Raw genomic sequence first — 445,805 nt, forward strand, 5'->3', positions numbered from 1 at the left:
GAAAGACAAAGCCCATGAACACGCTCGCCCACTACAAGAAGGCCCTCCTTGTCACTGCCGCCTCCCTGCCGCTTGGTGCGCTTGCTTCGACCGCACATGCTCAGGTGACTCCCGACACTCCCGATGTGCGAAGTGTAGTGGATGAATACGGTGTCGATTTATCCTCGGGGCAGCTGCGTGTTCAGGGTTCCACCGTATCAATCGGAGGCGCTGAAGGACTCACGTTCGATCCCGGAGATGTAAACGGCGGATCGTGGCGTCATAACTACACTATCAATATGGTCACCGGCACGGTGAACGGTGTAGCGGTCGTACGGGTGCAAATTGGCGAAAGCCGGCGCGACTTCAAGCTTGTCAGCGGTGTCTACCAACCGCTGGATGGCCTTCCCGGCACTTTGAACTCGACGGCCACCATCTATACCGACGCAAACGGCGTGCGCTTTGAATTCATTAGCGGCCAGTCGTATTGGCTGGGTGAATTTCTCCACCGACTTGGCACCAAGATCATCTTTCCGGACGGGCGCCAACACACGCTGCAATATGCCATCAAGCGCTACACATACAGCTCAAGTTATGGTGGCGCCTTTTATGATGTCCCGCAGCTTCGATCGGTAACATCGAATAATTCCTACCAGCTAAAGCTGGAGTACGATCAAGCGAACCCGGGTCTCGGGGCCTCGATGTTCCCATCGAAGGTGATCGCGCTGAACTCTGCAACCGAATACTGTGACCCGGTCGCTGAAGTTTGTTCGCTCAATGGCGACTGGCCAAAGCTTGCGTATGGTGTCGACAATCTCGGCCGCTCGACGAATGTCTCGCGCTCAGGCAACACGATTTCGGTCAAGCGTCCGGGCGACAGTCAGCCTAGCGTCGTCGCGCAGGTCGACAGCAACAGTCGCGTCACCAGCCTCACCCTCGAGAACAGCTATACCCGCAACTATTCCTGGTCGCAGATCGGATCCCTCTTGACGAGCGTGGCGAATGACGCGCTGGGTCGGCAAGCCACGACGGTTGTAGACACGAACCAGAATGTTATCACCTCGCACACCAATGCGGCCGGTAACGCGACGAACTACTCTTATGACGCCCAAGGGCGTGTCACACAAATCACCGCGCCCGAGGGCCAAAAAACCCAATTCGCTTATGATGCTCGCGGCAACGTCGTCACCAAGACGAAAGTGGCAGAGGCCGGGTCGGGGCAGGCGAACATCGTTACCTCGGCCGCATTTCCGGCTTCGTGCTCGAACGCGGTGACCTGCAACAAACCCACAAGCATCACCGACGCGCGTGGCAATACAACCAATTTCACCTACGATGCCACTCATGGAGGCGTTACCCGGGTCCAGCGTCCAGCCGACAGTAACGGGCTGAGGCCGACCTTGGATGTCAGCTACACCTCTGTGGTAGCGCGGACCCGCAATTCGTCAGGCGCGCTGCAGAACCAGTCAACCGGCATCATGCGGATCGATACCACCAGGCAATGTGCAACTGCGGTCACCTGCGCAGGCACGGCCAATGAGTTGATCGTCGACTACGATTACGACACTTCAATCGCCGAGAACGGTCTCGTCACGAGCGTTACATCGCGATCGGGTGACAATGCGGTTTCAAGCATAACCCGCTATACCCACACCGACCTGGGGTTGATCGAAACAATGGATGGCCCCCTCGCCGGGACCGGCGATACGAGCACTTTCCGCTATGACGTATTGGGCCGTCAGACCGGCGCCATTGGACCCGACCCGGACGCAGCCGGCAGCCTTCCTCGTGCGGCCGTGCGCCAAACCCGTGACGGCTTCGACAACATTATCGCCACCGAAATTGGCACTGTGACCGGTACGACCGAGGCGGCATGGAGCGCATTCTCGCCGAAGGAAAAGTATGTATCCAATTTCGACATCTACGGTCGCCTCAGGAGCGAAGCACAGGTCGCAACAAGCGGGACCACTCAATACTCGATCGCGCAATATGGATACGATGCCGCGCTGAGGCTCGAATGCGTTGCACAGCGCATGAATGCGCCGTTGACGACCACCGTACTGCCTTCGAGTGCGTGTGTTCCCATGGCGGAGGGTTCGTCAGGTCCGGACAGGATTATGCGACGTATCTTCGACAATGTCGACCGCGTCGTAAAAGAACAGTCCGGCGTGGGCACTTCGTTGGCGCAGGACACGGCGGAGATGGCTTATAACCCCAATGGCACCGTTGCCTGGGTCGAGGATGCGAGCAACAACCGGACATCCTATGGTTATGATGGCTTTGACCGGACTACGCAGGTCATTTTCCCATCGAAAACAACGCCCGGTACTTCGAACAGTGCTGACAACGAGGTGACGGGCTACGACGCGAACGGAAATATTACCTCCTTCAAGTCGCGTTCTGGTTCGACACTCGCTTATCAATACGACAATCTGAATCGACTGATCCAGAAAACTGTTCCCTCGCGAGCCGGCTTGTCGTCCACCCACACGCAGAACGTATTCTTCACATACGACCTTCTGGACCGCCGTCTCGGGGCGCGATACGGATCGAACAGCGGTGCCGGTCAGTCCATCGCCTACGATGCGTTGGGGCGCACCACCCAGGTTTCCGACAATTCGACCGGGGTTAACCGCATTGTCAGTTACGCCTACGATGCGGCGGGCAACGTTAACCGGCTGACCTTTCCCGACAATCAGTATATTTCGTACGATTACGACTCTCTGGGCCGCCTTTCGGGGGTTCGGCAACTCACCACCTTGCTCGGTAACCTCAATTACACCGAAGTCGGCCTGCCATCGCAGCTTGACTGGAGCTACCAGGCCGCTTCGAGCAACAAGCGGATCCTGGGTTACGATGCAGCAGGCCGCTTGGCGTCTCTCGCTCTCGACGGGCACGGTACCGCGTCCGATGTCACGTGGTCCTTCACCCGTAATCAGGCCTCACAGCTAACGAGCGAGGCACAGTCCAATGATGCCTACTCCTGGAACGGCTTCGTTGCGCTAGCCCGCGACTACACCGACAACGGACTCAACCAGTATACTACCGCCGGTGGCGCCAGCTTCTGCTATGACGTCAACGGAAACCTCACCGCCGACGGTTCGAGCGTCTACCTTTATGACATCGAGAACCGCCTGGTCGAAAAGCGCCTGCAAACCAACACAAATTGCAGTGCGCTGAGCTACACTGGCTCTCTGGTCGCGGCACTTAGGTATGACCCGCTTGGAAGGCTGATCGAAGTGTCGGGCGGCCCGCAAGGCGTCCAGCGCTTCGTCTACAGCGGCGACGATCTCATAGCCGAATATGATGCCTCGGGCGCGATGCTGCGCCGCTATGTGCACGGCGTCGACGGAGGCGACGATCCGTTGTTGATGTACGAAGGCGCGACCCAAGGGTCGGCGCAGCGCCGCTACTTGCATAGCGACGTTCGCGGATCGATCGTGCTGGTCTCGAACTATCAGGGCGTCCCGCTGTATACCAATACCTATGACGAGTTCGGCATCCCCGATACCGCGACAGGTAACGACATCAGCACCAAGGGGCGCTTCCGCTATACCGGACAGGTTTGGATCCCCGAACTCGGCGTGTATTATTACAAGGCTCGGATGTACTCGCCGACACTCGGCCGCTTCATGCAGGTCGATCCGATCGGGTACGGCGATGGGATGAACATGTATGCCTATGTTCAGAACGACCCCGTGAATTCAAGCGATCCTACGGGGCTTTGTACGGTATTTACGACCTATCGGACCTACAATGTCTCGGTAACCGTCGGTGGATACACCTCGACCGGAACTCGTACAATCGCGACCGGCTCCTCGACCCTTGGGTGCGACGGCGGAGGCGACGGATCGTATGGAGGCACTGCTTCTACCGCTGGAATCATCGATGCAGCGGCTGCCGCAAGGGCACGCGGAGACCGGAAACTTGCCCCGGCTGGCGCAAATCAGGAAGACGAATTCGATTATGAACAGCTCGGCCAATGCTTGTTGGATCTCGCTGCCGGAGGCGTTGGAGGTCTCTTGGGCATCTCGCTAGCCGAGATGACCAGTGCCGCAGCTGACGACGCATACGACTACCGCAACCGTCGCCTGCCGAGTGATACCGCGGGCAGAAACCTTGAGAGGAGAGCCGCGAGCGACACCGCCAGGCGATTTGGTCAAGCATTCGTCAGGCAGATCGGCAATATCGCTGGTGCCACGCCGTGGGGCAGGATAGCTAAGGCTGTGATCGGAGCCGGTGCGGCCGGATTTGCTTCCTCGGCTTGCCGCGGGGTTGCTTCGGATCTGGTATCCTAGGGATTGTTATTCAACGTGACAGATAAAGCCATGCCCAAATTCATGTCCGTCATACGAGCAGGCTTGGTGCTAATTGCAATCTTTGCCATGATCTCCGATTATTTTGATAACCAGTCAAAAATCATGATCATTGCTGGATCATTTATTGCTCAAGGGATCTTGGTTGTTATTGGCAGCCTCATGCAGAATAGAGTTGGGATAGGCTATTATTTAAATCTGTTGGCTCCTTTTGTCGTTTTGCTGATAATAACTACGGCCATAATTTTGCTGGATTTTACAGTGCAGCCAATAATATTTTTCTTTGCTTGCGTCATTTTCATGGTGGCGTGGATTTCATGGCAGGCCATGAGGCGTGACGAGGCCAGGTCGAATTAGGTTTCCTTCACATGGGCCAAATGCTTTCGGACTGACTGAAAAGCGTCGCCTCGTCCTTTTTTCAACCATCGGGGGCTGACGTGGCTCGCTCTCGGCATGGGGGGCGGCCGCAATTTGAGTGAGATGACGTAGGCGCAGTCTCGTCCATTGACTGTCGGAAGCTGCTGACGTGGCCCAACTTTCAGGACTGGCTGCATCATGCCGACGGCCATCAGGTCTGCGTCCCTTCCTCCGCGCCACCGGACCTGCCCGAATTGCCCGCTCGCGGAGTGCACGATGCGTTGACACGCATGGCAATTCGTCGGCAAGCACGGCCTCATGACGATCCCGGCAGCACGCAGCGACCATCCCGAAATCCGCGAAGCGGTCCGCGCATTGGTGCGCGAGTTTGGCGACGAGTATTTCCGGAAGGTCGACGAGGCGCGCGAGTATCCGGACGAATTCGTCACGGCACTTACTCGCGAAGGCTGGATGGCGGCGCTCATCCCCGAAGAGTTCGGCGGCTCGGGTCTCGGCCTGACCGAAGCCTCCATCATCATGGAGGAAATCAATCGCGCCGGTGGCAATTCGGGCGCCTGCCACGGGCAGATGTACAACATGAACACGCTGCTGCGCCACGGCTCGCAGGAGCAGAAGCAGCGCTATCTCCCGGCCATCGCCGAAGGGCGCATCCGGCTGCAGTCGATGGCTGTGACCGAACCGACCACCGGGACCAACACCACCGAACTAAAGACCCGCGCGGTGCGCAAGCGCGACCGCTATGTCGTGTCGGGCCAGAAGGTGTGGATCAGCCGCATCCAGCATTCGGACCTGATGATCCTGCTTGCGCGCACGACCCCGCGCGATGAGGTGGCGAAGAAGACCGAGGGTCTCTCCATCTTCCTCGTCGAGCTCGACAAGGCGATCGGCAACGGCATGGAAATCCGCCCGATCCGCAACATGGTCAATCACGAGACCAACGAAGTGTTCTTCGACGATCTCGAACTGCCGGCGGACTCGCTCATCGGCGAAGAGGGGAAGGGCTTCCGCTATATCCTCGACGGCCTGAACGCAGAACGCGCGCTGATCGCGGCCGAATGCATCGGCGATGGTTACTGGTTCGTCGAACGCGCAGCGGACTATTCGCGCGAACGGATCGTGTTCGACCGGCCCATCGGCAGCAATCAGGGCGTGCAATTCCCGATCGCCCAAGCCTACATGGAGGTGCGCGCCGCCGACCTCATGCGGTACGAGGCCTGCCGCCTGTTCGACGAAGGCCTGCCGTGCGGGGCGGAGGCCAACATGGCCAAGCATCTCGCCGCTGAAAGCTCGTGGAAGGCGGCCAACGCCTGCATGCAGACCTTCGGCGGCTTCGGCTTCGCCAGCGAGTACGACATCGAGCGCAAGTTCCGCGAAACGCGACTTTACCAGGTCGCCCCGATCAGCTCCAACCTCATCCTCAGCTTCGTCGGGGAGCATGTGCTCGGGATGCCGCGCTCGTTCTGACGCTTGCGCTAGCCAGCCGGCGATTGCCGCGCTAGCAATGGCTGGCAGCTGCGGCAGAGGGGCCCGGTGACGGTGATCGGCGAGACGGATGCTGAAGGGGGAACGCCGCGCAAGGTGTTCCTCAGCTATGCCCGCGCCGACGTCGAAGCGGCCCGCAAGGTCGTCGCCCTGCTCGAAGGTGGCGGGTTCGACGTCTGGTGGGACGGCCTGATCGAGGGCGGGGCGACCTACCAGCAGAAGATCGAGGAAGCTCTGGACAGCGCGGATTGCGTCGTCGTCCTGTGGTCGACCTCCTCGGTCGATTCCCATTGGGTGCGCGACGAAGCGGAAAGCGGGCGTGAACGGCACCGCCTTGTGCCACTCTCGCTCGACGGCACCATGCCGCCGCTCGGCTTCCGGCAGGTCCAGATGATCGACGTCAGTCGCTGGAACGGCCGCCCGAATGCGCCCGAAGCCGAGCGCATACTGCTCTCGGTGTCGGCGCAATGCAGCGGCAAGTTGGACGAGCCGCATCATCCGGTTGCAACTGCGCCATTGCGACACGGTGTCTCGCGGCGTGCGCTGATTGCCGGTGTGGTCGGGATGGCCGGCGTGGCGGCCCTCGGCGCCTGGCAAGCGGGACTGTTCCCGATCGGCGATAGCGATAGCTCGCGTATCTCGATGGCCGTGCTGCCCTTCGCCAATCTCTCGGGCGACGAGGACCAGGCCTGGTTCTCGAGCGGCCTGTCGAACGAATTGCGTGCGGTGCTCTCGCGCAATCCGCGCCTGCGCGTCTCGGCGCCGACGACCTCGAACGCGCTCGATGAAGAGGGCGCGGACGAATTCGCCGAGGCGAAGCGGCTGGGGGTCGACAATATCCTGCGCGGCAGCGTCCAGCTGGCGGGCGAGACCATGCGCATTTCGGCGGAGGTCGTGCAGATCTCCGACGGGCTCGTACGCTGGGCCGACACCTTCGACCGCGCGCTCACCGATATCTTCGAACTGCAAAGCGATATCGCGCGTACCGTCGCGCTCTCGCTGATCCAGCAGATCGCCAGCGAGGAAGAAGCGCGGGAAAGCCTTGCCGAACAGCAGCAGGTCGGCGGAACCGACGATGTTGCGGCCTACGAAGCCTATCTGCGCGGCCATGCCTTCTACGATCTTTCTGCCGGTGTCGAAAGCGACCGCGCGGCGCTGGCGCAGTTCGATGCGGCGATCGTGGCCGATCCCGCCTATGCGGCCGCCCATGCGATGCGCGCGACCATGCTGGCAGCGGTCGCCAATGCGACCACCGACGCGAGCGAGATCGCGCGGTTCTACGACCAGTCGATCGCGGCTGCCCAGCGCTCGATCGAACTCGAGCCGCGGCTCGCCATCGGCCATCTCGCGCTCGGCTTCGCGCTCAACAATGGACGGCTCGACCGCAAGCGCGCCCGGCCGCATTACGAGAAGGCGCGCGAACTGGCGCCGCAGGATGCGGACATCCTGCGCTCTGCGGCGATCTTCTTCGGCTTCGGGCCCGAAACAAAGCTGGCCCGGCAGATGATCGACGATGCGATCGCCCTCGATCCGCTCAATGCGCGGGCTTACCGGACGGCAGGCTACGTCGCCTACATGGCGCACGACTACCCGCTGGTGATTTCCCGGATGGAGGAGGCGCTCGCGCTCAATCCCAAACTGGCCAGCGCGTATAACGCGATCGGCGCGGCTCTTTACGCGCAAGGTCGTTACGACAAGGCGATCGCGGCGTTCGAGGCTGAGCCGGTGGCAATTTTCAAGCACACCGGGCTCGCGATCACGAAAGCCGCCATGGGCGACAAGGCCGGCGGTGAGACCGCATTGCAAGCGGTCGTGGACGAGTATGGCGATGCTGCAACCTACCAGCAGGCGCAGATCTTCGCGCAATGGGGCGATGGGGACACGGCCATGGAGAAGCTGGAGCAAGCTGTCGCCGGGCGCGATCCGGGCGTCTTGCTGGCGCTCAACGACCCGATGCTGGAGCCCTTGCGCGGGCGGCCCGATTTCGCACGATTGCTAAGGCGACTGACGTCATGATACCACGCGTTCGGTCGCTGTTCTGGAGAAGGGGGATTTTATGAAGTCACTTGCTTTGCGCCTTGTTGCAGGATCGGCCGCTTTCGCGCTCGCCGGTTGCCAGCCCGCCGCCGAAGAGGCTCCGGTAGATGAGACCGTGAGTGAGCCCATGGAAGCCGAACCGACCGACGAGGCCGTAGCGCCCGAAGCGACGGGCGAAGCCATGGAAGGCGAAGAGGCCAATCCGGAAGACGACGGCCTCGACGGCACGAGCAGCCCGATCAATCCCGACGCGGCGGAATAAGCGCCTGAACAAACACGGGCCGGCGTGCAGTGCGCGCCGGCCCTTTCGCTGTCGTGACGCCTAATCCGCGGCGTATCGCCGCATCTGCTCCGCGATCCAGGCGCGCACCTTGGCCACTCTCGTATAGCGGCTGACTTCGCCCAGGGTGCCGCATTTCTTGCCCGCGCTGATGACGCCGATGACCCGCGGCACCCGGTCCTCGTCACCATAGTAGATCAGCGGGCCGCCGCTATCGCCGAGGCAGGCCTGCGCGCCGTTCGCTCCGCCCGCACACAGGGACGAATTCAGGCGGTCGTTCTGGAAGTTCGTGATGCGGGTGCACTCGGCTTCAGACGTGAGCTGCATCTTGAAGCCGCGCAGATTGTCCGTGGTCGAGCTGTTGTTCGCTTCGGTCCAGCCCCAGCCGTATCCGTATACCGTCACGCTCGGATCGACCCTGCGTTCGCCGATCGGCAGCGGATCCAGCGCGATCGTCCGGATCGCGTTGACCGGCCCCTCCTGGCTGGGCTGGCGATGATCGTAGCGCACCAGCCCGATGTCGAAAGCGTAGTTGCGCGGATTGAAACCGGGATGCGAAATCGTCCGGATGATGGGGTAGCTGACGCCTTCGGATGCGCGCGGGTTATGAACGCCGAGCCGCACCTTGTAACCTGGCGTGATCCGGCTGCTACCGATTTCGGCGAGGCAGTGTGCGGCGGTCAGGATCCAGCCGCGCGCGATCACCGAACCACCGCAAAGCACGCGCCCGGCGAGGCTCGCGCGCTGGCCGCCGACGACGGGAGGCCGCCACAGCAGAGCCTGCCATGGCGCCTGGCCCGGCCTCAACTCGTAACTCATGAGGCCACGCGCCCGCGCGCCGCAACGCATGTCGACATAAATTGTCCCGCGAAACATCAACCTGCTCCGCTCGCAATCGAACAGGAGGGCCGATCGTGGCCCCTCGCTTCGCCTTAACGGCCTGCCGGTATCCTCGCCCGGTTCGAGCGGTGCGATGAAGGCATGGTCCGCATCGGCCAGCTCGACTTCGGGCTCGATGCCGGCGAAGGGCGAGGCGTCGTCACAGGACGGCAGGTCGCCTGCTGCGCAGGCCCCGGCGAATAGCGCCGCCGCGCGCATCGGGTCGGGCTCGATCAGGTCGCCATCGAGCAAGGCGCGGGCAAGGAAGCGGCAAGTCTCGGGCCGGGCCTCGTCGCAAGCGAGTTCGAAAACCCGGATGGCATCAAGGCCCGACTGCGTACCCGGTGCGGGTGCGGGATGGCGCAGGTGCAGCGCAGCTAGCGAACAGTGCTCCTGCACGCCAGCAAGGCAGGCTTGCCTGAGCAGCCCGGTCGCCTCGCCATAGTCTGCGAGCGCGGGGGCAAACGCTACGCTGCCATGGATCATGGCACCAACCCGGCCGCAGGCGACCATGTCCCCTCGCGAACACTCCGCGCGCAGGGCCGGTTCTTCCCGATAGAAATCGGCGGTTGCGCAATGGTTCGCCTCGAGCGCGCAGGCGCGTTCGAGGAGGGACAACACGCCAGCCCGATCTTCCGGGCGATTGCGATCGTCCACCAAGCGCTCGGCTTCGTCGAGGCATGCGCGCGCAAGGCCCGCGCGGCATGCCATGCGGTTGGCCGAGCTCACCTCCGCCTCGTCCACCGGTTCGCGGAAGGTCGCAATCGCGATCGCTTCGGAACAGGCGTCGATATAGTTTCGCGTGGCGCAGAGATCCACAATCCGGGCTGTGGACTCGGCCACTTCCCCGTCCCCAGCGCCTTCGGCAATCGTCCAGCGCGCATGGGCGAGGCACATGGCATCGCTGCCGCGCGCACACGTCTCGCGAGCGAGCGACAAGGCGGCGGCGCGGTCGTTCGCGTCATCGGAACCACCGTAGAGCGCATTCGCAAGGCCGGCGCATCCTGCAAGCGAGCCAGTGTCGCAAGCGCGCCGGAACAGTTGTTCCGGCGTTTCAGCTTCGCTCCATGGCTCCGGGCTGCCTTCGTCGGTTGCGGCAAGGCCAGCGCAGCCATCGGCGCTGCCGAGCGCGCAGGCTTCGCGCAACAGGATGCGGGCAACCAGGAGGTTGCGGAACACCTCCTCGCCTTCGAGATAGGTTTGGCCAAGCTCGAGGCAGGCATCGGCAGCGCCCGCCCGGCACCGCGCGTCCAGCTCCGTGTCGATGAAGGTCAGCGGTATCTCTGCGGCGCTGACAGGCGTGGTCGGCCCCCGGATCACCTTGCGCGCTACCGCGGGGTCCGCCTGCATGGCGAGGGCAAAAATTCCGATGAGCGCAATCGCCCGGATCTTCATCGCTTGCACTGTGCCACCTCCGTCAGAAACCCCAGTCCGGATAGCGGTCCATCTGCTGGCGGATCCAGCCCCGGACCTTGGCGACCCTCGTGTAGCGGCTGGGTTCGCCCAGCGTGCCGCACTTCTTCCCGGCGCTGACCACGCCGATGACCTTGGGGACCTTGTCGGCATCCTCGTAATAGATGAGCGGCCCGCCGCTGTCCCCGTCGCAGGCCTGCTCGCCCCTGGTGCCACCTGCACATAGGACGGCGTTCTCGCGCTCGCCGCGAAAGGCCGTGATCTGCGTGCATTGGGAAAGCGAGCGGAGTTGCATCTTCATGCTGAGCAGCTTGTCCGAGGTTTCGTACCCGTCGACCTTGGTCCAGCCCCAGCCGTAGGTGTAGACGTCCATCCCTGACTCGATCTTGCGCTGGGCGATGGACCGGTCATCGAGCGGGATGGTCCTGATCGAATTGGTTTCCCCGGGTTGCGATCCCTTGCGGTAGTCGTAGCGCACCAGCGCGATGTCGAAGGCGTAATTCCTGCTGTTGAAGGCGGGATGCGGGATCGTCTCGACGATGGGGTAGCTGATCCCCTCATCCTTGCGCGGATTGTAGACGCCGAGCCGCACGAGATAGCCGTCTTTGATCCTTCTGCCGCCCATCTCCTTGAGGCAGTGCGCGGCGGTCAGGATCCAGCCGCGGGCGATGAGCGTCCCGCCGCAGAACACCCGTTGCTGCGCGCTCAGCTTCTGGCCCAGGTAAGCGGGCCGCCACAGCAGCGCCTGCCATGGCGCCTGTCCGGGCCTGAGCGGGATCCCGTTGATCCCGCCCCCGGAAACGTGACACTCTTCGTGCGTGTAGAGCTCGCCGCGAAAGAACAGGGCGCTCGTCCGGCACCAGCGGTCCCGCGGGATCGTGTCCTCTTCGACCGAATTGGCGATTTCGGCGGGTTTCCTCTCTTCGCCCAAGTCATTGTCTTCCGGCGCAGCGAAGGAGCCGTCTACGGTCGCGATATCGACCGAGCCCGACACTCCGACGAAGTGGCGCAGCCGAACGCAGGCTATTTCGGAGCCCGCTTCGCAAGCCATGGCGAAAAGGTCGCCCGCGCGGCGGCGCTGTTCGGGGGTCGGCGGGGCGCGGCCGGGATCCTCGTCGGCAGCCACCAGCTCGGACGCCAGGTGGACACATCCGAACGCGCGTTCCGTGTCGCATGCAAGATCGAGGACGCGCCATTTATTCGCCTCACTCTCGGAGTCGTTGCCGGCTGCCCAATCGGTGACGTAATCGGCCGCGGGCTTGCAAAATTCGTCCAGACCGCCGAGGCAGGCTGCGACCAGCTGGCGTCCGCCGGTTTCTCCATAGTCCGGCTTTAGCGTCCGTCCCTCCTGCGCGCCGAGGCCCAGTTCGCCGCAGGCGCGCAGGTCGCCGCCATCGCACAGGGCCGTTCGGGCAGGTCGGAGCCGAAAGTCTTCGGCCTTGCCGCAATCCTCGAAGTCGAATGTGCAGGCGCGGTCGAGCAGGCTTTGCACTGCGTCGCGTTTGGCGTCGTCCGGATGGGCTTCAGCCAGGTCCTGGGCGAGAACAACGCAATCGCTCGCTTCTCCCGCATCACAGGCGAGCGTCCTGAACCGCTCGATGAGCCGGGCATTCTTCTGCGGTTGGAAGGTCAGCAGATTCGCCGCGCGCGTGCATATTGCGCGGTCACCCTTGGCGCACAGGGCCTCGAGCTCGGCAATTCCGGCAGCGAAATCGGATTTCGGACGATCGGGGCGCAGCTTGAGTTCGGCCAGTTGCGCACAGGCGGGAGCGAAGCCGCTCTTGCAGCTGTCTTTCATGAGTTCCTCGCCGCGCTGCGGATCCTTGCCGTTCGCTATGCGCGCTGTGCCAAGCGAACCGATGGCTTGGCCGACCCGGTACTCGCCGAAGTACAGATGACTGCCGAGCCTGGAGCACGCCTCGGGCGAGCCCAGGCCGCAGGCCTTCTCGACCAGGTCCATGGCCAGAGAGAGGCTGGTGAGGTCGTAGCCTTGCGCCATGTAACCATCGGCGAGGCGCAGGCAGCCTTCGGCGCTGTCGAAAGCGCAAGCGTTCTGCAGCAGGCGCATTGCCACCGGCTTGTTGATCAGCGCATTCTCCCCGTCGAAATAGAGCATGCCGAGCTCGAGACACGCCTGCGCATCGCCGTCGCGGCAGCGGGCGTCCTTGGCTTCGTCGACATGGGCCGGTTCGACGTGGGCGGGGGGAGAGGGCAGGCCGACGTGCTCCGGTGTCGGCACCTGGGCAAGCGAAGGGGTAGTGGCGAGCGCAAGCCACAAGCCGGCTGCCGCGAAGAAACTGCCGAAAGTGCCGCCCATGAGCCGCCCCCTTTTCCGCAAGGCTGATTGCACCATGCTTTGCGGGAAGCGTCAAGCGGTTGACCCAGCCCGCCGTATCGTCTCAATCGCCTTGTCGCTGCTTCATGGAAGATCCCGCTTGAAATCGCTCCAGACCCTTGCGCTCGTGAGTGCCGTCATCGCCGTGCCGGCCTCTGCCCAGTCCGATGGCGAAACGCCGCAGCCGGTTATCGTCGTGACCGGCGAAGGGCTGGCCGTCACACCGGCGACCCCCGCCTACGATACGCAGGTGATCGAGCGCGAGGAGCTTCTGTCCGTGCCCTCGGGCCGGATCGAGGACGCCCTGGCTTCGGTTGCGGGCTTCCAGCAATTCCGCCGCTCGGACAGCCGTTCGGCCAATCCCTCCGCGCAAGGGGCGACACTGCGCGCTCTGGGTGGCAATGCCACCAGCCGCGCGCTGGTGCTGCTCGACGGCGTGCCGATGTCCGATCCGTTCTTCGGCTACATCCCCTTCAGCGCGATCGCGCCCGAGCGCCTGGCACAGGTTCGGGTAACCCGCGGGGGCGGGTCCGGCCCGTTCGGCGCGGGTGCGCTGGCCGGGACGATCGAGATGACCAGCGCGGATGCGGGCACGCTGGGGGCGTTCGGCGGGCAGGTGCTCGTGAACGATCGCGGCGAGACCGAGGCAAGCGCCACTGCGACATCGCGGCTCGGCGCGGGCTTTGCGTCCATCTCGGGCCGCTGGGACCGGGGCAAGGGCTTCTGGACCACGCCCGAGGCCGAGCGGGTCCCACATAGTGCGCGCGCCGCCTTCGACGGGTATTCGGTGCAGGTTCGCGGCGTGACCCCGCTGACCGACGCGATCGAGCTACAGGCGCGCGGCCTTGTCTATCGCGACGAACGGACGCTGCGCTTCGAAGGCGCGGACAGCAGCATGGAGGGGCAGGATGCGAGCCTGCGGCTGGTCGGCCGGGGCGCGTGGGCATTCGATGTGCTGGGCTACGTCCAGGCGCGCAACTTCACCAATGTCGTGATTTCCTCGACCCGCTTCGTGCCCGTGCTGGACCAGCGCAACACGCCGGCGACCGGGCTCGGCGGCAAGATCGAGCTGCGCCCGCCGACGGGCGAGCGCAACGTGCTGCGGCTCGGGCTCGACTATCGCAAGTCCGACGGCGAGCTGTTCGAAACCGCGCTCAGCGCGTTCAGCGGCGCGGTTACCGCGCGGCGCAATGCGGGCGGCACCAACACCGATCTCGGCCTGTTCGTAGAGAACGACGTGACGCTCGGTGCGCTGACGCTGACCGGCGGCGCGCGGCTCGATCGCTACACCATCCGGGGCGGCTTCTACACCGAACGCGACGGCGCAGGCGCGCTGGTCGTCGACGACCGCTTTGCCGACCGCGCCGGCTGGGAAGCTTCTTTCCGCGGCGGTGCGCTCCTGCGCCTCGGCGAGACGGCCAGCCTGCGCGCTGCGGCCTATAGCGGGCTGCGCCTGCCGACGCTCAACGAACTTTACCGTCCGTTCGTGGTCTTCCCGGTGGTAACGCAGGCCAATGCCGAACTCGGGAACGAGCGGCTCGAGGGGTTCGAGGTCGGGCTCGACGTGACGCCGCGCGAGACGGTCCGCCTGTCGCTCACCGCGTTCGACAACCGCGTCAGGAACGCCATCGCGAATGTCACTATCGATACGAACCTGCGCCAGCGCCGCAATATCGACGCCATCCATGCGCGCGGGGTCGAGGCGAGTGCCGCGTTGACCTTCGGCACGTTCACCTTCGACGGAGCGATCGCCTATACCGATGCCGAGGCTCAAGGATCGGGCTTGGCCGCCGCGCTCGACGGCAATCGGCCGTCCCAAACGCCGAAATGGGTCGGCGGCGCGACGCTGGCCTATCGCCCTGCGGAAAACTGGCTGTTCTCGGCCACGCTGCGCCATACCGGCGCGCAGTTCGAGGACGACCTGGAAACCGACATCCTGCCAGCCGCGACCACTCTCGATGCCTTCGCGCAGCTGCCTCTTTCCAAGGGGGTCTCGCTGGTCCTGCGCGGCGAGAACCTGACCGACGAGGCCATCGTCACCCGCAACCAGGGCGGATCGATCGACCTCGGCACACCGCGCACGGTCTGGGCCGGGGTGCGCCTGGGCTTTTGACCCAGGCCTTGCGGTAATGCGGAATTAACCATGTTTACGAGCGGTTAGGCTTTCGCTGGCAAAACGCCCCCGGATCGCAAATCGGGGGTGAAGCGTGGGTCAATATGACGGTGCGGTCGGCGGCCATGTCGCGCCAGGCTTCGAGCCGGTGCGCGAAGCCTTTGCCCGCCACATCGCGGCAGGCATGCTGGGTGGGGCCTGCACGATCTACCATGGCGGCGAATGCGTGGTCGACCTCCACGGCGGCTGGAAGGACGCGGCGCGCACCCGCCCGTGGACCGACGACACCATCACGCTCGTTTTCTCGGTCAGCAAGGGGCTGAGCGGCGCGGCCTGCGCGCTCGCGGCTTCGCGCGGCTATTTCGACTACGACCAGCCCATCGGCGAGGTCTGGCCCGAATTCGCCTGCCACGGGAAAGAGGTGCTCAGCGTCGGGCAGGTCTTGTCGGAACAAGCGGGTGTCGCCGCGCTCGACCGCAAGCTCAGTTGCGAGACGATGGCCGACCATGCGTTGATGGCGCAGGCGGTGGCGGAGCAGAAGCCCAACTGGGCGCCCGGCGACTATAGCGGCAACCATCCCTATTCGCTCGGCTGGCTGGCCTGCGAACTGATCCATGGGCGCGATCCACAGGGCCGCCATCTCGACCGTTTCCTTGCCGAGGAGATCGCCGGACCGCTGGATGCCGACGTGTGGTTCGGCCTGCCGCGCGATTTCGACACGGATCGCATCGCGCGGATCAAGGGCTTCGGCCTGCCCGACATGGTGCTGCACCGGAAGAACATGAGCTGGCCGCTGATCGCCGGCATGTTTGCGCCTTGGACGCTCACCTTCCGCGCGCTCAACAACCCGCTGTTCCTGCAGGGTCCCGCGGCGCTCGACACGCCCGAATTCTGGCACATCGAGCAGGGCGCGGCAGGCGGCATGGCATCGGCCAGGGGGCTCGGCAAAGTATATAACGCCTTCGCCACGGGCGGCGCTGCCCTGGGCATTTCGCCAACAGTCTTGGCCGCGCTTGCCGAGGGTATCGCCCCGCCGCGCAAGGGCCTGCAGGACCAGGTGCTTCATTGCCCGGTGCGCTATTCGCACGGCTTCGAAAAGCCATTCGACGGGTGGGAATTCGCCCGCAACCGCGCCGCCTTCGGCACTTTCGCGGTCGGCGGCTCGCTCGCCTTCGCGGACCCAGAAGACCAAGTCGCTTATGCCTGGGTCACCAATGACATGGGCACCCACAAATGGGACGATCCGCGCGAGAAGGATTGTCGCGACGCCTTTTACCAATGCCTCGAGGAGACTGGCGCATGAGCCTGCGCACCATAGTCCTGTCCGACCTGCACCTGGGCGCGGACGACAGCCTGCTGACACACCGCGAAGGCGCGCACGTGGTCGACGAGCCCGGCGCCGTGCTGGCGCGCTTTGGCGAGGCCTTGCGGGCCACCGCGCGCGATCTTGCAGGCGGCGAAAAGGTCCAGCTGGTTTTGCTCGGCGATGCGCTCGACCTCGGCCTGTCCCCCTTCGGCGAGGTGAGCCGCAGCTTCGTGCAATTGCTGCACTGCTTCTTCCCTGCCGGTGTGGAGCAGGTGTTCGATCCAGAAATCGTCTACGTCCCCGGCAATCATGACCACCACATCTGGCGTATGGTTCAGGACCATGCCTTCATCAGCCAGGTCGAGAAGATCGAGACCCACCCCGGCGTGAAGGTGCCGGACGATCTCGAGCATATCTCGCTGATGACCGAGCGGCCCCAATACGAATGCCGGCTGCTCACCGCGCTGATGCAGCGGTACGGCCACCCGATCGCCGACGGCGTGGTCAGGGTCGCCTATCCGAACCTGGCGCTGGTATCCGACGATGGCGAGGCGGCGGTGGTGATGCACCACGGTCATTACCTCGACGCGTCCTATCGCCTGCTCTCGCGGATCAGCGGCTGGCTCGACGACAAGGATGGCCTGCCGGACACGACGCTCGACCTCGAGCGGCAGAACGGCAGCTGGGTCGATTTCCTGTGGTCCGATCTCGGCAGCTCGGGCGAAGTGGGCGAGGGCGCGAACACGCTTTATGCGACCATGCTCGATGCCGGTGCCTCGCACCAGCTCGGTGAGAAGATCGCCAGCCGCATCGCGGACGAGCTGCAGAAACGCATGGGCGTGAACACGGAAGCGCCGCTCAAATACGGCATCACGCCGGGCAACCTCATCCGCGCGGGCGTGGTGCTGGCGGCGGGCCGCGAGGCGGAGGTGCAGCGCGACGGCTTCCGGCAGGCGATGAGCCCGTCCGAGACCGGGGATCTCCTCTGGTATCTCTCCGGCCCGGTCCGCAACCAGTTCGAGAGCGAGCTTGGCAAGGTGCCGAAGGATGTGCGCTTCATCTTCGGCCATACGCACAAGCCGTTCCAGGACCAGCTTTCCGTGCCCGGCTATGCGCACCCCGTGGGCGTCTTCAACACCGGCGGCTGGGTGCTCGACGAGCCCAAGCTGATGCCGTGCCAGGGCGCCTCGGCGATCCTGATCGACGGCGATCTGGAGGCAGTCTCGTTGCGGCTCTTCAACGATCCGGCGGGCGTCGCCATGCCAGAAGTGCGCGTCTCCGGCGGCGGTGGCTACGGGCCGAAACAGGATGCGTTTCTCGCCGCCGCCCGCGAGGCGGTGGCAGAGCATTCGCGCAAGTGGTCGGCCTTCACGGCGGAGGTCGCGCACCGGATCGACGAACTCAGCGAAGCGCGCGTGGAGCGCTTCCTCGACCTGTCCGAAACCGCGCGGGAGGCAGCGGAATGACCGGCCAGACACGCATCGCCCACGCTCTCTCGCAGATCGGTTCGCATTACACGGTCGTGGTCGTCGGCTCGGGCTATGGCGCGGGCGTAGCCGCCTCGCGCCTGTCGCGTGCGGGCCAACAGGTCTGTGTGCTCGAACGCGGGCGCGAGATGCTGCCGGGCGAGTACCCGAACAAGCTCGCCGATGCGCAGGGGGCGATGCAGGCCAACACCTCGCGCGGGCGGCTGGGCGAGGCCGATGCGCTGTTCGAACTGCACGTCAACGAGGACATGTGGGCGCTGGTCGGATGCGGGCTGGGCGGCACCTCGCTGATCAACGCCAACGTCGCGCTGGAGGTGCATCCCGAGCTGGTGAAGGCGCAGGGATGGCCCAAGGTTTTCCGGGAGAATCCCGCTGTCCTCCAGCCTTATTACAACCATGCGCGGGCGATGCTGGCGGCGACGCCCTATCCCGATAGCTATCCCGAACTCGGCAAGCTGAAAGCGCTCGAGAAGGCGGCCGAGGCGCTCGGCCAGCCGTGCTATCGCCCGCCCATCGCGGTGAACTTCGAGGACCGGACCAATGCGTTCGGCGTCCCGCAACCGGCGTGCGTGGGCTGCGGCGATTGCTGCAGTGGCTGCAATTTCGGCGCGAAGAACACGACGCTGATGAACTACCTTCCCGATGCAGCGAACAACGGCGCGGAGATCTTCACGCAGGCGAAAGTCCTGTGGGTCGAACGCGACGGCGCGCGCTGGCGGGTGCATTTCGAGCCCAATGGCAAGGACGCACCGGGTGAGGCGGGCAGCGTGACGGCGGACCACGTGATCCTCGGCGCGGGCGCGATAGGCTCGACCGAAATCCTGCTGCGCAGCCGCGACAAGGGCCTCGCGCTGTCGGACCGGCTGGGCGAGAGCTTCTCGGGCAATGGCGACGCGCTCGGCTTCGCCTACGATTCCTACTGGAAGACCGAGGGCGAGGGCGACAATCTCGTCGCCGACCCCATCTATTCCATCGGCATCGGCGCGAACGACGTGCCGAAAGAGAAATACCCCGGCCCCTGCATCACCGGCGTGATCGACATGCGCGACATGGCCGATCCGACGCAAGGGCTGGTGATCGAGGACGGTGCGCCTCCGGGCATCGCCGCGCCGATGTTCGCGCCGGTGTTCTTCTTCGCCGAGGCAGCGGCGGGCAGCTTCACGCGCTTCGGCATGGACCAGGTCAAGCCGCGCATGATGGACGCCAAGGCTATGGGCGAGGCGTTCCAGGAACACCCTGCGAGCGTGGTCGACTGGGCCTACAAGGGGCCGGTCGCGCGCACCCAGTCCTATCTGGTGATGAGCGTCGACGATGCGGGCGGCAGGCTCGTGCTGACGGGCGACCGGGTAGCCATCGACTGGCCGGGCGCGGGTGCCGAGGAAACCATGCAGCGCGACAGCGACTGGATGGCGAAGGCGGCGCAGGCGATCTCGGGCCAGTATTTCCCCGATCCGCTCTGGACCGATCCGCTAGGCAAGAAGCTCATCACCGTCCACCCGCTGGGCGGCTGCGGCATGGGCGACGATGCGAGCGAAGGCGTGGTGGACGACGCCTGCCGGGTCTACGCGGGCACCTCGGGCAGCGCGGTCCACGAGGGCCTCTATGTCTGCGACGGGTCGGTGATGCCGGCCGCAGTCGGCGTCAACCCGCTGCTGACGATCAGCGCGGTGGCGGAGCGGGCGATGGACTTGCTCGCTTCGCGCGAGGGGTGGGCGTTCGACCGCGCCATCGGGCCGAGTACGCCGCTGCCCAAACCCAGGCCGGACCCGAAGAAAGTCATCGCCGCCGCGTTTTCGCCGGTCGAAAAGGTCACGAAGCTGGTGGAAGGCGGGCTGTTCGAGGAAGCCAAGAGACACGTCTTCGATTTCATCAAGGCGCATCCCGACGAGACCAGCCCGAGCTTCCGCTTCACCGAGCGCATGCGCGGCCATGTCAGCCACCAGCCCGACGATCGCGAGACGCCGGCGAGCCAGCGCATCGCCAATGGCTACACCATCGGCGCGGCCTGGGGCGAAAGCCTCGGCCAGCCCTGCGCCTTCGAACTGACCGTCAGTACCGACGACCTCAACCGGCTGAGCACCGATCCCTCGCACCCGGCGGAGATCACCGGGACCGTCGACTGTCCTCTCGTAAGCGCACAGCCGATGACTGTGCGCAAAGGCACCTTCCATCTGCTGGTGGTCGATCCTGACCGGCCCGAGAGCTGGACCATGACCTACGACCTGCAGCTCGACCGGGCGGACGGCGGACCGTGCCGGTTCCACGGCTTCAAGGTGTTAGAGAAGCGCCACGGATCGGACCCCTGGACCGATCTCACCAAGCTCTACGTCACGATCCGCGAGGGCGAGGGCGAGGACGCGGGCGGTGCTCTGCTCGCGCAGGGCATCCTGCGGCTGGGGCTGGAAGACCTCATGTGGCAGGCCTCGAGCATGAAGCTCGGCGTGCATCACGATACGCTGGGCAAGCTGATCGCTATCGACAGCCGCGTCGAGAATGCGGTGTCGGAATATTTCGTCGCCAAGTTCGCCGCGCTGTTCGGCATGTCTTCCTTCCAGGCCTATGGCGGGATGCTGGCTCTGCTCAACGACTTCGCGGGCAAGGAAGCGGCGACGCAGGTCCACCGCGCCTTGCGCGCGCCCGCGCCGGAGAAATTTGTCGTTCCGACCGGTGACGGGGTTACCATCGGCCTCACCCGCTATCGGGGCGGGCCCAAGGGGCCGGTGATGCTAGCCCCGGGATTTTCGGTGAAGGCGTCCTCCTTCGCCACGCCCACTGTCGAGGAGAACCTCGTCGAGACGCTGTGCGGCAAGGGCTATGACGTCTGGCTGTTCGACTACCGCGCCAGCGGCGATTCCGGCAATTCGACCGAGCGCCCGCCCGAATTAACCATAGACGACATCGCGCTCCTCGACTGGCCGGCGGCGACGCGATTCGTGCTCGACAGGACCGGCGCGAAGGATTTGCAGGGCATGGTCCATTGCGTCGGTTCGATGAGCCTGCTGATGGCGATCGCCGCGGGCAAGGTCGACTGCTTCCGCCAGCTGGTCAGCTCGCAGCTGACGCTCCATCCGGTGACCGACTGGATGAACTACCTCAAGGCCGATCTCGATACGGCAGGGGTGCTCGGACAGGTCGCGCAACTCGACGGGCATTTCGATTTCGTCCCGCAGGGCACCGAACTCGATTACGAGATCGACGCGATGGCCTGGAACCTGCCCGTGCCCGAGGGGCAGGAGTGCCACAACCCGACCTGCCGCCGCGTCTCCGCGGTCTACGGCCCGAGCTGGGATCACGCACAGCTGGGCCATGACACGCATGTCGCGCTCGGCAGCATGTTCAGCCGCGTGCCGGTGAAACCCTTCGACCAGATGCAGCGCATCACCGAGGCGGGCAAGGCGGTCGATAAGGATGGCCGGGACGTCTATGTCACGCCCGAGGGCGCGGCGCGGCTAGACCTGCCGATCACCTTCCTCGCCGGCGCGACCAACCAGATCTTCTATCCCGAAAGCGCCCAGCGCACGCTGCTGTGGCTGCAGAGCGAGGCGGCACGGCGCAACCGGCGCGAGGGGCGGGATGGCAAGGGCGACTACCGCCTGATCCTGATCCCCGAATACGGGCACATGGACCTCTTCATCGGCCGCAATGCCCATCGCGATGTCAGCCCCCGCATCGTCGAAGAGCTGGAGCGGTTCAACTAGCCTCCCAAGCCGCGCCAGGTGCGAGCAGCCCGCGCACGACGAGTTCGGCAGTGCTGGCGGCAAAGCGTTCGACCAGCGCCTCGTCGAGCTCGCCCGTGCCGAGCAGCGCGCGGCGCGAGGCGGCGGAGGTGAAGATATGCGCGCAGGCCCCCTCGATCGCGTAGCCGACGAGGTCGGTATCGACCGCGCGGAACAGGCCCTGCTCGACCCCCTGCGCGATGATCGTGCGCCGCGCTTCGGCCACGGGACGGGTGAAGAAGCCGGTCACCAGCGTCGCCGCCTCGCTCGACCCTTCGCGGATCAGCTTGTGCAGCAGGCGGTGGAGATAGGGCCGCCGGTAATAGGCGCGCACGATCCCGGCGACGTGGTGCGCAATCTTGTCCGGCGGCGACATGTCGGCGGCGAGCAGCCGGTCGAGCTGGCCCACGGCAAACTCCGCGTCATCACGGGCGATCGAGACCATCAGCCCCTCGCGCCCGCCGAAGTGGTAGCTGACCGCAGCGATGTTGCAGCCCGCGCGCTGGGTTATCTCCGAGATCGAGACCTCGAGCACGTCCTTCTCGCACATCAGCTCGCGCGCGGCGGCGATGATCTTCGCGCGCGTCGCATTGCCGGCGCGGCTGGGGGAGGGAGCCGGGCGGTTCACGATGTCTCGCCTGCGGCATTGTGCTCGCCGACATGTGGCGTCGGCGCGAGTTCGGGCGGGTCGTAATCGCCGAAGGTGAAGGGCGGGCGCATCTCGACATAGGTGCCCTCGGTCGGGTGCTCGCGGCGGCGGAAGAACCCGGTCGCGGCGAGATGCGGGTCTTCGAGGATATCGCCCATGTCGCGCACCGCCTGCGCCGGGATCTGCTCCGCATGGCACTTTGCGACCAGTTCGGCGGTGGTGAAGCCCTGCGTGAGCCGCGCCATCTCCCGGTAGAGCCCGGCGACATTGTGGAACCGTGAGACCGGATCGGCAAAGCGCTCGTCCTCCAGCACTTGCGGCGCGCCGAGCAGGCCGAAGACCTTGGCCCACGACCCGTCGGTATAGGGAACGATGCTGACGTATCCATCGGACGTCGGAAAGGGCTGGCGGTCGGGTTCGAGCTGGCGGTTGTAGCCAACCGGCGCGTTGGGCGGATCGAAGGTCAGCCCGCCCAGATGCTCGAGCATCATGAAACCGGTGAAGGCCTCGAGCATCGGCACTTCGACATGCTGGCCGCGCCCGGTGCGCAGGCGATGGACGATCGCGGCGAGGGTGGCGTGAGCGGCGTGAAGCCCTGCAACCTTGTCCGCAATCAGCGAGGGCAAGTAGCGGGCGCGCGGGTTCCCGTCGACGCGCGGCAGCATGGTGGCCGTCCCGCTCGCGGCCTGGATGACGTCGTCATAGGCCTGCAAATCGGCGTAGGGCCCGTCCTGCCCGAAGCCGACGCAATGGACGTAGATCACCTGAGGATTGATCGCGCGCAGGCTGTCGTAATCGAGCCCGAGCCGCTCCAGCGCCTTGCCGCGCACGTTGACGACGAACACGTCCGCCTCGCGCAACAGGTCGAGCATGCGCGCCTTGTCGTCCGCGTTCTTGAGGTCGAGCGCGAGCGATTGCTTGCCCCGGTTGATGGCGATGAAGCCGGGGCCCATGCCTCTTGTCTTCGCGGGTGTGCCGGCCCAGCGATAAGCGTCACCGATGCCGGGCGTCTCGATCTTCGTGACCTCGGCGCCGAGATCGGCCAGCATCTGCGTGCAATAGGGGCCGAAGACCACGGTGGTCAGGTCGACCACCCTGATGCCTTCGAGCATGGGCTCGCCGTCGCCCGCCTCCATCAGCCGAGCCCGGCGATGATGTTCGCCCCGTCGCGATGCGCGATGCGGGCGATCTTGCCGACGGGGTCCTCGGCCAGCAGCGCGGCGAGCGTCGCCGTATCGCCTTTCTCGATGCACGCCAGCATGCGCCCCTCCGGGCTGCTGCCGATAACGTATCCGCGCGTCGGTTCGCCCTTGCTGAACACTACCGTGTAGGTCTCGACCGTAATTTCGCCGTCGCTTTCGAGCAGCGCGGGTGCCGCTTGCGCGTCGATTGCCTGCTGGATGGCGGCACTGGATACCGGCTGCCAGTCCTGGGGTGCCTCGGTCGAATAGACCCCGACCGCTTCCTTGCTGAGGAAGCCGCCATTGGCGAGGACCAGTCCGAAATCGCCCGGCTGCGCCCGCAGGCGCTCTGTCATGGTGGCGATGGCGTGGAGCGAATAGTTGTTGCCCGGCCCGCCGAAGAAGGGGAGGCCGCCGGTCACCGTCACGGGCCGCGTCCGCCAGTCGATGCCGAGCGACTCGGTCGCGAGCAGCACCGCGCAGGGGAAGCAGCTGTAGATGTCGTAGATCGCGATATCCGCGGCGCTCTTACCGCTGCTCTCCAGCGCAAGGGCCAGCGCCTTCTCCATCGGCAGCGACCGCGAGATGTCCCCGCGTTCGGTCACGAAGGCGTCCTTCGCCTGCGCGTGGCCGTGGAGGAAGACCCACTTGGCGCGGTCGATGCCCAGGCGCTCGGCCTCGGCCACGGTGGTCATCACCACCGCGGCCGCCTGGTTCACCGCATCCTGCGCGACGTGCCATTTCAGGTAGGGATCGGCGACGGGATAGTTCTCGGCGCTCGGCGTCGAGAGGAATTCCGCGCTGCGGGCTCGCGGAAACTGAGAATGCGGGTTGGCGGCGGCGACCTGCGAGAAGCCCTCCCACAACTCCGCCATCAGCGCCATGTGCTCTCTGCGGCTGTTGCCGAGCCGCCTGCGCAGCGCATGTTCGAACGCTGGATAGGTCTGCGTCGGCGCGCCGAGCCCGTTGCGGATCTCGTAGGGCGAGAGCAGCGCACCGCCATAGCCGCGATCGGTCTGCGGCCCTTCGGCCGAGCGCGACCAGTCGAGCTGCAGGCCCTTGCGCACCGCGGCCTTGAGCGCGCGCGTCGCCTCCGCGCCGACCAGCAGCGCGGCCCTGGTTTCGCCCGCATGCAGCGCCGCGGCGAGTTCGTTGACCAGCTCCTGCGGCTGGTTGCCGCCGAGCTCGGAATAGATGTTTTCGGTGCCCTCGATGCCGAGGTCCGCGGCGACCGTGGCGGGCGGGTTCTCGCATCTGCCGAAGGGCTGGGGGGCTCCGGGGATCGAGTCCGGTGTGGTGCGCACGGCGACGATCCGGTCGATCGCGCCGCGCAGCGCGTCTGCCGCGTCGCTATCGTCGAGGGCCAGTTGCGCGGCGTCGCGGCGCAGGTCCTGCGGCGAGGGGGCGGTGGCCGCATCCTCGCCATACCAGTGGCTGGTCAGCTGGCCGACCCCCACGATCACGGGGGTGTTGCCGGTGACGGCCTGCGCAGTGCTCATCCGAAATCCTCTCTCGTTTCCAAGGACTATTTCAAAGAAGCATTTGAGTCGTCAAGCGTGCTTTGGGGGCCGCGTCGACGCAGGGCTTGCGGGGAGCCCGGATATTGCCGAGGGGGAAGGGCCCAACCCATCAAGGCCCACAGACCATGACCGAAGCCGCGTACCTGCCCCATCCGCCCTCCCGTCGCAGGCTCGGTCCCAACGGTCCCGCGATCGGGCCGGTCGCCTGGGGCATGTGGCGTTTTGCAGGCGCGACTCTCGACGAAGCGACGCGGCTTGTCGAAGCCGCGCTCGACGCCGGCGTGACGCTGTTCGACACGGCAGATATCTACGGCGTGGACGGCCCCGGCTGGGGGTCGGCTGAGGCCTTGCTGGGCGAAGTCTTCGCGGCCAGTCCCGGCCTACGCGACCGGCTGGTCCTCGCGACCAAGGGCGGCATCGTGATGGGCGTGCCTTACGACAGCTCGCCGGCCTATCTCGCCTCCGCCATCGACGCCTCGCTGCAACGGCTCGGGGTCGAGCGCGTGGACCTGTGGCAGGTCCACCGGCCCGATGTCCTCGCGCATCCGCAGGAACTGGCACGCACGCTCGGGAATGCGGTGCGCTCGGGCAAGGTCGGCGCGGTCGGCGTGTCGAATTTCACGCCTGGGCAGATCGAGGCGCTGGTCCATTTCCTCGACGTGCCGCTCGCGTCGAGCCAGCCCGAATTTTCGGCGCTGCATCTCGATCCGCTCGAGGACGGCCAGTTCGACCAGGCGATGCGGCACGGGCTGGCGGTGCTCGCCTGGTCGCCGCTGGGCGGCGGCCGGATTGCCCGGCCCGAAACGCAGCGCGAGATCGCCCTCGCGGCCGCGCTCGATACGGTGGCCGAGGCGCATGGCGTCAGCCGCGCGGTCGCCGCAATGAGCTGGATCGCCGCGCATCCTGCCCATCCGATCCCCATCGGCGGCAGCCAGAATCCGGCGCGCATTGCGGAGCTGGCAGACGTGGCGAAGGTTCGCTGGACACGGACGCAATGGTACGCCGTGCTGACCGCAGCGCGCGGGGCTCCGCTGCCCTAGGCGGGCGCGTAATCGGGAAAGTTCGACGCGCAGGCGGCCAGCATGGCGCGGGTCTGCTCGACGTCCGAGATATGCAGGCCGGGCGGCGGTGCCTGCATCTTCGCTTGCGGCGGGAAGGTGCCGTAGCCCGCGAACAGGCAGTGCCAGCTCATGTTGGCATAGTGCGGGTTGCCGCCGTGCTGCTCGGCATTGAGCCTGCCGATATCCTCATGCGTGAACCAGGCGGTCATCATCGCCTTGAGATCGTCCGACAGGGCATGGTTGGCGGCATTGTCCCGCCAATAGGCCGTGTCGCTGCGCTGGTTGAGGCGGTAATGCGCGACGATGTAGTCGCGGATGCCCTCGTATTTGGCGGCAATCCGCCAGTTGAATTCCTCGCGGTTCTGCGCGGTGAACCCGCCGCTTTCGTAGGCCCGGGCAAAGTCCAGCGCGGTGACGATCACGATATGGAGCGCAGTCGCTTCGAGCGGCTCGATAAACCCTTGCGAGAGGCCCGCGGCGAGGCAGTTCCCGGTCCAGCTATCCGCCACTCGCCCGACGCGCATCTGGAGGACACGCGCATCGCCCTGATCCTCCATGCCGATCGCCTTGCGCAGTTCGGCTTCGGCATCCTCGTCGGAAATGTATTTCGAGGAGTAGACATAGCCATTGCCGACCCGGCTGGTCAGCGGGATCGACCAGCGCCAGCCGCCCGACATGGCGATGCTGTCGGTCTGCGGCTTCACCGGCTCGCGATGCGCCGTCGGCATCACGACGGCCCGGTCGTTGAACAGGTTTTCGCCGAAGGGGATGAATGGCGCGCCGAGCCTCTGCTGCGCGATCAGCGAGCGGAAACCCGAGCAGTCGACGAAGATGTCGCCTTCGATGCGCTCGCCATCATCGCAGAGCAGCGCGGCGACATCGCCGTCCGGGGTCAGTTCAACCTCTTCTACCCGCGTTGCGCGGTGCGTTACGCCGCGCTTTGTCGCCCAATCGCGCAGGAAAGCGCCCAGCTTGTGCGCGTCGAAATGGTAGCCATAGCTCGGGCCGAAGGGAAAATTCTCCTCCGGAATCGGCGACTTGCGGCCCTCGGAAAGCGCCTCTGCCAAGAACCAGTCGTCGGGGTGTGCCGGCACGTCCACGCCCCTTCGACGCAGCGCACAATTGTGCAGGAAGCCCGGCTCGCTGTGCAGATCGACGGGGCCGGGGAAGGGATGGAAATAGCTTTCACAACCCGTACGCTCGCTCCAGCCGGTGAAGCGGATGCCGAGTTTGTAGGTCGCGTCGCAGGCTGGCATCCAATCGGCTTCGGCTATGCCGAGGTGCTCGAAGAAGGCCTTCAATTGCGGGGTCGAGCCTTCGCCGACGCCGATGATCCCGATCTCCGGGCTCTCGACTACCGTCACCGATCCGCCGCGTTCGCCCCACTGGTGATGGAGCAGGCAGGCGGTGATCCAACCGGCGCTGCCGCCGCCGAGAACGACGACGCGGGGAGGGGCAGGGGTGCTCACCCTTCGACGGGTATCAGCCGCACTGCAAATCCGCCACCCGGTGCCATGCGCAGGTCGAGTGTGTTGCCGGCTGCAACCTCGCGCTCCTCGATCACAATGTCGAACCGCGTTGGGCCTTGGAAATGCGCGGTCTCTGCATCGCGATAGATCTGCGCGCGATAGGTCTTGCCTGGATCGAGGAAATCGAGCGCGACCCGCGTGTCGCGACCCTTCTCGTCCGCCCCGCCACCAAGGAACCACTCCTCGCTGTTGCGGTCCTTGCGCGCGGTCACGACATATTCGCCGATCTCGGCATCGAGCACGCGGCTTTCCGACCAGTCCGCGGGCACGTCCTTGATGAACTGGAACGCGCCGGGATGCTCGGCATAGTGTTCGGGCAGGTCGGCGACCATCTGGATCGGCGAGTAGACCAGCACATATTCGGCCAGCGCGCGGGCCATCGTCATCTGCAGCGGCTGGCCGCGACCTTCGAGGCTGAGGATGCCGGGCGTGTAGTCCATCGGCCCGGAGAGCAGCCGCGTGAACACCATGGTCGGCACGTGGCTCGGCCCGTTGGGCGGCACGCCCCAGGCGCTGAACTCCATGCCGCGCGCGCCTTCTCGGGCGACCCAGTTGGGATAGGTGCGCCTGAGGCCCGTATCCTTCACCGGCTCGTGCGGATTGATCGCGATCCTTCGCTTCGCCGCCTCGGTCACGACCTTGAGGTGGTGGCGTTGCATCACCTGGCTTTCGGTGCATTCGCGCGTCTCGCTGCCGTCGGGATGGACGTAGCGCAAATTGCAGGCGTCGGTGACATAGCCGCTCTTGATCGTCTTCACGCCGCGCGCCGCCATCAGGTCGAGCCCAGCTGCGAGTTGGGCTTCGTAATTGCCGACATCGCCGCTGGTCTCGTGATGGCCGACGATCGGCACGCCCTTTTCGGCGGCATAGCGGGCCAGCTCCTCGAAGTCGTAGTCGGGATAGGCCTCGGTGAAGCTGAAATCCGATCCGTTGAAGAACCAGTTGCCGTCCCAGCCGATGTTCCAGCCTTCGACCAGCACCCCCTCGAAACCGTTCTCGGCCGCGAAGTCGATGTAGCGCTTCACGTTGGCGGTGTTCGCGCCATGCTTCGGGCCCGAACCCCAGGTCTCCTCATCGAGGTGGAGCGACCACCACACGCCGACATATTTGTGCGGTTTGAACCAGCTGACATCGCCGAGCTTGTTCGGCGCGTTGAGGTTCAGTTCGACCAGGCTTTCGGCGAGTCCCGCCGCATCGTCCGAAATCCGGATCGTGCGCCACGGCGTCGCGAAGGGCGTGTCGCGCACTGCGCGTGCCGCGCCCGAACCCGTCGGCGCGAGCGTGGCCCGGAAATTCGTGCCCGTGGTGCGCTTCATCCACATGCCAGCGAAATCGACCAACGCGGCTTCGTGCAAAGCGACATGCGTGCCGTTGTTCATACGGAAGGTCAGCGGCGTATGCGCGACCGACACGGCAGAGATCGGCGTCTTTTCGTAAAGATATTCGTAGCGGTTCCATTCGCCGCCGGGGATCCACCATGCGGTGCCGTCTTCGGCGAGGTTGAACTCGGTCAGTTCTTCGGCGATGCGCACGGTTTCGCCCATGCTCGCATCGTCGAAGACATAACTGAAAGCGACCGCATCGTCGAAAACGCGGAAGGCGACGCCGAACTTGCGCGCGGCTTCGCTGTCCTCCTCGAAACGGACGGTCAGCGCATTGTGGTGATCGCGCACGAAGCGCTGCTCGCCCCAAGGCTGTTCCCATGTCTCGTCGTGGCTGGCGCGGGCGGCGCCGACCACCTTGAGGCGGCGTTCCAGCTTGTCCTGGTCGGTCAGCAGGAAGCCGAGGCGGCTGTCGGTGAGGACCGGTGCGCCGTCCTTTTCGACGCGGTAGAACGGCCGTCCCTCGCCATTGACGTCGACCGTAACGGTGATTCTGCCGTCGGGCGAGGTGACGACCTCTTCGGCCAGCGCAGCGGGCGCTGCGAACAGCAGGATGAGGGCGGAGAGGATCCGGGGAAGGGTCATGCTTCGATCACCAGTGCGGCATAGGGGGGAAGGAGCGTCGGCGTGGCATCGTTCACCGAAGCGAGTTGGGTGCCTTTGCCAAGCTCTTCGGGCAGGGCCTGCGCGGTCGCGCCGAGATTGAACAGGCACCGGACGGTCTGGCCGGTCGCCTGGCGTTCGATGACGAACAGCCCGTCGATACTTTCGCAGCGCGTGACGCTGCCGTGATGCAGTGCCGGATTGGCATTGCGTAGCGCGATCATCGCACGCGTGTGGTTGAGCAGCGAGGCATCGTCCGCCTCCTGCACGTCCACGGCCTTTGCGGCATTCTCGGGACCGACCGGCAGCCACGGCTCGCCAGCGGTAAATCCGGCATGCGACGCATCTGCGGTCCACGGCATCGGGGTGCGCGCGCCGTCACGGCTGAGCGTGAGCGGCCAGTTGGCTATGGCCTCGGGATCGTGGAGTTGCTCGAACGGGATGTCGACCTGCGTCAGGCCCAGCTCCTCGCCGTAGTAGAGGATGATGTTGCCGCGCAGCGAAGCGAGCAGCAGCACCTTGAGCCGCGCCGCCGCATCGCGTTCCTGCGCGTTCCACCAGCGGCTCACCGCGCGGGGCGCATCGTGGTTCTCGAAGGCCCAGCTCGGCCAGCCCATGCCCTCGTGGTCGGGCCATTGGGCGAGCGCGGCGCAGATTGCCCCAGGCGTCAGCTTCTCGGCATAGAGGAAGTTGAACCCATAGGCCGAATTGAGATGCGTCTCGCCGGCGGTGAAGGCCTTCATCTCGACCTCGGCCTCGTCCCCGCCTACCTCGGCGACGGTGAACACGCCGTCGTATTCGTCGGTCAGGGCGCGGATGCGTTCGATGAAGGCCGGGATGTCGGCATGGCTCTGGTTGTATCGCTTGAGCTGGAAATCGAACGGGCGCGTGCGCGGCTTGTCGGTTGCGGGCGCAGGCGGATTGTCGCGCAACTGCGGGTCGTGCATCGCGAAATTGAGCGCATCGATGCGGAAGCCGTCGACCCCGCGCTCCAGCCAGAAGCGCATCACGTCCAGCACCGCGTCCTGCACATCGCGATTGTGCAGGTTCAGCTGCGGCTGCGAATTCAGGAAATTGTGCAGGTAATACTGGCCGCGCCGGGCGTCCCACGTCCACGCGGGACCCCCGAACACTGATTGCCAGTTCGACGGCGGCGACCCGTCGGGCTTGGCGTCCGCCCAGACATACCAGTCGGTCTTCGGATTGTTCCTGTCGGAGCGGCTCTGGGCGAACCACGGATGTTCGTCCGAAGTGTGCGAATAGACCTGATCGATCAGCACCTTGAGGCCGAGCTCGTGAGCGCGGGCGACCAGCGCGTCGAAATCGGCCAGCGTGCCGAAGATCGGATCGACATCGCAATAATCGGCCACGTCATAGCCGAAATCCTTCATCGGCGAGACGAAGAAGGGCGAAATCCAGATCGCATCGATGCCGAGCGAGGCGACATGCGGCAGGCGCTGCGTAATGCCGGGCAGGTCGCCGACCCCGTCGCCGTTCGAATCCTGGAAGCTGCGCGGATAGATCTGGTAGATCGACGCACCCTTCCACCACGGCAGGGCGGCGGTGTCGCGCGCGGCTTCGGTCATGGTGGTGTGGCGGTTCATTCTGCGGTCTCCGACACGCGGCACAGCGCCCAGCCGAAGGCGGGCAGGGTGAAGGCGGCGCTGCCCGGCGCAGTGACCGCTGCGGGGCAGGGACCGGCAAGCGTCGCGAACGCGCGCGCGTCATAGCCGAGCGCGATGTTGGCGCTGCGCGGCGCTCCGGTCGTGTTGAAGACGGCGACGTATTCGCCGCCCGTCTCGGGATCGAAGCGGCTGACGGCGAAGATGCCCGCCTGCTGCTCGTAATGGCGCACGATTTGCTTGCCGCGCGTCAGCGCCGGGTGCGCTTTGCGGATCGCCGAAAACTCCGCGATCAGGCGATAGAGCGGATGCGCTTCGTCGAAATTGCTCGTCGCGGTGGTCGCATCGGTGCCGATCAGGTCGTTGTCGTTGTAGACCGCCGTCTTCGAGGGGAACATGTCCTCGCGCGCCAGCTGGTCGTTGCCGTCGCCGACGAAGCCCTGCTCGTCCCCGTAATAGATCACCGGCGAACCGCGCAGGCTGAGCATCATCGCATGTCCGAGCATGACGCGCTGGAGCAGCTCTTCCTGCGAGATGTCCGGCCGGTCGGCTTTGATCAGGGTGGAGAAGCGGCCCATGTCGTGATTGCCCAGGAACGTCGGCAGCGTGCGCGCGGTATCCTCGCCGCCCTCGTACAGCACGTCGCCATCGAACATGTGCGCCAGCACGACCGTCCCGCGGTCGCGGCCCAGCAATTCGCGCATCGCCGCCTGGAAGGCGAAATCGAGCACCGCGGGCAGTTTGTCGCGGCGGGTATATTCGGCGATGTAGCCGCTATCCGGAACGTCCTTGTAGACCTCGCCGAACATGTGGAAGTTGGGAATGCCCTCTTCCTCGGCCACCTTTTCGATCGCGGGGACGAATTCCTGCCAGAAGCCGGGATCGACGTGGCGGGCGGTATCGATGCGGAAGCCGTCGATGCCGAAGTCGCGCACCCAGCCGGAAAAGATTGCGATCATCCCGGCGCGCACGCGCGGGTGCTCTGTGAACAGGTCGTCGAGGCCGACGAAATCGCCGAAGCGGCTGTCCTCGCCCGTGAAGCTGCTGTTGCCGCGATTGTGGTAATAGATCGGATCGTTGAGCCAGGCGGGGACCTTCACGTCCTTTTCGGCATCGGGGACGACCGGCGTATAGGCGTAATTCGGGTTCACGAGCTTCGCGAAATTCGCGGCACTGCTGTCCTCGTCGCCCATGAAGCCGGGGTTGATGGGGGCGCCGTCGGCCGTGCCGCGCGTCGAGTAAGGATAGTCGCCCTTGCTGCGGTATTCGAAGTTCGTCTCGGGCCCGTCGGCATAGGTGATGACGTCGGCGGTGTGATTCGTGATGATGTCCATATAGACCTTCATCCCGCGCGCATGGGCGGCTTCGACGAAGGTCTTGAACTCCTCCCGCGTGCCGAAATGGCCGTCGGGCCGGGTGAAATCGGTCACCCAGTAACCGTGATAGCCCGCGCTCTCGTCGCCGGGAGGACCCTGCACGGGCTTGTTCTGGAAGATCGGTGCGAACCAGATCGCGGTGATGCCCATGCGCTCGAGATAGTCGAGCCGTTCGGTCAGGCCCTTGAGGTCGCCGCCGTGGAAGAAGCCCTTGGCAGCCGGATCGAAGCCGGTGGCCAGCCGGTCGCCGGTGAAATCGCCGGTGTCGTTGGATGCGTCGCCGTTCTCGAACCGATCGGGCAGGACGAAATAGACGATCTCCTCCGACGGCTCGCGGTCGCGGAAGGTGGCGGCTGGCTCCGCCGTCTCGACGCGGTGTTCCGCCCGGACCTGCGCGCAGGAGGCCAGGAGCAGGGCGGCGAGAGGGAGGAGCTTGGCGGTCATTGTCGGGTCATTCCCATCGGTTGTGCGCTCATGGCCTGGCGCAGGAATTCGGCGTGCGAGCGCATCGGCCGCACCTCTTCGGTGATCTCGCCTTCGATCCGGCCGAGCATTGCCGCGAGCTGGTCTTGTGGCATGGCATCGGCCAGCGCGGTGTAGCTTTGCGGGATGACCCCCTGACCTACAAAGACCTGGAACCAGGCGACTTCGGTGAAGAGTTCTTCCTGCTCGCGATGGATGGTCGCGCTGCTGTTCCACACGGCGAACTTCTCCGCCAGGTTGGCGGGCTTCTCGATGTGGCGCATCATGTCCCAGAAGGGTTCGCCTTCGCGCGCATTGGCGGTGTAATGCAGGATCAGGAAATCGCGCGACCGCTCCCATTCGAAGGCGACCTTGCGATTGAACCATTCGATGACCGCGGGATCGGCCCGGCCACCTTTCGGCGCGACGGCCAGGAAGCGGGTTATCGAGCTTTGCGTCAGGTAGATGCTGGTCGATTCCATCGGTTCCAGGAAGCCCGAGGCGAGGCCCAGCGCGAGGCAGTTCTTCACCCAGTGTTCGCGCCGCATGCCCGTGGTGAAGGGGATCATGCGCGGCGATCCGTCCGGCTCGGAATCGAGGTTGCGCAGCAGGGTTTCTGTCGCCTCGTCCTCGGACATATGCGCGCTGCAGAAGACGTGTCCGTTGCCGATGCGATGCTGCAACGGGATGCGCCACTGCCACCCGGCCTTGCGCGCCGTCGCCTTGGTGTAGGGGGTGAGGTCGCCGCCGGTGGCGCAGGCGACCGCCACCGCGCGGTCGCACGGCAGGTACTTCGTCCATTCGACGAAGCCGGCCCCCAGCGCACCGCCCAAGAGAAGCGAGCGAAAGCCCGTGCAATCGATGAAGAAATCGCCTTCGACGCGCTCGCCGCGATCGAGCAGGAGCGCGGCGATGTTGCCGCTCTCGCCGTCGAGTTCGACGTCGGCAATCTTGCCCTCGACGCGCGTCACGCGGTGCTGTTCGGCGAAGTTGCGCAGCACCTGGGCATAGAGACCGGCGTCGAAATGATAGGCGTAGGGGATTTCGCCGTCCGGTGTGCCGGGGCGGCCGCGATCCATGCGCAGCGCGCGCGCCGCGCGCTCGTTGCGCGAATAGGCGGCGAGACCCTTGGCGAGACCGCCCTTGTGCGCGCGGACCCAGTAGGGATGGAACGGGACGACGCCGGCACCGCGCCCGACGCTGCCGAAGGCGTGGATGTAGTCCTCGCCCTCGCGCAGCCAGCCATCGAACTGGATGCCGAGCTTGTAGGTGCCCTTCACGGCCGCGAGGAAGGGGCCTTCGGGTATGCCGAGCGCGCTGTTGATCAGGCGGATCTGCGGAATGGTGGCCTCGCCCACGCCGACGATGCCGATTTCCTCGCTTTCGACCAGCGTGACGCTGTCTTCGGGCGGCAGGAAGCGCGCGAGCAGCGCGGCCGCCATCCAGCCGGCAGCGCCGCCGCCGGCGACGACGTAGCGCGTGCCCTGTGCTTGCGGTGCGGAGTGTGCGTCCATGGTATCTTGGTCCCCGAATGCTTGTGGTCCAAGCAGGCTCGGTAGCAGCTTGCGCGCCAAGGGCCAGAGAGGGGCGGGGCGGCCGGGAGGAGGTGGCCGCCCCGCTAGTCAGTCGACGATCAGAACTTGTAGGAAGCCCCGACAAGGTACGTACGACCGTACTCTTCGTAGTCGATGATGTGGGTACGATCGCCGTCGGTGTAGTTGATGAACGGCTCGTCCGTCAGGTTCAGCGCCTGCAGCGTGATCGACAGACCTTCGAGCGAGGTGCCATCTGCGAAGCGATAGCCGATCTGGGCGTCGAAGATCGATTCCGGATAGGCGAAGCGGAAGCCGCGGCTGGCCGAGATACCCGGGAATTCGGCAAGGAATTCCGAACGGTAGCGATGGCTCAAGCGCGCCTCGAAGCCGCTGTTCTCGTAGTAGACGGTCGAGTTGACCACCCACTTCGACAGGCCCGGGACGTCGGTTTCAAACGGGTCGGCTTCCTGCGGTGTGATCGTCAGCTTGCTGTCGGTATAGGACGCGCTGGTCTGGAAACCGAAGCCGCTGAGGAAGCCGCTGGTGAAGGTGCTGAAGGGCAGCGACAGGCTGGCCTCGATCCCGGCGATATGGCCTTCGGCACCGTTGTCCGGACCGCCCACGAGACCGAGATAGGTCGTCGCATCGGCGATCGCGCGCTGCTGCGGCGTCAGGCTGTCACGCAGGTAGCTGAAGTCGCGCACCACGGTTGCGTTCGAGTTCACGAAATCGCTGAGCCACTTGTAGTAGCCGGCAATCGCGATGTAGCCCGCACCGCCGAAGTACCATTCGTAGGACACGTCGACGCCTTCGGCGACATAGGGGCGCAGCTTCGGGTTGCCGCCGCCGCCGCTGAAGATCGAGCCCGTGACGACGTCGATCTGGTTCGACACGCCGGCGCTATAGGACGCGTTGAGCTGATCCATGCGCGGGCGGGCCAGCGTGCGGGCCGCGCCGAAACGCAGCTTCATGTCGGGTGCGACTTCGAAATTTAGCGTCATGCTGGGCAGGAAGTGCGAATAGGAATCGCCATCCGTGACCGGGATGAGGCGAGCGCCGATGCCGCCGTTGGACGAGAAGCCGTTCGAACTCTGGTCGGTGAAGACCGCCTGCACGCCGATGTTGCCGGTGACCGGGATCGAGCCGAGCATGGTGTCGAGGTCCATCCGAAGATAGCCGGTGTAGACATCCTCGGTCACGCTCCAGTCGCCGGGATAGGGCAGGCTCGAGCTCTGCACGTCGGTGAGGATGTACGTGCCGTTGCTGATCAGCGTGAACGGGTTGTATGCAACCTGCGGACCGAAGCCGAGGAAGCCCAGGCTTGCGATCGGATCGAGCAGCGCGTCGCCCGGGATCGGTGCGCGGGTTACCGCGCCCTGGTCCGCATAAGGCGTTCCGTTGCCGGCGAGGCTCAGGAAGTTCTGCGTGATGTCGCGCGATTTCGTGCGGTGATCGAAGGCGATACCGGCGACCAGGCTCTTGACCAGCGAATGGTCGACCTTGCCGACGACTTCGCCGCGCATGGTCCACAGTTCGTCCTCGGTCTCGGTATCGTTGATGAAGCCGGCCTGGACGATGCCGTCGGCACCCCAGCCGCGCGGGTCGGTCAGCTGGATCAGATCGGTGTCCGAATAGTCGATCTGGTTGGTGAACAGGAACGGGAAGCCGCCGGTGTTGCGGGTGTAGGTAACCACGTCGCCCACATTGAACCCCGGACCGGTCTGGGCGCGGAAGTTGAGGCCCGAGTAGCTTTCGATCTGCTGCAGGCGACGGTCGGCGCGCGAATAGGCGACGTCGGCCATGATCAGGACGTCGTCGGTTTCATATTGCGCGTTGTAGCCGATCGCGAAGGTTTCGACGTCCTTGCGGTCATAGTCGTTGCGGACCACCGGCTGGACGTTCGAGAAGGTAACCGTGTCGGGGAAGTCGCCGCCGCTGGTGGAATCGATATTCGCGCCCGAACCCCAGCCGGGGTTGAGCGGGAATTCGATGCCCCGCATCGGAATGCGCTCGCGATAGTCGGCGTAGAAGACGTCGAGCGTGCCGCTCCATTCGGGGGTCGGCTGCCATTCGATGGTGCCGAACACGCCGAGGCGGTCGAGGTCGACCGACTTGGCGAAGGGCTTCATGCCGCCGAGCACGGTCTGGCCCGAATCGTTCGGATAGCCCCAGGCGTTGAACTTCTCGACCTGGCTCGGGCTCGACTGGTAGGCGACGCCGAGCGCGACGCCGAGCGTGTCGTCGGCAAACTGGTCGACATAGGTGCCGGTGGCGCGATAGCCCCAGCCGTCGACATCGGGGTTGAGCGAACCGTCTTCGTTGAATTCGAGGCGACCGGAGAGCGAGACGATGCGCTCACCCTTCGCCAGCGGGCGGATAGTGCGCAGGTCGACGGTACCGGCGAGGCCCTGTCCGATGAGGCCGGCGTAAGGCACCTTGTAGATGACGCCCTGGTCGATCAGCTCGGCCGGGTACTGGTCGTATTCGACCGCGCGGTTGTCGCCCGACGAGACCAGCTGGCGGCCGTTGAGCAGCGAGTTCGAATAGTCCGGACCCAGGCCGCGAACCGAAAGGCTCTGGGCACGGCCATCGACACGCTGAACGGCGAGGCCGGGCAGGCGGCCGAGCGTTTCGGCGATCGAAACGTCGGGCAGCTTGCCGATGTCTTCCGAGCTGAACGCTTCGGCGATGACGGTGGTGTTGCGCTTCAGGCCGACTGCGGTTTCGAGCGACTGGCGATAGCCTTCGACGACGATGACATTTTCCGGCGCGGCCTCTTCGGCAGCCGAATCGTCCTGCCCGGGTTCGATGGTGGCGTCCTGCGCAAGCGCGGGACTGGCGAATGCGGCCAGCGCGATAGTGATGGCGCCGGTGCTGATGCCCCCGGCAAGAGACTTGCGAAATGCCATTCTGTGCTCTCCCCAATTGGCCCGTGCTTGTGGCAGTCCCGGGCCGGAAATAGATCCCTCCAGGCAGGTCTTGCGCCTACCTGTTCATGCTCTGGATAGGTGGGAATCGGGCGGCTCAGGAAGAGAGCATACGTATACGCACACCCTGCCGGGGCGGCAGGGGTCGCCGAAATGTCACATCGCCGGCGGCGATCAGCGCAGAAAGAGATTGAGTGTCAGGCGACCTGTTTCCGGTGCCGACTCTGGCACGAAATCCGGGCGGAGATCGGCGCAGTGAAGCGTGTTGCCGCGATAGACGATCATCGAATTGAAGGTCCCCGGCTGCGCATGGGTCTGCGCAAAAACCGCCGTGTCGCCTGAGATATACCCGGCTTCGGGCAAGCCGTGACGCTCGATTTCCGCCTCGAGCGACGAGCGGTAGCTTTCGAACCGTTCGGCATCGACGCTTTCGTAGCCGGTGGCGCGCTGGCGATAGAACGCGGTGCCGGCGCGTTCTTCCCGGTCAAGATAAAGCAGCACGGCCAGGCGTTCCGGCTCCACACCGTCAAAATGCGGGAGGCGCTGGATCGGGGCGAGCGCCGTGGCAGGATGCGTCACCACGCTGAGATAGCATTCGAAGAAGCGCGGGCGGGCGGCGAGGCAGAAGGTCTCGCGCATCCTGTCCAGCAGCGGTTCGACCAGCGGCATTGCGATGGCTTGCGAAACCGGTGCTCTGAGACCGGGATAGAATTCGCCGTGGCGTCCGAAACGGTGGCGTGCAGCGATCGCGACGACCAGTTGCGGGTCGGCAAGCGCGGACCCGATCGCCAGCATCGGTTGATGTTCCTCGCCGAAATGCCGGGTCGAAATGTCGGCAGCCTGATCGAGGGCGAGAGGGTTGGACATCGGCGACGCCCTTACAGCCAAAAAGCGGAGGATGGAAAGCCGGCGCGATTGCCTCTTGCAGGCCGCCTGCTAAGGTTGCTCGCGAAGGCCCGGTCAGATGGGCCGGGAGGAGAGAGATGGGTCGCAAGCCGACGGGTCGGCCGACCAGCTTCGATATCGCTTATGCGGCGGGTGTCTCGCAGCCCACCGTCAGCCGTGCGCTACGCGGGGACCGCTCGGTCAGCGCGCAAACGCGCGCCCGGATTGAACAGATCGCGCGCGACCTCAATTACACCGTCGACAAGAACGCCTCGTCCCTGCGCTCGCAAAGGTCGAACACGATCGCGTTGCTGTTTTTCGAGGACCCGACACCCGACGAAAGCATGATCAACCCGTTCTTCCTCGCGATGCTGGGCTCGATCACGCGCGCCTGTGCGGATCGCGGGCTCGATTTGCTGATATCGTTCCAGCGCATGGAGGACGACTGGCATGTCCAGTACCAGGACAGCCACCGTGCCGACGGGCTGATCCTGCTCGGCTATGGCGACTACACCGTCTATCGCAAGCGGCTGGACCAACTGGAAGCGCAGGGCACCCATTTCGCGCGCTGGGGCTCTGTCTCGTCCGACAGCAGCGGGGTGACGGTGGGGACGGACAATGTGGCGGCGGGTCGGCTGGCGGGGCGACACCTGGTCGAAAGCGGGCGCAAGGCGGTCGCCTTCCTCGGCCATGCGGACGAACATTATCCCGAATTCGCCGGGCGCTATGGCGGCCTGTGCGAAGCCCTGCGCGAAGCGGGGGTGGAACCCGATGCCGCGCTCCAGTTCGATGCGATCACCACCGAGGAAGCGGGCCATGCCGCCGCGAAGCAGCTGATCGCGGGCGGCCAGCCCTTCGATGCGATCTTCGCCGCGAGCGACCTCATTGCCATCGGCGCGATGCGTGCCCTGGCCGAGGCCGGGCGCAAGGTGCCCGGCGACGTCGCTGTGGTCGGCTTCGACGACATTCCCGCGGCCAGCCTCACGACCCCGCCGCTGACCACCGTCATGCAGGACATCCGCGGGGCGGGGGAGGCGTTGGTGGAAGCGCTGCTGGCACAGGTCGAGGATCGCGAACTGCCGCCGCGCAAGCTGCCCGGCAGGTTGATCGTGCGGGGATCGAGCGCCGCGCGCTGATCGCCCAACGTATTCGTATACATCCTTGTTGCGCGCAGCGCTTCGTGCGAGCCACGACCCACAAGACATTGGCAGGCAGCAGACCTGCGCGGGGACGAGGGACGATTATGGAACAGGTGCTTCGCGAGAAGCCGCGCCAGGGTTTTGCTGGGCTGTGGAACATCAGCTTCGGCTTTTTCGGCATCCAGATCGGCTTTGCGCTGCAGAATGCGAACATGAGCCGGGTTTTCCAGACGCTCGGATCCTCGATCGACGATCTGCCCGCGCTATGGGTCGCCGCCCCGCTGACGGGCCTGCTGGTCCAGCCGATCATCGGCCATCTGTCCGACCGCACGTGGAACCGACTGGGCCGCCGCCGCCCCTATTTCCTGACCGGCGCGATCCTGTCCGCGCTGGCGCTGTTCCTGATGCCGCTGAGCCCGGCGATGGGCGCACCGCTGCTGTTCGCGGCCGCAATGTTGTGGCTGCTCGACGCCAGCCTCAACATTTCGATGGAGCCTTTCCGCGCCTTCGTCGGCGACATGCTGCGCGCCGACCAGCACGCAGCGGGCTATGCCGTGCAGACCGCCTTCATCGGCGCTGGCGCGGTCGTCGGTTCGATCTTCCCGTGGTTCCTCGAGCGAATGGGCGTCAGCAATGTCACGGCTGGCGGCGGCTTGCCCGATACGGTCACGTGGAGCTTCTGGGCGGGCGCGATCGCGCTGTTCGTTGCCGTGATGTGGACTATCGTCACTACCCGCGAATATTCGCCCGAGGAACAGGCCGCCTTCGCGGGCCACGAGGAAGCGGCGGATGACACCATCACCCTGCGCGCTCTGGCAGCCAAAAGCTTCGGGTCCGCGGCGGGATGGATGACGGCTGGTGTTCTTGTTTGCCTGAGCGTGAGCTTGCTGGGGCTGGAGAAGGAAGTGCTGCTCCTCGGCGCCCTTCTCGCGCTTTACGGCATCCTCAGCGCGATCGCGATCTCCATGGCCAAGCAGGGCCGCGCGGCAAATATGCTATCCAGCATCGTCGGCGATTTCGCCGGCATGCCCGAGGTGATGAAGCGCCTCGCGCTGGTGCAGTTCTTCAGCTGGTCGGCGCTGTTCATCATGTGGATCAACACCACGCCCGTCGTGACCCAATACGTCTTCGGCAGCACCGACACAGCAAGCGCCGCCTACAACGAGGGCGCCAGCTGGGTGAACGTCCTTTTCACGGTGTATAACGGCGTCGCTGCCGTCGCGGCGCTCGCCCTGTTGCCCTGGCTCAGCCGCAAGGTCGGCCAGGTGATGACGCACAGCATCTGTCTGACACTCGGCGCGCTGGGCTTTCTGATGTTCGTTCTTGTCCGTGACGCGCAGCTCCTGCTGGTGGCCGAAATCGGCATCGGCATCGCCTGGGCGAGCATCCTCGCCATGCCCTACGCGATCCTCGCCAGCAATCTGCCGCAGGCCAAGCTCGGGATCTACATGGGGCTGTTCAATGTTTTCATCGTCGTTCCGCAACTGCTGGTGGCGACCGTAATGGGCAGCATCATGCAGGCGTTCTTTCCCGGAGAGCCGGTGTGGACGATGCTGTTCGCCGCAGCAAGCTGGCTGATCGCCGCAGTCGCGATGCAGCGGGTCAAGGCGGCCCTGCCGCAGGAGAAAGTTTATGCATAAATTTATCGCCATTTCGATCGCCCTTGCGCTCTCCTCGACCGCCCAGGCGGGAACGGCACAGGTGCAGCCCCCGGTCGCCGCCGACTGGACACCCCGCAGCGTCGTCACGATCCAGCATCCCGAATGGTCTCGAGATGCGGTGCTGTACCAGATCAACACCCGCCAGTTCACCGAGGAGGGCACGTTCCGCGCCGCGCAGGAACAGCTGCCCCGCCTTAAGGAGCTGGGCGTCGATATCCTCTGGCTCATGCCGATCCACCCGATCGGCGCGGAAAACCGCAAGGGCGGCCTCGGCAGTCCCTATTCCGTGAAGGACTATTACGAGGTGAACCCGGAATTCGGCACGAAGGAGGAGTTCAAGGCCTTCGTCGATGCGGCTCACCGCCAAGGCTTCAAGGTCATCCTTGACCTCGTCGCCAACCACACGGCGTGGGACAACGATCTCGCGAAGCAGCATCCCGACTGGTACGAAAAGGACTGGAAAGGCGACTTCCGTCCCACTCCCTGGTGGGACTGGTCGGACATCATCGATCTCGACTGGTCGAAACCGGGCGTGCGCGAGCATGTCGGCGGGGCGATGGAATACTGGGTCCGCGATTTCGGCGTCGATGGTTATCGCGCCGACGTGGCGGGCTATGTCCCGCTCGACTTCTGGGAAACCATGCGCGCGAGATTGGAAGCGATCAGACCGGTCTTCATGCTCGGCGAAGTCCAGCAGACGGCGTTTAACCACAAGGCCTTCGACGCGACTTATGCGTGGGACTGGCACAACACGTCCAAGAATGTCGCGCAGGGCAAAGGGAACGCGACCAGCTTCTACGGCTATTATGCGGAGAACGAGAGCCTCTGGCCGAGGGAGGCCATGCGCATGACCTATATCGAGAACCACGACAGCAATGCGTGGGAAGGCACGATGAAGGAGAACTACGGTCCGGCGCTCGACGCGATGACCGCGCTGTCCTTTACCGGCGAAGGCCTGCCGCTGGTCCACAACGGCATGGAGGCCTGCAACGCCAAGCGCCTCGAATTCTTCGAGAAGGATGCGATCGATTGGAGCCAGCGCGAGGGCTGCACCTACGGCGCGCTGATCAAGGACCTGATCGCTTTCCGCAAGGCGAATCCGGTGCTGGCCAACGGCCAGTGGGGCGCCGTGATGCAGAAGATCGAGACCGATAGGCCCGAACAGGTGTTGGCATGGGCGCGCCAGGACGACAGCAACAAGGTCGTGGGCCTGTTCAATTTTTCCGGGGAGCCGGTCACACTCACGCTTCAGAGCGGGCTGGCCAGTGGCACCTACGCGGAGTTTCGGGGAGATGCGGCCGTCGTCCTTGCGGAAGGCGACAGGCTCACCCTGCCTGCATGGGGATATCGCCTGTTTGCGCGCGCTGGCGAATAGCTATTCGCATCCTTTCACTCAAAGAAAGGCTGTGGCGCGAACGGACAAGTCTGGTACTAGGCCGCCCGTCGCACAACAGGGATAATCTTCGTACATGTTACTGTTCCGTGGCCGCGAGGCGCATTCCCGCTCCTTCGCCAAGGCCGTAAGCTGGCGCATCCTCGGCAGTATCGACACATTCCTGCTCAGCTGGTTCTTCACCGGCAGTCCGAAGGCCGCCGGGGCCATCGCCACCACCGAAGTGCTCACCAAGATGGTGCTGTATTACTTCCACGAACGCGCGTGGGGCGCGGTCAACTGGGGCGTCGCGGACGGAGAAGAATCCCAGCCCGCCGATCGCCCCGCCTGATCAGGCGACGAAATCCTCGACCCGCTCGATGATGACCGCGGGAGCCATGCCGCCGGCCGCACACATGGTGACAAGGCCGTAGCGCCCGCCCGAACGTTCGAGTTCGTCGAGCGCGGTACCGATCAGGATCGAGCCGGTCGCGCCGATCGGGTGCCCAAGTGCCATCGCGCCGCCGTTGATGTTGACCTTCTCGCGATCGAGATCGAGGTCGCGGATGAACTTCTCCGCCACGACCGAGAACGCCTCGTTGATCTCCCAGACGTCGATGTCGTCCTTGGTCAGGCCGGCTTTTTCCAGCACCTTCTTCGCCGCCGGGACAGGCGCGTTGAGCATCAGCGTGGGGCAATCGCCCTGGTTGGCATAGGCGACGATGCGCCCGCGAGGCTTGAGGCCGTGTTCCTTCGCATAACCCTCCGACGTCAGCAGCAGTGCCGCTGCGCCGTCGACGACGCCCGAGCTGTTGCCGGCGTGGTGGAAGTGCTCGATCTCAAGGTCGGGATACTTGCGGTTGATCTGCTTGCGGAAGGTCGTGCCGCCGATCTCGAAATCCGCCAGCTTGCCGAAGCTCGGCTGGAGCGCGGCGAGGCCTTCCGCTGTCGTTTCGGGTCGCGGGAATTCCTCGTGGTCGAGCGCGACGCTGCCGTCCTCGTTGTAGACAGGCACCACGGACTTGGCGAAACGGCCTTCGTCGATGGCGCGCTTGGCGCGTTGCTGGCTGACCAGCGCCAGCGCATCGAGATCCTCGCGGCTGATGCCTTCCATGCTGGCGATTGCGTCGCCGCACACACCCTGATGGCTCTGCGGGTGCAGCACGTCGAGCGCCTCGTTGCCGGCGCCCATCAGGCGCGGGGGCAGGCCGGCATTGGCCTGCTCCGCCGCGTAGGCGGTGGTGTAGCTCATCATCTCGGTCCCGCCGGCGATGACGCAATCTTCCATACCGCTCATGACGGTTGCCGCGGCGAGATTTACCGAAGTGATGCCGCCGCCGCAGAACCGGTCCAGCGTCGTCCCGCTGGCGCTGATGTCGTATCCGGCGGAGAGCGCCGCCATGCGCCCGAGGTCTCCACCTTGCTTGCCGTTCTGGCTGCTGGTCGACCAGATGACATCGTCGACCGTGCCCGTATCGAGATCGTTGCGCTCTTTAAGCGCGGAGAGGACCGTTGCGGCGAGATGCTGCGGGTGCAAATGGGAAAGCGCACCCTTGCCGGGTTTGCCGATCCCGCGGGGGGTGCGGACGGCATCGATGATATAGGCTTCGGCCATGGCGTGGACTCCTCTCGACTTGTCGAAATGTGCGGCTGTTGCCGGTTGACGTTTGCGTAAACGTCGCGCAGCAAGGGCGCAAGACAAGTTTCGAATTGCAATGGAGAGAGCTGCATGTCCGAGGAAGTCCTGACCAGCGTCGAGGACGGCATACTGGTCGTCACGATCAACCGCCCTGAAGCGAAGAACGCCATGACCAAGGCAGCGGCGGAGGGAATCGCCGCGGCGATGGACCGGCTCGATGCGGAAGACGACCTGCGCGTGGGTATCCTGACCGGCGCGGGCGGGACATTCTGCTCGGGGATGGATCTCAAGGGCTTCCTGCGTGGCGAAAGCCCGGTAGTCGAGGGACGTGGCTTTGGCGGCGTGGTGCAGGCGCCGCCGAAGAAGCCGCTGATCGCGGCGGTCGACGGCTATGCGCTCGCGGGCGGCCTTGAACTGATGATCGCCTGCGATCTCGTAGTGGCGAACAGCGGCGCGAAATTCGGCATTCCCGAAGTGAAGCGCGGCCTCGTCGCGGCGGCAGGCGGCGTGATGATGCTGCCCGACCAGATCCCCGAGCGGATCGCAATGGAACTCGCGTTGACCGGCGACTTCATCGATGCGGCACGCGCCTATGAGCTCGGCCTGATCAACCGCGTGACCGATGGTTCGGCGCTAGACGGAGCGAAAGAGCTTGCCGCCAGCATCGTCGCCAACGGCCCGCTTGCCGTCCGCGTGTCCAAGGCGATCGTCAAGGAATCGCGCGGCTGGCCGATGGACGAGCGCTACAAGCGCCAGAGCGAGCTGATCGGGCCGGTCTTCGTCAGCGAAGACGCCCGCGAAGGCGCCGCTGCCTTCGCCGAAAAGCGCAAGCCGAACTGGAAGGGCAAGTAAGCCCGGCACGATCAGCCAAAGAGTAATTCCCCGGAGAGGACCCCAGATATGCCCGTCATCGACGTAAAGCCGCCCGAGTTCATGGAAGACGAGGAGATCGCCATCTTCGCCGACGCCGTGGGCAAGTTCTACCAGCAGCATGCGCCCGAAAAGCGCGTGCTCAAATGGCGCGAGGACGGCCAGGTCGAGCGTGAATTCTGGCACGAAGCCGGCCAGGCGGGCCTGCTCGGCACCTCTGTACCGGAAGAATACGGCGGCCACGGCGGCGACTTCCGCCACGAGATGGTGGTGATCGACCAGCAGGCGAAGCATGGCGTCGAAGGCTTCGCCGCCAGCCTGCACAACACGGTGATCCTGCCCTATCTCGTGCGCCACGGGACCGAGGAGCAGAAGAAGAAATACCTGCCCAAACTCGTCACCGGCGAACTCGTCAGCGCGATCGCTATGACCGAACCGGGCGTCGGTTCCGACCTCCAGAGCATCACCACCACGGCGCTGAAGGACGGCAACGGGTACCGTATCAACGGCGCCAAGACCTACATTTCCAACGGGCAGACCGCCGACTTCATCATCGTCGTCGCCAAGACCGATCCAAACGAGCGCGCCAAGGGCATCTCCTTGATGCTGCTCGAGACCGAGGGCGCCGAAGGCTTCCAGCGCGGCAAGAAGCTCGACAAGATCGGCCTCGACGCGGCCGACACCTCTGAGTTGTTCTTCGACGACGTCTTCGTTCCGGCAGAGAACGTGCTCGGCGGGGTCGAGGGCAAGGGCTTCTACCAGCTGATGGGCGAGCTGCCGCAGGAACGCCTGATCATCGCCATGGGCGCGATGACCGGGATCGAGAAGGCGCTCGAGACGACGATGGAATTCGTCAAGAACCGCAAGGCCTTCGGGCAGACCATCTGGGACTTCCAGAACACCCAATTCGTGATGGCCGACCTCAAGGCGCGCGGCACCGCGGCGCGCGTGTTCGTGAACGACTGCATCGCCAAGCACCTCAAGGGCGAACTCGACGTGGCGACCGCCTGCATGGCCAAGTACTGGGTCACCGAACTGCAGGGCGAGGTGGTCGACAAGTGCCTCCAGTTCCACGGCGGCGCCGGTTTCATCAACGACTACCCGATCGCGCGCATGTATCGCGACAGCCGCATTACGCGCATCTTCGGCGGCTCGAACGAAGTCATGAAGATGGTCATCGCCCGCTCCATGTGACAATTGAACGGGGGATAGCGCCGCGGAGTGCTTTCCCCCGCTGACCTGCCACCCGTAGTCCTGTGCCCGGAGATTCGCCGGGGAGAGCCATGAGAAGCGTGCGACACCGCCTGCCCGAAACGCGCCGCGGCGTCGTGCTTGCGGCATTCCTCGTCACGGTAATGATCTTCGGTGGCGGCGGATATCCCAGTGCGGCGGCCGAGATCATCGTCCAGCTGGCTTTCGGCGTTGCCTTTATGGCCTGGATCTGGTGGGCGCGAGCCGAAGACGCCATGGCAGGCCCTTCGCGGCTCCTCGTGTGGCTCGGCCTCGCGATCCTGGCGCTTCCCATCATCCAGCTGGTGCCGCTGCCGCCGGCCATATGGCCTTCGCTCCCCGGGCGCGAACTGGTTGGCGCTTCGCTGGCGATCGTCGGCATGCAAGAGGCGTGGCACGCCCTGTCTGTCGCCCCGTGGAGGACATTGTCGGCCCTCCTGGCGATGATCCCGGCGGTCGGGGTCATGCTGGCCGCGTCGACGCTCGGCCGGAGGGACCGGCGATTTCTGGTCCTGTCGATCGCGCTCGTTGCCCTGCTCGGTGCGGCCTATGGGGTGGTCCAGATGGCCGGCGGGCCCGGTGCTTTTCGCATGTACGAGGTGAGCCACGACTACTGGCTCACCGCCTTCTATGCCAACCGCAACGCGGCGGTCGACTTCCTCCTCATCGGTTCGCTGGCCCTGACGGCATGGCTCGCGGGACTGAGCGGCAGGCGACCCCTGCTGCGCAGCGACTTGGCAATCGTCGTCATCCTGCAAGCTCTCCTCGCAATCGCGATCATCCTCACCGGTTCGCGCACCGGTATCGCCCTCCTGCCGCTGGCCCTGCTGATGCAGTTCGCCATGCTGCGCAGCGCTGGCGTCGCACGTGGCTTGTCGAACGGGATGGCATCGGCGGGTGGCATGCTGGTGCTAGTTGCCGGAGCGGCGATCCTCTTCGCCGGCAATGCGCGGATAGGCACCGCGCTCGCACGGTTCGATGCGAGCAGGGATGGCCGGATCGACCTGTGGCAGGACACGTGGACGGCAGTCGGCGCATTCTGGCCGTCCGGCAGCGGCCTCGGCACCTACACAAGGGCTTTCCTGCCGTTCGAACGCTTTTCCGTCCTCGACCAGCTTTTCCCCAACCGGGCACACAACGACTATCTCGAGTTCCTGCTCGAGGCCGGGGTGCTCGCACCAGTCCTGCTCGTCGCCGGATTTGTCATCCTGGGTATCCTGGCGTGGCGCGCCTGGCATGGCAGGCCTGACGAGCGGCCGACGACCCTTTTCGCGATGGGCAGTTTCATGGTGATAGGGCTCCACAGCTTCGTTGATTATCCGCTGAGAACCATGGCATTAGCGTGTCTTGCAGGGACGGCTGCGGGCTTGCTCGGTGCGATGGCGGGCAAGGATCAAGACGGTCGCGAAACGGGTGCAATGACATGATGCGAGCAAGGGCGAGCATATTCAGGTTCGGTGTCGCGCTGGGCGCACTGTCGGGCCTGTCCGCCTGCCAGGGCGGGGCGCAACCCGTCGTCCCCGAAGGCGACGCCGGCTATGCGGCCATCGCCGTTCCCGCAGAGAGCGCCACGCCGAAACGCTATACGCTCCTGCCGGGCGATATCCTGTCGGTCCGCGTCTATGACGAGCCCGATCTCAGCGTCGAGGAAATCGCCATCGACAACGCGGGCGTGCTCAGCCTGCCATTGATCGGCGACGTGCGCGTGACCGGCCTCACCGCGACGGAGCTCGCGCGGACGGTGGAGGCCGCCTATGCCGCCGATTACCTGCGCGATCCGCGCGTGACGGTGCTGGTGAAAAAGGCGCAGGTCCGCACGATCGCTGTCGAGGGCGAGGTCGAACTCCCGGGGGTCTATCCCTACGCCGAAGGCCAGACCCTGCTCACCGCTCTCGCACTCGGTCGCAGCCCGACCGAGAAGGCGAAGATGGATGAAGTGATGATCTTCCGCGTCGTGGACGGAGAGCGCCTCGCCGGCCGGTTCGATGCCAATGCGATCCGCGGCGGCCGCATGCCCGACGTCCCGCTGATGCCGGGCGACACGGTGGTGGTCGGCTTTTCGAACGCCCGCGGCATCTTCCTCGACGCGATCCGGGCGATCCCCGTCATCGGCATCTTCCGGCCCTATCCATGAGCGCGGACCCGATGTTGCCGCCGTTGCCGGCCGCCACGCCCGGCGGGAGATACCAGGCCGCATATCTGGCTGAGGGCGAGAATGCGATCAGCGCCAACCTGCGCCATGCCGTCGCGGCGGTCCGCCGCCATCTGTGGATGGCGCTGGCCATCGTCGGCGCCGTCGTGGTGCTGGCGCTGATCTCGACGCTGCTCGACACGCCGCGCTACACCGCGGAAACAAGCGTCCAGATCAACGACCAGAGCGACGAGGTGCTCGGCAAGGATTTCGAGAGCGCGAATGCGGCCGCGCCGTCGGATTGGGACATCGACCGTTTCCTCAATACCCAGCTCGACATCCTGAAGAGCCGCGGCCTCGCCGAACGCGTGGCCGACCGTCTCGAACTGGCCACCAGCGAGCGCTTCTTTACCGCGATGGAGGTGCCGACCTCGGCGCTGTCGGGCGATCAGGCGGAAGATCGCGCGCTCGCGGTGGAACTGCTGCGCGACAATCTCGATATCGACCTGCCGCGCGCCACCCGCGTCACCAGCATCGCCTTCACCTCGACCGACCCCGGATTGTCCGGGATGATCGCCAACGCTTTTGCGGAAGAATTCATCCAGGCGAACCTGCAGCGCCGTTTCGACAGCACGTCCTATGCGCGCGACTTCGTGGCGGAACAGCTTGAAGAGGCGAGAATCGATCTGGAGGACTCCGAACGCGAGCTCAACGATTACGCCAAGAGTGTCGGGCTGATCCGCACCTACGATGCGCTGTCGCCCGACGGTCGTGACCGTCTGGCGGGTACGGTAACCGCTTCGAGCCTGATCCAGCTGAACGATGCGGCCATCCAGGCGCGCGCCGATCGTATCGCCGCCCAGTCGCGCTGGGAGGCGATCCAAGGGACGCCGCTACTCGCCTCGCAGCCGGTATTGGGCAATCCGACGGTTCAGTCGCTGATGACGCGGCGCGCCGAACTGCAGAGCGAGTTGCAGGTGGCGCAGGAACGCTATCTGGGAAATCATCCGGCGATCAGCCGCCTCGAAGGCGACCTCGCGGCGATAAACCGCCAGCTCGAAGCGACCGCGCGGCAGGTCCGCGAGTCGATCAGGGCCGAATACAGCGCCGCCCAATCGGCGGAGAGCAAGCTCGATGGACAGGTCCAGCAGGCCCGCGGCAATTCGCTTGCCGAGCAGGACCAGTCGGTGCGCTACAATGTGCTTTCGCGGCAGGCGGACACCGCCCGCTCGATCTATGACGGGCTGCTCCAGCGCTATAGAGAGCTGAACGCCTCGGCCGGCATCTCGTCGAGCAACATCGCGATCATCGACCGGGCCGAGACTCCGACATCGCCGTCCTCGCCTAATGTGCCGCGCAACCTCGCCCTCGGCCTGCTGGTCGGGCTGGGCCTTGCCGCGATGGCGGTGTTCCTGCGCGACCAGCTCGACGACGTGATCCGCACGCCGGAAGATGTCGAGGACAAGCTCGACCTAGCCCTGCTGGGCGTCGTGCCACGGACCGAAAACGGTACCCCGCTCGAAGCTCTCGAAGAGCCCAAATCGCCGATCTCCGAAGCCTACAACTCGCTGCGCGGCGCGCTGCTCTATTCGACGCCGCAAGGCCTGCCGAAGATCATCGTCGTCACCAGCGCGCAGGCGCACGAAGGCAAGAGCACGACGAGCCTCGCCATCGCGACCGGCTTTGCCCGTATCGGCATGCGGCCGCTGCTGATCGACGCGGACTTGCGCCGTCCGGCGCTGGACAAGGTGCTCAACCTCAAGTCCGAGCGCGGGCTGACCGACCTTCTGGTGTCGCAGGACGATCCGAAGAGCGCGATCCTCAAGGTCAAGGGCCGCAAGATCGACCTGCTGCCCGCCGGACCGCTGCCGCCGAGCCCCTCGGAACTCCTGTCCTCGCCGCGCATGGCCCAGCTCCTCGAATATTTCGCGCAGACCCACGATGTCGTGATCGTCGACAGCCCGCCGGTGCTCGGGCTAGCCGATGCACCGATGCTGGCTGCGATCGCCGATGGCACCGTGTTCGTGGTCGAGGCCGAGCGCGGGCGCAGCGGTTCGCTCAAGGCGGCCCTCAGACGCTTGCGCTCGATGAAGCCGGTGCTGCTCGGCGCGGTCCTGGCAAAGTTCGACCCGACCAAGTCGGGCAACCGCTACTCGGCCTATTACGGCTACGACTATTATCAATACGCGACCGGCGACGGCCGTAACGAGGCATGATCGCCGCTCCCGGCAGGCTCGCCGTTACGCTGGGGGTAGTGGCCTTTGCCTTCCTTGCGCTGGTCAGCGGCTTCGACCGCATGAGCGAGACGCGCCAGTCCTTCGCCCGGTTCGTGCCCCAGTTCATGCAGGTAGGTGCGGCCAAGCGCCTGGCTGCGAAAGCGCTGGGGGAGGGTGATAATGCGACCGCGAGCACGCTCGCGACCCTCGCCATCGCGCATGATCCGCTCGATCCGCGGGGCATGGCGTATCTCGGAGCGGCGGCGTCCGGCACGGGTGCAGACCGGGATGCAGCTGAAGCCTTTGCGCAGGCCGAACGGATCAGCCGGCGCGAGCCGCTGGCGCAGGTCTGGCATTTCGGCGAGTCCCTGGCGCGCGGCGATTACGACGGGGCGGCAGAGCGGCTCGATGCGGTGCTGCGCGCGAACGACAACGGGGAGGTGTCGCAATTCCTGCTGTCCCAGCTTGAGCAATCCGCCGAGGGGCGCACGGCACTTGCTGCGCGGCTGGGTGCAAGTCCCCGCTGGGCGGATGCCTATCTGGGGGCAGTAAAGGCCGATGACGCGGTATTGCGGGCTCGCGCAGCGGTCCTGGCGCAGGAAAGCAGCGGTATCACGGAGCTTGGCTGCGACGCGACGCTGCCCATGATCCGCGAACTTGCACGCCGCAATTATCGCGCCGACGCCGAAGGAATCGCGCGGCGCCATTGCCCGGCCGCAGAGCCCGGTGGACTGCTGGCTGACGCCGATTTTGCGGCGTTCGGGTCAGAGGACGCATCGGGCGCGATCGGCTGGCAGCGGTACCGCACCGGGGAAGTCCGGGTGACAAAGCTCGCGGGCGAGGAAGCGCGGCTCGAGGTCGAAAGCCGGTCCAGCGTCACGCGACTGGTCGTTGCGCAGCCGGTCGCACTGGACGCGGGAACCTATGTGATCCGCGCCAAGGTCGATGGTCCGGGCGCACAGCGGCTCGCGGCCACGCTCAACTGCAAGGCGCCGGCGCGTCCGCGTGCCATCCGCGAGCGGATCGACCGCGAAGGGCAGCGGCTGGTTGCGACGGGTTGTCCCGATGCGGTCCTGAGCCTGTGGGTGCGTCCGGGTGCCGGGCGGGTGGTAATCGACCGGGTCGAACTTAAGCCGCTCAACCCTTAAGCAACTCGGCGTAGAGCGCTTCCCACTTGCCGCTGATACCTTCACTGCCGAAGGGCCCGGAGGCGAGATCTTGTGCGGCCCGCGCCATCGCCAGCCACTCGCTTTCGCTCCGACCGAAGCCCGCGACCAGAGCCTTGGCAATGCTTTCGGGACTGGTTTCGCAAGGAATGGCCGCGCCCGCTTCGTAGCCCTCGGGCAGGTGGCAGGCTTGCGACATGATCGTCGGCACGCCTGCCGCCCAAGCATCGAGCACCGCCATCGGCAACCCCTCGCTCAGCGAAGGCAGGATCACAAAGCGCGACACGTCGAGCAGCGCAGCCTTTTGCGATCCGAAGACGGCGCCGACGAACGCCACCGATGGATCGATGCCGACGAGCGCCCGTTCGAGAGCACGGATGCCGTCACTGTCTCCCCAGCCGGCAATCGTCAGCGTCACGCCGTCCGGCAGATCGGGCAGGGCGGAGAGCCAGCCTTCGATCAGCGCAAGGATGTTCTTCTTCGGATGGATGCGGCCCAGATAGAGCGCGCCGGGCGGGGGGATCGTCGTCGGGGCCGGACCGGCAGGCGGCGCCGGGTTCGGGATGATTTCGACCTTTTCGGAGCCGGTCTCGCGTTCGATGTCGCTCGCTTCGTCCGTGGTCAGTGCGTGAAAGGCAGCCGCTCGGGCCCACGCCGCACGTTCCCACGCGAAGCGCGCGATGCCCTTCTTCCAGGCGTTGCGTGCGGTGATCCATGGATCGAGCATGCCGTGGGGGCTGATGACGAGCGGTAGCCCGGTCGTTTGCGCCCATTCGTCCGCTGCCCGGCTCGGATATTGCCAGATGCCGTGAAGGTGCAGCAGGTCCAGCCTCGCTTCGACCATGCGCTGTGCAAGCTCGGGCGAATAGGCCAGCTGGTCGGGGCCGGACCCGGCGGCGAGCACGATTTCGGTATTTCCGAGCCGCCAGCTATCCTCGCCGTGGGCCGCATCCTGGACGGCTATGACGACCGGCACCGCGCCGAGGCGGTGAAGGAGCGCGACCTGCCCGACGATCGCCTCGAACACTCCGCCGTTCGCATGGCTGGCGCGGGCCGAGAGTAATCCTATGCGCTTGCCGACGAGGGGCCGCGTCGTGCTCAGGCCTCGACCACCTTCTGCTCGATGGCGCCGAAGATGGAGTGCCCTTCCGCGTCGCGCATTTCCACGCGCACCGTGTCGCCGGGCGACATGAAGGGCGTGCTCGCCTCGCCCTTGGCGATCGTCTCGATCATCCGGATTTCGGCGATGCAGCTGTAGCCGAGCCCGCCTTCGCTCACCGGCTTGCCTGGGTCGCCGTCCGGGCCCTGGTTGGAGACAGTGCCCGAACCGATAATCGTTCCGGCTCCGAGGTCACGGGTCTTGGCAGCATGCGCCACCAGTTCGGCGAGGCTGAAGGTGGCGTCCACGCCCGCGTTGGCGCGGCCGAAGGCTTGGCCGTTGTAATCGACCATCAGCGGCAGGTGGATGATGCTGCCCTGCCACGCATCGCCCAGCTCGTCGGGCGTGACCGCGACGGGGCTGAAGGCGCTGGCGGGCTTGGACTGGAAGAAGCCGAAGCCCTTGGCGAGTTCTCCGGGGATCAGGCCGCGCAGCGATACGTCGTTGACCAGCATGAGCAGCTTGATGTGATCGGCAGCGGCTTCCTTGGAGACGCCCATGGGCACGTCATCGGTGATGACCGCGACTTCGCCTTCCATGTCGCAGCCCCACTTGGTGTCCTTGAGCGGGATGTCGTCGCGCGGGGCGAGGAAGCTGTCGCTGCCGCCCTGGTACATCAGCGGATCGTGATAGAAGCTCTCGGGCACCTCGGCACCGCGCGCCTTGCGCACCAGTTCGACGTGGTTGATGTAGGCCGAGCCGTCGGCCCATTGGTAGGCCCGGGGAAGCGGCGAATGCGCCTCGCGCTCGTGGAAGCGCTCGCAGGGCACCGCTTGGTGTTCGACGTCGATGTAAAGCACCTCCAGCTTCGGCGCGATCTCGTCCCAATCGTCGAGCGCCGCCTGCAGCGTCGGGGCGATGTTATCGGCGGCGCAATAGCGGGTGAGGTCCTTGGAGACGACGACCAGCTTGCCGTCGCGGCTTCCGTCCTTGAGTGTGGCAAGCTTCATGCTGTCTCTCCTTGCGGCCCCTTGTAGTCGGGACTGTCGATCTGGTTGTTGGGATACGCGCGCGCAAAGGCCTCGTGGTCAAGGCAGGCACGTTCTATCCGGGTGATGTGCGGGTGATGCGTGAAGTCGAAGTCGAAGCGGCGCGCGTTATAGACCTGCGGCAGCAGCACGACCTCGAACAGGCCGGGCGCGTCGAACAGGAAATCGCCGGTGCCGAGCTGGGCGAGCCGCGCTTCGACCGGATCGAAGGTCCGCTTCAGCCAGTGCCGGTACCAGGTGGCGATCTCGTCCTGCGAATGGCCGAGCGGATCGGCGAGGTATTTGAGCACCGGTAGGTTGTTCACCGCATGCGTTTCGGTGGCGATTGCATAGGCGAGTTCGCGCGCCGTAAAGCGGTCCTCGATGTCGCGCGGCAGCAACGGCGGCTCGGGATAGGCCTCGTCGAGCCATTCGAGCTGCGCCATCGACTGCGCCCGGTCGCGCCCGTTGGCCTCGAGCAGCGGAACCGAACCGAAGGGGTTGCGGCTGGTATAGGCCTCCCCCTTCTGTTCGGAGGTCACGAGGTTGACCGGCACGTAGTCGTAATCGAGCCCTTTCAGGTTGAGCGCAATCCGCAGCCGATAGCTCGTCGAGGACCGGAAGTAGCCGAGCAGCCGCATCAGAACGCGGCGATCCCCGTCACGGCGCGGCCGAGGATCAACGCATGGACGTCATGCGTGCCCTCGTACGTGTTGACCGTTTCGAGGTTCACCATGTGGCGGATGACCTGATATTCTTCCGAGATGCCGTTTCCGCCGTGCATGTCGCGCGACTTGCGCGCGATATCGAGCGCCTTGCCGACATTGTTGCGCTTGACGATGCTGATCATCTCGGGCGCGAACTTGCCTTCGTCCATCAGCCGGCCGACGCGCAGGCTGGCCTGCAGGCCCATCGAAATCTCGGTCATCATGTCGGCGAGCTTGAGCTGGTAGAGCTGCTTCGAGGCCAGCGGCACGCCGAATTGGTGCCGGTCAAGGCCGTACTGGCGCGCGGCGTGCATGCAGAATTCGGCCGCACCCATCGCCCCCCAGCTGATGCCGTAACGCGCGCGGTTGAGGCAGCCGAACGGACCTTTCAGGCCCTGCACTTCGGGCAGCAGAGCGTCCTCGCCGACCTCGACCTCGTCCATCACGATCATGCCCGTGGTAGAAGCGCGCAAGGAGAGCTTGCCTTCGATCTTGGGTGCCGACAGCCCCTTCGTGCCCTTTTCGAGCACGAAGCCGCGGATGCCGCCGCCATGCGCTTCGCTCTTCGCCCAGACGACGAAGACGTCGGCGAAGGGCGCATTGGAAATCCAGGTCTTGGACCCGGAGATCACGTATCCGCCGTCGACCTTCTTCGCGACCGTCTTCATCCCGGCGGGATCGGATCCGGCATCGGGTTCGGTCAGGCCGAAGCAGCCGATCAGCTTGCCGCTGGCGAGGCCGGGCAGGTATTTCTTGCGCTGTTCCTCGCTGCCGTATTCGAAGATCGGGAACATCACGAGGCTGGACTGGACAGAGGCCATCGAGCGATAGCCCGAATCGACCCGCTCGATCTCGCGCGCGATCAGGCCGTAAGCGACATAGCTCGCGCCCGCGCCGCCATATTCTTCCGGCACGGTTGCGCCCAGCAGGCCGGCCTCGCCCATCATCGGGAAGAGTTCGGGATCGTCGACTTCCTTGCTGAAGTTCTCGATCACCCGCGGTTGCAGCTCGCCTTGCGCAAAGGCGTGGGCGGCATCGCGGATCATCCGCTCTTCCTCGGTCAGCTGCTCGTCGAGATTGAAGGGATCATCCCAGGCGAAAGGCACCATTCCGGCCATGTGGTCTCCTCTGTTACCGCATGTCCGATGGCAGGCTTGCACCCGCTCCGCAAGGGGGCGTCAGGCAACTCCTGCGTCGCCGGGCAGAAGCAGCGAATAGCGCGTCTCGTCACACAGGCCCGTAACCCACTCCGTACCCACCTTCAGCCAGGCATGGAAATGCGGTGCGCCGTCCGGTCCGCGCTGGAACCCGAGGTAGAGCGAGGATTCGATGCCGCGCCGCTCCAGCATGCGGCGACCCGCCAGCGCCTGCGGCAGGCAATTGGGATCGGTGGGCAGGTTGCGCGAGGCGCGGGCAATCGCCAGCCGGACCCGCCTTACCGGTTCAAGCTGGCGGTGCGAGATGGTGCCGCCAGTTTCGCCGCGCGCCACCGGGCCGAAACGGGACCTCCACCGGCGCGGCGGAACCGAACGCACCAGCGCTTGCGATAGCGCGAGGCTGTACAGGGCCTCTAGCGTGGCCCAGCGGTCTTCGCGGTCGAGCGCCAAGAAGGTGGCAAGCTTCCCCATCGGCGCAGGATACCACCTGTCCGGTGGAATCCAATCCGTACCGTGGTGGCGGCTCCTCAGTGCTGGCTGAGAGCCGCCTGAACGCTCGCAATCATTTCGGCCGGGGGAGCGGGCTTGGCGATGGCCCGCGCCTGCGGGAAGCGGTCCGCCACCTCGCTGGGCGACAAATGTCCCGAGTGGAAGATCACCGGGACATCTTCGGCCATCATCTGCTCGGCAAGCGGGTAGACGATCCCGTCGCCGAGCTGAACGTCGAGGATCGCGAGGTCGGGCTTATGCTTCTGGTAGGCGAGCATGGCGGACTGGATATCGTCATAGGGGCCTTCGACATCGTAGCCGGCTTCGGCAACCGTCGCACACAGATCATGACCGATAATGAATTCGTCTTCCGCGACGAGAACGCGCAAACGATGTCCCATTCCCACTCTCCACCTCTCTCTCGACCCGAAGAAATGAACAGGGGAAGCGGTATTTTGTTCCGCAGTCAGGACAGCTGGCCGTATTTCGCCGCGTAAGCCGCTTCGTCGCCACCTGCCAGCAGACTGGCCTGACCGACCCAGTCATCACGGCGGATGCGGCCCTCGAAGCGGCCCAGGCCTGCGTCGACTCGGTCGATGTCGGCATCGGTCCACCCCGCGATCTGGCTGAAGCTGGTGATGCCTTGTTTGTGCAGGAGGGCAGCCAGCTTGGGACCGACCCCCTTGATGCGCGTAAGGTCGTCGCCGCCGGCCGCTGTCGTGGTCTGTCTGGGTTCGACCGCCGCCGCCGGGGCACTGTCGATCAACGCCTTGTTGCGTGCGGCAGGCGATGCACCTTCGTCGAGCACATCGCGACTGGTCGTGGTGACGCGCGTGGTGCGCGAGGCGTGGAAGACGTACCACGCGATGGCCAGCCCGATGACGAGGGCGATGACGATGGCGGGCCAGTAGGCCTGGAGCAGTTCGGTCATTTGCTATCCTCTTGCGTGTCGCTGTCGCCGGACGCGGCGCGGCCCCACAGGCCCCAGCCGATCCCGAAGCCCGCGCCATAGGCAACCAGCATGATGGCGACCAGTTCGAACCAGACAGGCATGTCAGCGCGCTCCCGGCGTGTCGACGGGGGTCGGAGTGAGCGGTTCGGTCCGGATCACAGCGAATTCGATGCGGCGGTTGGCGGGGTCGCCGGGGGCGAGGCCTTCGACCGGCTCTGATGAGCCGACACCCTTGGCCCGCAGGCCGTCGCGCGGGATGCCGCGCCGCACCAGCGCTTCGCGCACCGCGCGGGCGCGTTCCATGCTGAGCGCGAGATTGCCGGGTTCCGGGCCTGATTCGTCGGTATGGCCGGTGATAGAGATGATTGCGCCGAGACAGGGGCGCAACGCCTCGGCCACCTCGTCGAGCAGCATGCGGCTGGCGGGCTGCATCGCGCTGGAGCCTTCCTCGAAGCGGACCGAGCGGCTGCGCAGGAGCCCGTCGACGTCTTCCTGGCAGTGCAGCGGCTCGTAGGTCGGCGCGGAGCTTTCGGCGCGCGCCGTTCCGTCGCTCCATGCGATGCCGCCGACGCCGGGAATGGCCGCTACGGCGCGTGCTACCCTGGCGCGCGTCGCTTCGGGAAGGCCTTCGCCGCCGGTGAGCAGCGGGTGCCTTGTGGGCGACCCTATCGGATTGGTGAAACGCGCGGTGACCTTGCCGCCACCTGCCTCGGCAATCGCAGTCCCCGCTTGCTCCTCTAGCGGTTCGACGAAACCCTCTGCCGATTGCTGCGCGACCGCATAGGCGCCGACCGAGACGAGCACGGCTCCGGCGAGGATCACTAGGGGGGGGCGGATCGACATGCCACGGCTCTTAGCCGGGTGCCGACCCGCCTGCCAAGCTCGCTATTCGAGGCCGTCGGCGGTCTTCACCAGCTGGAGGAATTCCTGCCGCCAGAAATCGCGCGGATTGCCGGCGAGCCCGGCGATCTGGCCGTAACCGAAGCTCGCCAGCATCGGGTCGCCGCGCAGCTTCTGGCCGAAGGCCGCGACCGCGCTGGCGAAGGCGAAATCGCCGCCGGGCAGCGCAGTGGTCCGCAGCGCGCTCGCGGGCAGCGTGTAGGTGATGAGGGCACTCTTCTCGCCATCGGGCCGCTTGTAGCGCAGCTTGATGAAGGCGGCCTCCGCGGCAAGATCGACCGCGCGACTGTCGGGCTTGTCTTCATAGCGGCGCTGGCTGATCCAGCCCTTGGCCCCGGCAGGGACGACTTCGTAGATCGCGGTCACCTGATGGCCTGCACCGATATCGCCCGCATCGACGGCGTCATTGTCGAAGTCTTCCTCGCGCAGCGCCCGGTTCTCGTAGCCGACGAGGCGGTACTGGCTGACGACGGCAGGGTTGAATTCGACCTGGATCTTCACGTCCTTGGCGATGGTGAAAAGCGTCGCGCCCATCTCGTCGCCGAGCACCTTGCGGGCTTCCAGCGCGCTGTCGATGTAGGAGTAGTTGCCATTGCCGTGGTTGGCGACCTGCTCCATCATCGCGTCGTTGAGATTGCCCCGCCCGAAGCCGAGCACCGACAGGGTGACGCCGGTCTCGCGCTTCCTTTCGATCAGCTCGACGAGCGATTCCCGATCCGATGTGCCGACATTGAAATCGCCGTCGGTGGCGAGGATCACGCGGTTTACGCCCCCCGGGATGCGGTTCGCCTCGGCTACGCGATAGGCGAGTTCGATGCCCGCCCCGCCTGCGGTGGACCCGCCCGCTTCGAGCAGGTCGAGCGCATCCTTGATCTTGCGTTCGTCATTCGTTGCATCGAGCACGAGGCCCGCCGCGCCGGCATAGACGACGATCGAGACGCGGTCCTTCCTGGTCAGCTGTCCCGCAAGCTGGCGCATGGCGGTCTTGACCAGCGGCAGCTTGTCGGGGCTCGACATCGAACCGGACACGTCGAGGAGGAAGACGACATTGGCCGCCGGGCGCTCCTGCTCGGGCATCTCGTATCCGGCAAGGCCGATGCGGACGAGCCGCGTCTCGGGGTTCCACGGCGAAACCGCGACATCGGTGTTGACCGTGAAGGGTTGGCTCACGCTGTCCGGGCGTTCGTAATCGTAGCGGAAGTAGTTGACGAACTCCTCGGTCCGCACCGCGTCCTTCGGCGGCATCTGGCCGTCGGTGATGAAGCGGCGGGCGTTGGTGTAGGCGCCCGTATCGACGTCGACCGAGAAGGTCGAAACCGGCTCGTTGGCGACGACCTTGACCGGCGAGACCTCTTCGCCGTCATACTGGTCGTGGCTCGGCACGGTCGGGACAAAAACCGAAGGGAAGTAGCGGTAGCTCGTTTCGGAGCTTTCGGTTGCGATAGGGGACGAGGCGTTCGCCATGTCGGCCACGTAACCGGCTGTGCTCCCGGTAACCGTGATCGCCGTCGGTGCAGACTGCAGCGACTCGTTAACAATCCGCGATCCCGTGACCACGACGGCCTGCGATCCCGCGACCGGCGGTGGCGGTGGCGGAGGCGGGGGCGGGGGCGGAGGAGGAGGCGGAGGTGGCGGAGCGGTCTCACTACCGGGCGTTGCCTTGGATCCGGTCAGGACGATTTCTTCGCCCCCTTGTTGCGAGGCGCAGCCGGCAATCAATGCAGCGGCGGCGCAGGCGGTGGCGAGCTTGGCGATACGCATATGCAGTCCTCCCCGATGTTTCGGTGTTACAGAGTTACATCGTTCTCGGGTGAATGCCGACTGAACGTGCCGGGCGTGCGATGAAACGCTCAGCCTTCGACCTCGGCTTCGGTCTCACGGTGACGCTTGAACAGCACCCGGTCTTCGGGCCCGAAGCCGCGGTGCCAGATGACGAGACCGTAAACCAGCAGGATTGCCGGAACCCCGAACGCAAGCTCCGCCCACTCCGGCAGGCGGGTCGCGAGCCAGCCCACGAGCACCGCCGGGGCTGCCGCATAGACCAGCGCCCAGCGGAAATTGTTGATCGTATGGCCGAGGATCTTCGAGAGCAGCACCGCCTTCACGAGGCTCGCCGTGCCCAGCGCCAGTGCGAGCGCGATGGCGGCGGCAGCGGCCTTGTACGGCTCGCCATAGCCGCCTGCGACCATCGCCTCGATCAGGACTACCGTCAGCACGCCCTGAAGGACGATGGTGCTGATGGATATCCACAGGTTCTTCACCCGCGCGACATAGATCAGCACGGCTTCGGACACGACTGCGGTGGCCGCGACGACCTCGGCCGCCAGCAGGAAGGCGAGGGCGCCGGTCCCGCCGACGAACTCCGGCCCGACCAGCCCCATCACCGCCTCGCCCGGCACGCCCAAGGCCAGCGCGATGCCTGCTTGCATCGCGATGATCCAGAAACCGACCTGGCAGACCTGCTTGGCGATCGCCTCGTAGTTTTTCGTCTTGAGGTTCTTGGTGATGACCGGACCGAGGATCGGTTCGAAACTGGTCTTGAGTTTCTGCGGCAGACTCGCGACCTGCTGGGCGATGTAATAGACGCCCACCGCGCTCGGCGCGGCGAACAGGCCGAGGATGAAGATGTCGAGCCGCCGCGTGCCCCATTCGATCGCATCGGCGGTTGCCAGCGGCAACGCGCGGGCCGTCATCCTTGCGATGTAGGCGGGCTCGATCCGCCAGCCGCGTGGCGGGCCGTAGCTGCGGAAGAAGGACCACAGGCCGGTGAACAGACCCGCGTAGATCGAGGCGAGATAAGCCAGCGCGAGGCCGGATTCCTGCGTCGCCGGAATGAACCAGAATACCCCGGCCATGATCGAAATGGTCCACGGCTCCACGACGGCGCGGGCGCGCACGGTCGTGGCGATGTCGTATCTGTAGGCTTGCGCGGCGAGCACGATCTCGGTCAGCGCGTAGCCTGGGATGGCGAGGACCACGAGGCGGTCCAGCTCGGTATATTGCCCGCTCGGGAAGAGCGGCGCCGGCACGAACCAGAAGAACACCGCCGCGAGACTGGCGAAGACCAGCGCCAGCAACATGCCGTCGTAGACAAGATTCGCAGGGTGTGCGTCCTCTCCGTCGGTCAGCCGCTGGGCAAGGCCGCGCTTCTCGCCCATCGCACAAACCAGTGCGACGAGCTCTACGACGACGAGGGCCGAGGCAAAGATGCCCAGCTCTTCCGGCCCGTAGAGGCGACCGGCGATGAACAGGAAGGGCAGGCGCGCGAGGAGCCGCAGCACGAAACCGAAGAAGTTCTGCCTGCCGCCCTTGGCGAGGGCGGTCATGTCGTCGTCGGATTGCTCGGCTGTCACCCGGCGCGTCCCTGTTCTGCGGTGAGCGGGCGGGCGAGGATGCCCGAGACGGTCAGGCGCGGATCGTCACCCCTGATGAGGCCGTATACGGCGGTGACGATCGGCATGGCGACACCATGGCGTGCGGCCAGTTCGACGAGCACAGGCGCAGTGTGCGCCCCTTCCGCGACAGTGCGGCGATCGGCCATGAGCGTTTCCGCGTCCTGACCTTCGCCCAGCGCCTTGCCGAGCGAGAAATTGCGGCTCGAGGTGGAGGAGCAGGTCAGCACAAGGTCGCCTAGGCCGCACAAGCCCGCCAGCGTCTCGGCACGCGCGCCCAGCGCCTCTCCGAAGCGCAGCATCTCCGCATAACCCCGCGCGATCAGCGCCGCGCGGGCGTTCTGGCCGAGGCCGAGCCCGTCGACGACGCCGCAGGCGATCGCGAGCACGTTCTTCACCGCTCCGCCGATTTCCGCGCCGGCGACATCGTCGGAGTAATAGGGCCGGAAGGCAGGGCGGGCGACGACCGGTGACAGGCGCACCCACTGCTCCTCGCCGCCGCCGCACGCGAGCGTCACGGCAGTGGGCAAGCCGGCGGCGACTTCATGCGCGAAGGTGGGGCCGGACAGCACGGCGATGGCGCTCTCAGGCGCGGCATCGCGGGCGACGTCGTTCATCAGCCTGCCGCTGCTCGCCTCGATCCCCTTGGAACACAACACGAGATCGCGCGGGTGCGACGGCATCGCTTCAAGGACACTGCCCATGTGCTGGGCGGGCGTGACCACGAGCAAGACGTCCAACTCCGCCATTTCGGCCAGATCGCCGGTTGCGCGGATCGTATCGGCCAGCCTGGCGGAAGGCAGGAAGGGCGTGTTGGTATGGTGGGCGTTGATTTCCTCGACCAGCTCGGTCTCGCGCGCCCAGATCAGCACCTCGCGGCCATCGCTGGCGAGCATCTGCGCGAGCGCCGTACCCCAGGCCCCTGCTCCCAGAACACCGACGCGGGTCATCCTTTCACCCCTGCACCGCGCACCGGTTCCGCCTCGGGATCGAGCGGCCAGCGCGGGCGGGCCGAGATATCGAGCGCGTCGCTCTGGCCGAGCCGTTCGACACCCGCCCAGGCGATCATGGCGGCGTTGTCGGTGCAGAGCTTGGATGGAGGCGCGGCGAAGCGCATGGCGTGATCGGCCGCAAGCTCTTCGAGTGCTGCGCGCACCGTGGCATTGGCGGCAACGCCGCCTGCGACGACCAGCGTCTGCACGTCGGGCATTTGCGCCAGCGCAATGTGCAATCGGTCGGTTACGCAATCGACGGCGGCCTGCTGGAAACTCGCGGCGATATCCGCGACCGCATATTCGCCGCTCTCGTGCGCACGCAGCACGGCGCTCTTGAGCCCGGCGAAGGAAAAATGCGGTTCGCCGCTGCCGACCATCGGGCGCGGGAGCGGCACGGCCTTCGGGTCGCCCTCCCGTGCCTTGCGCTCGACCGCAGGCCCGCCGGGGAAGCCCAGGCCGAGGATCTTGGCGGTCTTGTCGAAGGCCTCGCCCAGCGCATCGTCGATCGTGGTGGCGAGGCGCTTGTAGCGCCCGACGCCATCGACGCGCAGGATCTGGCAATGTCCGCCCGAGACCAGCAGCAGGGCATAGGGAAAGGTGATGCTTGCATCGGCAAGGCGCGGGCTCAGCGCATGCCCTTCGAGGTGGTTGATCGCGATCAGCGGCGTGTCGCTCGCCATCGCCAGCGCCTTGGCACTGACGAGCCCGACCATCACGCCGCCGATGAGGCCCGGACCCGCCGTCGCCGCGATGGCATCGCAATCGTCCAGCGTCACGCCTGCGTCCTCGAGTACGCCCGCGATCATCGGCGCGAGCCGTTCGGCGTGCGCGCGGGCCGCAATTTCCGGGACGACCCCGCCATAGGGCGCGTGCTCCGCATCCTGCGATGCGATCCGCTGCGCCACGATCCGCCGCTGGCCATCGACAAGCGCGGCCGCGGTTTCGTCGCAGGAACTTTCTATGCCGAGCACGAGTACCATCGCGCTTCCCCTTAGCGTGCCTGCCCGCTAGGGCAAGGAAACCTATGCCGGCTACGCCCAACATCCGCCTCGGAACGCGCCAGTCGCCGCTTGCTATGGCGCAGGCGCATGAAACCCGCGCCCGCCTTTGCGCGGCACATGGCTGGGACGAATCGGCGGTGGAGCTGGTCCCCGTCGTGGCGAGCGGCGACAAGGTGCTCGACCGCCCGCTGGCCGAGATCGGCGGCAAGGCCTTATGGACGCGCGAGCTGGATCACTGGCTGGTCGAAGGGCGGATCGACATCGCGGTGCATTCGATGAAGGATGTCGAAACGCTGCGGCCCGAACAGATCGCCATCTGCGCGATCCTGCCGCGCGCCGACAAGGCGGACCGGTTGCTGGGGGCCGCTTCAGTTGCCGCTATCCCTGAGGGGGCGAAGGTCGGCACCAGCGCCCCGCGCCGGGCGGCGCAATTGCTGCATCGCCGTCCGGACCTCGTTGTCGTCGGCATCCGCGGCAATGTCGCGACCCGCATGGCCAAGCTCGAGGCGGGCGAGGCCGATGCCACATTCCTCGCCTCGGCCGGCCTCGACCGGCTGGGCGAAGCCGGGGTAGGCGTACGGCTCGATCCGGAGGACTGGCTCCCTGCGCCCGCGCAGGCTGCGATCGGTATCGAATGCCGGAGCGACGATGAACGAACCCGCGCACTGCTTGCCGCTATCGACCACGCGCCGAGCAATGCCGAAGTGATGGCCGAACGCCGCCTGCTCGAAGGCCTGGGCGGCGGGTGCAGCAGCCCGATCGCCGCGCTCACGACCACCAGCGGTGACGCACTTCACTTGCAGGTGGCGATCTACAGCAGCGATGGCGCGACCCGTATCGCCGACGAGGCGCGCTTTGCGGCAGGCGACTGCGACGCGCCGCTCGCGCTTGCGCGGCGCCTGCTCGAAGCCGCTTCGCCCGAAGTGCGGGCTCTGTTCGAAGGCGAGGCGTGAAGCCGCTCTTCCTGCTGCGGCCCGAACCGGGCTGGTCGATTTCCGCCGAGACGGGCCGTGCGATGGGGCTGGATGTCTTCGGCGGCCCCTTGTTCGAGGTCGAGCCTGCGCAATGGGAAGCGCCGGACCCCGACGGCTTCGAAGGCCTGCTGGTCGGCAGTGCCAATGTCTTTCGTCATGGCGGGGACGGGCTCGAGGCCTTCTCCCGGCTTCCCGTCCATGTGGTCGGCCAGGCCACTGCCGATGCCGCGCGAAATGCAGGTTTCGTTGTCGGCCAGGTCGGGCGCGGCGGTCTCCAGTCGGTGCTCGATGCGCTCGACGGCCGTGAACTGCACCTCCTGCGTCTCGCCGGGGAAGACCACGTCATACTCGCGGCTCCGGAAGGGATCCGCATCGAGACGCGGGTCGTCTATCGCACGGTGCCCATCGAGCTCGCCGATGCAGAGCGCCTGCGCGCTGGAGGCGTCGTGGCGCTCCATTCGGGGGCGGCGGCCACCCGCTTCGCCGAGGAATGCGACCGGCTCGGACTCGAACGCGCGCTGATCGACCTTGCCGTCATCGGCCCCCGCGTCGCCGAGATGGCTGGGACCGGCTGGCGCTCCATCCACATTGCAGAGGCTGCGGAGGACACGCAGCTACTGGCCTTGGCCAAGGCTTTGTGCCAAGATTCGCCCCAGAGGGATGGGTAGCGCCACGTGCAAAGCGGGCGCTTGGGTCGCAGAACGGAAGTAGATGAACGAATTCACCAGCAGCAGGCGCAAGGGCCCGTCGGTCCGGCCGATGCTCGCAACAGTCCTCGCTTCGTTCGTGCTCGGCGGGGCGTTGGTCGGATATGGCGTCTACCGCATGACCGACCGGGGCGGAGAGGCAACAGATCAGGCCCAGCCGCAGACGGCGCTTGCTGCCGATCCCACGAATACGCCGACGCCGACGCCTTCCGCGACTGCCAGCCAGGCGGCGGAGCGCGCCGTCGCGCGGGTCGAGGAGCAGCAGGGCGGGATCGACCAGCGCCTTGCCGCAGCCGAACAGCGTATCGCCCGGCTCGATCTGCAATCGCAGGCGGCAGCGGGCAATGCCGCGCGCGCGGAAGGATTGCTGATCGCCTTTGCGACACGGCGGGCGCTGGAGAAGGGCGCCGAACTCGGATTCCTCGCCGACCAGCTTCGCCTGCGCTTCGGCGATGCCATGCCAAATGCCGTCGACACCCTGATCAGGGCGAGCCGCAATCCCGTGACGCTGGATGCCCTGATCGCACGCCTCGAGGGGCTTTCGCCGCGCCTCGCCGAGCCGGTGAGGGAAAGCGGCTTCGAGCGCTTCAAGAGCGAGCTTTCGCAGCTCTTCGTGGTGCGCAGCGAAAGTGCGCCGTCGCCGCAGCCCCAGCGTCGACTGGAGCGTGCGCGCCTGTTCCTCGAGAGCGGCCGCACCGAAGCCGCCATTGCCGAGGTCAAGAACCTGCCCGGCGCGCAGAACGCGCAAGGGTGGATTCGCGATGCGGAACGCTATGCGGCGATGCAGCAGGCTCTCGATCTGATCGAAACCGCCGCGGTGCTCGAACCGCGCCGCTTACGCGACGGGGCGGGCAACCGCATCGAACAGCCCAGCCTGGCCGAGGAGTAGGCTTCAGGCCCGGAGCATGTCGGGCAGCTTGCCCGATACCCCGCGTGCCTCGTCCATGAAGAACCGCTTGAGCCAGCCCGATCGCTGGACCCCCGCCATGCCGAGCCTCCGGGCCGCGCTGGCGGCCTTACCCGGCACGCCGAAGAGGCGGGTGAGGCTGTCGGTCGCGCCCATGACCATGAGCGCATCGAGTGCGCGCCATTCCTCATACTTCTTCAGCACCTGCGCATCGCCGAGATCGAGGCCGAGCCGCAGCGCCTCGTCGAGTACCTCCACCAGCGCGCCAACGTCTCGCAGGCCGAGGTTGAGGCCCTGTCCGGCAATCGGGTGCATGCCGTGCGCGCTGTCGCCGACGAGCGCGAGCCGGTTATCGACGATACGCGCCGTGTGCTGGAAGCTGAGCGGGTAGGACGAGCGTGCGCTGTTGAGCTTCAGCTCGCCCAGCAGGTCACCCATGCGCTTGTGGACCTCGGCGAGGAAGGCGCGGTCGGACAGCTTGAGAACGCCTGCGGCATCCTTCTCGTCCACCGTCCAGACCAGCGCGCTGCGGTGCTGGCCATCGGGGCCGTCGAGCATCGGCAGGAGAGCGAAGGGGCCATCGGGATAGAAGATTTCCCAGGCGATATTCTCGTGCGACTTCGAGTGGTCGAGTCCGGCGATCATGGCGCGGTGGCTGTAATCCCAGCTCGCCATCTTGAGGCCCGCTTCTTCGCGCGAGGGCGAGCCGCGGCCTTCCGCGCCCACCATCAGCGCGGCTTTGAGCAATGTTCCATCGCCGAGGGTTGCCGAAACGCCGAATTCGCCGCGCTGGCGATCGACGACCTCGACCGGTGCGTGCCAGGAAATCAGCGGTTCCTTCGCGGCCGCCTCGTGCAGCGCAAGGCGCAGCTGGCGGTTGGCGAACATGCGCCCCAGAGTGCCCTCGTGCGGTTCGGGACGGAAATCGAGTCGGCCCGGCTTCATCTGGTCGAGCACGGCGATGGCGGCTATGTCGCAGCCATGCGGCTCCAGCGCGCTCTCCAGGCCGATGTTGCGGAACAGCCGCCAGCTCGCGGTCGAAATGGCGGAGGCGCGCCCGTCGAAACCCTCGGCGGTGAGCGATGCAGGGTCGGCGCGATCGACGAGGTGGCTCGACAGACCCTTCTTCGCCGCAGCCAGCGCCAGCGTCATGCCCACCAGGCCGCCGCCCAGTATCAGCAGGTCCTTGGTGTCGTCAGCCTGGGTCATGGTCACGCGCCTCGTTGCGAATAGTCTCCGGTGGCACTAGAGGCGCGCAGGTGGACGAGGCAAGGACATTGAACGGTTTGCGGGCGGTTTGGGCGGCCATGCTGCTGCTCGCGAGCTTGCTCGGCACGGTGGCCCTAGCGCAGTCGCAGCCCGGCGGGCCGAACGATATTGCCGTCGAGATCTACGCCGACCGCGAGCGCGTGGCGGACGACGGTTCCGTCGAAATGACCGTTGCCCTGCGCTTCGTCCCGCGTGCGCCGGAATGGCATGGCTACTGGTCTAACCCCGGCGATGCCGGTCTGGGCATGGAAGTCGATTGGTCGTGGCCTGCCGAATGGTTCGGCGAGGCGGCCTATCCCTTGCCGAAGCGGCTCGTGATCGGCGACCTGATGAACCACATCTACGAGGGCGAATACGCGGTTCTCTACCCGGTGACGATCCCGGCAGGAACGAACATCGAAGATCTTGGGCCGCTCCGGGCGAGGGTACGGTATCTCGCCTGCACCGACACCATCTGCGTGCCGCAGACCGGCGAAGTGCGGCTCGATCCGTCGCGCGTCGACGCGCCGCTTGTGGACGTCTGGCGCGCCGATGCCGTGCCCCCGCTCGGGAGCGAGGCGGGCTTCGAATTCACGCGCGATCGATTGCGCATCGGCATCCCTTTGCCTGCGGCGAGCGATCTTGCGGGCGAGCCGCATGTGTTCGTCGCAACCAACGAAATCGGCGGGGGCCAGCAGCTGGTCTATACCGGTGTGCAGACCTTCATTCGCCAAGGGGACCTGCTGGTCGCAGAGATCCCTCTGCGCGACATAAACGTGCCGGCAGATGTGGAGCTCGCCGTAGAGCCGCGCCCCGAAGTTGTAGAGGGCATTCTGGACCTCGGGAACGGACGCGGGCTCAAGTTCATGGCGACGCCAGCCGATGTACCGCTCGAAGGCGTCAAGCCGATCCGCGGTTCGGTAACCCCGGCGGTGTGGCAATTGCTGCTGGCGGCGCTCGCGGGCGGCTTGCTGCTCAACATCATGCCCTGCGTCTTCCCGATCCTGAGCCTCAAGGCGCTGTCGCTGGCGAAGGCAGGCGGTGACGAGCGCACAGCGCGCAGCGATGCGCTGGCCTATACCGCGGGCGTGGTGCTGGCCTGCGCGGCGCTCGGTCTCGTCATCCTCGCCTTGCGCTCGGCGGGCGAGCAAGTGGGCTGGGCCTTCCAGCTGCAGCAACCGGTGGTCGTGGTCGCCCTGTTCCTTCTGGCACTCGCTATCACCGCCAATTTCCTCGGCTGGTTCGAAGTCCCCGGCATGGCGATTTCGGGCCAAGGGCGGTCGCGCGGCGGGTCCTTCGCGACAGGCCTGCTGGCGGCCTTTGTGGCTACGCCTTGCACCGGACCGTTCATGGCCCTCGCACTGGGAGCGGCGCTGGTGATCCCGCCGCTGCATGGTCTCGCGGTGTTCGTGGCGCTCGGCGTGGGATTGGCGCTGCCCTTCCTGCTGGTCGGTTTCGTCCCCGCCATCCGCGCGCGACTGCCGAAGCCCGGCCCCTGGATGGAGCGGTTCCGCCGGTGGATGGCACTGCCGATGGGGCTGACGGCGCTGGCGCTCGCCTGGCTGGTCTGGCGCATCGGTGGCGGCGCGTTCCTGCTGGTCGCCGGCGCAATAGGGGCGGCGCTGATCGCGGGCCTCTACCTCGCCGGTCGTTTCCAGCGACGCGGGAAGGGAGGACCGATCTTCGGCGCCTTGGCCGGTGCTATCGTTCTAGCATTCGTGTTCTTGCCGACGCCGCAATCCGAAGCGGCCGCCACCGAGAGCCTGCTCGACCCCGTGCCCTTCAGCGATACCGCGCTGGACGAGGCGCGGGCGACGGGCAGGCCCGTGTTCGTCTGGTTCACCGCCGACTGGTGCGTCACCTGCAAGATCAACGAGAGCGTGGCGATCGAGCGCGAGGCGACGAGAGCGGCCTTCGCGGATGCGGGCGTCATCGCCATGCGCGCCGACTGGACCCGGCCCGACGAAGAGATCTCGCGCATGCTGACGCAACAGGGGGCAGCGGGCATACCGCTTTACCTGTGGTATGCGCCCGGCAAGGACGCCGAGCAATTGCCACAGGTGCTTACGCCGGATCTTCTGGCCGAGAAGGCGCGGGCGTCTCGCTGACGTTTGGCTCGGGCTTCGGCTCTGGCGCCGCCATCGCGCGGCACCGTTCCACGAGTTCGCCGGGGCGCGCGCTGGGATTGAAGCGCAGCGTTCCCGCACCCGGAACCGTCGCTTCGACCTCGCGCTGGCCGGTGAGGACGTCGAGCTTCGGATCGAGCGCTTCGATCGTTCCCTCCCACCGCCATGCGCCGCCGTTTTCGGCAGCATCGATCTTCAGGCGCGAGACGTGGCCGTTGCCGATCAGCGCCAGCACCGCCTTCGCATGTGCGTCGGCCACGGCGAAACGGGTGTAGGTGACCAGCGGCAGGCCGCCCTGTTCGATGCATTCCAGCGCGAACAGCGGGCGCTCGCCGGGCTTGCCGTAGAGCAGGCGGTCGGCATTGTCGGTCGGTGCCCAGACCGCGCCTTCGACATCGGGGGAATCGATCGGGTCCGACGGAGCCTTCACCGCCGGAGCGAGCCGTGTGCGTTCGGCGTAGTCGTCCGATGCGGGGGGCTTGCACGCGGCGAGGGCAAGGGTCGAGACGAGGGCGAAGGTGCGAACCATGCCCGCGGCTATGGCACAGCGCCTCGTGCAATCAAGCGGGCGCGCGAAACTGTCCTCAACGCGCGCGGATGAAGGCGCGGATGTCCCGCGACAGCTTGGCCCGATCCTCGTCACGGACGTACATCATGTGGCCTGCGTCGTAATAATGGAACTCGACCCGGTCCTGCGGGATGCCGGTGCGATTGAGCGACAGTTCCGCCCCGAAGAAGGGCGTGGCGAAATCGTAATAGCCTTGGCCGACGAAGGTCCTGAGGCCCGAGTTCTCGCGCATCGCCTTGCCGATGAAGGGCGCGACGTTGAGATAGGCATTGCGGTTCCATCCGGTGCCGAGCGCCCAGTTCCAGTGCCGGCTCGGCTCGCTGCCGATGGACTGGTATTCGCGGGTGGTCTCGAAGCCGAGCGTTTCGCGAGCCCAGCTGTTGATGGCGGCCGTGTAGCCGGCATCGATGCCGTAGAAGCTGGGATCGTTGTCCGGCGCTTCCCCGGCATTGTCGAAATCGCGGCCGGTATAGCGGGAATCGAGCCGGCCGATGGTGAGGCCGCGGTCGCGTAAGAGTTCCTTGTAGAATCGCCGGTCGGTGACACGCAGGTCCGCCTGCTCGAGGTAGTCCTCGCCGAGGCCAGTCAGGCGCGAGAGCTCGGCGCGAACCGATGCGCGTTCGGCCTGTGGCAAATCCTGGCCCTTGAGCAGGGCGGTGGCAAAGGGGCCGATGGCGAAGCGCCGCGCCTCTTCGACGATCGCTTCGACCGACGGCGCCTCCACCTTGCCGTGATAATACGCAGCGGCAGCCATGTTGGGCAGCGTCACGACATAGGCCATTTCGTTGCCCGGCGTCGGCTCGCGCGCGGCGAAATCGAGAATGGTCGAGATCAGGATCAGCCCGTTGAGCCCGACATCGTTGAAGGTGCCGCCTTCAAGCTCGTCGACCACCATCGCGGTGCGCGTGGTGCCGTAGCTTTCCCCGCCGAGATACTTGGGACTGTTCCAGCGGCCATTGTCGTTGATCCAGCGGCGGATCACTTCCGCGACGGCGTGCGCATCTTCGCGCAGGCCGTAATACTTCTTCGGATCGGTGCCCTCGGTCAGATAGCTGAAGCCCGTGCCCGGAGGGTCGATGAAGACGAGGTCGGCCACGTCGAGCAGGCTGTCGGGATTGTCGAGCAACGGGTAGGGCGGGGCGCCGTCGTCGCGTGCATCGGACGGGATGGCGACGCGCTTGGGCCCGAAGGCGCCCATCTGCAGCCAGACCGAGCCCGAACCCGGCCCGCCGTTGTAGATGAAAAACACCGGGCGCGAAGGGTCGCGAGGGGTCTTCACATAGCTGGTGGTGACGATGACCGCCTCGGGCTTGCCGTCATCCGACGTCAGCACCGTCTCGCCGATGGTTGCGCGGTAGGCGATGCGCTGGCCGCCGAACGTACCCGTCAAATCGCGGGTGCGCACCTGCGGGTCGATGTCGGCCGGCTTTGCCGCAGTCTCGGCCTTGTCTGCCTGCGCCAGCAGCGGTGCGGTGCCCAACGGGCACGCCACCAGCGCCGCCGCAAATGCCAATCCAATCCGCATGGGTATCCTCTTCCCTTGTCCTACGGATGGGATCGCTATGCATTCGCGGCGACACGGTCAATCGTCTGCGGTCCTGCCGTGCAGGTCCGGATCGTCAGCCCGGGAGGCAGGTCTCCAGCACCGTCGCGAGCGGCTGGGCCTTGGGGACGGTCAGGCTTTTTTCGCCGAGCGACAGCGTGATCGGCTGCGCGGTGCCGGCAAGCAGTGCATACGCCTCGCTGCGCTGGGAGATCTCGCCTTCCCAGAAGGCGTCGGGCCCCAGCGCACTGGCGACGCCCTTCAGTTCGACCGAGGCGGTATTCCCGCCGCTGCTGATCGACAGGGCCCCCGTGGCGTCGACCGGAGCGGCCTCGATCCACTGGAAGACCAGCGTTTCCTCGCCGGTCATGCTGCCGTTGCACGACAGGCTAACGACGCCTTCGCTTTCCTCCGTGCCGAACAGCGCGGTGCGGGTGGAAGGCTTGTAAAACCACCGGCGGCCTTCTTCGTCATAGTCGACCGCTTCGCCCGAGCGGGTGCCGATGACCGGCCCGTTCTCGGCAATGGCGGCCGCTTCCTCGCTGACTTCGCCGTCATCCGGCGCAGCGCCATTGCAGGCGGCGAGGGCCAGCACCGCTGCGGAAACCAAAAGAGCACGCATGAAAACCTCCGAATAGCTTGTCGCCACAACAGGGCAAAAGCCATTCGGGTTCCAAAAACGTTGGTTAATCAGTTGTTTACCCTAAGGCTTGCCGCCCATTCGCTTGTAGCGGGTCTTGCCGTATCGCGTCTTGCGCGTGCCCGGCCTCCCTGCATCGCTGCGTCCGACGCGCGGAGCCTTCTTCTCCTCGTCGCCAAGGCCGAGTTCGTCGTTCTCGAGACGGCGGATCTCGTCGCGCAGGCGGCCCGCTTCCTCGAATTCGAGGTCGGCGGCGGCAGCGCGCATGCGCTTTTCGAGGTCTTCGATATAGGCGCGCAGGTTGTGCCCGACGAGGTTGTTGCGCTCGTCATCGCCCGTATCGACGGTGACGCCGTCCTGCGACGCGGTATGCGCAACGATATCGGCGATCTGCCGCTTGATCGTCTGCGGCGTGATGCCGTGCTCCTCGTTATAGGCGCGCTGCTTTTCGCGGCGGCGGTCGGTTTCCGCGATCGCGCGTTCCATGCTGCCGGTGATGCGGTCGGCATAAAGGATCACGCGGCCATCGACATTGCGCGCGGCGCGACCGATGGTCTGGATGAGCGAGGTTTCCGAACGCAGGAAGCCCTCCTTGTCAGCATCGAGGATGCAGACGAGCCCGCATTCGGGAATGTCGAGCCCTTCGCGCAGCAGGTTGATGCCGACCAGCACGTCGTAGACGCCGAGGCGCAGGTCACGGATCAGCTCGATACGCTCCAGCGTTTCCACGTCGGAGTGCATGTAGCGTACCTTGACGCCCGCCTCGTGCATGAATTCGGTGAGGTCTTCCGCCATGCGCTTCGTCAGCGTGGTGACGAGCGTGCGATAGCCCATCTTGGCGGTCTTCTTGCATTCCTCGATGCAGTCCTGGACCTGGTCCTCGACCGGCTTGATCTCGACCGGCGGGTCGATGAGGCCGGTTGGGCGGATGACCTGTTCGGCGAAGACGCCGCCGCTTTGTTCCATCTCCCACGGGCCGGGCGTCGCTGAAACGCAGAAGGTTTGCGGGCGCATCGCGTCCCATTCGTTGAAGCGCAAGGGACGGTTGTCGATGCAGCTGGGCAGGCGGAAGCCATATTCGGCCAGCGTGATCTTGCGTCGGTGGTCGCCCTTCGCCATCGCGCCGATCTGCGGCACGGTCTGGTGGCTTTCGTCGACGAAGAGCAGCGCGTTTTCGGGCAGGTATTCGAACAGCGTCGGCGGCGGTTCGCCCGGCAGGCGACCGGTGAGGAAGCGGCTGTAGTTCTCGATCCCGGCGCAGGAACCGGTGGCGGCGATCATCTCGAGGTCGAAATTGGTCCGCTGCTCCAGCCGCTGGGCTTCGAGCAGGCGGCCTTCCTCGTTCAGTTCCTTGAGCCGTTCGGCGAGCTCGAACTTGATCGCTTCGCTGGCCTGCTTCATCGTCGGGCCGGGCGTCACGTAGTGCGAATTCGCGTAGACGCGCACCTTTTCGAGGGTCGCCCCCTTCTTCCCCGTGAGCGGGTCGAATTCGCTGATTTCCTCGATATCGTCGCCGAAGAAGCTGATCCGCCAGGCCATGTCCTCGTAGTGCGAGGGAAAGATTTCCAGATTGTCGCCGCGCACGCGGAAATTGCCGCGCGCGAAACCGGCGTCGTTGCGCTTGTATTGCAAGGCGACGAGCTTGCGGATCAGCTCGCGTTGGTCGACCGTCTCCCCGGTCTTGATGTCGAAGATCATCGCCGAATAGGTTTCGACCGAGCCGATACCGTAGAGGCAGGATACCGAGGCGACGATGATCACGTCGTCCCGCTCCAGCAACGCGCGCGTGGCCGAGTGGCGCATCCGGTCGATCGCCTCGTTCACCGAGCTTTCCTTCTCGATGTAGGTGTCCGAGCGCGGCACGTAGGCTTCGGGCTGGTAATAGTCGTAATAGCTGACGAAATATTCGACCGCGTTCTCCGGGAAGAAGCTCTTGAATTCGCCATAGAGCTGGGCGGCGAGGATCTTGTTCGGCGCGAGGATCAGGGCAGGGCGCTGCAGTTCCTCGATCACCTTGGCCATGGTGAAGGTCTTGCCCGAACCGGTCACGCCGAGCAGCACCTGCGTCTGGTCGCCCTCCCTCGCCGCACTCGTCAGTTCGGCAATGGCCGTGGGCTGGTCGCCCGAGGGCGTGTAGTCGCTGACTAGCTTGAACTTGCGCCCGCCCATCGACTTTTCGGGACGCGCGGGTTTGTGGGGGACGAACTCGCCGGTGGTATCGGGTTCTTCGAGGCCGCGCCTGATAACGAGTTCTGCCATGCGCGCACATATGGGGAACAGGTGACGCGGGTGCAACGGTGCTTGCCCGCGCCGCTTTCGCTGCTAGCCTTGCCCGGTCAAGATTGGGAGACCACCAGATGCGCCGTATCGTGATTGCCGCTGCCGCCAGCTTCACCCTTGCCGCCTGCGGAGGCGGGACCAGCGCCGATACGGACGGGGATGGCGAGATCACGATGGAGGAAGCCGCCTCCAAGGCCGGTGACATGGTCAAGCCGCAGCCCGGCAAGTATCGCGCCACGGTCGAATTCGTCGATATCGACATGCCGGGCGCGCCGCAGCAGGTGCAGGACATGATGCGCGGCATGTTCGATCAGGGCCCGCAGACCCACGAATACTGCCTCACCAAGGAAGAAGCCGAAAAGGGCTTCGAGGAAATGGCGAAGCGCGCGCAGGAAGACAATGGCGAGTGCAGCTTCGAGAAATTCGATGTCGAGGGCGGCAGCATCGATGCGGTGATGAATTGCAAGGCTGGCAAGGAAGGCACCGCGCGCATGACCATGACCGGCACTGGCAGCGAGACCTCTTCGCAGATGACCATGGTGATGAATGCGGAGACGCCTGACGGCCAGTCCATGGCGATGACCATGAAGAGCTCGCAGGAGCGGATCGGCGATTGCGACGGCTGATTGCCTGACGCTCATGTGACCGGATGATATTCGGGACCCGTTCATCGGGCTGACGCATTATGACGCGGTGATGGCAACGTTACCGTTCAGAGACAGCGCGATTCAGGGCCGCGAGGAGCTGGCGCGGCGCTGGGCGCTTGCCAAGGAGCCTTGTCCCGACGATGCGCGGGGGCCCCGCTGGCAGTTGTTGCTGCGGGAATTCCTGTGGCCCTTCGAGCCGGTTCGCCGGCGGTTCGGGCCAGCACTGGCCATCGAAACGGCTGCGCATCCCAAGCGCGTGATGCTGTTGCCGGGCTTCGGCGCGCATCCCATACGCATGCGCTGGATGGCGCGGAAACTGGAAGAGGCCGGGCATACGGCGAAGCGCTGGGGCCTCGGCTACAATCTCGGCGCGACGGCCGACCGCTTCGAGCGGGTGGAAAGGCGCCTCGTCGCGCTGCACCGACGCCATGCGGAGCCGATCGTGCTGGTCGGCTGGAGCCTGGGTGGGGTCATGGCGCGCGAGCTGGCCAAGCGTCATCCGGACAAAGTGTCCAAGGTCGTCACCATGGGCTCTCCCTTCTCGGGCAGCCCGCGCGCGAACAATGGCTGGCGGGCTTACCAAGCCATTGCCGGCCACCGTGTCGACGAGCCGGAAATCGATACCGTGCTTTCGGAAAAGCCCCCGATGGAAACGGTCGCGATCTGGAGCGCGCGCGACGGCGTGGTCCATCCGCGTTCGGCCTGCGGCAAGCCCGGCGAGCGCGACCGTGCGATTGCCGTGCGCTGCTCACACATGGGCCTCGTCATGACGAATGAGGCGGTTTCCGCGGTTCTCGCGGAACTTGATCGCGGCTGAGGGCTTGTGTTCCTGTAGGATGACGGCATGTTCTGTGCCGCGATGATTCCCGGAGGACAATGACCGGCAGCGCCGAATTTTTCGACGAGATGCATGACGCCGACGGCGGCGTGCGCGATGCCTACTCCGACTACTGCACCTGGTTCGACGAGCAGAAGACCGGCCTGCTCAAGCGCAAGCACGCCGAAGCGGAAACGAATTTCCGCAAGACCGGCATCACCTTCAACGTCTATGGCGAGGACGAGGCTGAGGAGCGGCTGATCCCGTTCGACATGGTTCCGCGCGTCATCACCGCGGCGGAATGGCGCAAGCTGACGCGCGGCATCGAGCAGCGCGTCTCGGCACTCAACGCCTTCATGCACGACCTCTACCACCGCCAGGAGATCATCCGCGCGGGCCGCATTCCCGAACGCCTGTTCCGCGACAATGCCGCGTGGCTGCCGAACATGGTCGGGTTCACTCCGCCGGGCGGCGTCTACACGCATATCGTCGGGATCGACCTCGTGCGGACCGGGCCGGACGAATTCTACGTGCTCGAGGATAATGCCCGCACGCCCTCGGGCGTCAGCTACATGCTCGAGAACCGCGAAACCATGATGGCGATGTTCCCGGAGCTCTTCATGCGGGTGCCGGTGGAGCAGGTGTCGGACTATCCGCGCCGCCTCGCCAAGAGCCTCGCCGCCTGCGCGCCCGCCTGCACCAAGGGCAAGCCGACGGTCGCGGTGCTGACGCCGGGGATCTACAATTCCGCCTATTTCGAACACGCGTTCCTTGCCGACCAGATGGGCGCCGAATTGGTCGAGGGCAGCGACCTGCGGATTGTCGACGGTCGCGTGCAGATGCGTACCACCAGCGGCTTCCAGCCGGTCGACGTGATCTATCGCCGGGTGGACGACGATTTCCTCGATCCGCTGACCTTCAATGAAGACAGCGTGCTCGGCGTGCCGGGCATCATGGACGTCTACCGTTCGGGCGGGGTGACGATCGCCAATGCGCCGGGCACGGGCGTGGCCGACGACAAGGCGATCTATTCCTTCATGCCCGAGATCGTCGAGTTCTATACCGGCGAGAAGCCGCTGCTACCCAATGTCGAGACGCATCGCTGCGCCGAGGAAGAGACGCTGAAATACGTCCTCGACAATCTCGAGGATCTGGTGGTTAAGGAAGTCCACGGATCGGGCGGCTATGGCATGCTGATCGGCCCGGCGGCCTCCAAGAAGGAGCTCGAGGAGTTCCGCAAGAAGATCGTCGCGAAGCCCGAGAACTACATCGCGCAGCCGACGCTGTCGCTTTCGACCTGCCCGATCTTCACCAAGAAGGGCCTCGCTCCACGCCATGTCGACCTGCGCCCCTTCGTACTGGTTTCGCCCGACAAGATCGACATCACCCCCGGCGGACTGACGCGCGTAGCGCTCAAGGAAGGCTCCCTCGTCGTAAATTCCAGCCAGGGAGGCGGCACCAAGGATACCTGGGTGCTGAAGGACTGATGCCCGGAACTCCATCATGTTAGGCCGGACCGCCAACGGATTGTTCTGGATGTTCCGCTACCTCGAGCGGGCTGAGAACACCGCGCGCCTGCTCGACGCCGGCCTGCGCATGGCGCTGACCCGCGATCTGGTGACGGCTGAAGAAGAATGGCGCTCGGTCATTTCGACCGCCGGGCAACGCACGGGGTACGAGGCCAAGCACGGCACCTACACCGGCATGCAGGCGTGGAACTACATGCTGCGCGACAAGGACAATCCGGCCTCGATCCTCGCCATGTTCGGCCAGGTGCGGCAGAATGCGCGCCTGTGCCGGAACGCCATCAGCGGAGAGCTGTGGGAGGCGATCAACGAGAACTGGCTGGTCATCAAGGACCAGCTGGCAAAGCCGGTCGGCGAGAACCGCGTGCTGGCCACTGTCGCCTCGATCCGTCGGGCAGGCACGCTCGCACACGGGGCGATGGAGGGCTCGATGCTCCGCGACGAGGGCTATCACTTCGCGCAGGCCGGCACCTTCATCGAGCGCGGCGACAGCATCGCCCGCATTCTCGACATCAAATATTACCTGCTGCTGCCCTCGCTCTCCTATGTCGGATCGAGCCTCGATACCGGGCAGTGGGACCAGGTGCTCCGCTCGGTGTCGGGCGACCGGGCCTACCGCTGGCTCAACGCCGGCCAGATCGACGCGCGCGGCATCTGCGATTTCCTGATCCTCGACGATTGCTTCCCGCGCAGTCTCGCCTTCTGCCATTCGGAGCTGCGCGCCAATCTGGCCGCGCTCGCGCGACTCCACGGTAAGGAGGGCTTGAGCAACGAGCTGATGCGCGAAGCCGACACCCGCCTTTCCGACCTCACCATCGACCGCGTGTTCGACCAGGGCCTGCACGAATTCCTGCTCGAATTCATGTCCGGCAACGCCGCAATCGGCAATGCGATCGCCCAAGACTACCGGTTCCTCGCCTGATGCGCCTCTCGATTCGCCATACGACCCGTTATCGCTTCGACACCCCTGTGGTGCATGCGCTCCAGCGCCTGCGCCTCACGCCGAAGGAGACGCAGGGTCAGGAAATCCTGGAATGGGAGATGGAGTACGAGAACGCCCATCCCGAGCTGACCTACGAGGATCAGCACCACAACACGACCACGCTGGTGGCGGTGGAGAGCGGGGCGCAGGACGTGCGCGTCACCTGCCGCGGGACGGTGGACACGCACGATCATGCCGGCGTCATCGGTCGCCATGCCGGGCACCTGCCCTTGTGGAGTTTCCAGGGGCAGACCGCGCTGACCCGGCCGGGGCCGGGCATGCGCAAGATGCTGAAGGAGATCAGGCCCGAGGGCGACGAGATGCTCGAGATGCTCCATCGCCTTTCGGCCGCGATCCTTGAGCGCGTGGAGTACAAGACCGGCACGACGCATTCGCGCACCAGCGCGGAGGAGGCTTTCGCATCCGGTCATGGCGTGTGCCAGGACCATTCCCACATCTTCATTGGCAGCGCCCGCGCGCTGGGCATTCCGGCGCGTTACGTCAGCGGCTACCTGATGATGAACGACCGGATCGAGCAGGAGGCCGGGCACGCCTGGGCCGAAGCACATGTCGAGGGACTGGGCTGGGTCGGTTTCGACATTTCCAACGGGATCAGTCCCGACGAGCGCTATGTCCGCGTGGCCACGGGCCGCGACTATCGCGATGCGGCGCCCGTTACCGGGATCAGTTTTGGCACAACTTCGACCGTGCTCGAGGTGGACGTGGCGGTCGAACAGCAGCAGGTGCAGCAGCAGTAGCTGCCGGGGATTCGGATCAATGACCTATTGCGTGGGAATGGTGCTCGACAAGGGCCTCGTCCTGATGAGCGACACGCGCACGAACTCGGGCGTCGACAACATCTCGGTCTTCCGCAAGATGTTCACCTGGCAGGTGCCGGGCGAGCGGATCATAACGATCATGACGGCGGGCAACCTGGCCTCGACGCAAGCGGTGGTCAGCCAGCTGGAAGAACGCAGCAAGGAGCCGGGCGAGCGCTACAACGTGCTCCTGGAAGCGCCGACCATGTTCAACGTGGCGACCGAGATCGGCGCGCTGCTGCGGAACACTATCGGCGAGCGGCAGGCGGCCAACGGTGCGCGCGGGCAGGGCAAGTTCACCGCCTCGATCATCGTCGCGGGCCAGATCAGGGGCATGGAGCCGCGCCTGTTCATGGTCTACCCCGAAGGCAATTTCATCGAGGCGAGCCACGACACGCCCTTCTTCCAGATCGGCGAAACCAAGTACGGCCGACCGATCATCATTCGCGGCTACGATCGTGCCATGAGCCTCGAAGACGGGGTCAAGCTGCTGATGGTCAGTTTCGATTCGACGCTGAAGGCCAACCTTTCGGTGGGCCTGCCGCTCGACCTGCAAGTCATCGCCCGTGATGACTTCGAACCGCTACACCAGCACCGCGTCAACCATGACGATCCGTACTTCCAGGCAATCTCGTCGAGCTGGGGCAATGCATTGAAGAATGCGTTTCATTCCCTTCCTGACTACAGTTTCTATAGGCCGGACGACAATTAGGTCAGAAGTGGATGTATTCAGGCCCTCGGTTCTAACCTATCTGGCCAACTTGTCTTAGTGATTAGGGTCCGATTAGGTGGTAACCCGTATTACGAATTACCCCGAATTGCGCCATGTTTCTTCGCATGGAAACGCGCCACACCCTTCACATCGTCGGTGGTTCTAGCCGCTCCCGGGCCGAACAGGCCCATCTCGGCTTCGGTCTGGGCCATCATTGCGAAATCTACGGCTCGATCGCCGAATTGACCGAGCACCCGCCGGAACAGGGCATCGTCCTGGCGTTCGACGATCCGGCCGATGGCGGCGTGGCGCGGGTCTTGCGGGCGCTGGCGGTGATCGGACGCTGGCTGCCGGTCGTCGGCACGTCCTTCGATCCGCGTCCGACCTGCGTGGTCGAGGCGATCAAGGCGGGTGCGCTCGATTACATCCGCCTGCCGCTCGAGGAGGAACGGCTGGTGTCAGCCATCACGCGGATCGCGGGGGAAGCCGATGCCTATGCCGAGGCCCGGCGCAAGATGGTCGAGGCGCGCAATCGGATCGCCGCCCTTTCCCCGCGCGAGCGCGAGGTGCTCGACTGGCTGGCGGAAGGGTGCAGCAACAAGATGATCGCGCGCGAACTCGCCATCAGCCCGCGCACCGTCGAGATCCATCGCGCCAACATGATGTCGAAGCTCGGCGCCGAGCATCCCAGCCAGGCAGTAAGGCTGCGCCTCGAAGCGCACCTGGAAGGCGGCGCGCGGATCGTCGCAGGGTAACGAAGCGGGCCGGAAGAGCCCTTCGGATCGCTCAGCGGCAGTAGGAGCCGCCACCCTGTTCCAGATGCAAGTGATCGCGGTGCGCGGCGTTGTAGTCCGGTCCCAGCACCGTGCCGAAGCGCTTGCAGGCGCTGGCATGGACCGCCCGGAGGAACTCGCGCTCGTCCGGCGATGCGCTCCAGCCCTCCTTGACCGAAACGCGCCGGCCGTCCGCCAGCACGAAGGCCGACACGTCGATGGCTTCCGCGCGGGCATGGGCCGACAGGCGGCCGGTGCCAGCGACATTGCGGCAGGAATAGCTGCCGTAGGTCTCGATTCGGGCAAGCGGACTGCCGAGGATCTGACGGGCGGCCCGGTCGACGCCGTAACGCGCCCAGCCGGCCAGCGTATTCGCTGCAGGGCAGGCGAGCGGGCCCAGATTGGTGATGGTGAAGCTCTTCTCGTCCCCGCCGATGCCGTCGAGTTGTACGCTGTTGAGCGCCGAGCAGCCTGCTCCGAAGTAGCGATCGGGCAGCGGAGCGAAGCGCGAACCGGTCTTTCCGAGTTCCGCATGGCATTGCCGCGCCTCGGGCCGGGCTTGCGAAAGTCCGGGCGCTGCCGCCTCGCTGCGGACGCGTTTCGGAGCGCTGCTGTCGGGTACAGCGCCGCATCCTGCCACCAACAGGAGGATTGGAACAAGGATGGCAGGACGCGAACGCATGCCCTGACCGTCGCAGAATATGGTTAACAGCAGCCTAACCGGCGCGGCTGACGCTAATCGGGCGCGGCGAGTTGTTGCCAGAGTTCGATCTTCACCCCGTCGGGATCGAGCAGCCAGGCGAATTTCCCGTAGCCTTCGTCCACGCTGTCCAGCACCTCGACGCCCTTCGCCTGCAATTGCGCCACGAATTCGTCGAGGTCGTCGACCCGCAGGTTGATCATGAATCCGCCGGTCCCGGGCTTGATATAGGCGTCATCCTTGAAGTGGCTGATGAGCGAATAGGGCGCGTCCCCGTTTTCTTCGGACCACTTCAGCAGCGGGCCGTATTCGCCACCGATGCCGAGGACATCGCGATACCATGCGCGCGTCGCTTCGGGATCCCGCACGACATAGAATACGCCGCCCAATCCGGTGATCTTCGCCATTGCTCACTCCCGCTCGGCCTTGCACGATGCTAGGCCCGCCGGATGGTCGACGACAAGCCCCTAACGCCCGACGCGCGCGAAACCGGCGCCTGGAGGCTGGGTCGCAGGCTGGCCGGGGCGGTCGTGCCAGAACGCCTGCTCGAGCGCAGCCGCGCCGCGCGAAAAGCCGACCTCTTTCGAGAGGCGGGCGTCGCCTTCATCCATGTTCCGCGGGCGGGCGGCACCAGCATCGCGAATGCTCTCTATGGCGGCCATATCGGCCATTTTCCGCTGCGGGACCTGCTGGTGGCGGTGCCACAGGATGTCCTTGAGCTTCCCCGCTTCACCATCGTGCGCAATCCGTGGGAGCGGGCGGTCTCGGCCTGGCGCTTCGCCCGGGCCGGTAAGGGGAGCGGCGGACAGGAGGCATCGATCGCCAACCCCGCCCGCTATCGCGGCCCCGAACTCGCCGAATTCGACAGCTTCGTGCGGCGCTTCCTCATGCCTGCCGATGTCGACCGGCTCGACCCGGTCTTCCGCACGCAGGCGTGGTACGTGGAAGCAGGTGGTGCGCACGGTCTCGACCATGTCGGACGGCTCGACGACCTGCCTGCGACGGTCGATTGGCTAACCCGTACGCTCGGCCGTGACATCGCAATCGGCCACCACAACCGCAGCGAAGGTGACGACTGGCGCACGCAGTACACGCCGCGCCTCGTCGACCTCGTCGGGCGAATCTACGCCCGCGACGTGGAGCAGTTCGGCTACGCGTTCTGAGGGGTGGGGGCCTGCGCCGTCGCCTTGCTGACCAGCACGATGGCGAGCCATGCCGCGATGAAGCCCGGTACGATCTCGTAAAGGCCCGCATCCATTCCCGGCAGCGCCGCATTCCAGCCCAGCGCGATCCACGCCATCACTACGCCTGCACCCGTCACGAGACCCGCCACAGCACCCGCACCGGTCATGCGGTCCCAGGTCAGCGAGAGGATGATCAGCGGCCCGAACGCCGCGCCGAACCCGGCCCAGGCATTGGAGACGAGGCCGAGGACTTCGCTGTCGGGGTCGGAAGCGATCGCAATGGCCGCAAGGGCGACCAGCGCCACGCAGATGCGCCCGACGTTGACGCTCTCGCGCTCGCTGGCCTGCTTGCGGAAGAACAGCTTGTAGAAGTCCTCGGTCAGCGAGGAGGAGGCGACCAGCAGCTGCGAGCTGATTGTCGACATGATCGCCGCGAGCAGCGCGGCGAGCAGGAAGCCGGTGACGAGCGGATGGAACAGAAGGTTGGCGAGCACGATGAAGATCGTTTCCGGGTCTTCGATCGCGAGGCCGTTACGCTCCACATAGGCGCGACCCGCCAGCCCGATCCCGATCGAGCCGAGCAGCGCTACGCCCATCCAGGTCATGCCGATGTTCCGCGCCGTCTTTACCTCTTCGACACTGCGCACCGCCATGAAGCGCACGATGATGTGCGGCTGGCCGAAATAGCCGAGACCCCAGGTCACCGCGCTTATGAAACCGAGCAGGGTCAAGCCCTGAGTGAGGCTGAGGAAGCCCTCTACCGGCACGTCTTTCAGCGATCCGCCCGCTTCGCCGCCCGCGCCGAACATGACGACCAGCGGCATGACGACAAGTGCCGTTACCATGATGAGGCCCTGGACGAAGTCGGTCAGGCTCACTGCGAGGAAGCCGCCGACCATAGTGTAGGCCAGCACCACCAGAGCGGTGATCCAGATGCCGAGCATGTAGTCGCTCATACCGACATCGCCGAAGAGGGCGGCGAAGCTCGTCTCGAACAGCTTGCCGCCGCCGACGAGGCCCGCCGCGGTGTAGACCGAAAAGAAAACCACCACGATCAGCGCGCTCGTCACCCGCAGCGCCACGGCCTTGTCGGGGAAACGATTGGCGAGGAATTCGGGGATGGTCAGCGCATTGCCGTAGCTTTCGGTCTGCGAACGAAGGCGCGGGGCCACGACGATCCAATTGACCAGTGCGCCGACGAACAGGCCGATGCCGATCCAGGCCTCGACCAGCCCGCTCGCATAAAGCGCGCCGGGCAGGCCAAGCAGCAGCCAGCCGCTCATGTCCGATGCCCCGGCGGATAGCGCGGCGACAGCCGGATGCAAGTTACGCCCGGCGAGCAGGTAGCCCTCGCTCGTGTCGGTCGAACGCTTCCAGGCCCACAGGCCTATGGCGATCATCAGAACGAAGTAGAGGGCGAGTGAAATCATTGTTCCGGTTTGCATGTGGGCGCTGCTAACAAATGCAACCGGCCTTGGCCACCGGGCTCCCGATCCGGTCGTCATCCCGGACTTGGCGATCCGCGATTGTGCCCCTAGCACCGTCAGCACCAAAGTCAGAGGAGCCAAGCCCATGAGCCAGCCAGCACGTTTCACCGGCAAGACCGTCATCGTCACCGGATCGTCCATGGGCATAGGCGAAGCCATTGCGCGCCGCTTTCATGCGGAAGGCGCCAATGTCGTGCTCAATTCACGCAAGGCGGAGGATTGCGAGAAGGTCGCTGCGTCTTTGGGTGGGGAGCGCGTGCTTGTCGTTGCGGGCGACGTTTCGTCCTCGGCCTTTGCGAAGGAGATGGTCGAGAAAACGGTCGCGGCTTTCGGCGGCATCGACGTGCTCGTGAACAATGCCGGTGTCGGCCGCAGCGGCCGCCTGAGCGATGCCTCGGACGAGTTCATCGACACGATCATCGACATCAACTTGAAGGGCATCCTCTATCTGACGCGCGAGGCCTTCCCCCACCTGCTCGCGGCGAGGGGCAACATCATCAACATTTCCAGCGTGTCTGGCCTCGGCGGCGACTGGGGCCTTGGCGTCTACAATGCATCGAAGGGCGGGGTGTGCAACCTCACCCGTGCGATGGCGCTCGAATTCGGCAGCCAGGGCGTGCGCGCCAATGCCGTGTGCCCCTCGATGACCCGGTCGGACATGACAACCGGCGTCACCGAGAACGAGGGCGCGATGAAGATGTTGCGCAACCGCATGCCGCTCGGCCGCGCAGCCGAGCCCGACGAGATCGCCGGGCCCGTGCTGTTTCTCGCCAGCGAGGATGCCGTCTTCGTCAACGGTGTGAACCTGCCGGTCGACGGCGGGATCACGGCGTCGAACGGCCAGCCGAATTTCTTCGGCTGACCTGGTTCCGGCTTACGCCTGCGCGGCGCGCTTGGCGCGCTTGCGCTCGTGCGGGTCGAGGATCGCCTTGCGCAGGCGGATGCTCTCGGGCGTCACTTCGACCATCTCGTCGTCGTCGATATAGGCGATCGCCTGTTCGAGCGTCATGACGCGCGGCGGGGTGAGGCGGATGGCGTCGTCCTTGCCGGTCGAACGGAAGTTCGTCAGCTGCTTCGACTTCATCGGGTTCACTTCGAGATCGTCGGGCTTGGCGTTCTCGCCGATGATCATGCCTTCGTAGATCTTCGCGCCGCCGCGAATGAACAGCTCGCCGCGTTCCTCGAGCGCGTTGAGCGCATAGGGGACTGCTTCACCCGGGACCATCGAGATCAGCACGCCGTTCTGGCGGCCTTCGATCGGACCCTTGTAGGCGTCGTACTTCTCGAACAGCCGGTTCATGATGCCCGTGCCGCGCGTGTCGGACAGGAATTCGCCGTGGTAGCCGATGAGGCCGCGCGAGGGCGCCGAGAAGGTGATGCGGGTCTTGCCCGAGCCCGAGGGGCGCATCTCGGTGAGGTCGGCCTTGCGGCGCTGCATCTTCTCCACGACCGTACCCGAATGCTCGTCGTCGACGTCGATGACGACCGTCTCGAACGGCTCCATGCGCTGGCCGTTCTCTTCGCGGAACAGCACGCGCGGGCGGCTGATGCCGAGTTCGAAGCCCTCGCGGCGCATCGTTTCGATGAGCACGCCCAGCTGCAGTTCGCCGCGGCCGGCGACTTCGAAGCTGTCCTTGTCCTCGCTCTCGGTGATGCGGATCGCTACGTTGGTTTCCGCCTCGCGGTAGAGGCGGTCGCGGATCATGCGGCTCGTCACCTTGCTGCCTTCGCGGCCCGCGAGCGGGCTGTCGTTGACGGCGAAGCGCATGGCGAGGGTCGGCGGGTCGATCGGCTGCGCTTCGATCGGCGTCTTCACGCTGGGATCGGCGATGGTGTTGGCCACGGTCGCCTTTTCGAGACCGGCAAGCGCGATGATGTCGCCGGCCTGCGCGCTGTCGACGGGCACGCGCTCGAGCCCGTCGAAGCTCAGCAGCTTGGTCGCGCGGCCGACTTCGAGGACGTTACCTTCGGCGTCGAGCGCGTGGATCGGGTCGTTCAGCTTGATCGTGCCCGACTGCACGCGACCGGTGAGCACGCGGCCCATGAAATTGTCGCGGTCGAGCAGGGTGGCGAGGAAGCTGAACGGGGCTTCCGCGTCGAGGCCGGGGGCCGGGACGTGGTCGACGATCAGCTGGAACAGCGGCTCGAGATTGCCGTCACGCGCGGTCTCGTCGTCGCTCGCATAGCCGTCGCGGCCCGAGGCCCATAGGCTCGGGAAGTCGAGCTGCTCGTCATTGGCGTCGAGCGAGGCGAACAGGTCGAACACTTCGTCGAGCACTTCCTGCGGACGGGCGTCGCTGCGGTCGATCTTGTTGACGACCACGATCGGGCGCAGGCCGAGGCCCAGAGCCTTGCCGGTGACGAACTTGGTCTGCGGCATCGGGCCTTCGGCGCTGTCCACCAGCAGGATCACGCCATCGACCATGCTGAGAATTCGCTCCACCTCGGCGCCGAAGTCGGCGTGGCCCGGTGTGTCGACGATGTTGATGCGCGTGCCGTTCCATTCGACGCTGGTGCACTTGGCGAGGATCGTGATCCCGCGTTCCTTTTCCAGATCGTTCGAATCCATCGCGCGTTCCTCGACGCGCTGGTTCTCGCGGAAGGTGCCGGACTGGCGGAAGAGCTGGTCGACGAGGGTGGTCTTGCCGTGGTCGACGTGGGCGATGATCGCCACGTTGCGAAGGTCGCGGGACATTGTGTGTGCTTTCGTTCAGGATGCCGTAGCGGCAGGCGCAAGGCGCGCCTCGCATTTCGGGCGCGCCCCTAGCGCAGATGCTGCATTGCGGCAAGCGTCTGCGGTGTAACGCGAAAGGCACAGTGGGCGAATCCCCGCCCACCAACTCCCGGTAAGTGCTTGAGCTTGCAAGTTCATACGAATATTTGCCGCCCGGCTTGCGTGATTTTGGGGACTGCGCAGCAGACCAGAATACGTCTTGAGAGAAGAGGACTTTTCATGAAATTCAATACTTTCGGCCGCACCGCGACCGTTCGTACCGTTCTGCTTGCCGGCGCCGCCGCACTCGTCGTGCCGACCGCTGCCGCCGCACAGGATGCCGATGAGGATGCCGTCGAAGAAGCCGACGACGTTCCGACCGGCAATGTCATCGTCGTCACCGCCACCAAGCGCGAACAGACGCTGCAGGAAACCCCGGTCGCCGTCAGCGTGACCAGCGCCGAAACGATCGAGCGCGCGCAGATCCGCGACGTCGCCGACCTCGCTACCGTCGTCCCCTCGCTGCGCTTCAGCCAGCTGCAGAGCGCCTTCGCCACCAGCTACTCGATCCGCGGCTTCGGCACCGACGGCAACAACATCGGCCTCGAGCCGTCGGTCGCCATGTTCGTCGATGGCGTCTATCGCAGCCGCGCCATCGCGCAGATTTCCGACCTTCCCGACATCCAGCGCGTCGAAGTGCTGCGCGGCCCGCAGTCGACCCTGTTCGGCAAGAACGCCAGCGCCGGCGTGATCTCGATCGTCACCAAGGAACCGCAGTTCGACTTCGGCGGCATGGTCGAAGCGAGCTACGGCAATTTCAACGCCTTCGTCACCAAGGGCTACGTGACCGGTCCGGTGACCGACTCCGTCGCGTTCAGCATCGGCGGCGGCTACAACCGGCGTGACGGCTACATCACCAACGGCCTCACCGGCGACGAACTCAACAACCGCGACCGCTGGTTCACCCGCGGCCAGCTGCTGTTCGACAACGGTGGCCCGCTGCGCGCCCGCATCATCGCCGATTACGACAAGATCAACGAAAGCTGCTGCGGCGTCGTCAACGTCCTGCCCTCGGCTGCGACCGGCGCGGTCCTTGCCGTCGGCGGCCAGGTCAACGATTTCCGCAACAATCCCGATGGCGACGTGGTCTTCACCGACGTCGACCCGGTCAACCGCATCAAGAACTACGGCATTTCGGGTCAGCTCGACTACGAAATCGGTGCGCTGCAGTTGACCTCGATCACCGCCTATCGCCAGACGAAGCTTTCGGCCGACCAGGACGTCGACTTCACCAGCGCCGCGCTGGCGACGGGTGCGAACATCGGCCAGGCCGATATCGACACCTTCACGCAGGAACTGCGCATCGCATCGGACTTCGACGGCCCCGTCAACTTCCTGCTCGGCGGTTACTATTTCGACGAGCGCGTCGATACCTTCGACCAGATCGTCTATGGCGAAGACTTCCGCAACTATGCCAATATCCTGCTGCAGGCAGCGACCGGCGGCACGCAGAACGTCAACACGCTCGAAGCGACGCTGACCGCGCTCAACCCGGGCCAGAACTACATCGGCCGGTTCTGGCAGGCCGGGCAGGGCTTCTTCAACAACATCGTGCAGGACAACGAAGCCTACTCGTTCTTCGGCAACGTCGACTTCGAATTCGTCGACGGCCTCGTCCTGACGCTGGGTGCCAACTACACCAAGGACAAGAAGCAGATCGCCACCGATTCGTTCACCACGGACGTGTTCTCGACGGTCGATCTCGTGGCCTCGGGCAACACCGCGATCTTCGCGACTGCCTTCCCGGCGCAGGTCGGCAGCGCCTTCGGCCTCGGCCGTCCGGCGACCGCCGCTGAAATCGGCGCTTTCCTCGCCAACCCGGCGACTGCGCCGATCATCGGCCAGATCCAGCAGGGCGTGCAGGCTTTCGCCGATGCGAACGACACCAACCCGGCGGTCAACCCGCTGCTCGGCCTGCAGTCGCTGCAGTTCCTGCCGCCGTTCCAGAACTGCCCGAACGCGGTCGAAAGCTGCTCGACCAATGACGACGACTGGAGCTGGAACGTCCGGCTCGCCTACGAGGTCTCGCCGTCGGTCAACGTCTATGCGAGCTGGGCAACCGGCTACAAGGCGCCGAGCTTCAACCTGTCGCGCGACAGCCGCCCGGTTCCGGCCGACTTCGCCGCGCTGCAGGCGCAGGGCCTCGCCGTGACGAACCTTCGCCCCGGCACCCGCTTCGCCAATGCCGAGAATTCGGAAGTGTTCGAAGTCGGCATCAAGACCAACTGGGATCGCGCGTCGGCCAACCTCACGGTGTTCCGCCAGACGATCAAGGACTTCCAGGCGAACACGTTCACCGGTTCGGCCTTCATCCTCTCCAATGCGGGTGAGCAGGAAACCTTCGGCGTCGAATTCGACGGCCAGTTCCGCGCCAGCGAAGAGCTGACCCTGAACATGGCGATGACCTATCTTGATCCGAAGTATAACAGCTACGTCGCATCGCCGCTCGGCGATCTGTCGGGTACGGCTGTGGTCGGTATTCCGAAGCTGTCGGCCGTGTTCGGTGCGCAGTACGATCGCGAGATCAACTCGGCCGGCGACCGCATCATCCTGCGCAGCGACTTCTCCTACCAGTCGCCGGTGCAGATCTCGCGCGGCCTGCTGGGCTTCATCGACGTCGATCCGGCCACCGGGGAGCGGGATTACACCCGCGCTTTCGCCGCTGCCCGCCCGTATCGCCGCGAGGTGAACGAGCTCAGCGCGTCGCTGACCTACGCCTTCGACATGGGCCTTGAGCTCTCCGTCTGGGGCCGCAACCTGCTCGACGATCGCGACATCACGACGATCTTCGATTCGGTGGCGCAAGACGAATCCATTTCCGGCTATCCGAACCAGCCGCGGACCTATGGCGTGGGCGCACGCTTCCGCTTCTGATCGGTTCGCCGAACGGACACAGGGGGAGGGGGCTTTCGGGCCCCCTTTTCTTTGCCTGAAGATGGAATGGTGAGGCTAACTGTCCCATTGTGGGACAGTTAGGCGGAGGGCAGCGCGATCAAGTGTAATTGTGGTATCAAGATACTGCGACCCGAAGGAGACCTCCGAGTCTTCGACTTGAGACTGACAGGCCCCGCACCTTCCGGTGCGGGGTTCGTTTTGTCAGAGGGCGCGCAGGGCCTGTGCGGGTTTGGCGCGCAGCAGGGGCAGCGATGCGCCAAGCGCGAAGGCCAGGACTACGCCGAGGCCGAGCCCCAGCACCGCGAGGATCTCGCTCCAGTCGGGTAGCCAGTCGAATTCGAACAGCTGCGTGACGACCAGCCAGCCCGCAAAGCTGCCGACCGCGAGCGCCACCAGAGCCAGCGCGCCCGCCAGCACGACATATTCGATCAGCTGCATGACGAGGATCTGCCGCCGGTCAGCGCCGAGTACGCGCAGAACCACCGTGTCGTAGGTGCGGGCCGCGCGCGCGGCGGCGATCGCGCCGAGCAGCACCGCAAGGCCGGCCAGCACCGCCACGCTGGCCGCGGCAAGGGTCGCGAGGCCGACCTGTTCGAGGATGGTGCGCGCCTGCCCCAACACGCCGCCGACTTCGATCACCGAAGCCGAGGGGAAGGTCCGTACGAGCGATTGCAGCAGCGGGGCGGTCGGCATGCCGTCGGACAGCTCGATGGTGCCGGCCAGGTTGTGTGGCACGTCGGCCAGCGAATTGGGGCTGAGCACGAAGACGTAGTTGAAGCCCATGCTTTCCCAGTCGATCCGGCGGAAGCTGGCGATGCGCGCCTGCTTCTCCACGCCGAGCACGCCGAAGGTCAGCATGTCGCCGATTTCGAGGCCCGCAGCCTCGGCGAAGTCCTCGTCGATCGAAACCAGCGGTTCGCCGCTGTAGAACGGGCCCCACCATTCGCCCTTGGTCAGCGTGTTGCCGTCGGGAACGGTGTCGGCATAGGTGAGCCCGCGCTCGCCGCGCAGGGGCCAGGCGCCGTCGGGGATTTCCTCGAGTTCGGCGGTGCGGGTCATTGCGCCTTCGGGCCCGAATGCCAGCACCGAGCCGCGCAGGGCGGGGACAGTGCGCCAGTCGGCTGCCGGATCGGCCTCTTTAACCAGCTGCTCGAACTCGGTCACCCGGTCGCGCGGGATATCGAGCACGAAATAGTCGGGCGCCTGCGCGGGCACGCGGCTCTCGATATTACCGTCGATGGCCGACTGGACCGCGGCGAGTAGCACGAAGGCGGACAGGCCGAAGCCCAGCGCGGTCACCAGCGCGCCGGTCGAACTGCCCGGACGATGGAGATTGGCCAGCGCATTGCGCGCGATAGGGCTCTTGGGGCGGGGCAGGGCGGCTGCCGCCTTGCGAATTCCCCAGCCGAGCAGGGCCAGCAGGCCGAGCAGGACGGCGGCGCCGGCCAGGAACCCGCCCGAGAGCATCGGCTGTTCCGCGGTCAGCAGCGCCAGCGCGACAATCGCGGCCAGTCCCCCTCCGACGAGCAGCAGCGCCGCCCGGTCGCGGGCAAGGGGTGCCACGCGGGCGCGCATCAGCGCCATCGCGGGGAAGTTGCGCGCGCGCAGCAAGGGGGGCGCCGCGAAAACGAGTGCGACGAGCAGGCCGTAGGCGAGCGCAAGCAGCAGCGGCCCCGGTGCGATGACAAAGCCCGTCGAGACCGGCAGCAGCCCGTCGAGCGCCCGGGCCAGCAGCGGGACGATGGCGATGCCCACCGCGATCCCGGCGAGGCTTCCCACCAGCGCCGCCGCGGCGATCTGGAGCGCGTAGATGCGCGCAATGTCGCGGCTCGTCGCGCCGAGGATCTTGAGCGTCGCGATGCCCTGCCTGCGTGCGTCGAGATAGGAGGTGACGCCGCCGCCGATCCCGATCCCGGCGATGACCAGCGCGGCGAGGCCAACCAGCGTCAGGAACTCGCCCATCCGGTCGACGAAGCGGTCCGTGCCCGGCGCAGCACGATCGGCGGTGTCGATGTCGAAGCCGGATTCCGGAAAGCGCTCCTTGATCGCCTCGCGAACCTCTTCCGGGTCACGCTGGCTGTCGAAGCGGACGCGGGTCTTGGATTCGTACATCGATCCCGGCGCGATCAGACCCGCCCGCTGCGGCAGGTCCTCGGCCACGATGATCGTCGGGCCGAGCTGGAACCCTTCGCCCAGCCGGTCAGGCTCGTCGGCGATGATCCCGCCGACCCTGATGCTCAGCGTCCCGACCGTGATTGACTCATTTGTGGAGACCGCAAGCCGCTCTGCAGCGCCCGGAGAGAGCCATGCTTCATCCGGTCCCGGCTGTCCGACGCTGCGTCCATCTTCCAGCGTCAGCGTGCCGTAGAGCGGGTAGGCGCTGTCGATCGCCTTCAATTCGATCGGCGCGGCCTGCTCGCCATTGCGGGCCATCGCCTGCATGCGCGTGCCGGCCGAGACGGTGCCGTACTCGCCGATAGCAGCCAGCTCTACTTCGTTGAGGCCGCGTTGCCACAGCTCGATCTGCAGGTCCCCGCCGAGGAACTGCCTGCCGTTGGCCTCGAGCTCGCGCTCGATGGCAGCGGTCAGCGTGCCGATGGCGGCCAGCGCCCCGGTGCCGAGGAAAAGGCAGACCAGCAACAGCCGCAACCCGCGAAACCGCGCGTTGAGATCGCGCCGCGCGATGCGCCATGCGGTACCCCAGGTCATTGCCGGGGTGCTCATGCCGCGCTGTCGGTCGCGATGCGCCCGTCGCCCAATGTCAGGACGCGTTCGCAATGTTCGGCGAGCTCGGGGTCGTGGGTGATGACGAGCAAAGTCGCGCCAGTCTCCGCGCGGCGGGAGAAGAGCAGTTCGACGATCTCGTGCCCCGTGGCGGCGTCGAGATTGCCGGTCGGCTCGTCGGCGAAGATCAGCTCGGGACGCGGCGCGATGGCGCGCGCGATGGCGACGCGCTGTTGCTCGCCGCCCGAAAGTTGCTGCGGATAGTGGCCGAGCCGGTGCCCTAGACCGACCGCTTCGAGTTCGGCCTTCGCCCGCGCCTGGGCGTCGGCAGCACCGGCCAGTTCCATCGGGGTCGCGACATTTTCCAGCGCGGTCATGGTGGGGAGCAGGTGGAAGGCCTGCAGCACGATCCCGATGTGGCCGCGCCGCGCGTGGGCGAGCGCGTCCTCGTCCATCGCAGCGAAATCCTGCCCCGCCACGGTGAGAGTGCCCCCGCTGGCCCGCTCCAGCCCGGACAGCACGGCCATCAGCGAACTCTTGCCCGATCCCGACGGGCCGAGCAGGGCGACGGTCTCGCCCTTCGCGATGTCGAGATCGATCCCCTTGAGGATCTCGACCGGCGCAGCATCGCTGCCGAGGGTGAGGGTCAGGTTGCGGGCTGAAATAGCGGCTTGAGATGTCGTCACGGCGCTGCGATGGCATGAGGGTACAGGTTGCACAAGGAAACTCGCCGATGCGGCTATATCATTTGTCGATCCCGCTGCTCGCGCTGGCGCTGGCCGGTTGTGGCGCTGAGCCGGAGGGAGCGGCACCTGCCGAGCAGAGCGCAGAGGTGGCCAACGCCCGGCCCGATATCGTGGTCGAGGGGCCGGAGCGGCACATCCTCGCCTTCGGGGACAGCCTGTTCGCCGGCTACGGGATCGGGCGGGAGAACAGCTATCCGGCGCTGCTCGAGGACGCCTTGCGCGCGCAGGGCATCAATGCGCGGATCACCAATGCCGGCATTTCGGGCGAGACGAGCGGCGCTGGCGCGCAGCGGCTCGCCTTCGCGCTCGACGCGCAGGAGGTGAAGCCCGATCTCGTCATCCTCGAACTCGGCGGTAACGACATGCTGCGCGGGTTGCAGCCCGACCAGACGCGCGCGAATTTCGAAAAGATGCTGGCCGAGCTCACGAAGCGAGACATTCCCGTGCTGCTGATGGGCATGCGCGCGCCGCCGAATTACGGGCCGGAATACCAGCGGGCGTTCGACGGGCTCTATGGCGAACTGGCGCAGCAATACGGGGCGCGCCTGATCCCCTTCTGGCTCGAGGCGATCTACCAGAACCCGGCGCTCTTCCAGGCAGACCGGATTCACCCGACGGTGGAAGGTATCGAAGTCCTGGTGGAGGATACGGCGGCCGAGGTCGCGCAGGCGCTCCCCAAGGAAGGCTAGAGCCGCTGGGCGCAACCCTGTTCGATGCGCCATATCGCCGCTTCCCCGGCGATCGTCTCGAAAGGCGCAAGTTCGGTCCCGGTCATCCAGACCTGCGCGCCGCTGCCGCGGAGCTGCTCGAACAGGGCAGCGCGCCGGACCGGATCGAGATGTGCGGCCACTTCGTCCAGCAGCAGGATGCCGGGCCGTCCCTGTGCGGCGAGCGCGGCATGGGCGAGGGTGATGGCGACCAGCATGGCCTTCTGCTCGCCGGTCGAGCTTTGTGCGGCGGGGACGCGCTTGGCGGCGTGGATCACCTCGAGTTCGTCGCGATGGGGGCCCGATAGCGTGCGCTGGACCGCACGATCCCTGCTTCGGCCCTCATAGAGTGCCTGCGACAGGCCGCCCGGATTGTCGGGGGCGCCGGGCGCATAGGTGAGCGCGGGGCGCGCAAAGGGTTCTGCGGGCATTGCCGCCAGCCGGACCATCAGCGTTTCGACCAGCCGGGCCCGGCCCGCCATAACCGCACCGCCGTGCTCGACCATCTGCGCCTCGATCGCGTCGAGCCATGCACCGTCAGGTTCGCGCGTGTCCGAAAGGAGGCGATTGCGTTCGCGCAGCGCGGCCTCGTAACGCGCGGCGTGTGCGGCGTGTGCGGGGTCGAGCGCCAGTGCCAGACGGTCCATGTAGCGCCGCCGGTCTCCCGCCGGACCGGTAAAGAGGCCGTCCATGGCGGGTGTCAGCCAGGTTACCGCGAGCCATTCGCCGAGCCGGGTAGCAGGTGCCTCTGCGCCATTGATCCGCACTTTGCGACGACCGGGACTGGCAGCTTCGGAATAGGTCCCGAGCCGGATGGTTTCCCCACCTTGCAGCAGGTTTGCGCCGACCGTGAAATTTTTGGCCGATCCGGTGCGAACAACCTCGCCAAGCGCGGCACGTCGCAAGCCGCGGCCGGGCGAAAGAAGTGACAGGGCCTCCAGCACGTTGGTCTTCCCCGCCCCGTTTTCGCCCACCAGCAGGTTGAAGCGCGCCGTGTCCGACAGCTCGCTTTCGGCATGGTTGCGAAAGTGGGAAAGGGTAATTCGGTCGAGCGCCATGGCTGGCAGGAGCCCTAGCGCGCGCGGCATCGCGCCGCCACTCGAAAGGTCAAATCCAAATGTTGGGAAATTTTACCAACCTTTCGGATCGATGAACGAATGCTTGCCCGTCCGTTCAGTTAAGAATGGCTGAATTCCGCCGTTTTTCAAGTTTGGCACACCCCATGCAGAGTATCAGGCATCCCTGATGGTCCGGGGAACACAAACCAAGGTTCAAGGAGAAATTCAGATGTCCGCTTTCGATTATGCCAGCAACCGCGTCCTCGCCGCCGTCTTCGCCGTCGCCGTCTCGGCAGTGTGCATGGCCGCCGCGATCGTCCCCGCCAGCCCCTCGGTCTTCATCGCCTGAGCCACGGCACCAACCCGAATTCATACACGCAAAGGAAAGGAACCATGTTCAACTCGGAAAACTCCAGCAAGCTCGCCGCAGCTGCTTTTTCGCTGGCCCTCTCGGCGATCTTTTTCGCCACGGCCATCATCCCCGCTTCGCCCAATGGACTGATCGCATGAACGACCTCAAATTCCGCGAAAACGACCACGCCGTCCGCCCCGCCAAGAGCTTCGCGCTCGACCGCAGCAACGGCAAGCTGATGGGTGTCTGCTCCGGCATCGCCAGTTACCTCGGCATCGACGCCACCTGGGTCCGCCTGGGCTTCGTCGCAGGAGCGCTGCTCGGTTTCGGCAGCTTCATCCTGATCTACCTCGCGATCGCGCTGATCGCGGACTGAGCACGGCCAAACCACCGACCGACCCGGTTTTCGTGTCGGCCGTGCCCACAAATCGAGAAAACCGGGAGGGGCCATCTGGCCCCTCTCTTGATTCGGCCCGCAGGCAAAAATCACATGGCCGAAATACCGCCGTCCAGCTTGAGTTCGGCACCGGTCATGAAGCGGCTCTCGTCGCTCGCCAGATAGACCACGGCATTGGCGATGTCGTTCGGTTCGCCCACGAACTTGAGCGGGATCTGCCGCGCCAGCTTCTCCATTAGCACGCCCTTGTCGAGGTTGTGATTGCGCGCGGTCCCGTCGAGAATCGGCGTGTCCACGAAGGTGGGGTGCACCGAATTGCAGCGGATCTGCATATTGTTCTTCGCGCAGTGGAGCGCGATCGATTTCGACAGCATCCACACCGCCGCCTTCGAGGCATTGTAGGCCGGCATCGTGTCGCTGGCGATCAGGCCGGCGATGCTCGAGATGTTGACGATCGATCCCGGCGCATGCTGGCGCATCAGCGGCAGCGCCTTCTGGCAGCCGTGAAAGATCGAATCGACATTGACCGAAAAGCAGCGCTTCCAGTCGTCGAAATCGCAGGTCTCGATATTGCCGCCGACGCCGATCCCGGCATTGTTGACCAGCACGTTGAGCCCGCCGAGTTCGGCATCGGCCGTTTCGACCGCGCGCTCCCAGTCCTCGGGATTGGTCACGTCATGCGCGATGCCGTAGGCATGGCCTGCACCCAGTTCTTCGACGATTTCCGCAGCGGTCGCTTGGGCGCCTTCGCCGTTGATATCGGTGCACAGAACGCGGGCGCCTTCTTCCGCAAGACGCCGGGCATGCGCCCGCCCGAGACCCTGCGCCGCACCCGTCACGAGCGCCAGTTTGCCTGCACACCGACCTGTCATCTCACTCTCCCGTCAGAAATCCACCGGATGCCATCAGCATGGCGATCCGTACATCGACACCGTGACCCATCGCGCGCCAGCGGGCAACGAATTCCGGCAGTTCGCCGCGCGGCACGCGGTGGACGACGATGTCCTCGCTCTCCGTCCCGCCGCCCTCGCTGACCTTCGTGAGGCCATGCGCGCGCATCAGCGAGAAGCTTTCGCTGACCATCCCGGGCGAGGAATAGAATTCGCCGAGGTTCTCCATGCGCGCGGCCCGATAGCCGGTTTCCTCCTCGAGCTCGCGGCTTGCCGCGCGTTCGTCGCTTTCGCCCGTCTTGTCGTCATCGTCGCCGATCAGGCCGGCGGGAATCTCGAGACAGATTCGCCCGAGCGGCACGCGGTATTGCGAGACGAGGATGACGTGATCGTCATCGTCGATCGCGACGATCGCCGCCGCCCTGATCCCGCGCGAGCGACTGGCATATTCCCAGCGACCACGCCGCCTGGCGGTGACGAACCGGCCCTGCCACATTGTCTCTTCGGGGAGGTCGGCATCCGGGTCGCGGCCCGGGGTCTCGATAGCGTCGGTCATCGCCCGCGGGCTTAGACTTCGATCAACCGGTCCGGCAACTCATTCTCGTCATGCTCGCCGCGCGGGAAATGCTCGGCGAGGACCTTGCCGACATCGCGCACCCCGGCTGCCAGCCCTTCCGCGAGGTGGCCCTTGCGGATCTCTACCAGCATGTCGGCCATCGCCTCGCCCCAGACCTCCGCGGGGACGATTGCCGCGATGGGCTCGTCGGCGACGATTTCGGCGCGGTGTTCGCGCATCGAGAGGTAGAGCAGCACGCCGGTGCGGCCATGCGTCCGGCGCTCGGCGCCGACCTTGAAATGCTTGACCGCTGCGTCGCGCACGCGCGCCTGCTTGATCGGCGAGGGAGTAAGCGCAAAGCGCAGCGCGTCCCATGAAAGCAGGGCCCAGCTCGCCGCGAAGGCGATCAGCCCCAGCGCAATGGTCATGCTGGCGGTCTCGCCGGTGGTCCATTCGGTCAGCCAGCCGCCCGACAGTTCGTCCCAAGCATCGAGCAGGGGCTTGGGAAAGGCGGCAAAGATACTCATCGCGGTGAAGCCGATGGCCGCCGCATAGACCAGCACGACGTCCGAATAGCCGTCCGACCGGTCGGCCAGCACGGTCACGATCTCGCCGGAGGTGAGTGCCTCCGCCTCGGCCACTGCTGCAGAGACAGTCCTGTTCTGCGCCTCGTCGATATATCGCGCCATTACCACCCCCCCGAGGCGCCGCCGCCCCCGAAACTGCCACCGCCCCCGGAGAAGCCACCGCCCCCGCCGAAGCCGCCTCCGCCGCCCCAGCCGCCGCCGCCCCAATCGTCGGAATCGGTCATGCCGCGTGCGATCGCCTTGCCGGCCTCCCACAGGATGATGTCGCCCACTGCGCCGCCGATGCCGCTGCGATAGTGCCTGCGCCTGCCGCGTCGCAGCAGGGGAAGGATGAAGAAGAAGAACACAAACGCGAACCAGATGAGCCCGCCGATCGGGGCACCGCCATCGCTCTCCCGCCGCTCGGTGGCCTGCCTTGCGACCTGCGCCGCTTCTTCGGGAGGGAGCGTCAGCTGGGTGATGATCTCGTCGGCCGCCCATTCGATCCCGCCAGGGAAGTCGCCCGCGCGGAAATAGTCCTTCATGCCCTCGACATATTCGAAGGCGAGTCCGTCGGGTATCACGCCCTCGAGCCCGTAGCCGACCTCGATCCGCATCTTCTTCTCGTTAGGCGCAACGATGAGCAGGATGCCGTCGTTGCGTTCGGCATCGCCGATCCCCCACGTGCGACCGAGCTGATAACCGTAGTCTGCAATGTCGTAGCCCTCGAGGCTGTCGAGGGTAACGATCACGAACTGCCGCTGGTTGGTTTCCTCGAACGCGTCGAGCTTTTCCGTCAGCCGCGCCTCGGTCTGCGCGTCGATGATATTCGCCGCATCGACGACGGGCGCGGTGCCGCGCTCCGGGAACGTCTGCGCAGCGGCGGGAAGCGCAGCGCCGATCGCCGCGGCGATCGCCACCAGCAGAAGAATGAGACGGTTCATCGCAGCGGCTCCCGCGCCGCGATCAGTTCGCGTCCGGGGTGTCCGCGCGCATGTTCAGTTCGGGCGCCACTTCGGCGCCTTCGCTGACCGCTTCATAGGGCACCATCGGCTCCGCGCCGTGGATGATGTTCGCGCCGATCGTGTCGGGGAAGGTGCGGATGGTGGTGTTATACTCGCGCACCGCCTCGTTGTAGTCGCGAATGGCGACGCGGATGCGGTTCTCCTGCCCTTCGATCTGGGTCATGAAGCGGCCGAAGTTTTCCTGGCTCCGCAGCTCGGGATAGGCTTCGACATTGGCCATGAGGCGCGACAGCGCGCCGCCGAAGGTGTTCTGCGCCTGCTGGTACTGCGCCATCTTGTCCGCATCGCCGAGGTCGTCGCCGGAGAGCTGGATTTCGGGACGGGTTGCCGAAGCGCGCGCCTGGATGACGCTTTCGAGCGTGGCGCGCTCTTGCTCTGCCGAACTCATCACGATCTGTTCGAGATTGGGGACGAGGTTGGCACGTTCCTGGAACGCCGCTTCGACATCGGCCCACTTGGCCTTGGCGTTCTCTTCCGCCGCCGGGACGGAGTTGATGCCGCAGGCCGACAGTGCAAGCGCAGCTGCGGCGACGATCGATGTGCGAAAGGCGGCAAGGCGGGTCATGGCAGGGTCCTCGTCTGGGGGGATTTTACAACTACTGTCTTACGAAGATAGCACGGCTGCGCAAGCGTTCAAGATTAACGCCCACTTGTCGCAAAGATTCTGTCGTGGCAGGTATCCTGCGGGGTCCAGTGGTAAAAAAGGGGTTTCGCGTGCTGAAAGATTTCAAGGAGTTCATCGCCAAGGGCAATGTGATCGACCTGGCCGTTGCGGTCATCATTGCGGGCGCCTTCGGGACGATCGTCTCCTCGCTGACGGACGATTTGATCATGCCAGTGGTCGGCGCGATCTTCGGGGGAGCCGATTTCTCCAACTATTTCGTGCTGTTGAGCACGCCGGAGGGCTACGAAGGTTCGCTCACCGACTATGCCGCGCTGAAGGAAGCGGGGGCTGCGATGATCGGCTACGGCGCGTTCTTGACGGCCATTGTCAATTTCCTGATCCTGTCCTTCATCATCTTCCTGCTGGTCCGCTACGCCAAGAAGGTGATGGCCGAGTTCGAGGAAAAGAAGGAAGAGGCGCCGGCTGGCCCGAGCGAGATCGACCTGCTCAAGGAAATCCGCGACGAGCTGCGCGCCGCGCGTCCGGACTACGCGCCGGAAAAAGGCCCGATGGGCTGAGCGAGCACCCCTCTTCCGGCGGGAGAGGGGTACACTTCACATTAAGCGAGCGATCGCTATATGGGGCCTGTCGGCTTCGGCTGGCTATGGCGATAAAGTGCGCCGTGCAATAGGTACAACGGACCCGGGGGCAGTACCCGGCGGCTCCACCATAACCCGTGGGAAATGCGCGGTTTTTGACGGGGCCGAACCAGGATCGACGTGTGCTGAAAGACGGTGTTTTCGCCCGGGCTGAGTACCCCGTAAAACTGTTCACAACACACAAGTGCCAACGATAACGAAGCACTCGCTCTCGCTGCGTAATGTGACGGGCTAACGCCCTGAATTTACAAAGCTAAAGCGCGGTTGGACCCACCGGGCAACAGAAGCGGATTCCGGGGCTCCGGGGGTAGCTAGCAACAGAAACCCCCACCTTCAGCACAATTGCGACCTAAGTCTTCGGGGTCTGATCCGACGCAGCCTCGCGTTTGCGCGCTTCCTGCTCATACCGAATTGCGTCGAGGATCTTCGCGCCGCCCAGGAAGACGGCACCGGTCGTGGCGGCGAAGAGGAGGTAGCCGCCGACTCCGGGATACTCGAGCGTGTAGTGCGCGCCGCGGGTCATCGCACCCAGGGCGAGGGCGAAGATGATCAGATACGCTTCGAAGCGCGTCTTGATCACGAACAGCCGTTTCACCTTCTTGAGCACGCTCTTATCGGTCTCCATCCTTAACCTTTTGAACTGCAAACACCGTGCCATCGACGGTTGCCTGCGGACTCAAGTGGTTAATGCGGAGCCGAGTGTAAGGCGCGCCGACAAGATGTGTCCAGCGCGTTAACCAGCAAATAGCATGGCTTACGCAAGCTCGTCCAACGACAGGACAGAAAGTAGCGCCTCGCGCGCCTCGATGACCGCCTTCGCGAGTGTCTCGCTCCCGATATCCATGGGATCGATCTGTTCGGGCCACATCTGAGCGACGACCGATTCGATCCGCTCCGCGCGCATTTCGTCGAGCAGGAAGCGGCCATCGACTGTCGCGGGGTCGGCTACCACGCGCAGGCGCAGGCAGGCGGGGCCGCCGCCATTCGCCATCGACTGCTTCACATCGACGGGGATGACCTTGCGGATGGGGCCGTTGCCGGCGAGCATGCTTTCGCAATAAGCCCAGACGCTCGCGCTTTCCTGGCATTCGCTCGGCACGACCAGCGCCATTTCGCCGCTCGGCAGGGTGAGCAACTGGGCGTTGAAGAGGTAGGTGCGGATGGCCTCTTCAAGGGTCACTGCGCTCTCCGGCACTTCAACCACTTCCAGCGCGGGGAAGGCCTCGCGGATAGCCGCGTACGCGCCCTGCTGGTCGGCAAAGGCACGTTCGTGAGTGAAGAGCACGCGCTCGTTCGCCACGGAGACGACGTCATTGTGGAAAGCACCGGCCTCGATAGCTTCCGGGTTCTGCTCGATGAACACGCATTTGGCCGGGTCGAGGCCGTGAAGCCGCGCGATGGCCCGGCTGGCCTGCTCGTGCTGGCGCGCCGGGAACCTCCCGCCCTGCCGGCCCCAGACGAAGACCTCGACACCGGCGGAATCGTGATTTTCGCAAAAGCGCATGTGGTTGGCAGCGCCTTCATCTCCGAAAGCCGGGAGAACGGCGTCGTGTATGGTGAAATGCTGTTCATCACCAAAGGCAATGGCAAGCTGAGCCTGCGTGTCCTGCCATTCTTGTGCCCGGTGCGGCATGGTGACGAGGTTGGCCGGGGTCAGGTGACAGCGCCCGTCCGCTGTATCGGGTGCGGGGCTTACGGTCGCGGCATTGGCCGTCCACATGCTCGAGGCCGACCATGCGGCGGCGAGGAGCTGGCGCGGCGCAGTCTCGTCTAGGGCCAGGCCACGGATAAGATCGCCATTGGGGCGAGGCAGCGGCAGGAGGAAACCCTGCGCAAGGCCGAGCGCCATGTTGGACCGCATCTTCGCGAGCCCCTGCAAGGCCGCTGCGCGCGGATAGGAGGTGTCGCCCTTGTGGCTCGCACTGGCGATATTCCCGAGGCTGAGGCCCGCGTAATTGTGCGACGGACCGACGATGCCGTCGAAATTGATCTCGACCAGCCCGCTCATCGTGCCACGCTCCATACGGTATCGCCCGGTTCGACGCCCAGCGCGCGGGCGCAGGCTGCGTCGATCGCGACCCCGCCGCCTTCGACCGTCTTGCGCAAGCCGTAGGCGCTGCGGAAACTGTCGAGATGGCCGGTGGCGACCAGCGCCCGTTCGCCATCTTTGCAATCGGTCGCGACAACGTTCGCCTGCTCGGCCTCACGGATGCTTTTCACCTGGTCGGTGCGCGCGGTCATGGTCGGTCCGCCGTCGAAGATGTCGACATAGCCTTCCGCCGCGAAGCCTTCCTTTTCCAGCATGCGCATCGCTGCGCGGCCGGTCGGGTGGGGCACACCGATGACCTTGCGCGCCTCGCCATTGAGCATGGCGACATAGACCGGGTGCTTCGGCATCAGGTCGGCGATGAACTGGTTGCCGTTGATGGCATTGAAATAGTCGGCTTCCTGGAAGGTCATGCCGAAGAAGCGGCCTGCAACGCCGTCCCAGAAGGGCGAGCCGCCACGGTCGTCGATCACGCCGCGCAGTTCGGCGAGGATTCGGTCGGCGAAACGCTTGCGGTGCATGGCGATGAAGAGATAGCGGCTGCGGGCGAGCAGCATCCCGAGGCCGCCGGCGCGTTCGCCCGGATGGAGGAACAGGCCGCCGACCTCGGACGACCCTTCGAGGTCGGTCACCAAGCTGAGCAATTCCGCGCGCACAGTGCGGTCGAGTTCCTGGCTGTGCTGCGTCAGCGTGTTGAGCCGGTAGGAATAGAACGGCCATTGCTGGCCGACTTGCGTGAAGATCTGGCACGTGCCGCGCACCTGGCCGGTCTCGGTATTTTCGAGCACGAGAGTGAACACTTCGTCCGCCAGCGTGTCCTCGGTGCGGGCAAAGGCCGCTTCCGCCCGTTCGAGCTTCTTCGTCAGCGCTGCCCGGTCGGGCGGCAGGTTGGTGAAGCCGCCACCGGTCAGCTTCGCCATCTCGTAGAGATGCTCGAGATCGTCGGGATGCGCGGCGCGCAGGCGAAAGGTCACAGGTGGTCTCCGGTAGATAGCTTGGTGAGGACCAGCGCGGAAAGGGCCGCGCGTTCCCGCAACGAGGGGACAATCAGGAATTCGTCCGGCGAATGGATCGCCCCGCCGCGCACACCCATGGTATCGACCACGGGCACGCCGGTGGCGGCGATATTGTTGCCGTCGCACACGCCGCCGGTCGATTTCCAGCCGATCGTTTGGCCAAGCTCCGCACCGCACGCCTTGACCAGATCGAACAGCGCTTGCGCCTTGGCATCGACCGGCTTGGGCGGCCGGGTCACGCCGCCATGGCGGTGCACCCCGACCTCGTGCTTGTCCGAAATCTGGCGCAGGACAGCGTCGAGTTCGCCGTCGAAACGGGTCATCGCGTCGGTGGATTTGGGGCGGATGTTGAAACGCAGGATGGCGAGGTCGGGAACGACGTTATTCGCGCTCCCGCCCTCGATCTTGGCGGGATTGACGGTGATGTCCTCGGCCGCGAGCGCGGCGATGCGGAGCACGAGGTCCGATGCCGCCACGATGGCGTTGCGCCCGTCTTGCGGATTGCGGCCGGCATGGGCGGACTTGCCGGTAATGGTAATCGAATAATTGCCCGTGCCGCCGCGGGCATGGGCCAGCGTGCCGTCGGGCAGGGCGCTGGGTTCGTAGGTCAGAGCGGCATATTTACCGCGCGCCAGCTCCTCGATCAGGCCACGGCTGGCGAGGCTGCCCGTTTCCTCGTCCGAGTTGATCATCACGTCGTAGCCGACCCGCCTGGCACCCTCGGTCGTCTCGAAGAGCGTGAGCGCATGGAGGATCACGTCGAGCCCGCCCTTCATGTCGGCTGTACCGGGGCCGTTGATGGTCTCGTCGTCGAGCCATCCTACGGCCTGAAACGGATGGTCGGCCGGAAACACCGTGTCCATGTGACCGGTCAGGATGAAGCGCCGTTCGGCTTCGGGGCGGACGCGCAGCACCATGTGGCGGCCGTGCGGCTTCTCGAATTCGCGGCCCTCCGCGGAGATCGCAGTGACGGGTGCGGGCTCGACCAGCTCGACCTCGCCCGGCAGGTGCGAGAAGGCATCGGCGAGAATGCCGGCCATGTTGGCGAGTCCCTCGAGATTGCCTGTGCCGGTGTTGATCGCCGCCCAGTCCCGTACCTCGCGCAGCATGGTGTCCGCATCCACGGCATCGAGAAGGGCTTGCGGTAGGCTATCCGGTTTCATCGGCAACGGTCTCTACCGTTCGTGCAGGCCAAGTCCACCCCTGCGAAGTGTGCGCAGGTTGCAAAGTGGTGGACGCTTGTTATGGAGAAGTCCTCCTCCCCGGGTCCGACATTGCCACTTGCATACCCAATGAGGAGTTCCATGACCGAATATGTGACGCGCGCCGGGATCGAGGTCGATCCGCAGCTGGCTTCGTTCATCGAGGGCGAGGTTCTCGCGCCGCTGGGACGCGATGGCGAAGCGTTCTGGCAGGGCTTCGCGACTCTGCTCGGCGAGTTCGCGCCGCGCAACGCCGCGCTGCTGGCGAAGCGCGAGGATTTGCAGGCCAAGATCGACGCCTGGCACATGGGACGGGCCGGGAAAGCCATCGATCAGGGCGAATACCAGGCCTTCCTGCGCGAGATCGACTACCTCGTTCCCGAACCGGGCGAGTTCACTATCGGCACCGAGAATGTCGATCCCGAGATCGCGACGATGGCCGGGCCGCAGCTGGTGGTGCCGATCCTCAATGCGCGCTTCCTGCTCAATGCGGCGAATGCGCGCTGGGGGAGTCTCTACGATGCCTTCTACGGCACCGATGCGCTCGACGCGCCGCCCGCGCGGCCGGGTGGCTATGACGAGGCGCGCGGCGCGGCGGTGATCGCGGCGGGACGCAGGTTCCTGGACGAGACGCTGCCGCTGGTGGACCAGAGCTGGGCCGATCTTGCCGACGAACACGACGGCAAGCTGCGGGATGAGAGCCAGTGGGTCGGGCACACCGACAAGGGCCTGCTATTCCGCAGCAACGGCCTGCATATCGAAGTCCAGTTCGACCGCGAGCATCCGGTCGGCAAGACCGACAAGGCAGGCATTTCGGACATCGTGCTCGAAGCTGCGCTCACCACGATCGCCGATTGCGAGGATTCGGTCGCGGCGGTCGATGCGGAAGACAAGCTGGTCGCCTATCGCAACTGGCTCGGCATCATGCGCGGCGATCTGGAGGAAAGCTTCGAGAAGGGCGGCAAGACGCTGACCCGCAGCCTCTCGGCCGACAAAACCTACAAGGACGGCGAGGGCACCGAGCATGCATTGCCCGGCCGCAGCCTGATGTTCGTGCGCAATGTCGGGCACCTGATGACCAACCCGGCGATGCGCTGGGACGGCAAAGAAATCCCCGAGGGCATCATGGACGCCGTCGTTACCAGCGCCATCGGGGCTCATGACGTCGAGGGCCTCGGCAAGTTCGGCAATTCGCGCTGCGGTTCGATCTACATCGTGAAGCCCAAGATGCACGGTCCGGAGGAATGCGCCTTCACCAACGATCTGTTCGACGCGGTGGAGGATCTGCTCGGCCTGCCGCGCCACACGATCAAGGTCGGCGTGATGGACGAAGAACGCCGCACCAGCGCCAATCTTGGTGCCTGCATCCATGCGGTGAAGGACCGGATCGTCTTCATCAACACCGGCTTCCTCGACCGCACGGGGGACGAGATTCACACCTCGATGCGCGCCGGTCCGATGCTGCGCAAGGGCGCGATGAAAAGCTCCGCCTGGCTCAAGGCTTACGAGGCGCGCAACGTCGGGATCGGCCTGCGCCATGGTCTCTCGGGCCGCGCGCAGATCGGCAAGGGGATGTGGGCCGCGCCCGACCTCATGGGCCAGATGATGATCGAGAAGATCGGCCACCTGCGCGCCGGGGCCAACACCGCATGGGTGCCGAGCCCGACCGCGGCGACGCTGCACGCGATCCACTATCACCGCGAGGATGTGTTCGCGGTCCAGAAGGGGCTGGGCGAGGTGCCGGGGCTGGACGCGCTGCTCACCATCCCGCTGGCGGACGGCGTGAACTGGTCGGACGAGGAAATCCGCGAGGAGCTGGACAACAATTGCCAGGGCCTGCTCGGCTATGTGGTCCGCTGGATCGACCAGGGTGTCGGCTGTTCCAAGGTACCCGACATCAACGATGTCGGCCTGATGGAGGACCGCGCGACGCTGCGCATCAGTTCGCAGCACATCGCCAACTGGCTGCTGCATGGCGTGATCTCGGAAGAGCAGGTGATGGAGTCCTTGCGCCGCATGGCCGCCAAGGTGGACGAACAGAACGCGGGCGACCCGTTCTACGAACCGCTGCTCGCCAATGAGGACGGCCCGGCCTTCAGCGCGGCGAAGGACCTGATCTTCAAGGGTATGGAGCAGCCGAGCGGCTATACCGAACCGCTGCTGCACCACTGGCGCCAGGTCAAAAAGGCAAGTTAGTTGGTCAAGTACATCCGGCCCCCCATGGATTTTCGGACCGATGGGTAGCCGCAAAAATGCGAAAGCCCCGCTCACCGGCGGGGCTTTTTCGTGCGAGGATCGACGAGGTCAAAGAACTGGTTGGAGGGTAGCGAGATCGATGGCTGTAGGAAAATGTTTCTTCCCTGAGCAGGGAGGACAGCAATTGGGTGGGGAGCGGACTTTAGACTGCGGTCAGTTCGCCGCCGCCAAGCGCAACGACAGTCAGCACCTCTTCGCCCACTGGCACCGAAGCCTGCCAGCCCTCGTAACCAGACGAGTTGTTGAAGAAATCGAGGCGAGCGCCACCATCAAAGACCACTCGCAAGTCCGCGGTCTCCCCGTCAACTTCGACCTTGCTAACCCTTTGGCCGCTCAACAAAGTGTTTACACGAGCCTCACCGTCAATGCGTTGAGGCAGGCCGAACTGCTGACCGTCATCCTCATCACCGTGCGCGATGCCATCCCCGGTGACAATGCGCCACGGAACTGACGCTGCGATATGTAGTCGCTCGCCAAAGTCGAAGCCCCAGTCCGCTTCACGCCGGAAGACGCGGACCTCTCGCCCTCGAAGCGCAGCAGACAGAGCGACAGATGGTGATTGCATATCTCGACTTTCCCACGATTTTCTAATGTCCGCAATCGGGTCGTTACCTGCCATCCCCCAGCACCCGCGCCAGCTGCACAAACTCCTCCACCGTAACCGTTTCCGCGCGCCTCTGCGGGTCGATGCCGAGGCCTTCCAGCGCCTCGACTGCGCCGGGGACGCCTTTCAGGCTCTGGCGGAGCATCTTGCGGCGCTGGCCGAAGGCGGCTTCGGTGAGGCGTTCGAGCAGGCGGGCGCTGACGCCCTCGGGCATGGCGGCGGGTTCGACATGGACGATGGCGCTCATCACCTTGGGCGGCGGGGTGAAGGCGCTGCGGTGGACCTTCATCGCCAGCTTCGCGCTCGCGCGCCACTGGGCGAGGACCGCGAGCCGCCCGTAGGCCGAGCCGCCGACCTGTGCGACAATCCGCTGCGCGACCTCCTGCTGGAACATCAGCGTCAGGCTGGTCCACAACGGCGGCCACGCCTCTCCGCTCAGCCAGCGCACGAACAGCGCGGTGCCGACATTGTACGGCAGGTTGGAGAGCACGGCGAAAGGCTCGCCGCCCATCAGCTCGGCATGGTCGATCCTGAGCGCATCGCCCTGCACGACGGTGAGCTGGCCGGGAAAGGCCTCGCCCAGTTCGGCGAGCGCGGGGAGGCAGCGCGTGTCCATCTCGATCGCGGTGACGCGCGCTCCGGCACGCAGCAGTGCGCGGGTCAGGCCGCCGGGGCCGGGGCCGACTTCGAGCACCTGCTTGCCGAAAAGATCGCCGGGGATGGCGGCAATCCGGTCGAGCAGCTGCTCGTCGAACAGGAAGTTCTGGCCCAGCGCTTTGGACGCGCTGAGCCCGTGGCGCGCGATGACTTCGCGCAGGGGCGGGAGGTCAGCCATGGCTGGCCCGCCGCGCGGCCATTGCGCCCGCCATCTTCAGCGCGGCGATCATCGCGCCGGGATCGGCCACGCACTTGGCCGCGATATCGAAGGCGGTGCCGTGGTCGGGGCTGGTGCGCACGAGGGGCAAGCCCAGCGTGACGTTGACGCCCTCGTCGAAATCGAGCGCCTTCAGCGGCACGAGCGCCTGGTCGTGATACATCGCCAGCGCCGCGTCGTAGGTCTGGCGCGCGCGCGGGGTGAACAGCGCATCGGCGGGGTGCGGGCCGGTGACGTCGAGTCCCTCGGCGCGCAGGGTCTCGATAGCGGGCGCGATGATCCGCGCTTCCTCGTCCCCGAAACGGCCGCCTTCGCCCGCATGCGGGTTGAGACCGCACACGGCGAGGCGCGGCGCGGCGATGCCGAAGTCGCGGGAGAGGGCGCGGGCGACGATCCGCGCGCGATGCTCGATCAGGTCTTGCGAGAGCCGCGAGGGCACTTCGGCCAGTGCGCAATGCACCGTCAGCGGGACGGCGCGCAGCGAAGGCCCCGCGAGCATCATCACCGCGTCCTCGCGCTCCAGCCCGCAGACGTCGGCGAGGAATTCGGTCTGGCCGGGATATTCGAAGCCGACCTGCGCCAGCTGGGCCTTGGCGATGGGCGCGGTGACGACTGCCGAGGCTGTCTCGAGCAACGCAAACCGTGTCGCCTCGGCGAGCGATTGCAGCGCCAGCGCCGCGCCGCGATCATCCGGCGATCCGGGGGAGTAGGCGACATCCTCGATCCCCAGCACGGGCAGGGCCCGTTCGAACACGTTGAGCGCATGCGCGGGATCGGCGATCCGCTCGACCGGCACCGAAATCCCGCGCGAATGGGCAGCCGCTCCGAGCACCCCGGCCCCGCCGACCACGAAAAAGGGCGCGAGGCCGTGGTCCCGGCGTCGCGCCCAGCTTTCCGCGATGATCTCGGGCCCGATCCCCGCCGGATCGCCAATCGATACGGCGAGGGGAGCGGTCATCGGTGTCAGTTGTATTCGATAAAGGCGTCGTTACGCAGGTCGCGCAGGTAACGCTGCGCACGGCGCGTGATGCGCTCTTCCTCGAGCTGGCCCATGATTGTCTCGAAGTCCGGGCCGGCGGCGGCCTGCGGATCGTCGCGGCCGCACAGCATTAGCACGCGCACGCCTTCCTCGAACGAGCCGAAGGGCGGGGTGACCTGGCCGAGCTGCAGGTTGAGCACGATTGGCTGGAGCTGTTCGGGCAGCGCGCGCGCGGCGATCTGGTCGTTGGTGACGACCGTTGCGCCCAGCGCCGTCGCGCCCGCTTCCGCATCGCCGCAGCCGCGCAGCTGCTGGACGCCGCCGAGGAAGGCCTCGAGCCGCGCATTGCGCTGCGCTTCCGGAATGCCGGTGAAGTCGAACTGGATCTGCTTGAGCGACAGCACCGCATCGCGCGGGTCGGCCATCAGCACCTGGCGCTTGTCGATCAGCAGGCCGATCCAGAAACCGCCCGGGATCTGCAGCGGGCCGACGAGCTGGCCGGCGGTCATTTCGCGCACCACCGTCTCGAGCTGCGGGTTCTTGAGCTGGCCGAGCGCGATCCAGCCAAGGTCGCCGCCGACAGCCGCGGTCGAGGCTTCGGAGAACTGGCGGGCATAGGCAACGAAGCTGCCGCCCTGGCGCAGCTGGTCGACGATCTGCTGCGCGTTGCTCTGCACCTGCGCCGCGGTTTCGGGCGTGGCCGAGAGGAAGATCTCGCCGAGACGGTATTCATCCTGCCCGCGCGTGGCGTTGAGCCGCTCGATGATGTCGTTCACCTCTTCCGCCGACACATTGACGAAGGGCGCGAAATTGCGGCGCTGCAGGCGGGCCCAGGCGAGTTCGCCGTGGATCTGTCGCTTGAGCGACTGCGGCGAGGAGCCGATCGAGCGCAGGTACTGGTCCATCGCCGCGATGTCCTGGCCGAAGTTCTGAGACGCGACACGGGCGTAGCTCTGGTCGATTTCTGCCTGCTCGACCGTGACTTCCTGCGCCTCGGCCGCCTGGATCTGCAGCGTTTCGTCGATCAGGTTACGCAGCACCTGCATCTTCACACGCTCGAGCTCTTCGGCGCTCAGCTGCTGCTGGTTGGCGGCGACCAGCAGCGCGGCGCGCTGGTCGACATCGGTGCCGGTGATGACGAAGCCGTTCACCACGGCCGTCGCCTTGCGCACGTTGGGGTCCGAATTGCCGAGCAGGTTCACGTCGGCCGGCAGGCCGAGCGGATTGGCGGCCTGCGCGGCGGCGGCGACCGGCGACAGCGCCAGGCCGGCGGCTGCGGCAAGGGAGAGAAGCGTCGAAATGCGGTGTGCGCTCACATGTGTTACCCAGTTGCGGCACGGGTCGTGTGCCAGACAAGAATGCGCCCGGTGCCTCATCGTGGCTTAACCCAAGCTGATTTTGCGGGCCGGATAGCGCGTTTGCCATGACCTGCCAACGGTTGCGGATCAGCGAAAACCCAGATTTCGCAAACTGAAATAGAGCTGGAAGGTGTCGCCGCGCCGCGCGTCGCCAGCGTCGACGTAGTCGCGCCGCCAGGTTACGCCCATCTCGAGGCAATCGTCCGAATAGGCGACACCCAGGCGCGTGCGGATCGGGTCGAACCCGTCGGAGGTGAAGGTCGGGTCCTCCTCGCGGTCGGTCAGGTTGAAGACGCCCGAGCCGAACAGAGACCAGTAATTGGCAAAGGCCACGCGCACCGCGCCGCGCAATTCCTCGCGGTCCTGCAAGTCTTCGACCTGCGTGATGTCGCGGTTGAGGCGCAGGTAACCGAGCTCGACATAGGTACGGCTGGAGCCGACGGCCGCGTCGATCTCGTTGCGGCGGACGGCGAAATTGTCCTTGTCCAGCCGGAAGCGGTGGGTGAGCTTGACGAAATCCTTGTAGCGAACCTCGGTCCGGCCGACGAAATCGGAGAATTTCTCGGACAGGCCGGTGCCGTCGGGGAAGATGTCGGCATCATTGTCGAGCCGGTAGGACTGGCCGAGTGTGGTCTTCAGCTCCCAGTTCGGCATGCGCAGCTGCCAGTCGAAGCCATAGGTGACCCGGGCCCCGTCCTCGATCCGGTCGTAGCCCGGGAAGCGGTTGAGCGCGAAGAGGTTGGAATCCTCCAGATCGATCGCGCGCGCATCCTCGTTGGGAATGGCGAGGTTCTTGATGCTGGGCGTGGCAACCAGCTGAACGCGCGGGGTGAACACCTGCTCACCGCCGAAGGCCGCGCCGACGAAGGGCCACTGTACGTCCACCGCGCCGAGCGCGACGCCGCGTGTCTGCCACCCGGGATTGCCGCGATAGAGCGCGGTGTCGGTGAGGCCGTTCTCATCCGAATGGTAGACGTCCCCGCGCAGCAGGCCGGTCAGCGTCACGACCTGGCCCATCGCGGTGACGCGGCTCAGGTCCCATTGGGCGCGCGCGAAGGCGCGCTGCGTATCCTGGCCGACGTCGCGGGTGATGGCGAGCGTGTTGACCTGCAGTTCCAGCTGGCCGCCCGCGATCGGGTCCGCAATCCGCTTGCGATAGTCGAGCACGGGCAGCGCGACCGGCACTTCGCCCTGCGGCTGGTTGAGGCGCAGGGTCTGCGTCGCCCAGCCGGCGAGCGAGAAATAGCTGCTGTCGTCGATCCGCTCGAGATTGATCGTCGAGCGCAGGCGGTCGTCGCGGCTGATGTCGTAGCGGCGCAGGAAGGTGCGGTCGCTCGCGCGGCGGATCGACCCGGTCAGGCTCCATTCGGGCGAGAACTGGAACTTGCCGTTGGCGAACACATAGCCGCGCCAGTCGCTCTCGCCGACCGGCGCGGTACCGGTGAAGTCGGAGATCCTGGCGCTGCGCGTGGCGTATCCGGTGATCTGGTAGGCGCCCTTGTCGGTAAGGTGGCGCCACTGGGCCGACACCATCGGCGGTGCGTCGGTATAGACATAGCCGGTGAGCGTCAGGTCCTTGTTGTCGTCGAGCCGGATGTAATAGCTCCCCGACACCTCGACCCCGTTGCTTTCCGAAAAGCGCAGGTCGGGCACCAGCACGCCGGAAACCGCGCCCCCGTCCGTCCGAACGGCGAGGCCGGGCAGCGGCAGGATGCGCGCGCCGAAAAGTTCGAGGAAGGCGCCGCGGAAGCGGATGCGGCGTTCGTCGGGATCGTAGATGACGCGGTCGGCGGTGATGCGCCAGCTGGGTTCCTTGGGGCAGCCTTCGGGCGTAACCACCGCGCAGCCCGAATAGGCCGCCTGTTCCAGGGCAATCGTGCCGTCGCTTTCGCGCAGGCCCCGGTTGGCGGCGAGCCGGCCGCCCTGGCGCAGTGCGAGCAGGAGGTTGTCCATTGCGCCTGCTTCGAACTCGTCGGTCAGTTCGAGCCGTTCGGCGAACAGCTGGTTGCCGTTCTCGTCGACGAAGCGCACGCGACCGTCCGCCAGGATCACGCCGGTGCGGCGGCTCCAGCTGACCGAATCCGCGCGCAGCGAGCGGTCTTCGCTGCGCAACACTACATTGCCACTGGCAGTGACGACGTCCGCGTCCGAATCGTAGCTGAGGATGTCGGCTTCGAAGTCGATCGCGCGGGTGCCGTCGGCGGCAGGCATAGCGCCTGTCGCAGGGGGCGGGGGATCGAGTTCGGGGAAGGGGTCCTGCAGCGACGGCGGATCGTCTGCATCCGTGGCTCCGTCCTGCGCCGCGAGCGGGGACGCAAGGGCGAGACCGGCCGCCAGCGCGAGCGTGCGTGCCGCCAGCCGGCTGGCTTCGATAGCTGTCTCGGCGGGCGGTACCATGCCTTGCCTATCGCACCGGCCACGCCTAATCGCAATCGCCATCCTAGGGGGCGTTCCGGGCGACCGGTCGCCGCCAGCAGCAATATCTTCGGGAGAACCCATGAAAATCCAGTTCAGCCAGTCCCGTCCGCAAACGGCGCGCCTTCTTGCCCAAGTCGTCGACAAGGGCAAGCTGCCAGCGAATCTGGAAAAATCGGCCGTGGAAGGTGCCGGGGCGGCCCGCTTCAAGGGCACGGCCGGACAGCTGTTCGAAACCTTCGTGGAACGTGACGGCAATGTCTCGCGACTGGCACTGGCAGGGGCCGGCGACAGGAACGACGAGGCGCGCAGCATCAATCTCGAAAAGGCCGGCGCGGCGATCGCGGGCAAGTACCAGGCGAGCGGCGAGACCGAAGTCGTGCTCGACCTGTCGGGCAGCGGCCTGAGCGCCGACGAAGCGGCGAGCGTCCTCCTCGGCCTGCGCCTGCGCAACTGGCGCTACGACGTCTATCGCACCCGCATCAAGGACGAGCAGAAGGTCACGCTCGAGCGGACGACCGTCGTCGGCGCGCCCGACAGGACCGAAGCGGCGTGGGAGCAGATGGCGCATCTCGCGACCGGGATCGAGTTCACCCGCGAGCTCGTGACCGAGCCCGCGAACATCATCTATCCCGAAAGCTTCGTCGAACGCTGTCGCGAACGGTTCAAGGGTACGGGTGCGGAGCTCACCGTGCTCGACGAATACCAGATGGAACAGCTCGGCATGGGCTCGCTCCTCGGGGTCGGGCAGGGTTCGGAGCGCGAATCGCGCCTGCTGGCGATCCGCTGGAACGGCGGCGGCAGCGAGGCACCGACTGCCTTCGTCGGCAAGGGCGTCACCTTCGATACCGGCGGCATCAGCATCAAGCCGGGGCCGGGCATGGAAGACATGAAGTGGGACATGGGCGGCGCCGGTGCGGTGGCCGGGGCCATGCTCGCGCTGGTCGGCCGCAAGGCCAAGGCGAACATCGTCGGCGTCGTGGGCCTGGTCGAGAACATGCCCGACGGCAAGGCGCAGCGTCCGGGCGATGTGGTCACTTCCATGTCGGGCCAGACCATCGAAGTGCTCAACACCGATGCCGAGGGCCGCCTGGTCCTGGCCGACGCGCTGCACTGGACCCAGGAAGAATTCCAGCCCGCGCGGATCGTCGATTTCGCGACCCTGACAGGCGCGATCATCATCTCGCTGGGCAATGAATATGCCGGCGTCTTCTCGAACGACGACGAGCTGTCGAAGCAACTCTACGATGCGGGCATCGCGACCGGCGACAAGAACTGGCGCATGCCGCTGGGCGCCGCCTACGACAAGCTGATCGACAGCCCCATCGCCGACATGAAGAACATCGGCGGCAAGGGGGCAGGGTCCATCACCGCCGCGCAGTTCCTGCAGCGCTTCATCGCCGACGGCACGCCCTGGGCGCATGTCGACATCGCGGGCATGGTGTGGTCGGACAAGCCCGGCCAGACCTGGGGCAAGGGCGCGACCGGCTATGGCGTGCGCCTGATCGACCGCTTCGTCGCCGACACGCTCGAAGGCTGAGGCGGAAGGGAGGTCCCCCGCCATGGCGAAAATGCGCCGCAAGGGGGACCTGCCCACCAAGACCTGCGCCACCTGCGGACTGGAATTCGCCTGGCGCAAGAAATGGGCGAAGGACTGGGACGAGGTGAAGTACTGCTCCGAGAAATGCCGCCGGAACAAACCTTCCGCGGGGACGGAGGCCGGATCGCATGGCTGAAATCCGCGTCGATTTCTACCAGCTGAGCCGCGATCCGGTCGACGTGACGGTGGTCAAGCTCGCCCGCAAGGTGATGCAGGCGGGGGAGCGACTGCTGGTGGTCTCGGGCGATGCCGACCAGCGCGAGCGGCTCTCCAAACTGCTGTGGGAGCAGGGGGGCAGCGCCTTCCTCGCCAATGGCCTGGGCGATGCGCCGCATGCCGCGCGCCAGCCGATCCTGATCTCGGACAACTGCGATGCGCCGAACGAAGCGCGCATGGCGATCATCGCCGACGGCCAATGGCGCGAGGAAGCATCGGGCTTTGCGCGCGTGATGCTGCTGTTCGACCCGGCAGGGCGCGAGGCGGCGGTCCAGCTGTGGCGCCGGTTCGACGCCGACGAGGCGTTCGACAACCGCATTTTCAAGCAGACCGAACAGGGCGGCTGGCGCGAGGGGCGCTAGCGGCGGAACCGCGCGGCGCTTCGCCCGTCGAAGAGTGATGCCTCGTGCCCGATTTCTTGCCGCCCTCCTGATGGTCAGCCTGATCGGCTGCGCCGACGGCCAGGCCCCGCCCGACGAGGAGCCGGCTACCCCGCGCGGCAGCTACGAGATCGACCGGGAGACGGGCGAAACGATCGCCCGCCACGAGGACGAGGACGGTGCGGTCACGACCATGCGGTCCGGCCCGGGCGTGCCACCGGTCCTGCCCGACCGTTTTACACTTTATCCCGGCGCTAGGGTCACCAACACCACGCGGGTGGAGCGGGATGGGTTGATCCTGCTCACGGTCGACCTCGAAAGTGGCGAAGATCCTGCGGCGATTGTCGCTTACTACCGCGCGGAGGCGCTGGAGGCAGGCTTTGCGATCGAGGTTGACCTGGAGGGATCCGAAGGGGTGACCCTGACCGGGCGATCGGCCGGCGGGGACACCCTGTCGCTGGTGGCCGCGAACGGGCAGGCCGGCACGCGCGCCCAGCTCACGCTGGCGCTCGCGCCGGGCTAGCAAGCGAAGCCTCTTGCCCGCGCGGGCGCGCGGCGCTAGGGGCGCGCGCAATCCAAATCCCCCAATCTCCGAAGGATTCTCCCATGGCGGTTACCCGCACCTTTTCGATCATCAAGCCCGATGCCACCCGCCGCAACCTGACCGGTGCGGTCACCAAGATGCTCGAGGAAGCCGGCCTGCGCGTCGTCGCTTCGAAGCGCATCCACATGACCAAGGAACAGGCCGAAGGTTTCTATGCGGTCCACAAGGAACGCCCCTTCTTCGGTGAACTCGTCGAATTCATGATGAGCGGCCCGGTCGTGGTGCAGGTGCTCGAGGGCGAAGACGCAGTGAAGCGCAACCGCGACGTGATGGGCGCGACCAACCCGGCCGATGCCGAGGACGGCACCATCCGCAAGACCTTCGCCGAAAGCATCGAAGCGAACACCGTCCACGGTTCGGACAGCGACGAGAATGCGAAGATCGAAATCGACTTCTTCTTCACTGAAGACGAAATCGTCGGTTAAGCGCACGACATAAACTTGCGGCGAAAAACCGCTGTAAATCGAAGAGCTTGTGAAGGGCCCGCTTTGTGCTAAGTGGGCCCTTCATGCATTTGGGGACGATCTTTCACGGGTGGCGCGGGCGGCGCCAGCGCATCGAAGCGGTCGAAACCCTCGCCCTTGCCATCAACACCGGCGATTATGATGCGGTCCGCAAACTTATTTCGTCCGAAATCGAGGTGATCGACGCGCTGGGGCGCAGCATCACCGGTGCCGAAGATTTCGTGGCTGCCGACCGCGCCTATCGCGCCCAGGTCGCAGGCGCGCAGCTGGTCGTGGAATCGGCGATCGAGAATGACGGCGATGTCCTCGTGACGGGGCGGCTTTCAGGCGACAATCCCGAGTTTGCCGGCTCCACGTTCTGGCGGGTCTGCTTCCGGGGCGACCTGATTGCGCGGATCGAGATAACGCGCAACCAGTCGCAGATGACCGTGACGAAATTCCACGCCCTGCAACAGCAGCGCCGCTGACGATCAGCCGGCGGTGACCGGCTTTCCGGTCCGCCCACCTTCGTTCCGAAATCCGTCGAACTGCCTGCGGTGGCCGTGGTGCTTGTCCTTCGCGGCGCGTGCCTGTTCACCGCGCATGGCAGCAAGCGCTTCATCCGAAAGCGGAATGCCGATCGCGGAGTAGACCCGCGCGATCTCGGCTTCCCAATCCTCGCCCAAGGCCGCGAAGTCCACCCCTGCCAGCGGACCGGAATGCCCGGCGAGCGCCGCATCCATACGCGCCTCGCGCAGCGCAAGCTTGCGGCGCCATTCGCCCACCAGCGCATCGAGATCGGCATGGTCGGACTGGAAGGCCATCTGGCTGGCGACCATCGACACCGAGCTCTCGAGCACCTCGTCATGGCAGCGCTTCGCCACGACCATCCGCGCTTCGGGGAAACGCTCTATCAGGGCGGGCAGGTTCTCCGCGAACTGCGGGCATTTGAGCACGCGCGGCTTCGCTGCATCGCCCATCACCGCGGCGTCCGTGCGCAGGATGCGGGCGAATTCGGCATAGACGGCGCGCGCATCGCTTGCCTCGTTGAACGCGACGAAGGATGGGATCCGCCACTGTGCCTCGAAGGCGCAGGCATCGAGCGAGCCGGACAGCCAGCCGATCTCCTCGTCGACGCGGGTAGCGCCGAAGGGGTGGAGCATGTCGAGCCAGGGGTTGATCCGCCGCCCGATGGCGAGGCCGATAGCGCTCTTGAGCGGGCGCAGGTCGGGCGTGCGCGGAACGGGATCGTGGCTGTTGCAGAAGCGCGTGCCCGCATGGCGCGGGTCGGCTGCGAGCAGGCGGTGGATGCGCGTGGTGCCCGAACGCATCTGGCCGACCACGATGATCGGTGGCGCGATTTCGGCGCCGGCCAGTTCGGGCGCGTCGCGCCAGAAGCGGCCGAGCGCGTGGCGCTTGCGGATCGCGGCCGTCAGCTGGCCATAGGCCATCGTGTGGCCCAGCGGATTGAGGTCGGCCTCCTCGTTCAATGCGCGGCACAGGCGGGCGAGCCGGTCGCGGAAATCGGCGACCTCCTCAGCGCTGCGGATCGAGCACTCGTCCTCGGCCGTGAACCCCTTTGCGCCGACCTGCCACAGGAACTCGGGCTCGAGCGGGGGCTTTTCGGTCAGCCCCTTGTCCCACAGCGCCTCGACCGCGCGGCCTGCCAGCTCCGCGGCTTTCGAGCGGGCGAAGGGATGCGGGCGCGGCGGTGCGTTCATCCGCGCTCGCGCCGGGCATTGAACCGCGCCATCGCCAGCCGCGCCACAAGTACGAACAGCAACACGCCGCCGACGACGATCAGCGTCTCGGTCATGCTGGCTTCGCTGTGGCGGCCTTCGATGTCATCGGCATTGCTTGCTACGATCACGAGGCCGATGGCAGCCACGGCGTAGAACAGGAAAGAGCGACCCATGCCCCTGTCCTAGAACGCATCCGCCGCATCGTATAGCCTTGTCAGTCGCGCCGGTGCGGTTTGTCGCCAGCTGCGCTGCAGCCACTCGCCGATCGCGCCCCAGTCGACCCCCGGTCGGTTGAGGATCACCCCGATCCAGCCGCTCGCGCCGTAATAGGCCGGCTTGTGATAGGCATGCGGCTGCGCTTCGACGAGACCTTCGAGCTCGTCCATGCTGCTGCACTTTACCAGCAGCGAGATATGCGGTGTCCCGTGATGCTGGTCGGCGAAATAGGCGAAGAACTTGCCCGATTTCTCGCTCCCCGCGCGCCAGCCGGGAGAACCGTGGCTTTCACGTTCATGCGTTTCGGGGAGCGCCAGCGCGAGCGATCGGACCTGTTCGAGCAGGTACTGCGGGTCGCTTTCGCGCGAGACATAGTCCGCCAGTACACGCGGATAGAGCTGGTGCTCGGCCACTCGGACCCGGTCGGCGAGCGTCTCGGGCGTATCGCCGGGCCAGATCGCCACTTCCACCTGCCCCAGTGCCGCGCCCGCATCGAGTTCCTCGGTCACGAGGTGGACGGTCGCACCGGCATGGGTGTCCCCCGCTGCGATGGCGCGCGCATGTGTGTCGAGACCCGGGTATTTTGGCAGCAGCGAGGGATGGATATTGAGCATCCGCCCCTCCCAGCGCGCGACGAATTCGGGCGTTAGGATACGCATGTAGCCGGCGAGCACGATGTATCGCGCGCCCGCATCCTTCGCGGCGGCTTCCATCGCCGCGTCGTGTTCGGCGCGCGGCATGCCCTTGTGCGAGCGGGCGAAGGTTTCCACGCCCTCGGCCCTGGCCAGCACCAGCGCTTCGGCATCGGGATCGTTGGCGGCGACGAGGCAGATTTCGTACGGGCAGTCCGGCTGGCGGCTGGCATAGAGCAGGGCGGCCATGTTGGTGCCCTTGCCGGAGACGAAGACGGCGACTTTCGCCCTGTCAGGCATTTTGCGTCGCCGACCAGTCCTCGCGCGCGGACCAGGTGCCGGCCGATCCGCGCACGGTGCAGCCTTTCGGACCGTCGACGATGCGGCCCACGGGGACGACGGTTTCGCCCGCATCCTCCAACCTGGCGCGAACGATTTCGGCATTGGCAGGCTCGACCGCGAGGACCATGCCGACGCCGCAATTGAAAGTGCGCGCCATCTCCGCCGGCTCGATATTGCCCTGCGCCTGCAGGAAGGCCATCAGCCCGGGCTGTTCCCAGCCATCGGCATCGACTTCGGCATGCGCGCCCTGCGGCAAGACGCGCGGGATATTCTCCAGCAGGCCGCCGCCGGTGATATGCGCCATCGCGTCGATCAGCCCGTCGCGGGCGAGCGGCAGCAGGCTCTGGACATAAATGCGGGTCGGCTCGATCAGCGTGTCGACCAGCAGCCGGTCGCGATCGAACAGCGCGGGGCGGTCGAGCTTCCAGCCCTTGTCCGCAGCGAGCCGGCGCACCAGCGAGAAGCCGTTGGAATGGACGCCCGAACTCGTCAGGCCGAGCAGCACGTGGCCCGGTGCGACGCGCTCGCCGGTCAGCTGCTCGCCGCGCTCCACCGCGCCGACGCAGAAACCCGCGAGGTCGTAATCGCCCGCCGCATACATGCCCGGCATTTCCGCGGTCTCGCCGCCGATCAGCGCACAGCCGGCCTGCTTGCAGCCTTCGGCGATGCCTGCGATCACCCGTTCGGCCACGCCGTTCTCCAGCTTGCCGGTCGCGAAATAGTCGAGGAAGAACAGCGGCTCAGCGCCCTGCACGATGAGGTCGTTGACGCACATCGCCACGAGGTCGATGCCGACGGTGTCGTGACGGCCGGTATCGATGGCGAGCTTCAGCTTGGTGCCGACGCCGTCGTTGCCCGCGACCAGCAGCGGATCGTTGTAACCAGCGGCCTTCGGATCGAAGAATCCGCCGAAACCGCCGATCTCGCCATCCGCGCCGGGGCGCATGGTCGCCTTGACCAGCGGTCCGATCGCCTTGACGAGGGCATTGCCCGCTTCAATCGAAACACCCGCCTGTTCGTAGGTGTAAGATGTGGTCTCGGTGCCGGGTTTGTCGCTCATGTGCTCCGCCTTACGCATTCGCGCTTGGATTTCCAGATTCCTTTCGGCAAAAGGCCCGCTAATTCCCCGATGGATCACGCAATCTCCCTCCGACCTGCCCTGCGCCGCCCCGGCCTGCTGCTGCTTGCCAGCGCTGCCGCGCTGTGCGCGCTCGGCGCCGCGGTATGGGCGCAGGTGGGCGGCGACCGCGGCATTGCCGCCGTTGCGGCGACGCGCGACATCCAGGTTTCGGGCATCGAGGTCGACGAGACCGCCGACACCGGCGGGGAAGCGCGCGAGAAGGCCTGGACCGAAGCGGCCAAACTCGCCTGGGCGAAGATCGACGGGCCGAGCCTGCCCGATTCGCAGATCAACGGGATCGTTTCGGCCATCGTGATCGAGCGCGAGCGGCTGGGGCCGAAACGCTACATCGCGACGCTCGGCGTGATTTTCGACCGCCAGCGCGCCTCGCGCTATCTCGGCGCAGAGGGCGTCGCCTCGCGCTCCGCGCCCATGCTGCTGGTGCCGGTGACCGTCTCCGCAGGCACGAACCTCGTCTACGAACGCCGCAACGAATGGCAGCGCGCCTGGGCCGAGTTCCAGGCCGGATCGAGCCGGATCGACTATGTCCGCCCGATCGGTTCGGGGGGGGATTCGCTGGTCTTCACCTACGGCCAGACCGGGCGCCGCAGCCGCGTCTGGTGGCGCAACCTGCTCGACCAGCAAGGCGCGGCCGACGTGCTGATCCCGGTAGCGCGCCTGCGCTACACCTATCCGGGCGGCCCGATCGAGGGTACTTTCACCGCGCGCTTCGGGCCCGACAACGTTTATCTCGGCAGCTTTACCCTCAAGGCCGACAGCCCCGAGCAGCTCCCCGCGATGCTCGACCGGGCGGTGGTGCAATTCGATCGCCTGTTCACGCAGGCGCTGGTCGACGGCAAGCTCAAGCCAGATCCGACGCTCAACCTCGGCTCGCCCGAATCCGATCCCGCGATCCAGCGCCTGATCGAGCTGGGCCGGGCCTTGATGGCGCAGGACCGTGCCGCGCGGCCCGCCCCGACACCTGCCGAAGCGACCTCCGAAAGCGGCGATGCGATCACCGCCGCACCGATCCGCACGCCGCCGCCCGAAGGGTCGGTCGCGCTCTACACCGTCCAGGTGGCGACGCCCGACGCGGCGGCCTTCGACAGCGCGGTGGCCAGCGTGCGCGGCACCAATGGCGTGCGCAGCACGGGCGTCCGCAGCACCGCCATCGGCGGCACCTCGGTGATGACGGTCAGCTTCTCCGGCTCGATCACCGAACTGGCCGAGGCCCTGCGCCAGCGCGGCTTCACCGTCCGGCAGGGCAGCAACGCGCTTTCCATCAGCCGCTGAGGCGCGGCGCATGTCGCAGATCGCCCTTCCGCTGACCCTGGCCTCCACCGGCCGTCCGCGCGCGATCGTCATCGGCAAGGGCAACCGTGCGGTTGCCGAAGCGCTGCAGTCTCCCGAGACCTGGCCATATCGCACCGCCGTGCTCGTCGGCCCGCCGCGGTCGGGCAAGTCGCTCTTCGCCCAATGGTTCGCCACCTCGGGCAAGGGCGATGCGGTGGATGCCGCGAATGCGCAGGACGAGACCGCGATTTTCCACCGCTGGAACCGCGCGCAAGAGGACGGGACCGCGCTGCTGCTGGTGGTCGACGGCGAGCGGTGGGAGATCGACCTGCCCGACCTGCAAACGCGTATGCGCGCCTCCCTCCAGCTCGCAATTTCGCCGCCGGACGACGAGATGGCGGCAGACCTAATCCTCGCCCATGCCGCGCAGCGCGGACTGGCGCTGGGGGAGGGGGCACCCGCCTATCTCGTGCCGCGCATGGAGCGCAGTTACGCCGCAATCGAACGCGTGGTGGGCGAAATCGACCGGCTGAGCCTTGAACGCAAGGTCCCGGCCACCCTATCTGTGTGGCGAGACGCGCTCGAGGCGGTGCATGGGCCCGAGCAGGGCCGCTTGCTTTAATCGCCCGTCGGTGGGAGAATAGCGTTTATGTTGGAACGGCTTTTCGCCTATCTCGACAGCGTAAAGGCACGCGATCCCGCGCCGCGCAGCCGCTGGGAAATCCTGACCTATCCGGGCGTGTGGGCGCTGTTCTATCACCGCATCGCGCACTGGCTGTTCGAGGCGGAGCTGTTCTTCCTCGCCCGGCTGGTGAACCACTGGAGCCGGATGCTGACCGCGATCGACATCCATCCGGGCGCGAAGATCGGCAAGAACTTCTTCATCGACCACGGCTTCTCGGTGATCGGCGAAACCGCCGAGATCGGCGACAATGTGACGATCTACCAGTGCGTGACGCTGGGCGGGACCAACCCCACCAATGGCAAGGGCGGCAAGCGCCACCCGACGATCTCGGACGAGGTCATCATCGGCTCGGGCGCGCAGGTCATCGGTCCGATCACCGTCGGACGCCGCGCGCGCATCGGCGCCAATGCGGTGGTCACCGACGAGGTGCCCGAAGGCGCGACCATGATCGGCATGAAGGCACGCTCGACGCTCGTCCCGGCGGAAGAATACCTGCGTGAATTCGTCCCCTACGGCACGCCGTGCGAAGATGCCGAAGGCAATCGCATCGACTGCTTCGAGAAGCTCGAGGGCGAACTGCGCGCGCTGCGCGAGGAAGTCGCTTCGCTGCGCGCGGCGCAGGAACCCCGGCGGCTTAGCGGGACCGGCGATTGATGAATTTTTTCGGTGACACGGTCGTCGCCTTTCCCGGTCGCCAGCCGCTGCAAGTGGGTTTCACACGCGAGGAGCTGACCCGCATCCTCGACCTCTACGGGCGGATGGTCGCCGCGGGGCAATGGCGCGACTACGCGATGGATTTCGCCAGGGATGCGGCCAGCTTCGCCGCCTTCCGCCGCACCGCCGAACGTCCGCAGGCGCGGATCGAGAAGCGACCCGCGTTGCGGAATCGGCAGGGCATGTGGACGCTGTTCGGCGAGCACGGGCAAATCCTGAAGCGCGGCCATGAGCTGGTCGGCGTGCTTGCCCCGATGGAGCGGCGCCTCGTCAAGGCGGTCGACGAGTGAGCGCAAAGAGAAAGGGCCCGCGCAGCAGCGCGAGCCCTTTCCGCGTTTTCCCGTCCAAAGGAAAGTCAGGCGGTGGCCGGCAGGCGCATCCGCATGTCGTTTGGCAACCCGCTCACCACCGCGCGGCGGATCGGGGTCCACAGCGCCGAAAGCGTGAGCAGCGCCGAGCCGATGACCAGCGCGGTCAGCGCGAAGTTGAGCTCGACCGCACCGAACTCGCGGAACAGATAGGTCAGCGCGATCAGCACATAGGCGAGGGCCGAGACCAGCAGCGCGCGCCGGTCGACCGCCAGCGCCACGAGGCCGAAGACGACATAGACGGCGATCACCGCGAAGGCCGCGCCGAAGCCGATATTGTCGCCTTCGGTCACGCCGATCAGCGCGAACACGGGATGCGCGATCATCGGCGCGGCGAGGAGGTGCAGCCAGAAGGCCACGTCGCTGCGGCGGGTGGAGCGGGCGGTGTCGCTCATATCCCAGCGCATGGCGAAACCGAATACGATCAGCCCGGCGACGAAGACGAGGCTCAGCACAATGGTCTCGAGGTCGCTGTTCTGAGAACCGACAACGGCTACGAGCAGCAGGATCACCGTGCCCGCGATCGCGGCGGTGCCGGCGGCGATGGTGATCGGCACCATGAAGCGCCTCCAGTGGACCCACGCGGCGCCCGCTGTCACGAGCGCGGCTGCGGCCAGCAAGACGACGCCGAAGGTGTTGTTCTCGTCGCCGGTGCTTTCGACCCAGCCGATGATGGCCCCAGCCTGCGTCACCATCACGCCGCCGACGAAGGCGAGGAGCAGGAGGATGCTGGGCAGCGCCATGCGCCGCTTGAGCGTGAAGAATTCGGCCAGCAGCCACGAGGTTGCCGCGACGAAGGCGGCGCCGAAAGCGATGCCCATGCCTTCGGCGAACTGGCGTTGCTGGTAGGTCGAGCTGTACCACTCCGTGTCCCATTCGCCCGCAGGCGGCACGGGTGCCGGAAACGCGATGCCGGCGAGCGCCTGGCCGATCGCTGCCACCGCCAGCAGCAGGATCACGACGCCGATCGAGACGAAGACGTCGTTGAAGCCGGTGATCAGGCGGAAATGCTCGGCATCGGCCGGCACGGCGTCGCGCGATGCGGCGACATGCGCGCGCAAGGCCTGGGCGGCATCGGCGCTGATCGCACCGGCGGCTACCGCAGAATTGAGGTCTTCCTGGCTATACATCAGCCCATCCTCTCCCTGTTGAAGATAGGAGAGAGGTAGGCTAGGTGTATTACCCTGTCAATACGCCCCGGCGATCACGCGCGGATCAGCGTCACCCCGGCCCGCCCCGGACGCTCCGCTTCCAGCACCTCCGGATCGACCTGCGGCAGGTATTCTTCCTGCGCCGCAGTGATGTCGCACGCGAGCTTGGCGAAGAGATAGGCCGAGCCCAGCAGGAGCAGGATCGCGAAGGCAACCAGCGCAAATTCCATCCACAAGGGCGTCATGATGATGAGGTTGGTCCCGGCATCGATCGTGAATTTCACGATCAGGCCGCTGAAGATCAGCAGGCCGACGACGACGGCGGCCCACCAGCCGGTGACGTCCTCGACCGTCGCATGCGCGAACTCCTCGATCTCGCCATGGCTGCGGTTGTGCAGCTCGCGCATTGATTCGAAGGGCAGCATGAAATTGGCGATCGGGATAAGATAGCCTGCGACCGCATAGCCCGGGCCGTATTTGGCGCGGATGCCCACGTCGCGCAGGTTCGCATGGGCGAACCAGACCCAGGTGAGTGAACTGACCGCGAAGCCGACCAGTGCGATTCCCAGCAAGGCGAGCGACACGATCGCCTCCGTCCGCGAGGCGAGACCGTCCTTCGTCGGCAGGAAGCGTCCTTCCATGAAGAAGGCGCTGCTGCTGCGGTCATATTCGGACTGCGCCTCGCGCTGCTGGCGCTGGTAGCCGAAATAGGAAGAGGGCTTGGCGACCATCGCCTCGAGTTCGGCGATGCGGTCGTATTCCTGCTTCACCGCCACGCCGCCAAGGCTCAGCTGCGCGATACCTGCCAGCAACAAGAGGACGGAGAATGCGGTAACGATACGCGCCGTCAGGCGCAGCCGGCGCAGTCTAGTCTCGATAGTCATGCGACCCCCGAAAGAAAAACCCCGCGCCGTCATGCAACGGCGCGGGGTTTTCGGCAATCGCTACTGGCGGTTTATCAGCCGCGCGCGCTCGACGGGCCGGTGCCGGTCACCTTCTGCATCGCGGTGAGAATCGCGCCCGACTGTTCGGCGCCCGACTGCGGGGCCTTGAGGTTCGAGAATTCGCTGATCTTGTCCCAGTTGGCGGCAAAACCTTCGACCGTGCGCTCGCCTTCGGGCAGCCAGACGGCGTCGTTCATCACGGTCCAGGCCGAGTGGTAGCCGCCTGCGCCTGCACCGACGATGGCATTGGTCGGCGCGTCTTCGCTGACGAGGAAGAGCGCGGCCGGTACCACGTTCACCGGATCGAACAGCTTGAAGGCTTCTTCGGGGAAGAGGTCTTCAGTCATGCGCGTACCCGCGACCGGCGAGAGCGTGTTGACCTTGATGTTGTACTTCGCGCCTTCGAGCGCCAGGGTCTTCGTGAGACCGGCAAGGCCGAGCTTCGCTGCACCGTAGTTCGCCTGGCCGAAGTTGCCGAACAGGCCGGTCGAGCTGGCGGTCATCATGATGCGGCCATAGGCCTGCTCGCGCATGATCTCCCAGCACGCCTTGGTGACGAAGGCCGAGCCGGTCAGGTGCACCTTGACGACGAATTCGAAGTCTTCGGGGCTCATCTTGGCGAAGGTCTTGTCGCGCAGCACGCCGGCATTGTTGATTAGGACATGCACGCCGCCCCACTTCTGCTTGGCGTCGGCGACCATCTTCTCCATCTGGTCGTATTCGGTGACGCTGCCGCCGTTGGACACGGCTTCGCCGCCCATCTTCTCGATTTCCTCGACGACCTGCAGCGCCATGTCCGAATGGCCGGTGCCGTCGCGCGATCCGCCGAGGTCGTTGACGACGACCTTTGCGCCGCGCCGCGCGAGTTCAAGCGCGTATTCGCGGCCGAGCCCGCCGCCCGCACCGGTGACGATGGCTACCTTGTCCTTGAAGTCGATGCTCATGGGGCTGCTCCTGCTTTATCGTTTACGTAAAGGTCAATTGTGCGCTGCGGCGTGGCATTTTTGCGCGCGGCTTGCAACCGTATGCATGGGCCTCCGCCATGCCGTAAGGGCAGGGCGGGGCCGTCTGGTCCTAGAGACGCTCCAGCGCCGGAATCAGCTCTGCGAGCGAATCGATATGCGTATCCGCGCCGAGTTCCGAGCCGGGCTTGTCGCAATAGCCGTAGGCCGCGGCGACGACCGGCACTTCGGCCGCGCGGGCCGCCATGACATCGTAGCTGGAATCGCCGACGAAAGCGATGCTCCCCCCGCCACCGCGTGCGCGTGCCTCGATGATCGGGTCTGGCGCGGGCTTGGCGCGGCCCTTGCCCATGGTGTCGCCGCCGATGATGGCGACGAAATGTTCGGCGAGGCCGAGCGTGGTCAGGATCTGCCGTGCGAAGCTCTCGAACTTGTTGGTGACGACCGCCAGCTGCACCCGGCGGGCAGCGAGCTCGCGCAGCACCTCCTCGGCATGCGGATAGGGTCTCGTGTGGACGGCGTTGTGCTCGGCGTAATACGCAAGCATCGCCTTGTAGAGCCGGCGGAACTCGTCTTCGGGCAGGCCGCCCTGTTCGTCGACCGCCTTCTTCAGCATGATCTTGGCCCCGCCACCGATCAAGTCGCTGGCGTGGTCTGCCGGGACCGGCGCGAAGCCGCCGAGGTCGAGCGCATGGTTCACCGCCGCGCCAAGGTCGCGATGGGTTTCCAGCAGCGTGCCGTCGAGGTCGAAGCCGACGATGTCGAAGCGAAAATCAGTCATCGCCATGCGGGGTGGCGGATGGTTCTTCATTCCGCAAGAGATTGGTGGCATTGGCATCTGCATGAGCCAGACACGAAACTTCGCCGCCGTCATCCTCGCCGCGGGCAAGGGCACCCGCATGAAGAGTTCCTTGCACAAGGTGCTCCACCCGATCGCGGGTCGCCCGATGCTGCATCACCTGATGGCGAGCGTCGACAGCCTCTCGCCCGCGCACAAGATCGTGGTGGTGGGGGCCGGGCGCGAACAGCTGGAGGCGGCGCTGGGCGACAGTGCGCGCACCTGTTTGCAGGAACCGCAGCTCGGCACCGGCCATGCGGTACAGCAGGCACAGGGCGAGCTCGGCGAATTCGCGGGCGATGTGCTGATCATGTATGGCGACGTGCCTTTCGTGCGGGCGGCGACGATGGAGGCAATGCTCGACCGGCTGCATGCAGACGACGCGCCCGCCGCGGTGGTGCTGGCCTTCGAGCCGGAGGATGCGCTCGCCTATGGCCGCGTGATCGCCGACGATGCGGGCCGCATCGTGAGGATGGTCGAATTCAAGGACGCGAACGAGGACGAGCGCGCCTGCCGCCTGTGCAATTCGGGCCTGATGGCGGCCAGGGCGGCGGATTTGTGGGCGCTGCTGGACCGCGTCGGCAACGACAATTCGCAGGGCGAGTACTACCTGCCCGACATCGTCAACATCGCCATCGCCGACGGGCGCACCTGCGCCGCGGTGACCACCGACGATCCGGACGAGGTCGCCGGCATCAATTCGCGCGGCGAACTCGCCGCTGCGGAGGCGCAGTGGCAGCGCGAACAGCGCGAGTACTGGATGGCCGAAGGCGTCACTTTGCGCGCGCCGGAAACCGTCTTCTTCAGTTACGATACCGAACTGGCGAGCGACGTGACGATCGACCCCAACGTGGTCTTCGGGCCCGGCGTAACGGTCGCCAGCGGCGCGCATATCAAGAGCTTCAGCCATATCGAAGGCGCGACCATTGGCGAAGGCGCGCAGGTCGGCCCCTACGCGCGCTTGCGTCCCGGCGCGGTGCTGGAGAAGAACAGCTTCGTCGGCAATTTCGTCGAGATGAAGAAGGCAACGCTGGGCGAGGGGGCCAAGGCGAGCCACCTCACTTATCTCGGCGATGCGGAGGTTGGCGCGGGCGCCAATATCGGCGCAGGCACGATCACCTGCAATTACGATGGCTATTTCAAGTACAAGACCATCATTGGCGAGCGCGCCTTCATCGGCTCCAACAGCGCGCTGATCGCTCCTGTGTCGATCGGTGCCGATGCAATCGTCGCCGCCGGTAGCGCCGTCAGCCGCGACGTCGCCCCGGGCGATTTGCGCATGGTGCGCGCCGAACAGGCGGTGAAGCCGGGCTGGGCCGACCGTTTCCACGACACGATGAAAAAGAAGAAGGCGGCGGAGAAGAAAGGCTGAGCGAGGGGCACCAAACCTGCTGGCTGTGCGAGCGCCCGATCGGCTGGCGCTCCGAAGATCATCACCCGGTGCCGAAGTCGAAGAAGGGGCGCTTCACCGTGCCCGTCCACCCGATCTGCCACCGCGCGATCCACGCCAATTTCACCAATGCCGAACTCGCGCGCATCGGCGAGGATCGCGAGGCGATGCTGGGTAACGACGCGATCAAGCGCTTCGTGAAGTGGGTTGCCGACAAACCGCCCGACTTCCACGCACCGACCCGAAGCGTTCGCTAGGCCCGCACGGAACGCGCCGCGTCGGTCCTGCGTTTATGGGCAAAGCCACTGGAGCCAAGTCCCATGAGATTCTGGAAATACGCCGCCTTGGGCGCAGCTGTCGTGTCGGCCGGGGCTGCGGCTGCCTATGCCTATTACCGCACATCCGTCGACGAGCCCGAATTCACGGTGCTGATGGACGAAGGCGAGTTCCAGTTGCGGCGCTATCCTTCGATCATTGTGGCCGAGGTCACGCATACCGGCGATCGGAGGCAGGCCTTGCAGGCGGGCTTCAAGCGGCTGGCCGCCTATATCTTTGCCGAGGACCGCGGCGGCGAAAAGATCGCCATGACCAGTCCGGTGATTCAGGACGAGGCCGGGAAAATCGCGATGACCGCCCCCGTCATGCAGGACGCCTCGGACAAGTCGGGTACGTGGCGCACTCGCTTTGTCATGCCGGCGAGCTACACGATGGACACGCTGCCGCCTCCGCCTGCGGACATTACCCTGTCGCAGCTCGACCAGCGCAAGATCGCCGCGGTCCGCTTTTCGGGGAGCGGGTCGAACGAAGACCTAAAGCGCCACGAAGCGGCGCTGCGCGCGTGGATCGCTGTGAAGGGGCTCGTGCCCGCGGGCGAGGCGGAATACGCCTTTTACGACGCGCCGATGGTGCCGCCGCCGCTGCGCCGCAACGAGGTGATGATCCCGGTGGGCTGAGACGAAAAGGGCGACCCTTGGGCCGCCCTTCCATGTCCTGATCTCGGTGCCCGTCAGTCCGCCAGCTGCTGCAGCAGGTAGACATACTGCAGCGCCTGCAATTGCGCGCGCTGTTCGTTGTCCACGCCGCCCGAATGGCCGCCGGTCATTTCCTCGTAATAGTAATAGGGCTGGCCGAGCGCCTTGAGTTTCGCCGCGCCCTTGCGGGCATGCGCGGGATGGGTGCGGTCGTCGGCCGTGGAGGCCCACAGGAAGGGCGTCGGGTAGTCCACGCCCGCGACGATCTTCTGGTAGGGCGAATAGCCTTCGATCCAGGCGCGCTGTTCGGGGATGCGCGGGTCGCCATATTCGCCGATCCACGACGCGCCGCGGCCGATCAGGTGATAGCGCAGCATGTCGAACAGCGGAATCTGGACGATCGCCGCGTCGAACAGGTCGGGCCGCTCGGTGAAGGCGGTGCCCACCAATAGGCCGCCCTGCGATCCGCCCTGGATGCCCAGATGGTCGGGCGAGGTAATCCCGCGTGCTACCGCATCCTCTGCGATGGCGATAAAATCGTCCCAGGTGCGCTGCTTGTTCTCGCGGATCGCGCTCTGGTGCCAGCCCGGGCCGAATTCGCCGCCGCCGCGCATGTTGCCGAGGATGTAGACCCCGCCGCGTTCGAGCCACAGCTTGCCCGTGCTGCCGAGGTAGCTGGGCAGGCGCGGAACCTGGAAGCCGCCATAGCCGGTCAGCAGCGTCGGATTGGACCCGTCAAGCGTGGCGCCCACGGGCTTCACCACGAAATAGGGGATCTTGGTCCCGTCCTTGCTCGTCGCCTCGAACTGCTCCACCTCCATGCCGGTGCTGTCGAAATAGGCCGGCTCCGTCTTGAGTTGCTCGAGCGAGCCCTTCGCACCGTCGAGGTAGTAGAGCCCCGTCGGGTTGAGGAAGTCGGTGACGGTGAACAGAACCTCGTCCTCCTCGTCGGAGGAGGAACTGATGCCGATGGTCGCGTTCTCGGGCAGGGCGACCGCAGCCTGGGACCATGCGCCATCGGCATGGTCGAGCTTGATGACCTTGCCGCGCACATTGTCGAGCAGGGTGACGTAGAGGCTGTCCGACGTGATCGTCGCGCCCTGCCGGGTCTGGCGATCGCCGGGCGCCCAGACGAGCGTTTTCTTCGCGCCATTCGGGTCGGCCTTGAACGCCTCGAGGTCGACCGCGACCAGCGAGTCCGCCGGGAAAGTCTGGCCCTGCGTCTCCCAGTCGACATCGGTCGAGAACAGCATCTGCCCGTCGACGATGCCATAGGGGGATGCCTTCAGCGGGATATCGAGCCGCAGCCACTCGCCGTCCTTCTGGATATAATGCTCAGTCTCGTGGAAGCTGACTGCGCGAAAGGCGGTGTAAGCGTGGACCACGCCCTTGCCGTCGCGCAGCAAGTCGGCACCCGACCACACGTCGCTCTTCTCGCCGCGGAAGATTTCCGGCGCGTCGTCGATGCTGGTGCCGCGCTTCCATAAGCGGGTGCTGAGCGGATATTCGCTGTCGGTGAGCGAGCCTTCGCCGAAATCGCGGCTGACCAGCAGTGTATCCGCGTCGAGCCACTCGATCCCGCCCTGGCTTTCGTTCTCCAGCGCGAAGCCGCCTTCGACGAAGCTCTTGGTCGCCATGTCGAATTCGCGCAGGATGGTGGCATCCTTGCCGCCGTCGCTCAGCGCGATCATGCACAGGCGCTGCTCGGGCGGCAGGCAGGTCGAGCCCTTGTAGACCCATTCGCGGCCTTCGGCTGCCGCCAGCGCATCGACATCGAGCACGGTTTCCCACACCGGGCTGGCAGTCCGATAGCTTTCCAGCGTCGTGCGGCGGACGAGCCCGCGCGGGTTCTCCTTGTCCTGCCAGAAATTGTAGAGCCCGTCGGGGCGGATCGAAACGTAAGGAATGCGGTCTTCGCTGTCGTATATCGCCAGGGCTTCGGCCTTGAGCGTCTCGAAGCGGGGATCCTTGGTGAGTGCCGCCAGCGTCAGTTCGTTCTCGGTACGAACCCAGTCGAGTGCTTCGTCGCTGCGGGCTTCCTCGAGCCAGATGAAGGGGTCCTCGTCGGGGCCGGGGATGCCGTCCTGCGCGGCGGCGGGCGTGGTGGTGGAAAGGGTCATGGCGGCGGCCATGGCCAGCGAAGATACGAGTTTCAAGTGCAGTCTCCCATGCGTCCAGCGCGTCATGCGTCATAGCGGGGAAGGGAGGCAAGGCCGCGGGCGTTCGACGGAGGGGCGACTCCGCTGGACAAGGGATTACTCGGTAGCGGGTTTGTGCGCCCAGGCGGTGATTTCGCGCCCGGCCAGCGTCCCGGTCGCAAGCGGGCGGTAGTCACGTTCCAGGGTCGCCACCACCAGGGCGCGGGCGTCCTCGCTTTGCGGCGTCAGCGGTTCGGCGGCCGTGACCACGACAGGCGGCCGGCGAGCGAGGATACGGGCGACTTCGCCGGTTTGCGAAATGCCGAGGGCGCCCCTTTCGAGCAGATTGTTGAGGTGGTCGGGGTAGGCGAAGCGGGTCGGCAGACAGCTGCCGGTGCTGCCATAGAGCGCGGTCGGACCGTCGAAGATCCAGAGGCACTGGTCCGCGCCATCCACGTGCGGCGCGATGGCCGCGCTCAGGCGGTCGAAGGCGGCTTCGGACGCGGCGCGCTCCTCCCACTTCGCGGGCTGGAGTTGCAGCCAGCCGAGTGCGAGGACGAGCAGTCCGAGGAGGCTCCAGCGCCACGGCATCGCGCGGTCGAGCAGCGGAAGGGCGGCGAGGATGGAGGCCGGGACGGCTGCGGCGAAATAATAGGCGTAGACCGTGCCGGGCAGGAAACTCGTGGCGAGGCTGCCTGCGAGCAGCAGCAGGATGAAGCGGTAGTGTTGGGGATCGCGCGGGCGATTGATGCGGGCGGCGGCATAGATCCCGCAGGCGGCGAGCGTGCCGAGCGGCAGGAAGCCGACCGCGAGATCGCGGTGGAAGCGCCCGGCGTCCGACGGTGCCCGGTCGAAGAAGGACAGGAGATTGGCGAAGATAAAGGCGTCGAAATGGCCCGCCAGCGCATAGATGGCGGCGACGATCGCGGTGAGCAGGAGGCCCAGCGCAGCGAAGGCCGCGGCGAATATTGCCACCCGACCGGCGCCGTCGCCCGCCTGCCACCGCCCCCACAGCGCCCACAGCCCCAGCAGGACGCACTGCGGCAGGACCGTGTATTTCACCTGCAGCGCAATCCCGCCGACCAGCATGGCGAGCATGGCCCGCCTGATCGCCCCGGGGTGACCAGGGTCGCGCAGCAGCACAGCCATCGCGAGGATCATCGGGACATGGAAAGCCTCCGACTGGCCCGACTGGCTGCCATAGGCACCCATCAGCAGCACGTAGAGCACGCCCGCGCCGGTCGCCGTGATCCGGTCGACGAGCGGGCGGGCGAGCGCCATGGTCAGCCATGCGCCCGCGAAGGTGAACAGCGCGGCGAGCGCCTGGTAGGCTTCCGGACCCGGCCCGCCCACGGCATGGGCTGCGGCAAACAGCGCAAACAGGCCGAAGGGCTTGCGGTCCCACACGTCGACATAGGGCAACGCGCCCTGCGTCATGGCGTTGCCGACGAGCGAATAGAGCTGTTCGTCCGCCGTCGCGAGGGGATAGCCGAACAGCGGCAGGCGCAGGCACAGCACCGCCAGCGCCAGCACGGCGAGCGCAGCCACGTCCGTGCGCTGCGCGGAATGCGCGGGCCTTGCGGCAGGATCGTCGAGTGCGGCTGTCGCCATCCGGTGTGGGTCCCCTTGCGTTCCCCAGTGCCAGAGGATGGTTAATTTTCCGCTGTTTTCGCACCACTCACGGGCCAGCCGGAAAGCATTCCTGAACCAGTTTGCGCTAGGCGCAGCGGCATGGTGAAGCGTCTGCGCATCGTTACCGGCGTCGTATCGTGGGTCTTCCTCGGTCTGCTCGTGCTGTTGCTCGCCATATCGGCATGGGCGATCGCGCCGTTTTCCTACGCGCCATATCACGTGATCCGCACTGCCGAGGTGCTGGTAAAGGCGCCCTTCGCCTCGCGCCTCGTCATCGGCGACAGCCGCGTGCAGTTCGCCACGCCGCCCGAAGGCAGCCTGTTTGCAGGCTATGGCGGGGCGACATCGCGCCATGTCGCGCGGGTGTCGGGCCTGCTCTGCCGGGTCAGCGATGCGCAGGTCACCATCGCGCTGGGGATCAACGACACCAAACCCTACGAGCATGACGAAGCGGCATCGCGCGCGGCGCTCGCATCCATCATGCGCGCCTGCGATCGCGAAAAGCTCTGGATCGCGACGATCTGGCCCGCCGAGCCGGGCGTCGAACCGGGCGGCGATGCCTACGCCCCGGTCATGACGGCGAGGCTGAACGCATTCATCGCCGAACTCGCCGGCCGGCGCGATATGACGCCGCTTCCCGTGCCCGCGCTCGATCCCGGTTTCACCTACGACGGCGTCCACTTCGTCGAACCGGTTTCGCAGGATTATGCCGCGCGGCTGGCTTTTCCCGAACGCGTGGTTCCGGCGGGTTAACGCGATTTCAAGCATGCTCGGGCATAGCGACAGGATGGAAAGACCGCAGTTCATCACGCCGGCCCTGTCGATCCTGCTCGATGCCGTGCGCGCCATCGCGGCATTGCTGGTTCTGGGCGGACATGCGGTGCAGATGGAAATCTACACCGGTCCCTATCCGTTCGGGCCGACCGTGCAGCATTATGCCGTGATCGTGTTCTTCGTGCTCTCGGGCCTCGTCATCGCCCATTCGGTCCGCGCCGGGAATTACAGCCTGCGCGACTACACGATCGCACGCGCAGCGCGGATCCTGCCGGTATCGCTGTTCGCCGTGGCCTTCTCGACCGCGATTTTCCTCGTGCTGTCCCGGCAAGGCCTGAGCCCGCTCGTCGCGCCCGATCTCAACAACGAGTTCTCGCTCGCGGCCATCCTCCTTCCCGCCCTTTTCCTCAGCGAGAGCGGCGATGGCGTCGGACCGCTGTGGAACCCGCCTTACTGGTCGCTCACTTACGAGGTGTGGTTCTATGCGCTGTTCGGCGCGGGCCTGTTCCTTAAGGGCACACGGCGGATCATCGTGCTCGCGCTGCTGTGCTGGATCGCCGGCTGGCGCGTTCTGGTGATGACGCCGATCTGGCTGATCGGGGCAGGGCTGGTGCGTTACGGCACTATCTGGCAACCGACCAAGGGGACACAGGCCGTCATCCTTGCACTTACCGGCCTCGTCATCATGAGCGTCTCGCGCATATACGCCTTCGACGCGCAGCCGCTCATGTTCGCCTTCCACGCGCAGTTCGGTTATTTGCTGCGCTTCAGCGAATATGCGCTGACAGACTTCGTGTTCGGGGTCGGCGTAGCGATGCTGTTCGTCGCCTTCCGCTATTTTGCGGCACCTATGGAAGGCTGCCTGCGTCAAGGTGCGCCGGTCATCAAGTGGTTCGCGGGCTTCAGCTTCTCGCTCTACGTGTTGCATTGGCCGATGCTTTCCGCGCTCTCGGCGCTCGGCATTGGAGCAGGGGACAACCCGCTTGTCTTCCTCGCATTGGCCGGCGGCATCATAGGCGCTTGCGCGCTGATCGCGCAGTTCACCGAATACCGCAGCCGGGATATCCGCAAATGGCTCGACCGGAGCTTCGCCAAGCAGCAGGCCCGCCCGGAAGCTATCGGCTAGCCGGCGTGTCGCCGAGCGCGTAGACGATCCCGCTCTCCCCGCGCCAGACCTCGCGCGCGGTAAAGGGCAGCTCGACCGCCTGCGGGTCTACCCCGTGGATCCAGAGATAATCGAACGCCGAAACCGGCAGGCGAGGCAGGACTTCGGTGAGTGCGGGCAGGCCGGTCGCCGGACAGTCCCTCAGCGTAACCGACTGCGAGGGATCGGCGACGAACTGGCGCCCCGCCGGATAATGGACGCTCAGGCCATTCGCGCCCGCCACGTCCCACTGCTCGTTCGTAAAGGCGCTTCGCCGCGCGATTGCGAAGCCGCCAATGTGTTTGAGCGGATTGACGCGCCACGACGTATCGCAGGCTTCGACCGCGAAATTCACGACGCGAGAACCCGGTCCAATCACGTCGAGCGCGGCGAGATTGGCCTCGATCCGCCGATCCTTTTCCATGAAGTCTGCGGTGGTGAGGGCCACCCGAACAACGAGGAATGCCATCGCGAGGACCATCAGGCCGCCGCGTATCCGCGGCGCACCCTCGAACGGCCTGAAGCCGAGCAAGGCGATGATCAGCGTGTATGGCAGCAACCGCATGTCGGCGTAATAGGAGCCGAAGACGCGCGAAGGCAGGGCGAGGAAAGCGGCGAGGCACAGCAACACGGCAATTGCGATGGCAGGATGCATACGGACGGGCTTCAGTATCAGGAGCGCGCAAACGGTCCCGACGACGATGCCGGCCGAAATCCAGTCCGCCATGCCCCATCCCGAACGAAAGATCGAAACCAGCCACACGATCTTGAGGAGCGCCGACCAGCCGCCGGTTGTCGCGTCGCCGGACGAGGTCCGCCACAGCAGCATGGGGACGAGCGGGAGCAACAGAGCGCAGCAGTCGGCGAGCACGGCGGCGACGAGCGACGGCCCGCGCTTGCCCTCCGCCCAAAGCGCATGAAGCGAGAAGCTGCCGCACAGCAGGCCGAGGAAGGCCCAGCCGAAGGTATGGCACAGCCACAGCAGTAGGCCCGCAATGGCGAGGAATACGCCCGCCACCAGGCCCGATCGCCGTTTGCGGATTGCCAGCCACGCCGGAAACACCACCAGCGCGAGCGCCATCGAGAGCGAGAAGTTGAGGAAGCCGTACTGGAACGGGAAACCGTAGATCAGCGGCAAGGCGAGCACGGCGAAAGGCGTTATGCGGCCGTGGAGCGCCCGGCTGGTCAGGATGATGCCGCCGGCAGCCAGAAGCTGCGTCGCGATCACGATGAGCCGCACCGCCGGCTCCAGGCCGATCAGGGGCTGCAGCACCTCGACCAGCAGGTCGACGCCGAGGTTGCCGATCAGCTGCCAGCGATAGGTGAAACCCTCCTGCAACGCGGGACTCGACGCAGCGCCGGTCTGGATCGCGTAGCGTCCGAGGTGGCCGAGCGCATCGGTCAGCGGCGGAAAGCCGACCGCGAGCAGGGGCAGCACGCACAGAAACAGCAGGACGGGGACGATCAGGCGCTCGCCGGCCGCGTCCGCTTGTGCGGTCTTCGAGGGGACAGGGTCCGCCAGTCTCGGCTCCTTCGGTTGCGGTACGCGTCCGCTCTATCTGTCGGGCCCGGACGGTCAAGCGACGCGCCGCCGTCATCAACACCGGGCACGAAGGCCGTGGAGGGACGGGTGGCGGCAGGTTCACGCTTTGGGCGCGTTGCGATAAGGCGTTCGATGGATGGTGCCAGAACAGGAATGTCCGGTGACGCACGAATATAACGATGATTTCTACGCCTATATCGGCTCCGGTGCGCGCAGTTCGGCGGAGGTGCTGGTACCGCTGGTGCTGGGCGAGGTCGCGGCAGCGCGCATGCTTGATGTCGGCGGCGGCAAGGGCGTCTGGGGCGCTGTGTGGGAAGCGAACGGCGTCCATGCGACCGTGGTCGATGGCGACTATGTCACCGCGCCGCTGGTCGCGGATTTCCGCGCGCGCGACCTGTCGCAGCCGCTCGATCTCGGCGAGCGGTTCGATATCGTCCAGTCGCTCGAAGTCGCCGAACACCTGCCCGAGAGCAGCGCCCGCGGCTTCGTCGAAAGCCTCGCGCGGCACGGCGATATCGTGGTCTTCTCGGCCGCCGTGCCGGGGCAGGGGGGCGAGCACCATGTCAACGAGCAGCCGCTCGACTACTGGCGCGCGCTGTTTGCCGAACGCGGCTACGATTGCTTCGATTTCATGCGACCTGTGCTGGCCGAGCGCACCGAGGTCAAACCCTGGTATCGCTACAACATCCTGATGTTCGCCAATGCCGCGGGGCAGGCGCGCCTCTCCCAGCGCGTCCGCGCGGCGCGAATCGCCAAGGTCGAGGAAATGGGCGACTTCGCCTGGAATTTGCGCAAGATTGTGGTCAAGGCGTTGCCGCGCAAGGCGGTGGACGGGATCGCGGCCTATCTCGCGGCGCGCAAGCGCTAGCGGGCTGCGGTCCGCTCCCTGCGCTGCAGGAAGACCCAGCTTCTCGCGAGGACGAAAAAGCTTACCGAATAGGCGGCCATCGCGGCCAGCTGGGCGAGCGGGTTGCCGACATAGCCGGCCTCGCGCGCCGCCCGCAGCACGGCGAGGTTCACGCAGAAGGACAGGGCCGCCGTGACGACAAAGCGCGCGGCCTCGCGCCAGTTGCCTTGACCGGACAGCCTGAAGGTAAAGCGGCGGTGGAGGAGATAGGCCGCGCTCAGCCCGAGCCCGTAACCAAGGGCATTGGCGAGGTAGTCGCCCGCGCCCAGCAGCATGGCCGCAAGGATGATCGCATAGCCGATCGCCGTGTTGGTCAGACCGACCAATCCGAACCTGACGACCTGTTCCTTCATCGCGAAATGCCCGGCTGCCTTACTCGCCTGCGGCCTTGCGGAAGGTCTCGCTGATGCTGCCTTCCAGCACATGGACCGGGTTTGCGGCATCGGCCACCTCGGCCTTCGTGCGGATCTCGTCCACGATGAACAGCGGACGGTTCTTGGCTTCCATGTACATCCGGCCGAGGTATTCTCCGAACACCCCGAGCACGAGCAGTTGCACCGAGCCGATAACGAGGATCAGCGCGGCGAGGCTGGTCCAGCCCCGTACCGCCTCGCCGGAGAGCCAGCCCGCCGCGACCCATCCGAGTGCAAGCAGGCCGACCACGCCGAAGATCATGCCCAGGTGAGAGGCGAAACGCAGCGGCACGGTGGAAAAGCTCGTCACCGCATCGATTGCCAGTGCGATCATCTTGCGCAGCGGATAGTTGGTCTGGCCGGCGAAACGCGCATCGCGTTCGTAGGGGACGGCGACCTGCGTAAAACCGATCCAGCTGACCATGCCGCGCACGAAGCGATAGCGTTCGGGCATGGCCTTGAGCTGTTCGGTCACACGGCGGGTCATCAGGCGAAAATCGCCCGTATCGCGAGGGATGGCGACGTCGACCATGGACGACAGGAAGCGGTAGAACAGCGAGGCGGTACCGCGCTTGAACGCCGTCTCGCCCGCGCGGGCGGTGCGCTGGCCATAGACCACGTCGGCGCCTTCCGCGATCCTGTCCGCCATCGTGCCGAGCAGTTCGGGCGGGTCCTGCAAATCGGCGTCGAGCACGAAGACGAGGGCGCCCCGAACATGCTCAAGCCCTGCGGCGAGCGCCAGCTGGTGGCCATGGTTGCGCGACAGGTTGATGCCCACGACGTGTGGCTTGGCATCGGCATGGCGGCAGATCGCGGCCCAGCTGCCGTCGGTCGAACCGTCGTTGACCAGCAGCACTTCGTAGTCGTTGGGGAAGCGTTCGCTGCAGGCGGCCTCGACGCGGCGCATGAGCTCGTCGAGCCCATCCTCCTCGTTGAAGACCGGCACGACCACGGACAGGCCGCGATCGCAGATTGGCGCCGGTGCTGCGGTCATCCGAAAATCCCCCCGTGTTCCGTCCCCGAGGGCTAAAGATTATTGGTAAACAAGGGGTGAAGGCAAGCGCTGCCTGCGGGCAAAGAAAAGGGCGGCACCAGGGCCGCCCTTTTCCGTTTTGCGAGTGGACCCGAAGGGCTCGTTGCCGTTCGCTCGCAAGGAGACCTTGCGGCCCCCTATTCGTCCACGTGTTCGGCGAGGACCGTGAGGCCCTTGTCGCCGACTTCGGCAAAGCCGCCGCGGACCTCAATGGTTTCGGGCGCGGCGCCTTCGGTCTTGTAGACCTGCACCGCACCGTCGCGGATGGTCGACATGAAGGGCGCGTGCCCTTCGAGCACGCCGAATTCGCCTTCCGTCCCGGGGACGACCACCATGTGGACGTCTTCCGAACGGACCAGCTTGGCCGGCGTGACGAGTTCGAAGTGGAGAGCCATGTCCTCAGGCGTCCTCGGCCAGCTTCTTGGCCTTCTCGACCGCCTGGTCGATGCCGCCGACCATGTAGAAGGCGGCTTCCGGCAGGTGATCGTATTCGCCGTCGACGACCGCCTTGAACGACTTCACCGTGTCTTCCAGCTGGACGAACACGCCCGGGATGTTGGTGAAGACTTCGGCGACGTGGAACGGCTGCGAGAGGAAGCGCTGGATCTTGCGGGCGCGGGCCACGGTCAGCTTATCTTCTTCCGACAGTTCGTCCATGCCGAGAATGGCGATGATGTCCTGCAGGCTCTTATACTTCTGCAGCGTTTCCTGGACGCGGCGGGCGGTCTCGTAATGCTCTTGGCCGACGACGCGCGGTTCGAGCACGCGGCTGGTCGAGTCGAGCGGGTCGACGGCCGGGTAGATGCCCAGCTCCGAAATCGCGCGGCTCAGCGTGGTCGTCGCGTCCAAGTGGGCGAACGAAGTTGCCGGAGCCGGGTCGGTAAGGTCGTCGGCGGGAACGTAGATGGCCTGGACCGAGGTAATCGAACCCTTGGTGGTCGAGGTGATGCGTTCCTGCAGGTTACCCATGTCGGTCGACAGGGTCGGCTGGTAGCCCACGGCCGAAGGAATACGGCCGAGCAGCGCCGACACTTCCGAACCCGCCTGGGTGAAGCGGAAGATGTTGTCGACGAAGAACAGCACGTCCTGGCCTTCGACGTCGCGGAAGTATTCCGCCATCGTCAGGCCCGAGAGGGCGACGCGGGCGCGTGCACCCGGGGGTTCGTTCATCTGGCCGAAGACGAGGGCAACTTTCGAACCGTCCGAAGTGGCGTTGCCGTCGGCGTCCTTGGCGATGACGCCGGCGTCGAGGAATTCGTGGTAGAGGTCGTTACCTTCGCGGGTACGCTCGCCAACGCCTGCGAAGACGGACACGCCGCCGTGGCCCTTCGCGATGTTGTTGATGAGTTCCTGGATCAGCACGGTCTTGCCGACGCCCGCGCCGCCGAACAGGCCGATCTTGCCGCCCTTGGCGTAGGGGGCGAGGAGGTCGATGACCTTGATGCCGGTGACGAGGATGGCCGCTTCGGTCGACTGGTCGACGAACAGCGGGGCTTCCGCGTGGATCGGGCTGGTGGTTTCGGCACCGATCGGGCCGCGCTCGTCGATCGGCGCGCCGACGACGTTCATGATGCGGCCGAGCGTCTTCGGGCCGACGGGGACCGAGATCTGCGCGCCGGTGTTCACGACTTCCTGGCCGCGAACGAGACCTTCGGTCGCGTCCATGGCGATGGTACGCACGGTGTTTTCGCCGAGGTGCTGCGCGACTTCGAGGACCAGCGTGTTGTCGCCGTTCTTCGTTTCGAGCGCGGTCAGGATCGCGGGCAGATCGCCCGGGAAATGCACGTCGACGACAGCGCCGATGACCTGGCTGATGGTGCCGTTGGGGCTCTGGTTAAGCTTGGGTGCGGTGGCCATGATGTGTGTCCTACTGGATCAGGAGTCTTTGTGGTGAGCGCCGTGCTCGGCGCAGATCTTTGCGGGGTCGGCGAGCACCCATGCGGTGCTGTCCTCGTTCGCGGTGATGGTGGCTTCGTGGCGCAGGTAGGTATCCTCGCCGAGGCCGAATTCGCAGATGACGTCTTCCGAGCCGAGGCCGGCACGCTTGCAGACCGCGGTGTTGACCGGTTCGGCGCCTTCGCACGCATCGCCGAAAACCTGGGTGAAGGTTTCCTGGTCGGGCGCGGGGAGGGTGCTGACCGGCTCCGGCGCGGCCGCAGCGGTTTCGACCGGAGCAGGCGCGGGCTCTTCGCCGCAGGCGGCGAGAAGAGCGAGAGGCAGGAGGAGGGCGAGTTTTTTCACTGGGTCGTCCTTAGAGTGCTTCCGCACCGGTTATTCGTTGTTGCTACAGTGCTTCCGCACCAGCAATGATTTCGATCAGTTCGGTGGTGATCGCGGCCTGGCGGCTGCGGTTGTACTGGATCGTCAGCTTGTTGATGAGATCGCCCGCGTTGCGCGTGGCGTTGTCCATCGCGGTCATCGAGGCACCCTGTTCGGACGCTTCGCGCTCGATCAGCGCACCGAAGACCTGCGTCTTGACGTAACGCGGCAGCAGCTCTTCGAGGATCGCTTCCTCGTCGGGCTCGTATTCCACCACGGCATCGCCGCCCGCCGCCGCGTTTTCCGGCGAGGGGACGGGGATCAGCTGGTCCACGGTCGGATCCTGCGCCAGGGCCGACTTGAAGATCGGGTAGACGAGGTGGGCGACGTCGAATTCGCCCTTCTCGAACCGCTCGATCAGGTCGCTGGCGATCGCTTCTGCCTCTTCGAAACCGGGCTGGCGCACGTCCGAAGTATCGAACCACTTCTCGATCCGTTCGGAATAGTCGCGCTTGATCGGCGCGCGGCCCTTCTTGCCGACGAGGTAGAAGCGGACGTCCTTGCCCTCGGCAATCAGGCTCGCCGCCTTGGCCTTGGCGGCCTTGACGATGTTCGAGTTGAGACCGCCGCACAGGCCCTTGTCGGTGTTCACGACCACCAGCAGGTGGCGCTTGTCCGATCCGGTGCCCGCGAGCAGCTTGGGCGCGCTGTCGCCGCTCACCTTGCCGGCGAGCGAAGCCATCACGCCCGACAGCCGTTCGGCATAGGGGCGTGCGGCTTCGGCAGCGGCCTGCGCACGGCGCAGCTTGGCCGCGGCGACCATCTGCTTGGCCTTGGTGATCTTCTGGGTCGACTTGACCGAGTTGATCCGGCCCTTGAGTTCTTTCAGCGAGGCCATGACGGCTCCCTATTTAAGGCTCTTAGGCGAACTGCTTGGCGAAGGTCTTGAGCGCGTCGACGACCTTGTTCTTGGTGTCGTCTTCGAACTTGCCGGTGTCGCGGATTTCGGCGAGCACGGCGGCGTGTTCGCTACGCATGTAGCTCAGCATCTGCGCTTCGTAGTCGGTCACGCGGTCGACCGCGACATCGTCGAGGTAGCCGTTGGTGCCCGCGAAGATCGACACGACCTGCTCTTCCACCGGCATCGGCGAGAACTGCGGCTGCTTGAGCAGCTCGGTCAGGCGCGCACCGCGGTTGAGCAGCTTCTGCGTAGCGGCGTCGAGGTCCGAACCGAACTGTGCGAAGGCGGCCATTTCGCGGTACTGCGCGAGGTCGAGCTTCATCGAGCCGGCGACCTTCTTCATCGCCTTGGTCTGGGCGGCACCGCCCACACGGCTGACCGACAGGCCGACGTTGATGGCCGGACGGATGCCCTGGTAGAACAGGTCGGTTTCGAGGAAGATCTGGCCGTCGGTGATCGAGATCACGTTGGTCGGGATGTAGGCCGACACGTCGCCCGCCTGCGTTTCGATGATCGGCAGCGCGGTGAGCGAGCCCGAACCGTTGTCGCCGTTCATCTTCGCCGCGCGCTCGAGCAGGCGGCTGTGGAGATAGAACACGTCGCCCGGATAGGCTTCGCGGCCCGGCGGGCGGCGCAGCAGCAGCGACATCTGGCGGTAGGCGACGGCCTGCTTCGAAAGGTCGTCGTATACGATCACGGCGTGCATGCCGTTGTCGCGGAAGAATTCGCCCATCGCGCAGCCGGTATAGGGCGCGAGGTACTGCAGCGGAGCGGGCTCCGACGCGGTAGCGGCGACGACGATCGAATATTCCATCGCACCGTTTTCTTCGAGGCTCTTGACGATCTGCGCGACGGTCGAGCGCTTCTGGCCGACGGCGACATAGATGCAGTAGAGCTTCTTGCCTTCGTCGTCGCCTGCGTGCGCTTCCTTCTGGTTGATGAAGGTGTCGATCGCGACGGCGGACTTGCCGGTCTGGCGGTCGCCGATGATCAGTTCGCGCTGGCCGCGGCCGACGGGAACGAGGGCGTCGATGGCCTTGAGGCCCGACTGCACCGGCTCGCTCACCGATTCACGCGGGATGATGCCGGGCGCCTTCACTTCGACGCGGCGACGCTCGGTCGATGCGATCGGGCCCTTGCCGTCGATCGGGTTGCCGAGCGCGTCGACCACGCGGCCGAGCAGGCCCTTGCCGACGGGAACGTCCACGATGGTGCCGGTACGCTTCACGCTGTCGCCTTCGGCGATGTCCGTGTCGGACCCGAAGATCACCGCGCCGACGTTGTCGGCTTCGAGGTTCAGCGCCATGCCCTGAACGCCGTTGGCGAATTCGATCATTTCGCCGGCCTGGACGTTGTCGAGGCCGTGGATGCGGGCAATACCGTCACCCACCGACAGCACGGAACCGACTTCGCTGACTTCGGCTTCGGTACCGAAATTGGCGATCTGGTCCTTGATGACCTTGGAGATTTCTGCGGCGCGGATATCCATGATGTGTGTCCTTTAAGCCTTCATGGCCTGGGAAAGCGAATTGAGACGGGTGCGGATCGAGCCGTCGATGCGCTTCGATCCGATGGTGACGACGAGGCCGCCGAGAAGCTCGGGGTCGACCTTCGTGGAAAGCTTGACGGTGCGGCCCTCGCGCGCGGTCAGCCTGCTCTTGAGATCGGCAAGCTGCGCGTCGGTGAGGGCGTGGGCGCTGGTGACTTCGGCGGTCACTTCGCCGCGCTGGGCTGCGGCGATGGCGCGGAAGGCGCGGATGACCTGCGGCAGCTGCGCCAGGCGGCGGTTCTGCGCCAACACGCCGAGGAAGTTCTGCGTGAGCTCGGTCAGGCCCATGATGGCCGACACGCCCCACAGCGCCTTTTCGGCGGCACCGCGCGACACCTTGGGGTTGGTGGTGAGCAGCTTGAGCTCGTTCGATTCGGCGAGCCCGGCTTCGAGCTTTTCGAGGTCCGATTCGACGGCGGTGACCGTGCCGGCCTCGCTTGCGAGATCGAACAGGGCCGAGGCGTAACGGCCTGCCAGGCTAGCCTGAATACCGGCGGAAATATCCACGCGCTTGAGGTCCTCTTGGGTCCGGAGAAAACTTTGTGCGTCCGAGCCGGATGCGGGCGAAACGGAATCGCCCCGGCAAGGTCGGCGCGCGCCTAGCAAAGCCCCCCTTCAAAGGCAAGCCGAGTCCGGGCGGGTTTCTGGACTCCGTGCCGCAGAAGCGTAGAATGCGCACCGGGGACGCGAGCATTTGCGCAGGAGAGGGACGATGGAGATGGTGCCGCTGGCCCCGAAGTGCGGGGTCGAGATCACGGGCGTCAGGCTGGCCGAGGCGCAAGGCGAAACGCTGGCCGCCATCCGTACCGCGATCTACGAGCATGGCGTCGCGCTGTTTCGCGGGCAGGACGACTTCACGCCCGAAGCGCATATCGCCTTCGCCAAGCGCTGGGGCGGGATCGACATCAACAACTATTTCCCGCTGACCGACGAGCATCCGGAGATCGCCGTCGTCCGCAAGAAGGCGGACCAGCAGACCAATATTGGCGGCGACTGGCATACCGACCATTCCTACGACCAGGTCCCGGCGATGGGCTCGATCCTCGTCGCGCGGCTCCTGCCGCCCAGCGGCGGCGACACGCTGTTCGCGCATATGGGCGAGGCCTATGATGCGCTGCCCGAGGATCTCAAGGAAGAGATCGAGGGGCTGGAGGCGTTCCACACCGCCGACCATATATACAAGGCCGACGGCCTTTATGCGAAGACCGACATGGGGAGCGAGCTGCGCGGCCACGACCTCAAGACCGGCGCGGTGCATCCGGTGGTGATCCGCCACCCGGTCACCGGGCGCAAGCTGCTCTACGTCAACCGCGCCTTCACGGTGAACTTCGTCGGCCAGACGCGCGCGGAGAGCCTGCCGCTGCTAACCCGCCTCTATGCCGAGGCGCTGGCGGCGGACAACACCTGCCGCGTGAAGTGGGAGCCGGGCGCGGTGGCGATCTGGGACAACCGCACGACCTGGCACAATGCGCTCAACGACTATCAGGGCCACGCCCGCGAGATGCACCGCATCACGCTGAGCGGGGAAGCGCTGGCGGCTTAGGCTTTATATCAGCACCCGCGCCCGGGCCGAATTAGGGCCGCACGCTGCATTCGTAGGCCAGCCGCTCGTTGGGCTGCTGCGGCAACTGCGCCAGAACCTCGGTCTGGAGATCGCCGAGCTTTCCGGCTGCCCCCTCTTCACCGCAGACCGGTGCCTTGTACTTGCCGCGCGCGGCCCGTGCGTCCTCCATCGCGCTTCGCGGCAGCAGGTAGCGTTCGACGCGGTAGATGCGGCGGTCGGGGTCGAAGCTGTTGACTGAGACGGCGTCTTCCGCATTGGGCACGAACACGCGGCTCCAGGTGCCGCCGGAGAAGCCGTATTGCGTGCGCCCGTTGACGCAGCCGCCCTCGGCCCAGTCGAAATCGAGGCCTTCCGCCTCGGCGCTGGTGACGCGGCTGCGCTCGGGCAGGAGCGAGCATTGCAGCGCGAGGTCGCCGGTGGCGGGGTCTTCCGGCGATGTGTTGGGTGCGTCGGGCTGCATCGCGGCGGCGACGCGGCGGTCGATCTCGTCGAGGCCCGGGCGGGTGATATAGGCCGCCAGCGCCGCCAGCACCACCACCGCCGTGCCCGCGGCGACCATGCGCAGGCGCTTCTCGTCGCGCGGGTCCCGGTTGAACAGCGCCATCGCCCACTGGCCGAGCCCGAAGGCCACCAGCAGCAGGACGAAGGCGAGGAAGACGCGGTCCTCGCGCTCGGTAATGACCGCCTGCTCGGCTTCCAGCTGCGCACGCACGCGCTTGGTGCGGCTTGCCTCGGCCCGCTCTGCCAAGGCCTGACGCGCGGCCATCTGCTCGCGCTCGATCCGGTCGCTTTCGGCTTCGTCGAGTTCGGCCATGGAACGACAGGGCAATTCGTTGACGCGCGGCGTCACATTGTTGGCGCGCAGGAACGGCAGCAATTCGCGGTTGGAAACGGCGAAGAAGAACTCCGCATCGCCACTGTCATTGTCCGCGCCGAAGCTGTTCACGCCCAGCACGCGCCCGCAACCGTCGAGCAGCGGGCCGCCGGAATTGCCGCGTGCGATGGGGGCGGTGTGCAGGATCGAATCGAACTGGCGGCTGGGGCGCGCGCCCGAGATGAAGCCGCGGCTCTTCACCGGCGGCTGGCTGCGGAAGATGTCGCCTATGGCGAGCCCCTGCGCGCGGTCGACGTTCATCGGATAGCCGACGCTGGTCACCTCGCCGCTGTCGGGCGGGGTGCCGCCGGAGAGCGCGAGCGGCGGCAGGCGGAGCGAGCCGGTGATCTGCACCAGCGCAAGGTCGGTCTTGGCCGAAGCGGCAAGGACGCGGCCATAAACCGCCTCGCCTCCGCCGGACGGGACGATCCCGATCCTCAGCTCGTCGTCAAGCATGGCGTCGCGCACCACATGGGCGTTGGTCACGACCTTGTTGGCCGTGACCGCAAAGCCGGTGCCGTGGCTGACGGGCAGCAGCTCGTCGCCGTCCTCGGCAATGATGACGATCCGCACCACCCCGCGCGCGGCGGCGTCGATATCGGCCGGATCGGCCTCCGCCAGCGAGGGCGCGAGCAGCGCCAGCGCGGCCGCGAGCAATGTGAGAAAGCGTCCCATCCGCCTGCGCTTTTGGCCGCCATCGGCTTTGATCGCAAGCGGCGGGATGCGCGCCGTGCAAAACCTCCGCACAAGGCGCGCATATCGTCTATGGAGAGACCAATCATGATCGACCACACGCAAGCCTGGGCCGCCGTCAAGCGGCGCGACCGCACGTATGACGGGCGCTTCGTCACGGGCGTACTGACGACGGGCATCTATTGCCGCCCGTCATGCGCCGCACGCCATCCCGTGCGCGAAAACGTGCGCTTCTTCGCGAGCGGGGCCGAGGCGCGCGCCGTGGGCCTGCGCGCCTGCAAGCGGTGCCTGCCCGACGACGTGTCGCGCGACGAGGCGGCGGTGCTCGCCGCGATCGACGAGATCCGGCAGGCGGAGGACGCGCCCTCGCTCGCGGCGCTCGCGCAGATCGCGGGTTATTCGCCAACCCATTTCCAGCGCGTGTTCAAGCGCGCTACGGGCCTCTCGCCCGCCGCCTATGCCCGCGCCCTGCGCGAGGAGCGGGCGCGCGATGCGCTGAGTGCGGGCGAGAGCGTGACCGGCGCGATCTACGCGGCGGGCTATGGCTCGGCCTCGCGCTTCTATGAAGACACGAAGGGACGGCTGGGCATGACGGCGAGCGACTGGAAGGACGGCGGCAGGGACCGCACGATCCACTGGACGGTAGTGGCGACGAGCCTTGGCGACATGCTCGTCGCGGCGACCGGGAAGGGCGTGTGCTGCCTCAGCTTCAACGAGGGCGAGGCGGAGTTGCGGGCGCGCTTCCCCAAGGCCGAGCTGGTCGAGGGCGGCGAGGACTTCCGCGCCCTGTTCGACGAGGTAGTCGCGGTGGTCGAGGATCCCGCGCGCGACAATTCGCACATCCCGCTCGACGTGAAGGGCACCGCATTCCAGCAACGCTGCTGGGAGGCGCTTCGCCAGATCCCGGCGGGAGAGACGCGCAGCTATGGCGAGCAGGCCGCGATGCTCGGCAACCCCAAGGCCAGCCGCGCGGTCGGCGGTGCCAACGGCGCGAACAATATCGCCGTGCTGATTCCCTGCCACCGCGTGATCGCGGCGGACGGCGGGCTGGGCGGCTACGCCTATGGCACCGAGATCAAGGCCGAGCTGCTTCGGCGGGAGGGTAAGTGATGGACAAGGTCGAACAATTCCGCGCGCTGCACGTGCCGGGCAAGCCGCTGGTGCTCTACAATATCTGGGACGCCGGGTCGGCGCGGGCGGTTGCGGAGGCGGGGGCCAAGGCGATCGCCACGGGCAGCTACGGCGTGGCCGAGGCGAACGGCTTCGCGGACGGGGAGACGCTGCCGCTCGAATTCGCGCTCGCAACGCTGACGCGCATCCTTTCGGTCACCGATCTGCCGGTCACCTTCGACATGGAAGCGGGCTATGGCGACACGCCTGCCGAGGTCGGCGCTTCGGTTGCGCGGGCCTTCGCTGCGGGCGCGGCCGGCATCAACATGGAAGACCGCATGCCGGGCGCGACGGCGCTTCTTCCCTTAGCCGAAGCGGCCGAACGGTTCGCGGCGGCGGCAGACACAGGCATTCACGTCAATGCGCGGACCGACGTCTATCGCGGCGTCGATCCGGCGGATTACAGCGAAGCCATGATCGAAGACGTGCTGGAGCGCGCCCGTTTCTATGCCGAGGCCGGGGCGGGCAGCCTGTTCGTGCCCTTCCTCGGCGACCATCCGACGATCCGCGCGATCTGCGAGGGCTCGCCGCTGCCGGTCAACGTGCTGTGGGCGCCCGGACGCGGGACGACTGCGGAACTCGCCGCACTAGGCGTTGCCCGGATTAGCTACGGCCACCAGCCGTGGGCCTGGGCGATGGAGAAGCTCAAGGCCGATGCGGCGGAACTGTTCGCGGAGGGCTGAGCAAACGAAAATGGGGCGGGCAACCTTCGCTGCCCGCCCCGCAATCTTTCGGCTGTCACTCGGGCTTAGAGGCCGGCGTCCATGCCGTCGACGCTCTTGCTGACGAGGATGTTCACGGCCACGCGGCGGTTCTGCGCCTTGCCTTCTTCGGTCGTGTTGTCCGCAGCCGGATCGGCTTCGGCCATGCCGGTCGGCGTCAGCATACGGTACGGTGCCCAGTCGCATTCCTGCTGGAGGAAGTTGACGACGCGCGCGGCGCGCTTTTCGCTCAGCTGCTGGTTGAACTCGTAATCGCCGGTAGAGTCGGTGTAGCCGACCACGAGCAGCAGGGCATTGTCCGTCGCTCCGGCCTGGCTTGCAGCCTGGCAAAGATCGGCACGGGCTTCATCCGACAGGGTGTACTTAGCCGTGTCGAAATAGACGTTGGTCACGCCCTTGATATTGTACTGGTCGATGTTGGCGACGCGGCCGCGCAGCGCTTCGGTCGCGGCTTCGTTGGCGGTGAAGCGCTGGTCGGTGCCCTGGTGGATCATGCGCGCGGTCTTGAGGTCGCGATCCTTCATCGAGACCTTCGTGGCGATCAGGCCGCGGTTGCCCCACTGGACAGTGTCGACCTTGACTGGAATGCCGTTGAGGAGCTGGTTCATGGCCAGCTTGTCCTTGCTCATGCCGAGGAACCCGCCGCTGGTGCGGATTTCGGTCGCGTCACTCAGCGTCAGCACGGTGTTCGTGCCATCGGTGGCGGTAACACGGATGCGGTTGCCGTCGCGGCCCGAGATGATGCCTTCCACATCGGGACCGGCAGGCATGTCGGACAGATCGCTCGGCACGACGCCGGTTACGGTGATGTCGCCCGAAGCCTCGGCTTCATAGGCGCCCTGCGCGGGCAGTTCCTGGGCAGTTGCGGGAATGGCGAGCAGGCTGGCGGCAGCGATGGCGCTCGCGGTCTTCGAAAACATGTGCATTGCAGTACTCCTAATACGATCCGGCGAGCACGTGGCGGCGAATGCCGCGCAGTCCCCTCTGTATGTGCTTGCCGGGGTGTCAGAGCCCCCTTCATTCAATGGATACGAAGCGGCAGAAATTACCGCGTGCGGGGCTGGTGTTGTTGCGAACCTGTCCGATAAATGAACGGTCGCAGGGTCGGTGCCAAGGAGGGGGGTGGCGTGGGCCCGGGGTGCGACGAACCGTTGCGAAGCGCGTTAGGCGTCTCGCGCCCAGCTGCCTTGCGCAGGCCTGAGGGTGGCGAGGAACGACTCGGCGCTGTCGAGATAGTCGCGCTGTTTCTCCGGTCCCATCCGGTCCCAAGTGGCATAGATGCGCCCGATCCGCGGATTGCTCTCCAGCCGCTCGCGGTGGCGCTCCATGAAATGCCAGTAGAGCGGGTTGAACGGGCAGGCACCGTCGCCGGTCTTCTTCGAGACCGAATAGGTGCAGCCCGAGCAGTAGTTCGACATCTTGTTGATGTAGTTCCCGCTCGCCGCATAGGGTTTCGAAGCCAGCTTGCCGCCATCGGCATAGAGGATCATCGCCGCAACGTTCGGCAGTTCGACCCATTCATAGGCATCGGCATACACGACGAGGAACCAGTCCTCGACCTCGCGCGGGCTGATCCCGGCGAGCAGCGCGAAATTGCCGAGCACCATCAGCCGCTGGATGTGGTGCGCATGGGCGTTCTCGCGCGTGGAGCGGATGCAGTCGGCAAGGCAGGCCATGTCGGTCTCGCCGGTCCAGTAGAATTCGGGCAGGCCGCGCTGCGCGTTGAGCGCGTTCGCCTTTTGCAGGTGCGGCATCTGGTGGAAGTAGAAGCCGCGCACATATTCGCGCCAGCCGATGATCTGGCGGATGAAGCCCTCGACGCTGTTGAGCGGTGCCTTGCCGTCCCGGTAGGCTTTCTCCGCACGCTGGCAGAGCTCGAGCGGGTCGAGCAGGCCGAGGTTGATGCTGGTCGACAGCATCGAGTGGAACAGATCGTCCTCGCCCGCGACCATCGCGTCCTGGTACGGGCCGAAGCATTCGATCCGCTCGGCAAAGAAGGCATCGGCGGCTTCCTCTGCCTCGTCGCGCGTGACCGGCCATTCGAAGCGTTCGAGGCTGCCGAAGTGGTCGCCGAAGCGATCCTCGACGAGGTCCATCACATCCCGGGTGATGTCGTCCGGCTCGAATTTCGGCCGTTCGGGAGCGGCAAGACCTTCCTTGGGCGGCTTGCGGTTCTCGCTGTCGTAGTTCCACTCGCCGCCTTCGGGCTTGTCGCCGTCCATCAGCAAGCCGGTCTTGCGGCGCATCTCGCGGTAGAAGAACTCCATGCGGAGCTCCTTGCGGCCCTCCGCCCATTCATCGAATTCGGCTTGGGAGCAGACAAAGCGGTCGTCGCGCAGGATCTCGACTTCGCAGGCGAACTTGTCAGCCCACTGGTCCATGTCCTCGCGCACGCGCCATTCGCCGGCCTCGACCACGCTGACGAGGCGCGGGTCGTGCCGCTCGATCGCGCGCGCGACCTCGCCGGTGAAGCTGCCGGAATTGTCCTCGTCGGTCAGGCGGACATAGTCGACCGTCCAGCCCGCATCGCGCAATGCCTCGGCGAAATGGCGCATGGCGGAGAAGATGAGGACGATCTTCTGCTTGTGGTGTTTGACGTAGGTCGCCTCGTCCCAGACCTCCATCATGAGGATGACGGTATCGTCCTTGGGCCGTCCGCGGATGGAGGCGAGGTCGCGGGTCAGATGGTCGCCGAGGATGGGAACGAGAACGGGGCCGGGCATTTCCGCTTCAATGCCCGGCCGCCGCGATGGTGCCCTAAAGCTTCGCGATTTCGTCCTTCGCCGCCGCGAGCCCCGCTTCGATGGCTTCGGGCCCGTAGCCTGCCTTCTCGACGCGGACGAAGTGGAGGTCGTCGACGCCGATGAAACCGAAGAAGGTCGTCAGCAGGCTTTCCTGGTTCTCTGCCATCTGGTCGTTCGAATATTCGCCGCCGCGCGCCGAGGCGACGATCACCTTGCGACCGCCCGCGAGCCCTTCGGGCCCGGCTTCGGAATATTTGAACGTCACCCCGGGAACGCCGAGCCGGTCGAGCCAGGCCTTGAGCTGGCTGGGGATGGAGAAATTGTACATTGGCGCACCGACGATCACGACGTCGGACGCGAGAAACTCGTCGAGCACCGCGCGCTGGTCGGGATAGGCGGCGGCGACCGCCTCCTCGTGCGTTTCGGGCAGGGTGCGGATCGCCTTGGTGGTGATCGGGTCGATATGCGGCAGCGGCTCGGCGACGAGGTCGCGCTCGATCACCGTCGCGTCGGGATGCTTGGCGGTGAAGTGTGCGACGAGTTCGTCGGTCAGCTTGCGGCTGATGGACTGCACGCCGGTGGTTGCGCTGTCGATGCGAAGGATTTGCATTGCGGTTTCTCCGTAGTTACTATCGATAACCTGGAGGCCATATGGAAACTGCAACCCGCCTGGCGCAAGAAGGCACTTTGCTGTCCGATAGGGACACCGGTGTAACCCTCGAAGTCCACGATGCCCCGCAATGTTCCGCGGTGAACGACATCCTTGCGAGAGTGGGCGACAAGTGGTCGGTCCGCGTCGTGATGGCGCTGGCCGACGGTTCGCTGCGGTTCAACCAATTGCGGCGCGGGATTCCTGGCATTTCGCAGCGCATGCTCACCCGCACCCTGCGCGGGCTCGAGCGCGACGGGCTCGTCAGCCGCGCGGTCACGCCGAGCGTGCCGCCGCGGGTCGACTATGCGCTGACCCGGCTCGGCACCTCGCTCTGCGATCCGGTCGCGCGGCTGGGCAACTGGGCGATCGCCAACATCGGTCAGGTCGAGGCGGCGCGCGCGGCCTTCGACGCGGGACAGGATCAGACGAAACTGTAGGGATCGACGTCTACCGCTATTCGCACGCCGGGCGGGTGGTCGACCTGCCTCAGCCAGCCGCGGATCACGTCCTGCAATTGCACGCTGCGGCGCGCATTGATGAGGAAGCGGTAGCGATAGCGACCACGCAGCAGCGCCATCGGCGCAGGCGCCGGACCGAGAATCTGGCACTCCTCCACCTGCGGGCGGAAGGCGCCGAGCCGGTTGGCGGCCTCGCGCGCTTCGGCATCGTCTTCCGACGAGATGATGATCGCTGCCCAGCGGCCGAAGGGCGGGGCGCCGGCGTGACGGCGGCCCTCGGCCTCGACCTCGTAGAAGGCGTCGCGGTCCCCGGCGGCGAGCGCGGCGATGACGCTGGCTTCCGGGTGGCGCGTCTGGATCAGTACTTCACCGGGTTTGGTCCCGCGCCCCGCGCGCCCGGCGACCTGCGCGACCTGCTGGTAGGTCCGCTCGCCCGCGCGCAGATCGCCGCCTTCGAGGCCGAGATCGGCATCGACGACACCGACGAGCGTCAGGTCCGGGAAATGGAACCCCTTGGTTACCAATTGCGTGCCGACGATAACGTCGATCGCCTTCGCCTCGACCGCGGCGATGAATTCGGCGGCGCGGCCGGGCGAATTGAGCGTGTCGGAGGTGGCGACGAATACCCGCGCATCGGGCACCCGCTCGGCCACTTCGTCGGCGATCCGCTCGACGCCGGGGCCGCAGGCGACGAGGCAATCGGGCTCGCCGCATTCGGGACAGGCGCTGGGGCTCGGGGTCTCGTGGCCGCAATGGTGGCAGGCGAGGCGGCGGGAGAAGCGGTGCTCGACCAGCCAGGCGCTGCAATTGGGGCACTGGAAGCGGAAGCCGCAATTGCGGCACAACGTCAGCGGCGCATAGCCGCGGCGGTTGAGGAACAGCAGCGATTGTTCGCCCTTGGCCAGCCGCTCCTCGATCCCGTTGACCAGCCGCTGGGCGAGCCATATCCCGTGCGGCGGCTTTTCCTGCGTGAGGTCGATCGTGTCGATCGCGGGCAGTTCCGCGCCGCCGAACCGGCTCGGCAGATCGACCTTGGTGTAGATCCCGCTCTCCGCCATCTGCAGGCTTTCCAGCGCAGGCGTGGCGCTGGCGAGGACCACCGGCACCTGCTCGAAATGCGCGCGCATCACCGCGACGTCGCGCGCGTTGTAGCGCACCCCGTCCTCCTGCTTGAAGCTCACCTCATGCGCCTCGTCGACGACGATCAGGCCGAGCTTGCGGAAGGGGAGGAACAGCGCGGAGCGTGCACCCACCACGACCTGCGCCGTGCCCTGCGCAACCGCGCGATAGGCGCGCCGCCGCTCGGTGGATTTGAGCGAGGAATGCCACAGCACCGGCGCGGCGCCGAACCGTTCTTCGAAACGGTGGAGGAAGTTTTCGGTCAGCGCGATCTCGGGCAGCAGGACGAGCACCTGGCGGCCCATCCGCAGCGCCTCGGCGACGGGTTCGAAATAGGTCTCGGTCTTGCCCGATCCGGTCACGCCGTCGAGCAGGAAGGGCGCGAATTCGGCCTTGCGCACTGCCTCGGCGAAGGTGGCGGAGGCTTCGGCCTGTTCCGGGCTCAGCTCGATATGCGCGAAATCGGGCTGCGCCGCGTCGTAGGGCCGGTCGCAATCGACCTCGATCGGTTCGAGCACGCCCTGATTGACGAGCCCGCGCAGCACGCCCTCGCTGACCCCCGCTATGCCGGACAGTTCGCGAATGTTCGCCTGCTCGCCCTCCAGCGATTCCATCGCGGCCAGCCGCTGCGGGGTCAGCCGTTCGGGCATGCCCCCGGTCAGCCGGTATTCGGTCATCGTCGCCGGACCTTTGAGCGCCCCGCCCGAGCTCAGCGCCATGCGCGCCACGCTCGCCAGCGAGGCGACGTAATAGTCCGCGGTCCATTCGATCAGCCGCCGCAGCGCGGCGGAGAGCGGCGGGACCGGCAGAACCCCGCGCAAATTCCGCAGCTTCTCTGCCGGAACCTCGGTCCCGGGGAGCCGTTCAGCCTCCCAGACGATCCCGATCACGGTGCGCGGGCCCAGCGGGCATTCGACCACCGAACCGGGCTCGACAGGCAGGCCCTCGGGCGCCTTGTAGTCCAGCGGACCAAGGGCGGCATTGAGGACGAGGCAGCGCACGCGGTTCATGGCCGGGCCATATGGGCGGCGCGACAGGGGTGCAACAAGGGTGGGATGGAAGAGGACTGAAGATATGACCGAGATTATGCAACGACCCACCGGACGCCGCGCGTTCATCGGCGGACTGTCGCTTGGCGGAGCCGCGCTCATCCTTCCCGGATGCGCGGGCCTGCCCGGTTTCAGCATGGTCGATGCCGTCCAGCGCCTGCTCTACCTTTCGAGCGAGCGCGCCTTCATGCGCATGCTCCAGCGCGACGGGTTCTGGGACCAGCAGGTCGCGCAGCTGGGCCTCAATAACCTGCTCGGCACGCGCGGCGATGTGCTGAGTCGGATCCTGACGTCCGCCCTGTTCAAGAACCGGCTCGAGAATGCCTTCGGCGACATTGCCTACGAAGGCGCCGAACGCGCGGCTCCGCTGGTGACCGAGGCCGTGCGCACCATCGGCTTCCAGAACGCGATCGACCTGGTGCGCGGCGGTCCCACCGCGGCCACCGCCTTCCTGCGCGGTTCGATGGGCGAGACTTTGGTCGAAGCGATGGTGCCCGAACTGGGCACTGCCATGCGCGTGGCGCAGGACCCGCTCGTGGGCGAACTGATCCGCGGCCTGACCGGCGTCGACCTGGCGGGCGCGACCACTCGCTTCGCCGGCAATGTCGACGATACGATCTGGCGGGAAATCGGCGTCGAGGAAGCCGCGATCCGCCGCGATCCGCGTGCGACCAACGATGCGCTGCTGATCGGCGTCTTCGGCACCGGCGCCGGGTACTAGCCGCGCCGCCACTGCATCGCTAAGGCATCCGGGAATCGCAAATCCCGGAGCGCGCACGCATGAAATTCTTCGTCGACACCGCCGAAATCGCCGACATCAAGGAACTGGCCGAGACTGGCCTGCTGGATGGCGTCACCACCAATCCCTCGCTGATCGCCAAGTCGGGCCGGGACTTCATGGAGGTGACGAAGGAAATCTGCGGCATCGTCGACGGGCCGGTCAGTGCCGAGGTGGTCGCGCTCGATCACGAAACGATGATGAAGGAAGCCGAGACGCTGCGGAAGATCGCGGACAATGTCTGCATCAAGGTGCCGCTGACGATCGACGGGCTCAAGACCTGCAAGAAGCTGCGCGCCGACGGCACGATGGTCAACGTCACGCTGTGCTTCTCCGCCAACCAGGCGCTGCTGGCGGCGAAGGCCGGGGCGAGCTTCATTTCGCCTTTCGTCGGCCGGCACGACGACAACGGTTTCGACGGGATGGCGCTGATCGAGGACATCCACCAGATCTACAGCAATTACGGTTTCGAGACCGAAATCCTCGTCGCCTCGATCCGCAACCCGGTCCATGTGCTCCAGAGTGCGCTGATCGGCGCGGACGTCGCCACCATGCCACCCGCCGTCATCAAGGGCCTCTTCAAGCATGTCCTGACCGACAAAGGCATCGAAGGTTTCGTCGCCGACTGGGCGAAGACCGGCCAGACGATCCCGACCGCCTGACGAGCAAAGCTTGGCCGACCAGACGCCCCTCGACCGTTTCAAGCAGGCGCTGACCGGCGCTTCGCGCGCACTCGCGCAGGAACCGGAGGTCGAGATCGCCTGGAGCGCCGATGCGCCGGCGCAGGCGGGCAAGAACTTCCGTGTGCCGCTGCCCGGCCGCAACCTGCCCAAGGAGCAGGCCACCGAGGCGCGCGGCTTTGCCGACAGCTTCGCGCTCAGGCTGCGGCACCATAACGAGGCGCTGCACAACAAGGGCGCTCCGCCGGAGCCGATCGCGCGCGCCTGCTACGACGCGATCGAGCGCGTGCGCTACGAGGCGATCGGCGCGAACCGCTTTGCCGGCATCCGCGAGAACCTCGGCTCGGCGGTCGAGATACGCACCAATGCCGATCCCATCGTGCGTGCCGACGAGGCGGGCGAGGTGCCCTTGCCGACCGCGCTGTCGCTGATGCTGCGCGAGGCACTGACCGGCGAGGCGATCCCCGAACGGGCGCGCGGCGCGGTGGACATGGTGCGTGAGGATATTCTCGCCAAGATCGGCACCGACATGGACGATCTCGCCGGCGTGCTCGACGACCAGACCGCCTTCCAGGACCTGACGCTCGACATGCTGCGGCATCTCGAACTGACGCTGCCGGACCAGCAGGACGCGACCTATGCCGAGGACGGCGAGGACGAGGAAGGCGAGAGCCCCGAGCAGGACGACGAGACCGACGAGGAAGACGAAGGCGGTGCCGAACCGCAGGCGAGCGATGCGCGCTCCGAAGTGACCGACGGCGAATCCGATGGCGAGGCTGGCGAGGAGGTCGAGGGCGAGCAGGAGATGGCCGACGGCGATCCTTCGGACGAGGAGGGCGAGGGCATGCAGCCCGTTCGCCCGAATCGCCCGTGGACCGAAATCCCCGACGGCTTCGACTACAAGCCCTATACCACGAGGTTCGACGAGGTCGTCGAGGCACCCGAGCTATGCGACAACGAGGAGCTCGACCGGCTGCGCGCCTATCTCGACAGCCAGCTGGCGGGCCTGCAAGGGATAGTCACGCGGCTCGCCAACCGGCTCCAGCGCCGCCTGATGGCGCAGCAAAGCCGCAGCTGGGATTTCGACCAGGAAGAAGGCCTGCTCGATGCGGCACGCCTCACCCGCGTGGTCGTCAGTCCCGGCCACGCACTCAGCTACAAGATCGAGCGCGATACCGAGTTCAAGGACACGGTCGTCACGCTGCTGATCGACAATTCGGGCTCGATGCGCGGGCGCCCGATCAGCATCGCCGCGATCAGCGCGGACATCCTCGCCCGCACGCTCGAACGCTGCGGCGTGAAGACCGAGATTCTCGGTTTCACCACGCGCGCGTGGAAGGGTGGGCAGAGCCGCGAGGCCTGGCTCGCTGATGGCCGCCCCGCCAACCCGGGGCGCCTCAACGATCTAAGGCACATCCTCTACAAGAAGGCGGACGAGCCCTGGCGCCGCGCGCGCCGCAACCTCGGCCTGATGATGCGCGAAGGGCTGCTGAAGGAAAACATCGACGGCGAGGCGCTGCTGTGGGCGCACGATCGCCTGCTGCGCCGCCCCGAGGACCGCCGCATCCTGATGGTCATTTCCGACGGCGCGCCGGTCGACGACAGCACATTGAGCGTCAATCAGGCGGGCTATCTGGAAAGCCACCTGCGCAAGGTGATCGACTGGATCGAAAAGCAGAGCCCGGTCCAGCTCGCCGCCATCGGCATCGGCCACGACGTCACGCGTTACTACAAACGTTCGGTGACGATCATGGATGTCGAACAGTTGGGCGGAACTATCATCGAACAATTGGCCGACCTGTTTGAGGTGGATTAGGGCTCGATACCGCTTGCACCCGAGACGAACCGTGGTATTTGGGCGACGGACAGGGAATTGGGGTAGCGCTTACATGAAAATTGCTGGATTCGGCCGGATGGCCGTCGCTGCTGCAGCGTTCTGCGGCATGGGATCGGCTGCGCTTGCGCAAGACGCGGCTGACACCGTGGATGCTACGGCCGAGGCGGTTGGTGTCGCGGTCGTGGAACCGGTCGCTCCAGCGCCGGCCGGTCGTGGGTCGGTCATTCCCAAGCTCACGCCGGTGTTCCTCGAACTGCTCGACGAGGTCAGCAGCGCGACGGCAACCACGGGCGATACCTTCCGCCTGAAGCTCGTCACCCCGATTGCCGTGGGTGACCGGGTGGTGGTGCAGGCCGGCGCGGAAGGCGTTGGCGAGGTCGTCCATGCGAAGAAGAAGGGCGGCAGCGGTGCCGGCGGCGAACTGTTGCTCGCGGCCCGCTACCTGACGCTGGCCGATGGCCGCCAACTGCCGCTGCGCAGCATGCAGATGATGGCGACCGGCAAGGATGAGGACGGCAAGGTCCAGGTGATGACCGGGCTCGTCGGCGCTTTCGGCATGCTGGTGAAGGGCAGGGACACGATCATCGCGCCGGGCCGCATGGCGCAGGCCAAGGTCAAGGAAGACTTCCCGGTCGAGGTGCCCGTCGCCCAACCGGCCCAGGAAGTCGCACAGGTTTCGGATTCGATCGGAGGGGGCATGATGGACGCGCCCGAAGGCGAGACACTTCAGGGAGTTGAATAATGCGCAAGTTCACGATTTTTGCCGCCGCACTGGCCGCGACGACCATGATTTCCGGCCCGGCTCAGGCGGCCGACAAGGTCGATGCCACCGAAATCGTCCTTCCGGCCCCGGCCGAAGACACCGGCCAGGTCGTCTTCTTTCGTCCCGCCGGCATGGGCGGCGCGGTGGCCTGCTCGATCCACGAGAACGACCAGAAGATCAGCTCGCTCGGCGGCGGTCGCTATTTCGTCCTCGAAACGACGCCCGGCCGTCACGAATACACCGTGAAGACCGAGAGCAAGGACTCGCTCGCGCTCGAAGTCGAATCGGGTGAACGCCAGTGGGTCGCGTGCAAGATCAAGATGGGCATCATCGTCGGCCGTCCCGACATTCGCCCTGCGACCGAGGACGAGTTCCGCTCGGCGAAGAAGTTCGCGATGGTCGACGATGACGACATGAACGCCGAACTGGGTGCCATGACCTCGGCCGCCGTCCAAGCCCGCCTCAACGGCGGTGCGGCAGTCGAAGCCGAGGTCGAGGCGGAAGCCGCCGCCGAGTAATTCTCGCGCGGACAATTCGCAAACACCGGCGCGCCGGGGCGGGAGTGCTTGCACTTCTTCCCCGGCGCGCTAGCGTTTCGGGCATGGGAATATCCGTCACCGAAGCAGTCTGCTCGCGCCGTTCCGTGCGCGCTTTCACCAGCCAGCCGGTCGAGCGCGAACGGCTCGCCCGGATTCTCGAGAAGGCGCAGCGATCGCCGTCTGGGGGAAACACGCAGCCGTGGCACGGCATCGTGCTGACCGGCGCGCCGATGCAACGCCTGTTCGACCGGATCGCGCAGGACCTGCCTAGGGGGCGCGAGGCCTTTGCGCCCGAATACCACGTCTATCCGCCCGATCTCGACGGCGCCTACGAACAGCGCCGCCGCGGCGTGGGCGAGGACATGTACGGCGCGCTCGAAATCTCCCGCGAGGAGAAGGGCAAGCGGCTGATGTGGTTCGCCAACAATTTCCGCGCCTTCGGGGCGCCGGTGCTGATGCTGGTCCACACGCCGAAATACATGGGCCCGCCGCAGTGGAGCGATATCGGCATGTGGCTGCAGACCATCGGCCTGCTGTGCCGCGAGGAAGGGCTCGACACCTGTTTCCAGGAGGCCTGGGCGGTGTACAGCCCGCAGATCCGCGAGGTGGTGGACATTCCGGACGACCACATCTTCTTCTGCGGCGTCGCCATCGGTTACCGCGACGAAGGCGCGCCGGTGAACAATTTCGAGGTGAAGCGCGCGCCGCTGGACGAAAGCGTGCGGTGGGAGGGTTGGCAGTAAGCCTGCGCCCACCTAATGCGCCACACATGACCGAAACGCCGCTCAAGCTGTTCAATTCGCTGACCCGCCAGCTGGAAGAGTTCCAGCCGATCCATGCAGGCGAGGCGCCAGACTTCGTTGCCGAAGCAAGAGTCTATTCCTGCGGGCCCACGGTCTACAACTACCAGCACATCGGCAATATGCGCGCCTATGTCTTCGCCGATACGCTGGGGCGCGTGCTGCAATGGAAGGGCTACAAGCTCACCCACGTCATCAACATCACCGATGTCGGCCACCTCACCTCGGATGCGGACGAGGGCGAGGACAAGATGGAAAAGATGGCTGCGCGCGAGAACAAGAGCGCGTGGGACATCGCGAAATTCTACCAGGAGGATTTCGAGCGCGACCTCGCGCGGCTGAACGTGCAGCCGAAACAGCACCCGCGCGCCACCGAATATGTCGAGGCGATGATCGCCTGGGGGCAGAAGATCGCCGACAAGCACTGCTACGAACTCGACAGCGGGCTCTATTTCGATGTTTCGACGGTGGACGACTACGGCCGCCTTGCGCGTGCCGTGACCGATGAGGGGGAAGGCCGGATCGACACGGTCGAAGGCAAGCGCAACGCCGCCGACTTCGCGATCTGGCGCAAGACCCCCGCGGGCGAGACGCGGCAGATGGAATGGGATAGCCCGTGGGGCAAGGGCGCGCCCGGCTGGCACCTCGAATGCTCGGTCATGGGCGAGGCGTTGTTGGGCTTCCCCTTCGACATCCATACCGGCGGGATCGACCACCGCGAGATCCACCACCCGAACGAGATCGCGCAGAACCAGGCCTACTGCTGCACAAATGGCTTGGACGACGCGCGCAATTCGGGCGCGCGCATATGGATGCACAACAACTTCCTCGTCGAGCGCAGCGGGAAGATGAGCAAGAGCGCGGGCGAATTCCTGCGCCTCCAACTGCTGGTCGATAAAGGCTACCACCCGCTCGCCTACCGCCTGATGTGCCTGCAGGCGCATTATCGCAGCGAGTTGGAGTTCAGCTGGGAAGGGTTGCAGGCGGCGACGACGCGGTTGAAGCGCATGGTGATGGGCTTGAGGCAGACGCAGGAGGCCCGGTTTGGACAAGCAGCCGGCGCCACCGTCCCGCCTCCGCCGACCCGGATCGATGCCCTGCGCGTGAAAATCACCCATCCGAAGCTGAGGCCTCTGCTGGACAAGTTCGAGGCCGCCATCCTTGACGATCTAAACACCTCCGTCGCGCTGACCGCCCTCGAAGAGGTGATTGCGACGAAAAAAGTGCCTGTCGATCAGAAGGCTGATCTGGCGCTGGGGATGCTGTGGCCTCTCGGCCTGATGGTTCTCACCCGCGAAGACCTCCGCATCCGCCCGGCGGACGCGCAGATCACCGAAGAGGAGATCGACGCCGAACTGCTCCGTCGCAAGGAAGCGCGGGCCGCAAAAGATTTTGCAACTTCGGACGCGATCCGCGAAAGTCTCGCGGCGAAGGGCGTCGAGGTGATGGACGGCGACCCGCTCGGATGGGAATGGAGACTGTAAGATGGCCGATGCGCAAACCCTCCTCTGGCAGCATTTGAAAGACGCGCCGCGGGGTTTGCAATTCGTACGGGACTACAAGGGCGACGGGTTCACCCTGCCGTTCTATTGCAAGGAAGCCCATCTCGCGGTCGAAATCGAGGCCGATCCCTTCAAGACCGCCAAGCACACGCTGCGCGACGCCTGGCAGGAACACCACCGCGTCGATATCATGCAGGTCCCGCCCAGCCACGTGCAGCAGAACGCCTCCGAGGTCGCCAACGCCATCCTCGACATCGCCGAACCGCGCCGCGAGAGGTTCGCGAAAGTCGACTGATGCGCCTCTGGCGTCGTACGCGGGCACCCTTCGTGGCGCTCGACGGTGCGGGACCGCAGCGCCACGGTGCGCGGTATTCGCCGCCCGGAAAACCGGTCGTGAACTTGGCGTCGGAAGCGGGCCTCGCAGTGCTGGTGGCGATGCGGTACCTGCCGGATGATCCGGTCGAGCGGCCCGATGATTTCGTGCTAGGCTGGACCGAGATCGACGCCGTGCCGGAGCGAATTGCGGAAGCCGGCACCGACGAAGCGGCCATTCGCGGGTGGGTCTCCGAATGGCTGGAATCGCGCCGATCTCTGCTTGCCGCCGTGACTTCGCGCGTCCTGCCCGAGGCCGACATCGTCCTGATGAACCCGCGCCACCTCTCCGCCGCGGTAGTTCCTCCCTTGACGACGCGCCCCTTCGACTTCGAAACATGCCTCCACCGTCCGCCCATGCTCGATACCTACCGGAGCTCCGAATGACCAAAGCCGTCCTTTCCGCCCTGATCCGCCCGCTCGTCGAGCCGCGCCTACCCGAGTGGGTCGAGCCCCACTGGTTCATGAGCAAGGAGCAGGCGCTCGAGATGGCGCCCGAGGCCGAGATCGGCTGGTTCGACCTCAATGAGAAGGAGCCGATGGTCGAGATCGCCAAGGCGGCGAGCAACCTCAAGTGGCTCAACTCGATCTATGCGGGCCTCGATTTCATGCCGCTTCAGCTGCTGAAGGAGCGCGGCGTGGTGGTGACCAATGGCGTCGGGATCAACGCCATCACCATCGCCGAATATGTCGTCATGCTGATGCTCGCGCATGCCAAGGGCTATCGCGACGTGGTGCGCGCGCAGGCGCGCAAGGAATGGCTGCTCGACAGCCCCGGCAAGCGCGAGCTGGCGGGCGAGCGCGTGCTGCTGCTCGGCCTCGGCGCCATCGGGCAACTGATCAAGACGCGGCTCGAAGCCTTCGACATGAAGGTCGTGCCCGTGCGCCGCTCGGGCGCGGACGGCGCGCTCAAGCCGGGCGAGTGGCGCGAACGGCTGAGCGATTTCGACTGGGTGGTGCTGGCGGTGCCTTCGACCGAGGAGACCCGCGGCATGATCGGCGCAATGGAGCTCGCGCGCATGCGGCCCAACGGCGTGCTGGTGAACATCGCGCGCGGCGACGTGGTCGAGCAGGACGCGCTGGTGGAGGCCCTGAAGGAAAAGAAGATCGAAGCCGCGCTGCTCGACGTGACCGATCCCGAACCGCTGCACGAGGATCATCCGCTGTGGGAGCTGGAGAACGCGCAGGTCACCATGCACCTGTCCGGTCGCGCGCAGACGAAGATGTTCCAGCGCAGCGCCGATCGTTTTATCGAAAACCTCGGTCGCTGGCATGCGGGCGAGCCGGTCGAACCGCGTCTCGACCTCGATCTGGGCTACTGACGGAACGCCTTGGCAGGCAGGCTCGTTCGTCTCCCTGAACAGGAGACACCATGCCCAGCCTCAAGGACGCTTATCCGCTCTACCTCAACAACGAAGCGCAGCAGCCGAACACCGATCTCGAGGTGATCGACAAATACACCGGCGATGTTGCCTTCCGCACCGCGCTCGCCGATCCGGAGATCATCGACGAGGCGATTGCCGGGGCGGCGCGCGCGACCGAGCCGATGGCCAGGCTCGCCAGCTACGAGCGCAAGGCCGTGCTCGATCATTGCGTGGCGCGCTTCGAGGAGCGGTTCGACGAACTCGCCTATTCGCTCTGTGTCGAGGCTGGCAAGCCGATCGGCGATAGCGAGGGCGAGGTCACGCGGCTCATCGACACCTTCCGCATCGCGGCGGAGGAATCGGTCCGGATGTATGGCGAGGCGATGCCGCTCGACATTTCGGAGCGCGCGCGGGGCTACCAGGCGATCTGGAAGCGCTATCCGGTGGGGCCGTGCAGCTTCATCTCGCCGTTCAATTTCCCGCTGAACCTCGCCGCCCACAAGATCGCGCCCGCCATCGCGGTCGGGTGCCCTTTCGTGCTGAAGCCGGCCAGCAAGACCCCGCTCGGCGCGCTGATCATCGGCGAGGTGCTGGCGGAGACCGACCTGCCCAAGGGTGCCTTTTCGATCCTCCCCGCCAGCCGCGACGGTGCCGACCTGTTCACTGTGGACGAACGGCTCAAGCTGCTCAGCTTCACCGGATCGGACGAGGTCGGCTGGGCGCTCAAGGCGAAGGCGGGCAAGAAGAAGGTCGTGCTCGAACTCGGCGGCAATGCGGCCTGCGTGATCGACCATGACGCCGACCTCGACGATGCGGTAGACCGCGTCATCACCGGCGCCTTCTACCAGTCGGGCCAGAGCTGCATCAGCGTCCAGCGGATCATCGTTCACGAAGCGGTCTACGAGGCCTTCCGCGACAAGCTGGTCGCCAAGGCGAAGGCGCTGAAAAGCGGCGATCCGAAGGACCGCGACACTTTCATCGGCCCGATGATCGACGACGACGAGGCCGAACGGGTCGAGACCTGGATCGCCGAAGCGGTCGAGCATGGCGCCACGATCCTGAGCGGTGGCACGCGCAAGGGCCGCATCGTCGAGGCCACCCTGCTCGAGAACGTCGACAAGGCGGCCAAGGTTGTCAACGAGGAGGTCTTCGGCCCCGTCGCGGTCCTGATGAAGTTCAGCGACTGGGACGAGGCCCTGGCCGAGGTCAACCGCAGCGAGTTCGGGCTTCAGGCTGGCATCTTCACCCGCGACCTGTTCAAGGTTCTCGATGCTTGGGACACGCTCGACGTCGGCGGGCTGATGGTCAACGAAATCCCCAGCTACCGGGTCGACTCCATGCCCTATGGCGGGGTGAAGAACTCCGGCCTCGGGCGCGAGGGCATCCGCTTCTCGATGGAGGACATGACCGAGATCCGGAACCTGGTGATCCGGCGCACCTAGGCGTCCTCCAGCAACAGCAGCTCGCACTGCACCACCATGCGGGGCGAGGGGAGCAGCCGCTGCTCGACCTCCACGACGGTGGCGTCGGCGACGAGCTGGCCCGGCAGCGCGAATTCGTGCTCTGGCAGTTCGGCCACGAAGTGCTCGCCGGCCTCCACGCCCTCCTCGCCAGCGAACAGCAGGGCGAGCGAATGGCGTGTGCCGGCAAAGGTGATGCTCGCCCAGCCCTTCTCGCTATGGGTGATGACCTGGGCGTGGTGCCCGCCGAGCGTGCCGAGCGCCTCGCGCAGGCGATCGGCGGTGGAGCGGCGAGGGCGCGGCTGTTTGGGCGGGGCGATTTCAACCGACATGGGCGGCCTCCCGCGCGGCACCGTCGCAGGCCGCTTCGAAACCGGCCATGAAGCCGCGAATGCGCTGTTCGGTCCGGTCGCGCGGCTCGCGGCCCAGCCGCAGGTCGAGCACGAATCGCGGATCATGCGCGGCGAGGCGACCGAATTTGGTCGCCGGCATCTCGTGCTGGCGCAGGAATTTCTCGACGGATCGGATCAGCATGTACGACTCCCAATTGGCTGAACTGATTGGCGAATCACTCGCCTTGTTCCTAATATGTTCCAACCGAAATCCTACTTGTCTAGGAAAAATCCTATGCTATAGGAAAAATCATGGAAAACATCTCACGAGACGAGCAGCACGCCCGCGGCAGGCTGCAGGACATGGCCCGCAAGCAGGGGGCGAGCCTGGCTGGCCTGTCGCGCCTGATCGGGCGCAATCCGGCCTATCTGCAGCAATATGTGACCCGCGGCAGCCCGCGCCATCTCGACGAGCCCGATCTCAGGAAGATTGCTGAATTCCTTGGTATTTCACCGCGCGTTATCGAGACTCGCCGGTTCGACGACACCCGGCTCGACGCGCCCACGCAGCGGCGTGCGGCGCTGGCCGAATACGCCCGGGCCGGGCTTGAGGACTGGGTCGAGGTCCAGCGCCTGCCGCTCGATGCCTCCGCCGGGCCGGGCGCGTTTTCGGCTGAGGAAATTTCTTTCGATTCGTTCCGCTTCAGCCGCCGCTGGCTGCGCGAGATGGGGCTGGAGGGGGCCGACCTCACCGCCATCCGCGTCGAGGGCGACAGCATGGAGCCGACCCTGCGCAGCGGCGACGAGATCTTCGTCGACCGCAACAAGCGCGCGGGCGAGGGCATCCATGTCGTGCGCATCGGCGACGCGCTTCACGTCAAGCAGGTGCAGGCGAGCGCGCCCGGTCGCATCACCCTGATCAGCGCCAACGACGCCTACGCCCCGATCGAACTCGCGCGCGGCGAAGTCGAGGTGATCGGGCGCGTCGTGTGGAAAGGGGGGCGGGTGTGATGCGTCGGCTCGCCGACTCTGCCCTCGGCAAGGCCATGCCGCGTAAGCGCAAACGGGGTCCGCTGGGCGGTGGCGGGATCGCCTTTGCAATCGCGACGCTCGTGCTCCCTATCTCGCTCGCACGTCTGCTGATTGGCGCGAGTTGGCCGCAGATCGGCATTGCCTACCTCGTCTGGCTCGCCGGAATTTTCATCCTGATCGGTGGGCTCGGCAAAAGGACCCGCAAGAACGAGGCTCTCGGTTTCACCATGATCTTCGCCATGTTCACCCTGTGGGCAGGCGTTCCGCTGGCGGCACTGGCGCTCCGTCTCCTCGGGCTCCCCTGACGCCGGAGCGCGGGCCGCCCGTCAGGCCCCTGCTAAACCTTCAGCTTGCTCACCCGCCTCAGTTCCGACCGCAGGCGCTCTTCGTCGAAGGCGTGCTGCATGAACTCGCCGCCGCGCTCCACCCAGAACAGGAAGAGGTGCGCCGACCACTGGTTGGGGTTGGGCTGCGTGCGCCCGTGGCGCAGGTCCATGCCGCGGTAGAGGATGGCATCGCCCGGCTGCATGTCGACCGACTGGTGCGGCTCGTCACCCCAGTCCTCGGTGTAGGGATCCTCGCCGGTGACCCGCTCGGTACCCATCTCGATCGGCCAGGGTTGGTTGTCGCTGTAATGGAGGGTGAGCGTCACGCTGTGCTCGCACGATGGCCGGTCCGAATGGACATGGCAGGTGTCGCCTGCGTGATAGATGCGGAAATGATCGTAGCTGGGCAGGAGATCGGCCCCGGTCAGCTCGCTCATGATCGGGGTCAGGCCCCACAGGAAGGTGGTCAGCGGGCGATAGAAGTGGCCCGAGATCTCGATCGTGGGCTTTTCGACCAGCGCATGCTTCTGCGCGAAGTTCTGGAAGCTCTTGCCCGAAGCCTCGAGGTCCAGCTTGATCTGCCTGAACAGCATGGACGCGAGTTCGGGCGGGATGAGCCCCCGCAACACCGCATAGCCGTCCGCCTTGTAGTCGCCTTCGATTCGCATGCCATCGGGATAGTGCAGTTTGCGCGAAGACCGAAACGGGCATTTCCCGGATTTCCCGAACTCCCTGTCCGGCGGCGGGCTTGTAATTGCGGCCGGGGCCAGCCACCTCATTCGCATGACCGACGCGCTCAAGATCCCCCCGATGAAGGCCGGCATCGTGCCGGTGACCCCGCTGCAGCAGAACTGTTCGCTGATCTGGTGCACCAAGACCAACAAGGGCGCGCTGATCGATCCGGGCGGCGACCTTGCGAAGCTGAAGGCCGCGGTGGCGAATTCGGGTGTGGAACTGGAGAAGATCCTCATCACCCACGGCCATATCGACCATTGCGGCGAAGCGGGCATCCTCGCCAAGGAGCTCGGCCTGCCGATCGAGGGGCCGCACGAAGCGGACCGGTTCTGGATCAGCCGCCTCGACGAGGACGGAGCGAAATACGGCGTCAACGGTCAGGTGTTCGAACCCGACCGCTGGCTGGAGGATGGCGACACGGTGAGCGTGGGCGAACTCGAGCTAGAGGTGATCCATTGCCCCGGCCACACGCCCGGCCATGTCGTATTCTTCCACCGGCCCAGCAAGTTCGCCATTGTCGGCGACGTGCTTTTCCAGGGGAGCATCGGCCGCACCGACTTCCCGATGGGCAACCATCAGGACCTGATCGACGCGATCACGCAGAAGCTGTGGCCGCTGGGCAATGACGTGACCTTCATCCCCGGCCACGGCCCGACCAGCACCTTCGGCCGCGAGCGCCAGACGAACGCCTTCGTGAGCGATTACGCGCTCAGCTGAGCCAACCGCACGGCGTTGCCGAAGGCCGGGCTCTCCACTTCGCGAGAATCGGCTTTCCTACACGCAGTCGCCGGAGGCACAGTGGATCTGGAGGTTGCTCCCCCCGGGGGGGGGGCAGGTCGCCCGTGTATCCGAGTGTCATTGGCCATGAAAGACAGGAAATTCAAAGTCTTGGCTGAGCGACAGGCGGGCGACACGGTGTCGCCCTTGTCGCCTGTCTGTCAGATCAGCCCGAGCGCGATGAGGGTCGCCGCCACGGCGAGGCCGAGCAGCGTTAGCATGGTGATCAGCACCCCGATCATGCGCGGCTTGGTCGGTCCTTCGCCGTCCATGCCGATCCCGTGCGCCACGCGGCCGAGCATGTAGACGCCGACCACCCAGGCGAGCCAGGGATTGCCCTTGCCCGACAATTCGATCGCCGCCACGAGGATCAGGACGAACGGGGTGTTCTCGACGAAATTGAGCTGCGCGCGCATGCGGCGGGTCAGCGGACCGCCGCCGTCGTCGCCGTGGATCGTCTTGGTCGCCCCCCGCATCTGGCCGACCCGCACCGCCAGCCACAGGTTGATCAGCGCAGCCGCCGCTGCCGCGGTCAGTGTCACCGGTAGAAAGATACCCACGCGTTCCCTCCTCGAATTATCGTTCTCGACCCGTCATCGTGCTACGGCGTGCCAGAACCCAGGGCAATGCACTTGGCATCCGCAGACGGCTTGCATCCCCCGCCAAATTCGCTATAGCGCGCGCCTTCACCGCACCTGTCGGGATGTTTCGGGTTCACGCACACTTGTGCGATGCCGGACCTTCCCCTAGGGCGGCCACCGAAATTGACTGAATTTGTTTGAGGAAAAGGTGCCGCCATGGCCGTCCCCAAGAGGAAAGTATCGCCCCACCGCCGCGGCAACCGCCGTTCGCATGATTCGCTCAAGGTCGAGGCTCATCACGAGTGCTCGAACTGCGGCGAACTGAAGCGCCCGCACAACCTGTGCCCGCACTGCGGCCACTACAACGGACGCGAAATCATCGCCGTCGGTCTCTAAGACCGCGCTGAAGAACCGGAGACGCACATGAGCCTGCCGCGTATCGCTGTCGATGCGATGGGCGGAGATGAAGGCGTGCGCGTTATGATCGAGGGCGCGGCGCTGGCCCGCCGCCGTCACGACAAGTTCAAATTCCTGCTGGTTGGCGACGAGACGCGCATCAAGGCCGCTCTCGCCGACCATCCGGGGATGACCGGAGCCTCCGAAATCCTCCATTGCGAGGATGTGATCGCAGGCGACGAGAAGCCGTCGAAGGCGCTCCGTCGTGCCAAGACCACCAGCATGGGCCTCGCCGTCGACGCGGTGAAGCGCGGCGAGGCGGGCGCGGCCGTATCCGCCGGCAACACCGGCGCGCTGATGGCCATCTCCAAGCTTGCCCTGCGCACCATGCCGGGGCTCGACCGGCCGGCGCTCGCAGCCTTGCTGCCGACGCTAGGCGAAAATGACGTCATCATGCTCGACCTCGGCGCGAACCGCGAATGCGATGCGCGCAACCTGGTCCAGTTCGCGATCATGGGCGCGGCCTATTCGCGCATCGTGACCGGCAATGCGCGGCCCCGTACGCGTCTGCTCAACATCGGCACGGAAGAAACCAAGGGCACCGAAGACATCCAGAACGCCGCCGAGATCCTGCGCGCCGCGACCAGCCTCGAAATGCAGTTCGAAGGCTATGTCGAAGCGGACAAGATCAACCGCGGCGATTGCGATGTCGTGGTGTGCGACGGCTTCTCGGGCAATATCGCGCTGAAGGCGATCGAAGGCACCGCACGCTTCGTCACCGACCTGCTGCGCCGCGCCTTTACCAGTTCGATCCGCTCGAAGGTCGGCTTCCTCGTTTCGCGCCCGGCGACCGAACTGCTCAAGCACCACCTCGACCCCAACAACCACAATGGCGCGGTCTTCCTCGGCCTCAACGGCGTGGTCGTGAAGAGCCACGGCAGCGCCGATGCCAAGGGCGTCGCCAATGCGGTGGAAGTCGCCGCCCGCCTGCTGGAGGACGATATCCTCAACCGCATCAAGCACGATCTCGGCGAAGTCGGTACCGAAGGGCTGGCGGCCAAGTGATCCGCTCGGTCATCCGCGGCACCGGCTCGGCCCTGCCCGCGCAATGCGTGACCAATGCCGAACTGGCGAGCCGCGTCGATACCTCGGACGAATGGATCGTCGAGCGCACCGGCATCCGCCAGCGCTACATCGCGGGCGAGGGGGAGACGACCTCCACCCTCGCGACGGCGGCTGCGCGCGCTGCACTGGACGCGGCGGGAATCGATGCGCGCGAGATCGGGCTGATCATCCTCGCCACCGCGACGCCCGACCACACCTTTCCCGCCACCGCGACCCAGGTCCAGGCCGCGCTCGGCTGCAATGGCGGCATCGCCTTCGATGTCCATGCCGTCTGCTCGGGCTTCCTGTACGCGCTCACGACCGCCGACTCGATGTTGCGCACCGGCCTTGCCAGCAAGGCGCTGGTGATCGGCGCGGAAACCTTCAGCCGCATTCTCGACTGGGAAGACCGCACCACCTGCGTGCTCTTCGGCGATGGTGCGGGCGCCGTCGTCCTCGAAGCGCAGGACGTTGTCGAGGATGGCCCCGGTATCATCGCCAGTCGCCTACATGCCGACGGCGCGCACAAGGACATGCTCTACGTCGACGGCGGTCCCTCGACTACTGGCACGGTCGGCCATCTGCGCATGCGTGGGCGCGAGGTGTTCCGCCACGCGGTGGTGAACCTCGCCGATGTGCTCAAGGAAGTCCTCGAAGCGGCAGCGGTCACGGCGGCGGATATCGACTGGGTGGTGCCGCACCAGGCGAACGCCCGCATCCTCGATGCGACCGCCCGCAAGCTCGACCTTCCGGCGGAAAAGGTCGTGGTGACGGTGGACCGCCATGCCAATACCTCGGCCGCTTCGGTGCCGCTCGCCTTCGACGCCGCAATGCGCGACGGGCGCATCAAACCGGGTGACCTCGTGATGTTCGAAGCCATGGGTGGCGGCTTCACCTGGGGCGCATCGCTCGCGCGCATATAACATTTGGTCGAAAACTTGTTTGCGTGGATTGCGATTCCCGCGACAAACCATTAGTTTGCTTCAAGAACTTCACTCAGGGTCGCGTCTGGGGGAAGATGATGGACACTATGCGCACAATCGGAACACTTACCCGGGCGGATCTCGCCGAAACGATCAATCGTAAGATGGGTCTTTCGCGCGCCGAGTCGCTCGACATGGTCGAGGCGATTCTCGAGAAGATGAGCGACGCGCTCGAAAAGGGCGAAAACGTCAAGATTTCCGGCTTCGGCAGCTTCGTGCTGCGCGACAAGAAGGAACGCGTCGGCCGCAACCCCAAGACCGGGGTCGAGGTGCCGATCACGCCGCGCCGCGTGATGACCTTCCGCGCCAGCCAACTGCTGAAGGAGCGGATCGCGAACGGCTGACGCCGGGCAAGGGAAGGGTCGCATGGCACAATTCGACGACGGCAAGGAAGCGGGCGCGCTGCGCACCATCGGCGAAGTCGCCAAGGCGACCGGCATCAAGCCGCATGTGCTGCGTTACTGGGAGCAGCAGTTCCCCATGCTGAAGCCGCTAACCCGCAGCGGCGGCAGGCGCTACTACCGGCCTGAGGACGTCGCACTTGTCGAACGGATCGACCGGCTGGTGAACCGCGAAGGCTACACGCTCAAGGGCGCCAGGGCGGCGCTGCGCGAAGTTCCCGACCAGCAGGCAACGGCGCAGACACCTGCGGTGCCAGACGCGCCGGGCAACATCCTGCCGCGCCTCAAGGCCATTCGCGACGATCTCAGGCGCGCGCTTGCGGCCTAGGGCCTAACCGGCCAGCGACACAAGCAATCCGCCCAGCGCGCACAATCCCAGCACGCGCAGGACGCTCCAGTTCAGGGCGAAGGTCAGCACTAATGCCGTTGCCGCAAGCACGGCAGCGCGCCAGTCGAAGCTTGCCCATTCGGGAAGGTAGGACCGCAGCGGACCCGCCCTGCTTTCCGTCACTTCGGCAAAGATCACATGCAGCGCGAACCATGCGGTCAGGTTGGCGATCACCCCGACGACGGCGGCCGTCACCCCGGCGAGGGCCCCTCTCAGGCGGTCCGCATGTGCGAGCCGGTCGATCCATGGCGCGAAGGCGAAAATCCAAAGGAAGCACGGCGCGAAGGTGACCCAGGTGGTAAGGCCTGCGCCGATCATCCCCGCCACGAAGGGCGTGAACGGTTCGGGCGCGCGGAAGGCCGCGAGATAGCCCACGAACTGAGTCACGAGGATCAGCGGCCCGGGCGTGGTTTCGGCAAGGCCGAGCCCGTCGGCCATCTCGCCCGGGCGGAGCCAGCCAAAGCCCTGGACTGCCTCCTGCGCCATGTAGGCGAGCACGGCATAAGCTCCGCCGAAGGTGACGACCGCCAGCTTGGAGAAGAACACGCCGATGTCCCACAGCACGTGTTCGCGGCCCAGCGTGGCGGCGACCGCGAGCAGCGGCAGGGCCCAGATTGCGCCCCAGACGATTATCGAGCGCAGGATTGCCGCCCATGGCCCCGGACCCGCGACGGGCGCCCCGGCCCCCGGCTGGAGCGCGAGCCAGCCCGGACTCCGCATCGCTGCCGCAGCGCCAAGCACGCCCGCACCGAGCACGATCAGCGGAAAGGGCAGGTCGAAAAGGAACAATGCCATGAAGGCCGCGATGGCCAGCGCTCGCTTGAAGCCCGTCTGCAGCGCTCGCCGCGAAATTCGCAGCAGCGCCTCCACGACGATTGCCAGAACCGCCGCCTTGATGCCCAGGAACAGCGCGTTGAACCACGCAAGATCGGCCGCGACCGCATAAAGCGCCGAGAGCGCGAAGACTACCAACGCGCCCGGCAGGATGAACAGCATGCCCGCAGCCAGGCCGCCGCGCCAGCCATGCAGGCGCCATCCGATCCATGTGGCGAGTTGCTGCGCTTCGGGACCGGGAAGCAGGTTGCAGAAATTGAGGCCGTGGAGGAAATCCTCCTCGCTGACCCAGTCCCGCTCTTCCACCAGTTCGCGGTGCATCAGCGCAATCTGTCCGGCTGGCCCGCCGAAACTGAGCAGGCCGATCCGGGCGAAGACAGGGAGGCTGTCGCCAAGCAGGCGGGGAGGTGCATCATCGTCCATCGTCACCTCGCCGGTCAGCGGTCTAGTCGGACGGGATTAGCGTCAGCTCGGTCTGCCGTCCATCGAGGAAGCGGACGGTTTCGCCGTCGAAATACGCGTCCTCCTCGCTGCGGAAGTCGACCTTCTGGCCGCCCCACTCCGGCACCGGCTTGTAGCTCGTCAGCTCGATCGACCATGTCGTGTTCGCGCGCACGCGGTATTCGCCGCGCGGATCGGCATTCTGGTTGTCCCAGAAGCCGACGGCAGAGCCTGCGCCGTGGCCGTGGAAGCCGATGGGGTGCGAATAGATCGAGGGCTCGAGGCCCTCGGCGATCGCTGCGGCACGCGCGCGGGCGAGGATTTCATTGCCCGAGAGGCCCGTCTCGAATGCCGCGATCAAGTGATCCTGCACGCGATTGGTGGCGGCGAGCCCGGCGCGCAGGCCAGCGGGCGCCTCGGTCTCGCCCGGCTTGAGCACATAGGCGAGGTGCTGCGTATCGGTGTTGAGCCGCAGGTATGTGATGCCGAAATCGGTCCACAGCAAATCGCCGGGCTCGATCACCGTGTCATCGCGCAGCATGCCCTCGACGCCCTGCCGCTGGATGCCGACCGAGGGATGGAACCACGGCGTCAGCCCGAGCGACGCCAGCGTCTCGCGATACCACCACTGCACGTCCACCGCCGTGGTCACCCCCGGCGTGATGACCTCGCGCGAGAAGGCGCGCTCGATGATCGAATGCGCGACGCGCACGATACCGGGGTAGATCTCCAGCTCGGCAGGCGTGCGGCTCTCGAGCCAGCGCAATGCGAGCGTCTCGCCCGAGACGATGCGATCGCGATAGGGCTCGGGCAGGGCGGCGGTCATCAGGCGGTACTGGCTGAGCGTCATGCCGTCACCGAAGGCGGTGAGGTCGGAGAAATTGATCGCGATCTTCGCCGGATCGCGCTCGGCGATCAGATCCGCCACGGCCTGCCACTGGTCGGGTTGCTGCGCCGGCTCCCAGCTGGCCGCGAACAGATCGCCCAGGCCATAGCGGCTGACCGTCAGGCGCTCGACCGGCTGGCCATTGCCCGGATCGTGGAACACGAGGATCGTGCGCCGCCGCGCGCTCATGCTTTCCGCATCGAGCATGGTGGCGATTACCGGCTCCTCGAAATATTCGCGCGCCATCAGGACCCACATGTCGATGCCCTGCTCGCGCATGATCTGCGGCACCACGGTTTCGAGCCGCTCGGCAAGGATGCGGTCGATCACCTGCGCCCGTTCGCGCATCGGCAAGATCGAGGGCATTTCGGGATGGGTGAGTTCGGTGTCCGTCATGGGGACGATCGGCGGTTCGATCGTGCCCGCCGCAACGGGAGCGGTGTGTGCGATCAGCGCTAACGCGATCGACGAAGAGCACAGGAATTTCCGCATCGTTTCTCCATCCGAATTGCCCGGGTTTGCAAGCTCAGTACCCACTGGCGGCCCGCGCGAACAGGGGCTTGCCTCGGACGCCGCCTTCAGGCCACCGCCGCGCCGAACAATTTGCCGACGAGGGCGGTCACGACCATCGCCATCGCACCCCAGAAAACCACCCGCACGATCGATGGGACCAGCGGTGCGCCGCCCGCCTTCGCGCCAAGGGCGCCGAGCACGGCGAGGCATATGAGAGACGCTGCAGCCACCGCGAAGACCATGCTCGACAGCGGCGCCAGCGGCACCACCAGCAGGGGCGCGGCGGCGCCGGCCGTGAAGGTCAGGGCCGAAGCCACCGCAGCCTGGAGCGGGCGCGCCGTGCTGGCTTCCGAGATGCCGAGCTCGTCCCGCGCATGGGCGCCGAGTGCATCATGCGCCATCATCTGCCGTGCCACTTCGCTGGCGGTCGCGGCATCGACGCCGCGTGCCTCGTAGACCGCCGCGAGTTCTGCGTGCTCGAATTCGGCGTCGCTCGCCAATTCTGCGGTTTCGCGGGCAAGGTCCGCCTTTTCCGTATCCGCCTGCGAACTGACCGAGACATACTCGCCCGCTGCCATCGACATCGCACCGGCGAAGAGCGAGGCCATTCCCGCGACCAGGATTTCGCTGCGCCCGGCACTGGCTGCCGCCACCCCGACGATCAGGCTGGCGGTCGAGACGATGCCGTCGTTGGCCCCCATCACGGCGGCGCGGAGCCAGCCGATGCGCGATGTCGCATGGCTCTCCGTATGTGTCTTCAGTCTCGTCACGAACCTGTCCTCCCTCGATGCAGGACACACGGCGCAGCTATTCCGCCGCCAGCAATTCCTCGGCCCCGCCGAGGTCCACGCTGACGAGGCGGCTGACGCCCTTCTCGATCATGGTGACGCCGAACAGGCGGTGCATGCGGCTCATCGTCACGGCATTATGCGTGACGATGAGATAGCGGGTCTGCGTTTCCCTGGTCATCGCGTCGAGGAGGTCGCAGAAGCGGTCGATATTAGCATCGTCCAATGGCGCGTCGACTTCGTCCAACACGCAGATCGGGGCAGGGTTGGTCAGGAACAGAGCGAAGATCAGCGCAGTGGCGGTGAGCGCCTGTTCGCCGCCCGAAAGCAGGGTGAGCGACTGCAACCGCTTGCCCGGCGGTTGCGCGAAGATTTCGAGCCCGGCTTCGAGCGGATCGTCGCTGTCGATCAGCGCAAGATGCGCCTCGCCGCCTTCGAACAGGCGCATGAACAGCCGTTTGAAGTGGCCGTTGACTTGCTCGAACGCGGTGCGTAGCCGCTCGCGGCCCTCTCGGTTGAGACTGCCGATCGATCCGCGCAGCCGGCTGACGGCCTCGCGCAGCTCTTCCTGTTCTTCGGCATTGGCGCCGTGTTCGCTCTCGATCCGTTCGAGTTCCTCGGCGGCGACGAGGTTGACCGGGCCGATCCGCTCGCGGCTGGCGGTCAGGCGGTCCATCTCCTCGCTCTCGGCCTCGGCGTGGCGGATGGCGGTCTCGTCGAAAGCGAAGCGTTCGGGCAGCAGCGGCGGCGGGCAATGGAAGCGCTCGCCCGATATGCGCGCCATCTCGATCCGGCGGCCGTCTTGGTTCTCGGCCCGGGCGGCAAGGCCGGCGCGGTTCTCGCGCGCTTCGGCAAGGGCCTCGTTGGCGGCGGCGAAGGCGCGCTCGGCCTCCTGCGCCACACCGGTGGCGGCGGCGACGGCTTTCTCCGCCTCGGCCAGCTCGGTGCCGAGCCGTTCGCGCAGCTGGTCGCCTTGTTCGATCTCACGCATCAGGCCTTCGGGCTTGGCGGCGGTGACCGCGCGTTCCTGCGCGATTTCCTCGGCGCGGATTTCCATTTCGGACAGGCGGCGGGCGGCATCGCCGCTGCGCGCCTGCCAGTTGGCCATGTCGCTGCGCTGGGCGGCGGCACGTTCGCGCGCAACAGCGAGCGACTGTTCGTAGGCGGCGAGCTCGGCGGCGCGGGCCTGCAGCGTGACGCGCGCGGCCTCGTTCTGCGCGCGCGAGGCTTCGAGCGCGGCGCGGCCCGCGGCGGGATCGGGCAGCGCATCGCGCTTGCCTTCGGCGGCGGCGAGTTCGGACCGGGCGAGGGCCAGCACTTCGCCATGCTCGCTTTCGCTGCGCGCGAGTTCCTGCAGCCGGGCGGCGAGCCGCTCGCGTGCCGCTTCGGCCTGGTCGAGCGTGCGCAGGGCCTGCCGTTCCCTGTCGGCCAGCCCCGCGAGCGCGCGCTCGGCCGCAATCAGGTCACGCTGGAGCTGCGCGAGTTCGGTGCCCGCGCTGTCGAGCGCGGCTTGCGAGCGATCGGCGGCGTCGCGCAGGGCGGGCAGCTTCGCCTCGACCTCGGCGAACCGGTTCTCCGCCTCGAGCCGGGCGGCTTCGGCAGAACCTTCGCCGCGGACCACCAGCCCGTCCCAGCGACGCAGCGCGCCTGCCAGCGTGACCAGCGCATGACCCGGCGCGAGGGTGCGGCCATCGTCACGGTCCGCGACATGGACCAGCGCGAGCCGCGCGCGCAATTCGTCCGGGCAGCTTTCGACATGGGCGGAGAGGCTGGCCGCCACCGGCGCGGGCGGTTCGGCCCCGGTCCAGTAACGCCCTTCCGCATCGCCGTCCGGCGCGCCGAGCAAGGCTTTGCCATCGCGGCCCAGCGCCGCGGCGACCGCGCGTTCATAGCCCTTGGCCGCCCGCACGCCGTCGATCGCTTGCTGGCGCCCGCTGCGCTTCTCCGCGGCGCGCTGGCGCGCATCGCGGTCCCGCCTCAACGCATCATATTCGCGCTGGACGCCCGAGAGTTCGGCCTTGGCTTCGGCCAGGGCCGAGGAAGCTTCGTCGCGTCCGGCCTGCAATTCGGCCTTGCGCGCCTGCATGGCTTCGAGGCCTGCGCGGGCTTCGGCAAGGCCAGTCTCGGCCTCTGCGAGAGCCGCCTTCACCGTCTCGACCTCGGCATCGGGGTCCTCGCCCGCCAGCGCCGCGCGCTGTTCGGCCATCCGCCGGCCCTCGGCCTCGGCCCGGTCGAGCCGGGTGCGCGCCTGCGCGATCTCGGCCTCGGCGACGCGCCATTCGGCCTCTACCCCGGCATTGTCCGCTGTGGCCTTGGCGAGGGCGAGTTCGGCGGCGCGGCTCGCGCGCTCGGCATCTTCGGAGGCGCGCAGCAGGGCGGGGCGCTTCTCCTCGTCACCCGCCAGCGACTTCTCGGTCTCGGCGAGGTCGCGTTCGAGCCTCGCCAGCGCTTCCGCCGCATCCCTGGTCAGCCGGTCGGCCTCGCCGCGATCCGCTTCGAGCCGGGCTGTCTGCCGTTCGAGGTCGGCGAGGCGCTGTTCGGCGGCTTCGAGCTGGGTGGTGAGTGCGGCCATGCGGTGGCCATGCGCGCTGGCATCGTCGCGGCGGTCCGCCTGTTCCTCGCGCGCTTCTGCGAGCGCTTCGGCCGCGGCGCGCTGCGCCTTCTGCGCTTCGTCCGCCGCCTTCTGGGATTCAGCGACCCGCGCCTCGGCGGCCTGTGCGGCCTTCCTGGCCTCTTCCGCTGCCGCCGCCGCATCGCGCCAGCGGGCGAAGACGAGCCGGGCTTCCGCAGTGCGGATCTCGTCGGTCAACTTGGTATAGCGCTCGGCCTGCTTGGCCTGCCGCCGGAGCGAGGCGATCTGGCTGTCGAGCCCGGCCATGATGTCCTCGAGCCGCTCGAGATTGGCCTCGGTCTGCCTCAATTTGCTCTCGGCATCGCGGCGGCGGACATGGAGGCCGGCGATCCCTGCGGCCTCCTCGAGCATCTGGCGGCGCTCGGTCGGCTTGGCGGCGATGACCTGCGCGATCTTGCCCTGGCTGACCAGCGCCGGGCTATGCGCTCCGGTGGCAGCATCGGCAAAGATCAGCGCGATGTCCTTCGCGCGCACGTCGCGCCCGTTCAGGCGGTAGGCCGAACCCGCACCCCGTTCGATGCGGCGCACCACCTCCATGTCGTCGCCATCATCGGTCGCGCCCTGCAGCACCACCTCGGCAAAGTCGCGCGGCGGGCGGCTCTGCGTGCCCGCAAAGATAACGTCTTCCATCCCGCCCGAGCGCATGGACTTGGGCGAATTTTCGCCCATCACCCAGCGGATCGCCTCGAGCAGGTTGGACTTGCCGCAGCCGTTCGGGCCGACGACGCCGGTCAGCCCCGGCTCGATATGGAGGGTGGCGGGTTCGACGAAGCTCTTGAAGCCACTCAAGCGGAGCTTCGAGAGTTTCATCCGTGCCGTGCCCCCCGCGATCCGGCCTTACCTGGCGCCGGCGCGCTGCAGGATGGGTTCCAGCGCCGCCCAGGTGTTGGCCTCCACAGTCGAGCCGTTGAGCACGAAGGTCGGGGTGCCGGCGATGTTGTATTCGCTGCCGTATTTGCGCGTATCGTTGGCGGCCTTTTCGATCGCCGCCGTGTCGGCGAGGCACTGGCGCGCCTGGTCTTCGCTGATCCCGCGCGCGGCGAAGAAGTCGAGATAGCCGAGCTGTTCGGCGGCCACCACGAAGCGCTGGTCGAGCGGGAGCTGCATCGCCGCCTCCAGCGCCTGACCGTTTTGCTGGACCGGCGCCATGATCGTCTCAAAGTTCTGCCACACCTGGTCGGACAGCGGCACCATGGCTTCCACGGGGCCACACTTGGTCAGGCGGCCGAGCATGAGGTCGACAGGGCCGTGGATGGCGAACTGGCGCAGCTCGAAGCTGACGCGGCCGCTGTTGACGTACTCGCCCAGCAGTTCTTCCGCGCCCTCGCTGGAGAAGCGAGCGCAGGTCGGGCAGGTGAGCGAGCCGTATTCGATGAGCTTGAGCGGGGCGTCCGGATTGCCGACAAGGATGCCGCCATCGGATGTTTCTGTAGCGACGTCCCGCCACTCGGTCCCTGCAGGGGCCGGGATCGCTGCGATCGCATCGCCTTCGATCTCGCCACCTTCGCTGGCTCCTCCACCGCAGGCGGCAAGTGCCAGCGCCAGCGGGGCGGCAAGGGCGAAACGGAGAGTCTTGGTCATCGGAATCCTCATCATTGAACTGCGGAGGCTAAATCAGGCGAAACCGCCATGGGAAGGCGGGCAGGGGTGTATCCACAGGCCTTTCCCCCGAAAAGGGGCCAATTTGGCTCAGATCGCGGAATCCAGCTTGGGCTGGAGCGCCTGCCAGGAATGCGTGCCGTCGAGCAGTTCGCCGTCGAGCACGAAGCTGGGCGTGCCCTGTAAGCCGTATTTCTGCACGTCCGCGCGCGACGTGTCGGCGAGGGCATTGGCCTTGGCCTCGTCGGTCAGGCAGCGGTCCGCCTCGATCCGCGAGATGCCGCGGGTTTCCATGATCTCGTAAAAATCAAGGTCGCTGGCGATCGCCTGGAAGCGCGCGCCGAGCGTGCCGAACTGCCAGCGCGACCGTTGGGCCTGCGTGGTGTTGCGCGCCTTTTCCATCCACTGGTTGTGGCGCGACATGAAGGCTTCGTGGTTACCGGGGAATTTCTTCGGTTCGCCGCAATGGGCGAGCAGCGATGCCGTGAGATCCACCGGATCGCGCACGAGGTGGCGGATTTCGTAACTGACCTTGCCCGTCGGCACGTAGATCAGCTTGATCGCCCCGTCGCCTTCGCGCGCGAACGTGGCGCAGTGCGAGCAGGTGTAGCTCATGAATTCGATCAGCTTGGTCTTCGCTTCGGGATTGCCGAGCGTATGGCCGCCGTTGGTTTCCGCCACCATGGCCGACCAGTTGCCGCCCTTGAGGATCTGCCGCTCCTGCGCGCTGGCGCCGAGCGTGAAGGTAACTGCCGTCGCTGCGAGCAGCGAAGCGAACATGCCGGCCTTTTTCATCACGTGTCGTTCTGTCCCTCGTTCTGCGATCCGAGGCTGCGCGCGAGCGATTCGAGCACCGTGCGCAGTTCGGGGTCGCCGATATCGCGCAGACTGTCGCCTAATTCCATCGGAATCGGCTTGAGCGACGGCGGCGCCTTGGGTTTGTCCTTCGCGGGCGGCGCCTTAACCTCGCCTTGCCGCAGCTTGATCCGCGCCACTGCCTGGTAGCCAAAGAAGCGGTTCACCCGCTCGATGATATCGGGCAGGATCTGCTGGATCAGCGGTGCATGGGCAGGCAGCACGACGAGGTGCATGATGCCTTCCGACTTCTCGCCCGGCGGAAAGCGGATCATCTCGGGAGTGCAGACCTTCGCGTGCGTCTCGCCGACGATTTCCGGCCAGCGGCTGACGACCGAGCTCTGGACGAAACCGAACCGGCGAAAGGCACTGCGGCCGATCTGCGGCATGAGGTCGCTGATCGGCTTGGCCGCACCGCCGCGCTGGCGTTTCCATTCCCGACCTTTCGGCGGCTTGCTCTTGTCGCTTCCCATGATGCGCGGTGCCATGCCATAGGCGCGGCGTGGCCGCCACCGTCTCCGACATTTTGCTCGACTGGTACGAGAGGCATGCCCGCAACCTGCCGTGGCGTGCCCCGCCGGGTGCGCCCGCGCCGGAGCCCTATCGCGTGTGGCTGTCCGAAGTGATGTTGCAGCAGACGACCGTTGCCGCGGTGAAGCCCTATTTCGCCGCTTTCACCGAACGCTGGCCTGACGTGGAAGCGCTCGCCGCCGCGCCCGAAGCGGACGTCATGGCGGCATGGGCGGGGCTGGGGTATTACTCGCGCGCCCGCAATCTCGTGAAATGCGCCCGCGCCGTGGCCGGGCTAGGAGGTTTCCCGAAGACCGAGGCCGCCTTGCGCGAACTGCCGGGGCTGGGTGCCTATACCGCCGCCGCAGTCGCCGCGATCGCGTTCGGCGAGCGGGCGGTGGTGGTCGATGCCAATGTCGAGCGGGTGGTCGCGCGGCTGTTCGCGATCGACGAGCCGCTGCCCGGAGCACGCAAGGCGATCCGGGCGCGGGCCGACGAGATCACGCCCGATGACCGCGCGGGCGATTTCGCGCAGGCGATGATGGACCTGGGCTCGGGCATTTGCAGCGCGCGCGATCCCAAATGCCTGCTCTGCCCGCTGGCGGAAATCTGCGCGGGGCGGCGGACGGGCGATCCGGCGCGACTGCCGGTGAAGGCGCCGAAGAAGGCCAGGCCCCTGCGCCAAGGGCGCGCTTTCTGGATCGAGCGCGAAGGGGCCGTGTGGTTGGTCCGGCGCGAGGGCACGGGCATGCTCGGCGGCATGCGCGCGCTGCCCGACGACGGGTGGAGCGCGCGGGGAGATGGCTCGGGCGGGCCGGAGGGCGAGCCGCTCGGCCTCGTGCGGCACGGTTTCACCCATTTCGATCTCGAACTGTCGGTCGCGCGCCATCACGCGCCGCTGGGCGAGGGCGAGTGGTGGTCGCTCGATACGCTCGACGATGCGGGCCTGCCGACGCTCTTCGCCAAGGCCGCGCGGCTGGCGCTTGCCTAGATGATGCCGCCGCCGAGGCTGAGGCGGATGACGGCGATCAGCAGCACGACCAGATTGAAATTGCGGCCGCTGTCGCTCGACGAAAGCTGCCCGAGCACCACGCCGATCACCATCAGCGGGAGGGCCAGCCAGTTGGCCCAGCCGAGGAGGGGGATGGTTGCCGGAATGACAACGGCGAGCGAGACGATTCCGAACAGGAATGAGAGCAGATTGAGCATGTGTCTTATATGGATAGGACAGCCGTGCGACGCAAGGGGTCTTGCGCGACGAATGGTTTCACTTCGCAATTGACCGTTCAGCCTCGGTTCCGCAGATAGGCGGGCACGCCGAAGGGAGAGCAATCAATGGCCTATCGCGAATTCCAGTCCCGCATGATGTCCCGCCGTTCGCTGCTGCGTTCGGGTGCGCTGCTTACCGCGAGCGCGGGTCTTGCCGGCCTGCCGATGGGCCGCATGGCGCTGGCGAAGGAGCCTGGCGCCGCCTGGACCAACGTCCAGGGAATGGTCGACAAGTATGTCGGTTCGCGCAAGGTCGCCAACATGGTCGCCACCCTCGGCTGGGGGCAGCAGGCACCGCTCACCATCGCGCGCGGCACGCTGGCGCTGGGCGGCGAGACCAAAGCCGACCCCGACAGCCTCTATCGCATCTATTCGATGACCAAGCCGATCACCGGCATGGCGGCGATGATGTTAATCGACGATGGCCGGCTCGGGCTCGACCAGCCGATCGCCGAACTGCTTCCCGCCTATGCCAACATGACGGTGCAGAAGACCTATGACGGGTCGATCGAGGATGTCGTCCCGGCGGAGCGCCCGATCACGGTGCGCATGCTGATGACGCATACCGCGGGCCTCGGCTACGGCATCGTGCAGAAGGGTCCGATCCGGGCCGAATACGAGAAGCGCGGCCTCGTCCCCGGACAGGTCAGCCGCATGCCGATCCCAGGCATCGGCCGCGCGACCGCGATCAACGGGCTGGACAGGTTTGCCACCGAACTCGCCAAGCTGCCACTGGTGCTGCAGCCGGGCACCAAGTGGAGCTATTCGGTCGGTCTCGACCTGCTCGGCCGCGTGATCGAGGTCGCCAGCGGCATGACGTTCGACGCCTTCCTGCGCGAGCGCATTTTCGAGCCGACCGGCATGGACAGCACCTTCTTCACCGTGCCCGAAAGCGAGATCGACCGCTTCACCACCAATTACGGCATCCTCAATGGCGTTCCGCTGCCGGTCGATCCGGCCAAGGCCTCGATCTACCTCGATCCGCCGCCGTTCCCCTTCGGCGGCGCGGGCCTCGTCTCCTCGAGCCGCGATTACGACCGCTTCCTGCGCATGCTGCTGGGCTTTGGCGCGATCGACGGCACGCGCGTGATGAGCGAGACGGCGGTGAAGCTCGGCACGTCGAACCTGCTGCCCGAGACGGCGAGCGTGGCGAACACCTGGGTCGAAGGGCAGGGCTTCGGTGCGGGCGGGCGCGTGTCCGACGGCAGCTACGGCTGGGGCGGGGCCGCCGGCACGGTCGGCTTCGTGAATTTCGCGGCGGGCCTGCGCGGCACGCTGATGACGCAGTACATGCCGTCCGAAGCCTATCCGATCCACGCCGAATTCCCCAAGGCGGTGATGGCCGACCTCACCGTGATGCAGGGCGCGTGAGCGCAAGCGTGCTGGCGTTCACCGGTTCGCGGCTCGACCGCGCCGACCACGTCCGCGCCGATCCGGAGCGGCTCACGGGCTACTTGAACTGGAAGGCGCGGCTGCTCGCGCTCGACGGGCTGTTCCCCGCGCTTGACGACGAGGGACGGCTGGCTTGGGGCTCGCTTGCCGATGCGCCCGAGGATGCGGAGCTTTGCTTCCTCGGGCTCGACGAGGGCAAGGCGTGCTTCGCCGCGGTCCCGCCCAAGGGCGATGCGAGGCCGCGCATGGCGAACCCGCAGCTGTGGTCGCTCATGGCGACACTCGCGCCCGACGACCTCGCGCTTTATGGCGGCGCGCGCAGCCTGGTCGACTGGCACGCCCGGCACCGCTTCTGCGCGCAATGCGGCGGCGACACGAAGCTCGCCAAAGGCGGCTGGCAGCGCGACTGCACGGCTTGCGGTGCGAGCCATTTCCCGCGGACCGATCCGGTCACGATCATGCTGGTCGAATATGACGGAAAGCTGATGCTGGGCCGCGGGCTCGGCTGGCCGGAGGGCAGCTTTTCCGCGCTCGCCGGCTTCGTCGAGCCGGGCGAGAGCATCGAGGAGGCCGTCGCGCGCGAGGTGCTGGAGGAGGCCGGCATCGCCGTGCGCGACGTAAGCTATATCGCCAGCCAGCCGTGGCCTTTCCCGAGCCAGCTGATGATCGGCTGCCACAGCCATGCCGACAGCGACGATCTCACCATCGACGAAACCGAGATGGCCGAGATCAATTTCTACACTCGCGAAGAGGTCGAGGCCGCGCTCGCCGGGAGCGGCCCGTTCCGCTGCCCGCCGCGCCATGCTATTGCGCATCACCTGATGCAGTGGTGGGTGACAAGATGAGCGAACCGAGAACCTTGCGGATCGATATCTGGTCCGATGTGATGTGCCCCTGGTGCCTCGTCGGCTGGGGGAACCTCCAGAAGGGCCTCGAGCAACTCGAGGGCGAGATCGAGGCGGACATCCGCTGGCACGCCTTCGAACTCAATCCCGACATGCCGCCAGAGGGGGAGGAGCGCACCGCGCATATCGCGCGCAAATACGGCTCCACACCCGAACAGTCGCGCGCGGTGCAGGGCCGGATGCGCGAGGCGGCGCAGACCGCCGGCGTCTCGCTCGATTACGAGGGCGCCGAGCCGGCACCCGAGGCGATGATGTGGAACACCTTCGCAGCGCACAAGCTGCTGACCTGGGCGGGCGAGGAATTCGGGCCGGAACAGCAGACCGAGCTCAAGCTTGCGCTGTTCAAGGCGCATTTCAACGAGCGCCGCAATCTTGGCGACGAGGCCACCCTGCTCGACGTCGCCGGCAGCGTCGGGCTGGAGCGAGAAGCTAGCAAGGCCGCGCTGGCCAGCGAGGAAATCGCCCACAAGACCCGCGCCGAGGAACGCGCCGCGTGGGACCTCAACATCACCGGCGTCCCCGCGATGATCGTCGAGAGCAAGTTCATGATCCCCGGCGCGCAGCCGCCCGAGGCCTATGCCGATGCGCTGAGGCGGGTGGCGGAGAAGGTGCCGGCTTAGGCGAAATGCTCAAGGGAATCTGGCGACCCGATCGCGTGCAACGTTTCTAGCAATCTAGCTCCGACCTCACCTTCGTTAGGATACGTCCCAAGAGATTGGTCCCGCGCCATTCATTCGGTTGCTTTGTCTTGGGATCGTCAAGTGAAAGTCCGACACCCCAAATCCAGTCTCGGACATTGGCTTCGACAAGCATCGCTGGCGCGGTTTGAAGCAGTTGCCGGGCGGCACCGGGGTTTTGAGAGAACTTGGCCTTGTTGCCATTATAGACAACTTCGATTTTCCAGCGGTCCCATGTCGCTTGGTCGAACGGACTGACAAGCGATCCCAAGCGCTTCTGCATGCTGGGATCCTCGGTAGCTAGGATTTGCTCAGCGCGTTCGTGATCCCTGAATAGCATCGCTTTGCAAAACATCATCCATTGTTCGGCAGTCGCGAATGTCCGGCCATCCAGGTTGAAAGGTGTCACATGCCATTGGCTGAAAACACCTTTGATAAATGGATAGAAGGCATCGAAGGCATCCGCGTTGGGCAGTTGCTCTTCTGTAAGAGTAGGTGAGGAGACAAAATCAAACATGCCAAGTTGCTACGATCCTCTGTGGGCGCCTTCCACCTATAATCGGGCACCTGGCCGTGACTAAATCAGCCCCAACCGCTCCAGCTTCCCCGCCAATTTCCCCGGCAGAGCATCGCCGATATCCTCGCCCTCCGCGAGGTCGCGCGGCGGTTCGCCCTTGAGGTAGCGCCAGCCCTGGTGGGCGCGTTTGGGGCGAGGGTGGACGCGGATGAGTTCGGGCTTGAGGTCGATCGACCAGCGCCCGTCCTTCGTCTCGCTGAAACCGGTAATCTCGCTGCGCGCGACGATGCTGTGCTGGTGGATCCAGAACAGCGAGCCGCCGATGCACTGCTCCCATTTCGTCGGGCGATAGCGCGTCGTCAGGTTCGGGCTGCGCCGCTGCGCGTACCAGCTCTCGATTTCGGCATAGGACTGCGCGCCGAAGGCGATCTTGGTCAGGTTGAGCGGCATGGGGAGGATGTAAGGCGTGCTGCCCCCAAGTCAAACGACCCCCATCGCCACCGCGAGGCCGAGGAAGGCGAAGAAGCCCATCGAATCGGTGATCATCGTCACGAACACGCTGCTCGCCACCGCCGGGTCCTGGTCGAGCCGTTCGAAGGCGACCGGAACCAGCACGCCGGCAAGCCCCGCCACCGCCACGTTGATGACCATCGCCAGCGCGATCACCGCGCCCAGCAGCGGCGTGAAGATCATCGCCGTCGCCGCGCCCACCAGCACCGCGATGGTAGCGCCGTTGAGCATGGCGACGCGCAGTTCGCGCCACAGGATGCGGCGGGTGTTGCTGCGGGTGAGCTGGTTGGTCGCGATGGCGCGCACGGTCACCGCCATGGTCTGCGTGCCCGCATTGCCGCCGATGCTGGCGACGATCGGCATCAGCACGGCGAGCGCCACCAGCTGCTCGATCGCCGCACCGAACAGCGCGATGATGAAGCTTGCGACGAGTGCCGTGCCGAGGTTGGCAACCAGCCAGCGCACGCGCGCCGAATAGGCTTCGCGGATCGGCTCGTTGATGTCGCCTTCGCCCGCGCCCGACATCAGCAGGGCATCCTCGCCCGCCTCTTCGGAGATGATGTGGACCACGTCGTCCACCGTCATCTGGCCCACCAACCGGCCGTCGGCATCGGTCACCGCGGCGCTGATCAACCCGTACTTCTGGAACATCAGCGCGACCTCTTCCTGGTCGAGCATCACGGGAATCAGCGTCTGGTCGCGCTTCATCACATCGGCGAGCGGAATGGCGCGCGGCGCGCGCAGCACCCACGACAGCTGGCAGGTGCCGACCGGGTGGTGCTTCTCGTCGACGACGAAGACTTCGAAGAACTCGTCGGGCAGTTCCTGCCGGTCGCGCAGGTAGTCGATCAAATCGCCCACGGTCAGGTGTTCGGGCACGGCCACGAACTCGCGGCTCATCAGGCGCCCGGCGGTCTCTTCGGGGTAGGCGAGGGCCGACTGGATCGCGATCCGGTCTTCCAGCTCGACCTCGGCCAGCACGGCGCGCTGGTCGGCCTCGTCCAAGTCCTCGATCAGCTGGACGGCGTCGTCGGTCTCGAGCTGCTCGACGATCTGCGCGACGCTGGCGGCGGGCAGCGCCTCCATCATGTCCTCGCGGACATAGTCGTTGAGCTCGGCAACCACGTCCGAGGTCATCAGGTCGGTGATCGCCTCGGCCAGCTGGTAACGCTCGTCGCGCTCGAACAATTCGAGCAGGTCGGCGATGTCGGCGGGGTGGAGCGGTTCGACGAGGTCGTAGACCCGCTGCGTATCGCCTTCCTCCAGCGCGTCCTCGACGCTGGAGACATACTCCTTCTTGAGCGTGTTCTCCTCGTCCATCCGCTCGTCGTCGATGCGGTCGTCCGGGCGCGCCTCTTCCTCCGGCTCGCGGGCCAGCAGGAAGCCGTCTTCATCGAGGGGGCGGTCGCTCTCGCTCATTGGAGCAGCGGTCTAGGCGGGCAGCGCGGGATTGCAAGCAACAGCTTGCACATGGCTGGTGACTCTGGGCGCACAATCCCTATGTAGGCGCCAACCGAATTACAGGAGACACGTATAATGGCCGACAAGCTGACCTTCACCCTCGACACCGGCGACGGCGAAAACAAGGACGTGGTGATCAAGCTGCGCCCCGACCTCGCACCGGGTCACGTCGAGCGCATCACCACGCTCGCAAACGAAGGCTTCTACGACGGCGTGGTCTTCCACCGCGTGATCCCCGGCTTCATGGCGCAGGGCGGCGATCCGACCGGCACCGGCATGGGCGGTAGCGACAAGCCCGACCTCAAGGCCGAATTCAACAGCGAACCGCACACCCGCGGCACCTGCTCGATGGCCCGCACCCAGGTGCCCGACAGCGCCAACAGCCAGTTCTTCATCTGCTTCGACGACGCGGAATTCCTCGACGGCCAGTACACCGTCTGGGGCCAGGTCGAGAGCGGCATGGAACACGTCGACGCGCTGCCCAAGGGCGAGCCGCCGCGGGAGCCGGGCAAGATCGTGAAGGCGACTGTTTCGTAAGCTCACCCCAATTGACCAAGGAAGGGCGGCCAAGTGCCGCCCTTTTCGTTGAAAGCGCCGGTACCTTGGGGTAGGGCGCGCCACTCATGAAACCGACCACCGCCCCCAAGACCTACAGGGTCAAGAGCTTCGGCTGCCAGATGAACGTCTATGACGGCGAGCGCATGGCCGAGATGCTGGGCGAGCGCGGCATCGTGCCAGCGCCCGAGGGGGAGGAGGCCGACCTCGTCGTGCTCAACACCTGCCACATCCGCGAGAAGGCGGCGGAGAAGGTCTATTCGGACATCGGCCGGTTGCAGAAGGCCGACGGGACCAAGCCGCTGATCGCGGTCGCGGGCTGCGTCGCGCAGGCCGAGGGCGAGGAAATCATGGCGCGCGCCCCTGCGGTCAGCATGGTCGTCGGCCCGCAGGCATATCATCGCCTGCCCGAGATGCTCGACAAGGCGGTGAGGGGCGAGCGTGCGACCGACACCGACATGCCCGCCATCGCCAAGTTTGCAGCATTGCCAGAACGCAGGCGCACCAATCCGGCGAGCTTCCTCACCGTGCAGGAAGGCTGCGACAAGTTCTGCACCTATTGCGTGGTGCCCTACACGCGCGGCGCGGAAATCAGCCGCCCCTATGCGGACCTCGTGACCGAAGCGAAGAAGCTGGTCGACGCGGGCGCGAAGGAGATCACGCTGCTCGGCCAGAACGTCTCGGCATGGAGCGGCGAGGACGCGAAGGGCCACAGGGTCGGCCTCGCAGGCCTCATCCGCGACCTTGCGAAGGTCGATGGCCTCGCGCGCATCCGCTACACCACCAGCCACCCCGCCGACATGGACGACGACCTGATCGCCGCGCATGGCGAAATCGACAAGCTGATGCCCTTTCTCCACCTGCCGGTGCAGGCGGGCAGCGACCGTGTCCTCAAGGCCATGAACCGCAGCCACACGGCGGAAAGCTACCTCAAGCTGCTCGAACGCTTCCGCGCCGCGCGGACCGACCTCGCGCTGTCGGGCGATTTCATCGTCGGCTTTCCCGGCGAAGCCGAGGCCGAGTTCGAAGAGACCCTCGCGCTGGTGGACGAGGTGGCCTACGCCCAGGCCTTCAGCTTCAAGTATAGCCCACGTCCCGGAACACCTGCGGCCACGATGGACGGCCAGGTCTCGAAAGAGGTCATGGACGAACGCCTCCAGCGCCTCCAGGCCGCGCTCAACCGTGACCAGCTGGCGTTCAACCAGGGCACCGTGGGGCGGACCTGCGAAGTGCTAGTCGAACGCAAGGGCAAGCACCCCGGCCAGTGGCTCGGCAAGACGCCCTGGCTGCAAAGCGCGTGGTTCGAAGGCGATGTGGGCATCGGCGATCTCGTCGCGGTCGAATTGCTCGAAGCGGGGCCCAACTCGCTCGCTGCAAGGCTCCGGCAGCCGGCGCTGTCAGCCGCCTGAACCCTCCATCGCTTCGAGGTCGGTGAACCCGGGCTCCTCGGCGATCAGCACGGTGCCGGTCTCCCCGGTCATCTCGGCGGGCGCGACCGTCGGGTTCGAAAGATAGGCGCGGCCGTCGAACCTGAGCAGCGCAGTGCCCGCTTCGCCGCCGCCGCCCGCAACGGCGACCGTCAGGTCCTTCCAGCCATTGGTGCTGCTTTCGAGCACGGTGATCGGCGTGCGCGACACGCTGATCTCGCCGACCTTGCGCCACATCGGGCCCGCAGGGGTCAGGACCAGCGTGTTGCACCCGCCCGACCCGCAGAAATACATGCCGGCAAGATAGACGATCGCCTCCTCGGCCCCGTCGCCGTCGAGGTCGCTCCACGCCAGCGCGTAGCGCATCGGCGCGGCCTCGGGGTATTCCTGCAGCAGGAAATGGCGGACGTCGTTCTCCGGCGAGGGCGGCGGTGGCCCCTGGTCCGCGAGGGCGGTGGTCGGTTGGGGCTCTGAGTCCTGCGCGGCGGGGTTTTCGCCGCAGGAGGCTAGGGCGAGGAGGCAGATCGAGGCAAGGGCGGGACGGAACATCGGCAGTCTCCGTAGTCGCGAGTCGGCGCGAAAGTGTGAGCGGCCCCTGCGGCGATGACAAGCGGGTTACTTTCCACCGCCATGTTGCGGTGCCTTGCTTGCCTCCCGTGCGTTCCGGCCTAGACTCCGAGTCGCATTGGAAAGGAGCCTATGGCCCGCAAACCCGCAACGAAGGACAATCGTCGCTTCTCGCCGCCGCCCAGCCCGCAACGCGAAATCCGTCGCGCGCAGGTGGACATAAACTTCGACAACCAGAGCCTGCTCGGCGCGCTCTTCGGGCAGTTCGATGCGAATCTGGTGCAAGTCGAAAACCGGCTCGGGGTGTTCATCGCGGCGCGCGGCAATGCGCTGCACATCGAGGGGCCGGAAGACAGCGTGGCGCGGGCGCGCGACGTCCTCAAAGCTATGTATGACCGGCTCGCCATCGGGCAGGATCTCGACCAGGGCGCGATCGAGGCGCTGATCGCCATGTCGGACGAACCCACGCTCGACGGCATCGTCGACGATGCGCCGCAGGGTCCGCCGATCATGATCCGCACGCGGCGCAAGACGATTGTGCCGCGCAGCGCCATGCAGGCGACCTACATGCGATCGCTGGTCCGCGACGACATCATCTTCGCACTCGGCCCGGCAGGTACCGGCAAGACCTATCTCGCGGTCGCGCAGGCTGTGGCGCAGCTGATCACCGGCAGCGTCCAGCGCCTGATCCTGTCACGTCCCGCCGTGGAAGCGGGCGAAAAGCTCGGCTTCCTGCCCGGCGACATGAAGGAGAAGGTCGATCCCTATCTGCGCCCGCTCTACGATGCGCTCTACGACTGCATGCCGCCCGAACAGGTCGAACGGCGGCTGGCCAGTGGCGAGATCGAGATCGCGCCCATCGCCTTCATGCGCGGCCGCACGCTGGCCGACGCCTTCGTGATCCTCGACGAGGCGCAGAACACCACGCGCGAGCAGATGAAGATGTTCCTCACCCGCTTCGGCCAGAACAGCCGCATGGTGATCTGCGGCGACCCCCGGCAGGTCGACATACCCGGCGGCGACCGCATGAGCGGCCTCGCCGACGCGGTCGAGAAGCTGGAAGGCGTCGAGGGTTTCGGCACCATCCGCTTCACCGCCGCCGACGTGGTGCGCCACCCGATCGTCGGGCGCATCGTCGAGGCTTACGAGGGCGTAGGAAATTAGGCGCCAAAAGACTTGCTGAGCCGGTTTTTTCGGAAGGGGAAGCATGACCCCGCAAAGGAGCTCATCAAGTGGCTCGAAGGCAAACCCTTAGAGTGCCGATCAACTATCTCCTACAGTTTCCGGGTTGGTCATTACGATAGCCAGGTACTCGATTGGATACTGGCGCAACCAGACTGCGATAAGGGAACGGCTGCCCATGGCTACTGGGAAGCCATGTTGGGCGCAGTTGGCGAGTACGCTGCGCTCAAGGATAAGCCCGACGGCACCACTCCAAATCTCGATCTTGCGCGGAACGTCGCGCAGCGTTGGAAAGCCGGAGCATTTGCGAAAGCCCAATTCGGGTGTCCGACCGATCACTATTGGAAGGAAACCTGCAAAAGGCTTCGAAAGTACCGAGTTAAAGCTGCCGAACTGGATAATCCCGCAGGATTACTCGAGCAATTCGCGGGCGATTTTGCTCGTTGGTCACCGAAGGACGACCTCGACAAGGGTCGCATGATCGACTTGGTGCGAGACGTCCATGTCTGTGATTTGGCGATTGAAATTCCGGAGGAATGGGTGCCAGTGCGAAAGCGTAGGCTGGGCTACTGAACGATCGAAGCGATGGAACTGGAAATAGACGTCGAAAACTGGCCCGAGGGCAATTGGATCGTTTTGGCGGAGCGCGCAGTAGCAGCCGGGATTGCGGTCGAGCCCGTGCTGGCCAATGCGCGACTGTCGGCCAGCCTGCTGTTCACTTCGGACGCCGAAGTTCACGAACTGAACCGCGAATGGAGGGGCAAGGACAAGCCGACCAACGTGCTGTCCTTCCCCATGCTCGAGCGCGAAGAGTTGCGCGATCTCGCGCCCGACGGCCCGCCGGAGATGCTCGGCGATCTCGCGCTGGCCTGCGAGACCTGCGCGCGGGAAGCGGCGGAAAAAGGTATCAGCCTGGAAGACCACGCAACGCACCTCATCGTCCACGGCCTGCTCCATCTCGCGGGCCACGATCACGTCGACAGCGACGAACAGGCCGAAGCGATGGAAGCACTCGAAATCGCGGCGCTTGCAAAACTGGGTATCGCCGACCCATATGGGGATCGCAACTGAACGGAGCGCATTGTCAGGGCCATGCCCGATTCGTCATCACCCGCCGGAGACGCGGAGAGTAGCAGCGGGCTGTGGCTCGCGATCCGTAAATTGTTCGATCCCGATCTCGGAGAGCGGTCGCTGCGCGCGCAGCTCGAAGAGGCCATCGACGAGCACGAGGGCGAGAACGGCGATGCCGCCCCCTCGGTAAGCGGCAGTGGCGACCTGTCGCCGGTCGAGCGGCAGATGTTGCGCAACCTCCTGCATTTCAGCGAGCACGATGCCGACGACGTAGCCGTGCCGCGGGGCGAGATCATCGCGATGAACGCCGATGCGACGTGGGACGAGCTGGTCGAGACCTTCGCCGAGCACGGCCATTCGCGCATGCCGGTCTATCGCGACCAGCTCGACGACGTGATCGGGATGATCCACATCAAGGATATCTTCCCGTTTCTAGCCCGGGGCGATGCGCCGCCGGCCGACTGGACCGTGCTGATGCGCCAGCCGCTTTACGTGCCGCAGACGCGCAATGCGCTGGATGTGCTGGCTGACATGCGCTCGCAGCGGATGCATCTTGCGGTGGTGGTCGACGAATTTTCCGGCACCGACGGGATCATCACGATCGAGGACCTGGTTGAGGAGATCGTCGGCGAGATCGAGGACGAGCACGACGATGCGCCCGAGGAATGGATCGTGCCGATCGGCGCTGGCATGTGGGATTGCGATGCGCGTGCCGAGCTCGACGACGTCGCCGAGAAGGTCGATCCCGCTCTGGCAGAGGTCGAGGAATCGGTCGATACGCTCGGCGGCCTCGCCTTCGTGCTGGCAGAGCAGGTGCCGCAGGTCGGCACGGTGGTCGAACACCCGAGCGGCTGGCGGATCGAGGTGACCGATGGGGACGAGACGCATGTCACCCGACTGCGTCTCCACGAACCGGTTACGGCGGAAGAAAGCGACTGATCGCAGAGTTGCAGAATTTCGCACATTCGCCCTCGACACGGGCCACTTCGCTCCATAGCTTGCAATCCTCATGGCAACCCGGCGTCTCCCCCCTTTGCGGGCCCTCGAAGCCTTCGTGCGCACCGTGCGGCTCGGTTCTGCCCGGGCGGCCGCGGACGAACTGGGGCTGAGCCCGTCCGCCCTCTCGCGGCGGATCGGCAATCTCGAGGAATTCGTCGGCAAGAAGCTTTTCACGCGGGCGCGCCAGTCGATGCAGCTGACCGATGACGGGCATGCCTTCTACGAGGCCGTGAACCCGCAGCTCGAGGCCTTGGCGCGGGCGGTAGAGAGCCAGTCGGAAAACCTGTCGCTGCTGCGGCTCCATCTCGGGGTCCTGCCGCTGTTCGGCACGCAGCGACTTTTTCCCAAACTGGGCGAGTTGCGCGCGCGCCACCCGCTGCTCCACATCGATATCGACACCGGGCCGCATCTGGAGGACCGGGTGGGCGACCTGCTCGACGCGGCCATCATCCTTTCGCGCGGTCCGGAGCGCGGGCTCCATGCCGTTCGGCTCGACTACAACAAGGTGCACGCAATCTGCAGCCGCGAGCTTCGGGACCGGCTGGGCGAGAATCCCTCGGCGGAGCTGCTCGCCAAGCAGACTTTCCTGATCCACAACGAGCTGCCGGAGAGTTTTTCGGCGTGGAAGGCGGAACTGGGGATGGGGGACCTCGAACCGGCGGCAATCGACCACTACGATTCTGGCCAGATCATGCTCGAAGCCGCCGCGCAAGGGCTGGGTATAGCGATCATGCATGACGACCATTTGCGCCGCGCGCACGATACGCGGCTGGCGCAGCTGTTCGATGTCGAGGTCGAAAGCCCCTACAGTTACTGGTTCGTCTGCAAGCCGACCGCGCTCGAGGAACGGCCGGTTCGCCTGTTCCACGACTGGCTCGTCGGCGCGGAACTCTAGATCCGCTCGATCGTGATGTCTTTCGGGCGGTAGCGCACCGCGTCCACCACATGCTGGAAGTCGCGCAGCGGTTTGCCCAGCACCTCGACCAGCGCTTGCTCGATCTCCTCGCGTGCCTTGGCGGCAATCGCCTTGCGGCCGCGATAGTCTTCGGGGCTGAAGGGCTCAAGATACGTGATCACGAGCGGAAAGGTTCCTTTGCGCGCCATGATCCGCATGGCATTGTGCAGGCCGCTTTCCTCTCCAATCCAGCCGATCTCCTCGGCATTCGGGCCATAGTCCAGCATGACCGGCTGGACGAGCACGCCCGGCGGAGGCGGCTCTAGGACCGAGAGCATGGAGGACTTGAACGGCAGCAGCGAATGCCCGTCGGTCACGGTGCCTTCGGGAAAGACGGTGACGGACCAGTTGTCCTCCAAGGCCTCTTTCAGCGCGTTGATCTGCTCGGCGACCCCCAGCCGGTTCTCCCGCTTGACGAAAACCGTGCGGTTGAGCCGGCACAGCCAGCCGATGACGGGCACTTCCGACAATTCCTGCTTGGCGACGAAGGCCGTGCCGCTTGCTCCGGCCGAAGCGAGGATGTCGATCCAGGAAATGTGGTTCGAGATGAAGAAGACGTCCCGCCGCAGCGGCGTCCCGACGATCCGCGTGCGCGCCCCGATGACGCGCGCCGTGTAGCGCAGGAAGAGCATCGGGAAGGGGGAGCCATAGGCGAAGACGCGATACAGATAGTGCAACGGCACGAAAATCAGCAACAGCAGGACGATGCCGATGGCGCGCAGTGTGAAGCGCAGCCACTCCATTGCACTGAGCGGGACATTCTCGCCGCGCGCTGCGGCAAGCCTGCGTTCCGTATAGCGGGCGAGCTTGCGCTCAGCTTTCGCGGTCGAGGCGGACGCCATAAAGCTCCAGTCGGTGATCGACGAGGCGGTAGCCGAGCTTCTCGGCGATCTGCTTCTGCAGCGCCTCGATCTCGGGATCCACGAATTCGATTACCTTGCCGGTTTCCACGTCGATCAGGTGATCGTGATGGGCCTCTGGCGCGGCTTCGTAGCGCGCGCGGCCATCGCCGAAATCATGACGATCGAGGATGCCCGCCTCTTCGAACAGTCGGACGGTGCGATAGACGGTCGCGATGGAAATGCCGGAATCGATCTTGTTGGCGCGTTCGTGCAGAAGCTCCACATCGGGATGGTCGTCGCTTTCGGACAGAACGCGTGCGATCACCCGCCGCTGTTCCGTGATGCGCAAACCCTTGTCGGCGCATAGTTGCTCGAGATCGATTTTCTGGTGCAAGATGGGGTCCCAATGAAAAACGCCCCGTACCCTTATCGGGCCGGGGCGTCTTCCTCAAGGCGAACCGAAGGGCCTTATGCGGCCTTTTTCTTGCGACCGCGCTTCTGGCCGGGCTTGCGACCGAGGCCGATCTTCACCGCCAGATCGCGGCGGGTCGCGGCATAGTCCGGAGCAACCATCGGATAGTCGCCGCCAAGGTTCCAGCGGGCGCGGTATTCGTCGGGGGTCATGCCATGCTCGGTCGAAAGGTGACGCTTGAGCATCTTCATCTTCTTGCCGCAGTCGAGACAGACCAAGTGGTCCTTCTTCACCGACGAGCGGATCGACACGGCGGGATCGGGGGTCGGCTCGGCCGCAGCACCGGCGCCGCTCAATCCGGACAGCGCGGAATAGACGTTGGAGATAAGCGTCGGCACGTCGCCGACTTCCACGCTATTGTTGCTCACATGGGCCGCGACGATGTCCGAGGTCAGCGTGATCAGCGTCTCGGCCATATCGGTTTCGAAATTTTCCATTCAGCTAGGCTCCCTATTGCCTATCAATATTAGTGCGACCCATTTTGGATGGGTGCATTGTATAAAATCGACAAGAGTTCGTAAAGACTAGAATACACATGATTATTTTGGCGCAAACATACAACTCTGTTGTCGCCTGGTTACAAATTTTTACCGAAAGTGATGGCGTCGAGGGCCTCGCCAGTCGCTGTTCGGTAGTAGGCGCGCCGCCGGCCGATGGGGTTGAAACCGACTGATTCGTAAAGGGTTAGCGCAGGATTGTTGGATCTCATCTCGAGGAACACACGCTCCGCCCCGTGGCTCCGGGCCTGCGCAAAGAACAGTTCCAGCAAGGACCGTCCGAGCCCCTTGCGGCGCAAGTCCGGATCGACGGCGACCAATAGTAATTCTTCTTCGCCGGGAGCACGCCGGACGAGCACGAAACCGGCAGCCTTGCGCCCGTCTTCGAGCGGATGGCCATCGGCATCGCAGAGCAGGGCATAAGTATTCGGCATCGCCAGCGAGTTCTCGACTTGCGAACGCGTCCATGCCTCGCGCCAGTGCGGGTCGAACGCCGCCTCCATCACGGCCATCAGCTGGTCGAGGTCGCTCATGCGCCGGGCAGCTTCGCATCCGGCGCGCGGCCGTACAGGGGGCTGAGCGTTTCCGTGAAGACATCCCCGGGCATAAGCAGCGTACCCTTCGCATCAGGCAGGATGTCGATGGCCCGGTGCCCATCGCCAGACAGGGCGGCAAGTTCGCTGGCCCGGTTCCCGGCGATGACGGCTCTTGCGCCGCGGGTCGCGGCTTGCGCCGGAGGCAACGACACGGCCTCGCCAAGCGCGACGCAGCCTGGATCGAAGTCCTGCAAGAACCACTCCCCGTGTCCGCCGGTCATGCATACGGTCACGCCCTCCGGATCGCGATCCTGCGCCAGCGCCGCGACGAGTGCGAGGGTGGGATAGCCGCGTACTTCGGCTCCCCAGGCAATCCCGAGCGCCCGCGCGACGGCAAGGCCGATCCGCACGCCGGTAAAGCTGCCCGGGCCGAGCGAGACGCGGATGACGTCCGCGCGGCCCTTGTCCGGGAGTTCGGCGATCATCGGGACGAGACGCTCGGCATGGCCGCGGCCCAGCACCTCGTGGCGCGCATCGAGCAGTTTCCCGGACTCGAAGAGCGCTACCGAACAGGCCTCGGTCGCCGTTTCTATGGCAAGACTTCGCATGAACCGCGCCCTGCCTCAGGGCGCGCTGCGCTGCAAGTCAGGCGATGACGTTGAACGTGTCGAAATCCGGGCGCGGGCTGCGTCCGAAAATGGTCGTCTTGTCGCCGTAACCGATCGAACAGATGAAATTGCTCTTGTGCTTGGGGTTGTCGCCGAAGAAAGCCTTGTCGACGGCGTCCTGATCGAAGCCCGACATCGGGCCGCAATCGAGCCCGAGCGCGCGGGCGGCGATCATCAGGTAAGCCCCCTGGAGCGAGGAATTGCGGAACGCGCCTTCCTTGCGTCCTTCCTCGTCGCCCTCGAACCAGCTCTTGGCGTCTGTGTGGGGGAAGAGCCACGGCAGTTCTTCGTGGAAATCGATGTCATAGCCGATGATCGCGGTGACCGGCGCCGCCTTCACCTTGTCGTGATTGCCTTCCGACACGCATTCCAGCAGCTTCGCTTTCGCCTCGTCCGACTTGACCCAAACGATCCGCGCAGGCTGCATATTGGCCGAAGTCGGACCCATTTTCAGCAGCTCGTAGATCGCGTGGAGCTGCTCGTCGGTCACCGGCTTGTCGAGCCAGCCGTTGTAGCTGCGCGCTTCGCGAAAAATCTGGTCGAGTGCGTCGGCAGACAGCGACTGGTCGTGAAATTGCTTGGTCATCAAGTCCTCGGAAAAGCGGTGGGATGTCAGGCGGCGCGGACTTCAACGACCTCCGGGACATAATGTTTCAACAGCCCTTCGATCCCGTGCTTGAGGGTCGCCGTCGACGAAGGGCAGCCCGAACACGCCCCCTGCATCTGGAGGTGGACGATACCGTCGCGATAGCCGCGATACTGGATATCGCCGCCATCGCCCGCGACTGCCGGGCGGATGCGGGTTTCGAGCAGCTCGTTGATCTGCGCGATGATGTCGGCATCTTCCGCCCGTTCCTCGACCAGCATGCTCTCCTCTTCGGCCGGAACACTGATACCGCCGGCAGTGCCGGGGGCGAAGAGCGGCGCTTCGGAGACGAAATGGTCGAGCAGGATTGCGAGGACCTGCGGCTTGAGGTCGGTCCAGCTGACGCCCGGTGCTGCGGTGACGGTGATGAAATCGCCGCCGAAGAACACGTTGGTCACGTCGCCGAGATCGAAGATGGCCTGTGCCAGCGGGCTTGCTTCGGCAGCTTCGGGGGTGGCGAATTCGCGCGTTCCCGATCCCATGACCTGCTGGCCGGGGAGGAACTTCAGGCTCGACGGATTGGGCGTCGTTTCGGTCTCGATGAACATGACTGGCGATGTAGGAGCGGGCAGGGCTTGCGGCAAGGCAAGAAGGTTTTGTCCAATGTTCACTGTCCCTTCAGAAGAAGGCACCCTATATCCCTGCCATGGCTATTTTTCCGCGCGCCGTCCGGCGTCTCGCGCTCGTCCTTCCGCTCGCCCTGCTTGCCCCGCAGGTGGTGCTTGCACAGGACCCGGCTCCGCCGACACCGCAGCACCTCACGCCGGCCGGCGAAACGCCTTGGATTTACGAGGGCAGCGATGTTCCGCGCGACCAGGAATGGCTCTTCGGCGAACTGCCCAACGGCGTCCGCTATGCGGTGCGCAAGAACGGTGTCCCGCCCGACCAGGTTTCGATCCGCGTGCGCATCGATGCGGGATCGCTCTACGAGACCGATGCCGAACAGGGCTATGCGCACCTCCTCGAACACCTGCTGTTCCGCGAGAGCAAGTATCTCGGCCCGGCGATGGCGATCCCGACTTGGCAGCGCCTCGGCGCGACCTTCGGCAGCGACACCAATGCCGAGACCAGCCCCACGCATACGGTCTACAAGCTCGACCTGCCCAATGTCGACGAAGCCAAGCTTGCCGAGAGCATGAAGATCCTGTCCGGCATGGTGCGCGCGCCCGTGCTGTCCGATGCGAATGTGAAGGCCGAGGTGCCGATCGTCCTCGCCGAGAAGCGCGAGCGCGGCGGTCCGCAGCAGCGGGCGGCGGAAGAAACCCGTGCAACCCTGTTTGCCGGGCAAGTGCTCGCCAATCGCCTCCCGATCGGGACCGAGGCGACGCTGGAAGGCGCGACCGGGGCTTCGGTCAGCGCGTTCTACAAGCGGTGGTACCGGCCCGAGAATACGCTGATCGTCGTGGTCGGCGATCTCGATCCCATGCAGCTGGCCGCCGAGGTCGAAAGATACTTCGGCGACTGGAAGGGCGACGGGGCAACGACGCCCGCTCCGGGTTTTGGCGATCCGATGGCTCCCGCGGGCAGCGACCCGGCCAATCCGGTCGGCGAAGTCGCGGCGATCGTGGAACCGGGCCTGCAGCGCAGTTTCACTTATGCCATCATGCGCCCCTGGCGTCCGGTGCAGGACACCATTGCCTATAACGAGGGCCTGCTGCGCGACAGTCTGGCGCAGGCGCTGATCAATCGCCGTCTGGAAGCGCGGGCGCGGACGGGCGGCAGCTATCTCTACGCGCAGGTCCAGCAGGACGACGTCAGCCGCTCAGCCGACGCGACATTCGTCGGTTTCGCCCCGCTCTCCGGCGACTGGCAGGGTGCGCTGGCCGATGTGCGCGCCGTCATTGCCGATGCCCTCGCGAACCCTCCGACGCAGGAGGAGATCGATCGGGAGCTGGCCGAGTTCGAGTCGATCTTCGCGAGTTCGGTCGAGCAGCGCCGTGTGATGGCCGGTGCGCGCCTCGCCGACGACGTCGTCAACGCCGTAGACATCCGCGAGACCGTCGCAGCGCCCGAAACCGTGCTGACCGTGTTCAACTCGATGCGCGACAAGATCACGCCCGACCAGATGCTGCAGCAGACGCGCAAGCTGTTCGACGGGGCCGTGATCCGCGCTGCCTATGTCACGCCCGAGCCGGGCGAGGCGACCGACGCGCAAATCCGCACGGCGCTGCTCGCGCCGGTCGAGGCAGCCAGCGATGCGCGCATCGCGGCGCAGCAGATTTCCTTCGCCGACCTGCCGCCGGTCGGTGAGCCGGGGACGATTGCCCAGCAAGGTCCGATTGGCGTACTCGATATCGAGCGGATCGACTTCGCCAATGGCGTCAAGGCGATCCTGTGGGCCAACGATGCCGAGCCCGGGCGCGTCGCGGTCAAAGTCCGCTTCGGCGGGGGCTGGCGCGCGCTCGCACCCGAAGACGGGGCCTATGCAACGCTCGGCCGCATGGCGCTGGTCGGGTCGGGCGTGGGGGAACTCGGTCAGGAAGAGCTCGACCGGATTTCCACCGGCCGCCGCATGGGCTTCGACTTCGATATATCCGACGGCGCCTTCACCCTGTTCGCACAGACCCGCAAGCAGGACCTGGCCGACCAGCTGTACCTATTCGCCGCCAAGCTCCAGATACCGGGCTGGGACCCCAATCCGGTGATCCGCGCACAGGCCGCCGCACGGCTCGCCTACGAAAGTTATGCGGCCAATCCGGCAGGCGTGATCAACCGCGATCTCGAATATCTCCTGCGCGACAAGGACGGACGCTTCCAAACCCCCGACCCGGCAGCGATCGATGCGACCAGTCCCGAGGGTTTCCGCAAGGTGTGGGAGCCGCTGCTCCGGCAGGGCCCCGTCGAAGTGCTGGTGTTCGGCGATTTCGACAAGGACGAAGGCATTGCCGCGCTGACCCGGACGTTCGGCGCGCTTGCGCCCCGCACGCCGCTGCCCGCCGATGTAGCTGGCGAAACCTATGGCTTCCCGAAGCCGGGCGAGACCGTGGTCAAGTATCACAAGGGCGACGCCAACCAGGCCGCTGCCGTGATCTCCTGGCCCAGCGGGGCGGGCGTGGCCGGATTACCGGAATCGCGCCAGCTCGAAATCCTGACGCAGGTGTTCAACAATCGCCTGATGGACGCCATGCGCGAACGGGCCGGGGCGAGCTATGCGCCGGTGGTCAACAGCCAGTGGCCCACCGATGTCGAGAGCGGCGGACGCATCAGCGCCTTCGCCCAGCTGCGGCCCGAGGACGTCCCCGCCTTCTTCGCCGCGGCCGACCGGATCGCACGCGACCTAGCGACCACCGCGCCCGACGCCGACGAGCTCCAGCGCGTAACCGAGCCGCTGCTGCAATATGTGAACCGTGTCTCGACCGGGAACCTGTTCTGGCTGTTCCAGCTCGAAGGTTCGACCGAGGACCCGCGTCGCGTCGGCCTGCTACGCTCGCTGCTCAACGACCTCACCGAAACCACGCCGGAACGGATGCTCGCGCTCGGCCAGAAGTATTTCGGCGACACGCGCGGGTGGCGTTTGGCGGTTATCCCCGAAGGGCAGGAGCTCGCCACCCGTGTTTCCACCGCGCCCGCAGAAGCAGGGCGCTGATCAGGTAGCAATCCGGTCACTGCAATCGGGTTTTTGGACTGGCCAAGCAAAAGCTGCTTGCTGCAATAGGCTCCTTCGTCTGCGGTGAGCGGGCACATCTGGCGCATCTCCGCGCCGCAACTGGAATTGATAATGGCGACGAACTGGTCACCCGAGAGCTGGAAGGATTTCGAGGCAAGGCACTTGCCCGAATATCTGGACACGGCTGCGCTCGATGCCGCGACGACGTCGCTCGAAACGCATCCCCCGCTGGTGTTCGCGGGCGAGGCGCGTGCGCTGAAGGCGGACCTCGCAGAGGTAGCTGAGGGCAAGGCCTTCCTGTTGCAGGGTGGCGATTGCGCGGAAAGCTTCGCCGAATTCCATCCCAACAACATCCGCGACACCTTCCGCGTACTGTTGCAGATGGCGGTCGTCATGACCTTCGCCAGCAAGAAGCCCGTGGTGAAGGTCGGCCGGATGGCGGGCCAGTTCGCCAAGCCGCGCAGCTCGAACACCGAGACGCAGGGCGATGTCACGCTGCCGAGCTACTTCGGCGACAACATCAACGGCATCGACTTCGATCCCGATAGCCGCCGGAATGATCCGCAGCGCATGGTGCGGGCCTATTCGCAGGCGGCCGCGACGCTCAACCTGCTGCGCGCCTTCGCCAATGGCGGCTATGCGAACCTGCGCCAGGTCCACCAGTGGACGCTCGATTTCATGGGTCGCAGCCCGTGGGCGGACAAGTTCAGCGACGTCGCCGACCGCATCGGCGAAGCGCTCGATTTCATGGAAGCTTGCGGCATCACGCCCGCGACGCTGCCCCAGCTGCGCGGGACGAGCTTCTACACCAGCCACGAGGCGCTGCTGCTGCCTTACGAACAGGCGCTGACGCGCCGCGACAGCCTGACCGGCGACTGGTACGATACCAGCGCGCATATGGTCTGGATCGGCGACCGCACTCGCTTCGACGGCAGTGCCCATGTCGAGTTCTGTCGCGGCATCGGCAATCCGCTCGGCATGAAATGCGGGCCGAGCCTCGAGACCGACGCCATGCTGCGCCTGCTCGACACGCTCAATCCGGCGCGCGAGCCCGGCCGCATCACGCTTATCAGCCGCTTCGGCCATGACAAGGTGGAAGAGGGGCTGCCGCGCCTAGTGCGCGCGGTGAAGGCGGAGGGGCACCCGGTCGTGTGGAGCTGCGACCCGATGCACGGCAATGTCGTCAAATCGGAGAGCGGTTACAAGACGCGCCCCTTCGACCGCATACTGACCGAGGTGAAGGGTTTTTTCGCCGTCCACCGTGCGGAGGGTACGCACCCCGGCGGCATCCATGTCGAGATGACCGGCCAGGACGTGACCGAATGCGTCGGTGGCGCGGTCGCGATCACCGACGAGGCGCTGAAGGATCGCTACCACACCCATTGCGATCCGCGCCTCAATGCGGCGCAGTCGCTGGAACTCGCCTTCCTGATCGCCGAGATGCTCAACGAGGAACACGCCGTCCGTCACGCCGACGCCGCCTAGGGATATTCACCTAGGCCGGGCTTGAGCCGTCGTTCCGTCGCCCCGCGATAGTCTGCGGGGCGAAAGGATCGGTGATTGACGACCCGGACGCTCTACGCGCCGCTTCTTGCGGTGATCTGGTTTTTGCTTGCTGCCCTCGCTGTGGCGCAAATGCGAAGCGGTGTGCCCGCCTTCGACCGGATGCTGAGCCTTGCCGCATTCGCTCTGCTGAGCCTGCTCGTCGCGACCTCCCGGCGCCTGGCACCATCCCCGCAGGTTCCCTTGTCCGATATCGCGTCCGACCTGACGCTGGCCGAGGAGATGGCGGGTTTCGGGCGCTGGAGCGTCGATCTCGTCAGTGGACGGCACGGTTGGTCGCCAGCATTCTGCAAGATCGCCGGGCTACCCCCGGAAACGCCCCCCGACGCCAGGCTGCTTGAACGGCTGCTCCCCGACGGCCTCCAGCAGATGCACACGACGTTTCATGGTCATCGCCACGATCGCGATGGCTATGTCGTCGAGTTCGAGATCGAGAACCCCAAACTCGGTACCCGCGTGCTTCGGGCGCGGGCGCGCAATGTCTTTTCTCCCGAGGGCGTCGCAGAGCACGTGCTGATGGTCGCGCGCGACGTGACCGACGAATACACGCGGGTCGCCCGCATCCAGCAGGAGAAGCACGACGCCCTGCGCGAGGCGGCAGAGGCGCGGCGGATTGCGAATACCGACGTGTTGACCGGACTGGCCAACCGGCGCAGCGCCATGGCGGCACTGGACCGTGCCGTCGTGGCGTCGCGCCTTGGCGGGAAACCGCTCGGGCTGATCGTCTTCGATATCGATCATTTCAAGGCGATCAACGATACCCATGGACATGCCACGGGCGACCGGGTGCTAGCCGAAATCGGCCGGATCGCGGCACTGCAGGCCCGTGACGGGCAATGTGCCGCGCGGATCGGTGGCGAGGAGTTCCTGCTCATCCTGCCGGGCGCGAACGAGACGGCTGCGGCGGGTGCGGCGGAGCGGCTGCGCTTGGCGGTGGAAAGCGGCACGGCCATGGCCGGCATACCCGCCGTCACCGCCAGCATCGGGCATGCGATGCTGGGTCCGTCGGACACCAGTTTGACGCTGTTCGCGCGCGCCGATGCGGCCCTCTATGCTGCGAAAAAGGCGGGGCGTAACCGCGTCGCGCTCGCCGCCTGAGTGGGAGGCCGGCTTAACATATGTTTGTAACCACGGGAAATTTTGCGCTGAGTCTTTAAACCGACCAAGGATTGCGCCATGTTGTGCCACGGTTGCCGCATCCTGGCAGCTGCTGGAGGAGGGGACCCCCACGATGCCCCGCCCGAATACGGCTTCCCTGCCGACCCATGAAGGTCTTGGAGAGCGTTTCCGCACTGCGCGCGCGCTGACCGAAGCGCTTGCCGCACCGCTGTCCGAAGCTGACGCCACCATACAGTCGATGGAGGACGCCTCCCCCGCCAAGTGGCACCTCGCGCATGTGACGTGGTTCTGGGAAACCTTCCTGCTGCGTGACCACCTCGACGGATATGCCCTTTACGACGCGCGCTGGCCGTTCGTATTCAATTCCTATTACGAGGCCGAGGGTGCGCGGATCGCGCGGTTCTCTCGCGGGATGCTTTCGCGCCCGACCATGGGCGAGATCCTCGACTGGCGCGCGCATGTGGACAGGGCCATGGCACCGTTGTTTGAGCGCGCGGAACTGGCGCCGCTGATCGAGCTCGGCCTCGCGCATGAACAGCAGCACCAGGAATTGCTGCTCACCGATATCAAGAACGCGCTGTTCCGGAACCCCCTCGGCCCGGCGATGCGGGAGGAGGGGGCGCAATCGGCGTATCGACAGCCCGGCGGCTGGCACACGCACCCTGGCGGAATTGCCCGTGTGGGTCATCAGGAAGCGGGCTTCGCCTTCGACAATGAAGGCCCTGCGCATCGCGTGCTCGTGGAGCCCTTCGCCCTCTCGTCGCGCCTCGTTACCAATCGCGAATGGGCCGACTTCATCGCTGATGGCGGCTATGAGACCGCCTCGCTCTGGCTCTCCGACGGGTGGGGCTGGGTCAATGGCGAGGGCATCGGAGCGCCGCTCTACTGGCACGAGGACGAGCACTTCACCCATTGCGGCTGGCAGGCACGCGATCCCGACGCGCCGGTGACGCACGTTTCCTACTACGAGGCCGATGCCTTCGCGACATGGGCGGGTCTGCGCCTGCCGACCGAATTCGAATGGGAAGCGATCGCGCGGGGGCAGGATGGCGAGGATGCGGCACACGATCCCACCGCGGGCAACCAGCTCGATAGCGCCGCGCCGCCCCTGCCTCGGGGCAGCGCAGGCCTGTTCGGGGATTGCTGGCAGTTCACCCGCTCCGCCTATCTGCCGTACCCGCGTTTCAAGCCGGCTGAAGGCGCCGTGGGCGAATACAACGGCAAGTTCATGAGTGGCCAGTTCGTGCTCAAGGGAGCCAGCTGCGCGACGGCGCGCGGGCATTCGCGCGCGTCCTATCGCAACTTCTTCTACCCCCACCAGCGCTGGCAGTTCACCGGCGTCCGGCTGGCAAAGGACCTGTGATGAAATCCGATACCGGCATCGCCATCGTCGACCGTGACGAGGACGGGGTGGACAAGGCCTTCCGCGCAGATGTCCTGTCCGGCCTGCGCCAGCACCAGAAGGCGGTTCCCGCGCGCTGGTTCTACGACGAGCGCGGCTCGCAGCTGTTCGAGCAGATCACGCAGCTCGACGAATATTATCCCACCCGGGCAGAGACCGAGATCCTGCGCGAGCGTGGTGACGATTTCGCCCGCCTGATCGGTCCCGAACGGTCCGTGGTCGAGTTCGGCAGTGGCAGTTCGGTCAAGACGCCGCTGCTGCTCGAAGCCATCGACCCTGCCGCCTACGTACCGCTCGACATCTCGGGCGATTTCCTGCGCCAGTCGGCTGCTGCGCTGGCGGAAAAGTTTCCCGGAGTTCCGGTCCATCCGGTCGAGGCGGACTTCATGCGCAAGGTCGCCCTGCCGGACGCGGTCGCCCCGCTGAGGAAGCTGGGCTTTTTCCCCGGCTCGACCATCGGCAACATGGTCGCGCGCACGGCGGTCGACCTCCTTCGTTCGATGCGATCGACCCTCGGCGCGGACGAGGGGCACTTGCCGCTGCTGCTGATCGGCATGGACCTGGTGAAGGATCGCGACGTTCTCGAGGCCGCCTATGACGATGCGGCAGGCGTCACCGCGGCGTTCAACCTAAACCTTGCCGAGCGCATCAATCGCGAGCTGGGCGGGACCATCCCGACAGGTAAGCTCCGGCATGTGGCGCTGTGGAATGACGATTTTGCGCGGATCGAAATGCACCTGCGCGCCACCGAAGCGATCGCCTTTTCCGTGTCCGGGCACGATTTCGAAATGGCGGAAGGCGAGACCATCCATACCGAAAACAGCCACAAGTTCACCCGTCGCAGCGCCAATACTCTGCTGCTGGCGGGCGGCTGGACCCCGTTGCACCGCTGGACCGATAGCGCGAGGCGCTTCTCGCTGATCCTCGCCCGGGCGACCGAGCACCGCGACGCGCCCTGATATTTGTCGCGCGCTTCATGGACGCGTCATCGGTGGGTGCCTATATCGCTTCCATGGACATGAGTTCGGTCTTCAGCGCCCTGGCGGACACCTTGCGGGCGATTCCGCGCTCGGAACTGCTGATGGCGGCGGTCGCGGCGATGGTGATCGGCTGGATCGGCGCTTTTGCGGCCAAGCGCACGGCCTGGGGCAGCGTGATGCGCACGTTCAGTTCGATCGCGCTGGGCGTGATCCTGCTCACTGTCGTGCTGCAACTGTCTCGTTTCGACCCGCGCTTCGATGTCGCCGTCCCGCAGATCGGCTTGCCGGAACAGGTCGTGGCAGGCGGCGAAACCCGCATTCCGCTCGGGCCGGACGGCCATTACTGGGTGCGCGCCGAGGTAAACGGTGTGCCCGGCAATTTCATGATCGACACCGGCGCGACGTTGACGGCGATTTCGGCGCCGCTCGCCGAGCAGGCGGGGCTGGCGCCGCGCCGTGGCGGCATCCCGATCATGCTCGGGACCGCTAACGGGACGATCCAGGCGCATGTCGCCACCGTCGACAGCCTGGTGCTCGGCAATATTCGCGCTACCGGGACCGATGCCGCGATTGCCGAGAGTTTCGGCGACTTCAATGTGATCGGCATGAACGTGCTTGCGCGCCTCGGTTCGTGGCGGGTGGAGGAGGGGACCTTGATCCTCGTCCCCAAGGCGGAAGACCGGATCGACCCGTGAGGGTTTGACCGCGCAAGGGTTCGCGGTATGCGGGGCAGCGATGGCCAGCCAGCATACGCTCCCGTCGCCGCCCTCGCTGCATGAGCTGCTCGCTCGCGGCCCGGTCGCGCTGTTTGTCGATTTCGACGGCACGCTGGTGGAGATTGCGCCGGATCCCGACGCGATCCGTGTGCCGCGAACTTTGGCCGCCAACATCGTCGGCCTGCGAGATCGGCTCGGGGGGCGTCTCGCCATCGTCAGCGGGCGCGCCCTGCGCGACCTTGAGGGGCACACAGGACCGCTCGATGTCGCGCGCGCAGGTTCGCACGGGGCGCACCGCGTCCACGCCGATGGCGCGATTGCCGGCAGCGAGCCGCCAGCCCTTCCCGAGGCGGTGGTGGAGCAACTGCAGACTTTTGCCGCATCGCAGGGCCTGCGCTACGAGACCAAGGCGCACGGCGGGGCTCTGCATTACCGCTCGCGGCCCGAATGCGAGGACGCGGTGCAGGCCTTCGCGAACCGGATCGCCGGTGACGCGGGGCTGGTCGTGAAGCGGGGCAAGGCGGTCGCCGAACTGGTCCATCCCGGCGCCGACAAGGCCGGCGCCGTGCGCGCGTTCATGGCGCTGGAGCCCTTTGCCGGCGCGACGCCAATCTTCATCGGTGACGACGTGACCGACGAAGACGGCTTTGCCGGTGCAATCGAATTCGGCGGTTTCGGGGTGGCGGTCGGCGAACGCATCAGCGACAAGGCACGATACCGCCTCGACAGCGTTACCGCAGTGCACAACTGGCTGGAGATCCGATGACCGCAAACCTCGAACTGTCGCCCATCGGCAATTGCCAGGTCAGTGCGCTGGTGGACGAGGAGGGCGGTTTCGTCTGGGGCTGCGTCCCGCGCGTCGACGGGGACCCGGTGTTCTGCTCGCTGCTCAATGGCGATGCGCGCGACCGGGGCATATGGCGTTTCGAGCTGGAAAGGCAGGTCCGCGCGAGCCAGCGTTACGAGCGCAACACGGCGATCCTCGTCACCCGCCTCGAAGCCGAGGATGGCAGCGCGGTCGAGATCAGCGATTTCGCACCGCGGTACGAAGGCTCGGGCCGCATGTACCGCCCGGTCGCCTACAGCCGGATCGTTCGCCCCGTGGCAGGGGCCCCGCGCCTCAAGGTCGTCCTCAAGCCGATGCGCAGTTACGGCGAGGAACTCGCCGCAACCACCAACGGCACCAACCATGTTCGCTATCTCGTCGGTCCGCAGGCCCTGCGCCTCTCGACGGACGCGCCCGTGGGCTACATCCTCGAGGAGCGCTTCTACAGGGTCGAAAGCGACCAGCACTTCTTCCTCGGCCCGGACGAGCCCTTCGTCGGCAATATCCGCAGCGAAGTCCGGCGGATGGAGGCGAATACCGCAAAATACTGGCAGCACTGGGTACGCGGCTTGCACATCCCGCTCGAATGGCAGGAGGAGGTCATTCGCGCGGCCATCGCGCTGAAGCTGTGCCAGCACGAGGAAACGGGGGCGATCGTCGCCGCGCTGACGACCTCGATTCCCGAGGCACCCGGCAGCCAGCGCAACTGGGACTACCGCTACTGCTGGATTCGCGACAGCTACTACACCGTGCAGGCGCTCAACCGGCTGGGCGCGCTCGATGTGCTGGAAAAGTACCTCGCCTACCTGCGCAATATCGTCGACCAGGCGCGTGGCGGGCAGATCCAGCCGCTTTACTCGGTGATGGGAGCACAGGAGCTGCACGAGTTCGAAGCGGGCAATCTTGCCGGCTATCGCGGCATGGGTCCGGTGCGCGTCGGCAACGCTGCCTACAAGCAGGTGCAATACGACTGTTACGGCCAGATAGTCATGCCGACCGCGCAGGCCTTCTTCGACCACCGCCTGCTGCGGATGGCGGACGAGACCGATTTCGCGCATCTCGAAGAGGTCGGCGAGGCAGCGTGGCTCAAGCACGACAAGCCCGACGCCGGTCTGTGGGAATTCCGCACCCGGCAGGAGGTGCACACCTATTCCGCCGTCATGTGCTGGGCCGCCTGCGACCGGCTGGCCAATGTCGCCGCGCAGCTCGGCAAGGGTGATCGCGTCATGTTCTGGAAACAGCGCGCCGACACGATTCGCCAGACCATCGAGGCCAATGCCTGGAAGGAAGACGGCGAGCATTACGGCGCCAGCTTCGAGAACGGCTATCTCGACGCCAGCCTGCTGCAGATGATCGAGCTGCGTTATCTCAAGCCGACCGACGAGCGTTTCCGCAAGACATTCGCCGCCATCGAGCGCGACTTGCGCCGCGGCGACCACATGCTGCGCTATGCCGCCGAGGACGACTTCGGCGCGCCGGAAACCGCCTTCAACGTGTGCACCTTCTGGCTGATCGAAGCGCTCGCGCTGGTCGAGCGGAAGGGGGAGGCGCGCGAAATTTTCTGCGCGATGCTGAGCCACACGACCCGCTCGGGCCTGCTCAGCGAAGATCTCGATTACGACACGGGCGAGCTGTGGGGGAACTTCCCCCAGACCTACTCGCTGGTAGGTATAATCAATTGTGCCGGTCTTTTGAGCAAACCCTGGAGCGAAGTCCGCTGAGTGGTGATCCACGCCTTGTCGTCATCTCGAACCGCGTCGCGGTGCCCAAGGCACGCGGTGCGGCAGGGGCGCAGGGCGGACTGGCAGGTGCCTTGCACGCGGCCCTGAAGGACCGCGAGGGCCTGTGGTTCGGCTGGTCGGGCGAGGAGAGCGAGAGCGGCCGGACCGGCCATGTCGATACGCAGACCAATGACGGCGTGACCACCGCTACCATCGACCTGTCGCAGCGCGACATCGACGAATATTACAATGGCTATGCCAATTCGACGCTGTGGCCGCTGTTCCACTATCGCCTCGACCTAGCAGAATACGAGCGCGAAACGGGGAAGGGGTACGAGCGGGTCAACGAACGCTTCGCCGATCTCGCCGCGCCGCTGATCGAACCCGACGACGTCGTCTGGGTCCATGACTATCACCTCATCCCCCTTGGCGAGCGTCTGCGTTCGCGCGGGCTAAAGAACCGGATCGGGTTCTTCCTCCATATCCCCTGGCCGGCTACCCGGCTGTTTGTCTCGTTGCCGTACCACGAGCGGCTGGTGCACACGATGCTGCACTATGACCTGATCGGGTTCCAGACGAAGGAATGGCTCGACAGCTTCCTCCATTATTGTCGCACGGAACTGGGCGCGCAGGTCGATGAGGATAGCGGCAGCATCACGCTCGATGGCCGGACGACCATGGCGCGCGCTTATCCCATCGGGATCGACTGGGACCATTTCAGCAAACTCGGCGAAACCGGAGAAGCGCGGCAGGCCCAGCAGCGGCTGATGAGTTCCACCCGCAGGCGTGCCGCGATGATTGGGGTCGACCGGCTCGATTATTCCAAAGGCATTCCCGAGCGCATCGACGGCATCGGCCGTTTCTTCGACCGCCATCCGGACAGGGCGCGTGATCTGGTTTTCATCCAGATCGCTCCGCCGAGCCGCGAAGACGTTGAAAGCTATCAGGAAATTCGCGAGGAACTGGAACAGAAGTGTGGCCAGATCAACGGCGCGCGGTCCGAAGTCGACATGGTGCCGATCCGATACGTCAATCGTGGTTACAGCCACGAAGAGTTGTTCGGTTTTTTCCGCGGCTCGAGGATCGGACTCGTCACGCCCTTGCGAGACGGGATGAATCTGGTCGCGAAGGAATATGTCGCGGCGCAGGACCCCGACGATCCGGGCGTGCTGATCCTGTCGCGATTTGCCGGCGCGGCAGCGCAGCTCAAAGACGCACTGCTCGTCAATCCGCATAGCCCCGACGATATCGCGCATGCGATTGGGAAGGCGCTCGATATGCCGCTGGCGGAGCGCAAGGCGCGCTACGAAGCAATGGTGGTGAGCGTGCGCGAGGAGAACGTGCAGGCCTGGACCGTCGATTTCCTGCGCGATCTCGGCTAGATCGAGCGGCGGACGCGGTCCAACTCGCTACGTCCGCGGTTGTTGTTTTCCATGACTTCGCGCAGGTCGCGGTGGGCCGGACGCCCTTCGCGCGACATCAGTACGAGATTGACCGTGTGGAGCAGGAACCGCTCGACGAAAGGCTTGCGGATGTAAGCCTGCGCCCCGCCATAGAGCGCGGAGGCCTCGTCCTCCGCTCCCTGGATCGCGGTAAACATGATCACCGGAAGATCGTAATGCCGCTGCGATCCGCGGATCTCGCGCAGCACCTGCTTGCCGGTCAGGCCGGGCATGTCCTGATCGAGCAGCAACAGGTCCGGCCGCCGCCATTTGAGCAGGTCGAGCACTTTCGAACCATCGGTCACCCAGCCGCAGGCATGACCCGCGCCGATCAGGATGTTCGCCGCCAGCTCCGCCACGATCTCGTCGTCGTCGACGATCAGGATATGCGCCATGTCTGCCTCGCCTTCCGGTTGCGATGATGGGCGCAGGCTAGAGGGACGGGGTGCAGGCCGCCTATCCGGCGCACTACGTAGCAACGCGCATGGCGGGGTCGCGAGCATGTTGTGCCGGCGGGCGCGGCCTGCCATTGCAGCGCGCATGATTCCCGATCCCTTTCTCGAGACCACCGGCATCCACAATTTCCGCGATTTCGGCGGGTGGGAGACCGACGACGGAGCGAGGGTGAAGACCGGGCTGTTGTGGCGCTCGGGCCAGCATGTCGGCGCCACCGATGCCGACCTCGCGGCGATGGACGCGCTCGGCATCCGTACCGTGATCGACCTTCGCGGAGAGAGCGAGCGCGAGCGCAACCCCTGTCGCCGCAGCGACGCGTTCGCAGCGGAGGTGCTGTTCTACGATGGCGAGACCACGTCGAGCCCGCCGCACATGGACATCGACGACAGCGTCACCACCGCCGAATTCGCGCGCCAGCGCATGCTCGCGGTCTACACCCGTATGCCGCGCAACCCGGCGATGATCGCCATGTTCGGCCGCTATTTCCGCGCCCTGGACGAACGCGACGGAGCGAGCCTCGTGCATTGCTTCGCGGGCAAGGACCGCACCGGGGTCGCCGCGATGCTGGTGCTCCATGTGCTCGGGGTCGATCGCGAGCGGCAGATGGCCGAGTTCCTGCGCACCAATGATGCGCCGACGCTGACCGTGCTGCGGGACCAGTCGGTGCCAGGCATCGAAGAGCGGTTGGGGCGCACGCTCGACGAGGAGGCGGTCATGGCGCTGCTCGGCGTGCGCGAAGAGTATCTCGAGACATGGTGGAGCGAGGTCGAGGCCGAATACGGCTCGCTCGACAGCTTCCTCGACGGGCATTTAGGTGTGGATGAGGCGATGCGCGAGCGGTTGAGGTCGCGGTTCCTCGCGTGACTCTGCCGCCGAGGCTTCCCATATAGCGGCGACACCGATTCCAGACTGACGGATTGAACGACATGGCTACCCATCGCACCAAGATGCTCATCATCGGCTCCGGCCCGGCCGGCTATTCCGCCGCGATCTACGCGGCGCGCGCGATGATGGAGCCGATCGTGGTGCAGGGCCTGCAACCGGGAGGCCAGCTGACCATCACTACCGATGTCGAGAACTATCCCGGCTTCGCCGACGTCGTCCAGGGTCCATGGCTGATGGAGCAGATGCAGAAGCAGGCGGAACACGTCGGCACGCGGATGATGTGGGACACGATCGTCGATGTCGATTTTTCCAGGGGTTCGCCCTTCATTGCCAAGGGCGACAGCGGCGACGAGTATGTCGCCGACGTGGTCGTGATCTGCACCGGGGCGCAGGCCAAGTGGCTCGGCGTTCCGGGCGAGATGGAGCTGGGCGGCAAGGGCGTCAGCGCCTGCGCGACCTGCGACGGGTTCTTCTACCGCGGCAAGAAGGTCGCGGTGATCGGCGGCGGCAACACTGCGGTCGAAGAGGCACTGTACCTGACCAACCACTCCGACGATGTGACCCTGATCCATCGCCGTGACGAGCTGCGCGCCGAGAAGATCCTTCAGGAGCGCCTGCTCAACCACCCGAAGATCACCGTGCTGTGGAACAAGACCGTGGACAGCTTCCAGGCCGGCCCGACCGGCGCGCTCGGCCATCTCAACCTGCGTGATACCGTCACCGGGGAAGCGAGCGAATTCGCCACCGACGGCGCTTTCGTCGCGATCGGCCATGCGCCTGCGACCGAACTGTTCAAGGGCAAGCTGCCGATGGACGAGAGCGGCTACCTGCTCACCGAGCCCGGCTCGCCGAAGACCGAAATCCCGGGCGTCTTCGCGGCGGGCGACGTGACCGACCATGTCTATCGTCAGGCGGTTACCGCAGCGGGCATGGGCTGCATGGCCGCGCTCGATGCCGAGCGGTTCCTCGCCAACCTCGAGATCGACGCGGACGGCCACGCCCACGCAGTCGAAGCCGCCGAATAGCAGGAAGGTCCCGGCGCGAACCGGGACCGCAGGCAGCCTTACATGTGGATGTCGAACACGCTGATCGCCGCGTGGAGGATCAGCGCGATGAGCACGAGGCTCGCCAGCGCGTAGAGCACGAAGCGCACCATCACGACGTTGGCGGTCGCCTGCACCAGCGAGTGGATGATGCGCAGCCCGACGTAGATCCACGCCAGCAGCGCGTTCATGCCATCGCCCCACCCGATCATCGCGAGCAGCAGCGCGACTGCGTAGAACACGGTCGGCTGTTCGTGGAGGTGGTTGTGGTTGTGCGCCTTCCACTGCACTTCCGCCGGTAGCGCATCGTCGAGCGCCTTGGTCCGCCGTGCGTCGTTCGGCTGGATCCCCGCCTTGCTCATCGCGGGGATGCGGGTGACATACATCCACAGCCACATCACCATGGTCCAGGCGAGCAGGACGACGACGGGCTGCAGGATTTCGGCTTTGATCATGGTCATCTCCGTCAGGCCGGGGCGAAGGCGGGATCGTGGAACAGGGTCGCCATGACCGCGCGGATGGCGAGGGCGGTGAGCGCGAGCGTCGAGACGAGGAAGATCAGGAAGCGGACCTTCACGACGTTGACCGTCGCCTGATAAACCGAATGGACGATGCGCAGCGCGACATAGGCCCAGGCGAGCATGACGTCGATCGGGCCAGCCCCCATGATCGCCAGGATCACGACCGCCGGATAGAAGATGGTCGGCTGTTCCATGAGGTGCGCATAGTTGTGCGCCTTCCAGTTCACCTGGTCCGGGATCACCCCTTCCAGGTCCTGGCCGCGCCCGCCGGGCTTGGCCGAGCCGGCGCTGCGCCCGGCCTTGGCCATGGCGGGAAAGCGCGTGAACGCCATCCAGAAAAGCATGACGAGCGACCATGCGACGAGGACCGCCGCCGGCGCGAGCATCTGGGCTTGCATTGAGTTCTCTCCCTGTCCCGACCCTGTGCGGCGAAACTGGAGTCGCCGCGGCCGATTGTCAAACGATCCTAGCCACCTGCCAGCGTCGCCGCATAGCTCGCCGCATCGGTGTTGCCGCCGGTGAGCAGGATCACGGTATCCGCGTCGAGCGGGACCTTGCCCGCCAGTGCCGCCGCCAGCGCCGCCGCGCCGCCGGGTTCGACCACGAGCCGCAGCTTCGCGAAGGCGAAGCGCTGGGCGGCGCGGACCTCTTCGTCGGTCACGCTGACCCCGGGCTCGGCGCGGCCTTGCAGGACGCCCAGGTTGATCGGCTTGGTCGCATCGGGCTGGAGCGCGTCGCAGATGGTCGCGGGCGGGTTCGCGCCCACGCGCACGATCTCTCCCGCGGCCAGCGACTGGCCGACCATGTCCCAGCCTTCGGGCTCGACCACATGGATCGCGCTGTCCGGGCAGGCGAGGGCGAGGCCCGCCGCCAGCCCGCCACCGCCGCAACAGGCGACGAAGCGCGAGGGGCTGCGGCCCAGCTGCGCCTCCGCTTCGATCCCGGCGCTCCCCTGGCCCTCGATCACCCACGGGTCGCCGAAGGCATGGACCAGCGTCGCGCCGCTCGTCTCGATCAGCCGCGCGGCGACCTCGTCGCGGTCCTCCTCGGGGCGCTCGTAGAGCACCACGTCGGCGCCCAGCGCCCGCGTCGCATTGAGCTTCACCTGCGGCGCATTGCGCGGCATCACGATGGTCGCCCTGATCCCCAGCCGCTGTGCCGCCCAAGCGACGCCCTGGGCGTGGTTGCCGCTCGACACCGCAACCACCCCGCGCACGCGCTCCTCCTCGTCCAGCGCCGAAAGCCGGTGCCACGCGCCCCTGATCTTGAACGCGCCGACCGGTTGCAGGACCTCGGCCTTGGCCCAGCATTGCACACCATCGATTTCGACCGGCAGCAGCGGTGTCGGCGGCAGGATCGCGGCCACCTTTGCGGCAGCGTCGAGCACGCCTTCGCGGGTCGGGCGGCGCTGTTGGATCATGTTAGGATTTCCCCTCGGGCAGTCTGTAGACATGGACCGCATGGACCACTGTCCAGGGCAAGAAAAGTCCATCCGCCACCGACCCTGAGGAAAGGGTGGTCATGGGGCAGGGGGTGGCATGGGATCATGCCGTGCGGTCTGCCCGATCGCGCAGCAGTAGGAAACGCCTTTTGCGGATCGTTTGGCGGTGCTCGCACATTTCGCTAGGGGACCCCCAAGATTCGAATTCGGAGAATACAAACATGTCGACAGTCCTCGTGATCGGTGCCGGCGGCGTCAGCTCGGTCTGCGTCCATAAGATGGCGATGAACAAGGATATCTTCACGGACATCCACCTCGCCAGCCGCACCAAGAGCAAGTGCGACGCCATCGCCGCCTCGGTGAAGGACCGCACCGGCTTCGAGATCAGCACCTACGAGATCGATGCCGAGGAAGTCCCGGCCATGGTCAACCTCATCAAGAAGGTCGGCCCGAGCCTCGTGGTGAACCTCGCGCTGCCTTACCAGGACCTTCCGATCATGGATGCCTGCCTCGAGGCGGGCGTGTCCTATCTCGACACCGCGAACTACGAGCCCAAGGACGAAGCCAAGTTCGAATACCACTGGCAGTGGGCCTATCATGACCGCTTCAAGGACGCAGGGCTGATGGCGCTGCTGGGTTCGGGTTTCGATCCGGGCGTCACCAGCGTGTTCACCATGTGGCTGAAGAAGCACAAGCTCAAGACCATCCGCCAGCTCGACATCCTCGACTGCAACGGCGGCGATCACGGCCAGGCCTTCGCCACCAATTTCAACCCGGAAATCAACATCCGCGAAGTGACCGCGCCCGCGCGCCACTGGGAGAACGGCGAGTTCGTCGAAACCCCGGCGATGGCGAAGAAGGTCGAATTCGACTTCGAGGGCGTCGGCCCGAAGAACATGTACATGATGTATCACGAGGAGCTGGAAAGCCTCGCCAAGTTCAACCCCGAGATGGAGCGTGCGCGCTTCTGGATGACCTTCGGCGACGAGTACATCAAGCATCTCACCGTGCTGCAGAACGTCGGCATGACGCGGATCGACCCGATCAAGTACAAGGGCAAGGAAATCATCCCGCTGCAGTTCCTCGCCGCCGTCCTGCCCAAGCCCGAAACGCTGGGCGAAACGACCAAGGGCAACACCAATATCGGCGTGATCGCGACCGGCGAAGCGCTCGACGGCTCGGGCGAGAAGACTTTCTACATCAACAATATCTGCAGCCACGAAGCGGCCTACGAGGAAACCGGCAACCAGGCGGTGTCCTATACCACCGGCGTGCCCGCGATGATCGGCAGCGCGATGATGGTCACCGGCACATGGTCGGGCGACGGCGTGTTCAACATGGAGCAGATGGACCCCGATCCCTTCATGGACATGCTCAACGAACATGGCCTGCCGTGGCAGGTGAAGGAACTCGACGGCCCGGTCGACTTCTGATGCGGTTTCGCTGCGCCCCCTTCCTTGCGGTTTTCGCGCTGGCGGCCTGCACCGCACCGGGAACCGTGGTGGAGGGGGGTGCCGTCGGCGAGGCAGAGACCGGCACACAGGGCGTGTCCACCGGCATGCCCGCACTTCCCGGCGACGCGATGACCGATGCCGAGAAGGCGAGCTGCCTCGCGAAGGGCGGGACCGTCGAACGGCGCGGCATGATCCAGGCAGAAACCTGCGTCACGCCCTATGCCGACGCGGGCAAGACCTGCACCGATGGCGATGAGTGTGAAGGCAAGTGCCTTGCCTATGGAAGGGTCGGCAGCCCGCCAGGCGAACAGGTCGAGGGCATTTGCGAACGCGACGACCGGACCTTCGGCTGCTTCGGCATCGTCGAGGATGGCAAGGTGGAAGCGGGACTGTGCGTCGACTGATATTTGTCGCACTGGCGGCGCTGGGGGGGTGCGGTGATCTGCCCCCCGAAGAGGCTGCCCGTGCCGAAGTGCGGACCGACTGGGCGCAGCTGCCGGAGGATCTGGCGTGGGGCGAGGTCAGCGCGGTCGACACCGACAGCCATGGCCATGTCTTCGTCCTTCAGCGGGCGGGCCGCAAATGGGTAGAGCCTTTCCCGCGCGAGCCGATCGCAGAACCCGTGGTCCAGATGTTCGCCCCGAACGGCGTGTTGCTGGCCAGTTGGGGCGCGGGGCAAACCGTCATGCCGCATGGCCTTTCGATCGATGAGAACGATGCGGTGTGGATCACCGATGTCCAGCGCGAGCAGGTCCTGCGGTTTTCGCATGATGGCGAACTGCAGGGCGCATGGGGTGAACGCGGCGTGGGCGGCGATGATGCCGGACACTTCGGCAGGCCCGCCGATATCGCTCTGGATCCGGACACTGCCTTCATCGGCGACGGCTATGTCAATTCGCGCCTTGTCGTATTCGACCGTGAGGGCCGTTTCCTGCGGCAATGGGGCAGGACGGGGAGCGGCGCCAATGGCCTCAGCATCCCGCATTCGGTCGCGATCGAAGGAGACACGATCTATGTCGCAGATCGCGAGAATCGCCGCATCCGCCTCTACGGCAAGGACGGAACAATCGTGGCCACGCTCGACACGCCCGGCCATCCCTATGCCGTGAAACCGCTCGGTGCAGGCTGGTTCGTTTCGCTCGAAGGTCGCGACGCTTCCGATCGCAGCGGCGCCATCCTGCGCGTCTGGCGACCGGATCTGACCGTCGAGCGCGTGCTCGATGCCAGCGCCCCGCAAGACACGACCAAGGGTCACGATCTTGCGATCGGCGCCGACGGCACCATCTTCATCGCCGACGTGGAAGGCGGCCGCCTGCTGACCACCACGCTCGCACAGGATACCGCAGACTAATGGAAACCAGAGCCGGCGACCCGGGCGCCTTCGCCCATTTCGACCTCGACCGCGTCAACAGCCCCGCCTTCGTGGTGGACGCGGCCAAACTGCGCGCCAATTGTCAGGTGCTGGCGGACATCCGCGATGCGGCGGACATCAAGGTGCTGGCCGCCCTCAAGGCGTTCAGCATGTGGTCGACCGCGCCGATCATTGGCGAGTATCTCGACGGCGTGTGCACATCCGGCCTGTGGGAAGCCCGCCTCGCATCGGAGTTCTACGATGGCGAGATCGCGACCTATTCGGCCGCCTACAAGCCCGAGGAACTGGTAGAGGTCCTGCGCCTGTCGGACCACGTGATCTTCAATTCGCCCGGCCAGCTCGAACGCGCGAGGCTGATCCTCGACGCGGCGCGGGCGGCCGGACAGGACTTCGACGTCGGCCTGCGGATCAATCCGCAGCATCCGACCGGCGAGGTGCCGCGCTACGATCCCTCCAGCCCCGGCAGCCGCCTCGGCTTCCCGCTCGACCAGCTGACGCCCGAGATCATGGAGCAGGTCGACGGCATCCACTTCCACAATCTCTGCGAGCAGGATTTCGAGCCGCTCCACGACACCTGGGACAAGGTGTTCGACGCGATCGAGCCGTGGTTCGGTCAGCTGAAATGGATCAACATGGGCGGCGGCCACCACATCACCCGCGCCGACTACCAGCGCGAGGAGCTGGTCGAGTTCCTCAGGGACGCCAAGGAAGACACGGGCGCGGAAATCTACCTCGAACCGGGCGAGGCAGTGGCGCTCGATGCGGGCATCCTCGTCGGCACGATCCTCGATACCGGCTTCAACGGCGTGCCGGTCGCGGTCGCGGATATCTCTGCGACCTGCCACATGCCCGACGTGATCGAGGCGCCGTACCGCCCCGCCATGCTCGGCGAGGTGCAGGACGATGGCGTGCCCGAGGTGCGCATCGGCGGCCCCTCCTGCCTCGCCGGGGACATCATCGGGGACTACCGCATTCCCGGCGGCGCGGAGGTTGGCAAGCGGTTCGCCTTCCTCGATCAGGCGCATTATTCGATGGTCAAGACCAACACCTTCAACGGCGTGCAGCTGCCCGCCATCTACCTCTGGGACAGCGATTCAGACCAGCTCGAGCTGGTGAAGGAATTCGATTACGAAACCTTCCGCGACCGGCTGAGCTAACGTTCCGCCCGCTCGCGGTCGAGTTCCTCGGCAAGGCTGGCGAGCGTGCCGAACTGCGCGTTGCATTCGCGGACCTTGGCGTGGTCGTCTGCCGGGTTGATCGAGCCGCTTTCGAACATGTTGCCGCTCTCGATCGCGATCACCAGCTCGCCGCGGTGGAACAGCGTGCGCACGTTCTTGCCGTCGAACGATTGCTCCAGCGCCACCAGCCGTTCGATATACTCGGGGTGCGCGAGCCAGCGCGCCTCGACCTGGTCGGTCGAATAGAGGTCGAAAGTGTCCTCGAACTGCGGGCTGACCATATCGACATATTGCAGGTGCAGGCCGCCCAGCTTCACCGTATCCTTCTTGCCGCCGAGGCCGAAGAAGCTCTTGTGCTTGCCCGCGCGTTGCAACAGCGTGACGCCGTGGAACTGCCGCCGCGAGGCGATGCGGATGATCGCGCCGCGGTACACCGTGACCCAGCGGCGGTTCTTGCCCGAGCCGCGCTGCTCCTCGAGATGCGCCTCGTAGAGCCGGAAATCGTGCCCGCCGAGCGTGCCGCTCCACTCGTCCTCGAAATTCTTGCGGTCGTGCGAGGGGAGCAGCCCGAAGCTGTGTGCCAGGTCCCATTCGTGCCCGGGCTCCAATTCGTGCGAATAGGTGAGGCCCAGCGATTGCGCGATGGCGGCATTGATGCCGATCTTCACCGTCTTCTTCGCTTCGGCGATCGGCCGGTAGCCCCAGTATCCCGCCGCAGCGATCGGCAGGCCCGTCAGCCACATCTTCGGTTCGACCCCCCAAGCGGGGCCGAACCACAGGAAGCCCAGGAAGGGCAGGATGAACACTGCCGACATGGTCCAGCGCCAATGCGCTTTATCCTTGGCGGCAGCGCGCACGGCTACCTGGTCGTGCAACCACAGGCCGAGATCGCCCGACAGCAGGCTGTCGACATCCGCGCTGACCGCCATCTGCGGTGTTCCTCCCTTAACGATTTCAGCGTACCATAGACCCGCAAACGTAAAAGGGGGGTTTTAGCCGTGTTCGAAGTCGCCAGTGCATTCTGGACCTCTGTCGCCCTGTTCTTGGGTGCGGGCCTCGTGATCATGCTGATCGTCGTCTACAACCGGCTGGTCGGCCTGCGTCAGAACGTCCGGCAGGGCGTGGCCGATATCGATGCGCAACTGCGCCAGCGGCATGACCTGATCCCGAATCTGGTGAGCACGGTGAAGGGCTATGCCGCCCACGAACAGAACACGCTCGACGCCGTCGTGAGCGCACGCAACAAGGCGGCCGACGGCCCGATCAGTTCGGCCGACGAGCAGACCCTGCGCGTCGCGCTCGACCGCCTGCTGGCGCTGGGCGAGGCCTATCCCGACCTCAAGGCCTCGGCCAATTTCCAGGAACTGCAGCGCGAGCTGGCCCATGTCGAGGACAAGCTCGCCGCCGCGCGCCGCGCCCTGAACGCCGCCGTTTCGCGCTTCAACACCGCGCGCGAGAGCTTCCCGGCGGTGCTGTTCGCGGGGCTGCTCGGCTTCCGAGAGGCCGATTTCCATCGCCTCGACGATAGCGAGAAGGGCACCGTGGACCAGGTTCCGCAGATCAGTTTCTGATCCCGGGCCGACAGCGGCACGACCCATCTCAACTGAGGCCCGCCGCACCCCGGCGACCCCTTGCGAATTGGCTGCGCATATTCACTTGCGGTGCATGAGAATCAGTCTATACGCGCCTCTCCCGCTGCCCCAAGGGGACTTCCTAACCGCAAGGCAGCTTGTCGTTTCATGGTCCGCAAGGACTGTTTAGGGGGTCCCTTGAGTTGCAGCATTTCCCTGACGCCCAGGCTGTAGTCCGCGCCCTTCGCCCGGACGAACCCGTCATCCTCAACCGCCCGCATGCCGCGGCGCGCGCCGCCCGCTTCTTCGTCGAGAAGTTTCCGGGCCGGTCGCTCTATGCGGTGAAGGCCAATCCGTCGCCCGACCTCCTGCAGATCCTGTGGGACAATGGGGTGACGCATTACGATGTCGCTTCGATCGCGGAAGTGCGCCTCGTGCGCGCGACGCTGCCCGATGCCACGCTGTGCTTCATGCACCCGGTCAAGGCGCCGAGCGCGATCCGCGAAGCCTATCACAGCCATGGCGTGAAGACCTTCAGCCTCGATTCGGTGGAGGAGCTGGAAAAGATCGTCGATGCCTGCCGTGACGAGGCTGGCGAGCCGGCGCAGGACCTGCGCCTGTGCATCCGCCTGCGCGTGTCGAGCGAATATTCGGAACTCAGCCTTGCATCCAAGTTCGGCTGCGACCTCACCGAAGCGCCCACGCTGCTGCAGGAAACCCGCCAGCACGCCGACTGGCTGGGCGTCTGCTTCCACGTCGGAAGCCAGGCGATGACCCCGTTCGCCTATGTGCAGGCACTCGAGCGCGTGCGCGCGGCGATTGCCGAGGCTTCAGTGGTGATCGACATGGTCGATGTGGGCGGCGGGTTCCCGTCGGTCTATCCGGGCATGGAGCCGCCCCCGCTGGAGGACTATTTCCAGGTCATCCACCAGCACTTCTACAACCTGCCGATTGCCTACAACGCGGAGTTGTGGTGCGAACCTGGCCGGGCGCTGTGCGCGGAATATTCCTCGCTGATCGTGAAGGTGGAAAAGCGCCGCGGCGACGAGCTCTACATCAATGATGGCGCGTATGGTGCGTTGTTCGATGCCGCGCATGTGGACTGGAAATTCCCGGTCCGCGCGCTGGAGGACGACCTCATCAAGCCCGAAATGGACTTCGCCTTCTACGGTCCGACCTGCGACGATGCCGACTACATGGCCGGCCCGTTCCAGCTGCCCGAGGATATCCAGGCCGGCGATTATTTCGAGATCGGCATGCTGGGTGCCTATGGCGCGGCGATGAAGACCGATTTCAACGGCTTCGGCGCGGCCGAGCGGATCGTCGTCACCGACGAGCCGATGGCGAGCCTTTACGATGGCAGCCGCTCGCGTCCGGCGGCGGACAATGTGGTGAGCCTGCGCTAGGGCTAGCCGCACCGCGAAAGCGTTTCGAAAACCCCCGGCCGACACTGCCCGCCGGGGGTTTTTTCTTGCGTCCGGCGCCCCCGTCCCGAAGATGGCCGGGAGAGAGGAAAGGTTGCCGATGATCGAATTCTTCACCGCGCCTGCGCCCAATGGGTGGAAGGTGGCGATCATGCTGGAAGAGTGCGGGCTCGCCTACGAGCCGCGCTGGGTGAACCTCGCTGCGGGGGACCAGCACACCGAGGACTATCTCGCGATCAACCCGAACGGGCGGATCCCGGCGATCATCGACCATGCACCGGGCGACGGCGGCGAGCCTGTGACCGTGTTCGAATCCGGAGCGGTCCTGCTCTATCTCGGCGAGAAATCGGGTCAGTTCCTGCCGACCGACCTCCGCGGCCTGTCGCGCGTGCGACAATGGCTGTTCTGGCAGGTCGGGCACCTCGGCCCGACGCTTGGGCAGCACGGCCATTTCCACCTCTATGCCGAGGAGAAGCTGCCCTATGCGATCGAGCGCTTCCATCGCGAGGCGCTGCGAGTCTACGGCGTGATGGACCGCCAGCTGGCGCAGGAGGAATACATTGCCGGGACCGATTACACGGTCGCCGACATGGCCTGTTTCCCCTGGGTGCGCACATGGAAGGCGCAAGGGATACCGCTGGACGAGTTCCCGCATGTCAAACGCTGGTACGATGCGCTGAAGGGGCGCGAAGGGCTGCGGCGCGGCGTCTCGCTCGGCAGCGACATGCAACGCCGCGGCGAGATGAGCGAGGATGAGCGCAAGAACCTGTTCGGCACGGCGAAGGCGCGGGTGCAATGACCGTTCCCATCGAGTTCTTCTTCGATCTGTCGAGCCCGTGGACGCGGCTCGCCTTTGCCAATGTCCGGCCGGCGCTGGACGGGCTGGACTATACCATCCGCTGGCGCCCCCTGCTCGTCGGCGGGGTGTTCAACGCGGTCAATCCCGCGGTCTACGAGAGCCGCAAACCCGAAAATGCCGCGCGACTGGCGCGCAGCTTCGGCTGGCTGAAGCAATGGGCCGAGCTGGCCGGGGTGGGCATGAACTTTCCCACCGAACACCACCCGCTCAAATCGGTCCACGCCATGCGCTGTTGCTGTGCGCTGGAAGACGACCAGCCGGCACTCGAACGGTTCGCCGCTGCCGCCTTCGAGGCCTATTTCACCGATGGCCGCAATCTCGACGATCCCGCCGAACTGGTCACGGTCGCAGGCGAAGCGGGCTTCGACGGGGCGGCGCTGGCGGCTGCGGCGGCGAGCCAGCCGGTCAAGGATCGCCTGCGCGCGAACACCGACGAGGCGATCGCGCGCGGGGCATTCGGATCGCCGACCTTCTTCGTGGCGGGCGAGCACATGTATTTCGGCAACGACCAGTTGCCGCTGGTGCGCCAGAAGGTCGCGCTGCTCGCCTAGCCGAATTCGGCGCGGTGCTTGTCGAGTACCGGTTTCACCCGGCCGAGCGCCTCGCCGATCAGTAACGGAAACGCCTCTTCGTCCAGTTCGAGCACGGCATTGTGCGCGGCTGCGATCCGCTTCGTGCCGGCCCAGTCTATGCCCAGGTCGATGGCCCACTGCCGGAAATCGTCGGCTGCGTCGGCCCGTTGTTGGAGCGCCTTGGCGAGCGTCGGGTGGAAATCGAGCCTGCCCGTCATCGGCAGCATTGACAGCGGGAAGCCCTTTTCGAGATAGACCAGCGTATCGTCGACATGCAGCGTCCCGCTCGCCCGGTGGAGCGCCAGGACGGAGGAGAAATGGACGCTCTCGTCGTCGCATACCAGCGGCACGCCGCGCGGGACCGAGAAGGCGAAGTCCTCGTTATAGCTTTCGTGCAGCGCCACCTCTTCGCAGCGCGTATCCTGCCACGGCAGGTCGGGGAATTTCGCGATGTGGCGCGCGGTGCCGTAGAGCGCGGCATCGGGATAGGCGCTGTGCATCCATTCGCAGTGCAGGGTGTGGAAGGGATGGAGGTTGAGGATCGCCTCGATCTTCTCCCCGCCTTCGGTCAGCGGATCGACCTGCTGCCGGACCGTCGCGGGCAGGGTATAGCTGTCGAGGAAGACGAAATTGCCGCTGGCCAGACGAACCAGCGAGCACTGGGTCCCGATATCGACGACCCCGCCGATGCGCACCTCGCCGGTAATGCGCCAGAAACCCTCGGCCAGTTGTTCGATCGTCTCACTCATGTCCTACCCTTCGCTGTGTTTAGGCAGAATGCTCCGCAGGGCGAGGCTATCCGAAAAAAATCGAACGCTAGTCGTCGAAGCCCACGAACCGTGCGGCCTCGTCCACCTCGCGGCGGGTGATCTTGACCGGATTGGCCGGGAAGTCCGGGTCGGGCCAGCCCATGGCCACGGCCTTCATGATCACCTGGTCGTCGGGGATGTTGGCGTGCTCGCGTACGACCGGGCTCTGCATGATGCCCTGCGAATTGATGACGCAGCCGAGCCCGCGGCTCCAGGCGGCGTTGACCAGCGCCGTTGTCACAGCGCCGCAATCGAACGGCGTGTCGTCGCTGCCCGACAGTTCCTTGTCGTAGGTGATGATGACGCAGACCGGCGCATCGAACTGGCGGAAACCGCGCAGCACCCAGTCCTGCCGTTTCTCCTTGTCGTCGCGTTCGATCCCCATCGCCTCGAACAGCTGGATCGCGCAGCCCACCTGCCGGTCGCGGTGGACACCGGTGAAAGGCTCGCCGCGGCGGAATTCGCGGCTGTCGGGGACGCCGGCGAGAATGTTCTCGGTATTGCCCTTGCGGATCCGGTCGAGCGGATCGCCGGTGATCACGTGGAAATGATAGGGCTGGGTGTTCATCGAGGAAGGCGAACGCATGGCGAGCCGCAGCACATCTTCGATCACGTCGCGCGGAACGGGCTTGTCGAGATAGCCGCGGATCGAACGGCGGCCTTCGACCACCTCTGCATACGTCATGTCCGGATTGCCGCTCACGCATTGTCTCCCTTGCTTGGCCGGCGAGGCTTAGCGCGACCTCACCGCGCCGCCAAATCCCTTACGGCTTCGGGCGCGGGAGGCAGCGACCCAGCGCCGGTTCGGGGAACTGGCGGCAGTCGAAATAGATGACTTCCGGATTCCCGTTGCGGGCCGCAAGGAACGCGTAGGCCAGCGTCGCGCGCTGTTCGTCGCCCAAGGGCAACTTCGCCGGAATCGCCCCGGGATCGGACCATCCGTAGATCTGGCAATATTTCTCGCCCGGACACAATGCACGCGAGCGTGCCACGAGCGTAGCAGGATCGTTGCCTGCCGAAACGACCACGAAATGGACCCCGGCTTGCGGCGTGGCGCTCGAGGAAAGCGGTTGGACGGTCGGAGCCTGCGCGTCAGCCAGAGCGCTGCCTTCGCTTTCGATCTCGCCGGTGGCGGTGATCGTGCGCACGGCTTCTCCGCTCTCGGCGAGCGTCAGGACCTCCTCGGGGCGGTCCACCTCCTGCGCGGTCTGGCGCAACGCCATCGGGTCCGGCTCGCCACCGCGATACCGGCTCGTCAGTGCGCGCGCCGTGCCCCAGCCGCCCTTCCACCGGAAGAAGAGGTGCGGGCCGATCGTCGCGACCTTGTCGAGCGAGCTGCTCCAGTAGGGATAGACGTAATCGGCGTGGTAATGCGTCGCGGTGCCGACCGGCTTGTGGACATAGCCGCCCAGCGCATCGTCGGCCCGCGCCCGGGCTGCGCGCCACAGTTCGGCGGAATAGCTGCGAGCGAGCGAGCCGTCGCAGGTGAAGGTGAACTGGCAACCCGTGGGCCGCTGCGAGCCTTCGAAGACCACGCCGCAAACCGTGTTGGCAAAGGCCGGATGCCGCGTCCGGTTGAGCACGACCTGCATCACTGCGCGCTGGTCCGCATCGCCGCTTCCGGCCTCCGCGATCGCGGCGAGGGCGAGGCAGTCGCGCGCGCGGGTCCGGTCTGCAGAGCTGCCGCGAAAGGCGAAGGGCGTCGTGGGGGAAAGCGCATCCTCGGCCACGGGAATGGCCGCGTTGCGGAGCTTCGCCTCCTCGGGATCGAGCAGGGATAGGACGGTGCTGTCCTCTTCCGGGCTCGCGGGCAGTGCCTCGACCGGCGGGTCGCCCACGATCTCTACCTGTTCGCTGCCCGGTCCATCAGCCTCGCCGGGTCCGAACAACGCGAGCGCGGCAAATGCCAGCAGCAGGATCGCGCCCACGCCGACGAGCGGGGAGTTGTCGCGAAACCAGTGGGTTGGAATGCCGTCCATCAGAGTTATCTAGTGCGCCGCGCGCGGCTAAACAGGGGCGTCATGCGCACGGCGTCTCAGGCTTCGACCCATTTGCGGGCGGATTCGCGGCGGTGCGGACAGCCGGGCCAGCAGCAGGGGCGCTTCTTCCCGTCGAGCACCTCTTCGTGCAGCCGCGTGCGGCGCTTCTGACGAGTGCCTTCCTGCTTCGCCGAGATCGTCCAGCAGATCCATTCGTTGCGTGCGAGGGGCGTCAGCGCCTGCCACTTCTCCGCCAGCGCCGCGTCGGCTTCGAGCATCGCCTTGATTTCGGACGGGGTTCGGTGGCGAAAATCGGGGTTCGCCGCCTCCGTCACGCTTATGCGGCCTGCCGGAGGTCCAGCTCCAGCCGGCCCCAGATCTCGACCAGGGCTTCGACAAGCTCGTCCATCATCTCCGCCGAATGGGCGGGGCCGGGGGTGAAGCGTAGCCGCTCGGTCCCGCGCGGCACGGTGGGGAAGTTGATCGGCTGCACATAGACGCCGTATTCCGCCAACAGGATGTCGCTGATCTTCTTGGCGCGGACCGGATCGCCGACCATCAGCGGCACGATGTGGGTCACGCTGTCCATCACCGGCAAGCCCGCATCGCGCATCGCCTGCTTGAGATAGGCGGCTGCCGCCTGCTGTCCGTCGCGTTCCTCGCTGCTCGCCTTGAGATGGCGGACCGCGGCGAGCACGCCCGCGACCAGCACGGGGCTGAGCGAGGTCGTGAAGATGAAGCCCGGCGCGTAGGACCGGATGCAGTCGATGATCCGCGTGTCGGCCGCGATATAGCCGCCCATGACGCCGAAGGCCTTGCCCAGCGTGCCTTCGATGATGTCGATGCGGTGCGCCACTTCGTCACGTTCGGTAATGCCGCCGCCGCGCTTGCCGTACATGCCCACGGCGTGGACTTCGTCGATATAGGTGAGCGCGTTGTATTTTTCGGCCAGGTCGCAGATCGCGTGGATCGGGGCCACGTCGCCGTCCATCGAATAGACGCTTTCGAAGGCGATCAGCTTGGGCGTCGCTTCGTCTTCGGCCGCCAGCAGTTCTTCGAGATGCGCCACATCGTTGTGGCGGAAAACGCGCTTTTCGCAGCCCGCATTGCGGATGCCTGCGATCATGCTCGCGTGATTTAGCTCGTCGGAGAAGATCACGCAGCCCGGCAGGAGCTTGGCGAGCGTCGAAAGCGTCGCGTCGTTCGAGACGTAGCCGCTGGTGAACAGCAGCGCGCCGTCCTTGCAGTGAAGGTCGGCCAGCTCCTGCTCGAGCTGGATGTGATAATGGGTGTTGCCGCCGATGTTGCGCGTGCCGCCCGAACCCGCGCCCACGTCATGCAGCGCCTCTTCCATGGCCGCGATCACCTTGGGGTGCTGGCCCATGGCGAGGTAGTCGTTCGAACACCACACGGTCACCGGCTTGGGACCGTTGTGGCCCGCAAAGCAGCGCGCATTGGGGAAGGCCCCCTTGTTGCGCAGGATGTCGATAAACACGCGATAGCGGCCTTCCGTGTGGAGGCGATCGATCGCTTCGTCGAAAATCTGGTCGTAGTTCACGTTGGCGAACCTGCCCGTGTCGGCGCCGCTTCAGCGGCCGGATTGCGAGGCGACATAGGCAGAAAACCGCGCAAATTCCACCGCGATCTTTGCGAACGATTCGCAGCTTTTACAGGCGGACGAGCCTGTCGATCCCGTGCGCGGCGAAGGCATCCACCAGAAGCTCGAAATTGTCGAGTTCACCAGTCGTGACGGCGAAATCCGGAATCTCCTGCTGGAAGGCCTGGCCTTCGACCAGATGCGCGATACGCCGCGCAATACCTTCGGCACCGTGGACGAAGGTCACGTCCTTGCCGAATGCCTCGCGCAATTCGGGTTCGAGCAACGGGAAGTGGGTGCAGGCCAGCACGACGGTGTCGAGATTTTCGCCCCCCGGCTGAAGGATCAGGCCCGCGGCGGCCTTGGCAACTTCGTCGACGCTCACTCTCTCGCCGCGCAGTTTTGCCTCGCCGAGCGCGACCAGCCCGCCCGCGGCATGCCGCAGCAGCGTTTTGCCTTGCGCGAACTCGCGTTCGAGGTCGTCGACATAGCGCTGGCGCACGGTCGCCTCGGTCCCGAGCAGGCCGATCGTGCCGGTCTTCGTGATCGCCGCTGCAGGTTTGATCGCGGGTACGGTGCCGACGATGGGCGTCTCGAGCACATCGCGGACCATGCCCAGCGCTATCGTGCTGGCAGTGTTGCAGGCGATGCAGATCAGGCGCGGCTGCCAGCGTTCGGCCATCCGCCCCAGCAGGCCCGCGACCCGGGCGGCCACCTCCGCCTCGGTCTTCGTGCCGTAAGGCAGGCCCGCCATGTCGGCGGCATAGATCACTGGCGCTTGCGGCAAGAGCTTGCGCATCTCGGCAAGCACGGTGAGCCCGCCGACGCCGGAGTCGAACAGGAGGATGGGGGAGGAAGGGGATGCGTCCAAAATCGTTCCGTTTGTCCAGAGCTTGTCGGAGGACCGCTTTTTCTTTTGCTCACCGCCTATTAGAAGTACTGCCCTTCGACAAGCGCGGGGCGAACGGATAGGGGACGTCGCATGGATTTCGGAAGCGGTTTCACCATCACAACGCTCTACGCCGCCCTGCTAGGCTATGGCTTCGGCTCGATTCCCTTCGGGCTGATCCTCGCGAAGCTGGCGGGCAAGGGCGATATTCGCTCCATCGGCAGCGGCAATATCGGGGCGACCAACGTGCTGCGCACCGGGAGCAAGGGGCTGGCGGCGGCGACGCTGCTGCTCGACCTGCTCAAGGGCTTCGTGCCGGTGTTCCTGGCGGGGATATGGTTTTGGCAGGACATGGGCTGGGCGGCGCTGTTCGCCGTGCTCGGTCACTGTTTCCCGATCTGGCTGGGCTTCAAGGGCGGCAAGGGCGTCGCGACCAATGCCGGCGTCGCCTTTGGCCTGATGTGGCCGCTGGGCGCGATCTATGCCGCCGTCTGGATCGGTGTCCTCGCGCTCACCAGGATCAGCTCGCTGGCGGGCATGACCGCCGTGGTCCTCACCGCGGTGGCGGCCGCTTTCATGGGCCAGCCGACCTTTGCCAAGGTCATGGCGACCATCGCCATGCTGGTGCTGTGGCTGCACCGCGAAAACATCAAGCGGCTGATGGCAGGCACCGAACCGAAGGTCGGCTCCAAGGGGTGAGCGCCGCGCTCTCACAGGACGAGGCCTTCGCGCGTATCCGCCTGCTGCGCTCGCCCAATATCGGGCCGGTCAGCTACGCGATGCTGCTCCAGCGGTTCGGCTCGGCGGCAGCGGCGCTGGATGCGCTGCCCGACCTCGGCAAGCGCGGCGGTCGGCAATATCGCGCCGCCAGGGTCGAGACGATCGAGCGCGAGGTGGACGGCGTCCGCAGGGCGGGCGCGAAATACCTGTTTCACGACCAGGCGGACTATCCCGCTCTGCTCGGCGCGATCGACGGCGCGCCGCCGATTTTGACCTGGCGCGGCGATCTCTCGCTGGCCTCACGGCCCTGCGTGGCGATGGTCGGCGCGCGCAATGCCAGCGCGGCGGCGGTCAAGCTGGCACGCGATTTCGGCATCGCCCTGGCGGAGGCGGGGTTCACAGTCGTCTCGGGACTCGCCCGCGGCATCGATGGCGCGGCGCACGAAGGGGCGCTGCCGGCGACTATCGGCGTGATCGCCAGCGGCATCGATATCGCCTACCCGCCACAGCACGCCGATCTCCAGGAGCGGATCGCAAACGAGGGCTTGCTGATCGCCGAGCAGCCGCCCGGCACCGAGCCGCGCGGCAGCCACTTTCCCAGCCGCAACCGGATCATCGCGGGGCTCGCCGCGGGAACTGTCGTGGTGGAGGCGGCGGTCAAGTCGGGCAGCCTCATCACCGCGCGGCTGGCCGGCGAGGCGGGCAGGGAGGTCATGGCCATCCCCGGCAGCCCGCTCGATGCCCGCAGCCACGGCTGCAACCACCTGATCCGCGAAGGCGCCGTGCTGGTGCAGGCGCCCGAAGACGTGGTCGAATTGCTGAGCAGTTTCGACGGCCAGCCGCGCTCCACCTTCCGCGAACCCGTGTCCGCCTTCGATTTCACGCCGGAGGACCTCGCGGAGGCGGAGCCCGCCGATCTCGCCAGCCTGCTCACCACCACGCCGGTCGCCGTGGACGAACTGATCCGCCAGTCGGGTACCGACGCGGCTGCCGTCCAGCTCGGCCTGCTGGAGCTCGAGATCGCCGGCAGGCTGGAGCGGCACGCCGGCGGGCGCGTGTCGCTGGCGGGCTGAACCCGGCCCCCTGTCTCGACCTGGGCCACATGTAAAATTTGGCGGATTTCTGCGATTTTGCGTACATAATGTGTCGCGTCCGTACAATGAGAATCGCATGACCGGTGCCAACTCGTGTCCGGCAAGCGGATCCCTCGCTCCGCACGCGGTCGCATCCACTTCGAGTTTTTTTCAGCGGGCTTGCTACGGCATGCCCGCGACGGGCCGCCAGCGTACCTCCTGTACCGGCGGCCCGTTCCCGTTTGCGATCCGTGCTTGACGGCCTCTCGGAGCCAGCCCCATTTTCGCGCGTACGTATACGCACACACGTAAGGGACTGCTTTTTACCCCATGCAACTGGTCATCGTTGAATCGCCCGCCAAGGCCAAGACTATCGAGAAATACCTCGGCAAGGACTTCAAAGTTCTCGCCAGCTACGGTCACGTCCGCGACCTGCCGCCCAAGGATGGCAGCGTGCGTCCTGACGAGGACTTCGCGATGGACTGGGAACTCTATCGCGACAAGCAGAGCCGCTTCAAGGAAATCGCCGACAACGCCAAGAAGGCGGACCGCCTGATCCTCGCCACCGACCCCGATCGCGAAGGCGAGGCGATCAGCTGGCACGTGCGCGAATTGCTGCAGAAGAGGAAGGCGCTGCCCAAGGAGGTCGAGCGCGTCACCTTCAACGCGATCACCAAGCAGGCCGTCACCGATGCGATGGCCCGCCCACGCGAACTCGACCAGGATTTGATCGACGCCTATCTCGCCCGCCGCGCGCTCGACTATCTCTACGGCTTCACCCTCAGCCCCGTGCTGTGGCGCCGCCTGCCGGGAGCCAAGAGCGCCGGCCGCGTCCAGTCGGTCGCGCTGCGCCTGATCGTCGATCGCGAGATCGAGATCGAGCATTTCCGCGCCGACGAATACTGGTCGGTCATCGCCAAGCTGCAGCATGACGGGACCGAGTTCGACGCGCGGCTGGTCAGGTTCGACGGCGCGAAGCTCGACAAGCTGACGCTCGGCAACGAAAGCAGCGCCATGGCCGCGAAGGCCGCAGTCGAAAGCGCGAACTTCACGGTCGAGGAGGTCGAGACCAAGCCGTTCAAGCGCAATCCCTCGCCGCCGTTCACCACCTCGACGTTGCAGCAGGAGGCGGCGCGCAAGCTCGGTTTCTCGGCCAGCCACACGATGCGGCTCGCCCAGTCGCTCTACGAGGCGGGCGCGATCACCTACATGCGGACCGACGGCGTGCAGATGGACGGCAGCGCGATCTCCGCCTGCCGCAAGGCAGTGGCCGATCGCTATGGTGGCCACGCGCTCCCCGACCAGCCGCGGATCTACCAGACCAAGGCCAAGAACGCGCAGGAAGCGCACGAAGCGATCCGCCCGACCGACTTCAATCGCGACCGCGCCGCATCGGGTGATGAGGGCCGCCTCTACGACCTCATCTTCAAGCGCGCGATGGCGAGCCAGATGGCGGCCGCGCAGCTCGAGCGCACGACCGTCACCCTGCGCGATCCGACCGGCCGGCACGAGTTGCGCGCGACCGGGCAGGTCGTGAAGTACCCCGGCTTCCTGGCCGTATACCAGGAAGGCCGCGACGATGCGGAGGATGACGATGAGGGCCTGCTCCCCGCCATCGCCAAGGGCGACAGCCCGCTGAAACGGGGCTTGGAGGCGAACCAGCACTTCACCCAGCCGCCGCCGCGCTTTTCCGAAGCCAGCCTCGTCAAGCGGCTGGAGGAGCTCGGCATCGGCCGCCCCTCGACCTATGCCAGCACCATCCAGACCTTGCGCGACCGCGCTTATGTCCGGATGGAGAAAAACCGTTTCTTTGCAGAGGAGTCGGGGCGCCTGCTGACGGCGTTTCTCGAAAGGTTCTTCCCGCAATACGTGGCCTTCGACTACACCGCCGGGCTCGAGGAAGAGCTCGACACCGTCAGCGACGGACGCGAGGACTGGAAGAAGTTGCTCGAAGCGTTCTGGCGCGACTTCAAGCCCAAGACCGAAGAGGTGATGGACAAGAAGCCCTCGGAAGTGACCGAAGTGCTCGACGATTTCCTCGCCGACTACCTCTTCCCCGAGCGCGCCGACGGCAAGGACCCGCGTCATTGCCCGCTGTGCGAGACCGAAGGCCGCGAGGGCGGCAGGCTGGCGCTGCGCGGTGGCCGGTATGGGGCGTTCGTCGCCTGCGCCAACTATCCCGAGTGCAAGTTCACCCGCCAGTTCGCCAAGCCCGGCGGGGCCGATGGCGAGGATGGCGGCGATGACGGCGTCATGGGCACGGACCCGGAAACCGGCCTGCCGGTGGAGCGCAAGAGCGGCCGCTTCGGCCCCTACGTCCAGCTGGGCGAGGGCAAGGACGCCAAGCGTGCGAGCATTCCCAAGGACCTCTACGATTTCGACCTGGAATGGGCGCTGAAGCTGCTCAACCTGCCGCGGATCGTCGGCGCGCATCCCGAGACCGGCAAGGAAATCGAAGCGGCCATCGGGCGTTACGGTCCGTACCTTCGCCATGACGGCAAGTACGGCAAGCTGCAGTCGACCCGCGAGGTCTTCGAAGTCGGCATGAACCGCGCCGTCGATATCCTCGCCCAGGCCGCCAATCGCGGCGGCGGCGGGCGCGGCAAGGCCGAACCGATCGCGACGCTCGGCACCCATCCGACGAGCGGGGGCGAGATCAAGGTGATGCCCGGCCGCTACGGTCCCTACGTCACCGACGGCACCACCAACGCCACGATCCCGAAGGACGTGAAGCCCGAAGACGTGACCGAAGCGCAGGCGATCGAACTGATCGATGCCCGCGCCGCCAAGGGACCGGCCAAGAAGAAGGCAAAGAAGGCACCGGCCAAGAAAAAGGCCCCGGCGAAGAAGAAGGCCGCACCCAAGAAGAAGGCAGCGGCGAAAAAGGCCAGCGACTGATGGCGAAAAAAGACCAGTTCGAGCGCCACAAACAACCCTGGAAGGCCGACGAGGCGGGCCAGCTGCGCGTGCTGGCCGGCAAGGGCAAGGGCCTCAAGGAAATTGCCAAGGCGATTGGCCGCAGCGAGGAATCGACCAAGGATTTCGCCAAGAAGAACAAGATCGAAATCCTGAAGAAGCGGTAACGGCGAGCCGCTAGAGCCGGGCGTATCCCACCACCAGGCTCGCCGCCAGTGCGACCATGCTCGCGCCCAGTGCCCAGGCTGCGGGGTGCGCCTCGCACTTGCCGTAGGCGATCGTCACGCCGAGCTTGACCGCCATGTTGGCGAGGATCGTGCCCGCGATCGCGAGCGCGGCAAGCTGCGGTGCGATGGTGCCGGGCTCGAGGCCGCCGGCGGTCACGATTGCCGCATCGACGTCCATGCTACCCATCAGCAGCAGCAGGATCGCGATACCCTGTTCGCCGAACTCGCCCTGCGCCCAGCGTGCGACGACGGCGGCGATGGCGACGAAAGCGACGAAGGTCAGCGCGGGGAGCATTGCGATGGGATTGCCTGGCGGGGCTGGACCCGTCGTCGACGGCGCCTTGCGATAGAGCCGCCATGCCACGGCAAACCCGACCACCAGCGCGGGCGCGACCACGACGACGAAGGGGACGAGCAGGCCGGTGGCGAGGATCGCGACCAGCACGATGACCCGCAGGTACATCACTGCCGTCGCCAGCGCGATGCCCGCATTCTCCGCCCCGGCGCCCTGGCCCGCGCCAATCTTCTGCGCGAAGGAATGGGTGACCGCGGTCGAACTGTAGGCCCCGCCGATCACGGCAGTCGCGATCGTTCCGCGCCGCGCGCCGAACAGGCGATTGGCGACATAGCCGGCGAAGGAGAAGCCGGTGACGATGATCACCACCAGCCACAGCGTGCGCGGCTCCCATGCGGCGTAAGGGCCGAAGCGACCTTCGGGCAGGAAGGGAAACACGGCGAGCGCGATGGCGGCATAGCGCGCAAAGGCTTTGATATCGGCTTCGTCCAGCGCGCCGATCCACCGGTGCGCCTCGGTCCGCAGGGCGAGGATCAGGGTGACGATGGCTGCGCCTGCCACCGCCAGCGCTTCTTCGCCGATGCCGGCAAGGAAGCCAAGGCCCAGCGTCACCATCGCCGCGACTGCGCTGGTCGCATCGGGTCGGCCGGTATCGCGCATCGAGCGCATATGGCCGAGCGCGATGACGACCGCCGTGACGGCGACGACGATTGCTGAGACGATCTCGTAGCCACGCGTGCCCAGCACGCCCGCCAGCCCTGCCGCGAAGCCGAGCAGGGCGAAGGTGCGAATACCGGCGACCCGCGAGCCGGGCTGCTCCTCGCGCAGCTTCCAGCCACGCTCGATCCCGATCAGCAATCCGACCGCCAGAGCGGCTCCGACTTGGGCGAGTAGGGCGGAAGAGACGAACGACTCCGCCACCGGCTCACCGCACCCAGTCGAGTCCCATTTCCTCGAACATTTCCTTGTCTTCGCTCCAGCGCTCATCGGTCTTCACGTGGAGGAAGAGGTGGACCTTCTGCCCGAGGATTTCCGAGAGTTCCTGGCGCGCAGCCTCGCCGATGGCCTTGATCTTGGATCCGCCCTTGCCGAGCACGATGGCGCGCTGGTTGTCGCGCATGACGACGATCTGCTGGTGGATCTCGACGCTGCCGTCGGGGCGCTGGATGTATTTCTCCGGCCGCACGGCGCTGTCGTAGGGCAGTTCCTCGTGGAGCTGCTGGTAGAGCTGCTCGCGCGTGATCTCGGTCGCGAGCAAGCGTTCGGAGGCGTCGGACACCTGGTCCTCGGGATACATCCACGGGCCTTCGGGCATCATGTCCGCCAGCGCCTGCTTCATCTCGGGCACACCGTCGCCGGTCAGCGCCGACACGAAGAACACCTCGGCGAAATCGACCTTGGCCGAGAGATCCTGCGCGAGTGCGAGCAGCGGTTCCTTCTTCGCCCGGTCGACCTTGTTGAGGACGAGGATCTTGCGTTCGGGGCGCTGCGCGATCTGCTCGATCAGCGGTTCGAGTTCGTGGCGGCGCTGCTTGATCGGGTCTACCATCAGCAGCACGGCATCGGCCGCTTCCGCGCCTTCCCAAGCCGCGCTCACCATGGCGCGGTCGAGCCGGCGCTTGGGCGCGAAGATGCCCGGGGTGTCGACGAGGATCATCTGGGTGTCCCCATGCAGCGCAATGCCCATCATCCGCGCGCGGGTGGTCTGTGCCTTGGCGCTGGTAATCGCGACCTTCTGGCCGACGAGCTGGTTGACCAGCGTGCTCTTGCCCGCATTGGGCGCGCCGAGGACGGCGACGACGCCGCAGCGGGTCTGTTCCTGTTCGCTCATCCGAACTGCTCCATGAATGCTTTTGCGGCGGCCTTTTCGGCTTCGCCCTTGCTGCTGGCGGTCCCTTCCGCCTCGCCGACCTTGTGGACGCTGACGCGGACGGTGAAGGTCTGCGCGTGATCGGGGCCCGAGCGGTCGGTCACTTCGTATTTTGGCGGCGCGCGGCGGTTGCCCGCGGCCCATTCCTGAAGTGCGCTCTTGGGGTGCTTGGCGACGCCCGCTCCGCTTTCGAGCGCGGGGCGGAAGAGGTCGCGTACCAGCGCGCGAGAGGCGTCGAAGCCGTTGTCGAGGAATTGCGCGCCGAGCAGGCTTTCGATGACATCGCCGAGGATGTTGTCGCTGTCGTGGCCGCCATCGGCACGCGCCTGCTTCGAAATGCGGATATGGGGGGCAAGGCCAATGCCGCGCGCGACTTCGGCACACATCTCGCGGCTGACGATGGCATTGAGGCGCTGGGCGAGCTTGCCTTCGGGCGCGTCGCTTTGCGCATAGAGCCAGTCGGCGATCGACAGGCCCAGCACCCGGTCGCCGAGGAATTCGAGCCGCTCGTAATCGCGTTTCTCGCCCATGCTCCCGTGAGTGAGGGCGGACTGCCACATCGACTCGTCCTTGACCGTGAAGCCGGTCGCCTCGAGCCAGGCTCGGGTCTCTGGCGTCATGCCTCCGCTCACAGGCTGCTCCCGATCCGGTCCCAGCGTGCGGCGGTGAACCATGTCCAGGGGAGCAGCCATTCGGCGCTGCCGTCGGTCGACCACAGCACCACGCTGGCCCGCGCGACGAGCAACTTCTGATCGATGATCCCGACGCCGCCTTCGGGAAGCGCCGGAAAACGGCCGTCCATCGAATTGTCGCGATTGTCGCCCATGACAAAGAGCTTGCCTTCCGGCACTATGACCGCTGAAGTGTTGTCGGGATCGATGGAAATGACATTACCCGAGCTATCCCGGACCAGTTTGCCGTCTTTGTCAGTGAGGGCGCGCATTCCGACCGGCCCGAAATCGAGCGTCGAAAAAGTCTTGCCCGATGGCAGGGTCTCGCGAAAGCGGCGATAGCGACATGCCGTTCCGTCTGGCGAAATTTCGGCTTCGCGTCGACATTTGGTGTTGGGGCTAAGCGTAAGATCAGCATAGCCCGCAGCCTCCTTGCGGATTGGCTCGCCGTTGAGGATCACCACGCCATTGCGCATCGCCACAGTATCGCCGGGCAGGCCGATCACGCGCTTGACGTAATCGGTCCCGTCGACCGGGTGCTTGAACACCACCACGTCGCCGCGTTTGGGCTCGCTTGCGAAGAGGCGATCCTTAGGTCCCGGAATACCAAAAGGCAACGAATTCTCGTTATAACCATAGGGCCATTTCGCCGCGATCAGGTAATCGCCGGTGCGCAGGCCGGGCAGCATGCTCTCGCTCGGAATGGTGAAGAAGCTGAACAGGAAGGTGCGGAACAGCAGCACCGCCAGCACCAGCTTGATGCAGAACCACAGGAAACTGCCCCAGCTCTCTTCCTGCTCGGGCTTCTCCGCCGTATCTACGGCATTCGTATCCAGCGCTTGCTCTGTCATGCGGGGTTCTCAATCATCGCCGAGTTCCCTAGTCGCGCACATGCGGACACGAAAGGATTTTTGCACCATGACCACGCCTGCCGCCCTCTGGAACACGCTCGAGAACCTGCCGCGCCCGACGCTGGGCGAGCTGTTCAGCGCCCTGCGCGACGGCGGCGAGGGGGCGGACGAGCCGGGCGGTGAGGAGCGCGTGGCGATGCTCTCGGGCCGGATCGAGCTCGGCGAAGGCGGCATCCTGTTCGACTGGTCGAAGACGCATCTCGACCGCGCCGTGATCGCGGCGTTCGAGGAATTGGCCGGGGCGATGGATTTCGCCGGCATGCGCGCCAAGCTGTTCGGCGGCGAGGTGGTCAACCCGACCGAGGGGCGGGCCGCCGAACACGCCACGCTGCGCGGCACGGGCGATCCGGCCAAGGTCGAAGAGGCGATGGCGCTGATCGACCGCATGGGGATGCTGGTGGAGGCGATCCACCAAGGCGCGCTGGGCGAGGTCGAGCACCTCATCCACATCGGCATCGGCGGCAGCGCGCTGGGCCCTGCACTGGGTGTCGACGCCTTGAGCCGCGACCTCTCCTATTGCGACGTGCATGTCGTCTCCAACATCGACGGCGTGGCGCTGGAAGCGGCGTTCTCAAAGTGCGATCCGGCCAAGACGCTGATCGCGGTGGCGAGCAAGACCTTCACCACCATCGAGACGATGACCAATGCCGAAAGCGCGCTCAAATGGCTGCGCGACAATGGCGTGTCCGATCCCGGCGGGCGCGTGATCGCGCTCACCGCCAATCCCGAAGGCGCCGTCGAGTGGGGCGTCGACGAGACGCGCATCCTGCCGTTTCAGGAAAGCGTGGGCGGGCGCTATTCGATCTGGTCCTCGATCGGTTTTCCCATCGCCATGGCGGTCGGCATGGACGATTTCCGCGCTATGCTCGGCGGTGCCAAGGCAGTGGACGAGCACTTCCGCGACACGGACGGGTCGGCGAACCTCGTCCTGCGCGCGGCCTTCGCCGATCTCTATTACACCCGCGTGCGCCGCTGCCAGACGCGCGCGGTCTTCGCCTATGACGAGCGGCTGACGCTGTTTCCCGACTACCTCCAGCAGCTCGAGATGGAGAGCAACGGCAAGCGCGTAACCGCGGACATGAAGCCCGTCGACGGGCCGACCGCGCCGATCACCTGGGGCGGGGTGGGCACCGACGCACAGCATGCCGTGTTCCAGCTGCTCCACCAGGGCACCCACCTGATCCCGGTGGACTTCATCGCCAGCGTTGCACCCGGCGACGATCTCGATCCCGCGCACCACCGCATCCTGCTGATGAACTGCTTCGCCCAAGGCGCGGCGCTGATGGCGGGCAAGGCGGGCGAGGACCCGGCGCGCAACTATCCCGGCGACCGCCCCTCGGCGACGATCCTGTGCGACGATCTCGACGCGGCAGCCCTCGGCGCGCTGATCGCCTTTCACGAACACCGCACCTTCGCCAACGCCGTGCTGATGGGCATCAACCCCTTCGACCAGTTCGGGGTCGAGCTCGGCAAGCAAATGGCCAAGGCGATCGAGCAGGGCGGCGAACAGTTCGATGCCAGCACCGACGCGCTGCTGGAGGCGGCGGGGCTGGGCTGAGGGCTAGGCCAGCTTCAGCGCGAAGTACATCGCCGCCAGCGCCGTCATCACGACGATCGCGACCCAGTTCCACGCCCTGAACAGCGCGTCGGGGCGGGCTTCTTCGGGCATTGCGCAGCGGGTGACCACGAGGTGGTTGAGCAGCGCCACGACCGGCGCGGTCACGAAGCTGGCAGAGGTGACGAAGTCGAGGAAGGTCGTCAGGTCCTTGAGCAGGGTGAACACCGTCACCAGTGCGATGGCGACGAAGGCGAGGCAGAAACCCGCATAATCGCGGCGCGAATAGGACACGTCCTCGTGGCCCTTGAAGATCGCCAGCGAAGCGCCCGCGATACGCGCATAGGCGTCGATCCCGGCGATCACCGTGGTCAGCATCACCGAGAGGGCGGACAGCGCGGCGAGGGTCGCGACCCAGTCGCCCAGCGCTGCACGGTAGAGGTCGACCAGTTGCCCTGCGAAGCCCGGGGCGTCTGGCAGCGGCGCGATGCCCTGCGGGTGCATGACGCCTGCTCCCATGATGCAGAAGCACACCGCCATGACGGTGGTGAGCACATAAGGGCCGAGAAAGCCGCGCCGCGCCTCGGCCAGAGAGGGGTGGGCGCCCTCGGGCAGCGCGCGGTCGCCCTCGACCTTCCACAGCGAGAGCGCGACCGAGACGTCCATCGGATTGGGCATGAACCCGGCGAGCGCGACGATGAACAACAGCGCGGCGGTCTGCTGCGTCCAGGAGAAATCGACCAGCGTCGCCCACTCGACCCGGGGGAGGACCGTGGCGGTGGTCACCAGCGTCGCGATGCAGAGGAAAGCGAGCAGCCAGCCGTTGATCCGGTCGAGCCATGCGTAGCCGCCGACCAGAAGCAGCGTAGTCGCGGCGAGGATCACCAGCGCGGCGAGCACCGGTACGGGCGCGACGGGACCGACGATCACGGTCAGGATCCCGGCGGTGGCCGCGCCCAGCGCCGCCCAGATGATCGGGACGAGCGGCATCACCAGCGCGAGGAAGAGGACGAGCGCCCACAAGCCGAGCTCGCGATAGCCCGCGAGCAGCGAACGCCCTCGCGTGTGAGCGAAATCCGAACCGAAGCGATAGGCAGGGTATTTGAGGACGTTGGCGAGCACGATCACCACCACCAGCGCCAGTCCGAACATCGCACCGGCGCGGGTCGACTGGACGAGGTGCGAGGTGCCGATAGCAGCACCGCTGAAGATGAGTCCCGGCCCCGCTAGCCGCCGCAAAATGTTATTGCTCATCGCCCGAACTCCCCCGCTCCCGCGTAATATCTGCGCCGCAAACTTTCCGCTGTCGAGGCGCATTTCGCGCCAATTTTCAAAAGGATGTCACCTGCAAAATGCGCAAGTTGGAGGTGCTTAACATATGATACATTTGACTTTTCTGCAATTCTGAGGATTATCGAGCGAGGAAGGAGCGGAATGGGGTCGCTTGGATGGACGAGACAGATTTGCTGGAGGAATTCCGCAAGAGTTACGAGAGGCTCGCGGCGGTACGTACCTCGGCGAACGGCGATGACGCTGAACGCGTGGTGCGTCATGCGGAAATGAATTTCTATGCCACCGCCGAGAGCCTCGGCCGGCTGCTCCAGAGGCGGTCGCAGGACGCCTGAGTGGCGCAAGGCGTTTGCCTTGTCTTGCGGGCGGGTCTAGCGGCTGCACATGGACTTTCCGATCATCTTTGCCATCGGCTGGGCCGTGGTCCTCGGCCTCGGCGGCGGGCTGCTCACGAAGATCGGCAGCTGGTATCGCGAGCTGAAGAAGCCCGCGTGGCAGCCGCCCGACTGGCTGTTCGGCCCGGCGTGGACGATCATCCTCGGGCTCTCCGGCTGGGCCTTCGTGCTGGCGTGGCGCGGAACGGACAGCGAGGCAGAGCGCACACTGCTGATCGCGCTCTACCTCGTGAACGGGCTGTTCCACTTTCTCTGGTCGCCGCTGTTCTTCACCCTTAAGCGCCCCGACTGGGCGCTGGTCGAGGTGCCTTTCCTGTGGCTCTCGGTGCTCGCGCTCACCGTCTTCCTGCGCGACTGGTCGGTCGCGGCGAGCTGGATGATCGTGCCTTACCTCGCCTGGGTGAGTTTCGCGGCGATCCTCAACTGGACGATCGTGCGCCTGAACCGGCCCTTCGGCAGGAGTGCCTAGACACCGATCGCGCGCAGGCCCCGCTCCAGCGTCTCGCGGGCCTCGCCCTGCGCATAAGGGAACGACCGGAAGAAGCTCGCGGCGGACAAGTCGGCATCGTCCGCGCGCGCTTTGGCCAGCCAGGCGGCGGCTTCCTGCCGCTTGCCGATGAGGTTCAGCGTCAGCGCCGCGATCAGCTTGATATGCTTGTGCGCGCCGGGCGTCAGCGCCGCGCGCTCGCCGAATTGCGCCGCCTGTTCCAGTTCGCCGAATTGCAGATGCGTCAGGGCGCGTCCGGAAATCATCGCATAGGCCATCGGGTCGAGCGGGCTGAGATCGAGGGCCAGCGCAAGGTCGCGGTCTGCCTGCCGGGCCTGGCCCGCAATCGTCGCGACCAGACCGCGGTTGTAGACCCCTTGTGCGAAGCTGGGGCTGAGGCTGGTCGCCCGGTCGAACCAGGCGATGCTGTCGTCGAGCCGACCCTCGAGCCACGAGCAGCGCCCGAGGCTGAAATGGCCGAAAGGGTCGAGCCGGTCGGTCTCGACCGCCTTCTGCGCCAACATGCGGGCCTGCTCGACATGCCGCCCGACCTGTTCGTCATAGGCCATGAAGGCACTCTGGAAATGGGTGAAGGACAGCCCCGCCATCGCGCGCGAAAACCACGGATCGCGCTCGAGCGCGTGGCCGAACAGGCGCGAAGCGGCCGCGTTGTCCGCAGCATTGAAGCGGTACATGTGATCGATGCCGAGGTGGAAGCTCGCCCAGGCGTCGAGCTGCGCGGCGGGCAGGCCGCGTGCGAGACGAACCTCGTTCTGCGGGATGTGCTGGAGCACGCTCTCGACAACGCCGCGCTCGATCTCGGGCCGCAGTTCCTGCAGCGACTCGATCGCGCCTTCATAGCGTTCCGACCAGACGGTGTGCCCGTCGCGCGTGTCGATCAGCGCACAGCGCACCGACACCGAATGGCCGGTGCGTTCGATCTGTCCGGTCAGGCAATAGGTGACCGCCAGCGCGCGGCCCACCGCAATGGGATCGGCGTCGGGCCCGCGAAACCGGAAGCTCGATCCGCGCGCGATGACGAACAGCCAGTTGATCCGCGCGAGGTCCATGATGATGTCGGCGGGCAACGCATCGGCGATGATATCGTGCGGCCCGCTCTCGCCGATCAGCGCGAAGGGCAGGACGGCGATCGAAGGGCGTGTGCTGGGCGGGGTTGCGGCTGGGGCCTCATCAGCCTCCACCACGGCGGCGACGCTTTCCTCGACCACGGCGACAAACCGAAACCCGCGTCCGTGGATCGTGCGGATGACCTTTTGCGCGGTCCCGTCGTCGCCGACTGCCTTGCGCGCGGCCTTGATCCGCGCGGAGATCGCACTTTCGGAAACGATCCGTCCGTCCCAGACCTCCTCAATGATCTCGTCCTTCGAGACCATCCGCTCGCGGTTCGCTGCAAGCAGGAGGAGCAGCGAGAGCACCTGCGGTTCGACCGCCACACGCTCGCCGCCATGGCGCAGCTCGAAACCCTGCGGATCGAGCGCATATCCGGCGAATTTCACGACCCGGGGTGGTGGTCCGTCCATCCGAACATCCCCGTTTGCGGCAAATCTCCATGAAACCGTCAGACATCTTCACGCCAAGGTCAAGCATCGCGCGGCCGGGCGGCCTAGCAAGGGGGCATCGGAACTGATCCGAACCCAACCTGATTTGAGGAGAATTGATATGCCGCTCGTTACCATCGACGTGATCAAGAACGTTTTCACCGACGACCAGAAGAAGCAGCTTATCGGCAAGGTGACCGAGGCCATGGTCGAGGTCGAAGGCGAAGCCATGCGCCCTGTGACCTGGGTCCGCATCATGGAGGTCGAACAGGGCGACTGGGGCATCGGCGGTCAGCTGCTCGGCGCGGCGGACGTCCACGCCTTGGCCGGCAAGAAGGCCGCCTGATCGCGCACCAGAAGACCCACCGTCCCAAGCGAGAGGCCGCTCCCTGCCAAGAGCGGCCTCTTTGCGTGTTCGCATCCCATGCAGCGCAGGCGAGCCAGACTGTGCGCACTTTGCGACAATGCGAATGCGCTGACGTTTTCGCAATTGTGAGCGCGGCCAAAGAAGCGCATTGGCGCAAGTCACATGACCGACACCAGCACGCCGACGCCCGCACCGATCAATCGCATTCAGGAAAACGTCCTTGCGCGGAGCGAACGGCGTTTGCTCAATTGGATCTGCGCCCGGCTGCCCGGCTGGGTGACGCCCGACATGATGACCTTCGTCGGCATGGTCGGCGCGGTCATGGTCTTTGCCGGCTATGTGCTGAGCAACCTGGGCGAGGATTGGTTGTGGCTCGCCATCGGTGGGTACGCCGTGCAGTGGCTGGGCGATAGCACCGACGGCAGCCTGGCGCGGTTCCGCAAGATCGAGCGCCCGCGCTACGGCTATTTCCTCGACCACAGTTGCGACGGGCTGGCAACCACGCTGGTCCTCGCCGGCATCGGCCTGTCGCCCTATGTCCAGCTTGAAGTCGCGCTGCTCGCGCTGGCAGGTTACCTGCTCCTTTCGATTCACGCCTTCCTGAGGGTTCGCGTGCTGGGTGAGATGAAGCTGTCCTACCTCAACGCCGGGCCGACGGAATTGCGCTTCCTGCTGATCGGCTTCACGCTGGCAATGATGGGCTTCGGCGCGAGCGGAGAAGGGTGGTTCGGCCGCATCTCCGGTTTCGACATCTTCACCGGGGTTTGCGGCACGGTCATGATCGTCCTGTTCACCCAGGCGACGTGGTCGACCGCGCGCAGGCTGGCCGTGGAGGAACCCTCGCGCAATGCGGAGTGGCGCGGAAACGATTGACTTTTTGCGCTGCAGCATCCACATGGCCGCCATCGAAGCGCGCTAGCCAGCGTGAAGCGGCGATGTGAGAGACATCCATCGCCCCGGCCGCGCCTCGGTCTTTTTCCAAGGACTTCCCTTTTCACGCGGGTCGTTTGACACCCGCGCCGCGCGACCAATCCGTCTGCGCGCCGCATATCGAATGCGAGTTTTAATGACGCAATTTACCGATCTCGGGCTGTCGCAGCCCGTTCTCCAGGCCCTCGACCTCAAGGGTTATTCGACGCCGACGCCGATCCAGGCACAGGCCATCCCGCCCGTGCTCGAAGGGCGCGACCTCATGGGCATCGCCCAGACCGGCACCGGCAAGACCGCGGCCTTCATGCTGCCCTCGATCGACAATCTGCGCGAGGCGGAGCGGCAGACGCCGTTCAAGTCCTGCCGCATGCTGGTGCTTGCGCCCACGCGCGAGCTGGCCGGCCAAATCGCTCAGAGCGCCAAGGATTACGGAGCGCTCGCGGGCCTCAAGGTCCAGTCAATCGTCGGCGGCACCTCGGTCAACAAGGACCGCAACAAGCTGCACCGCGGGACCGACATCCTCGTCGCGACGCCCGGTCGCCTGCTCGACCTCATCGACCAGAAGGCTTTCACTCTCGACAAGGTCGAAATCCTCGTCCTCGACGAGGCCGACCAGATGCTCGACCTCGGCTTCATCCACGCGCTGCGCCGGATCAGCCAGCTCGTCCCGGAAGAGCGCCAGACGCTGTTCTTCTCCGCCACCATGCCCAAGCAGATCCAGGAACTGGTCGGCAAATATTGCCGCAATCCGGTCAAGGTCAGCGTCACGCCGGAGAGCACCACGGCCGAGCGCATCGACCAGTATCTGTTCATGGTCCAGCAGGACGAAAAGCAAACGCTGCTCGAAATGATCCTGTCGGAACGCCACAAGGTGCCCGGCACATTCGAACGCGTACTGATCTTCGCCCGCACCAAGCATGGTTGCGACCGGATCGTGAAGCGGCTCGGCCAGGTCGGGATTCCGGCCAATGCCATCCACGGCAACAAGAGCCAGCCGCAGCGCGAGCGCGCGCTCGACGAATTCAAGCGGGCCAAGACCCCGATCCTGGTAGCTACCGATGTCGCCGCGCGCGGGATCGACATCCCGGGCGTCAGCCACGTCCTCAACTACGAACTGCCGAACGTGCCCGAGCAATACGTCCACCGCATCGGCCGTACGGCGCGCGCGGGCAAGGACGGCATCGCCATCGCCTTCTGCGCCGAGGACGAGCGCGATTACCTCAAGGACATCCGCAAGAAGACCGACGCCGAGTTCGAGCGCCTGCCGCTGCCCGACAATTTCCGCGCCGTGGTCGACGGTGTGGGGCCGACGAAGCGCGAGCAGAAGCCGAAGCTGGCGCGGCCCAAGGTGCGCCCGGCTGGCGGTGCCGCAAAGAAGCCCAGGCCCAAGCAGAAGCACCCGGCGCGTGCCGGCGCGCCCAAGCGCGAGGGCGCACCCGCCGGTGGCCGCCCCGGCGGCAATCGCAACCGCAACCGTAACCGCAATCGCGCGCGCAGCGGAACCTAAGTCGGACCTTGCCAAGGCGCTACTCGTTGGCGAGAGACACCTCTCACGCTGACAGGAGCGCCGCATGGCCGACAAATACGATTACGACCTCTTCACCATCGGTGCAGGATCGGGCGGCGTAAGGGCCAGCCGGGTCTCGGCGGCGCTCGGCGCGAAGGTCGCGGTCGCGGAAGAGTACCGGGTCGGCGGCACCTGCGTGATCCGCGGCTGCGTGCCCAAGAAGATGCTCGTCTACGGCGCGCATTTCGCCGAGGATCTCGAGGATTGCCAGAGGTTCGGATGGGAGATCGGTGAAAGGAAGTTCGACTGGAAGGTCCTGCGCGACAATGTGCTCGACGATGTGACCCGGATCGAAGGGGCCTATACCGAAACGCTCGAAAACCACGATGTGACCATATTCAAGGAGCGGGCCGAGATCACCGGCCCGCACGAGATCACGCTCGCGAGCGGGAAGGTCGTCACCGCCAAATACATCCTGATCGCCACCGGCGCGCGTCCGCGCATGCCCGAATGCCAGGGCGCCGAACACGCGATCAGTTCGAACGAGGCCTTCCACCTCGACGAATTGCCGAAGAAGGTGATCATCGCGGGCGGCGGCTATATCGCCAACGAGTTCGCCGGCATCTTCAACGAGTTCGGCTCCGACGTGCATATCGTCAATCGCGGCGACCGGCTGCTGCGCAGCTATGACGAAGCGGTGCGCGACCGCTTGCTTCAGATCAGCACGATGAAGGGGATCAAGTTCCGCTTCAACACGACCTTCGAATACATCAAGCCTTGCGACGAGGGCGGCTATTTCGTGAAACTGTCCGACTGCGACGAAGAGAAGGCGGACCTGGTGCTGTTCGCCGTGGGCCGCATGCCCAACACCGAAGGCCTCGGGCTCGACAAGGTGGGCGTCGAGCTGGGCGAGGGCGGCGAGGTCAAGGTCGACCGCTTCAGCAAGACCAATGTCGACCATATCTATGCGGTCGGCGACGTCACCGACCGGGTGCAGTTGACCCCTGTCGCTATCCGCGAGGGGCAGGCCTTTGCCGAGACGGTTTTCGGCAAGGGCGATCCGGTCGCGGTCGACCATTCCTGCATCCCCAGCGCCGTCTTCAGCCATCCGCCCATCGCGGCGGTCGGGATGACCGAAGGTGAAGCCAAGAACAAGCTCGGCTCGGTCAAGGTCTACCTCTCCGATTTCCGCCCGATGAAGAACGTACTCGCCGGGCGTAACGAGCGCAGCCTGATGAAGTTGGTCTGCGATGGCGACAGCGGTCGGATCGTCGGCATCCACATGATCGCGCCCGATGCGCCCGAGATGATGCAGGCGGCCGCGATTGCCGTGAAGGCGGGGCTGACCAAGGCCGATTTCGACGCGACCACCGCGATCCATCCGACCATGGCGGAAGAGCTGGTGCTGATGCGTTAGGGGGCTTGAAGCGGTGCTCGATCGGCTGAAGCAATGGCTTTTCCCGCCATCCCCGCTCGCCATATGGAGGGTGCGGATCGAAGCGGATGCGATCGTCACCAGCGACGGGATCGGGACCACGCGCCGGCTTGCGATAGACGATCTTAAAAGGGTCGTCGTGGCCACCGACGATAGCGGGCCGTGGGGGGCGGATTTCGTTTACCTGCTTTATGGTCCCGCTCCCGACCCGGTCGGAATTTTCCCGATCGAGGCCGAAGGCTGTCTGGAATTCGTCGACTGGCTGAGCGCGCGTCCGGGCTATGATGGCCGCGCGCTGCAGCGTGCTGCCGGTTCGACATCCGTGGCACGTTTCACGGTGTTCGAACGCGATAGCTGACAGCGCAGCTTGTTCGGACGACACGCCCTTTTTCGTTTCGGTCTGCGCAATAAGAAAGCGCCGGGAACCGCAAGGTCCCCGGCGCCTCTTTTTCAGGCTCTGATGTACCCGCCCTTAGGCGAAGTGGTAAGCCGATAGGTCGCTCTGGGTCATCAGCGCAAGGCTGGAGCCGGCCACTTCGCTGACCATCGCCGAAGCGCTCTGACCGGAGAAGACCGCGACCAGTTCACCATCGACGAACATCTGGGCGCCGCCGTTGGTCTGGGCCCAGGTGATCACGCCATCGGTGTCGACCTCGATGCTGTCCCTCGCGGTGTTGTAACCGTTCACCCGGTCATACGAACCGTCGAAGGTGTCGAAAACGAACAGGTTGTTGCCGCCACCGCCGCTCAGGCGATCGTAGCCGGCGCCGCCGTTCAGCACGTCGTTGCCGCCACCGCCTTGGAGCAGGTCGTTACCGGCACCGCCGAACAGTTCGTCCATGCCGTTGCCGCCATAGAGCGTGTCGTTGCCGTCACGGCCCATCAGGACGTCGGCCCCGTTGTTGCCGGTTAGGATGTTGGCCACGTCGTTGCCGATCAGCACGTCGTCACCGCTACCGCCGGTGGCATTTTCGATGACCACCGAATTGGCGATGGTGAAGCCGCCATAGGTGCCGTGCACGAAGGACACGACGCCGCCGCCGGTGGGCGAGTAGTCGAGCGTCGCCGCCAGCAGGTCGATGCGGGCATCTTCCGCGCCGTCGTAACGGATTTCGTCGGTGCCGCTGGTATCCCAGATGGTCATGTAGCTCGCCTCTTCCTGAACGTCGGTCAGGGTGTAGACGGTGTTGCCATCATTGTGGGCGTGGACGCCGTAACGGGCCTGCAGCACGGCGATGTCGAAGGCACCGAGCGTTTCGCTCCAGCCGTCGCCGCGGGTGTCGACGCCGTAAAGACGCTCGCCATCGGGGTGGGTGACCCAGGCATCGTTGTACGACATCACCGTGTAGACGCCCTGGTTGAGGTCGTAGACGCCGAGCGAGGCCGAGCTGGTGACGCCGAGCATGATTTCCGAGCCGCCACCACGATCGTGCGGGTGGGCGACGCCGTGGGCGTGGCCGAACTCGTGCAGGATCACGGCATAGGAGAAGCCGCCCGGATCGAGGCTGCTGGGATCGGTGCCGAAGCCGCCGCTGCGCAGGTTGAACACGCCGATGCCCGCATCGTCGCCATAGGCGGGGTCCTGCGGGAAGAAGCGTGCGCCGTAGGACAGGTTCGACGTCGTCAGCATGCGGAACGTCGCCTGGTCGACATCGTCCGTGATGACGTAGTTGATGCCCGTGATCGGCGTGTACTGCGTGTTCAGCGCATGCATGACCGCGTCGATCTGGTGCTGTTCCCACCCGAAAGTGGCCATCGGCGTGACGCCGTCGGGCTCGAGCTGGCCGAAGTTCTCACCGGCCGGAGCGAAATAGATATAGACCGTCGGGACGCCATCGACATCGACGGTCGGGACGTTGGCCGCGCTATCCCAGTTGAGCGATTCCAGCGGATCGTAATCGGCAGGGTCGAGCTGCTCGACATCGATCGTGTAGCCGCCGGTCAGCTGCAGGCCGAACTGCTCGCCGTAAGGAACGGCGCGGATATAGTACGTGCCGCCTTCTTCCGAGAAGAAGGACAGGCTGCTCTCGTAGGCGAGGTTGCTGGCGACCAGCTGACCGGCTTCGTTATAGAGCTGCAGAGTGACGATATTCTCGCCAGGCTCGCCATCGAAATCGTCAGCGCCGGAAATGCCGCCGGAATAGGAGAAGGAATAGATCTGGCCGGCTTCGATCGTCACCGAATAGACGTCGCGGTCGCCGGGGGCGTCGATGTATCCGTAGTTGGTGCCCACGGTCAGTTCGAACGGCGTGCCGAAGCTGTCGGGCGCATCCGTTGCCGCATCGGGCGACCACTGGACGACCGTATAGTCACCGGTATCCACGCCGGTCTGGCCGACAGTTTCGTACCACGAGGTGAGGTACAGGTAATAGGTGCCGGAGGTCGGCGCGGTGAAGGTGATCTGCGACGTGCGCCCGAAACCGCCATCGTCGTCCTGCGTGATATAGCTGAAATCGGGGCCGAAAAGCGCAAGTAGCGGATCTTCGAGGCCACCGTCGGTGCCGCGGAACGACCAGGTGTAGGTCTGGCCGGCGACCAGTTCGACGGCCACCAGGTCATAGCCTTCACCCGCTTCGAGCGTGCCGCCGAGGGTCGGGCCGTTCGGATGGGTATCGATGGTGCCGTTGGCAGCCGCCGCCGCGATCGTCGACGACATCTGGGCCAGCATGGCACCGACGTCGACCGGCCGCGCGACCTCGTCGGAATAGAAATCGTCCCAACCGGAACGAAGGAAAGTCTCGGACATGTATTTCCTCCCGCAAGAAGCGTCACCTCATGGACGCAGACGCGAGAATGTGTACATAATTCGGTAAGCACGGCAATGCATGGAAACGATAAATTTACCATGTTTACGGACGTTTGACGGGGAATCCCGTTTTTGGACAGTTTGGAGATTTGACATGTTGCAGCGTTGGAAAATCTTCTGCGCCGGGTTGTGCGGTCTCGCGCAATTTTCATGTGCTCCGCCTGCTTCAATCGAACAAGCCGATACGAAGGAGCCGAAGCAAGTCATGGAAAGTCAAACGGAATCCGGCGGCGTGGCCAATCTTCCCTATGCACGGGGCAAAACCTTCGGCTCGCTCGACGAGTATCTGGCTTATCTCGAGCAATATAATGGCCCGCTGGACATGCCGTGGTGGCGGGAAGTTGCGCCGGGTACCTACAGGCAAGAGATTCGCATGGCTGACGGCCCCGAGCCGGAGACTGCGACTCGGGCCGAGCTGGCAGCGCGATTCGGCTTCGCACCGGAGCAGTGAGGGGCAGGTCCGGCGCCGGCTTCTAGCGTCGCCGCAACAGGTCTCGCCGAGCGACTCCGACGGCTTCCAGCTCCGCCGGCCAATCGTCACCCGTGGCCATCGCTTCGGCCGCCAGCGCGAGGGCGGGCGAGGTCTGGAGGCCGAAGCCGCCCTGGCCCGCTAGCCAGAAGAAGCCGGGCGCATCCGGATCGAAGCCGCACACCGGCCGGCGGTCGGGCGCGAAGCTGCGCAGGCCCGCCCATTTGCTGGCAATACGCGGAATGGCGAGGGTGGTCGCCTGCTCGACCCGCCATGCGGCAAGCGCGACGTCCTCCTCTTCCGGCTGCGCGTCGCAAGGGTCGGAGAAATGCTCGTCCATCGGGCAGGCGAGCAGACGGCCGCGACCTTCGGGCTCGATATAGAAGCCCGGCCCCACGGTCTTGGTGAAGGGCCAGGCCGACACGTCCATGCCCTGCGGCACGTCGAAAGTGATGACCGTGCGCCGCAGGGGACGCAGGCCGATCGGTGGAACTCCGCCAAGGCGGGCAAGCGCGTCCGCCCAGGCGCCGGCGGCATTGACCACGACCCTCGCTGAATAGCTCTGGCCCGGCGTGTCGACGCTCCAGCGGTTCCCGTCGAGCGCGAGGCCGGTTACCGGCGCGCGGGTCGCGATGGCGCCGCCCGCGGCGCCCAGCGCCTGCCGGTGGGTTTCAAGCAGGGCATGCGCGTCGAGCTTGCGTCCCACCGGATCGAGCAGCGCGCCGACGATCCCGTCCGCACCTTCGCGCAGGACCGGGACGAAGGCGCGCGCGTCCGCAACCGACAGGCGACGCGCCGCGGGCTGCCATTCGCGATAGGCGGCCTCGACCCGGTCGAGGTCCTTGTCCTGCCCCTCGAGCGCGATGAACAGGGCCGGATGGGGCCGCGCGCCCGGCTCTTCCAGCAGCGGGATGCTTGCGGCGGTGAGCGCCCGCACGATGGCGCTGTCCATATCGAAATGCGCGAAGGCCGCGCTGCGACCGGAGGAATGGAACCCCGGAGCCTCCTCGGCCTCGCACACCAGGGTGCTCCCATGCCGCGCCAGCCGCGCGGCAGCGGACAGGCCGGCGATTCCGGCTCCAACGATCAGGAAATCCACGTTGGTCATTGCGGAGACCTTTCCTTTCGGCGCTGTCTAGATGGCCCTGGGCCCCTTGGGAAGCTCGGCCCGGATCGCATCGCAACCGCACCGGATCGGGACTAATCCGGCCTGCGCATTGCGCCGCGCCATCAGGCTCGCCACAAGACGGTTAACGATTCGCCGATTTCGGGGAGACTGCATGAACACGCTGGCTTCGCGCGGACAGCTGCGCGCGAGTTTCATTCGCTGGGCCCTCTTCACCGTCCCGCTGATCGTGTTGCTCGGCTTCCTCGCCGGGACCTTGGGCAGCGCGCAAACGCCGTGGTTCGCCGCGCTCGAAAAGCCGTCGATCTTCCCCGAACCCAAGTGGTTCGGGATCGTCTGGACCATCCTCTATGTCATGATCGGCCTTGCGGTGGCCATCGTCGCATCGGCGTGGGGCGCGCGCGGGCGCAAGGTCGCCCTGTGGGTTTTCGCGCTGCATTTCCTGCTCAACCTCGCCTGGTCGCCGACCTTCTTCGGGGCGCAACAGATCACCGCCGCACTGGTGATCCTCGTGCTGATCGACCTGACGCTACTCGCGGTCATCGCCCTGTTCTGGAAGGTTCGCCGTCCGGCCGCCTTGTTGCTGCTGCCCTATCTTGCGTGGGTGCTCTTCGCGACGGTGCTCAATTACGAGTTCTTGCGCCTCAATCCCGACGCCGACAGCGGCGCGCAAGGCGATGGCGCCGTGGAGCGGGTGCGAATCTAATTCGGTGAGCGAATGAAAAAGGGCCGGGAGCGATACCACCGCTCCCGGCCCTGTTTTATCGCGCGAGGGAGGCGAGGCTTATTCGCCCGCGCCACCTTCGGCCGGGGCAGCCTGCGCCATCGCGGCGTCGATCTGCGCATTGGTCAGGCGGGCCATCAGGCCATGGTCGGTCGCATCGAAGTGCGAGCGCAGCAGCGTGACCTTGTCCGTTTCGTCGCCGCCGCGGGCGATGACGATATTGTTGCCTTCGATCTCGAGAATGGTGCCGAGCGGCGCGTGATCCGCGGCCATGGCTTCGGCGCCGACGACGAGAGCGGCGTCGCGCTTGGCAGCGGCTTCGGCCAGCTGCGCGTCGATCATGCCGTTGATCTGGTCCTTGGTGACGGTGATGGTCGGGCCGGTTTCGCTCTCGCCATACATGTTCACGGCCAGCGGAACTTTGTGCTTGCCGGTGTCGAGCACGGCCTGGCCGTTCTCTACCGAGACGATGGTGCCGACTTCATTGCCTTCGGGGCCATAGACGGTGGCGCCGGCGACGACCTGCTCGTTGGCGAGCGCGGGGGTGGCAGCAAGAGCGATGGCGGCGACGGCCAGCTTCGCGAATTTCATAAGTTCAACTCCAAGACTAGTTCTTCGACACATGCGTTCCCGCCACGCGCCAACGCGCATTGGCAACGACCAAGATGGAAAGGGCGGGCAACGCTTTCGCAGATGCAAAAACCGCCGGAGCTCCCCGTGGGGTGCTAGCGCCCTTTGTCACGAATTGCCGTTTCTGGCAAATGCAGCACCCTTATGCTGCAGTGCACCTTAAGCCTCTATGAAGCGCGCGAGCGGTGCGAAAGTTCCGCCTCGAGCAGCTCCTCGACCCGGTTGCGGGCCGGAAAACCTTCGTCGATCCACTGCGCTTCGACTGCGCGCAGGATGCGGGCGACCTCGGGGCCCTTGTCGACGCCGCGGGCCACGATCTCGCCGCCCTTGAGCGGGAGTTCGGGCACCGTCCATCCATCCAGCGCGGCAGTATCGCTGCCCGAAAGCAGCAGGCGATCGACCGCGCTCTCAACGCCTTCGCGATAGGCAAGGGCGCGCGGCGCATCCGCGTCGGCGGGCTTGCGCTCGGCCGCGCAGACCAGGCGCGCGCGCTGGGCCTTCGAGAGCCGCAACCGCGCCGCGACGGCCTCGGCGAGGGTCGGGATAGGGGGGATGAGCGCCGCGAGCCGCCGGATGCCTTCGGGGGCGTGATCCTGCGCCGCCTCGCTGGCGACGAGGGCGATGAGGCACACGATTTCGTTGCGGCGCGCCTCGGGCAGGATGACCGCGAGCACGCCGAGCTTCTCCATGAGCTGCACTGTTGCGACGGGATCGGGCAGTTCGAGGATCGCGAGCAGCTCCATTGCCACGCGTTCGCGGCTGAGGCCCTTCAGCGTCCCGGCGAGTTTCTCGCAAGCCGCCACCGCCGCCTCATCCAGCGCATCGCCGAACCGCGCCTGGAAGCGGAAATAGCGCAGGATCCGCAGGTGATCCTCGCGGATGCGTTCTTCCGGATCGCCGATGAAGCGCACCCGGCGCGCTGCCAGATCGGCAAGGCCGCCGAAATAATCGTCGATCGTCAGCGTCAGCGGATGGGCATAGAGCGCGTTGATGGTGAAATCGCGCCGCGCCGCATCCTCGAGCCAGTCGTCGGCGAAAGCCACGGTCGCGCGGCGGCCGTCGGTCGAGACATCCTGCCGCAGCGTGGTGACCTCCACGGGTCCGTGATCGAGCAGCGCGGTGATGGTGCCGTGGTCGATCCCGGTCGGCACGGTGCGGATGCCCGCCGCCCGGCAGAGGTCGATGACGGTGCCCGGCCGGTGCACGGTCGCGCAATCGACGTCTGCGGGTTCGATGCCCAGCAGCGTGTCGCGCACACAGCCGCCGACCCAGCGCATCTGCTCTGCGCCGAGGGCGGCGACCAGTTTCGCCAGATCGTCGCGCTGCGTCCAGCCGCTGGCGGGAAGCTGCTCAGCCACGGCCGCGGTCCAGCCAGGCGATCCGGCGCGAGAGGTTCCAGCAGATCGCGGCGGTCACGCCCCAGATGCGGTAGCCCTCGTGGTCCATCTCGAGATATTCGCGCATCGCGCCTTTCCAGAACACTTCGTTGCGGCTCCATTGCGCCGGGTCCATCAGCTTGTCGAGCGGGCATTCGAACCAGCTTTCGACCTCGCGCGGGTCGGGTCGGATGGGCAGGTCGTGCGGCACCGTGGCGAGCACGGGGGTGATGTCGAAACCGGTGCCCGTCTGGTAGCGGTCGGTGGTGCCGATGATGCGGACATGCTCCTGCGGGATGGCGAGCTCCTCCCACGCCTCGCGCAGCGCGGCCTCGATCGCGGTCTCGCCATGGTCGAGCTTGCCGCCCGGGAAGGCGACCTGGCCCGGATGGTCGCGCATGGTGCGGGGTCGCTGGGTGAGGAGTACCGTCGGGTCCGGGCGCTCTGTCACGGCGATCAGCACTGCCGCGTCGGCGGTCCGGTCGAGATCGGCGAAGCGGCTGTCGGACATGAGCTCGGCGACGTCGCTCGCATGCCCCTGTTCGAACAGGGCGGTCAGCCGGTCGAAGATCGCACTCATGCCGGCAGGAGCGAGTAGGTTTCGCCGCCGCTCATCACGGTCCAGTCGTCGCCGCGCTCCAGCGCGATGCGCGCAAGCTGTTCGTAGGTCGAGCGGTTGAGCCGCGCGTCGCAGCCGCGCCGCACATGCAGGTATATAGCAGGCTGCTCGGGGTCGCCCGCTGCGCGGATCGGGTTGTCCGGTCCGGCGACCACCAGCTCGTCGGTGTTGAGCCGGAAAGCAAGGTCGCCCTCGGGTTCGCTCACATCGGTAGCGATGAAGCAGGCGTCCTCGACCTCGATCGAGAGCTTCTGGTAGGGCATGACCAGCCAGTAGCTGCCGTCTGCCTCCCGGTTCAGCAGGCCGGCGAAGGCGCGCACCATGCCCGGGCGCCTGATCGGCGAGCCTTCGTGATACCAGCGCCCGTCAGCCGCGATCCGCATGTGGCTCTCGCCGACATTCTCGGGCGACCATTGCTCCACCGGCGGCAGCTTGCGCGCGGCTACCTGCTCGGCGATTTCGGCAAGCGACAGTCCGGCGAGTTCGGGGGGAGGGGTGTAGGGCATCTTGGAAAACGCGATGCCAGAAGCGGATAGGCGACTCAATGGCGTCTGTTCGCTCCCTGCGGTCGCTGCGCGGGATGGAACAGCTAGGGAAGCGCAGACGCACTTCCCGCACGCATCAGGGAATCCAGGGGCCGAGCATTCCTTCTGGCGGCAGGATGGCCGGATTGCCGGTGCGCGCCAGCAGGCGATGCTTTTCGAAGGGGCCGGGGCAGTGCCAGCCGGCGGTGTGGTCGGCCACGAAGCCCCAGCGCGCGTAATAGTCGGGATCGCCGATCATCACCTGCGGCAGCGGGGCTGCGCCGTCTTCGAAGCCCGCATCGATCGCGCCGAGGCTGGCCGCCATCAAGGCCTTGCCGAAGCCCTCGCCCTGCCGGCCCGGCATCACCGCGACAGGGCCAACCATGATCATGGGATGCGGGCGACCCTGCGGGTCGGTCAGCGCGACCGGCCAGAGCTGGATCGTGGCCGCGAGATAATCGTCTTCGTCGAGCGCGGCGAAGCTCAGGCCGTCGAGCCACTCCACACCCGCGCGAATGCGATAGGCCGTACGCGCATGCCGCCCTTCGCCGAAAGCGGCATCGAGCAATTCCTCGATCAGCGCAGGGTCGATCGCGGAGAGGGGAACGAGGGTCGCCATGGGGCGCGCCGATTAATGCCGCCGACGCCCCATGTCGATCAACTTCACCTTACTTCGGGCGAAGTTCCAGCAGCCGGCCGCCTTCGCCGTCCTCCAGCACCCAAAGCGCGCCGTCCGGCCCCTCGATGACCGAACGGATGCGGTTGCCCATGTCATAGCGGGCTACCTCGCGCGCGGTTTCGCCCTCGATGGCCACACGGATCAGGGCCTGCGTCTTGAGACCGGAGATCAGCAAATCGCCCTTCATTCCGGGGAACAGGTCGCCCGAATAGAAGGTCATGTTGCCGGGCGCGATCACCGGCGTCCAGTTGATCGCGAACTTGGCAAAGCCGTCGTCGGGGGTGTGATCGGGGATATTGTCCCCATCGTAGTGATCGCCGTCGGAGCGCAGCGGCCAGCCGTAGTTCTGGCCTTTCCGGACGAGGTTGAGCTCGTCTCCGCCAGCGGCGCCATGCTCAATTTCCCACAGGCGGCCGTCCGCGTCGAAATCTATGCCGAGCAGGTTGCGGTGGCCCCATGACCAGATCTGGTCGCTCGGGCTGCCCTGGTCGGCCAGAGGGTTGCCGGCGGCGGGGGTGCCGTCGAGGTTCAGGCGGACGACCGTGCCCAGCGTGTTCGAGGTATCCTGTGCGGGATCCTGCTTCTGCCGGTCGCCGCTGGTGATGAAGAGATATTGTTCGTCCGGGCTGAAGGCGATGCGATGCGAATAGTGGCCGCGCCCTTCGACCTTGGGCGTCTGCCGCCAGATCACCTCGAAATCGGAAATCTGGCATGTCCGGGTCGTCGGGCAGATCATCTGTCCGCGGCCGACCACCGCGCCGCGCGTATCGCCTTCGCCCGCCTCGACCCAGCTGAGGTAGATCGTGCGATTGGCCGAGCCCAGGCGCGCCTCGCTCGGCAGGAAGGCGATCTCGCCGAGCCCGCCCTGGCCGCCGTAATCCACTTCGGGAAGGCCGGTGACGGTGCCGACGGTGCCGTCCTTCGTGTTGACGAATTTCAGCGTGCCCGGCTTTTCGGTGATGAACAGCCGATCTGTGCCGGGCAGGAAGGCTGATGCCCAGGGTTCGTTGAATTCGCCATGCGCAGTGATCGCGAAATCGAGGGCGGTGGGGCTGGGGGTCGAAACCGCCTCGGCTCCACCATCGGTGGAATAGGCACTGCCGCAGCTTGCGAGCAGCACCACGGGCGATAGGGTGGCGATAAGGACGGATTTGCGCATGTTCAGTTATTCTCCCCTTGGCGGCCTTGGCGACGCCCCGCTCGTCATCGGCGTGGACGAGGCCGGTCGCGGCCCGTTGGCTGGACCCGTTGTCGCCGCCGCTGCCGTGCTGTGCCAGCCGGCGATCGACGGTCTCGATGACTCCAAAAAGCTCTCGGCCAAGCGCCGTTCCCTGCTCGAGCCGCAAATCCGCGAAAAATGCGCCTGGGGGCTCGCCGTAGTCGAGCCGGACATGATCGACGAGCTCAACATTTTCCAGGCGACTATGCTCGCCATGACCGTGGCCGTCACGCGGCTGGTCGAGGCGCTCGGCTGCGAACCCGACGCGGTCCTGATCGACGGCAACATGACCCCGCACCGCCGCCGCGCGGAGTGGCGCTGGCCGCAAGCACGTGCGATCGTGGGCGGGGACGGCAAGGAGCCGAGCATTTCCGCCGCCTCCATCCTAGCCAAGGAACATCGCGACCGCATTATGCGCGAGGCGGCCCAGGCCCACCCGCACTACGGCTGGGACCGCAATATGGGCTACGGAACGGCAGAGCACCTCGAAGCATTGCGAACCCATGGACCGACGCCGCTGCACCGCCGCAGCTTCGCGCCGGTATCGCAGATGGAGATGTTCGCGTGAGCTTTGCCTATTCCGACGTACCCGACCAGCGCGGCAAGACTGCCATCGTCACAGGTGCCAACACCGGCATCGGGCTGGAAATCGCCCGCGGCATGGCGCGCAAGGGGGCCCGCGTGATCCTCGCCTGCCGCGATGCCGACAAGGCGCAAGCCGCGATCGCCGAGATTGCCAGCGGGCCCGAGACCGTGGACCTCGATTTCCTCCAGCTGGATCTGTCGAACATGGCGTCGATCCGCCAGGCGGCGGAGCGCGCCAGGGCCGAACCGAAGATCGACCTGCTGATCAACAATGCCGGCATCATGATCCCGCCGCTGGGCCACGCGATCGGCGGGGTGGAGCAACAGTTCGCGGTAAACCATCTCGGCCATTTCGCGCTGACCGGCCTCCTGCTCGACAAGCTGGCGGCAGATGGCGGCGCGCGGGTCGTCAGCCAGGCCTCGATCGCGCACAAGGGCGCCATGATCGACTTCGACAATCTCGATGCGTCGAAAGGCTATTCGCGCACCAAGTTCTACGGCCAGAGCAAGCTCGCCAACCTGCTGTTCGCCTTCGAGCTCGACCGGCGGCTGCGCGCGGCGGGCTCGCCCGTAGTGTCGATCGCCTGCCACCCGGGTGTCGCGCAGACCGAGATTGCGAGGCATTTAGGCGCGTTCGGCAAGGTCTTCGCGCCGACCGTCGGCTTTTTCCTCAATACGGCAGAGAACGGCGCCGTGCCCGCATTGCAGGCGGCGGCTGACCCCGAAGCGCAAGGCGGCGACTATTTCGGCTCCTGGGGCCTGCGCGAAATGAGCGGCCGCACCTCGGGTAAGGCCTATGCAACGAAGACGGCGCGCGATCCGCTGCTCGCCGCGCGGCTGTGGGCGAAGTCCATCGAACTCACCGGCGTCGATCCGGGCCTCGCGCCGGCCTGAACCGGCCTATCGCCCGAAGGCCTTGGCGCGCAGCGTCTCGATATAGCTCTTGCCGAAGTTCTCGGCGGCATCGTCGTCCTTTGCCATCCCGCCTTCGCGTTCGTTCTCGGCGATGATCTCGTCGCGGCTGTTAACGCGCGGGAAGGGTTCGGGCGGGACGGGTACGTCGAGGAAGCGGCACAGCGATTCCCAGCCTTCCTTGGGATGGAACACGAGCAGGCGCTCGGCGGGCAGGCTGGCGATGATATCGGCGTTCCGGTCCGCGAACCATTTGGTCATGAAGGCGCGATCACGGATGTCGCCGCCGTCGAAATGATCGAAGATCGCCCCCTTCATCATATCGCCGGTGGGCGTGCCGACGAGGTGCGCCTGCATGGCGTCGGAGAAGATCGTCTCGCTGACGGATTCGAACCAGCTGTCGGGATCGCGCATCGTCAGCAGCACCTTCGCCTCCGGGTAATAGTCGGCCAGTTCGCGCCAGTATGACGCGGACGGATAGTCGACCGTCGACTGGAAGCCCTTGAAGATTTCGTCCCAGTCGGGCTGTCCCGCAATCGCATCGAGCCACAGCGGCACCTGCCGCCGCGCATCGGCGAAGAGTTCGGCCATGTGGAAACAGGGGCCGTAGCCCAGGTGTTCGAGCGCGAACTTCATCGTGAAGGTCGCGGTGCGCCCGACGCCGGCGCCGATGACCTTGAGTGCCATGATATCCTCCCGGTTGTCGCGACCCGGGTTGCTGGACGGATCGACATTCGCACGAATTGGCGCAAAGTCGAGTCCTTCCGGCCACACCCCACGATCTTGAGTCCGGCGAATCCATGCGGACTCAATATCTTGTGGGGGACTCCTTTCGTTCTCTCCCAAATCTGCCCGCCGCCGGCGATCCGCCTGTCGCTTTGCGCTTGACGCGGACTCGCGATGGACTCACCCTGTGGATAACTAGGACAGGGATGGACGTCATGGGGGTCATAGAGACCACGAAGTCGCGCGCGCAGCGCATTGAGAAAACGATGGAATTGCCGCTCGGCCAGCCGGGCGAGTTGCCGCGCGCCCTTCCTGTGGGGCAAATCATTCCGGGCGACTGCGTCGAAGCCATGCGCTCTATCCCGACCGCCAGCGTCGATCTCGTCTTCGCCGATCCGCCCTACAACCTCCAGCTCGGCGGCGATCTCGCCCGGCCCGATGGCAGCCATGTCGATGCCGTCACCGATGACTGGGACAAGTTCGACACCTTCGCCGCCTATGACGAGTTCACCCGCGCCTGGCTCACCGAGGCGAAGCGCATCCTCAAGCCCGACGGCGCGCTGTGGGTGATCGGCAGCTATCACAACATCTACCGTGTCGGCGCGATCCTGCAGGACCTCGGCTTCTGGATCCTCAACGACATCGTCTGGCGCAAGTCCAACCCCATGCCCAATTTCAAGGGCACCCGCTTCACCAATGCGCACGAGACGCTGCTGTGGTGTTCGCAGGGCGAGAAGGCGAAGTACCACTTCAACTACCGCGCGATGAAGACGCTCAACGACGAGCTCCAGATGCGCAGCGACTGGGTCCTGCCGATCTGCAACGGGGCGGAGAGACTGAAGGAAGGCGGCCACAAGGTCCACCCGACGCAGAAGCCCGAGGCACTGCTCTACCGCGTGCTGCTCTCCACGACCGAGAAGGGCGACGTCGTGCTCGACCCGTTCTTCGGCACCGGCACCACCGGCGCGGTGGCCAAGCGGCTCGGCCGCCAGTGGATCGGCTGCGAGCGCGAGGGCGTCTACCGCGACGCGGCGCTGAAGCGGATCGCAAAGGAACTCCCGCTCGACGAAAGCGCGCTCACCACCATGCAGAGCAAGCGCGCCGCACCCAAGGTCGCCTTCGGTTCGCTGGTCGAGAACGGCTTTATCACGCCGGGCACCAATGTATTCGACAAGAAGCGCCGCTGGACTGCGACGGTGCGCGCCGACGGCTCGCTGGCGTACGAGAAGCAGGCCGGCAGCATCCACGGCCTCGGCAAGGAGCTACAGGGCGCCCCCAGCTGTAATGGCTGGACCTTTTGGCACTATGAAGCCGGCGGCGAAGTGAAGCCGATCGACGCCGCGCGGCAGCTGTATTTGCTGGCGGTGGAGGATTGAGCGGGGCGCTCCTCCGACCCGAACCTCAAAGCGTCCGAGGCGAGCGAGCATCAACTGGCATCCAGGTGTGGCCGGAAAGCCACAAAATTCCGCGCAATCCACTCAAGTGCCGGTTTTTCGACGAACTGGCTTGCGCGGAATGGCTTCTGCCATGCTAGCGGCCCCATCCGATTTTCTCTGATGAACTGAAGTTGAGGGTCTTTTATGAAGTTTACGTCGATTGGCTCCGGCAAGCGGGCCATGTTGGCCAGTGCTGCCATCGCGGCACTGGTCGCACCGATGAGCGTGCAGGCGCAGGATGTCGCCGAAAACGAAACCTGCATTGACGAAGATGCCGACGGCACTTGCGACGATGCTGCCGACGTGCCTGCCGGGAATGCGATCGTCGTGTCCGGCACGCGTATCCGCACCACCGAATACGACTTCGCGAACCCGGTTGTCGCGATCGACGATACGGCGATCAAGAACAGCGGTGTCACCAACCTGACCAGCTTCCTGACGGAAGCGCCCGCTCTTACGGGCTCCTACGACTCTAACGACGGCTCGGGCGCCAATGCCGGGATCGGCGGCGTCGGCCTCAACCTGCTCGACCTCCGCAATCTCGGCACGCAGCGCACGTTGCTGCTGATCGATGGTCGCCGCCATGTCGCCTCGGTTCCCGGCTCGTCGTCGGTCGACGTCAACTCGATTCCGATCGACCTGATCGAGCGCGTGGACATCGTGACGGGCGGCGCATCGGCCGTTTACGGTGCGGACGCTGTGACGGGTGTCGTGAACTTCGTCACCAAGCGCGATTTCGAAGGGTTCACCGTTCGCGCGCAGACCGGCATTTCCGAAAAGGGCGACGGCAATTCCAGCTTCATCTCTGCCACCGTCGGCACCAATTTCGCCGGTGGCCGCGGCAATATCGCCGCCAACTTCGAATACGGCAGCGATGACCGCCTGCTGCTGTCCGACCGCCGTGCCTTCGGTCCCAGCTTCCGCGCCTTCTACGACAACCAGGACGATCTGGCCGACGATCCCAACATTCCCGACCGCATCCTCGCGTCGGACGTGAACTATCTCGACTCCAGCCCGATCAGCGCGATCGACGTCGATTTCGATTTCCTGCCCGACTTCCTGGGCGACGGTACCCGGTACATTCCGGGCACCTTCCTCGGCAGCTTCTTCGAAAGCGGCGGTTCGGGTACGCCGGTCTCGACCTACAGCGGGGAAATCCTGCCGAAGATCGACCGGTACATCGGCAACCTGCTCTTCAGCTATGATATCACGGACAGCATCCGCTTCTTCGCCGAAGGCAAGTATGCGCGCGTCGATTCCGAATCGTTCGGCCAGCCGACATTCGATTTCTTCATCGGCGTCCCGACCGACAACCCGTTCATCCCGGCCAACGTCAACGATCCGGCGGTGAACGCATTCGACTTCCTCGACATCGTGCTCGTCACCGGTCGCGACAACCTCGACCTTGGACGCCGCGGCGAGACGAACCGTCGCGAAACCTATCGCGGTGTTGCCGGGATCGAAGCCGACGTCACCGACACGATCCGGTTCGACGCGTCCTATGTGTACGGCCAGTCGGACAACGTCGTTCGCCAGACCAACACCCGCTTCAACGACCGCTTCTTCGCAGCGATCGACGCGGTGGACGAAGGTGAATTCCTCACCGGCACCCCGAACGGCAACATCGTCTGCCGTTCGAACCTGACCGGCGATGCGACCAGTTCGAACCAGAACATCACGGGCATCTTCTTCTTCGACGACTTCGCCGAGCTGTCCTTCACGCCGGGCGCGAACAGCGGCTGTGTGCCCTTCAACCTGTTCTCGAACAATCAGGACCCGGCTTCGCTGGCCTTCATCAATACGACGGCCGTCGATACCAGCACGATCAAGCAGCATGTCGCGACCGCTGCATTCAGTGGTGATTTCGGCGATGGCTTCGCCCTCTGGGGCGATCCGATCGGCTTCGCGCTGGGCGGCGAATACCGCAAGGAAAGCAGCGAGAGCATTCCCGATCCGGTCAACACGACCGGCCTGACCTTCGGCAATGCCCTGTTCCCGGAAACGGGTTCGTTCGATGTCTATGAAGGCTTTGCCGAACTGCGCGTCCCCATCGTCCAGGACCGTCCGGGCTTCTACGAACTGACCGCCAACGGCGCGGCGCGCGTGTCCGAATATTCGACCGTGGGAACGACCTTCACCTACCAGGCCGGTCTGGTCTATGCGCCGATCCGGGACTTCCGTGTCCGTGGCACTTACGCCCAGGCGGTCCGTGCGCCGAACATCGGCGAACTGTTCTCGCCGTCGAACCAGACCTTCGCCTTCATCGACGACCCTTGTGCCTTCGACAACCGCGACAACGGCAGCGACACGCGCGATGCCAACTGCGTGGCGCTGTTGACGGATCTGGGCCTCACCCCGGCGCAGATCGCCACCTTCACCGGCGATGCGGGCACCAGCCTTCCGGGCCTGAGCACGGGCAACATCGACCTTGGTGAAGAAACCGCCAAGACGATCACCGTGGGTGCGATCTTCCAGCCCAGCTTCATCCCGGGCCTCGTGATGTCGGCCGACTATTACGACGTGGAGATCGAGGCAGCGATTTCGACGCCGTCGGCAAACACGCTGCTCGAACTGTGCGTCGATGCAGAAACGCTCGATAACGAATTCTGCGACAACATCGACCGTACACCGGTCGGTGCGGGCTTCGACCCGAACGATGCTGGCATCGTTCGCGGTTTCACCCTCCAGCCGCAGAACGTCGCAGCGTTCTCCACCAAGGGGATCGACTTCTCGGTCAAGTATCGCCGCCCGACCGAACGTCTGGGCACGTTCAGCTTCGGCATCGTCGGCAACCACCTGATCGAACTGAAGACCCAGGGTACGCCGGGTGCAGACATCATCGAGAGCGCGGGCGTGCAGGGTTCGCCCGAATGGCAGGTGAACTTCGACTTCAACTGGACGCTCGACAACTTCAACCTGAACTACGGCATTAACTACTGGGACGAGACGCTTCGCTATTCCCGTCGCACCATCGAAGCCGATCCGGACATCGTGGCACCGGAATACATAAAGGTCGATGCGAAGTTCCAGCATGACATGCAGCTGCGCTGGACAACCGACGATGACATGAGCTTCTACGTCGGGGTGAATAACCTATTCGACCAGAAGCCCGATGTCGGCCTGACCTTCTATCCGGTCAGCGCGCTGGGTCGCTTCTTCTACGCCGGCGTGCAGATTTCGGGCGACAAGCTCGGCTTCTGATCCCCACGATCCGTACTGACACTGAAAGGCCCCGGTTCATCCCGGGGCCTTTTTTTTTCTGCCGGTTGCCGATCCGGCCGGAGGTTTCCTACCGCGCGATCGAAGGTTAGGAGGAAGGTCGTGACCGATCCGAAAATCCCGCTCCCGTTTTCCCGCCCTGGACCGTGTAACATGCGGTCCATGTCGCGGTGTTTGCCCTGAGGCTTTCCAACAATGATCCAACACGCCTACATCCGCCCCGTCGGCTTCGTCCCCGGTCCGCAGTCCGAGCATGGCAATGCCATCCGGCTGGCGGGCGGGATGGTCTATGCGAGCCGCTTTGCGGTGATCCTGCGCCGCGATGGCGAAGTCGCCGAACGCTGGCTCGCCGCGCCCGATACGATGGCCGAGGTACTCGGGCACCTGCCCGACGATGTGGCGGGCGATGCGGAAAGCCAGTGGGCCAGTCTCACCCTCGCGCATCCGGCGCTGGAGCTGGGTTCGCGCACGATCCGCCTCGACCAGCCGCAGGTGATGGGCATCCTCAACGTCACGCCCGACAGCTTTAGCGACGGCGGTGCGCATGCCGGCCCCGATGCCGCGCGCGATCTTGCGGCGGCGATGGTGGAGGCGGGGGCCGCGATCATCGACATCGGCGGCGAGAGCACCCGGCCCGGCGCCAAGCCCGTGTGGGAAGGCGACGAGATTGCGCGCGTCGTCCCCGCGATTGAGGCCTGCGCGGCGACGGGCGCGGCGGTCAGCGTCGACACGCGCAAGGCAGCGGTGATGGAGGCGGCGATCGAGGCGGGCGCGGCGCTGGTCAACGACGTCAGCGGCCTCACCCACGATCCGCGCGCTGCCGAGGTGGTCGCGCGCGCCGGTATTCCGGTAGTGCTGATGCACGCGCCCGGCAGCGGCGAAGACCTGCACGAGGGCGGGGACTACGCCAATGTCGTGTTCGACGTCTTCGACGTCCTGCGCGCGCGCCGCGATGCCGCGCTTGAGGCTGGGATCGAAGCGCGCAACATCCTGCTCGATCCGGGCATCGGGTTCGGCAAGACGCTGGCCGAGAACCTCGCGCTGATCAACGCGCTGCCGCTGTTCCACGCGCTCGGCCACCCGCTGCTGCTCGGCGCAAGCCGCAAGCGGCTGATCGGCGCACTCTCGAACGAGGCGGAGGCGGACGCGCGGCTCGGCGGCAGCGTGGCGCTGGCGGTGAAGGGCATGGATGCCGGCATCCAGCTCCACCGCGTCCACGATGTGCCGGAGACGGTCCAGGCGAGGAATGTGTGGCGCGGCCTGCGCGACGCGGCGCTGACCGACTTTGGGGATTTGCCGGGCTAGTCGCCGGGCGAGGCGGCGCTGCCTGCCAGCAGCCCGCCGTCGAGCGTGAGTTCGGCGCCGGTCATGTAGGCGCTCTCCGGGCTGGCGAGGTAGACGCAGAGCGCGGCGACCTCCTCGACGGTGCCGAAGCGCTTCAGCGGCGTGTCCTTGACCATCGCCGCCTTGCGCTCCTCGAGGTCGGGGCCGTCGCCCAGCAGCGTCTCCCACATCGGGGTGAAGACGGCGGCGGGGTGGACCGAGTTGCAGCGGATCGCCCAGCCGTGCTGCGCGGCGTAGAGCGCGACCGACTTGGAATGGTTGCGGATCGCCGCCTTGCTCGCCGCATAGGCTGCCGCGCCGGGAATGCCGACGATGCCCGAGCGCGAGGACATGTTGATGATCGAGCCTTGGCCTGTGGCCTTCATGGCGCGCAGGGCATAGCGGCAGCCGAGGAAGCAGCCGTCGGTGTTGACCGCGTGGACGCGGTGCCATTCGGCGAGGCTGGCGTGCTCCGGATCGTGCGGGCCGGGCGAGTCCTCGAAGCCGGTGATCCCGGCGTTGTTGACCAGCACGTCGACGGCGGGGTAGCTCTCGGCGAAGGCATCCCACTCCGCCTCGCTCGCGACATCGAGCCGGTGGAAACTGCAACCGAGTTCGTCGGCGGCTTTCCTACCCGCCTCCTCGTCGATATCGGTGAGGACGACTCGCGCGCCTTCGGCCAGGAACGCTTTGCACACGGCCTTGCCGATCCCGCGCGCGCCACCGGTGACGACGCACAGCATGTTGTCGAGTTTCTGCATGACCCCGGCGGGGTAACGCAGGTCAGGCGGCGTTGTCGATGCCCAGTTCGCTCAGCTTGCGGTAAAGCGTCGAGCGGCCGATGCCGAGGCGGCGGGCGACTTCGGTCATGCGGCCGCGGTAATGGCCGATGGCGAGGCGGATGATGTCGGCCTCGATTTCCTCCAGCGGGCGCAAATTGCCGTCGTCGAGATAGAGCAGCACGCCGAGCCCGCGCGCACGGCTCTCGCCGCGGTCGGGGCTGTCGCCGAGCAACTGCGAGAGCTGCGGGAAGCTGTGCGCGGTGAGCGCCTCGCGCTGCTCGAATACCGAGGCGCGGAACAGCACGGCCTGCAGCTGGCGGACATTGCCTGGCCAGTCATAGGCTTCGAGCAGGGTGAGGCCGCTGTCGGCGATCGAATGGTGAATGAGGCCCGGCTGCTCGCCGATCTGCGAGAGGAAGTAGCGGGTGAGGGCGGGGATATCGCCCATCCGGTCACGCAGCGCGGGCATGTGGATGCGGGTGGCCGACAGAGCGGCGAAAAGGCGTTCGGAGAACTCGCCTGCCGCGACCAGCTCCTCAAGCGGCAAATCGCTCGAGGCGAAGATGCGGACGTCGATGCGAAAGCCGTGCTGCGCGCCGCTGGGGCGCACGATGCCGCTCTCGATCACGTCGGCAAGGCGATCCTGCAACAACAGGTCCATGCGGTCGATGTCGTCGAGGATCAGCGTCCCGCCATCGCAATGTTCGAGCAGGCCCGTCTGGCGATCGAAGGCGCCGGCGAAAGCGCCTTTCTCATGACCGAACACGAGCGATTCGAGTGAAGTCGCCGGGATCGAGCCACAGCCGACCAGCTTCATGGTGGTCTTAGCGCGGGTCGATGCGGCATGCATCGCGCGCATCAGCATTTCCTTGCCGGTGCCGCTCTCGCCCTCGACCAGAACATGACCATGGTTGCGTGCGGCAGTCGCGGCCTTGGCGAGCGCTGTTCGGAAAGGCGCGGCAGTGCCGACCATGGCGTCGAAGTCGAGCACATGCGGCAGCTTCTCGGTCATCGGCTGCAGCTCGTCGCGCGGCGCTTCGGGGCGGGTCGCGCTGCGCAAGGCGGCGAGCAAGCGGTCGGGTGCGACCGGCTTGATGAGATAATCGGTGGCGCCCGCGCGCATCGCTTCGACCGCGAGTAGCGGCGAGGTGCTGGCGGTGAGCATCAGCAGGGGCACGTCGGGACGCAGGGTGCGGATCTCGCGGATCAGTTCGCAGGCGGCATCGCCCGGAACCCACTGGTCGAGCAGGACAGCCCGAACCGCAGCGCCTTCGGTGTCGACGAGCTTGGCGAGCGCATCCTCGCCCGAGCCGACGACGAGCGTGCGCCAGCCCTCGCGCGCGGCGAGTGCGCTGACGAGCCGGCTCTGCGCCGGTTCGTCGTCGATCAGCATCAGCAGGCGTGTCGGTTCGCTTGCCATCCCTTTGCGCCGCTCCTGTAAAAGGCGGCCCAAACGGCCACCGTGTCCCAGTCTGATACGCGAAATGGGTAAAGAGCCGATTAAGGCTGGCGGGGGTGGAGCGATGAGAGACGGGGCTTGAGCGCACCGCGCGGGCGCGATAGGACCGGGCCAACGCAAACTGCCAATACCGAGGTATCGCATGGAATCCGCCAACGACATGAAGGCGCACAGCAAGACCTATTCCGCCTTCATCGCCAATCTCAAATGGTCGGTGCCGCTGATCGCGTTCATCGCGCTGGTCGTCGTTATCCTGATTTCGGACTAAGCGCCGCGCATGCGGATCGCGGTGCTGAAGGAGCGCGCGCCGGGCGAAAGCCGGGTCGCGCTGACCCCCGAAACGGCGAAGAAATTCGCCGCCCTCGGGGCCACGGTGGCGGTCGAGGAAGGCGCCGGTGTCGGCGCCTCGATCACCGATGAGGCTTACCGGGAGGCAGGCGCCGAAGTCGGCACGGCAGCTGCCGTCGTCAGGGATGCCGACATCGTGCTCGGCGTGCAGGCGCCGGACGTGGCGTCGCTCAACGGCGCGAAACCCGGCGCCTGGGTCGCCGCCACCTTCGATCCGTTCCGCGAAAAGGACCGCGTGGAAGCCTATGCCCAGGCCGGCCTTGAAGCGTTGTCGATGGAATTCATGCCGCGCATCACGCGCGCGCAGAGCATGGACGTGCTCTCCAGCCAGTCGAACCTCGCCGGTTACAAGGCGGTGCTGACGGCAGCCAATGAATACGGCCGCGCCTTCCCGATGATGATGACCGCCGCTGGCACGGTGCAGGCGGCCAAGGTCTTCGTGATGGGCGTGGGCGTGGCCGGACTGCAGGCGATTGCCACGGCCAAGCGGCTGGGTGCGCAGGTAAGCGCGACCGACGTGCGGAGTGCGACCAAGGAACAGATCATGTCGCTCGGAGCGAAGCCGATCTTCGTCGAGAGCGTCGCAGGAATCGAAGGCGAAGGCTCGGGCGGCTACGCCACCGAGATGAGCGAGGAATACCAGAAGGCGCAGGCCGAACTGGTCTCCGGCCATATCGCCAAGCAGGATATTGTCATCACCACCGCGCTGATCCCGGGCCGGCCCGCGCCGCGGCTGATCTCCGATGCGCAGATCGCCAGCATGAAGCCCGGTAGTGTGATCTTCGACCTTGCGGTGGCAGCAGGCGGGAACGTCGAAGGCTCTCAGCCCGACCAAGTGGTCGAGAAACACGGCGTCAAGATCGTCGGCTATTCGAATACGGCCGGTCACCTGGCCGCCGACGCTTCGGCCCTGTTCGCGCGCAACCATTTCAACTTCCTCTCCGCCTTCTGGGACAAGGAGGCTGGAAAGCCCGTGCTCGACGAGGAAATCGGCACTGCCGTACGCCTGACACAGGGCGGGAAGGTGGTGAACGAGAGGCTGGCGACGACGTAATCCGGGCCCGGGGAGGGGCCGCACATGGACTTCATTTCGATCCTTTCGATCTTCGTGCTGGCGTGTTTCGTCGGTTATTACGTGGTCTGGTCGGTCACGCCTGCGCTGCACACGCCGCTAATGGCGGTGACCAATGCGATTTCCTCGGTGATCATCGTCGGCGCGCTGATTGCGGCGGCGGCGGCGGATGTGCCGGGGGCGAAGTGGCTGGGGCTGCTCGGCATCGTGCTTGCCAGCGTGAACATCTTCGGCGGGTTTGCGGTGACGGCGCGAATGCTCGCGATGTACAAGAAGAAGGAGAGGAAGTGATGCGTCGTCTTCTCCTCGCGGCGCCTTTCACGCTGCTGGCCACGCCCGCCCATGCATCCACCGGCGAGGCAGTAAACCCGTGGGTGGCGCTCGCCTATCTCGTGTCGGGCGTGTTCTTCATCCTCGCGCTGCGCGGCCTGTCTTCGCCCGCGACGAGCCGGACGGGCAACCGCTTCGGCATGATCGGCATGCTGATTGCGGTGGTGACGACGCTGGTGACGCATGTGCCAACATCGGACCTTAGTGATTATGAGGTCATCAGCGTGTTTGGCCTCGGCGAAATCCTCATCGCCATCGCCCTCGGCGCGATTATCGGCATCACCATCGCCCGCCGCATCGCGATGACTGCGATGCCCGAACTGGTTGCTGCCTTCCACTCGCTGGTCGGCCTCGCGGCGGTGCTGGTGGGCTGGGCCGCCTATCTCAATCCCGGCGCTTTCGGTTTGCTCGTGGGCGACAGCATCGGCACGGTCTCCAAGGTCGAGATGGGCCTTGGCATCGCCATCGGGGCGATAACCTTCTCCGGCTCGGTCATTGCCTTCGCCAAGCTGTCGGGGCGCATGAGCGGTTCGCCCATCCTGCTGCCCGCGCGCCACGTCATCAATCTCGGCACGCTGGCGGCGATCATCGTGCTTACCGCGCTTTTCGCCATGGCCGGGTCTTCCGAGACCATGCCGCTGATCGTCGCGCTGACGGTGCTCGCCTTCCTCATCGGCTTCCTGCTCATCATCCCCATTGGCGGGGCGGACATGCCGGTCGTGGTCTCGATGCTGAACAGCTATTCGGGCTGGGCCGCGGCGGCGATGGGCTTCACGCTCGGCAATACGGCGATGATCATCACCGGCGCGCTGGTCGGGTCCTCGGGTGCTATCCTCAGCTACATCATGTGCCGCGCCATGAACCGCAGCTTCCTCAGCGTCATCGCGGGCGGTTTCGGCGCGGATGCCGGCGCGGGCGGGGGCGAGGCGAAGGAGCAGCGCCCCTACAAGCAGGGCAGCGCGGCCGATGCCGCCTTCATGCTCGAACAGGCGGAAAAGGTCATCATCATCCCGGGCTACGGCATGGCGGTGGCGCAGGCGCAGCACGCGCTGCGCGAAATGGCCGACATCCTCGAGGAGAAGGGCGTGGAGGTGAAATACGCCATCCACCCCGTCGCCGGGCGCATGCCGGGCCACATGAACGTGCTGCTCGCCGAAGCGCAGGTGCCTTACGAGAATGTCTTCGAGCTGGAGGACATCAACAGCGAATTCGCGCAGGCCGATGTCGCCTTCATCATCGGCGCGAACGACGTGGTGAACCCGGCGGCCAAGACCGACAAGTCTTCGCCCATCTACGGCATGCCCGTGTTCGACGTGGACAAGGCCAAGCAGGTCTTCTTCATCAAGCGCTCCATGGGCGGCGTGGGCTATGCGGGCGTCGACAACGACGTCTTCTACATGGACCAGACCATGATGCTGCTGGCCGATGCGAAGAAGATGGTCGAGGAAATCGTGAAGGCGCTCGACTGAGCCGATGCGGAAAGTCCTGATCCTGCTCGCGGTGCTGGCCATCGGCCTTGGCGCGTGGGCCATGCTCGGCGGTGTGGAGCAGGTCACAGCGTCGCGCATCGAAAGTACACTGGTCGACAAGGGCATCCCCCAGCCGGTTGCTGCCTGCATGGGTTCGCGTATGGCGGAGCGGCTGTCGTTGAACCAGTTGCGCAAGCTGCAGAACATGCAGGCGCGTGATGGGGAGACCGAAGTGCCGCTGTCGATGGCGGAATTCCTCGAGCGGCTGCGGCGGGTCGACGATCCCGAAGCGATCGAGGTGGTCGGCACTTCTGCCGCGATCTGTTCCTTCACAGCCCGTTAGCGACACGCGCTTGCAATCGCTTCGCCTTGCGGCACAATGGGTTGCAAGGGAGAGACTCATGATCAGATTGACGATTGCCGCTGCCTTGCTGGCGAGCGCCGCACCCGCATTCGCCGCAACCCATTCCGTCGCACCCGGCGGGGATGCACAGGCGCGCCTGCAGGAAGCGCTGATCCTGGCCGAACCGGGCGACGAGATCGTGCTGGCCGAAGGGCGCTACGTGTTGACCGACGGGCTCAGCCTCGATGTCGATGGCGTGACCGTGCGCGGAGCGGGGATGGATGGCACGGTGCTGGACTTCACCAGCCAGCAGGGCGCGGGCGAAGGGCTGCTCGTCACCAGCGACAACGTCACCCTGCGCGACTTCGCGCTCGAGAACCCCAAGGGCGACGGGATCAAGTCCAAGGGTGCGGACAACATCGTCTACCACCGCATCCGCGTCACCTGGACGCGCGGCCCGCACGAGAGCAACGGCGCCTATGGCATCTATCCGGTGGAAAGCACCGGCGTGCTGGTCGACGGGGTCAAGGTGACCGGGGCGAGCGATGCGGGCATCTACGTGGGCCAGTCGAACGGCATCACCGTGCGCAACTCCATTGCCGAAGCCAATGTGGCGGGGATCGAGATCGAGAACAGCCGCAACGCGCTGGTCGAACACAATATCGCCACGCGCAACACCGGCGGTATCCTGATCTTCGACCTGCCCGGCCTGCCGGTGATGGGCGGCGGCAATGTGATCGTCGCGAACAATCTCGTCGTCGCCAACGATACGCCGAACTTCGCGCCCAAGGGCAATATCGTCGCGGGCGTGCGGCGCGGTACGGGCATCATGGTGATGGCGAACGACAAGGTGCTGGTGGAGAACAACATCCTGTCCGGCAATCCGACCGCGCCGGTGATGGTGATCGCCTATACGCAGCCCTATGACGACGAGCGTTACAACCCGTTGCCGCGCGAGGTGGTGATCGGGCCGAACACCTATGACGGGGGCGGCTACGCACCGCAGCTGGACGGCGCGGACATGCTGCTCGCGGCGTTCGGTGGCGAATTGCCGCCGGTATTGTGGGACGGCCTCGGTTCGATGAGCGCCGTCGCGGGTACTGCAGGATGGAGCCTCAACCTTACCGAGCAGGGCAAGGGCCTAGGCGCCGCGCAGCCCGGACCGCTGACCGTCACCGCGCCCGCAGGCGAATTCGATCGCAGCGGCATCGGCGCGCCAGCCGCACTCGACGAGCGACTGGCCGGATGATCCGTCACGCCATCTTCGGAGCCGCGCTGCTGAGCGCGGTGGCGGCGATGGCGGTGCCACGGATCGATCGGGACGCGGCAATCCAGCAGGATGGCTTGCCCCGGACGCTGTCGGCCTATGGCTTCTTCATCGATCCACGCGCACAGGTGCCGGACGCAGGGGTCGTGCCCTACCGGCTGAACACCCCGTTGTTCTCCGACGGGGCCGAGAAACTGCGTTTCGTTTATTTGCCCGATGGCACACAGGCGACTGCCGACGGCGAAAACCTGCTTGCGTTTCCTGTCGGCACGGCACTGATCAAGACCTTCGCCTTCGAGGAGGCGGGTGAGCGTCGCCTGATCGAAACCCGCGTTCTCCTCCACCGCGCCGATGGCTGGCTGGCGCTCCCCTATGTCTGGAATGCGGAGCAGTCCGACGCCACGCTCGCGGTTGCAGGCGCGCGGATCGACCTGACCACGCCGAAAGGCGAGGCGATCAGCTACCGCGTGCCGAACAAGAACCAGTGTAAAGAGTGCCACGGGCTCGACGGGGCGGTGACGCCGATCGGCCCCAAGGCGCGCAACCTGTCGCGCACCTGGCTCGCCGAGATGGTCGAGCACGGCCACCTCGACCGGATGCCCGCGGATGCGAACCAGCTACCGCTCTGGGAAAATCGCGAAAGCGCCAGTCTCACCTCTGCGGCACGCGCGTATCTAGACGTCAATTGCGCCCATTGCCACCGACCGGGGGCGACAGCCTCCAACAGCGGCCTCGACCTGCGCTGGGAGCAGCAAGACCCGCATGCACTGGGCATCGGCAAGCGACCGGTCGCTGCGGGCAGGGGCGCCGGCGGGCACCTGTTCGACATCGTCCCGGGCAAGCCCGGGGAGTCGATCCTGACCTATCGCATGTCGACCACCGAGCCGGGTGTAGCCATGCCCGAGATCGGCAAGGAAACCGTCGACGAGGATGGCCTTGCGGTCGTCCGCCGCTGGATCGAGGAAATGGCCTTTTGAACAAGTTTCTTCGCGTAATCGCTGTACTCTTCGCCCTGCTGGTGGTCGCGTTCCTGATTTTCCGCGTGCCGGACACCGACGCGGAGGAGATGTGGGCGAAATACGGAACCGTCCCTTCGCAACGGCTCGAATTGGCCGATGGGCGCACGATCCACCTGCGGGACGAGGGGCCGCGCGATGCACCGGTAATCCTGCTGCTGCACGGCTCCAACGCGGACTTGCTGACCTGGCAGGCCTGGGCGGAGCGACTGAGCGAGACCTACCGCGTCATCCGCTATGACCAGCGCGGCCATGGGCTCACGGGTCCTGCCCCCGACGGCGACTATTCGCAGGGCGCTTTCGTCGCCGATGTCGGCCTCGTCGCGGACGCGCTCGGGCTCGATACCTTCACGCTCGGAGGCAATTCCATGGGCGGTGGCATCGCCATGGGCTACGCGATTGCACATCCCGAACGGCTCGACGGGCTGGTGCTGGTCGACGCGGGAGGGGCAGATATTACCCGCGAAGGGAGCGGGAACCTCGCCTTCCAGCTGGCGCGCATTCCCGTTGTGAACACGCTCGCCTTCCAGCTGATGCCGCGCTCGATCGTGGAGCGCAGCCTTTCGCAAAGCGTTTCGAACCAGGCCATAGTCACGCCCGCCGCGATCGACCGGTACTGGGAGTTGGCCCGCTATCCCGGCAATCGCGACGCGACGATGCAACGCTTCGGGCTCGGCTGGACGGTGCTGGATGCGAAGGATGTAAGCAAGGTGCAGGTCCCGACCCTGGTCATGTGGGGCAAGGAGGATGCGCTGATCCCCTATGCCGCCGCCGAATGGTATGCGGCCACGCTGCCGAACGCGACGCTGGTTGCCTATGACGGCATCGGCCACATTCCCATGGAGGAGGCGGCGGATCGGAGCGCGGCCGACTTGATGCAATGGCTCACAGGTATCGCTGCACCGGCGAACGAAGCGGCAGCGGAACCCGCTCCGGCGCCGCCCGTTCCGGTTACTTGAACGAACCGCCGCGAGAGCGGTTTCTACAGGGTATCAGGAAGGAACAGGGGTCTTGCGTAAACTCGGAATGATCGGCGGGATGAGCTGGATCTCGACCCGCGTCTATTACGAGCGGATCAACAAGGAAGTGCAGAAGCTCGCGCCGCCGATGGCGAGCGCGCCGCTGCTGATCGAGAGCCTCGACTATTCACAGATCTACGACGCCAAGAATGCGGACGATTGGGACAAGGTCGCCTCGATCCTGGTCGATTCCGCCCGCCGCCTCGAAAGCGCAGGAGCAGAGGGCCTCGTCATTGCCGCGAATGCGATGCACAAGGTGTACGATCGTCTGACCGAGGCCGTCTCCATCCCCGTCCTGCACATTGCCGACAGCGTCGGTGAAGCGATGCAGGCAGCGGATTGCACCAGTGCCGCTCTCCTCGGCACGCGCTTCGTCATGACCGAGAACTTCTATCGCGATCGCCTGGTCTCACATGGCGTCGAACTGCTCCCGCCCAAGCCCGACGTGGTCGATATGGTCGACGGGATCATCTACAAGGAACTGATGCTGGGACGCGTCACCCGCGATGCGGAGCGGGCGCTGAAGACCATCATCACGCAGAAGGAAAAGGAGGGTGCAGCAGCCATAGTCCTTGCCTGCACCGAACTCGAAATGGTCGTGGATACACGCGCAAATGTGCTGCCCGTGTTCGATTCGACCGAAATTCATTGCCGCGCTGCAGCAAACTGGATTTTCGATTAGACCCGACCTGCCAAATGTTGCGTCCTTTTGGCGACAGTTTCCGACTTTTCAGCTGAAATTTACCATGCGGGTATTGATCGATGGTTTCCGGCCGTCATTCTGATCGCTTCTCACTCAAGGGAAGGGACTCGCAATATGAAAATTACCTTCGGTCGCGTTGCGGCCGTGAGCGTCGTTGCGCTTGCTGCTGCGGGCATGGCCAATACCGGCACTGCCCAGTCGACGCCCGCAAAGGGCGCCAAAATCGAGAATTCCTATATCTGCGTCTTCAACCCCGGCCTTGTGGCCAAGGGCAACGTCAAGGCTGAAGCCGCGCGCTCGGCGCAGGCTGCCGGCGGTTCGGTATCGCACGAGTACAAGAATACCATTCGTGGCTTCGCGGTGAATGCTTCGGCTCAGGGCGTTTCCAAGATGCAGGCCAGCAATCCGCGCATCGCGTTCTGCGAGCAAGACCAGATCATGGCGACCGATCAGAAGGGCAAGGGCAAGCCCGGTGGCACCGCTCCGCCGCCGGAATCCACTCCTTGGGGCGTTCTGCGCGTCGGTGGCGGCCTGGTTGGCTCGACCGCGACAGCCTGGGTCATCGATACGGGTATCGATTACGATCATCCCGATCTGAATGTGGATACCGCACGTTCGGCGAGCTTTACCCGCGAAAAGACTGGCGATGACGGCAACGGGCACGGAACCCATGTCGCCGGCACGATCGCGGCCATCAAGGGCAATGGCATCGGTGTTGTCGGTGTCTCGCCTGGCAGCAGGGTTGTAGCGGTCAAGGTTCTCACCAGCAGCGGTTCCGGGTCGAACAGCGGCGTTATTGCCGGTGTCGATTATGCCGCCGCCAATTTCGCGAACGGAGATGTCGCCAACATGAGCCTTGGTGGCGGGTTCAGCCAGGCGTTGAACGACGCTGTGGTCGCTGCTGCGGCAAAGGGCCTCAAGTTCGCACTTGCAGCCGGCAACGAAAGCACCAGCGCGACGACCAAATCGCCGGCATCGGCCAATGGTCCGAACATCTACACGATCAGTTCCTTCGCGCAGGGTGACAACTGGTCGAGCTTCTCGAACTACGGCAACCCGCCGGTCGATTTTGCCGAGCCGGGTTCGGCGATCCCGTCGACCTACAAGGCCGGCGGCTATGCGACGCTGTCGGGCACCTCGATGGCTAGCCCGCATGCAGCCGGCCTGCTGCTGCTTGGCAATATCCGTAGCGGTGGCACCGTCAACGGGGACCCGGACGGAAACGCGGACACGATCGGCATCAACTGATCGCAACCCGATGAAAAAGGGGGCTGCGCGGCTTTGGTCGCGCGGCCCTTTCTTTTGGTCGCAGGCAAGCGCGCTTTTTGCCGATATCCCTGAGAGTTCGCGCTCTGTTCACGTTGTCGCCGCGCGGTGCCTGACCTAAGCCACGCGCCAACGATGACCAGAGCCCGCTATGCCGCCAATCCCGCCCAGTCGCGCGGGCGCGAATTCGCCGAAGAGCGGGAGGGCACGCGCGGTCCGCGCAGCGAATTCCAGCGCGACCGCGACCGGATCGTCCACTCGATCGCCTTCCGCCGCCTGCGGTCCAAGACCCAGGTGTTCATTGCGCCCGATGGCGACCATTATCGTACCCGCCTGACCCACAGCATCGAAGTGGCGCAGATCGGTCGCGTGATCGCGCGCGAGCTGGGGCTTGACGAGGACCTCACCGAGGCGCTGTGCCTGGGCCACGACATCGGCCACCCGCCGTTCGGCCATGCGGGCGAAACCGCGCTGGAAGAGGCGATGGTCCACGCCGGCGGCTATGATCACAACGCGCAGGGCATTCGTACGCTGGCGCGGCTCGAAAGCCCCTATTGCGATCACGAAGGTCTCAACCTCACCTGGGAGACGCTTGAGGGTCTCGCAAAGCATAATGGCCCGATCTCGGCGCCCAACTGGGCGCTGGCGGAAATCGACGCCGCCTTTCCGCTCGAACTGGGCTCGTGGCCCTCGCTCGAAGCGCAGGTGGCGGCGCTGGCGGACGATATCGCCTACGACAATCACGACATCGACGACGGCCTGCGCGCCGGTTTCCTCGAACTCGACGACCTGCTGACGCTCGACCTATTGGCCGACCAGTGGCGTGAGGTCGAAAAGCGGTTCCCCCACGCGCCGCACGATCGCAAGCTGCGCGAGCTGGTCCGCACCCAGATCGGACGCATGGTGAACGACCTGCTCACGCAGACCCGCGCCAATGTGCAGGACGTGGCCAGTGTCGACGAGGTGCGGTCCGCCGGAAAGGTGCTCGCGGCGTTTTCGCCGGCGATGTGGGAGCAGGAGCGCCGGCTGAAGAAGTTCATGTACGAACGCCTCTATTACCACCCCGAGCAGCTGCAGACCGCCGAACGCGCGCGCGACGTCATTTCGCGCCTCTACGTGGCCTACAGCCAGGACCCCTCGACCATGCCCGACGAATGGCTCGCCAAGGCACCGCAGGGCGATCCGCACCGCAGCCGGCATATCGCCGATTTCATTGCCGGCATGACCGACCGCTACGCCATCGAGCAGGTGCGCCGCATCTATGGCCGCGCGCCCGAAGGCCTGAGCAATGTCTGAGACGATCCGGATCCTGCTGGTCGGCGCGACCGGGCTGATCGGCGGCAAGGTGATGGAAGCCTGCGTCGGACGCGAGGACGTGCGCCTGTCCGCAATTGCCCGGCGCGAGGCGCCGCTGCCGCAGGGCATTCGGATGGAGCTGTTCGTTGCCGAACCGTCCAAATGGGGCGAGGTGATCGAGGCCGTCCGCCCCAAGGCGATGATCTGCGCGCTGGGAACGACATGGAAGAAGTCTGGCGAGGACGAGGCGGCGTTTCGCGCGGTCGACCAAGACCTCGTCATGGCAGTCGCCGAGGCGGCGAAGCGGCATGATGTCGAGCGCTTCGTCCACGTAAGTTCGACCGGTGCGGCGATCGCGTCGAAAAACTTCTATCTCAAGGTCAAGGGCGAGGTGGAGCGTGACCTCACCAAGCTGCGCTTCGGACGTCTCGACATCCTGCGTCCCGGCCTGCTGCGCGGCCAGCGTGACAACGACCGCCGCCCGGGCGAGCGGATCGGTATCGCGATGGCTCCCGTGATGAACCTGATGCTCCACGGCCAGTACCGCCAGTATCGCGCGATCAGGGCCGAAACCGTCGCGGATGCCGCGCTGGCGCTGGCCAAGCGCGCGGCTCGCGGCCGCTTCATCCACGACAACGACGCGATCGAGCGGGCCGCCAAGACCCTGCCGCAGATCGGGGAAGGGTAGGCCAAGGCCATGTGGGATACGCTGTTCGGACTGGGCAACGGGCTCGCCATGGTGATGTGGCTGTGCCTCATCCTGCTGCCGCGCTGGCCTGCGCTGCTGGCGGCGGTGCTTTACCTCGGCGTCGGGCTGCTGTGCCTGACCTATGCAGTCCTGCTCGTTGCCGTGGTCGGCAACATGGTCGATCCCGTGGGCGGTGGCGCCTCGGCCGACTTCAGCACCATCGAGGGGGTCCGGGCGATCTTCGCGAGCGATGGCGGCGTCACCATCGGCTGGATCCATTACCTCGCCTTCGACCTCTTCGTCGGCCTGTGGATCGCGCGCGATGCCGATGCCAAGGGATTTTCGCGGCTGGTGCAGGCCCCGATCCTGCTCGCGACCTTCCTTGCCGGCCCGCTCGGCCTCTTCCTGTGGCTGGCAATCCGCGAACGCAGCGCGCGCAGGCTGGGGCGCTGGCAATAGCAGGTTGCCACATGCAACCTTTGTGGCATGATGATCCTCACAGCTGAAAACAGCGGAGAGGATATATGTCGGAGACCCCGAAGCTTACGTTCGACGAGCTCGTCCGCCACTGGGCGAACGAAAAACCCGATGCCGTGGCGCTGGAGCAGGATGGCGATGCGCTGACCTTCGCCCAGCTCGAGCACCGGTCGCGCAAGATCGTCGGCATGCTCGCCGCGCACGGGGTGGGCAGGGGCGACCGCATTGCCTGGCTCGGCAAGAATGCCCGCCACTATTTCGAACTGTTCTATTCGGCGGCCCGCGTCGGCGCGGTGATGGTGCCGATCGGCTGGCGGCTCGCCGCCCCCGAGATCGCCTACATCCTCGGCGACACGGGCGCGAAGGTGCTGTTCATCGACAACGGGTTCGACGAGCTGGCGTCCAAGGCCTGCGCCCAGATGGAGCGCGCACCCGAAGTGGTCGATACGCCGACCGCGCTGGCGGAAATCGCGGCGGCCGAGCCGGCCGAATTCAACGCTGCCGGGCCGGACGACGCCGTGCTCCAGCTCTACACCTCGGGCACGACTGGCAATCCGAAGGGCGCGGTGCTGACCAACCGCAACCTGTTCGCGCTGCGCATCCCTGCCGAGGAGGCCGGGCAGCCGTGGTCGAGCTGGGACGATGACGAAGCGATCCTCGTCTGCATGCCCTGCGCGCATATCGGCGGCACCGGGCTCGGCATCATGGCGATGGCGGCTGGGATCAGGGCGATCGTGCAGTCCGAATTCACGCCCGACGGCGTGCTCGACGGGTTCGAACAGGGCATAACGCGGCTGTTCATCGTCCCTGCCGCGCTGCAGATGGTGATCCAGCACCCGCGCGCAAAGTCGACCGACATGTCGGGCGTCAAATACGTCCTTTACGGGGCCGCGCCGATCCCGCTCGACCTGCTGCGCGAAGCGGTCCAGACCATTCCCGATGCGGGCTTCCTGCAATGTTACGGCATGACCGAGACCACCGGGACCATCGCCATCCTGCCGCCCGACGATCACTCGCTGGAAGGGAATCAGCGAATGAAATCGGCCGGCAAGGCCGTGCCCGGGGCGGAACTCAAGGTCATCGGCGAGGACGGCGAGGAGCTGCCGCGCGGCGAGGTCGGCGAGCTCATCTGCAAGAGCCCGTCGAACATGGAAGGCTATTGGAACCTGCCGGAGGCGACCTCGTCCTCGCTGATCGACGGCTGGATGCACACGGGCGATGCCGCCTATATGGACGAGGACGGTTATGTCTTCATCCAGGACCGGATCAAGGACATGATCATTTCGGGCGGCGAAAACGTCTATCCCGCGCAGGTCGAAAGCGCGATCTACGGCCATCCGGCGGTGGCGGAGGTGGCTGTGATCGGTGTGCCCGACGATACCTGGGGCGAGGCGGTGAAAGCGTGCGTAGTCTGCAAGCCGGGCCAGCAGCTCGATACGGACGATCTCATCGCCTTCACGCGCGAGCGGCTGGCCGGGTTCAAGGTGCCCAAGAGCATCGACGTGATCGAGGTGATGCCGCGCAATGCCAGCGGCAAGATCTTGCGGCGCGAGCTGCGCGCACCCTATTGGGAAGGGCGCGAGCGGGCGGTCAATTGAAGCGCCACGCCCCGGCGACGGCGCGCAATTCGGGACCGCTGGCGGCGGTGCTGGCGCAGGAGTTGCCGGACAGCGGACTGGTGCTCGAAATCGCCAGCGGAAGCGGCGAGCATGCGGTCTTCATGGCGCGGCGGTTCCCGTGGCTCGCATGGCAGCCGAGCGACCGCGATCCGGAGGCGCTCGCCTCGGTCGATGCCTGGGCGGAGGAGACTGCCGCTTCGAATCTCCGCCCGGCACTTGCGCTCGATGCCTCGGCTGAGGACTGGCCTGTCAAAGCGGCGGACGCGGTAGTCTGCGTGAACATGGTCCACATCAGCCCTTGGCGCGCGACTGAAGGCCTGTTTGCAGGGGCAGGGCGGATACTGACCGAGGGGGCGCCGCTGATCCTCTACGGCCCCTATCTAGAAGACGACGTGCCGACAGCGCAGTCCAACATAGATTTCGACGCCAGCCTTCGCGCCCGCGATCCGCGCTGGGGCCTCAGGCGCGTGGCGAATATCGATGCGCTGGCGGCGGGGCAGGGGTTCCGGCGGACCGCGCGGCACGCCATGCCGGCCAACAACCTGACGCTCGTCTATCGCAAGCCGCAATAGCAAAGCGCCCGCCGGTGGGGGCGGGCGCTTCAACAGATACTGGCTCGGTGGCTCAGGTTTCTTCGTCGACTGCGTCGGCCGCCGAATTGAGGTCGTCGCCAACACCGCGGACGGTGTTGCAGGCGGTGGCGGTTAGGGCCATCGTGGTGATTCCCAGTGCAAGAAGAATGCGCTTGATCATGTTGTCTTCCTTCCCCGAGGGCTCGTAAGCGAGCTGGTAAGTCTGAGAACGTATTTACTTTCCGGCGGTTCCCGCAGCTATTGTGCGACTTGAACCGGCCCACCATATGGCCGCCGATGCACGAACCGCAGTTCCTCCTGTTCGCCAGCGATGCCGAGCTTCTGGCGGTTTGGGGCGGCGTGTTCCTGCTGCTCGCCGGCATCTGTTCCTTCATGGAGCGGCGCCGTACGAGACGCGCCCAGATCAACCGGGTGGGCTGGGTCCCGTGGACCGGTCTCTTCCTCACCTGCATGGTGATCGGCGGCGGTCTCCTGGCGATTTCCGTCCCGGCGATGCTGCAGGGCTGATCGTAAGCGGGCGTTAGAGGCACGCCTCCAGATACGCCTGGTCGAAGCCGAACTGGCGGGCCTTTTCCAGCGTATAGGGGCGCAGGCCCGAGCTGCGGAACTCGCCGAGGATCTTGCCGTCGTCGCTCTCGTCCAGGTACTCGAACTTGAACAGTTCCTGCGTGACGATCACGTCGCCTTCCATCCCGATCACCTCGGTGATGTTGGTGGTACGGCGCGAACCGTCGCGCAGGCGCTTGACCTGCACGATCAGGTCGACCGATTCGGCGATCTGGCGGCTGATGGCTTCCTTCGGGATCTTGATGTCGCCCATCAGGATCATGTTTTCCATGCGGCCAAGGCATTCGCGCGGGCTGTTGGCGTGAAGCGTACACATCGACCCGTCGTGGCCCGTGTTCATGGCGGCAAGAAGGTCGAAACATTCCGCGCCACGAATTTCGCCCAGGATGATGCGGTCAGGGCGCATACGCAGGGCGTTCTTCACGAGGTCGCCGATGGTGATCGCGCCCTGGCCTTCAAGGTTCGGCGGACGCGTTTCCAGCGGCAGCCAGTGCGGCTGCTGCAGGCGAAGTTCGGCGGCGTCTTCGATCGTCAGCACGCGCTCGCCCGGGTCGATCATCTTCGACAGGGCGTTGAGCATGGTCGTCTTACCGGAACCCGTACCGCCCGAAATGACGATGTTCATGCGACATGCGCCCGCGATCTTGAGCGCGGTACACATCTTCTCGCTCATCGAACCGAAGTCCTTGAGCATGTCGAGCGTGATCGGCTTTTCCGAGAATTTACGAATCGAGATCGCGGTGCCCTTGAGGCTCAGCGGCGGAACGATGACGTTCACACGGCTGCCGTCCTTTAGGCGGGCGTCGGCCAGCGGCGTGGTCTGGTCGACGCGGCGGCCGACCTGGTTCACGATACGCTGGGCGATCTGGAACAGGTGCTGCTCGTCGCGGAACTTGATCCCGGCGAGCTGCAGCTTGCCCTTCTTTTCGATGTAGGTCTGGTCGGGGCCGTTGACCATGATGTCGGACACGTCGGGGTCGTTCAGCAACTCTTCGAGCGGACCGAAGCCGAGCAATTCGTCGACCAGGACCTTTTCGAGCGCGAACTGTTCGCGGCGGTTGAGCGTGACCTTCAGTTCGGCCAGCACTTCCATGATGATCGGGCGGAATTCTTCCGACAGCTCGTCCTTGGACAGCGTTGCCGCGGCTTCCGGATCGACGCGTTCGAGCAGGCGCGGGAGCACCTGTTCCTTGATCTTGTGGACGCTGGCTTCGAAACCGCCGACTTCGGACTGGCCCGAATGCGAGGAATTCATGCGTTCGTCGAGGCGCGACATTGCGTCGCCGCCCTTGGAATCGGGGAGGGGCGGGAATTGTTCGCCACCCTTGTCCTGCTTGGGTTCGGCGGCAGCACTCGACCCGCCACCGTGCATGGGACGGGCAACACCAAACTGCGGACGCGCGCCGGAGGCCATGCCTGCCTGCCCGTTCTTCCGTCCGAATGCGCTCATTGCATTACCCCCGAAAACACTCGTTATTCCTGACGGGGCAGTCTTGTCCGTGACCGGCAAAAGCCCCTTCTCGAAGCGTGGTGAATAAGTTGGAAACCTTGATTTTTCCCTAATGCGCCACCGCAACAGGCTCCGCACCGTGCCTGACGCGGCGAAGCCTTGCCGGGTTCTGGACGAGCGGGGTTAACGGCTGGTCACCGCGTCGAAAAATGTTCGGCAGCGCGGTTTATGGCGCGGCGGGCACCCATGCCGATTGAATGGTAAGGATTTGGCGTTAAGTCTCTCAGCCAACAGGAATACGAGGACACTCCCAGATATGTGCGGAATAATCGGTATCGTCGGCAAGGATGCAGTAGCCGACCGGCTGGTCGACGGCCTGCGCCGGATGGAATACCGTGGTTACGACAGCGCCGGCATCTGCACGGTCAGTGACGGGGAACTCGTCCGTCGCCGGGCGGAAGGCAAGCTGTCCAACCTGGTCGCCGTGCTCGCCAATGATCCGGCAGCGGGCGATATCGGCATCGCGCATACGCGCTGGGCGACCCATGGTGCGCCGACCGCGAAGAACGCCCACCCGCATGCCACCGACCATGTGGCGCTGGTCCACAATGGCATCATCGAGAATTACAAGGAGCTGCGCGCCGAACTCAAGGAAGCCGGGCGCGAACTGGAAAGCGATACCGACACGGAGATCGTCGTCCACCATGTCTCGCTGCTGATCGAGCAGGGCAAGAGCCCGCAGGAAGCGGTTGCTGCAGTGCTCCCGCGCCTGCGCGGCGCGTTTTCGCTGGCGATCGCCTTCCGCGACTATCCCGACCTGCTGATCGGAGCCAGGCTCGGCTCGCCGCTCGTCGTGGGGTATGGCGACGGCGAGATGTATCTGGGCTCCGACGCTCTGGCGCTGGCCCCGCTGACCCAGCAGATCAGCTATCTCGAAGAAGGCGACTGGGTCGTCATTACGCGCGATGGCGCGACCATCTACGATGCTGAAAACACCGTGGTCGAACGCGAGGTGCGCCACTCGGGCGCCTCTGCCGTGGCGGTCGAGAAAGGCAATTACCGCCACTTCATGCAGAAGGAGATTTTCGAGCAGCCGACCGTGGTCGCGCAGACGCTCGGCTCCTACCTGCGCCAATCGGACAATTCGGTGGCCCTGCCGCAGTTCGACTTCGACATATCCTCGATCCGCCGGGTGACCATCGTCGCCTGCGGGACGTCCTATTACGCGGGCATGGTGGCGAAATACTGGTTCGAGCAGTTCGCCCGCGTGCCGGTCGACATCGATGTGGCGAGCGAGTTCCGCTACCGCGAACCGGTGCTCGAAGAGGCCGGCCTTGCGCTGTTCATCTCGCAGAGCGGCGAAACTGCCGACACTCTGGCTGCGCTGCGCCACTGCAAGGCCAACGGCCAGACGATCGGCGTTGTGGTCAACGTGCCGACCAGCTCGATGGCGCGCGAGGCGGACCTGTTGCTGCCGACGCATGCCGGACCGGAAATCGGCGTCGCCTCCACCAAGGCCTTCACCTGCCAGCTTGCGGTCCTGGCGGCACTGGCCGCGCACATGGCGGTCAAGAAAGGTCTGATGAGCCGCCAGGAAGAGCAGGAAGTGGTCGCCCACCTGCTCGAAGCGCCGGCCTGCCTCAACGCCGCGCTCGACCATGACGACGATATCGCGGCCATGGCGCATCTCATCGCCCCGGCGCGCGACGTCCTCTACCTTGGCCGCGGCCCGGACTATCCGATGGCCCTGGAAGGTGCGCTGAAGCTCAAGGAAATCAGTTACATCCATGCCGAAGGCTATGCGAGCGGCGAGATGAAGCACGGTCCCATCGCATTGATCGACGATGAGGTGCCGGTGATCGTTCTCGCCCCGTCCGGACCGCTGTTCGAGAAGACGGTGTCGAACATGGAAGAAGTACGGGCGCGCGGAGGCCAGATCGTCCTGATTTCCGATGCGCAGGGCCTCGAACAGGCGGGCGAGGGATGCCTCGCCACGATCGAGATGCCCAAGGTCCATCCCCTGATCGCGCCACTCGTCTATGCGGTTCCGGTGCAACTGCTTGCCTACCACGTCGCCTGCGTGAAAGGGACCGACGTCGACCAGCCGCGAAACCTGGCCAAGTCGGTGACCGTCGAGTGAGGCTGGAGGGCGGCTGCCACTGCGGTGCGGTGCGCTACGCCGTGGAGGTAGAGCCGCCTCTCGAGGTGCTGGCCTGCAATTGCTCGATCTGTTTGATGACGGGCTTCCGGCACCTCATCGTAGAGGCCGAGGCGTTCACCCTGCTGGCCGGTGAAGGCGCGATGACCGAATACCGCTTCGGCACCGGCAAGGCACGGCATGTGTTCTGCGGGACATGTGGTATCAAGAGCTTCTATTACCCACGCTCCCATCCCGACGGCGTCAGCGTTAACCTTGCCTGTTTGCCGTTGCCGCAGGACGTCGAGGTGATCGAGACCGCCTTCGACGGGCGCAATTGGGAGGCCGCGAAAGCTGCGCTCGACGCCGCTTCAAGCGATTGATATTTTTTTCGCTATCGTTCTGTGATCGCTCAAAACTTTACCGGCGGCTAACGTTTAGGCGTTAACCGTGCCTACCGTGAGCGAGCAGAATAAAGACAGGGTGTCGCAACCTGCGCCGTTATCGATACGGCAGGCGATCGGGCTTCAGGCGCCCGAGGGCGCCGAATGGTCGCGTATTCACGGCTTCCAGTACGCCCAGTTGCGCAAGCGCATGGGCGTTCGTGCCGCTTCCCACCTGTTCGGCTTCCTCCTTGTGGCATTCATCCTCTGGGGCATGGTCGAACCGGCGCTGATCGGGGCCTGGGGTATCGCCCTTGCTTTGGCTGTCGCACTGGCCGCCCGCGAAGACCGCAATGCCGCCCGGGCCGAAACGGGGCATTACGGGATCGACGACATGCGCCGCCACGCCGTGGCAAGTGCGGCGAAGGGTGTGATCTGGGGCATCGGCCTCATGCTCTTCGCCAGGACCGGGGGGGCAAACCAGCTGCCGATCGTGTGGAGCATACCCGCGGTCCTGATCCTCGCGACTTCAGCAAGTCGCTACAGTGCCCCGCTGGGCTCGATGGCCTTTGCCGTCGCCGCAGGTGCCGGCGGTCTCATTGCGGCTCTGATCGCGGGCGACTTGCTGCTGCTCACGGTCATTGCTTTCACGGTAATCTTCGCCGTGTTCGGCTCGATCGAGAATGCGCGTGTCGCGGTAAGCGCCCGGATAAACGAGACCGCCTTCATGGAGAAAAGCGAAGTCGTCTCCATGCTGTTGCGCGAATTCGAGGAAGGCCAGGCCGACTGGCTGTGGCAGATCGACCCACGTCGTCGGCTCAAATCGGTTTCTCCGCGCTTCGCCTACGCGCTCGGACGCTCGGCGGATGATGCCGAGGGCAAGCTGTTCTTCGAACTGATTTCGGGCAAGGACTGGACCAGCACGGCCGACGCCGACGGCCTGCGCGAATTCGCCGACAAGCTGAAGCGCAAGGAGCCTTTCTCCGACCTCGTCATCCGCGTCACGATCCGCGGGACCGAACGTTGGTGGGAAATATCCGGCGCGCCGATCCTAGACGATTCCGGCAAGTTCCAGGGCTTCCGCGGCGTCGGCTCGGACGTCACCGAGCAACGCGAGTCGTCGGAGAAGATCGCCCGCCTTGCGCGTTACGATACGCTTACCCAGCTGCCCAACCGGCTGATGCTCAACGAGTCACTGGGCGAGGCGCTGCAGTATGCAGCGCACTGGCGCACGCGTTGCGCTTTCCTGATGATCGACCTCGACCGGTTCAAATCGATCAATGATTCGCTCGGCCACCTCGTCGGCGACCAGTTGCTGGCGCAGGTGGCGGGCCGGTTGAAGAGCCTGACGGGGCAGGGCGAGCTCTGTGGACGGCTGGGCGGGGACGAGTTCGCCGTGGTGCTGCGCGACGCCTCGGATCGCAAGCGGGTCCATTTCCTCGCCAAGGCGATCATCGAACAGCTGTCCGAGCCGTATCAGATCGAAAACCAGATCCTCTATGTCGGCGCCAGCGTGGGCTCGGCGATCGGCCCTCGCGACGGGAAGACGGTGGAGGAGTTGCTCCGCAATGCCGACCTCGCGCTCTACCGGGCCAAGGACGCCGGCGGGAACGAGCATTGCGAATACGAACCCTCGCTCCACGCCAATGCCGAGGAAAAGCGCCAGCTCGAATTCTCGCTGCGCCACGCGCTGGAACAGGAGGAGCTTTCGCTCAACTACCAGCCCGTGGTCGACGCGCACACCGAAGAGGTGGTCAGCTTCGAGGCGCTGGTGCGCTGGAACAGCAAGAAGCATGGCTTCGTGAGCCCGGGCAAGTTCATCCCGCTGGCTGAAGACACGCGCCTGATCGTGCCGATCGGAACCTGGGTCATGCAGCAGGCCTGCAACGAAGCCGCTGCCAACTGGCCCAAAAACGTCAAGGTCAACATCAACGTCTCGCCCGAGCAGCTCCTCGAGCCCGAGTTCGCTTCCACCGTTATCCGCGCCCTGTCGCACAGCGGGCTCGACCCGAAGCGCCTCGAGATCGAGGTGACGGAAAGCATCTTCCTGCGCGATGCAAGCATTGCCCGCAAGGCGCTGGAGCAGTGCATGGCGCTTGGCTGCCAGGTGGCGCTGGACGATTTCGGGACCGGCTATTCCTCGCTCGGCTACCTGCGCAAGCTCAAGTTCTCGACGATCAAGGTCGACCGCAGCTTCGTCCAGGGCGCCGCGCAACAGGCGCGCGAATCCATCGCGATCATCCGCGCCGTCGTGGCGATGGCGGAAAGCCTCGACATGACCACGACCGCGGAAGGCGTCGAAAACGAGGAAGAAGCGGAACTGGTCCGCAAGCTCGGCTGCAACAAGATTCAGGGCTATCACTTCGGCCGGCCCATGCCCGCCGCCGACGCTCGCCTGCTTTTTGCGAGCGCCGCTCCGGGTAAGGACCGCAAGTCGGCCTGATCAGGCCTTGGCCAACGCCTTCACCGCGCTTTCGAAGAGGGCGAGGCCGTCGGTACCGCCATGCGCCGCGTCCACGGCGCGCTCGGGGTGCGGCATCATGCCCAGCACGTTCCCGGCCGCATTGAGCACGCCGGCGATATCGCGACGCGACCCGTTGCAGTTCTCCGCATAGCGGAACGCCACGCGCCCTTCGCCTTCGATCCTGTCGAGCGTGTCCTCGTCGGCGAAATAGTTGCCGTCATGGTGTGCCACCGGGATGCGGATCGTCTGCCCGCTGGCATAGCCCGCAGTGAACAGCGACTGGCTGTTCTCGACCGTGAGCGCAACGGTGCGGCAGATGAAGTTCTGGCTGGCATTGCGCATCAGTGCGCCGGGCAGCAGGCCGGCCTCGGTCAGCACTTGGAAGCCGTTGCACACGCCCAGCACTGGCACGCCACGCTCGGCAGCGGCCTTGACCGAGCGCATGATCGGGCTGTTGGCCGCCATCGCGCCCGAGCGCAGGTAGTCGCCGTAGGAGAAGCCGCCGGGCAGGGCGATGAAGTCGAGCCCCTCGGGAAGGTCCGCATCGGCATGCCAGACGCGCAGCGGAGCGGTGCCCGAAACCTGCTCCAGCGCCACCGCCATGTCGCGGTCGCAATTGGAACCGGGGAAGGTGATGACGGCGGAGCGGAACGCCATCAGCCGAGCTTCTCGATGCGGTAATTCTCGATCACCATGTTGGCGAGCAGCTTCTGGCACATGTCGTCGAGCGCTTCGTCGCTGGTGTCGTCGGCAACGTCGAGTTCGACCGTACGGCCAACGCGCACATCGTCTACGCCTTTGAACCCAAGTCCCTCCAGTGCATGATGCACGGCGCGGCCCTGCGGGTCGAGCACCCCGGGCTTGAGACTGACGAGGACGCGGATCTTCATGGGTGTGCCTTTCGCTGGCGCGGCTTTGCGCGCGCCTATGCCGCGAAGTGGAGCCAGGTTCAAGCGGCGCGCGGGGGCTTTTGCGGAAGTCCCGGCCTGCGCCGTTCGTGTAACCGCAGTGCAACATATGTTTCCCAATTGCCGCATTGGAGTCGATTGCCCCGCCTGCCAGGGACCGAATCGGCTATGGGGGCCTCCGGTATTTTCGCCGTTTCCCTCCAAATTCCCGCACCTTCGATTGCATGCGGGATCAAGCAGGATCTCTCCATGACCCATCGTATCTTCAGCCGCCGCCTCCTGGGGACGAGCCTCGCCGCGCTCGCCGCAGCGGCCTCGCAGCCCGCTTTCGCACAGGACGCCGACACCACCGGCGCCGAACAGCAGGACGACGGCCAGCTCAACACCATCGTCGTCACCGCCAACCGCCGCGAGGAAAACCTCCAGGACGTGCCGGTTTCGGCCGCGACTCTCGACGCGAGCACCGTAAAGACGATTTTCGATGCCGGTGCGGAAATCACGGCGCTGGCCGCCCGCGTCCCCGGCCTGTTCGTCGAAAGCTCGAACGGCCGCGCCGCCCCGCGGTTCTACATCCGCGGCCTCGGCAACACCGATTTCGACCTAGCCGCCTCGCAGCCGGTTTCGGTGGTGATGGACGACGTGGTCATGGAAAACGTCACGCTGAAGTCCTTCCCGATCTTCGACATCGAGCGCATCGAAGTGCTGCGCGGTCCGCAGGGCACGCTGTTCGGCCGCAACACCCCGGCCGGGATCGTCAAGATCGACACCGTGAAGCCGGGCGATGCCTTCGAAGCGCAGGGCTCGTTCAGCTATGGCAGCTTCGATTCCATCTCGCTCGATGCGGGCGTCACCGTTCCGATCGCGCCGGGCAAGGCCTCGGTCCGCCTCTCGGGTCTGTGGCAGAGCCGCAGCAACTGGGTCGACAACGGCTTTACTGGTGAGGAAGACGCCTATGGCGCCTATGACGAGTTCGCCGGCCGCATCCAGCTGTCGCTGACCCCGACCGATCGCCTCAGCATCCTCGGTTCGTACCAGCTGCGCGATCTCGAAGGCACTTCGACCCTGTTCCGTGCCAATATCCTCGGCCCGGGCAACAATGACCTCAACGGCAATTACGACCGCGACACCGTGTTCTACGATGCGGGCGCCGGCAACCAGGCGCAGTACGAAGCCGACATCGCGACGATCAAGGTCGAATACGACGCCGATTTCGCGACCGTCACCAGCATCACCGCATGGGCCAACAGCGAAGGCTCGAGCCGCGGCGACATCGACGGTGGCTTCGGCGCCAGCTTCCTTCCGGTCATGGGTCCGGGCTTCATCCCGTTCCCTTCGGATACGCAGGACTCGATCGAACTCGACCAGTTCACCCATGAAGTCCGCCTCGCGTCCAACCCCGGCGGGACGCTCGACTGGCAGGTCGGCATGTACGTGTTCGAGAGCGACTTCAACGTGACCACGGTCGGCTTCGATTTCCCGCCGCCCGTCACCGTGCGCCACACCAACGACAGCTGGGCCGCTTTCGGCCAGCTGTCGGCCCAGGTCACCGACGTCCTCAAGCTGACCGGCGGCCTGCGCTGGACCGATGACGAGAAGCAGTTCATCGTCGTTTCCGGTTCGGCCCCGCAGTATCGCGAAGTTGGCGACGAGCGCCTCAGCTGGGATCTCGCCGCCTTCCTCGATGTGAGCGACGACGCCAGCGTGTTCGCCCGGGTCGCCAGCGGCTTCCGCGCTCCGACCATCCAGGGCCGCGACGTGGCCTTCTTCGCTCCGCCGTCGATTGCGACGTCGGAAAAGATCATGAGCTACGAAGTCGGCTTCAAGTCGGAGCTGGCCGATCGCCGCGTGCGCCTCAACGGTGCGGTCTATTACTACACGATCGAGGACCCGCAGTTCTCGGCCGTCGGTGGCGGCGGCAACCTCGTGCAGCTGGTCAATGCGGAAAAGGGCCGCGGCTTCGGCTTCGAGCTCGACAGCGCGTTCCAGATCACGCCCGACTTCCTTGTGACCGCCGGCCTCAGCTGGAACGACACGAAGATCCAGGACGAAAACCTCGCGGTCGGAATCTGCGCGCAGTGCACCGTCACCGATCCGACCGTCGTGCTGTCGGGCAACACCCGCGCGCTGGTGGACGGCAACCCGTTCCCCAATGCGCCGGAATGGATCGCCGACGTGACCGCGCGCTATGCCTTCCCGGTCAGCGACAACGGCGAGATCTTCGTCTTCACCGACTGGGCCTATCAGGGCGCGACGAACTTCTTCCTCTACGAGAGCGAGGAGTTCAACGCCAACGGCCAGATCGAAGGCGGCCTGCGTATCGGTTACGCCCGCAACGACGGTCGCTACGAGATCGCGGCCTTCGTGCGCAACATCACCGATGCCGACAATGTGAAGGGCGGCATCGACTTCAACAACAACACCGCCTTCGTGAACGATCCGCGGGTGTTCGGCATCTCGGCCCGCTTCAGCTACTGATAGCGCCTTGTCGGAGTTCGGGGGGCTGGACCGTACGGTCCGGCCCCCTTTTACTATCGGTCTTCCGGCACCACGCGGAACTCGACTGCCTGAGCGGGATCGAGATAGGCCTGCGCCGTTTCCAGCAGCTGCTCCGGCGTAATCGCGAGGTAGCGGTCCTTGGCTGTGAGGAACCGTTCGATGTCGTCCGGGCGGCTTTGCGCGCGGTCGACATAGCTCAGCCAGCCGGCATTGCTCTTGAGGCGGTTGTCGAAGCTTTCCAGCACGGGCTGGCGCGCGCGCTGGAGGAGGTCGGCATCGATCGGTTCGCTGCGCAGCTTCGCCAGCACGCCCAGCAGCGCCTCGCGCGTCGCCGCGATATCGCCGGCATCAACCTGCGCGCCCATCGCGAAGGTGCCGTAATTGTCCCACACGTCGCTCTGCGAGGCACCGACTTCGACGCCGTAGGTCTTGCCGAGTTCCTCGCGCAGCGTGTCGGTCAGCATCAGCCGCGCGACCCGCGCCAGCAGGCTGAGCCTGGATGACCGCTCCCAGTCGCTGTCATCGGCGGTCGGCCAGACGAAGCGGAGCAGCGCCTGGTCCTTCTCACCGGCGTGGGTGATGGTGTGGACCGTGCGGTTCGCGGTGAAGGTTCGCGCGCGCTCGCCCTGGTCGTAGGGACGGAATTCTGCCTCGCGCCGGGGCAGCGCGCCGAAAGTCCGCGCGACAACGTCGATCACCTCCGCTTTGTCGAAATCGCCGACGATCCCGATCTCCAGCGCACCATTGACCAGCCGGTCGCTGATCGTGGTGCGCAGAAGTTCGAAATCGAGCGCCTGGTACGCCTCGAGCGGCTGGCGAGAGAAACGCGGGTCGTTGTCCGAAACGATTGCACCCGAGGCTTCGGCATAGGCCGAGGAGGGCGTCTTGCCGAGCCGGGCGAAGAAGGCGGGCAGGCCCTGCCGCCAGGTGCCCAGGCCCTCGGCGCGATAGCCCGGATCGACGAGGAAGGCGGCCAGCAGTTGCAGCTGCAATTCGAGGTCGCGCTCGGTGGTCGTTGCGGTGCCGCTGAAGCTGTCCGCGCCCTTCGCGATCTGCGCGCCGACCGTGCGCCCGGCGAGGATGGTCTGCAGCTCGTCGAGACTGTGCCTGCCGAGACCCCCGGCTGCGATCAGGCCGGTCAATTCGGTGCCGAGCGGGTTCTCCCGTGTGTCGAGGAGCCCGCCACCGTCCACGGTCAGTTCGAGCCGGATCCGGTCGTCTTCCAGATCGGTCGGCTTGAGGTTCAGCATCACCCCGTTGGCGAAGCGCAAGGTCTGGATGCCGAGTGCTTCGGTGGTGGTGTCCGCGACCACCGTTCCGGGGGTGCCGAAGTCGGTGTAGGCGAATTGCGTGACGCCGGCATCCTTGCTGGGGTCGGGCGTGCGTGCGAACGCCGTTGTGACCGCACTGCGCAAGGCGGCCTCGCCGCCCTCCGGCGCGTTCTTGCCGGTGAAGCGGACAATCGGGCGGTCGAGCATGGGCCAGTCTTCACGCAGGGCCGCCAGCACCGCCTCCGGCGTAATCGAGGGGATCAGGGCGCGGAAACGGGCCAACTGGTCATCGGCCGCGTCGGGCACGGCCTCTCCCTGTGCGAGCGCAAGCGCCGCTCCCGTCCATGCCGCATTGCCCCGCGTCGCTTCCTGTGCAGCGGCGGTTTCGAGCGCGTTCAGCTGGTTTGCCACCTGCTCCGCCACCTCTGCCTCGCTGACACCGAAGGCCATCGCCCGACGGTATTCGTCGAGCGCCGCGTCGAGGCCGCGCTTCCAGCCACCGTCTTCGGTAACGATCGTCAGTTCGGTGGTGCGGGCGATGTCGAGCAGGCTGCCGAACGACAGCCGCGCCGCGCGGAAAGGTGGGTCTTCGCTGCGCGCCAGCCGTTGCAGGCGGCGATCGACGATCCGGTCGCCCAGCGCGCGCAGCATGGCGCGGGCGCGCTTGTCCGTGCTGTCCGTCTCCTCGACATGGGGTGCATGGCGGGCCAGCGAAACCGTCTCGTCGAGCGCGGGGTGAAGATAGATGTCATAGGCATCGGCCAGTGCCGTATCCACCGGCCCGGCAGGCGGCTGCTCGGGCGAGGCGGCAGGGCGCCAGTCGCCGAAACGGGCTTCTATCTTCGCCTTGACGGTAGCCGGGTCGAAGTCGCCGACGACCACCAGGACCGTCGAGGCAGGCACATATTCCCGCTCCCAGAACGCGCGCAGGCTTGCGGCGCTGGCGGCCTCCAGCGTCGCGAGCACGCCGATCGGCAGGCGCTCGGACACGCGCCCTCCGGGATAGGAGAAGGCGAGGCTGTCCTCGATATTCTGCAACTGGTACGTGTTGCGCACGCGCCGTTCGGACAGGATGACGCCGCGCTCCCGCTCCACCGCCTCCTGCGCGATCGTCAGCTCGCTCGCGGTCTCGCGCATCAGCATCAGCGCCGTGTCGAGCAGATCCTCCTCGGCGCGCGGCAGGTCGAGCTTGTATTGCGTGTAGTCGAAACCGGTCGAGGCATTGGTGTCCGCCCCGAAGGCGAGGCCGAGCCGTTCGAGCAGCTTGACCATCTCGCCTTCGGGCACATTGGTCGAGCCGTTGAACGCCATGTGCTCGATGAAATGGGCATAGCCACGCTCCTCTTCGCGCTCGTCGAGCGCCGCGGCATGGACGAGCATGCGGACCAGCGCCGTGCCTTCCGGCCGGTCGTTCCTGCGCACGATATAGCGCATGCCATTGTCGAGCTTGCCGAAATGCCAGCCGTCGGCAGGGGTGAGATCGGTCCCCGCCTGCTCCCAGTCGGCCGGATCCCAACCGATTGTCTCGGCGTAAGCGGTAGAGGCGACGGCGGCGGTGGAGAAGAGGAGGGCGGCGGCAAACGTGCGACGGATGGTCATGGCTAAGCGCTGCACTATGCGAGGCCGACTGACAACGCCGTGAACCGAATTTGGCGTGGCCAGTGCGGCTTTTAACCGTGTTATCGCTGGCTTGGCAGTTTATGGAGCTTTCGGTGAGCAGGCTCGATCTCGTCTATAACCCCGTGTCGGGCAGCTTCCGTCAGGCGCACCTCGACGCGCTGGTTGCGGCGCTGGAGAGGCACGGATTCATCGTGAGCGCCATGCCGACGACGGCGCAAGGCGCGCGCCTCTCGGGTCAGGCAGACCTCGTGTGCGTCCATGGCGGTGACGGAACCTTGCGCGATGTCGTCCAGGCGCTGGGCGAGGATGCGGGACGGGTTCCGCTGTGCATCGCCTCCTCCGGCACCATCAATCTCGTTGCGCGCGAGCTGGGCTATCCGCGCGAGCCAGAGCGCTTTGCCGTCGAGCTGCGCGCGGCCTGGGACCGCGGCGCCGAGAGCTGGGTGCATTCGCCGCTCTACCGGCTAGGGGAGATGCCCGTCGTCTCCTGCCTCAGCATCGGACCCGACAGCCATGCGGTGGCGCGGGTCGACGGCAAGCTGAAGCGACGGATCGGGCGCTATGCCTATGTCGTGGCGCTGCTGCAGCAGATGCGCGACTGGCCGCGCGCGACAATGACCGTACGCGGCGAACTGACCGATGGCGAGCGGTTCGAATACGAGGCGGAAGCGGCCATTGTCAGCCACGCTGCGCTTTATGCCGGCCCTTTCAGGCTCAGCCCGCAGGCGGCACTGGCTGCGGATTCGGTGGAGCTGATCACGCTCAGGCGCTCCACCCGGCTGGGCACGATCGCGCTATCGCTGGCCGTCATGCTGCGCCTGCCGGTCGCGCGCCTCGGGATTGCCGAAATCCGCTCGTGCCGCCGGATCGAGTTCGACCGTTGCGTGACGCCGGTCCAGGTCGATGGCGACCTCATGCCAGAATGCGCCTACGCCATCGCTCCTTCAGGGCTGACCCTGCGCTATGTGGTGTGATAGGGCTGGGTGGATGACTGCTCGCGTCGCGCCCCTCCTTGCAGCCGCTGCCGCGTTCTTCGGCATGACCGGTACGGCGCAGGCCTGTGTCTACATAGATACCAAACCGCTGGAGCTTCACATTCCGCCGCCCGAGGGGATGACAGACCCGGCCGCGATCGCGCGCTGGGAAGCCGAACGCGAAGCCCATGCCGAGGCTTATGAGGCGGTCGCGCTCGAGGGGCGTATTCGCGAGCGCCGGCGTGAGTTGGCAGATTTCGCCCAAGCGACCGCCGGAATGGAGGCGGGGAGCCTGGCCGAAAGTCTGGCTCTCAACCTCACGCCACCGCTTGAGGCCGCCTTTGCGGAGTACAGCTCCTGCGGAGATATCATCGGGCCCCCGGTGCTCGATCCGGCGGGCTATCACCAGACCGCCGGACTGGAGTCGGTCGCTATTGCGCGCGGGATTTTCGATGACCCCGAGGACGCGAAGTTCATGCCGCGCCGGGAAATCCGCCGGATTGTGAGACCGCGTGGTGGCGAAGCCTATCCGAACTGCCTGGCAGAGGCACGCGCTGCCGTGTCGGCAGCCCTCTTGCGGCGCTTCTCGCAAGACGAACTCGCCCGCGCGCTCGCAGCGATCAGGCGCAGCGGCTTTGATCGCGTACCTGTGGACGAGACATCCCGTTCCCTTCTGGCAGCCCGCGATTTCCGACTGCTTGCCTTTGTCGAGGGCCGCAGCGGCCCCTTGCAGGTCAGCACTGCAGCGAAGCCGAATGACTGGGGCTGGCACCGGGAATGGTACTGGGACCTCGCACCAGAACAGGTGCGCGAACTGCGGGACTTAATGACGAACGACCCGCTGGGCCGCGCGCTGGTCGAGGAAGTCGAGAGGGTCGTTGCACAGGGAACGGCCGTCTGCCCCGGCGCCATGCGGGAGCAGGAGGCATACTGGGCCGAAGTCCGCAGGATGACCTACGCGCGCAAGGCCGAAATACTGGTGAGCCGTCGCCAGCGGCGCGAGGCAGCTACTTCTTCGGAGGCTTCGCCGGGGACCTGAGGCGGCCGCGGTGGGCGTTCATGTCGAGCACTTCGCCCGGTCCCTGGTCGTCGTCCTGCAGCAGCTTCAGGCGGCGGGCGACTTCCTGGTAGGCCTCGCTCTCGCCGCCGAGATCGCGGCGGAAGCGGTCCTTGTCGAGCTTTTCACCGGTGTTGATATCCCACAGGCGGCAGCCGTCGGGGCTGATCTCGTCGGCGAGGATCACGCGGCTGTAGTCGCCATCCCAGATGCGTCCGAACTCGAGCTTGAAGTCGACGAGGCGGATGTCGATCGCGCTGAACATGCCGCACAGGAAATCGTTGATGCGGATCGCCATCGACGAAATGTCCTGCATCTCCTCGTGGCTGCACCAATTGAAGCAGGCTATTTCCTCTTCCGAAACCAGCGGATCGCCGAGGCTGTCGTCCTTGTAGCAATATTCGAGCAGCGTGTGCGGCAGCAGCTCGCCTTCCTCGATGCCGAGGCGCTTGCTGAGCGAGCCGGCGGCGACGTTGCGCACGATCACTTCCAAGGGAATGATCTCGACCTGGCGGATCAGCTGTTCGCGCATGTTGAGGCGGCGGATGAAGTGCGTCGGGATGCCGATATGGCTGAGGCGGGTGAAGACGAACTCGCTGATGCGGTTGTTGATCACGCCCTTGCCGTTGATCGTGCCCTTCTTCTGGGCGTTGAAGGCGGTCGCGTCGTCCTTGAAGTACTGGATCAGCGTACCCGGTTCGGGGCCCTCGTAGAGGATCTTGGCCTTGCCTTCGTAGATCTGGCGGCGACGTGCCATGCGCGGATTTCCTTATCGCTCAAAAAGCTTGCGCCCCGGTGGCGGAATCGGTCGGCGATCACGGCCCGGGGCGTTCTAGGGCCGCATACAGAAGCGGCCCTGCGAAAGCAATCAATGCACGGTCGGTGTCCCGTCCTCGACCGCAAGTGCGTGGTCTTCCTTCAGCTTCTCGATCAGCCGGCCGAGCGTGGCGCGCTGGACGAGGACGCTGAACAGGACGGCGGCGAAGGTCGCGGCAAGGATCAGGTCGCGCGTTTCCCCCGGCGGGAGCGAGAGGGCGAGAGCGATCGAGATGCCGCCGCGCAGGCCGCCCCACCACAGCACGCGGCCCGCACCCTTGTCGGTCAGGCGCGCGGCGGGAATGGTCTTCGTCGACACCGCAATGCTGACCGCGCGTGCCGCGAGGGTGAGCGGAATTGCGGCGAGCGCCAGAGCGGCCTGCCCGAAGCCGAAACTGAGCACAATCATCTCGAGCCCGATGAGCAGGAAGAGGACCGAGTTGAGGACCTCGTCGACCAGCTCCCAGAACTTGATGACGTAATCACGCGTCACGTCGCTCATCGCATAGGTAACCCCCTGGTTGCCGATCAGCAGGCCCGCGACAGCCATCGCCAGCGGCCCGGAGATGTGGAGATAGCTGCACAGTGCGTAGCCACCCATCACGATGGCGAGGGTTATCAGTACCTCGAGCGTGTACTCGTCCATGCTGGCGAGGGCGCGATAGCCGATCCAGCCGAATACCAGCCCGACGAGGAAGCCGCCGCCCGCTTCGATGGCAAACAGCCGAGCGCCTTCCGATAGCGAGAAATCGTTGCCGCTGACCGCTGCGCCGAGCAGGATGATGAAGACGACGATGCCCACGCCGTCGTTGAACAGGCTTTCGCCCGCGACCGCGCTCTGGAGCGAGGCGGGCACATTCTCTTCCTTGAGCACCCCCAGCACCGACACCGGATCGGTCGGGGCGATCAGGGCACCGAAGACGAAGTACCAGATCGGTGCGACGGGCAGGGCGAGCAGCAGGCCGACGCCCCACATGGCAAGGCCGACCAGCACGGTCGAAAGCACCACGCCGACGGTCGACAATAGCAGTACCGGCAGCCATGCGACCTTGAGCCGGTCGAGATCGACATGCAGCGCGCCCGCGAACAGCAGGAAGCTGAGCATCCCCTGCAGCAGAGTCTCGGTGAAATTCATCTGCTCCAGCGTGCGCGCGACCCAGTCGTCCAGCGTGATGCCGGGGATCAGCGCATCAACGACCGTAAGCGCGATTGCGGCAAGCGCGCCCATCACCGTCAGGCCGATGACATGCGGCAGCTTGATGAAATGGTGGTTGAGGTAGCCGAGCAGCGCGGAGGCCACCACGAGGATGGCTGCAAGGTCGAAGGCGGAGAGCGCGCTGCTGGCTGTTTCGTGCATCGGCAAGGGGTTAGCGTGGGTAAGGCGCGAGGTGAAGCTTGCAGATCGGCCACCGCTTGGGCAGCACCGGGGTGCCATGCATTCCTATCGTCACTCCGGCCTTGCGATCGCTTCCGGAATCGAGCTTCCGGAATGGCAGGCGTTCCGCGTGGAGAACGTTGCAACCGCCGATGTAGAGATCGTCCTTTCGGACCGGCGCTCCCCCTCATTTCCCGCGGATGGCAGCACTGCTGTGAAGGGCGACACCGTGTGTTTCGCGGTCGAGGGTGTCGGCGGCTGGGAGATCGTCGGCGGGCGGCGGATGGTGCTCCACCCCAGCCTCGCCGCCGACCCGCGCGAAGTCCGGCTGTTCACGCTGGGCAGCGCCTGGGGCCTGCTCGGCTACCAGCGGGGTCACGCAATGTGGCACGGCAGCGCGGTCGAGATGGGCGGGCATTCGGTTCTGTTCTGCGGCGATGCGGGCGAGGGCAAGAGCACGATGGCGGCGGCCATGCTCGATGCCGGGGCCGCGCTCGTGGCGGACGACCTCAGCCGCATCGAGCCCGCTGCGGACGGAGCGCTGATCCATCCTTCCAGCACACGGATCAAGCTGTGGGGCGAGGCGGTCGATCATTTCGGCTGGCGCGAGCGCGTGATCGAGCGCGACTGGATGCGCGAGGACAAGTTCCATTGCCGGGTCCCGGTGCACCTTGCTGGAGACGACGCGGTGCGACTGGCCGCGATTGTCGTGCTTGCAACGGGTGAGAACGTGGCGCTCGAGCCCGTAACCGGTGCGGAAGCGATGACGGCCGTGCTTGCCGGGACGATCTATCGGCCCGAAGCGCTCGAAGCGATGGGTCGCTGGGCGGAGCAGGGCGCGCTTGCGGCGCAGACCGTGGCGCAGTGCCCGGTCTGGCGCCTGACGCGGCCGCGCGATCTGGGCGCGCTATCGCAGAGCGTGGTGCGGGTGACGGAGCTGCTGGCATCGCTCGGGTAGCGAAGTGGTGCCCAGGGGCGGAGTCGAACCACCGACACGACGATTTTCAGTCGTCTGCTCTACCACTGAGCTACCCGGGCACACTGCTTCGGCGGAAGGGGCCATGCGGCCCCGCGAGCAATGAGGTCGCGCCTATGGCGAAGCGCGCACAGCTTGGCAAGGGGGGAATTTAGTCTTCTGCGCCCTTCATGACCTCTGCCGCGATTTCCTCCGGCAGGGCAGGGCGTCCGGCCACCGAATAGCCATCGCCGAACCATTGCGAAAGGTCGCGGTCGCGGCAGCGGCTGGAGCAGAAGGGGGCGAATTCCTCCGTCCGGGCTTTCTTGCAGATCGGGCAGGTTCTGGCGGTTCTAGTCATGCGGGACGATCTGGGCCTGCGCCGCCTCGATCGCAAGGCCGGGATCGGTCTCGACGCGCACGGGTCGCGCGGTTCGACGTTCGAGCTCGGCGAGCCAGTCGGGCTTGAGCTTGGCCTTCACGGCAGGGTGGACCGTCAGCAGCGTGACGCCCGGACCCTCGACCATCTCCGCCCGCCGCAGCGCCATTCGCGCCGCCATGCCGACGCGCGAGGTGGCGAACCGGTGGAGGAGGGAAGGGCCTTCGAGGCGCGAGACCAGCTGCACGAGGCCGAAACCGTTGATCGCCGTGCGCTCCATGGGACGTTTTCCCAGCGCCTTCTGCAGCGCCTGATCGAATTCCTTGCGCGGCACCTTGTCGCCGAGCGTCGGGAAGTCGATCACGACCTGGCCGCCGATATCGAACAGGTCGAGACCGCGAACCAGCGGTTCGATCGATGCATGGGCGAGCCTGATGGGTGTCAGTGTCCCATCCACGTCCACCACCGTCATCGCCGGCGTCACATCGAAAAGGAGCGACCCGTTCTCGAAAGCGATCTCGCGGGTCGCTGCGGAGACCCACACGTCTTCCCACAGCCCGGACGGAAAGCGCCGCACCACCCGCCCGGTTTCGAATGCGTCGCGCGGTCTATCCGTTCGCGTCCCGCCATGCAGACCGACCTCAACGAGCCGGCCTTGCGCACGCTTGAAGCGCCCCCTTTCGGAGATGGCGTCGCGCTTCACCTGCACGTTGATCTCCATTCCTTCCGAAAATTCGGGCGGGATGTTGTCGATCAGGATTTGCGTCCCGTCGCCAAGTTGGGCCGTTCCGCGGTCGCTGGACATTGTTCGATGCACCAGCGTGGCCCGCAGGACCTTCCCGGCAGGCAGGTCGCCCGGCCAGCGCAGCTTCGCCGCCAGCACCTCGCCCTTGTCGACCAGCAGCGCGCGCTGCTCGCCGATGCCCTGCTCGACGAGCCACTCGGGCCCGGCGTCAGGCAATCGGGAACCCCGCCGCCTTGAGCAGCGCGCGGGTCTCGTAGAGCGGCAGGCCGACGACGCCCGAATGGCTGCCCTGGATACGGCTGATGAGGCCCTCGGCAATGCCCTGGATGGCATAGCCGCCGGCTTTGCCATGCCATTCGCCGCTGGCGAGATAGGCGTCGATTTCCTCAGCCGAGAGGCGCTTGAATAGCACCACCGTCTCGCTCAGCCGTTCGCGCAGAGAACCGTCGACCGCGCGCAAGGCGATGGCGGACAGGACGCGATGGCGGCGCCCGGACAGCAGCTCGAGGCATGTGCGCGCCGTTGCCTCGTCCTCGGCCTTAGGCAGGATGCGACGGCCCGCTGCAACGACCGTATCGCCCGCTAGCACGAAGCCTTCGCTGGAAGCAGCCGCCTCCGCCTTCTCGCGCGCCATGCGTTTGGCATAGTCGCGCGGCAGCTCGCCCTTGTGCGGGGTTTCGTCGATATCGGCGGGATTGATCGCGTCGGGCGTCACGCCGAGGCGCGCGATCAGTTCGCGCCTGCGGGGACTTGCCGATGCGAGGATGAGCTTGGGCGAACCCACGGAAAGCCCGGCGCCCGTTTACTGCGGGCCGGGGCCCTGGCCCGGGCCGCCACGGCCGGGCATGAAGCGGTAGGTGATGCGCGCCTTGGTCAGGTCGTAGGGCGTCAGTTCGCACAGCACCTCGTCGCCCACCAGCACGCGAATGCGGTTCTTGCGCATCTTGCCGGCGGTGTGGCCCAGCACTTCATGGCCGTTTTCAAGCTCTACCCGGAACATCGCGTTCGGCAGCAGCTCGACTACCTTGCCGCGCATTTCGAGGAGTTCTTCTTTGGCCATGCAGTCTGTCTATCCGTAAATTGCTGTAGTTGCGTGGCGGCGGCCTTTAGCGGGAAGCCTGCCAAAAGGGAAGCCTCGGCGCGCACCCGTCTTCTCCGACGAACGGCCGACAGCGCTCGACCTGTTACAAACCGCGACCGGAACCCCGGTTGCGCTCGGGTTTTCAACCTGCAACGGCTGCCTCCGCTGGGGGCGGCCTGTTTCTATGTGACGAAGGTATTCCCTTGCAAAAGCTTCTCCCTCTCGCCGTATCGATGACTGCCCTCGGCTGGGCTTCGCTGGCACAGGCGCAGGACGTCTCGCAGCAGCCGCCGGCCGACACGCCCGACGCCGAGGAGCCGACGCTGGACCCGGGCACCATTGTGGTCACCAGCACGCGCATCAAGGGGCAGCTGATCGTCGACCAGCCGCCGGTCGCGGAATACGATGCGGAAGATATCGCGGCGTTCGGCGGCAGCTCGATTGCCGACATCCTCTCGGCCATCGAACCTGCCAGCGGCAGCGCACGCGGCGATCGCGGGGGCGGGCGGCCGGTCTTCCTCATCAACGGCATTCGCGTCTCGAGCTTCCGCGAGTTCAATCGCTACCCCCCCGAAGCCGTCGCCAAGGTCGAGGTTTTCGCCGAGGAAGTGGCGCAGCGCTTCGGCTTCTCGCCCGACCAGCGCGTGGTCAACATCGTGCTCAAGGACGATTTCAGCTCGCTCACTGCCGAAGTCGAGTTCGAGATGCCGGCCGATGGCGGCTATTCGCGCAACGAACAGGAACTGGGGTACCTCAAGATCGCCAATGGCGCGCGGCTCAATTTCAACCTCGACGTGGAGGACGCCAGCCTGCTGACCGAGGCAGAGCGCGGCTTCGTCGTCACTTCGACCATTCCCGGCATCGACGATGTCGCGCCCTTCCGCAGCCTCGTGTCCGACACGTCGGAGATCGAGGGCACTGCCAATTACGCGCGCGCCTTCATCGACAGCGGCGCGTCGATCAGCCTCAACGGCACGGTGACGCGCTCGGAAAGCCTCGGCCTTTCGGGCCTGCGCGATGTCGGCGGAACGATCGCGCCGCTCGAGACGCGCCAGACCACCGACAGCTACGCCTTTGCGGGCGGCTACAACCGCAATATCGGCGACTGGCAGGCGACCTTCACCACCGATGTCGTGCGCGCGCTGACCGAGACCGAGATCGACCGGCGCGATGCCGCGGGCTTCGACATCGCCAACAGCAACACCTGGACGATCACGAACAAGGCGACCTTCACCGGTTATCCGATCGACCTGCCTGCGGGCGAAGTTTCGGTCGCGATCGATCTCGGCCTCGACTGGAGGCGCATCGACAGCGACGACACGCGCACCGACACAAGCTTCCAGGGCACCCGCCGCCGCCTGCGCAGCGGGGTCAATGTGAACATCCCCATCGCCGAGCGCGGCGGGGCCTGGGGCGCAATCGGCGGTCTCAGCCTGAACCTCTCCGGCGGTGCCGAGGACCTGTCCGATTTCGGGGCGCTGCGGGACTGGACGGCGGGCCTCAACTGGTCGCCGTTCGACAACCTCAACCTCCAGGCGACCCGTATCTGGCGCGAGGTCGCGCCGAGCCTGTCGAACCTCGGGAGCCCGCGGGTCGAGACCTTCAACGTGCCCGTGTTCGACTTCGCGACGGGGCAGGACGTGTTCGCGACGATCGTGTCCGGCGGTAACCCCAATCTCGTGGCTGAAACGCAGGCCGACTGGAAGTTCGGCGCGAACTGGGAACTGCCGTTCTGGGAGAACACCCGGTTCCAGGTCGATTACGCGATCAACAAGTCCGATGATGTGACCCTGTCGAGCCCGAGCTTCAGTGCAGCCTTCGAAAGCGCCTTTCCCGACCGCGTGACGCGCGATCCGGGTGGCGACCTGCTGGCCATCGACCGGCGGCCGGTGACCCTGTTCGAGACGCGGAGCCGGACGCTCAGTTTCGGCCTCAATACCCGCGGAACGGTTGGCAAGGCGTCCGAAGGCGGCGGACGGGGCGAGGGCGGGCGCGGCGGTGCAAGTGGTCCGCCCGCGGGTGCCGGTGAACGGCGGGGCCGCCCGGGTGGTGCGGGCGGTTTCGATCCGGCGCGGATGCAACAGATGCGCGCGCAGTTTTGCGAAGCGCCGGACGGCCAGCAGCCCGATCTTTCGCAATTGCCCGAACAGATGCGCGCGCGGCTCCTCGGCCCGGACGGCCAACCCGATCCTGAAAAGGTGGCGCAGGCGCGCGAGCGGTTCTGCAGCGCCGAGAATAGCGAGCGGTTCGCGGCTATCCGCACCGCGATCTGCGCCGATCCGCCGAACCTCGATGCGCTCCCGCCGCAGATGCTGGAGCGACTGAAAGGGCCGGATGGCGAAATCGACCAAAACCGCCTTGCGCAGATGCGTGAGCGGATGTGTGCGGCCGACGGAGCGCAGGCGGGCGGCCCGCCGCAGCGCGGCGGGGGCGGGCGCGGCGGCTTCAGTCCGTTCGGTCGCGGCGACAGTTCGCAAGGCCGCTATTTCGTCAGCCTCAACCACACGATCAATCTCGAGAACGAGGTCTTGCTCGCGCCGGGCGGGCCATTGTTCGACCAGATCGACGGGCAGGTGATCGGCGGAGGGGCGATCTCACGCCACAGCACCCGGCTCGAGGGTGGTCTCTTCTGGGGCGGTTACGGGCTGCGGCTGACCGGCCGATATGAAGGCGAGGCCGTCGTGCGTGGCAGCGGCCTGCCGGGCAGCAGCGACCTGTTCTACGGCGATCTCGCCACCGTCGATCTGCGCGTCTGGGCGACGCTGGGCGAGGTGTTCAAGCGCGACGAAGGCTGGATGAAGGGCCTGCGCGTGGCCCTCGTGTTCGACAATGTATTCGATGGGAAGCGTCGCGTGGTCGACGAGGACGGCAGTGTGCCCGACGCGTTCGATCCGCGCAGGATCGATCCGGTCGGGCGCTATCTTGGCATCGACATTCGCAAGCAGTTCTAGGTGCGAAGCGGCCTAGTGCAGGCGTGAGCGCGGAAAAGCGATATTCGCAAAGCCGCGCGGGCTGAACTTCTTCCATTCGCCTTCGGCCTGTGCGAGCCGGTCTGCGATGGCGTAGAGCACTGCCGGGTTAACGCCGAGGCCGACATGGCTCGCGATCACTTCGATGTTCTCGCATTCGGCGTGGTCGTCCGCCTGCACCGAACCGCGCCAGTGAACCACGCCGTCGGCCTTGGTCAGGATGGAAGTGGTCGGCACGGGCGGTGCCTTGGCGAGGTCCCGGAAGTTGCCTTCGCGAATGGGCTCCGGCTCGCGGCCGTTCAGATATTCGAACAGGCGGCGGGCATTGGTGTGGTTGCGATCGTCGCTGATCGGGCTGCCGAGGCTGATGACCATGCGGACCTTTTCGGGCGCCAGCTTGGCGAGCTCGCGCGCGAACACGCCGCCCAGGCTCCAGCCGACGATCGAGATCTTGCCGCCGGTGCGTTCGTGGAGGGTGTCGACGCCGGCCATCATCGCCGAGATGCGGGCATTGTCGACCCGCACGTTGCGCCCGAGATTCCAGCCCACCGCATCGTAACCGAGCCGTTCGAGCATGGCGCGCAAGGGGCCGGTCGAGACGTCGGAGGCCATGAAGCCGGGCAGGACGAGCACGCCGTGGCCGTCGCCCTGCGGCAAGCGCGAGAGCAGCGGGCGCAGCGCGTAGAAGCTGGCGAGCTCGCCCATGGCACGGCCCGGTTCGGTCAGCGCGAGCAATGCGTGCGGCGGCCGGGCTTCGGCTTGGATCTTGGTCATGGCGGTCATGTCTTGGAAGTTCCTTTCCCCTTACGGGCAGCCGGATTACGGCTGGCGACCCGTTTCGTGCCCCCCTTGGCGGGTTTTGCGGGCGTTCTGGTTTTGGCTGCCGCCTGCTTCTTTGCGGCAGGCTTCTTGGCTGTCGGCCCCTTCTTGGGGGCGGCCGGCTTCGGCGCGGCTTTGCTCGCGGCGGGTTTCTCGGCCGGCGCGGATAGCGCGGCCTTCGCGGCGTCGCGCAATTCGGTGAAGCTGTCCTCGATGCACTGGATGTAGAATTCCGGATCCGGCAGCAGCTCGCGGCAGGCGGTAAAGCTGATCGTGGCCTCGTCGGTGTAGCTCTGCACGACATGGCCGAGGCCCATCCCGTCGGTCAGGCAGACAAGGCCCATCTGGCTCTCCAGCCGCGCGCCGCAGGAATAGATCGGCACCGGCGGACCGGGCACGTTGGTGACGACGGTGGTGAAGACCGGGCCGACCCCGCGATCGGCGAGGCCGAGGCGGGTGTAGAGCTGCGCGCCGAGGCTCATCCACAGCGCCGGGCTGACCTTGCTCGCTTCGGTCATGTTCCGCGCGCCCATGGCGTCGGTCATCGCCTTCGAGTTCTTCGTCCGGTCGTGACAATAGCGCAGCCGTTCCAGCGGATCCTCGATATGCGTGCCGAGCGGCGCGACCATCGCGGCGACCTGGTTGCCCATGTCGCCCTTCTCGTCCTTCGAGCGGACGGAGATCGGCGCCATCGCGGTCAGCGTCTTCTTGGGCAGGTCGTCCTTGGCGAGCAGGTACTTGCGCATCGCCCCGCCGACGATGGCGAGGAAGACGTCGTTGACCTTCGCCCCTTCGACCGTGGTGCGGATCATCTTGATGTCGGCCAGCGGGACGCTGCGTCCCTCGACCACACGGTGTCCGGAAATCTTGCGGTTGAAGCGCGTCTTGGGCGCAATCATCTCGCCCGAGACGTCGAATTCCTTGGCGACCATGCCCTTGAGCGCCTTGGCGAGGCCGGGCGCGGCCTTGGCTGCCACTTCGATCTGCTTGAGCGGGTTGGTGATGGCGTTGAGATAGCTCTTGCCGAGCAGTTCGACCGGATTGGGCACCTTTTCCGGCTTCCACGGATCGGGGCCTTCGGGTGCCAGCTCGTCGGGGGTAAGCGTGTGCATCGCCTCCAGCAGGTCGACCCCGCTCATCCCGTCGATCGCAGCGTGGTGGACCTTTGTCACCATCGCGAAACTGCCTTTGGGAATGCCGTCGATATTGTCGAGCCCTTCGACCACGGTGAATTCCCACGGCGGACGGCTGAGGTCGAGCGGGCGGGCGAAGATGCGTGCGGCCTGGATGCACAGTTGCCGCCAGTCGCCGGGCTTGGGCAGGGCGATATGGCGGACGTGGTATTCGAGATCGAAATCCGGGTCCTCGATCCAGTAGGGATAATCGAGATCGAACGGCACGCGCACCAGCCGCTGGCGGATCGTGCGCGAGAGCTGCATACGGCTCTCGAAGAAGGCGAGGATGTCCTTGAAGCGGACGAAGCCCCCGGGCGCGGTTTCAGGGTTGTAGATCAGGATCGAGCCGATGTGCATCGGCGAATTGCGCGTTTCCAGCGCGACGAAGCTCGCATCCATGCCCTGGAGCTGGCGCATTCCGTTCCTTTCCGCGCCACCGGTTCGCCCGTCGGGCAAGTGGCGGCATCCCCTGCGCGGCCCGTGTTTTCACGGGTCCGAAGGGGATCGAGGCTACCACAAAGCCGACTCGCGTCAACTTGCCGCCTAGGTCAATGCCTTCCCTAGCGGCGATGCATTATAGCGCGTCGCCGGCGGCCACGCCGCTCGCCCAGGCCCACTGGAAGTTGTAGCCGCCCAGCCAGCCGGTCACGTCGACGGCCTCGCCGATGGCGTAAAGGCCGGGAAATCGCTTTGCTTCCATGGTCTTGGAGGAGAGTTCGGCGGTGGATATGCCGCCCACCGTGACCTCCGCCTTGGCGAAGCCCTCGGTGCCGTTGGGGCGGAATTCCCAGCGCTTCAGCCGCTCGCCGGCAGCGCGCAGGGCCTTGTCGGGCGCATTGCCGAGTTCGGCGGATATGCCCAGCTTTTCGGCAAGGATGTCGGCGAGGCGTGCGGGCAGCGCCTCGCGCAGGAGCGACTTGAGCGTCGCGCGGGGCGTGTCGCGCTTGGCATCGAGCAGCCATTCCGCAGACCGGTCGGGCAGGAAGTCGATCAGGATCGGCTCGCCGGGAGACCAGTAGGAGCTGGCCTGAAGGATGGAGGGGCCGGACAGGCCGCGGTGCGTGAACAGTGCCGCCTCGGGAAAACTGGCCTTGCCCGCGCTGGCCACCACCGGTGCCGATACGCCGGAGATCTCGCGGAACAGCACCTCCTCGCCGCCCAGCGTCAGCGGGACGAGGGCGGGGCGCGGCTCGACCACCTTGAGGCCGAACTGGCGGGCGAGGTCATAGGCGTAACCGGTCGCGCCCATCTTGGGGATCGACGGCCCGCCGGTCGCGATCACGAGGGCAGGTGCCGTGTGGGTCTCGCGTTGCGTAACAACCGTGAATGTCCCGTTGTGGGACACTTCGGTCACTTCCTCGCCACAGCGCACCTCGACGCCACCCTTCGCGCACTCTTCCAGCAGCATGTCCACGATCTGCTTGGCCGACCCGTCGCAGAACAGCTGGCCGAGCGTCTTTTCGTGCCAGGCGATGCCGTAGCTTTCGACCAGTTCGAGGAAGTCGCGCGGGGTGTACCGGGCGAGCGCGCTCTTGGCGAAATGCGGATTGGCCGAAAGGTAATTAGCGGGCCCGGCGCCGATATTGGTGAAATTGCAGCGCCCGCCGCCGGAGATGAGGATCTTCTTGCCCGGCTTTTCGCCGCGCTCCAGCACCAGCACGCGGCGGCCCCGCTGGCCCGCGCATGCGGCGCACATCAGCCCGGCGGCCCCGGCGCCGAGGACAATCGCGTCGAAATCCCGGGCCACCTACGCCTCTTTGATGGGATATTCGGGCTTCTGCCGCGCCGCGAGTGCGTAGAGCATCGAGCCCACGAGCAGGATGCCCCCGAGCACGATCCAGGCCTCCACCTTGGTCTGGCTGGCGATGAAAAGCGAGCTGGCGACCGCGACGATCACGCAGAACAGGTGCAGCGGGACGATCCGCCCCTCTCGCCGTTCGAGCACCGGAAGGGCGCAGCTGGTCACGATATAGGTCACCAGACGGATCAGCGTGCCTGCGACCGCGAGCGCCTCGAACCCTTCCCACAGGCCGAACAGGATTGCCGCCACCCCGTAGAACAGGATCGCATTGGACGGGGTGAGGAAGCGTGGGTGGACGTATTCGAACCAGCGCGGCAGCATCCCGCGCTCCGCCATGCCGTACATCAGGCGCGGCTGGGCGACGCCGCTGGCGAAATTGTTCGCCCCGATGCTGAAGCTGGCCGCGACGACGATGGCGAGCGAGCCGAGCGGTCCCATCGCCGCCTCCGCCGATCCGGCCAGCGCATTGTTCTCGCCCGCGAATTCGGGGCCGATCAGGATGAAGGCCCAGATCACCGCCATGTAGATGAGCGTCACCGCGATCACCATCCACACGATCGCGCGCGGCACGTCGCGCCGGGGATCCTTGAACTCGCCCGCCGCCTCGATCACGCCTTCGAAGCCGATGAAGGCGTAGAAGGTCAGCAGGATCACGGTCTCGACCTGGCTGAACTCCGGCACGACCACCGCGCCCAGTTCGCCCCCGGCAAACAGGCCCGAAACCACCAGGGCGGCCAGCGGCACCAGCTTGATCGCGGTCATCAGGCCCAATGTGCCGACCGACGCGCGCATGCCATAGAGATTGATCACGGTAATCAGCGCCAGCCCCACCGCCACCGCCAGCGGTGCGGCGACCGGCCCTTCCAGTGCCGGGAACAGCGCGGCGAGATAGGCGACCATCACGTGCATGTTCGCTGCCGCAGTGACGATGGCACTGGCATAGCGGGCCCAACCGGCCTGGAATCCGACGAAGCGCCCGAAGGCGGCCTCGCCATACAGCACCGACCCCCCGCTGTGTTCGAAGCGCGCGCTCATCCACGCATAGCAGAGGGCGAGGGGGAGGAAGAGAATGCCGCCGATCAGCATCATCCACGGCGCGAAATTGCCCACCGCTGTCACCAGCACCGCGGGCAGGGCGAAAATGCCCGCCCCGATCATCCCGTTGAGGGGGAACAGGGCCGTTCCCCAGAAGCCGACTGTGCGCGGCGGCGCGATCTTGGTCCCGTCCATGGCGGATGGGGATGGCGCGAAACGCCGCTTTGCACAAGCAGCCAGCGCGCACTATCTCCAGCCCATGTCGCGCACGAAAGCCGGTTCTCCCCCCGATCCCAGAGGCCAGGAGCGTTTCCACGAGGAACGCGCCGCCTACACGGTCGCCAGCGCGCAGCCCGATCTGGAGGCGGGGATCGCCGCGATCCGCGAAACGGTGAAGGTGCTTAAGCCGAAGCCCGGCGTCTATCGCATGCTCGATACGCGCGGTGACGTGCTGTATGTGGGCAAGGCGCGCAGCCTGAAGGCGCGGGTGGCCAATTACACGCAGGTGAAGGGACTTTCCAACCGGCTGCAGCGCATGGTCAGCCAATGCCGCGCGATGGAGATCGTGACCACCAATAGCGAGGCCGAAGCGCTGCTGCTCGAAGCGCAGCTGATCAAGCGTTACCGCCCGCCGTTCAACGTGCTGCTGCGCGACGACAAGAGCTTCCCCTTCATCCTGTTGCGCGCCGATCATGCCTTCCCGCGCATCCAGAAGCACCGCGGCGCGCGGCGGGCCAAGGGCAATTACTACGGCCCGTTCGCGTCCGCCGGTTCGGTCAACAAGACCCTGAACGCGCTGCAGAAGCTGTTCCTGCTGCGGAGCTGCACCGACAGCTTCTTCAACAATCGCGACCGGCCCTGCCTGCTCTACCAGATCAAGCGGTGCTCGGCCCCCTGCGTGGGCCGCATCGACGAAGCCGGCTATGCGAGCCTCGTGCGCGAGGCGAAGGACTTCCTCGGCGGCAAGTCGAGCGCGGTGCAGCAGGACCTCGAGAAGCAGATGGCGAGGGCCGCCGAGGATCTCGATTTCGAGACCGCCGCGATCCTGCGCGACCGGCTGCGCGCGGCGACCTTCATCCAGGGGTCGCAGGCGATCAACGCGCAGGGCGTGGGCGATGCCGATGTCTTCGCGCTGGCCGCCAAGGGCGGGCACGTGGGTGTGCAGGCCTTCTTCATCCGCGGCGGGCAGAACTGGGGCCACCGTACCTTCTATCCGCGCAATACGGGCGATCTCGACATGGCCGAGGTGCTGTCCGACGTCCTCCTGCAATTCTACGAGGAAGTGCCGCCGCCCAAGACCATCCTCACCGACCGGGAACTCGCCGAGCAGGACCTGATCGCCGAAGCGCTGGCCGAGAAGGCGGGCCATGCGGTCGCCATATCCATCCCCCAGCGCGGCACGCGGCGCAAGCTGATGGAGCAGGCGCAGCGCAATGCGGTGGAGGCGCTCGACCGGCGGCTGGCCGAGACCGGCACCAAGGCGAAGATCATGCGCGAACTCGCCGAATTCCTCGAGCTCGACGAGGTGCCCCAGCGGATTGAGGTCTACGACAACAGCCACATCCAGGGCGACAAGGCGCTGGGCGCGATGGTAGTCGCGGGGCCGGAGGGGTTCGAGAAGGGGCAGTACCGCAAGTTCAACATCAGGACCGCGCAGACCAACGACGACTTCGGCATGATGCGCGAGGTCATGGCGCGGCGCTTCCGCAACCTCGCGGAAAATCCCGATGGCGACAGCGGGAAGGCGAACAGCCATGAAACCGTCTGGCCGGACCTCGTCCTGATTGACGGCGGCAAGGGGCAGATGTCCAGCGTGCGCGATACGCTTGAGGAAATGGGGATCGAGGATGTTCCCCTCATCGCCATCGCCAAGGGCCCGCATCACGGGCGCGAGGGACGCGAGGTGTTCCACTTCCCCGACGGGCGCGAGAAGACGTTGCCGGTTAATTCACCGCTGCTGTTCTACCTCCAGACCCTGCGCGACGAGGTCCACCGCTACGCCATCGGTGCGCATAGAGCGAAGCGCAGCCGCGCCATCACCGCCTCACCGCTAGACGAAATCCCCGGCATCGGCCCGGCCCGCAAGCGCGCGCTGCTGCTGCATTTCGGCACGGCAGGGAAAGTGCGCGCGGCTGCCTTGGAGGACCTGCAACGCGCTCCCGGCATCAGCGAGGGCGTGGCGCAGCAGGTGTACGATTTCTACCACGCGGGCGGGTAGCGCCCTCAGCCCAGGATCACATGCGGGAGGAAGCGCGCCAGATCGCGCGTGATCGGGCTCGCGTCCTCGCGGATCGACATGGCGACCGCTTCGTCGCCGACGATCCAGCTGCCGATCACCGCATGGTTCTCGCCCGAGCGCGCCAGCGGCGCATAGGCCTGCACGATCGCCCCTTCCGCGCCATAGCCTTGCTGTGGCCCGGAGTGGCGCCCGGTGCCGTCGAACAGTGCGATATCGGCGCCTTCGCGGCTGAAATAGGGCTTGCGGACATGCGGCCCGGCAGCAAGCTGGCGCCCCTTGTCGCTGTGTTCGAAATAGGCGGGCAGCAAGTTCGGATGACCTTCGTTGCGCTCCCAGAGTAACGGCAGCATGGCCTTGTTCGACAGCAAGGCCTTCCAAGCAGGTTCGATAAAGCGCGTCTGCGACCCGGCGACATGGGCGGCGAAGTCTTCGCGCATCATGTCCTCCCAGGGATAGAGTTTGAACAGAGCCGCAATCTCATGGCCCTGGGGATCGACGAACCGGCCGTCGTCGGTGAGGCCGATGTGATCGATATCGACGAAGGCGGTCTCGAGGCCGGCCTGTCCGGCGCAATCTTCCAGATAGGCGACGGTCGCCCGGTCCTCGACATGGTCGGCGACCCCGGAGAAATGGAGCAGCCCGCCCGGTTCGACGATGGCAGCGAAGCGCTCGATCAAAGCCTCGTGAAGGCGGTTGAACTGGTCGGCGTCTTCGGGAAACTCGCCCGCCGCTACCATGTCCGCGAGCCACAGCCACTGGAAGTAGGCCGTTTCGTAGATGCTCGTCGGCGTGTCGGCATTGAATTCGAGCAGTTTCGCAGGTCCGGTGCCGTCATAGGCGAAATCGAACCGGCCGTAGAGTGACGGCTCGCCAATCCGCCAGCTGTCGGCCACGACATCGCGCATCCCCTCGGGGATCGCGAGAAGTTCCATGGTTTCCTGCCTGGCGCAGGCCTCGTCCACCAGTTGCAGGCACAGCGCGTAGAGTTCGGTCGAGGGGTCTTCGATCTTCGATTCGACTTCCTCCAGCGTGAATTGCCAGCAGGCTCGCTCGTCCCAGTAGATTTCTCCATCGACGTGATGGAAGATGAACCCGTTCTCCTGCGCAATCGCTTCCCAATCCTGCCTCGGCATTATTTCTTTACGAAGCATGGTCTTTTGGCGTCCCTCGAAAACGATTTGTCAGTATTTTCCAGAATAATGTCCGGCCAGATGTAAATCCAGGGGGACATATGAATACATCGTTCGATCGCCGCAACATGTCGCGCAAGCGTTCCGGCCGGGTCGTTCTGACGACGATGGCGGCGCTCGGCGGGGGCACGCTGCTCGCCGGATGCGGCGAAGCCGACGCGACCGGTGCTGCCGCGGCGCCTGCCGTGGTGGCGAGCGATGGCGACGAGGTCGAAGTCTACCAGAACGTGTTCGACTGCGCGAAGAAGACCGGCAAGACCCGCCAGGAGTGCAATGCGATGCACGAAGAGGCCGTTGCCGTCGCCAAGGCCGAAGCGCCACGCTTCGAGGCGCTCGCCGATTGCGAGCAAGACTACGGTGTCGGACGCTGCGTGGAAGAAGGCGAGGCGGCGGCACCGCAGGAACGGCGCCATTTCTCGCCGTTTGTCGTCGCCTGGATTTCGAGCAAGTCGAATGGTCGTGCTGCGCCGCTCTTTCCCGCCGCCAACGGTGGTTACCAGACCAGTCGCGGCGTGCGCCTCGGCTATGCCAATGCGCCGGGCAAATATTTCGCCGGCAGCCGCGCGTTCGAGCGGGCGAAGAGTGCTCCGCGCACGAAGGTCGCATCGGCCATGGCGAAATCGGCCGCGACCGGCGGTTTCGGCTCGACGTCGCGCGGCTGGAAGGTTGCCGGAGCCGCCGGGGGCAGTCGTTCCTACGGGGGGTAAGCGGGCCAGCGGCCATCATTCCTAGCTCCCGGTCCCCGTGCGCCGGGTAGCCGTCTCGGCGGAGGGAACAAGCGCAACGCCAGTCCCGATTTGACACAGGTCAAAGACGCGGGCGCACAGCCTGCCATCATGCCTGCATCAGCCGGGACCCGGTATCTCCGTCGTCCCGCGAGCAGGAGACCCCACATGAAAACGATCCTCTTCAACGCCACATCGGACGGGGACTTTCCCGGTCGCCTCGATGCAGTGCTCGACATCGCCCGCGAATTCGAGGCGCATCTGACGCTGGTCCATGCCGTCCCTTACGAGGCGGTCGGCGCGCTCGATCCCTATGGTGCGGCGTTTGCCGCCATGGTGCCGGTCTGGCGGGAGCAGGCCGAAGAGCTGCGCGACCGGACGCTCGGCGACCTTTCGAACGAGGGCGTGTCGTGGAACTGGGTCGAGAAGGCCGGGCCGACGGCGCTGGCCATGCTGCGCGAATCCTCGCTGCAGGACCTGATCGTCCTCGGTGCGCACGAGCCGCGCAAGGACGGGCAGGGGCCGTCCTTCACCGCGGGCGAGCTCGCACTGACCGCCGATTGCCCGGTGCTGGTGCTGCCCGCGCAGTGCACCCGCTTCGACGTCGAGGCACCCGCGCTGGTCGCGTGGGACGGGTCGGCCGAAGCCTCGCATGCGCTCAAGGCCGCGCTGCCGTTCCTGCGACGGGCGAGCGCGGTGTACCTCGCTTCGGTCAGGGAAACCGCGAAGAAGGGAGAACCGCAGCTCGACCTGCCCCCGGTCGAGGGCGCGGACTACCTCTCGCGCCATGGCATCGTGTGCGAGATGGTCGAGCTGGAACCGGGCGAGGCAGGCGTCGCCCAGGCGCTCGTCGCTGCGGCCGAGCTACGCAAGGCCGGGCTGGTGGTGATGGGCGCCTATGGCCGCACGCGCCTGGCCGAGCGCATCTTCGGCGGCACCACGCGCAAGATGCTGGCCGACGTGCGCGTGCCGTTGCTGATGACCAACTGAGGTGAGGGGAGGGCCGGGCGGCCGCGTTAGTCCCGACGCGGGCCGCCCGGCTTTTTTCCGCCCTTGCCCTTGAACGGCGGCTTCCCGCCCGGTCGCTTGCCCGCAGGTTTGCCTTGCGGCTTGCCCTTGAACCCGCCACCCGGCTTCTTGAAGCCGCCCGGCTTTTGCAGTGGGCGCGCGTGCACCTTGGCGCCGCCGTGCTTGCGGTTCTGGCGGGCTTCGATGCGCGGGCCTTCGGGCGATTCCACGATCGCAATCGCATCCTGCTCGTCGTCGGGCGAGGCGGTGCGGGCGACCGCGTCGGCGACCTTGCCGCCGATGGCGCGGGGCACTTCGAACCAGGTTTCGTGCTGGCCGATGCGGATCGCGCCGATCTCGTTGCGGGTGATGTGCCCGCGGCGGCAGATCAGCGGCAGGATCCAGCGCGGCTCGGCATTGTGGCGGCGCCCGATGTCCATCTTGAACCAGACCGTGTCCTCGAAGCCGGGACGGTGGCGCTCGGCCTTCGCCTGCTCGCGCGCTTCGGGCGTGTTGGCGAGCAGCTCTTCCGGCACCGGCATCTCCGCGCGATGCGCGTAGACCAGCGCGGCGGCGATATCCTCGGGCGTCATGCGGCTCATGATGTCGGCGGCGATTTCGCGGTCGTCGTCCTCGAACTCGCGCGGCTCGGTGATCGTCTCGATCAGGCGCGTGCGGTCCTTCTTGCGGATCGCCTCGGGCGAGGGCGCGTCCATCCACTGCGCCTCGATCCCCGCGCCGCGCAGCATGCCTTCAACCCGGCGGCGGCGGTTGTAGGGCACCACGATCGCGGCGGTCCCCTTGCGCCCGGCGCGCCCGGTGCGACCCGAGCGGTGCTGGAGCGTTTCCGCATCGCGCGGGATCTCGACATGGATCACGAGGCTCAAGGAGGGCAGGTCGATCCCGCGGGCCGCCACGTCTGTCGCCACGCACACGCGGGCGCGGCGGTCGCGCAGCGCCTGCAACGCGGTATTGCGCTCGCTCTGCGAATGCTCGCCCGACAGCGCCACCACGCCGAAGCCGCGGTTCTGCAGGGTGGTGTGGAGCCGCCGCACGCTCTCGCGCGTGGCGCAGAAACAGATCGCCGTCTCCGCCTCGTGGAAGCGCAGCAGGTTCACCACCGCATTCTCGATCTCCGACGGGCCGACGGTGATCGCCTGGTAGGCGATGTCGCCATGCCCGCGATCCTCGCCCACGAGGCTGAGGCGCAGCGCATCGCGCTGGTAGCGTTCCGCCAGCCGCTCGATCGGGCGCGGCATGGTGGCGGAAAACAGCAGCGTGCGGCGCGCATCGGGCGTCGCGTCGAGGATTTCCTCGAGGTCCTCGCGAAAGCCCATGTCGAGCATCTCGTCCGCCTCGTCGAGCACCACGCCCATCAGGCCTGAGAGGTCCAGCGCCCCGCGCTCGATATGGTCGCGCAGGCGCCCGGGCGTGCCGACGACGATCGCCGGGCCGCCGCGCAGGTTGCGCCGTTCCTTGCTCGCATCCATTCCGCCGACGCAGGTCGCGATGCGCAGGCCCGCGCCTGCATAGAGCCAGCCGAGCTCGCGGCTGACCTGCAGCGCCAGCTCGCGCGTGGGCGCGATGACGAGTGCGAGAGGCTTCTCGGTCAGCGGAGAGCCGCCGAGTTCGCCCAGCAGCTCGTCCGCCAGCGCGAGGCCGAAAGCGACCGTCTTGCCGCTGCCGGTCTGCGCCGACACGATGAGGTCGCGCCCGGCGACATCGGGATCGATGACGGCAGCCTGGACGGGGGTGGGCGCATCATAGCCGCGTGCGGCAAGCGCGTCGCCGATCACCGGCGGAAGGGTTTCGAAAGCCATGGAATCTCGTGTGTTGTCCGGCGCTGCGGTGCAGGGAGGCACGGCTCTGGGCGCACGGTGTTGGCGCGCCTATAGCGAGGTTTTCCGCGTTTGGCTTGCGGTTTTTTGTGCAGGTGCGAAGGGGCTATCGGTTCCCCTTCGCACGGTTGTGTGTGACGCATAGCATTTCGCAGTTTTCAGCATTCGTCGCACCGCCCTTGCTCCAAGCGGTCACATGGTCTGCGTCCATTTCCTTGAATGCCCAAATTTTCGTCATGTTTGCAGAATGTCCCATGGCGCAATGGGAGCAATTGGAAACCCCGCTCTGCTTTGCGGCGTCGGTCTGTTTTGCATACACCGCTTGTGCAGTCGCCTTATCGAAAACCCTAACATCGAGCAGTTTTGATTCCTTCGATCCGCCAAGCACGTACTCGAAAATACCCTTACGGTTTTTCACATAAGGATCAGCGTAGAGCGCCCTAACTGACTTAGAAACGTGAGCTGGATCGTAAGAATCCTTATGATATCGCTCATAGAGGCGCCCCCACTCGAGGCCTTGCATTTCTTTTTCAACATCGATGAAGATGGTAGAGACCCAGTCTAGGACCGTGTTGAAGTAGGTCTGAAGTTCAGCGATGGACTCGTCATGCCGGTGATTGCTCATGTAATCACCGATTTGACCCTGACTCACCCAGTCGAGCGCCCGCTCGAGGAAATCCTGCCTGTTGGCACTTCCTCGAATGTATGCACTCCACTTCGCTATATTCGCATTCTGGCTATTGCTGAATTCAGACTTGGCGGCTGTGACGAATTTGCCTGAGTAGATTGCGTTCAGCAGCTCTTGGTCATTGAGCGGTACGCCAGCGATGTTGATCGTTTCAAACCATTGCTTAATTTCGGTTTCAGTGCCTTCGCATTCATAGATGAGCAGACTGGTGTTTTTGATTAGCTCTTTCTGATCCGTCGGAAGGCTGTCGAAATATTTGGGGTTGTTGCCGTCCATGATCGGAAACTTATTGGTCAGGAAGCGACCGATGCTGGTAATGCGCTGCTGGCCATCGAGAACCTCGAATTTTGTCTCGGAAATCTTATTGAAATATATCAGCCCAAGCGGATACTCTTGCAATAGGGACCGAATTACTGCGGCCTCTCGCTTTCCCCCTTGGTCTGCGTAAATGTAATTGCGCTGATATTCTGGTTGGATGGTGAGCTTTCCTCCAAGCCCATATAGGCCCTTGCCCTCTACTTGATTGTAGGTGAATCCCTTACAAATGTCAGATACTGTGATGTCAGTTCTAAGCGAAGTTTCCATGCCCGTGCCTTTAAGCTAATTTTCGGTGGCGGATTAGCAATCGCTTGTAGATCACTCGTTCTTTGGGGGAAGTTAAACCAAGCATCCTCATGTTGGCGCTATAGTGTCCGGTGCCCCCATGAGCGCGATATGCTTCAATAAACTCTTGGCCGAGAGGTTCCACTCCCAAGCCAGCCATCATTTCTGAATCGTCGCTGTTTCCAACGATCTCAAACTGCTCGGGATTGTACTTGTTCAAAAACGTAACGGGCACACCCATGATTCCATCATAGTCACTTGGAATTTCCTTGTAGGTACCTACTTCAATTGCGTCGAAATTGCAGTACCGATCGTATGCCTCTTTTCCCTTCAATCCTCTGCTATATTTGAGATTATCTGCTACTGTCATTAGATTTAAAGGTTGATGTCGACGACCGTGATCTAAATTAGTGTACCAACAAGACGTGGACACACGAGCCATTTTCTTGCCGGTTTCCTCGTCGATATGGTGATATTTTTCCCAGTGATCGGGAACTTGGAAAAACATTCCGACGTTGAAATTTGTGCAGCCCAACCAAAGTTCATTGGATTGAATTAGTGGGAATATATCTAAGTAGGTAATGGCATTCGTGTTACCAATGATGAGGAATTTCTTATCATGCTCATTCAATAAGGACACATATTCCTTAAAAAGTGAAAAGGGTGGATTGGTTACAACAATATCTGCCTTCTTTAAGAGTTCAACGCATTCTTCGCTCCGAAAATCGCCCCCGCCAGAAAGTATTACTCGTCGATGTGGGTTCTGTTCGAGAAAAAGTCGAACGTCTTCAATATCCGTTGCGCCATCATTGTTGAGATCTAGGACTTCATCCATCTCGATTGCAATCGCTTCACTACTCTTCTCTTCTGAGTCCTTGTCTTTGAACCGCAATTGCTCACCAGCGATCGGAGACCCATCGTAGCTAGTCGAAATAAGTTTCTTGAGGCCCAGGCGATTGAAATTGGCAGCGAAGAACTTGAAGAAGTTGCTCTCGAAGGGGTCATCGCAATTGCAATAGACTATCTGATCGCGAAAGGTATCGGGATCGAATTCTAGGTACGCCTCAACCTCCTTCTGGATGTCGATGTATTGCGTATAAAATTCGTCCTTCTTCGCCGCCTTCGCGGCGCCCAATCCCACATTCATTGATTTTGACACTGAGGCGATGTCTCCTAACTTATCTGTGTATTTGTTATCGAGAGCTGTGCGTCTTGCCACTCTTTCAGAGACTGACCGTTAGGCAGTCTCCAGTTTCGTCTACCGTTTGCATTACGACCTATGATGACTGCGGCAGCAGCGCTGGGACTCTTAAAGGCATAGTCTTCAACGAACACCATGAACTTGTTGCCCGATGGTTGCTGGATTGTGCCGTCTTTGATCAATTGGTCGCGCAGGTCGGAATATTGGTTCATCGAATAGTCCGGATCGGCTTGCACCTGTGACCCCGTTTGGACGATAATCTCGCCATTCGCTTCAAGGGCGTGAGCCCGCAGGCCGCTACGGTGGCGCAAAGTCAATTCCACTAGCCCGTTTTTTTGTGGCTGGGCTTCTTGCTCCTCGCCTATCGGTTTACTTTTCGTCGGTCGGAGAAAATCGAACCCCAGAGCTGGCAGCACCGCCTCCAAATTATCTTGGAAGACAGCCATGTCCGAAATGTCGGCCTCTGGCAGGGCTTTGACACTAGGTTCATTGCCATTGGCGATAGAGGCTCGCCCAGCGATGCGCGCTGCGCGAACGACCTCTCCTTCAAGGTAGCGGACATGCGCCTTCGTCAGGTTCATATCCTTGGAGGTAATGATAACAGCACGAGTCCAGAACTCCTTGTCCTCGTCCTTCGCGTGCATCTTAATCCGCTTGGAGACGTTGTCGCCTTCTCCAACATAGATACGATTTCGCGATGGCTTCTCGGGGTCTTCCCCAATCAGGATGTAAATTCCAGTTCGCTCGGCTTCTTCCCGTTGAAGCGCACTGCCCAACTTGGAACGCGGAGCGACAAGTACGTGGCCAGTCCAGTTCATCACCTCGGCGGTGACGATTCCACCAGCATCTCCATCGACGAAGAACAGCTTTACTGATCGTCCTGCCACGCGGTTTCCCCTTCGCCGCCCTGATTGGCCGCAAGCGCGGGGCCATGCAAGCCGGTGAATTTCCTACATCCCCACCCGGTGCTAGCTTCGCATCGGCTCTTTCACACCGTCGGCGGGTCTTTCGCGCACCCTGGGGTTTTTCGCCCCTGGACAGTGTAACAAGCGGTCCATGTCGGGGTACTCGCCCTCGGGCGGTCCAACATTCGTCCTACATGGGGGTATCTAGCCCTTGGCGACCCGCTTCCGCATCATCCCCTCCTGCGCCACGCTCGCGACCAGTTCGCCCGCGCGGTTGAAGATGCGGCCGCGGTTGAAGCCCCGGCCGCTGCCGCTCCACGGGCTGTCGGTGGCGTAGAGGAGCCACTCGTCGGCGCGCCAGCTGTCGAGCGCCGGGCGGTGGAACCAGATCGCGTGGTCGAGGCTGGCGCCGACCAGCTCGCCGCGCATCCAGCTGAGGCCATGCGGCAGCGCGCTCGTGCCGAGCAGCGTGTAGTCGCTGGCATAGGCGATCACCGCGCGGTGCAGCGCGGCGTCGTCGGGCAGGGGGGCGACGGTGCGGAACCAGCTGTGCGCGCGCGGTTCGCGCGGCTCGCTGTTCATCCAGTGGAGCTTGTCGCTGGTGCGCATGTCGATCGGGCGGGGGCGCAGGACGAGCGCGCGCTGCGCCTCGCTCATCCGGTCGCCGGCGCGCTCGACCATCTTGTGGCGCATGGCCATGTCGCTCTGGAGGTCCTCGGGCGCGGGCACGTCGGGCATGGCCACGTCGTCATGGGCGAGGCCGTCCTCAGGCCGCTGGAAGCTGGCGGTGAGGTTGAGGATCGGCGCGCCCTCCTGCGTGGCGACCACGCGGCGGTTGGCGAAGCTGCGCCCGTCGAAGTCGCGCGCGGTGGCATAGGCGATGTCGACGCCTTCCTTGCCGCCGCGCAGGAAATAGGCGTGGAGCGAGTGGGCCTCAAGCCCCTCGGGCGCGGTGGCCTGCGCGGCCTGCAGCGCCTGCGCGATGACCTGGCCGCCGAACACGCGGCCGACGCCGCCGGGCTGCTGCGGGGCGGTGAAGGCGTCCTCGCCCTCGCGCGTGACGGTGAGCAGGCGCACGAGGCCTGCGACGAGTTGCTCGGGGGTCCTGGTGTCGCTCACGAGAGCGGCTTTGCGACTGGCTTACGCTCGCGTCAAGCGGCGGATGACGCGCCAGCCGTTCGCCTTTGCGCGGTTGGATGCGGGCCAGCGGCCGGGGGCGCGGGGGCTGAGGCCGAAGCGGCGCAGCGTGCCGTTGAAGCAGCGCGCATCGGCCTCGGCATAGCTCCACTCGCTGCGCCAGGTGATCGAGAGCGAGATCGAGCTCTTCGGCCCGTTGCGGACAAAGTGCGGAGCCATGACGGGCACGAACACCGCCTCGCCCGGATGTAGGGTGAAGGGGGTGCCGCCGACGAGGAGGTCGTCGGTCCACGGCAGCTCGCGCGCGCCGCCGAGGTGGTAGCTCTCGTGGCAGCTGTCGGGCGCGAAGCGGGGGTTGCCGGCGGGGAACTGGGTCATGGTCTTGGCGCCGACCAGCTGGAGCAGGATGTTGTGCTCGGGGTCGTAGTGGTAGGGCGTGACCGCGTTGGGGCTGGAGATGAAGACATAGGCCTGCGGGGTGAGCATGGCGCCGGTCTTCGCCTCGATCGTGGGGCGCAGTTCCTCGAGCAGGCCGAGGAGGAGCGCGCGATAGGCGGGCACCTGCTCGATGTTCTTGAGCACCGCCCAGCTGTCGCTGGTGGCGATATGGCGGATGGTGTCCTCGATGGTGAGGCCGTTGCTGCCGGGCTTGCCGTCGACGCCGACGGGGAGGTTGCCGCGGTTGTACTCGATGCTCGCTTCGGGGAGCTTCCCGGCGAGCACGGCAAGCGCATCGAGGGTGAGGCGCTCTTCGAGTCCGAGCCGGTGGGCGAGGGTGTGGGGCACCTCGGGATAGTTGGCAGCGAAGGTGGCCAGCGTATCCTCGGGGAACACCCGCATGGCGGTGCCCGCCGACCGGTCGGGATCGTGAGTGGTCATGTCCGCTTCTCCATACGCCACGCTTCGATACCTGCCCAGAGCCTGCCTGCGAGACGCCGCCAGCCACGACCGGCCTCGACCGTGATCCAGGCAATCTCGCGCCTGTCGCGCCAGATGCGTTCGATCATCGGGTGATCGGCCGCCGCGCAGCTGTCGCACCAGGCGAGGGCGGGATCGTCGAGCAGGGCAAGGTTTTCGACCTGCAACAGCATGCCGGGCGAAAAGCGTGCATAATCCTCGTCAAAGGCGGTCTTGAAGGCGAAGCTGCCCGGATGAGCGAGCAGGGTTGTCAGCATGGCGATCGGACGGCCATCGAGTTCGAGCGAAAGGCGCTCAAGCCTGCCGGCTCCGGCGGCGTTGCGGAGCGCATTGCGGAACAGGGCTTCCGTGTCGGGGTCGCTGGCGAGTGCGGACCCCTGGGTGCCCTTCCATCCGCGGCGTTCGAGTTCGAGGAAGTCCGAGATCCACACGTCGATACCGTCGGTCGTGCGAAACCTGCGGATATCCACCGTGCCTTCGTCTTCGAGCCGGTTGCGCTGGCGCCGCAATTCCTTGCGCTTCTTCTGGCTCATCGCTGCTGCCAGATGCGCGTCCGGTGCTGATCCGGAAGCGAGCATCGCTCGCGCCTCGCGACGAACGATGTGGATCCGCCGACCGGCTGCGGCGCAAACCGATTGCAGCGCTGTCGCTGCCGGGCTGTCGGTCGGCATCTGCGGCAAGTGGAGGAACCACCCCGTGTTGAGCGCTGTGTCGGCTTGCACGAGGAATGCCGTCCAGAATTGCTTTTCGAATCCTGCTTCGATCAGCGGCACGCCGCAAAAGCTGTTCGCATGGAGCCAGGTGCAGAAGTTCGGGATCCGGCGGCCATGATAGGTCGGACTTTGCCAGACGGGCAGCAGCGCCCTCAGGGTCCCTCCGCTGACGAGCAATGCGAGCGAGACATCCCCGCGCGGGTCGAACAGTTCCAGCGATGGCCTGAGGAATGCGGGTTCGAAGAAGGCGTTGGGTGTTCCGGCGCAGTCTGCGAGCAGGCGCCACGACGGCTCGAGCGCCGTCAGGTCCAGTGTCCGCCACCTCGCCAGGTGCAGGCCGTCGCCCAGCGGCCATACGTCGGCAAGCGCTCGTGCGCTGCGATCGCTAGCCGTCGCCAGGCTCCCCCCCTGCATCGCCAACACCCCTGTTGCTGCGCAGGCCCCTTGCCTGCGATCGCCACGTGATAGCGCAGGTGCAGAAAGAACCGCTTAACGGCCCGAATGCAAGGGGGCGGCGGCACCTTTCAATGCCGCCGCCCCGATTTGGCACCCCGGTCGGACCGGAGCTGGTGCCGATCAGCCGGCCGCGAGAGCTGCCAGCAGCAGCAGCGCGACGATGTTGGTGATCTTGATCATCGGGTTCACCGCCGGGCCGGCGGTGTCCTTGTAGGGATCGCCCACCGTGTCGCCGGTCACGGCAGCCTTGTGAGCTTCGGAGCCCTTACCGCCGTGGTTGCCGTCTTCGATGTACTTCTTGGCATTGTCCCACGCACCGCCGCCGGCGGTCATGGACAGGGCGACGAAGATCCCGCCGACGATCACACCCAGCAGCAGTGCGCCGAGCGCGGCGAAGCCGTTCTCCTGACCCGCAATCAGCGTGATGACGTAATAGACCACGATCGGTGCCAGCACCGGCAGCATCGAGGGGATGATCATCTCCTTGATCGCAGCCTTGGTCACGAGATCCACGGTCCGCGCGTAGTCGGGCTTGGACTCGTAGGTCATGATGCCAGGGTTGTTCTTGAACTGGTCGCGCACGTCGATCACGACGTCACCGGCCGCACGGCCCACCGCGGTCATGCCCATCGCACCGAACAGGTAGGGCAGCAGCGCGCCGAGCAGCAAGCCGACGATCACGTAAGGGTTCTCGAGGCTGAAATCGACGTCGGAGTTCGGGAAGAACTCGCCGAGGTCGGTGGTGTAGGCGGCGAACAGCACCAGCGCGGCAAGGCCGGCCGATCCGATCGCGTAACCCTTGGTCACCGCCTTCGTCGTGTTGCCCACAGCGTCGAGCAGGTCGGTCTTCTCGCGCACGCTGTCGTCCAGACCGGCCATTTCGGCGATGCCGCCCGCATTGTCGGTCACCGGACCATAGGCGTCGAGCGCCACGACCATGCCAGCCAGCGCCAGCATGGCGGTGGCGGCATAGGCGATGCCCATGAGCCCTGCGAGCTGGTAGGTGACGATGATGCCGGCGACGATAAGGATCGTCGGCAGCGCGGTCGATTCAAGGCTGATGGCGAGGCCCTGGATCACGTTGGTGCCGTGGCCCGTTTCCGAAGCCTTGGCGATCGACTTCACCGGGCGATAGTTCGTCCCGGTGTAGTATTCGGTGATCCAGATGATCAGGCCGGTGATCGCAAGGCCCACGAGCGAGCACCAGAACAGCGCCCAGCCGGTGAAGCTGCGGACCTGTTCGGCGGTGCCTTCTTCGGCCAGCGGAGCGCCCGGATCGACGCCTGCAGTGCTGCCCCCGATGACCGTGTCCATGCCGCCCAGCGCGACGTTGATGACCAGCCAGATCAGCGGGATCGACAGCAGCGCGGTGACGAGGAAGCCCTTGTACATCGCGCCCATGACGTTGTTGGTCTTGCCCAGGCGGACGAAATAGGTGCCGATGATGCTGGTCACGATGCACGCACCGCCAATCAGCAGCGGCAGCGCCATCATCGGCATCAGCAGGTCGCCGAGGCCCTTGAGCAGCAGTGCGGTGAGGACCATGGTCGCACCGACGGTGACGACATAGGTTTCGAACAGGTCGGCAGCCATGCCGGCGCAGTCGCCCACATTGTCGCCGACATTGTCGGCGATGACGGCAGGGTTGCGCGGATCGTCTTCGGGGATACCTGCCTCGACCTTGCCGACGAGGTCGGCGCCGACGTCGGCGGCCTTGGTGAAGATGCCGCCACCCAGGCGGGCGAAGATCGAGATCAGCGATGCACCGAAGGCAAGGCCGACGAGTCCGTCAATCACTTCGCGGCTGTTCGGCGCGTGGCCGGCGGGCCCAACCAGGTACCAGAAGAACACTGCGATCGCGAGCAGGGCGAGGCCGGCCACCAGCATGCCGGTGATCGCGCCCGCGCGGAAGGCGAGGGTAAGGCCCTGCTGCAACCCGCTCTGCGCGGCGGCGGCAGTACGCACGTTCGCACGCACGGAGATGTTCATCCCGATGAAGCCCGCCACACCCGACAGGATCGCCCCGATGGCGAAACCGGTCGCCGGGATGGCTCCGAGGAAGACGAAGACCAGCACAGCCACGACGACACCGACCATGGCGATCGTGGTATACTGACGCTTCAGATAGGCCTGCGCACCTTCCTGGATGGCGGCGGCGATTTCCTGCATTTTTTCGTTGCCGGCGCCCGAATTGAGCACCTGCCGGCTGGTGACGAAGCCGTACACGACGGCCAGCAATCCCAGCGCGATGGATATGAGAACAAGGTCCACGGAAAATTTCCCCTCCCGATTGGTTATGTCATGTGCCGCCCATCGCGGGAAACGTGGGCGATCGTGGCCGGTGGGTATAGGGACCATGTGTTGCGTGACAAGGTCGAAAAGCGCAGCAATCCGCGCTTATCGACCGCTTCCCGCGCAAGCTGTCAATGCTGGTAGCCGAGACCGTCTTTCGGGCTGAGATATTCGCCGTCCAGCAGGAGCGCGGGTCGGGGACTGGCCGATACCGTTCCGATCCGGAACGCTGGCACCGGCAGTTCCAGATCCGGGGGAACGGTGAACAGCAACTGATAGTCATCGCCCCACCGCATACAGGCATCCGCCCGCCCCCGGTCGGCCAGGGGCACCCCGTCCTTTTCCAGCGCAATCATGCATTCGCTGGCTTCAGCGAGCCGCCAGCAATCGAGCAGCAACCCGTCGGACACATCCATCATGGCCGTCACATAGGGGGCAAGCGCATGCCCCTCTCTGAGCAGCGGCCGGGGCCGGCGGTATGCCATATCTTCGGCGCTCTTGGTATCGCGCTCTGCCATGCCGACCATCGCCATGCCCAGCGTACCGGTCACATAGACCGCATCACCGTGCTGCGCGCCGCTTCGCGCCGGCACCGGAAGATGCGTCGCCCGTCCGATGGCCGTGCAGCCCCAGATCCGGCGCCCTTCCGCTCGAACCGTGTCGCCGCCGAGCAGCGGAACATCATATTCCGAAAGGATTTCGGCAAGACCCCGAGCAAATGCCTCGTCACCCTCGCCGAGCATATGGGATACGAGCACACCGATGGGTTCTGCGCCTTTCGCGGCCAGGTCGGAAAGATTCACGGCGACGAGCTTCCAGGCGATGTCCTCGGCTCGCTCGTCGGCCCTGACATGAACGCCCTGAACCAGCGTGTCATGAGTGAGTATGAGGCTTTCGGTGCCGAACCGGAGCACCGCTGCATCATCTTGCAGCCCGCGCGCTTGGGGATCGGTCGCCAGCGCCCGCAACGCGGCGATAAAGTCGCCTTCGTTCAGCGTCCGGCCTCTTTGGCCACTGCATCGAGGATGCCGTTGACGAACTTCGCCTCGCGGTCGTCGAAAAAGGCCTTGGCGACATCGACATATTCGCTGATCGAGGTCGCCTTGGTGACGTCCTGGCGCGCGAGCAACTCGTAGGTCCCGGCACGCAGGATCTGGAGCATGGTCTTGTCCATGCGGGCGAGCGTCCAGCCTTCGGCGAGGCGGGCGGTCAGGAGCGCGTCGATCTCCTCGCGGCGGGCATCGACGCCCGAGACGACATCGTCGAAGAAATCGACATCGGCTTGTGCATATTCCTCGTCCTCGATCACGCGGCCGAGGCGGTGCTGGTGGAATTCGTCGAGCAGGCGGGCGAGTGCGGTGCCCTCCATCTGCTGCTGGTAGAGCGCCTGCACGGCGCCGAGGCGGGCGGCGCTGCGCGCCTGGCTGCGCTTGGGCTGGGTCATCTGTTCAGTCTCACGGAAATCGAAAGAGCGTGGGCGGGCAGGCCTTCGGCCTCGGCCAGCCTGACGGCGGCGGGGCCGATGGCGGCGAGCGCCGCGTCGGAGGCGTCGATGAAGCTAGTGCGCTTCATGAAATCGAGCACGGACAGGCCGCTGGCAAACCGCGCGCGGCGACCGGTGGGCAGGACGTGGTTGGGACCGGCGATATAGTCGCCGACCGCCTCGGGGGTGTGGCGGCCGAGGAAGACGCTGCCGGCGTGACGCAACTTGTCGAACAGCGCCTGCGGATCGGCGACCATCAGCTCGGCGTGCTCTGCGGCGAGCCGGTCGGACAGGGCGGGGGCCTCGCCGAGGTTGTCGACGACCACGATCAGGCCGTGCGCGTCCCAGCTTGCCCTGGCGGTGCTGGCGGTGGGCAAGGTGTCGAGCGCGCGGTCGATGGCTGCGCAAACGTCGCGCGCCAGCGGCTCGTCATCGGTAATCAGGATCGACTGGCTGGTCGGGTCGTGCTCGGCCTGGCTGAGCAGGTCGGCGGCGATCCAGTCGGGATTGTTGTCCTTGTCGGCGATGACGAGGATTTCGCTCGGTCCTGCGACCATGTCGATGCCGACCACGCCGTAAAGCTGGCGCTTGGCCTCTGCGACCCAGGCATTGCCCGGGCCGGTAATGACGTCGACCTTGGCGATGCGCTCGGTACCATAGGCGAGCGCGCCTACGGCCTGCGCCCCGCCGACGCGCCAGATCTCGTCGACGCCAGCGATATGCGCAGCTGCGAGGACGAGTGGGTTGGTCTGGCCCTTGGGTGTCGGCGTGACGACCACGAGCCGCTCGACACCCGCAACCTTGGCCGGGATCGCGTTCATCAGCAGCGACGAGGGATAGGCGGCGCGGCCGCCCGGCACGTACAACCCGGCAGCTTCGACCGGCGACCAGCGCGCGCCGAGGCGCATGCCGATGCCGTCGGTATAGTCGCGATCTTCGGGCAGCTGGCTCGCGTGATAGGCGCGGATGCGTTCCGCCGCGAGCTCGAGCGCGTCGCGCAGTTCGGGATCGAGCGCGTCGTAAGCGGCCTTGCATGCCTCCGCCGAGACCATCCAGTCGTCGTCGCTCGACAGGCTGTGCCCGTCGAAGCGGAGCGAATAGTCGGCCAGCGCCGCATCGCCGCGCTCGCGCACTTCGCCGAGGATCGCGGCGACGTCGCGCGCGACATCGGCATCGCTCTCGCGACGGTCGCGCACGATCCGCTCGAACTCGGCCTCGAAACCGGCATCTGAGGTGCGCAGGAGCTGCATCAGGCGGCCTTGCGCTCGCTGGCATCGCGGCGGAAGGCCTCGACCAGCGCGCCCACGCGTGGGTCGGTCTTGAGCGCCGCGCGGTTGACGATCAGGCGGGCAGTGATGTCGAGGATATGACCGGTCTCGACGAGGCCATTATCCTTGAGCGTCTGGCCCGAGGACACGAGATCGACGATCCGCCCGCACAGCCCGAGCGAGGGGGCGATCTCCATCGCGCCGTTCAGCTTGACGCATTCCGCCTGCACGCCCTGCGCCTCGAAGAAACGGCGCGTGAGGTTGGGATATTTGGTCGCGACACGCACGTGGCTCGCCCCGTCGACGCTGGCCGCACCCTCCTTGGGCTCGCCCACGGCGAGGTGGCAGTGGCCGATGTCGAGATCGACCGGTGCGTAGAGGTCCGCGTAGTCGAATTCCTCGATCACGTCTGAACCGACGATGCCCAGCTGCGCCGCCCCATGCGCGACAAAGGTCGCAACGTCGAAGGCGCGCACGCGGATGAGGTTCATATCGCTCCGCGTGGTGGCGAAGGTCAGCGAGCGGTTGGCCTTGTCGTGGAACGCCGCTTCGGGCACCACGCCTGCACGCGCCATCACCGGCAGCGCCTCGTCGAGGATGCGGCCCTTGGGGATGGCGAAGGTCAGGCTGTCACTCATGGCGGCGCAGATAGGCAAGCGCTTGCGAAAGGGCAACGGATATGGGCGATTCAGCGGAAAGACCGAATTACGAGCGCATGGACATCGACACCAAGGGCGAAGGGGCGGTCGGAAAGGCGTTCCGCAATCAGGTCGCCTATTGCGTGAACAATGGCGCGCCGGTGACCGCCCGCATTGTCGCAGCGATCTGGGACACGATCGAGGGCGGGCTCGACAATGCCCTCGCCCGGCGGATCGCGGAGTGGCAGGGCGCACCGCTGGCCGATGCTCTTCCCTTGCGCGTCGCCGGCGGTCTTCACTGGCTCCACCTGACCGGGCGGGAGCCGGCGCTCGAGCCGATCTATCGAGGGATCGGGGCCGACGACACGGCCATTGTCACCGAGGCGATGACCGTGCACGAGGCGCAGCTTCTGCCGTGGCTCGACGGGCCGCCGCAAACCAATGAGGCGGGACGCTCGAGCAATTTCATAGCCGCTATGCTGTGGCTCGCGGGCAAGGGCCTTCCGCCGCGCTTCGAATGCCTTGAGATCGGATCGAGCGCCGGGATCAACCTGATGCTCGATCGCTATCACTACGATCTCGGCGGGGTGCATGTCGGGCCGGACGATGCGGTGATGCATTTCACGCCAGAATGGAACGGCGCATCGCCGCCAGACGAGCCGATCGCAATCGTCTCGACGAAGGGCTGCGACGTGGCACCGGTCGACCTGACCGACCCGGACCAGTCGGAGCGGCTCAAGGCCTATATCTGGCCGGAGCACACGATCCGCTTCGAACGGATGGAAGCGGCCATTCGCGCCGCGACCGAGCGCAAGCCCGATCTCGAGCGGATCAACGCCGCCGATTTCGTCGAGCGCGAGCTGGCGAAGCGGCAAGCGCCGGGGACGACGCGCGTCCTGATGCACTCCATCGTCTGGCAGTATGTGCCTGCAGACCAGCAGGCGCGGGTCACCGCCGCGATGGAAGCGGCGGGCGCGAAGGCGAGCGCGGATGCTCCGCTCGCTTGGATATCGGTCGAAGCGGATCGCACGGTCCACCGCCACAATCTCAAGGTCCGCTACTGGCCCGGTGGGGAGGAGGCGACGCAACTCACGTGGTCGCACGCGCATGGCGCCGACATTGAGTGGCTCTCCGCCTAATCCGTTCGTTGGAGGAATGCCCCTGGCGCCGCGTTGAACGCCTCGGGCTTTTCCCACTGCACGAAATGGCCGCAGCCCGGGACCTGCACTACTTCGGGGTTCTCGATTACCTCCTCGAGTCCATCGAGATTGGCAGGCGGGAGCGCCTCGTCGTCCATGGCCCAGATCACCAGCGTCGGAATCGGCAGCTTCGGCAGCGGGAAGGGCTGGTAGCCCTCGGGCAACTCATAGGGCGCGTCGAGTGGCAGGACCTCCATCGGGCTGGCGCGGTAATAGTTCAGCATGCCCATCGCCGCGTCGGGATCTGACCAGTCCTGCAGCAGGCGAGCCTGTTCCTCGGGCTCCATGTTCGAACCGACCTCGCGGCCTTCAAAGGCCTTCATCAGCACCGGCAACAGGCCGTGCTCGCGGATCAGCGGGTCGTTAGCCGGATCGCGGAAGGTGAGGAAATACTGGCTCGCCTCGCGCTGGGCACGATTAGTGTAAAGCAGTTTGGGAAACAGAACCGGATGCGGCGCATTGGCGATGGCTGCACGGGTCACGCGCCCGTTCATCATGCCGGTGTAGGCGACCCCCCAGGCGATCGCGCCGCCCCAGTCGTGGCCGACGATGGTGAAGCGCTCCACGCCCAGCGCATCGGCGAGCAGGAAGACGTCGCCGATCAGCTTGTCCGGCGTGTACTCGGACGCCTCTTGCGGCTTCGACGAGCCGCGATAGCCGCGCTGGTCGGGCGCAATGCAGCGGTATCGATCGGAAAAATGCGCGATCTGGTTGCGCCAGGTGCGGTGGCTCTCCGGAAAGCCGTGAAGGAAGATCAGGACCGGCGCATCGCGCGGACCTTCGTCGACGACAACGAGTTCGACGCCGTTGGCGAGCGCGACCCGCTTCTGAACGAGCTCCATCGTCAGCCCTCCGCCTTCATCTTCTCCATGTAGCCGCTCGCAACCATGCCTGCGACCTGGTCGAGCAATTGCTCGGGCGTGCGGCGCATCTCGCCCATTGCCTGTTCCATGCCCTGCGCGACGATGACCTCGCGCTCGCCCTTGTCGACGGCATCCACGATCCATTTGGCAGCCTCGCCCGGGGGGATGCCATTGTCGATCACGGAATCCGAACGGCCGCGCTTGCTGCCGTCGGAGGTGAGAGCGTTGCGGCTCACGTCGGTGGCCACAGAACCGGGATAGATCACATGCACCTGCACCCCGCTCTGCGAGAGTTCGGCGCGCAGGGCATCGGCATAACCCGCAAGGCCGAATTTCGCCGCGCAATAGGCGGTCCGCATCGGCACGCCGACCTTGCCCGCGATCGAACTGATAAAGAGCAGGTGGCCGCTCCCGCGTTCGGTCACATGCGGCAGCAGCGCCTGCGTCGCGGCGATCTGCGCGGTGAGGTCAATTTCGATGATCTCGCGATAGACGCTCATGTCCGTATCGACCGCTGCGCTACGCTGGGAGACGCCTGCATTGGCGACGAAGATGTCGACGCCGTGCCATGCCGTCGCCTTGGCGGTTGCCTCGATCATGGCGTCTTCGTCACGCACGTCGAACGGCAGGACCAGCGTTTCGGTGGGGATGCTGTCCGCTACCTCTGCAAGTCGCGATTCGTCGCGCCCCGACAATATGACCCGCGCCCCGCGGCTACCCCATTCGCGCGCCAGTGCGGCGCCGATGCCGCTGCTCGCGCCGGTGATCCAGGCGGTCTTGCCTTCAAAGCTCATGCGTTCTCCCTCATGGATAGGTGACGGTCTTGGGCGCGCCCTCGGGCAGGGGAATGAACTCCTCCTCGTCGCCCGGAACCGTGGGGAAGCGCCCGGCACGCCAGTCTGCCTTTGCCTGCTCGATCCGCTCGCGGCTGGAGCTGACGAAATTCCACCAGGCATGGCGCCGCGTCTCGAACGCCTCGCCACCCAGCAGCATGACCCGCGCACCGGACTTGCTTTCGAGCGTCATGTCGCGCCCAGGTTGCAGGACGTTGAGCGTGTATTTCTCCAGCTCGTGCCCGTCGACGCTCGCCTCGCCGCCAACCAGCATGATCGCGCGCTCGTCGGCGTCGTCCTCCAGCGGGATCGCTCCGCCCGGTTCGAGCACGATCTCGGCATAGATCGTGTCGGCATGGGTGGTGGTCGACGCACGCGCGCCCCAAAGCTCGCCCATGATGACGATCGCCCTGGCGCGGCCGTCCTCGATCACCGGCAGGTCCGTGACTGCTTCGAAGGCCGGGTCGATTTCCTCTCGCCCGTCGGGGAGGGCGAGCCAGGTCTGCATGCCGTAGAGCTTCGGCCCCGTCTTGCGCTCCGAAGCGGGCGATCGCTCCGAATGGACGATGCCGCGTCCGGCGGTCATCAGATTGACCTGCCCAGGACGGATGGTCGAGAAGCTTCCCAGACTGTCGCGGTGGTCGATTGCGCCCTCGAACAGCCATGTGACCGTGGCGAGGTTGATGTGCGGGTGCGGGCGCACGTCCATCCCGCTGCCGAGATCGAGCTGGGCAGGGCCGAACTGGTCGACGAAGATGAACGGGCCCACCATGCTCCGGGCCCTCGCCGGCAGAACGCGTCGGACCTCGAACTGGCCGAGATCGTGCGTGGTAGGGGTGAGTACCGTGTCGATCTGGCTCATTGGTCTGCTCCGCTTATCCGGTCGGGGCCGAGGCCTGGATGGCCAGGGCATGCACGCGTTCGCCGGGAATGTCACCCAATGCCCGGTTGACCATGCGCTGGCGTTCGAGCCGGCTCTTGCCCGCGAAAGCCGCGGCTTCGATCACTACGGTGAAGTGCGATTCGCCGCTGCCGTCGTCGCCCGCGTGGCCGTGGTGCTTGGCGCTGTCGTTGATCACTTCGAGCCGCGTGGGGCTGAAGGCTTGTTCCAGAAGCTGTTGCATTTCCTGCTGGACCGGGCCGGCCATCGGGCAAAATCTCCTTTGCGGGGGTTTGCATAGAGCATCCCGTTTCCCATTTTACAACGAATGCGCCAGACAAAGTTTCACGGACGTTATGAAGATACCGGTCGGGTGTGCGCGCACCCGACATGCGACGAGGCGGGCGAATTTCGCGCGCCGGGCGGACGCAGACACGGTTTCGACGGGCCGGGCGAATGGCGCTGGCTTTGCCTCGATCACGTGCGCGAATTCAACGCCGGCTACGACTGGTTCGAAGGCATGAGCGCCGAGGAAATCTTCGAAGCGCAATCGCCCGGAGCCGGCTGGCGTACCGAAAGCCCGAGCTTTCGTCCGACCGCGGGCGTCGACGGGATGCCGCGCTGGGCCGATTACGATGATCCGCTCGATGCGATTGCTGCGCGGGCTGCAGGCATCAAGAGCCGTGCCCGGCGCGAGGCGGAGATGGCGATGGACGGCCGCTTCAGCCGCGAGGAGGCCGAAGCGCTTGAGACGATGGGGCTGGGGCTCGACGTCGACCGGCGCAGGCTGCGGCGCCGCTATTCCGAACTCGTCCGCCGCTATCACCCCGACCGCAACGGCGGCGACCGGGCTCACGAGGCACGGCTGAACCGGGTGGTGGAGGCCTATCAGGTGCTGCGTAAGGCGCGGGCGATCGGGTAATCAGTCCCGGTCGGGAGCGCCGGGCGGGAAGAACGGACGGTAGGGCCGCGCGTCTTCGACGCATCGCATGACCTCGGGCAGGGCGAGCACCTCGGCGCGCAGGGCCGCGACCCTCGGGCAATCAGCAGGGATCGGATCGATCCAGTCGGCGTAGAAAAGCGCTGGCGCTGCCGAGCAGGTGACGAGGCTGGCGTGCGGGGGTAGGGCTTGCGTTTCGAGCCATCGTTCGAGCCAGGAGTACGCACGCTGGAGGCCCGCCTTGCCCGCCGCGACTTCGGCTGGATCGGGCTCGCCGATGGTCGGCGTGTTCCCGACCTCGGTATTGCTGAGATAGGCCCCGACGACGCGCTGGAAACTGCCTTGGAAATAGTTGTCGAACACGCGATCGAGCATGCGGGCCCGTGCGGCCATCGCCGGGTCGGCAGGGATGAGCGGCGCGGGGCCGGGATGGTGGACCGCGAGATGCTCGATGATCGCGGTCGCTTCGATGACCGCTTGGCCATCATCGGTCAGGACGGGAAATTTCCCGGCAGGATGGGCGGAATGCACCACGGCGTTGGCGTCGTCGCACCCGGGGCCGAGCGGGTGGAATGCGAACTCCGTGCCATTGGCGTAGAGCGCAATGAGGGCCTTCCACGTGTAACTCGAGAAATGATGGCCATAGAGGGCGAGCATCACCAGGTACCGTCTTCGATCGCCTTGCGCCGCGCGAGTTCGCGTTCGCTGACGATGGGGATCGGTGCCTCGTCCGGATAGGGTGGCAGGGCGCCGGCGGGACGATAGGTCGCGACGACGGTGCCCTTGTCGGTCACCCAGTGGTCGGTCATGTCGAGGCGCTCGGCCGGCGTTCCTTCGCCGAACATGCGCTTGCCGGTCCCGAGCGTCAGGGGGAAGGTCATCAGCACCAGTTCGTCGATCAGACCTGCGGCGAGCAAGCCTGGATAGATCGTGCTCGATCCCTGGATGACGAGGTCGGGGCCATCGGTCTGCTTGAGCGCAGCAACGGCATCGATGGACGAAAGCCGGTGGCTGTTCTCCCACGGCAGCTCCTGCTCTCCGCGCGTCAGGACATATTTCGCGGCCTTGGTGAAGGCCTCGCTCATCGGCTTGTTGTCGCCTTCGGCATAGGGCCAGTAGGCGGCGAAGATGTCGTAGGTTCTACGGCCGAGCAGCAAGTCATACTCACCCCCGAACAGGTTGCCGAGCGCCGGCTCGATGCCTTCGTCCCACAGCTTGAAGACCCAGCCTGCCTCGTCGAACCCGCCCATCGGGTCCTCTCCCGGTCCGCCCGGTGCCTGCATGACGCCGTCGAGCGAGAGGAACATGCCTCCCGTTATCTTGCGTGCCATGTCAATTCCCCCTGCGCGCGGCATCGATAGCGGCAACATCGATCCTGGTCATCGTCATCATTGCTTCGAAGGCGCGGCGGGCCTCGTCGCCGCCTGCCTGTTGCGATTCGAGCAGCGTGCGCGGGGTGATCTGCCAGTTGAAGCCCCACTTGTCCTTGCACCAGCCACAGGCGCTTTCCTGCCCGCCATTGCCGACGATGGCGTCCCAGTAGCGGTCGGTCTCCGCCTGATCCTCGGTCGCCACCATGAAGCTGACGCTTTCGTTGGGCTTGAACAAGTCGCCGCCATTGAGGCCCGAGAAGGACCGGCCGAGGACGGTGAACTCGACCGTCAGCGCGTCGCCCTGCTTGCCGCCCGGAAAATCGGAAGGCGCGCGGAAGATGTGGCCGACGCTGCTGTCGGGGAAGGTCGCGGCATAGAAGCGCGCGGCCTCTTCGGCATCGCCGTCATACCACAGGACGGTGGTCAGTTTCTCAACCATTCTGGCTCTCCGCGATAAGCTTCATGTCGATGGCTCTGGCGTCCTTGTAGGCCGGCCGTTCGCGCAGGCGCGCGGCGTAATCTTCGAACACCTGGCGCTTGGGTATGGAGCCGAACTGCAGGCCCCAGTCGACCTGGCTGCCGACATAGACATCGGCCATGGTGAAGCGGTCGCCGCAGACATAGTCGCGGTCGGCGAGCAGCGTGTCGAAGGTGTCCATCGCGCGCTCGTAGCTGCCGAAGCCGAGCATGCCCTGCTTCTGCGGATCGTCGACGCCCCAGCCCATGCTGCGCGCCACGACGGCCTGCTCGACCGGTCCGGCGGCGTAGAACAGGCGGCGGAAATAGTCGGCCTTTTCGTGCCGGTCGGGCAACAGCCCCGCTTCGGGATGCATCTCCGCTAGGTAGTGGCAGATCGCCGCCGCCTCGGTCACGACATGGACGTGGTCGCCATCATGATGGACGAGGGTAGGGACCTTCCCCAGCGGGTTGGCGGTCAGGAACGCCTCGGACTTCGCGGCCCATTCGACCAGTTCGGTGTCATAGTCGGCCCCCACTTCGTGCAGGGCCCAACGCGCGATTTGCCCGCGGCTCATCGGATTGGTGAAGAAGGTATAGGTCGCCATGCTCACGCTCCTTTCGCGCCGATCAGGCTGAACATCGCTCCTTGCGGATCGATGGCGGTGAAGACGTGGTCGCCGCCCGGGATTTCCATCGGACCATTGATGACCTGCCCGCCATGCGCACCGACATATGCTGCGGCGGCGTCGATGTCCGGCACCCTGAAGTAGTAGCTCCACATGCTCATCGGCATCTGGTCCGGCTTCTGCATGATCGCGCCGAGCGTGTAGTCGCCATTCGCATACATGTCGTAGGCGCCCATCTCGCCCATATCCATTGTGTCGGCCTTCTCCCAGCCGAACAGCGCGGTGTAGAACTCATGAGCCCCAGCTTGGTCCGCCGTGGCCAGCTCGTTCCAGGCACAGTGACCCACTTGCGGTTCGTATTTGGCGAAGGAATCGCTCTCCCCGTCGACCGCGCCGCGCATGACATAGAAAGGCACGCCTGAAGGGTCGGCGGCGTAGGCGAAGCGACCGACGCCGGGAATGTCCTGCGGCCCCAACATGATGGTGCCGCCGTGCTGCGCAATGGCCGCGGCGCTGGCATCGACGTCGTCGACGCCGATATAGCCTGCCCACAGCGGCCGCGCTCCACCTTCGACCATGTCTTCGGTCAGCGGCATCAGTCCCGCCACCGGGCCCGACTCCGCACTGATCATGCGGTAATCCATGTCCCCGCTGGGCTTTTCCTCGATCGTCCAGCCCACCAGTCCTTCGTAGAAAGCGCGGGCGCCTTGCGGGTCGGTGGTCATCAATTCGTACCATATGTGGTCGCCGTGAAGGTTTGCCATTCTCATTCTCCCGTGAGTTCGGTCACTGGCGCGAAGCCGCCGAAGATCATCCGCTTGCCGTCGAAGGGCATCGGGTTCGTTGCCGGATCCATGCGCTCGTCATTGAAGTCTTCAGACATCATCTTTGCCATGCCCGCATCGCGTGTCGCCTTGTCCGGCCATTCGATCCAGCTGAAGACGACGGTTTCGTCGTCCGTGGCCTGTACCGCCTTGCGGAAGTCGGTCAGCTTGCCGTCGGGAACGTCGTCGCCCCAGCATTCGAGCACGCGTGTGGCGCCGAAGTCGATGAAGACGCTGTCACCCTTTTGCGCATGGGCGATGAACTTGTCCTTGTTGGCAGTCGGCACCGCCATGACGAAACCATCGATATACATTGGCTATCTCCTTCCCGGGGGCGCGACTCGGCCCTTGCATTTGGTGGGCCCGTGAGTTACTTAAGTCAACCATGGAGTTACAAAAAGAAACCAAGCTTCATGGTCGCTGGTACGATGACGCTTGCGGGACGGCTTTCGGGCTCGAAGTGCTCGGCGAGCGGTGGACCATGCTGGTCGTGCGCGAGCTTATGCTCGGACCGCGGCGGTTTTCCGGCCTTCGCGCCAGCCTGCCCGGGATTTCGGCCAAGGTGTTAACTGAACGGCTGGGTACGCTCGAGGAGGCGGGCGTATTGACCCGTCGGACGCTCGAGGAACCCGCGCAGGTGCAGGTCTACGAACTGACCGAGTGGGGCTATGCCGCCGAGCCGGTGATGCAGGAACTCGGTCGCTGGGCGGCCATGTCCAGCGGACACGATCCGATGCTCCCACTCTCGCCCGTCTCGCTCATGCTGTCTCTGCGGACGATGTTCGACCGCCGGAAGGTCGAGGGCCTGGATTTCGTCATCGGCTTCGACATCGGCGGCGAGACCTTCATCGCGACGCTGGGCGACGGCGCGCTGCCGGTCGTTCGCGGCAAAGCCGAGGCGCCGACTGCAACGATCCGCGCGCCGAATGCCACCGTTCTCGCGGCGTTGTTCTATGCCGGCGTGCCGGTGGCGGAGCTGGAGCGCGAGATGGGTCTCGTCATCGAAGGAGACCGCGCGGCCGCCATGCGCTTCGCCGACATCTTCGAGCTGCCCGAAAAACTCGCCTAGGTCTGGCGGAAGGCCCAGCGGAGCGTCCGGCCCATACCCCATGTGGCGGCGCGGGCCGGGAAGGCGGCGAGCCCCGGCCGCTCGAGGCCGAGCATCGAGCGCGCGAAGGGCGGAAGCAAGGCAACCGCCTCGGCCCCGAGCAGCGCCTGGACCGCAGGCGGCGCACCCTGCGGCTTTTGCGTCAGAACGAGCCGCGCCACCTCGCGCGCTTCGGGCGATGCGCGCAAGTCGCTGCGCAAGTCGCGGAACAGCACTTCCGCCTCGCGCCGGTCGAGCGGCACGGGATCGGCGCCGAGCGAACGGGCGATGATCGCGAACTGGCGGTAGTATTCGTCCTGTTCGTGCCCCGGCATGTCGGGGCGGACGTGGCGCAGGTAAGCGGCGAGAAAGCTTGTCGCTTCGGCCACATGGACCCACGCCAGAGTACGCGGATCGGTGGCCTCGTAGCGGGTGCCGTCGGGCAGAGTGCCTCCGACCGCGGCATGGATGCGGTTCACCCGCTCGATCGCCGCATGCGCATCGTCGCGGTGACCGAAGGTCGTTACTGCTATGAAGCGGGCGGTGCGGCGCAGACGGCCATGCATGTCCTCGCGGAAATTCGAATGGTCGAGGACGCCCTGAAGCGCATGCGGATGGAGCATCTGCAACAGCAGGCTGCGAATCCCGCCGACCATCATGCCAACGATATCGGCATGGACCAGGCGGATCGGCGAATCCTTTGCGAACAACGCCTCGTCCGAGACGGGCACCGGCTGTTCGCCGCCCTCGACATCGTTGAATACGCTGCGCACGCGTTCGACCAGCTTGAGGCGAAGTTTCTCGGATAGCGGCTCTTGCGGCATCGTCAGCCAATATAGGCTTGGCGACGCGGTTATAAATGCCTAGGTCGCCCATGCGATGAACGAGATGACCGACAAGAGCTTCGACGCGGCCGCCAAGACCGTGCTTCCCGCGCCCGACACCGAAGTCGATGTGCGCGAAACCTTCGGGATCGATATCGACTGGAAGGTCCCGGCCTTCTCCAAGCCGGACGAACGCACGCCCGATCTCGACGAGAACTACGTGTTCGATCCGGACACGACGCTCGCCATCCTCGCCGGCTTCGCGCACGACCGTCGCGTGATGGTGCAGGGCTATCACGGCACCGGCAAGTCGACGCACATCGAACAGGTCGCCGCGCGCCTCAACTGGCCGTGTATCCGCATCAACCTCGATGCGCATATCAGCCGTATCGATCTGGTCGGTCGCGATGCCATCGTTTTGCGCGACGGGCTTCAGGTGACCGAATTCCGCGAAGGCCTGCTGCCCTGGGCGCTGCAGCACCCGGTGGCCCTCGTGTTCGACGAATATGACGCGGGCCGTCCGGACGTGATGTTCGTGATCCAGCGCGTGCTCGAACAGCAGGGCAAGCTGACCCTGCTCGACCAGAACCGCGTGATCCGCCCCGATCCCAACTTCCGCCTGTTCGCGACGGCCAACACCGTCGGCCTCGGCGACACCTCTGGCCTTTATCACGGCACGCAGCAGATCAACCAGGGGCAGATGGACCGCTGGAACATCGTCGTCGGCCTCAACTACCTGCCGGCCGAAACCGAACAGAAAATCGTCGAGGCGAAGAATCCGGACATCGATCCCAAGATCCTCGCCGACATGATCAAGGTCGCCGACCTGTCGCGGCAGGGCTTCATCAACGGCGACATCTCGACCGTGATGAGCCCGCGCACGGTCATAACCTGGGCGCAGAACTATGCGATCTTCAAGAACGTCGGCTTCGCCTTCCGCCTCAGCTTCCTCAACAAGTGCGACGAGGAAGAGCGCATGCTGGTGGCCGAGTACTACCAGCGCGTCTTCGGCGAGGACCTGCCGGAAAGCGTCGTTGGCGGACAGTAGTCGGCGGTTCATCCGGAACCCGCTATGCATGGCTGTATTGTGACTTTAACACAGTAGGCGATGGGCGTGTTCGATTCCTTCCGGCGCAAGCCGCAACCCGAGGCGGAGTTCGCTTCGCATCGCGGGTACTACGCGACCCATGAAGCCTTCGACTACGACGACTGGGACGACCGGCTCGGCCGGCTCGACGAAGCGGTCGAACTCGAAGAGCGAAAGCGCCTGCGCTGGTGGCAGAAGCCCTATTGGCTCGGCCGGCGCAAACGCTGGTGGGCAGTGCGGATTGTTGCCGGGATCATTGGGCTTTTCATCCTGCTCGTCGCCTGGCTGGCGGTCACCGCACCGCTCGGCAAATCGCTTGAACCGATAGCGCCGCCGCAAGTGACGCTTCTGGCAGCCGACGGGACCCCGATCGCGCGAAATGGCGCGGTCACGGATGAGCCTGTCCTCGTCAAGGACCTGCCGCCGCATGTGGTCGAAGCATTCCTCGCGATCGAGGATCGGCGCTTCTACGACCATTGGGGCGTCGATCCGCGCGGCATTGCGCGCGCCGCCTTCACGGGGACCGGCGGGGGCAGCACGATCACGCAGCAACTCGCCAAGTTCACGTTCCTCTCGCCCGAGCGCACGCTGACCCGCAAGGCGCGCGAGGCACTGATCGCGTTCTGGCTCGAAAGCTGGCTGACCAAGGACGAAATCCTCGAACGCTACCTCTCGAACGCCTATTTCGGCGACAATGTGTATGGATTGCGGGCGGCAAGCCTGCATTATTTCTACCGGCAACCGGAGAAGCTGAAGCCCAACCAGGCGGCGATGCTGGCGGGCCTGCTGCAGGCCCCTTCGCGCTATGCCCCGACCAAGCATTACGACCGCGCGGAAAAGCGTATGGCGCTGGTGGTCCAGTCGATGGTCGCGGCGGGATACATCACCGAAGCCGAAGCGCGCGCGATGAAGCCACCTGCACTCGACGTGCGGTTGAAGAGCGACCTGCCGACCGGCACCTACTTTGCCGACTGGGCGTTGCCCGAAGCGCGCAAGGAAGTGGAGGGCGGCTATTCTCGGCAGACGCTGACGACGACACTCGACAGCCGACTGCAGAACATCGCCCGTCAGGTCACGCAGCGCGCGCCGTTGGGCAAGGCGCAGGTGGCGCTTGTCGCGATGCGTCCGAATGGCGAGGTCGTCGCGATGATCGGCGGCAAGGATTACGCCAAGTCACCCTTCAACCGCGCCACACAGGCCAAGCGGCAGCCCGGCTCGACCTTCAAGCTGTTCGTCTACCTCGCTGCCCTGCGCGCAGGCTGGAGCCCCGAGGACCGTATCGCCAATACCGAATTCACCGAAGGCAGCTACCGGCCCAAGAACTCGCGCGGCCGGTACTCGGAAAGCCTGACGCTGGAGCAGGCCTTCGCGCAATCGAGCAATGTCGCTGCAGTGCGCCTCTTGCAGGAAGTCGGCAGCGAGAAGGTGATCAAGCTCGCGCGCGAGCTCGGCGTGACGACCCCTCTGGCGAAGGGCGATCCCAGTCTAGCGCTCGGAACAAGCACGATGACGCTGCTGGAGCTGACCTCGGCCTATGCGGCGGTCGCGGCGGATGCCTATCCGGTCGAACCGCATGCCTTTGCCCGGCCCGAGCGCGGCTTCTTCGAGAATTTGTTGGATGGACCTTCCAGCTTTTCGTCTTCGACGCATGCGGAGATGGAGCAGATGCTGCGCGCCGCGATCAACAACGGCACCGGCCGCGCGGCGATGCTGAGCGGGCCCAACTTCGGCAAGACAGGCACCACGCAGGACAATCGCGATGCGCTCTTCGTCGGCTATGCCGGGGACCTCGTGGTCGGCGTCTGGATCGGCAATGACGACAACTCTCCGCTCGACGGAGGCATTTCCGGTGGTGGCCTGCCAGCCCGGATTTGGCGCGACTTCATGAACCAGGCGCTTGGGGTGAAGGCTGCGCCGAGCCGGCCCAAGCCAAGTGCACAGGACGATCCCGGCGGGCCGATCGAACCGCTCGATGTGCCCGACATCGGCGACATCCCTATCGGCGACGGCAATTCGCGCATCCGCATCCGCGATGGCGAGGCTGTGTTCTCGACCGAGATCGACGGCATTCCGGTCGACATCCGGCTGGACGAGGACGGGGTCGGCGTTGATGAAGCCGCGATCGAGGAGGCGCGCCGGGCAGCCGAGGAGCGCCGCAACGAAGCGATACGACGCGCCCGCGACGAGCGCCTCCGACAGCTAGAGCCGGTCGAGAATTAGCCGTCGCGTTCCGCCATCAGGACGTTCATCACCGCGGTCGCGATCGGGCGGGATGGGTCATCCTGCCACGCCTCGACCGTAAGGTTCGCACTGCGGCGGCCGAGCTTGGTGATCCGTCCCTTGGCAAAACTCGCGCGGCTCTTGCCGGCCGCGAGATATTGTACGGTGATATTGATCGGCTTGAGCACCGCATCGCGGCCGAGCCGGTCCAACTCCGCGCGTAGCGCGGCATAACCTGCCGTCTCAAGCAGGCCCCCGGTGGCACCACCATGATAATGCTGCGGGCGCCCCTCGACCGTGTCGTCGAACGCGACGGTCATGACCGGGATGCCGCCGTCCCACTCATGCAGGGTAATACCGAGCGACCGGGCATAAGGAGTCAGGGCATCGGGTTCGCGGGCGTCAGTCATCCAACATCACCGGAGCTTTCGAAGCGATCTTCATGAAGACGGCCTGGATATGGGCGACCGGATCGTCGATGTCGCCGTCATGCGCCACGCCGCGCACGAAGGCGGCGCTGCGGGTCAGGCGGTAGCACTGGGAACGGCCGAAGACGCTCGCGCCCTCTCGAGCCGGACGCACGTAGTCGACCCGCAGGTCGAGAGTCGCGATGGCGGTGAAATCGTCCATCGCGCGCCAGATCGCCATGCCGCTGGCCATATCCATCAGGCTCAGGATCGGTCCTGAGGCGAGAACCTTCTGCCCCTCTTCGCCGAGCAGGTCCTCACGCCAGGGCAATTCGAGCTCGACCCAGTCGTCTCCATGATGGGAATATTTGAGCCCGAGCCAGCCCGAATGCCCGCGGCTCGCGAAGAACGGCGCGGCGGCAGCGGGATCAAACTTGCGGGTCTGCTCGGTCATGGTGGCGGTCCGATAGCGCCCGGTCCGCGCTCCTTACAATCTTTTAATTTCAAACCGTCGCCCGCTCTCGGCAAGCACCCGGGCGCAGGCGAGACACGGGGTCTCGCACCTGCCCAACCAGGGAGAACTTGCATGAACCTTCCCAGCATCGACATCGCCAGCCTGCCCGGCCTCGAGCAGTCAACCGGGCTCTTCGGCAGCCTCGTGGCCAGCTCGCGACCGGGCATCGACGACACGCTGATCGTGATCATGGTCTACGTCTACGACGTCGGCCATTCGCTAGTCTGAGGCGCGTATCCGTGAAGATAGGCCAGGAAATGAAGTCGCTGTGCGAGGATGCGCTCGCACAGCGCCGCGCGCAAGTTGCAGTCGAAAAGGCGCGTGACGAGTGGCTCTTGGACCGCCGTGTCATACGATTGATGCGCGATCTCGAAGCCTATGGAGCCGGCGCAGAGTGGGACGATTGCCCTGCCTTGCGTGCATTGATGACTTCGGCTGGGACGACGAACATGCTGATCGCTCGACTGGTCGAAGGGCTGTGCGCGGTGCTCCGCGAAAATCCTCTCGCGCATGTCCCCTTCCGTCACCAGCGGTCCGGCGGCACATCGATACTCCAGATTGCGACGCCGGGACGCGCGGCGCTGGTGCTTCTGGCCTATGACGGTACCGGACCCGATTGTGCGATCGACCGGGTCACGTTCTCCGATGTCGAACGGCGCGAGCTCGTGCTGGCAGGAAGCGCGGAGCTCGTTCTGTCCACGCTGCAAACAGAATGGGCGGACCGCGCAGACATCGCCAGCGCGTCGCGGCGGATCGCGAAGGGAGAGAGCCTGCTGCTTCTCCCAAATGAAGCGCGCAGCGCAAGTCAGGTACATGGTCGCATGGTCATGCTGCGGGTCGCCCGGACACCCGCAGATCCGGCACCTTCGCGGGTCTTCGACATCCACACCGGCCGCCTGCTGCATCGCGCGAGCGGCAATCGCGCGGAGAGCCACGGTGAGATGGCGTTGGCATTGCTCGGGCGGATGGGCCGGCGGGATGCAGTTCCGCTGTTCGCCGAACTCGCCAGTGAGGGAAGCGCGCATTTCCGTTGGCAGGCGCTTCGCGAATGTCTCGCGCTCGACAGTGGTGCGGGGTTCACAGAACTCGCGCGGATAGCTGCCGATCCCGGCGATCCACTCCAGAGCCCCGCTGCTTCGCTGCGCGCGCAACTGCTCGAAGCCCACCCGCAACTTGCCCGACTGGAGTCTTTCCCATGCCCCGCGTGATCGAGAACCGCGCTAATCGCGCTACCACGCTCGACGAAGTGATAGACAGTCTCGGGGACGGGTTCGACCCGCGTGACGAAAAGAGTGCGGACGAGGCGGCACAGCTGCTTGGCCGCCTCGGTCGCAATCCCGACTTCCTTGGCGACCTGCTGATCGAACGCCTACGCGAGCGCCACCGGCAGGATTACGATGCATTGGGTTACGGGCCACAAGCGATAGTGCTTTCGCCACTCCGCGGCACAAGCTTCCTTCGCGCGAACATTTGGCCCTCGGAAAGCGAAGCCTGCTTCGCCGCGAGCGGAGCGAAAAGCTTCGTCTACGGCATCCCCCACGACCACAATTTCGACTTTCTCTCCGTGGGCTATTTCGGACCGGGGTACCGGAGCGACTATTACGAGTACGATTATGAGGCGGTGGACGGGTATGTGGGCGAGACCGCGCAGTTGCGTTTCATCGAACGCAGTGCGCTGCATGAAGGCCGCTTGATGCACTACCGTGCGCATTGCGACATTCACTCTCAGCTTCCGCCCGAGGCCATGTCCGTGTCGCTCAACATCATGCACATAGCGGCAGGGCAGGGGTGGTTCGATCAATATGGCTTCGACCTCGATAGCTGCGCGGTGACGGGTGTGCTCAATCCGACCTCGACCGAAGTCTTCCTGCGCTGCGCGGTCGGCATGGGGGGTGTTGCTGCGCTCGAGCTGGCGGAGGATTTCGGCCTGCACCATCCGAGCGACCGGCTTCGGCTGGCGAGTTACGAGGCTCGAGCAGGATTGGCGAACACACCGGACGAATCCGACGCGCTGTGGCGCGAGGCCGAATTGTCAGGGAGCAACTTGCTGGCAAGGGAAGCCATGGCCCGCCGGAGGGCAATCGCGGCCTAGAACCCGCCACCTGCCAGCGTGTCGATCGCGCCCTGAAGGATCACGGCGGCGGCGTGGCTGTCGATTCTTTCGGCCCGCTTGGCGCGGCTCATGTCCTGCGCGATCATCGCACCTTCGGCGCTGGCGGTTGACCAACGCTCGTCCCATAGCAGCACGGGAAGCCCAAGAGCCGCGGCGACGTTGCGGGCATAGGCCCGGCTTGCCTGCGCCCGCGGGCCCTCGCTGCCGTCCATATTGCGTGGCAGCCCGATGACGACGCCCTTGATCGAACGCTCTCCAACGATCGCCCGCAAGGCCTCGCTATCCTTGCCGAACTTTCCGCGAACCAGCGTCTTTCCGGCGGTCGCGAAGCGCCAGCCCGCGTCGCAGGTGGCAATGCCGACGGTCTTGGTGCCGACGTCGAGCGCCAACAGGGCACCGCCGTCGGGCAGCTCGTCGCCGAACGTCAGCGCGTTGTCGGTTACGAGCGGTTTGTCGTCCACGCCCCGACCCGCTCGACTACATCTTCCTGCAGGTTCTTCCAGAACAGCGGAATATCGTAGACGTGGAAATTGCCGCCCGGCAGTACGCCTTCACCGAGCTTGGGAGGCTCTCCGATGTAGAGCAGCCCGTTCGCCCCGCAACGCGCCGGAACGGCTCCTGCCACGAGCTCGCCCGAGGACAGGCTTTCGTCCGGTACGAGCGTGCCCAGGTTTGCGGATGCCGGGGCCGTTCCACCCGTCATGCCAGTGATCGGATTGACGCAAAGGACCGGATCGTCGGCCCCGCGCGGCTGGCCATCGAGACCCGGCATCCTGCTGTACCGTGTGAGCAGCTGCCCCGGATCGCCTTCGTCGGCGAAACTGAGATAACTCACGATACAGGCCGCCTGTCCAGGCGCGGCGCAGGCGGGCAGGGGAAGCGCGGGCAGGTCGTGCGCAATCGAGATCGGCCAGCCCGGTGCGTACACAGCGGCGATACGCTGTTCGACAGGCGTACCGGCGATCACGTCGCGCAAAAGGCGCAGGACATGGGCCGATCCCTGGCTGTGCCCGGCAAGCACGATCGGCTTGTTCGGGTCCACGCTTTCGAGAAAATAGGCGAAGGCCTGCGCGACGTCGGCATAAGCGGCGTCAATCGCTTTCGTCGCATCTTCCTGATCGGTGAGGAACGCGCCGACCGCCGCCTGACGGTATCTGGGAGCCCAGATCTCGTCCGCGCGATTGAACGGGCTGGCAAGCCCGCGCAGGAAGACGCGGGCAAGCCGGTCGGTCGCGGCATCGTCGAGGGGCGCATTCCAGTCGCCCAGGGCGCCTTTCGTGTAGCTGGTCGGAGGGACGAAGAAGACGACGAAATCGGGCTCGTTTGTCGGATCGGCAGCCTCTCCGCTCCGCGAGCCGGTCGTCTGCAAGGGATCGGCCGCGTCGAGACTGCGCTCTGCCGCCGGCGTATCGGGCGAGGGTGCCTGCGCGGCGGGATCGGGGGCGGTCTCTGCGATAGCCGGCTGGTAGCGTGCGGGGTCGTCCGCCCCGATGCCCGGCCGCGAATACCACATCGCCGGGTCCTGGTAGGCGTTGGCGGCAAGCGGCTCCTGCTCCACGAACTCGCCGCGCGGCACGAAGGCAATCTCGGTCGCTTCACGCGACCAGATCGACAGCGCGATGCCGCCGACGATGACCAGCACGATCACCGCCGAAACGAAATAGAGAAACTTACGCGCCATCGGATGCAACGTCCCTTTGCCGTTCGATTTCCGCTTGTTCCGCCCGGCGTTCGAGCGCGACCTTGATCATTGCGAGCAGCGGATCGGCGAGGAACAGGCCGAGGATGCCAAACAGCAGTCCCATGATCAGCTGCGATGCAAGCACCAGTGCAGGGGCCAGATCGACGGTCTTCTTGGCTATCATCGGGATGACGACATAACCGTCGAAATTCTGTACGAAGAGATACACGAAGATCGTGTACAGGCCCATGTCGACCCCGCCGGAAAAACCGACTAGGACCATCAATCCCCCGGACACGATTGCCCCGAGATTGGGAACGAAAGCGAGGAGGCCTGTAAGGATGGCGAGCAAGGCCGCCATCGGGACGGCGCCGATGCCGACAAGCGGTGCGACCACCGCCAGCATCAGGTAGGTGAACAGCGCTTCCACCACCATCCCGAGCAAGCGCCCCGCCATCAAGCGCCGCATCGTCTGGCTCATGCGGTCGACGGTGATGTAGAAATCGTGGCGCTTGTGGCGCGGCAGCATCCACGCAACGCCACGTTCGTAAAGCTTGGGGTCGACTGCAACATACACGCCGATGACGAGGATCAGGACAACAGTAGCCAACCCGCCGAGAATTCCGCCCAGCGCCCGTGTCACGGTTCCGATCCCGCTTCCGATATTGCCGGCGAAATTCTGGAGCTGGCCAATGTCGACATTGAAGCCTTGCGCGCGAGCCCATGCGGCGAGTTGCGTGAGTTGGCCTTCGATCAAGGCGGGAAATTGCGCGGCTTCCTCCGAAATGGTCGAGCCGGCGAAATATCCAAGCCATGCAAAGAATGCGACCGACAGCAGCAGGACGATGCCGACCCGCCAACCGCGACCGATCGGCAGTACGCGACCGAGCAGGCGAGCGCCGCCATCGATCATGGCGGCAAACACCATTGCGCCGAAAATCACGAGCAGCGGCTTGGCGATCAGGACGGCTAGAGCAACCGCCCCTACGACGCCGACCCAGACCAGGGCGCGGCCGACCTCGTGACGGATGCGCGGATCGCTGATGCGCGAGGGGCTGGTGCCCAGGTCCGGTTCTTCGCTCTCGGGCATCGCTTCCCCCTTGTCTGCGAGACCCTTAGCGCTTGGCAGGCGTGTTTCGTTCCACGAGCGCAGGCCGCAACGTGGTCCACGACCGGCCTTCACGCAGCGATGTCCACCAGCTGATCGGATTGAGCGAGGTCGTCCCGTCGAGCGAGAAGGTTATGAACTCCGCCCGCCCGCCGATGTTCGCCAGGGGGACCGGGCCGAGGAGCCCCTGCGGGCTGTAAAGCTCGCGACTGTCGGCGGAATGGTCGCGGTTGTCGCCCATGACGAAGACTGCATCGTCCGGCACGGTGATTTCGCTGAAATCGTCGAGCTGGCTGCGTTCGTGATCGATGACGAGATAGGTCGCACCGTTGGGCAGCGTCTCGCGCAGCACCGGCACCCGGCATACTTTCTCGCCGGCATCACTGGTCGCCTTAAAATTGTCGGAATCGAAGCCGTCGCACTTCGAGTTTGCATCGAGTGGGAGGTCGAGGGCAGGTTCGACGCGCTGCTCGATCGGGACGCCGTTGAGGATGATCTGGCCGCCGCGCACGGCGATCCGGTCACCGGGCAGGGCGACGACGCGCTTGATGTAATCCTCGTCCCGCTGCGGATGCACCGGGATGACGATGTCCCCGTATTCCGGCGTACTGCCGAACAGGCGCCAGTCCCCGCGCGGAGCGAGATGGAAGCTGATCGACGACCAGTTCCAGCCGTAGGGATACTTGCTCACGACCAGCCGGTCACCGACCAGCAGGTTCGGCATCATCGATTCCGACGGAATGTAGAACGGCTTGGCGATGAAACTGTGAAAGCCGAATACGGCCAGCAACATCAGGGCGAGGCCGCGGATTTCCGCGATCCAGTTGACCGGTTCGTCGTCGGATTTCGTGGTGCTGTCGGTGATGTGGTTCACTGCCGGGGTGCCGGTACTCATGCGGGAATGGCCTCGATAATCACATAGGCCTGTGCCCATGGATGATCGTCCGTGAGGGTGAGATGAATGCGCGCCTCATGGCCGTGTGGGACCATTTCCGCAAGCCGGATTGCAGCGCCGCCGGTAAGGGCGAGCGTCGGGGCGCCCGAGGGAGCGTTGACGACACCGATGTCGCTCATGAAGACGCCGCGCCTGAAGCCCGTGCCGACCGCCTTCGAGAACGCCTCTTTCGCGGCAAAACGCTTGGCATAGGTGCCCGCGATCGTAAACGGTCGCCGCCGCGCCTTGGCGCGCTCGATCTCCGTGAACACGCGGTTCTCGAACCGCTCCCCGAACCGGTCGAGGGAGTTCTGGATTCGCTCGATATTGCAGAGGTCGGATCCGAGACCGATGATCATGCGCGTGCCTCGTCCATCAACTCACGCATCCGGCGAACGGCGACCTCGAGGCCGACGAACACGGCCTCGCCTACAAGGTAATGGCCGATATTGAGTTCGGCGAGTTCGGAAATGGCGGCGATCGGCCTAACATTTTCGTAGGTGAGGCCATGGCCCGCATGCGGTTCGATGCCGAGGCTGCGGGCGGCCGCGGACATGATCGCAATCCGCTCGAGTTCGCGGCCCTCGCGCTCCGTGTCGCCATCGAGTCCGGCGTGGGCGTATTCGCCAGTGTGGAATTCGACCACCGGAGCTCCGAGCCGATGGGCCGCCTCGAGCTGGCGCTCGCTCGCCTCAATGAAGAGGCTCACGCGAATGCCGTCATCCCGCAGTCGGCCGACGATCGGCACCAGCGTATTGTGTAGTCCAGCGGCATCGAGTCCGCCTTCCGTCGTGCGCTCCTCGCGCTTTTCCGGCACGATGCAGGCGGCGTGCGGCTTGTGGGCGAGCGCGATGGCGAGCATCTCTTCGGTCGCCGCCATTTCAAGGTTGAGCGGCAGGTCTGTCGCGCTCTGGATGCGCTTCAGGTCGGCATCACGTATGTGCCGCCGGTCTTCGCGCAAGTGGGCGGTGATGCCATCGCCGCCGACCGCCGCCACGATTTCAGCGGCGCGTACCGGATCGGGATGATCGCCCCCACGCGCATTCCGTATTGTCGCGACGTGGTCGATATTGACCCCGAGGCGCAGGCGCTCGCTCAAGCCGCACGGCTCCCCGGCTTTGTCACCGGTATGGCAGCGAGTTCATCGGGTACCTGATCTTCGGCATAGGAGGGGAAGTTGATGTCGATCAAGGGGAAGAAGGGCACGCCCAGATCGGCCTCGCCGTTCGAGCGGTCGACGAGCGAGCATTCGGCAATAACCTCGCCGCCTTCGCGCGCCACGGCTTCGATCGCTTCGCGGCTGGAGAGGCCCGTCGTGACGACGTCTTCGACCATCAATACCTTCGCGCCCGGTTCCAGGCGGAACCCGCGGCGCAGGTGGAAAACGCCATCGGGCCGCTCGAGGAACATCGCGTCCTTGCCCAGTGCCCGGCCCATTTCATGGCCGATGATGAGGCCGCCCATGGCGGGGCTGACCACCACGTCGATCTGGCTGCGGATCTCGCGCGGGATCTTCTGGACGAGGGCGCGGGCGAGATTGCCGGCTCGCTCCGCATTCATGAGGACGCGCGCGCACTGCAGGTAATAGCCGCTGTGGCGACCGGAACTCAGCTTGAAGTGGCCTTCCAGCAGGGCCTCGCTCGCGCGGAATTCGGAAAGGATTTCTTCGTCTGTCATAGCACCGAGGCTCAAAGCCTTTTGAGCTCGATTGCGCAAGAGGCAAACGCTTGTGCAGATTTTTGTCGGCTGGACGCTTGAGGCGCAGGCCATCCCTGCCTATAGGGCAGCCCAAATCGCGCCCTGCAAACGGGGTTTCCTGCTGCGCGCGCCGATTCCCAAAGGTCTCCGGACCGAGCAGACAACGAGACACGAAAGAGCGTCCTGACGATGAAATTTCCTGGCTTCTTCAAGGGCTTCCACCGGATTGCAGTCGGCGTCGCAATGGCTGGCATGGTGGCTGCCGGTCCGCAGGCCGCCTTCGCGCAGGACGATGCTGCGACGACCGAGGCTGTCGAAGCGTCCGCCGACACAGGCGAAGTCGCTCCCAATGCCGGCGCTGCCGACACCGCTGAAGTCGCGACCGCTACGGGCTCGGCCTACACGCCAATGGCACCGACCGAAGGCAAGGGCATGCCCATCGCCAAGGCGTGGGACGTTCAGGACCAGTTCTCGCCGACCGGCGAATACGCCAACGGCCTGCACGTCGGCTTGATCTGGGTCATGGTCGCCATCAGCCTCTTCGTGCTGGCTCTCATGGTCTATGTGGTGGTCCGGTTCCGCAAGGGGGCGAACCCGGTGCCGTCCAAGACGAGCCACAACACTCTGATCGAAGTTGTGTGGACCGTGGTCCCGGCACTGATCCTGCTCGGCATTGCGATCCCGTCGATCACGCTGATCGCGAAGCAGTACGAGACCCCGCCGAAGGATGCGATCACGGTCAAGGCAATCGGTTACCAGTGGTACTGGGGCTATGCCTATCCGGACAATGGCGACTTCGAAATCGTCTCGAACATGCTGACCAAGGAAGAGGCCGAGGCACGCGGCGAGCCGTATCAGCTGGCAGTCGACAACCGCATGGTTCTGCCGGTCGGCGTGCCGATCCGTCTGCAGACCACCGCGGCCGACGTCATCCACTCTTTCGCCATGCCCAGCCTCTGGTTCAAGCTGGACGCGGTGCCGGGTCGCCTGAACGAGAAAATGCTGACCATCAACGAGCCGGGCGTGTATTACGGCCAGTGTTCGGAACTGTGCGGTGCGCGCCATGGCTATATGCCGATCACGATCGAGGCGCTGCCGCTCGACCAGTTCAATGCATGGGTGGTTGCACAGGGCGGTACCGTGAAGGGTGCCGAAGAAGCGCCCCAGGCACCCCTGGAGTCGGCAGAAGAAACCGATGCGCCGGCCGATGCTGTCGGTGCCGACGCCGCCACCACCGACGCCTAAGAATTACGACTAGCTCGAGAGTATAGCACGATGGCCACTACCGCCGACCACTTCGAGGCACACCACGAAGATCACGCGCACCACGATGCCGACCACAAGCCCGGCTTCTTTGCGCGCTGGTTCATGTCTACCAACCACAAGGACATCGGTACGCTCTATCTGATCTTCGCGATCATCGCCGGCATCGTCGGTGGCGCGATTTCGGGTATCATGCGCATGGAGCTGGCCGAACCGGGTATCCAGTACCTGCAGTGGTGGGCGGAGTTCATGGGTGGCCCCGATGCCACCTTCGACAATGCGCTGCACATGTGGAACGTGTTCATCACCGCGCACGGCCTGATCATGGTCTTCTTCATGGTCATGCCCGCGATGATCGGCGGCTTCGGCAACTGGTTCGTGCCGCTCATGATCGGCGCGCCGGACATGGCGTTCCCGCGCATGAACAACATCAGCTTCTGGCTGACGGTGGCCGGCTTCGTCAGCCTGATGTTCTCCCTCTTCGTGCCGGGCGGCACGGGCATGGGCGCAGGCGTTGGCTGGACGGTCTACGCACCGCTGTCGACCACCGGCTCGACCGGTCCTGCGGTTGATTTCGCGATCTTCTCGCTGCACCTCGCGGGCGCCGGCTCGATTCTGGGTGCCACCAACTTCATCACCACCATCTTCAACATGCGTGCGCCGGGCATGACCCTGCACAAGATGCCGCTGTTCGTGTGGTCGGTGCTGGTTACCGCCTTCCTCCTGCTGCTGGCCCTGCCGGTTCTCGCGGCTGCGATCACCATGCTGATCACCGACCGCAACTTCGGCACGACCTTCTTCGACCCCGCCGGCGGTGGTGACCCGATCCTCTACCAGCACCTGTTCTGGTTCTTCGGTCACCCTGAAGTGTACATCATGATCCTGCCGGGCTTCGGCATGATCTCGCAGATCGTCGCGACCTTCAGCCGCAAGCCCGTCTTCGGTTATCTCGGCATGGCCTACGCCATGGTTGCGATCGGCGTCGTCGGCTTCGTCGTGTGGGCGCACCACATGTATACGGTCGGCCTCGACGTGAACACGAAGATGTACTTCACCGCAGCAACCATGGTCATCGCGGTGCCGACCGGTGTGAAGATCTTCAGCTGGATCGCCACGATGTGGGGCGGTTCGATCGAGTTCAAGAGCCCGATGGTCTGGGCACTTGGCTTCATCTTTCTCTTCACCGTCGGCGGCGTGACCGGCGTCTACCTCGCCAATGGTGGTGTCGACGACGTGGTGCACGACACCTACTTCGTGGTGGCGCACTTCCACTACGTGCTGTCGATGGGCGCGGTCTTCTCGCTCTTCGCCGGTTTCTATTACTGGTTCCCGAAGATGAGCGGCCGGATGCACTCCGAACTGCTCGCGCACCTGCACTTCTGGGGCTTTTTCATCGGCGTGAACGTGATCTTCTTCCCGCAGCACTTCCTGGGCTGGCAGGGCATGCCGCGCCGTTATCCGGACTATGCGGAAGCCTACAACTACTGGAACGAGATCAGTTCGATGGGTTACACGATCATGGCGCTGTCGATGATCCTGTTCTTCGTCAACATCGTCTATGCCTTCGTCGCTGGCCGTAAGGCGGAAGACAACTACTGGGGCGAAGGCGCGACGACGCTGGAGTGGACGCTGTCGAGCCCGCCGCCGTTCCACCAGTTCAGCGAACTGCCGGTGATCGAGGACCACCACGACCACCACGATCACATGAGCGATCCGAAGCCCGCGACCGCCTGAGGCCGCGGCACACCGAAACTGCAGCGGCCGGTCCTTCGGGGCCGGCCGTTTGCATATCCGGACCAGGGAGATGTCCATGCCCGAAATGCGCACGATCGACGTCGGTGAGCTCTCGCTGCGCTGTGCAGTGGAAGGCCCGGAGCCCGGCAGCGCGCCGCTGGCCATCATGGTCCATGGCTTTCCGGAAAGCTGGTATAGCTGGCGCCGCCAGATCGGCCCGATCGCCGAAGCAGGCTTCACCGCCTGCGCGATCGACGTGCGCGGCTACGGCGGCTCGGACAAACCACACCCGGTCGATGCCTATACAATGGAGCGGATCGTCGGCGATCTGGTTGGCTTGCGAAAGGCCCTGTCGCCTGACGAGCCGGCGATCCTTATCGGCCACGACTGGGGTGCGCCGATCGTCTGGAACAGCGCGCTGACCCATCCAGAGCATTTCCGTGCTGTCGCGGGCATGTCCGTGCCCTTCGCGGGAGTACCGAGCCGCCCGTTCACCGAGGTATTCCACGAGCACTTCACCAGCCAGGGCAAGTTCTTCTACCAGGAATATTTCCAGGCCGAAGGCGTGGCCGAGGCCGAGGCCGAGAAGGACCCGCGCGACTGGGTTCAGCGTATGATGTATTCGATCAGCGGGGATGTCCCGCCCGGAGACTACTGGGCCAAGCCCTATGGTGCGACCTTCCTCGAAGGCCTGCCCGACCCGCAGCCGGTGCCATGGCTGACCGAAGCGGACATGGATTTCTACGAGGGCGAGTTCCGCAATTCTGGCTTCCGCGGCCCGCTGAACCGCTATCGCAACCACCAACGCGACTTCGATTGGCTCCAGGGTTGGCAGGGCGGGCGGATCGAGCAGCCGGCACTGTTCATCGGCGGCACCCGCGATCCGGCCACGTACCTGTTCGGCGCGGTGACGGATCCCGTCGCACTGATGAGGATGTTTGCGCCAAAGGTCGAAGGCCATATTCTCGAAGGTGTCGGCCACTGGACCCAGCAGGAGCGCCCCGATGCGGTAAACCGCATTCTCATCGACTGGCTAAACCGGCTCTGACATTCTATATGGCCCCCGATTCCATGACCCAGGCAACCCCAGTCCAGCTTCCCGCGGAATGGCGCGATTTCTTCGCGCTAACCAAGCCGCGCGTGATGACGCTGGTGATCTTCACCGGCCTGTGCGGCCTGCTTGCTGCCCCCGGCAGCATCAACCCGATCCTCGGCTTCACCGCGATCCTGTGCATCGCGATGGGCGCGGGCGGTTCTGCGGTGCTGAACCAGTGGTGGGAAGCCCAGCTCGACGCCGGCATGAAGCGCACCGCCCAGCGGCCGATTCCTGCGGGCCGGATGAACCGCACCGACGCGCGCGATTTCGGTATCCTGCTCTCGGTCGCCTCGGTGCTGATGATGGGCGTCGCGATCCATTGGCTCGCGGCGATCATCCTCTTCGTTGCGATTATCTATTACGCGGTGATCTACACCATGTGGCTCAAACCCCGCACGCCGCAGAACATCGTCATCGGTGGCGGCGCGGGGGCCTTCCCCCCGATGATCGGCTGGGTCGCGGTGACGGGAGAGATCACCCTGATGCCGGTGTTGCTGTTCACCATCATCTTCATGTGGACTCCGCCGCACTTCTGGGCGCTCGCGTTGTTCGTGAAGACAGATTACGCCAATGTCGGCATCCCGATGATGCCGGTGGTGAAAGGCGAGAAATCGACCCGCCTGCAGATGCTCGCCTATTGCATAGTCCTCGTCCCGATCGCCGCCGCACCGTGGTTCATCGGCGGGACCAGCTGGGTCTACGGTATTGCTGCGCTTGGCCTCTCGCTTGCCTTTTTCGCGCTCAGCATCCCGGTTGCTTTCCGGACGGTGACCGAAGGCGACAGGATGCTGCCCGAAAAGCGCATGTTTGGCTTCAGCGTGGGCTACCTCTTCGCATTGTTCGCCGCGCTGGTCGTCGACCGGCTGCTCGCGGCCCAAGGAGTGATCGCATGACCCCCGAAGAAGAAGCCGAATTCAGGCGTCGCCAGAAGAGCCGGAATCTCGTGCTCGGCGGCATCCTGCTGTTCATGGCCCTCCTGTTCTATTTCATCACCATCGCCCGCATGTGAGGACGCAATGACGGCTGCCACACTCGAAACCCGCAAGACCAAGACCGCCTTGCTCGCTTTCGCAGGGGCTCTTGCCATGCTCGGCCTCGGCTATGCCGCAGTGCCTCTCTACGAGCTGTTCTGCCAGGTGACCGGCTTTGGCGGAACGACCCAGCGCGCCAGCGAAAGCGATGCGGTCGCTGCCGAACGGCTCGGTGCCGCCAGCGGCAAGACGATCTCGATCCGCTTCGACGGTTCGACAGCGCGCGATGTCCCGTGGAGCTTCCGGCCCGAACAAGTGACCGATACCGTCACGATCGGCCAGCGCGACATGGCGATCTACCTCGCGAAGAACAACTCGGACCAGCCGATCACGGGGACCGCGACATTCAACGTCGAGCCCGAGCAGGCCGGTGCCTATTTCAACAAGATCCAGTGCTTCTGTTTTACCGAGCAGACGCTGCAGCCGGGGGAGGAAGTGCGCATGCCCGTGCTCTACTTCGTCGACCCGGCGGCGCTGGACGATCCCAACATGGACGGTGTCGAACAGATCACCCTGTCCTATACTTTCCACCGCGCGATAGATTCTGCGGAGTAGGGCCTAGACCCGCGCGCGATGGCGCACTAAGGGCCTCACGCAAAGCGACATACAGGACGCGAGAACAATGGCTGGCAACGTCAATCACGAATATCACATCCTCGAACCCGATATCTGGCCCTTCATCGGTTCGGTCTCGGCGCTCACTTTCACGAGCGGCATGGTTCTCTTCATGCACGAGATGGCCAGTGCCCATCTGGTGCTGGGTCTCGGTATTGCCGGCCTTATCGCCACCTTCTTCGCCTGGTTCTCGAACATCGTGAAGGAAGCGGAGCGCGGCGATCACACCCCGGTCGTGCAGCTGCACATGCGCTACGGCATGATCCTGTTCATCGCTTCGGAAGTGATGTTCTTCGTCGGCTGGTTCTGGAGCTGGTTCGACTTCGCGCTCTTCCCCTCGGAAATCTCCGACGTGATCGGAGGCGTTTTCCCGCCGGCGGCGATCGAGGCGGTGATCAATCCGTTCTCGCTGCCGCTGCTTAACACGCTGATCCTCCTCTGCTCCGGCACCACCGTGACCTGGGCCCACCACTCGCTGATCCACGGCGACCGCGAAGGGCTGAAGAAGGGTCTGTGGCTGACAATCCTTCTCGGCGCGGTCTTCACGGCCATCCAGGCATACGAATATGCGCACGCGCCGTTCGGCTTCGGTGGCAACACCTACAGCTCGGCCTTCTACATGGCGACCGGCTTCCACGGCTTCCACGTGCTCGTCGGCACGATCTTCCTGATCGTCTGCCTCGTGCGCACCTACAAGGGCCACTTCACCCCGCGCCAGCACTTCGGCTTCGAAGCGGCAGCGTGGTACTGGCACTTCGTCGACGTGGTGTGGCTGTTCCTCTTCGTCGTCGTCTACGTCTGGGGCGGCTGGGGCGCTGCCGTCCACTGATGTCTTCGGACAGTTCTGACACTCAGGAGGGGCAGCCCGGTCTCGGCCAGGCTGCCCTTCGTGGTTTGTGCCCACGCTGCGGCGCAAACACCCTGTTCGGCGGAATGCTGGCCTTCGCCGACAAGTGCCGGGCGTGCGGCCTCGATTTCTGGCGCTTCAACGTCGGGGATGGCCCTGCCGCGCTGGTGACGCTGGCGGTCGGGACGATCACGGTCGGACTGGCGATCTGGCTGCAACTGTCCGTCGAGCCGCCACTTTGGGTCCATGCGCTGCTGTGGGTGCCGCTGACCTTCGCGCTGGTGATCGGCGGGCTGCGGGTCGCCAAGGCGTGGCTTCTGGCGAGCGAATATCGCAACAATGCCCGCGAGGCGGGCAGCAAGGACCTCTAGATGCGTATACCCGTGATCCCGACGATCATCGTCGCCGGCGCCGTGCTGACGATGATCGCGCTCGGCTTCTGGCAGCTTGACCGCAAGGGCGAGAAAGAGGCGATTATCGCGCGCTACGAGGCCGCGCAGGCGATGAGCAGCGAGGTAGTCTACCCGGCCGACGAGGCCGAACTGGAGGCGTCCCTCTATCGCCGCACTTCCGTGACCTGTGGGACGGTTACCGATGTCACGACGGTGGCTGGTGTCAGTGCGCAAGGGGCAAAGGGCGTAGCCGAACGTGCCACCTGTCTGATGCCCGATGGAAAGCAGATCCTGGTCGACATCGGCTTCGCGCGGGATCCGCAGCCGGTCGCATGGAGCGGCGGCGAGGTGCGCGGTGTGATCGCGCCGGGTGGGCGTGTCGTTTCGAGTGAAGGGCTGGCAGGGCTGGAACCCCTGGCCGCCCCCGACCCGCAGAACCTGCCCAACAACCACCTCGCCTACGCCGGCCAGTGGTTCTTCTTCGCGCTTACCGCGCTGGTCATATACGTGCTCGCGCTGAGGCGGCGCGGGCAGGGCGGCTAGGGCGGGCTAAAGCGCCCCTTGCTTGCCCGCGACCCCATGCGCCGCTAACCGCCATTCGCGATGAAATACGTCTCCACCCGCGGCAGCGCGCCGGCGCTCGATTTCGCCGGCGTCACGCTGGCCGGCCTCGCTTCTGACGGCGGGCTCTATGTGCCCGAGGCCTGGCCTCAGTTCACGATCGACGAGATCGTCGCCATGCGCGGGCTGCCCTATGCCGAGCTTGCCGCGCGCGTGATGCAGCCCTTCGTGGGGGAAAGCCTCGCGCCGAAGCGGCTGCGCGAACTGACCGAACAGGCCTATGGGCGCTTCGCGCACACCGCGGTCACTCCGCTGGTGCAATTGGATGAACAGCACTGGCTGCTCGAACTGTTCCACGGCCCCACGCTGGCGTTCAAGGATGTCGCCCTCCAATTGCTCGGCCTGCTGTTCGAGGAGTTTCTTGCGCGCGAGGACAGCCGGCTGACGATCGTCGGGGCGACCAGCGGGGATACCGGCAGCGCCGCGATCGATGCCGTCGCGGGTCGCGACAATGTCGAAATCTTCATGCTCCACCCCAAAGGCCGGGTGAGCGATGTCCAGCGCCGCCAGATGACGACGGTCCGCGCACCCAACGTCCACAACATCGCTATCGAAGGTTCGTTCGACGATGCGCAGGCGATGGTGAAGCGCATCTTCGCCGACGAGGGCGTGACTGCGAGCCACCGGATCGGCGCGGTCAATTCGATCAACTGGGCGCGGCTGATGGCGCAGGTGGTCTATTATTTCGCCGCCGCGCTCCAGCTGGGCGGGCCGGAGCGCAAGCTGGCCTTCAGCGTCCCGACCGGCAATTTCGGCGACGTTTTCGCCGGCCATGTCGCGGCGCGCATGGGCCTGCCGATCGAGCGGCTGATCGTCGCGACCAACGTCAACGACATCCTCCACCGCGCGCTGAGCAATGGCGATTATTCGACCGGTACCGTCACGCCGACCGCCGCCCCGAGCATGGACATCCAGGTCAGCTCCAATTTCGAGCGGCTGCTGTTCGACGTCGGTGGCCGCGACGGCGTGGCGCTGGCCGAACAGATGCGCGGGTTCGAGGCCGCCAAGGCCATGCAACTGACCAATGCCCAGCGCGAGGGCGCGGCGGCACTCTTCACCAGCGCGCGGGCGGACGAGGAAGAGACCTCCCGCTCGATGCGCTGGGCCTATGAGAATTGCGGCGAGATCATCGATCCGCACACCGCCATCGGTCTACATGCCGCGCGCGCTGCGGATGTGTCAGCGGACACGCCGGTTGTGACCCTCGCTACAGCCCATCCGGCCAAGTTCCGCGACTCGGTCGAGCGCGCGACCGGCATCCGCCCGCCGCTGCCGAACCGCGTCGGCGACCTTTTCGCGCGCGAGGAGGCCTTTGTGGAGTTGCCGGGTACCTACGAGGCGGTGCGCGACCATATCCTCGCGAACGCCTCCTGATGGCGGAGCTGCGGCGCGATCCGGTGCTGATGGTGGGCGAGGGCTGGGACGCCTATCGCCTGCTCGACAGCGGCAACGGGCGCAAGTTCGAGGCATACGGGCCCTACCGCTTCATCCGCCCCGAACCGCAGGCGATGTGGACGCCGCGTCTCGATCACTGGGATGCGCATGGGGAGTTCGTTCCCGGCAGCGACGAGGACGGCGGCGGTCGCTGGCAATTCTCGCAGCAGGTGCCACAGGACGGCTGGGAGCTGGGTTGGGGCGAGGAGGCACGCTTCACCGCGCAATGCACGCCCTTCCGGCACCTCGGTTTCTTCCCCGACATGGCGCCCGTGTGGACCTGGATGGGCGAGCAGCTCGAGGGCCGCACCGATGCCGAGACCATGAACCTGTTCGGCTATACCGGCGTCGGTTCGCAGGCGCTCAGCAGATACGGCCGCGTCACCCATGTCGATGCGAGCAAGAAGTCCGTCGCCCAGGCGCGCGCGAACGCCGCGCTCGCCGGGCTCGATGACCGCCCGATCCGCTGGCTGGTTGAGGATGCGGTAAAATACACCGCCCGCGAGGTCCGGCGCGAGCGGCGCTACGACGGCATCATCCTCGATCCGCCCAAGTTTGGACGCGGCCCCGATGGCGAGGTCTGGCGGCTCGAAGAGGGCCTTCCTGGCCTCGTTTCCGATTGCCGCCGGCTGCTCGACGCCGACAGCAGCTTCCTCTTCCTCACGGTCTATGCCGTGCGCATGAGCAGCCTCGCGCTCGCAGGCCTGCTCGACGAGATCTTCGCCGACCTGCCCGGCAGGGTCGAACACGGCGATCTCGCGGTGGCGGAAGACACTTCGGGCCGCCTCCTGCCAACCGCGATCTTCGCGCGCTGGTCCAATCCGCGCTAGGGGCAGGCCATGACCGATTCGCTGATCCTCGAGGTGGCCGATTTCGAGCACGACGTGCTCACCGGCATCTATTCCGAAGAGACGGGCAAGCCGCAGCCGCTGCGCTTCACGATCAAGGTGCGGATGAAGCCGCTCCATCGCTACGAGCCGGAAACCTCGCTCGAAGATTCGAAGAACTACATGGACCTGAAGTTCGCCGCCTCTGAAACATTGCCCGAAGGTGTCCACTTCAAGCTGATCGAAGCGGTCGCCGACCACGTTTGCGAGACGCTGTTCCTGCAGGACCGGCGCGTCGAGGCGGTAACGGTCAAGATCGTCAAGCTCGCCATTGCCGAGGCCGGCGAGAAGATCGGCATCACGCTCCACCGCGAGCGGCGCGAATGAAGCGCATTGCGGTCGAGGGCCTGCCGGAAGAGCCGCTCGCGGCGGCGGGGGTCTTCCACCAGCACTGGCTCGGCCATGTCGAGGACGTACTTGGGCGCGGCGACGATGTGATGCTCGTCCTGCCCGCAGCCGATCATACGCATCGCGAATGGCGGCTCGCCATCGTGACGGGCCTCGCGCGTAAGCACACTCCGCTGCGGGTGAACCTCGTTTCGGGCGAGGGGCCGGCGGTCGATGCGACCGAGGCCTATCTCGCGGAGGCGCCGGGCATCACAGGCCAGTATCTGGAGACCTGAGCCATGGCGGTTAGGGTTGTTTATCTCGGAAAGTTGCAGGATGTTGCCGGGCGTCCTGAAAGTGAGTTTTCTTCGAGTTCTGGCGATCTGGACTGGCCTGATCTCGTCGAAGTCCTGCGCAATCATGTGAACGAGGACGTTGCGGACGCCGTATGTGATCCGCGCAACAAGATTGCTGTCAATGGGCAGATACAATCGGATCGTGAAAGCCTCGTCTTCAAACATGGCGACGAGGTGGCGCTGCTGCCGCCGGTCAGCGGTGGCTAGGCTCGCGATCGCTGAGCCGCTCGACGTGCGGCTGCTCGACAAGGGCTTTTCGGTGGGCGAGGCGCTCGCCGGTTTCAATGCGGCACATGGCGCAGCGGGCGGCGTGGTTTCGTTTCTCGGCAAGGTCCGGCCCGATGGCGATGTGAAGGCCCTCGAACTCACCCATTATGAGCCGTTGACACTGCCGGGCATGCAGGAGCTCGCCGAGGCGGCGTTCGCTCGGTTCGGCCTCGACGGCGCGCTGGTGTGGCACCGGGTAGGCGTCATGACGCCGGGCGAGAGCATCGTGCTGGTCGCAACGGCCGCGCGCCATCGCCGCGACGCCTTCGCCGCGGTGGACTTCCTGATGGACCACCTCAAGAGCGCGAGCTGGCTGTGGAAGCGCGAGCGGCGCGACGACGGCTGGCACTGGATCGAGCCGCGCGAGGACGACCGCAAGGATCTCGCGCGCTGGCAATAAATTGAGCGGTTTGATCCAGATCAAGGATCGCCCGTGCGAGTCGCGACAGGATGCTCCCATCACAAGGAGCTGCAACCATGTCGAAGAATCTCCCCCGCGACCTCATTGCCGACCAGGCCATCATCCACGCCACTCCGGTTCGCCGCACGGTCGTCGACCGCACCTTCGAACTGCCCAAGGGTCTCTATGTCGCGACCGTCGGGCTCTATCTCGGCTTCCTCGCGGTGATGGCTACCGGCCTCGCGACGCCCGGCCTGATCATCCCGATGGCGATCTTCACGATCTTCATCGTCGGCGGCTTCGGCCTGCCGCTTGTCTGGACGCGCCTCGCGCCCGAAAGCGGGCAGCGCACCATGCGCTGGGCCGAGCTCAAGCAGCGCGGCATTGCGACCTATACCGGGCGCGTGACGGCGCGGGATGCCGCCGTGCAGGTCCTGATCCTACCCGTGCTGATCTTCTGCTGGGGCGTGACGACCGTCACGATCGTGGGGAGCGTGACGGGCTGATCGCCGACTCCCGAGAAGACCACACGACGCGCGGGGCCGGGCAGCCGGTCCCGCGCTTTATCATGTGTTCAGCGCACGCGACCGCGCAGAAGCTCGAGGACCGCATCTTCCTCGCGCACCAGCGCGATTACCTGGCCGCGGGCCGAATCGATGGCGGTCGCATCCTCGGCCTGGACCGTGGCGGAGGCGTGCAGGATGTCGAGATCGCCGAGCGCGATCGCCGCGATGCTGCGTGCCGAATCGAGATCGGCGAGCGCAACCTGTGCGGCGGCCCAGCTGTCGCTGCCCACTTCCGCGCCCGCTGCTGCCGCGACGCGGGTTTCGGCCGCGGGCACGGCAGAGGTGAAATCGCGATGGGCCTCGCTGGCCTGGGCGACGAGGGCAGCAAGGCGTTCGTCAAGCGGGCCGGCGAGGCCGGTCGCGACCTCGGGCACGTCCAGCTGCTGGGTCGGCACCGGCTCGAAGGTGCCTTCGACCCGTTCGATGTCGCGGATCGCCAGGGAGGGATAGCGATCGGCCGCTGCGGTGCTGCACGCAGCGCAGGCGAACAGGGCGGATGCGGCGAGGAATGGCTTGCAGTCGAACATCGCGCCCTCCATATCACGCGCAGCACGTCGCGCCAGCGAACATGCAAAATTCCACGTGCGGGCCGTTGACTTGGGGCGACCTTTCGCCTAACGGCACGCTTCTTTCCGGGGCTGCCGACAGGTGGCCTGACGGGTGCGCCGTATATTCGCAAGGATGCGGCAAAGCTAATTGATTGAGAGATAACCACCATGTTCGCAGTAGTGCGCACGGGCGGCAAGCAATACCGGGTTGCCGCCGGAGACAAGATCGCCGTTGAGAAGCTGGCTGGCGAAGCCGGCGACACCATCACGCTGGGCGACGTCCTGCTCGCCGGTGATGGCGACAAGCTTGCCGATGCCGCCAAGACGGTCGTTTCGGCCGAGATCATCGCGCAGGCGAAGAGCGAGAAGGTGATCGTCTTCAAGAAGCGCCGCCGCCACAACTATCGCCGCAAGAACGGCCACCGCCAGCAGATGACCCTGCTGCGCATCGTGGCTGTGGGCGATTCGAAGGCCGAGAAGAAGGCTGCTCCGAAGAAGGAAGCCGCTCCGAAGGCCGACGAAGCCGAGAAGAAGGCTCCGGCCAAGAAGGCTGCGCCCAAGAAGGAAGCTGCCGAGAAGGCCGCTCCCGCCAAGAAGGCTGCGCCCAAGAAGGCCGCTGCCAAGAAGACCGAAGCCAAGAAGTAAGGAGCGCGAACCATGGCACATAAAAAAGCAGGCGGTTCGTCGCGTAACGGTCGTGATTCGGCCGGTCGTCGCCTCGGCGTGAAGAAGTTCGGCAGCCAGGTAGTGGTCGCCGGCAACATTATCGTGCGCCAGCGCGGGACCAAGTTCTACCCGGGTGCCAATGTCGGCATGGGCAAAGACCACACCCTTTTCGCGCTCACCGACGGTGTCGTGCGATTCCACAAGGGCAAACTCGACCGCAAGTTCGTCTCGGTCGACATGATGGCCGAAGCCGCGGAATAACCGGACGCTCCGATAACGGGATCGTCCAGACAGGACGGTCCCAGCCGGTATAACCACCGGCAGCCAAAGAGGGAGATGGGACTTTCCTGTTAAGTCAGGGGGCCCGTCTCCCTCTTGTCGTTTCTCCCTCTTCACAATTCGCGGCGAAATTTCCTTTCGCCATCACGCAATTGTCACGCGTCCGGCCTAGGAGCCCGGAGCGTGGTGCCTAGGGGAGAAGACCGATGTTCCATGTTACCGAAAGGCTGCTGCTGCGGCCTGCCTGGCCCGAAGATGCAGACGCGCTGTTCGGCGGGATCGCCGACAAGGGCGTCGTCCGCAATCTTGCGCGCGCGCCGTGGCCGTATCTCCCCGAACATGCCCGCCAGTTCGTCATGCGCGAAGCCAATCCGCGGGTTCCGAACTTTCTCATGACCCTACCCGGACAGAATGGCTCGCAGATTATCGGATCCGTGGGACTGGGCGAGACCGAAACAGGTGTCGAGCTCGGCTATTGGATCGCGCGTCCCTATTGGGGGCAGGGCTTCGCCACCGAAGCGGCGCGCGGCGTGATCGAGGTCGCCAAGCTGCTCGGCTACGAGCGGCTCGAAGCGGGTCACTTTGCCGACAACCCCGCGTCCGGCCGCGTGCTGCGCAAGCTGGGCTTCCGGCCCACCGGCAAGGTCGCGCCGCGCTTCAGCTGCGGGCGCGGCGAGGAGGTGGATTGCGTGCTCTTCACCCTCGATCTTGCGGAAGACGATGTCGCCGCCCCACAAGCGGCGTGACACAAACGAAAGGCCCCGCAATCGCTTGCGGGGCCTTTCTCATATCCCTAGGCCGGGCTCACTCGGCGGGCATCAGCGCCGCTTCGAACTCGCCTTCGTACTTGCCGATCAGGTGGCGATCGTCGTGATCCCACGGGTGGAAACCCGGCTTGAAATAGGCAAGCCACGCCGGGAAAATTCGGCGGACGACACCAGGCTTCACGGTCAGGTACTTGAACAGGCCCCACTTCGCCTTCCAGCCGGTGATGCCGTCCTGCGCCAGCAGTTCCAGCGTGTCGTGCCAGCGATTCTTGAAGAAGTTGAAGCTGACGATCAGCATCATCAGGCTGCGCAGCTTCCAGCGGCGGAACGGCGTCCAGTCGCGGGTCGCGTGGTTCCAGGTGTCAAAGGCGACACCCTTGTGCTCGATCTCCTCGACCGAGTGCCATTCCCACATCTTGCGGACTTCGGGATCGGCATCCTTGAAGTGCTGCGGATTGGCGAGGAATTCCTGCGCCATCATCGCGGTGTAGTGCTCCAGCGCCATGGTCGCGGCGAGGTTGACGATGACCGGACGGTCCTTCGTCAGCGCGAGCATTTCGGCAACGCGCGCGTCGATGGCCTTGATGTCGTAGCCATGGTCTTCGGCAAGGCGGTTGAAGGCGATGTGTTCGCGCGTGTGGTTGATTTCCTGCTTCACGAAGGCGCGGATTTCGGCCTCGAGCTTCGGATCCGCGCCTTCGCGATGCGCCTTGACGGCTTCGATGAAGAAGGCCTCGCCGCGCGGGAAGGTGGCGGAGAGCGCATTGTGCCAAGCGGTGCCGAAGGGCTCGCCGGCCCACCAGCGGCGGGGCGTGGTGCCGCGATTGAAGCGCTCGTCACGCACGGTGAGGGTGAGGCCCTCCGGTGTGGGCGCAGCTTTGCGGGTATCGGTATCGATCGTGACGGGGGCGTTCATGGAATGCTCCGTTGGTTAACTGACATCAGTGTAAGTAGTGCTTACTTACATTACTGTCAATAATATTCCGTTACGACTTTCTCCCTGCCCCGGGATAGGTTAACGCCCCCTCATGGCGACCCGAAAAAGACTCTCACCCGAGGAATCCCGCCTCGCCGCGCTGGAGGCGGCGAGGGGATTGCTGATCGAGGCCGGCCCGCAGGCCGTCACGCTCAAGGCCGTCGCCGCGCGGATCGGGCGCACCCACGCCAATTTGCTACATCATTTCGGCTCGGCAGCCGGTTTGCAGAAAGCACTGGCGGGCCATCTTGCGGGCACGGTCTGCGATACGATCATCGACGCCGTCAGGGCGACCAGGGCAGGGCTCGGCTCCCCGCGCGAGGTGGTCGACCTCGCTTTCGACGCCTTCGACAAGGAAGGGGCGGGGGCGCTGGCCAGCTGGATGATCCTGACCGGAAACGAAGATGCGCTGACTCCGATCGTCGAAACGATCCATGACCTGGTCGACACGATCGCCCCGGAAGAAGCCGCGCATGGGGCAGATCCGCTGCAGGTTCACGAAGAAACGCTCGCGCTCGTCCTCATGGCGATGGGCGATGCGTTGATCGGCAGCGCGCTGTCGCGCTCGCTCGGCCTGCCGGAAACCGCCGCCCGCGACCGGGCGGAGCGGATGCTCGTCAATTCGATCGCCGCTCTTCATCAGCCTGAGTGAGGCTGGGCTTCAGCCAATCGGGTGCAGCCGATGGTTCGATTGCGTCTACCCGCAAGTGGTCGACGGCTAGCCCGAGGTCCTCATAGGCGATCTTGCGGCGCTTCTCGTCCGAGCGATCGAGCGGGACCACCATCAGCCGCCGATTGACCTTGCTCCGCCAATTCATGCGCGCAGTGTTTTCCTGCCCGACGTAGCAGCCCTTGGCGAAGCTCACCCCGTGCAGCTCGACGGCATTGGTCTCGAGCCACAGGATATCGCCCAACTCCGGGCGACCCTCCGGCACGCCCAGCGAGAGCCGGTGCCGCCGCCATGCATCGTCCGCCGGTCTATCCTCGTCACCGGCGGGAGCGAGCCAGCGCTGCCCCAGCGCCCCGAGACGCGGATCGGCCGCACCGCCATCGCCCATCTCGGGCTGCCAGTGCACGCCGACCGCAGGGTCGACCGCAATCGCAATCTTGCGGCGCAGGCGGTAGAGCGAAAGGCGCCTGGCAAGATCCTCCGCCGCATCCGCCTCGCAATCGAGCAACAGCTCGGCCTCGGCGCCCGGCCAGACGATGAAGTCGAACAGCGTCTTGCCCTGCGGCGTAAGCAGCCCGGCGTAGACCGGCAGCAGGCCGGTGACGTCGTTCGTAACGAGGCCTTGCAGGAAACCGGCGACATCCTCGCCATCCTCCTGCGGCGAGAGGCGGATCACGGCGCGGTCGAACAGGCGGGTCGCAGTCATGGGTGACAGATAGGCCACCCGGCGGCATAGGCAACCGCATGGTCGAATCGCTTACCATCCGCCGCCCCGACGACTGGCACCTGCACTTCCGCGACGGAGCCACCATGCGCGCCGTCGTGCCGCAGACCGCGCGCCAGTTCGCCCGCGCCATCGTGATGCCGAACCTTTCGCCTCCGGTGACCACCAGCGCGCTCGCGGCGGCCTATCGGCAGCGGATCTTGGACGCGGTTCCTGAAGGGATGGCCTTTACGCCGTTGATGACCGCCTACCTGACCGACAACAGCGATGCGGAGGATCTGGCCGCGGGCTTCGCCGATGGCGTGCTGACCGCCGCCAAGCTTTATCCCGCCGGCGCGACGACCAATTCCGATCACGGCGTGACCGATATCGGCAGGATCGCGGGCGTGCTCGAGAAAATGGCCGAGATCGGCATGCCGCTATGCGTTCATGGCGAGGTGACCCATGCCGACATCGACATTTTCGACCGGGAGGCAGTGTTCATCGACCGCATTCTCGTGCCGCTGGTCGAGCGGTTGCCCGATCTGAAGGTGATCTTCGAGCATATTACCACGAGGCAGGCGGTCGAATTCGTCGACGGCTCGGGCGCGAATATCGGCGCGACGATCACGCCGCAGCATCTGCACATCAACCGCAACGCCATGCTTGTCGGCGGGATCCGCCCGCACATGTACTGCCTGCCGGTGGCGAAGCGCGAGGAGCACCGGCTCGCATTGCGCAAGGCGGCGACTGGCGAATCGACGAGATATTTTCTCGGCACCGACAGCGCGCCGCATCATCGTCATGCCAAGGAAAGCGATTGCGGCTGCGCGGGCATCTTCAACGCACCCTTCGCGCTGGAAAGCTACCTCGCGGTGTTCGAGGAGGAAGGCGCGATAGACAGGTTCGAGGCCTTCGCCTCGGAGAACGGCCCGCGCTTCTACGGCCTCCCACTGAACGAGGGGACCGTAACGCTCGAAAAGGTCTCCGTTAGCGTGCCCGCCACCGTCGATGGCGGGGAAGCGGAAATAGTGCCCTTCCACGCGAGCGAGACGCTCAGCTGGCGGCTGGCGTCCTAGACCGCGCGACGAGGTCCCACACGAAAATCCCTGCCGCCGCCCAGATACAGGCGAAGCACGCCAGTTCGGCCGGGTGGAGTTCCTTTTCGAACACGGTCAGGCCGAGGATGAACACGATGCTCGGCGCGAGGAACTGGATGAAGCCGAGCGTCGAATAGGGCAGTTTCCGCGCGGCAATCGCGAATAGCAGCAGCGGGAAGGCGGTGAGCGCACCGCCGAGCATGATCGTCAGGCTCAGGCCGGTGCTTTGCGCGAAAGCCGATCCGGCAGGGGTCTGCGCATAGTACCAAGCGGTCGCTGCGGCAGGCACCAGCAGGAGGATCGATTCGATCGTCAGGCCCGGCAGGGAGCCGACCGGCACCTGTTTGCGGATGAGGCCGTAAGTCCCGAAGCTCAGCGCCAGCGTCAGGCTGATCCACAGGGTCGTGAGCGCGCCGCCCAGCAGCAGCGAGACGCCCAGCGCGGCCAGGCCGACGGCGACCCATTGCCTCCGCGTCAGTTTCTCGCCCAGCAGCAACGTGCCGAGCAGCACATTGACCAACGGGTTGATGTAATAGCCGAGGCTCGCCGCATAGACCTCGCCGGTCTGGATCGCCCAGACATAGACCACCCAGTTCACCGCGATCAGCGTAGCGCTAAGCGCGAGCAGCGCCATGGCCTTGCGATCGGCCAACGCCGCGCGCAGTTCCGCGCCTTGCTTGCGGAAGGCCACGATCAGCAGGCACAGGGGTAGGGTCCAGATGATCCGCCAGCCGACGAATTCGAACGCGGGCACGCTCTTCACCAGTATCAGGTAGAGCGGCAGGAAGCCCCAGATGAAATAGGCGCCGAAGGCTGCGCCCAGGCCTGTCCTGTCGGTCGTCGGGGCGGCGTCGCTCATCGTGAAGCCGCGCTAGGCCCGCTTTCCATGCCCGGCAACCCTCAATCCATCGGCGCAATCCATACGGCTCGTCGCAAAATCCGAATCTGACAGCGCCGTTGCATTCGGTTCAGATTCGCGGGCGTAAAGCTTAACGGCATCGAATGAGTCCCTCCCGAGACGAACAAGGAAAAGACAATGGCAAATCCGATCAAGAACGCAGCCATGGCCCTTGCAGCGACGGGCCTGACGCTCGCCATGCCGGCTTCGGCGGCGCCCGCCATGCACGCCGCTCCGGCCGCTCACGCCGTGGTGCATGCCGATGCCTATGGCGACACGAGCTACGAGCACGGCAAGAAGCACAAGCGCAAGCATTACAAGCGGTATCACCGCGGCGACTATTACGGCGAGCGCCGCTATGACGACCGCCGCTATCGCGACTACCGCGCGCCGCGCCCCTACTACATGGGTTATGACCGCAATTATGGCCAGCCGGTCTATCGCGACACGCGCGTCTGGCGCGGGCGTGACGGGCGCTATTACTGCCGGCGCGAGAACGGCACGACCGGCCTGCTCGTCGGTGCAGGTGTCGGCGCGCTGATCGGTCACGAGGTTGCCGGCCGCGGCGACCGCACGCTCGGCGCCATCCTCGGCGGTGCCGCCGGCGCGCTGCTCGGCCGCTCGATCGACCGCTCGAACACGCGCTGCGGCTAATCCGAACCTGACTTTCGTCCGTGCCCACCCGCGGACGGGGGGCGGCTCCCACCGGGCCGTCTGGGCGCCCTTCGTCTCCATTCCGGAGCCGGGGGGCGCCCTTTAGCTTTTGCTCACGTGCTTGTCCCGCTATGATGCAACCTGCTCCATGACACTGGAAACCCGCCGGTTTCCGCCGCAGACCGGGGCATATTTGCCGGAGACAGCACATGAAATTCCGTTCGCTTCTCGCGATTGCACCTATCGCCCTTGTGGCCGCCTGCAGTGGCGGGACCGACCAGGCTGCCAATGGCGAGGCCATGGATCCGGCGAGCGAACAGGCGCTCAACGATGAGCTGATGACCGATCCCGACATGGCCGGCCGCAACGAAGGCAATGCCGCGCTGTCCGGCACGGGTAACGCCGCGATCCCGAATATCGACAAGAGCCCGCGTGCCATCGAGGCCGCGCGCGATCGCGCCGCGCAGCTCGTCGGCGGTACCGAGAACCTGAAGCCCGCTCCTGCTGCCCGCCAGCTTGCGCAAAACGCGCCCGATACGGCGGCGATGGTCGCTGCGGCCAAGGCGGCGGTCCAGCCCAACGGTGCCAATTGCGCCGAGAGCGCCGAATACGGTTCGGCCTGGGCGGCCAAACTTCCTACGGCTTTCCCCGTCTACCCGCGCGGCAATACGCAAGAGGCCGCAGGCACGGACGAGGGCGATTGCGCGCTGAGGATCGTTTCCTTCTTCACGCCGGTCGCGCTTGAGGACGTATTCTCGTTCTACAGCACGCGCGCGAAGGACGCCGGTTTCAGCGTCGACCATGTGATCAAGGCTGGCGACAACGTGCTGAGCGGCACGAAAGGCAAGTCGGCTTATGTCGTCTACGGGCGCCGGCTAGAGCAGGGCGTGACTCAGATCGACCTCGTCACCACCGACTGAGCCTTTCCGAGGCTCAGCTCTTGAGACCGATGCCAATGCTGGCGCGCGGCTGCTCCATCTCGGTGCTGGCGACCGGATAGGCGCAGTAATCCGCAGCATAGAATGCGGCCGGGCGGTGGTTGCCCGAGAGGCCTACTCCGCCGAAAGGCGCTGCCGAAGACGCGCCGTTGGTCGGGCGGTTCCAGTTGACGATCCCGGCGCGGATCTCGCTCCAGAAATGCTCGAAATCCTGCGGGCTCCCGCCGATCAGCGAGGCTGACAGGCCGTAGCGCGTGTTGTTCGCCTCGGCGATCGCGGCGTCGAAATCGGCCACGCGGATGACCTGCAGCAGCGGGCCGAACAGCTCGATGTCGGGCCGCTCCTTGATGTCGGTCGCATCGAGGACGGCGGGCGAAAGGAAGGGCAGCTTCTCGTCCTTGCGCTTCATGTGGACGATCGGCTTGCCGCCGCGGCCCATGAGCGCGACGAAGCTTTCGGACAGCAAGTCTGCCGCGCCGTTGTCGATCACGCAGCCCATGAAGGGCTGGGGATCGGCAAAGGGTTCGTCGACGATCAGGCGCTCGGTGAGCTTCTTCAATTCCGGGATGAGCTTGTCGAACATCGAATCGACCACGATCAGGCGTCGCGCGGCGGTGCAGCGCTGGCCGGCGGTGGTGAAGGCCGATTGCACGATCGTCGCGGCAGCGTCGGCCAAGATCGGCGTGTCGGTGACGACGATCGGGTTGTTGCCGCCCATTTCCAGCGCGACGATCTTGCCGGGATTGCTCGCCAGCTTGCGGTTGATCGCGATGCCGGCCCGCGCCGATCCGGTGAACAGCACCCCGTCGACCAGCGCGTGCTCGACCAGCGCCTTGCCCGCATCCGCCCCACCGTGGAGGCACTGCACCACGCCTTCTGGCACGCCGCCTTCGTGGAAGCAGCGGGTCAGGAATTCGCCGACCGCTGGGGTCTTCTCGCTCGGCTTGAAGATCACCGCATTGCCCGCGATGAGCGCCGGGACGATATGCCCGTTCGGCAGGTGCGCGGGGAAGTTGTAGGGGCCGAGCACGACCATCAGCCCGTGTGGCTTGTGGCGCAGCGCAGCGGTGCCCTGCAGCGCGCTGTTGAGCTTCTTCTGGCCCGTCCGTTCGGCATAGGCGGTGATCGAGATTTCGACCTTTCCGATCACGGCCTCGACCTCGGTCCGCGCTTCCCACAGCGGCTTGCCGGTCTCGCGTGCGATCAGCTCGGCAAAGGGCTCCGCATGCTTGCGTACCGCATTGGCGAAGCGGCGCATCAACTCGATCCGCTGGGCGAGCGGCATCCGCGCCCAGTCGCGCATGGCCTCGCGCCCGCGGCCGATCGTATCCTCGACATTGCCCGCTGTCCCGCGCCAGATTTCCGCGCCGGTTGCGGGTTCGGTGGAAACCAGTTCCATATCAGACACTCTCAGCCTTCCTGCGCCCATCGCCTTGTTGCGTGCGGCCTATGTCGCACACGCTGCAGGGCGTCAAATGACAAGATGTAACCACCTCAGACATGACCGCGCGGCTCCGGGGCAGGGCCATGGGCCTCCCCCATGCGGCGCAATGCGGCGACCTTGGCGTGGAGCGGCTGCCAGTCGTCGCGCTCGTCGATTGCGGACCAGATCGCCTCGACCTCGTCGATCACCATGGCCTGCGGCGCATCGTCGGACCAGTATTCGTGCGGGGCATCAGTCGAGTCGTAGCCTGACAGGGCCTCCGCCAGCGCTCCATTGGCATTGCGTCCGCCGCGATGGCGGAAGAAGAAAACATCGGGGCTCTCGCCGCTTTCGCGCAGGGCCGCTTCGGATGCCGAAACCAGCGCCGTGTCCGCATCGACGCCTCGACTTTCAACCCCGAGCCGCCAGCACCAGCGCCGCCCGATCGCCTCCATATAGAGCGGTCCGAAACGCTCCATCGCACCGATCAGCGGCGGCGCATCGCTCAGCAGGCGCAGCGCGATGGCGAACTGCCCGCAGTTCCAGTGCAGCGCTTCGGGTTGGCGACCGAAGGCGTAGAGACCCTGGTGGTCGAAATAGGCGGCGGTGAAGCCCGGCTCCCACTGCGGCAGGAAACGCCAGGGACCGTAATCGAAGCTCTCGCCGGTGATGTTCATGTTATCGGTGTTGAGTACGCCGTGGACGAAGCCTGCGACCATCCAACTGGCGGCGAGGTCGGCCAGTCGCTCGACGACAAGGTGCATTAGTCTGACAGCCGGTTGGTCGCGTCCGGGCGCGTCTGCTGGCGCGGGCGGGCCGGGATACTGCGCGAGGCAGTAGTCGACCAGCTCGGCCATGTGATCCCGCTCCTCCAGCGCGAGGAGGCGCTGGAAGGTGCCGATCCGGATATGGCCGTGACTGAGCCGCGTGATCACGGCGGAGCGGGTGGGCGAAGGCTCATCGCCGCGCCACAGCTTCTCGCCCGTCTCGACCACGCTGAAGGTCTTGGACGTGTAGACGCCGAGCGCCTCGAGCATCTCGGTCGCGAGGATTTCGCGCACCGCGCCCTTCAGCGTCAGCCGCCCATCGCCGGCGCGGCTCCACGGGGTCTGCCCGCTGCCCTTGGTGCCGAGGTCGAGAAGGCGGCCCGTCCCGTCGCGCAGCTGGGCGAAGAGGAAACCGCGCCCGTCGCCGATTTCGGGATTGTACACGCGGAACTGGTGGCCGTGGTAACGTAGAGCGAGGGGCTGCGGCAGATTGTCGGGCAGGGGCGCAAATCGCCCGAAATGTGCCGTCCATTCATCATCGCCAAGATCGTCCAGCCCCACGCCCGCCGCATGGCGATCGTTGCGGAAGCGCAGCCGCGTCTCGGGAAAGTCCGCTGCCGCCACCGGATCGCCGAGCCAGTCGGCCAGTGCGAGGATCGGTGTGTCGGGGCGATAGCTCGCGGCTTGCGGTTCTCCTCGCATGGCGCGATAGTGGGGACCAATGGAGCCCGGCACAAGGGCGCCGCAGCCTAATCCGCCAATCGCGACGGGACGAACACCGCCACATATGGATAACAGCTACGCCGACCGCACCTGGCCCAGCGCCGACGGTCTCACCCTGCATTTCCGCGACTATGGCGAGGCGAACGACCGCCCGCCGGTGATCTGCCTCCACGGCCTCACGCGCAATGCGCGCGATTTCGAGGATCTCGCCCAGCATATCGCCGCGCAGGGCTGGCGCGTGATCGTGCCCGACATGCGCGGGCGGGGCGACAGCGAATACGCCAGCGATCCTGCGACCTATGCCCTGCCGACCTATGTCGGCGACCTGATGGCGCTGCTGGCGCAGGAAGGGATCGATCGGTTCGTCTCCATCGGCACCTCGATGGGCGGGCTGATGACGATGATCCTTGCGACCCTCCAGCCCGACAGGCTGGCGGGCGTGGTGCTCAACGATATCGGACCGGTGCTGGAAACCGGCGGGCTCGACGCGATCAAGGGCTATGTCGGGCAAGGGCGCAGCTATCCGACATGGATGCACGCAGCCCGCGCGCTGGAGGAGGTGCACAAGGCGAATTTCCCGCGCTTCGATACGCTCCAGTGGATCGCGATGGCCAAGCGCGGCATGGTGCTGGCCAGCAGCGGGCGGATCGTGTTCGATTACGACATGAAGATCGCCGAGCCGATCCTCGCAGCGGACAGCAATGCCGTACCGCCCGACCTGTGGCCGGCTTTCGAGGCGCTGGGCGGAAGGCCGGTCCTGCTGTTGCGCGGCGGGATCTCGCCGCTGCTGTCGGCAGAGGCCTTCGCCGAAATGAAGGCGCGCATGCCGGATGCTCAGGCCGTCACCGTGCCCGACATCGGCCATGCCCCGACGCTGGACGAGCCGGAAGCGCGTGCTGCGATCGACGCGCTGCTGGCGCGCATCGCATGACGGCGCGGCCCCACATCCTGCACCTCCACTCGACTTTTGCCGCAGGCGGCAAGGAGCGGCGCTGCGTGCAGCTGATTAATGCCTTCGGCGCCAAAGCGCGACACACCATCGTCAGCGCCGAGCCCGAACGGCTGGACGCCGCCAGGGGCATCGCGAAGAGCATCGCCGTCACGCTCCAGCCCGATTTCCCGAGCCTCAAGGGATCGCCCTTGCCGGGCCGGCTGCAGCAGCTCGCCCGTGCGATGAAGCCTTTCGATCTCGTGCTCACCTACAATTGGGGGGCGATGGATGCGGTGATGGCGCATACGCTGTTCAAGGACGTTCACGATCTGCCGCCGCTGATCCATCACGAGGACGGTTTCGACGAGAGCGAGCTTCATCGGCTCAAGAAAAGCCGCACGTGGTACCGCCGGATCGCGCTGGGCAAGACCGCGGGACTGGTGGTGCCGTCGGAGCGGCTCGAAGAGATTGCGCTGGTCGACTGGCAGCAGCCGCTGGGCCGCGTGAAGCGCATCCCCAACGGCATCGACACCAAGGCCCTTGCCATGCGTCCGAAAGCGGACGCGCTGCGCCTGATCAAGCGCAAGGGGGAGATGTGGGTCGGCACGCTGGCCGGCCTGAGGACGATCAAGAACCTGCCGCGGCTGGTGCGCGCCTTCGCGCCGTTGCCGGAAGACTGGCATCTCGTGATCCTCGGTGACGGTCCGGCGCGCGAGGCAATCCTGGCCGAAGCGGACCGGCTCGCGATCAATCACCGCGTTCACCTGCCCGGCAGCGTGGACGATCCGGCACGCGTCATCGGCCTGTTCGACATCTTCGCGCTGTCGAGCGATTCCGAGCAATTCCCGCTGTCGGTCGTCGAGGCCATGGCTGCCGGCCTGCCGGTAGTCGCGCCCGCAGTGGGCGACATCGCGCACATGGTGGCTGAAGCCAATGTGCCTTTCATCTCTGAGCCGGGGAGCGACGGCGGCCTGCGCGATGCCCTTCACAGGATGGCGCAGTCCAAGGCCCTGCGCACCGCGCTGGGCGAGTCCAACCGTGCCAAGGCCCGTGCCGAGTTCGACGAGGCGAAGATGGTCGCGACCTATCGCCGCCTCTACGGGAGCGCGATGGGGAGGGAACTCTGACCCGTTTCATCCCCCGTTCACTCGAACGGGGACAGGCATTGCAGGCCATTGCCCTTGCCCGACGCACTGCCTAAAGACCCGCAAACCTTTTTCCAGACCAAGCGGAGCCCGCCACACGTGGCCCTCACACCCAAGAACGAACTTTCCCGCGAAGAGAAACTGGCACAGCGCGATGCCGCCCAGCAGGAAGCCCTGTTGCGCGAGGTCGACGACGCGGTTCGCCAGGGCGATACCGAAGAATTCGTGACCAAATACGGCAAGCCGCTGCTCGGCGTGCTTCTGGTCGGACTCGCCGGTTTCGGTGCCTATCTCTTCTGGGACAGCCGCCAGGAAGCCGCGATGGAGCAGGATTCCGAGGTTCTGGTCGCCGCGCTGGACCAGGTCGAGGCGGGCAATTTGCAGTCCGGTTCGGACCAGCTCGAGGCGCTGGCCGCCAGCGGCAAGGGCGGCGCTTCCGCGGCCGCCGGCATGCTGCGCGCCGGTATCGCGGCGCAGCAGGGCAAGCCCGACGAGGCGGCCAGGATGTTCGCCGCCGTGGCCGCCGACGACGAAGCGCCGCAGGCACTGCGCGACCTTGCCAAACTGCGCGAAGTCACGACCCGCTACGACAGCATGGCCAGCAGCGAGGTGATCGCCGCGCTCAAGCCGCTCGCGGTGCCGGGCAAGCCCTATTTCGCGAGCGCGGGCGAACTGGTCGCCCATGCCTATCTGGACCAGGGCAAGAAGGCCGAGGCAGGGGCGCTTTTCGCCCAGATCGCCAAGGATGACGATTCGCCCGAGGGCATCCGCTCGCGCGCGCGCCAGATGGCCGGCGTGCTCGGCGTCGATGCGATCGAGGATGTCGACGCCGTGCTCGAGGAGCAGGGCCTTACCGAACAGGATGCGGACGGCGCCGCCGCCGCTGCCGCACAGTAACAGGCCGGGACGGGCCGGAACGGAAAAAAGAGACGATGGTACGGATGGATCGAAAGGCGATTTCCCGCAGCGCAATCCTTGCAGTGGCGGCTGCCAGCCTCGGCGCCTGCAGCGGCGGGCTATTCGGCGGCGGTGACGGCAAGAAGGACACCCCGACGCTCGGCAATCGCGAACCGATCCTGTCGCGGATCGACGTCGGAGCCGAAGTCGATCCCGCGCTGGTCGGCGTGGCCGTCGTCCTGCCGCCGGCGCAGGTCAACGAAAGCTGGGCCCAGGCCGGCGGGACCGCAAGCAAGTCCTATGGCCATCTCGCGCTCTCCGACGCACCAACCCGCGCGTTTAGCGCGCAGGTCGAAGGCGGCTCGAACCGCCAGCGTCTCGCCGCGTCCCCGGTGATCGGCGGCGGCATGATGTTCGCGGTCGGCGGCGACGGCCAGCTGAGCGCTTTCGATGCGCAGACCGGCGCACGCCGCTGGAGCTACCAGCAGAACATGTCCGGCGACACGCGTCCTTCGGCCTTCGGCGGCGGTGCGAGTTACGAGGCCGGCAAGGTCTATCTGACCAATGGTGCAGGCGACGTGGTCGCGCTCGATGCCAATTCCGGTGCCGAGCTGTGGAAGGCCAAGCCCGCTGGCCCGCTGCGCGGTTCGCCGACGATCGCTTTCGGCCTCGCCTTCGTGATGACGCAGGACAACCAGATCTATGCGCTCGACCTGGCTGATGGGTCGGTCGAGTGGCAGCAGTCGGGTTCCGCCACGCAGGCCGGCGTCTTCGGCGTTGCCGCACCGGCAGCTGGGCAGGGCACGGTGATCGCCGGCTACAGCTCGGGCGAACTGATCGCACATCGCTACGAAAACGGGCGCACGCTCTGGGCCGATGCGCTTGCGCGGACCTCGATCTCGACCTCGGTCGGCTCGCTGACCGACATCGACGCCGATCCGATCATCGACAACGGCCGCGTCTACGCGCTCGGCCAGGGCGGACGCATGGCAGCTTACGAGCTCGTCTCCGGCCAGCGCATCTGGGAACTCAGCCTCGCCGGGATCTCGACTCCGGCGATCGCGGGGGAGTGGATCTTCACGCTGACCGACGATGCGCGCCTGCTTGCCATTGCTCGGAGCACCGGAAAGGTTCGCTGGATCACCCAGCTCGCCCAGTGGCGCGACGTCAAGGACAAGAAGGGCCCGATCTTCTGGACGGGTCCCGTCCTGGCCGGCAACACGCTGTGGGTCGCAAGCAGCGAGGGCGAGGTTTACCGCGTCAGCACGGGCGAGGGCTCGGCAAGCCTGTTCTACGACCTGAAGCAGCCGGTCAGCCTCGCACCGGTCGTTGCCAATAACACGCTCTACATCCTCGACGACAGCGGCACGATCACCGCATTCCGCTGATTTTTGCGCGAACCGCTCCCGCCTGTTAACCAATCCGGTGTAAGGCGGCGGGAACATGAGCGCAGAGGACAATACCCCGGCAGCGCGGCCTGAGAGCGACGTCTCCGCGGCCGTCGGACTCGTCGGCCTGGCCGGTTTGTTCGGCTGGGTGACCTTCGCGCGCGCCTATCCTGCGCTTGCCGAAGGCCTGAGCCTCCCCGGGCGGCACGAGGTGCTTTCAGGCCCGCATTCCGCGCTGGTAGGCCTGCTCGCCGCGGCGGTCCCGATGGCACTGTGGTCGGTCCTGGTGGAGAAGGTCCACCTGCGCCCCTCGACCGGGCTCGACTGGTCGCTCGGCAAGGCGCGTAGCCCCGATCGCTCGGTCACGATCGTTAAGCTGGTCGGCCTGTGGGCGACATGGGCAATCATCGGCGCGCTTTATTGCCTGTGCCGCTGGTACTGGAGCGGCCCCTACGAATTCTCGATGCGGGTCATCGGCTATTCCGCCATCCCGCTCGTCATCCTTTCGGTGCCATACATCATGTGGATCGATCGCTACATGATCGAACCGCGCGACCATACCTGGCATTTCGGTGCCATGCTCCTGCGCCAGCCGGGCTGGGAAACCGACGAGATCAAGGCACACTGGCGAACGTGGATCATCAAGGCTTTCTTCACCGCCTTCATGGTCTCGATCATTCCCTATGCCTTCGAAAACATCGTGCAGGCGGATTTCGCCATGCTCGCGCAGCGCCCGGAGCAGCTCGCCCTGATCCTGATCGAGGGCATGTTCATGGTCGACGTGATGATCGGCACGGTCGGCTATATCGTCACCATGCGGCCGCTCGACGCGCATATCCGCAGCGGCAATCCCTTCCTAGCGGGCTGGATCGCGGCACTGATGTGCTATCCGCCGATCGTCTGGGGCATCCTCGGCGAAGGGAAGGCGATCAATTACGAGTTCGACACGCCCGGCTGGATCTACTGGCTGGAGGGCAACGACCTCGCGCTGGCTGCCTGGGGAGCGCTGCTGGTGGGGCTTACCGCGGCCTATGCCTGGGCGACCTTCGCCTTCGGCCTGCGGTTCTCGAACCTCACCTATCGCGGCGTACTGACCGACGGTCCCTATCGGTTCACGCGCCATCCGGCCTATGTCTCGAAGAACCTGTTCTGGTGGTGCGCGACAATGCCGTTCCTGGTGGCGAGCGGTTCGCCCGTCGAAACCATCCGCAACTGCTTCTTCCTGCTCGTGGTCAACGGCATCTATTTCTGGCGAGCCAAGACCGAGGAGGCGCACCTGCTGCGCGAGGATGCGAAGTACCGCGATTACCACGCCTGGATGACGCGCCATGGCCTGCTGACTGCGCGACTCTCACGGCTCGGCAAGCTGCTCGATCCGCGCCGGCCGTTGTCGGCGCAGCCCGCCGAATAGTCAGCCGAGCGGCTGGCCGTCGTCGGTTTCGTAGATCCTGAGTTCGCGCGAGGCTGGCGGGTTGGCCGCCATCACCTTCTGGAATTCCGCCATATGCGCCGATGCGCCGTGCGCCGCCAGCGCATCACGATCTCGCCAGCGTTCGAACAGCACCAGCGTATCGGGATCGGCGAGATCGCGAGCGAAGGTATAGTCGAGGCACCCGTCTTCCGCGCGGCTGGCGCGAACCATGGCCACGATCGCGTCCTGCGTCGCTGCATCCATGGTGCGCCCGAGTTTGATCGTCCCGTTGATCTGGATCATCGCCGCTCTCCCGTGTTCAGAAACTGTATTTATAGACGCGATTGATATTGCCGCCCCATTCGCCGTTGTAGCGATCTAGCAGGACCTGTGCCGGGACCTTGCCGCTGGCGACGATCTCGTCGAGCGTTTCCAGGAATCCGGTCTCGTTGTCGCCCGAGCTGTTGAGCTTGCCGCGCGCGGCGAGGCCACTGCGGGCGATGGCGAGAACCTCTTTCGCCAGATCGCGCAACTTGCCGCCACCTGGGATGTCCGCGGCCAGCGCCAGCTTGGGCACGGCATTGCGGAGGGCTTCGCGCTCTTCCATGGTCCAGTGCTTGACGAGATCCCACGCCGCATCGAGCGCGGTCTGATCGTAAAGCAGGCCGACCCAGAAGGCGGGCAGGGCACAGATGCGGCTCCACGGCCCGCCATCCGCGCCGCGCATCTCGAGGAAGCTCTTGAGGCGCACTTCGGGGAAAGCGGTCGACAAATGGTCCCACCAGTCGCTTGCCGTCGGTTTCTCGCCCGGCAGCACACTAAGCTTGCCTTGCAGGAAATCGCGGAAGCTGTGGCCCGCCGCATCGATGTACTTGCCTTCGCGAAACACGAAATACATCGGCACGTCGAGCATGTAGTCGACCCAGCGCTCGTAGCCGAAGCCGTCCTCGAACACGAAGGGCAGCATGCCAGTGCGGTGCGGATCGGTGTCGCTCCAGATGTGCGAGCGGTAGGACAGGTAGCCGTTGGGTTGCCCTTCGGTGAAGGGCGAGTTGGCGAACAGCGCGGTGGCAAGCGGCTGGAGCGCAAGGCTCGTGCGGAATTTGTGCGCCATGTCCGCCTCGCTCGAATAGTCGAGGTTCACCTGGATCGTGCAGGTCCGCAGCATCATGTCGAGACCGAGGCTCCCAACGCGCGGCATGTGGCGCAGCATGATCTCGTAGCGGCCCTTGGGCATGATCGGCAGCTCTTCGCGGGTCTTGTCGGGCCACATGCCGAGGCCGAGGAAACCGACCCCGAAGCGTTCGCCCACTTCCTTCACCTGCGCGAGGTGGCGGCCGGTTTCGGCGCAGGTCTGGTGCAGGTTTTCGAGCGGCGCGCCGCTGAGTTCGAGCTGTCCGGCAGGCTCGAGGCTGACCGTGCCGTCATCGCCGCGCATGGCAATCACCTTTCCGCCTTCCTCCACCGGTTCCCAGCCGAACTCGGTCAGGGCCATCAGGATGTCGCGGATGCCGCCGGGCTCGTCATAGGACGGTGCCTTGAACGTCTTGCGGCAGTAGACGAGCTTCTCGTGCTCGGTCCCGATACGCCAGGCGTCCTTTGGCTTTTCGCCCTGCTGCATGGGGGCGACCAGCTGGTCGCGCGACTCGATGATAGGATCATCCTTGGCGGAGGTGTCGCGCGTGCTCATGCCGGTGGCGTTAGAAAACGGAACCTTGGGAGGGAAGCGATTTATTCTTCGCCGAACCAGTCGCCGGCTTCCGCCATCCAGACCGATATGCCGGCAATGGCGGCTGTCTCTCCACGCAGGATTCGTGGCCCCAGGCTGATCGCGACCGACGCGGGATGCGCCCTGATCGCGGCACGCTCGGCATCGTCGAAGCCGCCTTCGGGGCCGACCAGCAGGGCAGCGGGCCCCTCGGCATAGCAAAAGGCATCGGCAGCCGCCTCGCCGCCTTCCTCGTCGGCGAAGAACAGGTGGCGCTCCTGCGGCCAGTCCCGCAGCAGGGCTTCGAGCTTTACCACAAGGGCAATTTCGGGGAGCGCCGTGCGGGCACATTGCTCGGCAGCCTCGGTCACGATCGCGTCCGCGCGTTCGGCATTGAGTTTGTCCGCGACGCAGCGCCGCGTCACGATCGGCGCAATGCGGGCAACGCCGAGTTCGGTCGCCTTTTCGAGCACGAGGTCGAACCGGTCCTTCTTGAGCAGCGCCGGGACCAGCCAGAAATCGGGCACCGGCTCGCGTGGGCGCAAATGCTGCTCGACCTCCAGATTGACGCGGCGCTTGTCGACCTGCGCGACCCGGGCGGCCCATTCGCCGGTGAGATCGTCGCAGAGGATTACGGCGTCGCCCTCGCTCACCCGCATCACGCGGGCGAGGTAATTCGCCTGATTGCCCTCGATGGCGATTGACCGACCCGCTCCGAGCTCGTCCTCGATAAACAGGCGCGGTGCGCTCTTGGGCGGCCAGGCGGGGGTAGCGGGCATGGCTTTGCAGGTGGCACGGCGGCGGTTAGGGAGCAAGTCATGAGCGAAACCGCGTCACCCGACATCGTCCCCGACAGCGAGCATCGCGGAATCGTCGCGCGCCTGCCGCAGCTGCCGCGCGATCTTGCGCAGCTGGCACGGTTTGACCGGCCGATCGGCTGGTGGCTGCTGTTCTGGCCCTGCGCCTGGGGCGTGTGGCTGACCGGCGCGGGCTGGCAGTTGCCGCTGCTCGGCTGGCTGCTGCTCGGTAGCATCGCGATGCGAGGCGCGGGATGCGTCTACAATGACCTCGTCGACGCCGATCTCGACCGGCAGGTCGCGCGCACCGCTACGCGTCCGGTGGCTAGCGGTAGAGTGTCGAAAAAGCTCGCATGGTGCTGGCTGCTGGCGCTGTGTCTCGTCGGTCTCGTCGTCCTGCTGCAATTGCGCCCGCTCGCGCAGGGCGTGGCGCTGGCGAGCATCGCACTGGTGGCCGCCTATCCTTTCATGAAGCGGATCACCTGGTGGCCGCAGGCATGGCTCGGGCTGGTCTTCACCTGGGGTCTGCTGGTCGGCTGGACCGAGTTGCGCGCCGATAACTGGGACGCGCTCGCGGCGATGTATGGCGGGGCGGCGCTCTGGGTCATCGGCTACGACACGATCTACGCGCTGCAAGACCGCGAGGACGATGCGCTGGTCGGCATCCGCTCTTCGGCGCTCCGGCTGGGCGGACGGGTCAAGGGTGGCGTCGCCCTCTTCTACGCGGGCGCGGTCGGCCTGTGGGCACTCGCCTTCTGGCTCTATCGCGCCGACTGGGTCGCACTGCTGGCGCTCGTCCCGGCTGCCGGGCATCTCGCCTGGCAGGTCGCGACGCTCGATACGAAGGACCCTGCGAACCCGCTCGATCGCTTCCGTTCCAACCGCTGGACCGGCGCGCTCGTCGCGCTGGCCTGCTTCGTGGTCGGTAACGCCTGATGTGCAACCTCTACCGCATGACCAAGACCACCGACGAGGTCGCCAAGTGGTTCGCGGCGGTCAACGAGCTCGGCGGCGCGAATTTCGGCGAGGAGGTCTTTCCCGGCTACCCCGGGGCGGTGGTGGCCGACGGTGCTGTCAGGCAGATGACCTGGGGCTTCCCCCTGGTGATGAAGGGTAAGAGTGGCCAGCCGCCGAAGCCCAAGCCGGTGAACAATGCGCGCACCGACAAGCTCGACAGCTTCTTCTGGCGCTACAGTTTCGAGGAGCGGCGCTGTCTCATTCCGGTGACCGCATGGGCGGAAGCGGAAGGGCCGTCGGGCGGCAAGACGCGCAGCTGGCTCTCGCGGCCCGATGCGGAGATGTTTGCCGTGGCCGGCGTCTGGCGCACTTCAGACGAATGGGGCGATTGTTATTCGATGGTGATGACCGACGCCGCGGGGCGCGCGGCAGAGGTCCACACGCGCATGCCGGTCCTATTGGCAGAGGGCGAGTGGGGCACATGGACCGGCGGCTCGCCGGACGAAGCGAAGGCGCTCTGCCGGCCGTGGGCGGGCGAACTCACGCTCGACCGCACGGGGGTGCCGTGGTCCGGCCGTGGACAAGTCTCGCTGCTCTAGGCCCCGAAACTTGAGCGACTCGGGCACCCGTGCCTAGCTTCGGCGTCATGACGGACACCTTCGTCGCCCTTTCCGATCCCACGCGCCGGCTCCTGCTGGACCGGCTGAGCGAGGAGGGTGGGCTCACGCTTTCCGACCTGTGCGAAGACCTGCCGATAACGCGCCAGGCGGTGGCAAAGCACCTCGCCGTGCTTGAGGCTGCCGAACTGGTGGCGAGCGAGCGCGACGGGCGCTGCAAGCGGCACTACCTCAATCCCATGCCGCTCGCGAAGATGGCGCGCCGCTGGCTCGGCCGGTTCGAGGATGTGCCGATGACTGCGCTCGCCGGGTTCCACGGTGCGCCGGTCACTCGACCAGCACACCGCCTTTGACCACCGCATCGACGTCGGCCAGTTCGCCGACATCGGCCAGCGGATCTCCCGACACGGCAATCAGATCGCCCCAGGCGCCCGGCTTCACCACGCCGACCTGACCGGTCTGGCCCAGCGCCTGCGCGGCATTCAACGTCGCTGCGCGGATCGCCTCCAGCGGCGACATCCCGTATTCGACCATGACGCCGAATTGTCCGCCGACTTCCTCGTGCGGCATCACGCCCGCGTCGCTGGCGAAGACCATGCCGACGCCGGCTGCATGCGCCTTGCGGAAATTGTCGCGCTGGATCTGTGCAATCTCGCGGTCCTTGCGGAGGTTGTCCTCCAGCACGCCGTTCGCCTTGCCGGTGCGCTGGGTGTAGTCGGTGTTGTAGATGTCCATGCTGAGCCAGGTGCCGCGCTGCTTGGCGAGCCGGATGCCCTCATCGTCGATCAAGCTCGCATGTTCGATCGTGTCGATCCCGGCGCGGATCGCCGCCTTGATCCCCGCCGCGCCGTGCGCATGGGCGGCGACTTTGAGGCCCCAGAAGTGCGCTTCCTCGGCAATGGCGCGCAATTCTTCTTCGTGCAGTTGCTGCTGGCCCGGTTCGGTGTTGCGGCTGAAGACGCCGCCCGTGGCGCAGACCTTGATCACCTCCGCCCCGTATTTGCGCTGCTCGCGCACGCGGACGCGGAAGTCTTCGGGCGTGTCGGCGACGCCCGGGCTCTTCGCCCCGAAGCTGGGCGGCAGGTAGGTCTCGTCGCAATGCCCGCCGGTTGCGCCGAGCGCGTAGTTGCCCGTCACGATGCGCGGTCCCGCCAGCCAGCCTTCCTCGATCGCCTGGTCGATGGCCTTCACGTTGTAATTGCCGTCGCCGACATTGCGCACGGTGGTGAAGCCGACGCGCAGCATCCGCTCGGCATTCACAACGCCCAGCACAGTCGCAAAATTGTCGGTGAACTGGAGGCCGGAATAGCCGCCGTATTCGGGTCGCCCGTCTAGGTGGACATGCATGTCGATCAGGCCCGGCAGCAGCGTATGGCCGGCAAGGTCGATCCGCTTTGCGCCCTCGGGCACGGCTCCGCCCGAGTCGACCCGCGTAATCTTGCCGTCGACGATCACCACCACCGGGTTCTCGATATACCGCCCGCTTTCGACGTCGAGCAGGCGGTCGGCAGTGACCGCCACCGTCTCCGCCGCAAGCGGCGTCGCTAGGGTGAGGGCGGTGGCGGCAAGAAGCAGTCGATGCATGGTCGTCCCCTGATAGTCAGGCGGGACGATACACAACGCGCGGCGTTTGGGAATAAGGAGCTGGCTCCTTCGCCGTTTCAGGCTGCTTCGGGCGATGGGGCGGCAAGACGAAGAGCGACTCGCGCGGTATGATCTCATTCATAGCTGACCACCTCGAATTCGATGCCGTCCCAGTCGAGGAAGTAGAAACTCTTCGGCCCGGGCTCGTACTGGCCATGGCTGAAGGGCTTCAGTCCGTGTTCGACCACCACCGCTTCCGCGGCGTCGAGATCGTCCACGGCAATACCGATGTGGTTCATCGGCACGCTCTTGGCGAAGCCGCCGGCGATGCGCGGACTGGTATGGATCGCGACATAGGCCTGATCGTCGCCCAAGTGGATGGAGCGCCCGTTGTCGAGCGACGGCCCCTCCCAGCGGCGGTGCCAGCCGGTCAGCTGTAGCAGCAGTTTCGCGCTGCGCTCACCGTCGGTGACCGAGAAATTGACATGTTCCAGTCGTGCAGTGGCCATGAATGATCTCCTCTTAGAATGGCGATGCACACCTTGATGCAACCTCAAGCTAACTTGAGGTCAAGCCCTGAATTCGCTATCAGTGAGATCGATGAAAGCGAACGACCTGCTCTCGATAGGCGAACTTGCCCAGCGCACCGGGCTCAGCGTCTCGGCGATCCGCTATTACGAGGAAAAGGGGCTGGTCGAGCCCTGGCGGACCGGCGGCAACCAGCGACGCTTCCTGCGCAGCGACATAAGGCGGCTGAGCTTCATCATGATTGCGCAGAAGCTCGGCCTGTCGCTCGGCGAGATCGAGGAGGCGATGGCCCGCCTGCCGCAAGGCCGCACCCCCAACGCCGCCGACTGGAAACGGATCAGCGGCACGATCCGCCAGCGCATCGACGCGCAGATCGCGCAGCTGGAGAAGGTCCGCGAGGACCTCGACGGCTGCATCGGCTGCGGCTGCCTGAGCCTGAAGAAATGCGCGCTCTACAACGCGCAGGACAAGTGGGGCGAGAAGGGCAGCGGGCCGCGGGTGCTGCGCTGAAAATCGGACTGACGGCTCACGACCCGATTGCCGACATCGCCTGCATGATATTTGCGGTACCCAACTTTTTCCTGCCCCTGTAAGGGCAGACACTAACTGGATGGATTTCTTGCGGAGGTCCTATGGGTGTTAGACGCCGAGAGCTACTTTCGATGGGGCCTATAGCGGGTCTTGCAGGTGCCCTTCCTGCGCTAGCGAAGGAGGCTTCGCGCGAAGGTTTCGCGAGTGACCTATATCGCGTGGATGAACCAGCACTCATCATGGCAGCAGCCCGAGCCATAATTGATGAAGATTATGTGGGCGTATTGGTGACCATCGATGAGGATGGCATGCCCCGCGCACGCCCAATCGGTGTAGCTGACCCTAAAGATGATCGGAGTCTTTGGATGGCGACACGCCGAGGAAGCCGGAAAACACTTCAGATTGCGGCAAATCCGAAAGCTGCCCTCCACTTTGGGTTTGACGATACCGCAAATAATCATGCGGGAAGCTTCTACGCCAGCTTCACAGGCTTGGCTTCGGTTCATACAGACCCAGAAGCCATTTCAGAATACGGTCCGAGCGAAAAGTACCGTGCGAACTGGCCCGATTACCCTAAAGACCTGGCCCTGATCCGCCTTTTGCCGCAGCGGCTTGAAGTGATGGGCAAGGGTATCTGGCCAAACGAAAGCCTGTGGCAACCCCAAGGCATTCTGCTTTCATGATCGCATGCTGTTGGACATCTCAAGCTGTGGTCGATCCGGCATAATGACATTCCATCCGGCAGGGAGCGCCTCAATGGGCAGATTGATCTCATTCTTTGCACTGGTCAGCTCTGGAGCGCTATCGGCCCAAGGACCGGCCCAACCCATAATCGACATGCACATGCATGCCTGGTCGCTCGAAGAGTTCGGCGGCGACCCGCCTCCCGGATGTTTGGGCGCGCGTGGTATCGACATGCATGGTGTAGACCCCGCCAAACCCTTTGACTTCATGGCGCAAGCTACATGCAAAGTGATGGTTGAAGCGCCTAAGTCAGACCCTGAGTTGCTTGTGGAAACTATCGCCCAAATGCGGCGCTTCAACATCGTCTCTGGCGTGATCTCCGGCGAGCGTGCAATCGTTGCGCAGTGGCTCGCTGCCGCTCCGGACCTGTTTATTCCTGCTGAGAACTTTTTCGACGGCCCTGGTCTCCCTCAGGAAACTAGGGCGACCCAGCTCGCAGGACAGGTGGCGAGCGGCGAGACCAGCGTGTTTGCCGAGGTGACTGCGCAATATCGTGGACTTCCGCCTGATCATCCGAGCCTTGCGCCTTTCTACGAGATGGCCGAGCGTCTCGACGTCCCTGTCGGCATACACATGGGCTATGGGGCGCCAGGCGGACCCTACTGGTTATATCCCAAGTATCGTGCCTCACTTGGCAATCCGATGCTGCTTGAGGAACTCCTCACCCGCCACCCCAAAATGCGAGTCTATGTCATGCATGCAGGCATGCCACTGACCGACGAGATGATCGCGATCCTTTACTCGCACCCCCAAGTCTATGTCGACATCTCCGCTGATAATGTCGGGGTGAACCGTGCCGAGTTTTGGGCGCATCTGCGCCGGCTCGTCGAAGCAGGCTACGGCAAAAGAATAATGTTTGGCAGCGATCAGATGGTCTGGCCGCAAGCCATCGAGGTGGCCGTGGACAGTATCACGACGGCTCCTTTCCTGACCGAAGAGCAAAAGCGCGATATTCTCTACAACAACGCGGCAAGATTCCTTCGGCTCTCGCAGCAGGAGATTGACCGCCATCATGAACGGTAACGACTGCTTCCCACCCACTTCGTGACGATTTCCCAGAGGTGGCAATGTGCCAGGAGCGGTCGGTCCGCTAACGACCCGATTGCGGACGTACAGCAAGGGCGTTGTTATTTCCGGGATGCTCCTACAGGGAGACAGCATGACAGGCATATCCGACGAACTGCTCAAGAGCATTGCCGAACGCGCCAAAGATCCCAAGCGTCGCTATCTTGGGGCGTCGCGCGAGGAATCGAGGATCGAACTGCCGGTTGCCGAAATCGAAAGACGAGAGGAGGAGTGGACGCGCAGATTGATCGTTCGCTCGAGCGTTATGGACGGCATTTCCCTGTCACCGGACGAAGTGGAGAGTTACATCGCTGAGTGGCGCGTGAGCCGCGATGCCATGCGTGACGCGATGAACGCGCAGATGCGGGCTTGGGGGCAGACACCGCCCGAGACGAAGTATTTGTTCGAAACGGAGCAGCAATTCTCCGTGTCGTCCGACCCGCCCGGTGCCAAGCCCTTGCAACCGCCACCGTCCGAGAAAGACTGGAAGGCGCTGGAGCAATTCGCAGGACGACCGGTACCCAAAGATTTGAGGCGTCTCTATTCGATCGCCGACGGAGGTTTCGGGCTAGGCTTCTCGGGCCTTAATTCAGTGCAGCTCATCAAAGCGGGTAGCGAAGATTTTCGCAGACGCGGGCCCGATTATTGTGGAACCGTGAACTATCCTGATTCTTACCTTCACCTCGCCAGCGAGAATCTGGATTATCACTACGATCTTGAGACCGATCGGATCTTCTCGAGCAACTCGCGTTGGCAAGAGGACGGCTTACAGCCCTCCGAGATCTACGCGCTTGCCTTCATATCCTTGGCTGAGATGATGGAACATTGGCTCAGCCGCTCCTGAAACGCGCACGGACCGGGTTTGCTATATGGCGGTGTCCGCTTCCCACCCACTTCCGGTCGCTAGCAGCAGCTAAAGCGAAGCTGGAAAGCGGACTTTCTCGTCAATATTCCGGCCCCAGATCCTCATCCAGATCGCGCGGCCTTGCGAAATGCACCAGCGTGCCGCAGCCGTCGCGCAGGTCGGACCAGTCGTCTATGGCGAGTTCGTAGACCGCATAGGCGGCGGTGGGGAATTTCACCTTCGCCTCGTCGTAGAGCTCGTTCTCGTTCTTGGGCGAGACGAGTTCGAACAGCATGTCGCCGAGGCCCGGGTTGTGGCCGGACAGCAGCACGGCGTCGGCATCGCCGCCTTCCTCGCGCAGCACGTCCATGATCGTGTCGGTCCCGGCAAGGTAGAGCCGCTGGTCCCATTGCGGAGCCATGTCCGGCAGCGCATCGGCGAGCGTAAGCTTCACGCGCTCTGCCGGACTCGCGATGAGCTTGTCCCACTTCACGCCATGCGCGCGGATGTGTTCGCCGATCACATGTGCGCCGCGATGGCCGCGATCGTTGAGGCCCCGGTCGAAATCGCGCTTGTCGCTCTGGCCCCAGTCGGACTTGGCGTGGCGCAACAAACCGAGGATTTTCACGATGACTGGCTCTCCGCTGCGTCGGGCTCGACGCGTTCCTGGGTCCCTCCAACACCCTTCGCAACGCGCTGTAAAGCCTCTTCGAGTGTGACCCTTATGACGGGCGTGCCTTCCGGGAAGGCAGAGAGGAGGCGGCTCGGAAAGGCGCTGGACAGTACCACGAAATGGCCCGCGTCGTCGCGGCTGCGGATCAGGCGGCCGAACGCCTGGGCGAGGCGGGCGCGGATGATCCGGTCGTCATAGCGCTGCGCGCCGCCTTCCTGGTCGGCAGCCGCTGCGCGGCGGGCGCGGTGGAGGATGGTGGGGCGCGGCCAAGGGACGCTTTCCATGACCACGCAGCGCAAGGATTCGCCCGGCACGTCCACCCCGTCGCGCAGCGCGTCGGTGCCCAGCAGGCTGGCGCGCGGATCGTCACGGAAGATGTCGGTCAGCGTACCGGTGTCGATCGGATCGACGTGCTGCGCGTAGAGCGGCAGGCCTGCCCGTGCGAGCCGGTCGGCAATCCGGCCATAGACCGCGCGCATCCGGCGGATCGCGGTGAACAGGCCGAGCACGCCTCCGCCCGACGCCTCGATCAGCCGGGCATAGGCGCCCGCCATCGCGGGAATGTCGCCCTTTCGGATGTCGGTGACGATCAGCACCTCGGCGCGGTTGGCATAATCGAACGGACTGTCGGCCTGCGCGGTCTTCGGGTTGAGTTCCAGATGCGGCGCGCCACTCTTGGCGATCGCGTGGGCCCAGTCCGGTCCGCTCTCGTCGCGGTCGGTAAGCGTGGCGCTGGTCATCATGAGGCCATGCGCCGACTCCATCACCACCTTGGCGAAAGGCTTCATCGGATCGAGCCAGTGGCGATAAAGCCCGACGTCGAATTCACGCGCGTCGTTGCGATCCACCTGCAGCCAGTCGACGAATTCCGGGTCTGCCGGACCGCCCAGCCGGCCGAGCAGCGCCTCCCACGCGGCGATCAGGTCGATCCGCCACGCGAGCGAGTGGCGCGCGCCCTCGATCCGTGCGCGTCCTTGCCCGTCGAGCCAGTCGGGCGCGTCTTCGAGCACCGCCTCCAACCGCCCCGCAAGCTTGAGCAGCGGCGATCGGATCGCGGCGAGCGCCTGCGCCGCCGTGCCAGCCGCCTCGACCAGCTCGCCGGGCAGCTGCGCGCATTCGGTTTCGATCCCGTAGCCTGCTTCGAGACCGCTCTCGTCACGCGCGAAGGTGGTCGCGCGGACCTGCGCCAGCAACTCCTCGACCGGCCCCAGCGGCGCGCCTTCTGCCAGGCGGGCGAGCCAGCCTTCGGAAGGCAAGGCGTGCGCAGCCTCGACCGCCGCTTCCACCGCCTCGCCGCCAGCATCGTCATAGCTCGCCACATCGGCGAGCCGTGCTGCAAGGCCGCGCCGCCGTCCGCGCGAATTCTTCTCCGGCCCGACGATCCAGCGCCTCAGCTCGATCGCCTCCTGCCCGGTGAGCACGGCGGAGAAGGTCGAATCCGCCGCGTCGAACACGTGATGCCCTTCGTCGAACACGATCCGCGTCGGTCGGCCGCCTTGATCTCGGCCTCTCGCTGCGTTGACCATCACCAGCGCATGGTTGGCGATGACCAGATCCGCCTGCGCCGCCGCCCGCGCGCTGCGTTCGATGAAGCACTTCCGGTAATGCGGGCAGCCGGCATAGACGCACTCGCCCCGCTGGTCGGTCAGTGCCGCGATCCCGCGCTTGCGGAACAGCGTGCCGAGCCAGCCGGGCAGGTCCCCGCCGATCATGTCGCCGTCCTGCGAATAGGCCGCCCAGCGCGCGACCAGGTGGGCAAGGATTGCCGGCCTGCCCGCGAAGCCGCCCTGCAGCGCATCCTCGAGATTGAGCAGGCACAGATAGTTTTCGCGCCCCTTGCGCACGACGACCGGCGGCGATCCGTCAGGGCGCGCAGCGGGCCAGGCACGAGCGCTTTCCCGGCGCAATTGGCGCTGGAGGTTCTTGGTATAGGTGCTCACCCACACGGTCCCGCCAGACAGCTTCGCCCAGAGCGAGGCTGGCGCAAGATAGCCCAGCGTCTTGCCGATGCCTGTACCCGCCTGCGCCAGCAGCACATGCGGTCGCTTCTGCCGGTCGCGCGGAGCGAAGATGCTGCCTGCGTCGCGCGAGAAGAGTCGCTGCCCCTCGCGCCGCTCGGCACCTTCGCCGGTCAAGCGGGCGAGCTGGCCTTCGATCTCGGCCTCCTCGATCAGGACCTGCTGGGGCTGCGCGCGTTCGGGTGTCTCTTCCCATTCGGGCAGCTTGGTGAAGAGCCACTTCTCCGCTTTCTCCGGCCGGCGGATATGCGGCGCGAGCACGCCGGCCCACGGCCAGCGCAGCCGGGCGAGCGATTGCAGCGTCGACCACGCCCCCTCGCGCTGCTCCCAGGCCTCGCTCTCGCAGGTCGCGACGAGCGCGCCGGCGGCCTTCTGCAACAGGAGCGGCACGTCGGCATCGTCCGCCGGCTCGTCCAGCCCCAGCGCATGCGCCAGCCCCTTGGGCGTAGGCACGCAGAACTCTGCGGGGTGCACGAAGGCGAACAGCTCGAGCAGGTCGAGGCCGTTGAGGTCCGGATAGCCCAGCCGGTTCGCCACCAGCGGTGCGTTCATCATCAGCAGCGGCGTGTCGGCCGCCGCCATCACCGCCTCGCCCTTCGAACAGCCGCGCGTCGGCCCGTTCGGGTCGCGTAGCCAGGTGCCGGCGTGGCTGGCATGCAGGGCAGGGAGGGGCAGCGGCTCACTCACCCCTCCGCCGTTAGAACACAAAAGGAACGCGGGGCAAGCCGCTGCGTGGGCTTATGCGGCGATCGCCAGATCGGACGCGGCGAGAGCCTGTTCGAGGTCGGCGAAAATATCCTCGGCGTCCTCCAGTCCGATCGAGAGGCGCAGCAGGCCTTCGCCGATACCGTGGGCGGCGCGCTCTTCGGGCGTGTAGGTCGAGTGCGTCATGCTCGCCGGGTGCTGAACGAGCGTCTCGGCATCGCCGAGCGAGACCGCGCGCATGATCATCTGTAGCCGGTTCATGAAACGGATGCCCTGGTCGTAGCCACCCGCGAGGTCGAAGGCGATCATCCCGCCCGGCAGCGCCATCTGGCGCCTGGCAAGGTCATGCTGGGCGAAGCTTTCGAGACCCGGATAGTGGACCGCCGAAACCTGCGGCTGCGCCTCCAGCCATTCGGCCACCGCCAGCGCAGTCGCACTGTGGCGCTCCATCCGCAGTGCCAGCGTCTTGAGGCCACGCATGATCAGCGTGGCGGTGAAGGGGCTCATCACCGCGCCGGTCATGTCCTTGAGGCCTTCGAGGCGGACGCGCTGCATCGTCTGCGCATTGCCTGCGACCAGCCCGCCGATGAGGTCGCCGTGCCCGCCGAGATACTTGGTGGCCGAATGCACCACCACATCCGCGCCCCGCTCGATCGGGCGGGTGAGGGCGGGGGTGGCATAGGTGTTGTCCACCACCACCTGCGCGCCGTGCCGATGCGCGACCTCGCTGATCGCCGCAATGTCGACAAGCCGCATGTTGGGGTTCGCAGGCGTCTCGAAATAGACGACCTTCACCTTGTCGCTCATCGCCGCTTCCAGTGCCGCCGGGTCCGTCAGGTCGACATGGGTGACCTTGACCCCGAACTTGGCGAGCCCGTGGCGGAAGAAGGCGAAGGTGCAGCCGTAGAGCGTCCTGTCGGTGACGATCTCGTCGCCCGCCTGGAGCAGCGTCCACATCACCGCGGTGATCGCGCCCATGCCCGAAGCCGTGGCGACACCGGCCACTGCGCCCTCGAGCGTCGCGATCCGCTGTTCGAGCAGGTCGACAGTGGGGTTCGAAATGCGCGAGTAGAAATAGCCTGGCTGTTCGCCCGCAAAGATTGCGCCGCCCTGTTCCGCGCTCTCGAAGGCGAAGGTGGATGCCATATGCATTGGCGGCGTCAGCGCACCATGGTTCTCGGCGGGATCGTAGCCGTGGTGGATGGCGCGGCTGGAAAATCCGGACAGGGTGGTGCGCTTCATGATATCGACCTCTGTTTTCGTGATTGGGGCCGATATAGCGCTGTCGTGTTGGTATATCCCACCTATGTGTGCCATGATGGGGTAGAATATTGGCAGATTATGCCAACGGGAGAGCCGATGGATACCAAGGACCGCCAGATACTCCGCGAACTCCAGCGCGACGGGCGCCTAACCAATGCCGAGCTGGCCGAGCGGGTAAACCTGTCGCCAAGCCCCTGCCTGCGCCGTGTGCGCAATCTCGAGAAAGCGGGGGTGATCGACCGCTACGTCGCCATCGTCGACCGCGAGGCCGCTGGCTATCCGGTGACGGCTTTCGTCCAGGTCACGCTTGCGCGCCACGACCGCGAGGTGGTCGACGCCTTCGAGAAACGCGTGCGCGAGACGCCGCAGATCCTCACCTGCCACCTGATGACGGGCAGCTCCGATTACCTGCTGCAGATCGTGGTCGCGGGTCTGGATGCCTATGAGGACTTCATGCGCAAGACGCTGCACACGACGCCGGGTATTGCGACGATCAACACGAGTTTTGTTTATGGGACGGTCAAGGACACGGTGGAGCTGCCTTAGGTTTGGTTGCTGCTTTCAAGCCTCGCGGATGATGCTGTGATTGTCCGAAAATGGTAGGAAAACCGACGTTCGGCTATCTCAATCAGTTTCCACCGCCATCGGCGGACTTCATCAATGAGGGGATCGGTCCCGCGATCAGCATGGACGGCCGAAGTTCTCCGCTTGATTTCGCTTCTTGAAACTTGATGGCAATGTCAGATGCAGGAAGGGACCGCACTATTCGAAATAGAACTTGTCGAGCCTCTCGCGCTGCAGCTGATTTACAGCTTTGCTCGGTCGGCAACTCGAAGGATGCCAAGCTCTGATAATTTGGGTCGCCGATGAAATGGACCAAGAACTCGCCTTGGTCGTGCGGCCCTAGCTGCTGGCAATTCAAAGGTCGGATTGAACGGTCGTTCATCCAATCGCGAGAAAGGGCCTCTGGCCGTAACCGCCATAGCTCCCCGCGAACACGTTCTGCGTCATCTGATGCCAGTCTGTAGGTTTCCTTAACTACTGCCTCATCGTTCGGCATGAACCAATAAGACACCTCTAACTCATCTTCGGCGTTCAGGAGTTAAGAAAGACGATGGATGCCATAGCCATCGCCCCCAAAGCCCTGCTGAATCTCGATCAGCTCTTGGCTCATCTCTTCGTCGATAATGAGGTCTGCAGGAACAAGTCTGTCGGAGACGTGCGGGGCGGCATGGCAAGCGCCGCAAAAAGCTAGTGTACACGAAATAAGCCAATGTCGCATTCGTTCACCTAATCGCTCAATCTTGCAACGCGCACGAGACTGAACCACTATTCGTCAATGACCGCAAACGGGTCGTTAGCGGCTGGCCCGCTTCTGGCACATAGCTAGTTTGGTGAAAGCGTCGTCAAATGGGTGGAAAGCGGTCATCGATACGAAAAGCCCACAAGGCAATCTTTCCCGTCGTAGATGAACGAGGCGACGAGGGTCCTGGCGTCTTTCCCTTTAAAGCTAATGCCGGTGACATGGTCGCGTTGCTCGGCAGTGCTGACTACGTCGCTCGCAAAGTTGGCTCTTTCGGACGCCGAGGATTCGCTGAGCAATATAGCCTTGTGCTCTCGCGCGAGCTGGACAGCCTCCTCTCTCGACATGCTTTCGCCTTCGTTTGGGTTGATCGGCGAACACGCCCAGTGCGAAAGTGCGAGGATGGTGAGGGTGAACTTTTTCGCGGCCATTGAGCACGCTCAATGCGCTAGACTGCGAGCGTCCGCAATCGGGTCGTAAGCAGACAGGCGGCTTTCTCAAAAGGAAGCGCGCGATCCTGTGATTTCTCGTCTGGCGCAGCTGCTTTCCTACTTCGCACTCGCGATATAGGGCCCAGGGTAATGGCACTTGCAGTTTCCTTTCCCACCCTCTCGCTTGGCGCGGTTATGGGTGACCTATGGGGTATTTTCACGCGCGTGTTGCCCACCACCGTGGCGGTCGCACTTTTTTGCTATTGGACAGTGGTCCATGCGGTCCATGTGACTGGAGTGGCCCTCGGCGGATCCAACCTGAGTCCAACACTTCGCACTTGCAACACGGGAGCCAAGCGGCAAGAGGGTTGGCCATGAGCATGACCGATCTGATCGCCGCCGCCCGCGTGTCCAAGGCCTGGCCGTTCCAGGAGGCGCAGCGGCTGCTCAAGCGCTATCCCGACGGCGCGAAGCCCGATGGCTCGCCGGTGCTTTTCGAGACGGGTTATGGCCCCAGTGGCCTTCCGCATATCGGCACCTTCCAGGAGGTGCTGCGCACCACGCTCGTGCGCCGCGCGTTCGAGGCGCTGATCGGCGCGAAGCCGGAAGATGGCAAGACGCGGCTCGTCGCCTTCTCCGACGACATGGATGGCCTGCGTAAGGTGCCGGACAACGTGCCCAACCAGGCGCTGCTCGAGGCGAACCTGCACCTGCCGCTCAGCCGCGTGCCCGACCCGTTCGAGAAGGGCCACGAGAGCTTCGCCGCGCACAACAACGCGATGCTGCGCGACTTCCTCGATCGCTTCGGATTCGACTACGAGTTCATCGCCGCGAGCGACATGTACAACTCGGGCCGCTTCGACGATGCGCTACGCGGGGTGCTGCGCAACAATCAGGCGATCCTCGACATCATGCTGCCGACGCTGCGGGCCGAGCGCGCGGCGACCTATTCGCCGGTCATGCCGATCTCGCCCAACACCGGCCGCGTGCTGCAGGTTCCGGTCGAGGTGGTCGATGCCGATGCGGGCACCGTGCGCTTCACCGACGAAGACGGCACGGTGGTCGAACAGTCGGCACTGGGCGGCATGGCCAAGCTGCAGTGGAAAGTAGACTTCGCGATGCGCTGGGTCGCGCTGGGCGTCGATTACGAGATGTACGGCAAGGACCTCACCGATACCGGGGTCCAGTCGGGCAAGATCGCGCAGGTACTGGGCGGCCGCAAGCCTGAAGGCCTGATCTACGAGCTCTTCCTCGATGCGAATGGCGAGAAGATCTCGAAGTCGAAGGGCAACGGCCTGACGATCGAAGAATGGCTGTCTTACGGCAGCGAGGAGAGCCTCGGCTTCTACATCTTCCCCAATCCGAAGAGCGCCAAGCAGCTGCACGTGGGCGTGATCCCGCGTGCGGTGGACGATTACTGGCAGTTCCGCGAACGGTTGGCCGAGCAGGACCTCGACAAGCAGCTCGGCAATCCAGTGTGGCACCTCTTGCGCGCCAACGGCGGGTTTGAGGATAGCGACGCTCCCGGTGCGGGAGACAGCCTGCCGGTCACCTACGGCCTGCTGCTCAACCTCGCCAGCGTGCTGGGTGCGGAAGCGAGCGAGGATTCGCTGCGCGACTATCTTGCCAGCTACATCGGCGCGGATCGCATCACGCCCGAGCTCGAGACCCTGATCGGCACCGCGGTCGCCTATACGCGCGACTACATCGTGCCGACCCTATCGAAGCGTGCGCCGGCGGCCAACGAGGCGGAGGCGCTGAAGGCGCTCGATGCCTATCTCGCTACAGCCCACGCTGACGCCAGCGCCGAAGATCTCCAGACCGAGGTCTACGAGATCGGCAAGCGCGAGGAATACGGGTTCGAGAACCTGCGCGACTGGTTCAAGGCGCTCTACCAGACCTTGCTCGGCAGCGAGCAGGGGCCGCGCATGGGCAGCTTCATCGCGCTCTACGGGATCGAGAACAGCCGCAAGCTGATCGCCGAGGCGCTCGCCCGCGGCTGATGCCTCAGCTGTGCGGGCGCGTGCGGTACCACTTGGTCAGCACGTACTTGCTGCCCTTGATGACCGGTGTGCCCGCGTGAAGCGTGCCCTCGTTGGGCTCACCTTGCGGGGTGGCGTTGTTCCAGCAGAGCAGCACGCCGGGCTTGGGTTCGATCGAGGCGCCGACCTCCACGAAGTGCGTGTGCCCGCCTTCCTCGACCGTGTTAAGGAAGGCCATCGCGGTCCAGCAGCGCTGGCCGCCGCGCTTGCGTTCCAACTGCCAGTATTCCTGGTCGGTATAGAACCAGTCGTTGTGCGGCTTGAACTCCTGCCCCTGCAAGTACCGCTGCCCCTGGATGCGCTCTCCCGTTGCAGGATTGAGGCCGAGCAGGTCGTCGATCCGGCGCGAGATCATCTTCACGAAGGGATCGTGCGGATCAAAATTGCCCGAGTAGGAGGTCCGGAACTTCGCGATATAGGCGGTCTCGTGCAACTCGCTCGGCCGCGCGACGGCGTCGATCATGCGCACGAGACGCTGGCATTCGTCGAGCGTGAGGAAGTCGCCGATCGCGAAAATCTCGGCCTGGTCGGTGGGGATCTTGTAGGCCTGCGGGTCGGCTTCCAGACGTTTGCGCACCTGCGCGCCGACGCGTTTCAGGGCATCCTGATCCGGGATTGTCGCGGTCTTGCTCATGCGACCCTGTTAGCAAGTGATGGGAAGGCTTCAAGTATCCGGCTTGCCGCAATTCGCCGAAACGCTAGGCTGCGTCTTCCAATCCTTCGGGGAGAGACCGATGACCGAGAACACCTCACGCCGCTATTCCCTGGGGGCGATGATCTTTCACTGGACCATCGCCATTGCGGTGATCTGGAACTGGCGCATTGCCGAAAATGCCGAGCATGCGGCGACGCGCGAGGCGGCCGGTGCGATCATGGCCGACCACAAAGCACTCGGGATCACCATCCTGATCCTCTCCATCGGCCGGCTGGTGTGGCGCTTGACCCATCCGGTCCCGCCGCTGCCTTCCGACCTCAAACCCTGGGAGGCCAAGCTGGCGCGCACCGTCCATACCATTTTCTATGTCCTGCTGATCGGCCTGCCCATCGGCGGCTGGCTGGCGAGTTCCTTTTACGGCCAGGGGGTCGATGTCTTCGGCATCTTCACTCTGCCTGCGCTGCCGGTGGGCGAGAATAAAGACCTCGGCCATACCATCTTCGAAGCGCATGCCACGGGCGGTTCGATTTTCATCTACCTGATCGGCCTGCACATCCTCGGTGCCCTGAAGCACACCTTCTTCGACAAGAACGGCGGGATCTTCCGCATGCTGCCCTTCGGCAAGGTTCCGGGCTGAGCACGCGAAAAACCCCCGCCGATCGCTCGGCGGGGGCTCGCTGCCGTCCCGGACCACTCTCAAGCCGGGCCGGCGTCAGGACTTACCAGAAGAAGTCGTAGATCACGTCGACCACTTCGCCGCTGTAGACATCGACCAGCAGCACGTCGTCGTAATAGCGAACCCAGCGGTAGGGGCCGTAGACTTCCGGCAGGCGATAGCGCCAGGGGTCGTTGATCCAGTAGCGGCTGCCGAAGAACAGGCTGCCGAGCTGGAAACCGATGCTCACGCGGCTGTAGCGATAGTCGCGATAGGGCGCGTAATAGCGGCCGAGCCGGTAAAGGCTGCGGTTGCTGTAACGATAGCCGTGCCAGTCGTAACGGCGGTCGTTGCGCCAGCTGCGGTGATCCCAGCGGTTGTAGTCGTGCCAGCGGCGACCGTCGTAATAGCGCGCGCGGCGGTTCGCCTCGCGGTACCCGTCACGATAGCCGTCGCGATGGATGCGGCGATCTTCGTAGCGGTCCTGGCGGCGCTCGTCGCGGCGGCCGTCGCGATAGGCCTCACGGCGCACGTCGCGATGGTCGTAGTTGTGCCCGTCCCGGCGGCCGTCACGATAGGTGGTGTTGCGGTCGCCCCGATAATCGCGGCGCTCGGTGCGCTGGTCGCGGCGCTCTTCCGCAACACGCCGTTCGACGCGGCGTTCGATGCGCTCGCTCACGTTGCCCCGGCGATCCGACCGGTTCCAGTCGCGGCCACTGCGTTCCTGGGCAACGTCCGAACGACGGTCCGACCGGTTCCAGTCGCGACCGCGGCGCTGTTCGGCGACCTGCTGCGCTGCTGCGCGGCGCACCTCGGCCTGCTGCTGGCGCATGTCGCGCCGCTCGGGCGCTGCAGCGGGGCGTGCAGCCTCGCGGCGCTGCTGCCGAGCTTCGGTCCGCTGCTGGCGGGCTTCGCTGCGCTGGCTGCGCTGTTCGGCACGTTGGCCGCGGTCGCCGCGCTCGCTCCGCTCGGAGCGTTCGCGTCGATCCTGGGCTTGCGCTTCCGCAGGCAGGGCGGTGGCCACCATCGCCGCAGCGAGGGCGCCGAGGGCACTACCCTTCATCAGTCTGGTCAGTGTCATGGAGCGTATCCTTTGCCTCTACCAGCCGCTCCACCACCTGCGGCTCGTTTCACTGTCTCGCTTTGTATCACAACGGCCTGACGCGAAACTGAACCGGCTCAACACCCTTTCGTTCAGGTTCGGGAAGGTCAGCATGAACGTTATCATCATTGACACCGGGTGTCACTCCGTGCGTTTGGGCAAGCATGTACACCGATCTCGAACAGGTCCGCGCGGATATCGCCGATCGCCTGTGTATCGCTGCGTCGAATCGCAAATCGGCGATGCACACGCCGGTCGTGGTAACCCCCGATGCCGATGCGCGGATCATGGTCCTGCGCGAGTTCGATGCCGACGAATGGACGCTGCGCTTCCACACCGATGCCCGCTCGCCCAAGGTTGCGGTGATCGGCGAGGGCGCGGCGATGGCCGTGCTGTTCTACGATCCCGACGCCAAGATCCAGCTGCGGATCAGGGGCAGGGGCTGGATCGAAACCGACACAGCGCTCGCCGACACCGCCTGGCAGGAGAGCGCCAATTTCGCCCGCCGCTGCTATCTCGGCGCGGCACCGGGGGAGGAACGGGACGAACCGGCCACCGGCCTGCCCGACTGGGCCGAGGGTATCCAGCCAATCGACGAACAACTCGCCCCCGCACGCCCGAACTTCGCGGTGCTGCTTGTCGAGGTCGAGGAGGCGGACTGGTACTGGCTCAGCCATGAAGGCCACCGCCGCGCGCTGGTGGGGCCGGAGGAGGCGCGCTGGATCACGCCCTGACCGGGGCCGACTTGAGTCTATCAGCCGACAGTGGCAATCTCTCTCCTGCTAAACGGCAGCGGGTCGCTATCTACGAGGGAGATGAGCCATGCCCGCCATTCGCTTCGGCCTTGCGGTCGTCACCTATCTCGCGTTCTTCGCGACCTTCCTGTACCTGATTGCGTTCGTCGGCGGGGTCTTCGTCCCCAAGACCGTCGATAGCGGCACAGCGCCAGCGACCGCCGTCGCGCTGGTCGTGAACCTCGCGCTGATCTTGCTGTTCGGTCTCCAGCACTCGGTCATGGCGCGGCCTGGGTTCAAGGCGGTCCTGACCAGATCGATCCACCCGTCGATCGAACGCACCGCCTATGTCTTCGCCACGCTGGTCGCGCTGTGGATCTTGTTCGCCTACTGGCAGCCGATGCCGCGGGTGATCTGGCAGGCCGAGGCCGAGTGGGCCGTGATGGCACTGTGGGCGCTGTTCCTGATCGGCTGGACGATCGCCTTCATCAGCACCTGGCTGCTCAACCATTTCGAGCTGTTCGGCCTGCAGCAGACTTGGCTGCACATGACCGGGCGCGAGGCGGTTTTGCAGAAGTTCCGCCAGCCGCTGTTCTACAAGGTGAGCCGCCACCCGCTCTATCTCGGCATGATGATCGGCATCTGGGCTATCCCGACCATGACGCTGGGGCACCTCGTCTTCGCGGCGGGGATGACGGTCTATGTCCTGATCGCCATCCGCTACGAGGAGCGCGACCTCATCACCTTCCTCGGCGACCAGTATGCGGAATACCGCAAGCGGGTCGGCATGCTGGTGCCGGGGATCGGCAAGGCGAAATAGCGGATAAACAAGATTGCCGCGTTCACGGTCAGTTGCCGGCATTAGGGACCTTTTCATTCCCTTCTGGTAGCGCTACCAAAAGTAACCTGCGCTACTGGGAGGGAGCGAAGAGCATGACCGGGCTGAAGACCATCCTATTGCTGTCCGACAATCCGGGCGAAGACTATCTGGCGCGAGTCCGCAGCGGTGTGGATCGCGCTTGCAGGCCGGCTGGAGTCGGCCTCGATGCGATCAATGTTTACGATCGCGATATCACTACCACGCAAGTGCTTGAGAAATCCGACCATGCGGGGGTCATCCTTACTCCTCCGGTATCCGACGATCGCCAGATTTTATCGCTGCTCGAAGCGCGGGGTGTACCTTTTGTTCGCATTGCCGCCCTGCTGGACATGGATCGCGGCAGTACCGTGGGCATGGACGAGTACGAGGCGGCCTCTTCGATCGTGGGTCATATGACGGCGCGCGGCCACCGGCGGATCGGCATTGTACGTGGGCCGAGCTCGCAGCTGGTCAGCATGCGACGCTACAATGGCTATTCCAATGCGTTGGGCGCCAAGGGCCTGCGCGTGGACTCGGCGCTTGTGGTGCAGGGCGACTTCACACGGCAGTCGGGGCGGGAGCAGGCACCGAAGCTCTTCGCTGCGAAGCCAACGGCGATCTTCGCCTGCAACGACGAGATGGCTGCGGGCGTTATCGACGCGGCGGATGCGGTGGGCATCGCGATCCCCGGCGACATCTCGCTGGTAGGCTATGACGACAACGCCGTGGCCACCAAGGTCCGCCCGCAACTCACCACGGTGCGCCAGCCGTGCGAGGCGATGGGCGAGGCGGCGGGTAAGCTGCTGGTCGAACAGATCGGTCGGGCGGGGATGCCGAAGCAGAACGTCCTGGTGCCCTTCGAGATCGTCGAGCGGGATTCGGTCGCCGACTATACCGGCTAGTCAGGCGGCTGGCTGGATCGCGCGCAGGGTGAGGTCGAAGCTGATGTCCTCGCCCGCGAGCGGGTGGTTGCCGTCGGCCTTTACCGCCTTTTCGCCGACCTCGAGGATGTAGAGCGTCATCGGCTGGCCGTCGGGCGTCTGCGCGCTCAATTGCATGCCCGGTTGCGGGGCGGGCTCGGGCGGCAGGTTGGCGCGCGGAATCTCGATGATCAGCTCGTCGCGGCGCGGGCCGAAGGCCTTGTCGCAGGGGATGGCGACCGTCTGCTCGCCGCCGACGCTCATGCCGGTCAGCGCCTCCTCGATCTGCGGGAAGATCTGCCCGCTGCCGAGCGTGACCGTTTGCGGCCCGACCTGCGCGGTATTGCCGATCTCCTGCCCGTCGCCGCGCTTCAGAACGTAGTCGATGGTCACAGTGTCGCCGGTGGTGGGAGTGGTCATGGTTATCCTTCGGAAGTTCGTGTTCGCGGCGCGAGGGATGCGCCGTCAGGGGATGCGCCCGAGGCTTGAGCGCGTTGGGGCAGAGTCTCGCAAAGGATGGTGGGGGGAGTCAAATGGAGGGGTGGGACCGTTGAAAGGGCGACAGTCTGGTGACATAGGCGACACCCTGTCGCCCGGCGGCAACTTTCAGAAAAGTATTTTAAAACATGTAATTGGATCAAGTTAGCATCAGCTACAGGTTCATGCCTGCCGGGGGGGAGGGGCAGAGGCTACGCTTCGCAACTCCAAGGATAAACCGTTCAAAGAGCGGCCAGAATGGTAAGCGCGACTAGGAGTGTAGGAAAGGGCAAACACCCTTGCGCGGTGAATTGTTGCGGAGAGTAAAGCCATTGTTCAAACACCCCGGAACTGGCTTCGAAGTCCGAATTGGATCTTAGAAATATTTAACTGGTGATCGTGTAATATCGGGAGATAGAGACTTTACTCGAGGTCCGGAAATGAGCCGAAATTATGCGTGGGGATTCGTGGTTGCAGGCGGCTTCGCAGCTGCAACCGGCTTCCCGGTTCAATCGGGTTTCGGCATTCTCGACCTGCAGGGGCTGGCCTTTCTCGCCCAATTTCTGGTCTTCGTGGGGTTTTGCGGCGTCGCCATCGCGATTTCCAAGGACGCCATCGATCTGAGGCGCGCACTCGGCATTTCTCTCATGGTCTGGATGGCATGTGCCGCGCTCAGCGAGGCTACGTCGAGCGGCATCCGCTGGCTCATGCCTTTCCCGATTATCTTCATGGTGACGTGGCAGCGCGACCCTCTGCCTGATGAGGGCATGCTGTCGCACTTGCCGGAACCCGTGCGGCAGGGGATCGCCGTTCTTGCCGCCGTGGTGGGATCGCACATGCTGGCAAGCGGGCTGTCGAACTTCCGGTTGAATAGCCTGCGCTTCGACTATTTCGAGATATTCACGGGTGCGATCATCTACGGTGCGGCGATCATCCTGCTAAAGGCACCGATGACCTGGGGAGCGATTGCGCGCCTTGGCATCGGGTCTTACGCGGCGAGCCTGGCCCTGTTCTCGGTCGCCCTGATCGTCGAGGTCGCCATGGACCCCTACGCGTTCAAGAGCCAGATCGCCAATCTGATCATCTGCGCCATGCTGCTGGTGCAGGTCTGGCGGCATTTCTTCCGCCCGGACGGCTGGCTCAAACTGATCGAAACGCTGGTGGGCGGGATAATCGCCTCGCTGGCAACCGAGGGATTCCTCGACTGGCTGCTCGATACGACCCCGTGGATAATCTTCGGGTTTCCCTACGCGATATTCGCCGCGGCCATGGCCGGGATCGGGCTTTACCTCGTCTGGTCGGACCGCATCGTCCTGAAGGATTTGGGACGACGTTTCGGCTTCGGCGCGAACCAGTCAGCCTGAAGTGGAAGGCAACGGGAGGATTGCATGCACCCGCTGGTAGATCTTTGTTTCGATTTTATTTTCCGCAACGTCGGGCCGAAGTGGCTGCAATGGATATCGGCGATCTTTCTCACCTGGTCCATTGCAGCCGCTTTCGTCTGGCTGATGAGCTAGGTTCTCAGCGCGTCAGCTTCTTATACGCCAACCGTGTCGGCCGGTCCGCTGCATCGCCGAGCCTGCGCCGCTTGTCCTCTTCATAGGCTTCGAAGTTCCCTTCGAACCATTCGACGTGGCTGTTGCCCTCGAAGGCGAGGATGTGCGTCGCGAGGCGGTCGAGGAAGAAGCGGTCGTGGCTAATCACCACGGCGCAGCCGGCGAAGTTCTCGATCGCGTCTTCGAGCGCGGCTAGGGTTTCGACGTCGAGGTCGTTGGTCGGTTCGTCGAGCAGCAGGACGTTGCCGCCGGTCTTGAGCATCTTGGCCATGTGGACGCGGTTGCGCTCACCACCCGACAGCTTGCCGACGTTCTTCTGCTGGTCCGCGCCCTTGAAGTTGAACGCGCCGACATAGGCGCGCGTGCTCATGTCCTGGCCGTTGACCTTCATGTAATCGAGCCCGTCCGAAATCTCTTCCCAGACGTTGTGCTTGGGATCGAGGTGGTCGCGGCTCTGGTCGACATAGCCGAGGCGCACGGTCGAGCCGATCTCGATGGTGCCGCTGTCGGGCTCTTCCTTGCCGGTGAGGATTTTGAACAGGGTAGACTTGCCCGCGCCATTGGGGCCGATCACGCCGACGATGCCGCCCGGGGGCAGGGTGAAGCTGAGGTCTTCGAACAGCAGTTTGTCGCCATAGGCCTTGGAGATGTTCTTGGCCTCGATGACCTTGCCGCCGAGGCGTTCGGGCACCTGGATGACGATCTGTGCCTTGCCGACGGCGCGGTTTTCCTGGCTGTTCTGCAGTTCCTCGAACTTGCGGATACGCGCCTTGGACTTGGTCTGGCGGGCGGCCGGGGTCTGCCGGATCCATTCGAGTTCGCGCTGGAGGGCCTTCTGCTTGCCCGATTCCTCGCGGCTTTCCTGCTCGAGGCGCTTGGCCTTCTTCTCGAGGTAGGTCGAGTAATTGCCTTCGTACGGGTAGTACGAACCGCGGTCGAGTTCGAGGATCCAGCCCACCACATTGTCGAGGAAGTAGCGGTCGTGGGTGATCATCAGCACCGCACCGGCATAGTCCTTGAGGTGGTTTTCGAGCCACTGGACGGATTCCGCGTCGAGGTGGTTGGTCGGCTCGTCCAGCAGCAGGATCGAAGGCTTCTGGATCAGCAGGCGGGTGAGCGCGACGCGGCGCTTTTCGCCGCCCGACAGGTCCTTGACCGGCCAGTCGCCCGGCGGGCACCGCAGCGCTTCCATCGCGACTTCGAGCTGGTTGTCGAGCGTCCAGCCGTCGACCGCGTCGATCTTGTCCTGCAGCTCGCCCATTTCCGCGCCCAGCGCGTCGAAATCGGCATCGGGCTCGCACATCAGCGCGCTGACTTCGTTGAAGCGCGCGACGAGGTCTGCGGTTTCCTTCGCGCCCTCGCGGACGTTCTCGAGCACGGTCTTGGTCGGGTCGAGCTCGGGTTCCTGCTCGAGATAGCCGACGGTGATGTTCTCACCCGGCCATGCCTCGCCGGTGAAGTCCTTGTCGATGCCGGCCATGATCTTGATCAGCGTGGACTTGCCCGCACCGTTGGGGCCGACGATGCCGATCTTGGCACCCTGGTAGAACTGCAGGTTGATGTTGGACAGCACCGGCTTCTGCGCGCCGGGGAAGGTCTTGGTCATGTCCTTCATGACGTATGCGTATTGCGCGGCCATCGGGCGGGTCCTTCGTAATCGGATATGGGATGTGCGGGCTGGAAGCGCCCGGCAGGTCTGGTGGGGCAGATAATGATGCGGAGGCGAAGGGGCAAGCGTGCTGTGGCCGCCGGGAGGAAAGGCTTCGGGGATCGCGATTGCGGCCAAAACCTCCCGAATGGTTAACGCCAGCTTGCCGGAAAGGCGGTTATCCCCATGTTTTACGCGGTAAATCCGGCCTGTAGTGAGGACTTGTTAAGTATCTCTCCCTAGAAAACCCCAAAGGGGGTTCCAGGCGTCATCATGCGCGAACAGATACTCGGACTCATCACGCCGGCCATGGCGCTCATCTTCATGATGGTGTTTCTCGTGCTGTGGAAGCGCGGGAACATGGGGTCCTACGTGCTCGGTTTCGCGGCTGCCTACCTCTTCATGGGGATCGGCTTCCTGATCACGCATCTGGTGCCGGACCCCGGTGCATTTTACGTCTTCCATACGACGCAGGTGTTCTACACGCTGGGGACGGGCGCGCTGATCTGGGCCGCGACGAAGCGGGTCGGGCAGCATATCTCGATCCCGGCGCTCGGCGTGATCTATGGTGTTTCCGCCCTGACGCTGGCCGCGGCGGTGGGCATGTCGGACGATACCGCTCCGCGGCTCTACATCGTCAACACCGGCTATGGCGTCATGTTCGTGCTGGGCACGATGGCGCTGTTCAACGTCCAGCGGCGCAACGCGATCGACACGCTGATCGCGGTGCTGTTCGCGGTGTCGGCGATGAACCTGCTGGTGCGCCCGGTGCTCACGCTGATCATCGCCGGCGGATCGAGTGCGGCGGACTATCGCGAATCCATCTACTATTCGGTGCTCAGCGTCGCGGTCACGGTCGCCTCGCTCATGACCGGTGTCACGCTGATCGGCGCCTGCGCCTGGGACCAGGTCATCAACGAACGCGAACGGGCGGAGCGCGACATGCTCACCGGCCTGCGCGCACGCCGCGCCTTCGAGCAGGATGCGCTCGCGATCATCGAGCGGGCCAAGCAGGAAGGCGTGCCGATCGGGCTGGTCGTGGCCGATATCGACCACTTCAAGGCGGTGAACGACGTCTACGGCCACCAGGTCGGCGACAAGGCGATTGCGGCCTTCGGCGGCGTGATCTCCAATATGATCCGCAATTCCGACATCGCCGGGCGCATCGGCGGCGAGGAATTCTGCATTCTCGCGTGGAACTGCGATGGCGAACGCGCCGAAGCGATGGCCGAACGCATTCGCAAGCGGTTCGCCGATACGGTCGTGCCGGGCATGGTTGCCAACCAGCGCCTCACCGCCAGCTTCGGCGTTGCCGCGCGGCAGGCGGGCGAGGGCTATGGCAAGCTGTTCGCCCGTGCCGATGCCGAACTCTACCGCGCCAAGGAAGGCGGTCGCAACCGCGTCTGCCGCGAAGATGGCGCCGGTGTCGTCGCGGAGTTCAAGCCGCGCGAGGAGCGCCGCGAAGCGGTCGCCTAAGCGCGCAGCAGGCGCGGCATCAGCGCCAGTTGCAGGCCCGTCCGCAACACCAGGAACAGCACGAAGGACAGCCACAACCCGTGGTTGCCGAGCGGCCATGTCAGCCACAACAGCAGCGCGTAGCCCGCCGCCGCGCCCGCCATGCTCAGCAGCAGGGCCCGCGTCCAGCTGGCGCCCACGAACACGCCGTCGAGCACGAAGCTGGCGACGCCGGCGAAGGGGATGACGATCAGCCACGGGAGCAGCGACTGTGCCTCGCGCGCGACGGCTCCGGTTGCCGCAAAGGACGCGAGGATCGCCTCACCCGCGACCCCGAACACGGCGGCGAGCCCCGCTGCCACGGCAAAGCCCCGCCACAGGATCGCGCGGACATAGGCCACGAAGCCTGCGCGGTCGTCCTCGCCATGCCGCTCGCCATTGAGCACCTGCGCCGCGTTCTCGAAACCGTCCAGCAGTAGCGCCGAGAACACGAACAACTGGTAGAGGATACCATTGGCGGCGAGGACGACCGCGCTGCGCTCCGCGCCCAGACGGGTGAGGGCCGAAATCGCGACCATCAGCACCACGGTCCGCAGGAAGAGATCGCGATTGACCGACAGGAACGGCCGCAGCGAGGCCAGCGAAAGATGCACCCGCGCGCGCAGGGCCTCGCGCAAGTCCCCGCCTGCCAGATGCAGCACCACGGCAGCGCACACCGCGAGCTTGGCATATTCGGCCACGAAGCTGGACCAGCCGATCCCGGCGATCCCCCGGTCGAGCCCCAGCGCCAGCCACAGGCCGAGTACGACGTTGAGGAGATTGTAGGCGACCTCGATCGCCAGCACGGTCTTCATCCGCCGGCGACCGACGAGAAATCCCACGATGGCGAAGTTGGCCATCACCGCCGGCGCGCTCCAATAGCGGATGTCGGCATAAATGCGGGCTGCATCGCGCACCTCGCCGCGCGCACCCAGGGCGTCGAGCAGCGCCGGCAGCAGGAGCGGCTTCGCCAGCAGGAGCAGCGCCGCGATGGCAAGCCCCACGACCAGCCCGCGCAGCAGCACCGCAGCCTGTTCCTGCGCCCCGCTGCGCGTGCCCGCCTGCGCGACCAGCCCGGTGGTACCGGTCTTGAGGAAGTTCATGACCGTGAAGAGGGCTGCGAACAGCTTCGCCCCGACGTCGACCGCACCCTGTGTGGGCGCGTCGCCCAGCTGGCCGACGATCCACATGTCGCCCACACCGATCAGCGCGGTCGCCACATTGGTGACCATCGCGGGCAGGGCGATTGCCCAGATGACGCGGGTGTCGATGGCGGACGGGCGGCTGCTGGCGGTCAGGCGTCGCTCCCCGAAACGAAAGGAAATCTGGTCGGGGAGACTGGATTCGAACCAGCGACCCCTTGTACCCAAAACAAGTGCGCTACCAGGCTGCGCCACTCCCCGACAGATTTCCCGTGCTGCATTGCGACTGGTGGGCCCGGCAGGACTCGAACCCGCGACCTAGCCGTTATGAGCGGCCAGCTCTAACCAACTGAGCTACAGGCCCCCACGCGCCGCATGCGGAGGCCAGCGCCTAGCCGCGCCGGGTGCGGCTGACAAGCGCCTAGACGACCACGGAGTCGATGATTTCCGCGACTGTGGTGGACTGGACCCCGCGCTGGCCGAGATAGGCGTAGATCGCGCGCAACCAATCGTAGAAATCGTCGAGATCGTCCTCGGTCCGCACATAAGGCGTGTAGCCGGGCGCGAGCGAGGGGCTGTGGAAGCTCAGCACAAGCACAGGCAGCCCGTCGTCGAGCGCTATGTCGATGCCCTTGAGCGCCTCTGCGCGCGAGACGCCCTCCGGAGTTAGCGAAATGCGTTCGAGCAGGCCCAGGCGCGAACACAGGCCGGTCAGTTTCGGGAAGCGCAGGGTAAGGGGGAACAGCGCTTCGCCCTGCTTGCGAAACATGCCCCAATAGACCGTGGTCAACGGCAGCTCGAGCAGGTTGCGCTGGTCGTCCGTCCAGTAGGGCGCGACCGGATGGCGTCGATAATCGGGGCCACCCGCATAGCCATAGTCGAAGCGCGACCGCACCGAACTGTCGATCGCCATGCCGCATTCCGACAGGATGCGGGCCGTGTTCGGCCCAAGCCCGTAACGGCCCGCGCGATAGATGAGCGGCGTGGCGCCGAAATTGCTCTCGATTTCGTCGCGCAGGCGGCGGAACTTCTCGCGTTCGAGTTCCGGCGCCAGATTGCCCACGAAGCTGGTGTGCTGGCCCAGCTCTTCCTCGAAGGGTGGATTGACCCACGGGTGCAACTGGACGCCGACTTCGGCCTTTCCGGCGGCGACCGCGCTCCCGATGATCTCCCGCGCCATCGCAGAGCGGGCGACGGGCCAATCGACCAGGTACACCGGCTTGGCTCCGATCCCTTCGCAGAACTGCTGGAATTTCGACAGGCGCCGCAAATGGTCGAGGCCATAGCCGTCGCGCGAGAAATCCGCGTTCCAGTCGAACTCTTCCTCGGTGTCGATCGTCAGCAGCACGCGCTGCCCGAAGTCCGGCCCGAACCGGGCGCGCTGCCTCGCCGTTGGCGGCTTCAGGAGATTTGCGTGTTGTATCGACCAGCCCCCCCTCAGGCCATCGTGCCGCGGTGTCAGCCCGCCGCGCGACCCCGTTCATCCATTGGGCTAGGCAGGCCCTTCTCGCTGGTCAAGAGCGGCAGCGAAAGGATCAGCCATCCGCCGTCTCGCGATAGCTCGCCACCCGCCGCGCGGGCTTCTGCCCGTGCGAGGCGGAGCGAGAATCCCGCGCCGAAGATCCCCGAGCTGACGGTGCTGCCGCCGGATCGCGCTTCGGACGAAAAGATGTCTTCGGCGGCGGCGAGTGACGCGGGCAGCTGCGCACGCAGCGCGGCCTGGTCGTTCTCGGTGCGCAGGTCGAGCTTGATGGTTTCGCCCGCGCCGGTCGCGCCCGCCAGCGTCGCCAGCACGCGCCAGGCGAGCATCTCCGCTTCCCGCTCGGCGAGCGGAAGCAGGGCGGCCTGCGCCGCCAGTTCGGCATCGAAGCGGGCGACACGGGGACTGAGGACCGACTGCAGCTGGGCGATCTGGGCGCGGGCGATCGCGGCGAAATCCGCCGTGCCGCTGTCGAGCTCGATCGCGCCCGTTTCCAGCTTGGCCAGCCGGTCGAGTTCGTCGAACCCCGCCAGGATGCGCGCGCTGTCGCCCGCGATGCTGGCGGCGAGCGCCCGGTATTCGTGCGGCGTCGGACCGAAGACCTGCTGCTGGATGACTTCTGCATAGCCCTGCATGGCGTTGACCGGTGTGCGCAGTTCGTGGAGCAGCTGGCGCAGCCGGTCGGCGCTGCGCTGGCGCAGGTCGTCGCCGGCTTCGACCGCGCGGCGGAACCGCCCGACGTAGCCGTAGAAGCGGCCCTCGCCGCGGGTGAAGCGCGGGGCTGCGTCGACGATCCAGTCGCCCGCTATGGCATCGCTGCCCCCCAGCACGATTGCGGCCGCGCGGATGGGGCGACGGTTGAGGAAACCTGCCGCGAAGGCGTCGTCGCCAGTCCCGTCGCGCCGCTGGGCGAGGGCGGTGCCGATGACCATGGGGGCGACTTCGGGATCGGCCCAGTCAATCTTCCCTTCCGCATCGGTACCGAAGCTAAAGCTTTCCACCGGCTTGCGGGGAGCGGGCTGGTCGAGGCCCGAAAGCGGCAAGGAAGGTGCATCGTCCGCCGGGCTTCCGCGATTGCGCTTGTAGGCTTCGATCCGGTCGACCAGCGCGCGGATGCCGCCGCTGTCGGTCGGAGAGCGCGGCGCTGCCGGCACTGCATCGGCGGGCGCGGGTTCGGGATGCGACACGCGATCGTCTGCCTCCGTGTCGCTGGCGGCCGAGAGCACCAGCGGCTCGGGCGCTTCCAGGGAGCGTGCGAAGTCCTTATCCTCGTCTTCGTCCTCCGTCTCAACCAACAGCTCCAGCACGTCGGGCAAGGGCAGGGCGCGATCCTGCACGCCGAGCTGGTCGAGCACGCGCACCGCCTTTTCGGGCAGGTCGCGGCGGTGGCGCAGGAAACCGCGTGCGCGGATAGGCAGCTTCGGGATCAGGGCTTCCCATTCCTCGCCACTCAGCTCCGCGCGGTAAAGCGCGGCGGCGGCGATCGAGGGATGCGCTTCGCCGAACCACTTGACCAGTTCCGGATTGCGGAAACGCCAGCCGGTTTCGCCGACGATCTTCGCCCGCTCCTCGACCGGAATTTTTTCCGCCAGCGCGATCAGGCGCAGGTAGGCCGCCGCCTTCAGGGCGGGGTCGCCCGCCTGCGGACGCTCGCCCAGGAGGTCGATCAGCTGACGGAACTGTGTCTTGCCCGCACGCTCGCCCGCGGCGCGAAGGCGCAACACTGTGGCAAGGCGGTCATCGAAGTGCATCGGATCTCCGTTGGCGGACAAAGGTTTGCGAAGGGGTAACCATCGCCCAATTCTGCCTTCTATCCGTGTAATGTTTACGCTGAACGGAAAGTTGTCTTCGCGTTGCAAAGCGGGACAATTGCTGGCAAAGATAATAATGTTAGCCAAGAGGCTCCGGATGCGTTGTTAACATTTCGCAATTGAATCCGGTCCCAAAGGCGTGGACTGCCAAATCAAACGGGGCTCAGGGTAATGGCCAATCTCGACGAAATCGATCGCAAACTGCTGGGGGAGCTGCAGGCAGAAGGGCGAATCACCAATGTCGAACTGGCGCACCGCGTCGGGCTGACCGCGCCGCCGTGCCTGCGGCGTGTCCGCGCGCTCGAGGAAGAAGGCGTCATCCGCGGCTATCACGCCGATCTGGATCCGGGAAAGCTGGGGTTCTCGATCACCGTGTTCGCCATGGTCAGCCTGAAGAGTCAGGCGGAGGATTCGTTGCGCGAGTTCGAGCAGGCGATGAAACAACTGCCCGAGGTCCGCGAAGTCCACATGCTCAATGGCGAGATCGATTTCATCATCAAGATCGTCAGCAAGGACCTGCAGAGCTTCCAGGAATTCCTCACCAGCAAGCTGACGCCCGCGCCCAACGTGGCGAGCGTGAAGACCTCGCTGACCATCCGCACCAGCAAGAACGATCCGGGCGTTCCGCTCGGCTGATGCGATGAGCCCGACGATCCACGGCCATTGCCTGTGCGGCGCGGTTCGTATCGAACTGTCGGGACCGGCGCAGGAGGTGGAGCTGTGCCAATGCGCCATGTGTCGCCGCTGGGGCGGGGCATTCTATGCAGCGCTGAGGGGCGAAGATTTCACGATCCACGGCGAGGAAGCCATCACTGCCTACGCCTCCAGCGACTGGGGCGAGCGCGCCTTCTGCTCGCATTGCGGCTCGAACATCTGGTGGCGCTTCAAGCCCACCGGCAACCGCAGCTTCTCCGCAGGCCTGTTCGACGACGCTGCGCATCTCGCCATCGAGAAGGAGATCTTCGTCGATGAGCGCGCCGACTGGTGCCGCGTGAGGGGCGATCATCCGCAGCAGACCGGCGCGGAAGTGATCGCCGAGGCCAAGGCGGCGGGCTTCAGTTTCGACTAGTCTGAATAGGCGGCAAGCCCTGCGGAATTCGTGATCGTGATCCCGCCGTACCGGCGCTTGAGCAGGCCCTTCGCCGCGAACTCCGACAGTGCCTGCCCGATCGTCACGCGCGAGACGCCGACGAAGTCCGCCAACTGCTGCTGCGTGATGTCGAGGTCCCATCCGTCCTCCAACGCCAGATGCACCAGCACCCGTGCAATTCGCGCCTGCGCGGAGAGGCTGTAGTCGCCCTCGATCCGGTCGAGCGCGGCGCGCAGCTTGTTGGCCATCGAATTGAGCAGCCAGCGCGCGAATTTCGGTTCGCTTTCGAGCAGCCGGTCGATCTGGCCGGCCTCGATCCAGACCAGCTCCACATCACCTTCCGCGATCGCGTTGACCTGCTGCGCTACTCCCGCAAAACAGGCGAGCTCGCCGATGAGGTCGCCGCGCCCGAGGACGCCGTAGAGGATGCGCTCGCCCTCGCGCCCGAAGCGGCAGGCCATCACCTGGCCGGTCTCGATCACCCAGAACCCCTTGCCCGCATCCCCGCGATGCAGGACCTGCGCACCGCCCGCGAAACCTTGCCTGCGACCAGCCGCCACCAGCATGGTGAAGATTGCGCCCTCGGCGTGCGAGGGACCGATCTCAGAGAATTGATAAGTCCTTTGCATTCCTCCCCGTCATGAACCGCTAGAAGGCGATTCGCAACGAGAGGAAAAGCCGGGGAGGACCACCAGCATGACCGACGTACTCGAGAAGAGCGCAGCCTTCCGCACTATGACCGAAGGCACCCAGGAAGACTGGGATATCATCATGACGCACGCCAAACCCTTTGCCGCGAATGGCGGTGCGCGCGTGCTCGAGCATTTGAAACTGCTCGACGGCGATTTCGGCGGCTTCCAGGTCGACCGGCTCACGCATTGCCTCCAGACCGCGACCCGCGCGCACCGCGACGGCAAGCCCGAAGATTACGTTGTCATGGCGCTGCTCCACGACATCGGCGATACGCTAGGTGCCTATAATCACGCCGATATCGCGGCCTCGATCCTCCAGCCCTTCGTGTCGGAGGAGCTGCACTGGATCGTGAAGCATCACGCGATTTTCCAGGGCAACAACTTCTTCCACTTCATCGGGCTCGATCCCGACATGCGCGACAAGTTCAGGGACTCGCCCTATTTCGACGCGACGGTGGAATTCATCGAGAAATACGACTGTCCGGCCTTCGATCCGGACTACCAATCCGAACCGCTCGAATTTTTCGAGCCCATGGTCATGCGCCTGTTTGAGCGTCCGCGCACAAGCATGTACAAGGCCGCCGTAGAGTAAATTCCCGGAGAGAGAGCATGGCAACCGTACTCGAAACCAAGACCGCCAATGACGACAGCCACATCCGCGCCTCGGTGAGCGACGAGGAATGGGCGGTCCGCGTCGATCTCGCCGCGGCCTACCGACTGGTCGCGCTCTATGGCTGGGACGATCTCATCTTCACGCACCTGTCGGCGCGCGTGCCGGGGCCGGAGCATCACTTCCTGATCAACCCCTACGACATGATGTTCGAGGAGATCACCGCCTCCAGCCTCGTCAAGATCGACACCGAAGGCCAGCCGGTGATCCCGAGCGCACATCCGGTCAATCCGGCGGGCTTCACGATCCACTCGGCGCTGCACATGAATTGTGAGGATGCGCATGCGGTTATGCACCTCCACACGCCCGACGGGCAGGCGGTCAGCGCCATGGCCGAGGGGCTGATGGAACACACGCAGACCGGCATGATCGCGCGCCACGACATCGCCTATCACGAGTATGAAGGCATCGCGACCGACCTCGAGGAACGCGAGCGGCTGGTCGAGGACATGGGCGACAAGCACGCGATGATCCTGCGCAACCACGGCACGCTGGCGATCGGCAAGAGCGTCGCCGAATGTTTCCTGCGCCTCTACTTCATCGAGCGCGCCTGCACCGCGCAGGTCCGCATGCTGAGCGCGGGCCGCGAGAACCTCAACAACCCGCCGCAGGGCACGCCGGAAAAGGTCCAGGCGCAGACCCCCGCAGACGGCATCGGCATGGTCGCCAACGCCCTCGCGTGGCCCGCCCTGCTGCGCAAGCTCGACCGGATCGACCCGAGTTTCAGGGACTAGGGCGTAGTCCGGTCAGCTCGACCGGAACAGCTCGATATAGGCCAAGGCCGGTTCGAGGATCATCGAGACGTCGTCGGCGCTCGCGCGGTTCGAGACTTCGATGATCCTCGCTTCGGTTTCTTCCGATAGGAGGAAACGGGTCATCGCCTCCAAGGCGACTTCGTCCTCATACTCTTCCGCGAACTGCGCTTTGAGCCGGCCTTTCTTCAAGAGGTCGGAGTATGCGTCGACAATTGAGGTGGCGAGCTGGAGCGCGACGTTCTCGCCGCGCATACTGCGGATGAGTTCGCAACCGTTCTCTACCGGCCAATCGAGCGCCACGGCGCCGCTCCACCATGATAGATAGCTGTCGTCCTCATCCGGTGGCGCTGAAACACCCCGAGCCATCGCATGGGTAAAAACCGCGAGAACTGCCTCCCGCTTTTCCGTGCTGAAGTCAGACCAGCCGCTTTCCCGAATGCGCCATGCGAGCAGCGGAGGCTCCACTCCGATCCAGGTCGGATCCTCGAGGGCGAGCTGGAGAATACGGGGAAGGAAGTACTGGTAGTCGCGTCCGGTGCCTACCGTCGTCATAGCCCAGCCGGAATAGGGTCCGATCAGATGATCGGTGATGTCCCTAAGTGGAAGGTCGAGGATCACCCGCAGAACCGTGTCGTTCTCGTCACCCCGCCGATAGGGAGAGCGCTCGAGCGAAACCGGGCGCTCTACATCGCGGAAGGCGCGATAGGCGTCCTCGATCACCTGCCTCTGCGAGGCTTCGAGAGGCGTCAGTCCTCGCGCTCCTTTAGCCAGTCCTCGAGCCACTTGATCGTGTAGTCGCCGGTCTGGACGTCCTCCTGTTGCAGGAGCGCCTGGTGCAGCGGGATGTTCGTTTTCACGCCTTCGACCACCATCTCCTCCAGCGCGCGCTTCAGGCGCATCATGCAACCCTCGCGGTTGCGGCCGTAGACGATCAGCTTGGCGATCATGCTGTCGTAATAGGGCGGGATGGAATAGCCGGCGTAGAGCCCGCTATCGACGCGCACATGCATGCCGCCGGCCGGGTGGTAATAGGTGACCTTGCCGGGCGAGGGGGCGAAGGTGAACGGGTCTTCCGCATTGATGCGGCACTCGATCGCGTGGCCCTTGAACTCGATATCCTCCTGCGCGACCGACAACGGTTTGCCTGCCGCGATGCGGATCTGCTCGCGCACCAGGTCGACGCCGGTGATGGCTTCGGTCACGGGATGTTCGACCTGCAGGCGGGTGTTCATCTCGATGAAGTAGAACTCGCCGTTCTCCCACAGGAACTCGATCGTCCCTGCGCCGCGATAGCCCATGTCGCGCATCGCGGAGGCACAGATTTCGCCCATGCGCATGCGTTCTTCGTGGCTGATGACGGGGGAGGGCGCTTCCTCGAGCACCTTCTGGTGGCGCCGCTGGAGCGAACAGTCGCGCTCGCCCAGATGGATGGCATTGCCTTCGCCGTCGCCGAACACCTGGAATTCGATGTGGCGCGGATTGCCGAGGTACTTCTCGATATAGACGGTCGCGTCGCCGAAGGCGGCCTTCGCCTCGCTGCCGGCCTGCTGCATCAGCGTTTCGAGCTGGTCCTCGCTTTCGCAGACCTTCATCCCGCGCCCGCCGCCGCCGCTGGCGGCCTTGATGATCACCGGATAGCCGATCTCCGCGGCGATCTCCCGCGCGTCGTCGATTTCGGAGACGGCGCCGTCGCTGCCGGGGACTAGCGGCAGGCCGAGCGCGCCTGCGGTCCGCTTGGCCTCGACCTTGTCGCCCATCGTGCGGATGTGTTCGGGCTTGGGGCCGATCCACTTGATGTCGTGCGCCTCGACGATCTCGGCGAACTTGGCGTTTTCCGAGAGGAAGCCGTAGCCCGGGTGGATCGCATCGGCGTGGCTCACCTCAGCGGCGGAGATGATGTTGGCGATGTTGAGATAGCTGTCGGTCGCGCTCGGCGGGCCGATGCACACGGCATGGTCGGCGAGGCGGACGTGCATCGCATCGGCGTCGGCGGTGGAGTGCACCGCGACCGTCTCGATGCCCATTTCATGCGCCGCACGGTGGATGCGCAGCGCGATTTCGCCGCGATTGGCGATGAGGATACGTTTGATGTCGGACACGGGGATTCCTCAGCCGATGACGATCAGCGGCTGGTCGAATTCGACCGGCTGGGCATTCTCGACAAGGATCGCCTTGACCGTCCCGGCCTTGTCGGCGGTGATCGGGTTCATCACCTTCATCGCCTCGACAATGACCAGCGTCTGGCCTTCCTTGACGCTGTCGCCGACCGAAACGAAGTCCTTCGCGCCCGGTTCGGGGGCGAGGTAGACGGTGCCGACCATGGGCGACTTGATCGCGCCGGCGTGGTCCGCGGCAGGGGCGGCTGCGGGGACAGGGGCGGCCGCTGCGGGAGCCGCCGCCGGTGCTGCTGCCATGGGAGCCGCCATCGCGGCAGGAGCCATCGCCACGCCGCCACCACGCGAGACGCGGATCATGCGGTCGCCGTCTTCTACTTCGATTTCCGTAAGACCCGTTTCGCCCAGCATCTCGGCGAGTTCGCGCACGAGATTGATGTCGATGTTCATGCCGGACTTGCCGGCGCTGCCCTTGTGGTCGGCCATGGTTACCCTTGTTGTAGCTTTGCAGCGCCTATGCGCCCCGGCGCGCTGTGTGACAAGGGGTGCGGGCGGGTTTTAAAGCGCTGCGGCCTTCTCCAACGCTACGGCATAGCCGCGCGGCCCCATCCCCTTGACCTCGTCCACCGCGCCCATGCCGACGTAGGAGATGTGGCGGAATTCCTCGCGTTTCGCGGGGTCGGAGAGGTGCACCTCGATCACCGGCACACCGATCGCCTTGATCGCGTCGAGCAGCGCGATGGAGGTATGGGTATAGGCGCCCGCATTGAGCAGCACCGCCTTGGCCCCGACTTCTCGCGCCTCGTGCAGCCAGTCGACCAGCACGCCCTCGTGATTGGTCTGGCGCATGTCGATCGCGAGGCCGAGTTCCTGCGCCTTGTCCTCGAGCATGCGGCCGATATCGTCGAGCGTATCCGAGCCATAGATCTCCGGCTCGCGCGTGCCGAGGAGGTTCAGGTTGGGGCCGTTGAGGACGAAGATGGTGGGGGTCATGGGGCGGGGTTAGCGGGAGTCGAGGGGGGTGAGAAGCGGCTGTGCGCTACCGACCGCGATTTCGGCCTCCCATTCTTGTCTTACGAACCAACCGCAGCAACGACTGTCGCAATTGCAGCGACAACGACAAGTCCGAAAGCGAACCCCGCAACAAAGCGCCTCTTTTGTGTGGGATCGCTCATGAAAATTGTCGATCAAATCAGCATAATTATCACGAAGAGCGTGAGGGCTGAGAAGACAAGAATGAAAGGCATCAACTTTTTGGGCGTCATTGCAGCCTCCTGAGATCCAACCGACATAGCCGCGCACCATTCTTCGTCAACTTTGTTGGTTCTGCCGTGTGCGCCAAGGTAGGAAAAGAAGGTTATCACCTCTTCGTCGAAGAATTTGGGGGTCGTAGCACCGAAAGAGCCCATTTCGCCAACCAGGTACTGCGCCCGAGGCATGGCATTACTGATCCGTCCCCTTGACCTTCCCCCACTGCCGCGCCGCCGTGTAGCCGAGGTAGCCCGTCCCAAACAGCGCGTAGAGCGCGTCCGGCAGCGCCGCGAGGTAGCGGGTCATGCCGGTGCCGATGTCGAGCGCTGTCTGCGCGTCGAAGGCGGCGATCACGCCCATCGGTACGCTGAACAGGATCAGCGCGTACATCACGTAGAGGAAGCTAGGGCGGGCGCGGCTGGTCCAGGGGTCGGCGCTCTGCGCTTCGGCGACGATGGCGGAGAGACGGGCTTCGATGGCCTTCAACTCCTGCGTCCCCTCGAGCGCGATCAGTTCGAGCTTGGCTTTGGCGCGCGCCTCTTTGTCGGGAATTACCTTGTCGATGATCGAGGCAATGGGTCCGATGAGCGATTCGAGCAGGGCCATGGCGGGTCTCCGTGATTGGGAAACCGCAGCCGATAACCAAAAAGGTTCGTGTAGGAAAATGGTTTAACCGGGTAGGCTGATTGGGCGAGTCTCGTATTGCTGCTGCCATTGGTGGATATCGGACAGCATGATCTCGCTCAGGCGCCGGATGCGATCGACCAGCCGGTCGTAGGTCAGCGTGTCGCTACGCACGGCGACCTGCAGCTTGCCCAGCCGTCGCGCAATGGCGCTCGATCGCTCTGCCGTCGCGGCGAAATCGCCCTGCATGCGGATACCGTAGAGCGCGGCGGCAAAGGCGGGAAAGAAGGCGGTCGCCATGGTGACAATCTGGGTCAGGCCGACACCGGCGATCTCGATCGGTCCGGGCCCGGCGAACTTGGACGCGAGATAGACAAGGCAGAAGAGGATCGTGCCGACGAACAGCACATCGCCTGCGCGGTGGAGCCGGTGGTTCACGTGCTCCATCATGTGCGCATTGCGCTCGTGATAGCCGATCTGGTCTTCGATCAGCGAGAGCACCGACCCGCGCACCTTCTCGAGATAGGCCCGGTCCAGGTCCCCCTGCGGCAATTCGAGTTCGCGCGCCGTGGCCCGGGCGTACCATGTCTCCCACCCCGGGTGCGTGGTGCCGTCCTCCACATCGCGCAGCGACAGCCGCCCGAGCGTCGCGGAGATGGCGAGGAGGCGCAGGCGTTCGGCCAGATGCCGACGGTCGATCCACAGCTGGTGGAAATTGCAGCGGTGGGCGCGCCGCGTGTTGGCGATGATCAAGCCGATCACGACCAGCTCGGCCACGATGAACCAGACCTTGGCTTCCGGAGCCAGCAGGCTGGCGAGCGCCAGCAGCACGGCCATGGCGGCGAGGCCGAAATTGGTCACGAAGCTGCTGCGGAACTGCAGTGCCGCGGCATTGGCGGCCGCGTCGGCGCGCGCGAAGCGATCCGCCAGCGCGCCGTTGAGGCGGCTCCCGAAGCGACCGAGCGCGGCAAAGGGCTCGATCAGCGGGGTGAAATACTGGCGCGCCTCGGTCGGTCCGGGGGAGCGGAAATAGGTGCGTTTCCAGCTGCGCCCGCCAGTGACGAACAGCAAGAGGGGCCAGGCAAGGCTGGTGCGGTTCTTCAGCACATCGCCGCGCAGGAAGGTGCGAAGGGCGGCATCTTCCTCTCCTTCGGGCGGACCGCACAGGGCTTCGATCAGGCCGGGCAGGGCGCGCGACAGTTCCACCCGCTCGACCCCGTCGATCGAGGGGCGATCGGGCACCTCCTCGTGCAGGCCGCTCCACAGCAGGATGGGTTCGTGCGAGCCGTCGGGATTGATGTGGATCACCGGGATGTGGCGCGCGATCGCTTCGGACACCACTTCGGTGGTGCCGCCGCGGCCGCGCGCGGGCTCGCCGTCCCAGATAGCGATGAGGATGTCCGATTGTGCGAGGACCAGCCGCCCGATCCCCTCGTAACCGGCTTCGTCGCCGTGCCTGTGATCGGCGAGCGCGAGCGTCCCGTCGGCGGCCTCGGTCAACTGCTGCGCCGCGCGCCACTCCTCGGGAGAGAAATCCTTGGCATATTCCTCGGGCAGGAAGGGCAGGCAGGCCGACAGGGCGATGCCTTGTTCCAGCGCGGCCTCCGCAGCCACCGTATCCGCGCCGGACGCCAGTGCGGTGACGAGGCGGACGAGCGGCTCTTCGCCGGAGAACAGGTCCGCATGGCGGTCGCGGATCGCCTCCAGTAGGCCCTGCGCTTCCGAAAAGATGCGCCGGCACTCTTCGCGTGCCGCTTCGTGATGTTCGAAGGCAAGGCGGGGTGGGCGATGGCCGGTGATGCCGAATCGCACGGCGAGGCGGGGCCTCAATCTGTCAGTACCCGTGGCAGCTTCCGACACCTGTCGTCCTCACCCAATCGCTGCGTCCAGTAAGCCCTTACGGGATACAGGAAATCGCCGCGCGCGCAATTCGCGCAGGCACGGGAGGCAGAGGAAACCGGCGATGAAGGAGGAAACCACTGGTCGGGATGACTGGATTCGAACCAGCGACCCCCACACCCCCAGTATGGTGCGCTACCAGGCTGCGCTACATCCCGAAACCAGTGGAGGCGGCCCTATAGGCGGGGCGTTCAGGCATGGCAAGCGCCTCGCGCGCCATTTCGTTGCCACTGTCCCGCATAGCTGCTAACCGCGCCCGCACTTCGGCTGCGGGAGGCGGGAGAGGCGCTTGAACAGGGCGCACACGCCACCCACCTGCAGCCGGTCGCACCACTCAACCGACAGGGTTTTCTTCGATGCTCGACCTTCTTGCCGCTGCCAGTTCCACCGGCGCCCAGCCGCCCGCATGGACCGGCTGGATCCTCCCGCTCGGCATGCTACTGATCCTGTGGTTCCTGATCATCCGGCCGCAGATGCGCCAGCAGAAGGAACACCGCGAGCGCGTTTCCGGTCTGCAAAAGGGTGACGAAGTCGTCACTTCGGGCGGGCTCGTGGGCAAGATCACCAAGGTCGAAGAGCATTTCGTCCATGTCGAGCTCGCCAAGGGCATGACCGTCAAGGCGGTTCGCAGCACCATCGGCGAGGTTCTTTCCTCGCGCGGCAAGCCCGCCGCGAACGACTAAGGCGAGGGCGCTACAGCACATGCTCGATTTCCCCACCTGGCGGAAGGTCTGGCTCTGGTCGATCGCGGCCATCGCCATGCTTGCCGCGCTGCCCTCCCTGCTGTCCGCGACCAGCGTGCGCTGGCCGGAGTCGCTGCCGCAGCCGATGGTCAACCTCGGCCTCGACCTTGCCGGCGGCAGTCACATCCTGCTCGAAGCCGATGCCAACGACGTGCGCGTCCAGCGGCTCGAGAACATGGAAGAGAACGTGCGCGGCCTGATGCGCAACGCCGAGCCGCGCATTCGCATCGGCGACGTCTCGACCCGCGACGGGCGCCTCAGCTTCATCCTCGACGATCCGTCGCAGATCGACCGGGCGCGCGAGATCATGCTGCCCTCGATCAACGGCACCGGCCTCGTCCGCGAGTGGGATCTCGCGATGGAGGACGGCAACCGCATCATCCTCTCGCCCACCCAGGAAGGCGTGGACCAGGCGGTCAACGACGCGATGGAAAGCGCGATCGAGGTGATCCGCAAGCGTATCGACGAACTCGGCACGCGCGAGCCGACCATCATTCGCCAGGGCGACACCCGCATCGTGGTGCAGGTGCCGGGTCTTGAAGACCCGGAGGCGCTGAAGGCACTGCTGGGCGAAACTGCCGAACTCGAATTCAAGCTGGTCGACCAGAACGCGCTGCCGAGCGACGTGGCGCAGGGCCTTGCGCCTCCGGGAAGCGAAATTTACCCCTATGCCGAAACCTCCGATTTCGCTGGTAGCTCGATCGCGGTCCGCCGTCTGGGCGGCATCCGGGGCGACAATCTGACGGGCGCGCAGCAGAGCTTCGACCCGCAGACCAACGAACCGGTCGTCAACATCCAGTTCGACGGCGACGGTGGGCGCCGCTTCGCGAAGCTGACCAGCGAAAACGTCGGCAAGCCCTTCGCCATCATTCTCGATGGCAAGGTGCTGTCCGCCCCCAACATCAACGAGCCGATCCGCGGTGGGACGGCGCAGATTTCGGGCGGCTTCACGGTCGAGAATGCCAACCGCCTCGCGATCTCGCTGCGGTCGGGTGCGCTGCCGGTCGAACTGGACGTGGTCGAAGAACGCACCGTCGGACCTGACCTCGGCGCGGACTCGATTAGGAAGGGCATGCTCGCCATGGCCGTCGGATCGCTGCTGGTGGTCCTGCTCATGATTGCGACTTACGGCCGTTTCGGCGTCTATGCGACGCTTGCGCTGGTCGTGAACGTATTGATGCTGCTCGGCATCATGGCGGGTCTCGGCACGACGCTGACCCTGCCGGGCATCGCGGGCTTCGTGCTTACGATCGGTGCGGCAGTCGACGCCAACGTGCTGATCAACGAGCGCATCCGCGAAGAACGCAAGCGCGGACGCCGCGTGGTGGCGGCGGTCGAGGCTGGCTATACCGAAGCGAGCCGGGCGATCTACGATGCCAACATCACCAACTTCATTGCCGGTGTCCTGCTGTTCCTGTTCGGGTCCGGACCAGTCCGCGGTTTTGCCGTTGTGCTCGTCATCGGCCTGTTCACCAGCGTCTTCACCGCCGTCACGCTGACCCGCATGTGGGTCGCCGGATGGCTGCGCAAGGCGCGTCCCAGCGACCTGAACCTGTAAGAGGAGACGAGGACCATGAAACTGCTCAAGCTCGTCCCCGACGACACCAACATCAAGTTCCTCAAGTGGCGCATTCCGTTCTTCGCCATCAGCATCCTGCTGATCGCGGCGAGCTGGGCGCTCGTCCTTACCAAGGGCTTCAACTACGGCGTCGATTTTGCCGGGGGCATCGAAGTGCGCGCCACCCTGACCCAGACCGCCGAAGCGCCAGTGGGCGAATTGCGCGAGAAGGTGGCGGCGCTGGGTTACGGCGATCCCGTGGTCCAGCGTTTCGGGCAGGACAACCAGGTTTCGATCCGTGTCCGACTGCCGGACGAGGTTGCCGCGGACAAGGAGGCTGCCCAGGCGGCGGCGGCCCGCATCGTCAGCACCCTGCAGGCCGATTATCCTGACTTCCGGCTCGACGGCAACGACAACGTGTCCGGCAAGGTGTCGGGAGAATTCCGCGAGATGGCGGTCCTGTCCTTGCTGGCGGCGATGGCCGCGATCGCGCTCTACATCTGGATCCGGTTCGAGTGGCAGTTCGGCGTCGGCGCCCTGTTCGCGCTGTTCCACGACGTGAGCCTGACGCTGGGTATGTTCGCGCTGTTCCAGCTCGAATTCAGCCTCCAGATCGTCGCCGCGATCCTGGCCATCATCGGCTATTCGCTGAACGACACCATCGTGATTTACGACCGGATCCGCGAGAATTTGAAGAAATTCCGCAAGATGCCCCTGCCGGAGCTGCTCGACCTGTCCGTCAACGAGACGCTGGCGCGCACGGTCATGACCTCGCTGACCCTGCTCGTGGCACTGGTGCCGCTGCTGCTGTTCGGCCCGGCGAGTCTGTTCGGCATGGTCGCCGCGATCACGCTGGGGCTGTTCGTGGGTACGTACAGCTCGGTCTATTCGGCAGCGCCGATCCTGGTCTGGCTCGGTGTGACCAGCGACAGTTTCGTCCCCAAGGAAACCGTTGCCGACGAGCAGGAAAGGAAAGCGCGCGGCGTCGTCTAGACGAGCGTGTCGTAATAGGCGGCGAGCGCTTTTCCGTTCGTTTCCCAGCTGAACTTTTCGACCGTCGCCGCTACCTTTTCGGGTGAGCGGGGGCGGTCGGTCACCTTCCGGATGCCGTCGCGAATGGCGCGCGGCGTGCGCGCGACAATCACGCCCGCGTCGGGAGATGTCACCACTTCGCGCGCGCCCCCGGCGTCGGTAATCACAAGGGGTGTGCCGCAGGCGAGCGCCTCGATCCAGGCATTGGCGAGCCCTTCGCTCTGCGATGGCAGGACCATCGCATCGGCCGCCGAAAGAATCGGCGGCAGGCTGGAAGGCGGCTGGCTGCCGAGAAAGTGCACGCGGTCCACCACCCCTACTTCCCGGGCCAGCTTACGCAGGCAGTCTTCTTCATCGCCCCTGCCAACCAGCAGCAGCCGTGCATCTGGCAAGTCGCCAAGCGCCTTGATCACGATGCCCTGGCCCTTGCGGGCGATCAGCGCGCCGACCGTGACCAGCAGCTTTTCGCCCGGGCTCACCGGGATGCCGAAGGTTTCGCCGATCCGGTTGCGCAAGCCGGTGTGGTCCATCGGGCGGAAGAGGTCACGGTCGAGGCCGGTGTAGTGGATGGCGATCTTGTCGCGCTCCATGCCCAGAGCGCCCATGTCGTCCGCCAGCGCCTCGCACACGGCCAGCACCCCGGCAGCGTTCTGCGCTGTCTCCAGCAGCGCCTTGCGGCCGTACTCGCGCCCGCCCCAGAAATGGATGTCCGCACCGCGCGCCTTGACCGAGAACGGGAGGCCAAGCTCGCGCGCGATCAGCATGGCGGCGGGCCCGTCCGGATAGAAGAATTGCGCATCGATGAGGTCGAAGGGGTTCTCCGCGTGGAGTTGCTTCACCAGCGGCAGGATCGCGCGCACGATCATATTCGGATTGAGCCGCCCGCCGACCTTGGGGATCAGGCTGAAGGTCGGCCGGCGGATGTCGAGGCCGAACTCCGTGCTGTCCTCCGCCGCCTCTGCAAGCGCGCTATAGCGACCGAAGACCACCGGCGGCAGGCCGATGGGACTGACGACGGTGGCATCCCACTGCGTGTGCGCCTCCAGCGCTTCGAGCGACTTGGCTACGAAGATCCCGAAACGGGGCTGCGCGGCGTTGGGGAAGAGCGTCGAGATCGACAGGACGCGCCGGGTCTTGGCGGGGCTCACAGCTTGCGGACCAGCATTTCAGCGACCGCAATCCAGGCGGGGCTGTCAACCACCTGCTGTTTCTCGCCGTGGCCCGGCGGCAACACGCCGACGAGCGAGCCCTGCCGGTCGATCAGCCGCCCGAAGGCAAACCGACCGCCCTTGCGCGGCACCAGCACGTCGCGATTGATCGCGCGGGCCGCGTCTTCGGGCGCGATCTGGCGGAGCCAAAGCTGGTCGCCGGGACGGTACTCGCCATGCGGCCAGGCGATATCGAGCACCATCAGCGCACCTTCGCTGCCGAGGTCGGTGGCGAGGATGGCATCACGCGGGGTTTCGAGCGCCTCTGGCCCGGACCTTTCCAGCGTCGCCACGATTTGCGGATGCTCGGCATGCTCGGACCGCACCAGCAGCTCCGGATCGACATCGAGCGCTGCTGCGATCCGGTCCATCCACTTGATCGAAAGGTTGCGCATGCCGGTTTCGAGCCGTCCGACGGTCTGCGGCGTGGTTGGCGGCGAGCAGGCGGCGGCAAGGTCTGCCAGCGTCATGCCCTTCTGCTTGCGAATGTCGCGTATGCGATTGATCATCTCGGCCCTTTGCTAACCGATTTGGTTTTCTTCCTTTCCTACACGAACCTCCAGAGAGCAAGGCCTTTCGGCACGCAGCACAGGAGAAGCGCATGAAGAGGCAGCTGGTCGAACGCGAATTGAGCGAAGAGGGGCCGCGTCGCGGTTCGGGCGAGAAGGGCAAGAAGCGCAGCGTCACGGTGAATCTCGCGGAGAGCCCGCTGACGTGGCTCCATGCGCGCGGGCACTTGAGCGATGCACAGTTCGATGCGGGCGAACGGCTGCGCGCCGATTACGAGCGGGCGCAGCTCTCGCCCTCGGTCACCATGCGCTGGGACCCGGTGCGGGTCGATGGCGGCGGTGGTGACGGCTTGACGCCAACCGAGCGCCAGATCGCGGCGAAGGCGCGCTTCGATGGCGCGATGGCCGAAGCGGGACCGGGGCTCAGCGATATCCTGTGGCGCGTCGCTTGCGCCTGCGAAGGCGTGCCCGATGCGGAAAAGGCGCTCCACTGGCCTGCGCGCAGCGGCAAGCTGGTGCTGAAATTGGCGCTCGATCGCGTCGCGCTGTTCTACCGGATCGGGTGAGCCGGGATTTTTGCGTATGGACCGTGGTCCATGTGGTCCATGTCGGGGGACTGCCCGGCGGAAAACCCTAGATATATCCAACAACCGCCTCGCGCAGCTGCGGCAAGACCTCGGCTTCGAACCAGGTATGCCGGCGCATCCAGATGGTCGAGCGCCAGGCCGGGTGGGGCAGGGGGAGGTAGCGTGGCAGGAACTCCTCGAACCGCCGTACGCGTTCCGCCAGCGAGAGCCTGCGTGTTTCCGGAAGGTAGCGCGCCTGCGCGTAAGTACCGACGAGGAGGGTCAGGCGATCTGCGGGCAGGAGGTCGAGCACGCGCTCGTGCCATTGCGGGGCGCATTCCGGGCGGGGCGGCTTGTCCCCGCCGCTCGCCTTGCCAGGATAGCAGAAACCCATAGGGACGAGCGCCACGAGGGCGGGATCGTACATTTGCTGCTTAGTCAGGCCGGTCCATTCGCGCAGCCGGTCGCCGCTGGCATCGTCCCACGGGATGCCGCTCTCGTGGACCTTCGATCCCGGCGCCTGCCCGATGATGACGAGCCGCGCCGTGGGCGAAAAGCTCACGACCGGGCGGACGCCGTGCGGCAGGTGATCGGCGCAGATGCGGCAGGCCGCGATCTCGGCCTTAAGCGTCACGCCTCGACTTGCTCGGCCAGCATTAGCCAGCGTTCCTCCGCCGCATCCTTCTCGGCACGGGCGTTCTCGATGCCCTTGGAGACGTTGGCGAAACGCTGCGGATCGGCAGTGTAGAGATCGGGATCGGACAGAATCGCCTCGCCCTTGGCAATCGCCGCCTCGAGTTCCTCGATTCGCGCGGGCAGCAGTTCGTAGTCGCGCTGGTCCTTGTAGGAGAGCTTGGTCGATTTCGGCGCCGGCGGGGGAGGAGGCGCGGGCTTTTCCTCGCCCCTGTCCGCCCTGGCTTTGCCCGTCACCGGCTTGCGGCGCTTGGCCTCCCAGTCCTCGTAACCGCCGGCGACGACATCGACCTTGCCGGTTCCGTCGAGGCCGAGCGTGATCGTCACCGTCCGGTCGAGGAAGTCGCGGTCGTGGCTGACGATCAGCACGGTGCCCTCGTAATCGGCGATCACCTCCTGCAGCAGGTCGAGCGTCTCGAGGTCGAGGTCGTTGGTCGGTTCGTCGAGCACCAGCAGGTTCGAGGCCTTGGCGAACTCGCGCGCCAGCAACAGGCGCGATCGCTCGCCGCCCGACAGCACCGCCACCTTCATGTCGACGATTTTCGGATCGAACAGGAACTCCTTGAGATAGCCCTGCACATGCTTGCGGTTGCCGCGCACGTCGATCCAGTCGCCGCCTTCGGCCAGCACCTGCCGCACGGTCTTGTCGTCGGTGAGCAGCTGGCGCTGCTGGTCGATCATCACGCCGGTGAGCGTCTTGGCGATATCCACGCTGCCGCTGTCGGGCGCGAGCTCGCCCGTGAGCATCTTGAGCAGCGTCGTCTTGCCCGCGCCATTGGCGCCGACGATGCCGATCCGGTCGCCGCGCTGGATGCGCAGGGAGAAGGGCTTGATGATCGTGCGGTCACCGTAGGACTTCGTGATCTGATCGGCGACGATCACCGACTTCGACTTGAAGTCCTCTTCCGTCGCGAGCTTGAGCTTGGCCGTGCCCGCGCTCGCGATCATCGACGCTCTTTGCGCGCGCATCTGCCACAGCTTTTCGAGCCGCCCCTGGTTGCGCTTGCGCCGCGCGGTCACCCCGCGTTCGAGCCAGTGCGCCTCCAGCTTCAGCTTGGCGTCGAGCTTTTCCGCCGCGCGAGCCTCCTCGGCATAGACCTGCTCTTCCCACGCCTCGTAACCGCCGAAGCCGACTTCCTTGCGGCGCAGGTTCCCACGGTCGAGCCAGATGGTCGCGCGCGTCAGGCGCTTCAGGAAGGTGCGGTCGTGGCTGATGACGACGAAGGCGCCCTTGTAGCGGTCCAGCCAGCCTTCGAGCCAGTCGATCGCGCCCAGATCGAGGTGGTTGGTCGGCTCGTCCATCAGCAGCAGGTCGGGATCCTGCGCCAGCGCGCGGGCGATGGCGGCGCGGCGCTTCTCGCCGCCGCTTGCGCCCTTCGTCTCGCGGCTCATGTCGATTCCGAGCTGTCCCGCGATGGCTTCGACCTCATGCTCCTGCGGCGCGTGCTCGCCGGCAAGCGCCCAGTCCATCAGGGTCGCAAAGCCGGACAGGTCGGGATCCTGTTCGAGCAGCACGATCCGCGTGCCCGGCTTGATCTTGCGCTGGCCCGCATCGGTCTCGATCCGGCCATCGATCATGCGGAAGAGCGTGGTCTTGCCGACGCCGTTGCGCCCGATCAGCGCAAGCCGGTCGCGCGGGCCGATGTGCAAGTCGAGCGGCTCGTTATCAGGCCCGCCGAACAGCCATTTGCCGCCCTGCTGCAGAGCCATGCCTTCGAGGCTGAGGATCGGGGGCTGTGCCATAGGCCGCGCGAGGTAGTCGCGCGGCGGCAGGTCGGCAAGTCTTCACTTCCCAAGTCATTGCGAGCGGAGCGAAGCAATCCAGCGCGGCGACCTCTCGCCCTGGGTTGCCGCGTCGCTTGACGGCTCCTCGCACTGACGAGTCACGGAATGCGTGCGGCCCTCTGCGCTTCCGCCATCGCCGCCACATCGGCCAGCAGCTGGTGCGCGTCGTAGACGATGCCGTCCTTGATGGTCCAGCGCACGCCGCCGACCTGCTCGATTGCGCCGGTCTGATAGTTCAGCCGCGTGTGGCCGGTGCCGTAGAGCACCTTGAGATTGGCGAGCGGGTTCTCGGGCACGATTACCAGATCGGCCAGCTGGCCGACCGCGATGCGGCCCATCGGCGGCTCCTGCCCCAGCGGTGCGTAAATTTCGCGCGCACCGTCGACCGTCGCGGCGCGGATCACCTCGAGCGGGGCGAGTCCCGCCTCGCGCAGCATCTCGAGCTCGCCGATGTAGGCGAAACCCCAGGTCTGATAGATATAGCCCGGGTCGGAACCTGCAGTGACGCGGCCGCCCTTGTGGTGGAAGTCCTTCGTAAGCGCGAACCACTTGGCGTAGAACCGACGCCAGGCGACTTCGTCCTCGCTGGTCCAGTCCTTGTAGTAGCTGCCGTGATTGGTCGCGCTGGGGGCATAGAAATCCATCAGCGAGGGGATGGTGTATTTCGCATGCCAGTCGCGGGTCTTCGCGGCCATCACGTCGCGGCTGGCGGAGTATATGTTGAAGGTCGGGCTCAGCGTCACACCGCTTTCGACCAGCGCGTCGACGTATTCGTCCCACTCCTCGCTGCCCGGTTCGACCGCCTGCGGGGCAAGCCGCGCGACCCAGCCGAAGCGAGATTGCTCGTCGAAATAATTGTAACCCTCCGGGTAATAGGGCAGCGCGCCGTCCTTCAGCAGGCTTTCGAAATGGCCGTAGAAATGGGTCACGCCGTCGAGCCCGAGTTCGACGGCCTTGCGCGCGTTCACTTCCGCCACGCCGGTCTGCGCGAGGTGGGCGACGGTGCCCAGCTGCTGCTTCCCGGCCTCGTCCAGAGCCGCTGCAAGAACCTCGGGCGTCGCCGAATTGAAGAACTTGATACCCCAATAGCCTTGCGCCTTGGCCCAGCGGACCCATTGGCGTGCCTTGAGCGGGGTATCGGGTGCGCCGCGCGTCCACTTGTCGCCGAACACCGCATAGGGGATCAGGCGCGGGGCGACGATGGTGTTGGCCGCGCTGCGGGCCGTGTCGCTGAGGTCGGGCGTGTCGGGACCGAAGTAGAAGCTCACGCCGCGCACGGTCGTGACGCCATGCGCAAGCCACAGCTTGTAGCCATAGGAAGGCTGCGGCGCCTTGGCGGGATCGCCATTGTGACCATGCACGTCGACGAAGCCGGGAAGGACATACATGCCGCGCGCATCGACCGTCTTCTGGGCGGAATTCCGCACACTGTCGGGCGCGGCACCCGGATAAAGAGCCGCGATGCGGTTGTTCTCGACCAGGATGTCGACCGGTCCGGCAGGTGGGGCCCCGCTTCCTTCGACCACGTTCGCACCGGTAATCAGCAGCCGGGGGAAGGGGCCTTCGCCTTCGTCCGCGGCGCGGTCGGGAACTGTTTGCATTTGTGCCGCGAGCGGCTGGGTTCCGACTACTGCGAGCGCGGCAAACGCGATTTTCCAGGCCTTCATACGATCCCCCTCTGACGCCGCTCAACGCGGGTCCGACAATTGGCTGCAGCTAAGCGGGAACGCTTTGGTTCAGCAAGCCGTAAAGCTGCGAAGCGGACAATCCGCTCGATTCAACAGGAGCAAACGCATGATCCGTTTCGTGATTCCCGCCCTTGCCATGGCCGCTGCCGCCTCCAGCGCACAAGCTGCCGAAGTTCAGATCGCAGCCACCGGGCCGGTGGTCGAACTGACCGTCAACGAAATTGTCCGCGCCGCACCCGATGTCGCGCAGGTCGGGGCGGGGGTCACCACGCGCGCCGCCACCGCGCAGGAAGCCATGCGCCTCAACGCGCAACAGATCGAGCGGCTCATCGACCGGCTGAGAGCACTGGGGATAGATCGCAAGGATATCCAGACCGCGAATTTCAGCCTCAATGCCCAATACCAGTATCGCAACGACGGCGAGCAGCCGACCTTCATCGGCTATGACGTGAGCAACCAGCTGAACGTCAAGCTGCGCGATCTCAAACGGGCCGGCGAAGTCCTCGACGAACTTGTGGGTGCCGGAGCGAACAACATCTACGGCCCGAACTTCATGCTCGAAGACGACGTCGCCGCAAATGCGGAGGCGCGCAAGGCAGCCTTTGCGCGCGGACGTGCAATGGCCGAGGATTACGCCAGGATGGCGGGCTATTCCGGCGTTCGACTGCTCGAGGTGTCGGAAAGTTTCCAGTCCTATGGGCCCATGCCGATGGCGGAGGGGGCGATTGCCGTCACCGCGACGTCCAGAGATGCGAAAACACAGATCGAGCCGGGTCAAGTCGGCACCGGTGTCACCGTCACCGTCAAGTATGAGATGACGCGCTGAGCCTGGCTGAACGCCGGACCCTGCGAACATTCACACCTTGTTCAATGGGTTCGGCTTAGGCAGGGTGACATCATGAAACGCATTTTCGCCTCGATCATCGCCCTCGGCCTCGTTGCCGGTCCGATCGCCGCTGCGCCCGCCTATGCGCAGCGCAGCGAACAGGGCGAGGCGCGCCGTGAAATGAGCGCGGGCAACATCCTGAAGCTCCGCGACATCGAGCGCCGCATCCTGCCGACGATGGGCGGTGCCGAATATCTCGGCCCTGCCTACGATCCGACGGCGATGGCCTATCGCCTTAAGTTCATTCGCGACGGCCGCGTGATCTTCGTCGATGTCGATGCGCGCACGGGCCGTGTGCTGCGTCGCAGCCGCTGAAGTTGCGGCCATTCTCCGGCTATCGAAACTCCGTTCAGGTTGACGCGTTCATCTACATGAACGAAATGGCGCGAAAGCCTGAAGGGACGGACACCGCATGAGAATCCTGATTGTCGAAGACGAGCCGACGCTCGGCCAGCAGCTCAAGTCGACGCTGGAGCAGAACGGCTATGCGGTCGATCTGTCGACCGATGGCGAAGACGGCCACTTCCTCGGCAGCACCGAGGACTACGACGCCGTTATCCTCGACCTCGGCTTGCCCGAAATCGACGGCCTGACCGTGCTCGGCATGTGGCGCAAGGAAGGCCGCGGCTTCCCGGTCCTCGTGCTGACGGCCCGTGACAGCTGGTCGGACAAGGTCGCCGGGCTCGATGCGGGCGCGGACGACTATCTCGCGAAGCCTTTCCAGACCGAAGAACTGATCGCCCGCCTTCGCGCGCTGATCCGTCGCGCCTCGGGTAACACGTCGAGCGAGCTTACCGCCGGTCCGGTCCGGCTGGACACGCGCTCCGGGCGCGTCACGCTCGCGGGCGAACCGGTCAAGCTGACCGCACAGGAATACAAGCTGCTGAGCTACCTCATGCACCACAAGGGCAAGGTGGTAAGCCGCACCGAACTGATCGAGCACATCTACGATCAGGATTTCGACCGCGATTCGAACACCATCGAAGTGTTCGTGACGCGCATCCGCAAGAAGCTGGGGGCGGAGGTAATCACGACGATCCGTGGACTCGGTTACAGCCTCGACGACCCGGCCGACCAGCCCCGCGCCTGACGCCGCGCGCCCCGTCGGGAGCGAGGATCGGGCCGCGCAGGGTTCTGAGGCTGTTCCCACGTCCGTGACGACCGGGCCTTCGAAGCCCGCCGGCCGCAGCCTTGCCGCGCGCATGATGGCGATCGCAGCGCTGTGGATCGGCGTGCTGCTGGTCGGCGGCGGCTTCGCGCTCGATCGGACGCTGGCCCGCATGGTCGAGAGCAATTTCGACGACCAGCTCGAGTATCTCCTCAACGCGATGATCGTGACGGCCGAGATCGGCCCCGACGGCGAGGTCTATTTCAACCGCCCGCTCGGCGAGCCGCGCTTCCTCGAACCCAACAGTGGCCTCTACTGGCAGATCAGCGGTGAGGGGCAGGTCGATACGCCTTCGCGCTCGCTGTGGGATACGCAGCTGGTGCTGCGCGCCGACCACGTCGATACCGAGCCACACTTCTACAATTCCGACCAGTTCGACAACGAGACGCTTCGCATCGTCGAGCGCACGGTCATCCTGCCCGACAGCGACACACGCTGGACTTTCGCCGTCGCGTCTGCGCGGGAGGAACTCGACTTCCAGATCAGCCGGATCCGCTCGATCCTGATCTGGAGCTTTGCGATTCTTGCGCTCGGCCTGATGACGATGGCCATGCTGCAGAGCTGGTATGGCCTTTCACCGTTGCGCAGGGTCCGTGCCGCGATCCAGTCGATGCGCAGCCAGGGCAGCAACCGGATCACCGAGCCGCTGCCGCTTGAGGTCGAACCGCTGGTCGACGAGATCAACGCTCTGCTGGCGCATACCGAAAAGCAGGCTGAAGAGGCGCGGATGCATGCGGGCAACCTTGCCCACGCCTTGAAAACCCCGCTGACCGTGCTGACCAACGCCGCAACTGCGCGCGACCCGCAGCTGGCCAATCTGGTGTTCAGCGAGACCAAGACCATGCAGCGCCATGTCGAACATCATCTCGCGCGCGCCCGCGCCGTGGGTCGCCGCGCTTCGGGCCATGCTCGCGCCGAGGTCTGGCCGAGCGCGGAAAGCGTGTTGCGCGCGGTCACACGGATTTATGAGCACACCCGTTTCGACCTCGACGGCAACCGCGGCGCCGCAGTGTCGATCGAACGCCAGGACCTCGATGAAATTCTCGGCAATCTTATCGAGAACGCGGCGAAATATGGCGGCGGCAGCGTGTTCGTTACCGTCGATGCCGATCCCCTCGATACGGAGTGCTGCACGATCTGGGTCGAAGATGACGGCACCGGTATTCCCGAAAGCGAGCGCACCCGCATCTTCGATCGCGGCGCACGGCTGGACACCGGCAAGCCGGGCACCGGCCTCGGCCTCGCAATCGTTCGGGATGTCGCGGAAATCTACGGCGGCGAAGTCGAGCTTGGCGAGAGCGAAGACCTCGGCGGCCTGCTGGTCAAGCTGACGCTGCCTCGCTCGGGCTGACTATTCCTCGCGCGCCCGCTCGTGGTGGCGGATGACCTCATCGATGATGAAGCGCAGGAATTTCTCGCTGAACTCGGGATCCAGCTCGCTCTCTTCCGCGAGCCTGCGCAGCCGCGCGATCTGTTCCTGCTCGCGCCCCGGGTCGGCCGGAGGCAGCGCGGTCTTCGCCTTGTATTCGCCAACCGCCTGCGTGATGCGGAAACGTTCAGCGAGGATGTGGATCAGCGCGGCATCGATATTGTCGATGCTCTTGCGATAGCCAGCGAGGACCGGATCGGGGACTTGCGCATTGGTCATGCACGGCACGCTAACACCAAATCCATGCTTGCCAAGAAAGCAAGTGCAGCCCATGGCCAAGCCGAAATGACAGCTGACGTCGTACCCCTCCCGCGCAAGCAGCCCGAAGGCTCGATCGAACCGATGCTCGCCCTCACGGCGCAGGGCATGAACCAGGTCAACCAGGTCATCCTGGACCGCATGCAGAGCGAGGTTCCGCTGATCCCGGCGCTGGCCGGTCACCTGATTTCGGGCGGCGGCAAGCGGCTGCGGCCCATGCTCACGCTCGCCGGTGCCGAGCTGGTGGGGTACAGCGGCACGCGCCATCACAAGCTCGCTGCGGCGGTGGAATTCATCCACACCGCGACCTTGCTGCACGACGATGTGGTCGACGGCAGCGACCTGAGGCGCGGCAAGGCTGCGGCCAACATCATCTTCGGCAATCCGGCGACCGTGCTGGTGGGCGATTTCCTGTTCAGCCGCTCCTTCGAACTCATGACCGAAGACGGCAGCCTGAAGGTCCTCAAGATCCTTTCGGGCGCATCGGCGATCATTGCCGAGGGCGAGGTCGACCAGCTGACCGCGCAGCGAAAGATCGACACCAGCGAAGAACGCTATCTTCACATCATCCGCGCGAAGACCGCCGCCCTGTTCGCGGCTGCCAGCCGGATTGCCGCCGTCGTCGCCGAATGCAGCGAAGAGCAGGAACGCGCGCTCGACGAATACGGGCGCAACCTCGGCGTGGCGTTCCAGCTGGTCGACGATGCGCTGGACTACGATTCCAACGCAGCAGCCATGGGCAAGGACCGCGGCGATGATTTCCGTGAAGGCAAGATGACCCTGCCGGTGATTCTCGCCTACGCCCGCGGCGACGAGGACGAGCGTGCCTTCTGGAAGGCAGCGATCGGCGGTTTCCGGACATCGGACGACGATCTCGACGAGGCGATCATGCTGATCGAGCGGCACAACGCCATCTCCGACACGCGCGCCCGGGCACGCCATTTCGCCCAGCGAGCGATCGATTCCCTGTCGATCTTCCCGGACGGCCAGGCGCGGCAGGCGATGACCCAGGCAGCGCTCTTCGCGGTGGCGCGCGGCCACTGATCCGTTCTAGGGGCACTGCCGTGTCCGAATTGCCGATCAATGCTGTCCTCCCGGACCTGCTTGCCGCCTTGCGCGGGCAGACGGGAGCGGTGCTCGTCGCGCCGCCGGGGGCAGGCAAGACCACAGCAGTTGCGCCGGCGCTGATCGGCGAAGGATGGTGCAGCGGCACCGTGATCCTGACTTCGCCGCGCCGCGTCGCCGCGCGCGCAGCGGCGGAACGGATGGCGGAGTTGCTCGGCGAAAAGCCGGGCGAGACGGTCGGGTACCTGACGCGCCTCGACAGCAAGCGATCTGCGCGCACGCGCATCCTCGTGGTGACCGAGGCGATCTTCGTGAACACCGTCCTCGACGATCCGGAACTTACGGGGGTTTCGGCCGTGCTGTTCGACGAAGCGCACGAGCGCCATCTCGACAGCGATCTCGGCCTCGTGCTCGCACTCGAAAGCCGGGCTATCCTGCGCGAAGACCTGCGCGTTTTGGTGATGTCCGCGACCATCGACGGCACGCGGTTCGCCGACTTGCTCGGCAGCGACACGCCCGTGATCGAAAGCGCAGGCCGCGCGCATCCGTTGCGGATCGAGTGGCTCGGGTCCTCGCCGCAGCTGCGGATCGAGGATGCCACGGCGCAGGCAGTCGTCACGGCATGGCGTGCCGAAGACGGCGATATTCTCGCCTTCCTTCCCGGCGTCGGGGAGATCGAGCGGGTGCGCGAACGGCTGGCGGAGAAGCTGGTCGGCGCTCTCGTGCTGCCGTTGCATGGTCAGGTCGATCCTGCGGGACAGCGGGCGGCGATCCGGCGCGATGCGGAGGGCCGCCGCCGGATCGTGCTGGCGACAGCCATTGCCGAAACCTCGCTTACGCTCGACGGCGTGTCCGTGGTAGTCGATGCCGGACTTTCGCGCCGAGCAGAGTTCGATCGCGCGGCGGGCACGACCCATCTCGTCACCCACCGGGCGAGCCAGGCTGCCGCCGCCCAGCGCGCCGGCCGCGCGGCGCGCCAGGGGCCCGGCGTCGCCTATCGCCTGTGGGAAGAGGGCGGGCACGCGGGGCGACTGGCCTACGACCCGCCGGAAATGCTGACGGCCGACCTCGCGCCGCTCGTGCTGTCATTGGCGCAGTGGGGCAATACCGACCCGACCGAGCTTGCCTGGCTCGATCCGCCGCCCGCGGCCTCGGTCATGGCCGCGCGCCAGACACTGGTGGCCCTTGGTGCGCTCGACGGCGACGGTAGGATTACCGAGCGCGGTCGCAAGCTCGCGACGCTACCGCTCGATCCCCAAGGCGCGGCTTCCGTCCTGTTCGGGGCAGAACATGGAGCGGCGGGGCAGGCGGCAAGGATCGTGCTACTGTTGCAGGAGCGCGGCCTTGGTGGCCGAGGCGAGGATCTCGACGCGCGCCTCATGCGCTGGAACGGGGATCGCGGGGCGAAGGCCGAGGCGAGCCGGAAGCTGGCGGCGCGATGGGCACGCAAGGCGGAAGGACTGGTCGAGCGGGAAGGCGGGGACGTGCCGCCCGCAGCGGTCCTCCTCGCCGCCGGGCGGCCGGACTTCATCGCGCGCAGGCGCGATGCCAGCGGCGAGAGCTGGATTACCGCCGGCGGGCGCGGCTTCATCCTCGATCCCGCATCGCCGCTCGCGCGGGCCGGATACCTCGTCGTCGGTGACGCGCAGGGACAGGCGAAAGGCGCGCGCATCATTGCCGCGCTGGCGCTCGAGGAAGCCGATATCGAACGCTGGTTCCCGGCTCGCATCGAGCAGCGTAAGACCCTGCGCTGGACCGGGGAGCGGATCGAAGCGCTGGTCGAGAAGCGGCTTGGTGCAATCGCGCTCAAGCGGGGTCCCGACCCCGACCCCGATCAGGCGGCGATTGTGAACATGCTTGTGGAAAAGGCTCTGGAGAACCCGGCAAAACTGCTGCCGCAGGAACTGCTTGCCCGCGCAAGCTATGCCGGGGTCGACGATTTGTCGGTCGAGGGGCTCGCCGCTACGGCATCGCTCTGGCTCGCGCCGCTGCTCGACGGACGCCGCGATCTGGACATTCCCCGTGGCAAGCTCGTCGAGACCCTGCTCGGCCAGATGAATTGGAATGCGCGCCAGACGCTCGACCGGCTGGCCCCGCGCGAATTCACCTCGCCAGCCGGCACGACGCACCGGATCGACTACACGGGCGACGATGCCCCCTCTGTCGAGATCCGCGTGCAGGCGCTGTTCGGGCTCGAGCGCCATCCACTCGTGGGTGACACGCCGCTGCTGCTCAAGCTCACCAGCCCGGCGGGAAGGCCGATCCAGGCGACCCGCGACCTCCCCGGTTTCTGGCGCGGCAGCTGGGCGGACGTGCGCAAGGACATGAAGGGCCGCTATCCCAAGCACCGCTGGCCCGAGGAACCATGGGCCGAAAAGCCGAGTTTGAAGACCAAGAACGCCTTTTCAAAATCCGGAGGCTGAATTAGGGGAGCGGCCACTATGGCGGCACGAATCTACCAGCGACCGAAGAACGCGATGCAGTCGGGCAAGGCCCGCACCGACGAATGGGTGCTCGAATTCGAGCAGTCCGAAGCGCGCAAGCCCGATCCGCTGATGGGATGGACCGGCAGCGGCGATACACAGGCACAGGTTCAACTCACCTTTCCGAGCAAGGAAGAGGCGAAGGCTTATGCCGAAAGATACGGCATCGCCGCACGGGTTCACGCGACCCCACCGAAGACGCTCAAGCTGCAGGCCTACGCCGACAATTTCCGGTAATTGATTTTTCCGCAAAGCGTCGCCATATGCGCGTCCGGGAGTCGGTCGGACGTTTGCGTTCGCTCACCGGGTCAGGTCCGGAAGGAAGCAGCCCAGGTGGATTGCGGCGGGTCGGCCGGCTCCTTTTCACCCACAATTCGCGACTAGCACGGTGTGACATTTGGCGCGCCAGTGCCTACCTAGTCGGGCATGGGTGATTCACCGGACATTCCCGACTCGCTCCCTTGGGAAAGCGAGGCCGAAGAGGCCGCGCCGAGTGCTGCCGAGCTCGAGGCTGCGGGGCAGAACTCGATGTTCGGCGATGCGCCGCAAGCGCCTGCTCCAGCGCCGGCCCCCGAGCCGACCGCGCCGAGGCCGGACGCGCAACCAGCGACACCGCCGGCTGCACCCGAAGCTGCACAGCCCTATCGCGTCCTCGCCCGCAAATACCGTCCGCAGACCTTTGCCGAATTAATCGGGCAGGATGCCATGGTCCGTACGCTCGCCAATGCGATCGCGCGGGACCGGCTGGCGCACGCCTTCCTGATGACGGGCGTGCGCGGGGTCGGGAAGACTTCGACCGCGCGCCTCATCGCCAAGGCGTTGAACTGCATCGGGCCGGACGGGCAGGGCGGGCCGACGATCAGCCCTTGCGGCGAGTGCGAGCCTTGCCGCGCGATCGCCGAAGGACGCCACATCGACGTTATCGAGATGGACGCCGCGTCGCACACCGGTGTCGACGATGTGCGCGAAATAATCGAGGCGGTCCGCTATGCGGCAGTTTCCGCGCGCTACAAGATCTACATCATCGACGAAGTCCACATGCTGTCGCGCAATGCATTCAATGCCTTGCTCAAGACGCTTGAGGAACCGCCTGCGCATGTGAAGTTCCTTTTCGCTACGACCGAGGTCGACAAGCTGCCGGTCACGGTGCTGAGCCGCACCCAGCGCTTCGACTTGCGCCGCATCCCGGTCGAGCTCCTCCAGGCCCACTTCGCCGAGATCTGCCGCAAGGAAGGCTTGGAGGCGGACGAGGAAGCGCTGCACATCATTGCGGGTGCCGCCGAAGGTTCGGTGCGCGACGGACTGTCGATCCTCGACCAGGCGATCGCCCACGCCGACCTCGATACCGAGGGCAAGGTTTCCGCCGAACGCGTTCGCGACATGCTGGGGTTGGCGGACAAGAGCGCGCAGCGACGGTTGTTCGGCCATCTGCTCGACGGTGACGCCAAGGCCCTGCTGGCTGCAATCGACGAACAATATGCGCTCGGCGTCGAGCCGCTCGCGCTGATGCGCGCGCAGATGGATCTCGTGCACCGGATCGCCCTGGCGCAGGTTTCGGGCGGCGAGGCCGAAGCGACGACCGTGGAAGAGCGCGACGCGCTGTCCGGATGGGCAGAGCGGCTCGAGGTGGGGCAGGTTCACCGCCTGTGGCAATTGCTCCTTAAGGGCCATGACGAGGTGCGGCTTGCCCCCGATCCGCTGGTATCGCTGCGCATGGCGCTGCTGCGCGTGTTGCACGCCGGGCAGATGCCCGATCCCGGCCGGCTGGCGAAGACCTTGGAGAGCCTCGCCCTGCGCGGGCCCGTGGCTCAGCCAAGTCCCGCGCCCGTTGGCGATAGCGCACCCGTGGCCAAGGCCGCGCCGGACTGGCGGGCGCTCGTCGATGCGATGGATGCTCGCGGCATGATGACGGAAGCCAGCGTGCTCCGGCTGCAAGTCCGCGTGGTGGAGCTTGCTGACGGGGTGCTCAAGTATGGCCGCGACCCGAAGTTCACCGATGAAATCGTGCCGCTCGTCAAGGATGCGCTTTACCGCCATACGCAAACCCGCTGGACGGTCGAGGAACTGCCCGGCGGCGTCGGCACGCCCTCGCTCGTCGAGCAGGAACAGGCCCGTCGCGCGGAGGCGGCAGCCGCTACTCGCGCGCATCCGCTGGTGAAGGCTGCGTTCGAAGCCTTTCCTGATGCCGAACTGATCGAAGAAGGCGCCAATCCCCCCTCACGGCGCGAAGTACCCTGGAGTAGGAACGCATAAGATGGACATGGAAGAAATGCTCGCTCAGGCCCAGAAGGCGGCCGAGACGATCCAGAAACAGATGAACGAAACGCAGGCCCGGCTCGACCAGATCGAGGTCGAAGGCACGGCTGGCGGCGGACTCGTCAAGGTTCGCGCCACGGCGCGCGGCCGCATCCTGGGCGTCTCGATCGACGAGAGCATGATGAAGCCCGAAGAAAAGCAGATGGTCGAGGACCTTGTAACTGCCGCGTTCAACGATGCGCGGGACCGCGCAGATCGCGTCTCGGGCGAGGAAATGGCCAAGATCCAGCAGGGCATGGGCCTGCCGCCGGGCATGAAGCTGCCCGGCATGTAGGGGCTGCGAGCAGGGCGGGGCAGCCATGTTCCGCCCGTCCACATGCTTATTTCGCCCGCGCGTTGCGAAGCGCCAAAGGCGTCACCATATTCCGACAGAACGGCCGCGGCCTCTACGGAATGTGATTATGACTGAAACCTTCCCCCTCCTACCGCTGCGCGACATCGTCGTCTTTCCCGGTATGGTGGTCCCGCTCTTCGTGGGCCGTACCAAGTCGGTGGCGGCGCTCGAGGTCGCGATGGAAGGCTCGAAGGATATCTTCCTCCTCGCCCAGCTCGATCCGGGCTGCGACGATCCTGAGCGTAACGATCTCTACGACGTCGGTGTCGTCGCGCAGGTCCTGCAGCTGCTGAAGCTTCCCGATGGAACAGTGCGCGTGCTCGTGGAAGGTACGCGCCGCGCCACGATCGACGAGATGGTCGAGCACGAGGACCACGTGCTTGCGACAGTGTCCTATCGCGACCCGGTGACCGCTGCGGGCAGCGAAGTCATGGCGATGATGCGCCAGGTGATCGAACAGTTCGGCGAATACGCCAAGCTCAACAAGAAGATCGGCGAGGATGCGGCGGAACAGCTCGCGGACATCGACGATGCGGGTGAGCTGGCTGATACCATCGCGGCCGCGATCAACGCCAAGGTGTCGGACAAGCAGGCACTGCTGGTCGAACACGACCCGCTGAAGCGCCTCGAAATGGTCATGTCCTTCATGGAAGGCGAACTCTCCGTGCTGCAGGTCGAGCGCCGCATCCGTGGCCGCGTGAAGCGGCAGATGGAAAAGACCCAGCGAGAATATTACCTCAACGAACAGCTCAAGGCGATCCAGAACGAGCTGGGGGGCGACGACGAGGACGGCGGCAACGAGATTGCCGAGCTGACCGAGAAAATCGCCAAGACCAAGCTTTCGCAAGAAGCGCGCGAAAAGGCCGAGAGCGAGCTCAAGAAGCTCAAGACCATGCAGCCAATGAGCGCCGAGGCGACCGTCATCCGTAACTATCTCGACGTCCTGCTCGGCCTGCCATGGGGCAAGAAGAGCAAGGTCAAGAAGGACGTCGGCAAGGCGCAGGAAATCCTCGACGCCGATCACTACGGGCTCGAGAAGGTCAAGGACCGCATTATCGAGTATCTCGCCGTGCAGGCCCGGACGAAGAAGCTGAAGGGGCCGATCCTGTGCCTCGTCGGCCCTCCCGGGGTGGGCAAGACGAGCCTCGGCAAGTCGATCGCCAAGGCGACCGGCCGCGAATTCGTGCGCCAGTCGCTGGGCGGCGTGCGCGACGAGGCGGAAATCCGTGGCCACCGGCGCACCTATATCGGCTCGCTGCCTGGCAAGATCGTCACCAATCTGAAAAAGGCCGGCAAGTCGAACCCGCTGTTCCTGCTCGACGAGATCGACAAGCTGGGCCAGGACTTCCGTGGTGATCCGGCCTCGGCGCTGCTCGAGGTGCTCGACCCCGAACAGAACAGCAAGTTCCAGGACCACTACCTGGAGCTGGATCTGGACCTGTCCGACATCATGTTCGTGACGACCGCGAACAGCCTCAACCTGCCGCAGCCGCTGCTGGACCGCATGGAGATCATCCGTCTCGAAGGGTATACCGAGGACGAAAAGGTCGAGATCGCCACGCGCCACCTGCTGCCGAAGCAGGTTAAGGACCACGGGCTCAAGAAGGGCGAATTCGAACTAACCGAAGACGCGCTGCGCGACCTGATCCGCTACTACACGCGCGAGGCGGGTGTCCGTACGCTTGAGCGTGAACTGGCGCGTCTGGCGCGAAAGAGCCTGCGCAAGATCCTCGAAGGCAAGGCGGAGAGCGTGACGATCACGCCCGAGAACCTTAGCGACTTCGCGGGCGTCCGGAAATTCAAGCACGGCATGAGCGAAGACGAGCCGCAGGTCGGCGCCGTTACCGGCCTCGCCTGGACCGAGGTCGGGGGCGAACTGTTGACCATCGAAAGTGTCACCACCCCGGGCAAGGGCGAGGTCAAGACGACTGGCAAGCTGGGCGACGTGATGAACGAGAGCGTCGCGGCGGCCTTTAGTTTCGTGAAGGCCCGCGCGCCGCATTACGGCATCCGACCGAGCCTGTTCCAGCGTCGGAACATCCACATCCACCTTCCCGAAGGCGCGGTGCCGAAGGATGGTCCGAGCGCGGGCGTGGGCATGGTCACCTCGATCGTCTCGACGCTGACTGGCATTCCCGTGCGCGCCGACGTCGCCATGACTGGCGAGGTCACCTTGCGCGGCCGCGTACTGGCGATCGGTGGCCTGAAGGAAAAGCTGCTGGCGGCGCTTCGCGGCGGCATCAAGAAGGTGCTGATCCCGGAAGAAAACGTGAAGAATCTGGCCGAAATTCCCGCGAACGTGAAGGAAGGTCTCGAGATCGTGCCGGTCAGTCATGTCGACGAAGTGCTCGAACATGCGCTGTGCAAGGTGCCGGAGCCGATCGAATGGTCGGAGGCGGACGATCTCGCCAGCCAGCCCGATCCGGGCCACGGCGCGACGCCTTCGCCGACAGCGCATTAACATAGGATATGCTGCATCGCAGCGAATCGTCAGGGTGTCGGAAGGGCTGAATCAGTCCTTCGGAAAGACCTATCGCCGCGAATTCGTGGCTAACGCCATGTTTACCCTGAATTGGCCGAAATTCGGCTTGGAAATGGCGCATTCTGGCGGAAATTGCCTTTGACAGCGTCGGCAAAAAACTCTCAATTCGTGCGCCTTCGGGGAGGCGATTCACCGAGCCTATTTTCCAAGACAAGAACGAGGGGGTTCCCACAATGAACAAGAACGACCTGATCAGCGCGGTTGCCGATGCGAGCGGCCTTTCCAAGAGCGACGCATCGAGTGCCGTCGAAGGCGTCTTCGATTCCATCACCAAGGCGCTGTCCGGCGGCGACGAAGTCCGCCTGGTCGGCTTCGGCACCTTTTCGGTCGCCAAGCGCAAGGCCTCGACCGGCCGTAACCCGCGCACCGGCGAACCGATGACGATCAAGGCTTCGAACCAGCCGAAGTTCAAGGCCGGCAAGGGCCTCAAGGACGCCGTCAACTAAGGCGACAGGAATTTCTGCGCGCGCTGCTTTCGCCTCGCAGCGCGCGGGAGGTCCAGGAAGAAACGCCGCACCGGCCAGACGGCAGGTGCGGCGTTTTCTTTCGGCCGATGTGCTGGGTCAGTCGAAGGCGATCAGGGCCGTGGGTGCCTGCTCGTTCCGCTGCGAGATCGTCCAGGCGAGGACTTGGCCACGCGCCGATGCCTGCGGCCCCTCATCGGTATTATTGGCCAGAATCCGACCATCTGTGACGATGGTGAAGGTGCCATCGGGCGTGACCATCCGCGGCGCATCCCCATCTGCCTTGCCATTCTCCTTGGCGGCCAGTTGCATCAGGCCTGCCATCCCGCCGCCCATCACCTGCATCGGGTTACCGCCCTGCGCAGCAAAGCCGGGAGCATCGATGCGAACTTGCGCACCATCGCGCAGGACGACCGATACGAACGCGTTGCCCATCGGCAGTTTCTCGACGGTCGGGAACACGAAATCGTGCGACAACTGGCCAGCGATGCGAAAGTCGACATCGAACAGCCCGTCGCCAAGGTAATCGACCTTGTCCCATCCGCGCTGGCGCTGGAGGTTTGCCGCAAGTTCCCACGCGGCTTCTGGATTCGACGGATCGATGCCGCCGAGGAACGCCTTCATCTCCTCGGCATCCTTGGCGCGCTTTGCGGCACGCTCTGCGGCCCCGGCTTCCCATTCCGCCTTCTGTCCTGCGATCTCGGCAGCGGTACATTCGCGTTCGTCGAAACTCTCTTCATCCCAGCAGGTGGACGGCTCAAAAGCATCGCTTCCGTCTGCTCCCATCTCAGCCAGCTTACTCAGCGCGAGCATCTGGATTTCGCCATCGTAGGAGTAGGCGAAGGTGCCGTCCTTCATGAGTTGCAATTCGCTGGTAAAAGCACCCGGCGTGAAGAGACAGCCCGACAGCATCAGGGCGCTGGCGCCAGCCAACGCAGCGGCACGAATCTTGGTGGCGTACATTTTCCCCTCCCGATGAGCGCTATCGTGTGGCGACAGCGTAAAGCGCGATTGCGGCGGCATTCGACACGTTGAGACTTTCGATCGCGTCGCTGATCGGAAGTTTTGCCAATGCGTCGCAATGGCCCGCGATGTTGTGCCGCATCCCGTTGCCTTCGGCACCCAGTACTAGAGCGGCAGGGCCGGCCGGCAGCGCCTCGGCCAGCGTCGCGTCCGCCGCTCCGGTCAGCCCGATGCGCCAGTATCCGGCCTCCGCGATCTGGTCCATCGCCCGCGCGAGGTTGACGACGCGCACCCAAGGCACCGTTTCGAGCGCGCCCGAGGCGGATTTCGCCACTACGCCGCTTTCCGGCGGAGCATGGCGGTCCTGCGTAACGATGGCCGTCGCGCCGAAGGCCGCCGCAGACCGCAGGATCGCACCCACATTGTGCGGATCGGTGACCTGGTCGAGGA

439 protein-coding genes, 4 tRNA genes and 2 other RNA genes (1 of these 445 only partly in view) are annotated in these 445,805 nt (G+C 65.5%); 227 read left to right on the forward strand and 218 right to left on the reverse strand.

Translation table 11 applies throughout. The features are described from left to right. Window positions 1–14: 14 nt before the first annotated feature. The 5 genes from K3172_RS05255 (at window position 15) to K3172_RS05275 (ending at window position 8,454) form a co-directional block, all read left to right on the forward strand. Window positions 15–4,277: an RHS repeat-associated core domain-containing protein gene (locus K3172_RS05255; RefSeq protein WP_221587630.1), complete on the forward strand. Its 4,263-nt coding sequence runs from the start codon at window positions 15–17 to the stop codon at window positions 4,275–4,277. A gap of 15 nt (window positions 4,278–4,292) precedes the next feature. Further along, window positions 4,293–4,652, forward strand: coding sequence for a hypothetical protein (locus tag K3172_RS05260; RefSeq protein WP_221587632.1), 360 nt, complete (start codon window positions 4,293–4,295; stop codon window positions 4,650–4,652). A 318-nt stretch (window positions 4,653–4,970) separates the two neighbouring features. Next, complete coding sequence (locus K3172_RS05265) at window positions 4,971–6,137, forward strand: acyl-CoA dehydrogenase family protein (protein ID WP_221587634.1); 1,167 nt, start codon at window positions 4,971–4,973, stop codon at window positions 6,135–6,137. A gap of 72 nt (window positions 6,138–6,209) precedes the next feature. Then, on the forward strand, window positions 6,210–8,171 hold the full coding sequence (locus K3172_RS05270) for a TIR domain-containing protein (RefSeq protein WP_221587636.1): 1,962 nt from the start codon (window positions 6,210–6,212) through the stop codon (window positions 8,169–8,171). A gap of 40 nt (window positions 8,172–8,211) precedes the next feature. After that, complete coding sequence (locus K3172_RS05275) at window positions 8,212–8,454, forward strand: hypothetical protein (RefSeq protein WP_221587638.1); 243 nt, start codon at window positions 8,212–8,214, stop codon at window positions 8,452–8,454. Window positions 8,455–8,514: 60 nt separating this feature from the next. Here the strand turns inward: K3172_RS05275 and K3172_RS05280 are convergent, their stop codons facing one another. Then, on the reverse strand, window positions 8,515–10,746 hold the full coding sequence (locus K3172_RS05280) for a trypsin-like serine protease (RefSeq protein WP_247718063.1): 2,232 nt from the start codon (window positions 10,744–10,746) through the stop codon (window positions 8,515–8,517). 22 nt (window positions 10,747–10,768) lie between these two features. Beyond that, window positions 10,769–13,081 carry a trypsin-like serine protease gene (locus tag K3172_RS05285; RefSeq protein WP_221587642.1) on the reverse strand — a complete coding sequence of 771 codons (2,313 nt, stop codon included), beginning with the start codon at window positions 13,079–13,081 and terminating at the stop codon, window positions 10,769–10,771. A gap of 118 nt (window positions 13,082–13,199) precedes the next feature. On the opposite strand from K3172_RS05285, the gene K3172_RS05290 reads away from it, so the two are divergent. From K3172_RS05290 to K3172_RS05305, 4 genes are all read left to right on the forward strand, one after another. Beyond that, entirely contained in the window at window positions 13,200–15,212 is a 2,013-nt protein-coding gene (locus tag K3172_RS05290; protein ID WP_247717929.1) for a TonB-dependent receptor plug domain-containing protein, read from the forward strand. A gap of 94 nt (window positions 15,213–15,306) precedes the next feature. Beyond that, on the forward strand, window positions 15,307–16,515 hold the full coding sequence (locus tag K3172_RS05295; protein WP_345725597.1) for a serine hydrolase domain-containing protein: 1,209 nt from the start codon (window positions 15,307–15,309) through the stop codon (window positions 16,513–16,515). Continuing rightward, on the forward strand, window positions 16,512–17,984 hold the full coding sequence (locus K3172_RS05300; protein WP_221587644.1) for a metallophosphoesterase: 1,473 nt from the start codon (window positions 16,512–16,514) through the stop codon (window positions 17,982–17,984). The genes K3172_RS05295 and K3172_RS05300 overlap by 4 nt, the downstream gene beginning before the upstream one ends. Further along, window positions 17,981–21,703, forward strand: coding sequence for a GMC oxidoreductase (locus K3172_RS05305; protein ID WP_221587646.1), 3,723 nt, complete (start codon window positions 17,981–17,983; stop codon window positions 21,701–21,703). The genes K3172_RS05300 and K3172_RS05305 overlap by 4 nt, the downstream gene beginning before the upstream one ends. Here K3172_RS05305 and K3172_RS15735 read toward each other — a convergent pair. Genes K3172_RS15735 through K3172_RS05320 form a run of 3 tightly spaced genes read right to left on the reverse strand, consistent with a single transcriptional unit; the run spans window position 21,696 to window position 25,050 of the window. Continuing rightward, entirely contained in the window at window positions 21,696–22,349 is a 654-nt protein-coding gene (locus tag K3172_RS15735; protein ID WP_221587648.1) for a TetR family transcriptional regulator, read from the reverse strand. The genes K3172_RS05305 and K3172_RS15735 overlap by 8 nt on opposite strands. Continuing rightward, window positions 22,346–23,506 carry a CaiB/BaiF CoA transferase family protein gene (locus tag K3172_RS05315; protein WP_221587650.1) on the reverse strand — a complete coding sequence of 387 codons (1,161 nt, stop codon included), beginning with the start codon at window positions 23,504–23,506 and terminating at the stop codon, window positions 22,346–22,348. The genes K3172_RS15735 and K3172_RS05315 overlap by 4 nt, the downstream gene beginning before the upstream one ends. After that, complete coding sequence (locus tag K3172_RS05320) at window positions 23,506–25,050, reverse strand: hypothetical protein (RefSeq protein ID WP_221587652.1); 1,545 nt, start codon at window positions 25,048–25,050, stop codon at window positions 23,506–23,508. Before K3172_RS05320 ends, K3172_RS05315 begins: the two co-directional genes overlap by 1 nt. A 146-nt stretch (window positions 25,051–25,196) precedes the next feature. On the opposite strand from K3172_RS05320, the gene K3172_RS05325 reads away from it, so the two are divergent. Then, window positions 25,197–26,111: an aldo/keto reductase gene (locus K3172_RS05325; RefSeq protein ID WP_247717930.1), complete on the forward strand. Its 915-nt coding sequence runs from the start codon at window positions 25,197–25,199 to the stop codon at window positions 26,109–26,111. On the opposite strand, the gene K3172_RS05330 is transcribed toward K3172_RS05325, so the two are convergent. The 7 genes from K3172_RS05330 to K3172_RS05360 form a co-directional block, all read right to left on the reverse strand. Next, window positions 26,108–27,601, reverse strand: coding sequence for a tryptophan halogenase family protein (locus K3172_RS05330; RefSeq protein ID WP_221587654.1), 1,494 nt, complete (start codon window positions 27,599–27,601; stop codon window positions 26,108–26,110). The genes K3172_RS05325 and K3172_RS05330 overlap by 4 nt on opposite strands. Further along, on the reverse strand, window positions 27,598–29,628 hold the full coding sequence (locus K3172_RS05335) for a glycoside hydrolase family 97 protein (RefSeq protein ID WP_221587656.1): 2,031 nt from the start codon (window positions 29,626–29,628) through the stop codon (window positions 27,598–27,600). Before K3172_RS05335 ends, K3172_RS05330 begins: the two co-directional genes overlap by 4 nt. Further along, entirely contained in the window at window positions 29,625–31,232 is a 1,608-nt protein-coding gene (locus tag K3172_RS05340; protein ID WP_221589037.1) for an alpha-amylase family glycosyl hydrolase, read from the reverse strand. Before K3172_RS05340 ends, K3172_RS05335 begins: the two co-directional genes overlap by 4 nt. Window positions 31,233–31,246: 14 nt before the next feature. Then, a complete protein-coding gene (locus K3172_RS05345) occupies window positions 31,247–33,088 on the reverse strand; it encodes an alpha-amylase family glycosyl hydrolase (RefSeq protein ID WP_221587658.1) in 1,842 nt (613 codons plus the stop codon). Then, complete coding sequence (locus tag K3172_RS05350) at window positions 33,085–34,620, reverse strand: tryptophan halogenase family protein (RefSeq protein ID WP_221587660.1); 1,536 nt, start codon at window positions 34,618–34,620, stop codon at window positions 33,085–33,087. Before K3172_RS05350 ends, K3172_RS05345 begins: the two co-directional genes overlap by 4 nt. A 119-nt stretch (window positions 34,621–34,739) precedes the next feature. Continuing rightward, complete coding sequence (locus tag K3172_RS05355; protein WP_221587662.1) at window positions 34,740–37,550, reverse strand: TonB-dependent receptor; 2,811 nt, start codon at window positions 37,548–37,550, stop codon at window positions 34,740–34,742. 192 nt (window positions 37,551–37,742) lie between these two features. Next, entirely contained in the window at window positions 37,743–38,435 is a 693-nt protein-coding gene (locus K3172_RS05360; protein ID WP_221587664.1) for a DUF6445 family protein, read from the reverse strand. Window positions 38,436–38,551: 116 nt separating this feature from the next. On the opposite strand from K3172_RS05360, the gene K3172_RS05365 reads away from it, so the two are divergent. The 4 genes from K3172_RS05365 (at window position 38,552) to K3172_RS05380 (ending at window position 42,977) form a co-directional block, all read left to right on the forward strand. Then, window positions 38,552–39,589: a LacI family DNA-binding transcriptional regulator gene (locus K3172_RS05365; protein ID WP_221587666.1), complete on the forward strand. Its 1,038-nt coding sequence runs from the start codon at window positions 38,552–38,554 to the stop codon at window positions 39,587–39,589. Window positions 39,590–39,696: 107 nt separating this feature from the next. Then, a complete protein-coding gene (locus K3172_RS05370) occupies window positions 39,697–41,232 on the forward strand; it encodes an MFS transporter (RefSeq protein ID WP_221587668.1) in 1,536 nt (511 codons plus the stop codon). Next, complete coding sequence (locus tag K3172_RS05375) at window positions 41,225–42,628, forward strand: alpha-amylase family glycosyl hydrolase (RefSeq protein WP_221587670.1); 1,404 nt, start codon at window positions 41,225–41,227, stop codon at window positions 42,626–42,628. Before K3172_RS05370 ends, K3172_RS05375 begins: the two co-directional genes overlap by 8 nt. Window positions 42,629–42,722: 94 nt before the next feature. Next, complete coding sequence (locus K3172_RS05380; protein ID WP_221587672.1) at window positions 42,723–42,977, forward strand: DUF2061 domain-containing protein; 255 nt, start codon at window positions 42,723–42,725, stop codon at window positions 42,975–42,977. On the opposite strand, the gene K3172_RS05385 is transcribed toward K3172_RS05380, so the two are convergent. Next, entirely contained in the window at window positions 42,978–44,240 is a 1,263-nt protein-coding gene (locus K3172_RS05385) for an acetyl-CoA C-acetyltransferase (protein ID WP_221587674.1), read from the reverse strand. Window positions 44,241–44,354: 114 nt separating this feature from the next. Between K3172_RS05385 and K3172_RS05390 the strand changes: the two genes are divergently transcribed. The 6 genes from K3172_RS05390 to K3172_RS05415 all read left to right on the forward strand — a co-directional run bounded on the left by K3172_RS05390 (window position 44,355) and on the right by K3172_RS05415 (window position 51,859). Next, the gene (locus tag K3172_RS05390) at window positions 44,355–45,116 is read left to right on the forward strand and encodes a crotonase/enoyl-CoA hydratase family protein (protein WP_221587676.1); all 762 of its coding nucleotides are present in this window, start codon (window positions 44,355–44,357) and stop codon (window positions 45,114–45,116) included. Between the two features lie 48 nt (window positions 45,117–45,164). Beyond that, window positions 45,165–46,328: an acyl-CoA dehydrogenase family protein gene (locus K3172_RS05395; protein ID WP_221587677.1), complete on the forward strand. Its 1,164-nt coding sequence runs from the start codon at window positions 45,165–45,167 to the stop codon at window positions 46,326–46,328. 89 nt (window positions 46,329–46,417) lie between these two features. Further along, a complete protein-coding gene (locus K3172_RS05400; RefSeq protein ID WP_221587679.1) occupies window positions 46,418–47,791 on the forward strand; it encodes an O-antigen ligase family protein in 1,374 nt (457 codons plus the stop codon). Beyond that, a complete protein-coding gene (locus tag K3172_RS05405) occupies window positions 47,788–48,498 on the forward strand; it encodes a polysaccharide biosynthesis/export family protein (RefSeq protein WP_221587681.1) in 711 nt (236 codons plus the stop codon). The genes K3172_RS05400 and K3172_RS05405 overlap by 4 nt, the downstream gene beginning before the upstream one ends. Then, window positions 48,495–50,711, forward strand: coding sequence for a GumC family protein (locus K3172_RS05410; RefSeq protein ID WP_221587683.1), 2,217 nt, complete (start codon window positions 48,495–48,497; stop codon window positions 50,709–50,711). Before K3172_RS05405 ends, K3172_RS05410 begins: the two co-directional genes overlap by 4 nt. Then, complete coding sequence (locus tag K3172_RS05415; RefSeq protein ID WP_221587685.1) at window positions 50,708–51,859, forward strand: tetratricopeptide repeat protein; 1,152 nt, start codon at window positions 50,708–50,710, stop codon at window positions 51,857–51,859. Before K3172_RS05410 ends, K3172_RS05415 begins: the two co-directional genes overlap by 4 nt. Here K3172_RS05415 and K3172_RS05420 read toward each other — a convergent pair. From K3172_RS05420 to tsaD, 13 genes are all read right to left on the reverse strand, one after another. Further along, window positions 51,849–52,904 (reverse strand): glycosyltransferase, encoded by a 1,056-nt coding sequence (locus K3172_RS05420; protein WP_221587687.1) that lies wholly within the window; start codon window positions 52,902–52,904, stop codon window positions 51,849–51,851. The two genes, K3172_RS05415 and K3172_RS05420, sit on opposite strands and share 11 nt — an antisense overlap. A gap of 71 nt (window positions 52,905–52,975) precedes the next feature. Then, window positions 52,976–53,986 carry a fumarylacetoacetate hydrolase family protein gene (locus K3172_RS05425; RefSeq protein WP_221587689.1) on the reverse strand — a complete coding sequence of 337 codons (1,011 nt, stop codon included), beginning with the start codon at window positions 53,984–53,986 and terminating at the stop codon, window positions 52,976–52,978. Then, window positions 53,983–54,645 (reverse strand): maleylacetoacetate isomerase, encoded by a 663-nt coding sequence (gene maiA, locus K3172_RS05430; RefSeq protein WP_221587691.1) that lies wholly within the window; start codon window positions 54,643–54,645, stop codon window positions 53,983–53,985. The genes K3172_RS05425 and maiA overlap by 4 nt, the downstream gene beginning before the upstream one ends. Next, window positions 54,645–55,820: an acyl-CoA dehydrogenase gene (locus tag K3172_RS05435; RefSeq protein ID WP_221589039.1), complete on the reverse strand. Its 1,176-nt coding sequence runs from the start codon at window positions 55,818–55,820 to the stop codon at window positions 54,645–54,647. Before K3172_RS05435 ends, maiA begins: the two co-directional genes overlap by 1 nt. Window positions 55,821–55,889: 69 nt before the next feature. Beyond that, window positions 55,890–56,339 (reverse strand): lasso peptide biosynthesis B2 protein, encoded by a 450-nt coding sequence (locus K3172_RS05440; protein ID WP_221587693.1) that lies wholly within the window; start codon window positions 56,337–56,339, stop codon window positions 55,890–55,892. Window positions 56,340–56,395: 56 nt separating this feature from the next. Further along, window positions 56,396–56,758 carry a response regulator gene (locus K3172_RS05445; RefSeq protein WP_221587695.1) on the reverse strand — a complete coding sequence of 121 codons (363 nt, stop codon included), beginning with the start codon at window positions 56,756–56,758 and terminating at the stop codon, window positions 56,396–56,398. A gap of 65 nt (window positions 56,759–56,823) precedes the next feature. Further along, complete coding sequence (locus tag K3172_RS05450) at window positions 56,824–57,288, reverse strand: hypothetical protein (RefSeq protein WP_221587697.1); 465 nt, start codon at window positions 57,286–57,288, stop codon at window positions 56,824–56,826. Continuing rightward, entirely contained in the window at window positions 57,285–57,410 is a 126-nt protein-coding gene (locus K3172_RS15655; RefSeq protein WP_282098590.1) for a hypothetical protein, read from the reverse strand. The genes K3172_RS05450 and K3172_RS15655 overlap by 4 nt, the downstream gene beginning before the upstream one ends. Before the next feature lies 1 nt (window position 57,411). Beyond that, on the reverse strand, window positions 57,412–58,152 hold the full coding sequence (locus K3172_RS05455) for an OmpA family protein (protein ID WP_221587699.1): 741 nt from the start codon (window positions 58,150–58,152) through the stop codon (window positions 57,412–57,414). 42 nt (window positions 58,153–58,194) lie between these two features. Continuing rightward, window positions 58,195–59,673 carry a vWA domain-containing protein gene (locus tag K3172_RS05460; protein WP_247718067.1) on the reverse strand — a complete coding sequence of 493 codons (1,479 nt, stop codon included), beginning with the start codon at window positions 59,671–59,673 and terminating at the stop codon, window positions 58,195–58,197. A 386-nt stretch (window positions 59,674–60,059) separates the two neighbouring features. Then, window positions 60,060–61,535, reverse strand: coding sequence for a lipopolysaccharide biosynthesis protein (locus K3172_RS05465; RefSeq protein ID WP_221589041.1), 1,476 nt, complete (start codon window positions 61,533–61,535; stop codon window positions 60,060–60,062). Between the two features lie 23 nt (window positions 61,536–61,558). Beyond that, the gene (locus tag K3172_RS05470) at window positions 61,559–62,551 is read right to left on the reverse strand and encodes an NAD(P)H-dependent glycerol-3-phosphate dehydrogenase (protein ID WP_221587704.1); all 993 of its coding nucleotides are present in this window, start codon (window positions 62,549–62,551) and stop codon (window positions 61,559–61,561) included. After that, window positions 62,548–63,576 (reverse strand): tRNA (adenosine(37)-N6)-threonylcarbamoyltransferase complex transferase subunit TsaD, encoded by a 1,029-nt coding sequence (gene tsaD / locus K3172_RS05475; RefSeq protein WP_221587705.1) that lies wholly within the window; start codon window positions 63,574–63,576, stop codon window positions 62,548–62,550. The genes K3172_RS05470 and tsaD overlap by 4 nt, the downstream gene beginning before the upstream one ends. A 44-nt stretch (window positions 63,577–63,620) precedes the next feature. Here tsaD and hemC point away from each other — a divergent pair, with 44 nt between their 5' ends. The 3 genes from hemC to K3172_RS05490 are packed head-to-tail and all read left to right on the forward strand — an operon-like array spanning window position 63,621 to window position 66,167. Next, the gene (gene hemC / locus K3172_RS05480) at window positions 63,621–64,550 is read left to right on the forward strand and encodes a hydroxymethylbilane synthase (protein ID WP_221587707.1); all 930 of its coding nucleotides are present in this window, start codon (window positions 63,621–63,623) and stop codon (window positions 64,548–64,550) included. After that, window positions 64,547–65,239, forward strand: a complete 693-nt coding sequence (locus K3172_RS05485) for a uroporphyrinogen-III synthase (RefSeq protein ID WP_345725598.1) — start codon at window positions 64,547–64,549, stop codon at window positions 65,237–65,239. Before hemC ends, K3172_RS05485 begins: the two co-directional genes overlap by 4 nt. A gap of 43 nt (window positions 65,240–65,282) precedes the next feature. Further along, entirely contained in the window at window positions 65,283–66,167 is an 885-nt protein-coding gene (locus tag K3172_RS05490) for an MICOS complex subunit MIC60 (RefSeq protein ID WP_221587709.1), read from the forward strand. A gap of 3 nt (window positions 66,168–66,170) precedes the next feature. Here the strand turns inward: K3172_RS05490 and K3172_RS05495 are convergent, their stop codons facing one another. Beyond that, window positions 66,171–67,394, reverse strand: a complete 1,224-nt coding sequence (locus K3172_RS05495; RefSeq protein ID WP_221587711.1) for an FAD-dependent monooxygenase — start codon at window positions 67,392–67,394, stop codon at window positions 66,171–66,173. A 98-nt stretch (window positions 67,395–67,492) separates the two neighbouring features. Between K3172_RS05495 and K3172_RS05500 the strand changes: the two genes are divergently transcribed. Next, complete coding sequence (locus tag K3172_RS05500) at window positions 67,493–69,541, forward strand: protein-disulfide reductase DsbD family protein (RefSeq protein WP_221587713.1); 2,049 nt, start codon at window positions 67,493–67,495, stop codon at window positions 69,539–69,541. Here the strand turns inward: K3172_RS05500 and K3172_RS05505 are convergent. From K3172_RS05505 to uvrB, 4 genes are all read right to left on the reverse strand, one after another. Further along, window positions 69,498–70,088: a hypothetical protein gene (locus K3172_RS05505; protein WP_221587714.1), complete on the reverse strand. Its 591-nt coding sequence runs from the start codon at window positions 70,086–70,088 to the stop codon at window positions 69,498–69,500. The two genes, K3172_RS05500 and K3172_RS05505, sit on opposite strands and share 44 nt — an antisense overlap. Before the next feature lie 55 nt (window positions 70,089–70,143). Continuing rightward, window positions 70,144–71,652 (reverse strand): S10 family peptidase, encoded by a 1,509-nt coding sequence (locus tag K3172_RS05510; protein ID WP_221587716.1) that lies wholly within the window; start codon window positions 71,650–71,652, stop codon window positions 70,144–70,146. 94 nt (window positions 71,653–71,746) lie between these two features. After that, window positions 71,747–72,292, reverse strand: a complete 546-nt coding sequence (locus tag K3172_RS05515) for a hypothetical protein (RefSeq protein WP_221587718.1) — start codon at window positions 72,290–72,292, stop codon at window positions 71,747–71,749. Window positions 72,293–72,373: 81 nt separating this feature from the next. Continuing rightward, window positions 72,374–74,569: an excinuclease ABC subunit UvrB gene (gene uvrB, locus K3172_RS05520; protein WP_221587721.1), complete on the reverse strand. Its 2,196-nt coding sequence runs from the start codon at window positions 74,567–74,569 to the stop codon at window positions 72,374–72,376. 98 nt (window positions 74,570–74,667) lie between these two features. Between uvrB and K3172_RS05525 the strand changes: the two genes are divergently transcribed. The 7 genes from K3172_RS05525 (at window position 74,668) to K3172_RS05555 (ending at window position 80,847) form a co-directional block, all read left to right on the forward strand. Continuing rightward, on the forward strand, window positions 74,668–75,216 hold the full coding sequence (locus tag K3172_RS05525) for a DUF3617 domain-containing protein (protein ID WP_221587723.1): 549 nt from the start codon (window positions 74,668–74,670) through the stop codon (window positions 75,214–75,216). 70 nt (window positions 75,217–75,286) lie between these two features. Next, the gene (locus tag K3172_RS05530; protein WP_221587725.1) at window positions 75,287–76,054 is read left to right on the forward strand and encodes an esterase/lipase family protein; all 768 of its coding nucleotides are present in this window, start codon (window positions 75,287–75,289) and stop codon (window positions 76,052–76,054) included. 59 nt (window positions 76,055–76,113) lie between these two features. Then, window positions 76,114–77,541, forward strand: coding sequence for a circularly permuted type 2 ATP-grasp protein (locus K3172_RS05535; RefSeq protein ID WP_221587726.1), 1,428 nt, complete (start codon window positions 76,114–76,116; stop codon window positions 77,539–77,541). Window positions 77,542–77,557: 16 nt separating this feature from the next. Next, the gene (locus K3172_RS05540) at window positions 77,558–78,502 is read left to right on the forward strand and encodes an alpha-E domain-containing protein (protein ID WP_221587728.1); all 945 of its coding nucleotides are present in this window, start codon (window positions 77,558–77,560) and stop codon (window positions 78,500–78,502) included. Then, on the forward strand, window positions 78,502–79,320 hold the full coding sequence (locus tag K3172_RS05545) for a transglutaminase family protein (RefSeq protein ID WP_221587730.1): 819 nt from the start codon (window positions 78,502–78,504) through the stop codon (window positions 79,318–79,320). The genes K3172_RS05540 and K3172_RS05545 overlap by 1 nt, the downstream gene beginning before the upstream one ends. 19 nt (window positions 79,321–79,339) lie before the next feature. Beyond that, on the forward strand, window positions 79,340–80,092 hold the full coding sequence (locus K3172_RS05550; RefSeq protein WP_221587732.1) for a proteasome-type protease: 753 nt from the start codon (window positions 79,340–79,342) through the stop codon (window positions 80,090–80,092). 125 nt (window positions 80,093–80,217) lie between these two features. Beyond that, a complete protein-coding gene (locus K3172_RS05555; RefSeq protein ID WP_221587734.1) occupies window positions 80,218–80,847 on the forward strand; it encodes a response regulator transcription factor in 630 nt (209 codons plus the stop codon). Window positions 80,848–80,878: 31 nt separating this feature from the next. On the opposite strand, the gene K3172_RS05560 is transcribed toward K3172_RS05555, so the two are convergent. Further along, on the reverse strand, window positions 80,879–81,547 hold the full coding sequence (locus K3172_RS05560) for an extensin-like domain-containing protein (protein ID WP_221587736.1): 669 nt from the start codon (window positions 81,545–81,547) through the stop codon (window positions 80,879–80,881). A 53-nt stretch (window positions 81,548–81,600) separates the two neighbouring features. Then, window positions 81,601–81,972, reverse strand: a complete 372-nt coding sequence (locus K3172_RS05565; RefSeq protein WP_221587738.1) for a VOC family protein — start codon at window positions 81,970–81,972, stop codon at window positions 81,601–81,603. A gap of 42 nt (window positions 81,973–82,014) precedes the next feature. Between K3172_RS05565 and K3172_RS05570 the strand changes: the two genes are divergently transcribed. After that, entirely contained in the window at window positions 82,015–82,728 is a 714-nt protein-coding gene (locus tag K3172_RS05570; RefSeq protein WP_221587740.1) for a sulfotransferase family 2 domain-containing protein, read from the forward strand. Here K3172_RS05570 and putP read toward each other — a convergent pair. After that, a complete protein-coding gene (putP, locus tag K3172_RS05575; RefSeq protein ID WP_221587742.1) occupies window positions 82,716–84,194 on the reverse strand; it encodes a sodium/proline symporter PutP in 1,479 nt (492 codons plus the stop codon). The two genes, K3172_RS05570 and putP, sit on opposite strands and share 13 nt — an antisense overlap. 127 nt (window positions 84,195–84,321) lie before the next feature. Between putP and budC the strand changes: the two genes are divergently transcribed. After that, window positions 84,322–85,098 carry a meso-2,3-butanediol dehydrogenase gene (gene budC / locus K3172_RS05580; protein ID WP_221587744.1) on the forward strand — a complete coding sequence of 259 codons (777 nt, stop codon included), beginning with the start codon at window positions 84,322–84,324 and terminating at the stop codon, window positions 85,096–85,098. A 12-nt stretch (window positions 85,099–85,110) separates the two neighbouring features. On the opposite strand, the gene typA is transcribed toward budC, so the two are convergent. Further along, window positions 85,111–86,931, reverse strand: coding sequence for a translational GTPase TypA (gene typA / locus K3172_RS05585; protein WP_221587746.1), 1,821 nt, complete (start codon window positions 86,929–86,931; stop codon window positions 85,111–85,113). A gap of 258 nt (window positions 86,932–87,189) precedes the next feature. Here typA and K3172_RS05590 point away from each other — a divergent pair, with 258 nt between their 5' ends. After that, entirely contained in the window at window positions 87,190–89,883 is a 2,694-nt protein-coding gene (locus K3172_RS05590) for a TonB-dependent receptor (protein WP_221587748.1), read from the forward strand. A 222-nt stretch (window positions 89,884–90,105) separates the two neighbouring features. Here K3172_RS05590 and K3172_RS05595 read toward each other — a convergent pair whose 3' ends face one another. Further along, window positions 90,106–92,628, reverse strand: coding sequence for an ABC transporter permease (locus K3172_RS05595; protein ID WP_221587750.1), 2,523 nt, complete (start codon window positions 92,626–92,628; stop codon window positions 90,106–90,108). Beyond that, complete coding sequence (locus K3172_RS05600; RefSeq protein ID WP_221587752.1) at window positions 92,625–93,314, reverse strand: ABC transporter ATP-binding protein; 690 nt, start codon at window positions 93,312–93,314, stop codon at window positions 92,625–92,627. Before K3172_RS05600 ends, K3172_RS05595 begins: the two co-directional genes overlap by 4 nt. A 47-nt stretch (window positions 93,315–93,361) precedes the next feature. On the opposite strand from K3172_RS05600, the gene K3172_RS05605 reads away from it, so the two are divergent. After that, window positions 93,362–94,063: an arylesterase gene (locus K3172_RS05605; RefSeq protein WP_221587754.1), complete on the forward strand. Its 702-nt coding sequence runs from the start codon at window positions 93,362–93,364 to the stop codon at window positions 94,061–94,063. On the opposite strand, the gene recF is transcribed toward K3172_RS05605, so the two are convergent. Then, window positions 94,060–95,139 carry a DNA replication/repair protein RecF gene (recF, locus tag K3172_RS05610; RefSeq protein ID WP_221589045.1) on the reverse strand — a complete coding sequence of 360 codons (1,080 nt, stop codon included), beginning with the start codon at window positions 95,137–95,139 and terminating at the stop codon, window positions 94,060–94,062. The two genes, K3172_RS05605 and recF, sit on opposite strands and share 4 nt — an antisense overlap. Window positions 95,140–95,368: 229 nt before the next feature. On the opposite strand from recF, the gene K3172_RS05615 reads away from it, so the two are divergent. The 3 genes from K3172_RS05615 to K3172_RS05625 are packed head-to-tail and all read left to right on the forward strand — an operon-like array spanning window position 95,369 to window position 95,867. Then, complete coding sequence (locus K3172_RS05615; protein WP_221587756.1) at window positions 95,369–95,488, forward strand: recombination protein F; 120 nt, start codon at window positions 95,369–95,371, stop codon at window positions 95,486–95,488. Window positions 95,489–95,532: 44 nt separating this feature from the next. Beyond that, a complete protein-coding gene (locus K3172_RS05620; RefSeq protein ID WP_221587758.1) occupies window positions 95,533–95,649 on the forward strand; it encodes a recombination protein F in 117 nt (38 codons plus the stop codon). After that, on the forward strand, window positions 95,646–95,867 hold the full coding sequence (locus K3172_RS05625) for a PspC domain-containing protein (RefSeq protein ID WP_221587760.1): 222 nt from the start codon (window positions 95,646–95,648) through the stop codon (window positions 95,865–95,867). Before K3172_RS05620 ends, K3172_RS05625 begins: the two co-directional genes overlap by 4 nt. Window positions 95,868–95,977: 110 nt before the next feature. Here K3172_RS05625 and K3172_RS05630 read toward each other — a convergent pair whose 3' ends face one another. The 5 genes from K3172_RS05630 to K3172_RS05650 are packed head-to-tail and all read right to left on the reverse strand — an operon-like array spanning window position 95,978 to window position 99,490. Continuing rightward, window positions 95,978–96,760 (reverse strand): SDR family oxidoreductase, encoded by a 783-nt coding sequence (locus K3172_RS05630; RefSeq protein ID WP_221587762.1) that lies wholly within the window; start codon window positions 96,758–96,760, stop codon window positions 95,978–95,980. 1 nt (window position 96,761) lies between these two features. After that, the gene (locus K3172_RS05635; protein WP_221587764.1) at window positions 96,762–97,334 is read right to left on the reverse strand and encodes an NUDIX hydrolase; all 573 of its coding nucleotides are present in this window, start codon (window positions 97,332–97,334) and stop codon (window positions 96,762–96,764) included. An 11-nt stretch (window positions 97,335–97,345) separates the two neighbouring features. Beyond that, window positions 97,346–98,023 (reverse strand): TPM domain-containing protein, encoded by a 678-nt coding sequence (locus tag K3172_RS05640; protein WP_221587766.1) that lies wholly within the window; start codon window positions 98,021–98,023, stop codon window positions 97,346–97,348. Continuing rightward, window positions 98,023–98,844, reverse strand: coding sequence for a TPM domain-containing protein (locus K3172_RS05645; protein ID WP_221587768.1), 822 nt, complete (start codon window positions 98,842–98,844; stop codon window positions 98,023–98,025). The genes K3172_RS05640 and K3172_RS05645 overlap by 1 nt, the downstream gene beginning before the upstream one ends. Window positions 98,845–98,866: 22 nt before the next feature. After that, window positions 98,867–99,490: a LemA family protein gene (locus K3172_RS05650; protein WP_221587770.1), complete on the reverse strand. Its 624-nt coding sequence runs from the start codon at window positions 99,488–99,490 to the stop codon at window positions 98,867–98,869. Between the two features lie 149 nt (window positions 99,491–99,639). Here K3172_RS05650 and mscL point away from each other — a divergent pair, with 149 nt between their 5' ends. Both mscL and ssrA read left to right on the forward strand, forming a co-directional pair. Then, the gene (mscL, locus tag K3172_RS05655) at window positions 99,640–100,107 is read left to right on the forward strand and encodes a large conductance mechanosensitive channel protein MscL (RefSeq protein WP_221587772.1); all 468 of its coding nucleotides are present in this window, start codon (window positions 99,640–99,642) and stop codon (window positions 100,105–100,107) included. Between the two features lie 31 nt (window positions 100,108–100,138). Further along, window positions 100,139–100,483: a transfer-messenger RNA gene (ssrA, locus tag K3172_RS05660) on the forward strand. 54 nt (window positions 100,484–100,537) lie between these two features. Here ssrA and K3172_RS05665 read toward each other — a convergent pair. From K3172_RS05665 to K3172_RS05680, 4 genes are all read right to left on the reverse strand, one after another. Then, window positions 100,538–100,795 carry a hypothetical protein gene (locus K3172_RS05665; RefSeq protein WP_221589047.1) on the reverse strand — a complete coding sequence of 86 codons (258 nt, stop codon included), beginning with the start codon at window positions 100,793–100,795 and terminating at the stop codon, window positions 100,538–100,540. 147 nt (window positions 100,796–100,942) lie between these two features. Beyond that, complete coding sequence (locus tag K3172_RS05670; RefSeq protein WP_221587774.1) at window positions 100,943–102,196, reverse strand: N-succinylarginine dihydrolase; 1,254 nt, start codon at window positions 102,194–102,196, stop codon at window positions 100,943–100,945. Beyond that, a complete protein-coding gene (locus K3172_RS05675) occupies window positions 102,193–103,209 on the reverse strand; it encodes an arginine N-succinyltransferase (RefSeq protein WP_221587775.1) in 1,017 nt (338 codons plus the stop codon). Before K3172_RS05675 ends, K3172_RS05670 begins: the two co-directional genes overlap by 4 nt. Continuing rightward, window positions 103,206–104,414: a hydrolase gene (locus K3172_RS05680; RefSeq protein WP_221587777.1), complete on the reverse strand. Its 1,209-nt coding sequence runs from the start codon at window positions 104,412–104,414 to the stop codon at window positions 103,206–103,208. Before K3172_RS05680 ends, K3172_RS05675 begins: the two co-directional genes overlap by 4 nt. 141 nt (window positions 104,415–104,555) lie before the next feature. Here K3172_RS05680 and K3172_RS05685 point away from each other — a divergent pair, with 141 nt between their 5' ends. After that, window positions 104,556–106,649 carry a malate synthase G gene (locus tag K3172_RS05685; RefSeq protein ID WP_221589049.1) on the forward strand — a complete coding sequence of 698 codons (2,094 nt, stop codon included), beginning with the start codon at window positions 104,556–104,558 and terminating at the stop codon, window positions 106,647–106,649. A gap of 202 nt (window positions 106,650–106,851) precedes the next feature. Here K3172_RS05685 and K3172_RS05690 read toward each other — a convergent pair whose 3' ends face one another. The 5 genes from K3172_RS05690 to K3172_RS05710 form a co-directional block, all read right to left on the reverse strand. Then, a complete protein-coding gene (locus K3172_RS05690) occupies window positions 106,852–107,328 on the reverse strand; it encodes a DUF6188 family protein (protein ID WP_221587779.1) in 477 nt (158 codons plus the stop codon). Next, on the reverse strand, window positions 107,318–108,148 hold the full coding sequence (gene rsmA, locus K3172_RS05695) for a 16S rRNA (adenine(1518)-N(6)/adenine(1519)-N(6))-dimethyltransferase RsmA (RefSeq protein ID WP_221587781.1): 831 nt from the start codon (window positions 108,146–108,148) through the stop codon (window positions 107,318–107,320). The genes K3172_RS05690 and rsmA overlap by 11 nt, the downstream gene beginning before the upstream one ends. Then, window positions 108,141–109,145, reverse strand: a complete 1,005-nt coding sequence (pdxA, locus tag K3172_RS05700) for a 4-hydroxythreonine-4-phosphate dehydrogenase PdxA (protein WP_221587783.1) — start codon at window positions 109,143–109,145, stop codon at window positions 108,141–108,143. Before pdxA ends, rsmA begins: the two co-directional genes overlap by 8 nt. A 5-nt stretch (window positions 109,146–109,150) precedes the next feature. Further along, complete coding sequence (locus K3172_RS05705; protein ID WP_345725600.1) at window positions 109,151–110,482, reverse strand: peptidylprolyl isomerase; 1,332 nt, start codon at window positions 110,480–110,482, stop codon at window positions 109,151–109,153. A 129-nt stretch (window positions 110,483–110,611) separates the two neighbouring features. Further along, window positions 110,612–112,921, reverse strand: coding sequence for an LPS-assembly protein LptD (locus K3172_RS05710; protein ID WP_221587787.1), 2,310 nt, complete (start codon window positions 112,919–112,921; stop codon window positions 110,612–110,614). A 100-nt stretch (window positions 112,922–113,021) separates the two neighbouring features. Here K3172_RS05710 and K3172_RS05715 point away from each other — a divergent pair, with 100 nt between their 5' ends. The 6 genes from K3172_RS05715 to K3172_RS05740 all read left to right on the forward strand — a co-directional run bounded on the left by K3172_RS05715 (window position 113,022) and on the right by K3172_RS05740 (window position 116,670). Beyond that, window positions 113,022–114,479, forward strand: a complete 1,458-nt coding sequence (locus K3172_RS05715) for a leucyl aminopeptidase (protein WP_221587789.1) — start codon at window positions 113,022–113,024, stop codon at window positions 114,477–114,479. Between the two features lie 22 nt (window positions 114,480–114,501). Beyond that, on the forward strand, window positions 114,502–114,675 hold the full coding sequence (locus K3172_RS05720) for a DUF2256 domain-containing protein (RefSeq protein ID WP_221587791.1): 174 nt from the start codon (window positions 114,502–114,504) through the stop codon (window positions 114,673–114,675). Beyond that, window positions 114,668–115,117: a DNA polymerase III subunit chi gene (locus K3172_RS05725; protein ID WP_247717932.1), complete on the forward strand. Its 450-nt coding sequence runs from the start codon at window positions 114,668–114,670 to the stop codon at window positions 115,115–115,117. The genes K3172_RS05720 and K3172_RS05725 overlap by 8 nt, the downstream gene beginning before the upstream one ends. A gap of 34 nt (window positions 115,118–115,151) precedes the next feature. Next, on the forward strand, window positions 115,152–115,658 hold the full coding sequence (locus K3172_RS05730; protein ID WP_221587793.1) for a hypothetical protein: 507 nt from the start codon (window positions 115,152–115,154) through the stop codon (window positions 115,656–115,658). A gap of 83 nt (window positions 115,659–115,741) precedes the next feature. Continuing rightward, complete coding sequence (gene ndk / locus K3172_RS05735) at window positions 115,742–116,164, forward strand: nucleoside-diphosphate kinase (protein WP_221587794.1); 423 nt, start codon at window positions 115,742–115,744, stop codon at window positions 116,162–116,164. 83 nt (window positions 116,165–116,247) lie between these two features. Then, window positions 116,248–116,670 (forward strand): nuclear transport factor 2 family protein, encoded by a 423-nt coding sequence (locus K3172_RS05740; protein ID WP_221587796.1) that lies wholly within the window; start codon window positions 116,248–116,250, stop codon window positions 116,668–116,670. Between the two features lie 3 nt (window positions 116,671–116,673). Here the strand turns inward: K3172_RS05740 and K3172_RS05745 are convergent, their stop codons facing one another. The 4 genes from K3172_RS05745 to purM are packed head-to-tail and all read right to left on the reverse strand — an operon-like array spanning window position 116,674 to window position 120,174. Beyond that, window positions 116,674–117,903: a sulfotransferase family protein gene (locus K3172_RS05745; RefSeq protein ID WP_221587798.1), complete on the reverse strand. Its 1,230-nt coding sequence runs from the start codon at window positions 117,901–117,903 to the stop codon at window positions 116,674–116,676. After that, complete coding sequence (locus K3172_RS05750; RefSeq protein WP_221587800.1) at window positions 117,900–118,097, reverse strand: hypothetical protein; 198 nt, start codon at window positions 118,095–118,097, stop codon at window positions 117,900–117,902. The genes K3172_RS05745 and K3172_RS05750 overlap by 4 nt, the downstream gene beginning before the upstream one ends. Window positions 118,098–118,106: 9 nt before the next feature. Next, window positions 118,107–119,072 carry a phosphoribosylglycinamide formyltransferase gene (purN, locus tag K3172_RS05755; protein ID WP_221587802.1) on the reverse strand — a complete coding sequence of 322 codons (966 nt, stop codon included), beginning with the start codon at window positions 119,070–119,072 and terminating at the stop codon, window positions 118,107–118,109. Continuing rightward, window positions 119,065–120,174: a phosphoribosylformylglycinamidine cyclo-ligase gene (gene purM / locus K3172_RS05760; protein WP_221587804.1), complete on the reverse strand. Its 1,110-nt coding sequence runs from the start codon at window positions 120,172–120,174 to the stop codon at window positions 119,065–119,067. The genes purN and purM overlap by 8 nt, the downstream gene beginning before the upstream one ends. A gap of 69 nt (window positions 120,175–120,243) precedes the next feature. On the opposite strand from purM, the gene K3172_RS05765 reads away from it, so the two are divergent. From K3172_RS05765 to K3172_RS05780, 4 genes are read left to right on the forward strand one after another with little or no spacing between them, the layout of a single operon-like run. Beyond that, entirely contained in the window at window positions 120,244–121,527 is a 1,284-nt protein-coding gene (locus tag K3172_RS05765; protein WP_221587806.1) for a heavy-metal-associated domain-containing protein, read from the forward strand. Between the two features lie 10 nt (window positions 121,528–121,537). Beyond that, complete coding sequence (locus K3172_RS05770; protein ID WP_221587808.1) at window positions 121,538–122,149, forward strand: P-loop NTPase family protein; 612 nt, start codon at window positions 121,538–121,540, stop codon at window positions 122,147–122,149. Window positions 122,150–122,176: 27 nt separating this feature from the next. Continuing rightward, on the forward strand, window positions 122,177–122,866 hold the full coding sequence (gene epsC / locus K3172_RS05775) for a serine O-acetyltransferase EpsC (RefSeq protein ID WP_221587810.1): 690 nt from the start codon (window positions 122,177–122,179) through the stop codon (window positions 122,864–122,866). Beyond that, window positions 122,866–123,216 (forward strand): DUF2794 domain-containing protein, encoded by a 351-nt coding sequence (locus K3172_RS05780; RefSeq protein ID WP_221587812.1) that lies wholly within the window; start codon window positions 122,866–122,868, stop codon window positions 123,214–123,216. The genes epsC and K3172_RS05780 overlap by 1 nt, the downstream gene beginning before the upstream one ends. Window positions 123,217–123,281: 65 nt before the next feature. Here the strand turns inward: K3172_RS05780 and K3172_RS05785 are convergent, their stop codons facing one another. The 4 genes from K3172_RS05785 to K3172_RS05800 all read right to left on the reverse strand — a co-directional run bounded on the left by K3172_RS05785 (window position 123,282) and on the right by K3172_RS05800 (window position 127,132). After that, on the reverse strand, window positions 123,282–124,424 hold the full coding sequence (locus K3172_RS05785; RefSeq protein ID WP_221587814.1) for a hypothetical protein: 1,143 nt from the start codon (window positions 124,422–124,424) through the stop codon (window positions 123,282–123,284). Window positions 124,425–124,498: 74 nt separating this feature from the next. Further along, window positions 124,499–125,329, reverse strand: coding sequence for a DUF4328 domain-containing protein (locus K3172_RS05790; protein ID WP_221587816.1), 831 nt, complete (start codon window positions 125,327–125,329; stop codon window positions 124,499–124,501). A gap of 74 nt (window positions 125,330–125,403) precedes the next feature. Beyond that, window positions 125,404–126,333: an SDR family NAD(P)-dependent oxidoreductase gene (locus K3172_RS05795; protein WP_221587818.1), complete on the reverse strand. Its 930-nt coding sequence runs from the start codon at window positions 126,331–126,333 to the stop codon at window positions 125,404–125,406. 130 nt (window positions 126,334–126,463) lie between these two features. After that, on the reverse strand, window positions 126,464–127,132 hold the full coding sequence (locus tag K3172_RS05800; protein ID WP_221587820.1) for an HAD hydrolase-like protein: 669 nt from the start codon (window positions 127,130–127,132) through the stop codon (window positions 126,464–126,466). A 61-nt stretch (window positions 127,133–127,193) separates the two neighbouring features. Here K3172_RS05800 and glmU point away from each other — a divergent pair, with 61 nt between their 5' ends. The 3 genes from glmU (at window position 127,194) to K3172_RS05815 (ending at window position 129,532) form a co-directional block, all read left to right on the forward strand. Further along, window positions 127,194–128,561: a bifunctional UDP-N-acetylglucosamine diphosphorylase/glucosamine-1-phosphate N-acetyltransferase GlmU gene (glmU, locus tag K3172_RS05805; protein WP_221587822.1), complete on the forward strand. Its 1,368-nt coding sequence runs from the start codon at window positions 127,194–127,196 to the stop codon at window positions 128,559–128,561. Continuing rightward, a complete protein-coding gene (locus K3172_RS05810) occupies window positions 128,558–128,836 on the forward strand; it encodes an HNH endonuclease (RefSeq protein WP_221589053.1) in 279 nt (92 codons plus the stop codon). The genes glmU and K3172_RS05810 overlap by 4 nt, the downstream gene beginning before the upstream one ends. A gap of 63 nt (window positions 128,837–128,899) precedes the next feature. Continuing rightward, window positions 128,900–129,532: an SOUL family heme-binding protein gene (locus tag K3172_RS05815; protein WP_221587824.1), complete on the forward strand. Its 633-nt coding sequence runs from the start codon at window positions 128,900–128,902 to the stop codon at window positions 129,530–129,532. A gap of 53 nt (window positions 129,533–129,585) precedes the next feature. On the opposite strand, the gene K3172_RS05820 is transcribed toward K3172_RS05815, so the two are convergent. Both K3172_RS05820 and K3172_RS05825 read right to left on the reverse strand, forming a co-directional pair. Next, complete coding sequence (locus tag K3172_RS05820) at window positions 129,586–131,670, reverse strand: prolyl oligopeptidase family serine peptidase (RefSeq protein ID WP_247717933.1); 2,085 nt, start codon at window positions 131,668–131,670, stop codon at window positions 129,586–129,588. 135 nt (window positions 131,671–131,805) lie between these two features. Beyond that, entirely contained in the window at window positions 131,806–133,299 is a 1,494-nt protein-coding gene (locus K3172_RS05825) for a hypothetical protein (protein ID WP_221587828.1), read from the reverse strand. A 120-nt stretch (window positions 133,300–133,419) separates the two neighbouring features. Between K3172_RS05825 and K3172_RS05830 the strand changes: the two genes are divergently transcribed. Together K3172_RS05830 and K3172_RS05835 are read left to right on the forward strand one after the other, a co-directional pair. Then, window positions 133,420–134,073, forward strand: a complete 654-nt coding sequence (locus K3172_RS05830; RefSeq protein ID WP_221587830.1) for an SGNH/GDSL hydrolase family protein — start codon at window positions 133,420–133,422, stop codon at window positions 134,071–134,073. A gap of 34 nt (window positions 134,074–134,107) precedes the next feature. Further along, window positions 134,108–135,220 (forward strand): acyltransferase family protein, encoded by a 1,113-nt coding sequence (locus K3172_RS05835; protein WP_221587832.1) that lies wholly within the window; start codon window positions 134,108–134,110, stop codon window positions 135,218–135,220. Here K3172_RS05835 and K3172_RS05840 read toward each other — a convergent pair. Next, window positions 135,210–136,676: a hypothetical protein gene (locus K3172_RS05840; protein ID WP_221587834.1), complete on the reverse strand. Its 1,467-nt coding sequence runs from the start codon at window positions 136,674–136,676 to the stop codon at window positions 135,210–135,212. The genes K3172_RS05835 and K3172_RS05840 overlap by 11 nt on opposite strands. A gap of 265 nt (window positions 136,677–136,941) precedes the next feature. On the opposite strand from K3172_RS05840, the gene K3172_RS05845 reads away from it, so the two are divergent. Then, complete coding sequence (locus K3172_RS05845) at window positions 136,942–137,649, forward strand: class I SAM-dependent methyltransferase (protein ID WP_221587836.1); 708 nt, start codon at window positions 136,942–136,944, stop codon at window positions 137,647–137,649. Here the strand turns inward: K3172_RS05845 and K3172_RS05850 are convergent. The 8 genes from K3172_RS05850 to K3172_RS05885 form a co-directional block, all read right to left on the reverse strand. Continuing rightward, window positions 137,646–138,041 (reverse strand): GtrA family protein, encoded by a 396-nt coding sequence (locus tag K3172_RS05850; RefSeq protein WP_221587838.1) that lies wholly within the window; start codon window positions 138,039–138,041, stop codon window positions 137,646–137,648. The genes K3172_RS05845 and K3172_RS05850 overlap by 4 nt on opposite strands. Window positions 138,042–138,060: 19 nt before the next feature. Beyond that, on the reverse strand, window positions 138,061–139,095 hold the full coding sequence (locus tag K3172_RS05855) for a glycosyltransferase family 2 protein (protein ID WP_221587840.1): 1,035 nt from the start codon (window positions 139,093–139,095) through the stop codon (window positions 138,061–138,063). 176 nt (window positions 139,096–139,271) lie between these two features. Beyond that, complete coding sequence (locus K3172_RS05860; protein WP_221587842.1) at window positions 139,272–139,529, reverse strand: ATP synthase F1 subunit epsilon; 258 nt, start codon at window positions 139,527–139,529, stop codon at window positions 139,272–139,274. Between the two features lie 4 nt (window positions 139,530–139,533). Beyond that, complete coding sequence (gene atpD, locus K3172_RS05865; protein ID WP_221587845.1) at window positions 139,534–140,991, reverse strand: F0F1 ATP synthase subunit beta; 1,458 nt, start codon at window positions 140,989–140,991, stop codon at window positions 139,534–139,536. 18 nt (window positions 140,992–141,009) lie between these two features. Further along, window positions 141,010–141,375, reverse strand: a complete 366-nt coding sequence (locus K3172_RS05870; protein WP_221587847.1) for a hypothetical protein — start codon at window positions 141,373–141,375, stop codon at window positions 141,010–141,012. A gap of 43 nt (window positions 141,376–141,418) precedes the next feature. Then, complete coding sequence (locus K3172_RS05875) at window positions 141,419–142,291, reverse strand: F0F1 ATP synthase subunit gamma (RefSeq protein WP_221587849.1); 873 nt, start codon at window positions 142,289–142,291, stop codon at window positions 141,419–141,421. Window positions 142,292–142,313: 22 nt separating this feature from the next. Next, entirely contained in the window at window positions 142,314–143,843 is a 1,530-nt protein-coding gene (atpA, locus tag K3172_RS05880) for a F0F1 ATP synthase subunit alpha (RefSeq protein WP_221587851.1), read from the reverse strand. A gap of 12 nt (window positions 143,844–143,855) precedes the next feature. Further along, window positions 143,856–144,410 carry a F0F1 ATP synthase subunit delta gene (locus K3172_RS05885; RefSeq protein ID WP_221587853.1) on the reverse strand — a complete coding sequence of 185 codons (555 nt, stop codon included), beginning with the start codon at window positions 144,408–144,410 and terminating at the stop codon, window positions 143,856–143,858. A gap of 205 nt (window positions 144,411–144,615) precedes the next feature. On the opposite strand from K3172_RS05885, the gene K3172_RS05890 reads away from it, so the two are divergent. Beyond that, window positions 144,616–145,446: a TauD/TfdA dioxygenase family protein gene (locus K3172_RS05890; RefSeq protein ID WP_221587855.1), complete on the forward strand. Its 831-nt coding sequence runs from the start codon at window positions 144,616–144,618 to the stop codon at window positions 145,444–145,446. A gap of 31 nt (window positions 145,447–145,477) precedes the next feature. On the opposite strand, the gene K3172_RS05895 is transcribed toward K3172_RS05890, so the two are convergent. After that, window positions 145,478–147,016 (reverse strand): S1 family peptidase, encoded by a 1,539-nt coding sequence (locus K3172_RS05895; protein WP_221587857.1) that lies wholly within the window; start codon window positions 147,014–147,016, stop codon window positions 145,478–145,480. A gap of 105 nt (window positions 147,017–147,121) precedes the next feature. On the opposite strand from K3172_RS05895, the gene K3172_RS05900 reads away from it, so the two are divergent. Beyond that, complete coding sequence (locus K3172_RS05900; RefSeq protein ID WP_247717934.1) at window positions 147,122–148,144, forward strand: bifunctional transcriptional activator/DNA repair enzyme AdaA; 1,023 nt, start codon at window positions 147,122–147,124, stop codon at window positions 148,142–148,144. After that, a complete protein-coding gene (locus K3172_RS05905; protein ID WP_221587861.1) occupies window positions 148,144–148,887 on the forward strand; it encodes an isocitrate lyase/PEP mutase family protein in 744 nt (247 codons plus the stop codon). The genes K3172_RS05900 and K3172_RS05905 overlap by 1 nt, the downstream gene beginning before the upstream one ends. A gap of 65 nt (window positions 148,888–148,952) precedes the next feature. On the opposite strand, the gene K3172_RS05910 is transcribed toward K3172_RS05905, so the two are convergent. From K3172_RS05910 to K3172_RS05920, 3 genes are all read right to left on the reverse strand, one after another. After that, a complete protein-coding gene (locus K3172_RS05910; RefSeq protein WP_221587863.1) occupies window positions 148,953–149,852 on the reverse strand; it encodes an OmpA family protein in 900 nt (299 codons plus the stop codon). Window positions 149,853–150,089: 237 nt separating this feature from the next. Continuing rightward, window positions 150,090–151,649, reverse strand: a complete 1,560-nt coding sequence (locus K3172_RS05915; protein ID WP_221587865.1) for a cryptochrome/photolyase family protein — start codon at window positions 151,647–151,649, stop codon at window positions 150,090–150,092. Between the two features lie 34 nt (window positions 151,650–151,683). Next, a complete protein-coding gene (locus K3172_RS05920; RefSeq protein WP_221587867.1) occupies window positions 151,684–152,280 on the reverse strand; it encodes an FMN-dependent NADH-azoreductase in 597 nt (198 codons plus the stop codon). 41 nt (window positions 152,281–152,321) lie between these two features. Between K3172_RS05920 and K3172_RS05925 the strand changes: the two genes are divergently transcribed. Next, entirely contained in the window at window positions 152,322–152,759 is a 438-nt protein-coding gene (locus K3172_RS05925) for a winged helix-turn-helix transcriptional regulator (protein WP_221587869.1), read from the forward strand. On the opposite strand, the gene K3172_RS05930 is transcribed toward K3172_RS05925, so the two are convergent. Then, window positions 152,744–154,909 (reverse strand): primosomal protein N', encoded by a 2,166-nt coding sequence (locus tag K3172_RS05930; protein WP_221587871.1) that lies wholly within the window; start codon window positions 154,907–154,909, stop codon window positions 152,744–152,746. The genes K3172_RS05925 and K3172_RS05930 overlap by 16 nt on opposite strands. A 64-nt stretch (window positions 154,910–154,973) precedes the next feature. Here K3172_RS05930 and K3172_RS05935 point away from each other — a divergent pair, with 64 nt between their 5' ends. The 11 genes from K3172_RS05935 to K3172_RS05985 all read left to right on the forward strand — a co-directional run bounded on the left by K3172_RS05935 (window position 154,974) and on the right by K3172_RS05985 (window position 165,025). Next, window positions 154,974–155,669 carry a DUF4197 domain-containing protein gene (locus tag K3172_RS05935; RefSeq protein ID WP_221587873.1) on the forward strand — a complete coding sequence of 232 codons (696 nt, stop codon included), beginning with the start codon at window positions 154,974–154,976 and terminating at the stop codon, window positions 155,667–155,669. A gap of 59 nt (window positions 155,670–155,728) precedes the next feature. Next, a complete protein-coding gene (gene fsa / locus K3172_RS05940; protein WP_221587874.1) occupies window positions 155,729–156,388 on the forward strand; it encodes a fructose-6-phosphate aldolase in 660 nt (219 codons plus the stop codon). 10 nt (window positions 156,389–156,398) lie between these two features. Next, window positions 156,399–158,222 (forward strand): cobaltochelatase subunit CobT, encoded by a 1,824-nt coding sequence (cobT, locus tag K3172_RS05945; protein WP_221587876.1) that lies wholly within the window; start codon window positions 156,399–156,401, stop codon window positions 158,220–158,222. 73 nt (window positions 158,223–158,295) lie between these two features. Then, on the forward strand, window positions 158,296–158,985 hold the full coding sequence (locus tag K3172_RS05950; RefSeq protein WP_221587878.1) for a hypothetical protein: 690 nt from the start codon (window positions 158,296–158,298) through the stop codon (window positions 158,983–158,985). Then, window positions 158,985–159,524, forward strand: coding sequence for a DUF2846 domain-containing protein (locus tag K3172_RS05955; RefSeq protein WP_221587880.1), 540 nt, complete (start codon window positions 158,985–158,987; stop codon window positions 159,522–159,524). Before K3172_RS05950 ends, K3172_RS05955 begins: the two co-directional genes overlap by 1 nt. An 83-nt stretch (window positions 159,525–159,607) precedes the next feature. Beyond that, window positions 159,608–160,288: a nitroreductase gene (locus K3172_RS05960; protein WP_247717935.1), complete on the forward strand. Its 681-nt coding sequence runs from the start codon at window positions 159,608–159,610 to the stop codon at window positions 160,286–160,288. A gap of 26 nt (window positions 160,289–160,314) precedes the next feature. Further along, window positions 160,315–161,829, forward strand: coding sequence for a cysteine--tRNA ligase (cysS, locus tag K3172_RS05965; RefSeq protein WP_221587882.1), 1,515 nt, complete (start codon window positions 160,315–160,317; stop codon window positions 161,827–161,829). Window position 161,830: 1 nt separating this feature from the next. Next, a complete protein-coding gene (locus K3172_RS05970) occupies window positions 161,831–162,142 on the forward strand; it encodes a DUF559 domain-containing protein (protein ID WP_221587884.1) in 312 nt (103 codons plus the stop codon). After that, a complete protein-coding gene (locus K3172_RS05975; RefSeq protein ID WP_221587886.1) occupies window positions 162,142–162,606 on the forward strand; it encodes an RES family NAD+ phosphorylase in 465 nt (154 codons plus the stop codon). Before K3172_RS05970 ends, K3172_RS05975 begins: the two co-directional genes overlap by 1 nt. Then, window positions 162,603–163,541 carry a D-2-hydroxyacid dehydrogenase gene (locus K3172_RS05980; RefSeq protein ID WP_221587888.1) on the forward strand — a complete coding sequence of 313 codons (939 nt, stop codon included), beginning with the start codon at window positions 162,603–162,605 and terminating at the stop codon, window positions 163,539–163,541. The genes K3172_RS05975 and K3172_RS05980 overlap by 4 nt, the downstream gene beginning before the upstream one ends. Window positions 163,542–163,591: 50 nt before the next feature. Continuing rightward, a complete protein-coding gene (locus K3172_RS05985; protein WP_221587890.1) occupies window positions 163,592–165,025 on the forward strand; it encodes an aldehyde dehydrogenase family protein in 1,434 nt (477 codons plus the stop codon). Here K3172_RS05985 and K3172_RS05990 read toward each other — a convergent pair. After that, window positions 165,022–165,375, reverse strand: coding sequence for a hypothetical protein (locus K3172_RS05990; RefSeq protein ID WP_247717936.1), 354 nt, complete (start codon window positions 165,373–165,375; stop codon window positions 165,022–165,024). The genes K3172_RS05985 and K3172_RS05990 overlap by 4 nt on opposite strands. Continuing rightward, window positions 165,365–165,577: a hypothetical protein gene (locus K3172_RS05995; protein ID WP_221587892.1), complete on the reverse strand. Its 213-nt coding sequence runs from the start codon at window positions 165,575–165,577 to the stop codon at window positions 165,365–165,367. The genes K3172_RS05990 and K3172_RS05995 overlap by 11 nt, the downstream gene beginning before the upstream one ends. Before the next feature lie 110 nt (window positions 165,578–165,687). Here K3172_RS05995 and K3172_RS06000 point away from each other — a divergent pair, with 110 nt between their 5' ends. Both K3172_RS06000 and K3172_RS06005 read left to right on the forward strand, forming a co-directional pair. Beyond that, entirely contained in the window at window positions 165,688–166,386 is a 699-nt protein-coding gene (locus K3172_RS06000; RefSeq protein WP_221587894.1) for a LexA family transcriptional regulator, read from the forward strand. Further along, entirely contained in the window at window positions 166,386–166,712 is a 327-nt protein-coding gene (locus tag K3172_RS06005; protein WP_221587896.1) for a YccS family putative transporter, read from the forward strand. Before K3172_RS06000 ends, K3172_RS06005 begins: the two co-directional genes overlap by 1 nt. Before the next feature lie 32 nt (window positions 166,713–166,744). Here K3172_RS06005 and K3172_RS06010 read toward each other — a convergent pair whose 3' ends face one another. Then, on the reverse strand, window positions 166,745–167,401 hold the full coding sequence (locus tag K3172_RS06010; RefSeq protein ID WP_221587898.1) for a hypothetical protein: 657 nt from the start codon (window positions 167,399–167,401) through the stop codon (window positions 166,745–166,747). Between the two features lie 142 nt (window positions 167,402–167,543). Between K3172_RS06010 and K3172_RS06015 the strand changes: the two genes are divergently transcribed. After that, a complete protein-coding gene (locus K3172_RS06015; protein WP_221589058.1) occupies window positions 167,544–168,185 on the forward strand; it encodes an MBL fold metallo-hydrolase in 642 nt (213 codons plus the stop codon). A gap of 221 nt (window positions 168,186–168,406) precedes the next feature. Here the strand turns inward: K3172_RS06015 and K3172_RS06020 are convergent, their stop codons facing one another. After that, a complete protein-coding gene (locus K3172_RS06020; RefSeq protein ID WP_221589060.1) occupies window positions 168,407–168,799 on the reverse strand; it encodes an MAPEG family protein in 393 nt (130 codons plus the stop codon). A 243-nt stretch (window positions 168,800–169,042) separates the two neighbouring features. Between K3172_RS06020 and rpmF the strand changes: the two genes are divergently transcribed. From rpmF to K3172_RS06045, 5 genes are all read left to right on the forward strand, one after another. Next, window positions 169,043–169,222, forward strand: coding sequence for a 50S ribosomal protein L32 (gene rpmF, locus K3172_RS06025; RefSeq protein ID WP_221587900.1), 180 nt, complete (start codon window positions 169,043–169,045; stop codon window positions 169,220–169,222). 27 nt (window positions 169,223–169,249) lie between these two features. Continuing rightward, window positions 169,250–170,287 (forward strand): phosphate acyltransferase PlsX, encoded by a 1,038-nt coding sequence (gene plsX, locus K3172_RS06030; protein WP_221587902.1) that lies wholly within the window; start codon window positions 169,250–169,252, stop codon window positions 170,285–170,287. Then, window positions 170,284–171,249, forward strand: coding sequence for a beta-ketoacyl-ACP synthase III (locus K3172_RS06035; RefSeq protein ID WP_345725602.1), 966 nt, complete (start codon window positions 170,284–170,286; stop codon window positions 171,247–171,249). Before plsX ends, K3172_RS06035 begins: the two co-directional genes overlap by 4 nt. Before the next feature lie 107 nt (window positions 171,250–171,356). Continuing rightward, complete coding sequence (locus K3172_RS06040; RefSeq protein ID WP_221589064.1) at window positions 171,357–171,653, forward strand: integration host factor subunit alpha; 297 nt, start codon at window positions 171,357–171,359, stop codon at window positions 171,651–171,653. 22 nt (window positions 171,654–171,675) lie between these two features. Beyond that, window positions 171,676–172,038 (forward strand): MerR family transcriptional regulator, encoded by a 363-nt coding sequence (locus K3172_RS06045; protein WP_221587904.1) that lies wholly within the window; start codon window positions 171,676–171,678, stop codon window positions 172,036–172,038. Between the two features lie 3 nt (window positions 172,039–172,041). Here the strand turns inward: K3172_RS06045 and chrA are convergent, their stop codons facing one another. The 7 genes from chrA to K3172_RS06080 all read right to left on the reverse strand — a co-directional run bounded on the left by chrA (window position 172,042) and on the right by K3172_RS06080 (window position 181,134). Further along, window positions 172,042–173,355, reverse strand: a complete 1,314-nt coding sequence (gene chrA, locus K3172_RS06050; RefSeq protein WP_221587907.1) for a chromate efflux transporter — start codon at window positions 173,353–173,355, stop codon at window positions 172,042–172,044. A gap of 22 nt (window positions 173,356–173,377) precedes the next feature. After that, a complete protein-coding gene (locus K3172_RS06055) occupies window positions 173,378–174,751 on the reverse strand; it encodes a M24 family metallopeptidase (RefSeq protein WP_247717937.1) in 1,374 nt (457 codons plus the stop codon). 86 nt (window positions 174,752–174,837) lie between these two features. Then, window positions 174,838–175,542, reverse strand: a complete 705-nt coding sequence (locus tag K3172_RS06060) for a VIT1/CCC1 transporter family protein (RefSeq protein ID WP_345725603.1) — start codon at window positions 175,540–175,542, stop codon at window positions 174,838–174,840. A gap of 37 nt (window positions 175,543–175,579) precedes the next feature. Beyond that, the gene (locus K3172_RS06065; RefSeq protein WP_221587909.1) at window positions 175,580–179,002 is read right to left on the reverse strand and encodes an AAA family ATPase; all 3,423 of its coding nucleotides are present in this window, start codon (window positions 179,000–179,002) and stop codon (window positions 175,580–175,582) included. Between the two features lie 27 nt (window positions 179,003–179,029). Continuing rightward, window positions 179,030–179,773 (reverse strand): thioredoxin domain-containing protein, encoded by a 744-nt coding sequence (locus tag K3172_RS06070; RefSeq protein ID WP_221587911.1) that lies wholly within the window; start codon window positions 179,771–179,773, stop codon window positions 179,030–179,032. 108 nt (window positions 179,774–179,881) lie between these two features. Further along, on the reverse strand, window positions 179,882–180,586 hold the full coding sequence (locus K3172_RS06075) for a DsbA family protein (RefSeq protein ID WP_221587913.1): 705 nt from the start codon (window positions 180,584–180,586) through the stop codon (window positions 179,882–179,884). Next, entirely contained in the window at window positions 180,586–181,134 is a 549-nt protein-coding gene (locus K3172_RS06080; RefSeq protein WP_221587915.1) for a DUF721 domain-containing protein, read from the reverse strand. Before K3172_RS06080 ends, K3172_RS06075 begins: the two co-directional genes overlap by 1 nt. A 14-nt stretch (window positions 181,135–181,148) precedes the next feature. On the opposite strand from K3172_RS06080, the gene K3172_RS06085 reads away from it, so the two are divergent. Beyond that, window positions 181,149–182,147: an A/G-specific adenine glycosylase gene (locus tag K3172_RS06085; protein WP_221587917.1), complete on the forward strand. Its 999-nt coding sequence runs from the start codon at window positions 181,149–181,151 to the stop codon at window positions 182,145–182,147. On the opposite strand, the gene K3172_RS06090 is transcribed toward K3172_RS06085, so the two are convergent. Further along, window positions 182,144–182,365 carry a hypothetical protein gene (locus tag K3172_RS06090; protein ID WP_221587919.1) on the reverse strand — a complete coding sequence of 74 codons (222 nt, stop codon included), beginning with the start codon at window positions 182,363–182,365 and terminating at the stop codon, window positions 182,144–182,146. The genes K3172_RS06085 and K3172_RS06090 overlap by 4 nt on opposite strands. A 126-nt stretch (window positions 182,366–182,491) precedes the next feature. On the opposite strand from K3172_RS06090, the gene K3172_RS06095 reads away from it, so the two are divergent. Genes K3172_RS06095 through K3172_RS06105 form a run of 3 tightly spaced genes read left to right on the forward strand, consistent with a single transcriptional unit; the run spans window position 182,492 to window position 185,342 of the window. Next, window positions 182,492–183,796, forward strand: coding sequence for a serine hydrolase domain-containing protein (locus K3172_RS06095; RefSeq protein WP_221587920.1), 1,305 nt, complete (start codon window positions 182,492–182,494; stop codon window positions 183,794–183,796). Then, window positions 183,793–184,662 carry an NAD(+) diphosphatase gene (gene nudC, locus K3172_RS06100; protein ID WP_221587922.1) on the forward strand — a complete coding sequence of 290 codons (870 nt, stop codon included), beginning with the start codon at window positions 183,793–183,795 and terminating at the stop codon, window positions 184,660–184,662. Before K3172_RS06095 ends, nudC begins: the two co-directional genes overlap by 4 nt. After that, window positions 184,659–185,342 (forward strand): DsbA family oxidoreductase, encoded by a 684-nt coding sequence (locus tag K3172_RS06105; RefSeq protein ID WP_221587924.1) that lies wholly within the window; start codon window positions 184,659–184,661, stop codon window positions 185,340–185,342. Before nudC ends, K3172_RS06105 begins: the two co-directional genes overlap by 4 nt. Before the next feature lie 46 nt (window positions 185,343–185,388). Here the strand turns inward: K3172_RS06105 and ybiA are convergent, their stop codons facing one another. The 3 genes from ybiA to mgtE are packed head-to-tail and all read right to left on the reverse strand — an operon-like array spanning window position 185,389 to window position 187,845. Next, on the reverse strand, window positions 185,389–185,916 hold the full coding sequence (ybiA, locus tag K3172_RS06110) for a riboflavin biosynthesis intermediates N-glycosidase (protein WP_221587926.1): 528 nt from the start codon (window positions 185,914–185,916) through the stop codon (window positions 185,389–185,391). 60 nt (window positions 185,917–185,976) lie between these two features. Next, a complete protein-coding gene (locus tag K3172_RS06115; RefSeq protein WP_221587928.1) occupies window positions 185,977–186,366 on the reverse strand; it encodes a DUF1489 family protein in 390 nt (129 codons plus the stop codon). Window positions 186,367–186,396: 30 nt separating this feature from the next. Further along, window positions 186,397–187,845 (reverse strand): magnesium transporter, encoded by a 1,449-nt coding sequence (gene mgtE, locus K3172_RS06120; protein WP_221587930.1) that lies wholly within the window; start codon window positions 187,843–187,845, stop codon window positions 186,397–186,399. Between the two features lie 117 nt (window positions 187,846–187,962). Here mgtE and K3172_RS06125 point away from each other — a divergent pair, with 117 nt between their 5' ends. Beyond that, window positions 187,963–188,424, forward strand: a complete 462-nt coding sequence (locus K3172_RS06125; protein WP_221587932.1) for a peptidylprolyl isomerase — start codon at window positions 187,963–187,965, stop codon at window positions 188,422–188,424. Window positions 188,425–188,510: 86 nt separating this feature from the next. Further along, a complete protein-coding gene (gene miaB / locus K3172_RS06130; protein ID WP_221587934.1) occupies window positions 188,511–189,851 on the forward strand; it encodes a tRNA (N6-isopentenyl adenosine(37)-C2)-methylthiotransferase MiaB in 1,341 nt (446 codons plus the stop codon). Here miaB and K3172_RS06135 read toward each other — a convergent pair. After that, window positions 189,840–190,418: a hypothetical protein gene (locus K3172_RS06135; protein WP_221587936.1), complete on the reverse strand. Its 579-nt coding sequence runs from the start codon at window positions 190,416–190,418 to the stop codon at window positions 189,840–189,842. The two genes, miaB and K3172_RS06135, sit on opposite strands and share 12 nt — an antisense overlap. A gap of 150 nt (window positions 190,419–190,568) precedes the next feature. Between K3172_RS06135 and K3172_RS06140 the strand changes: the two genes are divergently transcribed. From K3172_RS06140 to K3172_RS06160, 5 genes are all read left to right on the forward strand, one after another. Next, a complete protein-coding gene (locus tag K3172_RS06140; protein WP_221587938.1) occupies window positions 190,569–191,600 on the forward strand; it encodes a PhoH family protein in 1,032 nt (343 codons plus the stop codon). A 12-nt stretch (window positions 191,601–191,612) separates the two neighbouring features. Further along, window positions 191,613–192,191, forward strand: coding sequence for a DUF4274 domain-containing protein (locus K3172_RS06145; protein ID WP_221587940.1), 579 nt, complete (start codon window positions 191,613–191,615; stop codon window positions 192,189–192,191). Between the two features lie 12 nt (window positions 192,192–192,203). Next, window positions 192,204–192,689, forward strand: coding sequence for an rRNA maturation RNase YbeY (gene ybeY / locus K3172_RS06150; RefSeq protein ID WP_221587942.1), 486 nt, complete (start codon window positions 192,204–192,206; stop codon window positions 192,687–192,689). A gap of 21 nt (window positions 192,690–192,710) precedes the next feature. After that, window positions 192,711–193,628: a hemolysin family protein gene (locus K3172_RS06155; protein ID WP_221587944.1), complete on the forward strand. Its 918-nt coding sequence runs from the start codon at window positions 192,711–192,713 to the stop codon at window positions 193,626–193,628. 70 nt (window positions 193,629–193,698) lie between these two features. Continuing rightward, entirely contained in the window at window positions 193,699–194,583 is an 885-nt protein-coding gene (locus K3172_RS06160; protein ID WP_221587946.1) for a LysR substrate-binding domain-containing protein, read from the forward strand. Here K3172_RS06160 and K3172_RS06165 read toward each other — a convergent pair. The 7 genes from K3172_RS06165 to K3172_RS06195 all read right to left on the reverse strand — a co-directional run bounded on the left by K3172_RS06165 (window position 194,580) and on the right by K3172_RS06195 (window position 198,852). Then, window positions 194,580–195,485 (reverse strand): lysophospholipid acyltransferase family protein, encoded by a 906-nt coding sequence (locus K3172_RS06165; RefSeq protein ID WP_221587948.1) that lies wholly within the window; start codon window positions 195,483–195,485, stop codon window positions 194,580–194,582. The genes K3172_RS06160 and K3172_RS06165 overlap by 4 nt on opposite strands. Next, window positions 195,457–195,879 carry a Fur family transcriptional regulator gene (locus tag K3172_RS06170; RefSeq protein WP_221587950.1) on the reverse strand — a complete coding sequence of 141 codons (423 nt, stop codon included), beginning with the start codon at window positions 195,877–195,879 and terminating at the stop codon, window positions 195,457–195,459. The genes K3172_RS06165 and K3172_RS06170 overlap by 29 nt, the downstream gene beginning before the upstream one ends. Before the next feature lie 74 nt (window positions 195,880–195,953). Next, complete coding sequence (locus K3172_RS06175) at window positions 195,954–196,394, reverse strand: Ros/MucR family transcriptional regulator (RefSeq protein ID WP_221587952.1); 441 nt, start codon at window positions 196,392–196,394, stop codon at window positions 195,954–195,956. 140 nt (window positions 196,395–196,534) lie between these two features. Then, window positions 196,535–196,987 carry a ribosomal protein S18-alanine N-acetyltransferase gene (rimI, locus tag K3172_RS06180; protein ID WP_247717938.1) on the reverse strand — a complete coding sequence of 151 codons (453 nt, stop codon included), beginning with the start codon at window positions 196,985–196,987 and terminating at the stop codon, window positions 196,535–196,537. After that, complete coding sequence (gene tsaB / locus K3172_RS06185; RefSeq protein WP_221587954.1) at window positions 196,984–197,598, reverse strand: tRNA (adenosine(37)-N6)-threonylcarbamoyltransferase complex dimerization subunit type 1 TsaB; 615 nt, start codon at window positions 197,596–197,598, stop codon at window positions 196,984–196,986. Before tsaB ends, rimI begins: the two co-directional genes overlap by 4 nt. Window positions 197,599–197,635: 37 nt before the next feature. After that, complete coding sequence (locus K3172_RS06190) at window positions 197,636–198,244, reverse strand: malonic semialdehyde reductase (RefSeq protein ID WP_221587956.1); 609 nt, start codon at window positions 198,242–198,244, stop codon at window positions 197,636–197,638. 26 nt (window positions 198,245–198,270) lie between these two features. Further along, window positions 198,271–198,852, reverse strand: a complete 582-nt coding sequence (locus K3172_RS06195; protein WP_221587957.1) for a NifU family protein — start codon at window positions 198,850–198,852, stop codon at window positions 198,271–198,273. 98 nt (window positions 198,853–198,950) lie between these two features. Between K3172_RS06195 and K3172_RS06200 the strand changes: the two genes are divergently transcribed. The 9 genes from K3172_RS06200 to K3172_RS06240 all read left to right on the forward strand — a co-directional run bounded on the left by K3172_RS06200 (window position 198,951) and on the right by K3172_RS06240 (window position 211,620). Continuing rightward, window positions 198,951–201,890: a M16 family metallopeptidase gene (locus K3172_RS06200; RefSeq protein WP_221587959.1), complete on the forward strand. Its 2,940-nt coding sequence runs from the start codon at window positions 198,951–198,953 to the stop codon at window positions 201,888–201,890. 132 nt (window positions 201,891–202,022) lie between these two features. Then, entirely contained in the window at window positions 202,023–203,396 is a 1,374-nt protein-coding gene (locus K3172_RS06205; RefSeq protein ID WP_221587961.1) for a class II 3-deoxy-7-phosphoheptulonate synthase, read from the forward strand. A gap of 75 nt (window positions 203,397–203,471) precedes the next feature. Then, window positions 203,472–204,572, forward strand: a complete 1,101-nt coding sequence (locus tag K3172_RS06210) for a GGDEF domain-containing protein (RefSeq protein WP_221587962.1) — start codon at window positions 203,472–203,474, stop codon at window positions 204,570–204,572. Between the two features lie 133 nt (window positions 204,573–204,705). Next, window positions 204,706–205,956, forward strand: coding sequence for an ergothioneine biosynthesis protein EgtB (gene egtB, locus K3172_RS06215; RefSeq protein ID WP_221587964.1), 1,251 nt, complete (start codon window positions 204,706–204,708; stop codon window positions 205,954–205,956). Beyond that, entirely contained in the window at window positions 205,956–206,954 is a 999-nt protein-coding gene (gene egtD / locus K3172_RS06220) for an L-histidine N(alpha)-methyltransferase (RefSeq protein WP_221587966.1), read from the forward strand. The genes egtB and egtD overlap by 1 nt, the downstream gene beginning before the upstream one ends. 17 nt (window positions 206,955–206,971) lie before the next feature. Next, window positions 206,972–207,670 carry a retropepsin-like aspartic protease family protein gene (locus tag K3172_RS06225; RefSeq protein ID WP_247717939.1) on the forward strand — a complete coding sequence of 233 codons (699 nt, stop codon included), beginning with the start codon at window positions 206,972–206,974 and terminating at the stop codon, window positions 207,668–207,670. A gap of 40 nt (window positions 207,671–207,710) precedes the next feature. Continuing rightward, the gene (otsB, locus tag K3172_RS06230; protein ID WP_221587969.1) at window positions 207,711–208,457 is read left to right on the forward strand and encodes a trehalose-phosphatase; all 747 of its coding nucleotides are present in this window, start codon (window positions 207,711–207,713) and stop codon (window positions 208,455–208,457) included. Next, window positions 208,454–210,238: a glycoside hydrolase family 15 protein gene (locus K3172_RS06235; protein ID WP_221587971.1), complete on the forward strand. Its 1,785-nt coding sequence runs from the start codon at window positions 208,454–208,456 to the stop codon at window positions 210,236–210,238. Before otsB ends, K3172_RS06235 begins: the two co-directional genes overlap by 4 nt. Before the next feature lie 41 nt (window positions 210,239–210,279). After that, window positions 210,280–211,620, forward strand: a complete 1,341-nt coding sequence (locus tag K3172_RS06240) for an alpha,alpha-trehalose-phosphate synthase (UDP-forming) (protein WP_345725606.1) — start codon at window positions 210,280–210,282, stop codon at window positions 211,618–211,620. On the opposite strand, the gene K3172_RS06245 is transcribed toward K3172_RS06240, so the two are convergent. Beyond that, window positions 211,617–212,075: a response regulator gene (locus tag K3172_RS06245; protein ID WP_221587973.1), complete on the reverse strand. Its 459-nt coding sequence runs from the start codon at window positions 212,073–212,075 to the stop codon at window positions 211,617–211,619. The genes K3172_RS06240 and K3172_RS06245 overlap by 4 nt on opposite strands. 145 nt (window positions 212,076–212,220) lie before the next feature. On the opposite strand from K3172_RS06245, the gene K3172_RS06250 reads away from it, so the two are divergent. After that, window positions 212,221–213,000 carry a tyrosine-protein phosphatase gene (locus K3172_RS06250; RefSeq protein WP_221587975.1) on the forward strand — a complete coding sequence of 260 codons (780 nt, stop codon included), beginning with the start codon at window positions 212,221–212,223 and terminating at the stop codon, window positions 212,998–213,000. 62 nt (window positions 213,001–213,062) lie between these two features. After that, window positions 213,063–214,046 carry a thioredoxin-disulfide reductase gene (trxB, locus tag K3172_RS06255; RefSeq protein ID WP_221587977.1) on the forward strand — a complete coding sequence of 328 codons (984 nt, stop codon included), beginning with the start codon at window positions 213,063–213,065 and terminating at the stop codon, window positions 214,044–214,046. Between the two features lie 38 nt (window positions 214,047–214,084). On the opposite strand, the gene K3172_RS06260 is transcribed toward trxB, so the two are convergent. The 3 genes from K3172_RS06260 to K3172_RS06270 all read right to left on the reverse strand — a co-directional run bounded on the left by K3172_RS06260 (window position 214,085) and on the right by K3172_RS06270 (window position 216,005). Beyond that, window positions 214,085–214,519: an MAPEG family protein gene (locus K3172_RS06260; protein WP_221587979.1), complete on the reverse strand. Its 435-nt coding sequence runs from the start codon at window positions 214,517–214,519 to the stop codon at window positions 214,085–214,087. Window positions 214,520–214,530: 11 nt separating this feature from the next. Further along, a complete protein-coding gene (locus K3172_RS06265; RefSeq protein ID WP_221587981.1) occupies window positions 214,531–214,983 on the reverse strand; it encodes an MAPEG family protein in 453 nt (150 codons plus the stop codon). Window positions 214,984–215,051: 68 nt separating this feature from the next. Next, window positions 215,052–216,005, reverse strand: coding sequence for a threonine ammonia-lyase (locus tag K3172_RS06270; RefSeq protein WP_221587983.1), 954 nt, complete (start codon window positions 216,003–216,005; stop codon window positions 215,052–215,054). Window positions 216,006–216,247: 242 nt separating this feature from the next. Here K3172_RS06270 and K3172_RS06275 point away from each other — a divergent pair, with 242 nt between their 5' ends. The 4 genes from K3172_RS06275 to K3172_RS06290 are packed head-to-tail and all read left to right on the forward strand — an operon-like array spanning window position 216,248 to window position 220,009. After that, the gene (locus K3172_RS06275) at window positions 216,248–217,459 is read left to right on the forward strand and encodes a saccharopine dehydrogenase family protein (RefSeq protein ID WP_221587985.1); all 1,212 of its coding nucleotides are present in this window, start codon (window positions 216,248–216,250) and stop codon (window positions 217,457–217,459) included. Continuing rightward, the gene (locus K3172_RS06280) at window positions 217,459–217,884 is read left to right on the forward strand and encodes a hypothetical protein (protein WP_221587988.1); all 426 of its coding nucleotides are present in this window, start codon (window positions 217,459–217,461) and stop codon (window positions 217,882–217,884) included. The genes K3172_RS06275 and K3172_RS06280 overlap by 1 nt, the downstream gene beginning before the upstream one ends. Next, window positions 217,872–218,831 carry a peptidyl-alpha-hydroxyglycine alpha-amidating lyase family protein gene (locus tag K3172_RS06285; protein ID WP_221587990.1) on the forward strand — a complete coding sequence of 320 codons (960 nt, stop codon included), beginning with the start codon at window positions 217,872–217,874 and terminating at the stop codon, window positions 218,829–218,831. The genes K3172_RS06280 and K3172_RS06285 overlap by 13 nt, the downstream gene beginning before the upstream one ends. Then, window positions 218,831–220,009 carry a carboxynorspermidine decarboxylase gene (locus K3172_RS06290; protein WP_221587992.1) on the forward strand — a complete coding sequence of 393 codons (1,179 nt, stop codon included), beginning with the start codon at window positions 218,831–218,833 and terminating at the stop codon, window positions 220,007–220,009. The genes K3172_RS06285 and K3172_RS06290 overlap by 1 nt, the downstream gene beginning before the upstream one ends. Here K3172_RS06290 and K3172_RS06295 read toward each other — a convergent pair. Further along, window positions 220,006–220,959, reverse strand: a complete 954-nt coding sequence (locus K3172_RS06295; protein ID WP_221587993.1) for a DUF3137 domain-containing protein — start codon at window positions 220,957–220,959, stop codon at window positions 220,006–220,008. The genes K3172_RS06290 and K3172_RS06295 overlap by 4 nt on opposite strands. Window positions 220,960–221,028: 69 nt before the next feature. Between K3172_RS06295 and K3172_RS06300 the strand changes: the two genes are divergently transcribed. The 4 genes from K3172_RS06300 to K3172_RS06315 all read left to right on the forward strand — a co-directional run bounded on the left by K3172_RS06300 (window position 221,029) and on the right by K3172_RS06315 (window position 224,435). Further along, window positions 221,029–221,601, forward strand: a complete 573-nt coding sequence (locus K3172_RS06300) for a LemA family protein (RefSeq protein ID WP_345725608.1) — start codon at window positions 221,029–221,031, stop codon at window positions 221,599–221,601. 203 nt (window positions 221,602–221,804) lie between these two features. Continuing rightward, a complete protein-coding gene (locus K3172_RS06305) occupies window positions 221,805–223,007 on the forward strand; it encodes a type III PLP-dependent enzyme (RefSeq protein WP_221587995.1) in 1,203 nt (400 codons plus the stop codon). A gap of 118 nt (window positions 223,008–223,125) precedes the next feature. Further along, the gene (locus K3172_RS06310) at window positions 223,126–223,824 is read left to right on the forward strand and encodes a glutathione S-transferase N-terminal domain-containing protein (RefSeq protein WP_221587997.1); all 699 of its coding nucleotides are present in this window, start codon (window positions 223,126–223,128) and stop codon (window positions 223,822–223,824) included. Further along, window positions 223,821–224,435 (forward strand): 2-hydroxychromene-2-carboxylate isomerase, encoded by a 615-nt coding sequence (locus K3172_RS06315; protein ID WP_221587999.1) that lies wholly within the window; start codon window positions 223,821–223,823, stop codon window positions 224,433–224,435. Before K3172_RS06310 ends, K3172_RS06315 begins: the two co-directional genes overlap by 4 nt. Here the strand turns inward: K3172_RS06315 and K3172_RS06320 are convergent. The 6 genes from K3172_RS06320 to murI all read right to left on the reverse strand — a co-directional run bounded on the left by K3172_RS06320 (window position 224,432) and on the right by murI (window position 229,712). After that, window positions 224,432–225,205 carry a hypothetical protein gene (locus K3172_RS06320; RefSeq protein ID WP_221588001.1) on the reverse strand — a complete coding sequence of 258 codons (774 nt, stop codon included), beginning with the start codon at window positions 225,203–225,205 and terminating at the stop codon, window positions 224,432–224,434. The two genes, K3172_RS06315 and K3172_RS06320, sit on opposite strands and share 4 nt — an antisense overlap. A 67-nt stretch (window positions 225,206–225,272) precedes the next feature. Beyond that, window positions 225,273–225,968, reverse strand: coding sequence for a nitroreductase (locus K3172_RS06325; RefSeq protein ID WP_345725609.1), 696 nt, complete (start codon window positions 225,966–225,968; stop codon window positions 225,273–225,275). A 61-nt stretch (window positions 225,969–226,029) separates the two neighbouring features. Next, window positions 226,030–227,244 (reverse strand): cell wall hydrolase, encoded by a 1,215-nt coding sequence (locus K3172_RS06330; protein ID WP_221588003.1) that lies wholly within the window; start codon window positions 227,242–227,244, stop codon window positions 226,030–226,032. A 56-nt stretch (window positions 227,245–227,300) separates the two neighbouring features. Further along, a complete protein-coding gene (locus K3172_RS06335; RefSeq protein ID WP_221588005.1) occupies window positions 227,301–227,579 on the reverse strand; it encodes a YdeI/OmpD-associated family protein in 279 nt (92 codons plus the stop codon). Between the two features lie 2 nt (window positions 227,580–227,581). Then, window positions 227,582–228,802, reverse strand: a complete 1,221-nt coding sequence (gene hemA, locus K3172_RS06340) for a 5-aminolevulinate synthase (protein ID WP_221588007.1) — start codon at window positions 228,800–228,802, stop codon at window positions 227,582–227,584. Between the two features lie 109 nt (window positions 228,803–228,911). Continuing rightward, window positions 228,912–229,712 carry a glutamate racemase gene (gene murI / locus K3172_RS06345; RefSeq protein ID WP_247717940.1) on the reverse strand — a complete coding sequence of 267 codons (801 nt, stop codon included), beginning with the start codon at window positions 229,710–229,712 and terminating at the stop codon, window positions 228,912–228,914. Window positions 229,713–229,823: 111 nt separating this feature from the next. On the opposite strand from murI, the gene plsY reads away from it, so the two are divergent. The 4 genes from plsY to K3172_RS06365 all read left to right on the forward strand — a co-directional run bounded on the left by plsY (window position 229,824) and on the right by K3172_RS06365 (window position 234,606). Next, the gene (gene plsY / locus K3172_RS06350; RefSeq protein ID WP_221588010.1) at window positions 229,824–230,429 is read left to right on the forward strand and encodes a glycerol-3-phosphate 1-O-acyltransferase PlsY; all 606 of its coding nucleotides are present in this window, start codon (window positions 229,824–229,826) and stop codon (window positions 230,427–230,429) included. Next, the gene (gene dprA, locus K3172_RS06355; protein ID WP_221588012.1) at window positions 230,426–231,523 is read left to right on the forward strand and encodes a DNA-processing protein DprA; all 1,098 of its coding nucleotides are present in this window, start codon (window positions 230,426–230,428) and stop codon (window positions 231,521–231,523) included. Before plsY ends, dprA begins: the two co-directional genes overlap by 4 nt. 330 nt (window positions 231,524–231,853) lie before the next feature. After that, on the forward strand, window positions 231,854–234,421 hold the full coding sequence (gene topA / locus K3172_RS06360; RefSeq protein WP_221588014.1) for a type I DNA topoisomerase: 2,568 nt from the start codon (window positions 231,854–231,856) through the stop codon (window positions 234,419–234,421). Next, window positions 234,421–234,606, forward strand: coding sequence for a hypothetical protein (locus tag K3172_RS06365; RefSeq protein WP_221588016.1), 186 nt, complete (start codon window positions 234,421–234,423; stop codon window positions 234,604–234,606). The genes topA and K3172_RS06365 overlap by 1 nt, the downstream gene beginning before the upstream one ends. 10 nt (window positions 234,607–234,616) lie before the next feature. Here K3172_RS06365 and K3172_RS06370 read toward each other — a convergent pair whose 3' ends face one another. From K3172_RS06370 to lepB (K3172_RS06385), 4 genes are read right to left on the reverse strand one after another with little or no spacing between them, the layout of a single operon-like run. Next, on the reverse strand, window positions 234,617–235,882 hold the full coding sequence (locus K3172_RS06370; RefSeq protein WP_221588018.1) for an MgtC/SapB family protein: 1,266 nt from the start codon (window positions 235,880–235,882) through the stop codon (window positions 234,617–234,619). A gap of 4 nt (window positions 235,883–235,886) precedes the next feature. Continuing rightward, on the reverse strand, window positions 235,887–236,792 hold the full coding sequence (era, locus tag K3172_RS06375) for a GTPase Era (protein ID WP_221588020.1): 906 nt from the start codon (window positions 236,790–236,792) through the stop codon (window positions 235,887–235,889). Next, a complete protein-coding gene (gene rnc, locus K3172_RS06380; RefSeq protein ID WP_221588022.1) occupies window positions 236,789–237,451 on the reverse strand; it encodes a ribonuclease III in 663 nt (220 codons plus the stop codon). The genes era and rnc overlap by 4 nt, the downstream gene beginning before the upstream one ends. A gap of 8 nt (window positions 237,452–237,459) precedes the next feature. Beyond that, the gene (gene lepB / locus K3172_RS06385) at window positions 237,460–238,353 is read right to left on the reverse strand and encodes a signal peptidase I (protein ID WP_221588024.1); all 894 of its coding nucleotides are present in this window, start codon (window positions 238,351–238,353) and stop codon (window positions 237,460–237,462) included. A gap of 67 nt (window positions 238,354–238,420) precedes the next feature. Here lepB (K3172_RS06385) and pgi point away from each other — a divergent pair, with 67 nt between their 5' ends. Beyond that, a complete protein-coding gene (gene pgi, locus K3172_RS06390; RefSeq protein WP_221588026.1) occupies window positions 238,421–239,971 on the forward strand; it encodes a glucose-6-phosphate isomerase in 1,551 nt (516 codons plus the stop codon). 3 nt (window positions 239,972–239,974) lie between these two features. Here pgi and K3172_RS06395 read toward each other — a convergent pair whose 3' ends face one another. After that, window positions 239,975–241,222: an NRAMP family divalent metal transporter gene (locus K3172_RS06395; protein ID WP_221588028.1), complete on the reverse strand. Its 1,248-nt coding sequence runs from the start codon at window positions 241,220–241,222 to the stop codon at window positions 239,975–239,977. 194 nt (window positions 241,223–241,416) lie between these two features. Here K3172_RS06395 and K3172_RS06400 point away from each other — a divergent pair, with 194 nt between their 5' ends. Next, window positions 241,417–241,593: a hypothetical protein gene (locus K3172_RS06400; protein WP_221588030.1), complete on the forward strand. Its 177-nt coding sequence runs from the start codon at window positions 241,417–241,419 to the stop codon at window positions 241,591–241,593. A 49-nt stretch (window positions 241,594–241,642) separates the two neighbouring features. Further along, window positions 241,643–242,122, forward strand: a complete 480-nt coding sequence (locus tag K3172_RS06405) for a TspO/MBR family protein (RefSeq protein ID WP_221588031.1) — start codon at window positions 241,643–241,645, stop codon at window positions 242,120–242,122. Here K3172_RS06405 and K3172_RS06410 read toward each other — a convergent pair. After that, the gene (locus K3172_RS06410) at window positions 242,119–243,657 is read right to left on the reverse strand and encodes a winged helix-turn-helix domain-containing protein (RefSeq protein WP_221588033.1); all 1,539 of its coding nucleotides are present in this window, start codon (window positions 243,655–243,657) and stop codon (window positions 242,119–242,121) included. The two genes, K3172_RS06405 and K3172_RS06410, sit on opposite strands and share 4 nt — an antisense overlap. Window positions 243,658–243,820: 163 nt before the next feature. Here K3172_RS06410 and K3172_RS06415 point away from each other — a divergent pair, with 163 nt between their 5' ends. The 5 genes from K3172_RS06415 to K3172_RS06435 all read left to right on the forward strand — a co-directional run bounded on the left by K3172_RS06415 (window position 243,821) and on the right by K3172_RS06435 (window position 248,296). Further along, window positions 243,821–244,045 (forward strand): tautomerase family protein, encoded by a 225-nt coding sequence (locus K3172_RS06415; protein ID WP_221588035.1) that lies wholly within the window; start codon window positions 243,821–243,823, stop codon window positions 244,043–244,045. Window positions 244,046–244,228: 183 nt separating this feature from the next. Continuing rightward, entirely contained in the window at window positions 244,229–244,939 is a 711-nt protein-coding gene (locus K3172_RS06420; protein ID WP_221588036.1) for a CDP-alcohol phosphatidyltransferase family protein, read from the forward strand. A 193-nt stretch (window positions 244,940–245,132) separates the two neighbouring features. Continuing rightward, window positions 245,133–246,503: a DEAD/DEAH box helicase gene (locus K3172_RS06425; protein WP_221588038.1), complete on the forward strand. Its 1,371-nt coding sequence runs from the start codon at window positions 245,133–245,135 to the stop codon at window positions 246,501–246,503. Between the two features lie 64 nt (window positions 246,504–246,567). Next, the gene (gene gorA, locus K3172_RS06430) at window positions 246,568–247,920 is read left to right on the forward strand and encodes a glutathione-disulfide reductase (protein WP_221588040.1); all 1,353 of its coding nucleotides are present in this window, start codon (window positions 246,568–246,570) and stop codon (window positions 247,918–247,920) included. A 70-nt stretch (window positions 247,921–247,990) separates the two neighbouring features. Further along, window positions 247,991–248,296, forward strand: coding sequence for a hypothetical protein (locus K3172_RS06435; protein WP_345725610.1), 306 nt, complete (start codon window positions 247,991–247,993; stop codon window positions 248,294–248,296). 114 nt (window positions 248,297–248,410) lie between these two features. Here the strand turns inward: K3172_RS06435 and K3172_RS06440 are convergent, their stop codons facing one another. After that, on the reverse strand, window positions 248,411–250,684 hold the full coding sequence (locus tag K3172_RS06440) for a M10 family metallopeptidase C-terminal domain-containing protein (RefSeq protein ID WP_221588044.1): 2,274 nt from the start codon (window positions 250,682–250,684) through the stop codon (window positions 248,411–248,413). A 154-nt stretch (window positions 250,685–250,838) separates the two neighbouring features. Here K3172_RS06440 and K3172_RS06445 point away from each other — a divergent pair, with 154 nt between their 5' ends. Then, complete coding sequence (locus K3172_RS06445; RefSeq protein ID WP_221588046.1) at window positions 250,839–251,195, forward strand: hypothetical protein; 357 nt, start codon at window positions 250,839–250,841, stop codon at window positions 251,193–251,195. A 22-nt stretch (window positions 251,196–251,217) separates the two neighbouring features. On the opposite strand, the gene K3172_RS06450 is transcribed toward K3172_RS06445, so the two are convergent. Beyond that, window positions 251,218–252,321: an NAD(P)/FAD-dependent oxidoreductase gene (locus K3172_RS06450; RefSeq protein ID WP_221588049.1), complete on the reverse strand. Its 1,104-nt coding sequence runs from the start codon at window positions 252,319–252,321 to the stop codon at window positions 251,218–251,220. 172 nt (window positions 252,322–252,493) lie between these two features. Here K3172_RS06450 and K3172_RS06455 point away from each other — a divergent pair, with 172 nt between their 5' ends. Next, a complete protein-coding gene (locus K3172_RS06455; protein ID WP_221588051.1) occupies window positions 252,494–253,045 on the forward strand; it encodes a TspO/MBR family protein in 552 nt (183 codons plus the stop codon). 78 nt (window positions 253,046–253,123) lie between these two features. Here the strand turns inward: K3172_RS06455 and K3172_RS06460 are convergent, their stop codons facing one another. From K3172_RS06460 to K3172_RS06485, 6 genes are all read right to left on the reverse strand, one after another. Then, window positions 253,124–253,654: a hypothetical protein gene (locus tag K3172_RS06460; RefSeq protein WP_221588053.1), complete on the reverse strand. Its 531-nt coding sequence runs from the start codon at window positions 253,652–253,654 to the stop codon at window positions 253,124–253,126. Between the two features lie 206 nt (window positions 253,655–253,860). Next, window positions 253,861–255,051: a CCA tRNA nucleotidyltransferase gene (locus K3172_RS06465; RefSeq protein WP_345725611.1), complete on the reverse strand. Its 1,191-nt coding sequence runs from the start codon at window positions 255,049–255,051 to the stop codon at window positions 253,861–253,863. Then, window positions 255,044–255,649: a CoA pyrophosphatase gene (locus tag K3172_RS06470; protein WP_221588055.1), complete on the reverse strand. Its 606-nt coding sequence runs from the start codon at window positions 255,647–255,649 to the stop codon at window positions 255,044–255,046. The genes K3172_RS06465 and K3172_RS06470 overlap by 8 nt, the downstream gene beginning before the upstream one ends. Further along, on the reverse strand, window positions 255,646–256,194 hold the full coding sequence (locus K3172_RS06475) for a DUF1285 domain-containing protein (protein WP_221589084.1): 549 nt from the start codon (window positions 256,192–256,194) through the stop codon (window positions 255,646–255,648). Before K3172_RS06475 ends, K3172_RS06470 begins: the two co-directional genes overlap by 4 nt. A 115-nt stretch (window positions 256,195–256,309) precedes the next feature. After that, window positions 256,310–256,831 (reverse strand): GNAT family N-acetyltransferase, encoded by a 522-nt coding sequence (locus K3172_RS06480; RefSeq protein WP_221588058.1) that lies wholly within the window; start codon window positions 256,829–256,831, stop codon window positions 256,310–256,312. A 49-nt stretch (window positions 256,832–256,880) separates the two neighbouring features. After that, window positions 256,881–258,050: a PQQ-dependent sugar dehydrogenase gene (locus tag K3172_RS06485; protein WP_221588059.1), complete on the reverse strand. Its 1,170-nt coding sequence runs from the start codon at window positions 258,048–258,050 to the stop codon at window positions 256,881–256,883. Between K3172_RS06485 and K3172_RS15515 the strand changes: the two genes are divergently transcribed. Then, entirely contained in the window at window positions 258,049–258,678 is a 630-nt protein-coding gene (locus tag K3172_RS15515) for a ribonuclease HII (protein ID WP_247717943.1), read from the forward strand. The two genes, K3172_RS06485 and K3172_RS15515, sit on opposite strands and share 2 nt — an antisense overlap. Further along, window positions 258,675–259,589 (forward strand): oxidoreductase, encoded by a 915-nt coding sequence (locus tag K3172_RS15520; protein ID WP_345725612.1) that lies wholly within the window; start codon window positions 258,675–258,677, stop codon window positions 259,587–259,589. Before K3172_RS15515 ends, K3172_RS15520 begins: the two co-directional genes overlap by 4 nt. A 6-nt stretch (window positions 259,590–259,595) precedes the next feature. Here K3172_RS15520 and K3172_RS06495 read toward each other — a convergent pair whose 3' ends face one another. Further along, window positions 259,596–260,294 (reverse strand): sulfotransferase family protein, encoded by a 699-nt coding sequence (locus tag K3172_RS06495; RefSeq protein ID WP_221588064.1) that lies wholly within the window; start codon window positions 260,292–260,294, stop codon window positions 259,596–259,598. A gap of 254 nt (window positions 260,295–260,548) precedes the next feature. Here K3172_RS06495 and K3172_RS06500 point away from each other — a divergent pair, with 254 nt between their 5' ends. From K3172_RS06500 to folP, 3 genes are all read left to right on the forward strand, one after another. Then, entirely contained in the window at window positions 260,549–261,709 is a 1,161-nt protein-coding gene (locus K3172_RS06500) for a site-specific DNA-methyltransferase (RefSeq protein ID WP_425594694.1), read from the forward strand. Window positions 261,710–261,913: 204 nt separating this feature from the next. Further along, window positions 261,914–264,970: a TonB-dependent receptor domain-containing protein gene (locus K3172_RS06505; RefSeq protein WP_221588068.1), complete on the forward strand. Its 3,057-nt coding sequence runs from the start codon at window positions 261,914–261,916 to the stop codon at window positions 264,968–264,970. A 213-nt stretch (window positions 264,971–265,183) separates the two neighbouring features. After that, the gene (gene folP, locus K3172_RS06510; protein ID WP_221588070.1) at window positions 265,184–266,293 is read left to right on the forward strand and encodes a dihydropteroate synthase; all 1,110 of its coding nucleotides are present in this window, start codon (window positions 265,184–265,186) and stop codon (window positions 266,291–266,293) included. Here the strand turns inward: folP and K3172_RS06515 are convergent. Continuing rightward, window positions 266,290–267,072, reverse strand: a complete 783-nt coding sequence (locus tag K3172_RS06515) for an SDR family oxidoreductase (RefSeq protein WP_221588072.1) — start codon at window positions 267,070–267,072, stop codon at window positions 266,290–266,292. The two genes, folP and K3172_RS06515, sit on opposite strands and share 4 nt — an antisense overlap. A 22-nt stretch (window positions 267,073–267,094) precedes the next feature. Further along, window positions 267,095–268,513: a sigma-54-dependent transcriptional regulator gene (locus K3172_RS06520; protein ID WP_221588074.1), complete on the reverse strand. Its 1,419-nt coding sequence runs from the start codon at window positions 268,511–268,513 to the stop codon at window positions 267,095–267,097. A gap of 181 nt (window positions 268,514–268,694) precedes the next feature. On the opposite strand from K3172_RS06520, the gene K3172_RS06525 reads away from it, so the two are divergent. From K3172_RS06525 to K3172_RS06595, 15 genes are all read left to right on the forward strand, one after another. Then, on the forward strand, window positions 268,695–268,820 hold the full coding sequence (locus K3172_RS06525; RefSeq protein WP_221588077.1) for an aa3-type cytochrome c oxidase subunit IV: 126 nt from the start codon (window positions 268,695–268,697) through the stop codon (window positions 268,818–268,820). Between the two features lie 9 nt (window positions 268,821–268,829). Then, the gene (locus tag K3172_RS06530; protein ID WP_221588079.1) at window positions 268,830–269,954 is read left to right on the forward strand and encodes an NAD(P) transhydrogenase subunit alpha; all 1,125 of its coding nucleotides are present in this window, start codon (window positions 268,830–268,832) and stop codon (window positions 269,952–269,954) included. Between the two features lie 24 nt (window positions 269,955–269,978). Continuing rightward, entirely contained in the window at window positions 269,979–270,263 is a 285-nt protein-coding gene (locus K3172_RS06535) for an NAD(P) transhydrogenase subunit alpha part 2 (RefSeq protein WP_061925440.1), read from the forward strand. Continuing rightward, window positions 270,263–271,771 carry an NAD(P)(+) transhydrogenase (Re/Si-specific) subunit beta gene (locus tag K3172_RS06540; RefSeq protein WP_247717945.1) on the forward strand — a complete coding sequence of 503 codons (1,509 nt, stop codon included), beginning with the start codon at window positions 270,263–270,265 and terminating at the stop codon, window positions 271,769–271,771. The genes K3172_RS06535 and K3172_RS06540 overlap by 1 nt, the downstream gene beginning before the upstream one ends. A 4-nt stretch (window positions 271,772–271,775) precedes the next feature. Next, window positions 271,776–272,114, forward strand: a complete 339-nt coding sequence (locus K3172_RS06545) for a hypothetical protein (RefSeq protein ID WP_221588081.1) — start codon at window positions 271,776–271,778, stop codon at window positions 272,112–272,114. 58 nt (window positions 272,115–272,172) lie between these two features. Continuing rightward, window positions 272,173–273,363 carry a parallel beta-helix domain-containing protein gene (locus K3172_RS06550; RefSeq protein WP_221588083.1) on the forward strand — a complete coding sequence of 397 codons (1,191 nt, stop codon included), beginning with the start codon at window positions 272,173–272,175 and terminating at the stop codon, window positions 273,361–273,363. Beyond that, a complete protein-coding gene (locus tag K3172_RS06555) occupies window positions 273,360–274,358 on the forward strand; it encodes an SO2930 family diheme c-type cytochrome (RefSeq protein WP_221588085.1) in 999 nt (332 codons plus the stop codon). The genes K3172_RS06550 and K3172_RS06555 overlap by 4 nt, the downstream gene beginning before the upstream one ends. After that, complete coding sequence (locus K3172_RS06560) at window positions 274,355–275,356, forward strand: alpha/beta fold hydrolase (RefSeq protein WP_221588087.1); 1,002 nt, start codon at window positions 274,355–274,357, stop codon at window positions 275,354–275,356. The genes K3172_RS06555 and K3172_RS06560 overlap by 4 nt, the downstream gene beginning before the upstream one ends. Window positions 275,357–275,408: 52 nt before the next feature. Continuing rightward, on the forward strand, window positions 275,409–276,098 hold the full coding sequence (locus tag K3172_RS06565; protein WP_247717946.1) for an aspartate/glutamate racemase family protein: 690 nt from the start codon (window positions 275,409–275,411) through the stop codon (window positions 276,096–276,098). Between the two features lie 27 nt (window positions 276,099–276,125). After that, entirely contained in the window at window positions 276,126–277,367 is a 1,242-nt protein-coding gene (locus K3172_RS06570; RefSeq protein WP_247717947.1) for a S8 family serine peptidase, read from the forward strand. A gap of 153 nt (window positions 277,368–277,520) precedes the next feature. Further along, on the forward strand, window positions 277,521–278,681 hold the full coding sequence (locus K3172_RS06575) for a deoxyguanosinetriphosphate triphosphohydrolase (protein ID WP_221588089.1): 1,161 nt from the start codon (window positions 277,521–277,523) through the stop codon (window positions 278,679–278,681). Continuing rightward, entirely contained in the window at window positions 278,674–279,369 is a 696-nt protein-coding gene (locus K3172_RS06580) for an NAD(P)H-binding protein (protein WP_221588091.1), read from the forward strand. Before K3172_RS06575 ends, K3172_RS06580 begins: the two co-directional genes overlap by 8 nt. 9 nt (window positions 279,370–279,378) lie before the next feature. Continuing rightward, window positions 279,379–279,828, forward strand: coding sequence for an ABA4-like family protein (locus tag K3172_RS06585; protein WP_221588092.1), 450 nt, complete (start codon window positions 279,379–279,381; stop codon window positions 279,826–279,828). Window positions 279,829–279,893: 65 nt separating this feature from the next. Next, window positions 279,894–281,444, forward strand: a complete 1,551-nt coding sequence (locus tag K3172_RS06590; protein ID WP_221588094.1) for a fatty acid--CoA ligase — start codon at window positions 279,894–279,896, stop codon at window positions 281,442–281,444. Beyond that, window positions 281,441–282,037: a DUF938 domain-containing protein gene (locus K3172_RS06595; protein WP_221588096.1), complete on the forward strand. Its 597-nt coding sequence runs from the start codon at window positions 281,441–281,443 to the stop codon at window positions 282,035–282,037. The genes K3172_RS06590 and K3172_RS06595 overlap by 4 nt, the downstream gene beginning before the upstream one ends. A gap of 52 nt (window positions 282,038–282,089) precedes the next feature. On the opposite strand, the gene K3172_RS15660 is transcribed toward K3172_RS06595, so the two are convergent. Further along, window positions 282,090–282,218, reverse strand: a complete 129-nt coding sequence (locus K3172_RS15660) for a hypothetical protein (RefSeq protein ID WP_282098591.1) — start codon at window positions 282,216–282,218, stop codon at window positions 282,090–282,092. An 89-nt stretch (window positions 282,219–282,307) separates the two neighbouring features. Between K3172_RS15660 and K3172_RS06600 the strand changes: the two genes are divergently transcribed. Continuing rightward, window positions 282,308–282,565, forward strand: coding sequence for a hypothetical protein (locus tag K3172_RS06600; protein ID WP_247717948.1), 258 nt, complete (start codon window positions 282,308–282,310; stop codon window positions 282,563–282,565). A 13-nt stretch (window positions 282,566–282,578) separates the two neighbouring features. On the opposite strand, the gene K3172_RS06605 is transcribed toward K3172_RS06600, so the two are convergent. Beyond that, entirely contained in the window at window positions 282,579–284,075 is a 1,497-nt protein-coding gene (locus K3172_RS06605) for a TadA family conjugal transfer-associated ATPase (RefSeq protein WP_221588098.1), read from the reverse strand. 316 nt (window positions 284,076–284,391) lie between these two features. On the opposite strand from K3172_RS06605, the gene glmS reads away from it, so the two are divergent. From glmS to K3172_RS06620, 3 genes are all read left to right on the forward strand, one after another. Then, window positions 284,392–286,215 carry a glutamine--fructose-6-phosphate transaminase (isomerizing) gene (gene glmS / locus K3172_RS06610; RefSeq protein ID WP_221588100.1) on the forward strand — a complete coding sequence of 608 codons (1,824 nt, stop codon included), beginning with the start codon at window positions 284,392–284,394 and terminating at the stop codon, window positions 286,213–286,215. Then, on the forward strand, window positions 286,212–286,595 hold the full coding sequence (locus tag K3172_RS06615; protein WP_221588102.1) for a GFA family protein: 384 nt from the start codon (window positions 286,212–286,214) through the stop codon (window positions 286,593–286,595). Before glmS ends, K3172_RS06615 begins: the two co-directional genes overlap by 4 nt. A 76-nt stretch (window positions 286,596–286,671) precedes the next feature. After that, window positions 286,672–289,038 carry a putative bifunctional diguanylate cyclase/phosphodiesterase gene (locus K3172_RS06620; protein ID WP_345725613.1) on the forward strand — a complete coding sequence of 789 codons (2,367 nt, stop codon included), beginning with the start codon at window positions 286,672–286,674 and terminating at the stop codon, window positions 289,036–289,038. On the opposite strand, the gene purQ is transcribed toward K3172_RS06620, so the two are convergent. After that, a complete protein-coding gene (purQ, locus tag K3172_RS06625) occupies window positions 289,039–289,716 on the reverse strand; it encodes a phosphoribosylformylglycinamidine synthase subunit PurQ (RefSeq protein WP_221588104.1) in 678 nt (225 codons plus the stop codon). Then, window positions 289,716–289,949 carry a phosphoribosylformylglycinamidine synthase subunit PurS gene (gene purS, locus K3172_RS06630; protein WP_221588106.1) on the reverse strand — a complete coding sequence of 78 codons (234 nt, stop codon included), beginning with the start codon at window positions 289,947–289,949 and terminating at the stop codon, window positions 289,716–289,718. Before purS ends, purQ begins: the two co-directional genes overlap by 1 nt. Window positions 289,950–290,216: 267 nt before the next feature. Here purS and K3172_RS06635 point away from each other — a divergent pair, with 267 nt between their 5' ends. Beyond that, window positions 290,217–292,442: a TonB-dependent receptor gene (locus tag K3172_RS06635; RefSeq protein ID WP_221588108.1), complete on the forward strand. Its 2,226-nt coding sequence runs from the start codon at window positions 290,217–290,219 to the stop codon at window positions 292,440–292,442. A 53-nt stretch (window positions 292,443–292,495) separates the two neighbouring features. Here K3172_RS06635 and K3172_RS06640 read toward each other — a convergent pair whose 3' ends face one another. Next, on the reverse strand, window positions 292,496–295,333 hold the full coding sequence (locus tag K3172_RS06640; RefSeq protein ID WP_221588110.1) for a M16 family metallopeptidase: 2,838 nt from the start codon (window positions 295,331–295,333) through the stop codon (window positions 292,496–292,498). A gap of 113 nt (window positions 295,334–295,446) precedes the next feature. Between K3172_RS06640 and K3172_RS06645 the strand changes: the two genes are divergently transcribed. Together K3172_RS06645 and K3172_RS06650 are read left to right on the forward strand one after the other, a co-directional pair. Further along, a complete protein-coding gene (locus tag K3172_RS06645) occupies window positions 295,447–296,328 on the forward strand; it encodes a diacylglycerol/lipid kinase family protein (protein WP_221588111.1) in 882 nt (293 codons plus the stop codon). A 64-nt stretch (window positions 296,329–296,392) separates the two neighbouring features. Next, the gene (locus K3172_RS06650) at window positions 296,393–297,367 is read left to right on the forward strand and encodes a hypothetical protein (protein ID WP_221588112.1); all 975 of its coding nucleotides are present in this window, start codon (window positions 296,393–296,395) and stop codon (window positions 297,365–297,367) included. Here K3172_RS06650 and purC read toward each other — a convergent pair. Together purC and K3172_RS06660 are read right to left on the reverse strand one after the other, a co-directional pair. Beyond that, entirely contained in the window at window positions 297,336–298,142 is an 807-nt protein-coding gene (gene purC / locus K3172_RS06655; RefSeq protein ID WP_221588114.1) for a phosphoribosylaminoimidazolesuccinocarboxamide synthase, read from the reverse strand. The genes K3172_RS06650 and purC overlap by 32 nt on opposite strands. A 111-nt stretch (window positions 298,143–298,253) precedes the next feature. After that, window positions 298,254–299,558 carry a cation:proton antiporter gene (locus K3172_RS06660; protein WP_221588116.1) on the reverse strand — a complete coding sequence of 435 codons (1,305 nt, stop codon included), beginning with the start codon at window positions 299,556–299,558 and terminating at the stop codon, window positions 298,254–298,256. A 76-nt stretch (window positions 299,559–299,634) separates the two neighbouring features. Between K3172_RS06660 and K3172_RS06665 the strand changes: the two genes are divergently transcribed. Then, window positions 299,635–300,534: a hypothetical protein gene (locus K3172_RS06665; protein ID WP_221588118.1), complete on the forward strand. Its 900-nt coding sequence runs from the start codon at window positions 299,635–299,637 to the stop codon at window positions 300,532–300,534. Window positions 300,535–300,539: 5 nt separating this feature from the next. Here the strand turns inward: K3172_RS06665 and K3172_RS06670 are convergent. From K3172_RS06670 to infA, 5 genes are all read right to left on the reverse strand, one after another. Further along, window positions 300,540–300,614 (reverse strand) — tRNA-Phe (locus K3172_RS06670). An 89-nt stretch (window positions 300,615–300,703) separates the two neighbouring features. Next, window positions 300,704–300,892, reverse strand: a complete 189-nt coding sequence (gene yacG, locus K3172_RS06675) for a DNA gyrase inhibitor YacG (RefSeq protein WP_221588120.1) — start codon at window positions 300,890–300,892, stop codon at window positions 300,704–300,706. Continuing rightward, window positions 300,885–301,871, reverse strand: a complete 987-nt coding sequence (locus K3172_RS06680) for a ribonuclease E/G (protein WP_221588122.1) — start codon at window positions 301,869–301,871, stop codon at window positions 300,885–300,887. The genes yacG and K3172_RS06680 overlap by 8 nt, the downstream gene beginning before the upstream one ends. Continuing rightward, window positions 301,864–302,439: a Maf family protein gene (locus K3172_RS06685; RefSeq protein ID WP_221588124.1), complete on the reverse strand. Its 576-nt coding sequence runs from the start codon at window positions 302,437–302,439 to the stop codon at window positions 301,864–301,866. Before K3172_RS06685 ends, K3172_RS06680 begins: the two co-directional genes overlap by 8 nt. Before the next feature lie 18 nt (window positions 302,440–302,457). Continuing rightward, window positions 302,458–302,715: a translation initiation factor IF-1 gene (infA, locus tag K3172_RS06690; protein ID WP_011413465.1), complete on the reverse strand. Its 258-nt coding sequence runs from the start codon at window positions 302,713–302,715 to the stop codon at window positions 302,458–302,460. Window positions 302,716–302,969: 254 nt separating this feature from the next. Between infA and K3172_RS06695 the strand changes: the two genes are divergently transcribed. Then, on the forward strand, window positions 302,970–305,687 hold the full coding sequence (locus K3172_RS06695; RefSeq protein WP_221588126.1) for a TonB-dependent receptor plug domain-containing protein: 2,718 nt from the start codon (window positions 302,970–302,972) through the stop codon (window positions 305,685–305,687). 12 nt (window positions 305,688–305,699) lie between these two features. On the opposite strand, the gene K3172_RS06700 is transcribed toward K3172_RS06695, so the two are convergent. The 4 genes from K3172_RS06700 to K3172_RS06715 form a co-directional block, all read right to left on the reverse strand. Next, window positions 305,700–306,488 carry an esterase/lipase family protein gene (locus K3172_RS06700; protein ID WP_221588128.1) on the reverse strand — a complete coding sequence of 263 codons (789 nt, stop codon included), beginning with the start codon at window positions 306,486–306,488 and terminating at the stop codon, window positions 305,700–305,702. Beyond that, entirely contained in the window at window positions 306,485–308,116 is a 1,632-nt protein-coding gene (locus tag K3172_RS06705) for a WS/DGAT/MGAT family O-acyltransferase (RefSeq protein WP_247717950.1), read from the reverse strand. Before K3172_RS06705 ends, K3172_RS06700 begins: the two co-directional genes overlap by 4 nt. Window positions 308,117–308,273: 157 nt before the next feature. Further along, window positions 308,274–309,446, reverse strand: coding sequence for a BaiN/RdsA family NAD(P)/FAD-dependent oxidoreductase (locus K3172_RS06710; protein ID WP_221588130.1), 1,173 nt, complete (start codon window positions 309,444–309,446; stop codon window positions 308,274–308,276). Then, window positions 309,447–310,730, reverse strand: coding sequence for an APC family permease (locus tag K3172_RS06715; RefSeq protein WP_221588132.1), 1,284 nt, complete (start codon window positions 310,728–310,730; stop codon window positions 309,447–309,449). A 64-nt stretch (window positions 310,731–310,794) separates the two neighbouring features. Here K3172_RS06715 and uvrC point away from each other — a divergent pair, with 64 nt between their 5' ends. Further along, a complete protein-coding gene (gene uvrC, locus K3172_RS06720; RefSeq protein ID WP_221588134.1) occupies window positions 310,795–312,753 on the forward strand; it encodes an excinuclease ABC subunit UvrC in 1,959 nt (652 codons plus the stop codon). Window positions 312,754–312,758: 5 nt separating this feature from the next. Here uvrC and K3172_RS06725 read toward each other — a convergent pair whose 3' ends face one another. After that, window positions 312,759–313,925, reverse strand: a complete 1,167-nt coding sequence (locus K3172_RS06725; RefSeq protein WP_221588136.1) for a glutathionylspermidine synthase family protein — start codon at window positions 313,923–313,925, stop codon at window positions 312,759–312,761. A gap of 80 nt (window positions 313,926–314,005) precedes the next feature. Here K3172_RS06725 and K3172_RS06730 point away from each other — a divergent pair, with 80 nt between their 5' ends. Both K3172_RS06730 and K3172_RS06735 read left to right on the forward strand, forming a co-directional pair. Then, window positions 314,006–314,671, forward strand: a complete 666-nt coding sequence (locus K3172_RS06730) for a DUF1190 domain-containing protein (RefSeq protein WP_221588138.1) — start codon at window positions 314,006–314,008, stop codon at window positions 314,669–314,671. Between the two features lie 186 nt (window positions 314,672–314,857). Then, on the forward strand, window positions 314,858–315,679 hold the full coding sequence (locus K3172_RS06735) for a universal stress protein (protein WP_221588140.1): 822 nt from the start codon (window positions 314,858–314,860) through the stop codon (window positions 315,677–315,679). Between the two features lie 26 nt (window positions 315,680–315,705). Here K3172_RS06735 and K3172_RS06740 read toward each other — a convergent pair whose 3' ends face one another. From K3172_RS06740 to hisG, 12 genes are all read right to left on the reverse strand, one after another. Further along, window positions 315,706–317,517: a DEAD/DEAH box helicase gene (locus K3172_RS06740; protein WP_221588142.1), complete on the reverse strand. Its 1,812-nt coding sequence runs from the start codon at window positions 317,515–317,517 to the stop codon at window positions 315,706–315,708. Window positions 317,518–317,641: 124 nt separating this feature from the next. Continuing rightward, window positions 317,642–318,808, reverse strand: a complete 1,167-nt coding sequence (locus K3172_RS06745; RefSeq protein ID WP_221588144.1) for a GmrSD restriction endonuclease domain-containing protein — start codon at window positions 318,806–318,808, stop codon at window positions 317,642–317,644. Between the two features lie 10 nt (window positions 318,809–318,818). Further along, entirely contained in the window at window positions 318,819–320,045 is a 1,227-nt protein-coding gene (locus K3172_RS06750) for an adenine-specific methyltransferase EcoRI family protein (protein WP_221588146.1), read from the reverse strand. After that, a complete protein-coding gene (locus tag K3172_RS15740; protein ID WP_221588148.1) occupies window positions 320,000–320,914 on the reverse strand; it encodes a GIY-YIG nuclease family protein in 915 nt (304 codons plus the stop codon). Before K3172_RS15740 ends, K3172_RS06750 begins: the two co-directional genes overlap by 46 nt. Window positions 320,915–321,136: 222 nt before the next feature. Next, window positions 321,137–322,051 (reverse strand): acyl-CoA thioesterase, encoded by a 915-nt coding sequence (locus tag K3172_RS06760; RefSeq protein ID WP_221588149.1) that lies wholly within the window; start codon window positions 322,049–322,051, stop codon window positions 321,137–321,139. Between the two features lie 21 nt (window positions 322,052–322,072). Beyond that, complete coding sequence (locus tag K3172_RS06765; RefSeq protein WP_425594695.1) at window positions 322,073–322,948, reverse strand: transcriptional regulator; 876 nt, start codon at window positions 322,946–322,948, stop codon at window positions 322,073–322,075. Continuing rightward, a complete protein-coding gene (locus K3172_RS06770; RefSeq protein WP_221588151.1) occupies window positions 322,945–324,114 on the reverse strand; it encodes a GNAT family N-acetyltransferase in 1,170 nt (389 codons plus the stop codon). The genes K3172_RS06765 and K3172_RS06770 overlap by 4 nt, the downstream gene beginning before the upstream one ends. A gap of 162 nt (window positions 324,115–324,276) precedes the next feature. Beyond that, window positions 324,277–326,427 (reverse strand): sodium-translocating pyrophosphatase, encoded by a 2,151-nt coding sequence (locus tag K3172_RS06775; RefSeq protein ID WP_221588152.1) that lies wholly within the window; start codon window positions 326,425–326,427, stop codon window positions 324,277–324,279. A gap of 152 nt (window positions 326,428–326,579) precedes the next feature. Then, on the reverse strand, window positions 326,580–327,416 hold the full coding sequence (gene thiL / locus K3172_RS06780) for a thiamine-phosphate kinase (protein ID WP_221588154.1): 837 nt from the start codon (window positions 327,414–327,416) through the stop codon (window positions 326,580–326,582). A 23-nt stretch (window positions 327,417–327,439) separates the two neighbouring features. Further along, window positions 327,440–327,892: a transcription antitermination factor NusB gene (gene nusB, locus K3172_RS06785; protein ID WP_221588156.1), complete on the reverse strand. Its 453-nt coding sequence runs from the start codon at window positions 327,890–327,892 to the stop codon at window positions 327,440–327,442. Further along, window positions 327,889–329,181: a histidinol dehydrogenase gene (gene hisD, locus K3172_RS06790; protein ID WP_221588158.1), complete on the reverse strand. Its 1,293-nt coding sequence runs from the start codon at window positions 329,179–329,181 to the stop codon at window positions 327,889–327,891. The genes nusB and hisD overlap by 4 nt, the downstream gene beginning before the upstream one ends. Next, window positions 329,181–329,837 (reverse strand): ATP phosphoribosyltransferase, encoded by a 657-nt coding sequence (gene hisG, locus K3172_RS06795; RefSeq protein ID WP_221588160.1) that lies wholly within the window; start codon window positions 329,835–329,837, stop codon window positions 329,181–329,183. The genes hisD and hisG overlap by 1 nt, the downstream gene beginning before the upstream one ends. Window positions 329,838–329,878: 41 nt before the next feature. Between hisG and K3172_RS06800 the strand changes: the two genes are divergently transcribed. Then, window positions 329,879–330,976: a DUF2332 domain-containing protein gene (locus K3172_RS06800; protein ID WP_221588162.1), complete on the forward strand. Its 1,098-nt coding sequence runs from the start codon at window positions 329,879–329,881 to the stop codon at window positions 330,974–330,976. Here the strand turns inward: K3172_RS06800 and K3172_RS06805 are convergent. The 4 genes from K3172_RS06805 to K3172_RS06820 are packed head-to-tail and all read right to left on the reverse strand — an operon-like array spanning window position 330,973 to window position 333,880. Beyond that, complete coding sequence (locus tag K3172_RS06805; protein WP_221588164.1) at window positions 330,973–331,878, reverse strand: alpha/beta fold hydrolase; 906 nt, start codon at window positions 331,876–331,878, stop codon at window positions 330,973–330,975. The two genes, K3172_RS06800 and K3172_RS06805, sit on opposite strands and share 4 nt — an antisense overlap. 2 nt (window positions 331,879–331,880) lie before the next feature. Then, on the reverse strand, window positions 331,881–332,693 hold the full coding sequence (locus tag K3172_RS06810) for an SDR family NAD(P)-dependent oxidoreductase (RefSeq protein WP_221588166.1): 813 nt from the start codon (window positions 332,691–332,693) through the stop codon (window positions 331,881–331,883). A gap of 10 nt (window positions 332,694–332,703) precedes the next feature. Further along, a complete protein-coding gene (locus tag K3172_RS06815; protein WP_221588168.1) occupies window positions 332,704–333,594 on the reverse strand; it encodes a pirin family protein in 891 nt (296 codons plus the stop codon). Window positions 333,595–333,607: 13 nt separating this feature from the next. Next, window positions 333,608–333,880, reverse strand: a complete 273-nt coding sequence (locus tag K3172_RS06820; protein ID WP_221588171.1) for a BolA family protein — start codon at window positions 333,878–333,880, stop codon at window positions 333,608–333,610. A gap of 60 nt (window positions 333,881–333,940) precedes the next feature. Here K3172_RS06820 and K3172_RS06825 point away from each other — a divergent pair, with 60 nt between their 5' ends. Further along, window positions 333,941–334,534, forward strand: a complete 594-nt coding sequence (locus tag K3172_RS06825; RefSeq protein WP_221588173.1) for a DnaJ domain-containing protein — start codon at window positions 333,941–333,943, stop codon at window positions 334,532–334,534. Here the strand turns inward: K3172_RS06825 and K3172_RS06830 are convergent, their stop codons facing one another. The 6 genes from K3172_RS06830 to K3172_RS06855 are packed head-to-tail and all read right to left on the reverse strand — an operon-like array spanning window position 334,535 to window position 338,148. Further along, entirely contained in the window at window positions 334,535–335,209 is a 675-nt protein-coding gene (locus K3172_RS06830) for a glutathione S-transferase family protein (protein ID WP_247718092.1), read from the reverse strand. Beyond that, window positions 335,209–335,883 carry a dihydrofolate reductase family protein gene (locus K3172_RS06835; RefSeq protein WP_221588177.1) on the reverse strand — a complete coding sequence of 225 codons (675 nt, stop codon included), beginning with the start codon at window positions 335,881–335,883 and terminating at the stop codon, window positions 335,209–335,211. The genes K3172_RS06830 and K3172_RS06835 overlap by 1 nt, the downstream gene beginning before the upstream one ends. Before the next feature lies 1 nt (window position 335,884). Continuing rightward, a complete protein-coding gene (locus K3172_RS06840) occupies window positions 335,885–336,364 on the reverse strand; it encodes a VOC family protein (RefSeq protein WP_221588179.1) in 480 nt (159 codons plus the stop codon). Then, window positions 336,357–336,989, reverse strand: a complete 633-nt coding sequence (locus tag K3172_RS06845) for a glutathione S-transferase family protein (RefSeq protein WP_221588180.1) — start codon at window positions 336,987–336,989, stop codon at window positions 336,357–336,359. Before K3172_RS06845 ends, K3172_RS06840 begins: the two co-directional genes overlap by 8 nt. A gap of 2 nt (window positions 336,990–336,991) precedes the next feature. Continuing rightward, window positions 336,992–337,774: a VOC family protein gene (locus tag K3172_RS06850; RefSeq protein WP_221588182.1), complete on the reverse strand. Its 783-nt coding sequence runs from the start codon at window positions 337,772–337,774 to the stop codon at window positions 336,992–336,994. A 2-nt stretch (window positions 337,775–337,776) separates the two neighbouring features. Next, window positions 337,777–338,148: a DUF1428 domain-containing protein gene (locus K3172_RS06855; protein WP_221588184.1), complete on the reverse strand. Its 372-nt coding sequence runs from the start codon at window positions 338,146–338,148 to the stop codon at window positions 337,777–337,779. Window positions 338,149–338,219: 71 nt separating this feature from the next. On the opposite strand from K3172_RS06855, the gene K3172_RS06860 reads away from it, so the two are divergent. Next, entirely contained in the window at window positions 338,220–338,903 is a 684-nt protein-coding gene (locus K3172_RS06860) for a winged helix-turn-helix transcriptional regulator (RefSeq protein WP_221588186.1), read from the forward strand. On the opposite strand, the gene K3172_RS06865 is transcribed toward K3172_RS06860, so the two are convergent. Beyond that, window positions 338,900–339,745 (reverse strand): oxygenase MpaB family protein, encoded by an 846-nt coding sequence (locus K3172_RS06865; protein WP_221588188.1) that lies wholly within the window; start codon window positions 339,743–339,745, stop codon window positions 338,900–338,902. The two genes, K3172_RS06860 and K3172_RS06865, sit on opposite strands and share 4 nt — an antisense overlap. Before the next feature lie 55 nt (window positions 339,746–339,800). Between K3172_RS06865 and cobS the strand changes: the two genes are divergently transcribed. Both cobS and K3172_RS06875 read left to right on the forward strand, forming a co-directional pair. Further along, complete coding sequence (cobS, locus tag K3172_RS06870; RefSeq protein ID WP_221588190.1) at window positions 339,801–340,793, forward strand: cobaltochelatase subunit CobS; 993 nt, start codon at window positions 339,801–339,803, stop codon at window positions 340,791–340,793. Between the two features lie 60 nt (window positions 340,794–340,853). Continuing rightward, complete coding sequence (locus K3172_RS06875; RefSeq protein ID WP_221588192.1) at window positions 340,854–343,052, forward strand: transglycosylase domain-containing protein; 2,199 nt, start codon at window positions 340,854–340,856, stop codon at window positions 343,050–343,052. Here the strand turns inward: K3172_RS06875 and K3172_RS06880 are convergent. Next, window positions 343,049–343,462 carry a PaaI family thioesterase gene (locus K3172_RS06880; RefSeq protein ID WP_221588193.1) on the reverse strand — a complete coding sequence of 138 codons (414 nt, stop codon included), beginning with the start codon at window positions 343,460–343,462 and terminating at the stop codon, window positions 343,049–343,051. The two genes, K3172_RS06875 and K3172_RS06880, sit on opposite strands and share 4 nt — an antisense overlap. Beyond that, window positions 343,455–343,913 carry a PaaI family thioesterase gene (locus tag K3172_RS06885; RefSeq protein ID WP_221588196.1) on the reverse strand — a complete coding sequence of 153 codons (459 nt, stop codon included), beginning with the start codon at window positions 343,911–343,913 and terminating at the stop codon, window positions 343,455–343,457. Before K3172_RS06885 ends, K3172_RS06880 begins: the two co-directional genes overlap by 8 nt. 132 nt (window positions 343,914–344,045) lie before the next feature. Between K3172_RS06885 and K3172_RS06890 the strand changes: the two genes are divergently transcribed. From K3172_RS06890 to K3172_RS06900, 3 genes are read left to right on the forward strand one after another with little or no spacing between them, the layout of a single operon-like run. After that, window positions 344,046–344,201: a hypothetical protein gene (locus tag K3172_RS06890; RefSeq protein ID WP_221588198.1), complete on the forward strand. Its 156-nt coding sequence runs from the start codon at window positions 344,046–344,048 to the stop codon at window positions 344,199–344,201. An 11-nt stretch (window positions 344,202–344,212) separates the two neighbouring features. Continuing rightward, a complete protein-coding gene (locus tag K3172_RS06895) occupies window positions 344,213–345,181 on the forward strand; it encodes a hypothetical protein (RefSeq protein WP_221588200.1) in 969 nt (322 codons plus the stop codon). Beyond that, window positions 345,169–346,065: a transposase gene (locus K3172_RS06900; RefSeq protein WP_221588202.1), complete on the forward strand. Its 897-nt coding sequence runs from the start codon at window positions 345,169–345,171 to the stop codon at window positions 346,063–346,065. Before K3172_RS06895 ends, K3172_RS06900 begins: the two co-directional genes overlap by 13 nt. Here the strand turns inward: K3172_RS06900 and ruvX are convergent. From ruvX to pyrE, 7 genes are read right to left on the reverse strand one after another with little or no spacing between them, the layout of a single operon-like run. Then, window positions 346,062–346,547, reverse strand: coding sequence for a Holliday junction resolvase RuvX (gene ruvX / locus K3172_RS06905; protein WP_221588204.1), 486 nt, complete (start codon window positions 346,545–346,547; stop codon window positions 346,062–346,064). The two genes, K3172_RS06900 and ruvX, sit on opposite strands and share 4 nt — an antisense overlap. Beyond that, complete coding sequence (locus K3172_RS06910) at window positions 346,526–347,767, reverse strand: DUF3089 domain-containing protein (RefSeq protein WP_221588206.1); 1,242 nt, start codon at window positions 347,765–347,767, stop codon at window positions 346,526–346,528. Before K3172_RS06910 ends, ruvX begins: the two co-directional genes overlap by 22 nt. Then, on the reverse strand, window positions 347,757–348,857 hold the full coding sequence (locus tag K3172_RS06915) for an AI-2E family transporter (protein WP_221588208.1): 1,101 nt from the start codon (window positions 348,855–348,857) through the stop codon (window positions 347,757–347,759). Before K3172_RS06915 ends, K3172_RS06910 begins: the two co-directional genes overlap by 11 nt. A 25-nt stretch (window positions 348,858–348,882) precedes the next feature. Beyond that, a complete protein-coding gene (gene lepB, locus K3172_RS06920) occupies window positions 348,883–349,770 on the reverse strand; it encodes a signal peptidase I (protein ID WP_221588210.1) in 888 nt (295 codons plus the stop codon). Then, window positions 349,767–350,168, reverse strand: a complete 402-nt coding sequence (gene acpS / locus K3172_RS06925; protein ID WP_221588212.1) for a holo-ACP synthase — start codon at window positions 350,166–350,168, stop codon at window positions 349,767–349,769. Before acpS ends, lepB (K3172_RS06920) begins: the two co-directional genes overlap by 4 nt. Continuing rightward, window positions 350,165–350,908: a pyridoxine 5'-phosphate synthase gene (locus tag K3172_RS06930; protein ID WP_221588214.1), complete on the reverse strand. Its 744-nt coding sequence runs from the start codon at window positions 350,906–350,908 to the stop codon at window positions 350,165–350,167. The genes acpS and K3172_RS06930 overlap by 4 nt, the downstream gene beginning before the upstream one ends. Continuing rightward, window positions 350,905–351,486, reverse strand: coding sequence for an orotate phosphoribosyltransferase (gene pyrE / locus K3172_RS06935; protein WP_221588216.1), 582 nt, complete (start codon window positions 351,484–351,486; stop codon window positions 350,905–350,907). Before pyrE ends, K3172_RS06930 begins: the two co-directional genes overlap by 4 nt. Before the next feature lie 210 nt (window positions 351,487–351,696). Between pyrE and coxB the strand changes: the two genes are divergently transcribed. From coxB to K3172_RS07010, 15 genes are all read left to right on the forward strand, one after another. Further along, window positions 351,697–352,752 (forward strand): cytochrome c oxidase subunit II, encoded by a 1,056-nt coding sequence (coxB, locus tag K3172_RS06940; RefSeq protein ID WP_247717951.1) that lies wholly within the window; start codon window positions 351,697–351,699, stop codon window positions 352,750–352,752. Between the two features lie 30 nt (window positions 352,753–352,782). Beyond that, window positions 352,783–354,504, forward strand: coding sequence for a cytochrome c oxidase subunit I (gene ctaD, locus K3172_RS06945; RefSeq protein ID WP_221588218.1), 1,722 nt, complete (start codon window positions 352,783–352,785; stop codon window positions 354,502–354,504). Between the two features lie 76 nt (window positions 354,505–354,580). After that, on the forward strand, window positions 354,581–355,552 hold the full coding sequence (locus tag K3172_RS06950) for an alpha/beta fold hydrolase (protein ID WP_247717952.1): 972 nt from the start codon (window positions 354,581–354,583) through the stop codon (window positions 355,550–355,552). 23 nt (window positions 355,553–355,575) lie between these two features. Further along, complete coding sequence (locus tag K3172_RS06955; protein ID WP_221588220.1) at window positions 355,576–356,493, forward strand: heme o synthase; 918 nt, start codon at window positions 355,576–355,578, stop codon at window positions 356,491–356,493. 123 nt (window positions 356,494–356,616) lie between these two features. Further along, entirely contained in the window at window positions 356,617–357,186 is a 570-nt protein-coding gene (locus tag K3172_RS06960; protein WP_221588222.1) for a cytochrome c oxidase assembly protein, read from the forward strand. A gap of 67 nt (window positions 357,187–357,253) precedes the next feature. Next, on the forward strand, window positions 357,254–358,075 hold the full coding sequence (locus K3172_RS06965) for a cytochrome c oxidase subunit 3 (protein WP_221588224.1): 822 nt from the start codon (window positions 357,254–357,256) through the stop codon (window positions 358,073–358,075). Beyond that, window positions 358,075–358,464, forward strand: coding sequence for a DUF983 domain-containing protein (locus K3172_RS06970; RefSeq protein ID WP_221588226.1), 390 nt, complete (start codon window positions 358,075–358,077; stop codon window positions 358,462–358,464). The genes K3172_RS06965 and K3172_RS06970 overlap by 1 nt, the downstream gene beginning before the upstream one ends. Further along, complete coding sequence (locus K3172_RS06975) at window positions 358,465–359,028, forward strand: SURF1 family cytochrome oxidase biogenesis protein (protein ID WP_221588228.1); 564 nt, start codon at window positions 358,465–358,467, stop codon at window positions 359,026–359,028. 60 nt (window positions 359,029–359,088) lie between these two features. Further along, entirely contained in the window at window positions 359,089–360,480 is a 1,392-nt protein-coding gene (gene thrC, locus K3172_RS06980) for a threonine synthase (RefSeq protein ID WP_221588230.1), read from the forward strand. Next, entirely contained in the window at window positions 360,480–361,370 is an 891-nt protein-coding gene (locus K3172_RS06985; protein ID WP_221588232.1) for an RsmD family RNA methyltransferase, read from the forward strand. Before thrC ends, K3172_RS06985 begins: the two co-directional genes overlap by 1 nt. Window positions 361,371–361,379: 9 nt before the next feature. After that, window positions 361,380–361,754 (forward strand): dihydroneopterin aldolase, encoded by a 375-nt coding sequence (locus K3172_RS06990; protein WP_221588234.1) that lies wholly within the window; start codon window positions 361,380–361,382, stop codon window positions 361,752–361,754. Beyond that, entirely contained in the window at window positions 361,751–362,050 is a 300-nt protein-coding gene (locus tag K3172_RS06995) for a Rossmann fold domain-containing protein (protein ID WP_221588235.1), read from the forward strand. The genes K3172_RS06990 and K3172_RS06995 overlap by 4 nt, the downstream gene beginning before the upstream one ends. Before the next feature lie 3 nt (window positions 362,051–362,053). Beyond that, complete coding sequence (locus K3172_RS07000) at window positions 362,054–362,317, forward strand: MoaD/ThiS family protein (protein ID WP_221588237.1); 264 nt, start codon at window positions 362,054–362,056, stop codon at window positions 362,315–362,317. Next, on the forward strand, window positions 362,310–362,777 hold the full coding sequence (locus K3172_RS07005) for a molybdenum cofactor biosynthesis protein MoaE (RefSeq protein ID WP_345725614.1): 468 nt from the start codon (window positions 362,310–362,312) through the stop codon (window positions 362,775–362,777). The genes K3172_RS07000 and K3172_RS07005 overlap by 8 nt, the downstream gene beginning before the upstream one ends. Before the next feature lie 77 nt (window positions 362,778–362,854). Next, complete coding sequence (locus K3172_RS07010) at window positions 362,855–363,283, forward strand: hypothetical protein (protein WP_221588240.1); 429 nt, start codon at window positions 362,855–362,857, stop codon at window positions 363,281–363,283. 68 nt (window positions 363,284–363,351) lie between these two features. On the opposite strand, the gene K3172_RS07015 is transcribed toward K3172_RS07010, so the two are convergent. Beyond that, window positions 363,352–363,870, reverse strand: coding sequence for a hypothetical protein (locus tag K3172_RS07015; protein ID WP_221588242.1), 519 nt, complete (start codon window positions 363,868–363,870; stop codon window positions 363,352–363,354). A gap of 189 nt (window positions 363,871–364,059) precedes the next feature. On the opposite strand from K3172_RS07015, the gene rplU reads away from it, so the two are divergent. From rplU to K3172_RS07030, 3 genes are all read left to right on the forward strand, one after another. Further along, complete coding sequence (gene rplU, locus K3172_RS07020) at window positions 364,060–364,536, forward strand: 50S ribosomal protein L21 (RefSeq protein WP_221588243.1); 477 nt, start codon at window positions 364,060–364,062, stop codon at window positions 364,534–364,536. 12 nt (window positions 364,537–364,548) lie between these two features. Further along, window positions 364,549–364,818 (forward strand): 50S ribosomal protein L27, encoded by a 270-nt coding sequence (gene rpmA, locus K3172_RS07025; RefSeq protein WP_221588245.1) that lies wholly within the window; start codon window positions 364,549–364,551, stop codon window positions 364,816–364,818. A gap of 224 nt (window positions 364,819–365,042) precedes the next feature. After that, on the forward strand, window positions 365,043–365,582 hold the full coding sequence (locus K3172_RS07030) for a GNAT family N-acetyltransferase (RefSeq protein ID WP_221588247.1): 540 nt from the start codon (window positions 365,043–365,045) through the stop codon (window positions 365,580–365,582). Between the two features lie 58 nt (window positions 365,583–365,640). On the opposite strand, the gene K3172_RS07035 is transcribed toward K3172_RS07030, so the two are convergent. Continuing rightward, complete coding sequence (locus K3172_RS07035) at window positions 365,641–366,519, reverse strand: metal-dependent hydrolase (protein WP_221588249.1); 879 nt, start codon at window positions 366,517–366,519, stop codon at window positions 365,641–365,643. A gap of 112 nt (window positions 366,520–366,631) precedes the next feature. On the opposite strand from K3172_RS07035, the gene K3172_RS07040 reads away from it, so the two are divergent. Further along, window positions 366,632–367,231: a TetR/AcrR family transcriptional regulator gene (locus K3172_RS07040; protein ID WP_221588251.1), complete on the forward strand. Its 600-nt coding sequence runs from the start codon at window positions 366,632–366,634 to the stop codon at window positions 367,229–367,231. Here the strand turns inward: K3172_RS07040 and ygfZ are convergent. After that, window positions 367,197–367,955 carry a CAF17-like 4Fe-4S cluster assembly/insertion protein YgfZ gene (gene ygfZ / locus K3172_RS07045; protein WP_221588253.1) on the reverse strand — a complete coding sequence of 253 codons (759 nt, stop codon included), beginning with the start codon at window positions 367,953–367,955 and terminating at the stop codon, window positions 367,197–367,199. The two genes, K3172_RS07040 and ygfZ, sit on opposite strands and share 35 nt — an antisense overlap. A 38-nt stretch (window positions 367,956–367,993) precedes the next feature. On the opposite strand from ygfZ, the gene pyrC reads away from it, so the two are divergent. Further along, the gene (gene pyrC / locus K3172_RS07050) at window positions 367,994–369,031 is read left to right on the forward strand and encodes a dihydroorotase (RefSeq protein ID WP_221588255.1); all 1,038 of its coding nucleotides are present in this window, start codon (window positions 367,994–367,996) and stop codon (window positions 369,029–369,031) included. Here the strand turns inward: pyrC and rarD are convergent. After that, window positions 369,009–369,911: an EamA family transporter RarD gene (gene rarD, locus K3172_RS07055; RefSeq protein ID WP_221588257.1), complete on the reverse strand. Its 903-nt coding sequence runs from the start codon at window positions 369,909–369,911 to the stop codon at window positions 369,009–369,011. The two genes, pyrC and rarD, sit on opposite strands and share 23 nt — an antisense overlap. 177 nt (window positions 369,912–370,088) lie before the next feature. Between rarD and K3172_RS07060 the strand changes: the two genes are divergently transcribed. Then, window positions 370,089–370,604, forward strand: a complete 516-nt coding sequence (locus K3172_RS07060) for a glycine zipper 2TM domain-containing protein (RefSeq protein WP_221588259.1) — start codon at window positions 370,089–370,091, stop codon at window positions 370,602–370,604. A 209-nt stretch (window positions 370,605–370,813) separates the two neighbouring features. After that, window positions 370,814–371,524 (forward strand): hypothetical protein, encoded by a 711-nt coding sequence (locus tag K3172_RS07065; RefSeq protein ID WP_221588261.1) that lies wholly within the window; start codon window positions 370,814–370,816, stop codon window positions 371,522–371,524. Window positions 371,525–371,537: 13 nt separating this feature from the next. Here K3172_RS07065 and astD read toward each other — a convergent pair whose 3' ends face one another. Together astD and K3172_RS07075 are read right to left on the reverse strand one after the other, a co-directional pair. Beyond that, window positions 371,538–372,941, reverse strand: coding sequence for a succinylglutamate-semialdehyde dehydrogenase (gene astD, locus K3172_RS07070; protein WP_247718095.1), 1,404 nt, complete (start codon window positions 372,939–372,941; stop codon window positions 371,538–371,540). Between the two features lie 95 nt (window positions 372,942–373,036). Continuing rightward, the gene (locus K3172_RS07075) at window positions 373,037–374,434 is read right to left on the reverse strand and encodes a protein adenylyltransferase SelO family protein (protein WP_221588265.1); all 1,398 of its coding nucleotides are present in this window, start codon (window positions 374,432–374,434) and stop codon (window positions 373,037–373,039) included. 85 nt (window positions 374,435–374,519) lie between these two features. On the opposite strand from K3172_RS07075, the gene K3172_RS07080 reads away from it, so the two are divergent. From K3172_RS07080 to K3172_RS07100, 5 genes are all read left to right on the forward strand, one after another. After that, complete coding sequence (locus tag K3172_RS07080) at window positions 374,520–375,386, forward strand: alpha/beta fold hydrolase (RefSeq protein WP_221588267.1); 867 nt, start codon at window positions 374,520–374,522, stop codon at window positions 375,384–375,386. After that, on the forward strand, window positions 375,383–376,513 hold the full coding sequence (locus K3172_RS07085; protein WP_221588269.1) for a glycosyltransferase: 1,131 nt from the start codon (window positions 375,383–375,385) through the stop codon (window positions 376,511–376,513). Before K3172_RS07080 ends, K3172_RS07085 begins: the two co-directional genes overlap by 4 nt. Before the next feature lie 117 nt (window positions 376,514–376,630). Beyond that, window positions 376,631–377,428: a tetratricopeptide repeat protein gene (locus tag K3172_RS07090; protein ID WP_221588272.1), complete on the forward strand. Its 798-nt coding sequence runs from the start codon at window positions 376,631–376,633 to the stop codon at window positions 377,426–377,428. Window positions 377,429–377,472: 44 nt separating this feature from the next. Continuing rightward, the gene (locus K3172_RS07095) at window positions 377,473–378,816 is read left to right on the forward strand and encodes an outer membrane protein assembly factor BamB family protein (RefSeq protein WP_221589104.1); all 1,344 of its coding nucleotides are present in this window, start codon (window positions 377,473–377,475) and stop codon (window positions 378,814–378,816) included. Window positions 378,817–378,871: 55 nt separating this feature from the next. Next, window positions 378,872–380,227: a methyltransferase family protein gene (locus K3172_RS07100; RefSeq protein ID WP_221588274.1), complete on the forward strand. Its 1,356-nt coding sequence runs from the start codon at window positions 378,872–378,874 to the stop codon at window positions 380,225–380,227. Here the strand turns inward: K3172_RS07100 and K3172_RS07105 are convergent, their stop codons facing one another. The 3 genes from K3172_RS07105 to K3172_RS07115 are packed head-to-tail and all read right to left on the reverse strand — an operon-like array spanning window position 380,228 to window position 382,714. After that, a complete protein-coding gene (locus tag K3172_RS07105) occupies window positions 380,228–380,530 on the reverse strand; it encodes a putative quinol monooxygenase (RefSeq protein WP_221588276.1) in 303 nt (100 codons plus the stop codon). It lies immediately after the preceding gene. 16 nt (window positions 380,531–380,546) lie between these two features. Beyond that, a complete protein-coding gene (locus K3172_RS07110; protein WP_221588278.1) occupies window positions 380,547–381,917 on the reverse strand; it encodes a glutamate--cysteine ligase in 1,371 nt (456 codons plus the stop codon). A 41-nt stretch (window positions 381,918–381,958) separates the two neighbouring features. After that, window positions 381,959–382,714 carry a 16S rRNA (uracil(1498)-N(3))-methyltransferase gene (locus tag K3172_RS07115; protein WP_221588280.1) on the reverse strand — a complete coding sequence of 252 codons (756 nt, stop codon included), beginning with the start codon at window positions 382,712–382,714 and terminating at the stop codon, window positions 381,959–381,961. Window positions 382,715–382,753: 39 nt separating this feature from the next. Here K3172_RS07115 and ubiA point away from each other — a divergent pair, with 39 nt between their 5' ends. Genes ubiA through K3172_RS07130 form a run of 3 tightly spaced genes read left to right on the forward strand, consistent with a single transcriptional unit; the run spans window position 382,754 to window position 384,659 of the window. After that, entirely contained in the window at window positions 382,754–383,668 is a 915-nt protein-coding gene (gene ubiA, locus K3172_RS07120) for a 4-hydroxybenzoate octaprenyltransferase (protein ID WP_221588282.1), read from the forward strand. Next, window positions 383,668–384,288, forward strand: coding sequence for an SOS response-associated peptidase (locus K3172_RS07125; protein WP_221588284.1), 621 nt, complete (start codon window positions 383,668–383,670; stop codon window positions 384,286–384,288). Before ubiA ends, K3172_RS07125 begins: the two co-directional genes overlap by 1 nt. A gap of 47 nt (window positions 384,289–384,335) precedes the next feature. Continuing rightward, window positions 384,336–384,659, forward strand: a complete 324-nt coding sequence (locus tag K3172_RS07130) for an ArsR/SmtB family transcription factor (protein ID WP_221588286.1) — start codon at window positions 384,336–384,338, stop codon at window positions 384,657–384,659. Here K3172_RS07130 and K3172_RS07135 read toward each other — a convergent pair. Next, window positions 384,634–385,890, reverse strand: coding sequence for a Xaa-Pro dipeptidase (locus tag K3172_RS07135; protein WP_221588289.1), 1,257 nt, complete (start codon window positions 385,888–385,890; stop codon window positions 384,634–384,636). The two genes, K3172_RS07130 and K3172_RS07135, sit on opposite strands and share 26 nt — an antisense overlap. Window positions 385,891–386,024: 134 nt before the next feature. Beyond that, window positions 386,025–386,399 carry a VOC family protein gene (locus K3172_RS07140; protein WP_221588291.1) on the reverse strand — a complete coding sequence of 125 codons (375 nt, stop codon included), beginning with the start codon at window positions 386,397–386,399 and terminating at the stop codon, window positions 386,025–386,027. A 91-nt stretch (window positions 386,400–386,490) separates the two neighbouring features. Here K3172_RS07140 and soxR point away from each other — a divergent pair, with 91 nt between their 5' ends. The 4 genes from soxR to K3172_RS07160 all read left to right on the forward strand — a co-directional run bounded on the left by soxR (window position 386,491) and on the right by K3172_RS07160 (window position 389,602). Then, complete coding sequence (gene soxR, locus K3172_RS07145) at window positions 386,491–386,928, forward strand: redox-sensitive transcriptional activator SoxR (protein WP_221588293.1); 438 nt, start codon at window positions 386,491–386,493, stop codon at window positions 386,926–386,928. 260 nt (window positions 386,929–387,188) lie between these two features. Continuing rightward, entirely contained in the window at window positions 387,189–387,632 is a 444-nt protein-coding gene (locus K3172_RS07150) for a pyridoxamine 5'-phosphate oxidase family protein (protein WP_221588294.1), read from the forward strand. Between the two features lie 73 nt (window positions 387,633–387,705). Further along, a complete protein-coding gene (locus K3172_RS07155) occupies window positions 387,706–388,716 on the forward strand; it encodes an amidohydrolase family protein (protein WP_221588296.1) in 1,011 nt (336 codons plus the stop codon). 136 nt (window positions 388,717–388,852) lie between these two features. Next, entirely contained in the window at window positions 388,853–389,602 is a 750-nt protein-coding gene (locus tag K3172_RS07160) for an SMI1/KNR4 family protein (protein ID WP_221588298.1), read from the forward strand. A 100-nt stretch (window positions 389,603–389,702) separates the two neighbouring features. Here the strand turns inward: K3172_RS07160 and K3172_RS07165 are convergent, their stop codons facing one another. From K3172_RS07165 to K3172_RS07175, 3 genes are read right to left on the reverse strand one after another with little or no spacing between them, the layout of a single operon-like run. After that, a complete protein-coding gene (locus K3172_RS07165; protein WP_221588300.1) occupies window positions 389,703–390,230 on the reverse strand; it encodes a SixA phosphatase family protein in 528 nt (175 codons plus the stop codon). After that, the gene (locus tag K3172_RS07170) at window positions 390,227–392,980 is read right to left on the reverse strand and encodes an ATP-dependent DNA helicase (RefSeq protein ID WP_221588302.1); all 2,754 of its coding nucleotides are present in this window, start codon (window positions 392,978–392,980) and stop codon (window positions 390,227–390,229) included. The genes K3172_RS07165 and K3172_RS07170 overlap by 4 nt, the downstream gene beginning before the upstream one ends. A gap of 51 nt (window positions 392,981–393,031) precedes the next feature. Beyond that, a complete protein-coding gene (locus K3172_RS07175) occupies window positions 393,032–394,240 on the reverse strand; it encodes a methionine gamma-lyase (RefSeq protein WP_221588304.1) in 1,209 nt (402 codons plus the stop codon). A 117-nt stretch (window positions 394,241–394,357) separates the two neighbouring features. Here K3172_RS07175 and K3172_RS07180 point away from each other — a divergent pair, with 117 nt between their 5' ends. Next, a complete protein-coding gene (locus tag K3172_RS07180) occupies window positions 394,358–394,807 on the forward strand; it encodes an Lrp/AsnC family transcriptional regulator (protein WP_221588305.1) in 450 nt (149 codons plus the stop codon). 82 nt (window positions 394,808–394,889) lie between these two features. On the opposite strand, the gene K3172_RS07185 is transcribed toward K3172_RS07180, so the two are convergent. Next, window positions 394,890–395,207 (reverse strand): PWWP domain-containing protein, encoded by a 318-nt coding sequence (locus K3172_RS07185; protein WP_221588307.1) that lies wholly within the window; start codon window positions 395,205–395,207, stop codon window positions 394,890–394,892. Window positions 395,208–395,686: 479 nt separating this feature from the next. Next, entirely contained in the window at window positions 395,687–395,995 is a 309-nt protein-coding gene (locus K3172_RS07190) for a hypothetical protein (RefSeq protein ID WP_221588309.1), read from the reverse strand. 374 nt (window positions 395,996–396,369) lie between these two features. Between K3172_RS07190 and K3172_RS07195 the strand changes: the two genes are divergently transcribed. Beyond that, window positions 396,370–397,998 (forward strand): lysine--tRNA ligase, encoded by a 1,629-nt coding sequence (locus tag K3172_RS07195; RefSeq protein WP_221588311.1) that lies wholly within the window; start codon window positions 396,370–396,372, stop codon window positions 397,996–397,998. Window positions 397,999–398,002: 4 nt separating this feature from the next. Here K3172_RS07195 and K3172_RS07200 read toward each other — a convergent pair whose 3' ends face one another. Next, the gene (locus K3172_RS07200; protein ID WP_221588313.1) at window positions 398,003–398,671 is read right to left on the reverse strand and encodes a prolyl hydroxylase family protein; all 669 of its coding nucleotides are present in this window, start codon (window positions 398,669–398,671) and stop codon (window positions 398,003–398,005) included. 100 nt (window positions 398,672–398,771) lie between these two features. Between K3172_RS07200 and K3172_RS07205 the strand changes: the two genes are divergently transcribed. Beyond that, complete coding sequence (locus tag K3172_RS07205; protein WP_221588315.1) at window positions 398,772–399,329, forward strand: cytochrome b; 558 nt, start codon at window positions 398,772–398,774, stop codon at window positions 399,327–399,329. 82 nt (window positions 399,330–399,411) lie between these two features. Here the strand turns inward: K3172_RS07205 and K3172_RS07210 are convergent, their stop codons facing one another. Further along, a complete protein-coding gene (locus K3172_RS07210) occupies window positions 399,412–400,428 on the reverse strand; it encodes an RcnB family protein (RefSeq protein ID WP_247717953.1) in 1,017 nt (338 codons plus the stop codon). Between the two features lie 185 nt (window positions 400,429–400,613). Here K3172_RS07210 and K3172_RS07215 point away from each other — a divergent pair, with 185 nt between their 5' ends. The 3 genes from K3172_RS07215 (at window position 400,614) to K3172_RS07225 (ending at window position 402,944) form a co-directional block, all read left to right on the forward strand. Next, window positions 400,614–401,183 (forward strand): PNPOx family protein, encoded by a 570-nt coding sequence (locus K3172_RS07215; RefSeq protein WP_247717954.1) that lies wholly within the window; start codon window positions 400,614–400,616, stop codon window positions 401,181–401,183. An 88-nt stretch (window positions 401,184–401,271) separates the two neighbouring features. Further along, window positions 401,272–402,003, forward strand: coding sequence for a methanethiol S-methyltransferase (gene mddA / locus K3172_RS07220; protein ID WP_221588317.1), 732 nt, complete (start codon window positions 401,272–401,274; stop codon window positions 402,001–402,003). Window positions 402,004–402,116: 113 nt separating this feature from the next. Beyond that, the gene (locus K3172_RS07225; protein WP_221588319.1) at window positions 402,117–402,944 is read left to right on the forward strand and encodes a substrate-binding domain-containing protein; all 828 of its coding nucleotides are present in this window, start codon (window positions 402,117–402,119) and stop codon (window positions 402,942–402,944) included. On the opposite strand, the gene K3172_RS07230 is transcribed toward K3172_RS07225, so the two are convergent. Further along, complete coding sequence (locus K3172_RS07230; protein WP_221588321.1) at window positions 402,945–403,382, reverse strand: FKBP-type peptidyl-prolyl cis-trans isomerase; 438 nt, start codon at window positions 403,380–403,382, stop codon at window positions 402,945–402,947. A 497-nt stretch (window positions 403,383–403,879) separates the two neighbouring features. Between K3172_RS07230 and K3172_RS07235 the strand changes: the two genes are divergently transcribed. Both K3172_RS07235 and K3172_RS15665 read left to right on the forward strand, forming a co-directional pair. Continuing rightward, complete coding sequence (locus K3172_RS07235; protein ID WP_221588324.1) at window positions 403,880–404,803, forward strand: hypothetical protein; 924 nt, start codon at window positions 403,880–403,882, stop codon at window positions 404,801–404,803. Window positions 404,804–404,827: 24 nt separating this feature from the next. Then, window positions 404,828–404,956 (forward strand): hypothetical protein, encoded by a 129-nt coding sequence (locus tag K3172_RS15665; protein WP_282098592.1) that lies wholly within the window; start codon window positions 404,828–404,830, stop codon window positions 404,954–404,956. 4 nt (window positions 404,957–404,960) lie between these two features. On the opposite strand, the gene ettA is transcribed toward K3172_RS15665, so the two are convergent. Beyond that, on the reverse strand, window positions 404,961–406,634 hold the full coding sequence (ettA, locus tag K3172_RS07240) for an energy-dependent translational throttle protein EttA (protein WP_221588326.1): 1,674 nt from the start codon (window positions 406,632–406,634) through the stop codon (window positions 404,961–404,963). A 282-nt stretch (window positions 406,635–406,916) separates the two neighbouring features. On the opposite strand from ettA, the gene K3172_RS07245 reads away from it, so the two are divergent. Then, on the forward strand, window positions 406,917–408,119 hold the full coding sequence (locus tag K3172_RS07245) for a GGDEF domain-containing protein (protein ID WP_221588328.1): 1,203 nt from the start codon (window positions 406,917–406,919) through the stop codon (window positions 408,117–408,119). Here K3172_RS07245 and K3172_RS07250 read toward each other — a convergent pair. From K3172_RS07250 to K3172_RS07270, 5 genes are all read right to left on the reverse strand, one after another. After that, entirely contained in the window at window positions 408,116–409,369 is a 1,254-nt protein-coding gene (locus K3172_RS07250; RefSeq protein ID WP_221588330.1) for an MATE family efflux transporter, read from the reverse strand. The two genes, K3172_RS07245 and K3172_RS07250, sit on opposite strands and share 4 nt — an antisense overlap. 94 nt (window positions 409,370–409,463) lie before the next feature. Next, window positions 409,464–409,540 (reverse strand) — tRNA-Pro (locus K3172_RS07255). A gap of 26 nt (window positions 409,541–409,566) precedes the next feature. Beyond that, window positions 409,567–409,643 (reverse strand) — tRNA-Ile (locus K3172_RS07260). A 57-nt stretch (window positions 409,644–409,700) separates the two neighbouring features. Beyond that, window positions 409,701–410,702 (reverse strand): polysaccharide deacetylase family protein, encoded by a 1,002-nt coding sequence (locus tag K3172_RS07265; protein ID WP_221589110.1) that lies wholly within the window; start codon window positions 410,700–410,702, stop codon window positions 409,701–409,703. Window positions 410,703–410,737: 35 nt separating this feature from the next. Next, the gene (locus K3172_RS07270) at window positions 410,738–412,510 is read right to left on the reverse strand and encodes a histidine kinase dimerization/phospho-acceptor domain-containing protein (protein WP_221588332.1); all 1,773 of its coding nucleotides are present in this window, start codon (window positions 412,508–412,510) and stop codon (window positions 410,738–410,740) included. A 231-nt stretch (window positions 412,511–412,741) separates the two neighbouring features. Between K3172_RS07270 and K3172_RS07275 the strand changes: the two genes are divergently transcribed. Both K3172_RS07275 and K3172_RS07280 read left to right on the forward strand, forming a co-directional pair. Beyond that, window positions 412,742–413,206 (forward strand): Lrp/AsnC family transcriptional regulator, encoded by a 465-nt coding sequence (locus tag K3172_RS07275; protein ID WP_221588334.1) that lies wholly within the window; start codon window positions 412,742–412,744, stop codon window positions 413,204–413,206. Between the two features lie 4 nt (window positions 413,207–413,210). Beyond that, window positions 413,211–413,639: a GFA family protein gene (locus K3172_RS07280; protein WP_221588337.1), complete on the forward strand. Its 429-nt coding sequence runs from the start codon at window positions 413,211–413,213 to the stop codon at window positions 413,637–413,639. Here the strand turns inward: K3172_RS07280 and K3172_RS07285 are convergent. After that, complete coding sequence (locus tag K3172_RS07285) at window positions 413,636–414,289, reverse strand: Crp/Fnr family transcriptional regulator (protein WP_221588339.1); 654 nt, start codon at window positions 414,287–414,289, stop codon at window positions 413,636–413,638. The two genes, K3172_RS07280 and K3172_RS07285, sit on opposite strands and share 4 nt — an antisense overlap. Before the next feature lie 67 nt (window positions 414,290–414,356). On the opposite strand from K3172_RS07285, the gene K3172_RS07290 reads away from it, so the two are divergent. Together K3172_RS07290 and K3172_RS07295 are read left to right on the forward strand one after the other, a co-directional pair. Then, entirely contained in the window at window positions 414,357–414,944 is a 588-nt protein-coding gene (locus K3172_RS07290) for an HD domain-containing protein (protein WP_221588340.1), read from the forward strand. A gap of 17 nt (window positions 414,945–414,961) precedes the next feature. Then, the gene (locus tag K3172_RS07295; RefSeq protein ID WP_221588342.1) at window positions 414,962–415,756 is read left to right on the forward strand and encodes a class II aldolase/adducin family protein; all 795 of its coding nucleotides are present in this window, start codon (window positions 414,962–414,964) and stop codon (window positions 415,754–415,756) included. Window positions 415,757–415,768: 12 nt separating this feature from the next. On the opposite strand, the gene K3172_RS07300 is transcribed toward K3172_RS07295, so the two are convergent. The 8 genes from K3172_RS07300 to K3172_RS07335 all read right to left on the reverse strand — a co-directional run bounded on the left by K3172_RS07300 (window position 415,769) and on the right by K3172_RS07335 (window position 421,823). Next, window positions 415,769–416,497 carry a hypothetical protein gene (locus tag K3172_RS07300; protein WP_221588343.1) on the reverse strand — a complete coding sequence of 243 codons (729 nt, stop codon included), beginning with the start codon at window positions 416,495–416,497 and terminating at the stop codon, window positions 415,769–415,771. A gap of 26 nt (window positions 416,498–416,523) precedes the next feature. Beyond that, window positions 416,524–417,876 carry an acetyl-CoA carboxylase biotin carboxylase subunit gene (accC, locus tag K3172_RS07305; protein ID WP_345725616.1) on the reverse strand — a complete coding sequence of 451 codons (1,353 nt, stop codon included), beginning with the start codon at window positions 417,874–417,876 and terminating at the stop codon, window positions 416,524–416,526. A gap of 9 nt (window positions 417,877–417,885) precedes the next feature. Next, the gene (gene accB, locus K3172_RS07310) at window positions 417,886–418,377 is read right to left on the reverse strand and encodes an acetyl-CoA carboxylase biotin carboxyl carrier protein (protein ID WP_221588345.1); all 492 of its coding nucleotides are present in this window, start codon (window positions 418,375–418,377) and stop codon (window positions 417,886–417,888) included. Window positions 418,378–418,449: 72 nt separating this feature from the next. Then, window positions 418,450–418,884, reverse strand: coding sequence for a type II 3-dehydroquinate dehydratase (locus tag K3172_RS07315; RefSeq protein WP_221588348.1), 435 nt, complete (start codon window positions 418,882–418,884; stop codon window positions 418,450–418,452). Between the two features lie 194 nt (window positions 418,885–419,078). After that, window positions 419,079–419,300, reverse strand: coding sequence for a hypothetical protein (locus K3172_RS07320; protein WP_221588349.1), 222 nt, complete (start codon window positions 419,298–419,300; stop codon window positions 419,079–419,081). A gap of 34 nt (window positions 419,301–419,334) precedes the next feature. Next, entirely contained in the window at window positions 419,335–419,748 is a 414-nt protein-coding gene (locus K3172_RS07325) for a holin family protein (protein WP_221588351.1), read from the reverse strand. Between the two features lie 63 nt (window positions 419,749–419,811). Continuing rightward, window positions 419,812–421,578, reverse strand: coding sequence for a hypothetical protein (locus K3172_RS07330; RefSeq protein WP_221588354.1), 1,767 nt, complete (start codon window positions 421,576–421,578; stop codon window positions 419,812–419,814). A 168-nt stretch (window positions 421,579–421,746) separates the two neighbouring features. After that, window positions 421,747–421,823, reverse strand: a tRNA-Pro gene (locus K3172_RS07335). A 198-nt stretch (window positions 421,824–422,021) separates the two neighbouring features. Between K3172_RS07335 and yajC the strand changes: the two genes are divergently transcribed. The 3 genes from yajC to secF are packed head-to-tail and all read left to right on the forward strand — an operon-like array spanning window position 422,022 to window position 424,959. After that, a complete protein-coding gene (gene yajC, locus K3172_RS07340) occupies window positions 422,022–422,348 on the forward strand; it encodes a preprotein translocase subunit YajC (RefSeq protein WP_221588356.1) in 327 nt (108 codons plus the stop codon). A gap of 19 nt (window positions 422,349–422,367) precedes the next feature. Then, window positions 422,368–423,966 carry a protein translocase subunit SecD gene (gene secD / locus K3172_RS07345; RefSeq protein ID WP_221588358.1) on the forward strand — a complete coding sequence of 533 codons (1,599 nt, stop codon included), beginning with the start codon at window positions 422,368–422,370 and terminating at the stop codon, window positions 423,964–423,966. 15 nt (window positions 423,967–423,981) lie between these two features. Then, window positions 423,982–424,959, forward strand: coding sequence for a protein translocase subunit SecF (gene secF / locus K3172_RS07350; protein ID WP_221588360.1), 978 nt, complete (start codon window positions 423,982–423,984; stop codon window positions 424,957–424,959). On the opposite strand, the gene K3172_RS07355 is transcribed toward secF, so the two are convergent. Both K3172_RS07355 and K3172_RS07360 read right to left on the reverse strand, forming a co-directional pair. Next, window positions 424,956–426,146, reverse strand: a complete 1,191-nt coding sequence (locus K3172_RS07355; RefSeq protein ID WP_221588362.1) for a glycosyltransferase — start codon at window positions 426,144–426,146, stop codon at window positions 424,956–424,958. The genes secF and K3172_RS07355 overlap by 4 nt on opposite strands. Then, window positions 426,143–426,715: a helix-turn-helix domain-containing protein gene (locus K3172_RS07360; RefSeq protein WP_221588364.1), complete on the reverse strand. Its 573-nt coding sequence runs from the start codon at window positions 426,713–426,715 to the stop codon at window positions 426,143–426,145. Before K3172_RS07360 ends, K3172_RS07355 begins: the two co-directional genes overlap by 4 nt. Window positions 426,716–426,807: 92 nt before the next feature. Between K3172_RS07360 and K3172_RS07365 the strand changes: the two genes are divergently transcribed. Further along, window positions 426,808–427,281: a DUF6456 domain-containing protein gene (locus K3172_RS07365; RefSeq protein WP_221588366.1), complete on the forward strand. Its 474-nt coding sequence runs from the start codon at window positions 426,808–426,810 to the stop codon at window positions 427,279–427,281. Window positions 427,282–427,348: 67 nt separating this feature from the next. On the opposite strand, the gene K3172_RS07370 is transcribed toward K3172_RS07365, so the two are convergent. The 3 genes from K3172_RS07370 to K3172_RS07380 all read right to left on the reverse strand — a co-directional run bounded on the left by K3172_RS07370 (window position 427,349) and on the right by K3172_RS07380 (window position 431,426). Continuing rightward, complete coding sequence (locus K3172_RS07370) at window positions 427,349–427,915, reverse strand: uracil-DNA glycosylase family protein (protein ID WP_345725617.1); 567 nt, start codon at window positions 427,913–427,915, stop codon at window positions 427,349–427,351. Further along, the gene (locus K3172_RS07375; protein WP_221588368.1) at window positions 427,912–429,717 is read right to left on the reverse strand and encodes an ABC-F family ATP-binding cassette domain-containing protein; all 1,806 of its coding nucleotides are present in this window, start codon (window positions 429,715–429,717) and stop codon (window positions 427,912–427,914) included. Before K3172_RS07375 ends, K3172_RS07370 begins: the two co-directional genes overlap by 4 nt. Before the next feature lie 140 nt (window positions 429,718–429,857). After that, window positions 429,858–431,426, reverse strand: a complete 1,569-nt coding sequence (locus tag K3172_RS07380) for an amidohydrolase family protein (RefSeq protein WP_221588370.1) — start codon at window positions 431,424–431,426, stop codon at window positions 429,858–429,860. Window positions 431,427–431,553: 127 nt separating this feature from the next. Between K3172_RS07380 and K3172_RS07385 the strand changes: the two genes are divergently transcribed. The 4 genes from K3172_RS07385 to K3172_RS07400 all read left to right on the forward strand — a co-directional run bounded on the left by K3172_RS07385 (window position 431,554) and on the right by K3172_RS07400 (window position 434,852). Then, complete coding sequence (locus K3172_RS07385; RefSeq protein WP_221588372.1) at window positions 431,554–432,273, forward strand: SIMPL domain-containing protein; 720 nt, start codon at window positions 431,554–431,556, stop codon at window positions 432,271–432,273. 72 nt (window positions 432,274–432,345) lie between these two features. Then, window positions 432,346–432,648: a PepSY domain-containing protein gene (locus K3172_RS07390; RefSeq protein ID WP_221588374.1), complete on the forward strand. Its 303-nt coding sequence runs from the start codon at window positions 432,346–432,348 to the stop codon at window positions 432,646–432,648. A gap of 97 nt (window positions 432,649–432,745) precedes the next feature. Further along, complete coding sequence (locus K3172_RS07395) at window positions 432,746–433,423, forward strand: response regulator transcription factor (protein WP_221588376.1); 678 nt, start codon at window positions 432,746–432,748, stop codon at window positions 433,421–433,423. 112 nt (window positions 433,424–433,535) lie between these two features. Next, a complete protein-coding gene (locus K3172_RS07400) occupies window positions 433,536–434,852 on the forward strand; it encodes a sensor histidine kinase (RefSeq protein ID WP_221588378.1) in 1,317 nt (438 codons plus the stop codon). On the opposite strand, the gene K3172_RS07405 is transcribed toward K3172_RS07400, so the two are convergent. Continuing rightward, window positions 434,853–435,149 (reverse strand): chorismate mutase, encoded by a 297-nt coding sequence (locus K3172_RS07405; protein ID WP_221588380.1) that lies wholly within the window; start codon window positions 435,147–435,149, stop codon window positions 434,853–434,855. Window positions 435,150–435,215: 66 nt separating this feature from the next. Here K3172_RS07405 and K3172_RS07410 point away from each other — a divergent pair, with 66 nt between their 5' ends. From K3172_RS07410 to K3172_RS07445, 8 genes are all read left to right on the forward strand, one after another. Then, entirely contained in the window at window positions 435,216–436,232 is a 1,017-nt protein-coding gene (locus K3172_RS07410; RefSeq protein WP_221588382.1) for a polyprenyl synthetase family protein, read from the forward strand. A 20-nt stretch (window positions 436,233–436,252) separates the two neighbouring features. After that, window positions 436,253–438,676: an ATP-dependent helicase HrpB gene (gene hrpB, locus K3172_RS07415; protein ID WP_221588384.1), complete on the forward strand. Its 2,424-nt coding sequence runs from the start codon at window positions 436,253–436,255 to the stop codon at window positions 438,674–438,676. An 18-nt stretch (window positions 438,677–438,694) separates the two neighbouring features. Further along, window positions 438,695–438,973 (forward strand): ETC complex I subunit, encoded by a 279-nt coding sequence (locus K3172_RS07420; RefSeq protein WP_221588386.1) that lies wholly within the window; start codon window positions 438,695–438,697, stop codon window positions 438,971–438,973. A 34-nt stretch (window positions 438,974–439,007) separates the two neighbouring features. Then, window positions 439,008–439,102, forward strand: an RNA gene (gene ffs, locus K3172_RS07425) — signal recognition particle sRNA small type. A gap of 60 nt (window positions 439,103–439,162) precedes the next feature. Continuing rightward, window positions 439,163–440,989: a DNA polymerase III subunit gamma/tau gene (locus K3172_RS07430; RefSeq protein ID WP_221588387.1), complete on the forward strand. Its 1,827-nt coding sequence runs from the start codon at window positions 439,163–439,165 to the stop codon at window positions 440,987–440,989. A 7-nt stretch (window positions 440,990–440,996) separates the two neighbouring features. After that, entirely contained in the window at window positions 440,997–441,326 is a 330-nt protein-coding gene (locus K3172_RS07435; RefSeq protein ID WP_221589116.1) for a YbaB/EbfC family nucleoid-associated protein, read from the forward strand. A gap of 127 nt (window positions 441,327–441,453) precedes the next feature. Beyond that, entirely contained in the window at window positions 441,454–443,847 is a 2,394-nt protein-coding gene (gene lon, locus K3172_RS07440; protein ID WP_221588389.1) for an endopeptidase La, read from the forward strand. A gap of 254 nt (window positions 443,848–444,101) precedes the next feature. Next, window positions 444,102–444,374, forward strand: a complete 273-nt coding sequence (locus K3172_RS07445) for an HU family DNA-binding protein (protein WP_221588391.1) — start codon at window positions 444,102–444,104, stop codon at window positions 444,372–444,374. A gap of 117 nt (window positions 444,375–444,491) precedes the next feature. On the opposite strand, the gene K3172_RS07450 is transcribed toward K3172_RS07445, so the two are convergent. Then, window positions 444,492–445,415, reverse strand: coding sequence for a hypothetical protein (locus K3172_RS07450; RefSeq protein WP_247717955.1), 924 nt, complete (start codon window positions 445,413–445,415; stop codon window positions 444,492–444,494). Further along, a protein-coding gene (rlmB, locus tag K3172_RS07455) for a 23S rRNA (guanosine(2251)-2'-O)-methyltransferase RlmB (RefSeq protein ID WP_221589120.1) crosses the window boundary here: on the reverse strand, window positions 445,375–445,805 show its 3' portion. The gene runs 358 nt beyond the window's last position; the window shows 431 of its 789 coding nt (coding positions 359–789); its start codon lies off the right edge, out of view — the gene reads right to left on this strand; its stop codon occupies window positions 445,375–445,377. The genes K3172_RS07450 and rlmB overlap by 41 nt, the downstream gene beginning before the upstream one ends.

Source organism: Qipengyuania proteolytica (assembly GCF_019711565.1).
GTDB classification, from domain to species: Bacteria; Pseudomonadota; Alphaproteobacteria; order Sphingomonadales; family Sphingomonadaceae; genus Qipengyuania; species Qipengyuania proteolytica.

What these genes read in the sequence shown, in the direction of transcription:
- K3172_RS05255 (WP_221587630.1), top strand. Translation starts at nt 15, where the DNA reads ATGAACACGCTCGCCCACTACAAGAAGGCCCTCCTTGTCACTGCCGCC.
- K3172_RS05265 (WP_221587634.1), top strand. Translation starts at nt 4,971, where the DNA reads ATGACGATCCCGGCAGCACGCAGCGACCATCCCGAAATCCGCGAAGCG.
- K3172_RS05275 (WP_221587638.1), top strand. Translation starts at nt 8,212, where the DNA reads ATGAAGTCACTTGCTTTGCGCCTTGTTGCAGGATCGGCCGCTTTCGCG.
- K3172_RS05280 (WP_247718063.1), bottom strand. Translation starts at nt 10,746, where the DNA reads ATGAAGATCCGGGCGATTGCGCTCATCGGAATTTTTGCCCTCGCCATG.
- K3172_RS05285 (WP_221587642.1), bottom strand. Translation starts at nt 13,081, where the DNA reads ATGGGCGGCACTTTCGGCAGTTTCTTCGCGGCAGCCGGCTTGTGGCTT.
- K3172_RS05300 (WP_221587644.1), top strand. Translation starts at nt 16,512, where the DNA reads ATGAGCCTGCGCACCATAGTCCTGTCCGACCTGCACCTGGGCGCGGAC.
- K3172_RS05305 (WP_221587646.1), top strand. Translation starts at nt 17,981, where the DNA reads ATGACCGGCCAGACACGCATCGCCCACGCTCTCTCGCAGATCGGTTCG.
- K3172_RS05315 (WP_221587650.1), bottom strand. Translation starts at nt 23,506, where the DNA reads ATGGAGGCGGGCGACGGCGAGCCCATGCTCGAAGGCATCAGGGTGGTC.
- K3172_RS05320 (WP_221587652.1), bottom strand. Translation starts at nt 25,050, where the DNA reads ATGAGCACTGCGCAGGCCGTCACCGGCAACACCCCCGTGATCGTGGGG.
- K3172_RS05325 (WP_247717930.1), top strand. Translation starts at nt 25,197, where the DNA reads ATGACCGAAGCCGCGTACCTGCCCCATCCGCCCTCCCGTCGCAGGCTC.
- K3172_RS05335 (WP_221587656.1), bottom strand. Translation starts at nt 29,628, where the DNA reads ATGACCCTTCCCCGGATCCTCTCCGCCCTCATCCTGCTGTTCGCAGCG.
- K3172_RS05340 (WP_221589037.1), bottom strand. Translation starts at nt 31,232, where the DNA reads ATGACCGAAGCCGCGCGCGACACCGCCGCCCTGCCGTGGTGGAAGGGT.
- K3172_RS05345 (WP_221587658.1), bottom strand. Translation starts at nt 33,088, where the DNA reads ATGACCGCCAAGCTCCTCCCTCTCGCCGCCCTGCTCCTGGCCTCCTGC.
- K3172_RS05350 (WP_221587660.1), bottom strand. Translation starts at nt 34,620, where the DNA reads ATGGACGCACACTCCGCACCGCAAGCACAGGGCACGCGCTACGTCGTC.
- K3172_RS05355 (WP_221587662.1), bottom strand. Translation starts at nt 37,550, where the DNA reads ATGGCATTTCGCAAGTCTCTTGCCGGGGGCATCAGCACCGGCGCCATC.
- K3172_RS05360 (WP_221587664.1), bottom strand. Translation starts at nt 38,435, where the DNA reads ATGTCCAACCCTCTCGCCCTCGATCAGGCTGCCGACATTTCGACCCGG.
- K3172_RS05365 (WP_221587666.1), top strand. Translation starts at nt 38,552, where the DNA reads ATGGGTCGCAAGCCGACGGGTCGGCCGACCAGCTTCGATATCGCTTAT.
- K3172_RS05370 (WP_221587668.1), top strand. Translation starts at nt 39,697, where the DNA reads ATGGAACAGGTGCTTCGCGAGAAGCCGCGCCAGGGTTTTGCTGGGCTG.
- K3172_RS05375 (WP_221587670.1), top strand. Translation starts at nt 41,225, where the DNA reads ATGCATAAATTTATCGCCATTTCGATCGCCCTTGCGCTCTCCTCGACC.
- K3172_RS05380 (WP_221587672.1), top strand. Translation starts at nt 42,723, where the DNA reads ATGTTACTGTTCCGTGGCCGCGAGGCGCATTCCCGCTCCTTCGCCAAG.
- K3172_RS05385 (WP_221587674.1), bottom strand. Translation starts at nt 44,240, where the DNA reads ATGGCCGAAGCCTATATCATCGATGCCGTCCGCACCCCCCGCGGGATC.
- K3172_RS05390 (WP_221587676.1), top strand. Translation starts at nt 44,355, where the DNA reads ATGTCCGAGGAAGTCCTGACCAGCGTCGAGGACGGCATACTGGTCGTC.
- K3172_RS05395 (WP_221587677.1), top strand. Translation starts at nt 45,165, where the DNA reads ATGCCCGTCATCGACGTAAAGCCGCCCGAGTTCATGGAAGACGAGGAG.
- K3172_RS05400 (WP_221587679.1), top strand. Translation starts at nt 46,418, where the DNA reads ATGAGAAGCGTGCGACACCGCCTGCCCGAAACGCGCCGCGGCGTCGTG.
- K3172_RS05405 (WP_221587681.1), top strand. Translation starts at nt 47,788, where the DNA reads ATGATGCGAGCAAGGGCGAGCATATTCAGGTTCGGTGTCGCGCTGGGC.
- K3172_RS05410 (WP_221587683.1), top strand. Translation starts at nt 48,495, where the DNA reads ATGAGCGCGGACCCGATGTTGCCGCCGTTGCCGGCCGCCACGCCCGGC.
- K3172_RS05415 (WP_221587685.1), top strand. Translation starts at nt 50,708, where the DNA reads ATGATCGCCGCTCCCGGCAGGCTCGCCGTTACGCTGGGGGTAGTGGCC.
- K3172_RS05425 (WP_221587689.1), bottom strand. Translation starts at nt 53,986, where the DNA reads ATGAAGCTTGCCACACTCAAGGACGGAAGCCGCGACGGCAAGCTGGTC.
- maiA (WP_221587691.1), bottom strand. Translation starts at nt 54,645, where the DNA reads ATGCGGCTGCTCGGCTACTTCCGGTCCTCGACGAGCTATCGGCTGCGG.
- K3172_RS05435 (WP_221589039.1), bottom strand. Translation starts at nt 55,820, where the DNA reads ATGGTGCCTTTCGCCTGGGATGATCCCTTCAATCTCGACGAGCAGCTG.
- K3172_RS05440 (WP_221587693.1), bottom strand. Translation starts at nt 56,339, where the DNA reads ATGGGGAAGCTTGCCACCTTCTTGGCGCTCGACCGCGAAGACCGCTGG.
- K3172_RS05445 (WP_221587695.1), bottom strand. Translation starts at nt 56,758, where the DNA reads ATGGGACATCGTTTGCGCGTTCTCGTCGCGGAAGACGAATTCATTATC.
- K3172_RS05450 (WP_221587697.1), bottom strand. Translation starts at nt 57,288, where the DNA reads ATGACCGAACTGCTCCAGGCCTACTGGCCCGCCATCGTCATCGCCCTC.
- K3172_RS15655 (WP_282098590.1), bottom strand. Translation starts at nt 57,410, where the DNA reads ATGCCTGTCTGGTTCGAACTGGTCGCCATCATGCTGGTTGCCTATGGC.
- K3172_RS05455 (WP_221587699.1), bottom strand. Translation starts at nt 58,152, where the DNA reads ATGTCGATCCGCCCCCCCCTAGTGATCCTCGCCGGAGCCGTGCTCGTC.
- K3172_RS05460 (WP_247718067.1), bottom strand. Translation starts at nt 59,673, where the DNA reads ATGGCGAACGCCTCGTCCCCTATCGCAACCGAAAGCTCCGAAACGAGC.
- K3172_RS05465 (WP_221589041.1), bottom strand. Translation starts at nt 61,535, where the DNA reads ATGACCGCCCTCGCCAAGGGCGGCAGGCAGAACTTCTTCGGTTTCGTG.
- K3172_RS05470 (WP_221587704.1), bottom strand. Translation starts at nt 62,551, where the DNA reads ATGACCCGCGTCGGTGTTCTGGGAGCAGGGGCCTGGGGTACGGCGCTC.
- tsaD (WP_221587705.1), bottom strand. Translation starts at nt 63,576, where the DNA reads ATGGTACTCGTGCTCGGCATAGAAAGTTCCTGCGACGAAACCGCGGCC.
- hemC (WP_221587707.1), top strand. Translation starts at nt 63,621, where the DNA reads ATGCCGGCTACGCCCAACATCCGCCTCGGAACGCGCCAGTCGCCGCTT.
- K3172_RS05490 (WP_221587709.1), top strand. Translation starts at nt 65,283, where the DNA reads ATGAACGAATTCACCAGCAGCAGGCGCAAGGGCCCGTCGGTCCGGCCG.
- K3172_RS05495 (WP_221587711.1), bottom strand. Translation starts at nt 67,394, where the DNA reads ATGACCCAGGCTGACGACACCAAGGACCTGCTGATACTGGGCGGCGGC.
- K3172_RS05500 (WP_221587713.1), top strand. Translation starts at nt 67,493, where the DNA reads ATGCTGCTGCTCGCGAGCTTGCTCGGCACGGTGGCCCTAGCGCAGTCG.
- K3172_RS05505 (WP_221587714.1), bottom strand. Translation starts at nt 70,088, where the DNA reads ATGGTTCGCACCTTCGCCCTCGTCTCGACCCTTGCCCTCGCCGCGTGC.
- K3172_RS05510 (WP_221587716.1), bottom strand. Translation starts at nt 71,652, where the DNA reads ATGCGGATTGGATTGGCATTTGCGGCGGCGCTGGTGGCGTGCCCGTTG.
- K3172_RS05515 (WP_221587718.1), bottom strand. Translation starts at nt 72,292, where the DNA reads ATGCGTGCTCTTTTGGTTTCCGCAGCGGTGCTGGCCCTCGCCGCCTGC.
- uvrB (WP_221587721.1), bottom strand. Translation starts at nt 74,569, where the DNA reads ATGGCAGAACTCGTTATCAGGCGCGGCCTCGAAGAACCCGATACCACC.
- K3172_RS05525 (WP_221587723.1), top strand. Translation starts at nt 74,668, where the DNA reads ATGCGCCGTATCGTGATTGCCGCTGCCGCCAGCTTCACCCTTGCCGCC.
- K3172_RS05530 (WP_221587725.1), top strand. Translation starts at nt 75,287, where the DNA reads ATGGCAACGTTACCGTTCAGAGACAGCGCGATTCAGGGCCGCGAGGAG.
- K3172_RS05535 (WP_221587726.1), top strand. Translation starts at nt 76,114, where the DNA reads ATGACCGGCAGCGCCGAATTTTTCGACGAGATGCATGACGCCGACGGC.
- K3172_RS05540 (WP_221587728.1), top strand. Translation starts at nt 77,558, where the DNA reads ATGTTAGGCCGGACCGCCAACGGATTGTTCTGGATGTTCCGCTACCTC.
- K3172_RS05545 (WP_221587730.1), top strand. Translation starts at nt 78,502, where the DNA reads ATGCGCCTCTCGATTCGCCATACGACCCGTTATCGCTTCGACACCCCT.
- K3172_RS05550 (WP_221587732.1), top strand. Translation starts at nt 79,340, where the DNA reads ATGACCTATTGCGTGGGAATGGTGCTCGACAAGGGCCTCGTCCTGATG.
- K3172_RS05555 (WP_221587734.1), top strand. Translation starts at nt 80,218, where the DNA reads ATGGAAACGCGCCACACCCTTCACATCGTCGGTGGTTCTAGCCGCTCC.
- K3172_RS05560 (WP_221587736.1), bottom strand. Translation starts at nt 81,547, where the DNA reads ATGCGTTCGCGTCCTGCCATCCTTGTTCCAATCCTCCTGTTGGTGGCA.
- K3172_RS05565 (WP_221587738.1), bottom strand. Translation starts at nt 81,972, where the DNA reads ATGGCGAAGATCACCGGATTGGGCGGCGTATTCTATGTCGTGCGGGAT.
- K3172_RS05570 (WP_221587740.1), top strand. Translation starts at nt 82,015, where the DNA reads ATGGTCGACGACAAGCCCCTAACGCCCGACGCGCGCGAAACCGGCGCC.
- putP (WP_221587742.1), bottom strand. Translation starts at nt 84,194, where the DNA reads ATGCAAACCGGAACAATGATTTCACTCGCCCTCTACTTCGTTCTGATG.
- budC (WP_221587744.1), top strand. Translation starts at nt 84,322, where the DNA reads ATGAGCCAGCCAGCACGTTTCACCGGCAAGACCGTCATCGTCACCGGA.
- typA (WP_221587746.1), bottom strand. Translation starts at nt 86,931, where the DNA reads ATGTCCCGCGACCTTCGCAACGTGGCGATCATCGCCCACGTCGACCAC.
- K3172_RS05590 (WP_221587748.1), top strand. Translation starts at nt 87,190, where the DNA reads ATGAAATTCAATACTTTCGGCCGCACCGCGACCGTTCGTACCGTTCTG.
- K3172_RS05595 (WP_221587750.1), bottom strand. Translation starts at nt 92,628, where the DNA reads ATGAGCACCCCGGCAATGACCTGGGGTACCGCATGGCGCATCGCGCGG.
- K3172_RS05605 (WP_221587754.1), top strand. Translation starts at nt 93,362, where the DNA reads ATGCGGCTATATCATTTGTCGATCCCGCTGCTCGCGCTGGCGCTGGCC.
- recF (WP_221589045.1), bottom strand. Translation starts at nt 95,139, where the DNA reads ATGGCGCTCGACCGAATTACCCTTTCCCACTTTCGCAACCATGCCGAA.
- K3172_RS05615 (WP_221587756.1), top strand. Translation starts at nt 95,369, where the DNA reads ATGTCCGCTTTCGATTATGCCAGCAACCGCGTCCTCGCCGCCGTCTTC.
- K3172_RS05620 (WP_221587758.1), top strand. Translation starts at nt 95,533, where the DNA reads ATGTTCAACTCGGAAAACTCCAGCAAGCTCGCCGCAGCTGCTTTTTCG.
- K3172_RS05625 (WP_221587760.1), top strand. Translation starts at nt 95,646, where the DNA reads ATGAACGACCTCAAATTCCGCGAAAACGACCACGCCGTCCGCCCCGCC.
- K3172_RS05630 (WP_221587762.1), bottom strand. Translation starts at nt 96,760, where the DNA reads ATGACAGGTCGGTGTGCAGGCAAACTGGCGCTCGTGACGGGTGCGGCG.
- K3172_RS05635 (WP_221587764.1), bottom strand. Translation starts at nt 97,334, where the DNA reads ATGACCGACGCTATCGAGACCCCGGGCCGCGACCCGGATGCCGACCTC.
- K3172_RS05640 (WP_221587766.1), bottom strand. Translation starts at nt 98,023, where the DNA reads ATGGCGCGATATATCGACGAGGCGCAGAACAGGACTGTCTCTGCAGCA.
- K3172_RS05645 (WP_221587768.1), bottom strand. Translation starts at nt 98,844, where the DNA reads ATGAACCGTCTCATTCTTCTGCTGGTGGCGATCGCCGCGGCGATCGGC.
- K3172_RS05650 (WP_221587770.1), bottom strand. Translation starts at nt 99,490, where the DNA reads ATGACCCGCCTTGCCGCCTTTCGCACATCGATCGTCGCCGCAGCTGCG.
- K3172_RS05670 (WP_221587774.1), bottom strand. Translation starts at nt 102,196, where the DNA reads ATGAGCGGGCTGGTCGAGATCAATTTCGACGGCATCGTCGGTCCGTCG.
- K3172_RS05680 (WP_221587777.1), bottom strand. Translation starts at nt 104,414, where the DNA reads ATGAAACCGGATAGCCTACCGCAAGCCCTTCTCGATGCCGTGGATGCG.
- K3172_RS05685 (WP_221589049.1), top strand. Translation starts at nt 104,556, where the DNA reads ATGACCGAATATGTGACGCGCGCCGGGATCGAGGTCGATCCGCAGCTG.
- K3172_RS05690 (WP_221587779.1), bottom strand. Translation starts at nt 107,328, where the DNA reads ATGGCAGGTAACGACCCGATTGCGGACATTAGAAAATCGTGGGAAAGT.
- rsmA (WP_221587781.1), bottom strand. Translation starts at nt 108,148, where the DNA reads ATGGCTGACCTCCCGCCCCTGCGCGAAGTCATCGCGCGCCACGGGCTC.
- pdxA (WP_221587783.1), bottom strand. Translation starts at nt 109,145, where the DNA reads ATGACCGCTCCCCTCGCCGTATCGATTGGCGATCCGGCGGGGATCGGG.
- K3172_RS05710 (WP_221587787.1), bottom strand. Translation starts at nt 112,921, where the DNA reads ATGGTACCGCCCGCCGAGACAGCTATCGAAGCCAGCCGGCTGGCGGCA.
- K3172_RS05715 (WP_221587789.1), top strand. Translation starts at nt 113,022, where the DNA reads ATGAAAATCCAGTTCAGCCAGTCCCGTCCGCAAACGGCGCGCCTTCTT.
- K3172_RS05720 (WP_221587791.1), top strand. Translation starts at nt 114,502, where the DNA reads ATGGCGAAAATGCGCCGCAAGGGGGACCTGCCCACCAAGACCTGCGCC.
- K3172_RS05725 (WP_247717932.1), top strand. Translation starts at nt 114,668, where the DNA reads ATGGCTGAAATCCGCGTCGATTTCTACCAGCTGAGCCGCGATCCGGTC.
- ndk (WP_221587794.1), top strand. Translation starts at nt 115,742, where the DNA reads ATGGCGGTTACCCGCACCTTTTCGATCATCAAGCCCGATGCCACCCGC.
- K3172_RS05740 (WP_221587796.1), top strand. Translation starts at nt 116,248, where the DNA reads ATGCATTTGGGGACGATCTTTCACGGGTGGCGCGGGCGGCGCCAGCGC.
- K3172_RS05745 (WP_221587798.1), bottom strand. Translation starts at nt 117,903, where the DNA reads ATGAACGCACCGCCGCGCCCGCATCCCTTCGCCCGCTCGAAAGCCGCG.
- K3172_RS05750 (WP_221587800.1), bottom strand. Translation starts at nt 118,097, where the DNA reads ATGGGTCGCTCTTTCCTGTTCTACGCCGTGGCTGCCATCGGCCTCGTG.
- purN (WP_221587802.1), bottom strand. Translation starts at nt 119,072, where the DNA reads ATGCCTGACAGGGCGAAAGTCGCCGTCTTCGTCTCCGGCAAGGGCACC.
- purM (WP_221587804.1), bottom strand. Translation starts at nt 120,174, where the DNA reads ATGAGCGACAAACCCGGCACCGAGACCACATCTTACACCTACGAACAG.
- K3172_RS05765 (WP_221587806.1), top strand. Translation starts at nt 120,244, where the DNA reads ATGGATCACGCAATCTCCCTCCGACCTGCCCTGCGCCGCCCCGGCCTG.
- K3172_RS05770 (WP_221587808.1), top strand. Translation starts at nt 121,538, where the DNA reads ATGTCGCAGATCGCCCTTCCGCTGACCCTGGCCTCCACCGGCCGTCCG.
- epsC (WP_221587810.1), top strand. Translation starts at nt 122,177, where the DNA reads ATGTTGGAACGGCTTTTCGCCTATCTCGACAGCGTAAAGGCACGCGAT.
- K3172_RS05780 (WP_221587812.1), top strand. Translation starts at nt 122,866, where the DNA reads ATGAATTTTTTCGGTGACACGGTCGTCGCCTTTCCCGGTCGCCAGCCG.
- K3172_RS05785 (WP_221587814.1), bottom strand. Translation starts at nt 124,424, where the DNA reads ATGTATAGCCAGGAAGACCTCAATTCTGCGGTAGCCGCCGGTGCGATC.
- K3172_RS05790 (WP_221587816.1), bottom strand. Translation starts at nt 125,329, where the DNA reads ATGACTATCGAGACTAGACTGCGCCGGCTGCGCCTGACGGCGCGTATC.
- K3172_RS05795 (WP_221587818.1), bottom strand. Translation starts at nt 126,333, where the DNA reads ATGAGCATCGACTTCAAGGACAAGGTAGCCATCGTCACCGGTGCGGGC.
- K3172_RS05800 (WP_221587820.1), bottom strand. Translation starts at nt 127,132, where the DNA reads ATGACTGATTTTCGCTTCGACATCGTCGGCTTCGACCTCGACGGCACG.
- glmU (WP_221587822.1), top strand. Translation starts at nt 127,194, where the DNA reads ATGAGCCAGACACGAAACTTCGCCGCCGTCATCCTCGCCGCGGGCAAG.
- K3172_RS05815 (WP_221587824.1), top strand. Translation starts at nt 128,900, where the DNA reads ATGAGATTCTGGAAATACGCCGCCTTGGGCGCAGCTGTCGTGTCGGCC.
- K3172_RS05820 (WP_247717933.1), bottom strand. Translation starts at nt 131,670, where the DNA reads ATGACCCTTTCCACCACCACGCCCGCCGCCGCGCAGGACGGCATCCCC.
- K3172_RS05825 (WP_221587828.1), bottom strand. Translation starts at nt 133,299, where the DNA reads ATGGCGACAGCCGCACTCGACGATCCTGCCGCAAGGCCCGCGCATTCC.
- K3172_RS05830 (WP_221587830.1), top strand. Translation starts at nt 133,420, where the DNA reads ATGGTGAAGCGTCTGCGCATCGTTACCGGCGTCGTATCGTGGGTCTTC.
- K3172_RS05835 (WP_221587832.1), top strand. Translation starts at nt 134,108, where the DNA reads ATGGAAAGACCGCAGTTCATCACGCCGGCCCTGTCGATCCTGCTCGAT.
- K3172_RS05850 (WP_221587838.1), bottom strand. Translation starts at nt 138,041, where the DNA reads ATGAAGGAACAGGTCGTCAGGTTCGGATTGGTCGGTCTGACCAACACG.
- K3172_RS05855 (WP_221587840.1), bottom strand. Translation starts at nt 139,095, where the DNA reads ATGACCGCAGCACCGGCGCCAATCTGCGATCGCGGCCTGTCCGTGGTC.
- K3172_RS05860 (WP_221587842.1), bottom strand. Translation starts at nt 139,529, where the DNA reads ATGGCTCTCCACTTCGAACTCGTCACGCCGGCCAAGCTGGTCCGTTCG.
- atpD (WP_221587845.1), bottom strand. Translation starts at nt 140,991, where the DNA reads ATGGCCACCGCACCCAAGCTTAACCAGAGCCCCAACGGCACCATCAGC.
- K3172_RS05875 (WP_221587849.1), bottom strand. Translation starts at nt 142,291, where the DNA reads ATGGCCTCGCTGAAAGAACTCAAGGGCCGGATCAACTCGGTCAAGTCG.
- atpA (WP_221587851.1), bottom strand. Translation starts at nt 143,843, where the DNA reads ATGGATATCCGCGCCGCAGAAATCTCCAAGGTCATCAAGGACCAGATC.
- K3172_RS05890 (WP_221587855.1), top strand. Translation starts at nt 144,616, where the DNA reads ATGGAGATGGTGCCGCTGGCCCCGAAGTGCGGGGTCGAGATCACGGGC.
- K3172_RS05895 (WP_221587857.1), bottom strand. Translation starts at nt 147,016, where the DNA reads ATGGGACGCTTTCTCACATTGCTCGCGGCCGCGCTGGCGCTGCTCGCG.
- K3172_RS05900 (WP_247717934.1), top strand. Translation starts at nt 147,122, where the DNA reads ATGATCGACCACACGCAAGCCTGGGCCGCCGTCAAGCGGCGCGACCGC.
- K3172_RS05905 (WP_221587861.1), top strand. Translation starts at nt 148,144, where the DNA reads ATGGACAAGGTCGAACAATTCCGCGCGCTGCACGTGCCGGGCAAGCCG.
- K3172_RS05910 (WP_221587863.1), bottom strand. Translation starts at nt 149,852, where the DNA reads ATGCACATGTTTTCGAAGACCGCGAGCGCCATCGCTGCCGCCAGCCTG.
- K3172_RS05915 (WP_221587865.1), bottom strand. Translation starts at nt 151,649, where the DNA reads ATGCCCGGCCCCGTTCTCGTTCCCATCCTCGGCGACCATCTGACCCGC.
- K3172_RS05920 (WP_221587867.1), bottom strand. Translation starts at nt 152,280, where the DNA reads ATGCAAATCCTTCGCATCGACAGCGCAACCACCGGCGTGCAGTCCATC.
- K3172_RS05925 (WP_221587869.1), top strand. Translation starts at nt 152,322, where the DNA reads ATGGAAACTGCAACCCGCCTGGCGCAAGAAGGCACTTTGCTGTCCGAT.
- K3172_RS05930 (WP_221587871.1), bottom strand. Translation starts at nt 154,909, where the DNA reads ATGAACCGCGTGCGCTGCCTCGTCCTCAATGCCGCCCTTGGTCCGCTG.
- K3172_RS05935 (WP_221587873.1), top strand. Translation starts at nt 154,974, where the DNA reads ATGACCGAGATTATGCAACGACCCACCGGACGCCGCGCGTTCATCGGC.
- fsa (WP_221587874.1), top strand. Translation starts at nt 155,729, where the DNA reads ATGAAATTCTTCGTCGACACCGCCGAAATCGCCGACATCAAGGAACTG.
- K3172_RS05950 (WP_221587878.1), top strand. Translation starts at nt 158,296, where the DNA reads ATGAAAATTGCTGGATTCGGCCGGATGGCCGTCGCTGCTGCAGCGTTC.
- K3172_RS05955 (WP_221587880.1), top strand. Translation starts at nt 158,985, where the DNA reads ATGCGCAAGTTCACGATTTTTGCCGCCGCACTGGCCGCGACGACCATG.
- K3172_RS05960 (WP_247717935.1), top strand. Translation starts at nt 159,608, where the DNA reads ATGGGAATATCCGTCACCGAAGCAGTCTGCTCGCGCCGTTCCGTGCGC.
- cysS (WP_221587882.1), top strand. Translation starts at nt 160,315, where the DNA reads ATGACCGAAACGCCGCTCAAGCTGTTCAATTCGCTGACCCGCCAGCTG.
- K3172_RS05970 (WP_221587884.1), top strand. Translation starts at nt 161,831, where the DNA reads ATGGCCGATGCGCAAACCCTCCTCTGGCAGCATTTGAAAGACGCGCCG.
- K3172_RS05975 (WP_221587886.1), top strand. Translation starts at nt 162,142, where the DNA reads ATGCGCCTCTGGCGTCGTACGCGGGCACCCTTCGTGGCGCTCGACGGT.
- K3172_RS05980 (WP_221587888.1), top strand. Translation starts at nt 162,603, where the DNA reads ATGACCAAAGCCGTCCTTTCCGCCCTGATCCGCCCGCTCGTCGAGCCG.
- K3172_RS05985 (WP_221587890.1), top strand. Translation starts at nt 163,592, where the DNA reads ATGCCCAGCCTCAAGGACGCTTATCCGCTCTACCTCAACAACGAAGCG.
- K3172_RS05990 (WP_247717936.1), bottom strand. Translation starts at nt 165,375, where the DNA reads ATGTCGGTTGAAATCGCCCCGCCCAAACAGCCGCGCCCTCGCCGCTCC.
- K3172_RS05995 (WP_221587892.1), bottom strand. Translation starts at nt 165,577, where the DNA reads ATGCTGATCCGATCCGTCGAGAAATTCCTGCGCCAGCACGAGATGCCG.
- K3172_RS06000 (WP_221587894.1), top strand. Translation starts at nt 165,688, where the DNA reads ATGGAAAACATCTCACGAGACGAGCAGCACGCCCGCGGCAGGCTGCAG.
- K3172_RS06005 (WP_221587896.1), top strand. Translation starts at nt 166,386, where the DNA reads ATGCGTCGGCTCGCCGACTCTGCCCTCGGCAAGGCCATGCCGCGTAAG.
- K3172_RS06010 (WP_221587898.1), bottom strand. Translation starts at nt 167,401, where the DNA reads ATGCGAATCGAAGGCGACTACAAGGCGGACGGCTATGCGGTGTTGCGG.
- K3172_RS06015 (WP_221589058.1), top strand. Translation starts at nt 167,544, where the DNA reads ATGAAGGCCGGCATCGTGCCGGTGACCCCGCTGCAGCAGAACTGTTCG.
- rpmF (WP_221587900.1), top strand. Translation starts at nt 169,043, where the DNA reads ATGGCCGTCCCCAAGAGGAAAGTATCGCCCCACCGCCGCGGCAACCGC.
- plsX (WP_221587902.1), top strand. Translation starts at nt 169,250, where the DNA reads ATGAGCCTGCCGCGTATCGCTGTCGATGCGATGGGCGGAGATGAAGGC.
- K3172_RS06040 (WP_221589064.1), top strand. Translation starts at nt 171,357, where the DNA reads ATGCGCACAATCGGAACACTTACCCGGGCGGATCTCGCCGAAACGATC.
- K3172_RS06045 (WP_221587904.1), top strand. Translation starts at nt 171,676, where the DNA reads ATGGCACAATTCGACGACGGCAAGGAAGCGGGCGCGCTGCGCACCATC.
- chrA (WP_221587907.1), bottom strand. Translation starts at nt 173,355, where the DNA reads ATGGACGATGATGCACCTCCCCGCCTGCTTGGCGACAGCCTCCCTGTC.
- K3172_RS06055 (WP_247717937.1), bottom strand. Translation starts at nt 174,751, where the DNA reads ATGCGGAAATTCCTGTGCTCTTCGTCGATCGCGTTAGCGCTGATCGCA.
- K3172_RS06065 (WP_221587909.1), bottom strand. Translation starts at nt 179,002, where the DNA reads ATGAAACTCTCGAAGCTCCGCTTGAGTGGCTTCAAGAGCTTCGTCGAA.
- K3172_RS06070 (WP_221587911.1), bottom strand. Translation starts at nt 179,773, where the DNA reads ATGACCAAGACTCTCCGTTTCGCCCTTGCCGCCCCGCTGGCGCTGGCA.
- K3172_RS06075 (WP_221587913.1), bottom strand. Translation starts at nt 180,586, where the DNA reads ATGAAAAAGGCCGGCATGTTCGCTTCGCTGCTCGCAGCGACGGCAGTT.
- K3172_RS06080 (WP_221587915.1), bottom strand. Translation starts at nt 181,134, where the DNA reads ATGGCACCGCGCATCATGGGAAGCGACAAGAGCAAGCCGCCGAAAGGT.
- K3172_RS06090 (WP_221587919.1), bottom strand. Translation starts at nt 182,365, where the DNA reads ATGCTCAATCTGCTCTCATTCCTGTTCGGAATCGTCTCGCTCGCCGTT.
- K3172_RS06095 (WP_221587920.1), top strand. Translation starts at nt 182,492, where the DNA reads ATGGCCTATCGCGAATTCCAGTCCCGCATGATGTCCCGCCGTTCGCTG.
- K3172_RS06105 (WP_221587924.1), top strand. Translation starts at nt 184,659, where the DNA reads ATGAGCGAACCGAGAACCTTGCGGATCGATATCTGGTCCGATGTGATG.
- ybiA (WP_221587926.1), bottom strand. Translation starts at nt 185,916, where the DNA reads ATGTTTGATTTTGTCTCCTCACCTACTCTTACAGAAGAGCAACTGCCC.
- K3172_RS06115 (WP_221587928.1), bottom strand. Translation starts at nt 186,366, where the DNA reads ATGCCGCTCAACCTGACCAAGATCGCCTTCGGCGCGCAGTCCTATGCC.
- mgtE (WP_221587930.1), bottom strand. Translation starts at nt 187,845, where the DNA reads ATGAGCGAGAGCGACCGCCCCCTCGATGAAGACGGCTTCCTGCTGGCC.
- K3172_RS06125 (WP_221587932.1), top strand. Translation starts at nt 187,963, where the DNA reads ATGGCCGACAAGCTGACCTTCACCCTCGACACCGGCGACGGCGAAAAC.
- miaB (WP_221587934.1), top strand. Translation starts at nt 188,511, where the DNA reads ATGAAACCGACCACCGCCCCCAAGACCTACAGGGTCAAGAGCTTCGGC.
- K3172_RS06135 (WP_221587936.1), bottom strand. Translation starts at nt 190,418, where the DNA reads ATGTTCCGTCCCGCCCTTGCCTCGATCTGCCTCCTCGCCCTAGCCTCC.
- K3172_RS06140 (WP_221587938.1), top strand. Translation starts at nt 190,569, where the DNA reads ATGGCCCGCAAACCCGCAACGAAGGACAATCGTCGCTTCTCGCCGCCG.
- ybeY (WP_221587942.1), top strand. Translation starts at nt 192,204, where the DNA reads ATGGAACTGGAAATAGACGTCGAAAACTGGCCCGAGGGCAATTGGATC.
- K3172_RS06155 (WP_221587944.1), top strand. Translation starts at nt 192,711, where the DNA reads ATGCCCGATTCGTCATCACCCGCCGGAGACGCGGAGAGTAGCAGCGGG.
- K3172_RS06160 (WP_221587946.1), top strand. Translation starts at nt 193,699, where the DNA reads ATGGCAACCCGGCGTCTCCCCCCTTTGCGGGCCCTCGAAGCCTTCGTG.
- K3172_RS06165 (WP_221587948.1), bottom strand. Translation starts at nt 195,485, where the DNA reads ATGGCGTCCGCCTCGACCGCGAAAGCTGAGCGCAAGCTCGCCCGCTAT.
- K3172_RS06175 (WP_221587952.1), bottom strand. Translation starts at nt 196,394, where the DNA reads ATGGAAAATTTCGAAACCGATATGGCCGAGACGCTGATCACGCTGACC.
- rimI (WP_247717938.1), bottom strand. Translation starts at nt 196,987, where the DNA reads ATGAGCGACCTCGACCAGCTGATGGCCGTGATGGAGGCGGCGTTCGAC.
- tsaB (WP_221587954.1), bottom strand. Translation starts at nt 197,598, where the DNA reads ATGCGAAGTCTTGCCATAGAAACGGCGACCGAGGCCTGTTCGGTAGCG.
- K3172_RS06190 (WP_221587956.1), bottom strand. Translation starts at nt 198,244, where the DNA reads ATGACCAAGCAATTTCACGACCAGTCGCTGTCTGCCGACGCACTCGAC.
- K3172_RS06195 (WP_221587957.1), bottom strand. Translation starts at nt 198,852, where the DNA reads ATGTTCATCGAGACCGAAACGACGCCCAATCCGTCGAGCCTGAAGTTC.
- K3172_RS06200 (WP_221587959.1), top strand. Translation starts at nt 198,951, where the DNA reads ATGGCTATTTTTCCGCGCGCCGTCCGGCGTCTCGCGCTCGTCCTTCCG.
- K3172_RS06205 (WP_221587961.1), top strand. Translation starts at nt 202,023, where the DNA reads ATGGCGACGAACTGGTCACCCGAGAGCTGGAAGGATTTCGAGGCAAGG.
- egtB (WP_221587964.1), top strand. Translation starts at nt 204,706, where the DNA reads ATGCCCCGCCCGAATACGGCTTCCCTGCCGACCCATGAAGGTCTTGGA.
- egtD (WP_221587966.1), top strand. Translation starts at nt 205,956, where the DNA reads ATGAAATCCGATACCGGCATCGCCATCGTCGACCGTGACGAGGACGGG.
- K3172_RS06225 (WP_247717939.1), top strand. Translation starts at nt 206,972, where the DNA reads ATGGACGCGTCATCGGTGGGTGCCTATATCGCTTCCATGGACATGAGT.
- otsB (WP_221587969.1), top strand. Translation starts at nt 207,711, where the DNA reads ATGGCCAGCCAGCATACGCTCCCGTCGCCGCCCTCGCTGCATGAGCTG.
- K3172_RS06235 (WP_221587971.1), top strand. Translation starts at nt 208,454, where the DNA reads ATGACCGCAAACCTCGAACTGTCGCCCATCGGCAATTGCCAGGTCAGT.
- K3172_RS06245 (WP_221587973.1), bottom strand. Translation starts at nt 212,075, where the DNA reads ATGGCGCATATCCTGATCGTCGACGACGACGAGATCGTGGCGGAGCTG.
- K3172_RS06250 (WP_221587975.1), top strand. Translation starts at nt 212,221, where the DNA reads ATGATTCCCGATCCCTTTCTCGAGACCACCGGCATCCACAATTTCCGC.
- trxB (WP_221587977.1), top strand. Translation starts at nt 213,063, where the DNA reads ATGGCTACCCATCGCACCAAGATGCTCATCATCGGCTCCGGCCCGGCC.
- K3172_RS06260 (WP_221587979.1), bottom strand. Translation starts at nt 214,519, where the DNA reads ATGATCAAAGCCGAAATCCTGCAGCCCGTCGTCGTCCTGCTCGCCTGG.
- K3172_RS06265 (WP_221587981.1), bottom strand. Translation starts at nt 214,983, where the DNA reads ATGCAAGCCCAGATGCTCGCGCCGGCGGCGGTCCTCGTCGCATGGTCG.
- K3172_RS06270 (WP_221587983.1), bottom strand. Translation starts at nt 216,005, where the DNA reads ATGATCCAACAGCGCCGCCCGACCCGCGAAGGCGTGCTCGACGCTGCC.
- K3172_RS06275 (WP_221587985.1), top strand. Translation starts at nt 216,248, where the DNA reads ATGTCGACAGTCCTCGTGATCGGTGCCGGCGGCGTCAGCTCGGTCTGC.
- K3172_RS06280 (WP_221587988.1), top strand. Translation starts at nt 217,459, where the DNA reads ATGCGGTTTCGCTGCGCCCCCTTCCTTGCGGTTTTCGCGCTGGCGGCC.
- K3172_RS06290 (WP_221587992.1), top strand. Translation starts at nt 218,831, where the DNA reads ATGGAAACCAGAGCCGGCGACCCGGGCGCCTTCGCCCATTTCGACCTC.
- K3172_RS06295 (WP_221587993.1), bottom strand. Translation starts at nt 220,959, where the DNA reads ATGGCGGTCAGCGCGGATGTCGACAGCCTGCTGTCGGGCGATCTCGGC.
- K3172_RS06310 (WP_221587997.1), top strand. Translation starts at nt 223,126, where the DNA reads ATGATCGAATTCTTCACCGCGCCTGCGCCCAATGGGTGGAAGGTGGCG.
- K3172_RS06315 (WP_221587999.1), top strand. Translation starts at nt 223,821, where the DNA reads ATGACCGTTCCCATCGAGTTCTTCTTCGATCTGTCGAGCCCGTGGACG.
- K3172_RS06320 (WP_221588001.1), bottom strand. Translation starts at nt 225,205, where the DNA reads ATGAGTGAGACGATCGAACAACTGGCCGAGGGTTTCTGGCGCATTACC.
- K3172_RS06330 (WP_221588003.1), bottom strand. Translation starts at nt 227,244, where the DNA reads ATGGACGGCATTCCAACCCACTGGTTTCGCGACAACTCCCCGCTCGTC.
- plsY (WP_221588010.1), top strand. Translation starts at nt 229,824, where the DNA reads ATGGATTTCGGAAGCGGTTTCACCATCACAACGCTCTACGCCGCCCTG.
- topA (WP_221588014.1), top strand. Translation starts at nt 231,854, where the DNA reads ATGCAACTGGTCATCGTTGAATCGCCCGCCAAGGCCAAGACTATCGAG.
- K3172_RS06365 (WP_221588016.1), top strand. Translation starts at nt 234,421, where the DNA reads ATGGCGAAAAAAGACCAGTTCGAGCGCCACAAACAACCCTGGAAGGCC.
- era (WP_221588020.1), bottom strand. Translation starts at nt 236,792, where the DNA reads ATGAGCGAACAGGAACAGACCCGCTGCGGCGTCGTCGCCGTCCTCGGC.
- rnc (WP_221588022.1), bottom strand. Translation starts at nt 237,451, where the DNA reads ATGACGCCAGAGACCCGAGCCTGGCTCGAGGCGACCGGCTTCACGGTC.
- lepB (WP_221588024.1), bottom strand. Translation starts at nt 238,353, where the DNA reads ATGACAGAGCAAGCGCTGGATACGAATGCCGTAGATACGGCGGAGAAG.
- pgi (WP_221588026.1), top strand. Translation starts at nt 238,421, where the DNA reads ATGACCACGCCTGCCGCCCTCTGGAACACGCTCGAGAACCTGCCGCGC.
- K3172_RS06395 (WP_221588028.1), bottom strand. Translation starts at nt 241,222, where the DNA reads ATGAGCAATAACATTTTGCGGCGGCTAGCGGGGCCGGGACTCATCTTC.
- K3172_RS06400 (WP_221588030.1), top strand. Translation starts at nt 241,417, where the DNA reads ATGGACGAGACAGATTTGCTGGAGGAATTCCGCAAGAGTTACGAGAGG.
- K3172_RS06405 (WP_221588031.1), top strand. Translation starts at nt 241,643, where the DNA reads ATGGACTTTCCGATCATCTTTGCCATCGGCTGGGCCGTGGTCCTCGGC.
- K3172_RS06415 (WP_221588035.1), top strand. Translation starts at nt 243,821, where the DNA reads ATGCCGCTCGTTACCATCGACGTGATCAAGAACGTTTTCACCGACGAC.
- K3172_RS06420 (WP_221588036.1), top strand. Translation starts at nt 244,229, where the DNA reads ATGACCGACACCAGCACGCCGACGCCCGCACCGATCAATCGCATTCAG.
- K3172_RS06425 (WP_221588038.1), top strand. Translation starts at nt 245,133, where the DNA reads ATGACGCAATTTACCGATCTCGGGCTGTCGCAGCCCGTTCTCCAGGCC.
- gorA (WP_221588040.1), top strand. Translation starts at nt 246,568, where the DNA reads ATGGCCGACAAATACGATTACGACCTCTTCACCATCGGTGCAGGATCG.
- K3172_RS06440 (WP_221588044.1), bottom strand. Translation starts at nt 250,684, where the DNA reads ATGTCCGAGACTTTCCTTCGTTCCGGTTGGGACGATTTCTATTCCGAC.
- K3172_RS06445 (WP_221588046.1), top strand. Translation starts at nt 250,839, where the DNA reads ATGTTGCAGCGTTGGAAAATCTTCTGCGCCGGGTTGTGCGGTCTCGCG.
- K3172_RS06450 (WP_221588049.1), bottom strand. Translation starts at nt 252,321, where the DNA reads ATGACCAACGTGGATTTCCTGATCGTTGGAGCCGGAATCGCCGGCCTG.
- K3172_RS06455 (WP_221588051.1), top strand. Translation starts at nt 252,494, where the DNA reads ATGAACACGCTGGCTTCGCGCGGACAGCTGCGCGCGAGTTTCATTCGC.
- K3172_RS06460 (WP_221588053.1), bottom strand. Translation starts at nt 253,654, where the DNA reads ATGAAATTCGCGAAGCTGGCCGTCGCCGCCATCGCTCTTGCTGCCACC.
- K3172_RS06470 (WP_221588055.1), bottom strand. Translation starts at nt 255,649, where the DNA reads ATGAGTGCGATCTTCGACCGGCTGACCGCCCTGTTCGAACAGGGGCAT.
- K3172_RS06475 (WP_221589084.1), bottom strand. Translation starts at nt 256,194, where the DNA reads ATGCCCTACACCCCTCCCCCCGAACTCGCCGGACTGTCGCTTGCCGAA.
- K3172_RS06480 (WP_221588058.1), bottom strand. Translation starts at nt 256,831, where the DNA reads ATGGCGACCCTCGTTCCCCTCTCCGCGATCGACCCTGCGCTGATCGAG.
- K3172_RS15515 (WP_247717943.1), top strand. Translation starts at nt 258,049, where the DNA reads ATGTTCAGTTATTCTCCCCTTGGCGGCCTTGGCGACGCCCCGCTCGTC.
- K3172_RS06485 (WP_221588059.1), bottom strand. Translation starts at nt 258,050, where the DNA reads ATGCGCAAATCCGTCCTTATCGCCACCCTATCGCCCGTGGTGCTGCTC.
- K3172_RS06495 (WP_221588064.1), bottom strand. Translation starts at nt 260,294, where the DNA reads ATGGCACTCAAGGTCATCGGCGCCGGCGTCGGGCGCACCGCGACCTTC.
- K3172_RS06500 (WP_425594694.1), top strand. Translation starts at nt 260,549, where the DNA reads ATGGGGGTCATAGAGACCACGAAGTCGCGCGCGCAGCGCATTGAGAAA.
- K3172_RS06505 (WP_221588068.1), top strand. Translation starts at nt 261,914, where the DNA reads ATGAAGTTTACGTCGATTGGCTCCGGCAAGCGGGCCATGTTGGCCAGT.
- folP (WP_221588070.1), top strand. Translation starts at nt 265,184, where the DNA reads ATGATCCAACACGCCTACATCCGCCCCGTCGGCTTCGTCCCCGGTCCG.
- K3172_RS06515 (WP_221588072.1), bottom strand. Translation starts at nt 267,072, where the DNA reads ATGCAGAAACTCGACAACATGCTGTGCGTCGTCACCGGTGGCGCGCGC.
- K3172_RS06520 (WP_221588074.1), bottom strand. Translation starts at nt 268,513, where the DNA reads ATGGCAAGCGAACCGACACGCCTGCTGATGCTGATCGACGACGAACCG.
- K3172_RS06525 (WP_221588077.1), top strand. Translation starts at nt 268,695, where the DNA reads ATGGAATCCGCCAACGACATGAAGGCGCACAGCAAGACCTATTCCGCC.
- K3172_RS06530 (WP_221588079.1), top strand. Translation starts at nt 268,830, where the DNA reads ATGCGGATCGCGGTGCTGAAGGAGCGCGCGCCGGGCGAAAGCCGGGTC.
- K3172_RS06535 (WP_061925440.1), top strand. Translation starts at nt 269,979, where the DNA reads ATGGACTTCATTTCGATCCTTTCGATCTTCGTGCTGGCGTGTTTCGTC.
- K3172_RS06540 (WP_247717945.1), top strand. Translation starts at nt 270,263, where the DNA reads ATGCGTCGTCTTCTCCTCGCGGCGCCTTTCACGCTGCTGGCCACGCCC.
- K3172_RS06545 (WP_221588081.1), top strand. Translation starts at nt 271,776, where the DNA reads ATGCGGAAAGTCCTGATCCTGCTCGCGGTGCTGGCCATCGGCCTTGGC.
- K3172_RS06550 (WP_221588083.1), top strand. Translation starts at nt 272,173, where the DNA reads ATGATCAGATTGACGATTGCCGCTGCCTTGCTGGCGAGCGCCGCACCC.
- K3172_RS06555 (WP_221588085.1), top strand. Translation starts at nt 273,360, where the DNA reads ATGATCCGTCACGCCATCTTCGGAGCCGCGCTGCTGAGCGCGGTGGCG.
- K3172_RS06575 (WP_221588089.1), top strand. Translation starts at nt 277,521, where the DNA reads ATGACCAGAGCCCGCTATGCCGCCAATCCCGCCCAGTCGCGCGGGCGC.
- K3172_RS06580 (WP_221588091.1), top strand. Translation starts at nt 278,674, where the DNA reads ATGTCTGAGACGATCCGGATCCTGCTGGTCGGCGCGACCGGGCTGATC.
- K3172_RS06585 (WP_221588092.1), top strand. Translation starts at nt 279,379, where the DNA reads ATGTGGGATACGCTGTTCGGACTGGGCAACGGGCTCGCCATGGTGATG.
- K3172_RS06590 (WP_221588094.1), top strand. Translation starts at nt 279,894, where the DNA reads ATGTCGGAGACCCCGAAGCTTACGTTCGACGAGCTCGTCCGCCACTGG.
- K3172_RS15660 (WP_282098591.1), bottom strand. Translation starts at nt 282,218, where the DNA reads ATGATCAAGCGCATTCTTCTTGCACTGGGAATCACCACGATGGCCCTA.
- K3172_RS06605 (WP_221588098.1), bottom strand. Translation starts at nt 284,075, where the DNA reads ATGAGCGCATTCGGACGGAAGAACGGGCAGGCAGGCATGGCCTCCGGC.
- glmS (WP_221588100.1), top strand. Translation starts at nt 284,392, where the DNA reads ATGTGCGGAATAATCGGTATCGTCGGCAAGGATGCAGTAGCCGACCGG.
- purQ (WP_221588104.1), bottom strand. Translation starts at nt 289,716, where the DNA reads ATGGCGTTCCGCTCCGCCGTCATCACCTTCCCCGGTTCCAATTGCGAC.
- purS (WP_221588106.1), bottom strand. Translation starts at nt 289,949, where the DNA reads ATGAAGATCCGCGTCCTCGTCAGTCTCAAGCCCGGGGTGCTCGACCCG.
- K3172_RS06635 (WP_221588108.1), top strand. Translation starts at nt 290,217, where the DNA reads ATGACCCATCGTATCTTCAGCCGCCGCCTCCTGGGGACGAGCCTCGCC.
- K3172_RS06640 (WP_221588110.1), bottom strand. Translation starts at nt 295,333, where the DNA reads ATGACCATCCGTCGCACGTTTGCCGCCGCCCTCCTCTTCTCCACCGCC.
- K3172_RS06650 (WP_221588112.1), top strand. Translation starts at nt 296,393, where the DNA reads ATGACCGGTACGGCGCAGGCCTGTGTCTACATAGATACCAAACCGCTG.
- purC (WP_221588114.1), bottom strand. Translation starts at nt 298,142, where the DNA reads ATGGCACGTCGCCGCCAGATCTACGAAGGCAAGGCCAAGATCCTCTAC.
- K3172_RS06660 (WP_221588116.1), bottom strand. Translation starts at nt 299,558, where the DNA reads ATGCACGAAACAGCCAGCAGCGCGCTCTCCGCCTTCGACCTTGCAGCC.
- K3172_RS06665 (WP_221588118.1), top strand. Translation starts at nt 299,635, where the DNA reads ATGCATTCCTATCGTCACTCCGGCCTTGCGATCGCTTCCGGAATCGAG.
- yacG (WP_221588120.1), bottom strand. Translation starts at nt 300,892, where the DNA reads ATGACTAGAACCGCCAGAACCTGCCCGATCTGCAAGAAAGCCCGGACG.
- infA (WP_011413465.1), bottom strand. Translation starts at nt 302,715, where the DNA reads ATGGCCAAAGAAGAACTCCTCGAAATGCGCGGCAAGGTAGTCGAGCTG.
- K3172_RS06695 (WP_221588126.1), top strand. Translation starts at nt 302,970, where the DNA reads ATGACTGCCCTCGGCTGGGCTTCGCTGGCACAGGCGCAGGACGTCTCG.
- K3172_RS06700 (WP_221588128.1), bottom strand. Translation starts at nt 306,488, where the DNA reads ATGACCGCCATGACCAAGATCCAAGCCGAAGCCCGGCCGCCGCACGCA.
- K3172_RS06705 (WP_247717950.1), bottom strand. Translation starts at nt 308,116, where the DNA reads ATGCGCCAGCTCCAGGGCATGGATGCGAGCTTCGTCGCGCTGGAAACG.
- K3172_RS06715 (WP_221588132.1), bottom strand. Translation starts at nt 310,730, where the DNA reads ATGGACGGGACCAAGATCGCGCCGCCGCGCACAGTCGGCTTCTGGGGA.
- uvrC (WP_221588134.1), top strand. Translation starts at nt 310,795, where the DNA reads ATGTCGCGCACGAAAGCCGGTTCTCCCCCCGATCCCAGAGGCCAGGAG.
- K3172_RS06725 (WP_221588136.1), bottom strand. Translation starts at nt 313,925, where the DNA reads ATGCTTCGTAAAGAAATAATGCCGAGGCAGGATTGGGAAGCGATTGCG.
- K3172_RS06730 (WP_221588138.1), top strand. Translation starts at nt 314,006, where the DNA reads ATGAATACATCGTTCGATCGCCGCAACATGTCGCGCAAGCGTTCCGGC.
- K3172_RS06735 (WP_221588140.1), top strand. Translation starts at nt 314,858, where the DNA reads ATGAAAACGATCCTCTTCAACGCCACATCGGACGGGGACTTTCCCGGT.
- K3172_RS06740 (WP_221588142.1), bottom strand. Translation starts at nt 317,517, where the DNA reads ATGGCTTTCGAAACCCTTCCGCCGGTGATCGGCGACGCGCTTGCCGCA.
- K3172_RS06745 (WP_221588144.1), bottom strand. Translation starts at nt 318,808, where the DNA reads ATGGAAACTTCGCTTAGAACTGACATCACAGTATCTGACATTTGTAAG.
- K3172_RS06765 (WP_425594695.1), bottom strand. Translation starts at nt 322,948, where the DNA reads ATGACCACTCACGATCCCGACCGGTCGGCGGGCACCGCCATGCGGGTG.
- K3172_RS06770 (WP_221588151.1), bottom strand. Translation starts at nt 324,114, where the DNA reads ATGCAGGGGGGGAGCCTGGCGACGGCTAGCGATCGCAGCGCACGAGCG.
- nusB (WP_221588156.1), bottom strand. Translation starts at nt 327,892, where the DNA reads ATGACCCAGCCCAAGCGCAGCCAGGCGCGCAGCGCCGCCCGCCTCGGC.
- hisD (WP_221588158.1), bottom strand. Translation starts at nt 329,181, where the DNA reads ATGCAGCTCCTGCGCACCTCAGATGCCGGTTTCGAGGCCGAGTTCGAG.
- hisG (WP_221588160.1), bottom strand. Translation starts at nt 329,837, where the DNA reads ATGAGTGACAGCCTGACCTTCGCCATCCCCAAGGGCCGCATCCTCGAC.
- K3172_RS06800 (WP_221588162.1), top strand. Translation starts at nt 329,879, where the DNA reads ATGGGCGATTCAGCGGAAAGACCGAATTACGAGCGCATGGACATCGAC.
- K3172_RS06805 (WP_221588164.1), bottom strand. Translation starts at nt 331,878, where the DNA reads ATGGAGCTCGTTCAGAAGCGGGTCGCGCTCGCCAACGGCGTCGAACTC.
- K3172_RS06810 (WP_221588166.1), bottom strand. Translation starts at nt 332,693, where the DNA reads ATGAGCTTTGAAGGCAAGACCGCCTGGATCACCGGCGCGAGCAGCGGC.
- K3172_RS06815 (WP_221588168.1), bottom strand. Translation starts at nt 333,594, where the DNA reads ATGAGCCAGATCGACACGGTACTCACCCCTACCACGCACGATCTCGGC.
- K3172_RS06820 (WP_221588171.1), bottom strand. Translation starts at nt 333,880, where the DNA reads ATGGCCGGCCCGGTCCAGCAGGAAATGCAACAGCTTCTGGAACAAGCC.
- K3172_RS06825 (WP_221588173.1), top strand. Translation starts at nt 333,941, where the DNA reads ATGCGCCAGACAAAGTTTCACGGACGTTATGAAGATACCGGTCGGGTG.
- K3172_RS06830 (WP_247718092.1), bottom strand. Translation starts at nt 335,209, where the DNA reads ATGCTCGCCCTCTATGGCCATCATTTCTCGAGTTACACGTGGAAGGCC.
- K3172_RS06835 (WP_221588177.1), bottom strand. Translation starts at nt 335,883, where the DNA reads ATGGCACGCAAGATAACGGGAGGCATGTTCCTCTCGCTCGACGGCGTC.
- K3172_RS06840 (WP_221588179.1), bottom strand. Translation starts at nt 336,364, where the DNA reads ATGGTTGAGAAACTGACCACCGTCCTGTGGTATGACGGCGATGCCGAA.
- K3172_RS06845 (WP_221588180.1), bottom strand. Translation starts at nt 336,989, where the DNA reads ATGGCGACCTATACCTTCTTCACCAATCCGATGAGCCGCGGGCAAATC.
- K3172_RS06850 (WP_221588182.1), bottom strand. Translation starts at nt 337,774, where the DNA reads ATGGCAAACCTTCACGGCGACCACATATGGTACGAATTGATGACCACC.
- K3172_RS06855 (WP_221588184.1), bottom strand. Translation starts at nt 338,148, where the DNA reads ATGTATATCGATGGTTTCGTCATGGCGGTGCCGACTGCCAACAAGGAC.
- K3172_RS06860 (WP_221588186.1), top strand. Translation starts at nt 338,220, where the DNA reads ATGGAGTTACAAAAAGAAACCAAGCTTCATGGTCGCTGGTACGATGAC.
- K3172_RS06865 (WP_221588188.1), bottom strand. Translation starts at nt 339,745, where the DNA reads ATGCCGCAAGAGCCGCTATCCGAGAAACTTCGCCTCAAGCTGGTCGAA.
- cobS (WP_221588190.1), top strand. Translation starts at nt 339,801, where the DNA reads ATGAACGAGATGACCGACAAGAGCTTCGACGCGGCCGCCAAGACCGTG.
- K3172_RS06875 (WP_221588192.1), top strand. Translation starts at nt 340,854, where the DNA reads ATGGGCGTGTTCGATTCCTTCCGGCGCAAGCCGCAACCCGAGGCGGAG.
- K3172_RS06880 (WP_221588193.1), bottom strand. Translation starts at nt 343,462, where the DNA reads ATGACTGACGCCCGCGAACCCGATGCCCTGACTCCTTATGCCCGGTCG.
- K3172_RS06885 (WP_221588196.1), bottom strand. Translation starts at nt 343,913, where the DNA reads ATGACCGAGCAGACCCGCAAGTTTGATCCCGCTGCCGCCGCGCCGTTC.
- K3172_RS06890 (WP_221588198.1), top strand. Translation starts at nt 344,046, where the DNA reads ATGAACCTTCCCAGCATCGACATCGCCAGCCTGCCCGGCCTCGAGCAG.
- K3172_RS06900 (WP_221588202.1), top strand. Translation starts at nt 345,169, where the DNA reads ATGCCCCGCGTGATCGAGAACCGCGCTAATCGCGCTACCACGCTCGAC.
- K3172_RS06910 (WP_221588206.1), bottom strand. Translation starts at nt 347,767, where the DNA reads ATGGCGCGTAAGTTTCTCTATTTCGTTTCGGCGGTGATCGTGCTGGTC.
- K3172_RS06915 (WP_221588208.1), bottom strand. Translation starts at nt 348,857, where the DNA reads ATGCCCGAGAGCGAAGAACCGGACCTGGGCACCAGCCCCTCGCGCATC.
- lepB (WP_221588210.1), bottom strand. Translation starts at nt 349,770, where the DNA reads ATGAGTACCGGCACCCCGGCAGTGAACCACATCACCGACAGCACCACG.
- acpS (WP_221588212.1), bottom strand. Translation starts at nt 350,168, where the DNA reads ATGATCATCGGTCTCGGATCCGACCTCTGCAATATCGAGCGAATCCAG.
- pyrE (WP_221588216.1), bottom strand. Translation starts at nt 351,486, where the DNA reads ATGACAGACGAAGAAATCCTTTCCGAATTCCGCGCGAGCGAGGCCCTG.
- coxB (WP_247717951.1), top strand. Translation starts at nt 351,697, where the DNA reads ATGAAATTTCCTGGCTTCTTCAAGGGCTTCCACCGGATTGCAGTCGGC.
- ctaD (WP_221588218.1), top strand. Translation starts at nt 352,783, where the DNA reads ATGGCCACTACCGCCGACCACTTCGAGGCACACCACGAAGATCACGCG.
- K3172_RS06950 (WP_247717952.1), top strand. Translation starts at nt 354,581, where the DNA reads ATGCCCGAAATGCGCACGATCGACGTCGGTGAGCTCTCGCTGCGCTGT.
- K3172_RS06955 (WP_221588220.1), top strand. Translation starts at nt 355,576, where the DNA reads ATGACCCAGGCAACCCCAGTCCAGCTTCCCGCGGAATGGCGCGATTTC.
- K3172_RS06960 (WP_221588222.1), top strand. Translation starts at nt 356,617, where the DNA reads ATGACGGCTGCCACACTCGAAACCCGCAAGACCAAGACCGCCTTGCTC.
- K3172_RS06965 (WP_221588224.1), top strand. Translation starts at nt 357,254, where the DNA reads ATGGCTGGCAACGTCAATCACGAATATCACATCCTCGAACCCGATATC.
- K3172_RS06970 (WP_221588226.1), top strand. Translation starts at nt 358,075, where the DNA reads ATGTCTTCGGACAGTTCTGACACTCAGGAGGGGCAGCCCGGTCTCGGC.
- K3172_RS06975 (WP_221588228.1), top strand. Translation starts at nt 358,465, where the DNA reads ATGCGTATACCCGTGATCCCGACGATCATCGTCGCCGGCGCCGTGCTG.
- thrC (WP_221588230.1), top strand. Translation starts at nt 359,089, where the DNA reads ATGAAATACGTCTCCACCCGCGGCAGCGCGCCGGCGCTCGATTTCGCC.
- K3172_RS06985 (WP_221588232.1), top strand. Translation starts at nt 360,480, where the DNA reads ATGGCGGAGCTGCGGCGCGATCCGGTGCTGATGGTGGGCGAGGGCTGG.
- K3172_RS06990 (WP_221588234.1), top strand. Translation starts at nt 361,380, where the DNA reads ATGACCGATTCGCTGATCCTCGAGGTGGCCGATTTCGAGCACGACGTG.
- K3172_RS06995 (WP_221588235.1), top strand. Translation starts at nt 361,751, where the DNA reads ATGAAGCGCATTGCGGTCGAGGGCCTGCCGGAAGAGCCGCTCGCGGCG.
- K3172_RS07000 (WP_221588237.1), top strand. Translation starts at nt 362,054, where the DNA reads ATGGCGGTTAGGGTTGTTTATCTCGGAAAGTTGCAGGATGTTGCCGGG.
- K3172_RS07010 (WP_221588240.1), top strand. Translation starts at nt 362,855, where the DNA reads ATGTCGAAGAATCTCCCCCGCGACCTCATTGCCGACCAGGCCATCATC.
- K3172_RS07015 (WP_221588242.1), bottom strand. Translation starts at nt 363,870, where the DNA reads ATGTTCGACTGCAAGCCATTCCTCGCCGCATCCGCCCTGTTCGCCTGC.
- rplU (WP_221588243.1), top strand. Translation starts at nt 364,060, where the DNA reads ATGTTCGCAGTAGTGCGCACGGGCGGCAAGCAATACCGGGTTGCCGCC.
- rpmA (WP_221588245.1), top strand. Translation starts at nt 364,549, where the DNA reads ATGGCACATAAAAAAGCAGGCGGTTCGTCGCGTAACGGTCGTGATTCG.
- K3172_RS07030 (WP_221588247.1), top strand. Translation starts at nt 365,043, where the DNA reads ATGTTCCATGTTACCGAAAGGCTGCTGCTGCGGCCTGCCTGGCCCGAA.
- K3172_RS07035 (WP_221588249.1), bottom strand. Translation starts at nt 366,519, where the DNA reads ATGAACGCCCCCGTCACGATCGATACCGATACCCGCAAAGCTGCGCCC.
- K3172_RS07040 (WP_221588251.1), top strand. Translation starts at nt 366,632, where the DNA reads ATGGCGACCCGAAAAAGACTCTCACCCGAGGAATCCCGCCTCGCCGCG.
- ygfZ (WP_221588253.1), bottom strand. Translation starts at nt 367,955, where the DNA reads ATGACTGCGACCCGCCTGTTCGACCGCGCCGTGATCCGCCTCTCGCCG.
- pyrC (WP_221588255.1), top strand. Translation starts at nt 367,994, where the DNA reads ATGGTCGAATCGCTTACCATCCGCCGCCCCGACGACTGGCACCTGCAC.
- rarD (WP_221588257.1), bottom strand. Translation starts at nt 369,911, where the DNA reads ATGAGCGACGCCGCCCCGACGACCGACAGGACAGGCCTGGGCGCAGCC.
- K3172_RS07060 (WP_221588259.1), top strand. Translation starts at nt 370,089, where the DNA reads ATGGCAAATCCGATCAAGAACGCAGCCATGGCCCTTGCAGCGACGGGC.
- K3172_RS07065 (WP_221588261.1), top strand. Translation starts at nt 370,814, where the DNA reads ATGAAATTCCGTTCGCTTCTCGCGATTGCACCTATCGCCCTTGTGGCC.
- astD (WP_247718095.1), bottom strand. Translation starts at nt 372,941, where the DNA reads ATGGAACTGGTTTCCACCGAACCCGCAACCGGCGCGGAAATCTGGCGC.
- K3172_RS07075 (WP_221588265.1), bottom strand. Translation starts at nt 374,434, where the DNA reads ATGCGAGGAGAACCGCAAGCCGCGAGCTATCGCCCCGACACACCGATC.
- K3172_RS07080 (WP_221588267.1), top strand. Translation starts at nt 374,520, where the DNA reads ATGGATAACAGCTACGCCGACCGCACCTGGCCCAGCGCCGACGGTCTC.
- K3172_RS07085 (WP_221588269.1), top strand. Translation starts at nt 375,383, where the DNA reads ATGACGGCGCGGCCCCACATCCTGCACCTCCACTCGACTTTTGCCGCA.
- K3172_RS07095 (WP_221589104.1), top strand. Translation starts at nt 377,473, where the DNA reads ATGGATCGAAAGGCGATTTCCCGCAGCGCAATCCTTGCAGTGGCGGCT.
- K3172_RS07100 (WP_221588274.1), top strand. Translation starts at nt 378,872, where the DNA reads ATGAGCGCAGAGGACAATACCCCGGCAGCGCGGCCTGAGAGCGACGTC.
- K3172_RS07105 (WP_221588276.1), bottom strand. Translation starts at nt 380,530, where the DNA reads ATGATCCAGATCAACGGGACGATCAAACTCGGGCGCACCATGGATGCA.
- K3172_RS07110 (WP_221588278.1), bottom strand. Translation starts at nt 381,917, where the DNA reads ATGAGCACGCGCGACACCTCCGCCAAGGATGATCCTATCATCGAGTCG.
- K3172_RS07115 (WP_221588280.1), bottom strand. Translation starts at nt 382,714, where the DNA reads ATGCCCGCTACCCCCGCCTGGCCGCCCAAGAGCGCACCGCGCCTGTTT.
- ubiA (WP_221588282.1), top strand. Translation starts at nt 382,754, where the DNA reads ATGAGCGAAACCGCGTCACCCGACATCGTCCCCGACAGCGAGCATCGC.
- K3172_RS07125 (WP_221588284.1), top strand. Translation starts at nt 383,668, where the DNA reads ATGTGCAACCTCTACCGCATGACCAAGACCACCGACGAGGTCGCCAAG.
- K3172_RS07130 (WP_221588286.1), top strand. Translation starts at nt 384,336, where the DNA reads ATGACGGACACCTTCGTCGCCCTTTCCGATCCCACGCGCCGGCTCCTG.
- K3172_RS07135 (WP_221588289.1), bottom strand. Translation starts at nt 385,890, where the DNA reads ATGCATCGACTGCTTCTTGCCGCCACCGCCCTCACCCTAGCGACGCCG.
- K3172_RS07140 (WP_221588291.1), bottom strand. Translation starts at nt 386,399, where the DNA reads ATGGCCACTGCACGACTGGAACATGTCAATTTCTCGGTCACCGACGGT.
- soxR (WP_221588293.1), top strand. Translation starts at nt 386,491, where the DNA reads ATGAAAGCGAACGACCTGCTCTCGATAGGCGAACTTGCCCAGCGCACC.
- K3172_RS07150 (WP_221588294.1), top strand. Translation starts at nt 387,189, where the DNA reads ATGGCAGCAGCCCGAGCCATAATTGATGAAGATTATGTGGGCGTATTG.
- K3172_RS07155 (WP_221588296.1), top strand. Translation starts at nt 387,706, where the DNA reads ATGGGCAGATTGATCTCATTCTTTGCACTGGTCAGCTCTGGAGCGCTA.
- K3172_RS07160 (WP_221588298.1), top strand. Translation starts at nt 388,853, where the DNA reads ATGACAGGCATATCCGACGAACTGCTCAAGAGCATTGCCGAACGCGCC.
- K3172_RS07175 (WP_221588304.1), bottom strand. Translation starts at nt 394,240, where the DNA reads ATGAAGCGCACCACCCTGTCCGGATTTTCCAGCCGCGCCATCCACCAC.
- K3172_RS07180 (WP_221588305.1), top strand. Translation starts at nt 394,358, where the DNA reads ATGGATACCAAGGACCGCCAGATACTCCGCGAACTCCAGCGCGACGGG.
- K3172_RS07185 (WP_221588307.1), bottom strand. Translation starts at nt 395,207, where the DNA reads ATGAACGACCGTTCAATCCGACCTTTGAATTGCCAGCAGCTAGGGCCG.
- K3172_RS07190 (WP_221588309.1), bottom strand. Translation starts at nt 395,995, where the DNA reads ATGGCCGCGAAAAAGTTCACCCTCACCATCCTCGCACTTTCGCACTGG.
- K3172_RS07195 (WP_221588311.1), top strand. Translation starts at nt 396,370, where the DNA reads ATGAGCATGACCGATCTGATCGCCGCCGCCCGCGTGTCCAAGGCCTGG.
- K3172_RS07200 (WP_221588313.1), bottom strand. Translation starts at nt 398,671, where the DNA reads ATGAGCAAGACCGCGACAATCCCGGATCAGGATGCCCTGAAACGCGTC.
- K3172_RS07205 (WP_221588315.1), top strand. Translation starts at nt 398,772, where the DNA reads ATGACCGAGAACACCTCACGCCGCTATTCCCTGGGGGCGATGATCTTT.
- K3172_RS07210 (WP_247717953.1), bottom strand. Translation starts at nt 400,428, where the DNA reads ATGACACTGACCAGACTGATGAAGGGTAGTGCCCTCGGCGCCCTCGCT.
- K3172_RS07215 (WP_247717954.1), top strand. Translation starts at nt 400,614, where the DNA reads ATGTACACCGATCTCGAACAGGTCCGCGCGGATATCGCCGATCGCCTG.
- mddA (WP_221588317.1), top strand. Translation starts at nt 401,272, where the DNA reads ATGCCCGCCATTCGCTTCGGCCTTGCGGTCGTCACCTATCTCGCGTTC.
- K3172_RS07225 (WP_221588319.1), top strand. Translation starts at nt 402,117, where the DNA reads ATGACCGGGCTGAAGACCATCCTATTGCTGTCCGACAATCCGGGCGAA.
- K3172_RS07230 (WP_221588321.1), bottom strand. Translation starts at nt 403,382, where the DNA reads ATGACCACTCCCACCACCGGCGACACTGTGACCATCGACTACGTTCTG.
- K3172_RS07235 (WP_221588324.1), top strand. Translation starts at nt 403,880, where the DNA reads ATGAGCCGAAATTATGCGTGGGGATTCGTGGTTGCAGGCGGCTTCGCA.
- K3172_RS15665 (WP_282098592.1), top strand. Translation starts at nt 404,828, where the DNA reads ATGCACCCGCTGGTAGATCTTTGTTTCGATTTTATTTTCCGCAACGTC.
- ettA (WP_221588326.1), bottom strand. Translation starts at nt 406,634, where the DNA reads ATGGCCGCGCAATACGCATACGTCATGAAGGACATGACCAAGACCTTC.
- K3172_RS07245 (WP_221588328.1), top strand. Translation starts at nt 406,917, where the DNA reads ATGCGCGAACAGATACTCGGACTCATCACGCCGGCCATGGCGCTCATC.
- K3172_RS07250 (WP_221588330.1), bottom strand. Translation starts at nt 409,369, where the DNA reads ATGGTCACCAATGTGGCGACCGCGCTGATCGGTGTGGGCGACATGTGG.
- K3172_RS07270 (WP_221588332.1), bottom strand. Translation starts at nt 412,510, where the DNA reads ATGCACTTCGATGACCGCCTTGCCACAGTGTTGCGCCTTCGCGCCGCG.
- K3172_RS07275 (WP_221588334.1), top strand. Translation starts at nt 412,742, where the DNA reads ATGGCCAATCTCGACGAAATCGATCGCAAACTGCTGGGGGAGCTGCAG.
- K3172_RS07280 (WP_221588337.1), top strand. Translation starts at nt 413,211, where the DNA reads ATGAGCCCGACGATCCACGGCCATTGCCTGTGCGGCGCGGTTCGTATC.
- K3172_RS07285 (WP_221588339.1), bottom strand. Translation starts at nt 414,289, where the DNA reads ATGCAAAGGACTTATCAATTCTCTGAGATCGGTCCCTCGCACGCCGAG.
- K3172_RS07290 (WP_221588340.1), top strand. Translation starts at nt 414,357, where the DNA reads ATGACCGACGTACTCGAGAAGAGCGCAGCCTTCCGCACTATGACCGAA.
- K3172_RS07295 (WP_221588342.1), top strand. Translation starts at nt 414,962, where the DNA reads ATGGCAACCGTACTCGAAACCAAGACCGCCAATGACGACAGCCACATC.
- accB (WP_221588345.1), bottom strand. Translation starts at nt 418,377, where the DNA reads ATGGCCGACCACAAGGGCAGCGCCGGCAAGTCCGGCATGAACATCGAC.
- K3172_RS07315 (WP_221588348.1), bottom strand. Translation starts at nt 418,884, where the DNA reads ATGACCCCCACCATCTTCGTCCTCAACGGCCCCAACCTGAACCTCCTC.
- K3172_RS07320 (WP_221588349.1), bottom strand. Translation starts at nt 419,300, where the DNA reads ATGGGCTCTTTCGGTGCTACGACCCCCAAATTCTTCGACGAAGAGGTG.
- K3172_RS07325 (WP_221588351.1), bottom strand. Translation starts at nt 419,748, where the DNA reads ATGGCCCTGCTCGAATCGCTCATCGGACCCATTGCCTCGATCATCGAC.
- yajC (WP_221588356.1), top strand. Translation starts at nt 422,022, where the DNA reads ATGCTCGACCTTCTTGCCGCTGCCAGTTCCACCGGCGCCCAGCCGCCC.
- secD (WP_221588358.1), top strand. Translation starts at nt 422,368, where the DNA reads ATGCTCGATTTCCCCACCTGGCGGAAGGTCTGGCTCTGGTCGATCGCG.
- secF (WP_221588360.1), top strand. Translation starts at nt 423,982, where the DNA reads ATGAAACTGCTCAAGCTCGTCCCCGACGACACCAACATCAAGTTCCTC.
- K3172_RS07360 (WP_221588364.1), bottom strand. Translation starts at nt 426,715, where the DNA reads ATGATCAATCGCATACGCGACATTCGCAAGCAGAAGGGCATGACGCTG.
- K3172_RS07365 (WP_221588366.1), top strand. Translation starts at nt 426,808, where the DNA reads ATGAAGAGGCAGCTGGTCGAACGCGAATTGAGCGAAGAGGGGCCGCGT.
- K3172_RS07375 (WP_221588368.1), bottom strand. Translation starts at nt 429,717, where the DNA reads ATGGCACAGCCCCCGATCCTCAGCCTCGAAGGCATGGCTCTGCAGCAG.
- K3172_RS07380 (WP_221588370.1), bottom strand. Translation starts at nt 431,426, where the DNA reads ATGAAGGCCTGGAAAATCGCGTTTGCCGCGCTCGCAGTAGTCGGAACC.
- K3172_RS07385 (WP_221588372.1), top strand. Translation starts at nt 431,554, where the DNA reads ATGATCCGTTTCGTGATTCCCGCCCTTGCCATGGCCGCTGCCGCCTCC.
- K3172_RS07390 (WP_221588374.1), top strand. Translation starts at nt 432,346, where the DNA reads ATGAAACGCATTTTCGCCTCGATCATCGCCCTCGGCCTCGTTGCCGGT.
- K3172_RS07395 (WP_221588376.1), top strand. Translation starts at nt 432,746, where the DNA reads ATGAGAATCCTGATTGTCGAAGACGAGCCGACGCTCGGCCAGCAGCTC.
- K3172_RS07400 (WP_221588378.1), top strand. Translation starts at nt 433,536, where the DNA reads ATGATGGCGATCGCAGCGCTGTGGATCGGCGTGCTGCTGGTCGGCGGC.
- K3172_RS07405 (WP_221588380.1), bottom strand. Translation starts at nt 435,149, where the DNA reads ATGACCAATGCGCAAGTCCCCGATCCGGTCCTCGCTGGCTATCGCAAG.
- K3172_RS07410 (WP_221588382.1), top strand. Translation starts at nt 435,216, where the DNA reads ATGACAGCTGACGTCGTACCCCTCCCGCGCAAGCAGCCCGAAGGCTCG.
- K3172_RS07420 (WP_221588386.1), top strand. Translation starts at nt 438,695, where the DNA reads ATGGCGGCACGAATCTACCAGCGACCGAAGAACGCGATGCAGTCGGGC.
- K3172_RS07430 (WP_221588387.1), top strand. Translation starts at nt 439,163, where the DNA reads ATGGGTGATTCACCGGACATTCCCGACTCGCTCCCTTGGGAAAGCGAG.
- K3172_RS07435 (WP_221589116.1), top strand. Translation starts at nt 440,997, where the DNA reads ATGGAAGAAATGCTCGCTCAGGCCCAGAAGGCGGCCGAGACGATCCAG.
- lon (WP_221588389.1), top strand. Translation starts at nt 441,454, where the DNA reads ATGACTGAAACCTTCCCCCTCCTACCGCTGCGCGACATCGTCGTCTTT.
- K3172_RS07445 (WP_221588391.1), top strand. Translation starts at nt 444,102, where the DNA reads ATGAACAAGAACGACCTGATCAGCGCGGTTGCCGATGCGAGCGGCCTT.
- K3172_RS07450 (WP_247717955.1), bottom strand. Translation starts at nt 445,415, where the DNA reads ATGCCGCCGCAATCGCGCTTTACGCTGTCGCCACACGATAGCGCTCAT.